We start from the raw sequence: 461,373 nt of genomic DNA, 5'->3' as shown, positions 1-461,373 counted from the left end.
TTTTTAAGCTGATTTGTATAGCAAGATACAATTATTTGTAATTAAAATACAAATAATCCAAGTTTTTATTGAAAAAATTAATAAAAAGAGTCTTTTTACTGCTAAAACAGAATATTTATGATTATACTAATACGTAAGATGCATATAAAAAATGTACATTTTACCACCTTATAGAGGTAAAAACACTTTTTTTCAGAGACCTATTTCACCTCTTAAACCCGTATATTTAACCTTTCTTACTAGTATCCGTACATATGTAGTTGACCATGAAATTTCATTTTACTGCCTGTATATGCCTGGTGTTTTTTATGTGTTCCTGTATGGCAACCATGCCCGGTTCAAAAACATTTAATTACTGTTATCCCAACGACAGCTATACATCAGATTCTGTAAATGTGCCTTATGCTTCTATCCCGGATTTTATTCAGACGGATAGTGCGCTGAAGAAACACTATTCCACCCAGACGATTCATCTTGCGAATGCAACCGGCACGCTCACCGCTTTACTGGAACTTGCCGCATTAAAAAAACAGTATACTTCTACCCCATCTTTAGAGACAAACGTAGCGATACTGACAAAAAAACAGGAGATTGCAAACCGCCTGATCATTTGTCGGACAGAAATTGCGGGCATTGCGGCCGAACTGGATTGTGAAGGAGAACGGGCTGAACAGCTTTCCGATTATATGTCTGCGAAGCAAAATAAACAGGTAACTAAACTTACCGTTGCCTCCATTACATTGGGTGCGCTAACAGCAGTTTCCGTTGTTTTTATTAAACTTCAAAAAACGTCGGATGCCGTGGCTATTACAGGCGGAACAGGCAGCGCAGCACTTGGCCTCTCTGCCTTGATATCTTCCCGCAAAACAGAATACCTGCATCCCAGAAACCTTCTGACGGATATCTGGTACAAACCAGCGCATTCAAGGTATTATCCGGCAACTATCTGGTATCTGTTAACGCACAAAGAATTCAGCAACAACAAACAAAACCCAATTATAAACAATATCTGTGAACGCTGGAAAGAATACAATCAGCTGGAAGAAGGTGCTACAAAAAAAACGGCAAGACAGATTGATCTGTTATTTGGATCGGGAGGTATATACACGGCAGAACTATTAGAAACCCGTGCAAACATGCTAAACCAGCTGCAGGCAGCGATCAAACTGCTGGATCAGGATATACAGCAGCTGCTGTATACCGTTAGCAGGTAAATCATTGCAACGGTATGCAGTTACCGGATTTTAATAATCCGTTTTTAAATCTGACGCTAACGCCATAAAAGTAAAACGCCGTACAGGAAATTCCTGTACGGCGTTTTACTTTTACTTTTACTTTTATTGTTTTATGATTTTTATCATCGAGCTTTTATTGTCTGATGTTGTTACCTCAACAAAATACATTCCGGCTATTCCGTCAATTTCAATATCCAGATTGGCTGTTGCATTAAATTCTTTTCTGCTCACTACGCGTCCGTTTGCTTCCATTACGTTCACCTGAACAGTTGCCGGTGCCGAAGATAATGTTAACACTACTTCTTTATTCGTTGGGTTCGGGAATACCTGTATAACACCTGCATTGTTTTTCACTACACCTGTTGTAACGGGAGCGGTTGTAAAACTAATTTCTGATCCGTATGAAGTTCCGGATTCATTGATTGCATATGCTCTTAAATAATAGGTTGTAGAAGCACTTAAGCCGGTTAAGGCAGAAGTAAACGCTCCTGCTCCCGTTCCATCTTCTGTTTTATTATCTTCAATTGTAGGCATGGATGTTGTGCTCCAGCAAACACCGCGCGCTATAACAGCAGCACCATTTTCGCTTAATACGTTTCCCCCGCTTGAAGCAGCAGATGATTCAACCATATTAACGTCAGCAGTTATAACTACGGGTGCGCCTTCTTCAATAATACTGATCCCTCCTTCAAGTGTAATTTTATAATTATCGATTGTCTGCATTCTGCTTCCGTTGGAAGAAAAATAGGTATGTAATGTACTTGCTCCGCCAATGTCTGCATTTACAACACCATCTTCTGATTGTTCCGTAAATATTGTACCTACGTTACCATCACTGTCTGCATTGTATACTTTCATGTTCAGGTCATAGGTATCAGCATCTACCGATTCAACGGTGAAGACTAATTTATACCAGTTGCCAAGTACCAGATCGCCTGACTGACTGTACCAATCCAATGTGAATGATTCTGCATTACTGTGAAACGAACCGCCGCCGCCATGAAACGTAACGCCTAACCCCTGTGCCGCATAACCGGGAGAATTATTTTCATTCTGACTATTCACAGCCAGGCCTACACCACCGTAACCGGAATTTGCTGCCACTTTAAAAAAAGCTTCTACAACATATTTATCCCCAACACCCGATACACTATACCCTTCTTTGGTTGTCCATAAATCTGAAGAACCATCGGGAACATTAATAGAACCCGAATTACCGATACCACCCGATGCTTCATTTGTAAATTCCGGACTGCCGTCATCATTGAATTTGTCTGTAAGATCTGTTGTTGCATTAAATTCCAACACCCTAGTCTGTGACTGGCCATTTGCTGTAGCAGTCATCGCAGCAGCTAAAAGAAATACGTAAAATTTTTTCATTCTGTAACAGGATTAATTTAAAAGATAGTACACTATACGCAAAAACACCTTCCGGGTTAATACTATAGATCCTATTAAATAAATAAAAACGGCTGAAACATCTTTCTGCTTTCATAAGATAACAGCAACGGTATCTTATGTTAATAATACAACCGTTACAGGGCGCATTTGTTTAAACAGAACGAATGCTTTTAAAAAAGGGCGAATGCAATTCGAACAGGGCGAATGCAATTCGCCCCTACTTGTATGATACAAACGTGATACCTGTACCATGCTTGTTCCTGTCTTTTTCCCGAGTCTTTGCATGCTGTATGCGTCCACTGCTCATACTGTTGCCATACTGTCTTCGTACTTAAACGGGATCGCATTATTAAACAGAGCGAATACTGATTTTGGTTTCAAAACAAATACAACTACAATTTAGTCCATACAAGTTTATTTTCCGGATTGTCTGCGTCCAGTAATATTAAAGTCGCTGGTACTTTTTCTACAATAATCATATTCTTTAAAAAGCCTTTATTATCTGTAATGATCAATATCCGGTTTTCAATTTTATAATTAAGATTTCTGCTGCCATTAGAGATAACGACGTCTCTTGTTACAAAATTTAATTTACCCAGTTCTGCATCATTCGTATTCCATGTACCGAGAATATTCTTTGCATCCTTCTCATTAGATTCTTTCAACCAATACGCGCCTTCGGCAGTTATTTTTTCTGTCATGATCTTTGATAATACTACACCAGCTCCAACAGTCACAATAAATAAAGCGATGCATACATAAACAAATACACCTATCTTTCTTTCTTCCGGAGCAAGATTGTACTGACCGTTCTTTTCACGAAGTTTTGTAACATCGGCAGATTGAATGACACATGTATCCGACCACTTATCATGCCAGCCTCTTGATGGAGAAGGTAAAAAACTAAAAACTTCAAAGGGAATAAGCCTGATAAATGTTCGTAAGATAATACTTCTGAGATCAGGCTTAGAACCATTTGCATTTACCACAACTGATTCAGTAGCCAGCTTGCCGGGTGTCCATTGAAAATAGTATTCGAAGAAAACATAATACAACGGCATCAGCATAAATGAAAATATCAGACTCAACTCAACAAATGGAATCAGATCTACCACGTACATAATTCCCTGAAGTGCAAATCCGTCAATTATAAAATGAATAAGCCTTGTTTTACGGGGAACAAGCTGAACGGCAATACCTGTCTGGATCATTTCGTTTTCGAGGGCAGCATTCTTTTTATCATTCATTTCTTTCTGAATGTTTTCAGCCGCCTCATATTGAATGCCTCTGCTTTCTAATTCCCAAATAGCTGCTTCAACGGCAATTGCCGAATACTTCTCTCTGTTATCAATATACTCTTTAACTTCAGCGTCGGTCTTCTCTTTCAACTTATGCGAAAATGCATTCTCTCTATTCATCTTATGTATATTACTATTCTATTTTTTCGATTGATCCCTGCCGGATTTTAAACTACCATTTCATGTGTACGCTGTGTTGTACTAAAAAAATAACACTGGCTACAACCTATTCCAACAGGGCGAATGCAATTCGCCCCTTCATACGTCGGTCTTCTCTTTCAACTTATGCGAAAATGCATTCTCTCTATTCATCTTATGTATATTACTATTCTATTTTTTCGATTGATCCCTGCTGGATTTTAAATTCCCATTTCATGTGTACGCTGTGTTGTACTAAAAAAATAACACTGGCTACAACCTATTCCAACAGGGCGAATGCAATTCGCCCCTACATGCATATGCATGGCTGGTGTTCCTTAATCACACATCAGGCAGGGCATTACCTGTTTTTTGCTGTTTTTAATACCACCGGTATGCACCACCTTTTCTTTTAGTTTACAATCCGTCATGATATCATAGGGCTTTGCGATATCTGATACTCCGGCTTTACTCAGCCGCATATTAAAATGATACAGCGAATCGATCAGCTGCTCCTGTGTATAAAAATCATTCCAAATCAGGATGTAGGAATCGTCTGATTGTTTGAACGCATAAATGTTGCCCATGCTTTTAATGCGGTCATACACCTTCCACAATTGCTGTTCATTTTTTTCAGCTAAACCAATCTGATATACCCAAACCTTCTCGCGGTTCGCAAACTTAGCGCTGTCTTTTTTCCTTTTCTCGGCAATGTTATTGCCCAGTACATCTACCAGCACATCAACCATTACTTCTGCATCTGTTTTCCCGGCTTCGCTTTCCTTTGTAACTACTGTGGTTTGCTGTAAAGAATCAGCGTACGGCTCTGTATTTATTTCAAGATTTTGTGTATCTGAATGGCTGCCACACGAAAACAATATTCCTGTAAGCACACTAAAAAGGATGTATTTCATAAACGGATTTAATAATAAAAGTGTTAAGAGGAAATAAAATAGCAAATAGTTAATTAAAATCATCTGCATGAATCAAAAACATCATTTATTGCAATTATTGTCGTACAGCAGGGGCGATCGCAAGGGTCGCACCTACTGTAAGACAATAAATTTCAAATTGCCTGCATGCGGATTATTTATACCTGTAACAAAATACATTCCTGTATTTAATCCTTCAATTGTTACCGCGTACTGATTGTTTTCTGTTAAGGAAACGGAGCGGATCATCTGGCCGAGTTCATTGGTTATGATATACATGGCATCTCTGTTACCGATGATGGTGCAGGAACCGGCCGATGGATTGGGATACACAAGCAATACCGGTGCATGATTATTGTCCTGTATATTGATTGGTGTAGTAATATTGTTATCAAGGCAATCGAATGCTGTTTTATTCGGATTATCAAAGACATGATCTCCCAGTTCACCATAATACGCAGTGCCTGTACCGCAATACTGAATCCTGTTTACCGGCAAGGCAAGCGTATGATAATTGCCGGCTGCGAGGCTTATCCATTTCTGATTGGTGCCTACGGCAACCATCGCTGCCCTGTCTACCGAAGTACCGTCGCCCAATTGTCCGCTGCTGTTTAAGCCGCATGCCCAAAGGCTGCCATCAGCCCGGATCGCGAAACTCTGATCCAGCGATGCATACACGTCGATCCAGTTTTGCTCTGCGCTGATCTGAACCATGCGGTCCTGGGTAATTAAATTTCCTGTTCCTACCTGGCCATAGTTGTTCCTGCCCCATGCCCACAGCGTTCCGTTTGATTTGAGACAAATATTATGAATCGTTCCGCCGGCAATATTGATCCAGTCCCGGTCTGTCCCGAGCTGTACCGGCACATACTTGTTCACCAGCGTACCATCGCCCAGCTGCCCCTGTCTGTTTGTACCCCAGCCCCACAGGGTACCGTCTGATTTAATGCCCAAGGTATGCCCGACACCGGTTTTAATACTGATCCAGTCAGTACCGGTGCCGACTCTGGTAGGTACAAGTGTTTTAAGATTTGTTCCGAGACCTAATTCCCCATCGTAATTATGGCCCCAGCTCCACAATGAACCGTCTGCCTGAATACCAAAACTTTGTACACCACTGGCAGCGGCAATGCTTACCCAGGTTGTTGCCGTTCCTATTTGTTTCGGAAGCATTCTGGGCTGTTCGGTTCCATCGCCCAACTGCCCGGAAAAGTTATCGCCCCAGGCCCAAAGTGTCCCATCTGCTTTGAGTGCCAATATATAATTACTGCCTGTGGCAATACTTTTCCAGTTCTGATCGGAACCTGTCTGTACCGGACTGCTGTTTTTATACTGGCCGTCCGTCTCAAATGGATTTAATCCCCAGGTCCAGATTGTTCCGTTCGCTTTCAGGCCCATACTGAATGCATTGCTGGCGGCAATGGAGATCCAGTCATCGGGTGCCGTTCTGATGCTGTGCGGCACAGGTTGATCTGCGGTGCCGCCGTCACCTAATTGTGCGTTTGTATTGTCTCCCCATGTCCACAGGCTGCCGTCAGCTTTTACTCCGATGGTGTGGTATGTGCCGGCATTGATCGCTACCCATGTATGTGCTGTGCCGATCTGCACAGGCAGGTGTTTATCTGTACCCGATCCGTAACCCAGCTGTCCGCGTACATTGTAGCCCCAGGCCCAGAGAGTTCCGTTGGCTTTCAATGCAACACTGTGATCCAGACCAGCAGAAACTCTTATCCAATCGGCATCCGTTCCGACCTGTACCGGAAGTGTTGCCGGATCAAGTGTAGCCGTTCCATTGCCAAGATTCCCACGTACATTATGCCCCCATGCCCATAAGGTTCCGTTTGATTTTATAGCAAGTGTATGATTTGAGCCGGCAGCAAGCGTTGTCCAGTCGTTGTCTGTACCAACACGCACGGGACTGTCCTGCTGAACAGTATTTCCATTACCTATTTCTCCTGCTTCATTTAAACCCCAGCCCCAAAGAGAACCATCTACCTTTAAAGCAACGATATGATTGCTTCCTGCCACGGCATACAGCCAATTCTGATCGGCACCGACCTGCACAGGTGTGTGTTTTTCATCGTTGTTTCCAATGCCTAATTCACCGCCGTTATTAAAGCCCCATGTCCAAAGTGTGCCATTTGCTTTAATACCAATTCCGGATGAAAAACAGGCTGCAATACCGGTCCATGTTTGCTCTGTACCAATCTGCACCGGACTATGCCGGTCAATGGTTGTGCCATCGCCAAGCTGCCCTCTTTGGTTTTTGCCCCAGCTCCAGAGTGTGCCGTCAGCTTTTAAAGCCAGCGTGTAAGATGATCCGGTAGCTACAGCTACCCAGTTTATATCAATGCCGATTTTAACAGGTGTGCGTCTGTCCATGGTTGTACCATCCCCCAACTGCCCGTTGCTATTGTAGCCCCAGCCCCAGAGCTCTCCGCTTCGGATCTCAAAACTATGATCCGAATTATTACCCGTAGCCATACGCTGATAATTGGCCGTATACGGAACCGATCTTCTGGTATCGCTTCTGTTAAACTGAGCGTAAACAGAAACAGATGAAGAAATAAAAGCGGAACATAACAGAATGATAGAAAAAACCTTAGTCATAGAAGAATAAAATTGATGTATTGGAAAATATGCTTCAAGGTACTGATTTCTTTGGATTATTATTCCATTTTTTCCGCACTGCTGGAAGCACAATAGATTGGTGAGGCCCGGGATACCGGGATTAAAATCCGGGGCTTGGGAATACAACCCGGGCGGGTGGTATATATTGTAATGTGTTTTCGGCATCACAATTCCGTATTTCTTTCCAGCCGGATTTATTATGAATCTTGATAAACACAAACAAAGGCGCGGATCAGCATTTCGTTTTTTTAACTGATCAACTCGATCCTATCCATCATCACCTCTTCACGCACACGCTTATCACTAATAAAGAAAAAGACATTACAGAAGCAACTGTCCGGATCAGGTTAAACAGATTCCATTTCACTTCAATACTTGATCTGAGTTGTGTCAACTGCTGTACATTACTGTTTATCAAATCTGTCTTTTCGAGCAGATCATTCAGCGGCACATTCCCGGAGACCGTAACGCAGATGCAGCCGGCAACATACAGCAATGCCGCCACCGCAAGCAGAATGCACGCAGGCTGGTTTCCTTCCTGATACTTCAAAAAAGCTGTCAGTGGAATCGCACACAGAGGCAGAAAAAACAGAACAAAGAACAGCGGATTCAGTATAGTTTTGTTCATGGATTTAAATGCCGTGAGATAGCCCATATCGTCCAGCCTGCCGATACCCGGAGTTACGGCATTTGTCCAGGTGAAAAAGATGCCCGCCATCATACCAGTAGATACAATAGCTGCAATCATACAGAATTGCGTTTTCATTTCTATTATTTTAAGGTGTTCAGCCATTTTTTCAACAGTTGCCTATCGGCATCTGTCAGTACAATGGCATTGCCTTTAGGCATACGTTTTTTTATAAATACCTGCTCATTGATCTGCGTGCCCCAGGCATTCATATTGTTACAGGTAAAGACAGCGTTACGGTTGCGCTGTTCGTGGCATACGTTACATTTTATTTGCAAAAGCTTGTATGCAGCCAGCTTATAGTGTGCGGCTGAATCTGCTGTTACCCAATGTACAGGTATAGGATCCTCACGTTGTTTTACTGAACCAACAAAAAGATTAACGGCAATGCTTATCAGAACGATCAATTTCATCTGTGCTATATTTTATAACAAAGAAACAGCAGCAGCATGGTATTAAATTGGATAAATCCGACAATGTTATCTGGTCTGATTTTTTATGTATTGGGAAGGAGTTTGTCCGGTATATTGTTTGAATACCCGTATAAAATGTGACTGGTCTGTAAAGCCGCTGTCCAGCCCTATGGCGGTTAATGTTTCTGCATTTGCGTCCGTTAGTTTTGTTAATGAAGACTGAAACTGAATAATCTTTGCAAATTGTTTTGGGCTCAGGCCAACTTCACCAAGAAAATTTCTTTCCAATGTACGTTCGGATAAACATACAGCCTCGCTCAGATCGCTGATACGCATGCGCCCTTCTGTTTCAATGATCTGTTTAATGGCTTGCTGTATGCGGTCATTATGCGGCGGCTTGTTTAAACCGATCAAAGCAGCAACACCATCAGACATGCACGCGATCAGACTTTCCGGATCGGGAGCAGCTGTAAGCTGTTTGGAATATACTTCCATATCTATATACTGAAACTGCATCAGGTCATAACATGCGTCATTTAATTCTTTTGGGTCTATACCCAATAAATATTTTGATGCAAACGGATAAAGCTGAAAAACAACAAAACGATATGTCCCCTGAACCTCCAGTGAAATAGGTTCAAGTGTCTGTCCGTACAAAAAAAATTCAGACAGCTGTTTGCTTTCAGGGAAGCGAAAAAAACCACTCTCCGATTGCTGAAACATAATGCCCGGGTAACCATCTGCATATAACGGCAAACGAAAGCGTGCATTTCCATCGGCACTTTGCTGTACCATAATGCTGTTTACAAAAAGCTTCAGATCGTCTCGTACGGTGTATTGAATATCTCCCATATATATCTGTCCACTGCTATATTAACTCCTGTAATTAACACACAAAGAATACCACCGACTGATTTTCCGATACCGCCGCGTTATAAAAAGCTTTCAGCCTATCAAAATTCTCTATCAGGTATTCAATGGCATCGTCCTCGTTCCAGATCTCCGGATATATATGCAATGCCATCATTTTGTCCGCATCATACCTGCTGTACAACGCATCGGCAGTGACCCTGTCCAGCGCCGCACTGATCCGTTTAACCTGTTCACTGGTCATATACGTGACAGGGCCACATCCAGAATCCTGCTCCGGATCTATTATCAACGTTCCAGTCAAAATCAGGCTTAAGGGTTCTGTTGCTTTTTCAATGGTGGTTTGAGAAGCGCCCGTAAGCAGGAAGAACAGGCCTTCCAAGGCTTTATCCAGGTCAATAAGATTGTGATCTGATGCAATATTTTCGCTGTATATACGGCCTTCAAGCATACTTCTGTCCTGTAAATATGCTTCAAGCTCTGCCTGTGAAACCCGCAGGTACTTTCCGGTCATGTCCATATAGGTATTATTTCTGTGGTCTTACTGTTGCTTATTCTTCTTTACGATGTACTGACCACTATATGCTGCCAGGTGTAAACAGCCCATTCCAGATCTTTCAGGTCATCAACATAAAACGCCAGCTGCAATACTTCGTGATCAATAATCGAAAAACCATACAGTACGTGATAGCTTTTTTCCTGATCCTGTTCTTCGATCATATATCCAATACGGAAAATGGTATCATCAGAAAAATCAAATGTATCGATCGTGCGGGCTGCAGACTGATCTCTATATTGAATGGTATTTTTATATGCTTCGTATAACGTTTCTTTGTTTTTATTTACTTCGTTCCAGATAACTAACCGTACAGATTTATCCCCTGTTGTATAAAGCAAATCTCCTTCTTGTTCTACGGAACGCTCAAACAGATTATTGATCTGCATGGACCATTCATCTGTTAACCGGTGTGTAACCATGTAGTCATCTTCCAATTCAAAGTCTGTAACTTTGTACCATGCTGAACCATCTTCTGCTTTTTCATATACTGCTCCAATCCCTTTCAGTAATATATCTTCAAGGGACGGATCTATCTGCAGAATGGTTACAGCATCATACAGACCAATATTATCTGGATCATCATTATAGTCTTCTGATTCAAAGCCTGTAAAAATACGCCATCCGCTATCTTCCGGCCGTGTCCTTTTTTCCCTGTATACAAAGCGTGGCTGAATCTTTTCTTCCGTCACCATCTTTGAAACCATCAGTAAACCGATCTCCGGAAAATTTTCAAATACATTACCTTCCAGTTCTTTCATTAAAACAGATTATTCATCGTACGGAAAATATAATCCGTTTGTTTAATACTTCTATACAGCGGTTATATAAGCCTGAATTCCGGATTACAGATCAGGCCAATCACATTACCCCATGGGTCTTTAACGGTTGCAGTAACAATGTCTCCACCAACATTTACAGGCTTTTCGTTTTCAGCAGCGCCAAGTTTTATAAAATCAGCATATGCCTGTTCAATATCTTCCACACCCCAATAGGTAACAACACTTGCTGTTTTATCAAAAGAAGGGCGTTCTTCCGGCTGCAGTCCCAATTCATACCCGGCGATATCAAATCCTACATAAAAGGGTTCGTCAAAATAGGGTTTGGTTTGAAATGCATTCGAATACCATTCTTTTGCTTTTTGCAGTTCACTTACTTTATAAATCGTTGTTCTTAATCCCAGGATTTTTGTTTGTCCCATTTTGTTTAACTTTTGATATGTGTTTAGTGTTAAAGCCCGTCTGTTTCATTATCCCGGATCACAGGCTTTGCTTTATCAAAGGGTTGCGGGGTCATCCGGATTTCTGTGGTAAGATCTTCATCGAATTCATGCATACCTATATCATTCTGGCTGGCCGCCTTTTTATCTGTATTTTTTTGATCTTTATTTTCCAGCTTATCTTTTGTAGCCGCAGGTTTCTTAGGTTCTTTATTGTTTTGAGTTTTCATAGCTGTATAAATTAACTAAACATGTTTGATTTGTATTAAGATTGCTAAAAAAAGTGAATAAGTTATTACACGCTTGTATTAAAAAATTACATGATTTATATGTAAAAATGCAATAATCATATTAACTCTTAAGTAAAATAACTTATGAAGAATTGATTATTATGAATCTGAGTTCTGAGCTATACAGATTTAATGAATTATTTTTCTATGAAAATCTTATATTCATGCGGATACCATTCTTGAAACCAGTTTATGCAATCCACACAATTTACTTCAATACCTTCTGTTGCATAATGTCTGGCATGTTCGGGTATCCCAGGAAAATAAAAGTCTTTCGTTTTCTAAATAAAAAAAACACTGTTATTCCCCTTTGATACAAACAGTAAAGGCAGCTCCCTTGCCAGGTTTGGACTTCAACGAAACCGTTCCCTGCAGACGTTCTACGGCGCGCTTTAATATATACAAACCTAAACCGGAACCGTCTGCTTTATCGTTTGCACGAAAAAACATTTCGTATATTTTTTCCTGGTATTCTTCAGAGATTCCTTGTCCGTTATCTGTCACTTTAATGCAAAGCATCTGCCCCTGCGTATACACCTGTATAAACACATAAGGCTTCTTTACATCGTGGCGCATGTATTTGATCGAGTTCTCAATCAGATTTTGCAGAATGGTATTTACGATTACCCATTCCGATTGGAAAGAAATACCTTCTTCAACTTCAATATTGAATTGTATGTGCTCAAAATTATCGAAGTATGCATACGAATGAATACAGTCTTCAATAAGCTGCATAAAATCAATCTTTACCGGCACAATCTTGTCGGAGCTGATACGTGTGATGGTGATCAGGTCCATGACAATCGCATCGATACGGGTGGAGAGCTTTTTATACATATTGAAATACTTGAGCGCTTCACCGTCAAACTGTTCCTTTTCGATCAATTCATTTAATCCCAAAAGTGATGAAATGGGGCCTTTGAGATCGTGTGAGACTCTGTAAAAAAAAGAATCCAGCTCGGTATTTTTCTTCTGTACTATTTCCAGGTAATCAATCTGTGCTTTTGTGTCTTTCTCCAACCGGTATATCTCATTCGCAGCTTCATAACTTCTGATGATATCTGAGGTATGCGACTGCACATTATTTTCTTTGTGTAAAACAAACTGTTCAAGGCACTGCAACGCGTTCGATTCTTTATGCTGCAGTTTGTATAAGGTATACAAACTGTAATACGATTTATATACATTTACTTTTACATTATGTTTTTCAGCAAGTGAAACGGCCTGCTTCAATATCTTTTCTGCCTGCAGATATTTTTTTTGCTCTACATAGGTTAAGCCAAGCTTATTTAATACCATTCCCGCGCCGAGTTTATCACCGAACTTCTGCTGTAATTCCAGGCTCTGCAAAAAATACGTTTCAGCCTGTGCAAATTTCTGCTGAGCAAAAAATACTTTGCCTTTACCATAGATCGAATAGGCCAGTCCGCGCTCGTCTTTAATTTTCTTCTTTATGGCAATGCTTTTATCGGAAAGTTTGGTAGCTGTTTCAATATCACCACGCTTCAGGTATAAACCAGACATGGGATTATATACATTTGAAAGCATGGCAAGATCGCCGTGTCTGGTAGCAAGATCAATACATTCCTGATAGATGAGAAACGCTTTATTGACGTCGCTCCAATATTCATATATGGTTGCAATGGATTTTAAACTGCGGCATTCACTTCTGCCTTCACCAATGCTTTTGTAGATCTGCCTGCATTCCAGCAAACCTTTCAGCCCATCGTGAAAATTATCTGTTTTATATAAAGAACTTGCAATATTGAATTTAGCATCTGCAATGTCTTTCAGGCTCTGAACACGTTGAAAATACTCCAGCGCCTGACGGGAGTGTGTAATTGATTTTATATGATTCCCCTGAATCATATGCAGCAAACCCAGATAATTGTGCGAACGGGCAGTTATGCGTTCAAGCTTTTTTGTATTTGCTGTTTTTAAAACAGAAAGCACGCCGGCAAAACTTTCTTTTATATTATTGATACGGCCCTGATAGGCTTTTTCCAATTGTTCTTCCAGCAATTCTTCCTGAACTTCCTGTTTCTTACCTGGCATGCAACCTGATTATTTTTGAACTCATCTTATAAACAAGTATACACAAATAACAGGATACTAAAAATCATATACCGGTAATTTAAAGTACAGCATAGGCTCTTCTGCCGTTTCTGAAATAGCTGTTATTTAATACCAAAAAATATACCTGTTGAAAAAATGAAGCCAGGCTCGCGTAAGCAGACTGACTTCATTGTACCAAGATGAATACTTTAAAAAATGTAGTGATTAATCAAATCCACCTGACACACATATTTTTTGTCCGGTGATCCAGGAAGCATCGTCTGAAGCCAGGAACACCGCCAGCATGGAAATATCTGCGGGCTGTCCGATTCTTCCCAGCGGTGTTTGTGCTGCAATATATTCTTCCACAGGTGTACCTGCAATCCGGTTGCCTTCTGTATGAGTGGGGCCGGGTAAGATTGCGTTCACGCGGATTTTTTTAGGACCAAGTTCTTTTGATAAAATCCGGGTTATTCCATCTACGGCACTTTTACTTGCCGAATATACCAGCGATGACGGAGTAGCTTTTACACTGGCAACAGAACCGATATTAATGATACTTCCACCAGCTTCGTTAAAATAATTTAATGCTTCCTGAACAGACAACAGTACACTCAATACGTTGCTGTTGAACTGCCGGTGAAATTCCTCTTCTGTAACTGCTTCTATGGGTTCAAATTTATAGACACCTGCATTGTTAATCAATGTATCTATTTTACCGAACTGTTGACAGGCTTCTTCAAACAACCGTTTTACTTCTGCCGCTTTTGTAACGTCTGCCTGAATAGCAGTTGCCGCCCCTCCGTTTTCACGAATGTGTTTAACAACCGCTTCAGCGTTGATTCTATCTGTGGAATAGTTTACAATAACGGTTGATCCGTTTCGGGCAAGCGCTTTCGCGATTTCTGCTCCTATGCCTTTTGACGCTCCGGTAACAAGCGCTGTTTTCTTTTCTGATTTATACATGTTCTGATTTTGTTGTTGAAGTTCAAAAGTAGATATCAGAACATGAACAAGCGTTGCCATATGGCAAAAAATCATTTCCTGGTGCGGATTCTGCTTAACGTGTATGGTGTAATTCCCAGAAACAAGGCAATCTGACTTTGCGGAACACGTTGCACCACGGTAGGCTGGCGCTGCAGCAGTTTATTATATTTTGTGGCAGCATCGTCTACCAGCATTTCACTTTTTAATTTATATTTCTCCAGCAATGCTTTCTCCTTAAGCGTACTTACAATTCTGGGAAAACCCGGAATTTCTTTTTCAAGAAATTCATAACTGTTTTTCGTCATTGTAATCACAACACATTCCGTTAAGGCTTCTATCTTTTCTTCCGCAGGTGTGTGGGTATAAAAACTATCTAAATCGATCACAAAATGACCTTCATTTGTAAAATACAGAATATACTCTTCACCGGCAGCATTCGTTCGTACGACCTTAAATATACCATCAACCACGAGCCCCATTTTTTTACAGACCCGGCCCTGCTCACAATATAATGCTCCTTTTTTCAGCGTCTCTAAACAGGTATGCTGAACCATTAATGCTTTATCAGTATCAGAAAGCGGCAGTACGGATTCGAAAACGTTTATTAAAGAATTTATATGATGCATAGAGCGTTTATATTAGAATGCAGTTAATGTGCGAAAGAAACATAACGTATCGTATTGCCCGATATTTGTACTATCGAAATCAGAGAAACAGGTGTAACACAACAAATGACATGGGTTTGCATAAGACGATTACAAACCGTAATGATCCGGATTCCGCATTACAAATCCGGAATAATAAAAGCTACATGCTGTAAGCTGATACCTTAACCAAGGTAACAACTTCGTCGTTCAGATGTAATCGTTTCAATATCTGCTTTAACATCTCCATGTCGCCTGTTGTGGTAATGGTTACAGACCTTTCAGTACCGGTTGCCTTCAATGCTTTTTCCTGCAGGATCCGTTGCACCTGCCTGGTAACAGCATCTCTTGTATCAATGATTTCGATAGGATACGGAAACATGCCGGCAAGTACATTGGTCAGATAATTGTAATGCGTACAACCAAGCACCAGCGTATCTATATGGGCATCAATCATTGGTTTTAACAGCGGCTCCAGCTGCTGCATCATACGCGCCTGCTCAATAATATTCTGCTCAATAAGTTCAACCAATCCGGCACCAATCTGACTGATAAAAAAAGCCTTGTCGTTAAAGCTTTCCAACGTCCTGTTGTACAACTGCCCGTTAATAGTGCCTGCAGTTGCCAGAATTCCGATACGTTTATTAGCCGAACTGGCATAAGCAGGCTTGGTACCCGGCTCCATACCTACAATCGGCATAGGGTATATACTGCGCAGCTGATCAATAATATTTGTTGTAATGGTATTACAGGCAACAATGATCATCTTACAATGCTTCTGCATCAGATAATCCATGATGCGTATGGTATGCTGCCTGATCTCTTCTATCGTCTTCGTACCGTACGGACAGTTGCCGCTGTCGCCGTAATATTCAAATGACTCTGCAGGAAGTGCGTGAACAAGTTTATCCAATAAAGTTAGGCCTCCGACGCCGGAGTCGAAGATGCCAATGGGTTGGTGCATGCAGAAAAGCGTGATTATTGTACTATAAATATAAAGGAGAAAGTTCAGAATGTACTATCAGCCGGACTTTTTTTCATCCCTGATGTTGCATACAGATTATGCATGCATACATGTTCATCACAATGTAGCGACTCAATATAATGCCCTTGCAAAAGCAATCATACTGATCTTATACATATGAGATTTACACATGACAGAACAGTAAATTGAGCAATAGATAGCTAAATGATGATTATTCCATGAATAAAAACGTACAGATCAAAATATTTTTTTTGAATAAATTGCAGCACACATACATTTCCTATATTGTATACATGCTTTGTTCCCCATAACATACAAAGCTCATTTTATTAACTTCCTTTTATATGAAGCCTACATCCAATACATCGTTTGATGTAATCATTTTAGGTGCAGGCCCTGCCGGATCTACGGCTGCACTTGCTCTTCAGAAAAGCAACCTTACTGTTGCCTTACTGGAAAAAGAGCTTTTTCCCCGGGATAAAATATGCGGAGACGCATTATCCTGCGTTGCAGAACGTGTGCTTAAACAGATTGATCCCTCCTTAGAACAGGAACTGCTGCTCTATTCAGAAAAAACGGTAGTGAATAAAGCGCGTGTATATAGTCCTGAATTTCGTTCTATCGTATTGAATTTTTCAAAACGCGGACATTGTATCAAACGCCTGGATTTTGATAACTGGCTCTTTGAAAAAGCGAATGCAAAAAACATTGAAGTTTTTCAACAGGCAAAGGTAACGGATGTACGTATTGATAATTCAGGCGCTGAAGTAGTTTTGCAGGATGGGACAATACTGCATGCTGCTATAGTGATCTGCTGTGACGGTGCACACTCTGTTGCGGCCAGGCAGCTTACACATTTAAAACTGGACCGCAAGCATTATGTTGGCGCGGTGCGTCAGTATTACCGTAATATCAGTGATACTGCCGGTAATGAACTTGAGATTTTTTTTCTCAAGGATTTTCTTCCCGGTTATTTCTGGATCTTTCCTTTGAAGAACGGGGAAGCAAATGTAGGGTTTGGCGCCTTATCAGCTATCATTTCAAAAAATAAAATTGATCTGAAAAAAAGTCTGCAGGAGATCATACAATCTGTTCCGCAATTAAAAGAACGGTTTAAAGATGCGGAAGCAATGGAGACTGTAAAAGGTTTTGGACTGCCGCTGGGTTCAAGGAAACTGCCTATCTCAGGAGCGCATTTTATGTTGTGCGGCGATGCGGCTTCGCTGATTGACCCGGTTACGGGAGAAGGCATTGAAACAGCCATGGAGAGTGGCAAGTATGCGGCGGAACAGGCCATCAGGTGCTTTGAAAGCACGGATTTTTCAGCAGCATGTATGCAAGCCTACGATCAGCGCATTCACAAAAAAATGTTTAAGCGGTTCCGTCAGCATTATGTATTACAGCGCCTGATCAGCGACCGCGTCTGGTTCATCAACTTGATGATCCGGCTGGCGAATGTACCCTGGATCAACCGGTACTTTTATTCAAGGTTTGAATAACACATAGATTCACATAAATCAGGAACATGTTTAAAATGATGGTTCAAACAAAAAAGGCCCTGCATTTCTGCAGCGCCTTTCTCCAATATAACTTGCTCGTATTATCTTATAAGTGAATCACCTCACCGTATGCTGCCGCTGTAGCTTCCATGATCGCTTCAGACATTGTCGGGTGCGGGTGCACTGCATTAATGATCTCATGACCTGTTGCTTCAAGCTTACGTGCTACAACTGCTTCTGCAATCATCTCCGTAACGTTTGCGCCAATCATGTGAACACCTAACAACTCACCGTATTTTGCATCGTAGATAACTTTAACAAAACCTTCTTTTGCACCGGCAGCACTTGCTTTACCGGATGCTGAGAATGGAAACTTACCTACTTTCAATTCGTATCCTTTTTCTTTTGCTGCTTTCTCCGTTAAACCTACAGAAGCAATCTCTGGTGTACAGTACGTGCAACCCGGGATATTGCCGTAATCCATCGGTTCAGGATTCAAACCTGCGATCTTCTCTACGCATATAATACCTTCATGCGAAGCAACGTGTGCCAGCGCAGGACCTTTAACAATATCTCCGATTGCATACACTCCCGGGATATTTGTTTTGTAATAATCATCAACCAATACACGGCCTTTGTCTGTAGCAACGCCTACATCTTCCAGACCAATACCTTCAAGGTTTGTAGCAACACCTACCGCTGAAAGTACAATATCGCATTCAATAACTTCTGTAGCATCACCTTTTTTAACGGTTACTTTACAACCTTTACCTGCTGTATCTACGGATTCAACAGCGGCACCGGTCATAATGTTAATGCCCATCTTCTTATATTCTTTTTCTAATTGCTTAGAAATTTCTTCGTCTTCAACCGGAACAATGTTTGGCAGGTATTCAACAATCGTAACTTTAGTGCCCATTGTTGCATAGAAATAAGCAAACTCAACACCAATCGCTCCGGAACCCATAATCACCATGCTCTCAGGCTTAGATTCAAGCACCATGGCTTTACGGTAACCGATGATCTTATTGTTATCGATCTTAACATTCGGCAATTCCCGCGCGCGGCCACCTGTTGCTAAAATGATGTGATCAGCTCCGTACAGACTTTTGTTGCCTTTATCGTCTGTTACTTCAACTTGTTTACCTTTTACCAGTTTACCGAAACCTGCAATGATTTCGATTTTATTTTTTTTCATTAAAAACTGAACACCTTTGCTCATGCCGGCAGCAACGTCACGGCTGCGTTTTACAACAGCTGTAAAATCTGCTTCCGCGTTTCCAACATTGATACCATACTCTTTTGCATGTTTGATGTATTCATACACCTGTGCACTTTTCAAAAGAGCTTTTGTAGGGATACATCCCCAGTTCAAGCAAATACCACCTAATTCTGCTTTCTCAACTACAGCTACTTTTTTACCTAATTGAGAGGCTCTAATTGCAGCTACATATCCACCAGGACCGCTACCGATCACTATAACATCGAACTTTGTTGACATATCTTTAAATCTATAATTACGGTGCAAATTTAAGGGATTTAGCCTTATAAGAAAGGAATCGGCCAGAAAATGCGGAATTGTTCCTCAATCAACTGTTTACGAATTAATTACCTCTCTTGTTTGATCGGGCTTAATACTTAATGCTTGATGCTTTTTCTCTCTTGATTTTATCTACCTCACTTAACTTTTTGGGAATTGATGGTAGAATCAATGGTAATTTCGCCACAATCTGTGTGTTTCAGAGCTGAAGTTAAAAGCGCAAAGCTTTAAGCATTTAGCTTTAGGCCTTAGGCTGAACTATTTGGAATTTGTTCTTTGGAATTTGTAATTTCTGAAGGTATCTTTGACCTCAATACATTAATAAAAAACATACAATGGGCTTACTTAGTGGAAAAACTGCTCTGGTAACAGGAGCATCAAAAGGCATAGGAAAATCGATCGCGATGCGTTACGCACAGGAAGGTGCTAATGTGGCGTTCACCTATCTTTCAAGCGTTGAAAAAGGTCAGGCATTAGAAAAAGAATTACAGGCATTGGGTATCAAAGCAAAAGGATACCGCTCAGATGCATCTAAATATACAGAAGCAGAAGAATTAGTAACTTCCGTATTAGCAGACTTTGGACAGCTTGATATTGTTGTAAACAATGCAGGTATTACAAAAGATGGCTTATTAATGCGTATGACAGAAGAACAATGGGATTCTGTTATGGAAGTAAATTTAAAATCGGTATTTAACCTGACAAAAGCGGCATTAAAACCAATGATGAAAGCGAAAGCAGGTTCTATTATAAATATGACTTCTGTTGTGGGCATCAGCGGTAACGCCGGCCAGACAAACTACGCTGCCTCTAAAGCAGGTATCATTGGTTTCACAAAATCAGTAGCGCAGGAATTGGGTTCACGCAACATCCGCTCAAACGCAATTGCCCCGGGTTTTATTGAAACAGAAATGACGGAAGTACTGGACCCGAAAGTGAAAGCTGAATGGGAAAACGGAATTCCGTTGAAACGTGCCGGAAAAAGTGAAGATGTAGCGAATGCCTGTGTATTCCTTGCATCAGATCTTTCAACATACATTACCGGACAGGTATTACAGGTTGATGGCGGAATGCTGACCTAGTTATAACCTCTGAGGTTTTAATAACTTCATCTATAAACTGAATTATCACTTATTCTATTTAGAAAACCTCATAGGTTTTGCGAAATTCTTTTTATCTTCAATCCTGCATCTTAACGGTGCAGGATTTCTTTTATCTATGAACGGCATTTCACTTTACGCATCGAGCTCTCCGTGGTTTATCCTTCTTTGTTTTGCCATTGGTGCAGCATACGCATATACGTTATATTCCAGGGTTCAGACACTCTGGACAAAACGCACAAATTATAGTCTTGCGGCATTACGTTTTGTATTGGTCAGTATTCTTGTGTATTTATTATTCGGTCCGGTTATCCGTTATTTTGAAAATACAAAAGAAAAACCAACGGTACTTATTCATATTGACAATTCTTCATCCCTTAAACTGACAAGTGATTCAACGCAACGGTTGAGCTGGCTTACAACCATCGACAAAATAAAGCAGGCATTAAACAATGAAGGTATTGAAACCAGCGTGTATTCTTTTTCAGGTAAACAGGAAAATGATCCTGTAACATTTACATTTCCTTCCTCAAATTTAAATGCCTTGCTGCTGGAGCCGAAACAGGAAGAAAGCGGACGCAATATAGCTGCAAGTATTTTACTTTCAGATGGTATTTATAATGTGGGAATGGACCCGAGTATTACTCCTTCTACTGCACCGGTATTTACTATTGGCGTAGGCGATACATCGGATCAGAAAGATGTACGGCTGGTTTCTGCGATCCACAACAAACTTGCTTTTAAAGGAAATGATTTCCCCATCGTTGCGGAGATCGCACAAAAAGGGTTTTCAAACAATACAGCAACCCTACAGCTCAAACACAACGGTAACGTGCTTGAATCAAGGAAAATAAATTTAACTAAAAGTGAACAGCAAATACCGGTTGAATTCCGTACCTCATCGGATGTTGTTGGTATTCAGCATTACGTTGTTGAAATAGTTCCGCTGGCGGGTGAATTCACCACAGAAAATAATGTTCAGCATGTGTACATTGATATTGTTGACAACAAACAAAAAGTATTAATCGCCGCACCGTCCCCGCACCCGGATATTAAAGCCATACAGGGTGCTTTGTCTGCAAAGGAAAATATTGACGTGTCGGTTTTCATCCCAGGCATTTCAGAATATAAATCCGCTGCGTACAGCCTCATTATTTTCCATCACTTCCCGGACGAAACTACTGCCGGTAAAAAAGAATTCGATGCACTGGTTGCCATGAAAACACCTAAGTGGTACATCATCAGCAACCAGACGGCTATTCCAAATTTCAATCAGGTGAACACGTTGATGCAGATACAAACGCGCAGTGCACAAAAAGATCTTGTATTCGGCGAAGTAAACAGTTCCTTTGATCGTTTCATTATGCCGTTAGGCATGCAGGAATTACTAAACAGCGCACCGCCGTTGCAGTGTCATTTTGGAGAATACAAATTAAAACAGGATGGTTTGGCAATCTTATTCCAGCGTGTAGGACGAGTAAGTACAACAAAACCGTTGCTGAGTATTGCAGCAAACAGAGAAACTATGGTATTGGCCGGCGAAGGCATCTGGCAGTGGCGCTTACACAATCAGCAGACACAACAGAATACAGCAGCCTTCGACGAATTCATTCAGAAATGTGTGCAGTACATTTCAAGCGAAAACGACAAACGTAAGTTCCGTGTATACCCAACGGTAAATGATCTGCAAAGCGGCGAACATCTTTATTTTGAAGCTGAATTATATAATGATTTAATGGAACGTATTTACGGAACAGAGATTGCGCTTCAGATAAAAAATGAATCAGGAAAAGTATTTAACTACTCGTTTGCTACAAGCCCTGGCAATAACCGTTTTGAAGTAAACGGCCTGCAGGAAGGGGTATACCGCTATCTTGCAACAACAACGTTAAATGGTACGCTTGAAAAAAGCAGCGGTGAATTCATCATCCGAAAAACCAGCCTTGAGGCGCAATCAATCAAAGCTGATTTTAACTTATTAAAATCTATTTCGAATAAAAGCAATGGTGCTTTTTTCACCATCAATGAAAGTGATGCACTGATCGCGGCAATAAAAGAAAAGCAATTCAAAACGATTATCCGTTCTCAGGAAACGTTAAATGAAATCATCAACCTTCCGTGGATCTTATTCCTGCTGATTGCATTGGCCAGTTGTGAATGGGTAATACGAAAGCTTAATGGCGGATATTAGAGTGTAAAGTGTAATTGTTTCTCTAATTAAGATTAGTTATTCTTAATAATCATCTTACGAACTCTAAAAACACAAAAAAGGAAATTACAAAGATACGACTACACTTTACACCTCTCAATTATTGTATAAAATTTTTAATTTCAAAGCATTCTAACTTGACACGATTCCTCCTCACCTACCTTTTCTGTCTGGCCATCATCATTGGCCCGGCATATAGTATGTATGTACATTATGACTTCTCACATTCTTCGGATACGGAAAGTTATTTAGCAATGTCGGATGGAGATTATAATGTTAATCCGGTGCACCGCTACCGGTTTGTAATTCCATTTGCAGCAAAAATCATAGCAATACCCTTGCAGGCTGTATATGCTAAACTCTGGCCACATAGAGCGGAGAGCCTGTGGCCCTTCCAGCTTGCGTATTTTATAATCAATTCTTTTATTACGGCTTTTTATGGATGGCTGGTTTACCGCTTGCTCCGTTTATATTCCAACCGGCTGGCAGCAGTGCTTATTGCGCTGGCGGCTGTATTAACAAGCCGCTGGGTAGCGTATATTGCCGGCTTACCACTCACTGACAGTTTGTATCTGGTTGCCATTGCAGCGTTATTATACAGCATTAAAACCAACAACCTGATGCTCTTTTCCATTACAGTATTGTCAGGCGCTCTGGCCAAAGAATCGTTTTTATTATTTGCACCGCTCATAATATTTGCAGGGCCGGGTACCTGGTATCTGCGCGCGGGTTTAGTTGCCGGCAGTTTATTGATTCTGTTCGGTGAACACGCACTCATTGACTGTTGGCTGCCCATGCAGGAAACGGCAGCAGTATCCAAAGAAACACTCGTAGAAATATTCATCCGTCATGTACATAAAACAACAACTACAATCGGTGAACTTGCAAGTGTACGCGGACTTGGTGAGATCTTTACGGTATTTGGCATCTTCACTTTCATACTGATTTACGGAGCATTAAATAGCTCCTGCCGTACAATATGGAAAACCGCTGTTGAAAAATACTACTGGATATTTTTCGGGTGTATCCTTGTACATGCGCTCATATCAGGTGATGCAGCGCGTATGTTTTATTTTGGTTCTGCTTTATATGCCATTTTGATAGCGTTAACAGCAGAACATCTGTTAACGCATTTAGCTGCTAAAAAGCTTTAATTATTTTCAAGCAGCTGCGTATTGATCTCAATGGGATTACTTAGAATTTTATGCACCGGACAGCTGTTCGCAACCTGAAGCAAACGTGCACGTTGCTTTTCATCCAGATTTCCTGAAAATGAAATCATCCGGTTTATAAACGTTTTATTTAAATCTTCATTACGCCCCAGTTCCACTTCTATATGAGCTTCTGCCAAATCCCAGCCTTTGTGATCTGCATACATTTTCAGCGTTGCGCTTGTACAGGCAGCTAACGAAGATGCCAATAACTCCACGGGAGAAAAGCCAAGATCATTGCCGCCCTTTTCTGCAGGTTCATCCGCAATAAGCACATTTCCCGAAGGAGATTTTATTTCTATTTTATATTTTTCCTTCTGAATGCGTGAATATACTTTTGCCATACTGTTGTTTATTTTATTCAAAAGTGTAAAAAGGAATTCAGAAAAACTAAAAACATAGCCTGGAATACTGTGATTTTTATTTATAAAACAGGTACGTTATTGGATAAACCCCATGGAAGCAACATTGGTCTTTGCAGTGTTTGCGTTGCTTATTGTTGTATCACTTATTGAAAAAATAAACAGAAGAAAATATATGTAAATAAAACAAACTATTCAACAGCGTTTAATATAAGCTTAAGACTTTACACTTCTTAAAAAGCTTAAGAAGTGTAAAGTCTAAACTATCATCTTCTTCCTGTCAGTCAGAATGCAGTGTGATCTTCTCTATATCCTTTTTTGTTTTCTCTGCAATCAGTTTTAAGCTACTTTTCTGCCTCAGCCTGTAAATCCGACTCCTTGTATCTCCGAACAGCATGCACTACCGATACGGCCATACACAACAGTCAGTGCAGCACCTTCAACAGATACACGCCAGAATTTTTTCGAATCTCTCTCGTGAAAAATGAATGTTTTAAACATTAGTTATAATCTGCCAGCAGTAATTTAATCAGTACACCTGTAACAATGGCAAACATATAGCTCATCATAGTACCTAACAAAACATATTCACTTCGAATGTGTTCATCTTTATTGACAAAACGAATAATACTTTTACCTGTAATCAAAAAGCCAATAGCTTCATATTGCCCGAGCAATACAAAGGTCAGAATAATAATGCGTTCATAGATGCCGATATTTTTTCCGCCACGTTCATTATTTCCCGATTCGGAATTTTCTTTCATCATGTTTTTTGTTGTAAAGGCGATAACATAGCCGGCAGGCGTTGTTACGATCAGATAACCCAACATAACCAGACTTATAGTATAATCATTCAGCGAAGCCGTAAACATATTAAAGAGGAGATGCATCAAATCGAATTGATATGCCCACAAAAAAATCAATATAGCAATATGCAGTATCTGATCGGTTACAAATAAAACTAATTCGCCGGCAAACATTTTCTTTTGAGCTTCTATTTTAAGTCCGTCAATAATATAATGTGAAGCTGCGATCACGAAGGCAATAACCCACCAGCCCGTAAACAATGCCGTGCACAGGTATACAATGGCAGCATGCGCTATTAAATACCTGGAGAACCAGCTTTTGCCTGCTACCATTTTCTTTGTCTGAAATACAAAGTCGCTCAGCAAGTGTGCAAGCAATAACCGGATCAATATATTGCCCTGCTCTTCTGTAAAAAATACATAGTTATCCATTGCTGTATATCGTTTCAAATCGTTTCACTGCATTTTCAATAGCGCTCCATCCTGCAGCAGCGGCGCGTTGATTTACGGCCGATTGATGTACCGCCAGGCGTTCTGCTATATCCACTTCAGTAAGTCCTGCCAGTTTAAAGGTAATGACTTCACATTGCAGCGCTGTTGTTTTAGAGATGATAAAATCAAGTAACGCTGATAGGGTAATCAATTCTTCTTTATAAATATCATCTGTACTGATCGCAAACGTCAGTTTCTGTTTTTTCATTTCATCAAGTTTCCTGCCTGAAAGCTGAAAAGCCTCTCCGTCTGATAATCCAGGATCGGTTATATTATTGATTACTTCGCCCATGCCTATTGACACACGCACGTCAAACATTTTATCAATAAATATTAATCCCGAGGCTGAATGCTTTACAGGTGATGACCTAAGCGTGGCCGGATCAAGACTTTTTATATAGGTTTTTAAAATCAAGGCAGCGCGTAATCCATTTACGGGATTCCTTAACAGACACTGAAAACTGTCGCCTCTGTACAATTGGCTACTCGCAAGTATACCACTGCTCTGAAGCTGCAACAATCTCTGCCGGATACTTTCAAGTAATCTGTCTTTCTGATCAAACGACATTCCCGATGAATTCACTAGATCAGCTGTAATTACCGAACCTTTCATATATAAGCTTTTAACCTGATAATGAACAAATATAAGCTTTTAGCCTTATAATACATACTTATAAGGTTAAAAGCTTATAGTCATAAATAAAAAAAGTCCCGCTTTGTGAGCAGGACTTTTCATTAATCTATAACAATTATTCTTATTTTTCTTTTTCGCCTTCCGTTGTTTCTTCGGCTTGTTTTTTATTGCGAACAGTTAAACCATCTGCACCTTCTTTGTAGTCAGCTAAGATTGTATCACCTTCCTGAACATCTCCTTTCAGAATTTCTTCTGCAATCGGATCTTCAAGATATTTCTGTATCGCTCGGTTCAACGGACGCGCACCATATTGCTGGTCATAACCTCTTTCCGCTAAGAAATCCTTCGCTTTATCCGTTAATTCAATTGTATAACCCAATGTTGTGATTCTTGAGAATACTTTTGCCAACGTGATATCGATGATTACATGAATATCTTCTCTTGTTAAAGAGTTGAATACAATTACATCATCCAAACGGTTTAAGAATTCAGGAGAGAATGCTTTACGTAAGGCATTCTGGATCGTACCTTTCATCATTTCATCTACATTCTCTTTACGGGATTGTGTATTGAAACCGATACCTGATCCGAAATCTTTCAAGTCACGAACACCAATGTTTGATGTCATGATGATGATTGTATTTCTGAAATCTACTCTTCTCCCTAAACCATCTGTTAAGATACCGTCATCCAATACCTGAAGCATTAAGTTAAATACATCCGGGTGCGCTTTCTCAATCTCATCAAGCAATACAACACTGTATGGCTTACGACGGATTTTCTCAGTCAACTGACCACCTTCTTCGTATCCGACATATCCCGGAGGCGCACCAACCAATCTCGATACAGAGAATTTCTCCATATACTCAGACATATCAATACGTACCAGCGAATCTTCTTTATCGAATAAATATTTAGCAAGAGACTTCGCTAATTCAGTTTTACCAACACCTGTCGGACCTAAGAAGATGAATGAACCAATCGGTTTCTTCGGATCTTTTAACCCTACACGTGTACGTTGAATGGCTTTTACTAATTTTTCAATTGCCTGATCCTGTCCAACAACGGCAGCCTTCAGATCAGACCCCATGCTTAACAGTTTCAATGATTCTTTCTGCGCAACACGTGCAGAAGGAATACCCGTCATCATGGCAATTACTTCTGCAACGTTCTCTTCTTTTACATGGTAACGTTTCTTCTTGGTTTCTTCTTCCCAACGAAGTTTGGCGTTATCCAACTGTTCGATCAGTTTTTTCTCAGAGTCTCTCAATTGAGCAGCTTCTTCGTATTTCTGACTTTTAACAACTTTGTTTTTTTCTTTTTTGATATTCTCAATCTGCTCTTCCAGTTTCAGGATATCTGCAGGAACGTGAATATTGTTAATGTGTACACGGGCACCTGCTTCATCCAACACATCAATTGCTTTATCCGGTAAGAAACGGTCGCTGATATAACGATCCGATAACTTAACGCAAGCTTCCAATGCTTCCGGAGAATAAATTACATTATGGTGATCTTCGTATTTCTCTTTGATGTTGTTCAAAATCTGAACAGTCTCTTCCGGTGTTGTTGCATCTACCATTACAATCTGGAAACGACGAGCCAAAGCACCATCTTTTTCGATGTACTGACGGTACTCATCTAAGGTAGTAGCACCAATACATTGTATGTCTCCCCTCGCCAATGCCGGTTTAAACATGTTCGATGCATCCAATGAACCGGAAGCACCGCCTGCACCAACAATGGTATGAATCTCATCAATAAACAGAATAACCTCAGGAGATTTTTCCAGTTCATTCATAACTGCTTTCATACGCTCTTCAAACTGACCGCGGTATTTTGTACCTGCCACCAATGAAGCCAGATCCAATGTTACTACACGTTTACCGAATAAAACACGTGATACTTTCTTCTGAACAATACGTAATGCAAGACCTTCAGCGATAGCTGTTTTACCCACACCCGGTTCACCGATCAGGATCGGGTTATTCTTTTTGCGACGGGACAAGATTTGCGCAACACGTTCGATTTCTTTTTCACGACCAATGATCGGATCAAGTTTTCCATCTTCCGCGTATTTTGTTAAATCTCTGCCGAAGTTATCAAGTACAGGTGTTCTTGATTTTTCAGCACCCGGACGAGCTGCTTCTTTACCCGCACCAGAACCGCTGTTACCGAACAAACGAGATGAATCGTCATCTGCATCTTCAGCATCTGTAGCTTTTGGTGTGTGCGTATGGTATTCAAGCAATTCCTTGATAACATCATACGTAATATCAAATTTGTTTAATATTTGTGTAGCAACATTATCTTCATCTCTCAATACAGATAACAATAAATGTTCTGTACCAATAAGATCACTTTTGAAGATCTTTGCTTCCAGATATGTAATCTTTAATACTTTTTCTGCCTGTCTTGTCAGAGGAATATTGGTAAGGTTTTTAACGTTACCAGTAGCTGTTCCACGAACGGCTTCTTCTAGCGACTTTTTTAAAGAATCTAACGTGATGCCTAGTTTTTTTAATAAACTAATTGCCACACCTTCTCCTTCGCGAATCATTCCTAACAACAGGTGTTCGGCACCAATGTAATCATGACCCAAGCGCAATGCTTCTTCCCGGCTTAAGGAAATCACCTCTTTTACCCGATTTGAAAATTTTGCTTCCATGTGTTTTAAATTAGATCCTTGTGTAATAATTCAAACTATTGTAAATGTATTCTTTTTTATTGAGACCTTATCAACATTATGATGGTCATTATACTTACAAACGTAGTAAGTGCTACTTTGGTTCGTAAAATATTGCAATTATTGAATTTCTCTTATTCCTTTAATATTTCAGAAGAATCTAAAACAGCACAGAACAATAAATCTACAATGCTGAGGTCTGTTACAAATTCATTGCCAAAAACCTGCTGATAAGGTTTTATGACAAATTTGCTGTCTGTTTTTTTTGATTGCGGCACTAGTTTCCCGCGCATATCAATCAAATTATCTGGCACTTCAGCGGGTTTAATATACGAATTTGATTCTAATAATACTTTTTTTAGGGTTAAATTTTCAAGACAGAGTGTCAGTAAGGCGTAATTCAAGTCCCATAAAAACGTATGTTTTTGAGAAAGAATAACCGAAATCCCTTCTATAAAAAAATCAAAAAAAGGCGACTTGCCATAGGCAGACCGGATTGACCGGTCATGGATCTGAAACCAACGTTGATTGTAGTCAATTTTAATATCCTTAATCATGGAACTGCTTCCATGTAAAATTGGCACAATCAAAGCTTCCTTTCCATTTGATGTAAGAATTTCACATCTATTTCTAAATGTCTGTTTCTGAAAGGTTTCCTGTGTTTCAAGAATAATGGTATCGGCAGCTGCCAGCGTTTTAAAATAAGAAATAGCGGGTAAATAATGTAAATCAATAAGCAAGGTTGATTTTTTACTCGTACTTTTGTCGTTCGCGTTTGTCATCAATAATAGTTATGATCCGATTTATTCTTACAGGAATATCCAAACTCCCCTTTTCTCTTCTATATATGCTTTCCAGTACTGTTGCTTTTTTATTGCAGTACATTGTCCGGTATAGAGCAAAGGTAATATATAGAAACTTAAAAAATTCTTTCCCGGAAAAAAGTGAGGCTGAAATAAAGCAGATCACGAAAGATTTTTATCTGAATCTTACTGACGTTAGTTTCGAGTCATTAAAACTGGTAAGTATTTCAAAAGAAGAACTCGAGAAACGGGTACGCATCACAAATATTGATGTACCCATGTCTACGCTGGATAACGGACAATCACACCTGGGCTTAACAAGCCATTTGTGTAATTGGGAATGGCTGCTGCAAATCTGTGCCGTACAGTCCAAGTACCCGATTGATGCAGTGTACAAACCACTGCACAATAAAAAGATGGATACATTTGTATACAACCTGCGTGCACGTTTTGGCGCACATCCGGTAGCTATGAAAGATACCTTACGCGAACTGATTAAAAACAGAAAAACCGTTCGTTCTATGGCAATGGTTGCAGACCAAACGCCGCCACACAGCGAGATTCAGCATTGGGCAACATTCCTGAATCAATATACTCCCTTCTATGTGGGCGGAGATAAGATCGGAGGAGCTATGCAGATGCCTGTCTTATTTGTAAGTATGAAACGAATCAAACGGGGGTATTATGAAGTGACGTTTGAAATCTTGAAAAACATTCCGATTGCAAAAGAAGGGCACGAAATTACCGAACGTTACATCAATCGCTTAGAAGCTTGTATTAAAGAACAGCCTGCCAACTGGCTGTGGTCTCATAAACGCTGGAAACATGTAGAAGCAAAGATTGTGAGAAAAGGAACAGTTGTGTAAAATTCCTATTCGCCGCGGCGCAAACAAAAAACAAATTCCAACCAGAGGGTATATTGTCCGTTTGGAATTTGTTTTTTGTTATTTGGAATTTTTAATAATATGTCTAGGAAATTTACAGCTCTTCTATACTTCCCTTCCCTTCGCGGATCACCTCAATTTCATTTCCTGTACAGTCAAGAATTGTTGATGCTTCATTACCGCCAAAACCGCCGTCAATAATAACATCTACAACGTTTTTATACCGCTCATATATCTCTTCCGGATCGGTCGTATATTCTAAAATTTCATCTTCATTTTTAATAGACGTACTCAAGATCGGATTTCCCAATTCTTTAAGTAACAGCTGAACAATTCTATTATCAGGTACGCGGATACCAATTGTTTTCTTTTTTGTATTTAATATGTTAGGAACATTATTATTGGCATTTAATATGAATGTATATGGTCCTGGCAGCACCTGCTTCATAACTTTAAACACTTGTGTGGGTAATGCTTTTGTATATTCAGAAATATGGCTTAGATCCTGACAGATAAACGACAGGTTTATTTTGCCCGGCTGAATATTTTTTAACCGGCACACACGTTCAACAGCTTTCTGATTATGGATATCACAGCCAATTGCATAAACCGTATCCGTTGGGTAGATCACAATGCCGCCTTTCCGGATAATTTCTACGGCAGTTAATATTTTATTTAATGGTGGATTATCCGGATGGATTTTTAACAATAGCGCAGACATTGTATGGTATTTTGTTTTTCAGCTCAGAGAAATGTTTTGTGACTGTATATTAAAGATACACATTAATAATCCATTCTAATTCTTCAACATTAATCTTGATGTGTTAATTAACAATTTCTTATTGGACAGGCATAAAAAAAGGACTGTATTTCTACAGTCCTTTTTTTATGATTTAAGTTAAATTATTGCTTAATCAAACGCTTAACTAATTTACCTTCTGCTGTAGATACCTCTACGATATAAATACCTGAAGGTAGTTCTTCAACATTAAGTGTTCTTAATGCACCCGGATCAACAGAAGCATACTCACTTGCAAATACTTTGTTTCCATCAATAGTGTAGATTGTTACAGCTACCTCATTAAATGAACCATTGAATTCTAAGTTCGTTGAGCCTGTAGACGGGTTCGGGAACAGATCAATTTCTGTAGCAGCCAATGCAGAAGCAACACCTGTAGGTGTACCTACTTCAACTGAAACGTTTAATATGAAATCTCCACCCGCTGCATTATTCGATTTTATAATAACACTACCCTGTCTTGGTGTACCCACACTGTTTGGTGTACCTCTTACGGTGAATGTTGCAATTGCACCAGGAGCAAGTGTTGTACCGGTAGGATTCATTTGAGTTGCAATAAATCCTGTAGTAGCCGTTATGCCTCCAATGTTTACTGCCACTGTACCAGGGTTTGTAAGTGTAAACTGGTAAGGCGCTGTAACCGTATTGATTGAATTAGCACCAATCATCATTGGAGTACCGTCGTTAACCATTACGATTGCAGATTTATTCAATATTTCAAGTATTGCTCCTGAAGGGGCTGTTTTACCCGTTACACTTACATTGATTACAAATGAAGGTGTACTGATATCATTACTTGGAATCGTAATTTTTCCGGTTACTGTACCAACACTTGTTGGTGTACCAATTACGGTGAACGTACCTGTAGAATTCGGAGCGATTGTAGTAGGATTTACCTGCGTAACAACAAACACCGGATTCGAAGATGTAATTGATCCAACTTCCAGCGGTAATGAGCCTGTATTGGATATCGTAAATGTATAAGGAGCCGTTGCAGTATTTTCTGTCACATTTCCGATAGAAACCGTAGATCCGTTATTTGTGACACCGGTTACTGTAATTATCGGTTTCGGAGCTGGCGTACCTGTAACCGCTACGTTAACATCAAAAGATGGTGTTGCAGGATCATTTGTTACAATGGTAAGCTTCGCTGTATTTCCTGTACCAACAGCAAGTGGAGTAGCTGTTACCGTGAACGTTGCAGAAGCTCCGACAGCCAATGTTGTAGGTGCCTCCGGCGTTACACCAGATACTACAAATTGTGCAGATGAACTTGTTATTGACGTAAAGGTAAGCGGAGCGGATCCGTTATTCTTAATTGACAGCGACGTGTATGCCGGAGCAGGTGAACCTACCGCAGCCGTGCCTAATGAAATAGGTGTCGCATTATTATTTGTAACAATCGCAGAACCATTTAATACCTGTAATGATGGCAATGGAGCAGGTGTACCTGTTACGCTAACATTTACAACAAATGATGCTGTTGCAGGATCGTCTGTTACAATTGTAAGCTTAGCTGTATTTGCAGTACCAACCACTAATGGTTTAGCCGTTACTGTAAATGTTGCCGAAGCGCCCACAGCTAATGTAGTAGGTGCAGCCGGACTGACATCCGTTATTACAAATTGGGCAGATGAACTTGTTATTGATGTAAAGCTAAGCGGAGCCGTACCGTTATTTTTTATAGATAACGTTGTATATGCCGGAGCATCTGTACCTACAGGAGCTGTACCAAGTGATACGGCTGTTCCGTTTGTCACCAATTGAGTAGAACCATCAAGTACCTGAACGGCAGGTACCGGATTAGATGTACCCGTTGCAGATACATTAATAACGAATGAAGGTGTAGTTGCGTCATTTGTTACAATCGTAATCTTTCCTGTATTAGCACCTAATACCGGTGTCGCTTTTATTGTAAACGTTGCAGAAGCACCTGCTGCTATTGTTCCGGGAGCTGCTGGCGTTACATCTGCTAAAACAAATACAGCAGAAGAACTTGTAATGGATGTAAACGTAAGCGGTGATCCGCCAGTATTTTTAATAGATATGGTAGTGTAATCCGGTACAGCTGAACCTACCACTGCTGTTCCAAGTGAAATTGCAGTACCGTTAGATGTTAAAATACTTGTTCCATCTACTACTTGTAGTTTTGCAGGAGCAGCAGTACCTGTAACGCTTACATTGATCTTGAATGCCGGAGTTGTTCCGTCATTTGAAGCAATTGTAATCGAACCCGTGTTTGCTCCAACTAAAGCAGGTGTACCTGTTACGGTAAACGTAGCCGTTGCATTTGGTGCAAGCGAAGTACCTGCCGGTGTTAAAGCAGAAACTTCAAAACCTGCCGTTGCTGTTAATGCAAGTCCTGTTAAAGGAGCTGTACCGTTATTTTTAATTGTAAATGTGTGCGAAGGCGTTGCCGCTTCAGTCACCGTAGCTGTGCCTAATGAAATGGCAGTTACGTTATCTGATGTGATCTGAGTCGTTGTACCGGCACCATCAAATACCTGAATAGCGGGTGCTGTACCTGTAGCCGTTACATTTAACTTAAACGATGCTGTTGTCGGATCGTTTGTAACAATAGTGATTACCGCTGTATTTCCAGTTCCAAGTACCATAGGTTTGGCTGTTACTGTAAATGTTGCAGATGCACCTATTGCAAGAGATGTTGGTGCTGCAGGTGTTACCGCTGAAATTACGAAATCAGCAGAAGAACTTGTAATCGATGTGAAGTCTAAAGCAGCTGTTCCGTTATTTTTAATTGAGAACGTTGTGAAAGGTGCTGCCGTTGTATTTACAGGAGCAGTACCTACCAGTATTGCCGTAGAGTTATCTGTTACGATAGATGCGCCATTCAATACCTGTACAGAAGGTGTTGATGCAGCAATACCTGTAACCGATACATTTAATTTGAAGGTAGGGTTTGTTGGGTCATTTGTTACAATAGTTATAACAGCAGTATTAGCTCCTACAACTGCCGGCTTGGCTGTAACGGTGAATGTTGCTGAATTGCCCGCTGCAATAGATGCAGGTGTTGCAGGTGTTACAGCTGAAATTACAAAGTCTGCAGAAGAACTTGTAATCGATGTAAATGTAAGCGGAGCTAAACCAGCATTTTTAACAGAGAACGCCGTATAAGCTGCTGCAGAAGTACCAACCGTAGATGAACCAACAGAAATAGCCGGTGCATTGTCAGATGTTACAGCTGTTGCACTGTTTAATACCTGTAATGCAGGCACAGTACCTGTTACAGAAACATTTACTTTGTATGAGCCTGTAACCGGATCATTTGTAACAATGGTAATAGATCCTGTATTTACGCCAGCTGCTGCCGGTTTGCCCGTTACTTTAAACGTTGCACTGCCGCCTGCCGCGATTGGTGTTGCAGGAATACCACTAATAGCGAATACCGTTGTAGGTAACCCTGATATTGAAGTGATTGTTAATGGAGCCAGACCTGTGTTATTAATAGTAAAGGTATAGATTGGTGCATCTGTATTTACAGGTGCTGAACCAACTGAAACCGGCGTTGTATTATTATTCACTACAACTGCAGGTGTGGCATCTGAAACCGAGATTACCGGAACAGTACCTGTAACCGTTACATTTACTTTATAAGACGGTGTTACAGGATCATTTGTAACAATTGTAATTGAACCTGTATTTACACCAGCTGCTGCCGGTTTACCCGTTACTTTAAAGGTTGCGCTTCCGCCTGCAGCAATTGCCGTTGCAGGAACACCACTAATAGCAAATACCGTTGTAGGTAATCCTGATATGGAAGTAATTGTTAACGGAGCACTTCCTGTGTTATTGATCGTAAATGTATAGGCTGCAGCATCTGTATTTACTGGTGCAAAACCAACTGAAACCGGTGTTGTATTATTATTAATAACAACTGCAGGTGTGGCATCTGAAACCGAGATTACCGGAACACTGCCCGTAACTGTGATATTTACTTTATAAGAAGGTGTTGCAGGATCATTTGTTACAATAGTCAGGAAGCCTGTATTTAAACCAGTTGCTGCCGGTGTACCTGTTACCGTAAAGGTAGCAATGGCACCTGTCAGAATTGGTGTAGAAGAAGACAATGTGGATACTGTAAATAATGATGTAGATGAAGCTGTAATGGATTTTACAGTCAACGGACCAACACCCGTATTTTTAATACTGAAAGTATAAGCAGGCGTTGCAGGTGTACCCACAGCGGATGTACCTACATTGATAGCCGTCGGGTTATTATTTGGTATAACCGTTGAAGTCGTTGTTCCTCCATTTAATACACTTACCACAGGTACTGTTCCTGTACCGGTTAAATAAATGATATATGGACTTTCATTTGCATCGTTGCTCACAATTGTGATTGATGCAGAACGTGCGCCTCCTGCTGTAGGTTTAAATTTAACGGTAAAGCCAGTTACACTTAAACCACTGATAGAAGTTGAGAATGATTGTGTTGTAGAAATAATGAAATCAGCAGGATTTGCACCGCCTATCACTAATGCTGCAGCACCGGTGCCTGTCAATGTTAATGTTTCTAAACCGTTGTTCTGGATTTTGAAATCCATCGTAGTGCTATCACCTATGGAAGCAGTACCCATATTAAATGCTCCTCTTGTAGGAATATCCGTTAATGCAGGAGTTGTATTTGCCTGAATATTAATTTCAGGTGCAGGAAGAGAATATCTCAGATCATCTACATAATACGTTCGGGCTGTTGCCGTCGAAGAAGTACCTGAATAAATAACTGCACCGTCAACAATGATATCAATAAAGGCAATTTCTGTTGAGTTCAATAATTTACTGTGGTCAAAACGTAAGTTTGTCCATGTATTAGCAAGCTTAATTGTATCTGTTACATCGCTTAGCGATACACCAGCTGCATTTTTTAACGACATTACAACTGCAACATTTGCATTTGGAGAGTACATCTTCAAATCAATTATTGCTCTTCCCGGAGTTAAACTTAATTTACTCTGACAAGCTGTAAAGCGGAAAGATGTTCCTGTAGAAGCAGTTCCTCTTAAGAATTTACCTACAACGGTACTTGTATTAGCACCTGTAGCACTTGGGTTAGCAGAAACCGTGTTAAAGTAAGTTACCTCACCTGTAACCGGAGTTTCTCCAGGAAAAGCAACACCAAGGAATCTGTTGTTTTCAAAGTCATTTAAAATCTCTGTTGCATCAATACCCGCTATACATGGTAAAGCACTTTCAAAACGAATATCATCAAATCGATATGTTTGGGCTCCAAGATCATTTAACGGATCAAAGAAAATATCTATACCTGTTATATTAGGAATGTCCGTAGCAGAAACTGCAGATAAATCAAAGTATATACGGTGCCATTGATTTGCAAAAACGGTTACTGTTGATGGAGCTGAAACCAATGCATCATTTGCCCCTATTTTAGGTGACATATTAATTTTTGCATTTGCAACAGTTGAATAAACCAGCATACTGACATACTTCTTAGTAGATATGTCAAATTTACCGCCGCAACCGATGTAACGTATACCGTCTTTGTAAGCAAGCGTAGCTGCAGACTTTGTAAATTTACCAATGTTTGTGCTGGTATTTAATCCAACTGCTTTATCGTTTACCGCACCTGGCTCATAACCGGCAACCGGATAAGACAGGGTTACGTTATTGTGATCATTAAAATCCTGAATTATACCTGAATTATCAGTCAGACATGGTGAAGACTCTAATCTGATATCATCAATGTAATAGGTTCCGGCTGAAATAGGTGCAGTAGGATTAATGTATATTTCTATGTGGCGGATACCTGTAACACCAATAGCTCCGGAATGATAGAAATAAAGTCGCTCCCACTGATTTGCTTTTGTTGTAGTAACAATAACACCGCTTCTTTCCGGGTAGCTGAGATCAGCAACATCTGCATCCGTTTTTAATCCCATCTTAATAGGAATACCTGCTGCCGGTGAGTAAACCAGCATACTGATCGCAAATTTAGTTGCGGTTAGATTTACTGTTGAACCACATAAGGTATATCTTGGCCCTTGGTATTCTGAAGTATTACGAACCAATCTGCCTACTTTCGTGGAAGGGTTTTTTTCTGATATATATAAATTGTCTACACTTTCAGTAAAACCGGAGATTGTACCGGCAGTTGAATTTTTGGCATTCGCATTATAATCCTGATACACATCGTTTGTAGTAACAGCCGTGGCACATGCCACAAAAGCTGATGTCAGGTTAATCTTGAAAGAAGGATTGATATTGTCATCCGATATAATCGTTAATGAACCGGAAAGGTTTGCGGCAGTTAAGCTTGTTGCTTCAACGTACACATATCCTGTATCACCGATTGCAACGATTGTTGGTGCTACAGCTCCGGGCGTTGTTGTTACAAGTGAATAACCTGTACCGGTTACAGTATAACCAACAGTACCTGTAGGCGGAATATTTAACGCAGCATCACCTGTGTTTACAATACCAAACCGTTTTAAATTGGCTGAACCTGCAGACGCAGTTCCCATTGAAACTGTACCATTATTTGTTACGGCTGCTCCGGTGCTTGCATCAAATACAGACATTTTGGGAGCAGTTGCATTTAATGTACCTGTACCGGTTAAGTTAATAACATACGAAGCTTCATCCGGGTCATTACTCGCTATCGTTAATTTAGCTGTTTTATCCCCTACTGTAGTTGGTTTAAATGTTACCGTAAAAGTTGTTGTTTGGCTCAATGCTAACGAAGTAGCTGTTGGTTGCGTTAAAATAAAGTCGGCAGCATTTGTACCGCTTAAAACAACTATTGGTGATCCTGATAATGTCAACGATGCAAAACCAAGGTTTTCAATCGTAAAGTTTCCAACTTTACCGCCTGTGTTTATTTGCTGTGTCTGGAAATCATACGTTGTTCCTGACAATACACTTACAGTAGTTGTACCTCTGCGAACATTTATATCCTGGAAAGAAGTTGTTCCGTATTTCCAGAAGTTACCTGTCATCATAAATAAAGACACGCAGCGCAATGTATTACCGAAATAACCGGAAAGTGTAGAGTTTTTAATTACATCTTTTGTATTTTTTGTCTCTGTATACATGGAGTTCATCAACGCCTGGTTGGTTGAACCCATAACAGCCATTGCAAATGTGGAAACGAATGTTGCATTGTGTGAGAAACCGGCATAGTTATTACCATTCTGATATAACGGACCACCTACGCCACCGGGACCTTTTACATTGATATACTTATCGGTAATTTTGCCGCAAATCGTTTTTGCGTTGGCATTGTTGTTCCAGATTACATCCTGTGCCATTCTCCATGGGTTACGACAGGCATCATAGCCATAACCATCTGTTGCTGCCTGTCCAAGTCCACCCGGGTTACAGGTATTTCTAACACCGCTTGGATTTGACCAATCCGAAATTAAACCGGTAGTAACGTCAGCGTTTGCATTAATCAGATTATAGGCTCCTGTAATTCCACCGTTCCATGTACCTGAGTTACCTGCATTTACAACTTTGAAGTATTCATAATATGCAGGAGACTGATACGAAGGGTTGCGGCACTGATCAGCAAATCCCCAGCCATCACCATTGATAAGCTGACCATTCAGCATTTCCAATTCCTTAATGGCATTAAGCATATTGTTTGCTTCAGTGATATAATCATAAGGTGTATTCAGATTCGGCCATTGAGTTTCTGCGATCATTAATGCCCATGCAGCATCAACGTCAGCATCGGCAGCACTGCCTGTACCACTCACGCCTGAACAGCCATTGATTCTCCAGTTCATTAACTTACCGGCTTTACCGGATGAATTCGGAGACTGGAAGTTTTTCCAGTATTTATACAAACCATCAAATAACGCTTTATCCGCAGCATAGGCAGCTAATTGCATACCATACGCAATACCTTCAGACACGGTACGATTCGGCTCATCAAATTTGATACGGATCATATCACCTGTACATGTTTCTGTATAGGCAGCTTTCCACTCATTATAGGCATCTGCCGCATCCTGCGATTTACCATATGTTCCGGTGGTTGGCAGGTTGGTTGGCATAATACCGTTACCACCATAATTCGGATTCGAGTTAAATGGTACCACAGCTCCGGATGGTGTATTGATCTGCGCCGACAGCATCGCGCTGTACAGACAGGCAATCAAAAACACAATAAGCTTTAGATTAAATTTCTTAATCATATACGTTTGGGTTTGTATTTATTTTGTAATAGTTGAAGTATAGATATAACTACTAGTCTGCTAAAATAATAAAAAAGTAACCCAAATCGAAAAAAAATCATATTTATTATTTATAATATTAAATTTAAAGGTATTAGATGCTGTTATTCAACTAATTGAATAACAGCATCTAATACCTTTAAAATAAGCAGAAATTCACGGAAATTCTCTACCGATACAATTAGGATCTTTTAGTTGATTTCATTTTTATGGGCCAGTTCTAACGATGCATTAATCTGAAAACCAACCAGAAGCATTAAAATATTTACAAAAATAAGCAGCAGAAAACCAATCAGTGCCCCAATAGAGCCGTAGACTTTATTGTATGAATTAAAATGTTCGATATAAAATCCAAAACCGAGATTAAATACAAAACACAAGATTGAAGCTGTTACAGATCCCAACGAAAAAAACTTCCAGCGCTTGTGAATTGACGGAGCTATAAAATACATAATGGATATACTCATAATAATCAGAAAGAACATTACAAACAGTCTTAAAAACGCTACGAAATATAACTGAAAGCTGGATACATCAAATCCGTTCTCTAAATTGGTATATAGTAATTTTAAAAACCAGGTAATAACAATACCTCCTACTACCACCAAAAACAACAGGAAAAGGATACTGATGCTGATGCCCAGCTTAGCGATAAAACTTCTGTCATCGGTTGTTTTATAACAATGATTGAATGTGTTGATAACAGATATGATTCCATTATTGGCAGCATAAAAAGCAAACAGGAAACCAAAGGATAGCAAACCTCCTCTCGGAATGTTGATGATATCCGTTAAGGTTGATTCAACGGAAACATAAATGTTTTGGGGAAGAAAACCGGAAATCGCTGAAAGAATATTTTTATCCAGATCCGGAATAGGAATATAGGGTATTAACGTAAAAAGAAAGATAATACCCGGAAATATAGATAGAAAAAAATCATAGGTAATGCTTTTCGCACGCACATTAATATCATCATTATTCAGTTTTTTAAACAGAATGCGTAAGAATACAATCAGTGGAATATTTCGCTCTCCTACTTTAATTTTTGATGCCCGCTTATGGAATACATGTACGGTTTTATGATTAAGAATTCTGGATTTGATTTTGTTTATCATCCGTATAATATTTTTCAAAAAAAGACATGAATACTGGCGGCGGAAGCATTGGTTTCCCTGTTTGGCTGTTTATAAAAACCAGTGTGGTTTCTGCAACTGTAAGAAGCACATGCTGTTCATTATAAACTTCATAATCAAACGTAATCCGAATACCTGGCTTATTTTTAATATACACCTTAATTGTTAACAGATCATCGTATTTTGCAGGCTTCAGGTATTTCGTTTTGTATTCCAAAACGGGCATCATAACACCTGCTTCTTCCATTTCTTTGTAAGAAAAACCTATCCTGCGAAAGGCTTCCACGCGCGCCACTTCAAAATAACTCGCATAATTTCCATAATATACATACGCCATTTGATCTGTTTCCGAATAACGGACGCGTATCTGTACTGAATGTTCTATCATAAAACGAATTAATGAATATTTCGTGTATTAAGACTTTTACGATATTGATTTGCTTTATTCACATGTGAACGGTAATCCGCATTGAAAATATGATACCCGGGTTTCTTTGGATCCGCTACAAAAAACAGATAATTGTGCGATTCATAATTCAATACTTTATCAATCGTTGTAATAGAAGGCATGTTGATCGGACCCGGCGGCAAACCTGTTACCCGATAGGTATTGTACGGTGAATTCCCTGCAGCATCAATCAAATCATGATTGATGCGTTTAATACTGAAATCACCTAAGGCAAACTTTACAGTCGGATCTGCCTGAAGCGGCATATTGATATTTAACCTATTGATATAAACACCGGCTACGGTTGGTTTCTCTGTATTCATATTTGTTTCAGCTTCAACAATGGATGCTAAAATAGAAACTTGTATAGGTGTTAACCCTGCTGCCTGTGCCTGTTCCTTTCTTTTCACCGTCCAGAACTGTGTATACTCATTCTGCATTCGGTTCATAAAAGTTTCTGCTGATAAGGTCCAGTAAAATTCATAGGTATTCGGAATAAACATCGCTAATATGGTGCTGGTATCAAAACCATATTTTTTACAAACAGCTTCATCTGCTAATAATTTCCGCAGCGTATCTGAACCAAAAGAAAACTTACTGCCGATGCGTTCTGCAAATTCACTTTTTAAACGAATGCTGTTGAAGGTGACTTTTATAGGATCCTGTGCACCGCTGCGTAATTTACGAACAACCTGAAGGTTTGTTGTTTTAACAGGAAGTACGTATCTGCCGGCTTTTACCTGATCCTGATATCCTAACATTTTTGCTATGAAGGCAAACGATGTTTTATCTTCATAGACGTTATGTTTATCAAGAGTGTCCAGTACATCCTGAAACGTAGCGCCTTTGCGCACATATAATACAAAATCTTTGGCGTCATTATTATTGCCGAAGTTTGGCGTAAAAAAAATCTGATATACATAGTACGACAGCATTACAAATGCAATCCCTGTACAAACCACAATATATTTAACGGTATCTTTTTTATCTCTCATGTTACTTGATCGCTGTGTTTATCCATGTTGTTTTATGAATAGAGATATGCATAAAACAGTTAACGCTAGGGCATGTTTCAGTAAAGTATAAAAAAAGACTGTATCTCTACAGTCTTTTCATCAGGTTGATTGTATACTTATACCAAGCCTTCAATGGTTACATTCTCGTTTACATCTGCAAGATAATCAACCTTATTTACTGCAAAGCCAAACAAGTTTAAGAAATCATTTTTATATCCTTTCAGATCGCTTATGTCCGAAACATTTTCAGAAGTTACCTGCTCCCATAAAGCGGCAACGTTAGCCTGTACATCTTCACGCATTTCCCAGTCATCAATACGGATTCTGCCTTGTTCATCTGTTGGTATCGCTTTACCTGTATACAAACGATCGGCATATAAACGTTGAATCTGTTCGATACAGCCCTCATGTATACCTTCGGCTTTCATCACTTTGTATAATAAAGATATGTAAAGCGGAATAACCGGAATAGCTGAACTCGCCTGTGTTACCAATGCTTTGTTAACAGAAACATATGCCTTACCTTTTACAGATTTTAATTTATCTGTGATAGTAGCCGCCGAAGCTTCCAGGTGATCTTTTGCTCTGCCAATGGTACCTTTACGATATACAGCTTCTGTCAATGCAGGCCCGATATACGAATAGGCCACTGTTGTTGCACCTTCTGCCAGTACACCGGCTTCAAGCATGGCATCCATCCACATGCCCCAGTCTTCACCGCCCATTACCGCAACGGTATTGGTAACGTCTTCTTCGTTTGCCGGTTCAATTGTAACCGTAGAAACATTTCCGGTATGAAAATCGACTGTTTTATTGCTGAATGCCCCCCCGATTGGCTTTAATACCGAACGGTGTGTAACACCTGTAACCGGATTAGTGCGGACAGGTGATGCCAAACTGTATATTACCAGATCAACCTGGCCAAGGTCAGCTTTGATCAGATCAATTGTTTTTTGTTTTACTTCTGTAGAAAAAGCGTCTCCGTTAATACTTTTTGCATAGATTCCGGCTTTTTTTGCCTCATTCTGAAAAGCAACCGTATTATACCAGCCCGGCGAACCCGGTTTACCTTCCTGTGCAGGCTTTTCAAAAAATACCCCTATGGTAGCTGCATTTGAACCAAATGCACTTGTAATTCTGGAAGCTAATCCAAAACCTGTAGAAGCACCGATCACCAATACTTTTTTAGGTCCGTTTATTACGCCTTTAGATTTTACATAATTGATCTGGTTTATCACATTCTGTTCGCAACCTGTCGGGTGTGAAGTCAAACAGATAAAGCCACGCATTTTAGGTTCAATAATCATATTCGTGTATAAAGTTAATCTTGTGTTAAACGCTGATACGGTGTCTTTTATTCTATGGTTCTTTTTTTAACCCTAAAAAGCAAACCCTCTCAACTCCAAATTTAATACAAATAAGTCAATTTTGATTTATATATATTGGCTTAATGCGAGTTTTTATTGACAGGATACCTTATTTAAACTCTTTATAAGCATATATAAACATACTGGCACATCTGTATTAAATAAACGTTTCCCTACCTGTCAGGTGTCATGAAGGCTTTTGAAGGATCCTGTCCAGCAACGTTCTGGATGCCTGCTCTTCCAGGATAGTCATGTTAAATGTATATGCGTTATCTTTTTTAAGTTTTTCAATATCAAGGGCACGGAATTTACCCTCTTCAAAAACAGCTATACGGTCATCCGGTAATATAGCCAGGAGCATGTTATGATCTTCAGGCACAAAGCAAAATTTATTCAGCGTAGATACGTAATATTTCACAACTACGTTTCTGTCTTTTCCCGTTATTAAAAATAATGTAACATGATTAAATTCAGTTACACTATTCCCCAGATCTATGGTTGCGTGAACTGACAACGCATTACTGTCTTTATAAAAACGGTCCCAGTTATAGATCCCGAAATTATTGATTTCAAAACTCCGTAACAGCTTTGCTTCCTGGTCAGCACGTTTAACTTCATTCTTTATCTCTTTATTTATACGCTGCTTAAGTGCATGCTGGTACTTATTAATCTGTTCAAGCTGTTCAGCACTCAGGTATACATATGTCTGAAAATCTGCTGAGTTATTTCTAAAATTTATATGATATACGCCTTCCGGTAATTTCACAGAAGTATTTTTCCAGATGTTCACTGATTTTGTATCTGACCAGTCAAACGACAGGGCAACATGTTTAGGTATAACAACGTGTTTATCGGTTCTATAGTCAAACATTTGTGCATTAAAGACCAGCTTATCGTCATAGGCATATAGTTTTTTACCCATTGCTATATCCCATAGGGCAGTCGCCTGCAGTCTGCCAATGCTGTAACATGTTCCCGGACTATCCGGAAAAAACGAAGTCATTTTTGTATGTGCAACTACTGAATGTACAGGTTCGATATTTTTATTCCACAATACAACTGTTCCGTCTTCTGTGGTAGATAACATCTCTCCATTCGTATAAAAATGAACCGTTTTAATTTTAGGATCATATGTTTTGAAATCATAAAGCAGCTTTCCTGATTTATCAATCAAATATAATTCACTGGTATCTCCAGAAATCAATATACGTTCTTCACGTTCATCAAAACGAAAGGAATAGGAACGGGATTTATCAAGCATACGTATTAGGGTGCCTGAATTATTGAACAGATATGTACTTTGTTTTGTATTGTTATCTATCGCTGCGCCTGTATAGATTATGATAGTATTATACGAATAGATGAAATTACCCTTAAAAGAATAATATAGTCCAACATTATTCACATTAGCTATTTCTTTATACGTATCGTTTTCCCAATTCCAGAACACATTCTTATGATCTTTATGAATAATTATAACCGGTTCCTTCGGACTCATTGAAGTAGAATAGCTGGCGGCATCAAATTTAACTTTCAGTGATTTATTTTTCTTCCAGTCCCACACCCATAATTGACTGTCATACGTATGCACCGCGATCGCCTGGTGATAACTCAACAAATCCAGATAATAGATTTTATCTATATGTGTAGAGGAAATAGTTTTCCCATCTGTATCAATTACGCTTATTTTATCATTATTGATCAGTGCAAATTTGGATTGATCATCGAAGAGTTGCCAATAATCGTTGATTATAGAGTAAGGTGCAACAGTAACAGGAAATGTATGCAGAACCTCACCTGTGATTGAAAAGATCACGACAGATAGATTTCCGCTGGCAGCTGTACCAGTCTGTCCAATGATTTTGTTGCCTGTATGATCGAAGGAAGGATCAGATAAAACACCGAAATCTTTTATCAGTTTTCCGTTCACTGAAAACAGCTTACAATGATTATTTTCATCGAAAAGCAACAGGTGCGACTGTTGTTTATTTATGAAAGAAAAATTCTCATAACCATATGCCCCTTCTGCGTAGTAATCATATTTTACACCTTCAACCCCATTAAAACGCGTTTTTAAATTTCCGTTCCATTCATACCAGCAAAGATACCCGGGAGCTTCATTCACCAAAATGCCTAACGAATCGGGTAACATAACTAAAGAATTTGTATGCCTGCCATTGTTGTTTTTATTTCTCTTCACCTCTTTGATTTTTTCGGTATAATATACCGGCTGAGAAATAGAAACTTCTGCCCATTTTTCTTCCTTAAAAAATGTATTGGCCGGGTCTGCAGGATCATCCATTTTAGTAATGCCTGCATATTCCCATTTCATCGTATCCAGTACAGCTGTTTCCGGATATTTTTTAATATCAAAGTGTGTTTGAAAATATTTGTGCACGGATGCTTTCGAACGTTCCGGTGCAGCATCTTTTCCTTCTTCTTTGGCAGCATATATTTTCTTCCAGCGATATTGCTTCTCTGAAAGCGGCGCTGGTTGCGTCTGTAAAAATAAAGACGCGTTTGCTGTTTTTTTATTTCCATCTTCTTCCAGATAATAAAAATCAAAATCGCCTTCCACATCAGAAGCCATATGAACATTGATTTTTTTATCTTTTGCAATATCAATCTCCTGCCCATTAGCTGTAGCAGAAATTTCAAACATACCACCACTCTCAAAGGATTTTGTAATACCATCCTCATCGTTGCACAGCATCGGAATTCCGCTGGCCAAAATATCTGCAGACGTGTGGAACTCCCGGTATTTCAATTCCACCTTACCCGTAACGGGTTTGCCGCTCTTATCTACAAATGCATTCGCCGGAATCTCAATACTTGAACCGCCAGGTAATCGAAGCATTTTTGGTTCCGAAGCATTAAGCTCAAACGTATCATAATGTGGCGGAATGGATTTGAATGGCGGTTCAATACGGTATGCAGGTCCGTCAGAATGATTGCATGCGATAAAAAAGGAACATATTCCGAATGCAAAAAACAATTGAAGTATTTTATTCATAAAATGATCGTGTAATCAGAATGAAATATAAGGCAAAGAACTGATAATTAATACAGGCCGGCAGAATTGAATGCTAAACAGAGTCAGATTTCAGCATGCAGAAATAAAATGGATAATTTAAAAACATAAATAATAAAAACATGTGATTCGTTTTATTGAACAGCAGGAATTCCTGGTAATAAAGCGTATTATTTCATGATTGTAGATACATTCATTGTCGGTTGTTTGTGATTATAACAGCTTTTTTTTAATCACAGCGCTGTATCTTTTCGTAACTTCCTTAAATAATTATCAAAAGCTGTTGGTAAAACTCTTGTTGTATTTTCTTTTTTGGAAAAAAAATTACCGGGTAACAACCCGTATGTATCTACTTAATTCAATATATGTATGAATAACACTATAAAGCAAAAGAGTACATTTTTTCTTATCCTGGTAACATACCTTGCCTTTATCAGTTTGGGTCTGCCCGATGGTTTGCTCGGTATTGCATGGCCATTTATGAGTGAAAGGCTTCATATACCGTTGGAATCGCTGGGTGTATTATTGCTGAGTTTCACGATGGGATACCTGGCAACCAGCAGTACCAGCGGTAAGATTATAAAAGTTATATCCTTAGGCGTATTGCTTGCAATCAGCTGCCTGCTAACAGGACTTAGCCTGCTTACCTATGCATTTTCTCAATACTGGCACCTGATGATCCTTGCTTCTTTTTTCCTTGGTTCCGGCGGCGGTGCCATTGATTCTTCCATCAATACATTTGCAGCAGCACGTTTCAGTGCCAGCACCATAAACTGGCTGCATGCCTTTTATGGCGTGGGAGCTACCACCGGCCCCTTACTGGTTACGCTTATGCTTACCTGTAAATTATACTGGTATAACGCGTATATCATTGTTGCAGGTATTCAGATTGCTCTTTCTCTCCTGTTTCTGTTTACCTATAAGAACTGGACAGTTGCTACGGAAGAAACAGCAGAAGAAATTCATTCCGGTTATCTGCAAACCCTAAAGCTGCCGGCTGTCTGGGTAAACATTTTAATTTTCTTTCTCTATACAGGCATTGAACAGGGATTCGGGCAGTGGATCTTTTCAATCCTTACGAAATCGCGCTTTATTTCTGAAGCTCAGGCAGGCCTGTGGGCAAGCGCTTACTGGGCAAGTCTTACGATCGGGCGCATCATCTTTGGAATCCTCCTTACAAAAATTCCTGTAAACAAGGTTTTACAGGGAGTATTAATAGGTATTGTGGCAGGCACATCCTTAATAGCAATAAATATGACAGATGCTGTCAGCCTGTTCGGTATTATTGTCTTAGGAATTTCAAATGCGCCTGTTTTTCCAAGCCTTATTGCTGTTACGCCCGCACGCATTGGTAAAGAACATGCTGCCACAGCTATTGGTGTACAGATCTCAATGGCAATGGCAGGTGCCTCTCTGCTGCCCGGAGCAGCTGGTTTGTTATCTGAAAATTATGGACTTGAGGTTATCCCTAAATTCTTTACAGCGGCGGCAGTTGTATTGCTGTTATTATATTTTCTTTTACCGGCAAAGCAACCAGAGACTTCCGAATCAGATTAGAAAATCCGTACAATACATAAAGTATTGTGCGCAGGAATACCTGTATTTTTTATTCTTTCGGGCACATCAACCAGCAAATGCAGCATGCAGAAATTATACATACACCGCTCACTGTTTTAACGGAAGGTATACATGAAAGCTGGTGCCTTTGCCAACTTCGCTTTCCACATCAATGTAGCCCCGGTGATTTTCAACGACTTTTTTACATACTGCCAGACCAATACCAGTACCGGTAAATTTAGGATCTGAGGTGCCGCGGGTAAAGATTATAAATATTTTTTCAAATAAATCCGTTGAAACCCCTATGCCGTTATCTTTAAAAATAAGGTGTATATACCTGATGTCCGGATCAATCAACTCACCGCCAATGATGTCTCTTCCATATACTTCCGAACAGGTGATCGAAACAACAGGTGGTATTTCACTAAACTTCAACGCATTGCTCAGCAGATTTAAAAACAGCTGATACAGCTGTGAGGAAACCCCATATATTACCGGCAGCGAACAGGTCTGAATAACTGCATTCTTTTCTTTGATTACCAGCTCGCAGTCGGTAAGCACATGCGTAAGTACGGCAGACAGATCAACGGTTTCAAAGGTATGCTGAAGTGACGAGAGACGCGAGTAATTGAGCAGCTCTTTTACTAAAGAAGACATACGCTCCGAGGCAACATTGATTTTAGAAATATACTTTTCAACCAGCTCTCCATCGCTGCTGTTTTCAATAATCAAATCGCTGAAGATCCGGATCTTTCGCAATGGTTCCTGCAAATCATGGCTGGCAATGTACGCGAACTGCTCCAGGTAACGATTGGAACGGCTCAGGTTGTAGTTCGCATTGCGGAGCTCAACCGTGCGTTCATCCACCCGCTCTTCCAATTCATTAGTAAGTTGCCGGTATTTTCTTTCGGATTCCAGCAACGATTGCTGCGCAGCAAGTTCCTGTCTCATATCCCGCATTACAGCACCAAAAGCTAATATTTCTCCTGTCGCCGGATCATCGATACGTACTGTATTATTATAAACGGGAATAACCTCTCCAGACTTTAAATTCCGGACATTCATTTGTCCGGACCATCTTCCCTTATCTTGCAAGGATGTGATAACATTGGCACTTACTTTTTCAAAATCCTCTTTCAGATGGAGTTCAGATATAGGTGTACGGAGAACCTGCTCCATGGTATCAAAGCCCAGCAACTCCATGCCTGCCTTATTGATGTAGGAGTTGATATTATTTGTTCCCAGCAAAGACATCAGTTCAACACTATTGTCTACCAGACGTAATAATTTTTCCTGCTCGTCTTTGAGACGGTGTTCCTCTGTAACATCCTGTGCGGTGCCTACAAAACGATAGGGAATAGTACCGTTGAAATATCCCTTTCCTTTGTTCCTGATCCAGCGGATTTTCCCTTCTTCACTTCCTACTCTGTATTCCAATGTATAATCTGCCCGCTGCAGCGGATCTAACGAAGCGCTTACAGCTGCTGTGACGTTAGCATGATCCTTTTCGTTAATGTATTTCCAGAAATCCAGCGGGCTGATGTGCTCCTGAGGCGGCATGTTAAATAATTCGCGACAGCGGTCGTCCAGTTCAACCGTATTATCAAGCAGATTAAAATCCCAGGTACCGATAAGTCCGGCATCCAGTGCAAGGCTTTTTTTCTTTTCAGCCGCTTCCAGTTTTTTACGGACCTGTACAGACTCAGTGATATCATTCATCAGACACATGATTCCGTTGATGTCACCATTTTCATCCCGTACTGCGTCGAACGTGAGGTTAAAATAAAAATCACATGCTGCGTTCTCAACAGGTAACACAGCAAATGCCTCGTTGACAACAGCACGATTTCCGGTATGATAAACATCATCAATTATTTTTTGTAATTCGTGAGCATCTGGCTTCGTTTCGCCGCGGCGAATTAAAACATCAAAGGCTGGCTTTTCAAGTACATCCACCTGATTTAAATTCCAATAACGAAGTATGGCTTCATTAGCGAGTTCCACTATATATTCCGGACCATGGAAAATCGCCATTCCGGTAGACATCTGTGAAAGAATGTTTGATAGATTAAATCGAGAAGGGATTCGTGCATTATCGGTAAAACTCATACTTCTTTATTCAGACAAAATTATATTGAAAAGTTTAACGAGCTTCAATCAGGGAATCGTTGCTAATTTAACGCAATGGAATAAATACCATTCAAGATATAAAATAGCATTCGTATTACAAAAAATCAGTATGAAGCGGAAGGCAGAAGGGGAAAAACGCTCATCCATGGTCTCATCTCATCCATGGTCTGTGGCACACCCTCTCCATGGTCTGCGCACTGGTTGGTGTTTAGCCCGATACGATATTCCGCTCACACCTGAAGCCTCCCGGACGTCACCAACCAGTTGTGTAGCAGCAGAGCACATGGCCTGTGACAGTATGGGGCACAAGCGAATTTATGCCAGCTGTAAATAAAAAATATAAAGAATCCTTTATTAAAAAAAGACAATTGACTAACTTATAGAACAGGCCATTTACCTGTGGTTACTAGTCTGACTACAACCATATTGCTATAAACCATCATTTCCTATGAGAACATGTACATCAACCCTTTTTATGCTGTTGCTTGGGCTGGCTTTTTTCCAGAGCTGTCAGCTGCCCGCTGATGCACCATCCAACCCTTCAACGAAAGACAGTACAGGTTTGAAACAATCCCCTCACGCGCGCGCTCCGGAATACCGTTCTGCCACCGCATCTCCTGACACAGGAAACGCACCGGGCATGAAGGTTAAATTACTCAGCACTGCGGGTGATGTAAAAACATACGCGGTTATTTTTTCAACCGGCGATGAGGTCGTATCCGGACTAACGGAATTTGCACACACCTACAAAGTAAAAAGCGGACACTACCAGGGCATTGGCGATGCGCTCCATGTAGAAGCGGGCTGGTTTGATTATCACCGTAAAGAGTTTTTAGTGATTCCGCTGGATACGGTTGAAATAACCTCTTTCACCGGAGACATTGCCTGGTATAATGGCAAACCCGTTGCCCATACGCATGTCAGCGCATCGTTGAAAGATGGCTCCGTGAAAGGCGGACATTTACTGAAACTGATCGTTGGGCCAACGCTTGAAGTAATGGTTACCGTTGAACCCACTCCCCTATACAAGCGTTTAAACGAATCTTTCAACGCAGCAGTTATTGACCCGGAGATAACAAAAGATAGTGGTAAGTAATGAAGCCTGATGTGGAAGGCTGAAGACTCTACCCTGGCTGGTGCTTAGCTGATTGCTTTTGCCCCGTTTACAGCTGAGGTTTCTCGGGAGTCATTGACCAGTAGTGTCTGCGCCAGCCAGCAAGCTGTTCTATCGTGTCAACCGGCTTGTCTGATTACAACACATTTTATATCTTTAATGTATGGTTCGTTTCTTTACTCTTTTATTTTCCCTGTTTGTACTGGCGCTTTCCATCGTTCCATGTTCGGATACGGATCATTGCTGTAAAGAGCCTGTTGAAATGTCTTCTGAGCAGGAAAAGCATATTATCTGCACACCTTTTTGTACAGGCTGCGCAAGTGTGAGTACGGTATCAGCAGGTATACACATACCTGCTGAATTTCACGACATCAGAACACCATGGCCAGTTTCTTTATATCAATCGGTTTTTATTTCTGCTTATTTTTATTCCTTCTGGCAACCGCCCAAATTACATTCTTAGCTATTCAGGAGCAGCATTCCATTTGAGAATTGCCATGCATGCATCTGTTTAATTAACCAATAGCTATGTGCTATCATCGCATAGTCACTTTATTCCCATGTATTGCCTGCTCCAGTAATTCTTTTTCTAAAAATACAGGCAGCCAACGTGCAGACAATTTTATGCGTTACGCAATGCATGATCCATGGCAAAAATATTAACCTTATTATAATATACCTATGAATAAAGATCCTTATACGAATCATGCGGATGTTTCAACGAATAAAAAAACAGCCGGGCAAGCTGCCGATCAACATGCACATGATGAAGATGACGGGCACGACCATGATGCGGTAAACGCTGAAGATTCGGAGCATCAAAGCTGGATGAATTATCTTCCAGCTATCGCATCTTTTCTATTATTAATTGCAGGAATTATCGCCGATTATCAGGTAACTAACTTTCACAGATTGGATTTCTTCCAGGAATATTTCAGATTCGCTTATTACCTTATCCCCTATCTGCTTATCGGTGGGCCGGTGCTGAAAAAAGCCTATCGTTCTGTTTTTCGACGGGACTTCTTCAATGAGTTTATGCTGATGAGCATCGCTACGCTTGGTGCATTCTACATAAAAGAATATCCGGAGGGTGTAGCCGTCATGCTGTTTTACCAGATCGGTGAATTGTTCCAGGATGCTGCGGTACAAAGAGCCAAGCGCTCCATCAAAGCGTTGCTTGATATACGGCCGGACGAAGTAAGCGTGCTGCGTAATGGCAAGCCAGAAAAAGTAAACCCTTCTGAAGTAAGTCTTGGTGAAACCATTCAGATAAAACCGGGCGAAAAAATAGCCTTGGACGGAGATTTGCTCTCCGAAAAAGCTTCTTTTAATACGGCAGCACTTACAGGCGAGAGCAAGCCCGACAATAAGTACAAGGGCGAACCTGTATTAGCAGGAATGATCAATTTAAACACTTTGACAGAAGTAAAAGTAACTGCTCTTTTCAAAGACAGTAAGTTATCGAAGATCCTGGAACTTGTACAGGATGCCACTGCAAAGAAAGCAAAGACACAATTGTTCATTTCAAGATTCGCGCGCAGGTATACACCTGTAATGGTATTCCTGGCTATTGCCATTACGGCAGTACCCTACTTCTTTGTGGAGCAGTATGTTTTTAATGACTGGCTGTACCGCGCCCTGGTATTCCTTGTTATATCCTGCCCGTGCGCATTAGTGGTATCTATTCCATTGGGTTATTTCGGTGGCATTGGCCTGGCTTCCAGAAACGGGATCTTATTTAAAGGCTCTAACTATCTGGACGTAATGACCGGAATTGATACCGTTGTTATGGATAAGACAGGTACGCTGACAAAAGGTGTTTTCAAGGTTCAATACGTAGAGCCGAGTAACATTGAAAAAGATACTCTTTTACGGTTGACCGCTGCACTGGAAACACATTCCACCCACCCCATTGCCAAAGCTGTAGTGGATTATGCTGCTATGAAGGAATTACCCCATGCTGAAAACGTAGAGGAAATTGCCGGCCATGGATTGAAAGGTACAGTTGAAGGAAAACAAGTCTTAGCAGGAAATCTTAAATTGCTGAGTAAGTTTACTATTGCATTCGATGAAAAGATCAGGAACATCACGGATACCATCGTTGTAACGGCTGTAGATGGGAAGTATGCCGGTTATATAACCATTGCGGATGAAATTAAAGCAGATGCGTTAGATGCTATTAACGCGTTGCATGGACTAGGTATTAAAACAGTAATGCTTTCAGGTGATAAACAGGCAGTAGTTGATGCTGTGGCAAAGACATTAGGCATTGATGCTGCGTATGGCGATCTGCTGCCCGAAGGAAAAGTAGAAAAAGTACAGGCGCTAAGAAACGAAGGCAGGAAAATAGCATTTGTGGGTGATGGGGTAAACGATGCGCCGGTTGTAGCCCTGGCTGATGCAGGCATAGCCATGGGCGGTTTAGGATCGGACGCCACCATTGAAACAGCGGATATTGTGATTCAAAACGACCAGCCTTACAAAATATTCTCGGCCATCAGAATCGGAAAGCTTACAAAGAAAATTGTCTGGCAAAATATAACGCTTGCTTTCGCAGTTAAAGTAGTTGTTCTGATACTTGGTGCGGGCGGTTTGGCTACGCTTTGGGAAGCTGTCTTTGCGGATGTTGGCGTGGCACTGCTGGCCATTTTAAACGCGGTGCGCATTCAAAAAATAAAACTCTAAACAGATTCCGGTTGTCCTGATTTTTATAAACAAAAAGCCCTTCCGGTTTGGAAGGGCTTTTTAATACAGTAGACTGGAGGAACCTGGTTTTGAACTTATTTATCCAAACATACTGATTTTCCAAACCTTTAAAAATTTAAGTAGGTTAACAGGATGAATATCTCAAGGTATCAAAATCGCTACGCGATAAATAAGCTATTTATTTAAACTTATTTTCATCATTGTGTCTTGTCTGCTCTTCTTCAATTTGAAAATATGTTTATCAAACTCCACAAAGCCGTTCTTCTTTTAAGCAAAAATAATATATATATATTTCCAGATAGCATTCAACAGGTTGCATTCATGAGCCCGCACAGTAATGTATCAGTCAACGAAATCCTTTACTGATTCTTTTTTACTGGCATTCTTATATGGTACATAGTAGTTTTCATAAAACTGTTTTTTAGAATCATGGTAGGATGATACTGCCCCTATCTTATACAATACATAAATGTAGTACCAGGCAAAGTCTATCTGATACGGTAAAAAACCTGAGCGGGCACTTCCCGGATACATATGATGATTGTTATGCCACTCACCAGCAAGTAAGCCCGGGCGATATTGGTTTACAGACAAGTCTTTACGATTAAAATCCAATCCATCCCTATGACTTTCCGTACCTTTGCCGTGGCCATTATAGTTAAATGTACGAACGCCTATTACCCATATCAGTGCGCCGCTAAAAAGTGCACAGGCAAGTGCATGCCCTCCAATGAGATAAAATATACCATACCAGCAAACCCAGTTTGCGATCCAGAGCGCTGCCGTGCGGCCCGGATCGGCAATTGAACCCCATTTCTGATATTGTTCATACGAATTGATTTTTATGCCTGTATGTTTTACAAGTACCGCTGCACGTGCATAGTTTTTTTCATCCAGATCTTTTGCAATGGGCTGATGGTTTGTATCGGCTAAAAAACAATATAAAAACCCGGCGGAAGCATTGTACGGATCTCCGGGCTGATCCGACTTAGAATGATGTACATGATGCGATACAATGTAAATCTCTTCCGGAATTAATTTAACTACCAGGTTTTGGGTAATGAAACGCCAGAATGCGTTGCGAAAAATAAAAGCACGGTGTGTACCGTACCGATGGTACCAGATAGTGCCGTGGGTACCCATTACTACCATGCTGTAGAAGATACAAATGAACAACAGCTTCCAATTAAAATAGGTAAACAAAAACAAAAACAGAAAAGGCAATAAACATAGTACCCAAAACCATCCTGCCAATGCTATCCAGTTCTTACGTGATTTAAAAATATTAATCCTTGAACAGAACTCTGCAAACAATTGCTTGCCCGCAGGCTTTACAAGATTTCCGTTTTCATCCATCCATCCGTAGGAAGGGCGCTGCAATACTACATCAATAAACGCCATACATTATTAATTACTTGAATCCAGGTATGTACTTCTCTTTACTGTTATTTATGCAACAGCCAACAGATTTGTGCGTGACCAAAGGATGTTTTAGTCATCTGCAGATTTGTTTCAATGCGGTGTTGCTGTAAATTTTGCGCAATGATATTAAAAATAATGCCTCAAAAAAATATCCGGCGCTTCGCTGCACTGTTCGTGATTTCATACGTTTCACTTCAAAAATGCCTGTCTTTATTTTGCACAATCCTTCATTCAGCGCGATCTGACGGGATTACAGACCGCCATGTATATTTAACGGGTTTAAAAATTTTCATCCTGCTTTCAAAGATTGTGTAACTAATAATATTTAATGTGTAACTTTTTTAGTTGCATTGTCTTCATCTTTGTCTCAGATAAACAGTATATCTACAAATGAAGTTGTACATAAAATACATGGTGAGCAATTGCTGCAAACTCATGGTAAAGAATGAATTCAATAAACTCGGCATTAAAATATCGCGCATAGAATTAGGAGAACTGGAAGTAAAGCAAAAAATATCGCTGCGTCAGTTCGATAAGATCAGAAGTGTCCTTAAAAAAAACGGGCACGAATTGATGGAAGATAAAAAATCCATTCAGATAGAAAAGGTTAAAGCGGCAATAATTAATACCATCCATTACTCAGATGAATTGCCCGAAGTAAAATTCTCCGAATACCTCAGTACTAAACTGGAATGTGATTATACGTACCTATCTAATTTATTTTCTGAAGTCACAGGCACTACTCTGCAACAATTTATTATTGTTCATAAAATTGAGCGGGCCAAAGAGCTGATCATTTATAATGAAATGAGCTTAAAAGAAATTGCGTTTAAACTACACTACAGCAGCCTTCCTCATTTCTCCAATCAGTTTAAAAAAATAACGGGGCTCTCGCCCGTCTTTTTCAAGTCTCTGAAAAAGAAAAAACGGATCGCATTAGAACAGTTAATTGAGAATCAAAAATTAAAATAACGTATACATACGTTAAACAGTTATCTATACTATATGTATCCGCTGATTTACTGACCGGTTTGCTATTAATCGTCAACGTTATTCAAATAACTCTGCGCGTATATATATTTAACCCATTCAACTCGTGTCAATTTATTATACTGTAAAATTGAACACACCATGTTACCTATCATACAACGTTATATTTTAGAGGCAATAAAAGGTTTTGACACGATTCCGGAAGAACGGAAGCGTGCCTTGCATCAGATAATTTCTTATGTAAAGAAAAAATCAGATGCAAACCACACTCCTGAACTGCTGTATATCTGTATGCGTAATTTCAGAATGAGTCATTTTGGACAGATCTGGGGCAGTGTAGCAGCAACGTATTATGGATTTCCTCACGTAAAAACATATTCGGGAGGCATACAAGCTACTGTCTTTGATTTAGGTTCTATCCGGATCATTGAAACGATCGGGTTTATCGTAAAACAGACAGACAATACTCCTAACCCTTTATATACAATACAGTTTGGCGATTCCGATATACATATTACCTGTTTTTCAAAGAAGTATGATGCCAACGAAAATCCGGCACAGGGCTTTTGTGTTATTATGATGTGCAGAGAGGCAGAGGCTGCCCTTACACATATCGATGGAGCTGAGGTGTGGGTTTCTACCCTTTATAATGAGTTTAAACCTTCTGATTCAACAGATGATCTGGATGATAGGTATTTAGAAAGCATCAAGGAGATTGCTACTGAATGTTTATATGTATTTTCCAGATTGAGTCAGTAACAGTTAAACAACAAGCCTTTTCTCACCGTGATCTGAGGCACACAGAACATTCACTACTCTATATAGTTAATCATTTTTATTGTTCTCCACACCTTGTTCTGTGACACACAGAACATTTACTACTCTATTTAGTTTAATCATTTTTATTGTTCTGCTCTTTTAGCAGATTGTACTTGTCCAGAAATAAACTTCTCCTATACGCATGCGTGAGCTTCGATTTCTCACCGTGGTCTGTGTGCCACAAACTGCGGAGTGTTAGAAACAGAGCAAAAAATATCTGTTCGATCGTTTAATAAAATTAAAGCAGCACTAAAAAAATGGACGTGAATTCATGGAGAATAAAATATATTATCTTCATAAACTTTTCCGGATTTTCGATTGAGTGATCAAGTCATACCTGTAAAGTAAGAGTATACTCAAGCCTATGTAAGCTTTTCCAATAACTTCTCGAAGTCTTCAGAAGAATGTAGAATTTTAATGTTTTTAGGTTCTCCGGCTAAGTCTTTTGTCATATAAGGACTGCTTACAAGAAACTTCGGTTTTTTATATGTCTTCGCCAGATGCCTGATCGCATCTGGAGCTGTCTGCTCATTCTGACGCGATAAAAAAAGTGTTAGGACGAAGTCAGGTGAAGTGGTCTCTATTACTTTTGTCATATTTTGCAAAGGCACATTCTGCCCAAGATAAATACTTTTAAAGCCTTTAAGGCGTACCAGATAGTCTGCCAGCAGCAGACTGATTTCATGCCATTCGCCGGGCGGCAAAAACAATATAAAAGTCTTCTTTTTTTTAGGGCGCGGCAACGTATCACTGGCAACAATCAACTTCCGACGAATGATGTTGCTGGCAAAATGTTCCTGTGCCGGACTTACCTCGTCGGATAGCCACATCCATCCGATCTTGTAAAAAAATGGATAAAAAAGTTCCCTCACAGTCCGGAGCATTCCAAGCTGCTTTACCGCCAGGTCAACCGTTTTTTCAAAAAGCAACTCATCAAATGTAAGTGTGGCTGAAAGCAATTGATGCAGGCTGGCTGTATGTTTGCCGGAATTGCTTTCAGGAGAATGTTGTTGAATGTTTTGTACATGTTTCCGGATAGTTGCAGAAGACATCGCTGCAATCTGCGATATTTTGAAACCTTCGGAAAGTAACAGCGTGATATTTAGAAGTTGGATTACTTGTGCATCATTGTAAAAGCGGATATTACCGGCACTGCGTTCAGGTGAAATCAGCTGATACCGTTCCTCCCATTTTCTAAGAGTATGAGCCTTCACTCCTACCAATCGCTCCAATTGGGCTATATCATAATGCGCAGCTGGCTTCATTGATCTATATGCTGTAGTTCCGGATATTTTTGTCCATATTTTCCCGAATAGAATTGAAGAAGCAAATGAAATTTACACATAGGTTGTATTTAAATTCAAATAATTCAAAAACTCATTCTTAACGGCATCATCGCTAAACCTGCCACCGTAATACGCGGTGATGGTAGCAGAGTTATCATCTTTAATTCCACGGGATGAAACACACAAATGCTTTGCATCAATAAGCACTGCGATATCCTTTGTGTTGAGTACGCTCTCCATTTCACCCGCAATCTGCATCGTCAGACGTTCCTGCACTTGAGGCCGCTTCGCAAAATAGTTCACGATCCGATTCAGCTTGGAAAGACCGATTACTTTACCGGATGAAATATATGCAACATGTACTTTGCCAAAAATAGGAACAAAGTGATGCTCGCAGTTGCTGTAAAAGGTTATATTTTTTTCCACAAGCATCTGTCCGTATCTGTATTTGTTCTCAAATAAAGCAATCTTAGGCTTATTCCGCTCATCCAGTCCGCTAAAGATTTCCTGCACATACATTTTAGCTACGCGCTGAGGAGTACCTGCAAGACTATCGTCACTGAGATCGAGGCCCAATGTTTCCATAATGGCTTTAAAATGTCCTGCGATAGATGCTATTTTTTCCTCATCTGTTTTTAAAAATGCCTGTGGCAGCATTGGGGTGGCGATCCCCTTAAAAAGATGGTCATCACCGATTTCATCAACAGATAAGGTATTAAAACTTTCAGGGGTATTGCGTAACGGGTCCGATTCAACAATTCTTTTTTCCATAAATACATTTAAAACTTTTGGATTGTCTAAGAGTAACATTGTAAAGTTAGACAAATTTTGTCTAACTTTACAATGTTACTCTTAGACAAAATTAAGCGTATGTAAAAAAATCAGGTATGAATTACATTAGTGAATCCATGGAAAGCAGCATTTTAAGACATTATTCCCCGAACAATGATCCAAACGTTAATGTTTCTTCCCGTACAACCAGGGAAATATCGTTGGCTCTTACCCCGGAAGCAATTGACCGGATCATCGAGATGGCCTGGGAAGACAGGACTACCTTTGATGCCATACAATTTCAGTTTGGATTGAATGAGGCTGCTGTGAAGACACTGATGAAAAAACAATTAAAATTAAGTAGCTACCGGCTCTGGAGAAAGCGGGTAAATAATTGTAACATGAAGCATGCCGCTAAACGGATAAATGGAATCGACAGGTTTAAATCTACATTACAAAGAAACATCACGCACAATAAAATATCTAAACGATGATACGCAGAACGTTTTTATTTGCGGGCGCTTCCAGTGCCATTGCCAGACAAACAGCAATGCTGCTGAAAGAAAAAGGTCATAGCGTAATTGGATTAAGCAGGAAAGAACCGGATGACACGTACGACGAATATTACCAGGTATCAGGCTATGATTTCTCAACCTTTCCGGAAATTGGCAAGCCAATAGATGGCTTGGTATATTTCCCTGGCACGATACATTTAAAACCCGTTACGCGCTTTACACCTGCTGAGTTTACAAGTGATCTGCAAATAAATACATTAGGAGCTGCGGCTTTTGTTCAGGCCTATTTATCGGATTTAAAAAAATCGCCCAACGCCTCCATTGTATTTTTAAGCTCTGTTGCAGCATCTGTAGGTCTGCCCTTCCATACTTCCATTGCTATGGCAAAAGGCGCGCTTGAGGGTTTTGCAAAGGCTTTAGCAGCAGAATTAGCACCAGCTATCCGGGTAAATGTTGTAGCTCCCTCTTTGCTGGATACTCCGCTTGGCAATACATTCATACATACACCCGATAAGCTTGAAAACATGCAAAAGCGCAACCCGCTGCGCCAGATCGGTAAACCTACGGATGTTGCCAATGCCATCGCATTCTTATTGTCTGAAGAATCGGCATGGGTTACCGGACAGGTATTTGCAATTGACGGAGGAATGAGCACAATAAAAAACTAATACTACTATGGAAACACATCTGTCGTTGAATGATTTAATGGACATGGAGATACGAAAGCGGGCCAATCTGGTTAATTCAACAGGTGGCTTTAAAAGTATTTGTTTAATTGGCTCCGTTGATCCGGAAGGCCGGACCAATGTAGCGCCCTTCAGTTCTATTGTTCATATCGGTGCTTCTCCGCCGCTCATTGCCTTTATTGTGAGGCCGGACTCTGCTGAGCGGCATACCTTGTCAAATATTCTCGAAACAGGCGTTTACACCATCAATCACCTCAATGAACAGATCTATCGGCAAGCCCATCAAACATCAGCCAGGTATCCGAAAGAACAGTCTGAATTTGATGCGGCAGGATTAACAGCCGTTTATAAAAATGACTTTGCAGCGCCCTATGTCAGCGAAAGTGCTGTGCAGCTTGGTGTGCAATTTAAAGAACGCATAGACCTTGCCATCAACGGCACCATTTTAATCATCGGGCAAATACTGCACCTCTATTTTCCAACGGACTGTCTGCTCGAAGATGCATTCCTTGATCTGGAAAAAGCGAATACGATTACCTGTTCGGGTTTGGACAGTTATCACAAAACACAACGGCTGGAACGATTAAGCTATGCAAAACCCGGTCAGGAACTAACGCCTGTTAATTTCATGCCTCTTGAATAAGGTTTCTGTAAATATTGTCTGGTTCAAACGTGATTTGCGATTTACAGATCACGAACCGCTTTATAATGACCGGCAACAAAACGTACCGGTACTTTTAGTTTATTTTTTTGAACCATCGATGATGACTTACAATAACAGTGATACCAGGCATTCGCGGTTTGTACACGAATCATTTTCTGTTCCCTGGAAAATGACAGGCGATGCACAACGGCTTTATTCCTGCGAACTTGGAAAGCATTATCCCGATCTGGAAACAATACGCAGGCATGCAGCAGAAAAGATGCGGGGATTTAAACGACAATGAATGAACGTATCATTTAAAACGTGTGATGAAAGGCATTAAAAAACAAAACCTGCCCGCTAAAATCTGTACGGTCTGTGAGCGCCCGTTTACATGGCGTAAGAAGTGGGAAAAAAATTGGGAGGATGTGAAATATTGCAGTGATGCCTGCAGAAATAAAAAAAATGAAAATGAAAAATAATATTCCGGCACTGGTAGATTCAAAAAAAACACTGCGCTTAATTTTAGGCGATCAGCTGAATATTAACCATTCCTGGTTTAAGGAAGTAAATACAGATGTGGTGTATGTATTGATGGAGGTACGTTCGGAAACCGATTATGTCTGGCACCATATACAGAAAGTAGCCGCTTTTTTTAGTACTATGCGCACATTTGCAAATGAATTAAAAGAAAACAAGCATACCGTTATCTATCTTAAATTAACTGATGCGTGTAACCTGCAGTGCTTTGATAAAAACTGCGACTGGCTCATCGCTGAACATGCTATTACACACTTTGAATACCAGTTGCCCGATGAATACAGGGTAGATCAACTGCTTGCCGCTTATTCAAAATCGCTCTCTATTTCTCATGCTACCTACGACACCGAGCATTTTTTAACGTCGAGAAACGAGTTAGGCGCTTTTTTTAAAGGCAAAAAAGTATACCTCATGGAAAGCTTTTACCGGTACATGCGTAAAAAGCATGGTCTGCTGATGCAAGGCACAGAACCTCTTAACGGCCAATGGAACTATGATGCAGAGAACCGTAAAAAATTACCTGCAAATCACAAAGCTGTAGCGCCAATGATTTTTACAAATGATGTTACCGGTATTATTTCTGAATTAGCTAAAACCAACATCATAACAATTGGTACGATCGATGCCAGAAATTTTGTCTGGCCGGTCAGTCGCCGGCAATCCCTTGCACTGTTAGACTTTTTTGTAAAAGAATGCCTGCCGTTGTTTGGCACATATCAGGACGCTATGGTTCCTGAGGAATGGTCGTTGTACCATTCGCGCCTGTCTTTTTCAATGAATTGCAAGCTGCTTTCCCCACTCGAGGTAGTTAACAGAGCCATTGAAGAATGGAGCATGCGTAAAAATAAAATTGCGTATAACCAGTTGGAAGGATTTGTAAGGCAGATTATTGGCTGGCGGGAATACATGCGGGGTATGTACTGGCTAAAGATGCCGGACTTCGCCACGCTGAACTATCTTGAAAATAAAAATAAATTACCCGATTGGTACTGGACAGGGAAAACAAAAATGAACTGCCTGCGCAATGCCATAAACCAATCGCTGCACTATGCCTACGCGCACCACATCCAGCGCCTGATGATCACCGGTAATTTTGCCTTGCTGGCAGGTGTTGATCCCGCTGAAGTGGATCAATGGTACCTGGGTATTTATATAGATGCGCTGGAATGGGTCGAAATAACCAATACGCGCGGCATGAGCCAGTTCGCAGATGGCGGCCTGATAGGAACCAAGCCTTATGTGAGCTCGGCGGCCTACATTGATAAAATGAGCCACTATTGCAAAGGCTGTTATTACGATAAAGCAAAAAAGACTGGAGCCAAAGCCTGTCCCTTTAATAGCTTGTATTGGAATTTCTACAGCAACCACGAGGCGAAGCTTTCTAAAAATCCAAGGATTGGGATGATGTACAATGTCTGGAATAAAATGAAGCCTGATGTAAAAGCTGAGCTCCTGCAGCAGGCAGACTATTACTTAACACATATAAACGAACTCTGATGAAACGCTCTATTGTTTGGTTCAAAACAGACCTCCGGCTGCACGATAACGAAACCCTTGTTCGCGCGATAGAACAAAGCGACGAGATTATTCCGGTTTACTGCCTTGATGAGGATCACTTTAAAATAACGCCGTTCGGTTTTCAGAAAACAGGAAATTTCAGAGCGCAGTTTTTATTAGAGTCATTGAATGACCTGGATACGAACCTGCGTAAACTTGGCTCAGGACTGATTGTTGTGAGAGGCAAACCGGAAACGGAGCTTTATAAAATCGTAAAACAATATGAAGCCTTCAAGGTTTTTGCCAAGCGCGAAGTAGCTTACGAAGAACAACAAACGGAAGCACGTGTAGAAAAAGAAATATGGAAGCTTGGCTGCACATTTGAAAGCTTTAGTACAAGTACGTTGTACCATGCGCAGGATCTGCCGTTTTCTATAAAAGATATTCCGGAAGTATTCACCAATTTCAGGAAGAAAGTAGAAAAAGAATCTTCTATCCGCTCGGTTTTCCAAAAACCTGCTCACATAAAATCTCCGGCAATGCCGCAGCTGCGCCTGCCCACGGTAAAGGGCTTAGGACTACAGCCAGTTATACAGGACCCGAGAGCCGTAATGAAATTTACGGGAGGCGAAAGCGAAGGCTGCAAACGATTGACAAGCTACCTTTTTGAAACGCAGCTAATCTCACATTATAAGAACACAAGAGATGGAATGATTGGCAGCGACTATTCTACTAAATTTTCTCCCTGGCTGGCTTTGGGATGTTTGTCACCGAGAGAAATTTATACTGAATTAAAAAAATACGAATCCCGGTTCTCCGCTAATGAATCTACATACTGGTTGATATTCGAATTACTCTGGCGCGATTACTTTCGCTTTATGATGAAAAAGCACAAACATCAGTTCTTTTTATATTCAGGTATTAAAGATTCAGCTAACGCATCCGGCCTGCAGGATACAGCAATACTCTCTCAGTGGATCAATGGCAAAACGGGCAATGATTTTATAGACGCCAACATGCTGGAGCTAACACATACAGGCTTTATGAGTAACAGAGGCAGACAAAATGCAGCGAGCTATTTATGCAATGATCTTGGCATAGATTGGCGCTACGGTGCTGCATATTTTGAACAGCAGCTTATAGATTACGATGTGTGCAGCAATTGGGGTAACTGGGCTTATCTGGCAGGTGTAGGAAACGATCCAAGAGGAAAGCGGAATTTCAATATTGAAAAACAGGCGGAGGAATATGATCCTAAAAAATTATTCCGGAATCTGTGGCTGAAGACCACCCTGCCTTTATAAATTAAACTAAAAAAAAAGCTGTACAATCTGAGGAGCGAAATGGCAAGCTCCCGCCCTGGTTGGCGCTTAGACCGCCGGGGGCTCTCGCTCACAATTAAAGTTTCCCGGGTGTCACCAACCAGTTCCTATTATCACAGAAACAATGATTGGTAAATAGCCCCGCCCTGGTTGGTGTTTAGCCCGCCGGGAGCTCTCGCTCACAACTGAAGTCTCCCGGGCGTCACCAACCAGTTGCTATTATCACAGAAACAATGATACCTCTGGTTGAAAAAGACCATTACCGTTAGATCATTCTTGAATAAGAGTTTACTCTTATTCAGCGCGAATCAAAAAAGCTTTCGTTTCATTACGAAAGCTTTTTTGATTCGACTTATTGTATAACCATTTTTTGACTGTATTTACTGGTATCATCTGAATACTCTACCACATAAACTCCGCTATTGAGTTGGCTGACATCCAGATTTATTTCATTCATACCCTCTACCAATACTGTCATCAATAGATGTCCAATAACGTTGTAAATTCTGATTGTCCCTGATGATTTGACAATGTTGGTTAATTGTACGTTAGCGCTTTCGGAAGCTGGATTGGGAAATATTCTCATAGCTACAAATTCTCTTTTAATCGGAAACAGCAACGCGGTTATCACTGCGTCCTGGTTATCGTCAATCTGAAGTAAATATGCTACAAGTTTATCCAATTCTGTTTCTGTTAAATTCGAAAGATCTCCATGCTTCTTCTCTGCATTTCTTGTAACAAGCACATCTTTAAGTGTAAGTGCCGAACCATCGTGCAGATATGGAGCTGTTTCCCAAATGCCCTTTAATGTTGGGGTGCCAAAACCAGTCAATGCTAACGTTCGTCTTTCACCGGAGGATGGTTGCTCAGTACCAACATCATGCAGAACTCCGGTTTTTCTGTCTGTAAAGTCCTGACCTGCATGACAAGACCCACAACCCAATTCCTGAAAAAGAATTTCCCCTTCAATCCCGTCTGCCGTTAGGCTTCCATCGTTATTGCGGTAAGGACTTGCATGAACTTTATTCAAAGACGTAACATATGCTGCCAATGCATCCAGCTCCCTACTCAATCCTGCCTTCGGATTACCCAGTGGATCTGAAACCAAGGCGAACACAGCATCAGGCAAAAATCCTTTTCCTTTAAAACCATTTCGCATATCATTTTCGAAATCCTGAATCTCATCAAAGTTAGAAGTCCAGTGTACATTACCCATATCCATACCACCCCTTCCCAAAAGACTATGTGTATTTCTAAATCCTTCTCCTCTATCCGTAAAATCCCACACCCGTTCATCGCTGGCACCATCCAGATGACAGGACGCACAGCTTATATATCCGGCGAATGTCATTCGTTCGTCAGCCGCATTATAAAATATCTGTTTCCCCTCCAATACCTGAGGAGCAAGCTTCTCAGTAATGATCGTTGATATGGTTGCTGCTACTACAGGAGTAAAATTATTTGATAGCACAATATCCTCCGTATTAAAAACTTTTACGGTTCTGGTAAGAAAATTATGTACAAATAGTCGTGAACCATCGGCATTAATAACTAAACCCTGAGGAGCAAGGCCGGTTGAATCAAGCAAACCCAATCTGGAATTGGAAGCAACATCTATCATCGTGATCTTGTTAACCCCTTGCAAAGCAACAAAAGCTATATTACCATACGGGCTGAACTCTACTGCACAAGCCATATCTGCATCATTGATATCTGTCCTCATTTGAGAATTTTCCGTCATGGTAGATAGATCAATCCTTGAAACAATCGTGCGAACGGTATTATCAAACTCAAGTGCTAAGCCATCTCTAAACATACCCCTGGCTGTATTGTCTTTTTTCGAAGGCACCCATGCTTCCGTTCCATCCGGTGTTATTGTAATAGAAGACAAAAAATTGGGAACACCTCGTCCCCTGTCTTCAAAATCCGGAGTAACATCAAATGCCAACACAATTTCTTGCTGCACATGCATTGTCTTAGTATCAATTAAACGTACCAGTCCATTTTCTTCTGGAGAAATAAATTGCGTAACTAACATTTGGCTACCATCAGATGTGACAGCAATACCCCGGGGACTTCTTCCAACATGAACCGATTCTACAATTTCTCTCCCAATCGCTTCAATCTTTACAAGTTCTCCGGTACCCTGTAATGTTACATAACAAAAATCTTTTTGAGGATCAAAACAAATCCCGTATGGCCGTGATGCATATGGCAGTATGATCGTTTGAAGTACCTGACCTGTAGCAGCAGCTATTACTGAAATGCTTGCATCCTCTTCGTTGGCAACCCAGGCATTACCATCTTTATCTAACGCTACCGTCCTTGGCTGCTTACCGACTGGGATTTCGGAAAGAAGTGTATTATTCAAAGCGTCTATATAGGCAACGGAATTATTATCTGTATTAACAGCCCATACTTTTTGATGAACGGTATCGATAACAATTGTTGACGAATGTGCAGGAGCAGGCTTTTGAGTTGGCTTGTAAACCGTTTGAATAACTGTAAGCGGAAAATCCTCTCCCTGTATCCTCGCATATACCTGATACACTCCTGGTTCAGTAAAGGTGTAAGAAACACTCAAACTTTTCCTATATCTACCCAGACCACTGCCATCACCAAAATCCCATGCAACATATGGAATTTCAGAACCATCCGGAATATTTATGGTAAAGGTGACAAATGTACCAACCTCTACCGGCTTGTTCTGGGTAATGAAATTCTCTTCCAGCTCAGTTACCCTCCCGATCCAGCCGATACATAAAAACACAATTATAGAAACGAGTATCCTCATGATGTATGCATTAGGTGTAAATCGACGAACCGGAATGATCATTTCACAATTGATATTTTACTCTTTATAACGTTATTTTCATGTCTTACAATAAGCAGATACGTTCCTTCTGTAAGGCTGCTTACATCAATGTTTGCTCCATTTACATTCACCGTTGACGGGAGTTGTATTTCTTGTCCAAGAACATTGATCACGGTAATTTTTGCATTGGTCAGATCCATCTCTGTCTCAAGTGTAATTTCTTTATAAGATGGATTTGGATAAACCGTGATTTGAATTTCTGTAGAAGAATGTATTCCCGTAATCGTACCGGATATCATAGTTACAGGTGATGAAGTCGTTATTCCTCCATTGCTATCTGTTACCCTTACTGTAATCTCATGATTACCCGATATTGGAGTTTGCCAGATAAAGTTGTATGGAGATGATGTGCTTGTACCAAGTAAGGTAGTGCCGGCGAGGTATTCTACTTTCGCAATTGCTCCATCAGGATCGGAGACCGTTGCCTCTATTCTGATTGGACCACTTACTGTAGAATTAGCAACTGGGCTGTTGATCGTAATGACAGAGGGCTGATTCTGATTTGCTGTGACACTGATAGATGATGATGTAGCTTTGCAGTTGGATGCATTGGTTACTTCTACGGTATAGCTTCCTGTAGCACTTGCCACATATGTTGAACCTGTAGCTATCTGAGAGGTTCCATTAAACCACTTATAACTTAAGCCTGCTCCCGTGTTTGCTTGTAACGTTACACTGCCTCCTTGCACAAATGTTGTCGGTCCGGATGAAGAAATGGTTGCCACTGGCAAGGCATTAACTGTTACGGCAACCGCTGTTGATGTTACAGTCTGACTGTTGGCGCTTATTGTGACTGTATAGCTCCCTGATTGAGTCGCTGTATACGCTGAAGTGGTTGCGTTTGCTATATTGTTCCCATCTCTTTTCCACTGATACGTATAGCCTGTTCCAGTACCCGCGTTCAGAACGACACTTCCTCCGGCACAAAATGCAGTGGCGCCGGTAGCTGTAATGGTGGCTACAGGAGGTGGTACCAAGGTAAACGTAACGTAGTTCAGATTAACAAAGTCGGTAGCTCCTACTGTCATTCGCATAATCTTCTGACCGACTGTAAGAGATATATTGTTTAATCGTATTGTCTGCCAGGTCTGCCAGCCCGTTGTATTCGGTATCGCGACATTGCTGGCTATGTTTGTACCATCCATACTTACGGATATTGTACGGCCATCGCCCAGGCAGGCTACGCGAAGATCCATCGCATAGATACCCGTTGCCTGCACGTTGACGGTGTACTCCAGCCATTCACCGGCGGTTGTAAAGCCAATATTGTATCCTCCTCCAGCATCCGTACAAGTTTCAATATCTACATCTTCATTTGTCCTGAAATTTACAACAGGCGTTACCAAGCTGCCCGGACTGTTATCCAGATACGCAACACCGTTTCCGCCTACATCGTACGATTCAAATTCAATGGTACCAGGAATGATGTGTGCTGTTCCATTGTAGGGTCCCTGAGGTACATTGACTTTTATGGTAACAGGTGCTGATGTTTTTTTATTTCCGGAATTATCCGTCGCAATGGCCGTAATCGTATAGGTACCAACAGCAACATTTGTCCATGAATAGGAATAAGGCGTAGTTGCATCCTCTCCTAATTTTGTTGTTCCATTATAAAACTCCACGTTAGAAATCGTTCCATCCGTATCGGTTGCTGTAGCTGTAAGAGTAATCGTTTCAAGCGTTGTGAATGTACTGTTAGTCGCAGGACCTGATATAACAACAGATGGCGCCTGGTTTACGACAGGTATAAGCCTTGCACCTCCCCAGGATGCATGATCCCCTCCGTTATCTGCATCCTGCGTAACGGTTAATGTGAGTTCTCTTCCTCCAGCAACAGATACATTTATGGCTTTGGTAGCAGTAGTTCCATTCATCAAGCCACTTGTATAGATCTGTACGCCATCTAGGCTGACCGTAAAAACGACGGATCCTATGTTACCTACTTCATCATCTACCCCTACATCAGACAAAAACCGATCGTATTTGCCCTCTAAATTATATTTGATTGTACTTTGGGCGTGAACGCCTAAACCTCTGGAATACTCTACGCCATTTAGTGTAATGACATTACCATCATTGGCAGCAGCTTCACCATTACTTTGATCTATTTCTGCCGGCCCCCAACCATTTGTTTGTGACGTATAATTTAAGGATGTAATGTAGAATGCTGGCTTCGCTCTTACTGCAACCGACGCTACACCTTGTCCGAAGCTGTTTTCCCCCACTATTTGGTAATAGTAAGTTGTTTCGTTGGTAAGATTTCTGTCTATGTAAGAAAGCTGGGTCGTTGTACCAATGGTCTGAAAAGGACCTGTTGGCGAAGTACTTCTTTTGATCACAGACCCTGTTGAATTAGAAATTCTGTCCCAGTTTAAGGTCACTTGTTTATCGTCTTCAAATACCCAGGGCGTACCAGCGGTACCTGGAGGAAAATTACCCGTTGGACCTGTCGAAAAATACGAGGTGAATGTTTGTGTTGATGTATTTCCAGCGTAGTCTTTGATCCCTCCTGCAGGAATAATAACTTCATAGGTAGTGTTTGGTAACAGTGGCTGATCCGGGCTGAAGTTTACAATTGCAAACTGATGGCTGTATTTCCCGGATATGGCAGCCCCTCCAACAGGTCTGACGATAAACGTATTCTTATTTACGGACTCAATCTGAATGTGATCTGTAAGTGTTATTCCAATACGGGAAGTAAGCGCTCTGCTAACCTCGTTGCTACGTGGTGAAATCATATTTACGTCAGGCCCTTTTTTATCGGGCTGCACCTGATGCACCCAAAATCCGCTTCCCGAGCCATGATCGTTTCCTACAAAAATTAAATTTCCAAATGGCGAAACCTGTCCATGGTCTGAGTCGCCATTAATTCCTAAAGATCCTCTGCCTTCTATGGTAAGTTGATTGGGATTGGATGCATTAATTTTAACAACCTCACTCTGGCAGCCCTGGAAAATAAACTGATCCTGCATGGAGTTATAAAGTTGTTCTCCACTATTACCAATATTCAACGTACCCAGCTTCCGTATGTTTAAAGGGTCGCTGATGTCGTAGGTCCCAAAGACCATATTATTGGTATTTCCTCTTGCTGAAATGACGAGCTTATTCCCATTCACCATGGAAGCGTACATATTCTCCGTGTTACTGAAACTGTTTAATAATCTGGGGTCACGCGGATTGCTGATATCATAAATGGTAATTCCTTTACCAAAGTCATGAGCAGAAGTAACCAGAAGGTTTCCTATAGCATAGATGGACCCTATCTGTCTTGGAGTAGTTATATGTTTTACAAATTGAGGATTGTTAATGTCCGTTGCATCCACGACATCAAATCCTCTGCTGCCATTCGCAATAAAAATGTAGGGTGCCTGCCAGAACATTTGCCAGGTTGAACCATAATCATCATGTGCATAACCAGTCATGCAATGTCTCTTGGTCTGCTTTGGATTTCTCGGATCGCTAAAATCCCAAATTTGAAAACCGCAACCATCCTGCATTAAAATATATTTATCGTGCTGCGGAAGGGCATGCTGTTCACGGAACGTTGACGTTCTTGAATCGTATATCCGTGCCACCTGAATAGGCCGTCTTGGATTCGAAACATCCCACACTAAAATACCTCCCGGAGGTTTACCGCTATCGGGCGTAAAGGTTGTAACAAGATATCCGTTATGCATCGTAGCTATATTGGAACCATAATGGTTTACTTCTGTATATTTCCAGATAGCTTTATAAAGATCGGACTGTGGATACGTAAGATTTCCTAAACCCGGACCAACTTGTGCAAGTAAAAATCCCGGGGCAAATACGACACACATAAGCATCGTTAAAAATCTTTTTTTCATACTGATTTTCTTTAGTTTGAATCGCTGGCCTTATCAAAAAAGGTAACAGGCTACGTAATTCCACCCAAAAAGGTCATCAGTAAAGTGATTTTTTTTATTTTTAAAGTGCAATAAACGATGCCAGCCAATTAACTTGGTAAAGGGTGATTGTCCCAGCAATGATGCTATGTATAGATATACAAGATGAAATTCTCCGACATGGTTGGTCTTTTCGACCACCCACCCACTGCTCTATGGTGTTAATACAGAAAGGTTAATTTTGAATTTTCGTACGTATACTACTTCCTTACCGCTTATCATCAAAATCCAACCTTTAAATAAAAATATCTTCGTATAAGACTCTATCATAATTTTTAATTATAATTTTCCTTTACTTATCTAATATGACTATAGTTATGATAAAAAGCATTTGTATGATATTGTCATTCTTAGGACTTTGTATCAATATATTTGCACAAAATATAAGCGATAGTCTTCGTTCTTCAAGTGAAAAGATTAATCAAATTTATATAGAAACAGACCCTACTACATATTTCTTTAATGGTTTTTCGTTGGCTGTAAGGAGAAGTGCAACATTTCATAAAAAATTAAATATCGGGCTTGGGATTTATAAAACTACGATCCCTGATTTTTATATAGAAGCTGAAGAGAGCAATAAAAACAAGGGCTGGAAGGCTAAAAATCTTGGTATCGATGGTTTCTTTGATTATTATTTTTTCAATCCAAACAAAGGCTTAAGTGTGGGTTTGACTCTTTCTTTATATAACTTTACTATAGAAAGAGTTGGAATTAAAACTAATTATTATTCTTTCATCCAAACATTACGCGCAGGCTATTTGTGGCGTCCATTTAATAAATTTGATTCTGTATATATTTTCCCATGGATAGGTATTTCAACCAATCAAAAAATCTCAGGAAACAATGTAATAGAAGGCGAAACCTTTACCACTCCCAAAGTGAGCATAGTTCCTTCACTGCAAATTGGGTTTAGCTTTTAATTTTAAAAATTAGTAAAAAAAAGGTCTTATTTAAACATAAGACCTTTTTAACACGTAGACTTGAGGAGCCGAGTTTCGAACATTTTAATAGAAAACGCATTAATATTCAAAAATTCGAACATTTAAACATGGTATTAAAATTCGGGTGTGTCAATTAGCTATATGATTAAAGAGTTACAACGAAAGTTGTGACTCTAGCGGTGCGTTTTTAAGGAAACAGATAAGCTCTTACATTCTCCATCACCGTCTGTACCTACTGCCCTATATAGTTAATCATTTTTATTATTCTGGTCTTTTAGCAGATTGTACTTGTCCAGAAATAAACTTCTCCTATACGCATGCGTGCGCTTCGGTTTGGTTTTACATATGGATTTGTTTGTTGCATTCTCCACCGTGGTCTGTGGCACACAGAACACCAGTTGCTCTAACAATTCTCCACCGTGGTCTGTGGCACACAGAACACCAGTTGCTCTAACAATTTACAATTCCCTTTCTTAACTCAATTTATCTTTGTGTTCTGTGTGCCACAGACCATGGTGGAGAGACCACCGTGACGATGACTACTGCTTACTGTCTACTGATTCCCTGTAAAACAAAAAGCCCTTCCAAAATTGGAAGGGCTTTTTAACACGTAGAGAGAGAGGGATTCGAACCCCCGGAACCTCGCAGTTCAACGGTTTTCAAGACCGCCGCATTCGACCGCTCTGCCATCTCTCTATGCAATCATAGATAACAGTGTTGTCTAATGAGGATGCAAAACTATGCTTTTTTAAATAAACTGCAAACTTCTGTCCGTAATTTCTTTAAAAAAAGTTTCCACACTGAAATCACCTGCACTCAACTGTAAGAGAATGTTTGAGTTGTACCGGCAAATCAAATCACATGCAGCAGCGAAAATGAATCAAAATCAAACCCGTTTGAATACAACCCATGATATACAGCCCATAGCTTCAGCTAGTAGAACCGTAATCAAAAGCATATATATTCCGGGTATATTCCGCCTATCTTCCGTGTATGTTCCGGGTTAGTTTGTTTGATTGTTTTTGGACAGCGCTGAAAAATAACAAATCAGCTGTTTTCTGTATGAAGCAGGTTATCTTTGAATACCCTGATAATTAATTCGGTCACTGATACAAATTTCTTAAATAAACACTGCATTTCATACCTTACAGGAAAGTTATTTTTACTGCACATCCCTGATTCATGTAACCGATACTTCGTATCTTTAATCATGAAGAAAAATCACGATAATTTCTTTTCATCTGTTTACCAGGTCGTAGAACTTATCCCCCGCGGACGGGTAACATCCTATGGTGCGATAGGGAAATATCTGGGTATGAAATCTTCCGCACGCATGGTCGGCTGGGCCATGAACGCCGCTCACGCACATCCGCATCTGCCTGCTCACCGGGTTGTGAACGCCGCCGGATTGCTAACCGGCAAACACCATTTTGCTACGCCGACAGAAATGGAAGAACGCCTGACAACGGAGGGCATTAACATAAAAGACGGTATCAAAATCATCGATTTCAATAGCGTCTTCTGGGATCCCGAAAAAGAATTGTTATAACCGTAGGGACAGCCTTTGCGGCTGCCCCTGCCCTACACAAAGGCTGCCCCATTATGAAAATGCATCGCGTTGTTTAGGCGCATGTGAAATACACAACAAGCCTATAATCGTTATGGCGCCATTGATGAGCAAGTCCTCAAAGGCTGTCTGATACCCGAGTACCTCTTTGATAAACAGCACAACGAGGAATGTCAGCAGCGGCGATACTATACATACAACAGGAACCCATCTATCGGTAACTGTTCTGTGCTTGCTGAAGATACCAAAGGCAAACATGCCCAGCAACGGACCATAAGTATAAGCGGCCGCTTTTAATACTGTTTTTATAACCGTTGTACCTTCATTGAATTCTTTGAACAAAACAATAATCACAAAAAAGAGCATAGAAAAACCTATGTGCACATAAGTACGTGTGCGGTTTTTATTTACAACATTGCCTTTATTAAAATTGAGGAAGTCAATACAGAATGCGGTTGTCAGCGCTGTCAGTGCTGAGTCAGAACTGGCATACGAAGAAGCCGTTATTCCCAGCAAAAAGAATACGCCGGCAATTACACCCAGATATTTTAAGGCAAGAATCGGATAAAAGAAATCGGATTGTGCAGGAACTGCTATCCCCTTTTGATCTGCATAGATATAGAGCAAGGCACCTAAGGTTAAGAATAAAAAATTTACTGCTACCAGTATCACAGAGAACCAGTACATATTCTTTTGTGCTTCACCCAGATTTTTACAGGTAAGATTTTTTTGCATCAGATCCTGATCCAGACCGGTCAGCACGATCGTCATAAAAATGCCCGATATAAACTGTTTCCAGAAATACTGCGGGGATTTTATGTCTTCAAAGTGAAAGATGGTAGAATATTTACTTGCATCTACTTCTTTGATCATTTCAACCGTACCCCAGCCTAACTGGTTTGAAATAACAACAACACTGATGATAACAGCACCTACCAGAAAGAACGTTTGAAAGGTGTCTGTCCAGATAATGGTTTTAACGCCGCCCTTAAATGTATACACCCAGATCAGCAGAATGGTAACACCAACCGTAACAATAAATGAAACACCCAGCTCACGGAACAGAAACGTATGTAATACTTCTGCTGCCAGATACAGGCGAAGCGAAGACCCGATTGTACGGGATAATAAGAAAAATGCAGAACCGGTTTTGTAGGACCAGAATCCAAACCGTTCTTCTAAAAAGGTATAAATGGAAACCATGTTCGATTTATAGTAAATAGGCATCAAAACGGCTGCTACTACAAAATATCCAAACATATTGCCCAATATGAGCTGAAAATACGAAAAACCCTGTGCGGCAACCTGTCCCGGTACGGAAATGAATGTTACTCCTGAAACCGAAGTGCCGATCATACCAAAAGCTACCAGATACCAGGCAGATTGATTATTTCCTGTAAAAAAAGCATCTGAATCTGCATTTCTGGACGTAAACCAGGCAATCAGCAGTAAAGCAGCGAAATACACTCCTAATATTGTAATAATTAATTGAGCCGTCATATTATTTATCTCTTAAAATCAGTCAAATTTGTCTTTTTTTTATTAAATTTGCTATACACCTTACTGAAAGAATTATGATTCGTATACAATCTCATTCATTCCCTTTCCAACAAGAAGAAGACGTCGCTTTAATGGAAGAAGTGCAAACTTCTGACATGAATGACCTTGTTGTATACAATGATGATGTTAATACCTTCGAACATGTGATTCAGGTATTAATGTCTGTTTGCGGGCATTCTCCCGAACAAGCCGAACAATGTACCCTGTTAATTCATTATAAGGGTAAATGTACTGTAAAAATGGGTTCTTTAAATGAATTAAAACCAATGCGCCAGGGAATTTGCGATAAAGGTATCTCTGCTGAGATTCTTTAATAATTGATTGTTTTAATATCTGTACAACTTATTTTACGCTATGAACTTTCCTTCTAAATTATTAGAAGATGCTGTATTGGAAATCTCAAAGCTCCCGGGTATTGGAAAAAAAACAGCCTTGAGATTAGTACTTCATTTATTAAAGAAAGAAAGTAAAGAATCTGAAAGTCTGGCGAATGCACTTTTAAATGCGCGCGAAAACATCAGGTACTGTAAAAAGTGTCATACCATTTCAGATCATGAACTGTGTGCTATTTGCACCAGCAATAAAAGAGATAAACGTGTCGTTTGTATCGTAGAAGATATACGCGATGTGTTGGCAATTGAAAATACAAACCAATATTTTGGTGTCTATCACGTGATCGGCGGAGTCATTTCCCCCATGGAACGTATAGGGCCGGATCAGTTAAATATAAACTCGTTAATCGAACGTGTTATAACCGACACCGAAATTAAAGAGATAATACTTGGACTTAGTCCAACGATGGAGGGTGATACAACTGCATTCTTTATTACAAAGAAACTGAAATCCTACCCCATTAAAATCAGCACAATTGCCAGAGGAATACCATTTGGAGGCGAACTGGAATATATGGATGAAGTTACACTTGGAAGAAGTATTGCAACCAGAACTTTATTTGAAACAAAAGAAGATTGAAACAATTAAGTATCATAATTGTAAATTATAATGTCTGTCATTTTTTAGAACAGGCGCTTATATCCGTATCTAAAGCGATTAAATCTTTAGATGTTGAAGTTTTTGTTGTTGACAACAATTCTGCAGATGGCTCTGTTGAAATGGTTCAAACCAAATTCCCGAACGTACAATTAATCGTAAACGATATAAATGTCGGTTTCTCAAAAGCCAATAATCAGGCTATTGAACAGGCTACAGGTAAATATATACTGTTACTGAATCCCGACACCGTTATTGAAGTTGACACCTTAGAGAAATGTATTCACTTTTTGGATACCCACCCGGATGGCGGTGGTTTAGGTGTTAAAATGATTGATGGCAAAGGTGATTTTTTAGCCGAATCAAAAAGAGGTTTCCCTACGCCATGGGTAGCATTCTACAAAATATTCGGGTTAGCAAAACTGTTTCCTCATTCTAAAAAATTTGGTCATTATCATTTAGGTTATTTAGATAAAGATCAGAACCACGAAGTGGAAGTATTATCCGGCGCCTTTATGGTGCTTCGGAAATCCATGCTGGACAAAGTGGGCAACTTAGACGAAGATTACTTCATGTATGGAGAAGATATCGATCTTTCTTACCGCATTATTAAAGCTGGCTATAAAAATTATTATCTTTCAGATACCCGCATTATTCATTACAAAGGAGAAAGCACTAAAAAGACAAGTGTCAATTACGTGTTCATCTTTTACAAAGCAATGATCATTTTTGCACAGAAACATTTTACATCTAAAAGTTCCGGTGCATTTTCATTACTGATTCATTTAGCGATTTATCTCCGGGCACTCTTAGCCATCAGCAACAGAGTTATTGAAAAGCTTTTTCCTATAGCATTTGATGCAGCCTTAATTCTTGCTTCCTTATTCAGCCTGTTCTATTTTAAAAATTCAGAAAACGCAATCGGCGACCAGGGGAATTCAATCATCTATAAGCAGATCATTCCCTTATTTTCAAGTGTCTGGTTATTATCCCTGTTATTTAATGGCGCATACAAAAGCAATGTAACACTTGCCCGTTTAGCCAGAAGCTTCTTTTTCGGCACATTGATCATAGCCTCCATATCTTATTTCATAGACGAATACCGCTATTCTAAAAACTTTCTTCTTGAAGGTTCTTTGCTTTCGTTGTTTATGGTATTCCTGTTCAGAGGGATTGCCCACTGGATCAGAAACGGCCATTTTGAATTAGGAGAAAGTAAAAATAAAAAAATTGTTATTGTTGGTTCGTATAAAGAATGTGAACGCATCGATAAACTGCTGCAGGAAACCAACTACAAACTAAATGTTCTGGGTTTCATTACTACAGGAAACAAAGCCGATGTAAAAGGCAAATATCTGGGCTACACAAAACAATTATTGAATATTGTACGCTTATATAAAGTAGACGAGATCATATTCTGCTCAAAAGATCTGCCGGCAAATTCTATTATAGAATGGATGACTCAGATCAACAATACACTCGTTGACTTTAAAATTGTTCCCGAAGAAAGTAATATTATTATCGGAAGTAATTCTAAAAACAGACGGGGTGATTTTTATTCCCTGAATATTAACCTGAACATTATTGAGGAAAACAACGTTAAAGATAAACGTATACTTGATGTAAGTACAAGTATACTGTTCTTATTTATGTATCCGGTAATCTTTTGGTTGATTCAGAACCCTAAAAACTTCTTTAATAATATCTTAAAAGTATTATCAGGGAAAAAATCATGGGTTGGTTTTACAAACACCGAACAGTTGAACTTACCTAAGATTAAAAAAGGTATTGTCAATCCGAGCTATTACCTTGAAAAATCGAACCATCAGCTTCCGCTGAATATTCAGGAACTGAATTTGATTTATGCCCGCGATTACAATCTGTACATGGACATTATGCTAATAGTTAAATCGTTTAAATATCTGGGTAAAAGCTAACAGTACTATTCGGTTTCGCGCATATAAACAGTAATGAAATTCTTTTCATACATATTGGTCTTCCTCTTTTGCCTGGGTGTTTTAGGCAAAACAAATCTATTAACCTTCATAAAAAAAATAAAATCCCCCATTGAATTGACGTCCGAGGCTGATGATGATAACAAAGAAGCTGATCCGGAAAAAAATAAAGATAAAGAACGCGATGTAAAAGAAGAGCGCGAAGAAGACAAAAACACATTTTTTTTTAGCAATTATATACCCTTTTCAGTCATATCAAATGTCAGCTGCAACAAGCATCTGTTAAGCCTGATCAACATCCGTTTCAAATCCTTTTCAAAGGAAATTGATACACCGCCTCCCCAAAAAGCGTAATACTATCCGCATGTGTTATTAATCAAACCCGTAACGTTTCGGTTATGGTGTGATTAACAATTTTCAACATTCAACATTTAAATTATGTTATCAACCAAAGAGTCTTTAAAAGACATCCAAGCGGGTGTCGTAGTATTCCTTGTTGCCATACCTCTATGCCTTGGAATCGCTTTAGCACAAAATGCCCCACCCTTTTCAGGGATCATCAGCGGCATAATCGGAGGCAGTATTGTAACACTGATCAGTGGTGCAAAATACAGTATCAGCGGACCAACAGCTGGTATGACTGCCATCATGATCAGTTCAATAAAAGAATTAGGCACGTTTGAATTAGTACTTACTGCCATAGCCATCGCCGGAATTATTCAAATACTTTTCGGTGTCCTCAGAGTAGGAATTATTGGCCACTACTTCCCCTCTTCTGTGATTAAAGGTATGTTATCGGCCATCGGTATCATTTTAATCATTAAACAGATTCCCCATTTAATCGGTTACGATGTTGATCCGGAAGGTGACATGACATTCTTTCAGGATGATGGAAGAAACACCTTTACGGAATTAATAAATATGCTGAATTATTTCACTCCTGGTCCTGCAATCATAAGTGCAATATCCATCATCATCTTACTATTCTGGAACAGTGATTACATACGGCCGGGCTCTAAGCTTTCATTTGTGCCGAGTGCCTTAATCATTGTTGCCGCAGGCCTGTTACTAAACCTGCTTTTTGAATTTGTATTCCCGTCTCTGCTGGTACACCAAAACCACCTGGTTGCCATTCCTACAATTAAAAACACCGGAGATTTATTAAACAGTTTGATATTCCCCGACCTTAATGGATTAAATAACTACAGAACGTATGCTATTGGCTTTACCATTGCCGTTGTTGTAAGTTTAGAATCGCTCTTAAGTATTGATGCGACAGACAAACTGAAGAAAGAAAACAATCCGTCTCCAACAAACAGAGAACTGATTGCGCAAGGGGTAGGCAACCTCTCTTGCGGATTGATTGGCGGCGTACCAATGACTTCTGCAATTATTCGCAGTTCTGCCAATATCAATGCCGGCGCAACAAGCAAACTATCCAGTTACGTACACGGCTTCCTGTTGCTGACAAGTGTATTGCTGTTTCCGGATTTATTAACAAGTATACCGAATGCATCACTGGCAGTAATTTTATTATTTACAGGTTATAAATTAACGAAAGTGAGTTTATTCAAATCCATGTATGCATTGGGTCCGAAACAGTTTATTCCGTTTATAACCACTATATCGGTTATGTTGTTAACCGATATGTTAAAAGGTATTATATGTGGTTTATCGATTGCATTATTTTATATCCTCAGGGATATGATGCGTATTCCGATTAAAAAATCTTCTGCAATTATAGAAGGTAAAGAACATGCATTAATTACGTTCCCGGAAAATGTTTCCTTCATTAATAAAGGCTTTCTGTTCAAAATGCTTGAAGCCTTACCCAAGCAATCTTCCGTGATCCTGGATGGTACTAACATCAAGTCCATTGATTATGATGTTTTAGAGATCATCGCTTTATTTAAAAAATCTGCCATTGATAAAAACATCGACGTGCAGTTAATTAATATTCATGAAATAGACTTACATCTTGTAAAAAAATAAACATTCGTTATGAAAGAGAGTTATCAGAAATTATTAAATAATAATAAAATATGGGCGTTGGGAAAAATTCAGGATGATGCGGATTATTTCAAACGCATGAAGCTTGCACAAACTCCGGAATACTTATGGATCGGCTGCTCAGATAGCCGGGTTCCTGAAACAGAAGTAACAGGAACGCTGCAGGGACAATTATTTGTACATAGGAATATTGCCAATATGGTTGTGCATACCGACCTGAATTTATTAAGTGTGGTTGAATACGCTGTAGAAGTATTAAAAGTAAAACACATTATTGTTTGTGGCCATTATGGTTGCGGCGGTGTGGCAGCGGCTACAAAAAATAATTCGTTCGGCTATGTAGATAACTGGCTGCGAAACATTAAAGAAATATATAATAAAAATACGGTTGAACTGCTTGCGATAGAAAACGAGGAAGAGCGTATAAACAGACTGGTAGAGCTGAATGTTGTTGAACAGGTACGCAATCTGGCTAAAACAAAACCGGTACAACGCGCCTGGAAAAACAGAGCGCTTGAAATACACGGCTGGGTATACGGTCTGGATACGGGTATTATTAAAGACCTGCATTCCCTGTATGACGAAGCAGAAGATCTTGAACCGATTTTCCGGTATACGTTTGAAGACTAGGTACGGAGTACAGAGTACAGAGTATAGAGTATAGAGTGATAAATCACTTATGACAGCCGCTCTGATATTTATACAAAAATGACAAAAGGTTTCCTGCTATGCATGAAACCTTTTGTCATTTTTGTACTTTATACTTTGTACTCTATACTCCGTACTCTGTACTCCTTCTGTACTATCTGTTCGGCTCCAGTACAATATATGGAATCAATACTTCTTCCAGTGATACACCGCCATGCTGGAAGGTATCTTTAAACATCTGCACAAATTTTTGATAATTATTGGGGTATACAAAAAACAATTCATCGCCGGCAAACACATACGCATCTGAGATGTTTGTTTTAGGCAGGAAAATACTTTCAGGTTTTTTTATTTCCATTAAATAATTAGAAGCATCAAAACCCAGATTTTTACCAACCTTATAGCGCATATTGCTATTGGTTGTTTTATCACCGATGATCTTATGCGGCTTATTTACACGAATTGTTCCGTGGTCGGTTGTAATAATAAGCTTAATCTTTTTATGGCTCAGCAATTGAATCAATTCCTGTAACGGTGAATGCTTAAACCAGCTTGCCGTTATTGATCTGTAGGCAGACTCATCCGGTGCAAGCTCCTTTAACACTTCCATATCCGAACGTGCATGCGAAAGCATATCGACAAAATTATATACAACAACATTCAATTGGTTGTCCAGAATATTTTTAATTCCGTCACACAATGCCTTACCCTGATTCAGATTCGTTACTTTCTGATACGAGAATTTAATATCCAGTCCGTTCTTTTTTAACTGATCCCGAAGCAATTCTTCTTCCATGTTATTTTTGCCCAGATCTTCTTCATCGCCATTATAAAACCCAGGATGTTTCTTTTCAATTTCAGAAGGCATCATGCCTGCAAAGAATGCGTTGCGCGCATACATGGTTGTTGTCGGAAGAATTGAATAATACAATTCCTCACTCACCGTTTTGTATGATTCCGCAATCAATGGCTGCAGCACTTTCCACTGATCAAACCGCAAATTATCAATCAGCAATACAAATGTTTTTTCCTGCTTGATGGATGGAATTATTTTTTTTCTGAAAACTGTATGAGAAAATACCGGCTTATCTTCTGATGAATCGTTGATCCATTTTTCATAGTTCGTTTTTACGGTTTTAAAAAACTGCTGATTACCTTCTGATTTCTGAGACAACAGAATCTCCTTCAAACTTCCGTCTCCTACTGCATCGATCTCAATTTCCCAATGCACCAGTTTTTTATAAATATCAATCCATTCTTTATAATCCAGTTTATCACTCAATGTCATGCTGATTTCTGCAAACTGCTGTCTGTAGGAAGAAGTGGTCTTATCATTCACCAGTACTTTATTCTGAAGCAGCTTTTTGATAGACATCAGAATCTGATTCGGATTGATGGGCTTGATCAGATAGTCAGCAATCTTCGAGCCGATTGCTTCCTCCATGATATGTTCTTCTTCATTCTTAGTAATCATCACCACCGGTACAAATGGTTTCACCTCTTTGATCTTAACCAGTGTTTCCAGTCCGCTTAAACCGGGCATGTTTTCATCCAGAAAAATAATATCGAATGTTGTTTTATTTGAAAGTTCCAGCGCATCAATACCATTTGTAACGGTAGTTACTTCGTAACCTTTATTATTTAAAAAAATAATGTGCGGTTTAAGTAAATCAATTTCATCGTCAGCCCAAAGAATGTGGTATTTTTGCATGTGTATATAGTTAGTAGAAAGCAATTAAAATATTCGTCTGAATAAATATACAAACGTTTACTATTAAACATCTGGTATGTTAGGATAAAGTAATTACTTATTTCATTAAAACGGTTTTCGTTTTTATAATTTAAACTATCTTATTTTATTCATGTTCTTTTGCCTTTCCGCCGCGGCGGAGCAAAAGAACCAAAAATCAAGGTTCTTCGCCGCGGCGAAACGCTAACGCTGCAAAATCGTCCTGAAAAAAGGACTAGTTACAGCGTTCAAAAAGCTCCATGAACGAGATTTTTTTAACGCAATTTGTTCGGCCGCGGCGAATGAAGCCGGTTGAAGTAATTATCCGCTTTGATTCATCAGAATAAAACAGGTATTTTGAAATACTAAATAATTTTATGATTAATAAGAAGAAAGTTATCAATGATCCGGTTTGGGGGTTTATAAATATCCCAACAGATCTTATATTTGAAATCATACAACATCCCTACTTTCAGCGACTGCGCAGGATCAGGCAGTTAGGGCTAACGGAAATGGTTTATCCCGGTGCCATACACACACGTTTTCACCATGCATTAGGCGCCATGCACTTAATGACCGAAGCGTTGAAGTCATTACAAAGCAAAGGCCATACTATTTCTTCCGAAGAATTCGAGGGGGCCCAATTGGCCATTCTGCTGCATGATATCGGCCACGGGCCGCTCTCCCACGCGCTGGAATATTCCTTATTAGAAAATATCAAACACGAAGAGCTTTCCAGATTTATTATGGAAAGCCTGAACGTTACATACAAAGGCAAGCTGGATCTTGCAATCGCAATCTTTACCAATACCTACCACCGTCCGTTTCTGCACCAACTGGTTTCAAGCCAGCTGGATATGGACCGGATGGATTATTTAAGCCGCGACAGTTTTTTCACGGGCGTATCCGAAGGAACAATTGGAGCAGACCGTTTGATCAAAATGCTTGATCTGCATAATGACGAACTGGTTGTTGAAGAAAAAGGAATTTACAGTATTGAAAATTTTTTAACGGCACGCCGCTTAATGTACTGGCAGGTATATTTACATAAGACAACGGTTAGCGCAGAGAACATGGTGATATCCATTATAAAACGCGCTAAGTTTTTAATGAAAAACAATACGCTGAGTTATAAGCCGCCATTCTTAGAAGTTTTTCTTCAGACAGAAATTACTTTTGAACAGCTGCTTCAGCAATCTGATCTCTTAAGCGCATTCTTAAAACTTGATGATGTAGATTTATGGTTCGCTATAAAACAATGGTCAAAAGAAGAAGATGTTGTTTTATCAACCATCAGTAAAATGATTCTGGACCGCAAGCTCTTTTCCGTACATATTCAACCGGAACAAATCGGAGCCAACCAAATCGAAACGAACCAAAAACGCTTGCTTTTGACCTTTCCGATAACAACGGCAGAGTTGGATTATTTTCTGATTCAGGGAACTATTAGTAATGCGGCGTACCTTGCTGAAAATACTCAAATCAAGGTAAAAATGAAGAATAAAGAAATTTTGGATGTGGCCATAGCTTCTGATTTACCCAATATTCAGGCGCTGAGCAAAATTGTAACCAAACATTATATTTGCTGTCCAAAAGATGTATATTTGCAATAATTTAATATACTTTCACGACAATATAAATGGAATTTACTTTAGAGGAAATAGCGCACCTATTAGGTGGAGAAGTAAAAGGAGATGGGAAAGCTAAAGTCAGTTCAATTGCAAAAATTGAAGAAGCTTCCTCCGGAAGTATTTCCTTTTTATCTAATCCCAAATACGAAAGTTTCATTTATTCCACCAATGCCAGTGCGGTTATTGTAAAAAAGGATTTCCAGCCACGGGAATCGTTAAAGACCTCTTTAATACTTGTAGACGATCCATACACAAGTTTTACCACGATTTTAGAAGCTTATCAACAAGCATTAAACGCTTCAAAAATGGGTAAAGAAGAACCCAGCTTCATCGGAAAAAATGCTGTAATTGGTTCTAATCACTATATCGGAGCCTTTGCATACATTGGTTCAAATTGCAAAATCGGCAATAATGTTAAGATTTATCCACAAGCATACATTGGAGACAATGTTACTATTGGTGACAATACAACTATTTATGCCGGTGTTAAAATATATGCTAACTGCGAGCTTGGCAATCAGGTTACCATTCATTCCGGCTGTGTGATCGGAAGCGACGGTTTTGGTTTTGCTCCTCAGGCAGACGGAACGTATAAAACCATTCCGCAGATCGGAAATGTTGTAATCGGCAACCACGTTGACATTGGCGCAAACACAGTTATCGACTGCGCTACAATGGGTTCTACCATTATTTATGACGGAGTAAAAATAGATAACCTGATCCAGATTGCACACAACGTTAAGATTGGAAAAAATACCGTTATCGCTGCTCAGGCAGGCATTTCAGGCTCTACAACCATTGGTGAAAACTGCATCATTGCCGGCCAGGTAGGTATTATCGGCCACATTAAAATTGCAAATAAAACAACCATTGCAGCGCAAGCGGGCATTGGCAGAACTATATCAGAAGAAGGACTCACACTATTAGGCTCCCCGGCCATAGAAAAGTTAGATTTTTTAAAATCATTTGCCATATATAGAAAACTTCCCACATTACAGAAGCGTATAGAGGAATTGGAAGAAAAAACACTAAATTTGTCTGGAATAAAGGAATCCTAATTTTAATTAATGTATACTAAACAACACACTATAAAAGCGCCTGTAAAGGTTTCAGGCGTTGGACTGCATACTGGTGCTCAAGTAAATCTTACATTTGTTCCTGCTCCGATCAATCATGGTATTTTATTTAAACGCGTTGATCTACCCGATCAACCGGTTGTAGAATGTGATGTTGATAATGTGGTTGACGTTTCAAGAGGAACTTCGATTGAAAAAAACGGAGCCCGTATCAACACCGTAGAACACGCATTAGCCGCTCTTGTTGGTTTACAGATTGACAACATTCTTATTGAACTGGATGGCCCTGAAATTCCGATCATGGATGGAAGTTCCCTTCCGTTTATTGAAGCGATTAATGCAATTGGTTTAGAAGAACAAAATGCATTGCGTAACTTTTTTGAAGTACCACACGGTATCTTCTTCCAGGATGCTGAAAAAAACATTGAACTTGCCGCTCTCCCATTAGATGATTACCGGGTAACCGTAATGGTTGATTACAATTCTCCTGTACTTGGAAGCCAGCATGCAACCTTAAATAATATCAACCAGTTTGAAAAGGAAATTGCTTCCTGCCGTACCTTCTGCTTCTTACATGAACTGGAAATGCTGCATAAGCAGAACCTGATTAAAGGTGGGGATCTGAACAATGCAATTGTTATTGTTGACCGCATTGTAAAAGATGATGAACTGGACAGCCTGGCAAAACTTTTCGGTAAAGATAAAGTTGAAGTTAAGAAAGAAGGTATTCTGAATAATATCGAACTTCGTTATAAAAATGAACCTGCCAGACATAAATTATTGGATGTTGTTGGTGATTTAGCTTTGGTTGGCCGTCCGTTAAAAGCACAGATTATGGCAGCCCGCCCGGGCCATGCCTCTAACGTAGCTTTCGCTAAGAAATTAAAACGTGTAATGATGGATTCCAGACAAAAAGCCCCGCATTACGATATTACACAGCCGTCTGTGTTGGATGTAAATCAGATTTATAAATTACTTCCACACAGATACCCATTCAAACTGGTTGATAAGATTGTACACCTTGACGAGAATATGATTATCGGCGTTAAGAATGTTACCATCAATGAACCGTTTTTTGAAGGGCATTTCCCAGGAAACCCTGTTATGCCGGGCGTACTTCAGATTGAAGCGATGGCTCAAACAGGTGGTATCTTTGTGATGCAGTCTGTACCGGATCCGGAAAATTACTGGACCTATTTCCTGAGTATTGAAAGTGCAAAATTCCGTCGCATGGTTGTACCGGGCGATACATTGGTTTTCAAATGTGAGTTAACGGCACCAATCAAACGCGGCATTGCAAAAATGCAGGGTCAGGCTTATGTAGGAGGAAATTTAGTTTGTGAAGCAAGTTTAACAGCAAGTATTGTTAAAAAGAAATAAGCATGAATCAGCCATTAGCATATATACATCCGGAAGCTAAGATTGCACAGAATGTAGTAATCGAACCATTTACAACGATTCATAAAAACGTTGAAATAGGTGAAGGTACCTGGATAGGCCCCAATGTTACGATTATGGAAGGTGCGCGTATCGGAAAAAACTGCAAGATTTTCCCGGGTGCATCTATTTCAACGCTTCCTCAGGATCTGAAATTTGAAGGAGAAGAAACATTAACAATCATTGGTGACAATACCGTTATCAGAGAATGTGTTACCATAAGCAGAGGTACAAAAGATAAATTCAAGACTGTTGTAGGCAGCAATTGCTTATTAATGGCATATGTACACATTGCACACGATTGTATCGTAGGTGATCACTGTATCCTTGCAAATGCGGTACAGGTTGCTGGCCACGCTATTATTGATGATTATGCAATCATCAGTGGTGCGAGCGCTATTCACCAGTTCTGCAAGATCGGTGCACACGTGATGGTATCCGGAGGTTCATTGGTACGTAAAGATGTTCCGCCATATACAAAGGCCGGACGTGAGCCGTTGAGCTATTGCGGGATTAACTCCGTAGGATTAAGACGTCGTGGTTTTTCAAATGAAAAAATCAACGAGATACAGGATATTTACCGTGTTATTTATTTAAGAGGATTCAATAACTCTCAGGCATTAAATCACCTGGAAGTAAACTTCGCGCCTTCAAAAGAATTAGATGAGATCGTAAACTTCATGCGCAACTCGGACAGAGGTATCATGAAAGGAATAGGCGACTAGTGAAGATAACAGCAAGTAATATTGGCAAACGATATAACAGAGATTGGATCTTTAAAAACGTTTCTGTTTCTGTTGAAAATTGCTCAACCCTTGCGATTACTGGTGCGAACGGATCAGGAAAATCTACCTTACTACAAGTATTAAGTTCATTAACCGTACCGACTGTCGGTACGGTTTCTTTTTTTTCAGGAACAGATAAAATTGAGGATTCCGATCTATATAAACGTATCTCCTACGTTTCTCCATATCAGGAAATCATTGAAGAAATGACCTTAGCGGAAATGCTGCAGTTCCACCAATCCTTCAAGCAACTATCCATTAAAGACAGCGCTGCGTTTGCTGCGTATTGCGGCATTAGCAAAGGACAGAATAAAGAGATCCGTAATTTTTCTTCCGGTATGAAACAACGTGTTAAATTAGGTTTGGCATTATTATCTGATACCCCCCTGCTCTTTTTAGATGAACCTACCAGCAACCTGGATGAACAAGGCAGTAAATGGTATGTGAATGAAGTAACAAAACTGCTTGGCAAAAAAACCATTATTATCGCATCCAATATTCCGGAAGAATATGCGTTTGCGCAGAAGGTGCTGAAGATTTCGGATTACATTTTATAATTATGAATTATGAATTATGATCCGCCGCGGCGGAATGAATTGTCATTAACCTTCTTTGATGTAATAATAATGCTGCGAAGAATTTTCAACAAATCAACATTGTCATTGTACATACTTTCAAATTCAAATTCAGATATATACGTTGTTTCCTTTAGAAGTTCTAGCCAGTAAAGCGTTTCATCACATTCTTTTTGAGAAATGGACAATTTGTGAATGAAATCTGGCTTACGTTGAGCATTTACAGCTTCTCGAACATTGGCGCCAATAGAAGTGCCTGCCCGTAGCATTTGTTTACAACCCTCGCGCCAGTCTTCAGACTGGTGTGCACCATTTCGCTGTTATTGACTACATGTTAACAAACCAGTCAAAAACTGAAAAATCAACGGCACCAGTCCCGCTGCGCTAAGACTGGCGCCAGGTTCAAAAGGTACATAATTCATAATTACATTAAAACTCAATCACAACCTTCCCGATTGTTTTGCCGCTTTCAAGTAACACGTGTGCCTGTTTCAGGTTTTCAACGGTGAAACCTTTCAATACCTGCTTTAGTGTGGTGCGTATTTCTTTTTTATCAATAAGCGCAGCTACCTTTGTTAAGATCTCGTGCTGCTCGATCATATCATCGGTATTGAACATGGCACGTGTAAACATCAGCTCCCAGGAGAAACTTACACTTTTATTTTTCAATTTATTCAATGCAACCGGCGTTGCAGAGCCTGTTATAGATGCGATGTGCCCTTGTGGTTTGATAAGTTCAGCCATTACATCCCAATACGCATTAGCATCTACAAAATCCAGAATAAAATCTACCTGCTTAAAACCAATGGACTGCATTTCGGTTAACAGATCCGCGTGATTCACCACATGATCCGCACCCAGGTCTTTACACCATTGTTTAGTTTCAGGTCTTGAAGCGGTCGCAATGACGGTTAATCCTGCAACCTTTTTAGCCAGTTGAATCGCGATAGAACCAACACCGCCGGCACCGCCGATGATCAGAATACTTTTGCCTTTATCCTTATCAGGCTGAATACGGATTCGATCAAATAATATTTCCCAGGCAGTCAATGCTGTTAAGGGCAGCGCTGCAGCTTCAGCAAGAGAAAGGCTTTCAGGAGCCAGACCAACAATGCGTTCATCGACCAATTGGTATTCCGCATTTGTACCCGGCTTTGTCAGTTCGCCGGCATAAAAAACAGTATCTCCTTTTTTAAACAGGCTTACTTCATTGCCAATTTCTTCCACAATACCTACCGCATCCCAGCCGATGATCTTAGGTGTTTCCAGCTCCGCTTCTTTCGCGCTGTTCTGCCGCACTTTAAAATCTACCGGGTTCACCGATATGGCCTGTATTTTAACCAATAGGTTCCTTCCCGATGCAACAGGTTTGTCTGTTTCAAAAAGTATAAAACTATTTGTATCTGTTATCGGTAACGATCTTTTAAATCCAATTGCTTTCATAAATGATATCGTTTTATAGTTTCATAAAATACTTGCGCAAGCTATAGCAGCAATAAAAAATCTATGGAACAGGCAAATACCTGCTCCATAGATTTCAAAATACTAAAAGTATGTGTAAACGAAAATGATTTACCGTAAAATCTACCGCTGCAGAATTATATCCACCCATTCTTTATACATTTTTGCAGAAGGGTGTAATCCGTCTCCGGCAACCAGATCCGGCTCACTGAGCCCTCTTCTGGAGATTGGAGTAATGTTACAATACGTCAACCCTAACGAGTCAGAAAGCTGCTTATTTGCAGCATTAAACAAATCGATTTGTTGGGAAATACTCGCTTGATTACTTTTCCCAAAAGGTGTGTATCCGTAATCGGGAATGGATACGACAAAAACGTTTTCTTTCTTACCACCTGCAAATTGTATGGCACGTTGGGCCAGCTCTACAAATTCCGTCCGGTACTGGCTAATGCTTTTCCCCTGGTACTGATTGTTTACACCAATAAGTAGCGAAACCAGGTTAAAGGTGTCTTTTAAACCGGCTGCTTCAATAGCCATTTTTAAATTTGTTGTTGTCCAGCCGGTGCGGGCAATAATTTTATACGATGAAACCGATGAACCCGATTGTTTCATAGCAGACACAAGCTGTGCCGGAAAATTCTCATCCGCAGGCACACTTTCGCCAATGGTATACGAATCCCCTAAAGCCAGATACCGGATCGGTTCTGCTGGTTTGATCTCAGCTGCTTCATCTTTCATTTTGCAAGATAATAATCCAAAGAGAAGTATTGAAATCCGAAGTGTTTTTATAGTCATAATTCTGGTGTATTTTTAGGTTCAGTTATTTCACTTTTAAGAGGATGCTAAAACGAATCATACTTTTATTTATCTGCACTGGTTCATGTTTATTTTTCAAGAATGATGTTCAAGCACAATTAACGCTTTTTAAAGATAATAAAACGTGCCTCTATGGATATACGAATGATTCAGGAAAATGGATTGTACAGCCGCAATACCTACATGCAGAAGAATTTTATGGAGGATATGCTATTGTAGGAATCAACGAGCGCAAGGGATTACTTGATACGATTGGCAACGTGATCGTACCCTTACAATATGATTATATCATTCGTGAAAACGGGTGGTATGTACTGAAGCATGACACCGTTTATGATGTATTTGATCCCGTTTCTAAAAAAATAATGATCAAAGATTTTCCGCATATGATTATAGCATATGAAAAAGAATATGTGCTCTTTAAAAATCAGGATAGCTATGGCTTGGCTGCGGGCAATACCATCCTGCTGGAAAATTCAATCCGTATCGATATTAATCCCCGTGATCAGTCAGCAATTGTACATTACGGACCTGCGTACAGCGATTCCATACGCATCTATTTCATACAACAACGTACATTTGCTCCGGATACCTATAGTTATCTGCACTGGACGGATTCGAATCATTACCTGGCAAAAAAGGGTAACGCTTACGGATTGATCGATCATACAGGAAAAACGATTGTGTCATTTGACTATACAGATATTTATCTGAGCGACGCAGAAAACGCGCCACTAGTGCTTCAAAAAAAACACAACAAAGGATACGATGTATTTACTATTGCCGGACGAAAGTTGAATAAAAAAGCGTATCAGCAAATAGACACAGCAAGTCTCTTGCAATACAACATATATATTGTCACGCAAAAATCAAAACAAGGCGTATTGAATACAGATGGTAAATTAAAGATTCCGTGTGTATACGACAGTATTTCCTATGTCCTAGCCGGCGACTATCCGGCTTATCTGCTGCATTCATCCAAAGGTATTCAGGTTGCAAATACAGCGGGCAACATATTGCACAACGGTCATTATGAGAATATAGCGCTTTTAAAACCACTCTATGCCCCTGAGCCTGAATATTCCTATGAGGAACCGCTTCCCCCTTACATTATTTCTATCCTGCCCGATACATCTGTTATTGTATTGAATGTCCGTGATTCAACAGAATATCGTTCTGCTGCAGGTGAATATGCTGATGCAAGCTACCTGCTGTATTCTAAAGGTAAGTATGGTATGATCTCCGGCGGCTTGCAGCAGGTAGTACCACCGGTATATGATTTTATTTTCCCGTTTCAAAGCGAACATTCTTATACAACAATACTTCAACAGGGGCGGTTTGGCATTCTGGATCTTTATGGAGATGTGATCATACCGCCGGAATATCTTTTCATCAGTGAAAATCCGTTATCGGATGAATCCTTTATTTTTATGACAGAAGATTATTTATTCGGCATAAAAAATACTGCGGGAGAAATATTGGTTGAACCGGTTTATACAGCGCTGAGCGGTTATGATCCTGAAAAAGATTATTGCTGGGCAAAACATGCCGACAGCTCCGAACTCAGGCTGATTGACAGGAATGGCTCGTTAAAGAGTCCGCTTGATTTTGCATATCCCATTAATCTGGCTTCATCCGGCGGGGTGGTCATACAAGCCACAACCGAAGACCTTTACAACGAAACATATAAAACAGGTGTACTGGACTGCAATACATTCCAGCCGGTTGTACCTTTTAGCTATGCGCTTATTGTTCCGGTTAACGACAGCATCTATCTGTGCACAACAGAGGAAAGTTATACGGATTCAACGTATACAGATTTATACATCCAGCAGATGCACCTTGATTCTGTTACCGGCTGCGCTCTATTGCCTGACCAGATCATTGCGATAGAGCGCTGTTACAGCTGGGGATATTTAAAAAACGGCAAATGGCTTGTAAAGCCTGGCACAAAGCCTGATGTATATGGTGCTGAGATACGTGAACTATTACAAATGCAATCACAAACAATAAATAGCTATATGTCTGATCTGTATGGCGGTGAGTATGAAATCACACTGGCGTTTGACTCGACACACATACATACGGCATTAAGCAAACTTCTCAACTATGAACTGATACGATCATTCAGCAACGATCAGAAGCGTACATTTAATAATCTCTACATCGAAGAAGACATGGAAAATCGGCTTGTTTTGTACGACAGGGATTATGTTGACATATTGATTCAATCTGCTTATGAACCGGATGAAGAAATGTATTACGGCTATCGTAACGGCTACGCATCCGGCGGCAGCGAAACAATTACGGCAGTAGTACATACATCATCATTCGGAGAAATCAGGTCGTACAGCGAATCATGGGAAAGAGCCTCTTATTACGTGCATCATGAAAATATTCTGTATACCATTACCAGCAATAATCAGCTGAAACAACTATCGCTGGCAGATGTCACCAATCACCTGCAGCATACAGCTATATTGAGCAGTTTGATTAACCTGCAGCTGGATTCAATGGAAGATATTCAGCTTTCGTGCACAGACCGCGAACAGATTGTCGAACTCGCTACGGGATATCAGTTTGAAAAAGAAGGCTTGCTTTTTTATTTCGAAGATGAACGTTCGCAAAACAGCTATGAATACGAAGAAATAGAAGTACTTCTTCCCTACTCGCAGCTAATCCTTTATTTTAAAAAATCTGCTTACCTTACGGAATTGTATAAAAATTCTCTTAAATAATAATGAATCAAAAATCCGTTACCAAATTCTTTGTCTTTGTATTAACCCTGTTCATTGCAGAGATTGTATCAACCATTGCGAAAAATTATTTAAACATTCACACCGGTTACAGAGATCCATATAAGCTAACGGCAATACAGATGGGTATTATTATTGTAATTTATTATCCTGTTTTCACCCTGATCAGCAGCGTGGCAGAAATCATATCCACGCATTTTGTAAAGAAAACCAAAAGTGCCACCATTGGCGGCATGCCCGGATTAATCATCGCATTCATAATCGGGCTTCTGATCTGTTATGCCATTTTCTTAAATCAGTGGCACCACATTAATGTGTTGAAAGTGCTGTGGCGGAAGGTTTAGCAGAGGGTGAAGGGCTTAAAGCGGAAGGTTAGCGCAAGCATTCGCTTGTGCCTGATATACGTTAATAGCATTATGCTTTAAGTTTTAATTCTTGTACTTATCAGCATTTAGCTTTAAGCCTTTGGCCTACTGCGGCAGCTTATCCTTCACCACCCCATACACAAACGTGCCTGCAATTGCAGAGAGTATTGCAACCAGCATTACTTCTATTCCATTACCAAGCAATGCAAACATCGGCCCCGGACACGCGCCTGTTAAAGCCCAGCCCAGCCCAAAGATGATTCCGCCCGGCAATAAGCCTTTGTGATACTCTTTGCTGATGAGACGGATCTCTTCACCGCCGAAACTTTTCAGGTTGAATTTCTTAATAAGAAACACAGAGATGGCTCCAACAACAACAGCAGAACCGATAATACCATACATGTGTATACTTTGGAAATGAAACATTTCCTGAATACGGAACCAGGAGATCACTTCCGCTTTGGTCAGCACAATACCAAAGTAGATGCCGATGAGAAAGAATTTAATGTATTTCATAGTTCGTTTCGAGTTACTGGTTTCTAGTTACCAGATGTGAATAGTTACGTTTTGTTCAATAAGTAATTGAGTGTAGAGTGTATCGTTTCTTAATTGTAGTGCATTTCGTCATTTTAGATGTTCTTACTATGTAACGTACTTTCATGTTAGAGAAACAATTACACTATACACTCTACACTTCTATTCCATCCGTTTGGAATTTGTTTTTTGTCAGTTGGAATTTTACAATCAAAGAGCCAACACATAGGGTAAGATCAGGTACGTCATTACCAGACCTCCTATAAAGAAGCCAACAACGGCTATCAATGAATTAACACTTAACAGAGACAAGCCCATAATGGCATGACCCGATGTACAGCCGTTTGCATAACGTGTACCGAAACCAACCAGAAAGCCGCCGATCACAATCATAATAAATCCTCTGAGTGATAACAGGCCTTCCCAGGAGAATATATCTGCCGGGGCAAATCCGTCAAACTGATGCACGCCCTGCTGGTTTAAGAGTGCATAGGTATCATCGCTTACATTTACTGTAGGATTTAGATATGCATGCGCAACCCATGCTCCTGCTACTGTACCGAGGATCAGTACCAGATTCCAGCTTTCCTTTTTCCAATCGTAATTAAAGAATGGAATAGACTTAGGCGCAAACATGGCACAGATATGCCGGAAGTTCGACGACACGCCAAATTGTTTGTTGCTAATGAATAATAAAAGCGGCACCATGAGTCCGAGCAGCGGACCTGAAACGTACCACGGCCAGGGTTGAGAAATAAAGTCGAGCATATATGCAGTATATTTTATGTTTTTAGAACGTGTTTCCGAAAGCTATGTTAAAGCGTTTAAGAGAATATTAGTATAACACCTGGTATACCCGATTAATTCCATACAAAAGGCCCGACTCTTCCAAAGAATCGGGCCTTCTATATTACTATTTTTTTTCAATGAACTTAATGTACCACCACAAACTTCTGGGTTTTAATACCACTGGATTGATTACTTAAGCGAAGCGTATAGAAACCGCTTGCATAGTGTTGTGTATTTACTACAAAACCATCTGTCTGATCTGCTGCAATACCCTGATCAACAACTTTGCCCAGACCATCAATCACACACCAGGAATAATCACCGGATAATGTTCCGCTGAGGATAACATGTACCAGATCATTAGCGGGATTTGGATACATCATGACTGTTGATGTTGACTCATTCGGATCAAAAACACTTGTAATTACATCTGCACCTAATCCTTTGTACGCTGCCTGATAAATTTCTTTTGTAACATTATTTTGTACAAAAGCAATCACAGCAAGTTTATCCGGATTATATATATTTGATGGCGTAAATGACCAGATAAAGGGAACGGTTTCTGTTCTATCTTTTGACCAATTCCCGGAGAAACTTTTACCTGCAGCATCCGGCAGGAACTTTGCATGCACCCACTCATAGTTTTTTTCACCATTTATTCCGGTTATATTATTCACGTAGCGTTCAAGCACAGATATATATACCGTTACATTATTATTTACCGGCATTGTATTTTTTACAGTTACACTTCCGGAAATAGTATTTGCCGTTAAAATTGGTTCTAATTTTATTTCAAACGCCGGGTCGTATAATGAACGCGTATCAATAAGTTCTTGTGTGATACGTGCCGTATTACCTTTGTAATAAGATCCATCTACTGTTGAGTACGGCACCTGTGTAACACCATAATAAAGCGACCTTGCACCGGCATCCGGTATGTTACGGCTATACATTGGATCTGATCCGGGAAAGGCTGTATGGTATTGCAAAGCAATAATATCTTTAGGTATACCATCCTTTTGATTTGCATTCAATAATTTATTCAGTTCAACATTGTCCTGCACGGTATTCGAACTGGAGTTATTGGTAAAGTGTTCGGCAAGCATCAACCGTTTACGGTCTCCGATCCAGACATTATCAAATGCAAAGCCATTTGTTGTATCCGTAGTTCCGGCAAAGGATATTCTGAAACGAATATTTTTATTCGTGCCTAATTCTTTATCAAAAATATGACGTGCATTTTTCCATCCTGCAGAATCTGTACCCGTCCAGCCGTATTGATTTAAAGAAAGTGGTCCCGATGGACGGGCAGCAATATTAGATGTGTTGTTGTACCAGTTAACACCGGATTTATTAGGTTCTCCTAATGTAAACCAATTCGTACCATCAACAGCGTATTGCAAATTTGCACCGGAAATATTTTGAATGGTTGCAGACCAAATATCCATATGAATCATTGGCTTTGTAATATCCGTTAATGTAAAACAAGGACTATATACGTAAGAGATTTCATTGGGATTATGTGATTTAGTAAGACTTGTTACCCAAGCTGCACTATCAGATTTTATTATGGATTTATTTGGCTGACCTAATACCCATGACGATAAGGTATCTGTTTCTGAACTTGAAACCCAATCACCTACAAGATTGTTAAAGTTATTCGAATAAGGTACATCTGATGATATATCTATAGAAGGGAGAATAAATACTTTTTGGGTATCACTTGCAATACAATTATAATTTGTCTTAGCTTTCAATGTAACCTTATATGTAGCAGGCGTAGTGTAAGTATGAGTCGTATTGCCATTAACATTATTATTTAATGCTATATTCTCTTCAGAGCCACCTTCAGTAAATTTCCAGTATACATTCGTAATAGCACCAATATCGATAGTAGAATTATTAAAAAACTTTGTTGCTTCTTTATTACAAATTTTATCCCATGTAAATTTTGTTTTTGGATACGAACCAATGGTAACATTTTTAGTAATTGTATCACTGCAACCTTTATCTGTAATAGTAATATATGAAAACTTATGGCTTCCTGCCAATAATGCAGTATCCAGGTCTTTCCTTATAACTGTTTTGTCATCAATAACCCATTTCCAATTGTTGTATGCACTTGGGGCACTAGTTGGGGAAACAAGTACAGATGAAGAGTCTCTAAATAAGATAATATCACTTTCACAAAATGAAGACATGGTAAAGCTTGCTTTAGGTTTTTCATACACAACAGTTTTTATTGTCGAATCACCTTTACATCCATTATTATCCGTATACGTGTATGTAATATAATGTGTATTAACACCTGCTAAAGAAGGAGAAAATATAGTACCAGCAACAGCGCTTACTACCGGACTGCTTGTAAAGCTGGAAGCACCAGCCACATATGCCGGAAACGCTGTTAAATTAGATAATTCTTCTTTATCACAGTATTTTGATTTTAATCCCGAAAAATAAACTTGCGGAATTGAATGCACAATTACAGTTACACTATCCGTATTTGTACAATTGGAAGTATTTTCGGTATAGTTATATAACACCCTGTATGTTCCGGCATTGGTTGAATTTCCAGGATAAAATATATTACCATTCAACGTATTATCATCTAGTTCTGTATTCAAAAGAGGCTTGATCGAGTATACCCCTGCTCCTGGTGTACTATTTGATACTACACCTGTTAATGTCACAGGATTATCACCCAAACAATATTCTCTTTTGGGATTGAATCCCAAAAGAGTCACCTGTGGTGATAGAATTATTGTTGTTGTGTGTTCTACAATTGTCTGACATTTCTCTTCATTTACATAAATGAAGCTTATTACATAATCCTGACTTTTATTATTGTTATTATATTGAGCCGCAATACCTGGATTAAAAGTATTTCCATTAGTACCTACCCCACTAAAAAAACCACCGCTAAATAAGGTTTCCCCATTTAGCGGTTTAAGTTCGGCTATGCTTGCTTTATCACAATACTTAGAATTCAATCCGCTAAAATCTAATCCTGTAGTGACGGCATTAACGATTACAGTTTTTGAATCTGTATTTGTACAATTATTTAAATCTGTATAGGTATATAATACAGTATTTGTATTTATACTTCCAATCGTTGCATTAGCGGGATTAAAATTATTTCCGCTTATAGCCGGAGAACCTGAAAATTCACCTGTTCCTCCGGATGGATAAGTAGAAACACTCATAGGCACTGTTGCATCCTGATTACAGAACTTCTTTCTGAAATTAGGTGCAACCGTATCCTGTATAATTGTAACTTGTGGTCTTTTGTGAATGGTAGTTGTCTGCGGAAAATTAATAAGGCCTGCATAATTGAGGTTTATAGTAACCGTTACCTGTTGCTGATTTCCGAAATCAACAAGTGCCGGATTAAATGTAGCTGTACCTGTTGAAGCATCAAATTCTGTAATACCTTCGCCGCTGAAGGTACCTGTGCCTAAATTTGTTGATAAAAGTACAGGGGCATTATATTCACAATATTTTTCAGCTAAACCATTTATAATAATATTATTCGTATTAGATACTGTCATTTCTCTGGTTTCTGTAGCAGAACATCCATTAGGCGCTTTTATTGTTCTTGAAATTATATGTGTACCAACACCTGCAGCAGAGGGAGTAAAAAGAGCCGTTGAATTACTAACGCCATTTCCACTCAATATAATTGTTCCGCCTGAAGATGGGTTATTTTGTGTACCTGAAATTTTAACAGGGACATCATTTATCGCATAGGTACTTTTAGCAGGATCTAACGTTATCGAAACAGTTGGTGCCTCTAAAATAGTTGTCTGTTGTGTAGTTTCACCCGAACAGCCATTTGCATCTGTATACGAATAAGTAATATTTTTTACACCAACAGATGGTACAGATGGTTTGAATAATGTACCGCTGATTGCCATACTCCCAGAAAAAGTCCCTCCGGAAGGAAAGCCTGTCAGCTGGTCATCCAGGCCATTTGAACAATAGGTATTATCCAATCCAAAAAAAGTTACTGATGGTTTGGGATTTACGGTGATAGTTGCCGTCGCTGTTCCCGAACAGCCATTTTGTGAAGCCGTATAAGTAATCGTATAACTGCCTGTCCCTGCTGCTACCGGACTGAATGTTGACCCCGAAACACCTGTTCCCAGATACGTACCTCCCCCCGGAGTGCCTCCGGAAAGTGTTTTATCACCGCTATTGATACATAGATTATTTAATGAACCTAAATTCAAATTTACATTAGCTTGATTAGCGCTCACAGATGCGTGTGTATTTGTATAAGCAGCATTACCCGCCTGTGTTGCGGTACCGCCTGTGCGCACGATATTTTGTGAACCGGAAGAATTCGTTGCTTTTATCTGAATGTTTGTTAATTCAAACTTATCTACCGTAGCCGTTGCAGTTGCCAGATAATACAGCGTTATTTTTGTTGCTGTTACAGTTAAGGCAGAGAATGTAATATCATTCCCTGAAGCTGTTACAGAGCCATTGCCAGGATTAAATTCAAAATTAGAAGGCGCATTTATTTCATACGTCTGCACAGTTGCATTCGACGAAAAGTCTGCCATGACACCTTCGGCAATCGTAATTTTCCCTATCGTTGAGAATCCATTACCAACGCATAGATTCAGGTTGCCGGCAGATGTAACACTTACATTGGCAAACACATGTACCGAAGAAATAAACAATCCGACCAGGAAGATAAATTTATTTTTAAGAACCATATCAATAATTATTTTTACTTTTTTATTTTATTTCAATTCGCCGTTTGAATCAATATGAATGAGCGCCATAACAGCATTGGCTCCTGTTGCATTACCGCCGAACGCAATAGTACCTGAAACAGCGAAACTTCCATCCGGCAATTGAATAATAGAAGAGCCGGTATCTTCCCCTGTGCCGCCAAATGTTTTTGTCCAGATTGGAGACAGGTTTGAATCCGTACGAATTACTAATATATCCGTACTGCCATTCTTTATTGTTGATCCGGCAATAACAAAACCGCCGTCAGCTGTTTTTAAAAAACCGGAAACAATATCAAGATCCGGCGTCTCAAAAGATTTGTATGCAATAAAATCTTCATTAACTGCTGTGTGTAAAATATACACATCTCCCGTTGTGGTTGTGCCTAGAATGTATTTATCTCCTGCAGCAGCAAGAATAATATCCTGCGCGTCTTTAATATCTATATTTTGAGACTGATATGTACCTTTTCCAATGTTAGAAGCACTGCCATAACCTGTCTCTTCAAATCTTCCTGTTGTCACCAACATATCAAAGCTGGATGTGCTACCTCCGGCATCTCTCGTGTAAGCACTGGTCAGATAATTCATATCATCAATCTGCTGTATGGCAGTTCCATAATTAAACAAATCATTGCTTGTACCGTTACCATATTTTGCACTCCAGATTGTATCGCCTGTTGCTGTCATTTTTAACAGGTACACAGCACTTTTTGCGGCCGGGAAATTTGTGGTTGTACCAACAGTGATATACCCTCCATCCGTAGGCGTATTTATGATACGCGCAGCAGATTCATTCTCTCCTGTTACACCAAACTCTTTTGTCCAGATTTCTGTTCCATCGCTGCTCAGTTTAATGATCCAGGCATTGGTATTTGTACCGGCACTTTCCGCTTTTGACCCTGCAATCACATAACCGCCATCCGCTGCTACCTGAATATTGTATGCTTCATCATCCCCTGCACCGCCGAATATTTTATTCCATTGTTCATTCCCATATGCATCGGTCTTTACAACCAGTATCTGTTTACCGTTTCCGTAAGCATCCGTAGTACCAACTAATATATAACCGCCATCATTGGTTGCTACTACATTACCTGCTTTTTGATTTCCGCTCTTACCGTAATATTTAATAAAGCTGTCTGCCTGTTCCGGTGCAATTTTTTCTTTCCGGCAATTGCTAAACAATGCTGTGCTCAGAATTAAAATAAAAATAATATATGCCTGTTTATTATTTTTCATAGGTAGGTAATTTTTTAGGCTTGTAGAATGATTTATAATAACCTATTGAAAACATCAAGGAATTCAACGTGAAATCATTATCTATATACCCGTATTTATAGATCAATTCATCGTTGCTGTACTTATTGTCCATATCTGAAATATTATTCAGGCCATACATATATTTTACATCCAGCACCAGGTATCCGTAACCGGCTTTGTAGCGGATACCGCCGCCGCCGACCAGGGAATAATTGAACATGTTACGCAGGTCACGTGTATTAATATCCGGCCCGATCGCCTGATTGGATTGCGTTGCAGCGTCCTTACGGACAATATTACTGTTCGAACTCAGGATCATTGAAACGGCACCGCCCGCCTGTAAATAATAGCGTAGTTTTTTCTGTCCCATCGTATACTTCAACACAATCGGGAGTTCCAGCCACAACTGATTTTCTTTCATGGTCAGTTCCGAATAACCCAACAAGGTATTTTTATACTGATACGTTTTGAAAGACAATAAGAGGTCTGCACCTACGCTCCATTTTTTAGTTAAATATACATCCAGATTAGCGCCAAACTGTAAATTGAAATAAGACGTGTATTCACCTGATGATTCTGCTGTATTTGAAACCCCATATGGCACAAAAGAACTTGGCTTGGTAAGGTTCATACCTACCTTTGCTCCAATCGCAAAGACCGGATTCGTACGGTATGAATTGTATAATTGAATAAATTCTGACGGATCTGTTACCGGGTTCACCTGATATTCAGGATCCAGTTTAATCAGCTTCAGAAAATATTCATTTGCCGCTTCATCTTGATTGTCGAACAGCTTAGATAAAATAATCAGCCTGTATCCTTGTAATTTTTCAAATTTGCTGAGCCCTTCGCTTTCTATACAAGGCAATATCATATCTTCAATTTCATTGATACGACCGGCTTCATACGTTTTCTCCGCATCACGCAACAACTGTACACAGCGGTTCTCAATGATAGAATCTTTGCTGCTGCTGCTCTGTGCCTGTAGACTTATAGTCACGAAGCATGCAACAAACAAACTGATTGCTGAAATAAATGGAGTGCATCTTTTTTTCATCTGCATATCTCCTTAGTAAATTGTATTCATATTGGTTTCCTGGCTTGGTAAAGCCGGACAGGTTAATTCATACGGTACACCATCTTTTGCTACATAGCGTTTCCATTCCGCACCGGTCATGTTTCGTTTGATCAGGTCGCACATCTGATCGGCCATGATCTTGCTGCTTGTCGGCCAGATCCGGATCAGGTTATCACCGCAGCCGGCAATCAGCTTATCGCCTTCTGCATTAAAGGTCATAGACCATACCCAGTTCGTGTGATCTTTTAAGATCAACGGCTGCTCACTCAATTCAGAAAGATCCCATACGCGGATGGTACCATCAAAGCTTGCAGAAGCAAGTTTGGAATCATCTTTACTGAATTTCATTTCGTTCACGCGTGCCTTATGTCCGGGTAATGCAACAACCAGTCTTCTGCCTTCTACATCCATGATCTTGATCAGGCCTGAATTATTGGCAATCGCAAGAAACTCCCCATCGTGGCTGTATTGCAGGCTGTAGTCTGCTGTCGTTCCTCTATCAATCAGATAGGGTGTAAATTCATTATACAGGGAGATAATCATGGTTTCGCCTTTATCATTGGCGACCGCAATTACTCTTCCTTTCGGGTGCAGCGATACTGCTTTGATATTATGTCTGTCTCTGTAAACGGTTATCGGTACACCGGAAGAAAGATTCCAGATCATTACCGTACTGTCTGCACTGGCAGATACCAGCGTTTGATTGTCCGGTGAAAATGCTGTGTACAATACCGTTTTTTTATGGCCTTTCAATAGTAAAGGTGCGTCACCTTCTTTCGTAAGATTAACCATACGAATATTCGGTGATGCTCCGCCGCTGGCAAGCATGGTACCGTTCGAACTTAAAGACAATGCTCCGAGTGCATAATTGGTATTGTATACAGTCTTTGGTTTCGGATTTGCAGCAGTCATATCCCAGCTGAAGATCTTACCATCACTTCCGGCTGTGTACATGCCTTTGCCATCTGCTGTATATGCAATTGACCGCACGGCATCTTTATGTGCATGCAGGGCATTGTAATCTTTTACTTTCAGATTTTTCAGCGCATAATACAAACCGTCATAGATTTCATGCTGGTTTACATTTCCGCCATTTTCTTTATAGAATTCATACGCCTGAAAAGCCAGTAATGCTTTGCGCATCGTATCCTCTTCCATCTGCACAGATTTCACTGCCATAGACTGGGCAATAGACAGCAAACGAAGTTTATCGGCACGTTGCTTTTCCTGTTTCGCCTGCTTCTCATTTTTCACTGCAAGCTCGCGCTGCATCTCGGCGATCTTCTGCTGTTTGGTTGCTTCTGTAGCATAGGTTACAGCGATGTTCCGCTGCTTCTGTGCTTCGTTAAAGTTTTTCTCCGCTATACCTTGCTGATGTTTTGCTTCTTCAGCAGCAAGTACCGCAAAATCTTTCTGCCTCTGCGCTTCCAGTGTTTGCTGCTCAGCAATACCGGTCTGCTTTTTAGCTTCAGCTTCCTGCGTCAACGCGATCCCTTTTTGCTTTTCTGCCTCGATCCGCTGATTGTTCGCTTCAACGGTTTTCAGAATAGAGAATACCAGTGAACCAAGCGCCATGATGGTAAAGATACCAAGAACCAACGCTATGATACGGGCACGTTTTAAAGCTTGCTTTTGTGCAAGTTCTTTTAAACGCTGCTCTTCTTCATGTGCCTCATTACTTGTATCCAAAAATACCATTGCACGCTCAAAGGCAGAGTCGTAGCGCTGCGCCCAAACCAATGTAGGTTTGTTTTTCTGTTTCCAGTTTAATGCAAGCTGCAAATCGGGTGGCCTCCATAAACCTGCCTTTCCGATCTGATAACTGGATGCCGCATCAGACAAACGAATATACATCTGAGCAGATTCACCTTCTTCTTCTACCCATTTTTTCAACCGGGTCCAGATACGCATGAGACTTTCATGTGAAATATCAATGATGCTATCTGAAGCCAATGCAACATGCACCGGAGGCATTAATAACGAACGGCCTTCTATACGGAAGTGATCAATGATATGCGCCATATCGTCTTCACTGCAGCCGGCAACATTCGCAATAGTGGAAAGTTTTGTGGGCCTGCGTATACCAGCCGAATCAGAACCTTTCTCTGTTAATGTTTTAAATAAAATCTCGCAGTAAAATTTCTGCTGTTCGGTAAGTTCATCGTATGCTTCATCCGCGTGTTGAGATAAAGCACCCGACATGGAACCGATTGCTTCGTAATGTCTCAGGTCCAGAATTTCTTCGGGCTCGTGATTCTCTGCCCAGAATGTCCAGGTACGCATTAACGCGTGCTGAATGATCGGCAGCTGGTCGGGATTATCGCCCAGATCATTTAACAGCTGCTGTACAAGGCGGGAAGAGATCTCCGCACCACCTACCGCTACCGGTCCTTCAATGGCCAGACGCTTCTGCTCTCGAACCATCTGAGGAATCAGGTAATGACTCTCGTTGATGTATTTTGTCAATTCAGGAAACTGTGCACAGTCGCCAATAAAATCCGAACGCATGGTGATTACCACGTAAATATTCGATTTCAGATCTTTAACCGCTTCCATCAGCAAATTAATGTATGCCAAGGATTCATTGGTGGTATTGGTATCTTCTGTGCGTTTAAAACGGAACAGTTCTTCAAACTGATCGGCAACAATCAAAACGTTATTCCCATTATCCAGATGCAGTTGTCTTACCGCTTCAATTAAACCCAGCGACGAACTTTTTAATAACGTAGAAGTAATCGTTTTTTTCAATCGCTTATCTTCTGCATCTGCTACCAGGTATTCTGCATCTTTCTGCAGCAAGGCTTCAGAAAGATTGTCAATGGGACATCCGCCCGGACGTGTGGTGATGACGTGCCAGTTAGGGCCCACATGAGAAAGAAAACCTCCGTATAAGATCGGAATCACTCCGCAGAACATAAATGAAGATTTACCGCTGCCGGATGCACCGATAATACCTACAAATTTATTTTTTGAAAGTTTATCCAATACTTCATCACTTTGTCCTTCCCTGCCGAAGAATAAATGACTTTCATCAACGTTGAATGCACGCAGTCCGGGAAATGGATTTTGCATTGCACGCGTCAGTCCAATATGTTCCTGATCGATAAGATGTATATAATCGCTCATACTCTTATACCGTTATTTGTTTCAGAAATGGTTGAATAATTTCTTTCTCAAAATTACCCGCATTGCTTCGAATGATTGAGAAATTATATTTTTTATAGTATTCAGAATCGATTAATTTATCTGTAGATAAATAAATGGCTTTACCGATCATGTTTTTCTTTCTGCCAAAACCAGGTGCCTTCAAAATATCCAGCACTTTACTTTTCACCCACTGTTCCGAAACCTGATCACTGAAGATCAGACAGGAATCACAGGCATTTAAATTGTTGCGGTGACTGGCACGTACTTCCATAATATCTCCTTCAAACATCGGCAGCAATACATCAAAACCATTTTGTTTCAAATGATTTACAACCGGCTGGCATTTGCTGATATCAATTGCGTCAACAATTACATAGATATTTTTTCCTGAATCTGATGATAACGCTGCCTCGGGAATAAAGTAGCCATATCCCTTGTCATCTTTGATTGTGGCAAGCTCTCTTTTTATTAAAGACTTAAATTCTTCAATAGGTATTTTCAATACTTCAGCGCCATTCATTGATTCTGTATTGCTGATAAACGACTCCATAAGAAGCTGCTGCTTATCATCAGCAAAACTAAGCTCTTGTGGAATCCAGATCAAACGTCTGAATGGAATACTGTTTTTCTTTGTGTTGCTGTATTCCACTGCAATCTGATTCTGCAGTTTCATCAATTCCACTTCCTCTCTGTTTTCAAATTCTTCACTGATAAATGATTCACCTATTAAATGAATAGACAATTTACATTTATCCAGATCCGATTTAATCGTAACATTTGTATCCACAGCATGCGGAGACAATACTTTATCCGGCAATACGTGGTATCCGTGCCGCTCAAGTTCGCGGCGGATAATATTTTTCTGAATCAGTAAATCATTTCCTGTTTCAGCCAGATAGATACATTCATCGGGCATACTTTCCGTAGCCTTCTGTTTAAAATCTGCATTGATCGCCTGTGATTGATTGTAGTAAATAACTTTATAAATATCATAAGCTAAATCTACCAGACGCATCCAGTAAGTCTTCTCCGCATCCTGCCCGAAAAAAGCATTAAACTCTTTCATCAAACCTGTAAACGGGTCGTACATGAACAGATCATAACTCACCAGTTCTCTTAATAAAGGATGGTATTTTTCCGGCTCAACAAACGACTTCGCAGCTTTAAACATCCGGAGTTTACCATCAATACGCATGTTATTGGAATTACTCATCAACAACTGTAAGTATTCCGCTTCTTTAATAAATTCTCCGGAAACAATGTATTCCGGAGAAACCAGATAAATAACAACACACGCTTTTTCAAACGGATTGAATCCTGGTTCTGTGATTTCCTGACTCGTGATGATTTTGGGATGATGCTGCAGCAGCTGTGATATCAATGTATCCAGAAACTTTTTAAAATTATCTACCCATCCGGCATCGTAGCCCGGAAGCTTTTCATTATCCGTTGAGGTATAACTTAAAAATATATCGTATTCAAAAGCCATTTGTTTTGCCTTTTATTTAACTACAAGTTCGTTTTTAATATATGCTTCTTCCAGTTCATTATTCAGCGCAGGAATTACTGCTCTTGATAATACATAATGACTGGAAACAATATCAAAGAATCGGTCCTTATCAATTTTGAAAATGATCGTATCTTCTGTTGCTGTTACGGTATAGTTCATCACATCTGTATCCAGGATCAGTTCATCTCCCAGTACATATTTAGAACCGTAAGTACCTTCTATTAATCCGTCTGCGTGCGAAAGGGAGATCATACCGGAATAAACAATTGATACAGGGTTTGCGCCATTCAGACTATCCTTGTACAACACTTCTCCTGCTTTGTGATGCATTTCTTCAATGTGATCCGCCAGCAACGCGAGTAATGCCCCGGAAATATTCAGGAACACAGGAATGGATTTCAGAAACGTAACTTTTTCAAACATATCCGTTTTCCAGCTTACCATCTTACTAGAAACGATTAACGCATCCAGTTCTTTTTTATGCCTTTCAGGAATACGTTGACATAACACGTGATAGGCATCCGGATCATTTGTATGAATCAGCTTTGCGGTAACTTCGCGGATTAATTTATCCGGATTAAAAAGATTGGCGATAAGTGTATCGTTTACTTTTACTTTTTTCATTAAAAGTAATTTATGAATCGCGCAGGCTTTTGTCCAACGGTTTATCTCATTATAGTCCTTGTTAATGAGATGGTATAAAATAGTAATCTCATCGTATGACTCTCTCGGGAAAGATTCCTGAAGCTTCAGAATCTTTTCAGACAAGGAAATCTGATCCAGAAGCGGAACCAGCATGGGTTTCAATTCATCATCCACAAACACATCCAGCAATTCAATAGCATAGAGTACACCTTCTACCGTTCGGCTTTTGATATTTTCTTCTACCAGTTTAACAGACCCCTGATGATAAATCAGAGACAACAACATATAAATATTTTCATCATTTTCTTCAATCTCTTCCAGTAATGCCTGATACAACGGTGTCGGATTTATCTGTTCTTTTATTTCATCCAGTGCAGCAATCTTCCAGGAGCACAAAGCAATTTCCTGAATCAGTAACTGCTTGATCTTACTGGCACGATCGCCTTTAGCAATGTAAGCGAGGTTGCGAAGCGCAAGCAATGCTTCGGATACGACTTTACGATCCGGATAATTGATCTTATTCCACAATACTTCAATGGCATGTTCTCCGCCGATTTTTGAATATACCTGAATGATCCGGATTTTGGTCTGAAGGTTTTGACCTGTTTTATAAAACGCCAGATCAAGTGTAGGTATAACTTTTTCGCCAATGTATTCCAATCCTGCTGAAGCAAAATTTGCAAAACTCGGAAGCGATAAATTTTCAATCAGCAGCATCCAGTATTGCGTAAGCTTGATGGTACCTGCCGTAAGCAAAGCAGACTTTCGTACACGCGGATTAGATTCTCTGAGTAAATCGAAGAGCTGGCGCGCCATTTCTTCGTTAAAATTATTCCGGATCAGTTTTACCGCCAGCTCTTTATCAACAGGATCTTTAGAGCGGGAGAGTTTTAAAATCTGTCCGGGCGAGGTAAGCATTTTTTCAACATCATTCAGATTTAACAAGGCATGCTCTGCCAATGCTTTTGTTTCGATCGGAATTTCTTTTTTACGGATTATTTCCTTCAGTTCATGTGATGCCGACAATAATTTAGACTCTTCGATTTTATTGAATACATATCTCCGCACGCGTTCTGATGCATGGTTTGTATACAGATGAACCGACTTTTCAAGCAATGCCGGATCAAGGCGCTCGGTCATTTTAAGCGTCGTGATAATACGTGTTCCGCTATCCGTTTTCAATTCCTGCAACAAAATAGCCTGCACCGATTTATCATTGCTGTCATCTCGAAAATCCTGTCTGCCGCGTTGTGCCGTAAGTGTATCCTGCAATGTTGAACGGTATTCGGTATATAGCTTTACAATCACATATGTGTAGATACACACCGCAATAATAAGTGCTACACTAAAGTAAATCAGTTTGAAAGAAAGTACCCCAAACAGAATAAGGAAACCTGCTGCGACAACAACTGCAAACTGACGGAAAACACCTTCTACTTTCGTTTGTACATCGTGTCTGATCCTGGAATTGATCGGCAGGAAAAAGTTTTTATAAATCGGTTCTTCAAACGATTCAATACACGTCTGTAAAAAGATCTTACTTAAACAAACAAATATAAAAAACAGGATAAACGTTTCATTAATGCCGAGCAAGGCATCATATTTTGTATCTCCGAAGAAACCTCCTACCAACGCCGTGAGTATGGAGAAAATACCCAGCAAAACCGGAAGAATAAACAGTGAAAGTTTTACGCCTATGGTATTGATAATACGATCTGCACCTACCAGCTGAAAGATCATATTAAACAAGGTAAGTACCGTACCATACCCGGCAAGGAATTTTGCCAGATCAATATCATTCACATATACACGGCCATCTGCACTTACTTCCTTATAGGCTTCAAGCCCTGCGGAGAAAAACGAGAATTCCATGAATTGCAAAATAATAACCGATACCAGCGATAGCTGAGCCAGCAGCCGAATGTATTTGTTGCTGAACAACTGTCTGAAACCAGGTGACGCCTCCAGTTCTTCTGCTTTATTAATCGTAAGAAGTTTTTCGGTAGAATGGCGGCGGATAAACAGGATGTATAATGAAAAAGATACAATCATTGCTCCCACACTGAAATAGAAATAATCCACCACAGGTACCGATTCCGGAATAAGGAATACAACGAAAAAGGCAATTACGGTAGCGAACAATTGTCCCTGATCTACGGTACCGGTTAACCGCTTTTCATTTCTAAGATTAAATGCACGGCCTATAATACCGTAAAAACACAATAATGTTAAGGCATTAATACTACCCAGACTGGCAAAAACCAGATAACGTAATTTATGAATATCGGGAAAGCGCTGTAATAAAAAAGTAAAAACAATGATCGTTACTAAAACTAATATTAGTGTGATGCGTGCTAAGATTGAAAATGGAATACGTTTTTGAAAATACGCGAAAATCAATGTTGATACAACGCCTAATAAACCTGACACTAAGAAGGCTTCTGAGATTCTGTTCTGATCATAAAATTCCAGGAACATTGTACTGGAACCAATGTCGTACGTTACAACACTTATCCCTAAAAAAAATGAAAAGAACAGCAACAATAGAACCGGCTTTAATTCTCCCTGCTCTATGTCCAGAAGTTTATTGAGATACTTTTTAAAAAACTTTTTCATTCTTATTTAAGCACAATTTTTCGCCAACATAATAATACAATTTAATGTGCTTTTATGTAAGTTATTCACGGAATTAAATCCAAAATTCTTAGAATAAGCCTATTTTATCGACTAAAATGAAAATTATGCCGGCATGTGCACTAAAATCCTGCCGATCATCTGGATATGGCGTGAAATATTAAATTAATACAAAAAAATGTATGACGGAGATTTATATGAAACAAAGCTTGGGGCATTGTCCCAAGCTTTGTTATGTAAGGTACATCTCTCGCGCCAGTCTTCAGACTGGTGTGTATCATTTGACAGTCTTTGACTGCACGTTGAGTAAAACAGTGAAAGACTGTGAAATGCCCGGCACCAGTCACGCTTCGCTAAAGACTTGAGCCAGTATAGGCCAGTAAGGCTTTCGCCTTGGTGGTACAATATATGGGCGCGGGCATGCGTGTGCCTTTTGCCGCTTGATTCTTTAATTTGCCAGCTCCGCTTCTGCAAATTCCTCTGTAGGTATACAGCTGCAAAACAGGTTACGGTCACCGTATGCACTGTCTATACGGCTTACAGAAGGCCAGAACTTCGTTGTTTTTAAATAAGGCAACGGATACGCAGCTTTCTGTCTAGAATATGAACGTGTCCAGGCATCAGCAGTAATAACACTTGCTGTATGCGGTGCATGTTTCAATACATTATCCAGTTTATCCGCTGTACCATTTTCAATTTCTGCAATTTCTGCACGGATGGCAATCATCGCATCACAGAAACGATCCAGTTCATGTTTAGATTCGCTTTCCGTTGGTTCAATCATTAATGTTCCGGCTACCGGGAATGAAACGGTCGGCGCGTGGAAACCATAATCCATCAAACGTTTTGCAATATCTTCAACTTCAATACCGATAGTTGTTTTAAAGGCTCTGCAATCCAGAATAAATTCATGTGCGCAATGTCCGTGTGTACCGGTATATAAAATCGGATAGAATTTCTCTAAACGGGATTTAATATAGTTTGCGTTTAAGATCGCATTTTTAGTTGCATTCGTTAGTCCTTCACTACCCATCATAGCAATATATGCATAGGAGATCGGAAGGATGCTTGCACTGCCCCATGGCGCTGCAGAAACAGCCGAGATCGCTTTTTCACCACCTGCTTTTACAACAGCATGGCCCGGTAAGAACGGTGTCAAATGCGCTGCCACACCAATCGGACCAACACCCGGACCACCTCCGCCGTGCGGGATGCAGAAGGTTTTATGTAAGTTCAGGTGACAAACGTCCGCTCCGATGCTGCCCGGAGAGGTTAACCCAACCTGTGCATTCATGTTTGCACCATCCATATAAACCTGTCCGCCGTGACGGTGAATTACTTCACAGATTTCTATGATACTTTCTTCGAATACACCGTGTGTAGAAGGATACGTAACCATCAGACACGATAGGTTTTTGCTGTGCTGTTCAGCTTTTAGTTTCAGATCGGCAACATCAATATTGCCTGCGTCATCGCATTTAACAAGCACTACCTGCATAGCTGCCATTACAGCACTTGCGGGATTGGTACCGTGCGCCGATGTCGGTATCAATGCAATATTACGGTGTGTATCGCCTCTGCTTTCATGGTATGCGCGGATCACTAACAAACCGGCATATTCACCCTGAGCACCTGAGTTGGGCTGTACAGAAACGCCTGCAAAACCTGTGATCTCAGACAACCACAATTCAATATTGTTGAATAACTGATGATACCCTTTTACCTGAGAAGCGGGTACAAACGGATGGATCTGCCCTACTTCCGGCCAGGTTACCGGAATCATTTCAGTTGTTGCATTCAGCTTCATGGTACAAGAACCCAATGAAATCATGGAATGCGTTAACGAAAGATCTTTGTTTTCTAAATGCTTCAGATAACGAAGCATTTCATGCTCTGTATGGTACGTATTGAATACCGGGTGTGTCATGTACGCAGACGTACGCAGCAACGCGCCTGAAAGTGCACCTTCAACACGCAGGTACTTATTTGAAATATCAATAGCTACTACTTTTTTATCTGCAGCTTCTGCAAACACTTCAATCAGCTGATCCAGATCTGCTACAGTAACCGACTCATCCAGCGCTACAAAAACTGAATCACCTTCATAACGCAGGTTGATCTTACGTTTCTCTGCCGCAGATTTTATAGCTAATCCTTTGCCCGGAGCTTTTATTGAAATCGTATCAAAAAATGCTGCATTGGTTTGTTCAAAACCAAATTCTGTAACAATTGCGCTTAACGCTGCAGCAAAGCCATGTACACGGTTAGCGATCTGCTTCAGGCCTTCCGGTCCGTGGTATACAGCATACGAAGCTGCAATTACAGATAATAATACCTGGGCAGTACAAATGTTTGAGGTTGCTTTTTCTCTACGGATATGCTGCTCGCGGGTCTGTAGAGACATACGATATGCTTTCTTGCCTTCTGCATCAATGGACACACCGATGATACGGCCCGGCAGCTGGCGTTTGTATTCTTCCTTGGTAGCAAAAAAACCTGCATGCGGACCACCAAAACCCATTGGCACGCCAAAACGCTGTGAAGAACCGAACACAACATCTGCGCCCATTTCACCCGGCGATTTAATAAGTGTCAGGCTCAACAGATCCGAACCGAATGCAACTAAGGTATCGTTCGCATGAGCGGCTGAAATAAGTGCTGTATAATCCGCAACATTTCCGTTACAATCCGGAGACTGTACCAATGCGCCAAATATGTCTGTACGTGTAAAGTCTGCGGTTGCAGGATCTACCATCTCTAATTTAATGCCCAGCGGTTCTGAACGCGTTAACAATACGTCTATGGTTTGAGGAAAGGTATATTTTGAAACAACAAAAACCGTTGCATTCTTTTTCGTTCCTTTACGCAAACTGTAGATAAGCGTCATTGCTTCAGCCGCTGCAGTAGCTTCATCCAGCAACGAAGCATTTGCAATCTCCATACCTGTTAATTCACAAACCATTGTCTGGTAATTGATCAGGGCTTCCAGACGGCCTTGAGCAATCTCTGCCTGATACGGTGTATAAGCGGTATACCAACCCGGATTTTCTAATATATTACGAAGAATAACCGTTGGCGTAAGGGTATTGTAATACCCCAAACCGATATATGTTTTAAAAATTTCATTTTGAGAAACAACTTTTTTGAATTCAACCAGAAATTCTTCTTCACTCAATGCCTTCGGCAATTGCAGAGGGTTTGCCAGGCGAATGTTTGCCGGAACAGTTTCATCAATCAACTGATCAAGCGAACCGACACCGATAGCTTTCAGCATCGTTTCTTTTTCTGAAAGTGACGTACCGATGTGTCTTTCCTGGAAGGAACCTCTTTGGGTTAAATCTATTTTCATAATCCTGTGGAATAGTAGTCTATCTGACCTAACAAATAAACGGGGAGAAATGTTACAGATTCAAATTTACGGAAAGCTTTGGAAAGAAGGATTTGTTTCGGTTCTTGTGGATAAAAAAAGCTCTTTTTTAACTAGATTTACCCTATGACGACATTCTTCAGGAAGTATTTACTACTTCAGACATTTGTATTCTCCGGCATTTCTGCCCTGTATGCCCAACCGATACCGGATATGGCGAAAGCCCAGACAGCGGCTCTTAACTCAATCACGGCTGCCGACCTGTCTGCCTATCTGCACATTGTTGCATCAGACAGTATGGAAGGACGCGCTACCGGAGAAGCCGGACAAAAACGTACCGCACTCTATCTTGCCGATAAATTCAAGGAATTTGGACTTAGCCCTGCCGTACCAACAGCTGTAGATAAAAGCTATTTTCAGAAATTCAGCCTGGTAGAAAAAACATGGAAAGAGGTATGGCTGAAAGTCGGCAATAAACAAAAAGAATTTTTAAAAGATTTTTATGCTTATGGTGATGTACAATTGCCTGAAGCAACAGCTATGAAAATTGTTTGTGCAGGCTATGGCATTGAAGCCAGAAACTACAGCGACTATACAAACCTGGATGTTAAAGACAAAGGCGTGATCATCTTTACCGGAGAACCATTCAAAGATTCGGTATCCCTGGTAACAAAAACAAAACAAAGTTCTACCTGGGCAAACGACTGGCGGGCAAAAGCTGACTTAGCCTATAAGAAAGGTGCGAAAGCTGTATTCATCATTGTTGGTAATACAGATACGGATTTTGAAACAAGACTGGCAGCGTTGAAAGATCATTTAAATGCACCGTCCATGGCCTTTACACACAAGAAAAAAGCAAGTGCATTTTTTGTGCCCGCAAGTCTGGCCGCGGAAATGCTGAAAAGCACGCCGGATGCGTTGGCATCGTATAAAAAAAACCGTACAGGTACTAATACTCCATATCCGTTCAAATCAGCTAAAGTTATTGCTAAAGCTGGTGTAACCGAACGTACGGTTGAAACAGAAAATGTATTGGCCGTTATTGAAGGTTCCAGATATCCGGAGGAGATTGTTGTACTTACCGCTCATTATGATCACCTGGGTATTGAGAACGGACAGATCTGCTACGGAGCAGATGATGATGGTTCCGGTACGGTTGCTCTTCTGGAAATTGCCCAGGCATTTTCTATCGCTAAAAGCCTTGGCCATGGCCCGGCACGTACCATTCTGTTCATGCCGGTAACAGGTGAAGAACGCGGACTTATGGGTTCTGAATATTACACAGATAAACCTGTATTCCCGCTTAAAAACACTGTTGCAGACCTGAATATTGATATGATCGGCCGTGTGGATGCCGCACACCCCAATGTGATCGATGAAAACTATGTATATATCATCGGAGATAACAGGCTTTCTTCTGAACTGCATACGCTCAGCGAAAACGCCAATACCGGCTGGCAGGGGCCTAAAATTGTACTGGATTATACCTATAATTCATTCGATGACCCCAACCGCTTTTATTATCGCTCAGATCATTATAACTTTGCAAAGAACAACATTCCTGTAATCTTCTATTTCTCGGGAATTCATGCCGATTACCATAAACCTACCGATACGGTGGATAAAATCCGTTTTGACAAAATGGCAAAGATCACACAGCTTGTATTTCTCACTGCGTGGCAACTTGCCAACATGGACCACCGTTTAGTAGTAGATCGCACCGAATAACACTATGAAAAGCGCTGAAACTTTCTTACAAGACGCAGACTCCAAAACCTTTGATCCGGAACACCGTCGTAAAATCAATTTCAATATTGGCCGTTACAACGATGCTGTTGCGAAAGGGTTTTCTCAATTCGATAATCATGAATTGGGAAGACAGCGTGCTTCGTATTTAAAAACACAGGTGATCGAAAACCTGGACAAATATTTAATTGAATTTGAAACAAACTTTACCCGCAACGGCGGTAAAGTAATCTGGGCACAGGATGCAGCCGAAGCATTAAAAGAGATACATAAAATTCTTAAAGAGAAAAAGACACGTAGCGTGGTTAAATCTAAAACCATGACAACGGAAGAAATTCACTTTAATGCATATCTGGAAAAGAACGGCATTGAATCCATTGAAACAGATCTGGGTGAATATATTGTACAACTGGCCGGCCAACGCCCCTATCACATTGTTACACCTGCCATGCACATGTCGCGCCACGATATTTCTAAATTGTTTGAAGAAAAATTAGGCATACCCTATACCGAAGATGCCCAGGAATTAACGCTTACAGCGCGCCGTATCTTACGCGAAAAGTATCTGGATGCGGAAGTAGGTGTATCGGGCGCTAACTTTTTAATTGCGGATGTAGGCGGCATTGCAATTACTGAAAATGAAGGAAACGCACGCTTATCCACTACATTCCCGAAAACACATATTGCTATTGTTGGTATCGAAAAACTGATTCCTTCTCTTACAGACTTAGGTTTATTCTGGCCCATGCTGGCACAAAGCGGAACCGGGCAACAGGTTACCGTTTACAATACCGTTCTTATAGGCCCCGCCAGACAAGGCGAAAGTGACGGTCCGGAAGAAATGTATGTAGTATTGCTTGACAATGGCAGAACCAACTTAATGGTTGATCCCGAAAAACGCCAGGCATTAAACTGTATACGCTGCGGAGCCTGTTTAAATATCTGCCCGGTATATAGAAACATCGGCGGACATACCTATGCAAGTACCTACAGCGGGCCGATAGGCTCTGTTATTACACCGCATCTGGAAGGCATGGAAAAATTCAAACACCTGAGTTATGCCAGTTCTTTGTGTGGGGCATGTACCAGTGTATGTCCGGTAAAGATTGATATTCACAACTTACTGTTATTGAACAGAAATCAAAGCGTTAAGGAAGGCCTTTCAGCCAAGTCTGAACGCTTTGGATTTAAGCTTTGGGTACGTGCCATGAAGAACAGGAAATTATTGAATTTCCCTGGCGCCGGACTTAAAAATTTCATGGTAAGCTTTATCTTTAAAAACTCCTGGAGCAAACGCAGAGAAGATCTGCACGTAGCACCGAAATCCTTCCAGCAGTTGTGGAAAGAACGGAGATAATTAAAAATTATTAATTATTAATGACGAATTAAAATTCACCGCGGTGAAGACTTACCATTGAACAGTCTTTAGCTACACTTTAATAAACCAGTAAAGACTGAAAACATGCATCAAGATAAAAAATTCATAATTCATAATTCATAATTCATAATTCATAATTCATAATTCATAATTCATAATTCATAATTCATAATTCATAATTCATAATTCATAATTCATAATTCATAATTCATAATTCATAATTCATAATTCATAATTCATAATTCATAATTCATAATTCATAATTCATAATTCATAATTCATAATTCATAATTCATAATTCATAATTCATAAACTAATACGTGGCTACATACAACGAACGGTTATTTGACGGAAAATCTTTCAGAAGCAAATTACATTATGCACGTTATCTATGGGTAAATAGCTGGATCAAACGCTGGGAGCTGCCTTCGTATTCGATGCTGGAACTTGGCTGCTATGATGGCAAGACGATTGATTTTTTAAGCAATAAACCTGCTACGTATGCCGGTTATGATGCCAACTGGGAAGGCGGCCTGGACATTGCCAAAACAAAGTGGAGCATGCATCCGGATTATTCTTTTCACACCTGTGAAAAACCCGCTGATTTCAGCGCAGATGACAGCATGTATGAAGTGAGTGTATGCCTTGAAACACTTGAACACATTCCGGCAGCAGACCTGGAAGCTTACATTGTTCAGCTAAGCAAAAAAACAAAACAGTATTGCCTGGTCAGTGTGCCGAATGAAAAAGGTCCGGTATTATTTTTCAAGCATATTATAAAAAGCATTACACAGGAAAAAGCACAAACCGAAGCGTATACATTAAAAGAATTCTTATATGGTTCTATTGGCAGACTCGACAAAGTTGCGCGCAGAGACTGCGGCCACAAGGGTTTTGATTACGATGCCTTAGCGGTTCTTCTGAAAAAGTATTTTACCATTCTGAAAACAGAAGCGATCCCCTACCCGGCTATTCCCCATGCGTTGGGTTTTAATGTCGGGTTTATACTAAAAAAGAACTAACAGATAATGTGTTTTTTTTCTATCTTTATATAAACAATACATGCATATGGAGACATCAAAAAAATCAGCCAAACGTCCGTTAAATATCTATGAACAACGCTTTGAAAAATTGATGATGTTAATCCGCATTGACAATATGTTAAAGAAAGCGGTTATTACACATAAAAAACAATAATACATTATGGATATTTTGGATGAAGGCATTCTTAATTTATGGAAGAACCTTCATGACTATAATGTGAAGTATATTATGGTGGGAGGCTTTGCAACGAACTTGCATGGATTTTCCAGAACTACGGATGATTGTGATATCTGGATTGAAGATACGCCAGCAAATCGAAATAATCTGCGTACAGCACTTGAAAAAAATGAAGGGCTTGATTTTAGTGCCGTTGAAAGAATGGAATTTGTACCAGGCTGGTCTTCTATTCAATTACAATCAGGCTTATCTCTTGATATAATGACATATCTGAAAGGCTTTCCGCAAGAAGCTTTTGAAAATTGTTATAACCAGGCATCTGAAGCATTGTTATATGATTTAACCATACGTTTTTTACAATTAAATCATTTGATCGAAGCAAAAAAACAAACCGGTCGACCAAAAGATTTAATTGATGTTATAGAACTGGAAAAAATTCAAAAAGGGAATGTTTAACGCTCCCTGATAAACGTCCTCTCATTTTTTCATCTGCATAAAATTCTGTTTAATCCGTTAATCTTCCATTAGAATTTTTCACTTCTTCCCTTGTATTAAATCCGGAATATTCCGGATCTGCCAATATTTATTACGTAATCAATTTGACAATACACCTTTTTTAACTAAAATTACTTAAGTACTATTAAGATTTTAAATTAATGATACGTAAGTTAATAAGGTAACATTGAACAGGTATTCCCCCCTTTCGTTTCTTATCATTGTCAGTATTTTTGTTCTGGCATTAAAAGACTCTGCCTCTTTTGTGCACACGTTGCTGCATTACATTCCGAATCCCTGGCACCGGCACGAAGCGATCAGTAAGCACGCGCATCGTATCGATCCGCTGAAGATTCATGCCTATCTCCAGCATACACATACACATGTTCACGACCATGATCATAATGCCGGTACGCAAGCGCATGTACATGATGTGATGGACCACATACATTCAGATACAGCTGACAGCGAAAGCAGCACGCCTTCCGGAGAAATACAAACCGATATCAAAATTGATTTCTATTTTCAGTCAGATAACGAAATGCTTTTTTATCATACCTGTATACATAAGAGAATCGTCTATTTTTCAATGTATCTGAATTCCTTTACCAGCAGAGCGCTGTGTCCACCGTTGCAGCCGCCTCAGGTGTAGTTTGCCATTTCAGTTTTTACGGATACCTTTTCCTTTTCAGGATGAGCAGATATACTATGTATTCTGAGTGATCCGATTGTTAACGCTTAATCCATCACGATATGAAATTTATTCTTATTGTGCTGCTGCAATTTCTATATCTATTTGCACATGCCCAAAGCGGTGTAATTAAAGGCAAGGTAGAGCAGGTACACAATCACATACCCATACTCAATAGCTATGTACAGCTTACGAATAGAAGCAATCAGATAGCTTATACAGATGTTGAAGGGAGGTTTGAATTCACGGCATTGCCGGCAGGTACGTATTATATCCGCATCTATTCACTGGGATATGAATCACTGACAGATACCATATACCTCAATCCTTCGGAAACACTTTATACAAGCTATGCGCTCAACGAAACGACAGTTGAAATTCCCGAGATACCAATCGCTGCACGCAGGGAAGTGGCCTTTACAACCATCAGTTCCATCGATTTTAAACTGCGGCCTGTAAATACCACGCAGGATCTGTTGCGGCTGGTACCGGGTTTATTTATTGCGCAGCATGCCGGAGGCGGTAAAGCCGAACAGCTTTTTTTAAGAGGCTTTGATGTAGACCATGGCACCGACGTTGCCGTATCTGTAGACAACATGCCGGTGAATATGGTTTCGCATGCACACGGACAAGGCTATGCGGATCTGCATTTTGTAATCCCTGAAACGGTTGATAACATTCAGTTCAACAAAGGCTGTTACCAGACAGGCACCGGCGACTTTAACACTGCCGGAGCTGTTCGGCTGCAAACAAAAAATTTCATCCCTGAAAATAAAATCAAACTCGAAGCCGGACGCTTCAATACCAGCAGAGGAATGATCTTATTAAATCTGCTGCCTGCAAAAGATACCATTGAACGAAAACACAGTGCTTACATGGCTTCAGAAGCGTTCTATTCCAAAGGCTTTTTTGAAAGTCCGCAGCATTTCAACCGATTCAATGTGTTCGGAAAATATCACGGCATCTTATCACGCAATACCTTCTTAACGGCAAGTATCTCTACCTTTACAAGCAGATGGGATGCTTCGGGGCAAATCCCGCAGCGGGCCATAGATAACGGCAGCATTGGCTGGTTTGGTGCCATTGATGATTCAGAGGGAGGTAAAACAACGCGTTCAAATGCCAATGTACAGCTTACAACAGATGCAGGAAACCTGGGTACATGGACCAACCAGGTATTCTGGAGCAAGTATACCTTCACGCTGTTTTCAAATTTCACCTTTTATAAAGATGATACTACGCATGGCGATGAAATTCATCAATATGAAAACAGAAATATGTTTGGCTATAATACGTCGTTGAAACGAAACTATACACTTGCCGGGAAAACAATACAAACGAATATTGGAGCTGGTTACCGCGGAGACTACATTACAAACATCGGTCTTGCTCATGTTGAAAAAAGGCGTTTTCTCTATGACACAAAGAAAGGATCTGTTCGTGAAAATAACATGAACGGTTTTATAGATGCAAGCCTCTTGCTTTCAACCCGTTTCACATTCAATGTGGGTATTCGGTATGACTACTTCCTGTTTTCATATAAAAGCAGCATCGATGATACGAGCTCTGCAAGCCGTGGGCAGGGAATTTTAAGCCCGAAGGCAACCATATACTACAAACTTACAAACGCTGTACAGCTCTACCTTAGCGGCGGTTACGGATTTCATTCAAACGATGCACGTGTTTCTGTATACAAAACAAACCAATCAAGTTTACCAAGAGCCAAATCTGCAGACCTGGGCACCAATCTGAAAATAGGTGCTAAATTATTTGTGAACACGGCCCTTTGGTATATGTATCTGGAATCGGAATATGTATATGTAGGTGATGATGGTTTGCTGGAACCCAGCGGAAGCACCAGACGCATGGGCATTGATGTGAGTATGAGATATCAGGTTTTGAAATGGCTGTATGCGGATATAGATCTGAATCTTGCCAAACCAAGGTACATTGAGCTGCCGGAAGGCGAAAACTATGTACCGCTGGCACCGCCTGTAACCTCTACCGGTGGTTTGTCTGTAAAGCAGCGTAACTGGAGCGCAGGCTTAAGATACCGGTATCTTGGAAAACGTGCCGCGGTTGAAGACAATACAATTATTGCTTCCGGTTATTTTATTACGGATGCGGTAGTAAATTATCAATGGAAGCAGATGCAGTTTGGTATCAGTGCTGAAAATATTTTCGATCAAAAATGGCGGGAAGCACAATTTGCAACCGAATCTCAATTGAAAAATGAAACAACACCGGTAACTGAAATTCATTTCACACCCGGCACACCTTTTTATTTAAAAGGAAATGTCAGTGTTTTATTTTAAAAAATGAAGTGAATAAAAAACCCTCCCGGCACATTTACCGGGAGGCTTTCTTTTTTAAATATTGCTATCTAAAACACTTGAAGACGATGGTGCTTCCGCATTTTTAGGATCCGGACCATATTCATTCGGACCAGCCTGTCCGTTTGTGCAAGCTAAAATTAAATTGTAGATAGGTATCAGTATAAACCAACCGCTTTTACCTACATCATGCATACGACGTACACCTACAGCAATACTTGGCACTAATACTGCCAGTGAATAGATGCTGCTTAACACACCATTGCCTGAACTGCTTAATCCTAGAACGCTATCCAGAATTGTCAGTACAACTGAAATGATCATGCTGAATAAAAAGAAATACCAATATTCACTTCTTCTTGCTCTGCCGTTAAATGCTGCATACTTTTTTAATACTGCTAAATACCAATTCATAATTTTTGTTGTTTAAGTTTAAGAAAAATTTAGTGTAAAAACATTTTATATATTTCCGTCTAATACGGAAGAAAAAGCATCTGAGTTGCTTCCCTGAGGATCAGCACCATACTTATTAGGCCCTGCAACTCCCCTGCTGGCCAATACAACAATAATCTTTATCCAGCCGATTATTGGAATGAGGGCAATCAACATAAACCACCCGGAGCGTGTTGTGTCGTGCAACCTGCGTACGGTTACAGATAATCCGGGAATAAATAAAACCAATGAGTATATACTATTAATCAATCCGTACGTGCCGTAATTTTCTCCATACGTTAAGCCGATAAATCCATCCAGTAAAGAAGCGGCTGAAGAAAAAACAAAATTAAACAATACAAACATCCAGTATTCCTGCCTGGTTGCTCTTCCTGAAAATTCAGCATATTTTTTCAATGCTTCTAAATACCAATTCATATAGTAAAAGTCTATACTAAAATAATTACCCTGCAATGCCGGAATTAAAAGCTGCAGATACAGAGCCATTTCAAATCTAAATATACAATAAGTTTAAAACAGAACAAGCGTATTCCGCAGGATGCTTTTACACATTGTGCTGAAAGATGCTTTTCTTCGATATTTGTTTAAAAAGGCGCTTTATATGTATATTTAATCGCATAAAAAGTCCTGTAATGTGTGTTAAAAACCGCTATTTTATCATTAATAAACCATTCAATATGGTTTCGCAATTTATCAGCTCGGACGCTGTTAATCTACTCGGGAATCTGGATTTTACGTTTCCGGAAGGCACACACGCCGTTGGCAGGCTGGATAATGAATCGGAAGGTTTATTAATTTTAACCACCAATAAAAAAGTTACACGGCTGCTTTTTCAGGGAACAAAAAAACATACCCGAACGTATCTGGTTCTTGTTAAAAATAAGGTTTCAGAAGAAACTCTTAAGCAGTTGCAAACAGGTATTTCAATACGTGTTAAAGGAGGCGGAAATTACATATCCTCTCCATGTGAAGCATCCATTGTAACAGATGCAAAAGCTATTTACTCCTATGCGGCCGACACACGGGAAAACTATCCGCATACCTGGCTCCTTTTAACGCTGACAGAAGGAAAATTTCACCAGGTACGTAAAATGGTACTGGCTGTGAACCACCGTTGCCTGCGTCTGATACGGGTTTCCATTGAAAATATGTTACTGCACGACCTGCAGCCCGGCGCAGTAAAGGAATTTGAAGAAGAAACGTTTTTCAGCCTTCTGAATATTGATTACAACATTTAAATTACAGCTTCTGTAAGCATGCGGGCATGCTTACAGAAGCTCTTGCTGCTTTTTATTTCTGGCCGGCAAACGGCTGTTTTGTGAGTACAATTTTAGTATGTATTTCTTCATGGTCTACAAAAAAGTACAGATATACCGCTCTTGACAACCGGAAAATATAGGGAGAAACCAGCAATGCAATGCACACAAATGAAATGTAAAACACTTCATAAGACAGATCCATCAATATGGTAGCAATAAATGCAGGAATAAACAGTGCTGCATACAAGGCATAACTCATATACATCGCTCCATAATAAAATCCGGGTTCAGGTGTAAAAGGCTGTCCGCAGCATTTACAGGTAACGGGCATCACATCCGATTTTCTCCAGCTATACATATTGTTATAGGTAAACATCTTTTCCTGGTAACATTTCGGGCATCTTAACCGGACAAGTGCCCAAAGGCGTTGTATCATAGCATTCATAAGTGATACGGGTTTACGTTTGAAACAAATTCTGTCTTTTTAGAAACGTTCAATTGCTTCCTCATGACAATACAATAATACAGAACCTCAGATGATTCTAATGGTGGGCAACATGGATTCAATGGTACTTTTTACTTTTTAAAGCTCAACCCTAAAAACGGAAGTATTTATAATCTATTTAGCTTTGTGTTGAAATGTTTATATAAGTAAAAATTCATCAAGCTATAGCGTTTTGTTTTTAGCTTATAAAATAGAAAAGGTCTTCTGATTTCTCAAAAGACCTTTAGGGTAAATGATGGGGGTTCGAACCCTCGTCACCTTGTTTCAACCCTTAAAACCGCATTCGAACCCTCGTCACCTTGTTTCAACCCTTAAAACCGCATGTATTTAAACAAAATGAACCATTTTAGCTGAAATATATGTTAAATATATAAACAAAAATGTTTATATTTAATTATGAAAATTTCATTTGAAAAATATAAAGGTATTCATCCGGGAGCAATATTGGAGCGTGAGTTAAAAAAACGCAATCTAAAAAAAGGTCCGTTTGCACTTTCCCTGAACGAATATCCCCAAACGCTTAATGATATCACAAAAGGTAAACGTGGAATGACGGCTGCATTGTCTTTAAAAATTGACAAGGCATTCGGGTTAGAGGAAGGGACCATGCACATTCTTCAGGCGTATTATGAAATAGAAACAGAGAAGAAAAAAAATAACCGGCAACATCATCCCGACTTCAACATTATCCGGAAAATACTTTTTTGGGATACCGATATTGCTAAAATTGATTGGCAAAATCAGTATCAAGCAGTTATTAAACGAGTATTTGAACGGGGAAATGATGAAGAAAAAGGTGAACTTTTAAAATTTTATGGAAAAAATAAAATAAAAGCAGTAACCGGCAGCACAGAAATCACTGGCAACAGTTTACCATTAATGACTGATCATAAATAATGCTTTATTGGAATACAGTAACTAGCCTGTTACAGGATTGCCTCTTTAAACTCATGCAGGCTGATGAGTTTAAAGATTTCCGCCTTGTTGGTGGAACAGCTTTAAGCCTGCACATAGGGCATAGAATGTCAATAGATATTGACCTTTTTACAGATGCTGAATATAGTTCTGTAGATTTTGAACGTATTGAAAAATTTCTGATAAATACATTCCGTTTCGTACATGGTGACTTTGGCAATAAAAAAGGAATGGGAAAGTCTTATCTGATTGGAACAGATCTGGAACATGCTGTTAAGCTGGATGTATACTATTCGATGGATCCTTTTTTTCAGAATACAGTTGAAGCAGATGGCCTGCGAATGGCCAGTATAGAAGAGATTATTGCCATGAAGATTGATGTTATACAGAGGGGCGGCAGAAAAAAAGACTTCTGGGATCTGCATGCACTACTGAATCAGCATACGATTAAAGGCATGATCCATTTACACGAACAACGTTATTTATATACACACGACAAATCACTGATTCAACAAAACATTGTAAATTTTACAAAAGCTGATCTTGATTTTGACCCTGTGTGTTTAAAAGGGAACTATTGGGAATTTATTAAAGAGGATATTGAAGAAGCAGCTAAACTACAATAGCTACATTCCAAATCACAAAAAAACAAATTCCAGACAGAGAGAATTTAATTTGACAGCCATTAATAATTATTGAAATAGTACGAAATACATAAATGTACAATTCTGTATGTAACATCCGTTTTGGAATTTGTTTTTTGTGATTTGGAATTTCTTTATAAAGAAAAAACATTGGCTTATAAAAAAGAAAAGGTCTTCTGATTTCTCAAAAGACCTTTGGGGTAAATGATGGGGTTCGAACCCACGACCCTCGGTACCACAAACCGATGCTCTAACCAGCTGAGCTACATCTACCGTGTTCCTGAAACAGTGTTTGTTTTTAGGTCTGCAAAACTAATACTTTGTAAATAGAATTACAAGCCTTGTGAATAATTTATCTTTGAAACGTCAGCCTGGAACCTTTCACCTCTTCGTTGAATGTACCTTCATGAAACACCCAATTTCCTGAAACAAAGGTGTCTGTTACGGTGGATTTGAAAATATAGCCCTCAAATGGTGACCAGCCACATTTCGAAATAATATTCTTTTTTTCAACCATCCACGGTTTATTTAAATCTACCAAAGCAAAATCGGCATAATATCCTTCGCGGATAAAGCCTCTTTTTTCAATCTGAAATAGTTTCGCAACGTTGTGCGACATCTTTTCAGCGATACGTTCAAGCGAAATTTTTCCCTGATGATATTTTTCCAGCATCGCAACCAGGCTGTGCTGCACCAGCGGCCCGCCGGATGGAGCGTCTATATACGGCAATTCTTTTTCTTCTATCGTATGCGGCGCATGATCCGTTGCAATCACGTCAATACGGTTATCCAGCACCGCCTGCCAGATCGCTTCCCGGTCAGCAACAGTTTTCACCGCCGGGTTCCATTTGATATAATTCCCCTTCGTTGCATAATCTTCATTTGAAAACCATAAATGATGAATACATGCTTCCGCTGTAATTTTCTTTTCTTCCAACGGAATGGTATTGGTAAACAGATCCAGTTCTTTGGCCGTTGATATATGCAGAATATGTAACCGTGTACCATGTTTTTTCGCCAGCGCCACAGCCTTGGAAGAGGATGCGTAACAGGCCTCTTCGCTGCGGATCAGGTGATGATGTGTTGCATTCAGTTTATCGCCATACAGTGCTTTGTACTTTTCTGTATTTGCTTTAACAATCGGGTCTTCTTCTGCGTGTATCGCAATCAGCATCTTTACCTGAGAAAAAATTTCATCCAGCATAGCCGAATTATCAACCAGCATATCACCCGTTGATGAACCCATAAAAATCTTAATTCCGCATACAGTTGCCGGATTTGTTTTCAACAGCTCATTAATATTGCTGTTGGTGGTACCCATAAAAAATGAGTAATTCGCCAGACTCGTTTTCGCAGCTATTTCATATTTCTGCTCCAGTAATTCCTGCGTAACGGCAGCAGGTTTTGTGTTGGGCATTTCCATATAGCTTGTAACACCTCCGGCAACCGCTGCTTTGGCTTCTGTATAAATCGTTGCCTTATGTGTAAGTCCTGGTTCTCTGAAATGTACCTGGTCATCTATTACACCGGGAAATAAATATTTGCCTGACGCATCTATCGTTTGGTCTGCAATAGCGGTGATTTTGCCGATCTGCTTAATCAATCCCTCCTCAATCCATATATCTGCCTGAAAGATCTGACCTTCATTTACTATATTTGCATTACTTATTTTAATACTGCCCATATCTTATAATCTAAATTTGGGTCCAATTTACTAAATCTACTGTACACTTCGGTGATGTTATTGTGGTTTCAACATAAACCATTAACCCAATCCTCGCATGCTGATCTGATTAAGGAAAATCGACATTACACTAAATAATTTATTCCGCCGCGGCGGATCTTAATTCATAATTTATAATTCATAATTGACACACCCCTTGAATTTCGAAGAACTTAAATTAAACAGACAACTTCTCAATGCTATTGAAGAAGCTGGTTATACTGAACCTACTGAAATTCAGTCTAAAGCAATACCGCAGATTCTGGCGGGCCACGACATCATCGGTGTGGCACAAACCGGTACCGGTAAAACGGCTGCCTATGCCCTGCCCATTCTGATGAAAATCAAATATGCACAGGGACATAATCCAAGAGCGGTAATTTTCGGACCAACCCGCGAGCTGGTGATGCAGATTGAAATTGCCATGAAACAGCTGGCAAAATATACAGACTTACGCATTGTTGCACTCTATGGCGGCATAGGTCCTAAACTTCAAAAAGAACACTTACAAAAAGGCGTTGATATTATTGTTGCTACCCCAGGCCGTTTTCTGGATCTGTATCTGGAAGAAGAAATTGTGTTGAAGGAAGTAAAAACAATGGTGCTGGATGAAGCCGATAAAATGATGGACATGGGATTTATGCCGCAGCTGCGCAAGATGCTCGAAGTTATTCCGCGGAAAAGACAGAACCTGCTTTTCTCGGCAACCATGTCTGAGCGTGTGGAACGTTTAACCGAAGAGTTTCTGGAATATCCAATGAAGATCGAGGTTACACCGCAGGCGACACCAGCTACACTCATCAGTCAGAAGTTGTACAAAGTACCCAACTTTAAAACTAAAATTCATTTATTAGAATATTTAATTCGAAAAGATGAATCCGTAACCCGTGCCATTATTTTTGTACGAACGAAAAAATCAGCAGACGATATATATAAATTCATTATCCGTAAAACAACCAATACCTGCCGCATCATTCATGCAAACAAAGATCAGAACAGCCGCATCAATGCAATGGATGATTTTAAAGACGGCACCATCAAAATACTCGTTGCTACCGATGTGGCAGCCAGAGGTATTGATGTGCATGAAGTAAGCCATGTGATCAATTTTGATGTACCGATCATTTACGACGATTACATACACCGCATCGGGCGTACAGGCAGAGCTAATCATACAGGCGTTGCGATCACATTTGCTACGGAAGCAGAAATGTATCACATTGAAAAGATCGAAAAGATTATCCGTATGCAGATTCCGGTAGAAGAGCTACCTGCCGCGGTAGAAATTACGGAAACAGGTTTCGAGGAAAGCCAGGAGTTCGCACGTGAGTTGGACTTTTATAAGAAAAAAGAGGATCCCACATACAAAGGTGCGTTCCATGAAAAGAAACGTGATTTGAAAGGCGATGCGAAACAAACTGCCTACAAGCCGGGTAAATCAGTTAAAGCCAAGCCTTCCAAAGAAATACGTTTAGGAAAAAATAAACCAAAGGCTAAACCAAGCAAACCGATTGCTCCTAAAAAACCAAAAAAATAAATTATTAAAATAATTCGAAACGTGCATTGGAATTAACAATTGTATACATTATCTTTGTAATGCTTAAGGATAAAATCGTTCTTATATTTACATAGCAGATTTATACGATCCCTCTGAAAATATAAAAAACATTTAAGATTCCATAGCTGGTTGAAAGATCCCGGAGTTTAGTTGGCCCCCCGCCACTTGCTCCGGGTTTATTTTTTATAAGGCCTAAGGCTAAAAGCTTAATGCCTAACGCAAAATATTCTATTTTAGAAATTTTCTTAATCTTTTATTATTCATGGCATTCATTAGCTTTCTGCTTTAGGCATTCTGCTTTAAGCTTTCCGCTTTTTTTATTATACTTGAAATAGCAACAACTAAAAACCGTACACGTACGAATACAACACATACTGCTTACTATTTACTGACCACTGATTACTAGTACAAATGATTCAGGTACCCGCTTCTTTTGACATACAGGGCCACAGGGGCTGCCGTGGCTTGTTACCGGAAAATACGATCGCTGCTTTCACCAAAGCCTTATTACTGGGCGTAACAACGCTGGAGTTTGATTTGGTTATATCAAAAGATAACCGAGTGGTTGTATCGCATGATACTTTTTTTCATCATGAAATAACCATGATGGTAGACGGCGAAGATGTTACTGAAGCGAATGAGAAAAATTTCAATTTATATGCGATGAATTATGCAGATATAAAAGAAATTGATGTCGGTATGAAAACACATCCGCGTTTTAAAAGTCAGAAAAAAGTACCGGCGGTTAAGCCGCTATTCAGAGAATTAATAGAAACAGCTGAAAAACTCAGCGCTAAAATTCAGTATAACGGTGAAATAAAATCTACCGTTGAAGGCGACAACATTGACCATCCGAACATTGCCTTATTCTGTGATCTTGTTGTTGCTGAAATAAAAAAAGCACATATCACAGACCGCTTCACTCTTCAGTCATTTGATGTACGTGCCTTAGAGTATATGCACAGTCAGTATCCGGATATAAAATTATCCTATCTGGTAGAAACGAAAGGAACATTAAAAAAACAACTCGAAAAATTATCCTTCACTCCTGCTGTATATAGCCCGGACGTTACTCTTGTATCCAAAAAAGATATAGACGCTGCGCACAAACTGGGTATGCGCGTTATTCCCTGGACGGTAAATACAAAAGAAGAAATTGAAACCCTTATTAGCTTAGGTGTTGACGGAATTATTACCGATTATCCAGATTTATTTTTTGAGAAATAACAGCCATTCTTCGTTGTACAGCGCATACTCCTGGTCTGTCCAGCCAAGCAGCAGCTGCATTGCTTTAATAAGTTCCGAGGCATACTGCTCGGCTTCAGCACGTCTGAAATAAAAGTCTGCCGTACGGCGGACAATAAAATCTGCAGGTTTACAAACAAACTCATGTTTGATCGTGTACTGTAATTGTGCTTTCTGCCAATCCGGAAGATTGATGGAAGCCAGCCTTTCATCTATGTGTTTTAATTCGGCTTCATACAAATGAATATTACTTCCATACAAGCGGATCATACGTGCTGCCGTATTGGTATCCAAACCAAATGCTTTCAATACAGGCAGCATCTCAGCAATAAATGTGTCTAGCCCGCCGTGCTTAGCAATATCGCCGCCGCTTAATAAATGAAACTCTGTCTGGCACGTATCAATATCATAAGCAAGTTTTAAGCGTTCGGCAACAATATCGACAATACGTTCCGCCATTTTACGATAGCCGGTAAGTTTCCCCCCGGCAATACTTAACAGACCGGTTGCGCTTTGAAAGACTTCATCTTTTCTTGAAATAGCCGAAGGCGATTTACTGTCGCGCTGACGGATCAGCGGACGTAAGCCCGACCAATAACTTTCTATATCAGCAACCGTCAAGGTTACACCCGGAAACGCTGTCCGGATACATCCGATCAAATAGGTTTTATCTGCCTCTTCAATCCCCGGCTCTTTATAATCTCCGGTGTATTTAGTATCTGTTGTACCGATGTACGTTTTCTTTTCTCTTGGAATAGCAAACACCATACGCCCGTCTCCCACATCAAAATAAACGGCCTGCTGAATCGGAAACTTTTTAAAATCCACTACAATGTGTACGCCCTTTGTAAGTACCAGTTTATTTTTACGGATATCCGCATCCTGCTCATCAATGCTGTCGACCCAGGGGCCGGCAGCATTGATCACTTCTTCCGATTTTAAAATATATTCTTTATCTGTAAAACGGTCAATTACTTTTACACCAATGATCTCTCCTGCCTGGTACATCAGTTTCACTACTTTTGTATAGGTCAATACCGTTGTACCCTGCGCTTTTGCGGTACATGCAAGCGCCATAGTCAAACGGGCATCATCGGTCCGGTATTCATAGTAGCGTATACCGCCGGTAACATTTAAACCCGATAATAAGGGCTCTGCAGCAAGTGTATCTGCTTTATTGAGTACTTTCCTGCGCTCGCTTTTCTTAACACCAGCTAAAAAATCGTAGATTAATGTACCCATTGAAGCCATCCATTTAGGCATAGAACCGCCTTTGATAATTGGCAATAACATAGGTTCAGGAATAGTGATATGCGGTGCCAGGTGATGTACAACAGCGCGCTCTCTACCCGTCTCTTTTACCAATCCGAATTCCAGCTGCTTCAGGTAGCGAAGTCCGCCATGGATCAGTTTGGTAGAACGTGAAGATGTACCCGAAGCAATATCATGCATCTCAATCAATAAGGTTGGAATGCCTCTGGACTGTGCATCCAATGCGATACCACAGCCTGTTACCCCGCCTCCGATAACGATAAGACCGTATTCAACCTGAGTGGCATGCTCTAAAAGTGCTGCGCGTTGTTGGTAGTAATTCAAAACTCTGCTGATTTAATTGAAATAAATAACTTTTGTTTAAAACGTTCCTTTAACAAATATCAACAGAACGAATAAAACAGACATAATAATTCTTGTTGTAATTATGTTGCTTTTAGTTATACTACTCTCCTCTTACGTTAAATTAAAAAATGGGTTTAATTATACCGTAAATTCCAGGCACCTGCAATGGGTATTATTGTCCGCCAGCAGGAGCAGGCACATCTTCTGTAACAACAGCCCTTACCTTAACGGTAACAATGGAATTGGCTGCATCGTTGGTAAACACACTTACAATCTTATTTTCTGCGCCGGTACGGTCTTGTGTATCAAATACAACTTTAATTACTGTTGATGCCCCCGGCTTTAATATAGTTTTATCTGCAAATGCTTCTACACAGGAACAAGACGTGCGTATAGAATTTAACAGCAGGTCACTTTTACCAATGTTCACCACAGTGATATCGCGTGTGTGTTTATCGTCCGTTTTTATCGTTCCGAAATCAATTTCTCCTTTATCCAGTTGTATTCTGGGACCAACAACCGAAGCCTGTTCTGCAGGAGTAAATACTTCTTTAATTGTTGCCGTTACTACTACCGGAACTTTTGTAACTGTTGAACCGGAAAGAAATACTACTTCCACCTGCCCGGCAAAATAGCCCAGCATGCCGGCTTCTTTCGGATTAAAGAATATTTTCAGTACACCACGCTGGTTCGATTCAATTTTAACCGGCAGCAAATTCACTTTTGCATACGAAGGAAGTTTCAGTTTATCCAGTTGTATATTTACAGATTGTGTACCCGAGTTATATACCGGTATCTCCATACTTACAATGCTTTTATTTGAAACCACACCAAAATTCGCGTAGTTCTTTTGCAGGTAAATGGTATTATATTTAAAGGAAGACGTACGTTCCCAATCCGCTAACGGCTGGGGCGAAGGCGTTACATAACCACTTACATATAAATTAATCGGCTCTTTGGAAGCATTTCCTTTTATGACAACTTTTTGTTTAAAAACGCCCGGGTGATTCACCAGATCTACATAGATGACAACTTCACCTTTTTCTCCTGCATGAATGGTATCCGTCGGATAATCCGGTGTAATGCAGCCGCAGGATGGATTAACATCTTCGATCACAAAATATTCCGGACCAAGATTTACAAATGAAAACTTATGCGACAATACACCTTGTGATTCGTTTACAGGACCAAAATTATAGAGCGTATCCGAAAATTCTAAATGCCCTATTTCTTTGTGATTTTGTGCATGCGTACAAATTGAAACCAGCAGACTGAAAAGAAGTACGGTTATGGTATTGATAAATTTCATGAAGTAAACGTTAATAGTCAAATATAACATTCCAGGCCGGGCTTTCCAAGGGAAGTGTTTGGGTACTGAGTACTTAGTACAGAGTACAAAGTATTAAGTGTGTGCATGAAACGATGTCTATTATTACCGTGTTAAAAATAATAGTATATGCATTCGTATTATTTTAGTACTTAGTACTCTGTACTTTGTACTTCATACTCAAAAAGCATACCTTTGTTAACTAATTTAATCATACCATGGCCAGAATATTAACAGGCATACAAAGCAGCGGCAGACCTCATTTAGGAAATGTATTAGGTGCAATCTTACCTGCTATTGAACTTTCCAATACACCAGGCAACGAATCATTATTTTTCATTGCTGACCTGCACACATTAACGAGTTTAAAAGATGGTGCATTGCGCAAGCAAAACACATACGCGGTTGCTGCTGCCTGGCTGGCATTTGGTTTTGATACAGATAAACACATCTTCTACAAACAATCCGATATTCCGCAGGTGTGTGAGCTTACCTGGATATTAAACTGCTTCACGCCCTATCCGATGCTGGCCAACGCACACTCCTTCAAAGATAAATCAAACAGATTATCCGATGTAAATGCAGGCCTGTTTGTGTATCCGGTATTGATGGCCGCTGACATATTGATGTACAATGCAGATATTGTTCCTGTTGGTAAAGATCAGATCCAACACCTTGAAATTACACGTGATATTGCCACCGCATTTAATAACCAGTACGGTGAAACATTTATACTGCCAAAAGTGAAAGTGGATGAAAACATCATGACCATACCGGGTATCGACGGACAGAAAATGAGTAAGTCATACAACAACTACATTGATATTTTTCTTCCTGAAAAAGAATTGCTGAAAGTTGTAAAAACAATTGTAACAGACAGCAAGGGCCTGGATGAACCAAAAGATCCGGATACCTGTAACGTATATAAAATCTATGCGCTGGTAGCCAATGAAGATCAGATCGCAGACATACGTGCTAAATATGAGGCAGGTGGTTTTGGCTACGGCCACGCCAAACAGGCGCTGTTTGATGTATTGTGGAATAAATATGCCAGGCAGCGTGAGTTGTTTAACTACTATATGAACAACACCCACGAAATAGATGCGAAATTAAAAGCAGGTGCCGAAAAAGCCTGGGCTATAGGAAGTAAGGTATATGCAGACGTAAAAGAGAAGGTCGGTTACTGACATTGAATTCAGAGCTTTAAAAGGACACCTATCTAATTTTAAAAAATCAATAATAATAAAAAGAGGTACATGATGTACCTCTTTTTATTATTCACTCTCGTACGTCGCTATTACCCCCATACCTTCCCTGCCAAAATTTCTGTTTAAAAGTTTAAGGAAAGCATTATACGCCTTTTTTGATGCAAGCATCAATACATCATCATGAATATAATCGCACCTGACAAACCACTTTGTTCCATTTGTTTTTGTTTGAATGCCTCCGTATTCAGTTATTTCATTAACGGAACGGTATAGAAAATAAATATCCTCAATACCATTTGTTGGGTCAATCATTGATGTCCAGGCTTCAAAGCATGTAATCACATTCGTTTGTTTTTTTTCATCATTTATAATCTGTTATTTTTTACTATTTGTGTCCGACCTGTTGACTGTGCACCGCCACCTGACCAAACACATATATTATACACCGTAAATGAATTTTGTTGTATCCGGAATTAAAAAAAATAACTTTTTTTCCGATTAAAAGCGTTTTATTACCAGGGCAACCCTTAAAACGATTATTTAAGATATTTTTTTGAAGATATGGTTTGATAATGTCAGCCTGAAAAATTATATTTTTTTATACCTGATCAGAAAAGTATTCTGAAGCAGCAAAACAAAAAAGTTAAATATGAAAAAAATAGAAATTGATTGGATTGCAAAAAGTCGTTCAACTGGCTTAACGGAAGCTTTTATAGAAGAGCACGAAAATAAAGTATACTGGCCTTCAATAAGTTCTTATCAAATACTTTCAGAAACATTTATAGAAAAACACGCAGATAAAGTAATCTGGCAGCTAATAAGTTCGTGCCAAATACTTTCAGAAGCATTTATAGAGAAATTTGAAGGGGAGATATGTTGGGAAAAATTATTCTCAGAACGACAGGGACAACAACTACAACTGTCTACGGAATTCAGAAAAAAGCACGCCGAAAGATTTCAATGGGGTATGTCAAACGAAGAACCAATCTCATGACCCGGCAAAAAGTAAGCCCTGCGGAATTTTTTCGCAGGGCTTTTAAACATGTTACAGCAGGTGGGTTACTGACCTTCTCCCCATACTACAACTTTTTTATCTTTACCTGTTGTTAAAATCAACCGTACCGGATTCGGCAAAAAGATCAATCGGGTATCTGTATTTTTAAATTTTCCGCTTTCAACCAATACGCCCTGGTCGGCTGCAATTTCAAACAGCTGACTTCCATCGGCATTTTTTGATACCGGTTTGTAATATGCCCCTACATAAGCGATCGGAAGCAATACATCATTATCAGCATCAATTTTTACATGCACCTGATCAAGAACTTCTTCCAGTTCATCGCCATATGCATCCAGAAAATCGTCTTCCATATCGTGCAATTCTTCCTCCACATCATCATAATCTTTATGATCGTAAGTAAGTGCATTCAATTCGTTCTTTTTAAGAACAATAGCTTCTAAATCTTTATTTAATTGTTTTAAATCCATTGGTATCGCGTGTAGAATTTGTCCCAAGGTAAGGGAATCCCTGCTTTTTTTGAAACCTTGTGGATTTTTTTTTTCAAAAGTCCGCTAAAAACGTTATTTTAATAATACCGTATAATAATTCGATTTATATTGTAGAAGTTTTAGTACCATTTATTATTTATTTTATTGTTATGAGCGAAATCAGTACACAATTGCCAAAAGCAGACGTTGCAACCAAGAAAAAAATCCAGACATGGCTGAGCGGCAGTTATGATGCAGATACAAAAAAAGAAATTCAATCTTTAGTAGATGCGGGCAAAGAAGACGAATTGATTGAATGTTTCTATAAAGATCTTGAATTTGGTACAGGTGGTTTGCGAGGCCTTATGGGTGTTGGTTCAAACAGAATGAACAAATATACGATAGGGGCTGCAACACAAGGTTTGTGTAATTACTTAAAAAAGAATTTTCCCGGCCAACCGTTAAAAGCAGCCATCGCACACGACAGCAGAAACAATTCAGACTTTTTTGCCCGTACTACGGCAGAAGTTTTTGCAGCAAACGGCATTCAGGTATATTTCTTTAAAGCACTGCGTTCTACACCGGAACTTTCGTTCGCTATCCGTCATTTCGGTTGCCAGACAGGTGTAGTGCTTACCGCTTCACACAACCCGAAAGAATATAATGGTTACAAAGCCTATTGGAACGATGGGGCACAGGTAATTGCTCCGCACGATAAAAACATTATAACAGAAGTTCAGAAGATCTCCAGCATCGACGATGTAAACTTTAATGCGGACCAATCATTGATTACAGAGATCGGTGAAGAAGTTGATAATGCTTATCTGAATGAAATTGTAAAGCTTACTGTTTCACCTGACGCCATCAAACGTCAGAAGGACATGAAAATCGTTTATACACCCATCCACGGTACAGGCATTGTGCTGGTTCCTGAGATTTTAAAACGTTTTGGTTTTGAAAATGTACGCGTAGTGCAGGAACAGGCTGTTCCGGATGGCAACTTCCCTACCGTAGTATATCCAAACCCGGAAGAAAAAGATGCTTTAAGCTTAGCTGTGAAACAGGCAACCGAATGGAACGCAGACCTTGTAATGGCAACCGATCCGGATGCGGATCGCGTAGGCATTGCCATTAAAAATGATAAGAATGAATTCCAGTTGTTAAACGGTAACCAGACAGGTAGTTTACTGATCCTGTATATGCTGCAGGCCTGGAAGAATGCGAATAAAATCACCGGAAAAGAATTCATTGTTAAGACCATTGTAACAACGGATCTGATCGAAAAGATCGCGAACAAATTTGGCGTGAAGTATTACAATACCTTAACCGGTTTCAAATACATTGCCGCTAAAATAAAAGAGCTTGAAGGCAAGGAACAATTCATTGCCGGTGGCGAAGAGAGCTACGGGTACCTGATTGGCGACAGCGTACGCGATAAAGATGCGATCGCATCATGTGCGTTCATTGCTGAAATGGTTGCGTATGCGAAAGATCAGGGCAAATCCTTATACGACATGCTGCTGGATATGTACGTGGAATATGGCTTCTACAAAGAACACCTCATCTCCCTGACAAAAAAAGGCAAATCCGGCGCGGAAGAAATCCAGACCATGATGAAAGAGCTTCGTGCTACGCCTCCTAAAACATTAAGCGGTTCTCCGGTTGAATGGATGTTCGATTACGATAGTCAGCTTGCAACAAACATTATCAACGGTACTACAAAGAAAATTGAATTGCCGCAGGAAAATGTATTACAGTTCAAAACGGCAGACGGCACATTAGTATCTGCGCGCCCATCCGGTACAGAACCGAAGATCAAATTCTATTTCAGTGTTAACGAACCGTTGGCATCAAGAGCAGAATTCGCAGCGGTAGATAAAAAATTAGATACGAAGATTCAGACGCTTATTAGTGATTTGAAATTGGCGTAATCATAATTATAAATCATGATTCGCCGCGGCGAAATAAATGAAAAGCTCCGGAGTTTACCCCCGGAGCTTTTTTATTTATAACCGTTGGCTAAAGCCAAACAGCAATGAAGCGTAACCTTTCTTTAAATGGGGCGCGTTTCATTGCCGTCACATTTATGAGCCCTATCTGTCGCCAGTCTTAGCGCAGCGTGGACTGGTGTCAATCATTCCGCAGTCTTTGACTGCATTCATAATTACAAACCAAACGCCTTTTTAATAAACGCCACACTCATGCCCCACGCTTCTTCGGTATACGCTTTGTTAAATTGCGGATTGCTTGGATTGGCGAATGCGTGATCCGCGTCAAAACTTTTTATTGTATGTTTTTTCCCGGCAGCAGTCAGGTCTTTATCAAATGCAGCAACCATCTCCGGGTTGATCCACTTATCTTTTGAACCAAAGATCCCAAGCACATCACCTTTCAGTCCGGCCAGTTTCACCGGATCTTTTTCCGTCATGCCGTAATACATGATGGTGCCTTTGCTCTTATTGCCCGCAAGAATAGAGGACTGCAGCGCCCAGCCGCCGCCAAAGCACCAGCCCATGGATATAATTTCTGCTTTATCACCTGCAAACATAAATGCACCATTTAAAATAGACCCGATGCGTGTAGCACTTGCAGCACCCATGTAGGCCGCGGCGGAGTCGCGGTTGGCTGTTACTTTACCATCGTATAGATCGAGCGCCATGATGTTTACGTTACCGCCCAGGTCCGCATATAATTTATCTGCATCTTTTTTAATGTAATCGTTCAGGCCCCACCATTCGTGGATCAGGAACACATATTTGGTACTGGGCGATGAAGCTTTTACCATATAGGCATTGGCCTTCTTTCCATCAGGAGCATCAAACTGGATCATACTTCCTTTGGCATCCGTATAGGTAAATGCTTTTGGTGATTTATGCGATCTGCGGAAAGCAGCGTCTGAACTGAATACAGACATGCCCGTATGACTTGTTTTTGAAACAGCACAGCAACTCGCTTGCTGTTGGGCCTGTACAAGTGGTTGTATAGCCATAATCGAAAACAGCAGTGTAATTATTTTTTTCATGATTGAGTGATTTAAGTATTGAATCGTTAATTAATATACAGAAAAATGAATCTATTAAAAACATACTCTTACCTCGTTCACGAATTCGATTCATCCGATTAAAATCTACAAATCTATTTTAGTGCTTTACCCACACAACCATACATCAATTCACACATATATAAACCAGTTTTCAACCTTTTATCCCACACATTATCCACAATACCATTCATTTTAAAGACAGCTTTTAAAGCGAAAAACATTCATCTTTCAGTTATTCACATGCTTGTTCACCTAAAACCAACAGTTTATCCATAACATCTAACGTTTATACACACAAATTAGCGCTGAAGTTATCCACTATAAACACCTTTCCAATCCTTTTAAGTATTAATCCATTAGTTGCAGACAGGTTATTAGTTGGCTATTTCGATGTAAAAGGCCTTTTTAAAAGCTATTTAAGCAATACCTTTATTAAAACATGCCACGAAGTGTTTCCCTCAAAAACTTCGTTTTTAGATAAAAAATGCGGAAATTTGCACCTCCTTATCTAAAGCGTTGAATGACATTGGAGAGAAGGGCTATAGTGATTACAAGAACAATTTAAGCATACACAATTGCATGGAAACAATCGAGAAGGTTCCGTATTTCGTCATTGACTTTGACAGTACATTTACTCAAGTTGAAGCGTTAGATGAATTGGCTACAATTTCATTAGCAGGTAATCCAAATCAACAGCAGATTATTCAGCAAATAATCGACCTTACAAATCTTGGTATGGAAGGCAAAGGGTCCTTCAGTGAAAATCTTGTTAAGAGATTACAACTGGTTAAAGCCAACAGATCGCACCTTGCTCCGTTGATTGATTTATTACGTTCTAAAGTTTCTAAATCTGTAAAACGTAACAAGCATTTCTTCCGCGATTACGCTGACCAGATCTATATTGTTTCTTCCGGTTTTAAAGAATTCATTCTGCCGATCGTAACAGAATTCGGTATTAAGGAAGAGCATGTAATGGCAAATACGTTCACGTTCGACAATGATGGCAACATCATTGGTTGTGACGCGAACAACCCGCTCAGCCAGGATAAAGGCAAGATCAAATTAATGGAGAAGCTTGGCTTAACCGGTGATGTACACGTGATCGGCGATGGTTATACGGACTACGAAATCAGAGGTGCGGGTCTTGCTTCTAAATTCTATGCATTCACCGAAAACGTAAGCCGCGCTGCTGTTACTGCAAAAGCAGACAGCATTGCGCCTAGCTTCGACGAAATATTATTTCAGGAAAAACTTCCGATGACGATCTCTTATCCGAAGAACCGCATCAAAGTTTTGTTGCTGGAAAACATTCACACAGATGCTTTCAAATTATTCAGCGAAGAAGGATATACCGTTGAAGTAATTGCAAGTGCATTAGAGGAAGATGAATTGATCGAAAAAATCAAAGACGTTTCCATCATTGGTATCCGTTCTAAAACAACGATCACAGCAAAAGTTTTGGAGCACGCTCCAAAACTTATCGCAATCGGTGCGTTCTGTATCGGCACAAACCAGATTGATTTAAAAGCAGCACAAATGAAAGGTGTTGCAGTATTCAACGCACCATTCAGCAACACACGCAGCGTGGTTGAATTGGCTATTGGCGAGATCATCATGCTTTACCGACGTACACTTGAGAAAAGTATGCAGATGCACGCTGGTAAGTGGGACAAATCCGCTAAGAACTCTTTTGAGATCAGAGGTAAAAAATTAGGTCTTGTTGGTTATGGCAATATTGGTTCCCAGCTTTCTGTCATCGCGGAATCACTTGGTATGGTTGTGTATTATTATGATATCGTTGAAAGACTCTCTCTTGGTAATGCAAAGAAATGCAGCTCTCTGAAAGAATTATTAAATACCGTAGATGTTGTTTCATTACACGTTGACGGTAGAGCAAGCAATAAAGGCATGTTTGGCGCGAAAGAATTTAATGAAATGAGACAGGGTTCTATTTTCTTAAACTTGGCGCGCGGACCTGTAACGGATCTTAAAGCCTTATCAGAAAATCTTAAGAGTGGCAAAATCTTAGGTGCAGGTCTGGATGTATACGAATACGAACCGAAAAATAACGATGAAGAATTCATCAATGACGTACGAGGCTTACCAAACGTAATCCTTACACCGCACATTGGTGGTTCTACGGAAGAAGCGCAATCAAACATCGGGAATTTCGTACCAAACAGAATTACGGATTACATCAACAACGGTACTACATTACACAGTGTAAACTTCCCGAACATTCAGTTACCTGAATTACAGGAAGGCCATCGTTTCATGCACCTGCACGAAAACCAACCAGGTATTTTGGCAAAGATCAATAACCTGTTTGCAAAACACAACATCAATATTTTAGCACAGTATTTAAAAACCAACGAACAGGTTGGATATGTAATTACAGATATCGCTAAGATCTACGACAAAGAAGTACTGGACGAATTAAAAGAAATTCCAGGAACAATCCGTTTCAGAACGCTTTATTAATAGTTACTAGATACTAGTTTCCAGTTTCTAGACAATAAACTAATAGTTCTAAATACACTTTTAAAATAAAATAATAAGCCAGTTACTAGTTAAGAAAGAATCTAGCAACTAGTAACTGGCAACTAGTAACTGACAAAAATGAACAATAAAATATATTTCACCCCCGGTCCATCTGAATTATACCCAACCGTTCGTCAGCATATGATCACGGCATTGGATGAAAAGATTGGTGTAATTTCTCATCGCAGCAAGAAGTTTGAAGAAGTCTACAAAACGGCTTCAGATAATCTTAAAACATTACTGGAACTTCCTTCCAACTATGAAGTTCTTTTTCTTGCTTCCGCAACGGAAATTTGGGAACGTATCATTCAGAACTGTGTAGAGAAAAAAAGCTTCCATTGCGTTAACGGTTCTTTTTCTAAACGTTTTTACGAGTTTGCCGGCGAACTTGGCCGTGAAGCATACAAGGAAGAAGCTGCGTTCGGCAAAGGCTTCTACCCTGCTGATATTACTGTCCCTGCAGATGCTGAAATCATCTGTTTAACACACAATGAAACAAGTTCCGGTGTATCGATGCCTGTAGAAGACATCAATACATTTAGAGATAAAAATAAAGACGCTTTGATTTTTGTTGATGCGGTATCTTCTCTTCCATATCCAAAATTCGACTGGACAAAAATTGATTCTGTATTTTTCTCTGTACAGAAATGCTTTGGCTTGCCGGCAGGCTTAGGTGTATGGATATTAAATGACCGCGTAATTGAAAAATCAAAAGCGTTGTTGGCGAAACGTAAATCTATCGGCACGTACCATACCATCCCTTCTATGTTAGAGAAAGCACGCGTCAATCAAACGCCTGAAACACCGAACGCCATGAATATTTTCCTGTTAGGAAAAGTTACCGGCGACATGCTGCAGATCAGCGCAGATGGTATTCGTAAGCAGACAGAAGAAAAAGCAGCATTAATCAACACATACATTGAATCAAGCAAGGTATTCAGCTTCGGTGTTGAAGATGCGAAATTACGCTCTATGACAACGATCGTTGCAAACACAACAATGCTGCCGGGCGAGATCAACAAAATTTTAGAACCGTTTGATATGGCTGTTGGCGCCGGGTATGGCTCTAAAAAAGAAACGCAGATCCGCATTGCTAACTTCCCTGCTCATTCATTGGAACAGGTGCATAAACTCGTTCAGACATTAAAAGAAAAAATTGGTTAATATGTTAAAAGCCGGAGATTCATATTCAGAAGTATTCTCTTATACACAAGAGCAGGTAAGTATATTTGCAGAGCTTTCAGGTGATAAAAATCCTTTGCATTTAGATGCTGAATATGCCGCCACTACCATGTTTAAAAAGCCGATTATTCATGGAATTTTAGGAGCAAGTATCCTGTCTAAAATTTTAGGCATGCACTTTCCGGGTGAAGGCACTGTTTATTTAAAGCAGGAAATTGATTTTAAACGTCCCATGTATGTGGATGTTCAATACGAAGCACAGCTTAAGGTTGTTGAAACCAATACAGATAAACATACGGCTATTATTGAAACAAAAATAGTAGACAAAGAATCGGGCAAGGTTAATGTACTGGGCAATGCTCATATCATGCACAAAGAAAAAATATGAAATTAGACAAAGAGTCTTTAAAACTTGCCCTTGTTTTTAAAGGTGCCATTGTAAAAAGATTATTGCCGGGAATGGCTGTATTAACAACCATTACACTTTTTTTAATCTATTTACACAACCACAACGAAGAGTATCAGAAATTAAATATGACAATAAGTGGTGCGCTGCCCGGTTACATGGGTGCGGCACTTGGTCTCTTACTGGTATTCAGGAACTCCACGGCTTACGATAAATGGTGGGAAGCGCGTAAAGAAATCGGTGCGCTTGTTAATACCTCCAGAAATTTAGCAATCACGCTAAACGGTCTTCTACCCTTTAACACACCTGAAAGAAAAGAGGTAACAAATCTTCTTATCTCTTTTGTATTTCACCTGAAATCACATTTAAGAAACGAAACAGAAAAAATAACCCTTGATGTACTCTTACCCGAAGACAGACTTCTGATTGAAAATGCCAAACACAAACCCGTTGTACTGGCAAACATCATGACAAATAAAATTGAAAATGTCTGGAAACGGAATTTAATATCAGACATTCAGCAAAGCTTATTAATTGAAAAAATACACGCACTGATTGACATTCTGGGCAAATGTGAACGCATCAAAAATACACCCATACCCATGGCTTATATGTATTTATTGAAATTTTTAATTAATTTATATGTGATCATTCTTCCGTTCAGCTTAGTAAATGACATCGGCTGGTTATGTATTCCGCTTGTAATTCTTTTGTATTATATTTTAATGAGTATTGTAATCACCGCAGAAGAAATCGAAGAACCTTTTGGCTATGATCTCAATGACCTGGAAATGGATAAGATTGCACTGAATATCAAAAATAATATTGATGAAATCGTAACACATGACTAAACCCGCTTCATATAGAGCTGCATTTTTTAAGTCAACATTCGTTCTCTTTTCTGTTTTTTTTATTTACCTGTCTACAATCTGCAGCTTCGCTGATACAACCTCTGCATGGGAGTTTGCAATAACTCCCATGCCCATAAACAATAAACAATCGGGCGGTAAATTTACCTATATCTATACAGCCTCTGCTGCAATAACGCCCGATAGCGCCTTAAAACTGGCCAAGCAGGCTTTTTTCAAAAAAAACCACACCCTAATATATTCCAGTGTCAGTACAGTTGAAAAGCCTGTATGGGTATATTTTAAAACCGACACCTTTCTATCTTCTGAAACACATTTACTGATTCTTGAAAACTGTAACTTCCATTCCATTACACTCTATAAATATGCGCATGACTCATTAAAACGTATTGCGCAAAAAGGTATGAGTGTACCTTACCCATCCGATAATTTATTTCCGGAACAAACATCTTTCGTTGTTGAACCTAACACGATTTATTTCCTTGAATCCATTGATATATATAACACGGTACTTCCTGTTTATATCCGGACAAATACGATAAACATCCACACTTCTGTTTTTAAAAATTATTTCAATGGTTTCTATTGGGGTGTTATTGCTGTAATGGGCATGGTAGCCTTATTTTTCTTCATCCGGTCTAAAGAAAGAGCGTTCATTTATTACTCCCTTTTTTTATTCGGAACTATTGCCTTGAACCTGTGTCTGGAGGGATACTTCTTTGCGTATTTCTGGCCCGGGCATCCTCAGATAAACATGTATAAAATTGCTATCTATGCCTTAAGTGCGGTAACAACACCATTATTTGTCTACCATTTTTTAGACATCAAATCGTATTACCCCGGCATTAAATTTGTCTTTCTGATACTTACCTCCATATTCATATTGATCGCCGTGATGAGTTTTGCCGGCTGGCATGCACAGGCTTTATATACATTACAAATGACTGCTTTTTTACAGATCATCATTTATATTTTATATGGTCTTGGTATCCGGCGAAAAGGTAATGCAAATGCGTCATACTTCATATGGGCGTGGTCACTGTATCTATGTTCCATTATGTTTGCTGTCCTGTCATCTTTAAACATTATTCCGAGCACTGCTTTTGTGAATAATTATGTACAGGTCGGTACGCTGATTCAGGGTGGAATCTTTTCACTGATCATGGCCGGTAAATACCAGCAGTATAAACTGAAACATATTCAATCGCAGCAAAAAATGATTGAAGTATTAAAAGAACGTGAGCTCCTGTTAACGAATCAGAATGACACCCTTGAAACTACTGTATATAACCGTACGGAGGAGTTAAAGCGATCAAATAGTGAACTTAATAATCTGAATGAAAAGCTGAATGAACTGGTTTCTCAAAAAACGTGGGAGCTGCAAAAATCAATCGAAGAGATAAACAATACCAACAATCAGCTGCAGCAGTTCAATTATATTACTTCCCATAATTTACGCGGGCCAATCTCAACACTAAAAGGATTATTTGAATTATATAATCAGGAAACGAACCTTTCAGACAAGCATATCTATGTTGACAAAAGCCTTATTGTTATCAATAGAATGGATGAAATTTTACGGGATTTAAATAAAATTCTATCAAATAAAAACACGGAAAAAATAAAAGAGCTGATTGACTTTGATACGATTATTGCAAACAATTTAAAGCAGCTTGATATTAAGAGAAAGAGTGTAAATATTTATATTAATCCCGCCCTTGAAATAACAGGTATTAAGTCTTTTTATGAAAGTATTTTTTACAATCTGTTTTCCAATGCACAAAAATACAAGCACCCGGAAAGATTGTTGCGAATAGACATTCAAATAACGTCGGCAGCTGCAAACTCTTTTACCATCCATATCTCCGACAACGGAATCGGAATGGATGTATCAAAAGTGGGTGATAAATTATTCGGTTTTTATAAACGCTTCCATGTACATGTGGAAGGAAAAGGTTTAGGCCTGTATATTACAAAAAGTCAGGTGGAAATGCTTGGAGGCACAATCCGTGCGGAAAGCGAACTGCATGTAGGCACAACATTTATTATTGAAATACCTTGTTAGATATATACTGCATTTTATATAAAAAATAGCCCATGACTTAAGTCATGGGCTATTTTTTATATAAAATGCATACCGTTTCTTTATCGGTACAGTTTTAGCTTTTCAAATACAATCTAATAGCGTCCCGAATACTTGTAAATGTCTGTTCAAGTAATTCTTCATTCTCTTCCAGCAATGTTACTCTAAAGCCTTTCAGATCCGAACAGAACGAAGAGATCGGAACCACACAAATACCTTTAGCTGCAAGCAGGTAATATACAAAACGTTTATCCAGATCTACATTCGGCTCACTAATCCACTTCTCTACCAACGCCTTGTTTGCAGCGTTCTCAATAGGCAACGTCTGTTTATCATTCAACACACCATCTTTAAATACAATCGTATTATAAAACGCGCCGTATGTTTCATTAAACATCAGCTCAGGAATCTGCCCAAGTATACCCGCTATAATCTTGCTGCGTTTACCGATCTTGCTGTTCAGCTCTTCCCGATAAGGCAGGTAACGCGGATCAGACATGATCACCGGAATAGCCAGCTGCGGAAGCGTTGTAGAACATACTTCAATCATCTTGGCATTATCCAGTGCAGAACAGAATTTATCAAAATCCTGATCTTTTCCACGGTTATAATATTCCATCCACCCGCAACGTGAGCCCGGCCATGGAAATTCTTTTGAAATACCTTTCATTGCAATACCCGGCACATCTTCAATAACTTCGGCTAAAGAATAGGCACGGGCACCGTTATAGGTAATGTTCAGATAAATTTCATCGCTCAGCAAAAACAGATTAAACTCCCGTGCTATTTCAACGATACGTTTCAATGTTTCCAGCGGATAAACCATCCCCGTAGGGTTATCGGGATTAATAATCAGAATACCGATAATGTTCGGATTGTATTTTACTTTATTATACAGATCATCCAGATCCGGATACCAATGATTATTCGGATCTAATTTATACGTGATCGGATCCTGACTTGCGTGCGCTGCTTCAGCAGAAGAGTGCGTAGAATATGCCGGAGATGGCCCGATTACACGGGAACTGCGGCTGATGAACTGATACACTTTTGCAATCGCATCACCCAGACCATTGAAAAATAAAATATCATCGGCCGTTATTTGAGCACCTGCTTTTTTATTATTTAACTCCGCTAAAAATTGACGCGTTTTTAGAATTCCTTTGGAAGGAGAATAACTATAGCTTTTATTATCTAAGGTCAAATTAGAAATAGTTTCTCTGATCCATTGCGGAACGACATTGTTTTTTTGAATAGGATCTCCAATATTTTCAAACACGATTGACTGACCATTCTTATTGATCAGATCAGCCTTTTTTACAATCTCCCTGATTTCGTAGCTGAGCTCCTTTGCTCCATCACTTAATATCTTATTCCTCATTCTAATTTGATTAAAATCCTGCTAATTTAAGAACACTTTATGGGATTGCGTATAGTTTAGCCTTGAAAGTGTAAAGAAAGTTTATTCTGCACGTTGATCATTCTGCAGGCATTCATTTCACCTCTGTAATCACTTTCCAAATATTGCAATTGCAACTAAACAAAAACAGAATATTATTCTGAATAAATTAATAATTTAAATTATTTCAGAATAATATTTGCAATTTATAATATTTAAACTACATTTGTATCACCTACCCAATTGAGGGTCGTGTATTATACAGAACGAAGGGAGAGATTAGGCTCTATGAACTTCTGGCAACCTGCCCACCAAAGCAAGGTGCTAATTCCTACCCATGTGGAACTATAAAAAGTACGACTATGAAAACAAGAAACTGCTGTTAATTCAATCTGCTTTCTTTGAAAGTAACACCGACTGAAATCATAGATTTAATGTCGCCTCTAAATCATTTCATCAACACTCAATTGCTTACTACCATGACAACTACGATTCAATATAAAACATTGACATTTGCTCAAAATACATTCCGTAATACTGAAACGTTTTCAAAAGCGGAATCTGTTTATACACCAAATGCATTTGACGAAGACCTTTCAAATCTGATTAAACCTGCAACAACACTGGCAGACATCCAGCAGACAATCTATGAAGAAAAAATTATCTGGTCTTTAAAAAAATCGAATCCATTATATAGTTCTGTTTTATTTCTGAACTAATTCAAGTGTAATGCAAAACGTGTACTGCATGCACATCACATACAGTACACGTTTCAAATCCGTTATAAATTCATCCAACACCCGCACCTGATTCGTCAACATGTCTTTACCGATCTATATTGTTAATGCCTTTTCGTTTGGACCATTTACCGGAAACCCTGCTGCTGTCTGCCCGCTTGAATCGTGGCCGGCAGACGGTTTACTGCAATCCGTTGCAGCGCAGAATAACCTTTCAGAAACGGCATTCTTTGTAAAAGATCAGGATACATATACGATCCGCTGGTTTACGCCGCAGGTAGAAGTACCGCTTTGCGGGCATGCAACATTAGCAGCTGCACATATATTATTTAATGAATTAAACTATCCGAAAAATGAGATCCGCTTTCGTTCAAAGAGCGGCGAACTAAAGGTTATTAAAGAAAAAGACATTCTCGTATTAAATTTCCCTTCAGATACATTTAAAGAATTGCCGGCTTCAAAAACATATGGTTCAGACCTCGGACTTAACCCTGTTGCCGTTGCTACGGGCAAAAGTTTCATTTTAATTGAGGTAGCAACAGAACAGGAAGTTATAGAAGCTAACCCCGACCTCCAGGTATTAAAAAAATTAGATGCTGCTATAGGTGTAATCATTACAGCAAAAGGAAATACAGCCGATTTCGTGTCACGGTTTTTCGCACCGCAATCCGGCATAGATGAAGACCCTGTTACAGGATCAGCACATTGTTTGCTGATCCCGTACTGGGCGCAAAAACTAAATAAAGACAATCTGTTTGCCAAACAACTCTCTAAACGAGGCGGTATCCTGCATTGTACCTACGGCGGAACCCGGGTATTTATCGGCGGCAAAGCAGAACTTTATTCCAAAGGGGTAATTAATTATGAGTTATAAATTATGAATTATGAATGAAAAAAAAATAACTTACTTCAATAGACGTAAATTTCAGAATTTATTCCTGCGAGAAATTCATAATTTATAACTCATAATTGATAATTAAAAAAGTGTCTGCTTCTCTCGACGACATGCCTGCTTACGAACATTTTCAGGATGAACTGGATCTTGAATTACTTCGTTATGCAAAAATTCATAAACGCAGCAATACAGTTATTGAAAATGAATTTATTCAATTCATCTGCTTTTCCTTATTTTTATCAAAGCCTGCTGAAATCACACCTGAAATTCTACAGCATTTTTCAAATGAACATGGTGCGTGCAAAGATACCATTACAGCCTATCTACAGTTTATGAATGACGATAAAAATTCGTTCTTAAAAAATTCATTTACTGGATTGCTTGCTGCTATCTAAGACAAAAAAATAAGTCCCGCTTCATTAACGGGACTTATTACTATTAAATATTGTTTACTTTTTCAGTTATACCTCTATCGCTACTTCACCATAAGACTTTGTACGCACATTTGCACCCAATTGATTCAGTAAATTATACAAACCGAAATAAGTACGATTAATATAAATACCATGCCGCGAACCACGTGCCTGGCGGGCATCTTTAATTTCTTTTACGTTGCTGATGTGCTCTCCAAAATCATAAATTCTTTTGAAATAGGAATCATCACTGAAGTCGAATGTTTCGCTGTAGAACGGCAAGCCAAGCAAATGCGTCATCTCACAGAATAAATCAAAAAATATTTCACGCTGCAAAGCAGTATCTTCCGCATCAAAGAAATTCAATCGTTCAAAGGTTTTCAGTAATTCCGTTTTATCTTCTATTACTTCTTTATTCAGCAGTTTAAAATATTCGGTATAAAATTCTTCGGGAATTTCTTTTACACATCCAAAGTCAATAACGCCAAGTGAACCATTGCTGCGCATCAGAAAATTCCCCGGATGCGGGTCTGCGTGTACCGTACGTAACTGATGCATTTGGAAATCATAGAAATCCCACAACAGCTGCCCTATTTGATTCCGGATTTCCTGCGAAGGATTTGTTGCCAGAAACTCTTTCATATGTAACCCTTCCAGCCAATCCATAGTAAGGATACGTTTGCTTGAATATTCGGGGTAATATGCAGGAAAGACTAAACCTGTAATGTGTGCGCATTGCGTTGAAATTTCGTTCGACCGTCTCAACTCAAGTTCGTAATCCGTCTCCTCAATCAGTTTAGATTCTACTTCATCCATATACATGTCCAGATCCTTCTCCTTCATGTTCATTAATCGAAGAGCGAATGGCTTTACCAACTTCAGATCAGATGAAACGCTTTCGGCTACACCGGGATATTGAATTTTAACGGCGAAAACTTTACCATCTTTGGTTGCTTTATGAACCTGTCCGATGGATGCTGCATTAGAAGCATTACGTTCAAAGGTATCAAACATCGACTCAGGCGACTTGCCAAAATATTTCTGAAAGGTTTTAACTACTAATGGATATGACAAAGGCGGTGCACTGTACTGTGCCATTGTGAATTTATCAACATATGCCTGAGGAAGCATATTCTTATCCTGACTCAGCATCTGTGCTACTTTCAGCGCACTGCCTTTAAGCTGACTAAGCGTTTCATATACATCTTTCGAATTATCTTCATGCAGCTGTTCCTTTGTCAACTCCGGATTGAAAGCCTTCTTCGCATAATGCTTGATATAATTCCCTCCTATCTTTGCTCCTGTCTGTACAAATTTGGTTGCACGTTCAACTTTACTGGTAGGAATATTATTTTGCTCTTTCATAATTGGGATTAGGATTTATTGGATTAATCAGTAATTGGGATTATCCTGAGCTGTCTATTTTTTGCTTCAGATGAAATTCATTTGATCAGGAATAAATTAATTATTCTGCTGACATATAATATGTCAATTGTAATTCACTTAATTTTTTAATCCTAAAATTCATGAAGTCAATAAAACTCAATTATACTTCTGAAACAGGAACTTTCCAAAGTCAACAACAGAGTCCAATACCGAATTACCCATCAGATCAAAGGAAAGATTTACTGCTTTTTCAATGGCTGCGTCTGTACGTTCAAAGCCACGGCTCTCATCGTCCATCCAGAATTTCAACACAAACATCAGCTGCATCCATACAAGTTTATCGTAGTTATCTGACAAATACGGACGTTTCACCACTTCATTCTTATCAATGCCTTCATTGATAAGACTCTTTGCATACGCAAGAAACGGCTCTCTGAACGCCTTGATTGGCGAGTTCATCCAGTTATCCGGACGTAAGCTCAATTTAGACGTATGCACAATATAGCTGCGGTAATTTTTCAATACTTCGATCCAGGTGTAATAGAAGGAAAGCAGTTTTTCCCTTGCAGAATACGACTCGTATACTTCTTCACTTTTGAGCTTGGAAAGAGTTTCTTCAAAGATACCCATCCAGACATCTTTCTCTAAGGCCTGAAAAGAATTGTAGTGCTCATAAAATTCTGATTCCCTTCTGTTCAATGTTTTCATGAATTGAAAAACAGATTGCGGAAGTTTACCATTCATCAAAACATATTCGATAAATGTATCACGAAGCTCTTTGGCAGAAATAGCTTCGGAAGTGTGTTGCTGAGATTCTTCGATGTAATGTTCCATAATGTTCAAACAATTGATGTGCGGGGAAGGTTCTGATTAACTCGTATAATTTCAGCATTTATCCACTGAAAGTCAATTAATTCGAAAAAGAAGTTACTATCCTGCCCCAAAATCGTATATATGGCTTTAAAAGCATCAAAATGATCCGTTATAAAGACATACACATCCCCAAACCTTGCTCTGTGAACTATGATGCGCTGCCCGGCGATGAAATGAAACGCCTTTGCAGTAATTGTAAAGAGCATGTATATGATTTCAGAGGGAAGAATGAAGCGTATTTAAATAAGGTATTCAACACTCACGGAAAAGTGTGTGGCGTGTATTATGAAGATCAAATACAAAAACCAAGCATACGTATAGAACGTCCATTTTATTATACACTCGTAACAAAAGCTGTAAGTATAGCTCTTTTCGTCAAAACTTTTTTAACTAGTCATCATACAGATGCTTCAACTACATATTACCCACCTGTACATTACGAACAGCAGGATAGTATAGCTGCAATCAAAGCACAGTTTAAAAACAAGCCAAAAAAATACAACTCGTATACCATCAGTATTTATATTAACACTGTCTTATACAAAAAGAACATATCTGTATATGATGGTTATTTGTTTATGCCCGATGCAACATCTCCGGATGACAGCATTAAAATTATAGTACACAAAAAGAAAGCCCTGCGATATCACAATGTATCGCACTCTATAAAACACAAAGAGTATTTATTTACATTTAAAGAAGCAGATAAAATTGTTGTTGAAATAGATTATAAATTTCATTTTACATTGATCAAAAAAAGACAGATCAGAGGCAAACGCAGAAGTGTTGTGGGAGATTATAGAGATTATTAAAAATTGCTGCATAAACTAAATTACATATACAATTTTATGATCCGTTTCAAAGACATACAAATCCCAAAACCTTGCTCTGTGGAGTATGATATGCTGCCCGGAGATAATACTAAACGCTTTTGCGGCAGCTGTGAAAAATATGTATATGATTTCAGAGGAAAAAACCAGAGTTATCTGAACGATATATTTACTGCAAACGGAAACGTATGCGGCATCTATTATGAAGATCAGATTCAGAAACCATTACTAAAAATTCAACACCCTTTTTATTATTCACTAAGCAGTAAATTTTTAAGCCTGCTACTTCTGATCAAAACATTGTTCTCCGGTCAGGATACACAAGCCGCCTCTCCTTTTGTACACGTAACGGAGCAAATAAGCAGTGACAGCGGAAGTATTCGTGTAGTCTTTAAAAATCGTACTTCTGTTTCTCACAAATATGAACTCACCGTATTCATTAACAATATTCTTTATAAACATAATATAGACGCACATGAACGGTTTATATTCCTGCCGGATAATATTCAGCCTGATGATCATATTTTAGTTATTGTCTTTAAAACGAAAAATACGCACTTCTCCAGTGGACGCAAATATAAAACACATAGAAAAAAATATCGTTTTGTATATAAAGATACTCCTGAAATTATCATTAACATAAATAATCGAAAACAGGTCAGAATATTCAGAAGACGAAGAACAGCTGGTGTTCCTGGAAATTTCTGGTAAGATTTTTTGGCTAACATACGTTACACCCATATGATCCGTTTCAAAGACATACACATTCCCAAACCTTGCTCCGTTGAGTATGATACGCTGCCCGGCGATGATATTAAACGTTTTTGCGGCAGCTGTGAAAAATATGTCTATGATTTCCGGGGAAAAGATCAGGCTTATCTGAATGCTGTTTTTTCAGCAACGGGTAAGGCATGCGGCATCTATTATGCAGACCAGATACAAGCATCACCTGCACTAAAAACAAACCGCCCGTTTTATTCTTCTTTTGTATCAAAACTAATCGCCACTTCCTTATTTTTAAGAATATTCTTAACGAGTAATAATACTAAAGCTCATCGTACAGAACCGCAAACAATTGTGCAACAAACAACAGACAGCACGGAATTAAAAACCATACATACAGGCAATGACAAAGCCATGTATCGGGTTACCGTAGATATCTATAAAAACGACACGTTAGAGGAATCGTTTTTATTAGAAAATCAGAATAGTATTTATTTGCCGGATTCCATAAAACCTTTGGATAAAATTAAAGTAGTAGTATCAACAGTGCGATACAACATTCCAACTTCAAAAAACAGAACACGTTCAGGAAAATACATGTCGAATAAGACTTATTACACAACCGAACAAAAAAAGACGTATCATTTCAATTTTGCAGGTTGCAATAAGATTATAATAAAAATAAGACATACTAAATTTATTCATATCTTTCTAAAAAAACGAACGGCAATAATGGGTTTGGTTTGCCCTTCTGATTTTTGGTAATAACTATGATACGTTTCAAAGATATCCATATCCCGATCTATGTACTGTTGAATACAATATCTTACAAGGTGATGCTGTTAAGCGCTTTTGCGGCAGCTGTGAAAAATTATGTATATGATTTCAGAGGAAAAGATCAGCCTTATCTGAACACTGTATTTGCTGCAAACGGAAACGTATGCGGTATCTATTATGCAGATCAGATACAAGCATGCTGAACTTTATATAACCAGAAAAATTGCAGGCCGCATACGCACACATTTCAACTCATATTACATATCTATGAAAAAAATCTTACTTGCAGCAGGTGCAGCAATTCTTTTGCTGAATGGCTGTAAAAAAACAACTGATACACCCGCTGTTTCTAAAGCCGCAGACACACTGAATTATGACATGAACGAAACTGCAGTTATTAATGCCGGATGGAACAAAGTACTGGAAGAGTCTTTCAGTACAGATCTCAGCAATTGGAATATCTGGCAAAGCGGTGCGTATAACAACGAATATCAATACTATTCCAACCATCCAAAAAACATTCATCTTGAAAATGGCATATTAACAATTACCGCAATCAAAGAAACGGTAACCGGCAACAAAGAACCATATAGCGATTCACAAAAAACATTTGATTTCACGTCAGCGCGGATAGAATCGAAAACATCGATTTCCGCAAACACTTCAACACCTAAGATACGTCTTTCCGCACGCATCAAGCTGGCGCCGGGGTATGGCATGTGGCCTGCATTCTGGAGTTATGGTGATGCCTGGCCAACCAACGGGGAGATCGATGTAATGGAAGCAAAAGGACACTTGCCTTTTCAATATGGAACAAATTATTTTTACGGGGCAACAGCCGGTAAAAGCGACGTACCCTGGACAAGCGGCGTAGATTATACGGGAACAAAAGATCTCACCTTATATTGGCATGTATATGAAGTGATCTGGGAAGAAACAAAACTTACGTTTATGCTGGATGGAAAAATAATCCGCACCTTAACAAATGCGGCCTCTCCGGGTAACTACATTGATGAGATGTTTGGCAAAGATCAAAACATTGCTTTAAACCTTGCCGTCGGCGGAGATTATTTTAATAACCCTTCCCCTTCAACGATTGAAACAGGGAGCATGTATGTAGATTGGGTACGGGTGTTCACTGGTAATTAAATAATTTGTATAAATAACTATTGTTTTTTTGTAAACTTGTTGTCAATTACACAACCCCATATGAAATACATCTATTTACTTTTGTTTCTTTTCTGCAGTCCATTATTCGTTTTTTCTCAGAATTATTCTGACACTGACACGTCAAAGACTGTAAAGCTCTCATCAGATGCTATCTCGAGATATTATAGCTCAGGCAGAAATTTAAGAACTTCAGCTGCAAACGACATCGTACCATTGAAAATACATGTTGTTATTCCGGAAAGTTCCGCTTCATATATTGACTCCATTTCTATTATGAGAGAAATAGGAAAAGCCAATCTTGTATTCGCCTCAATAGGAATTGAATTTCAACTTTGTGGAGCTATTGATTTTATTCCAAATAACAGGTGGTTAAATCTGGATAGTTATGACGAGCAGTGGGAATTACTAGATGCCTATAACGATCCACGCACGGTGGATTTATTTATTGTTGCACAAATCAATCAGATCTCTGCCTGTGGATATGCGAGTTTGGGTTGGGATGGCGATGGATTTATTGTGATTCAAAACCCCTGTTATAATGAGGATGTGCTGCTTCATGAACTGGGGCATTATTTCAATCTGTACCATACGCATGACGATCTGTATGGAAAGGAACTTGTTAATGGTTCCAATTGCAGTACTGCGGGCGATTTTATTTGTGATACACCGGCAGATCCTAACTTATACAACATGGTATCTTCTCAGACCTGCCAATACACTTCTTCCCAAACAGATGCAAACGGTACAGTTTATCATCCCAATCCGGCGAACTTCATGTCCTATGCACCACAAAATTGCAGAAACACATTTACGCCACAGCAACTCCAGCGCATGCGTTTCTTTTACGATAACATTACAAAAAAATATTTATCCTGTTCCAGATTGCCTGACTTTATGGTAGACATCCTTCAGGATAAAGCCACACTTGACAAGGCAACTCCAACCAACGTAACGTTTGTATTATCTAATTATTCAGGGAATATCTATACAGGTCCCGTTACCTACTCCATTTCTGTGAAGAGCCTTTATGGTGATATAGTGAATTTAAAAACCGGAACAATATCAAAACGCTTTCCAATATTAAGCAGAGATACCATTTCAGTGTCTGTGGTTGTGCCTGCAAATCTGACGGATGGAAATTATACGCTTATCGTATCCGCAGATCCTGGCAAAATCCTTGCAGAAATTTTTGAAAACAACAATGAGGATGAAATGGAAGTTGGTATATACAGTCACGACTTGCAGCTGCCGGATCTAAAAATAAGTTACAAAGCTCCTGCAGATCATTTTGCCGGAACTGGTTATACAATTCTTTCAACCGTAACCAATTATGGAAATGTGACTACGTCATCGTTCTACAACATTATTTTAATATCCAGCGATACGATACCTGACATATCAGATGTGAGCAGAATATATCCTGTATCAGAACTAGCGCCTGGAACTGCCTATTCTGCACAGTTTACACTTCCGTTACCCAAAAATTTAAATGAGCCTGCGTATGTTATCATTATTGCTGATTACATGGGTGATGTAACAGAAATCAGTGAAAAGAACAATACTGCAATTATAAAAGTTAACAACCTTATACCGCCGGATAATTATGTAAAACCAGATCTTACGATTACTAATGCAAAGTTTACATTTCAAAACAACGGTACATTATCTGTTTTAGACAGACCGAGAATTCAATATAACACAACGAATATTGGGCCGGGGCTTGAAGTTGGTTCTCTTACAGGAATATACATTTCACAAGATCAGAATCTTTCAGGTGACGACATATTGATTTATACCACATTGCTTGATTATGCTCAATGTACCATTCCGCTTCAAATTCCAACAGGAAATTATTACATCCTGATTAAAGCAGATTGTAAAGATTTTATTTACGAAACAAATGAACTTAACAATGTAGCTTCCATTCCTATTCATATTAATAATACACCATTGCCGGATTTAACATACTCAAAAACCAGTCTTTCTTCATATCACTGGGATTACAATACGAACTTTGAATTTAATGCCGAAGTAAAAAATGTAGGAACAGGTAATTGTACCTGGTGGTTCTATACGCTTTATATTCAAAAAGAAAAATACAGCTACATAAACCCGTTATTTAGATATGCAGTGCCTGAGTTTTACAACTCAGCGATGCGTTCTGATTTGATTTCTGCAGGAGGAACGTACTCCATTTCGTACACAGGAAAAGTATATGAAAATACTTTTGAAGAAGGATACTATTATATAGCATCGTGTGTCACTGTTGGTGCCGGATTGGATTGGGAGGATAACAACTGTACGGTATTTGACAAACCGGTATTAATAAGTAAACAAATTGCTACATCCAACTTAGATATAAATAATAAGGACGAGCATATTTCTATTTTTCCCAATCCGGCAAACACAGAAATTTTTATTGCTACAGATCAATTATTTGATGAAATAGTAATAAGTACTATTGAAGGAGAAACGTTAAAAATAAGTGCAATGAAAAATCAACTTGATGTTTCAGATTTAAAACCCGGTATTTATCTGATCAAATTTACCTCTGATTCAAAAGTGCTGATCAAAAAGATTATTATATCTAATTAAAAGGAACATAAAAAACAATGATAGAATCAAAAATTCTATAACCGACACACGCATTGACAACAAAAAAGGCCTTGTATCTTTCGATACAAGGCCTTTTTACTTAATAGCTGTAGGAGGGGGATTCGAACCAACCCACGGAGCAATTAGCCATAATGCATAACAATAAGTGGTCAACCCTAGCTTTGGTGCTTTACACTACGTTTATTTTGAACTCTCCACCCCCGAGACAGGAGGGCATGTCTGCCAATTTCAACACCCTACAGTATAATTGTCCGACTGACAACAATACAAAAGTAATAGATTGCTTCTTTTATTGCAAATATTATCAGTAAATATTTTAATATTTGCCATTTTATCAATAAATTAGATATAAAATTACTATTTTAATAATTTACATCTGAAAATATGGCCCTTCATTCCGAAATTGATAGTGTTGATTTAAAAATTCTGACTGAATTGATTGAAGACGCTTCCCTTCCCTACACAGAAATCGCAAAAAAGATTGGTGTATCCGGAGGAACCATACACGTCCGGATGAAAAAGATGGAAGATCTGGGTATTGTTAAAGGCTCTCATCTGGAAATCAATTATACACGGCTGGGGTATGACATCACGGCATTTCTTGGCATTTACCTGGATAAGAGTGAATTCTATGATAAAGCAGTAGATGACCTGCGTAAAATACCCGAAGTAGTAAATGTGCATTACACAACCGGGAACTATAGCATGTTCGTGAAAATAATCTGTCGAGATACACAGCATTTGCGGGAAGTCTTACACGATAAAATCCAAAAAGTGTATGGGATTCAGCGTACTGAAACCAGCATCTCACTGGAAGAGTCGATTAATAGAACACTTGTATTAGAGCATTAACGGCAATCATCAGGTTTGACAGGTTAAATATCCTGTTAAATATTTGTCGTCTTGGCACTTAGTACTAAGTACTTAGTACTTTTTTCGATAAGTTAAACAGTCTGAAAAACCAGCAAACGAGGTTAAAGATGTACCTAATCCCTCTAAATTTCAATAAATATTGTACCTAAAAGAACTCATTGTTACCAAATTTGTTCTACTTTTGTAATATGTTGGAATTAGTCTAAACTAATAAAGAAACACATGAGCGATAGTAATAAAATACTGGAAGAAATAACTTCATCGGAATACAAATGGGGATTTGTTACAGACATTGATAACGATTCTTTACCAAAAGGTTTAAATGAAGATACAGTACGTTACATATCCGCGAAGAAAAATGAACCTGAGTGGTTACTTGAGTGGCGGTTGGATGCTTTTCGTAAATGGTTAAAAATGGAAGAGCCCACATGGCCGAATGTAAAATATCCTAAAATAGATTTTCAGGACATCATTTATTATTCTGCACCAAAGCCTAAAGTTACATTGAACAGTCTGGATGAAATTGATCCGGAACTACGTGCAACGTTCGAGAAGCTTGGTATTTCGTTGGATGAACAAAAACGTATGACAGGCGTTGCGGTTGATGCTGTTATTGACAGTGTATCGATCACAACTACTTTCAAAGGAAAATTGTCGGAGCTTGGAATTATTTTCTGCTCTATGAGTGAAGCGGTTCAGGAACACCCTGAATTGGTTCGTAAATATTTAGGCAGCGTTGTTCCGGTAACGGACAACTACTATGCTGCGTTAAACTCTGCTGTATTCAGTGATGGTTCGTTCTGCTACATTCCGAAAGGTGTTCGCAGTCCGATGGAACTATCTACCTACTTCCGTATCAACGCTGCCAATACAGGTCAGTTTGAGCGCACGTTGCTTATTGCAGACGAAGGTGCTTATGTGAGTTACCTGGAAGGGTGTACAGCACCCGTGCGTGATGAAAATCAATTGCACGCTGCCGTTGTAGAACTTGTTGCCATGGAAAAAGCAGAGATCAAATACTCTACTGTTCAGAACTGGTATCCGGGTGATAAAAACGGCAAAGGGGGTATTTATAACTTTGTAACAAAACGTGGTATCTGCGCAGGCGACTACGCTAAGATTTCATGGACACAGGTAGAAACAGGTTCTGCTGTTACCTGGAAATATCCAAGCTGTATTCTTAAAGGTGATCATTCTATCGGTGAATTCTATTCTGTTGCAGTTACAAATAATTACCAGCAGGCAGATACAGGAACAAAAATGATTCACATTGGCAAAAACACCAAGAGCCGAATTGTATCGAAAGGTATTTCTGCCGGCCATAGCCATAATAGTTACCGGGGATTAGTAAAAGTTATGAAACGTGCAGAAGGCGCGCGTAACTACTCGCAGTGTGATTCCCTGTTGATGGGCGATCAGTGCGGTGCGCACACCTTCCCTTATATTGAAGTTGAAAACAATACGTCTACCGTTGAACATGAAGCAACTACTTCGAAGATCGGGGAAGACCAGATATTCTATTGCAACCAACGCGGTATTGATACAGAAAAAGCAGTAGCCTTGATTGTTAATGGATATTGCAAAGAAGTATTAAACCAGTTACCAATGGAGTTTGCGGTTGAAGCACAAAAGCTTCTTGCGATCTCATTGGAAGGAAGTGTAGGATAAACGCCGAAGGCGAAACGCTTAAAGCCTAAAGCTTTTTCGTTTCGCAATCAAACATTAGCTATTAATTTACATCCATTATTTAATAGCAGAACTTAAGAATTCAATCATACAATAAAATAATGAACAGCCTTAGGCTTTAAGCCTTTTGCCTTCAGCAAAAAAAATATGTTATCAATTAAAAATCTACACGCCCGCATTGAAGAAAAAGAAATCCTTCGTGGTATCAACCTTGAAGTGAAAGCGGGTGAAGTGCATGCTATAATGGGACCAAACGGTTCCGGTAAAAGTACGCTTGCTTCTGTTTTAGCAGGCCGTTCAGATTATGAAGTTACAAGCGGAAGCGTTACACTAAACGGCAAAGATCTATTGGATTTATCTCCTGAAGATCGTGCACGTGAAGGTGTGTTTCTTGCTTTTCAATACCCGATTGAGATTCCAGGTGTAAGCACTATCAATTTCATGAAAACGGCGGTAAACGAAATTCGTGAGTACCGTGGTCAGGAAACAATGGATGCTGTTTCTTTCTTGAAACTGATGAAAGAAAAAATGAAACTGGTTGAAATCGATGAATCGTTATTAAAACGTGCCTTGAACGAAGGGTTCTCAGGCGGTGAAAAGAAACGTAACGAGATCTTCCAGATGGCTATGCTTGAACCATCTTTAGCGATACTGGATGAAACCGATTCGGGTTTGGATATTGATGCCTTACGTATTGTTGCAAATGGCGTTAACAAATTAAAAACTCCAAACAATGCAACAATCGTTGTAACGCACTATCAGCGTTTACTTGACTACATCGTGCCTGATTTTGTTCACGTATTATACAAAGGACGTATTGTTAAATCCGGCACGAAGGAATTAGCATTGGAATTAGAAGAAAAAGGCTACGACTGGATCAAAGCTGAAGCAGATGCACAAACGGTTTAATACCGCATTTACACAATGACTACAGAATTAAAAGAATCGCTGATACAGCATTTTAATACGCTTGAAAAAACGCCGTCATCATCTCTATTAGTTGATACGCGTAAAGAAGCAATCAGTGCTTTCCAGGAATTGGGCTTCCCGACTACAAAGCACGAGGAATGGAAATACACGAATTTAAAAAACACCATTGCCAAAACGTATGCAATTGAATCTGCAGCAACATTTTCTGCAGACGACATCAAAGCGCTAACAGCATTACCGATTGACTGCTACAAAGTAATTTTCGTAAATGGCATCTTCTCTCCTGCTCTATCTTCGATAGATGCTTCAGGTGTAACAATTGAGCCTTTCCAAACAAGCAATCAGGAAGTAGTAAAAAACTATTTCGGAAAAAACCTTCCATACAATGACAGTATGGTTGCATTGAATGTTGCCTTTGCTACTGACGGAACATTGATTCACGTAAAAGCAAAACAACACATTACAAAACCAATTGTCTGCTTTTATTTATCAGACGTTCGTTCAGCAAATGTATTTGCGCAGCCAAGTGTTTTAATTGTTGTAGAAGAAGCGGCATCCGCAACGGTTGTTGAACTGAACCGCAGCTTAGGTAAAAATACTGCTTTCACGAATGCGTTTACGCATGCAATCCTGAAAAAAGAAGCATACCTGGAACAATACAAAATTCAAAACGATATTGATAACAGCAACTTCATTCACAATTCACAAATTGTACATGAAGGAAAAAGTAATTCGTATACAACCACCATTACATTAAATGGAGGTTTGGTTCGAAATAACTTAAATATCACATTGGGTGCTGAATACTGCGAAGCGTATTTAAATGGCTTATACCTTGAAAAAGGTGCACAGCATGTAGACAACCACACGCTTGTAGACCATGCGATGCCGCATTGCTACAGCAATGAGCTGTACAAAGGCATTCTGGACGGAAAATCTACGGGTGTATTCAATGGTAAGATCTGGGTGCGTAAAGACGCTCAGAAAACAAATGCATTCCAATCGAATAAAAACATATTACTTTCTAAAGAAGCTTCTGTACATACAAAGCCGCAATTAGAAATCTTTGCAGACGATGTTAAATGTTCGCACGGTGCAACAACCGGCCAATTAGATCCGGAAGCCATGTTCTACCTACGTGCACGTGGCGTAGGTGAAGATAAAGCAAAAAAAATGCTTGTACATGCCATTGCATTTGATGTATTAGATAAAGTAAAACACGACGAACTTCGTGGGTACTTAGAGCAAGAAATTGAAGAAAGATTAAAATAGTACTGAGTACATAGTACAAAATGTTCTTATAAAGATTCTGTTTCAAACGGGATCTTTATTTTATTTATAAATGTTAAGGTAAGCAACTGTGCTTATTATTTACTTAGTACTAAGTTCCGCCGCGGCGGACCGACTCTGTACTACATACGCCGTACTCCAATGATTGACACCATCAATACCGACCTTATAACCGCCGATGGAACATTAAACATCGACCGTATCCGGGAAGACTTCCCGATCTTACATCAAGAGGTGAATGGTAAGCCTTTGGTGTATTTTGACAATGCTGCTACTACACAAAAACCCATACAAGTTGTCGAAGCACTTACGGCGTATTATTTAAACGACAACGCGAATATTCACCGTGGTATTCATACCCTTGCCGAACGTGCTACTGCTGCTTTTGAAGCGTCTCGTGATGCAGTAAAAACATCCATCAATGCCAAGGAACGTGAAGAAGTAATTTTCACGCGCGGCACAACCGAAGGAATCAACCTGGTTGCTTCAACCTGGGGATTGGCTAATCTTAAAGCCGGTGACGAGATTGTTGTTTCAGCAATGGAACACCATTCAAACATGGTACCCTGGCACATGCTTGCACAACGCACCAAAGCGGTTGTTAAAATATTACCGATGAATGATGCAGGTGAATTGCTTGTCGAAGCATTCGATACAATCATTACATCCAAAACCAAAATGCTTGCCTGTACACATGTTTCCAATACGCTTGGAAGCATCAATCCTATAAAAGAACTGATTGCTAAAGCACATGCTGTTGGCGCGATTACCTTGATTGACGGTGCTCAGGCGGTTTCTCACTTAGATATTGACGTACAGGATCTGGATGCAGATTTCTATGCATTCTCTGCGCATAAATTATACGGACCTACCGGTGTAGGTATCTTATATGGTAAACGTGCGATCCTTGAAGCTATGCCTCCATATCAGGGCGGCGGCGAAATGATCAGCGAAGTAACGTATGAGAGCTGCACCTACAATGAGCTTCCCTATAAGTTTGAAGCAGGTACGCCAAACATCGCGGATGTGATAGCTTTGAAAGCTGCTATTGATTACATAAATTCTATTGGCAAGGCTGCTATTCGTTCATACGAACATGAACTGCTTGATTATGCAGTCTCAAAATTGAAGGATATCGAAGGTATCCGTTTGATCGGAACAGCAAAAGATAAAGTGAGTGTGCAGTCGTTTGTATTTTCAGACATACACCACCAGGATTTAGGAATTATATTAGATCAAGAAGGTGTTGCGATCCGTACCGGTCACCATTGTACACAACCGTTAATGGGAAGATTGGGCGTTACGGGAACTTCTCGCGCCTCTTTTGCATTTTATAATACAAAGGAAGAAATCGACCAATTCATTGCTGCCATTTACAAGGCAATAAAATTATTCAGATAATACATGGCAACAATTAACGAAATTCAGGATCAGATCATTGAAGACTTTGGTTTGTTTGATGAGTGGGATGAAAAATACGCATACATCATTGACCTTGGGAAAAAACTCCCGGGCATTGATCCGAAATATAAAGTTGAGGAAAATATCATTAAAGGTTGCCAGTCGTTGGTTTGGATGACGAGCAATTATAAAGATGGCAAAGTTAACTACGAAGGCGAAAGTGATGCTATCATTGTAAAAGGTTTGGTTGCACTCCTATTAAAAGTATTAAGCGGACAACCTGCTGAAGATATTGCTAAAAGTGATATGTATTTTATACATAAAATCGGCATGGAGCAGCACTTGTCTATGACACGCTCAAACGGATTAGCCTCAATGGTAAAACAAATGAAAATGCATGCAATCGCTTACCAAAGCAAAACGGTATAATAACTATGAGTGAAGTAGAAATAGATCAGGCAGAATTAAAGAATAAAGCGTTAGAAGCAATTCAAACAGTTTATGATCCGGAGATCCCTGTAAATATATTTGAACTGGGTTTAATATACGAAGTAAGCGTATTCCCTGTCAACAATATATTTGTACAGATGACCTTGACTTCACCGAACTGCCCGGCAGCACAATCGATGCCGGCTGAAGTTGAAAACAAGATCAAAGCAATTGAAGGTGTCAACGAAGTTACTGTAGAAATCACGTTTGATCCGACCTGGAGCCAGGAAATGATGAGCGATGCAGCGAAGCTGGAGTTAGGATTTATGTAGAAAGGCGGAACGCCTAAAGCTAAAAGCTGAAGGCTTATCGTTTCTTAATTCATATCTCATCTCTACTCATTAATAAAACTTAATTAAAGTAAGATAAATAAATAATCGAAAGGAAAAGCATTAGGCCTTAAGCCTTCTGCATTAATCGTTAAACATATGTATCCGGAACAATTAGTAGCCCCAATGAAAGCAGAACTTGCCAATGCAGGTTTCACTGAATTAACAACTCCCGAAGCTGTTGAAGCTTTTATGAAAAAGCCAGGCACATCTATGATTGTAATTAACTCTGTATGTGGTTGCGCTGCAGGTACTGCAAGACCAGGTGTTCGCAAATCACTTGAACATTCTAAATTACCCGCACATCTGGGAACTGTATTTGCTGGCGTAGATAAAGAAGCTGTAAACAAAGCACGTGAATATACGTTGCCTTACCCTCCATCTTCTCCTGCTATTGCCGTATTTAAAGATGGCAATCTGGTACATTTTGTAGAACGCCACCACATTGAAGGTCGCTCTGCAGATATGATCGCAACACACCTTAAAATGGTTTACGACGAATTATAGTATTCAGCCCGTATTTAATTATACTTTTAGAAGCCACACAATGTGGCTTCTGCTGTTTTATATGATTTTCAATGGATAATGTTTATTTTAGATAAACGCTAAACACTTATGCCATGAATAAAACACTTACCTGCCTTTTAGCTGTTTGCTTTTTTTGTGCAAGCGCCTTCACAACTAAAATACCGGTCGCGCCATCACCAGGTGAAATTGCACGGACTGTGTTTAAATCGCTGACAACATCCAGTTCAGCAGCATTTGCATCAACGTATGATATTGATGTGCCGGATCTGGAATGGTATAAGAAAAAAATACAGGCCGACTCGCTGATCGCTCCGGAGACAAAAGAAGAATTTGTGGAAGAATTTACATCATTCATGCATAAAGCCAATACAGCGCTTCCTGACGATTTCAATTCCAAATGGCTTTCCTTCTTAACTGCAAATGGTATAAAAAAAGAAGATGTAACCTATATCGACAGCTATTACACACTTACAAACAAAAAATTAGCCATACCCGCTTTAGGCATCGAAATCAAGTTTAAATACAAGGATTCTTACTATTATGTCGAGCTAAGCTTGCTTGAGATCAATGGCAAATGGAAAGGTGTATACATTACAAAAACAGATTTGTGTGACAAATACTTCGATGGATATTAAAATAAAAACACATGATACCAATCACATGTCGCTATGCACCACTTAATATACTGCATAGCGACATATCAGAAATAATAACATACCTTTAGTTATCTGAGCACCCAACCGATTGTTATTCTCCCCAAGGTTACTAAACAGATTTGGGCAATACACGCATATACCATATGATTTATCAGGCATATGTGTTTAACCCTTATCTTTAAAACCGGATGGAATCGTCGTTTGAAACGTTAATCAATAGCTATATTGAAACAAGAGTTGGTATTGCCGAAGATTTTTTAAGCAATACATTATCCCTGCATCTTAGAAATCATTTATTAAAGATACACGCAGATAATCTGATGCATGCAGCCGGAACAGGAAATTCCGGCAATATTGTACCGGATAAAAAAGTGCGCGGAGATTCCATCTACTGGCTTGACCGCAGTTATAACAACATCCATGAAAATGATTTTTTAGATCAGATGGAAGCCTTTATATCTTATCTCAATAAGAATTGTTATACAGGAATTAAAGCGTACGAATTCCATTATACCATATACGAACAAGGAGCCTTTTACAAAAGACACATTGATCAGTTTCAAAATGATTCCAACAGAGCATTTTCAATTGTTAGTTACCTGAATACGGATTGGATTGAAACAGACGGCGGAGAATTATGTATTCATCATACCGCTGCGGAACAACGTATCTCTCCTACTAACGGGAAAACGGTATTTTTCAAAAGCAATGAAATTGAACATGAAGTTTTACCCACACAGGCAAACAGATTAAGCATTACAGGCTGGTTAAAAATATAATATTCCGGTTGCTTTTAAATACGCTATTCCAATAAATTTCCCTCATTTTAAAACCCGAAAAAATATAGTATTTTACATGCGTTAATATGACAGATGTAACATTAAATCTATATGCATACAAATAAAGAATCGATTGAAAACTTACTCCCCCACCGAAGTCCGTTTTTATTTGTCGATGAAATACTTTCGGTAACTGAAGATGAGATTATTGGATACAAAACGTTCGGAGAAGAATGTTCGTGGTTATCTGGAATTTTCCCGGAACACAATATTATTCCCGGAACAATATTAATAGAATCACTGGCACAATGCGGAGGTGCAGGTATGAGACTCTTAAAAGATACAAATGGACTTTTTGGTTTAGCCAGTATTGAATCAGCTACGTTTCTTAAAGCAGCAACATTTCATACCCCGATTAAATATGTAATTAAAAACATCCGGCTTAGTGATAAGCTTGTAAAACAATCAGGCATTGCATTTATAAATGATGAAGCATTGCTGGAAGCAACGTGGGTATGTGTCCGGATTAGCTAATAGTACTGTTTCACTTTATGCTGAAATCAACTGTGATTAAACTTTTCTTTGGAATTGTAAGCCTTTCATTCATTAGTTGCGGACTATTTTTATCTGTTGCAATTTTAATGTATGCAACTAAAGAACAAGACTATAATGCACGTTATGTTTTATTCTTTACCGTTAGCCTTATTATTTGGGGTATATATATCCTGATTAAAACTTTTAAAAAGCAATGATTAAAATAAAAGCCCCATTCGATGTTAAAACAATCCTGAATCTTTTAAAAAGCCATTCTCACCCTCAGGATGATTCATGGAATACAGAAGAGTTCGACATAAAACATGCTACAGAGAAAACCTATATCTGCGAGATAAAAGGAAATACATTTAAATTACGTGCCAGAAAAACAAATCAACGGAGGCAATCCAGGCCTATTGGATACGGGAAATTTGTAAAAGTCAATAAAGACATCACGATACAAATTACCGTCATTCCTCATATCGGCAGTATTATAATCTGGTTATTTTTCATCCTCTTACCGCTGGCATTTCTTATATCAGCAATCGCTTCCGGAGATATACTTGCAACGATCGCTGCATTATTGATCGTATCACTACTCTGTGCTTTTTTCATTCTAACATTAAAATATGACACACACGATATGGAATTGTTTGTAAAAAAAGCATTATCTAAAAATGCAAATAACCAATTACCAGTAAAAAATTAATATTTTCTTCCACTTCCATCTATGAAAAAAGCGCTCTTTGTTCTTACATTATTTATTTCTTATTCGTGTTTTGCACAACTTCAAAACATTCCGCTTGTAACAGTTGAAGCAGAATCTGTTGTAAAAGTAAAACCTGACCATGTTATAATAGGCGTTAAACTGAATAAAAAAATTCAGATCACAAATGCGACATTTGAAATATTCAGGGAAATTGATTCGCAATTTAAAATATTCGGACTGGATGATAAATTTATCTATCAAAGTTATATTCAGGCAGATTCGTCGGTTTATATAAAAGAAATCTTTTTAACCCTTATGGATATTAATTCATTAGACAAAACGCTTCTTGAACTATATAAGCTTGGATACAAACAATATATTTATCTGGATTACAGAGTTCAAAATTTAATTTCCTATAAAAATCAAGCCCGGAAAGAAGCTATGACAGTAGCAAAAAACAAAGCTGTTTTATTAGCAGGCGAATTAAACCAAACAATCGGCAAAGCACATAAAATTGAAGAAATCAATCAGGAAAGTTATAATTGGTATAATATTCATGACATGGACAATCTGGAAAACATCCCTTACAAATCAGGTTCCGATTTTTATACTATTGAACCGGGTTATATAACGATTATATCCCGAGTACGGGTAAGTTTTGATCTGATAAAATAATGATCGCATTTTTAATTTGTAAAATAGCATGTTATGCTTTCATAAAAATGAATCCTGTATATGCCATTGTTGACATAAATAAACAATATATTCATCTAAACTATCCAGCAGAGCTATGAAAAAAATGCATAAACTTTTAAAAGAAATTAATGAAATCACATTAAAGATGGAAGAGCAGTATCCCGAACTGTATGAACATCTGGATGAAAACCCACTGACAATTCCCATCAATCCGCACCCGCATCTGGACACAAACGTGTTTTCAGATTACCTGGAATCATTAAAGACATTGCTGCAAAATCACATCGATAAACATTTGAAATAATTCATCACGTTATTTAACAGATACGTTTCAAATCGATATTCACTTAAAACTGTGTATTTAAAAATCTTATTTCTGCTTGTTCTTAGTTCCGTTACTACACTTGTATCGGTTGCGCAGAAAGATTCTTCAAAATCACCATTAACGATCAGTGGATATATTGACGTTTATTATTCGTATGATTTCAGCAAACCTGCAGATCATAACCGGCCTCCATTTATTTACTCTTATAACCGGAGCAACGAAGTTAATCTGAATATAGGTTTTATAAAAGCGTCTTACAATACTTCTATCATACGGGCAAACCTTGCGGTTATGACTGGTACTTATGCCAATGCAAACCTGGCTTCTGAACCGGGATTATTAAAAATAATTTATGAAGCTAATGCAGGTATTAAACTTCACCGGTCAAAAAATATCTGGCTGGATGCAGGTGTGTTTGAATCGCATCTTGGTGCTGAAAGTGCAATTGGTCAGAAATGCCTGAACCTAACGCGCAGTTTTGCTGCCGACAATTCTCCCTACTTTGAAACAGGTGTAAAAGTAACATACACATCCGATAATACGAAATGGCTTTTAAGCGGTTTATTTTTAAACGGATGGCAGCGTATACAGCGTATGGATGGAAATAATTCCATCGCGGTGGGCCATCAGCTGACGTTCAGCCCTTCTTCATCGCTAACTATAAACAGCAGTTCGTTTATTGGAAACGACAAACCGGATACCGTAATACAGATGCGGTATTTCCATGATCTGTACAGCAAATTTTATTTGCAGAATAAACTTTGTGTACTTGCCGGTTTTGATATCGGAATGGAACAAAATGCACCTAAAAGCAATCGGTATCATATCTGGTATACACCTTATCTGATGCTGCAGTATCCCCTATCTGACAAGCTGCGCATGGGGCTGCGCGGAGAATATTACAGCGATAAAAATCAGGTAATTATTCATACCAATACAGCAAATGGCTTTCAAACCTTTGGCTATTCCATCAATGCTGATTACGCTATTTACAAAAATGTTTTATGCCGTATTGAAGCACGCACATTTAACAGCAGAGATGCTATTTTTATGTTAAATAACAAACCGGATACCGATAATTATTGTATTACAACTTCCATTGCTGTAGCCTTTTAAAGAATTACAAATAATACACTACCTTTACCTGCACGCATCTATAATCCAACATACACATGTCATCCAACACTGATCCGCTCGGTACTGCTATTATTGACTATCTGAATCAAACCAATGATCCAATCATTACTGTTGAATCAAACTTAACAGAACCGGATGAAATTCCTGTGCGGTATTTATTCCGTAATAAAAGTGAGATGCCGGAAAAAGAACTATTCGCTTTATCTAAAGCGGAAGGACGTATACTGGATGTTGGAGCTGGCGCAGGTGCACATGCACGCATTTTACAAGACGAAAACAAACTTGTTGTTGCGCTCGACAATTCGGCCAAATGCTGCGAAGCCATGAAAAAACAAGGAATAAAGCACGTTGTGTGCGAAGACTTTTTCACTTATTCAGACAATGAAAAATTCGACACCATTTTCTTATTTATGAATGGCTTTGGAATCGCGGGTACCATTGACAATCTTGAACCTTTTCTTATTAAATGTAAATCGTTATTAAAACCCAATGGCAAAATTATTGGAGAGTCTGCCGATATCATTTATTTGTTTGAAGAAGAAGATGGCTCTGTAAATATCAATATCAATGGAAAATATCACGGTGAAATACTATATCAGATGAGCTACCGAAATGAGCTGAGCGGGTGGTTTCCATGGCTCTATGTTTCAGTAGACATATTGACGGATATTGCTGAAAAGGCAGGTCTTAAGCAAGTTGATTTATATGAAGGCATGGATTCTGACTATGTTATATGTCTGCAAAATCAGGGCTGATTAGATGCATCTACTTTACCAAAGCAGTTAACATATGTTATCTAAGACATATAAAAACCGCCATAAATCCAAAATTATACTGCACATGTACCTAAGCAACAAGGAATACATTTAATTTCTACCTATTTTTATTGTACATTGCATTACAAATCATATAATTCAGAAGTGGCGGCATAAAATTCTCCAGTTCGCTTATATCCTCACACCATACACACAGACCTTTAGAATTAATCGCGTACGCACACTATGAGTAAATCACAAGAAACCTGGAACAAAAAAGAAGCAGAAAAAAAGAGAGCAAAAAAGAAGCAGGATAAAGAGCAGAAAAAAGAAGACCGTAAGGCAAACGCAAAAGAAGGAAGCAGCTTTGAAGATATGCTGGCTTACGTAGATGAGTACGGAAATATCACTTCTACGCCTCCTGATCCATTAAAAAAGATTGTGATCAAAGAAGAAGACATTCAGATTGCTATCCCTAAACATGCTGATCTTGCGCCGGTTGACACTGTTCGTAAGGGAATTGTTACATTTTTCAATGATTCCAAAGGATATGGTTTTATCAAAGATATGGATACACAGGAAAGCATCTTTGTACATATTAATGGTTTAGTAGATTCGATTAAAGAAAATAATAAAGTAACGTTTGAGGTTGAAATGGGCCCTAAAGGACCAAATGCTGTAGCGGTAAAACTTTCTAAATAATATTTTACATACCATCATATCAAGGTAAAAAAAGGGGTTTCGTATTATCGAAGCCCTTTTTTTTATGCTCTTTAAACAAATTTTTAAATTAACCACACTAAATAATCCAACTTTTTTGTGTTATATTTATACTTTCATAACACAACTATTAAATGAAAAATACGTTTAATGCCCTCCTTTTGGTTCTCATAACTATAAGCACTGCATTTTCTCAAACCGGCATGCTTGAAAACTTCAACGACAATGCACTAGATCCAGGTTGGAAAAGTGTACCTGCCGGAAAGTTTTCTTTTGCTGAAAGTGGCGGACAATTAGTTGTAACGCCTTCTGCCGTTGGGCCAGGCTGGGAAAACATTGAATTTAGTTTTTCTCCAATTGACCTGACAGCTAACCAGACTGTAAGTATTAAAATAAAAAACAGCAGTGCACTTACGCTGCGTGTGGATCTGATCGACAATACAGGAAAATCAACAAACGGTTCTCCCGTATCAAAAAGCATAGCTATAAACAGTACATTAACAACTGTTACATTCGACTTTACAAATAAATTCAGTACATCTGGCGGTGCAGCGGTTGATAAAACAAAAATTTCCAAAGTAGTTTTCTTTATAAATGCAGGCGGCACCAGCTACAGTACGCCTGTTACACTTGACGATGTTACAGTTGGTGATCCGATTGCCAATGTGCCGGCAACCCCGGGCAACATTGTATTGAATCAGGTTGGCTACGAATTGACCGGAGCTAAAAAAGCGATTTACACCCATACTTCAAATACTCTTTCAGCAACAACCTTTGATATATTGACCGCTTCAAATGCAGTTGTTTATACAGGTACAATTGTTTCAAAAGGCGCTGTAACAGGATGGACCAATAAATATTTCTGGGAATTAAATTTCAGTGATTTTCAAACACCAGGTACATATAAAATCCGCGTTGGAACAAAAGTATCGTATGCCTTTGATATTGCTCAAAACGTTTTATTTAACAAAACAGCATTTTCAGTTGTAGACTTTTTTAAAGGTATGCGTTCAACAAACAATGCAGACAAAACACTTTCTTTTAATGGTCCCCGTAACGATCAGGTAAATGTATATGGCGGATGGATTGATGCAACAGGAGATCCGGGAAAACACATGTCGCATTTATCCTATGCAAATTATTTCAATCCGCAACAAATTCCTTTTGTCGTATGGTCTTTATTGAAATCCTATGAAATTTCTCAGGCTTCCTTTACAGCAAAATCAACAGATCTGTTGAATGAGTCGAAATGGGGTGCAGATTACCTCCTTCGTAATATTGATAAACAGCAAAACTATTTGTATCTGGCAATCTTTGATAACTGGGGGAACAGCCCGGGTTCAAGAGAAATATGCGAATGGGGTCAGGCAGGTGCCGGCAACGATGGCGCACGTACGCCTAATTTTCAAGCAGGTATGAGAGAAGGCGCAGGAATGGCAATTGCTGCTTTAGCACGTGCCTATCGTATGAACCTGAATGGCGATAGTACGAAGGCGCAGTATTTAAATGGTGCGATCCGTTTATATACAAATTTAAAGGCACCTGGTACAGGTTATGCAACAAAGAACCTTGAATATTGTAACGACCACACAGAAAACATCATTGATTTTTATTGCGGTTTATTAGCAACCATTGAATTATATAAAGCAACTAATAATGCTGCTTACTTAGCAGATGCATCCGTATATGCAGATAAACTTATTGGCATGCTTGATCCTCAGGGCTGGTTCCGTTCGGATGTAGCAGGTACTCGTCCGTTTTATCACGCTGCAGATGAAGGTTTGCCGTTGGTTAGTTTAATGGAATACATGGATGTGGATGTTTCAAAAAATGCGGCGATTACACAAGTGCTCAGCAAAAATATTGCGTGGTACATGAGTATTTCAAAAGAAGTGAATAATCCGTTCAATTACATGAGAGAATATTACAAGCCTTATGTAAACGGGTCCTTAGGCACAGCAAAGAAAGCATTCTTTGTGCCGCATGATAATGAAACGGGTTATTGGTGGCAGGGTGAAAATGCACGTTTAGCCTCAATGTCTACCGCATTATTATTAGCAGCACGAAAATTAAATGCACAATTTACAATAGGTACAGATTCAATCAGTACGTTTGGTTTAGCTCAATTGGATTGGATACTGGGGAAAAACCCCTTTGATGTTTGTATGATGACCGGGGCTGGTACAACAACCTACCAGAACTACCCTGTTGCTTCAGCGATACCAAATGTGAAAGGAGGTATATGCAATGGTATTACAGGTAAAGATACAGAAGAAACAAATATCGATTGGAAACCCTATGCTTCTGATGACTGGCAGAACTGGAGATGGATTGAACAATGGCTTCCGCACGATGCCTGGTTTTTATTAGCCGTTTCTTCACTGGATGTAGCCAACACACCACCTCCCGCTGCCCCCGTTGCTTCCTTTACCATAAGCAAACAAAGCGTATGCACAGGAATAACAACCGTATTAACAAATACATCAACAGGCAGTACCACTTCGTATGTTTGGGATTTTGGAACAGGCGCTTCAATTTCAGGTAGTACAGCTGCAGGTCCACACACCGTTTCATGGACTACTTCCGGAACAAAAACCATTACATTAACCGTAACCGGTCCGAATGGCACGGCAACTACCACCTCAACGGTAACTGTAACAGCTGTACCAACAGCTGCAGGTGAAATAACCGGAGTTGCTTCTGTGTGTGCTTCCACAACAGGTGCTACCTATTCCATTCCTGCTATTGCAACGGCAACAAGCTATGCATGGACATTACCAACGGGCGCTGCCATTACAGCCGGTGCCAATACAAATGCCATTACCGTTTCATTTGCAACAGCAGGCGGAACCATTCAGGTTACACCGGGCAATACCTGCGGAACAGCTGCGCCGGCCTCCAAAACAATTACATTAACGGACAAACCAACCGCAGCTGGTGAAATCAACGGACTTGCTTCTGTGTGTGCTTCAACAACAGGTGTTACCTACTCCATTCCTGCCATTGCAACGGCAACAAGCTATGCATGGACATTACCAACGGGTGCTGCCATTACAGCCGGTGCCAATACAAATGCTATTACCATTTCATTTGCAGCAGCAAGCGGAACCATTCAGGTTACGCCGGGCAATACCTGCGGAACAGCTGCGCCTGCCTCCAAAACAATTACATTAACAGCAAAACCAACAGCTGCAGGTGAAATAACCGGAGTTGCTTCTGTGTGTGCTTCAACAACAGGTATTACCTACAGCATTCCTGCTATTGCAACGGCAACAAGCTATGCATGGACACTACCAACCGGCGCTGCCATTACAGCCGGTGCCAATTCAAATGCTATTACCGTTTCATTTGCAACAGCAAGCGGAACCATTCAGGTTACACCGGGCAATACATGCGGAACAGCTGCGCCGGCCTCCAAAACAATTACATTAACGGACAAACCAACTGCAGCTGGTGAAATAACCGGACTTGCTTCTGTGTGTGCTTCAACAGCAGGGGTTACCTACAGCATTCCTGCCATTGCAACAGCAACAAGCTATGCATGGACATTACCAACGGGCGCATCAATCACTTCGGGAGACAACACCAACACTATTACTGTTTCATTTGCAACAACAGGTGGTACCATTCAGGTTACACCGGGCAATACCTGCGGAACAGCTGCGCCTGCCTCCAAAACAATTACATTAACAGCAAAACCAACAGCTGCAGGTGAAATAACCGGACTTGCTTCTGTGTGTGCTTCAACAGCAGGTGTTACCTACTCCATTCCTGCTATTGCAACGGCAACAAGCTATGCATGGACATTACCAACGGGCGCTGCCATTACAGCCGGTGCCAATACAAATGCTATTACCGTTTCATTTGCAACAGCAAGCGGAACCATTCAGATTACGCCATCCAATACCTGCGGAACAGCTGCACCGGCTTCTAAATCGGTTCAGATCATCCCGATCGGTTCAGCACCGTGTACTGCTCCTGTTACTTCTGCAATAGAAGGGCCTTCCAACATCGCTCCGAATGTTCAAAACGTTACGTTCTCTGTAACTCAACATGCCGGTTCCGCTTATACCTGGGCAGTGCCAAACGGTGCAACGATCGTGAGCGGATCAGGAAGCAGTTCAATCGTTGTAAATTTTGGCAACAGCGGAGGTATCGTTTCAGTGCAGGAATCGAATAGTTATGGAACGGGTACTGCTGTTACAAAAAACGTTACCATGATCTCAACAGCTATTGACGCTTCCTCTGTAACAGATATACAAATCAATATCCATCCGAATCCAAGTGAACAATATTGTTTACTTACCACAACAACTCCTGCAGAAGAACTTATTGATGTAACAATCATTGACATGAAAGGTGTTGTTATCATGCACCAGCAATGGAATACCAGCCAGCCGTTAGTACTTAACTCAGATCTGAATGCAGGTATCTACATTGTTCAATTAAAAATACAGGAACAGTTCATTACGAAACGATTAATACGATTATAGTTTCGTAGTATATAGATTACAATACATTTATATCATAAAAAATCCCTTCCGCTGCAGAGCGGAAGGGATTTTTTATGATATAAATCGAAACATACAAAAAGTAAATCTACGCCAGCATTTCATCGTCTTTCAGATCATTCCGTTTTAAATACCTGGATAATCTGAAACCATATAATGATATGTATAAATAACAGGCTACAACTATGATAAGAGCGAAGTCATAATTAACAAAGGCGAAGTTCCGTACATTAAAAGGTATAACAGCCCCCCCTACAATAAACATAATCAATACTGCTGAACCGTCTAATGAAAATTTACCCAATCCATTTACGCCAAGTGTGAAAATGCTCGGAAAAATAATGGAGTTGAAAAGGCCAACGGTCATGATTAAATAAAAATTATATTCTACATATTCTTTCGGTAATAAAATTGCCACCAGAATCAATAAAGAAGAAATACCTGCTACTGTACCTAATGCTTTATTGGCAGGAATAAACAGTAAGCAAAAGGCTCCTACAAAACGGCCAAGCATGGCCAGCTGCCAATATCTGCTGGCTAAATCCGGGGAAAAATCTTCCAGGTAATTTGCTAATGCTACTTCTGCTCCTACATAGGCAAAAATAGCAAATGCACCTAAACGCAACTGAGAAAAGTGCATTACGTGACGTTTTCTTTTTGATGTTACTTTATTTAACGGCTCTAATAAATGCGTATCCATTTCAGGAAGATATATCAGCATCAGGAAAATGGCAAAAAGAACCATTGCAACACCAAAAATAAGATATAAATAATTAATGTATGCCGACTCGATCGTTACTTTATCGATCAATGGAAGCATTTCTAAATATTCAAACGGAATGTTTATGAACTTACTTAAAATCTCCATCGATACAATGGGGCCGATTACGGTACCAAAAGAGTTAAATGCCTGAACAAACACGAGTCTGCTCGCTGCACGTTCAACACCACCTAATAATACTACATATAGATTTGCACCAACCTGCAGAATGGTTATACCTGCTGCCATACAGAATAAGGCAACCAAAAAAAGATAATATAATTTTGATGTAACCGACAATAAAAACAAAAAACAACCTGTACAGGCCAGCAACCAACCGATCAGAATACCACGCTTGTAGCCCACACGCCGGATCATGCTACCGGCCTGCAGCGAAACAATAAGGTAGGTACAAAAGAATGTTAAATTAATTAGTGTTGATACAGAATAATTTAATCCAAATACAACCTTGAAATGGTGGTATAAAAAAAGATTCAAATTGGTTAATAAGCCCCACATAAAAAAGAGGACAGCCATTACAAAAATCAGTACTAGTCTTTGATTTTTACTAATCTGAAGTGTTAATTCTTTCATCTATTAAAATTGATATGCACAAATTTACGTATACTAATTTAGTTTACAGACTCCTGGTGATTCAATAATTCAAGAACCTTAAAACCGTATGGATGCATAGTGATGTTATGTAAAATATCGTTTACAACTGTTTTATCATCGTTATCGGCATCGCCATTGCTATATAAATATACAACTAATTTATTAGTACGTGTTAACGGGGAAGATAGTTTAATTGAAACTACCTCATTATGAGGACCTAAATTATACACAATCAACTTACTTGAAGCTAACCCATTAACCTGCAAAGCTATGCACCGGTGTGATTTTGCTGCCATTATCTCGCAGCTCTGAAAATCTCCTGTATACAGATTCAGCTTTTTCCTCAGGTGGATGCCTTCCTTTATAACCCGTGCATACGGACTGTCAAGATTCAATATATCCTCTTTACCGTCTGGATTGAACAGGCATTCGCGTATAGACCCATCAAGTATTCCCTTCCCTTTCAATCCTTGTTCTGTTCCATAATAGATACAAGGTATACCGGGCATGCATAAAAATGCACGCAGTAAATTACACAACGCTTTTTCTTTCATGCGGTATGCGATCCGATGTTTGGGCATCTGTCCGACCTGGTCGTGATTATCTAAAAACCGGATCGGCACTTTATCCACAGGTCGAGGTTGGCTTTGAATAGCAGACTTCCGTTTCTTTTCTCCATACATGTTAGGGACAAATGAAAAATGAAAATCAAAATCCAGATAGCCATCAATCGTATGGTATTTACTGATATAGGATTGATTAGAAATGATTTCAGCGAAAATAAAAAAACTCGTTTTATGAACAGAAGCTGTCAATGCCTTCATTGCATCAACAAATGTATTCAGCCATTTGGGTGGAATGTGCTTGGCAGCATCGATCCTGAAACCATCGCAGTCTGTGACCGCAAACCAATAGCTGTAAACAGCAATTAGTATTTCCAGCGTTGCATGTCCGATTTCCGAATCATCCTGAATCAAATCCTTCAATTCAAAAATATCACCGTCCCAGGTTTCCGGTGTTTCTTCCCATTTTACAATTCCCCCTTTTCTACCGTAAAGATTTAAATTCCTGAGCTCTGCCGGAATGGGCCTGTCGGGATATCTCCAGGCTTTTACCGCATATTGTTTACCTTTATTATATCTGGGATTTTCTTTTACATACGACCAGTTATTTCCGGTATGATTGAGAACAATATCAAAAAATACTTTGATGTGTAATTTATGTGCCTGCGCAACCAATTCAACAATATCTTCTTTTGTTCCCCATTGCGCATCAACCTCTAAAAAATTTTCAATGGAATAGCCGTGATACGTTTCAGGGTTGTTCTGCAAAAAAGGATTAATCCAGATAGATGTAAAGCCTAAAGCAGAAATATATTTCAGGTTTTTGATTACACCTTGAATGGTACCTCCACACCTGGCTTGCAACTGATCTGTATTTCCAAAACCAGTTGTGGAAGGAATTGATATGCGTTCCTTTCCATCGTGAAACCGATCGATCAGCAGAAAGTACATCACCTCTTCTTCTACCGGTCGTTCTACGTTCCAATATTTTTTACCTGCTGTTATTTCCGACAGATCAACATCTTTTATTGAATTCATAAAAAAAGCCCCGCAGGGCTTATTTATCTATGCTGGAACACTTGTTGTCTGAAAGGTGAAATGATCTCTGAAGGCTGCTAATTCTGCTGTGAAATCTGTTTGCTGCAACGGAATATACTTCAGCAATTTCGTTTCCGGATTGATCTTTTGTTCTCTTAATTCAAGATGCTGATTGATGAAAATAAATTCAAGTGTAGGATATAGATCCTTTACCTGATCAATCAGATCGTAAATCTCAAGGTTCCGTTCTGTTAAGTTATAGGTACCGGAAGGAATATCCGTTGACGTAATTTTTACTAATGAATCAACCGCTTTGTCAACATGAATAAACGAGCGGCTTTGGCGCCCATTGCCATGAATAGAAATTCGGTTTTTGTAGTGAGATTCAAACATGAACTTATTGATCACCGCATCAAAACGCATGGAAGATGAATAGCCGTATACATTACCTAAACGTATGATAACGGCATTCATTTTATTGCCCAAACGTGATACATGTTCTTCGCCGCGCATTTTTGAAACACCATAGATCGTTTTAGGATTTACAACGGAGTTTTCATCAATCAATTCTTTTCCTGAACCGTAAACCGAACAGCTGCTTACGTAAATCAATTTCTGCACCGTTTTAATTTCCTCAATGGCGTAAACCAGTTCAGCCGTGCCCCAGTGGTTTACCTGCTCATACAAATGGCTGTCTGCATTTGCAAACGGCGTAGAAACACGGGCAGCCAAATGATAGACAACATCAATATCAGCCAATATTTTCCGGATTTTTCTTGAATCCAATAAGTCACCGAATTCAAACTGAATTTTATCTTTTGCTATACGCTGTGCAGAATTGATAAATAAATTATAATTCTCTCTGGATAGATTATCGAATACAACAACTTTAGAAATACTCGGATCTTTAGCAAGTTTCAATACCAACTCTGTACCCACATATCCTGCACCACCCGTAACTAATACCTTCATATATAACGAAACGCTTAATTTATTTTTTACTAACCAATTCTGTATTTAACCCACATTCCGTTTTATTCAATCCAAACCAACGGCCTTGTCTGTTGTATGTTTCAAGATCAAACTTACGCGTACATGGTTCGCAGCCGATACTTAAATAACCTTTTTCTTCCAGCGGATGACGGGGAATTTTATGCTCTTTAATATACTTTTCGATCATACGCACATCCCAATCCAGCATGGGGTGGAAACGAATCGTATCATGTGGAGCAGGCTGCTCAACGGAGAAACTTTTTCGCACGGCACTCTGATCGGCACGTACACCATTAATCCAGATATCATAATCCGGTAGAACAGCATCCAGCGGCTGTACTTTATTTAAATAGCAGCAATAATCCGGATCAGATGTAAAAAGCAATCTGCCTTCAGCATCTTTCTGCATGTTTCTTGGAGTAGCAGAAGATACAACTTTAATATTTTTAAGATTGAACAGATCTGCAATCTGATCTCTGTAAAGAACCGTTTCGGGGAAATGGTAGCCTGTATTAATAAAATATACCGGAATAGACGGATCAAATTCACTCAGTATATGTAACAATACAATACTATGTGTTTGAAAAGATGAAGTTGTAAAAAGCTTCAAGCCTTTTTCCTGATATTCTGTAAGTTTCAGATGTATTTCTTCCTTATTCATTTCAAACAAAATTTAATTCTGCAAATTAATAAATAACTACTTTATAACAAAATATCATTGTAAATGAGTTCCTTTATTGAAATATTATTTTGAAAAGATTGTTTATACTTCACAATTCCACAAAAAATAGTTAAACAACAATGATAAATTCTGCAAAACAAAAGGAATCAAGCATACGAAATTGTAGTTTTGTTCATTAAGATACAACCAACAACCGTTAAAAATTGAAAACAGCAATATTCAGGAAAGAACATTTTAATGCAGCGCATCGCTTATTTAACGCATCCTGGAGCGATGAAAAAAATGATGCCGTATTTGGCAAGTGTAATAATCCGAATTTTCATGGACACAATTACGAATTGATTGTTAAATTAACTGGAGAAATTGACCCGATAACCGGCTATGTTTTTGACACAAAAGAATTAAGTAATTTAATTAAGCAGCATATATTGACACGCTACGATCACAAAAATCTGAACCTGGATTGTGAAGAGTTTAAAGATGTGAATCCGACGGCTGAAAATATTGCAAAACAAATCTATACTACCCTTCGCTCCCTGATCGACGCGTCATTGGACCTGAAAGTGATATTATATGAAACAGAACGAAACTTTGTTGAATACCCGGCATAAATCAGACAGCATGGATGAATTAGGTGAAGACCACGTTTCAACATCAGCAGAAACACCTCTTAGAGAAGATGCTTTTGAAAAAGACGATGCGTTAAAGATTGAATTGATACAAAAACATTTTAAAGAAATCATGCTCATTCTGGGCCTGGATCTTACAGATGACAGCCTGAAGGGTACACCCAACCGTGTTGCAAAAATGTATGTGCAGGAAATATTCAGCGGATTAAATCCTGCGAATAAACCCAGCATACGTTTATTTGAAAATAAATATAAATACAGTGAAATGCTGGTGGAGAAAGATATTACGCTCTACTCCTATTGCGAACATCACTTTGTGCCTATCATTGGAAAGGCACATGTAGCATACATTTCCAATGGAAAAGTTATTGGTTTATCAAAAATAAACCGGCTGGTTGAACATTTTTCTAAAAGACCACAGGTACAGGAACGTTTAACCGTACAGATCGCTGAAGCATTAAAAGAAGCGTTGCAAACAGAAGATGTAGCCATTGTTATTGATGCGGCACATTTATGTGTATCTTCCCGTGGTGTAAAGGATACCGCAAGTACTACGATTACTGCTCACTATTCTGGTAAGTTTACCGAAGATCAAACGAAAAATGAATTTCTGGCATTCATTCAGAAAAAATAATAGTTACAGGCATGAGATTAGAAGACGAAATAAAACAAGTAAAGGCTTTCAAAAACGATTACAACAAGGCTGTTGTTAATCTTATTTTCACCTACAACTGGTTAGAATCATCCTCTAAGGCTTTTTTTAAAGATTTTGACCTTACCTCCCAGCAATTTAATATTTTGCGGATTTTAAAGGGGCAGCACCCCAATCCGTCTACGATAAATTTACTTCGCGACAGAATGCTTGACAAAATGTGCGATGCTTCCAGATTAGTGGAACGATTACGTATAAAAGGTCTGGTTGAACGTTCTCAGGCTTCTTCTGATAAACGCGCTGTTGATATTTTCATTACAAAAAAGGGAGAAGAATTATTGGCGAAGATTGAAGTGGAATTTCCGGCATTTGAAGAAAAACTTCACACCCTTTCAGCGGAAGAAATTGTTGTTTTCAACAACTTATTAGACAAATTAAGGGGCTAATCCACGTAATTATCCACAAAAATACCATTCAGCTAAATAAATTAAAAACTACGGGTTACTAAAAGAGCGTCAAAAGTATATAAATCATGAATGACCAAGAGATTTTAGCGCGTCTAAAACAGGGTGATGAGAATACCTTGGACTTACTCTATAAAAAAAATTACCGGATGATGGTCAAACTGATCGTCAAAAACAACGGTAGTGAAGAGGAAGCCAAAGATGTTTATCAGGATTCATTGATTGTACTTTGGCAAAAGGCTCGCGACCCTGATTTTGTATTAACTTCAAAAATAAGCACTTACCTATACAGTATTTGTTTAAATTTGTGGCGAAAAGAATTAGAACGTAAGAAACGTTTTTCTTATGAGGTTAAAGATGAAGTTGACGTCGTTGACCTGGATAAAAATGAACGCATTAAAATAATAAATAAATGTATTCAGCAATTGGGTGAAACCTGCCGGGATATTCTTACTTATTATTATTTTGATCGCTTGTCGATGGTTGAGATAGCCGAAAAGATGGGTTTTGCCAATTCGGACACTTCGAAAACAAAAAAATACAAATGTAAAAAGGAGCTGGATCTCCTTGTTAAATCTTTATATAAAGAAAGTGACTTTCTTGACTAGTTATGGACATTTCAGAAGAAATTATTGATGGATTCTTACGCGGAGATTTAAACGCTGCAGACACAGCAGCATTTAACGCTGCAATCTCTGCAGACCCTAAACTTCAGCAGGAAGTATCAATACAGAAAGACATTGTTGAAGCTTTAAAATCACACAGGCATCAGCAATTAAAAAACAGATTAAACAGCGTTGATGTTAAACCTGCAGGTTTGTTTGGTTCTTCTTACTTGAAACTTGCTGCATCTATGGGCGTAGTAGCCCTATTTGTTGGCTCTTTTGCAGTATTTACAGGGAATCAGGAAGAAGACGCTCTTGTAACAGATGGCAGCAAATTATCTGAACAAAATCAACATCAAGCAATTCAAGCATCAGAAAACATTTCTGAAACTACTCCGGACAATATAACCGGTCTTGCTTCAAGTATTGAAAACAAAGCGGCTTCTGTAACCAGTAAAACAACTGCAGTTGATTCAAAGAATAAAATTTCCAAGACTTCGGCAACAGAAAATGCAGATAAAAAATCTGTTAAGACACCTTCGTATACAACAGATATTGCTCCTGAAGAAATGGATGGTGGGTTCACCATTCAGCCGCAAACAGATGGTGTTGACATGTCAGCTATCAACCACGGCAGTGTAAACAATACAACGAGTCAGGTAAAAGTAAATATTGTTAAAGACAAAGATCTTGCATATCGTTTCTTTAACAACCAATTATACTTACACGGTAATTTCTCTAACAGTACGTATGAACTATACGAATTGAATAATTCACCATCAAAGCAGTTGTTCTTATACTTCGATGGTAAATATTATGAACTGATTCAGGGCAAAACAAAGGTTACGACCTTAACACCGATCACAGATAAAGCTACTTTGACACAATTAAGCCAATTAAAGGCACATTAATCTCATATCTTCCTGTATTCAAATTGGAATGGTCAAATTTCTTCGGTAAATTTGACCATTCCGTTTTTTATAGAATACGTGGCAGAGACAACAACTAAAAGAAGACAAAAGGTGCTGGGAAGTTTTCCGTATGCAACCGTAATTTTCAGTATTACCTTATCTTTAAGTGTTATTGGATTATTCGGGTTGATTTTAATCAATGCCCAATCCATTAAAACAATCATACATAATCAGGTTGGCGAAGTTCAGGTGTATGTACATAATCACATCAATGATTCAATGTCCACCGCATTTAAAGATGGCCTGTTTCAAAAAAAGTATCTGATCAGAGATGCTGCCGGTAAACCTGACATTACCTACATTTCTCAGGAACAGGCTAAAGAAGAATACATTAAACAAACGGGGCAGGATTTCACAAAAATCATTGAAGAAAATCCATTACGCGCTTCTTATACGATACATGTTTCTGAAAAATTCACCGATTCTCTTTCCATGAATTACATCATTGAAGAGTTGAATACCGAACCTGCAGTATATGAAGTAATTTATGAGGAGGCATTGTTAAAAAAAGTTACGCGCAACATTCGTAATGCAGGCATTGTGCTTGCTGCCTTTGCACTGCTACTTACTATTGTTACCTTTTTCCTGATCAACAATACAATAAAATTAGCGTTGTATTCACAACGTTTTCTTATACGCAGCATGCAGCTGGTTGGTGCACGTCCGTTCTTTATTCAAAAGCCATTTGTTTACCGTGCCATGGTACAAGGCGCCATTGGGGGCATTATTGCATCTGGTCTGTTATTTGCGCTTCAGCAATATGCCTTTGTTTCTATTGAAGATCTGAAAAAACTGTATGTACCGGAACATACCTACATACTTTACGCAATATTAATTTTTACAGGCGGAATCATCGGACTTATCAGTTCCTTTCTGTCTGTACGAAAATACATGTACTTATCACTTGACGATTTATACTAAATACAATTATGAGCAAAGAAAAATTAGTATTCAGCAGCATCAATTATATCATAATGATTGCCGGCGTATTATTAATGGTTATCGGTTATTTCATTATGGCTTCGGATACGGAAGAATATGGCTTCGGTACTAAAGGTTTAACAGTTGGCCCGCTGATTGTTTTATTGGGTCTTATTGTGGAAGTTGCTGCAATCTTTTATTCACCTAAGAAAGAAGCGTAATAATGACCTGGCTTGAATCCATTATACTTGCCATTGTTGAGGGCGTAACTGAATTTTTACCCGTTTCTTCTACGGGACATATGATCATCACTTCTGCCTTAATGGGTATTAAAAGTGATCCATTTACCAAAGTATTTGAAGTAGCTATACAGTTTGGTGCTATCTTGTCTGTAGTGGTTTTATACTTCAAACGTTTCTTTAAAAGTTGTGATTTCTATTTCAAACTTTTTGTAGCCTTTATTCCTACTGCTATTGTAGGCTTACTATTAAAAAAACACATTGACACCTGGCTTGAAAATGTATGGGTAGTAGCATCTACCTTATTGGTCGGCGGTATTGTTTTATTGTTTGTTGATAAATGGTTTCAGAAAAATGAAACCGAAGGAGAAGAAGAAGTTTCTTATCAAACAGGATTTTTGATTGGCTGTTTTCAATGCTTAGCCATGATTCCGGGTGTATCCCGTTCTGCTGCAACAATCATTGGCGGCTTAACGCAGAAATTAACGCGTAAGGCTGCAGCGGAATTTTCTTTTTTCTTAGCTGTACCAACGATGTTTGCTGCAACTGCAAAAAGTTTATATGATGAAAAAGAATTGATCCTTGAATCAACAGATAAAATTCCGCTTTTATTATTAGGGAATGTGGTAGCATTTATTGTAGCAATGCTTGCCATTAAATTCTTCATCAACATCCTTACAAAATATGGTTTTAAGGCTTTTGGTTACTACCGTATTGCATTAGGCGCATTATTATTGATCCTTCTTGCGATGCACGTAGATCTTCAAGTCGTATAACCGTTCCCTTTATTACATGCCTACGAATGAATCCCCCCAGCACGATTTAGTATTGTGCTTAGATAAGCCTTATCACTGGACCTCCTTTGATGTGGTAAAAAAAGTACGTAGAGTTTTAAAAATGAAAAAGGTTGGTCATGCGGGCACGCTTGATCCACTGGCTACCGGCTTGCTGATTGTTTGTACCGGAAAAAAAACAAAAACAATTGAATCGCTGATGGCCGATGAAAAAGAATATTCAGGTGCTATTGGTTTAGGTGCAACTACTGCATCATACGATCTGGAATTGCCTTTAGAAAACCATACCGATATTTCAGGGTTGACCGAGACACAGATCCGGAAAACGGTGAAACAATTTTTAGGTACCATTACACAGATCCCGCCTATTCATTCTGCGGTTAAAGTAGATGGAAAAAGAGCGTACGACGAAGCACGCAAAGGCAATGAAGTGATCATTAAATCGAGGCAGGTTTTCATTAAAGAATTCAAAATTACAAAAGTAGAATTACCCTTAGTGTATTTCAATATTGTTTGCAGCAAAGGCACATACATACGTACCATTGCAAACGATTTTGGAAAAGCATTAGGCTGCGGCGGCCACCTGAATGCCTTACGCAGAGAGCGCATCGGAACCCTTTCTGTAAAACAGGCATTAACTCCGGAACAACTTGAAGAAAAATTTTTGTCGATATGAAAATCTATAGAGACATAAAAGAATTTCAACCGGTAAACAAAGCCGTTGTTACTATTGGTGCCTTTGATGGTGTTCACATCGGCCATAAAAAAATACTGAACCGGCTTACCGAACTAAGTAGTCTTGTAAACGGGGAAAGTGTATTGATTACTTTTTGGCCACATCCGCGCTTTGTATTAAAAAAAGATGCAGAACCTATTGGCTTATTGAATACCCTTGAAGAAAAAATTCATTTACTGGATACATATAACATTGACCATTTATTAATTCTGAATTTCAATGAAGAATTTTCAAAGCTAACAGCAGACGCTTTCATTGAAAACATCTTAATCAAAAGCATTGGTACACGTTACCTGGTATTAGGTTATGATCACCGCTTCGGTAATAACCGCGAGGGAAGTATTGATTATCTGAATGCGAATAAAGAGCGTTTTGAAATTGAATCCATTGAAATACCCAAGCAGGAAATTGAATCGTTAGCGATCTCTTCAACGCTTATCCGCAAAGCATTGTTAAATGGTGATAGTACCGTTGCCAATCAGAATTTAGGCTATCCATACCTGCTCCGCGGTTTTGTTATTGAAGGAAATAAATTAGGCAGAACAATAGGCTTCCCTACGGCAAATATTTTTATCGAAGATCAGGACAAGCTGATTCCTAAAAATGGTGTGTATGCTGTGTATGCGTACATTGAAGGTGAACGGTATAAAGGCATGCTGAATATTGGTGTCAGGCCAACCATCAACAATGACAAACGCCGAACAATCGAAGTACATATTTTTGATTTCAATCAGGACATCTATGGTAAAACGGTTCGACTGGAATTAATCACGTATATCCGTGATGAAGTAAAATTCAGCGGTATCGACACCTTGATTCTGCAATTGAAACAGGATGAAATTGAAACACGAGCTATTTTAAAATAACGAATTTATTTTTTCAATTCAATGTATACCGGAAAGTGGTCGCTGTAACCGCCGTAATATGTATTACCTAAATAACTTCTGAAGGGGCCTGATTTCAAATCATTTTTATAATACAGCCATTCCGGATGATAAATCTCTGCATCCGTAAATTGAAATCCTTTTTTATTTGAAATGGAATTACTGATTAAAATCTGATCAAATAAAAACCAGTCGTGTTTGTATTTACATGTCCCCTCGCCTGCTTCCTGCAAGGCTTTAAAGGGGTTAATCAATTCACCGTCCTTACCTTTTTTTGTTGTTTTCAGATTCAGCATAACCGACATACTTTTATCGGATGGCTGATCATTGAAATCGCCCATCAGCAGGATATTATTTGATGGATTAACCTGAATGATTGAATCTATAATCTCCTGCGTAAGCATAGCAGCTGCGATACGTTTTGTTTCAGATTTTTCTTCACCTTCTCTGCGCGATGGCCAGTGATTAACCAGTACGTGTACCGTATCATTCCATAAAACACCTTTAACCACCAGCACTTCACGTAAGAACAGCTCAGGATCATTACTTTTGTCGAAGCTGGACAAATATGATGTAAGCGGAGTAAAATAAGCAGGGTTATACAACAGGCAAACATCTATTCCTCTGCGGTCAGACGAGTTGTAATGTATGATCTGAAAGGTTGTATCGTTTTTCAACAAGTCTTCCAGAACCTCTTTGTTTTCCACTTCAGACATACCGATCAAAGCCAGTGTTGACAGGTCATTCAAACCATCAATAACTTCTTTTATGTGTTTCAGCTTTACATCATACCGGTCTGCTGTCCATTTTAGTTTGCCCAAAGGTAAAAAATCATTGTCATTGCTGTGTTTGTCGTCATATATGTCAAAAAGATTCTCCGTATTGTAAAATCCGATTCTGCAGGTTGTAGCAGCCGTCTTCGCAGATTTATTAACTGTTTCGGTACGGTATGAACAGGAGAAAGATAATAGAGAAACAAAAAATAAAAGTATTGCACTGATATTCATACACTTCATTGAAAAGGCCTGATAAATATGGTTTTGGGAAGATAAATTACGATTTCTAAATTTGGTTTAGAGTTATTTCCTCTGGAAATTAGCAGAAATATTACTGAAACATGAAAAATTCTGAAATAAAATTCAGCGTAACGCTTGATGATAAAAATATCCCGGAGTCTATTCTTTGGGAAGCTACCGATGGACCTTCTGACAAACCTTTGCCTACAGACGCAATTGCTTTGTCGTTGTGGGATCATTCGCAAATGAATACCATGCAGATTAATATCTGGACAAAGGAAATGCCTGTTGAAGAAATGAAGCGTTTTGCAATCGAAGGAATTGGCGGAATGGCCGATTCAATTGAAAATGCTACCGGTGATATCAAAATGGCTGAAATGATCCGTGACTTATGTAAGAAGCTCGTGATTCATGTGAAAGAAAACGCCAAACAATAATCATTCAATCCCCTTTTAAACTCTGAAAGGGGATTTTTTTTTTGCTTCGTATAATGTATGCCTAACGTTTATATACATGATTACTTTTTACTATTTATTTAAATTTATACCCATCTCTCCTGCGTATTATTAAAATATTTAAATGAAATATTTTAATAATACTATCATTCATTCAGCTTTTAAACTTTTCGACTATTTTACAACAAAAGTCGAAAAGTTTAGTAATTTTGTTTCAGAAGCCAGGCAGTATTGTATATAAAATACCCTTCCTTCGAATAAAAATAAATACCACCTCACATGAAAAAAATAAGCATTGCTATGCTGTTGAGTACACTTTCATTGTGCTTATACGCCCAGCAACAATCACCAGAACCAAGTAGTTTCAGCCTGCAGCAGGCAATTGATTACGGTCTTACGGAAAATTTCAATGTAAAAAATTCAAACCTTCAAAGTGAATTAAGGACGGCACAAAAAGGAGAAGTACGCGCGGGATTACTTCCGCAGATTTCAGCACAGGCAGATTTAGTACATAGCTTTAAGGTGCAGCAAAACATAACAGAAAGTGGTATCGGGTTTCAGGCAAACTCCCCGCTTCCAACAGGAACGCCCATTGCGTTTCAACTTGGTTTGAAAAATGTATTCACGCCTAATATAACAGGCTCGCAGGTATTGTTTGATCAGTCATTCTTTTCAGCACAAGGTACGGCTGTTGCCAATCAGGAAATAGCAGACAAGACAATTACTAAAACCAGAATTGATGTTTCTGTGAATATTACAAAAGCTTACTATGGTGTTTTGGTAAATGAAAAGCAGCTGAAGGCCATCGAATCAAATCTTGCCAGTCTGGATTCGATGTATAGAGAAAGCAACGCCCGTTATGAATCAGGCCTTGCGCGTAGTATTGATGTAAGCAGAACGCTGGTAAGCTTAAACAATGTAAAAGAACAGCGTCAGGAAATTGTCCGCACGGTTGCGTTGAGCCGCTCCATGCTGAGATACCAGATGAATTTATCTGAAGAGAATCCCTTGATTTTAACAGACAGCCTGTATCCGGAAATGGTTGATGATATTCAAAAAATATTAGCGCAGGAAAAAAAGCTACGTATTCAAACCGCATTGAATATTCTATCATTGAGAGCCAACAGAAATATAATCACTACTTAGTTAAATATGCGCAGGCAGGCCACTATCCCAGACTTCTGGCAATCGGGTCTTTTGGTTATAACCCGGGTGCTACGCACTTCTCTGACTTAACACAATCTTCCCGCTGGTATGATTATTCAACGATCGGTCTTCGCTTGCAGGTACCTATATTCTCTGGTTTTGCAACAAACTACAAAGTACAGCAAAGTAAAATTCAACAGCGTATTACCGACAACAACAAACGTTCGCTTGAAAAAGAAATTAATCTGGAAGTTGAACAGGCATTGATCAATTTATACAACAGTGTTCAGTCCTTTAATATTCAAAAACAAAATTTAAAACTGGCACAGGATAACTTAGCTGTACTTAGAGCTGAATACGATGCAGGGATTGCTTTAAATGTAGAAGTAACAACAGCTGAATCCGATTTGATTGAGGCGCAAACAAATTACTACAGAGCTGTATACACAGCCTTAATTTCAAAAGCAGACTACGACAGAGCCGTAGGCAACATTGTTAGATAATAAGACATAAACGAATAACAGATACTTTTATGAACAATAAAATACAATCCGGGATTTATACATTGATAATCCTATTGGTACTAACAGCATGCGGCGGCGGGCCGCAAAACGCTATGCCGCCGGCAGCAACTGTAAAAACAGACACAGTAGAGCTTAAAGATCCTATCTACTATGATATCTATCCGGGAAATGTGGTAGCATTAAATACCGTTGTTTTAAACAGCGAAGTAAGCGGTTTCATTACAGGTATTTATTTCCAGGAAGGCCAACAGGTTCGTAAAGGACAGAAGCTTTATGAAATTGAGCAAAGTAAATACCAGGCGGCTTATTCAAGTGCGGATGCTTCTTTAAAAATCGCGCAGGCAAATTTTGAAAAGACACGCAAAGATGCTGAACGTTACAAACAGCTGGGCGAAAAAGGAATGACAACACAACAACGCCTGGAATATTCTGAAGCTGATCTGCAAACAGCCGAAAGCCAGGTAACCGCCGCTAAAGCCAATTTACAACGCGCGCAAATTGATTTGCAACATTCAATCATCATTGCACCATTCGACGGTACAATAGGTATTTCATTGGTTAAGATGGGTGCATTTGTTACAGCGGGCCAAACGAAATTGAATACCGTATCTTCTAACGACCCGATCTCAATCGACTTTGTTGTTAATGAAAAAGAAATCTCACATTTTGTAACGTTAGAGCAACGGAAATTAACGAAATACGATTCGTTGTTTACACTTGCTCTTCCGGATAACAGCATCTATCCATACCCGGGTAAAATTTTGTTTCTGGACAGGGCTGTTGATATGCAGACAGGCACATTGAAAATCCGTCTTGAGTTTCCTAACCCTAAAAAAGCGCTTAAGGATGGCATGAGCTGTAATGTACGTGTAGAAAATAAACATGCTGACAAAGTAGTTGTAATACCAAACAAAGCTGTTACTGAACAAATGGGTGAATACTTTGTGTATGTGGTTGAACAGGATACGGCAAGACAACATAAAGTAAAAATTGGTAAAGTAGTTGGCAAAAACATTGTCATTCAGGAAGGCTTAAAACCTGGCGAACAGATTATTGTTGAAGGCATTCAGAAATTACGCGATGGTGTAGCGGTACAAACCGGAGACCCACAAGCTCAAGCACCTAAAAAATAATAAAGCAGAACCTATATGATTGCAGATGTATTTATAAAACGACCTGTAACTGCTATTGTAGTATCGGTTGTAATAACATTGGTAGGAACATTAACCTTAATGAACCTTCCGATCAGTCAATACCCGGATATCACCCCACCTATTGTGCAGGTAACAGGTAACTTTGCCGGTGCGGATGCACAAACCGTTGAACGTACCATTGCTACTCCTATTGAAGCGCAGGTAAATGGCAGCCCGGGCATGTCCTTCCTACAAACAAATAGTACAAGTGATGGTACTATGACAATGAATGTAACATTTGATGTAGGAACAAATATTGATATTGCGACACTTGATGTACAGAACAGAGTTAGTGTGGCAACACCTCAACTTCCGGATGATGTAAAAAAAACCGGCTTAACTGTACGTAAACGAAATCCTACGATCTTAATGCTCGTAGCCATGTATTCACCGAATGGCACACACGATGTTAAGTTTATGGATAACTACACGAACATCTACATTAAAGATGCCTTGCTGCGTGTTAAAGGTGTAGGTGATATCTTCACCCGTGCAGATAACTTCAGTATGCGTATCTGGATGAACCCGGATAAACTGGCACAATATGGTATGACAGCAAACGAAGTTGTTGCAAAACTTCAACAGCAAAACGTTCAGGTTGCAGCAGGTTCAATCGGTTCCTCTCCTCAGACGCCCGATCAGGCATTTGAATATTCCATTCAGGTAAACGGTATGCTTGAAAAAGCTACAGACTTTGAAAACATTGTTGTACGTACAAAACCCGATGAAGGCTCAATCGTTTATTTAAAAGATGTTGCCCGCGTTGAGTTAGGAAAATTCAATTACTCCAGTAATAACTTTGTTGACGGAAAAAGATCTTCGTATTTATTGGTATATCAATCTCCGGGAAGCAATGCACTTGAAACGGCAGAAGGTGTATACAAAGCAATGGAAGAATTGAAAAAATCTTTCCCGAATGATGTTGAATATGTAGTACCGTTTGAATCTGTTTCTGTAGTTGATGTATCCATTGATGAAGTTGTACATACACTTGTGGAAGCATTATTACTTGTAATTGTTGTGGTGTTCTTATTCCTGCAAAGCTGGAGGGCAACATTGATCCCGATCCTTGCAATCCCGGTTTCAATTATCGGTACATTCATCTTCTTCATTCCGCTTGGTTTCACGGTAAATACATTAACACTGTTCGGATTTGTATTAGCAATCGGTATTGTTGTGGATGATGCAATTGTTGTGGTAGAAGCCACACAACATTACATTGACCATGAAAAACTTTCTCCGAAAGAAGCGACAATTAAAGCCATGAAGGATATTTCGGGACCGGTTATCGCGATCGCATTGATCCTTGCTGCTGTATTCGTTCCCGTTGGATTTATTCCTGGTATTGTAGGCCGCTTGTATCAGCAATTTGCAATCACCATTGCGGTATCTGTATTATTATCTGCATTTGTTGCCTTGTCGTTAACACCGGCACTTTGTGCGATGTTATTGAGACCTATGCACCTGGATGAAAATTCACGTGGCTTAAATAAATTCTTCTTTAAATTTAACAATTGGTTTGCACGCGTTACTGCCTCCTATTCAAATGGCGTAAAATACTGTATCCGCAAAGCTCCTATCGCAATCATATTATTGATCTGTATTTTCGTTGCTACCTTTGGTTTATTCAAAGCAAAACCCACCGGATTTATTCCTACAGAAGATGAAGGTCGTTTGATTATTACCTTTGAACTTCCGGATGGAGCTTCTACAACACGTACGCTTGAAGTAATGAAAAAAATCATGGCGGTTGTAAAAGAAAACCCTTCTGTAAATCACTTTGCTGCCTTAGGTGGTTTGAATGCGATTACCTTTTCTTCAAAATCAAATAGCGGAACCTTATTCTGCCAGCTAAAACCATGGGCACAACGCAAAGATGCTTCCATGCAGGTAGAAGCAATCATCGGACAATTCCAGAAAGAATTTGCCGCCATTAAAGAAGCTAATATCATTGTTATTCCCCCACCTCCTATTCCGGGTATGGGTACAGCTTCCGGTTTCAGTTTTATGATTGAACAGAAACAAAGCAACGATGACATCAAAGGATTTGAACGTGTGGTAAAACAATTTATGATGGAAGCAAACAAGCGTCCTGAAATTGCCCGTGCCTTTACATTCTTTACAGCACGTGCTCCGGGTTATAAAATCAATGTTGACAGGGTGAAGTGTGAACGTATGGGTGTATCAACAGGCGATGTGTTCTCCACTATTCAGACATTAATGGGTAGCCGCTACATCAATGATTTCTCTATCTATGGAAGAAACTTCCGTGTTGTTACACAAGCGGATACTACATTCCGTAAAGACATTACCAATCTTGATAAATATTATGTTCGTAATGTAAGCGGCAGCATGATTCCGTTAAGCTCACTGGCAACGTACGAAGCAGTTGAAAACGCTCCGTTGATATCACATTATAACCTTTTCCGTTCTGCTGAATTCAATGGTACACCTAAACCGGGTTACAGCAGCGGTGATGCTATTAAAGCACTGGAAGAAGTTGCAGCGCAGGTATTGCCGGCAGGTTATGGATATGAGTTCTCGGGTTTAAGCAGAGAGGAAATCAAATCCGGATCAAGTGCCGTTTATATCTTTGCACTCTCTATTGTGTTTGTATTCTTATTCCTTGCAGCCTTGTATGAAAGCTGGTCTGTACCGTTCTCTGTTATGCTTGCGGTACCATTGGGTGCATTTGGTGCAATCCTTACACTTTATTTCTTACCTAAGTTAAGCAATAACGTATATGCCCAGATTGGCTTAATTACGTTGATTGGTCTGGCTGCAAAAAATGCAATTCTTATTGTTGAATTCGCAAAAGAACGTGTGGACAAAGGAATGGAAATTGTTGCAGCAACCATCGAAGCGGTGCAATTACGTTTACGACCTATTCTTATGACATCGCTTGCCTTTATTCTTGGTGTATTACCTTTAGTTGTTGCATCCGGAGCAGGAGCTGTTTCCAGACAAACGATCGGCTGGACGGTATTTGGCGGTATGCTTGCAGCAACAGGTCTGGCAATATTTATTGTTCCTGTATTATATGTATTGATCGCAAAGGTCGCCTATCGCAATCATAAGCCTGAAAACAATACAACTGAATCAGACAAACCTGCTTCTATCCATTAATAATCAGCGTATCGTTATACGGGCAAATCCGTATAACGATACATATAAGAAAGCATGACTGACAATAAAATAAAAAACGAAGACGGCAAGCTCGAACTTATTATTAATGCGGCTCAAAAACGCTTTGCTCATTATGGTTTATGCAAAACAACCATGAATGAAATTGCGTCTGATGTTGGCATGGGTAAAGCCTCTTTATATTATTATTTCCCTGATAAAGAAACGTTATTCGAAGCTGTCATTAAGAAGGAACAGAATGTTTTTTTTGATGAAATGGATAAAATTCTTAATTCAGGGATCGATGCAACTGCATTATTAAAAAAGTATGTTAAACTACGAAGTTTACACTTCCGTCATTTATTAAACTTATCAAAATTGCGATCTGACTTTTTTCACAATACCAAGCCGGTTTTCGCCAAAGCTTTTGAAAGCTTTAAGCAAAAAGAAGTGGAGATCGTTGCAGGCATCATACAATATGGTATTACTACAAAAGAATTTAAACGTGGGAATAAACATGAAAATGCAGAGTTCCTTGTACACCTGTTATTAGGTGTCAGAATGGTTAAATTGAAGTATAAAGAAATCAATGATTTTGACGAATCCGATTACGAAGACCTTGACAAAAATATGTGTAAAGTAGCCGGTATGTTTTTAAAAGAAATACAAACAGAAGTAGCATCCAGATAAATATCTCCCTCCTTAAGTAACTGTTTGCCGCCCGGGCAGACCTGTAAAATAAAAGCAGCCCACGATTGAATTGCGGGCTGCTTTTATTTTATAAGAATATTTTTCTTTAATTATTTATCAATAGCTATTTTCAGCAATGCCTGCTGGCCTTCACCTTTTACAATAAGTAAATACATACCTGAAGGTAATTCCTGCGCATGAATTTCTTCACTTAAATTTGATGTTCCTGAAATAGCTTTTGTTGCTACCACCACACCCTGCATAGAAACGATTTCTATATTCTCAACCGTAAATGGTGTTGACTCATTTGTCAACACAAATAAACCGGATGACGGATTTGGCATTACATAAAACCCTTGTGCCTGTGCATTCTGTATAGATGTTGCCGTAGACACAACTACAGATACCGGATTGGTAGTTTTTTGCGTAGCACACGGACTTGAAATAACACATACATAATCATTGAAATTATCTGATGGCTGCGCATTGGTAATTGTAAGAATTGCACTCTGAGAACCGCTGATTTTTGCACCGTCGCTCAAATTGGTTCCATTACGCTTCCACTGATACGTAAGCGTAGGCCCTGTAGCTGCTACAGAAAGCGTGATAACACCGCCGGTTACTACGGTCTGATTCTCAGGTTGGGTTGTAATGGTAATGGCTGTAGTTGTTTGAGAAAGCGTGGTATTTGCTGATGTAACATTTCCGCACGTGCCCGTAACTACAACATTGTAATTTGTTGCAAGCTCTGAAGCAGTAATATTGGATATTGTTAAATCTTTTGTAGAAACACCTGAATAGACAGAACCATTTGCAAGGTCTGCAGAACCTTTTCTCCATTTATAAGTCAGATTGGTGCCGGATGCAGAAACACTGAATGTAACTGTATTGCCTAATGCACAAACGGATTGGCTTGCCGGCTGCACATCAATAACTGTTACGTCATTTACGTTTATTGTCAGATCATTCGATACTACAGTAGCAGGTACTGCACATGCAGCATTACTTGTAAGCTCTACAGCATATACGTCTCCATTAGAAGCTGCCGTTGTTGTATAAGAACTACCGGTTGCACCTGCAATTATGTTATTATTCAATTTCCATTTATAAACAGGAGTAGCTCCAGGATTTACAGCGTTTGTAGCGAATGTGATTGAAGCACCTGCACAGATCGTTGTACTTCCTGTACTGATAGAAACGGAAGGCGTTTTAGAAGCATTAACCGTTACAGAAATAATATTAGAAGATACAGCAGTTGTGGTTGCACAGGCTGCATTGCTGGTGATTTCTACTTTTATAGCATTGCCTGCGGTTAATGAAGATGTAGTGTATGTTGAACTGTTCTGTCCATTAATAATAACGCCATTATTTTTCCATACATAAATTGGTGCTGTACCTCCTCCACTCGGAGTAGCAGTAAATACTACCGCTTCATTTGCACAGATTGTTATTCTGTCAACTGCTAAACTAACGTTTACTGTTGGAATAGAAGCAACCGTCATAGCAATTGGCGTAGATTCTGCCGTAGAAGGGCTTGCACATCCTGAGTTACTGACCATCCTAACCTTTACCTGGCTTCCATTTGTAAGAGTTGTAGATGTAAATGTATTTTTTGTTGTACTTGGTGCTCCCTGAGAGATTGTTCCAATAAACCATTCATAGGTCGGAGCAGTTCCTCCATTAGCCGGTGTAGCTGTAAATGTTGTACTCGTACCTGCACAAATACTATTACCGGGAGCAGCATCAACAGTAACAGCTGCTGCCGCTGAAGCAGTAACCGTTAATACAATGTTATTGGATTGTACGGTAGCAGTTGTTTTACAAAGCTCATTACTTGTCAGTGCTACCGAATAGCTGCTGCTATTTGTTGCTGTAGTCGTTGTATAAGATGCATTAGTTTCACCTGAAATATTCACCCCATCTTTTTTCCATTGATATGTTGGAGCAGTGCCTTCATTTGCAGGTGCCGTATTAAACGTAACAGCAGTTCCTGTACAGATTGTTGTTGCAGGCGTAGAAATAGATACGGAAGGTGTAACAATCGGATTGACGGTTATTTTTATTGTATTAGATATTGCAGCAGAACAAACGCCTTTAATATCTGTTCTTCTGTAATAGGTTGTTGCCGTTAATGCGCCTGGCGTATAATCTTTTGAGGTTGCACTGGCAATGATTATCCAGCCAGATGTTCCGGTGGATGAAGTCTCCCAAATATAGGCAGCTGTTGCAGTAGCAGAGCCTCCCCCTGCAACAGCACCTGTGAGCTGTGCCGGTGCTGAACCGCTGCAGATTGTCTGATCTGCGCTGATAACTGGTATTGTTACCGCAGGATCAACGGTAATCTTAACAACATTAGATACTGCGGGCGAACAAATTCCTTTGGTATCGGATCTTCTGTAATAGGTTGTTGCTCCTAATGCTGAAGGTGTATAATCTTTTAAGGTTGCTCCTGAAATAGTTGTCCACCCGGTAGTACCGTTAGCAGAACTCTCCCATTTGTATATTGCTGTTGCAGTAGCTGAACCACCTGTTGCTGCAGAACCGCCGATTTGAGCAGGTGTTGAACCGAAACAGATTGTCTGATCAGCAGAAATTGCCGGTGCTGTTACAGCTGGATCAACAGTAATTTTTACTGTATTTGATACGGCTGCATCACAAGCTCCTTTTGTATCTGATCTTCTGTAATAAGTAGTAGCTGTCAATGATACAGGGGTATAATCTTTTGATGTTGCGCCTGAAATTGTCGTCCAGCCAGTGATACCGGTAGAAGAACTTTCCCACGCATACATGGCTGTTGCTGATGAACCGCCCGCAGCAGCTGAACCACCTATTTGGTTTGCTGTTGATCCGGAACAGATGGTCTGATCTGCACTGATGGAAGGCGTTGTCACTACAGGATCAACTGTAATTTTTACAACATTTGATACGGCTGCATTACAAGTTCCTTTTGTATCTGATCTTCTGTAATAAGTAGTAGCTGTTAATGCAGCAGGTGTATAATCTTTTCCTGTTGCGCCTGATATTATCGTCCAGCCAGTGATACCGGTAGAAGAACTTTCCCACGTATACATAGCTGTTGCTGATGAACCGCCCGCTGCAGCTGCACCGCCGATTTGATTGGGTGTTGCTCCGGAACAGGTTGTCTGATCAGCGCTGATAGAAGGTGTTGTCACTACTGGATCAACCGTAATTTTTACAACATTCGACACTACAGCAGAACAAGCTCCTTTTGTATCTGATCTTCTGTAATAAGTAGTAGCTGTTAATGCAGCAGGTGTATAATCTTTTCCTGTTGCGCCTGATATTGTTGTCCAGCCGGTTGTACCATTCGCTGAACTTTCCCACTTATATACAGCCGTCCCTGCTGTTGAACCGCCACCTGCAGCTGCGCCAGTGATTTGAGCTGGTATAGTTCCTGAGCAGATTGCCTGATCAGCGCTGATAGAAGGTGTTGTCACTACAGGATCAACCGTAATTGCTATACTATTTGACATCCTGGGTGCACAAGCCCCTTTTTTATCATTTCTACGATAATAGGTAGTAGTACTTAACGTTAGTGGAGCATAATCTTTTGCCGTTATACCTGAAATAGTTGTCCAGCCGATTGTACCATTAGGTGAACTTTCCCATGTATAGGAAGCTGTTGCTGTTGCTGAACCGCCTATAGCAGGAGCTCCGCCAATCGGCACAGGAATACTTCCCATACAAATAGTCTGTGGAGAAGATATTACAGGTACTGCAACTTGAGCATCAACTACTATTGCCACAACATTCGATACAACACCTGCACATGCTCCCTTTTTATCCGTTCTTCTGTAATAGGTATCTGCTGTAAGCGTTCCTGGTGTATAATCTTTCAACGTTGCCCCTGAAATGGCTGTCCACCCACCTGTTCCGTTTACGGAACTTTCCCATACATAGCTTGCTGTAGCACTTGCTGAACCGCCAGCTGCAACAGCACCTGTAAGCTGAGCCGGAACTGAGCCGCTGCAGATTGTCTGATCGGAAGAAATTGTTGCTGCTGTTACAGCCGGGTCAACCGTGATTGTAACTACATTTGTTGGTGCAGGCAAGCAGGAAGCTCCCTTGAAATCTAATCTTCTATAGTACGTAGTTGACATTAAAACTCCCGGACCATACGTTTTTGCTGTTGCACCTGAAATTGCTGTCCAGTTAGATACTCCATCAGGAGAAGACAGCCACATATAGGTAGGTATTGCTGTTGATGATCCACCTGTAACGGGTGAAACTTCTATGAGAAAAGCTGGTACTGTACCACTACATATAGATTGATTATTTCCTATAGTTCCTCCGGTAATTAACGGATCAACGGTTAATGAAACGGTATTTGAAGTAATGGTTTGGCAGGTATTAATAACATCAACTGTATAGGTTGTTGCATCTGCAGCAACTGGTGAAGATATTGTATAAGAAGCTGTTGTTGCACCGCTTACTGCACTTCCATTTTTATACCATTGATAAGAAGTTGCTCCGGTTGCTGTAACAGAAAATGATGTACTTATGCCTTGGCAGGTAACCATATTTGTTGGCTGTGCATTTATTACAGGTGCTGTACAGGCAGGCCCGTATCGGACAACAAATCCATCCTGAGCGCCTTTTAATGTAATTGATCCTGCAGGAGATGCTGTTGGATCGTAATCGCCGCTTGCTGACAAATTTCCGGTAAGTAAAATATTTCCGGCAGCTGTTACAGCTATTCCATTACCTTGTTCATTACCAGAACCACCTTCGTTGTAAGCAGACAATGCGGTCCCGGAAGTTGAAACGGTTGCAAAATATACATCTGACCCACCTAGCGCTGAAATTGTCTGTCCATTGCCAAAATTAACATTCCCGCCTGCAAATCCTGTTATAAGAATGTTTCCGCTTGCATCAAAAGCCATCGTAGCTAAATCATCCTGCTGGGTACTTCCTGTACCAAGGTGCCAGCTATAAATACCCGCTGTTGTATAACTCGCAACAAAAATATCGTTTAAACCATGACCTGCGTATATATTTGTTTCCGGGTTTGCCGTATTAAAATCTGCCGGTAAAATATCATCTTTCACAATACCTCCAACATAAACAGTACCTGCATTTGAAACCAGAATATCCGTTCCCTGATCTGCAGATGCGGTACCTATATTGATTGCCCACTGACAGGCAGTAGTTGGACTATATTTTGCAACAAATACATCTCCTACAGCACCTGCTAATTCTTCAGCTTCACCAATTTCATATACACTGGTTGTACCCATTGGATTCAGATTAATGCCCTGGCCTCTGAAATAACCCGTAACATAAATATTACCTGAACCATCTACATCGATCCCCTTACCGGCATCTCCGTCTATTCCACCAACATTAAACGCAAACTGGCAAATCAATGAAGCATTATATTTAGCAACAAAAATATCTGTAAAACCATTTGGCGTCAATTGCTTTGATGTTCCTAGCGGATTAAATTCTACAGCACTGTTATTTAATGCTCCGGTAACATAGATATCTGTGCCGCTAACTTTTATATCATTAAAAGAATCTCCTGTTCCGCCAGCGGCCTTCTTAACTAATATGCTGCTTTGTAAAGCAAGCTGATCGTTGTATTTAACCAATGCCATTGCACCACTCCCACCACTTGTACCAAAATCAGAGGGATCAAATTTTACTATACCGGCAGCTACTGTTGCAAGCATGTAAACACCCGTAGCATCTACATACACTTTGCCTGCTCTTTCTGCACCACTATTTCCAAAGGTGTTTACCGCAGCAAGTTCACCTGCAGCATTATATTTTGCTATAAAACCATCTGTACCGCCTAATGAGCTTTTAGTAACCGCTGTTCCCAGCGGATTAAAATCAACGCTGCTTCCTGTAAAACTTCCGCATACATATATATTATTACTTGCATCCGAAGCAATAGAAGTAATTTCAATAGTTGAGCCGGTTTTACCCAGACTATATACCAAATTTGATGTCTGCGACTTTACAGCATAACTACAGAATGTAGTTAGTATGGTTAGAAGTAGGATCGTTTTTTTCATCATAATTAAAAGTGTGTTTTGTAATACAAACTACTGAATTGTCTGCATGAAAACAATACGGTTTAGTGAATTACTTCAACTTTATCCGTATAGAATTCATCCCCTATTTGTATTTGTACAAAATACATTCCTTGAGGTAATTCAGCTGTATTAAGATTGATTTTTGTGTTTACGGTTTCGATTGACTGCTGAATTATTTTTATTAAAGAACCTTGTGCATCAAATATTGCAATTGATACATCTGTTCCCTCATTGTCTTTTATTTCAATAGTAGCATATACATCTGCTGGTTTCGGATAAATTACAACGTTGTTGTCATTTAATTCAGATCCTATAACGGATGTACAAACAGATACCGTCAGGATACCTTCCTGAGAAGTAGCAGGCGGTAAGCAAACACCTTTAACCTGACATACATATTCTCCATTATCAGCGGGTGTTGTAGATGTAATCATTATGGTTGCAGACTTAGCCCCGGAAATTCTTCCCGCATTTGCCAGCGCAATACCATCCTTATACCATTGGTAGGTTAAATTGCTGCCCGTAGCACCTACTGTAAATTTAGCAAGCTGTCCGATACAGATTGATTGCGGGAATGGATGCTGAACAATTGTTGGAGAATCAATGATCAAAGCTGCCGGTGCTGAATATTGAACAGCGCCGCACACTTCTGTCACCATGCATCTGTATGATCCAACTTCTGAAGCAGTTGAATTTATAATTGACAAACTTGCTGTATTGACTCCGCTATATTTCCCACCGTTTGTCAGATCTGAATAAGACGTAGCAGCATTTGCTTTAAATTGCCACTGATATACAATACCGGCACCGGCTATGGTTATTTTGAATAATACAGATTGATTATTACAAATATTCGCAGTAATAGGCTGTTGTGTAATAGATGAAGAAATTGTAGTAGTTACTACTGCAGGATCACTTGATGTGGGCGCTGAACAGCTCGTTGCTACCATACAAACGTACGTCCCTTCATCCGCAACTGAAACATTTGTAATTGTTAAGGTAGCACTGGTTGCACCGGAAATTGCACCGCTGTTTATAAGATTTATACCATCTTTCTGCCATTGATACGTAACCGAAGACCCGCTTGTAACGCCGATTGTTAATGTTAATGTCTGTCCGGCACAAACTAATTTGTTGGTTGGCTGTGCAGAAATAACAGGCGCAGTTGCCAATGATAATGCAGCACTGGAAGATGTGACATCTGTACCGCAAACAGCTGTTAATACTACCGTATAATTATCTTCATCGGAAGCGCTTATTGAAGAGATTGAAAGTATATTGGTCGTTGCACCGGAAATATTTCCGCCGTCTGCCAGATCAACACCATTTTTCTGCCACTTATATGCAGTGATATTTCCTGTTGCAATAACGCTAAACGTTATACTTTCTGCCGGACATGCACTTACAGAAACAGGTTGAGTGGTAATGACTATTGGAGTATTCACGGTTAATGTTGCCGCATTACTTGACAAAACACCGCAACTACTTGTAATATCTGCTACATATGAACCTGCATCGGCTGCTGTAACAGCAGGAATACTATATGTTGCAGCGGTAGCACCTGTAATCAGTGAACCTGCTTTTTTCCATTGATACGTTAATCCTGTTCCCGTTGCTGCAACTGTAAATGACGCTCCACCACTTTCACATATGGTTACATTTGTTGGTTGAGAACTAATGGTTGTTGATGCATTAACCGTTAACGAAGCGGTATTTGAAGTTAATGGTGCTGAACAGGCACTTGAAATTACGCATACGTAATCTCCTGCATCAGCTGCAGTAACAGATGAAATTGTCAGCGTAAAGGTTTGTGCGCCGGAAATATTTCCGCCATCCACTAGGCTAACACCATCTTTTTTCCATTGATAGGTTAACGAACCACCTGTTGCATCACAAACAAATACGGTAGAACTTCCCGAACATGCCGCTTTGGATACGGGCTGAGAAATAATACTGCTACCTGAAGTAATTGTAAGTGTGGCATTTGTTGAAGTAACGGCAGGTGGGCATGTACCGTTTACTACACAGATGTATATTCCCGCATCAGCACTTGTTACTGAAGACAAAGAAAGTGTTGCTGTAGTTGCGCCTGCAATATTCCCACCATCCGTTAATGCCGCGCCGTCCTTTTTCCATTGATACGTCAGCCCTGCTCCTGTAGCTGTGATACTGAAAGATGTTGATGCACCGGCACAGATGGATTTACTTACGGGTTGTACCGTTATGGCCGGCAATGCATTTATTGTTATCGTTGCAGGGTTTGATGTAATAAATCCGCTGCATGTATTACCGGTAACAACCGTATAGGAGTCTGCAAATGTGGCATCAATCGTTGAAAGCGTTAGCGTAGCCGTTGTAGCACCGCTTACTTTCGGTCCATTCGTTAAATCTACTCCATTCTTTTTCCATTGATAACTAATACCTCCTCCGGTTACAGTAACGGCAAGCGATGTACTTGAACCTTCACATACAACTTTATCTGTTGGCTGAGTAACAATGGTTGCAACCGTGCCTACGGCTAAATTCGCAGGAGAAGATGTTGCACTTGGCGCACATGTTCCGGATACAACACAGGTGTATACACCCGCATCGCCCGCAACTGCCGGCGTGATAGTCAGTGTAGCTGAATTGCTTCCGGATATAGTTCCGCCATCCGTTAAATTAACTCCGCCTTTTTTCCATTGATAGGTCAACGCAGTACCAGTGGCAGCAACTGAAAAAGATACGTTTGAAGAACCGCAGATAGTAACATCGGTTGGTTGGCTGGTTATTACGGGAAGCGTATTAACAGTAAGTACAGCAGCAGTTGAATTTAATGTTCCCGAACAGGAATTATTAATTGTAACACTATAACTTCCGGCATCGGTTGTTGTTACTCCCGTTATAGTTAAAGAACCTGTTAGTGCTCCGCTGATATTGCCTCCGTCCACAAGATTCACGCTTCCTTTTTTCCATTGGTAAGTAATACCTGAGCCTGTTGTTCCTAATGTAAATACTTTTGTTTGTCCTTCACAAATAGTAGCTGAAGCAGGGCTTGAAGATATACTTGCAGTTGAGTTTACGGTTAACGCCGCCGGACTTGAAGTAATTGCCGGCGAACAGGTTCCTGAAACTGTACAGGTATAATTCCCTGCGTCAGAAACCGTAACTCCAGTAATGGTTACTGAATTTGTTGTTGCACCAAATACAGATCCGCCGTCTGCCAGATCTACGCCATTCCGCTTCCATTGATATGTAATACCTGTACCTGTTGCCGTTATTGAAAAAGTTGCATTTGCTCCCGCACATCTCGTTAACGGAGTTGGTTGTGTTCCAATTGCAGGTAACAGATTAATTGTTAAATTCGAATTATTTGATAGCGCTGTTGGAGCACATGCACCTGTAACCAAAACAGTATAAGTACCTGCATCGGCAGATGTTACTGAAGTTAAAAGTAAACTCGATGTTAAAGCTCCGCTCACATTACCTCCATTGGTTAAATCTGTTCCGTTTTTTCTCCATTGATACGAAACGCCTCCAACCGCAACAACAGAAATCGTAGCGGATTGACCAGCACAAATACTTTGCGAGGCGAGAGGTTGTGTAGATATGGTGGGAGAAGACGTTACAGATAAATTTACAGCAGAAGTAGTGATGCTTCCGCATGATCCTGTAATAACGGCTTTATAATTCGTTGCATCACCAGCAACAACACCTGTTATTGTTAACGAATTTGTAGTTGCACCACTTATGGATGAACCATCAACAAGGTTTACCCCATTTTTTTGCCATTGATACGTAAGTGAAGAACCCGAAGCAGCTGTGGTAAATGTAGCTGCACCTCCTAAGCAAGCAGCAGTAGCTGCGGGTTGTGTAGTAATGCTTATTCCTGCACCTACAGTAAGTGTTGCAATACTTGAAGTCACTACCGGTGTACACGATCCTGTTATTACGCAGGTATAATCTCCTGCCTGAGCAGCTGTAGCACCCACCAGATTTAACGTAGCTGCCTGTGCACCTGCATATACAGCATTATTAGTAATTGCAACATTATTTAACTTCCATTGATACGTTAATGAAGTACCTGTTGCAGCAACCGTAAAGGAAGTATTATCTCCTGAACAGATTGATTTAGATACAGGCTGCGTAGTAATTGCGGGTGGAATGTTAACAACCACAAGAGCTGCAGAAGATGTCAGACTGGTACCACATGAAGTTACTACAACGGTGTATGAACCGGCATCAGATGCAACCGATGGCGAAATAGACAAGGACGAGGATGTAGCTCCACTGATTGCTCCTCCATTCACAACGTTTGCTGATCCTTTTTTCCATTGATACGTAACACCAGAACCCGTTGCAGCAATGGTCATGTTTATTGCGGCACCTGCACATACGGTTTTACCTACCGGTTGTGTTGTGATGACAGGTGTTCCACTGCATTCCTGATATTTAGCCCAGAATGCATCCTCCTGGCCTAAATTTGTAAGTGTTGAAGTACCTGCTCCGGGGTCAAAATCGCCAATGGTACCTGTATAATAACCGCCGGCATACACAAAACCTGCAGCGTTAAAATCGATCGCAGTACCTCTGTCTTCTGTTGCACTACCAACACCCATGGCCCACTGGTTAACACCGCTTGAATTATATTTTGCAATAAATACATCTTTATTACCAACGCTGGATAAATTAAGTGCTGCACCTGCCGGATTGAAATTTACCGCTGAACCGGCGAAAAAACCTGTAACATATATCTCGCCCGAAGCAGTTGCTTTAATACTAACCGCTTCGTCATCTACATCGGCTCCTCCCATCTGCTGAATAAAAACAGGAGCAAACGTATTGAGATCATATGCTGCAATTAATGCATCACTACCTATATCACCATTAGCAGTCAGATTTTGAACACCACTGCTGATATCGGCATCAATATAATCTACAAAAGAACCTGCTACATTTAATACACCCGAGTTACCAACGTGCATTCGGTTAACCTTTTCTACACTCCCCCCTGAAATTTGCCCCACGTTTAAAAAACTTCCGGTTGTTGAATATTTTGCAATAAATATATCTCCGCTACCTTGCGGCATACTTTCCTGAATAGTAGTAACACCTGTTCCCGGATCAACATCAAATGAATTATATAACTCACCGGCAACATATACATTTTTATTTTGATCTACTGTAATTGATGTACCTCTCTCTGCTCCGGTTGTACTTCCCAAACTGAATCCCCATTGATACGAACCATCGTTTTTAAATTTAGCAACAACTACATCCAGCAACCCCGGAGATCCTCCCTGAGATACTATGTCTGAACCATACGGCCCTTGTGCCAGAGCACTATCTCTTCCGTAAACTTTTGCATCCGTACTGATATATCCCACAACATATACATCACCGTCTTTATCGATGGTCATATCAAATATTTCATCATTTCGTGCAGCTGAACCAATAGCTCTTGCCCAAATAAAAAAACCGTTCTTGTCATATTTAGCAATAAAACCATCCGGCACTGTTCCTGAAGGACCATTTAACGAATATTTCGCGTTAAAGCCGTCGAAAAAAACAGACGAACCGTATAGAGAACCGGCAATGAACACATTCCCGGATGCATCAACAGCAACGCGATATCCTTTCACACTACTGCCTGTAATACTTTTAAGCCAGCTTACAGCACCAGTTGGATCATATTTAATTAAGAATGTTTTATCCAGTGTACTTGTCCCTCCAAAGCTTTGAGGGACGGTTATTGTGCTGGCAAATGCCCCTATTGCATAAAAATTGTCTGAGGCATCTGTCGTAGCATCGTATAATTTATTATAGCCGGCACCGGCAATTTTATTCGCTTGCTGAAAGTTTTGCGCAGAAACCGACAAAACTGATAACATCAATAAACAAACAAGTACTTGATTGTATAAGTGCTTCATTAGTATGAATTTAAATTCATGGAAAATCCCCAAGCCTTTCAACGAAAAAATAGCGCTGAAGGTTGTTATTCAATATAAATAATTGAATTTAGGCGTTCCCGGAGAGTTCTTTTGCCCTTTTTTCGGCATTTTTCAGTGCTTCGATGATATGCGCACCAACTTCTCTCTGTTTTAACGTATTTAAAGCAGCCTCTGTCGTACCACCTTTTGAAGCAACCATGGCAATCAATTCATCAATGGATGATTTTGAATGGTTCAAAATCTGAAAAGCGCCCATCATGGTTTCTTTCACGAGCATGCCAGCCACATTTTCGTCCACGCCCATTTGTTTACCGGCTTCGATCATGTTCTGAACGATATAATAAAAATACGCAGGGCCGCTTCCGCTTAATGCTGTTACTGCATCCAGCATGGTTTCGTCTTTCATAAAAATTGCTTTCCCGGTAGTTTCCAAAAGCATATCTACAACACTTATATTTTCAAACGAAGCATCTTTAGCAACTGTAAATGCTGTAATACCAAAGCCCAACTGCGCAGGTGTATTCGGCATGGCACGTACTACGTTTTTATGTTCAAGTAAGGTTTGAATCTGAGCAATCTGAATACCCGCCATAATGGAAAGTATCATTTGATTTTCTGTCAGATATTTTTTCAGCGTTTCAGATAAAACTCTAAAATCCTGTGGTTTTACTGCAACAATTAAAATATCGTAATTCTTAATCGAATCATCGATATCAGCAGACAAAGAAGCTACTCCTTCCTGTTTTAATTGTTCTCTTTTTTCATCATGTTTTTCAATAATCAATAATTCATCTTTCGAAACAATTTTTCTGCTGACAAATGCTTTTGCATAAGTCATACCCATATTGCCTCCACCTAAAATTGCTATTTTCATATTGAATCCGAATTTATTGCTTACTTATTAATTAACTATGATTTATTAGTTGTGAATTTCTTTCATGCTTTCCGCATGTGCCTGAATAATCTGATCTGCTAATTGTTTTGTGATTGCAGATGAAATAAACAGACTTTCAAATTGAGATGGAGCCAGATAGATACCTCTTGATAACATAGCCTGAAAATAAGCTGCGAATTTTGACAGGTCAGATTTTTTAGCCGTTTCGAAATCATACACACCAATATTGGTAAAGAACATGGTAAACATAGATCCTACGTGATTGAATGTATAATCAAGGCCTAACAGATTATTCGCCTTCCGCATACCGTGTATGAGATAATCTGTCTGATCATTTAATTGAGTATATAACGCAGGACTGGCTTGTAAGTATTGTAGAATAGCTAAACCAGCAGACATTGCTATAGGGTTACCGGACAAGGTTCCTGCCTGGTAGATCGGGCCGGATGGAGAAACATTTTGCATGATCTCTTTTTTTCCGCCGTAAGCGCCCACAGGCATTCCGCCGCCAATAATTTTACCCATGGTTGTCATATCCGGCTGCACGCCGTAAACTCCCTGCGCTCCGGATACAGACAACCTAAAACCGCTCATTACTTCATCAAATATCAAAACGATATTTTCCTGATCACAAATTTCCCGGAGCGCTTCTAAAAAGCCTGCTTTAGGCAGCACGCATCCCATATTTCCTGCAACAGGTTCAATGATTATAGCTGCAATTTTATTTTTGTTTTTTTCTACTAATATCCTAACCGCTTCAATATCATTATAGGGCGCGGTTAACGTATCGTTGGCTACACCTTGCGGTACACCCGGGCTATCGGGCACACCCATGGTAACAGCGCCGCTGCCTGCTGCAATTAAAAACGAATCACCGTGACCGTGATAGCAGCCTTCAAATTTTATAATTTTTTCTTTACCTGTATACCCTCTCGCAACGCGTATAGCCGACATCGTAGCTTCTGTACCTGAATTAACCATGCGCACCATCTCAACCGACGGAACCATACTAACAATTAATTCAGCCATTTCAACTTCTTTTCTCGACGGTGCGCCAAATGACAAGGAGTTTGACAAGGCATCCCGAACTGCTTTTTCAATCAGCTCATTGCCATGCCCAAGAATCATCGGCCCCCAGGAATTGATCAGTTCGATGTATTGGTTGTCATCTTCATCAACTAAATACGCTCCATGGGCTCTTTTTATAAAAAGCGGATTCCCTCCTACTGCTCTGAATGCACGTACCGGAGAATTTACGCCTCCCGGAATAACTTCTTTGGCACGTGAAAAAAGGCCGGCACTTGTTTTATTTTTCATCAAATGGATTCGCTAATGTTAATTTCAGATCACTGAAATAATAAATCGGAACATAGTTATTGCATGGTTTTTTACTGAAATCATACCCTGCTGTAAAATGCCCTTTTGAAACCGGGCTTGTGCGCATTAAATTGAAGTAACCCGTTCCGGCTGTACGCATTTTATCGCCTACCAATGACATTAATTCATATCCGATAATGGTATACTTGGAGGGGTACACATTATATTTTTTAATATATGCGGCTTTAAATGACCTGTATGCATCTGTATAAAAAGCGAAATAATCCGGATAGATGATGTATATATTTCTTCTTTCGAATTGTTCGTAGGTTTGATTATTGATGTCAAGCCAATCACTCTTTGTAATTACAGGAACATTTTGTCTGCTTATCTCTAATGCACTCACAATATTTGATGCAAGTACAGGCTCACCTGATGCTACAAAAACATGACTTGTTGTTAAAAGCGAAATCGAATCAGAAAATATCTTACCTACAGTACCGATATTTTCTTTTGTTACTTTTACAAACTTTGAAACTTTAAACCCTTTCACCTGCAACGAATCTCTATAATACACGGCAAGCAATGAATCCTTAAGTTCTGTTGAATAAAAAATTAACACATTGTTTTTAGGCTTCAGATCATTATCCTTCGACGAGTTTTTTCTGTAAACAAATTTTTCCTTTGCAAATGAAGAAACCTGCCCGGCTATAGACTCCAGTGTTGGCTGAAACAATAATGTCTGTGTTTTATTTTCAATGATATTTGAATTAAAAGAAATCGGATTGATTACAGGAATGTTATTTAACTCTCCAAAGTTCGTTACATATGGTATTAATGAAGGAAACAACGGCCCTATAATTAAATCCATTCCTTTCATTTCAGGATAATTTAAGATCGCCTGTATTTTCATCACATCGCGATCTGCATCGTACGTATGAATTTTTATTGTAACACCATCTTCTTTTAACGAATCTACTGCTGTTAAAATGCCCTGATACATTTCATATGCATAACCGGATTTATAATTTTCAGAATTTGACTCACTTAAATTAAAAGGCAAAATAACCGCAACATGATATTCTGTTTTGGTTACATACGTTACGGTGCGGTTCAGCTTTGTGAATTTAAATTCCTGCGCCAGATATTCATACAGCATATTATTTTTAGAATTGACAGGATATGCTGCAAGCTGATTAAATAAAGCTTTCGCAAGCTCTTTATCTGAAGAGTATACGCGCTGCAGTTTAATCAACGTATCTAAAGGTGCTATTTTTGCATAATAGGATTGTCTGAATGTAGTAACAGAACTTTCCATTCCCTGAACAAACGTCAGTGAAGTCATTCCAAAGCGATACTGTTTCAGTTCAAAATATACGCCTGCAAGCAAATAATGCGCTTCACTGATCTGTTTCCAGTTCGGATCTCTGTTGATTAATTGCAGCAGCATCTGACGTGCTTCATTATACTTACCCGCTTTGTAAGCCGATAAAGAGTAATAATACTGCGCATACGATGCATATGGATTTGCAGCATCCGGCGAGGTAACAGGTAAAAAGTATTCCATTGCAATTTCGTATTTCTGCAATTGATAAACCTGCTTGGCACGTGTATAATCCCCTTTCCAATCTTGTTGAGCCATTGAAACAACGGATTGAATCAGTGCAACAAAAAGTAAGAGTGTTTTTAGTTTCATATTATTCCCATTCAATGGTTGCAGGCGGTTTAGAGCTGATGTCATACACAACCCGGTTCACACCTTTTACACGGTTTATGATTTCATTTGAAATATCTGCCAGAAAATCGTATGGTAAATGAATCCAGTCTGCTGTCATACCATCCATGCTGCTTACAGCACGCAATGCTACAACATTTTCATAGGTTCTTTCATCTCCCATTACGCCGACAGATTTTACAGGAAGCAATATAGCGCCTGCCTGCCAAACCTGATCATATAAACCTTTTTCTTTCAGACGTGAAATGAAAATATAATCCACTTCCTGCAGTACAGCTACTTTTTCTGCTGTAATGTCGCCAAGGATACGTATGGCCAAACCAGGTCCAGGGAATGGATGTCTTTTTAAAATGATATCATCGATGCCTAATGTCTTACCTACTCTTCTCACTTCGTCTTTAAACAACGTGTTCAGCGGTTCAACAATTTTCAATTTCATCTTTTCAGGCAAACCACCTACATTGTGGTGAGACTTGATGGTAGCTGAAGGGCCTTTAACAGAAACAGATTCGATAATGTCCGGATAAATTGTTCCCTGTCCCAGCCATTTTACGTCTGCAATTTTGTGAGACTCCTGGTCGAACACTTCAATAAATTCTTTACCGATCGCTTTCCGTTTTGCTTCCGGATCACTCAAGCCTTCAAGCGATTTGTAAAATTGTTTTTTTGCATCAACACCGATCACATTTAAACCCATATGTTTATATGAATTCAATACTTCCTCGTATTCGTTTTTACGAAGCAAACCATTATCAACAAAAATACATGTTAAGTTTGGCCCGATCGCTTTATGTATCAATACTGCTGCAACAGATGAATCTACGCCGCCTGACAAACCAAGTACAACTTTGTCTGTACCGATTTTAGCTTTCAGTTCACTGATAGTTGTTTCAACAAATGCATCCGGTGTCCAATCTTGTGAACAACCGCAAATATGTACAACAAAGTTTCTTAATAATTCTTTGCCTTGTAAGGAGTGTGTAACCTCCGGGTGAAACTGAATGCCGAATGTATCTTCTCCTTTTACTTTGTAGGCTGCTACACGAACAGTTTCGGTGCTGCTTAATATTTCAAAATTGGAAGGAATTTCTACGATTGTATCACCATGTGACATCCAAACCTGAGAATCCGGTACAATTTCTTTAAATAAATCATCTGAAGTGTGTACGTTATTCAACCGTGCTCTTCCGTATTCACGGATAGAAGATGGCTGAACCGTTCCGCCTGATTTATGGGCAATCAATTGTGCTCCATAACAAACACCTAAAAGGGGTAATTTTTCTCTGTATAAAGATAGGTCAATATCCGGTGCGTTTTCTTCTCTAACTGAACAAGGACTGCCGGAAAGAATTACTCCTTTAACCGTGCCATCTATTTGTGGTGCTTTATTGTATGGGTGAATTTCACAATAAACATTTAATTCTCTTACTCTTCTGGCAATCAGCTGAGTGTATTGAGATCCAAAATCCAGGATTAATATTTTTTCAGTCATGGTACAAAGTTAAAAATACCAGCCTTTTTTCCCACCAATTTATCGGTTCATTATGCAATAAAAAGCACGTTTAGGGCTGAATGTGAGTAAAAAAAAGAGAAGCGCATAAAAAAGGGCCGAAAGTAAACTTCCGACCCTTAATTAATTAAACTCAAACTAAAAATTATATGAAAAGATATTCAGCAGCTTTATGTTTAAGCGCTTTTCTTGATTTTCCAAGTGATTGTCCTTCAACGATTGATTGAATTAAGATCCAGGCAACCGCTTTACGGATACCCATTTTTTCAGCAATCCCAATTGTATAGGCAACTTCTTTCGGGCTTACTTCCCCGTCGATACGCATCATCTCAACTAAATCATATAGCTGATCAAAACGCTGCTCATCCGTTTCCGGTTTTTTATAGAAGAAATCGTCTGAAGCATCTACCATTTCAAAAACTTCTTCCGCAGAAACGCCATTGCGCTCGCCTATTTTTATTAAAAGACCTGATTCCGATTTAGATATTTTACCATCCGCTTTAGCTAATTGAACTAAGTTCATTATATGGCTTTTGTGTGTCTGTGTTTTTTTAGTAGCAAAAAGAGTTAGCATAGTTGTATTTGTTTTTGTACGATACAAAGGTAGGTATAATTCAATTAAAGTCAATTTTTTAACAATAAATTTAACCTATAAAAATAACTAAAATACCAGTTAAATAAAAATAAACATATACATTAATACTTAATAATCAATATTATAAAAACAAAAACACCTATTTAAAATATTTTTAATATTAAATTAATCCTATTAATAGATTACTGACAAAAATTAAAATAATACAATTTAAATCAATATACAGTGTGTATAACTGATAGCCTGCTGTTTTCTTAACTGCCTTGTTCGTGTTTCGGAAACCGCATACATACAAAAAGGCCCGGCAGTATAAACTACCGGGCCTTTTTGGGCTATTGCAATATAACACGTTCGTTATTCGTGAATGAATTTCCAGTCTCTGTTTAATTGGCCCAATAACTGATGCGCTGTCAGATCATAACTGCAAGGTACTACTGAAACATATCCGTTGGCCAGTGCCCATTCGTCTGTATCTTCACCGGCATCTTTATTTTCAAAACTTCCTGCCATCCAGAAATACCTTCTGCCGTAGGGATCAAAACGTTCGTCAAACTTTTCTTCCCAGCGGGCATGTGCCTGTCTGCAGATTTTAATTCCTTTTAACGGAGCATTTATAACGGCAGGAAAATTAACATTCAATGTAATGCCTTTAGCAATACCGTTGGTTAATACTTCTGATGCAATTTGTTTTACGAATGCTTTTACGTGTGAAAAATCAGCATGCGCGTTATAATCACACAACGAAAAACCGATAGCGGGCAACCCTTCCAATGCGGCCTCAATTGCGGCCGACATGGTACCGGAATATAATACACTTATAGATGAATTGCTTCCGTGGTTTATTCCGCTTACAACCAGGTCCGGTTTGCGGCCTTTCAATACATGGTGCTTGGCCAGCTTTACACAATCAGCAGGTGTTCCCGAACATTCATATGCTACAATACCCGGAAACAGATCGCTCGCTTCAAGCCGGAGTGTATTACCAATCGTAATCGCATGTCCCATGCCAGACTGAGGCGAATCCGGCGCTACCACCACAACTTCACCCAGTTCAGACATTACTTCAATTAAGGTGCGGATACCTACAGAAAAAATGCCGTCATCATTACAAACAAGTATTAATGGTTTGGACATATGTATTGAATGTTTATGAATTATAGAATGTAAACAATTAATCCTTTTTCAGAATTGTATGTCCCATTTTATCCCGTTTCGTTTTTAAGTATTCCAGGTTGTGCGGATTAGAAGGAATTTCAATAGGCACTGCTTCGGTGATCTCTAAACCGTATCCTGCAAGAGCTGCACGTTTAACCGGATTATTTGTTATCAAACGCAACTTGGAAATGTTGAGATCTCTTAATATCTGTGCGCCTGTACCGTAATCGCGCTGATCCATTTTAAACCCTAACTCTAAATTTGCTTCAACCGTATCTCTTCCCTGTTCCTGAAGTTTATATGCTTTTAATTTATTCAGCAAACCAATACCACGACCTTCCTGATTCATGTACAGAATAACGCCTTTGCCTTCTTGCTGAATCATCTCCATGGCCTTATGCAACTGCGGACCACAGTCGCAGCGGCACGAGCCGAAGATGTCGCCTGTAACACACGAGGAATGTACACGTACCATTACAGGTTCGTCTTTTTCCCAGGTGCCTTTAATTAACGCTAAATGTACTTCACCTGTACTGATCTGGCGGAAAGCAATCAGATCAAAGTCGCCCAGATTGGTTGGCATGTCAACGCCAATCTCTCTTTTTACAAGGCTTTCATGCGTAAGTCTGTATTCAATAAGATCCTTAATTGAAATTAATTTCAGATTGAATTTTGTTGCTATCTGTTTCAGCTCCGGCAAACGTGCCATGCTGCCATCTTCACTCATAATTTCGATCAACACACCGGCAGGTTTAAACCCGGCTAAACGCGCCAGATCTACGGCTGCTTCTGTATGTCCCACTCTGCGCAGCACGCCTTCATCTTTTGCTTTCAACGGAAATATATGTCCCGGGCGACCCAGGTCTTCCGGTTTTGTATCCGGATCAACCAGCGCACGGATTGTTTTTGAACGGTCAGAAGCCGAGATACCCGTAGTACATCCGTTTCCTAATAAATCTACCGAAACAGTAAACGGTGTTTCATGTGTAGCTGTATTGCTGCCTACCATCAGGTCCAGCTTCAGTTCTGTACAACGTGCTTCCGATATGGGTGCACAAATTAATCCTCTTCCTTCCTTAGACATGAAGTTGATAATCTCGGGCGTAACACATTCTGCCGCACAAATAAAATCACCTTCGTTTTCCCTGTCTTCATCGTCAACAACAATAATCACCTCACCTTTACGAATGGCTTCAATGGCGTCCGCTATTGAATCTAATTTTATCTGTTCCATGTTCTATTCAAACTATTCAATCTTATACTTATTGATTTATTGCTGCAGGCTTTTTTCAACCACTTCTTCAAATGCCTGCTCCAGCAAAGCCGTTGTCTGAGACCAGTCAAAATGCTCCTTTATAAATTCTTTCCCTTCATTACCAATTTTCTCAGCAACAAGTTCATTTTCCAATACATATTCTATCCGATCTGCAAATGCCTGAGCCGTGTCAGCTATATAAATCTGTGATTCATGCTTTGCCCCAAGTGCCTTATTGGCTAAACTTGTTGTAATGGACGGCAATCCACAGGCCATTGCTTCCAATAATTTATTCTGTAATCCGGAACCGCTTAATAACGGAGCCACAAATATTCTGGAACCTAACAGGTAAGGTTTAATGTCATCCACAAAACCTGTAACCAGTACATTTTCGCTTTGTAATTTAAGTACATCCGCAGAAGGGCTTGTACCTGCCAGGCAAACGGAAAGCTTTAATCCTTTCAATGCCAGTAAAGGTAATACCTGCTGCACAATAAACTGCGCAGCTACAATATTGGGGTGGTATCCCATGTTACCGGTAAAAATCAAATCGTATTTTTTCTCAATACGCGCAGCATCTTGCAGGTAATAATCGTTTACGCCATTAGGGATAATTGCCATGTTTTTCTGTACCGATTTAGGCAGAAACTCCGCATCCTGATTGGTGATGATTGAATACCCCTGAAATAATTTACTTGCATTTATTTCATATTGTTTCAATCGTTTTGCTTCTATACGAACCAAAGGCTTTTGATAAAAAGTAGAGAAATGAACCCGTTTGTACATCCCTTCAGACAATGCATCCATATAATCTAAAAAGAATGGAATATCTTCTTCGAACGGAATATTTTCAACCAGACGCACAAGCTGAACATATGCAACGTCAATATTGAATTTATAAATCCATTGACTCATGATCATTTTCATTTCACTGTTTTTAAAATAATTCACCTGAAAAGGAGACTTATTAAAAAGAGATGAAAATAAATTCCAATAAATATGTTTTTTTTCTAAACGAATGATCTTAATCTCTTCGCAATATTCTTTTACTTTCATCTGATGTTTATCAGCAACAACTTCATCTGAAAGGCATAATAAAAAGACCGTATGTTTTTTTGAAAGCTCTTTAATTTGATAAAAAGCCCTTAACTTATCTCCCTTATCTGTAGGATAGGGAAACCGGGATAAAGCAACTAAAATATTCATTCCAACTCGTTGTACATTTTCTCAAACCTGGCAATCAGCATTTTCCAGGAATATTCAGCCACTGCTCTTTCTCTGGCGTGTGTAGCTATCTGTGTTGCAAATGCTTTATCACGCAAAAGTAAAACAATTCCGTTTTTCAATTCAGTTGGTGTATCGCAAATAAGTATATCGTGATCCGGAACATACTGTATTCCTTCAGCTCCTATTGCAGTAGAAACAATTGGCATAGCCATTCCCATCGCTTCTACCACTTTTAAACGCATTCCGCCACCAGAAAGCAAAGGTACGACAAATACGTTGTGATTTTGTATAAAATCAGAAGCATTCGGAACGAATCCTTCTAAAAAAACTCCCGGGCCTTTCCATTTGTCAAAAGATGCATCCATTCCCTTTCCTGCTATATACAATTCAGCCTGAGGCATTTCATGCAGTACAAGCGGCCATACTTCTTTTAAAAACCAATCCATTCCTTCTATATTGGGCATCCACTGCATACTTCCGATAAAGCACACCGAATGCGGTTTCTTTACCGGATCTGCTATGAGACTGTCTTCAAAACCGGCTTGAATAGCAGTAAGCTTACCTGTATATGAACGGGTTTTATAATAAGCGGCATCATCCTCTGTGATAGCAATGATGGCATCAAATAAATGAAGGGTGGTATCTTCAAACGCTTTTATTTTTTTAGCTAAGTGCTGAATAAATACCTTTTTAAGTATGTTGGACGTATTTACTGCAACGCGCTCCCAGATCCTGTGTTCAATATTGTGCGAGCGAAGTACAATGTTAGCGGTTGTCAATTTTTTAAGTAAAGGAACATAGAGCGCCATATACGCGCCTTCAATCTGAATAATATCATATTGCTGCTCCTGTAACGCATTGGTTAATACAGTCTCAAATTCTTTGGATTTAAACCGTTCAATGTTGTAAGCTGTTTCAGAAAAAAAACTTTTTATCAATCCTTTTATCTTGAGGTCTGTATTGATGTTGGTATAAAAGAGGTTTCTGTAACCGGATGCTATGGATTGTGGATTTTCAAAATGTTTGTTGGTATTTAAAAAAGCAAGATCCACGATATGACCACATTGCTGCAAGTAATGGGCTACATACCAGGTGGCAATATTACCGCCATCATTTAATGGAAATGGTATTCGGTTGGTGATTTGTAAAATTCGGAGCGGAGAACTCATAACAGATTTAGCGCATCATTTTTTCAAAACTTGCCCAAAGCAATGCGGCTGTTTTGTCCCATGAAAATTTTTGACGCTGAATAACTCCTTGTGCAAGTAATTTTTCTCTTATATGCGGTGCTTTATAGATCTGAATCATAGCATTTGCTATAGCTTCTGAAGATTCAGGATTAACTAATAAGGCTGCTTTCCCGGCAACTTCCGGTAACGAAGTTGTATTGGATGTGATAACAGGGACGCCGCAGTTCAACGCTTCCAGTATAGGTATACCAAATCCTTCAAAATACGGAACGAATGTAAGCGCGTGCGCCGAAGCCATAATCCTGGCCAGTTCAGCTGTTTTTATGTGACCTAAAAAATGTATGTCGTGTCTGTAAATAAGCGTATGATACAACGATTGAATATCTTTATTGCTCCACATGGCTTTACCAACCAGAAGCAATTTCATGTCGCAGTTTGTCATTTTCTTAAACACCTCAAACGCTTTCATTAAGTTTAAGATGTTTTTGCGCGGATGCATGGATCCTATATACAGGAAAAACGGTCTGCCAGCTGAATGTTTATAACGAACCTTTACTTGTTCTGCTTCCGGAATTGGCTTGAATGCTGCATTGCAGCCATTGTATACCACATCAATTTTATCTGCCGGAATGTTGTATGTTTTTACCAGATCTTGTTTGGAAAACTCAGAAACGGTTGCAAGCCTTGTTGCCTTCTGAGCGAACAGGGGCATGTTCTTTTTGTAATAGTTTGCTACGCGTTTGGGTAAATCCTGAGGCCGGTGTTCAAAATTTATATCGTGAATTACGTTTAATACTTTTACTTTCGAAGACTTCGGCATATACCCATCTGTTGAAATAAACGCATCCGCTTTTACTTTCCGAAGCATAAACGGAATACTCCATTCAAAGAAAATATACCAAAGAAAGGGATGTCTTGCCTGCGGAAACAATACGTGCGGAACAACATTTTTCCCGAAAACAAATTTATCGTTATAGGGTCTGTCAAAGAAAAAGTGGAACGTATGCTGTGGATTCTGTTCCGTTATACGTTTCAATGTTTCATACGTAAACCAGCCGATTCCTTCCAGGCGATCCTCCAATAACAAACGTGTATTTACAGCAATATTCAATTTTCTGTCTGTTTTAATTTTTTAAATTACGATTACCCGACTACAATACCAAGCGTCTTATCAATATCTTTGGAAATCGTCTTTAATTCCATTGCGACCTGAAGTAAATGCATCAATTCTTCATTACTTCCATCCTTCTGAATCCGTTCAATTTCTTTGATATTGTCACGCATCATACATTTAAGGATAACACGTTTAAGCCTTAATACGGTTTTAGGCACTACAGAGTTTAACACATCTATTTCCTTGGGTACATCAATCTGAAATTTCTCCCAGTTATCACTGAGCTGAAACTTGGTAGAGAGCAGGTCTATGGCTGCATCCCGAACATATTGGGGCTGATCCTGCTGCAGAAAATCCGTATGCAGCACGGTATTGCCATTCAACCGGGTATCGATGATTTTTTTAATGATGTAATCGTATGCCGGGTTTTTGAATTCCACGTCCTGCAATTCATGTATCAGATAGTCAGACAGCGGCATTTCCTGCTCCATCGGTGAAGAAGCATAATTGATCAGGTAGCGCATCATATCCCGTTCATGAAGCTTCAGCGATTCTTCTTCAATACTTAACCGGACAATATCATCGGGCAATTCAATATCCGGAATTGCCTGAAGTTCAGCCAGCGCATGGCGGTCTTCTTCCCACTTTTTAGCTTCCTGATTCCCTTTCTGAATGGCTTTTTTATTGTATTCAGAAATGAGGATCTGCTCATCTATCTCCAGTAATTTACTGCATTCCCTAAAAAAAACAGAGCGTTTGATCGCATCCGGGACTTTAGAAATACTTTCTACAATATCTTTTATCACCTCTGCCCGCTTGATCGGATCATTCCCTATTTCCTTTAAACTGATTTCTGTTTTAAAAGAAATAAAATCTTTTTTATTCGACTTTATATAGTCTTTAAAAGCCGTGGGACCAATCTTCTGCACATAACTATCGGGATCTTCGCCTTGCGGGAATACAACAATAGACACATTCATATCCTGCTGCAGGATCAGGTCAACGCCTCGCAGCGATGCTTTTAAACCGGCTGCATCGCCATCATATAAGATCGTGATATTAGGTGTGTACCGCTTTACCAGTTTGATCTGGTCTTCTGTAAGCGAGGTGCCACTTGACGCCACAACATTTTCAACCCCCGATTGATGCAGCGAAATAACATCGGTATAACCTTCAACCAGCAAACATTCTTCTTCCTTGCGGATCGCTTGTTTGGCCTGGAATAAACCATAGAGAATTTTACTCTTATGATATATAACCGACTCAATGGAGTTAAGGTATTTTGCCTGTGTTTTATCTGCTTTGAGTATCCGGGCACCAAACGCGGTAACTCTCCCGGCCACGTTGTGGATCGGAAACATAACCCGGCCGCGAAAACGATCAAAAAATTTCTTTTCACTGTTTTCATTGGCATTGTCACGCTCAATGCTAAGACCTGTCTTGGTTAAAAACTCTGTTTTATATCCTTTTTCAATGGCATTTTTTGTAAAACCATCCCATTGGTCATGACTGTAACCAAGTTCAAATTTTTTAATGGTTTCTTCTCTGAATCCACGCTCTTTAAAATAACTCAGTCCAATGGACTTGCCGTCTTCCGAGTTCCAGAGCTGATCTGTGTAATACTGACTTGCATAATTGGTAACAACCAACATTGAATCTTTTTCGCTCTGCTCAAAATTCTGTTCTTCAGACAGCTCTTCTTCCTTGATTTCGATGTTGTATTTTTTAGCCATATAGGCCATTGCTTCCACATACGAAGCACCTTCATGTTCCATGATGAACTGAATGGCGTCACCGCCTTTTCCGCATCCGAAGCACTTGTAAATTCCTTTGGCCGGTGTTACCGTGAAGGAAGGTGTTTTCTCGTTGTGAAACGGACAGCACCCACTATAATAATGCCCTTTGCGTTTCAATGAAACGAAATCACTAATCACCTCGACAACGTCGATGGATTGCTGAATCTGGTCTATTGTATCTTTGGTTAAACGCACGGGTTCGTTTTAAATCTTTATTACTGTCTCTGAATGCTTTCTACTCTAAGAAACATCCTCTTTATCATCAAATAACTAACACATATTATACGTGAATAGTTTGATTACGGGCAGTTTACAAAGGTCAGCTATAAAAGGCATATTACCAACCTGCATCCTTTTTCACAGTGTGTGTTCGTATCTTCACATATGAAGTTATTCACATTTCTATTAAATCTGGATTCGGTTCCAAAGCTGGGATTTGACTGTATCCCTTTTAATGGAAGGAACTTGTATGCACAACAGTGTGTTAAGAGTGATTGCATTTATGCAAAAAGCTGTTCTGGTTTTAACGTGATTTCCGCATACATAAAACTAGTTTCTGGTATCTAAATTCATTAAATTGCACAAAATACCCTGTTAATAAAATGTCTATAACCCAAGAACAAGTTTTAGAAGCCCTGAAAACTGTACCTGAACCTGATCTGAAAAAAGATTTGGTTACGTTGAATATGATTCGTGACATCGCAATTGATGGTCAAAACATTTCTTTCACAGTAGTTTTGACAACACCTGCATGCCCGCTTAAAGAACTTATTCGCAACTCCTGTACAGAAGCGATTCATAAACTTGTTTCCGGTACAGCTGTTGTGGTGATTAATATGACAGCAGATGTTACAACGGGTCGTTTCAATAGCGGACCTGTACTTCCGCATGTTAAAAATATCATTGCTGTTTCGTCCGGTAAAGGTGGTGTTGGTAAATCAACGATCACCGCAAACTTAGCGGTTGCACTTTCTAAGTCAGGTGCCAAAGTTGGTATCATTGATGCCGATATTTCGGGTCCATCCATACCAACCATGTTTGATGTGGAAGATGTACGTCCGAATGTAATTGAAAATGAAAACGGCAAGCCAACGATCATTCCGATTGAGCAGTATGGTGTTAAACTTATATCCATTGGTTTTCTTTCACCGGCGGAAAGTGCGGTTGTATGGAGAGGACCAATGGCCAGTTCGGCTCTGCGTCAATTCATCAGCGATTGTGACTGGGGAGAACTGGATTACTTATTATTTGATATGCCACCGGGCACGAGTGACATACATCTTACACTCGTGCAGACAGTACCGGTAACAGGCGCAATCGTAGTAACGACACCTCAGAAAGTTGCTATTGCCGATGCGCAGCGTGGCCTACAGATGTTCCGTCAGCCACAGGTGAATGTACCGGTCTTAGGAGTAATTGAAAATATGGCGTGGTTCACACCTGCTGAACTTCCTGAAAATAAATATTATATTTTCGGGAAAGACGGCGGAAAAGAACTGGCAGAAAAATTTGATGTGCCGTTGCTTGGGCAGATTCCGTTGGTGCAGGGTATCCGTGAAAGCGGTGATATGGGAAAACCGGCCGTAATCAATCTGGATAAAATAACAGCGCAGGCATTTAAAGAGTTAGCCGAAACAGTAGCCCAGCAGGTGGCCATCCGTAATGCATCCCTGGCAGAAACAAGAAAAGTAGAAATTAAAGTATAAACCGTGAGTACAACAACTGAAAACACAGAACTGCTGGACAGAGTAGAACAAGCTCTTGAAAGTATCCGCCCGTATTTGATTACAGATGGTGGCAATGTACGTTTGGTAGAAATTACCGAAGATATGATTGTAAAGCTGGAATTGCTTGGTGCATGCGGTACTTGCCCGATGTCTGCTATGACATTAAAAGCAGGTGTTGAAGAATCCATCCGCAAGGCTGTCCCTGAGATAAAAGGTGTCTTTGCAATCAATGCTGAACAATAATAATTTTTAATTCACAGAAGTACATATTTCCATGAGAATAGGAATCATCTTTGGTGGACAGTCTAGAGAACGAGAAATTTCATTTGCTGGAGGAAGAACTGTTTACGATAATTTAAATAAAGATATTTTCACTACCGTTCCCATCTTTGTTGATAGCCTTGGCCAGTTCATTTTATTAGACTGGCAATATATCTACAAGGGAACCATTCGTGATTTCTACCCTCCTTTTGAATTTCTTCCTAAAAGCATTCATGGCTTTCAGGTCTATGTTGAATCACTTGGTGACCTTCCAAAAGAAGAACGGGATGCCATGATTCAAAAAGTAGGCAGAAAAATTGAGCCTTCTGACCTGAAAGAATTAATTGACTTTGCCTTCCTTGCTTTACATGGTCCTTATGGAGAAGATGGTGCCATACAAGGTATGCTGGACTGGAATAATATTCCCTATTCAGGTTCAGGCATTCTGCCTTCAGCTATTGGTATCAATAAATACATTCAGAAGAAATTAGTAGCACAAGCCAGTTTCAACGGACCTAACTATGTTACCTACAAAAAATCTACCTGGCTAAAAGGTGCTGATACAAAAGCACTGCTTGCACATTTTGAATCAAGCGTAGGTTTTCCTTTTGTTGTAAAAGCACCGTCACAAGGCTCTTCCATTGGTATTACGGTTATCAGTGAGCGAAATGAAGAAAAATTAAAGCAAGCGCTAAACCGTAGCTTTTTTCTTCAGGAAATTACAGCTGCAGACTGGAACACAAAAACAGAACATGCGAAAATAAAATGGGTGGCAACCCTTACCGATATCCGCGATGGTATTGGCATGCCCGTAAATGATGTATTACAAGGCAAAACCATTTATCATCCGGAAGAATTATTAGCACATTTAAATCAATCGCTTTCTTCTAAAGAACGTGTTTTATTGGAAAGTTTAGATAATGAGGAAGAAATCATCATTGAATCCTTTATTAAAGGCCAGGAATTCTCCTGCATTGTTATACAGGATGAAGATGGTAATCCAATAGCGCTGCCTCCTACGGGTATTGTTAAAGGAAATGATTTCTTTGATTACCGTTCAAAATATCTGCCGGGCATGTCAAGAAAGATCACACCTATTGATATTCCTGGCGAACAAGTTGAATTGATCCGCAGCGAATGCTGCCGCTTATATTCAACCTTACAGTTCAATGTATATGCACGTATTGATGGTTTTATTTCTCCTGAAGGAGAGGTCTTCTTAAACGACCCGAATACGACTTCTGGTATGATGCCATCGTCCTTCTTTTTTCATCAGGCAGCAGAGATCGGCTTAAATCCGTCTCAATTCCTTACCTACATTATCCGTACGTCTATTCAGGAGCGTATTAAAGACGGCAAAAGAAGTTTGCGCTACAAACAATTGCTGGCAACACTGGATCAGGCAATTTCATCTGAAAAGAATTCTTCCAAAGAAAAAATTAAAATTGCTGTGGTAATGGGTGGCTATTCTTCTGAACGCCACATCTCCGTTGAAAGCGGAAGAAATATCTTTGAAAAACTTTCCTCCAGTACAAAATACCAGCCGCTTCCTGTGTTCTTAACAGGCAGTGACGAGCAGCACCGTTTATTCATCTTACCGATCAATATTTTATTGAAAGACAATGCAGATGATATACGTGAAAAAGTAATCAACTTTAAAGGGCACCACCCGATCATTGAACATATTGCAAAAGAAACGGAATCGATCAGCAGCCGGTATGTGAGCAATGCAATTAAAGATCCGAAAGAGATTTCCTACAAAGAACTTTCTGAGCTGGTAGATGGCGTCTTCATTGCCCTGCACGGCCGGCCGGGAGAAGATGGCAGCATGCAGAAAGAGCTTGAGAAATATCAGTTGCCGTATAACGGTTCAGGTATACAAAGTTCTCAGATCACGATCAATAAATTTGAGACAAACCGCATTCTTCGGGAGCATGGTATTTCTGTTGCAAACCACAGAATGGTTTACAAGCAGGAATGGTTAGACGCAGGCGAAAAATTGTTATCCGAAATTGAATCCGGTTTTATATATCCCATCATTGCTAAACCATCTGACGATGGATGCAGCTCTGCGGTTAAAAAGATAAAAAACAGAGACGAGCTTCGTGCCTATACCCGATTAATGTTTGGTGAAGAAGCCATTCAGGGATCTGTCAGTTCTTCCGTATTGGGATTGAAATATAACGAAGAATTTCCGCAGAAAGATTATTTCTTAATTGAAGATCTGGTTTCTAAAGGCAATGCAAAACATTTCCTGGAAGTTACGGGCGGATTAATGACCCGTTTCAACGATAAAGGCAACGTTGAATATGAAATATTTGAACCTTCTGAATCGTTGGCTACCGGTGATGTTTTATCCCTGGAAGAAAAATTCCTTGCCGGTGAAGGACAGAACATAACCCCGGCGCGTTATACAACCAACAAAGCAGATTATGAGCAAGTGGCTTCAGAAGTACGTGCAACATTAAAACGCGTAGCTGAAGTATTGAATATTCAGGGGTATGCACGGATCGATGCGTTTGTACGTGTCTTTGAAAACAATAGATCTGAAACCATTATCATTGAAGTAAACTCGCTGCCGGGCATGACGCCTGCAACCTGTATATTTCACCAGACGGCTATTAATGGATATAAGCCATACGACTTCATTGATAACATTTTAACATTTGGCATAGAAAGAGAAAAGAAAAAATTAGCTAAAATATAATATGAAATTATTTAAAGCAGATTCATTAAAAAGTGTATTCATTCATGCAGGAATTATAGTAAGTATTTTTGTAGGTTTAATACTCATCTTCTTTTACTGGTATTTACCGTCTGTAACCAAGCACGGAGAATACATCAGTGTACCTAAATTAGAAGGCCTGTCGATCAGCCAGGTTGAACAGAAATTAAATGACCTGGGTTTGCGTTATGAAATCAGTGATTCAACATTTAAGCCGGGTATTACACCATTAACTGTTTTAACACAACATCCGCTGCCGGGCAATGAAGTAAAAGAAAACAGAAGGATCTATTTGAGTATTGCAGCTCAGCACCCGCCCAATATTAAAATGCCTAAACTGATTGATGAATCTCCCAGAGGAGCTGAAATGATTCTTAAAAGCCTAGGTTTACAGATGGGCGAAATTAAAACAGCTCCACATCCATACCCTACTGTTTTAGGGCAGTTTATAAATGGTGCTCCCGTAAAAGAAGGTACTTCTATTCCCAAAGGCTCTAAAATTGACCTGTTGGTAGGTACCGGCAGAGGTGAAACGGATGTTGAAATTCCCAATTTGGTAAATATGTCTTTAGATGAGGCGAAATCCACCATCAGCAGTATGGGCCTGGTGGTTGGGCTTGTTAATTATGATACAAATTCAAAATTAGCAGAAGGAACAGTATGCAATCAAAAACCTGCATACCAATCGGGGCAAAAACTTCGTTCTGGAGATATAATCGATCTTGTTGTAGCGGGAAGCGATCCGGTAATTCCTCAATAATTCATTTATCCAGCGTATGAAAAAACTTTTTTTTCCGTGTCTGCTTTTTGTGTTGATTGGTTCTATGCCTGTATTGGCACAGGTATCCATTGTACCATTGACCCAATATAATGTTGGTGAAACAGCTGAATATTCAGCCTCCGATGCACGTACTGCAGCACTCACTCAAACAGATACGTTAAAACTTCCCTATATTGAAGATTTTTCAGGGCCACAATTACCTATTGATACCATTAAAATAGTTGCCTTTACTTCAACAGAAAATATATACGAGATCAAACAATTAAAGCTTCATCCGCTGCTTAGCGGAGATAGTATCCGTATTTTAAATGCATTCGGAAGCGGGGAAAAATTTGATACTACAGCTTATAATATTTTAGGTAAACGATTTGTAAAAGTTCTTGATAAATATACCTTTCAGCTATTTAATGACAGGCTTTTAACGGTTCCAACCACTGTTAATGCTGACCCGTTAGCTCAGATGCAATATTGCAACTGGTATAAACTGGGTATTAATGGCTACAGTACAAAACCCGATGTGTTAGGTTTTCTTGACGATAGCGGTGGTGTGTATATTAATGACAACATGTCTTTAAATCCTGTAAGCATCGGGGTTGCCTCTTTTGATGCGATAAAGTATACGGGATTTCCGTATTCAAATGCTAATGTTAACGGGTATGCTGATAAATTAACCTCATTGCCCTTTAATTTATCTTCCTATAAAGCAAAAGACTCTGTTTATTTCAGCTTTTACTGGCAATCAAAAAGCTTCGGAGATACACCGGAAAGTTCTGCCTATTTAATTCTGGAATTTAAAAACCGCAATAACGTATGGCAGGAAGTATGGCGTAAATATGGCGACCCGACACAAACAATTGATACCTTCCGTGTTGTTAATATACCTTTAAAAGACACTCTTTACCGGCACAAAGGGTTTCAATACCGGTTCAGAAATTATGGTTTGTTAAGCGGACGGTTTAATGTGTGGAACATCGATTACATTTATATCAATTCAAAACGCACGGTAAATGCAGCTCAAACAGGAGATCTGTGTATTGTAAATACAAGCAGAAGTATTCTTACGGAGTACACATCTATACCTTATAAACATTTCATTTCATTGTCCTCATCTGATCAAGCAGATCTCATCAATCAGGATCTTTTTTTCACATTAAGAGATTTAAGATTTGGCGGCCCTGCCCTATCTTCTAAAAACAATCTTCTTGTCCGGGATAATTTAGGCAATACTATTTCGAATGATAATCATGCTGATATAACTACGGGTGTTATATCAAGATGGTCTTTCCCTTCTCCGGTATTAGATCCTCTAAAAATGGATACTCCATATGTCGTAAAACAAGAGTATTCCTACAACATTGTAGATTATAAAGCTCCGATTGATTTATCTTTCAATAACTTTAAGGCCATAGAAACATATTTCTACGATTACTATGCCTATGATGACGGCATACCGGAAGATGCATTTGAAGCATATCAGCGAAACGGTGAAGGAATCTTATGCGCCAATAAATTCGACATTTTAAAAGAGGATTCGCTTACGCACATAGACTTCTGCTTTATCAAAAACTTCGGCCCCAGTGTGGAAAACTCAATCATTACAATGGCTGTTTGGAAAGATGGAACAGCCATTGAAGAACAACTAAGTCAGCAAATAACCGTAAAATACAGCACGATTGTTAATGGATTTGTACGTTATGCAGTAACACCTTCAGATAAAGCGAAGTTAGCTGCGGGCACCTATTATTTTGGTTTTAAACATTTTATTGCCGGAAGCTTATTTGTAGGTTATGATAGAAATAATGATAACCTGGATAAAATAGTTACCAGCAGCAGTACGAATACTACCTGGACTGCTTTCAATACAAATGCGAATGCGTTAACAGGTACGTTGATGATAAGACCGGTATTTAAAGGAAAACCATTGCTTGTTACTGATATTGAAGATCAAGCAGCATCCGAAACATCCAATACATTTATTCTTTATCCCAATCCGTCTGCCGGAGAGTTACATTTTACCGGTGCACCTGAATATATATCGATTTATGACTTAACGGGTAAATTAATTCAAACAACTCATGTGAAAGAAACAGATTTGCTTGATATTTCCGCGCTGAACAATGGTTTATATGTAGTAGTTCTGCAAAAGGCCGATTATTCAGAAACTAAACGTCTTGCCGTTCAAAAATAAAATTATTCTCAATTCAAAAGATGTAATTACTTTTCGTAATTTCGTCTACATGTAAATTACCAATACAAAATTATGAATTCCAGATACAGTAAGTTCTTATGGTTAATACAATTTATAGGAGATGTATCATTATTAAATATCGCATTTTTTATTTCCTATTTATTTTCTGATCAAACACCACCTTTTTCCCACATTACGGACCACTATATTACCCTGCATATTATTTTTAATATGTCGTGGATTATTCTTGCGGTTAGCTTTAACATCTATATATATTCAACTGTCCGGCGGCGGAAATTAGAATTAGTTGTATGGAATCTGATAAAAATTGTTGCCTTGCATGTACTTATTATATTTACTTTTATCGGCGCCTTAAAAGAGTCGTATTATTCCAGACAAATGCTCTTAATGACGTATCTGATTTTAGGCATCAGTCTTTTTGCATGGCGTCTGCTTTTTATTCTGTTCCTTAATTGGTACCGTAAAACTGGTTCTAATTTTAGAAATGTATTGATTATTGGTGCAGGACCGGTTGGTTTACAGGTAATGCGCTATATCATTTCGAAAGACAATTCGGGATATAGATTTTTAGGATTTCTGGATGATGCCACGCAACATGTAAAACACAAAGAATTGGTTTTAGGTAATGTTGATGCGTTAAAAGAAATTTGTGAAAGCAGGTTTAAAATTGATGAGATCTTCTGTACACTTCCATTTACATCGTCTAAAAAAATCCGTTCCATTATTGAATATGGCGATAACCATTTGATCCGTGTGCACCTGGTTCCTGACTTCAGAGGCTTTTTAAATAAAAAAGTAGATCTTGAATTTTATGATCATGTACCGGTATTAAACATTCGGAAAGAACCGTTAGAAAGTATCTTTAGCCGAATGTTAAAACGGATATTTGATTATTGTATTTTCACTTTTAGTATTGATATTGCTGTGTTCATGGTTATTCCCATTACTTGCTATTATAATAAAATTAAGTTCACCGGGGCCGGTATTCTTTATACAGAAAAGAAGCGGCCGAAATAATGAAGAATTTGATTGTTATAAATTCAGAAGCATGAGTGTGAATAAAGATTCTGATAAAGTTCAGGCAACGGTAAATGATTCACGGGTAACTGCTATTGGTAAATTTCTCCGAAAATCAAATCTGGATGAACTGCCACAGTTTATAAATGTATTGATCGGGAATATGTCTGTTGTCGGGCCGCGTCCGCACATGCTGAAACATACGGCTGATTATTCTGCTATTATTGATAAATTTATGGTTAGGCATTTAATTAAACCCGGCATAACAGGCTGGGCACAGGTAAATGGCTTTAGAGGTGCTACCATCCAACCGAGATATATGATGAAGCGTGTTCGTTACGATTTATGGTATATTGAAAACTGGACCTTTTTGCTGGACCTGCAAATTATAGTAATGACTGCTTATACAATGATACGAGGCGACAAAAATGCATTTTAGACTAACGGGTATACTTTTTTTCCTTGCCATTTTTTCAACGGCAGCGCAAAGCAGGTTCAGTCCGCTTGAGCGACAATATCTGTTAAGTGAAGAGGCGCAGATTCATTCTAAAGAAAACAATCTGCACACATCTATCCAGCCATATTTTATTAATGAAACAAAATCATTATTCAATATGGATAGTCTGTGCGAGGGTGTTCATTATACTATAAAAAGAAAAAATTTTATAAATAAAGTCGCAGATAATTTCAGCAATAATTATCTGGTTCCTGTAGATTCGGGCATTGTTTCTATCCGTGCTACTCCCCTGTTTGATTTAGAATTATCATATGACCCCAGCAAAAAACAGCAATATTATAGAAATACCCGTGGTGTTTTAATCTATGGGGATTTTGGACAAAAGTTTTCATTCTATACAGGCTTTTATGAAAACCAGGCCTCGTTCCCCGGATACATAAATACATTCATTGATAGCAATCTGGTAGTTCCCGGACAGGGATTAACAAAAAGCTTTAAAGGAGATAAAGGACAGGATTTTGGTTTGCCTTTTGGTTATGTTTGCTATAATCCCAACAGATACCTGACGGTACAATTCGGGCAGGACAAAAACTTTATTGGTAATGGATACCGTTCCTTATTACGGTCTGACAACACGATGAATAATCCTTTTTTTAAACTTCAAACATCTTTCTGGCATATTAAATACATGGTTTTGTATGAACAATTTATGGATGTGCATGCCGAACAGATTACTGTTTTAGGGAAAGGCTATCCGAAAAAATATTCCACGACTCATTATTTAAGCTGGAAAGTATCAAAATCATTTGAATTTGGGCTTTTTGAATCTATTGTCTGGCAAGCCGCTGATTCAAATGGTGTACGCGGATTTGACTGGGCATACTTAAATCCTGTAATTTTTTTACGGCCTACTGAGTTTTATAATGGCTCCGCTGATAATGCATTAATGGGCATCAATCTGAAATATCAGATATTGCATAATATGTATGCGTATGGACAAATTATCCTGGATGATTTGAAGTTTGATGAGTTAAAAAAGAAAAACTCTAAATACCCTCAAAAATATGGCTTCCAATTAGGTGCAAGATATTTTGACATTGCAAAGATCAAAGGTCTGGCTGTTCAGGGAGAATTCAATTACGTTATGCCGTATACCTATTCGCACCGTCTTTCATTACAAAACTATTCTCATTATAATCAATCGCTGGCGCATCCGCAAAATGCGAATTTTATTGAATGGATAGGCATCATTGATTACAACAGAAAAAGATGGTCTTTTTCGAATAGACTGGTTTATTGTAATTATGGGGCAGACAAAACAGCTGCCACGAATTACGGCCACAATATATTTGCAGATATAAGCCAATATCCAAATTATTACCAGGGGAACCAGATTGTTCAGGGATACAAAAACACGCTTATATATAATACGCTAACAGCAGCATATATCATTAATCCCAAAGTTAATATGCGTTTAGAAGCCTCCTTTACCTACCGTTCGCAGAAAAATACAGATGAAAATATCGTTGACAAACTTATCGGATTCAGTTTCAAAACAGCGCTATTTAATAAATACTACGATTTTTAGTCATACTGAATTTACTATATAAGTCAAAGAGCTTCATTGAAATATCAATGAAGCTCTTTGACTTTATAACTCGGGAAAACTGCTCTTGCATCCTACAAGAAACCAAATCCACTCTTAATATACACGTCTGGGTGTGTTAAGGACATAAAAAAAGAGTATCCGTTTTAGATACTCTTTTAATGTTTTAAGCAGATTACGTTATTTACGTAATAACTGATCATTACCTTTAAACTTAGGTTTGTGATTCTTTGTAAAGTGGTATACCACCCCGGCAGAAAAAATAAAATAACCGTCCTTATTTTTAGGATTTCCTCTGTAATCCTGAGGTGTTTGTGCATCACTTCCATTATAAGGAAAGTTGGTTGATTTATTAGACATCTGACCAGCTATTGAATTATTGAATGAACTTGCATCCGGATAATCCTGAATACTGACGTCATCGATATGATCTGTTGTTGTATACCGATACCCACCTTCTACCATGAAACTCCATTTATAGCTGTATCGGAATTTCAAACCGAAACCGGCTGTATATAAAAATGCAACATTTCCATATTTTGTATGTTCTGTTTCTAACTGACGCAGCTGATGCCATTTACCATCAGGGAATTGTCCCCATGGATCAAATGTCATTAAACCAATCCCTGCGTAAATATATGGATTGATACGTGGTCTTCTGCGCATCATTTTTTCATACGGGTAAAAATCAAACTGGCCGGAAAGAATAAATTCCCAGTTTGTTGATCTGAAATTTAAATTGCGGTATTTATAATAATCATCTGAATACAATTTAAAAAAGCGAACATCACCTCTTATATTCAAGCGTTTGCCCAGGTAATTTGTTCTTAACAGTGCACCGGCTCCTATTTGGGGTCTGAATTTAAAACAATCAATTCCATCACACAAATCACCATAATAGGTAGCATATCCAACCGTTCCGAAAATACTTAGCAGTTCATTTTTGGATATTTTTTTCAATGATATACTAGGCTGCGATTTACCTTTATGATATTGCCCTTTGTAGATGCGTCTTGATTGACCATTTGTAACAAATGACAAAAAAACACAGAAAAGTACTAGAAGAGGTATTGAAAACTTCCGAAATCTCATGATCTTAATTTATATAACACTTGAAAGTAATAATTCAAGTGAATGATTGCAAATTTCACCATACTTTTTTGTACATATTTTATACTAACCGGCAAAATAATAGATATAACAATTATAAAATATAACTATGTTAATTTTTGCGCAATAAGTTTTTGTCCAGTAATCCACCTTTTCTATTTTTCGTAGCATGATGTCTTGTAAAGGTATATGTTAAGCCTACTGAAACGATTGCATATCCGTCTTTATATTTGGGGTTTCCTCTGCCTGTTTGTGCAGATTTATTAAATGACTTGTTAGACATAATCCTTGATATAGAATTTTGCAGAGACGCCGGATCAGGATACTCTTCACTGCTTACATCATCAATATAATCCGTTGTGGTAAAACGGTATCCTGCCTCCAACATAAAGTTCCACCGGTAACTGTAGTTATACTTGAAACCTAATCCTACTGTATAAACAAAAGCTACGTTACCATATTTCACATTTTCTGTTTCTAAGGGTCTTAATTGATGCCATCTGCCATTTGGAAGCTGTCCCCATGGATCATATGTCATTAAACCAATCCCGCCATATACGTATGGATTTATTTTTGTCCTTCTGCGCATGAGTTTTTCATATGGGAAAATATCAAACTGTCCCAAGGCTAAAAATTCCCAATTTGTTGATCTGAAATTTAAATTACGCCCCTCATGCACATCATTGGAATATAATCTGAAACAACGTACATCTGCTCTCAGATTTAAACGTTTGCCTAAATAAGCGGTACGCAATATTACCCCTCCGCCTGCCTGAGGCCTGTATGAGTTAGATCCTACCTGCCAGAGATAGCCCGATAAATCACCGTTGTATGAAGCTAAACCTAGCGTACCGTAAATTGTCAGCAGTTCATTTTTAGAAATATTTTTTAATGATATATCCGGAGTTGCTTTACCTCTGTGATATTGTCCTTTATATATTTTTCTTTGTGTTTGTGCAGCAGCATCAACAGCAACAATACATAAAAATAAAAAAACCAACCTAACAAATAATGATTTAAACATAGTTATAATATATAATAAACATACTGTTCGTGGGGTAGCCGTACAGTTTAATTATTCAATTATGAAAGGTACTAAATTTAAGCATTTATTTACCTAAGAATTTTAAAAAAAATAATGCAAAACCTGCAACTGATGCAAATTTTGCATTATTAACATTATTAATATTAATATTCTTTATCTACATCGATATTATAAGCCTTCATTCCGTGTTCAGCAATATCCAATCCTTCGATTTCTTCCTTAGCGGCAACCCTCAAACCTACTGTCTTTGAAATGATTGTAAAAATTACATAGGAAGCGGGGAAAACTAATGAAGCTGCAGCTCCTACACCAATTAATTGTTTGATTAATTGAGACATTCCGGCTCCTTCAGCTGAACCGCCAAAACCTTTATCCCCGAATATTCCAACAAACAGGGTTCCGAGTATACCGCATACCAAGTGAACGGAAGTAGCACCTACCGGATCATCTACTTTAATTTTATCAAAGAAGATAACAGCAAATACAACTGCAGCACCGGAAATTAATCCGATCAGTATTGCATCGTTCGGGCTCATTAAATCAGCGCCTGCAGTAATTCCTACCAATCCTCCCAGAATACCGTTTAAAACCATAGACAGATCGAGTGTCTTCAAATATATAACAGAAGCAAGCAATGCTCCTATTGCACCGGCAGCAGCCGCTAATGAAGTTGTAACCAGTACGAGCGAGGTTAATGCGGGATCTGCCGACAAAACGGAGCCTCCGTTAAAACCAAACCAGCCTAACCACAACAGGAATACCCCAATGGTTGCCAAAGGCAAACTATGCCCGGGAATCGGGTTGATTTTGCCATCTACGTATTTGCCGATCCGCGGACCAAGAACAATAACGCCTGCCAATGCAGCCCAGCCACCAAGGCTATGAACCATTGTAGAACCCGCAAAATCATAAAAACCTAAGGATTTCAGCCAGCCTCCACCCCAGTTCCACATGCCTACAACCGGATAAATGACACCGATAATGATACAGGTAAAGATAATGTAACTTGTCAGTTTGATACGCTCAGCAACTGCACCGGATACAATTGTTGCTGCTGTTGCAGCAAACATTGCCTGGAAAAGAAAATCTGTCCAGTATGTATAACCACCCGCATATGTTAAATCCAATCCTCCGCTTTCAGCTGCCGGCGCTGTCAGTCCAAAACCACCGAATCCAAAGAACCCACCTTCATAAGCACCACCCGGGTACATCAGATTAAATCCCCATAAACAGAATATTATGATTCCGATTGCAGGTGTAATGGTATTTTTGAATAGAATATTGGTCGTATTTTTAGAACGGGCCAACCCCGATTCTACCGTAGCAAACCCTAAATTCATAATAAATACCAGAGCGGTACAAAGCATCATCCAGATATTGTTTGCTGTAAGTCCAAGCTGAGAAACAGCGGCATCTGTGGCCGCTAACGAGGATTTCGAAGCCAACGTATCTACTGTAATGGCAGCAACCGCTTTGATCGAATCAATCGCCGGTACTGCCGCTTCTATTGTATCTAATACTGCTGTTTCCATAGTATCTTAAGTTCGTTTAGTTTAGTTGATAAAAGGGTTATGGGTATTATTGCAGCGCGGGAACGCCTCTTTCGCCTGTACGGATACGCACACATTCCTCTATATTGGAAACAAAGATTTTCCCATCTCCAAGTTCCCCGGTTTTACAGGTATCAACAATGCATTTAATTACTTCTTCAACTTTTTCGCTTACAATAATATCAAGCTTTGTTCTTGCTATATAACCAAGGTCATATTGAACACCTCTGTAAACTGCTTTTTCAGTCGCTTGATGTCCAACACCTTTAACATCTGCATACGTGAAGAACTGAATCCCCATTTTATTAAGGGCTTCTTTTAACTCCAGAAATTTAGACGTTCGAATAACGGCTTCAATTTTTTTCATAAATCAATTAGGTTTAGTTATTAATTCAAGATAAAAAAGGGGATTGATTATCTATACTGCTAACATATGTATTTATACATAAATTGTACTAATCTTATAAAAAAAACAAGATCTGATTATCAATATTCTATATAAAAAACAATATAATGTACTAAAAATTCTATTTAGGTCAGATCTAATTCATTATTACGTACAATAGCATTTATCTCTATTTAATATAATTAATTAATACTAACATTAATTTTTAAACCATTAATTATGTATTTATGTAGTATTTAACTTAAATCGCCTTCAAAATTAAGTTAATAATAACACTTTTATTAATTACGAATTTATGTAAAACTGGTAAAAAATAAGACAGTTGCGGTCTGAAAGTATTTATTATTAATATAATTTTTTCTATGTACTGAACGATAGCGCAAACTCTTCCCGGATTGGATTGGGATTTACGCCCCGGACTGGTAACTTGCCTGGATACAGTTATAAATTTTGATTATGTATCAATCCATCAATCCCTTTTCAAAGGAAAACATACAAAACCTCGCGTTTGAATCGATTGAATCCTTGAATGAAAAACTGATCAGATCTGATTCGGCTTACAAAAACTGGAGGAAATATTCCATCAACGACCGTAAACCTTATTTTAAAAATCTCATTTCAGTTCTTACAAAAGAAAAAGAACTATTGGCGCGTGAGATTACGTTAGAGATGGGAAAACCCCTGCTGGAAAGCATTGCAGAAATAGATAAATGTATCGGTACAACAGAATGGTATCTCAATAATGTTGATGCGATTATACAACAACATCTGCCAACTGTTTCCATTGAACATATCAAAAGTCAAATAGCATTTGAACCTATTGGTGCCGTACTTGGCATTATGCCCTGGAACTTTCCATACTGGCAGGTTTTCCGGTATGCTATTCCAACGCTGCTTATCGGAAATACGGTTCTGCTGAAACATGCGCCCAATGTACCCGGTTGTGCGCAATCGCTGGAAAAAATATTTAAACTGGCCGGATTTCCAGATGACCTGTTTCTTTCTCTGTACCCGGCTGTTGAAGATATTGAATATATCATTGCCTCACCTGCCGTGCAGGCTGTAACTGTTACAGGCAGTGAACGTGCGGGCCGTTCTGTGGCTAGCCTTGCAGGAAAACACTTAAAAAAATGCGTGCTTGAACTTGGCGGCAGTGATCCGTTTATTGTTCTCGCTGATGCACCGATTAAACAAACTGTTGCGGAAGCAATTAAAGGCCGATTGCAAAACAACGGACAAAGCTGTATTGCTGCAAAACGGTTTATTATTCACGAACAGTGTTATGACGCTTTTTTAAAAGAACTTAAAGAGCAGCTAAACGCTCGCATTATCGGTGACCCGATGCTTAAAGAAACGCACCTTGGCCCCATGGCGCGTGCTGATCTGAAAGAACAATTATCAAAACAGGTGCAGAGCTCTGTAGCAGCAGGTGCTGACTGTACCTACAAACATCCGTTTGACGATTCAAATTCAAATTTCTTTTCTCCGCTGATACTTGAAAACATTCCGGCAAACAGCCCTGCCCGTGCCGAAGAACTGTTCGGACCTGTATTTAGCTGCATACGTGTAACAGATACGAATGAAGCGATTGCGGTTGCAAATGAAACACGCTTTGGACTGGGCGCCAGTATATGGAGCAATACTATTACAGAAGCTGAAAAGCTGTCTCAACATATTGAAGCAGGTTCTGTATTCATCAATGGGATAACGCGCTCTGATGCCCGCCTTCCTTTTGGAGGTATCAAACAATCAGGTTTTGGCAGAGAACTATCTGTATTTGGCTTGCAGGAATTTGTAAATGTAAAAACGTATTGGGTTAATGAACAGTAGGCAGTGACTGTGGTCAATGTTTGAAGAGAAGTAAGTGATCTGACAGCTGAGATGGATATTGTTCAGCAGGTAAATAAATTAAGGAATAATAAAGAGAGCAGTCTGAACACTCTTCACTATCTACTAATTTTAAAAACTAATTCATATCTTTGAAATAATGAAGATTTTAATTTACGGCATTAACTATACGCCAGAACTTACGGGAATAGGAAAGTACACGGGTGAAATGGGTGCCTGGCTGGCTAAAAATAATAACAAGGTGGATGTTATAACTGCCATGCCCTATTACCCTAACTGGAAAAAAGCAGATAACTACAAAGGGAAACTATGGTTCAAAGAACACGTTGCAAAAGCAACCGTTAAACGTTGTCCGTTATATGTTCCGGAAAACGTTACCGGCTCTTCCCGCATGATTCATGAATTCAGTTTTTTACTTTCTTCTTTTTTCTACTGGTTTCCTACTTTTTTTAACTCATACGATGTTATCATCACTCCCTATCCACCATTGATCATCGGCATATGGCCATGGGTATATAAATTGTTTCACCCTAAAACAATCTGGGTGTTTCACATTCAGGATCTTCAGGTAGATGCTGCACGTGAATTAGGTTTAATCAAAAATAAAAAACTGCTCGCTGCTTTAACAAAAATAGAATTGTTCTGGCTAAAAAAAGCAACGTACGTATCCTCTATCAGTACGGGCATGAAAGAGCGCATCTTATCAAAAGGTGTTCCGGAAAAAAGGTATATCATGCTGCCCAACTGGGCGGAAACAGATTATGTTAAACCCTTATCCAGGGCTGAATCACTGCGTGCTGAACTGGGTATCGACCCGGATAAAAAAGTTGTATTGTATTCGGGCAACCTCGGCGAAAAGCAAGGGGTTGATATGATCATTGACGCCGCTCTTGAATTAAAGGACCAGACAGATATTTTATTTATTATTGCCGGCGAAGGTGCATCCAAAGTCCGTTTGATGGAATATGCTGCTGCCAAAAATCTGAACAACATCCGCTTTTTAGCTTTACAGCCATATAATAAGTTAGCATCCTTTCTGGCCATTGCGGATGTACATCTTGTTTTACAAAAAAAATCCGCTGCTGACCTGGTATTACCTTCCAAGTTTATGAGCATATTGTCGGCTGGCGGCGTGGCTGTTGTAACAGCAGAACCAAACACAAGCCTGTACGAATTGGTTGATACACATCAGGTGGGTTTTATTTGTGAACCGGAAAACCTGGCTGCATTTGTAACAACAGTAAGGCATGTACTACAAACCGATTGTAACGATGTGTCTGCTAAAGCGCGTTTATATGCAGAAAAACATTTGAGCATTGACAGCATACTGAATCGTTTTTCGCAGGAACTATCCAACTAATCATTCGTACCTAAGAGCGATTAGTTTCTATTGTTTTTACTACTCAGGAATATTACGGTATGAACGGCGTAAGTGTGATCATTTGTTGTTACAACAGTTCAGATAAATTACCTGAAACATTATATCATATAAGCCAGCAGCAACTAACAGCTGAACTGCCGGTAGAAGTAATCCTTGTTGATAATGGATCTACGGATACTACATGTGCAGTAGCATCCGCATACTGGGAACAAGTGAAAGCGCCTTATCCATTACGTATTATTTCCGAAACAATACCGGGTAAAAACTATGCCATTGAAACCGGCATTTCTGCCGCTGCATATGATTTGATTTTATTCTGCGATGACGACAATTTATTATCTGCCGATTATATTCAACGAGGTTATACGTATTTCTTACAACATCCCGCACTGGGTTTATTAGGCGGGTTCGGCATTCCTCGTCTCACAATCGCACCGCCACCCTGGTTTGAACGGTATGCGTATCAATATGCACTAGGCCCTCAGCACACACGCGCTAGGAGGGATATTACGCTTGAACGTGGATATGTATATGGAGCAGGAAGCATTCTGAAAAAAGAAGCGTATTTAACCCTGAAAAAAAAAGGATTTCAGTATACCCTTACTGGCAGGAGAAATGGCATAATTATTCCCGGGGAAGACAATGAACTTGGTTACGCCGTATCATTAATCGGTTATCAAATTCATTCAAATCCGGAACTCACATTTATACATGTACTTTCAGAAAGCCGGCTAACGTGGGCGTATATAAAACGGTTAAAAAAATCAGTGGCTTACAGTGCTGCTTTATTAATTCCATATAAGGAGCGAAGAAACGAGCGGCTGCTCAATAAAAAAAGTACATTTAGCTGGACAAAAAAAATGCTGTCGGAATGTTTCTATTTCTTAAACGGATATGTGCGATACCCGTTTGCAGCAACAGATTTTAAAACCGACATAGTATTAGACAGGCAGGCACGTTTAGGAAGTATACAAAGCCTGTTTGCCAACAGGAAACTTTTTATCAATAAACATTCCTGGTTGCCGTGGCTTCAGTCCAATTAACTGTTTGCTCCATATGTATTCGTTGCACGAAGGTTAATATTATTCAACCAGGCAATCTTCTATCTTTTCCGGAAGTTTCTTGGGATGCAGCTGCGCTTTTATCTCAGACAGGTGTACCGGCAAACAACTGCGCTCAGCGTAACTCAGCAAGGCATCAAACCTTTTTTTAATGTCTGCACTTTCAACCCATGCTGCCTGTTTGAACGTATCTTTTGACCCTTGTGGATAGTTCCCTTCTGCATATTCTGTAAGCAAAAAAAAGAATTTCTGGCTATTGCTTAAATATGTATCTTCCCAACCCCTATCCCTGTATGAGCCCTGATATGTCTCCAGGCTACTGCTGGAGAGCGCACCAAGAGCATCATTCCATGCGTCTCTCGCATCCGGATAAAGTGCCTTCAGATCTTCGGGAATTGCGTTCCGGCGTTCATTCACCTGTTGAAGCTGGCGGGTGATTTTATATATACTTACTTCGCTAAATGTATTTATAAAATGCTGACATTCGGACGAATAGTTTCTGACATGGGTTTGAGGGGAAGAACCGGAAGTACTATCCGGCCGCTGACAGGAACACACTGCAATCAGAAGTACTGAAAACAAACAGTATACGTTTTTCATATTGTCTTTAAAACTATAAAATATTTTCCATTGGCAATTTCAATAATAATTATCTATTATAGCCATTATTTTTATTTAATAATACTATAATATCATTAAAATACATTTTAGTTTAATAAAACAGTAAATTTTATTTATACTTTTAACCCCACACGTATGAAATCACTTTTAACAATTGTATTTGGATTAGGCTTTCTGGCCGCATTTGCGCAAGATGACACATTAATAATTGATTATGATTTTGGAAATAATACTATAGGATCCAACAAATCAAAAAAAACTTATTGGGTAAAAGAGAAGTATGGTATAGAATTCAGGATCAGAAACATAAATCTCTTTAATTACAATATAACTATTAATAATTCGAAAGAAGATTACCTCAATAATACCAACACTGCTTCACCTGAAAATCAATACAATAATCTTTTTACTATAGAAAGTATTAATACAGATTTTGTAACCGAAGTCAGTCAGGTAAATATATTGCAGGGAAGGCTGGATCTTATTATAGAAAAGTTTTATTTACAGGATAACATAAGAACATCTTTTAGTAAAAAAATTTTCCAAAAACAAGAACCTATTTACGTAGAATGGTTGCATCAAGCTGTATTATACTATAAAAATCTTTCAGTTTTACTGCAGACAGAGGAAGATATGCATGCTCTGATCAGCAAACGTGATTCAATTACAACTGTTTTTTATAGAAATGCTTTAGAAAATAATAATAACGCATTCAGGTCTGTAATAGCTTATAATCAGGTTACATCTATTCGCCAGAGGGTAATAGAAGCTATTTCTAATAAAATCAGCTATACACAGCAACTGATCAATGAAATAAATTTTGTTGAATCTTCTTTGCTGGAAAGTACAGACAAAGCTAAAGCAAAAGTGTTTGCTTTAAATAAAAATCAGTTCGATCTTCTTAAAACAATTGTCATTGATCTGCAAAACGAGTATAGAAAAATTCTTCAGACACTCTCTTCAGATAAAATAGACATCTTCGCCAGCAACATTCAGAAAGCCTACATGAGTTTCGAAAAGAGTAATTATGAAGTTCATATTAAAGAATATGACCTGAGAAATATAGATGTCGTAAAGCTGGATGTAACCATTGAACCCAAAAATAATGCGCTGGGGTATAAGTCACGAAAAGAAAAGTTCTCCAGTATAATCCGCACCTATGGCGGTTTGCGGTTTGATGTAAGTGCCGGACTGATGTTCAATATGAATCTGAACGACCGCTCTTATTATTACGATTCTTCAGGTTTTGCATCCGATACATCCATCATTGTTCGGGCCAAAAACCGCAATAGCTACATACCTTTTGTGGGCACGCAGCTGAATGTGTATGCAAATAAACCCTGGCGCGCCCCATTCAGTCCGGGTGTATGTATTGGCGTAAGCACGGATCTGAAAGATCTGCGGTACTACCTGGGCGGCTGCATGGTAATCGGCAATCAGGACAGGATTGTCTTTTCAGGAGGGCTTGCCGGCGGACAGGTTAATATATTGTCCGGCAATTATGATACAAACAAAGCGTATTTAACATCCAGCCTGCCGGACGCTCCTGTAACCGAAGAAGCATTCCGCCTGGGTTATTTCTTCAGCATTACGTATAACCTCACCAGCAATAATACCAAGGCCTTCGGGGAGCAGTTTTCAAAAACAAAATAAGGGATTGTCCAACATAACACATTTGCTGATCCGGTCTTTCGCAGTGCATAGCATGCTTAGCATATTATGCTGCTGTGCAGGACCGGATGGTTTTACCCGCCCCTTCCGTACAGACTCCGTAGTGTTTCAGCTGCAGCTTGCTAAACAACCCCCTTTCAGCACGCTCAGCACACACTGATTAAGCAGCAACTTAACTAAATGACATTTATATACTTATACATAACCGTATGTATGAATCAAACGATCTTTTGCCCAGTACTTGTTTAATTGAGCACATTTCAGTAACATTGCACTCCGAAACGGAAGATTATTCCTTTCAGGGCCCTTAGCTCAGACGGTTAGAGCATCTGACTCATAATCAGGGGGTCGTTGGTTCGATCCCAACAGGGCCCACAGAAACCTCGCTTTTGCGGGGTTTTTTTGTTTCTGTATAGCCCTTGATATGTCGTTTACATCTATATAGTTTCACTCAGGTTGTATTACCGCTTAAGAACTACACACGAATACTTTTCTTTATTCCTTTAATCCATTGTACCTTTACAATTATTTCGAATACAATAGATGAACGATTTCACACGCATTAAAAATATTATTTTCGATCTGGGTGCAGTTATTATTCCGATTGATTTTGAAAAAACATTTGACGCCTTTGCCCTCCTTAGCAAGCTTCCGAAGGAGTCTGTAAAAAAGAAGTATGCGGACAGTTCTTTTTTTGTTGATTTTGAAAAAGGACTGATCGGAAATTTCAGCTTCTTACAACAACTCAGAGCATTATTAGGAGTTGATAAAACCGTAACCGATCAGCAGTTGATTGATGCCTGGAATACCCTGCTGCTTCCAATTCCTAAGGAGCGTATTGCACGTATACAGTCATTGGCTTCAAAATACCGTTTATTTTTATTGAGCAATACCAATCCGATTCACATACATGAAGTACAACGTATCTTATATACTTCTGCGCAGGTGGATTGTCTGGAACGCTTGTTCGAACACACCTGGTATTCCTATGATCTGGGCCTGATTAAACCAAACACTTCTATTTATGAAGAGGTATTAAAGCGTAAATCATTGCTGCCACATGAAACGCTTTTTCTGGACGATAACAAAGATAACATTGAAGGTGCAGCCCGGGTTGGCATTCAAACAGTACACGTAACAGAACACTCTACTTTCCTGGAACTCTTGAAACATGCGTAATAATACTACATACAAACAATACATTCTTCATACGGCATTATTTCTGCTTACGCTTGTAACGACAACGCTTGCTGGTGCTGAGTGGACGGGCAAACATTATTTAAACGGCTGGGATTTCGTCTGGAGCGGATTAGATTACTCCATTACTTTTCTGGGCATTTTAACTATTCATGAAATGGGGCATTATTACTTTGCCAGAAAAAATAATGTTGATGCAACGCTCCCCTACTACATCCCTTTCTATTTTCCCGGCATACCCTCAATAGGTACGTTTGGTGCATTTATCCGGATGAAAGGTATCATTCATTCCAGAAGAACAATGTTTGATATCGGCATTGCCGGACCATTGGCGGGCTTTGTTGCTGCCATTTTATTATTAGTATATGGTTTTGCAACCCTTCCGGAAAAGTCTTATTTATTTCGTATCCATCCTGAATACGCTGCAATACAAGGCGATTACCGACATGAAGCATACACCTATGATTTTATAAAGAAACGAAGTGATTTACATACAGAGTTAACTTTTATTCAGGACTCTATTTATTACCTGCAACACCATGACTCCATTCCGGAGCTGAAAAAACCTGTTAAAGCATATGAAACAGAATTTGAAGTTATTGTTGTCGGTAAGAATTTATTATTCCTGCTGTTTGAAAAACTATTCTCCTATCAGGGTGATCGTTTACCCGATCCGCATGAGCTGTATCATTACCCATTTATATTTGCGGGTTATTTAGCGCTTTTTTTCACCGCATTGAATCTTATACCTGTCGGTCAGCTTGATGGCGGCCACGTTACGTATGGACTATTTGGATATGAACGAAGTAAAAAAATATCTGCGGTGTTTTTCATTCTGTTTGTATCTATTGCAGGCGTTGGTATGTTCAAAGAAAATATCCTGCAGATTAATTTCTTTACCGCTAATGCAGCAGATCAATTAGAATTTGCTTTTTTCTATTTGATATTTCTGTATCTGATTTTTGCAAAAATGTTTGAAACGTTTTTGAATGCACTGCTCACAGCAGTTGCAGTATTCACGTTTCAATTCCTGGTTGAATTTCTTTTTCCGGAAATTACCGGTTATGGATTTTGGTTGTTATATGCGTTTTTAATCGGTCGTTATCTGGGTGTATATCATCCACCGGCATTGAGCGAACAACCGCTTGATACGAAACGGAAAGTATTAGGCTGGATTGCCTTAGGCATCTTCGTGCTGTGTTTTACACCTGAGGTTGTTTCATTTGAATTGATCCGCCCGTAGGGGCTTATTGCATAAGCCCCTACGGCGCAGCCGTGCATCCGTCGTTGTATGCGTTTGCATACAGCGACGGATGCAATACATATACATGGGATGCATAAATACGATGGGGCATGCAATGTACACAGGGTGCGTATGCAATGTCACACAGGGTGCGTATGCAATACGCATAAGGGCGTATTCAATACGCCCCTACCGATCCCCAACACGGGTTGCGGGGTTTCCTGTATAAATACCGGGTGTGGCTTCAATATTTTTGTATACACTGCTGCGCGCACCAATTACTATTCCCTTACTAATTTTAACACCGGGACCAACAAACACATCTGTCGCCAGCCAGCATTCATCGTCAATAATTATTGGTTTTGAAAAAATATCAAATGCTTCTTTTTTGAAATCATGGCTGCCCGTACAAATGTATGAACGTTGGGATACTACAGCATTCTTACCGATTGTTATATTACCCAGCGTATATAACACAACTTCATCCCCTATCCATGCATAATCTCCAATAGCTAATTTCCATGGATAGGTGATTTGTGCAGAAGGACGTATGATTACACCTTTACCGATCTGCGCTCCAAAAGCCCGCAGTAATAACCGGCGCCAGCCATACATAATTTGAGGCGAAGGATGAAATAAGAGCGCCTGAACAACCCACCACAACTGTACATACCAACCGGGTTTACCTCTGAAATCAGCAGGCATTGAAAAACGAGAAAGATCCTGATACACGTTCTTTTATCTTTTAATTATAAAACCAATATAAGAAAAAAAGCCGCGAGGTACCAGTTTAGTGATTTTGAAAAAATAAAAATGCTGATGATTATATAAATCACCAGCATTTAATATAGTATTAAATTGAATAGTATTGATTCAATACGATCTTCTTTATTATTTGTTTGTTACGTTAATTGTAAAAACTACGCTACCATTCTTGCCTCATCAACCTGTTTGGATGTAATGAGACCCAACGATTTTACAAGTATGGAATTACGTGTCAATACAAGAGGACATGCAAGCAATCCTCCTGCAAGCCCCACAAATAAGTCTTCCATTGTATTATCTAAACTAGCCTGATATAATGAACCTGTTATTCTTCCCAATACCCATTCAAAACCTTCCCAGCCAACAGCTGCCATACACACTACACCTACAATGAAAATTCCAATAAGGTACCAGGGTAATTTCAGTAAAGATTTTTGAAAAAAGTAATACGTAAATAATGCAACAAAAAAACCACCGAATAAATGGAAGAAAATCCCGATGTTGGGCAGATATTCAAACAGTTCAACTTCGATGAACAGAAACTCAAGAAACACAATAGCGGCAAGAGCTGCAACAGATAGTTTTATAGCGATTTTCTTTTCCATAGTACAAATGTTTACTGATTAGCTCTAAGAAATATTATACCATAAATGCAAATATTTAATAATCAATAATATACATCCTTTCGAAATAATATATATGTAGAACTACTCCACACTCTTGTGCAACAACTACACACCTTACGGCACCTATTTGTGACCGTATTGTACAAGCAAAACTAACAGCACTTATCTCTGTCTCAATTTATTTCAATAGGTTGAATTGAATATTAAATTGTTATACACAGGTTGCGCTGAACGCATTAAAAAGCAATAGATTTTAATTCAACGATTAAAATCTATGTTGAATTAAAATCTACCTATTAAATCTATCTGAAATGACAGAATAAAACTAACGCTGTACGATGTGCGTACTGTGATCGTTTTAAGCGAATATATTATGTGCTTCTTTATTCGGCTGAGCCATTGTCATAAAATATTTTACGAGTGTAAAATTACGCAGCAACAAAACCGGGCATGATATTAAACCACCTGCAAGTCCGACAAATAAATCTTCCATTGTATTATCAAGATCTGCCTGATACAAAGAGCCTGTTATTCTTCCCAGTATCCATTCAAAGCCTTCCCAGCCCATAGCAGCCATGCATACAACTCCCAGAAGAAAGGTTGCAATCAGGTACCACTCTAATTTCACCAATGAAGAAATAAATGTGTAATACACAATTACAGAAACAAAAAATCCTCCAAAGAAATGAAAGGCAATACCTATATTAGGAAAATCGTGAAATAATTGTTTTTCAATAAAATAAAACTCAAGAAATACAATGCTTGCCAATGCCAAACAAGATATCAGAATCATTATTATTTTTTCTATTATTGTTTTTCTCTGTATCATATTCTTATTCTTACATGTTTACATGTAAAAATAATAAAGACTTATTTACAGGCAGTTACGTCATTTTACAAAAATGTATCAGAATACCCATGAATTTCAGTGTTTGCTCCTTTTAATAAAAGGTACTTCAACGATAAAATGGCATAACCATGCAATAAGTAAACAAATAAAAATACCACTATATACATAAGCCAGATGCATTGGCAATGCCCCTGAAAATCGGTGCTGCAGCCACCCGGACAGCAATACCAGAACAGGCATATGAGTAACATATAAGGTATAGGAGAAATCACTCAGCGGCTGTAACATCCGAAAGCCTTCAAGATACCTGTAAGATTGTATAGACACATATATAAGCACAATAAAAAAAGCAGCGGTATAATAGTCTGTCATATGCGCGAAGCCAACCAGATAACTTGCCGTAATAAAAACCAGTAACAGGTATATCACTAATGCTGTTTTAGTTTTTTGATTTCCGATTCTTCCCATATACCAATCTGCTGCAATCACTCCCAGATACCAGATGAAAAAATAATTAGCAACAGTAGCCCATCGGTAATGTTCGACTGACAAAAATAACGATGCAATGAAAAGTATGCCTATTAAATAAGCCGTAACCAGCGGATTTCGTTTATTTATAAAAAAAACCGGAATATACAGTAGATAAAACCACCATTCATACATGAGCGACCACAAAGGCCCGTTGCTGCCCCATACCGGAGTAACAAGTGTCTGCAGCATGCCGATGTTCCCAAACAACGTTTGTGTTGACAGATCAGAAAAAATACTCTTATTCAGTATCACAAAATTTGTTGTTCCGGAGTAGATCGTATAGCCTGATTGTTTTCCAATAGTATCTAGTACAAAGGTTAGCAGCAACGCAAAAAGAAATGGCGGATAAATACGTCTGATTCTTTTTATTAAATAAACACGAATAGAAAATGTACCCGATTTTACCGCTTGATTGTATGAACTGTACTGAATAACAAAACCCGACAATACAAAAAAAAGCATTACTGCCTGGTGGCCAAATGCAAACAGGTTCAAAACGTATACCTGTATGGTATCAAATAATCCATATTCTGCCGGATGGAGTTTATAACCTTCCGTGTAGCCTTCCCAAAGGAGCCAGCGTGCATGACCGATCAGCACATAAAGTGCTGCCAATCCTCTTAAGATATCCAGAAAAAAAGTTTTTCTCAATATAAGGCCTGACGTATCGTTTAGCATGACAAATATGAACTCAATAACGATGGCCTGTTATCTTGTACAAAACAGTACGTAACCTGCGCATCTAAAGATGTTCTCTGTGTATTAAAGCATTAAAAATACAAAATTAAACGCATTATCACTGCTGTTACTTGTATAGCTTCATCCTTCTCTCAAAAAATCAGTCGTACTATATTAAAAGTTCACATATGAAATACTTAGACAAGGTACTTTGATGTACAGCAACTCTTATAAAAATAGCTGATCAAAAATTAGCTATTTACGGATCAATCTATGTTGCCTGTGCCGCAGGCTGTGACCACCATCCATCACTTTCCGTTACAAGTGCTCTGCGATGTTCTTCACGAAGCGTATTCAAAATAGCGGGTCTTTTTAAACCAGGCAGAAACTGCACATCATATATTTCCTCCACACTGTTTTCATATTTTATAAAACCTACCTGATTACCTGTAGGCAGATGTATGACTGATATACCACAAAACATGGAAGTGCGTGCTATCGGCAGATCCCGGAACGTACTTGAATTTTTTCTTAATTTTGAAAGCCCTACGAATATAAAGTCTCCCTGACGGCACATTCCCCTTACAAAACCCTGCAATTTTGTTATTACTTCGTATTTGCCTGTATCCGGATCAGCAGAGATAACTTCACCGGTTGCGGAACACAGTACGTATAATTTCCCATCAAAAAGTCGCGGCGAATGCGGCATCGCCAAACCTTCTACACAAATTTCTTTAGACGGTACATCTATCAGCACACCACCCTGCTGTATATTCGTCCGCCATCCTTTTTCTATGTTAGAAGTACCAAGTGCCGTAACATATTTCGGGCTGCCGTCCTGCATTGCCATTCCATTTAGATGGCACCGGTCATCGGGTGTATGATCGGTAATAAAAGGCGGTGTCCATTTTTTGCGGAAACTAAAATCATCGTCGATAATGCTCAGGCATGAAAAGCGGGTATTTACTGCCCACAATCCTTCTTTTCCCCATCCCATGTCATGCAGATCTATTTCGCCGCTATAGTAGGTAGCGCGCGGAAGATATAAGCCATCATACATTCCTGGCGCTGTGCCGTATTGCCGGGCCAGCAAAGGAGCATTTGCAAGCACCTGTACTTCACTTCTTGTAGCAACGGCTAACTTGTCACCCTGCACCGCTACGCCCATTGCCTTATCGAACTGGCGCGGCAGCTGTACAATCCCTTCTCTATCCGGAGCACTCATAAATATTATTTTACCTGCCTGGTACGTACTTAATACAAGTGTTCCGCCTAATTCCCAAAGTAATTCCGGCATATTGGGAGACATCGTACATGTAAACGGAGGTGCTGTTTGACTGTTCATTGTTTTTAATGTTGGATTAAATAAACATTATAAGAACCACCAGCCGGTAAAAGCCGGCTGATGGTTGTGACAGAGTGTTATTCTACGATAAGTTTTTTTATTTCTTCCTTTCCGTCGCTGTTGATGGTTACTACATACATTCCGGCTGTGAGATCAGCAATATCTATTCTATTTCCGTTAAGGTATTGTTCTTTGACTGCATGTCCGGACAGATCAGTAATTTTTACATAAGCTCCGGCCCCGGCAGAAAGATATACTTCTCCTTTAGCCGGATTAGGGTACATATTGAACAGTACAGCATCTGTCTTTTTTTGCGCAGCAGTTGTTATATTCTCTGCTGTATACCGCTGCCCATAAATTCCATATCCGGATCCATCCTGACCTTCACTCTCCCAGATCACAACGATGTCTCCGCTGTTATCCATTACTACATGCGGGTTCTGCTGATACCCGTCCGTAAATGTATTTACTTTTATTTCGCTGCCAACAGCTGCGCCTGCTGCCGTATAGCGTTTGGCATATATATCCAGATCATAGTCCAGGTAGGTTTGCCATGCGAGTACAAAATCTCCATCGCTATCCATCGCTATTGAAGCACGGTTACCTCCGTACAATTGATCTGCGGTAGCATTAAATTCTGTTCCCTGTGGCACACCTGCTGCATTATACCGCTGCACATATACATCGTAGGAATCGGTAACGGTTTCCCAGACAATAGCAAAGTCTCCATCACTATCCATACCTATAGCAGGATACTGCTGTTGATTTTCAGTAACTGTATTTACCCTGAACTCTGTTCCCTGGGCTGCACCTGCCGCATTGTAACGCTGTGCATAAACGCCATAGGAGTCGCCATCCTGTTTATCACTTTGCCAGGTAATAACAAAATTACCTGCATCGTCCATAGCCACGGCGGTGTTTTTTTGTTGTCCGGCAGTGTACGTGTTCACCTGGAATTCGCCTCCCTGTGCAACTCCGGAGGCGTTATACCTGCGGGCATAGATCCCGAATCCATCCCCATCCTGATATGCATCCCAGCTGATCACAAAATCCCCGTCGCTATCAATAGCAATTACGGGGTTTTTCTGAATCACTTCTGTATTGCTGCTCACCATAATCTCTGACCCTATCAAAGCACCTGCAGCATCGTATCTGCGTACATAGATATTCCGGTTGTCTACCTGGTAGCGTTCATACGTAATGATGAATCCACCATTGGGATTAATTGCAACGGATGGATGGCTCTGGTCTTCTGAAGATGGCGCATTGATCATAAAAGCACTTCCCTGTACCGCTCCGGCGGCAGTATACCGCTGACCATAAATATCGTAATAGAAACCATATTCATCTGAGTCGCTTTGCCAGGTAATAATAAAGTCTCCATTGTCGTCCATCGCAATTGAAGCTTTTTTCTGGTCCCATGTGGTTACGTTGTTTACTTTGAATTCTGCTCCTGCCGGAAGAAACTGGGCTTGTCCCGGAAATGCATAACACGCGATACTCAAGGCAAGTGCAGAACCTGTCCATTTAACATCCTGCGCAAATACCTGCAGCTGCAGTTTAATTTTGTGCAGACGATTCAGCAAACGCGTACGTTGCTTCTGTGTGAATTGGGTAAATTTGCCCTGATCAATGTTTCTGTTCAGACGCGTGTGCAATTTTTGAAAAAGCATAAATAAACGCGTGTACCGGATCTCTGGTATTGATTTTTTCATACGCTGGCTGTTTGGTAAAAGATAGTTAAAATAGATAGCTAACAGACTAAAAAGTGTAAGCCTGTATATTTAAAAATAAATACAATACGATATAAAACAAATATTTATGTATTTGTATTGGTCATGCCGGATGATTATTTAACAATTGCTAATATTTATCTAACAATTGTTAAAAGAATTAAATACTAAAGCATTTTACCCAGTGTACTTGCTCACATGTTAATGAATGTATACCTGATTTTTCTGCCTGTGCTACACGAAGATATACGTGTATAATTACATCTCAAACAGCAATAGACAACTCTTAAAATAGTCCAAATCATACCAACTATATCATCATTCAAAATAAATATTAAATACTTACCACTGTTTTAAAATTAACTTTTAAAATGCATTTTAAATTCTCTCATCAACGACTCAATCAATAAATTCATTAAATAATACTATTTAAAACATCATTAATATTAGCGTTTATTATTTTTTTTGTCCTAATTTAGTAATATAAAAAAAATTAATTTTACCTTTTAAACAGCTTACATGAAAATAGTAATAGTAGGAACGGGATACGTTGGTTTAGTAACGGGAACGTGTTTTGCAGAAGTAGGTATCGAAGTTGTATGTGTAGATATCGATCAGAAAAAAATAGACAATCTTAAAAACGGGATTTTACCGATATACGAGCCAGGCCTGGAAGAAATGGTAGAACGCAACGTTAAAAAGGGGCGTTTGAAGTTTTCTACAGATTTATCTCAAAGCATTGTTGATGCAGAAGTAGCCTTTATTGCTGTTGGTACCCCTCCCGGAGAGGATGGAAGCGCGGATCTGAAATATGTATTGGCTGTTGCAACTGCAATCGGACAATCTATGAAAAATGATATTGTTGTTGTTACAAAAAGTACGGTTCCGGTAGGTACTTCCTTAAAAGTTAAAAAAGCACTTCAGGAAGAACTGGGAAAACGTAATGCTTCCTTAACGGCATATGTATCTTCCAACCCCGAATTCTTAAAAGAAGGTGCCGCTATTGATGACTTCATGAAACCTGACCGTATTGTGGTTGGTATAGATGCTCCTCAGGCAGAAGAAACCATGCGCAAATTATACAAGCCGTTCCTGTTAAACGGTCACCCGATTTTCTTCATGGATATTCCTTCAGCTGAAATGACTAAGTATGCGGCAAACTCTATGCTTGCAACTAAGATCAGCTTTATGAACGACATTGCAAACTTATGTGAGATCGTAGGTGCAGATGTTAATCTGGTTCGCAAAGGAATCGGTTCGGATGCACGTATCGGAAATAAATTCATTTATCCGGGTGTAGGTTATGGCGGTTCCTGTTTTCCAAAAGATGTGAAAGCACTGATCAAGACAGCGAAACAAAACGGGTACGACATGCGCGTGTTAAGCGCTGTTGAAGATGTAAATGACGATCAGAAATACGTACTTGTTAAAAAAGTAAACAAGTATTTCAACAACGATCTGAAAGGAAAGAAATTCGGCGTTTGGGGTTTATCTTTCAAACCAAAGACAGATGATATGCGTGAGGCGCCATCATTGGTAATCATTCCGGAGTTATTAAAAGCAGGCGCAAGCGTTATTGCATATGACCCGGTTGCCATGCATGAAGCATCTCATACATTAAAAGACACCATCACCTATGCACAGGATCCGCTGGAAGTATTGGAGGGTATTGATGGATTACTGATCGTTACCGAATGGTCTGAATTCCGTTCTCCGGATTTTGACGTGGTAAAAAGCAAAATGAAGGGTAAGGCAATTTTCGACGGAAGAAATATTTATGATCCCAAAGAAATGAAAACACTGGGATTTGATTACTACTGCATCGGACTAAAAGCAGAATAAAACAATTAACATTTCAGAATAAATTCCAAAATACAAATAACAAATTTCAAACGGAAAAAATGTCTAATTCATTAGGTAAGCTACAACGAATAGTTGTTTCTGTTTTGGAATTTGTTATTTGGAATATACTTTAAGTAGGTTTGGAATTTGTTTTTTGTTATTTGGAATTTCATAATTAGTACTTTATCATTCAAAATACACAAATACTAATGGCTAAAAAAAGAGTACTTATCACCGGAGCGGCCGGTTTTTTAGGATCACACTTATGTGACCGTTTTATTAAAGAAGGCTATCATGTAATCGGGATGGATAACCTTATTACAGGAAATCTTAAAAATATTGAACATTTATTTCCGCTGGAAAATTTCGAATTTTATAATCACGACGTTTCCAAGTTTGTGCATGTTGCAGGTGATTTAGATTATATCCTTCATTTTGCATCACCGGCAAGTCCGATTGACTATTTAAAGATTCCGATCCAGACCTTGAAAGTTGGTTCTTTGGGAACACATAATTTACTGGGATTGGCGCGTGCTAAAAAAGCACGTATGCTGATTGCTTCTACTTCTGAAGTATATGGTGATCCGCTGATTCACCCACAGACAGAAGACTACTGGGGTAATGTAAACCCGATTGGTCCGCGTGGTGTATACGATGAAGCAAAACGTTTTCAGGAAGCTATTACGATGGCTTACCACACGTATCATCAGGTAGAGACACGTATTGTACGTATCTTCAATACCTATGGCCCGAGAATGCGTCTCAATGACGGACGTGTATTGCCTGCATTCATTGGCCAGGCGTTAAGAGGAGAAGATCTTACTTCTTTTGGTGATGGTACACAGACGCGTTCATTCTGTTATGTGAGTGATCTGGTTGAAGGTATTTACCGCTTATTGATGAGTGATTATGCGTATCCGGTAAACATCGGGAATCCGGTAGAGATCACCATCAACGATTTTGCACAGGAAATCATTAAGCTTACCGGTTCAAATGTAAAAATTACTTTTAAACCATTGCCTACAGATGATCCCAAACAGCGCAAGCCGGATATCACAAAAGCAAAAGAACTATTAGGCTGGGAACCTAAGGTTTCCAGAGAAGAAGGTTTGAAAATTACCTACGACTATTTCAAATCACTTCCTAAGGAAGACTGGGATGTCTTGCCAAAAGAATTTAAAAAGAACTGATCATAATTCCGAAATCATTATCAGGCATTGATATGTGCTGAAAGTAATGCGCTATGATAAAATTATCATAGCGCATCTGTTACGAACTAAAAAGATTTTTAGAATATATTAAGGTGTTTGTTTTAATATTTTATTCTAACAGATTTTTTTAATACATTAAGAAATATGAAAAAAATATTACTTGTTCAACCTGCAGAATTGAAAGATTTTGAACGCAATGAACTTCCGAGGATTTCGGGATTAATTAATAAAGTTCCTTCATTTAACAACTTTGAACTAACTACAAATATTAATGACGCTGAATTGGTTATAATTTTAGAATCAGCTTCTTTTAAAACATGGAAGGACATTCCCAGTTATCAGAATCTTGTTAATTTTTATCTCAAAAAAAACATTCCACTTTATAGCATAAACTATGAAGATTGTCCTCCGGGCTTTCTGCCCGGATTTTATACATCACTTGAAAAACATAAGTTTAATCCGGAAATACATCGTTCCTGGCCGCATTTATCTTTGCCAAATGATAAGATAGAAGCAGTTAATCATTCCACGATTCAGAATAAAAAATTACTTTTTACATTTTCCGGTTCTTGCTCACATCCGTTCAGAATAAAATTATTTAATGCGTACAGAAATGAATCGAGTGAATATAAAGTAGCTGAAATTAAACGTTGGTACAATCATTCTGATTTTGAAAAAGAAACGTACTTAGAAGATATATTGTCCAGTTATTTTGTACTGTGTCCGAGAGGCATTGCCTCCTACTCTCACAGAATAATAGAAACGATGGCTCTTGGCAGCGTTCCTGTTATTATTGCTGATGAGTGGGTTCCTTTCAGTATCGAAGAAGATAATTACTATGTACGAATAGCAGAATCAGACGTAGAAAACATTTATGCAATATTAAAAGCAAAACAAACAGACTATGAAAATCTGAGAAACAATGTTTCTGATGTGTATAAAAAATATTTTGAATCACATATCAGATATTCTGTTTTATTAAATCATATGGTTGATTTTGCAGACCAAAGGCCCTATCCTGCTAACATTGAATCTTTCACAAAACGCTGGTATAGTAAGGCGTTCCGAAAACAAAATAACTGGCTCTTGTCTCAACGGATTTTCAGTAAAATAAAAGGACTGCTAGGTGCAAAATAGATAATTCTTAATGCATCATTTGTATCCGATACAAATGATGCATTAAGAATTAATTTTTTTCTTTAATTGTAATATTGGTTTTTCAACACATGTATACGATATGTATGCAGCACCTGCTGCCAGGATAATATTCAACGGGAACATATAAATAATTCCCGTAGCTGAATGGTTTAAAAATAGCTGTTGCCATATGTATAAACTATAAGAAAGCACCCCTATGTAGCTTATAATTTTACCATTCAGAAATCCTGCAAAAGACGGTTTTTCATGAATTATAAATAGCAACAATATTCCGATTGAAATACTTTCCAGGGTGAAGCCTATAGAGAGATTGTATGCACCTTTAAAAAGCATTGCCATAACAGGCGATAGTATAAATATAAATAGCAGAAGGCCGATTGGGATATATATATTTTCTTTCAGTACGGTTAATACTTTTTTAACGCTCTCCTTATTATATCTTTCCAGTAAAGCCATGTAGCATCCCCAGAATATTGCGTCACTCATTGTATGCAGCATCATTCCAATCTGTCCACGCTGATCCTCAAACAGGGCATAAGAAACAACCCGTACAATCGGAAACATAAACAAAACTATGGGAAGGATACGACGCAGCCATTTTAAACTACAGAAAAACAATAATGATGGCCATACAAGGTAAAACTGTTCTTCCAATGAAAGAGTCCAGAAATGCCCTATATACCAATAATCAGGCGAGAAAGATTCTCCGCCAATCAGATTTTTATAATTAGTAAGATATACTGAGGCAAATACAAGATCAATTATATCTATTTCCAGATACCTGAAAACAAATACCAATACTGCTATAATCGATAAATAAAGATAAAACACAGGAAAAATTCTGATCGCTCTTCTAAGGTAAAATTTACCAAGATGAATCGTCCCTGTTTTTTCCTGTTCATTCAGTAACAAATTGGTAATAAGATAACCACTTAAAGAAAAAAAAATCATTACTCCCAAATGTGCGTTACCAAAAATAATCCGGATCAATTCATTTGATATTCCTATAGAATAAAATCCATGACCTATTAATACAAGAATAATTGCAACGCCGCGGATTCCGTCTAGATATGGTATACGATTCATATTACAATTTAAAACAAGAAAGTTTACAACTATTAACAAATATTATTAACATGATTCCAAATCAGAATCTTGTACTGAATATTATGTATTATTCAGCTAAGACAGGTAACATATAAAATTGAATGCCTCTGCCACCGTCAAGATAAAGGAATTCAAATAAATATTTTACTCATTCAATATAATTCATACAGATGTTTTTATATCTTCTTAAACCACCGAACAATATTCTTCTGAAAAACCTCTTCTGCAATTATTGCTAATAAAAGCATGGCAACTAAAGAAGCAGCCATTCCCCAGATGCTGAATATCCATCCTGTTTTTTCGAACATCAACAAGACCGGGTAATGGAAAACATATATCGCATAGGTATATGGAGCAAGACGGACCAGCAGGTTTGCAGAACCGATATTAAACGTATTCTTTGATATGTTCCACAATACCGTAACAAAGATCATAGAAGCTACAAAATGTCTTATAAATAATACAGGAAATAATCCAAATAAAATTGTGTGGTCTGTTTTCCAGTATAGCAGATATACAAGCAATAAAACCAGTAAGGCAGCTGTGATAAAAAGTGTTTTTTTAAGTGTGTTGAGGTTTACAGAATCAGGCTGCATATGCTTCCTTGATACTTCTGCTCCAAGCCACCATAATATGAAGTAACTAAGCCAAAGACAAATCTGATTGGGAAAAATCAGATAAACGACCAATGCCGCGGAGGAAATTATCCCAACATATAAATACCTCCGATTTTCAGGAATATAAAAATAGATGGGAATAAAAAGCATATAGAACCACCATTCATAACTCAATGACCATAAAGGTGTATTACCCATAAATGGCTGTATCCATACGCCAGGCTTACCGGTTGAAAAATCCTGAAGCATACATATGTTCTCAAGAAATGAAATCCATTGAAAATCCAGCCACTCATCTGATATAAAAGATTTAGCAACGTAGGTTAACAAACATGCAAGAATAAATACAGGGTAAATACGTAGAAAACGCGCTTTGAAATATTGAGGAATTGTAAGTGTTTTTTTATTTTCTGCAGAATAATAAATTACAAAGCCTGATAACACAAAAAAAATCATAACCGCCTCCTGTCCAAATGCAAAAAGCATTGAGCCGATCTTGCCAAAATCAACAATCTGATGGATATGAACACCAACAACATATAATGCAGCTAATGTGCGCATAAGTTCTAAGAAATAAAACTTATTGTCTGCTGCTGGTTGTTTCAAATCATTATTCATTATACTGTACAATCTATTTTGTCTTAGCGTATTCTTTTGCTTGCTTATTAATTTTTTCTGCTTCAATTAAACGCAGCGTAAACATAATTTCTACCATGGTACGTTGTAATGTATAATACCACCCGTGCCAACCATCAAGAATTAACCCTTTTATAAATAGAGAATAAAAGAACACCATAAACGGTGCAATCCATTTCAATTTTCGGATCTTATCAATAGGGCGTAGTTCCTCGTATGGTTTTTGAATAAGCTTCTGACACTCCTTTAGAGCGTAACTATCCTGGTTTTTAAACCAGCGACTCAGATCTTTACGATCATCATGTAAAATTTTATTTTTAAAATTACTTTCCTTGCCCTGAACGGCAAGTCTGTGTGCGTGACCATCATTATAATAATTACCTTTCAATGTACGAAATAGTATTGGCCTGGGTGTTGTGTTATCTGAACGTAGCGGATATCCATATACACAAAAGCGAAAACATACGTTCCAGGCATCCACTGTTGTGTCAGTAACAGCATGCTTTATTTCTGCAATTAATGGCTCCGTTAATACATAATCTGCATCAAGAGACAACACCCATTCTGTTTTTATCAGACTTAACCCAAAATTGCATTGTTCAGCAAAAGAATCAAATTTTCTGTAAACAACCTCTACGTTTGAAAATGTACCGGCTATAGACAATGTTTCATCTGTACTTCCGCTATCGAGCAACACTATTTTTTCAGCCCAACGCAGCTTTTCCAGCACCCGATGAATATTCGGGTCTTCATTATACGTAATGATTAATACAGTAAGATTATTCATTTTCGTTATTCTTTAAATCTTCAAATACTTTTTGAAACCTTTTACCAATACTCTCCCAGCTATATGCTGCAATATACGAACGTGCAGCGGATGCAACCAATGTTTTATCTATATTCAAATAGTCGAGCAATGCCTGCTTTATCTCATCAACATTTAATCCAACAGCTTTTCCGCAGCCATTCTGTTCCAGATCCAGCCAGGGGGTATATATTGATGTCACAACAGGCAAACCTGAAGCAAGGGCTTCTGCATATACATTTCCAAAATTCTCATTATGTGAAGTGAGTGCAAATAAATCTGCATGTATTAAAAAAGTTTTTTTATCTGCGTCATTTAATGCTCCGGTAAAAATAATTTTATCCTGTAATCTGTATTTATCAATGCGTTGCTGCAATTGTGCTAATTCACCTTCATCCTGACCGGCAATCAGCAACACTGTATCGGGTAGGGTTTTAAGTACCTGATCAAAGGCATCTATCAATAAATCCAATCCTTTCTTTTTATGGATTCTTCCCATGGATACAATTACCTTTGTATCACCATTGAATTCTTTTCCTGTAAACTGTTTTAAAAAATCTATACGGCTTAACCAAGGTGTAGCTGCAAAATATTCTGTATCTATACCATTCGGAATAATAGCAATTTTGGCATTGGGAAATCTCGAACGGATTTCCTGCGCTTCCTGATCAGCTGTAGCATGCCATGTTACACGGTTTGCAAACGGTTTGATCAGAAATTTCAACCACGTTTTTTTGAAACTATTTCCCTGATTCATTATCCAATCCCCCATTACACCTCTTGGAGATAGTAATACCGGCTTACCCAGCATTCTGGCATAAAAAAGAGATGCAGGAACAGGTGTATTGTATATTGCCTGAACATGTATCACGTCTGCATTTCTTATATCCTTCCATACAGACGTTATCAGGCGCAGTGATAATTTATCTACGATTGTTTCATTATAATATTTAACATGTATTCCCTGAAGCTCTGTCCATTTATTGCGAGGAACTTCGAGGCGTTTGTACATATTTGTATTTGTTGTACTTACAAATACTTCTTGACCTAGCTTCACAAGTTCCTTACACGTATTCAGGGAAGAAAATATAGTACCTCCATAAACAACTGCCGGATAAAAAGATGGTATGACAACAGCTATCTTCATAGTTAACTAATTAAAATATCGTTTATGCGATTGGTGAATGCTTTCATACCAAATGTGTTGATTGTTTTATCGTGAAGTTCATTGACATTATAAAAGCGACTATCCGCTTTCATGCTCAATGTATCTACCAGTGCAGTAGTAATTGCATACTGGTCCTCCGGATCAATAAGCAACCCTAGTTCACCATTCAATAAAGCATCCACACTGCCGTCTTTATTTCCCGCTATCACAGGTTTTCCTTTTACCAATGCCTCAAGAAATACAATTCCAAAACCTTCTTTAGAAGAAGGCATAATAAAAACATCACATAAGCTATATATATCCGGAAGCTCTTCTGTTTTAATATATCCGGAAAATATCACCTGTTGCTGTAAGGCATGTTCTTCTATGAGATTATCCAGACGTTGTTTTTCTATCAGATCGTATTTGCCGGCTAACAAATATTTCACGCCCGGTATTTGTTTTTTTATTTCTTTCAGGCTTTGAATTACTTTGTCGTAGCCTTTGTTTTTTTCTCCGGCTACCAATCTGCAAACTGTCAGAATTACCTTATCTGACGGAGCAATTCCAAAACGTTGCATGAGATATTCAGGCTTTTCATTTTTTACAGACGCATCAAATTCCGGATCCAGCGTATTCCAAAGGATTTTTATCTTATGTGCAGGAACATTATGTATTTCTATTATTTTATTTTTAGTGAAATTACTTACTGTTATAACCGTATCAATCAGAGACAGGCATTTTTTTGTAAAAAAACCCAATGGTCGCCAAATCTCTATCCCATGTGTAATCAATACGATTTTTTTTCTTAATAAAATTTTCAAAATCAATATCAGAGGAAAAAATAAATTTATATGTCCGAAAACGACAACATCCGATTTTAATGAAAGTTTCACTGCTTTCATTAAAAATTTCATACGGCTTCCATCCGCAGTGTTAAAATGTGTGTGTGCGGCATGTGGAAGATCTTCTGTTTTATCAGATAAAGAGAGGCTCGTTATAGTATTGTCAGCTGCATTCAGTTGCTTTAAGGCATGTAAAAAATTCTGATTGAATTTTTGTATGCCGCCTACAGAAGAATATGCATTGATATATAAAAACAATATATTCATAGGCGTGTTACGATTTTTTTTCTGATTTAGCATCTACCCATACTGATTTCAAATTCATGGCAGGTTTTTCAATAAGCCTGTACAGTATATAACTTCCTGCAATACATACAAAGAACCCTGAAACCATAATCAATATACGCTCTGCAGAAGCAACGCGAGGCAGATGAAGTAATCGGAGCCATGCTGTATCCCACACTGAATAAATAAGAAAATGATTTAAATAAAGTGAATATGAAATATTGCCAAGGAACACAAACAGAGCCACATCCTTTTTCAAATCTGTTAACGATACAATAAGTAAAGAAAATGCAATTGAATACACCAGATCGGATCCGAATACATGCCACACAAAATAATGGTTCAATACTGTTGTAAAAACTAACAGTAGCAAAATCCACACATATTTATATTTGATTTTTTTTATAAGCGGCAAGTATTCAAAAAACAATGCGCCTAGTAACCATTCCGGAAAACGAAGTATTGTGTTATACAACATTAGCCATCGCATTCCTGCATTACTTATTGTTACATTATCAATGCTCAGATAAAGCACTAATTTATATATTACTGAAACAGTTAAGCAGAATGCAAAAAACCATAAAAGTTTATGTTCAATTGTATATCTGTCGGCTATAAAACGATACATGCAATACAGAATATAAAATTGTACTTCTACAGCAATAGACCAGTAAACTGCCTGAATGCTGAAAGCATATCCATAATCAAAATTATGAATGCAAAGCACATGCATAAGCACATTCCATATGTCTATTTTCAAATAACTGATCACCAAGCCGCCTGCCAGAGCTATAGCTACAGAGGCATAATAAGGGGGCAGAATCCGGAATAAGCGTTTTGATAGAAATACTTTTGAAGCCTGCCAGTCAAAATATTTATTGGCATATAATAAATGAATAAGGAATCCGCTCAGTACAAAAAAAAGATTTACACCGGCGCTCAATTCATTCAATATGTTGTAATTGGGGTTGAATGTTTCCGGAAAAACCAGAACACCTTCTGCATTATAATTAGGTATGCCTCTGAAATAGGATTGATAAATATGATAGATCACAATCATCACGGCTGCAATACCTCTTAATTCATCAAGCCCGCGGATCTTTTGTTTTGTTATTACGCCACCCATTTCTTTCGCAGTTTTTCAAATGGTATATCAACCAGATAATAAATAATCAGTGAGCCTATAAAAGTAGCAATCAAGTATACTACAAAGGAGGGTAAACGTTCGGCAAAAGACACGTTACCATAGTAGTATCCCCATGGATACATGGTTACACGATGAAACAAATAGGTTATATAAGATAAATTAGCAAGATCCCTATCCCATCTTCCTCCTCTATTTCTAATGTTTCTTGAAATAAAAGGGATAATGATAAGTGCCAGTAGATAGTCGAATATAATTCGGAATAAGATGCCTCCTACTTTAAGTTTGTTTGACTGCACAACATTTTCAAACAGATGCGGAATAATATAGGTTAGAGCAACTAAAAAAACAGCGATGCAAATACTTAAAGCAGCAACTTTTTTACTTGCATGGTAATCTGTCTGGTACAACAAAACACCAACAAGAAAAAAGCAAAGGTAATTTGCAATTGAAGGAGGAAAATGTAAATTCTGATGAAGAAAATAAAGAATGCTAAATAAAATAAAGAAAACAGACAGAAAAACTATTTTCCTGTTTTGTAATTTTGCAAGCACAAATAAAAGTGCAGGGACAATTATATAAAACTGCATTTCAATATCCAACGACCAGGATGGCGGAATAATCATACCTGTAGTACATAAGCCCAAAATAAAAATATGCGATAACACAAACGGTACATCCGGATTTAATACACGGATATATTCATGTAAGCTTTGTTGTTTGACAAAACAAATCACGGCAATCATGAGTATTACATTGATATAAAAAACGGGCAGCAGCCTTAATAAACGGCTGGATAAAAACGAAGAAACAGGATATTTAAACAGTATGTATTTTTCCTTATACATCTTTACTACCCAGTACCCACTCAGAATAAAAAAGACGTGAACAGCCCATTCTCCCAGTGCGATGTAGTTTGTGGAATGAAATAAAACCACAACGATACATAAGAAATATCTAAAATAACCCGGCCCTATTCTATCCAACATTAGTTTCTTCTGTTTGGTTGTTATATATTTTATTTATTGCAAGAGAAATGCCTAGAAATAGCCATCCATAGGATAGATTGGTACCTACAGAAACCATCTGTCCGAAAAACAAATTTTGAATTTCATAGCCAACAAATAATAACGGAATGGGTACCGCAGAATTCAAGGTAGCTACTAAACCTCCGAAAAGCATATATAAGCAAAGTATTATCCGGTATATGATAAATAAAAAACCGAAAAACACTCCGCATTCTACCACATTTCTTCCCCAATCTGATTCAGCGATTGAGAATACTGCTTTACCTGTAGTTAGATAAGCTGTGCCCGCAGAACCTTTCCCAATCCCTTCTCCCCAAAAGTTTAAATCAGGATCAATTTCGTTGAATGCAACAAAACCGGAAGTAACTCTGTGACCTACTGATTCGCCTTTTGCATTTTCAACACGTTGACTGATAATCTCAATCTGCCTTGCAAAAACAACTTTATAAATAAGTAATCCCAGGCATGCTGAAATAATAATAATTAAAAGAGATTTCAGTATTTTTTTATGCCGTATCAACAAAAGTAAACTACAAAGCAGTGAAGCAAATAATACGAAAACATTTCCATATGTTCCTCTTGAACCGCTTACTGCCAGATTTGATGCAAAAGCACCTAAACAAATAATAAACCAAAACATGGATAAAAATTTTTCTTCTTTAGGAAGAAAATAATTGAGCATCAAAAAACAAAATAGACTTGGTGTAAAAAAAACCATCCCTGAAACAAAAGAGAACGGCCCATAGGGACGAACAATATCTCCAAATACAGCAAAGCCAACTCCCCCATCTTCTCCGGCATTTCTATTGATGAATGCATCTGGCGGACTTAAAAATTGAAAATATGTTAATACTGCAATTGGGATACCTATATAACACGTAAAACGTGCAAACCGAATAAGGTCTGGCTTTCTCATATAGTGTTCCATAATAAATGCCAGCGGCATATAAAAAAAATAATTGCGCCATCCATACAACCCAGCAATAAAAGGGGAAGTATACATTACTAATTGAATAAATGTTAGAATTAAAAAAATAACAGCCAGCATCATGGAAACCTGAAACAAAACAGACTTAGGAAATTTGTCCTGACTCCAGCACATTATATACATATAAACCAATACAGGATCCTTGATAAAAAAAATCGGAGAACTCAATTGAGGCAAGATCCATTTTCGTAAAATACCTTCCAGAAATAATAAAACATAGAAAACCATGATTGCTTTGTTAATATTATTAACAAAACGATCATCTTTATTCAAATCGACTATGTCTGCAGATATACTCACGGACGTTTGGAGGAATCGTATTGTTCAATGCTCTGAAGGAGGAAATTCTGATACCGTTCCCAGGTAAAATATTCCGCCGTTTTGCGTGCAGCCAACCTCATCTGCTGTTTTTCATGCGGGTGTTCATATAGATATAAAATTTTTTCTTTTAAGGCTTCTATGTTGCGTACAGGAATTAAAAAACCATTTTCACCCTCTTTAATAATATTTTCAGCTCCGGCATTTGGTGTAGTAATAACAGGCAAACCACAAGCCATAGCCTCAAGCTGAACCAACGCCAACCCTTCAGCAAGCGACGGAAAAACGAAACAATCTGCAGAGGCGTAATACTGCGGCAACTGATGATGCGGTACTGAAGCTACAAAACGAATATTCGCATCTTTTATCTGCTCTTTCAGCCAGCCTTGCGGAAACAGGTCAATTCCTACCAAAAGTAATTCTGCACCCGGAAGATTCAACTCTTTCCACGCCTGTATCAGATAATGCACGCCTTTTCGGGGCCCTATCCCGCCAACAAAAATTGGACGAAAGATGTTATCTGTTTTCTCAAGCGGAGTGAATTTTTCTATCGGTGCTCCAAATACATTAACTTTAACCTTTTCAGATGGAATACCTAAGCGTGTTACAGAATTCTTTACAAAATCAGAAGGTACAAAAATAAGATCTGCCATTGCCAACTCTTCTTCTTTCTTTTTGATTTTCCAGTCCGGTTCATTCACTGTAGCCAGGCAGGATTTGAATTCAGGAAACAGTTCCACTTCCCTTCCTAATATTTCTTTTGCCGTTTCATGATGTACAATAGGCAAATCATACAGACATACAACGCCAAGCTTCTTCGCTTTTCTAAAGGAACGTAATGAACAATCCTCATATGCATAAACAGCATCAATGGTATCCCATTTCATTGCAGATACTGTTTTATCAAAATCGTCATACATACGGCTGTTTAACGTATGTGAACTAAGTTTCAGTCTTTTGCTTAGACCTGATTTTAATAAAAAAATCCGTTTGTATTCAATCCACGGTTTACTAACAATATAACTGGCATCCACCTGCCAGTCTCTGCGTTTCAATTCATTATGAATATTTGTATATATCCCGGGGCTTATTTTTTTTAAAAGCTTCAATACCACTGATTCCTTGTAAAAATATGTCGTATAAAGTCTATTCAGAATCCCGGCTTTTTTAAATGCATTGGCAGCCTGCAAGGCAAACGCATTTTTTACAGGGTGTATCAGATTTATTTTTCGGATGGGCATGCAGAAACTTACTTTTTTACAATTTATATCTTTTTAAATCATCTTAAAAATAATATTTTTGATATTATTCAACAAGACGGATAAAAAAAGTATAATTTCCGGCTCAATTAAATATTTATGAAAATCAAAGTAGCTTTATTAAGTGCCGGATTAGGAAATGTCTCAAGAGGGTTTGAAACATCGGCTGCAACATGGTTTGAATATTTACACGGAGCAAACCTGATCGATTGCAGACTTTTTGCAGGAGGGCAATATAAAAACGCAGTACGAATACCTAATATTTCCAGAAATAGCACACTAGCCAACATACTGAAACGATTACAATTAATTAAAGATGGCTGCCGGCTTGAACAACTAACATTCAGCCTTAGCTTTTTAATTTATATGATTGGATTTAAACCGGATATACTTTGGGTTCAGGAGGCAACGCTTGCGCAAATGGCATTGAAGTTTAAAAAAATATTCAGATTTTCATATAAAATAGTTTTTTGTGATGGCGCTCCTGTTGGACATCAATTTGCCAAACAATTTGACCACATTGTTTTTCTTGAAAAATTTGCTGCGCAAAAGGCTCTTAATGATGGAGTACCGACTGAAAAAATTTCTGTTATTCCCTACATTTGCCTGACACCTAAAACCTTTATTGAAAAAAAAGATGCAAGAGCATTATTCGGCCTTCCTGAAAACGACTTTGTAATCATCTGCGTTGCCGCCTGGAATACACATCACAAAAGAATTGATTATCTACTCAATGAAATTGCCTTACTTGGTCAAGATGATGTAACCCTTTTATTATGCGGACAGCCCGAAGCAGAAACTGTGATGCTTAAAGATTTGGCAAAACAACTTGGCATTAAAACAAAATGGGTTACATTACCTCCATCAGAACTTACAAAAGCATATTTTGCAGCAGATATCTTCGTGCTACCCAGTTTAAAAGAAGGACTTGGAGCCGTGCTTATTGAAGCAGGATTTCATAAATTACCTGTACTGTGTCATCCCTATGATTCTGCATTATATATATTTGGTGAAGAGTATGATGGATTAACAGACCTTTCAATAAAAGGTAACCTTGCAAAAAAAATTGAGGCTTTCAGAAAAACCGATTTAACCATCAAAGGAAATGAAGTAGCTGTTCATATTAATAATACATTTAATCCTGACATGCTTACTCAAAAATTTATCTCAATGGCTGAACAGGTCTATAATTCATAGGTTATGCATACTACCTATCCATCTGTAACCGTTTGTATCCCAACTTTCAATCAGGCACCATTCCTTATCCAGGCTATCGAAAGTGCACTTGCGCAAACGCATTCGAATATATCTATACTTGTCTCAGATGACGCGAGTACGGATGACACCCCTGTGTTGATGAAGCAATATGAAAATCATCCGCAGATCCGTTATTACCGTCAGCCACAAAACCTGGGCATTTCTGCTAACAATAACTGGCTGCTCAGTCAGCCTCAAACCGAATATATCATCCGCCTGGATTCTGATGACCTGTTGCTGCCCGCATATACAGAGACATTGCTGAATCTGTTTTCGCGTTATCCTGAAGCAGGCTATGCGCATGCTGCCGTAAATGAAATCGATTCGAAAAATAATCAACGCAGGATCAGACGCCTGTTTGGCAGAAAAGAATATCAGGATGCTGTAACGGCTCTGAAAGCGGGGCTTACCGGCTATAGAGTTGCTGCAAATATCTGCATGTTCAAACGTCATGTATTGCATGAAATGAATTTTTATAAGCCAGATATGAATTTCTGTGAGGACTGGGAACTATCTGTCCGTATAGCCGATGCAGGTTATGGAAATATTTATTGTTCTGAACCGCTTGCCTGTTATCGTGTCTGGACAGACCAGGGAAATGTGCGTGCCAGCCGAAAAGTAACGGAAATTAACGGGGCCTATGATTTATACCAAAACACCTATTTGCCTGTATATAAAAAAAGAAACTGGAGCATCAACCCTGTTAAACGGCAATTAACTTCTTATGCGCTGCATCACAGTATCTGCCTTACCCAGACAAATTTCACCGAAGACGACAAGCATATAATAAAGTCTTTATTATCTAAATTTACTTCAAGTAAGTTATTGCAAGTTAAAATATGGCTGATTGAGTCCCGTTTGTTCTGGCTGGTGGAAGGATTACGCTCTGTAAAAGTAGCGTTTAAAGACCGATTGAAATCTGCAATCTATTTATTGAAAAAGTAAATAGATCCATACAACATTTGTAAAATTGTTCTGATTATGAGCCGTTCAATATCTGCTGATTTAATTAAAACAGGATCAATAATCGGAGTAGTTTTTATTCACGGCTCATCTCTGTTGGGAACAAGCTCAGATTTTCAGACATATGCATCTGCATGGTTTCGTTTTTGTGTACCCTGTTTCATTATACTCTGGGCCTATTTTTTTGAAAAATCATTTGCTGCGAAAAACAATACGGAACGTATTCAATATATCAAAAAACGATTTATTCATCTGCTGATACTTTTTTTTGCATGGAGCTTATTATACTTTTTACTTCTGGTTGACTGGACCACATTGTCTGTCAGTAAAATGATAACCATTCATTTTTCCGGCTATGGCTGGTCTGGCCAATACTTTTTTATAATATTATTTCAGCTTTTGCTGTTGTATCCGCTATTGAGAAGATGCTACATACACCATATACTACGTTACAGTATATTACTCTTTTGTATTATCGCTTATGTGTATTGGGGCTACTATTATGATATTATTCCTGAATTATTAAAAAAACTTGGAGACAGGCCTTTTATTTTTTGGCTTCCTTATGTGTTTTGCGGAATAGCACTTGCAAACAATACTTTTATCAGGTTACCGCTTATATATATCTGTTTCGTTTTTCTTATACCGCTAGAGTTTTATGTTCTGGAACAGTTCGCCTTGTCTCATTCTGCCTATATAACACCGGGAATTTTAGTTGGCTCTATATTATTCTGCGGCACAATATTACAGAATAGCATTTCTATAACATCAGAAAAAGCAAGAGCAGTTATTACCTACATGGGCAACAACACTATGATCATTTTTCTGGCCAATCCTGTTGTCATATTCCTTTTGCAAACATTTTTATTTAAGAACATCACATCAACAACAGACATTTCAAAAATCATTTTGCCGTTTATATCAACCTTGCTGATCATTTGTATTTGTTTGCTGATTGACTTTTTTATTATCCATACGATTGACAAACTGACAGGCATTAAACTTAGTTAATATCCGACATACACCTTTATACATTCGAAAGTCCTTCTCCCGTTTACAAAATGGAGAGATCAAAACTTATAAAAATCCCGAACAATTCTTATAACCTGAATTACTACAACTAATATTATTTTAAACTCGATACAGTATTCAACCAACTATTGATTTATTTTCAATAAATACTTGCGGTATTTTTCTTCCAGAATTTTTTTAAACACAAATCTTTTTTGTTCGGTATAATACCCCAAAAAACAGCAGAATACTACAATCCCCAATACTAATATTAGGACTTCCAATACACTCTCTTTATTATAAAATCCTAAAACCCCGAATAAAATCATTACTGGAAAATGGAACAGGTATACAGAAAAAGTTACAGATGAAAACCATTTTATTTTTACGATCAAAAAATTATTTTCATCTATTAGACTTCTGTTGAACGAATTCACTGCAAATATATTCAGGCATACAATCGCCCCTAACAAAATATCATTTAAAAAATCATATGAATAAAAGAAATATGGATCTCCAATCCTGCTTACTACAGGAAATACAGGATGTATGTTTTCAGTAACCAAACCAATGATTAATATACTGGTTGCAACAAATAATAAAACAGAAAAAATAGTTGAAACAGTATGCTTTGAAAGTTTAAAAAGAGCAACTCCCATTAACCAGATTGGGAATAATAATACTATTTTGTATCCAATACATAAAAATATTAAGGCAAGTAAAATATACCGTTTCCACTTAACGGCATAGATCCATACAGCAAAAATAATATAGTACCAGACTTCATATGCTAATGACCAGAAAGGTGCATTTGTAGGAGGCTTGGCAGATGAAAACCAAATCTCATTCAGATTAAAAAAAGTTATAAAGTATTTAGCGTAATATGATGCAGTATGTATATACGGACCATAGTAACCTGGATCAAACTGGTATCCGATCTGATCAATAATAAATGTTAAAAGCAATGCAGGAATTATTACAGGATATAAGCGGGATATACGGTCAATAATGTATCCATGTAAATCTTTATTTTTCACTTCTGTAGTATAGGCAATAAGAAAACCTGACAATACGAAAAAGACCACTACCATTTTATGTCCAAACTCGCCATTACAAAGATTTAAGCCTATTGAAAAAAAAGACATGTTTGCATGACATATTACTACACCTAAAGCAGAGATTACTCTGAGAAAATCAAGATAGATAGAAGTGTTCCTGTTCATTACTTAAATTCGGTTTTAGCTTAATCAATCAGGCATCGAATACACTTCCCAATACCTTTCATAAATTTTCTCCCATGAGAATTCTGACGCAAACGTTTTCCGAGCCTCCGCAGCGATAGTCTGTAACCACGCCTGATTATTGATAATTTCAGAAATACGTTTAGCTGTTTGGTCAACAGAGTAATCATTCATTAAAAATATATTCTCATTATCCCTGAATACGGCATCTGTAGTATCGCCGCGTGTACCCAGAACAGGAATACCTGCTGCAAAAGCTGCCGCCAGCGAACCGCTTTTTGTAGCAATCCCACCTTCGCCTTTTTCACTTACATACTCAGCCATTACAAATAAAGAAGAAAGCTTTAAATGTGTATAGAGTGCTTCATCAGACAGATATCCTGTAATATGAATACTTGCATCAATACCCAGCTCCTGAGATTTAGATGTAAAATGCTGTTTTGTAGCTTTCGGTATATTTCCTAATATGATTAATACAGTATCGGGATGTTGCTTTTTAACTTCCGCAAAAGCCATTAGAATCGTATCTGAAATTCGTGTCCCGAAGGTTGAAAGAATAAAGGATTCCGGATGTGCAATTGTATTTCTCAATTGGCTGATCGTGCTTGAGTCAACCGTATAGGGGAGAATATTTGCACCAACAGGTATTTTAAATACAGCGTCGGTATATCTTTTCAGGTAATTGACATACAGATCAATGCTGGTAATGTTTTTGAAGGAATACCGGGACAAGATACGTGCAATAAAAAACTGAGCAGCTGCAATTATTTTCCGCTTGAAACTTTTTGCCGTATATCTGATACCTACTTCATGAAATGTTGTAACAATTTTAAACCCTTTTATTTTCAATACCATATAAAGCAGGATTAGCCAAAAAGGCATCCCTTTAGCATTAAAACTATACGGTACGTATTGCATGGATATATAATCCGGCTTTACTGTTTTGCAGATAGCGGCTATTTTAAAAACAGCTTTTATGTTCCAAGAGGAAATTACAGGCAGAATATTCATACCCTGTACAGCTATAGTATTATCCGTTTTCTGCGTAAGTACAGTAACGGCATGACCATTTTTTATAAATTCTTTTGCCAGCTGGAATGTATAATCCCCTACACCACATACTGCAGGCGGAAAGTTCTTTGATATAAATAGTATGTGCACGTTCTGTTGTTATGGATTATATTAAGAAGCTTTGTCCGGGCGCGATTTTAACAGCGTTTTAAAACAGAAATACAATTGCAGGAAATTACAATACAATAACGTACCAAAGCCGGAAAAACGGTATTTCCAGGCATGTGTAACCAAGTACAGATTATTTTTTACAAAATATCGAAAATGGCGCATTGCATTCAGTCTCTTGGCTTCTTCAGGATGTTTTTGTATATAATATTCTTGTGAAGCGTGTCTTTTCAATGTTGTCTTTATAAGATTGCGATTCAATCTCCATGGATGCACAACGGAAGCGTTAAATAAAAATGCATGCTTGTCCGTTATCTGTCTCAACCGTCTGAACAAATCAACATCTTCCATAGCAGCAAAAGGAAACTGCTCATCAAAGCCTTTTAACTGGTAAAATAAATCCTTTTGAATACAGATATTGCATGACCAGAAAAAACCTCCGGTTTCATTTATGGGTGATTCATGCAGAAACGATTTTTTAGGACCGTCTACATAAATTCGCCCTTCAAATGCACGCATTTCAGGATTCGCCGATATTGCATTGTAGTATTCAGTTAAAATTTCTGTATCAGGCAAACAATCATCATCTATAAACAGATACCAGTCACCATCAGCATTTTTAACTCCGTTATTTCTGTTAGCAGCAGGTCCTTTTCGCGGTCCTTTAACCCATTTCACCCAAGTGTACTGCTGTTGTATAAGCGTTTTTGTTTCTTCATCAGAGCTATCGTCCGTTACAATAACTTCACATTCAAACCGGTTGTTTATAGACAAAACATTAACATATAATGCAGACAAACAATGGATCAACAGATTAGAACGGTTGCAAGTGGGTATAATAACTGAAAGCTTCATATAATATTGATTTTAAAGATCAAGTTTTTTTATAAACCGGGCTGGATTACCTGCCCAAACTTCATTAGCAGGTACATTTTTAGTAACCACGCTACCTGAACCTACAATTGAATTATCTCCAATACAAACACCAGGCAAAATACATGCATTCATTCCTACCCAAACATTATTTCCAATAATCACCGGCTTCGAAAAATTAACATCCTCAGCAACGTCGGCCTGCCTGTTTAATGAATGTTGCTTATGCCCATAGGAGGAAATTCCGCAATTACTGGAAATCATAGAATTGTTACCGATCTCAACACCGAAGGTTGCATATATAGTAGTATAACACGATATCATACTATTGTGGCCGATGGTCATTTTACCAGGCACCATTATGGTACTGGTCGGGTCAATGGACACATTATCCCCACAAAATTTCAGTCTTTTTTTGAGTGCAAGTCTGCGTTGTGCATTCATTGTAGCTTCAAATTTCAAATATAATTTTGTAAGAATACCCATGATGTCTAATTTAAAATTTTAACTTTTTAATATTTATGTTAATCTTTTTAATGATGGCATTTAGAAGATTTTTAGAAAATGCCATCCGTAGGGATGTAGGTTTGTTTTTAAAATTACCCAGACCATTCAGGTAATACGATTGTAATTTAACTAATGAGGGATTTATGTAGAAGTAATACCTTGCTTTAAAATAAATAAAATGAACCATAATATACTCCACGCCATCGTATTTCACACTCCTGTTATTGATTTCCACAGGAGTTCTGCCACGCGGTTCAAGTATCGTGTTTTCAAACAATGTCCGTAAACCGAATGCCTGTTCTTTAAAAACAACTTCAGTAAAACTTTCAGCGGGCATATTTAATTCAAAGATACTCTTACCCGCTTTCAACTCTACATAAACACTTCCGCAGCATTCATCAAAACCTACATGAAGCGGATTTTGAAAAATTATTTTCCAGTCTTTACTTTTCTTAAAAAGGTTATTACAGTAATCATTGTTGCGCATAATAAACAATGCGCCTGAAACATATTCTTTCACGGCACTGTACATATCAATATCCTGCAATCTTTCCGTTGTGACAAATGCGCCAAAATTCCCTACAACTGTATCAACATCCAAAGATCCCCAAAACTGATATTCTGAAAGGTAATCTTCAAAACACAAGCCATAGCTGGGTTTGTAATCACATAATTTATACGGGCTATGCAGATTTATATCTATGTTTATTTTTTTGGCAATCATATTCTGTAATTCAGAAAATGAAAACGAAATCCATTTAATATTATCTGTAAGATTTTGCGGCTTTTTTATATCGGAAAAAAATAATACATCAAAGGGTTGATCTTTAATCGAATTAAGAAATAAAGGAAAATATTGAGGTAGTTTTCCAAAATACGGGATGATAAAAGCTATTTTATTTTTCATCTTATATTATGATCATAATGTAATAATAGGATTATGTTTCAGTTTTCTAAATCCAAAATAACATATTAATAGCTGAACCATCAATGCGAAAACTGTTCCGATCAAATTCATTTTAATAACTCCCGTAGTACTTGATAAGTCAAAGATAAAAACAGAAAGTACCTGGCTTGCCAGCGTAACGGCGATAAATAATGGAGATGCCCAAACAAATATCCATCTGGCCGAACTATGAATTGTCCATAGAACTCCGGTAAGATATCCAATGCATGTTGTTATAATTGTTAACTGCATTTCCTTTTCAAGATTATAATATTTTTCTCCGATTATAAATAGGAGAATTTTAGGGAAGAACAAACTAACTCCTATCATAAAACATGCAATAATAATTGCCCCTGTAGTTATTTGTATATAGCGTTTAATAAAAAGGGATTTATTATCGATACGTGCAATGTAAGGTGTAATGATTACGCCGTTAAAGGTAGTTAAAAAAATAAAAATCTGACTCAACCGCCCTAATGCAGAAACATCTGCAACAGAATCAATATTACCAAACAGACTTATGATAAATAATGAAATCTGCGATTGTACAGAAAAAAAGATTACGCTTGGCAACATCGGTTTGATGTATTTCATCAGGCTTCTTTTAACTTCTGCATCAACAACTTCCGGTTCTTCTATGTTGTCCTTTGTATGTCTTTTAAATTGAAACCCGTTCCATATCTGTGTTGCTAAATTTACAAGTATTACACATGCTGCATTAATGTATTGTAAAAAATAAAGCGCTGCTAAAATTATCAACCTGCCGAAAGCCGCAACTATCTGTGGGCGGTAAGATTCATTCATTCTTTTATGCATCTGCAGCACAGAATTGTAATACACAAAATTAGCCTGAGACCAAATGGTTACAACTAAGCTTAAAAAGAAAAAAAATTGTATGTGATAGCCCCAGTTATATTTAACCGTGATATAAAAAAAAGCAATACCTATAGCAGGAACAACAAAAAGAGATAAAAATGAACGATACTGTCTTGCTGCTTTTATATAACTGCCTACAACCAGTTTATCGTTCACTCTGTTTGCCACCAATGCGATAATAGCTCCGCTGATACCAAGATCTACCAATGTTGTAATCATTGATTGAAAACCGAATACGATACTGAACTGAGCGAAATTTTCTTTAGTTAACCATCTGAGAAGCAAAAATCCGACAAGCAGATTTAAAAATTGCAATATACCTTGTCCGATTCCGAAATGAATAACTGTCTGTACTTTATTATTAGAATAAATTTTCAATAAATAACTTCTCATTTTCCAACAGCATTCAATGCCAGATATATGTTTTACATAAATCTGCTGTATCCATTAAATATTATACAACTGATTATGCTTTACACGTTTTTTTATTTTTTTCTGAAGGGCAATTTCGAGATAAATTTCTTTAAAAAAGAAGTGTTACGTTTATCCTCTTCGTAATAGCCATAACCGTAACCATAGCCGTAACCATAACCGTAACCATAACCGAATGTGCCGGATTTCTCTTTCAGGTCGTTGACAACAATAGCAAGATTCTTTATTTTTTTCTCCTCGTATAAATCGTTTAAACGATCCAGCAATTTAATTTCAGTTACACTATGACGGATAATATACAAATTCACATGAGAATACTTCATCAGCATATGACTATCCGAAACAAGACCGATCGGAGATGTATCCACAATAATATAATCGAAGTCTTTTTGAACGGCTGCTGCTAATTCGTCTAATTTTGCTGCAGACAACAGTTCAGCTGGATTAGGAGGGATTGGACCCGCAGGCAGAATAAATAAATTTTCCTGTTGTGTTTTAAAAATAACATCATCCAGTTTTACGGCATTTATGAGCCATGAACTTAAACCTACAGTATTGTCGAGTCCAAAATCAGTAAAGAGTTTAGGCTTACGTAAATCGGCACCTATTAACAATGTTTTTTTGCCGGACAAAGCCATTATGGAAGCTAAGTTTGTAGAGAAAAAGCTTTTCCCTTCTCCGCTTACAGAAGATGTTACCAGAATTATTTTATGTTCTTTATCCGGCGCTAAGTACTGTAAGTTAATCCGGATAGAACGGAATGCTTCAGAAATAGCTGATTTGGGTCTGTTCAAAACAACCAGATTATTTTCTTTTGTATTTGTATTACCGATTACACCTAAAATAGGAATATTGGTATTGCGGATAACGTCATCTTTAGTCATGACCTTATTATTCAAAACCTCGCGTACAATAATAAAACCTATAGGAACCAAAAATCCGATCAACAGCGCAAGGGAACGGATAAGATTTCCATTGGGGCCAACCATACCTACATTAAATATTTTTGCGGCATCTACTACTTTACATTGCGCAATGTTTGACGCTTTGGCAATACCGGATTCTGCACGTTTTTGTAATAAATAATTGTAAATATTGTCATTTAAATTAAATCGTCTCTGAATATCAACTAACGTACGTTCGTTTTGCGGCAGAAAAGATAACTGTGTTTCATATTTGGCTAAGCGCTGGTTAAGATCATTAAGCGTAATCTGAGCCGTACTGATCACATTCCGTATGCTTTCCAGCAAACTTTCTTTTGTATGTGCAATCTTGCCGTCCAGTTCTTTTAAATAAGGATTTTTGGTAGTGGAAGAACGCATGATTACATTCCGTTCATTATTCAATGCGATCAACTCGCTGATTAACTCCGTCAATAAATTATCGTCGATGCCCATTACATGCGGGGCAATAACTTCACTTAAGTTTTTATCCTGTCTCAGATACGCATAGAGGTATTCGTAATATTTGGCTTTGAGCAGCTCCATGGATTTTTGTTTTTCCAGATCATCCAGGTTTGCTTTGATGCCTTCAGCCGATGAACTGATGTCCATCACTTTATGTTTTTTTCGGAAAGACTCTAAATCCGTTTCAGCAGAGTTCAATGATTTTGAAACCTCTCCTAATTGTTCATCAATAAACCGTATCGTATTTATAGCTGTAATGTTTTTTTCATCAATACCGCTTTTGATATACGTTTGTGTATGCGTATTTAAAAAGGCTACCAATTTTTCGGGCACGGTACCCATTATAGAAAGTTCCACAATACCGGGTGCTTCTTTACCTGCACGTGCAATGCCCATGTAGTTGGTATATTGCTGTACCAGCTGTTCATGTTTATGAATGATAAAATATACATTATAATTTACCGGGCGGTGCTGGTTCAATGAGTCACATACGATAGTAAAATTTAACCCATTAGAATGTATCGGCGTATTAACGGCATAGATTTCGTTGATTACGTTTTTTTCCCCTATTCGCAATTGAAACGTTGTAGGCGATTTGAAATCGATGTAGATAGGACCGTGATGGTGTGCACCAGAATCCAGTAATACCGTAAACGGATTTTTGTGATACAGCTCTACGTCTTTAATATCACCTTTATGATAATAAGAAACATCAAAATCCAACTGATTGATCGTCTTTTCAACAAGATCATAGGATTTTATAAGCGCCAATTCATTCCCTACCTTTTTGTTCTCATTAAATAACGATGATTCTTCAAGCCCTAATGATTTTGTATCATCTTTGATCAAAATTGTGGTAGCTGCCCTGTATGTAGCAGTAGTATAATGTAAATAAACCCGTGCCGCTATATAACAGATACTTACAGAAACCAGAAAAAACATCCAGTAGGATAGTAGCTTTTGTATAATCCCTTTAAAATCTATGGTATTATTTTCTTTCTTTGCCATTCTTACTTATAATATACTATCTGCCTACAATGTTAATTAATACAACCGCAAGACTTGTAAGACTTACTAATAAAGTTACCTGTGAAAGGTTTGACCGCACAATCTTTGCCTTCAGCGGTTCTACGTATATTACGTCGTTGGGCATAATATAATAGTAGGGCGAATTTATCAATGTAATATCGGTAAAATCCAACTGTACGCTCACAGAGTTCGAGCCTTCTGTCCGTATCAGTTTTACGATTCTTCTGTTTCCATAATCTGCAAAATCCCCCCCCATAGCAATTGCTTCTATAAGAGTGGTTTTATCTTTTAATACTGTTTTCATGCCAGGCGATTTCACATCACCCAGCACAGTAAAATTAAAATTAGCCAGATCAACCAATACATATGCATCTGAAATATAATCCTTCAATTTCAGCGCAATCTTCTGCTGCACTTCATGCACACTTAATCCTTTTACTGATACACTATCCAGAATCGGGATTGTAATATATCCTTCTTCGGAAACTTTATAACCAACTCCTACCGGATCATCCGTTTCTGCTGATGTTTTCACGTTAAAAAAATCTGTGGCTTTTTGATTGTAGCTGGTAATGCTTACAAATAATACATCTCTTGGCTGTATTTTATAGGCAAAACGCATTTGATACAGCGTATCCCCCACCTCAACCGTTTTATTTTGAAATAAAGTCACTTTTTTATGTGATACGCAGGAAAAAGACGCAAATACGGCTATTAAAAATAGATACCTGATGGTTAAATTATTCATTATTTTGAAATATATGCATAATAAGACATACTGTAAATATATAAAAAAAATCCAAATGGAGACCTGCCAATGAAAAATTACTTCTATTTAGCACAACACGATTTTATATTTTTTAAGTACCAGTATATTATAAATTTAAACGTGCCGGCAAGCACTTTTTTGGGGAATATTAAATAAACATTATTTTATATTTGATTTATGCAATACAATTGTTAAAAAAATAAATTTCACTAAAACTAATCAGGTTTTTAAATAAGTAATATGTATTTTTATTCATATAAACATCATTACACATTACAACTTTTGTTTAATTAAATTATAATAATAATTCTCCTATAAAACACTATAGTTCAACGTGCATTAATTGCATAATTCTTTCAAACTTTAAATAAAACGCTATGAAATATTTTTACTCAGCTAAAAAAATAGTGCTATTATTCGTTCTTGCCTGTGTGAGCACATGGAGTTTTGGACAAACAATAGGTACGTACAATTTCAATTCCGGCACCTGTTCTACACAAACAGGTACGGCTTCGGTCTCAAATGTTACACTAAACACGGCCTCTGTAGCAAGTGGATTATCTTGTGCAATCGGCACTGGCGCTATTACGCTAACATCATCCAGCTGGCCTGGAACTCTATCATATCCAGACAATTCAAATACTTATTTACAGCTTTCTGTCACTCCAGCTGCCGGCTATGAAGTAAACATCAGCCAGATCATTGTTAAAGCTGCAAGAGGTAATGGCGGACCACGTACGCTTACTGTAGCTTATGACAAAGGATCCGGATATTCAAGCATAACCAGTGCCTCAACTGCTGCAACTGCTGTAACCTTGACATCAACAGCTTTTCCTCTTGATATTCCGGATGTCTCGTCTACCTCCACTATTAATTTTCGTCTGTATGGCTACAATGGAGGTGTTACAGCTACAAAAACCTTAATTACAGATTATATTGAAATTGACGGTTATGTTGCCATTGCCAGTCCAACGGTGCAATCTTCTATTTCTGTTATATCCAAAACCCTTAATTCCATCTCGTTAAATTTTACCGGTGGCAATGGTTCACAACGCATAGTACTCGCTCAGGAAGCAAGCCCGATCAGCGCTACACCTGTAGATCTCACCTCCTATAATGCTTCCAGTACATATGGAGCATCTACAACACCTATTGGTACTGCTTTCCCTGTTTACATCGGTTCTGGAAACGCGGTAACAGTTACCGGATTAAATCCTTCAACAACCTATCATTTCTCGGTGTTTGAATTCAACAAACTGGCTGGTACAAATACTGAAAACTATTTACTGCCTGGCGGTTCAACATCCGGCAAGACAAATAAAGGCACTTACACCTGGACAGCAGGAAGTTCGGGATCCTGGGCAAATCCTGCAAGCTGGACACCTAACAGAAATTCACCGGCCTTTGACGGTTCGGATTCGTTGATCTTTAACAGCGGCGGTACTATTACGGTGACAAATGTAACAGACCAGGATGTATTGAGCGGATTAAGTGTTTTAAATAATACGCATGTTATTTTAAAAGCCAGCGCACCGACAATTCTTTATGTAGTTGATTTCAACTCTACAGAAATATCTGTACAAACCGGTTCCGAATTGGAAGTCAACAGCACAAACGATTTCTTTCTTTATCTGGATACAGGTGTGGAGTTGCTGAACAACGGCACATTAACTCTTGCGCAAACAAACAATACCATCATCGGTACAGGAGATATAACAATCAATGGAACAATTTCGCTCGTACATCCTGATGGACTTTACGGTACATCAGGATCCAATGCCATTGATGCAGGAGCAACGTCCCTTACGCTGGGCGCTGCAAGTACTGTAAACTATGCCGGTGCAGCACAGACAATCACTACTGCCAATCCTACCCCATATGCAAACCTTACATTAAGCGGTTCTGGCACTAAAACACCTGATGGCAACCTGGATGTACACAACCTTACCCTGAGCGGTACTTCGGTATTAGCACTTGCTGCTTATGAGTTAAGTGTAGCCGGTAACTGGACCAGCTACTCTGCTGCAGCATTTACGGAAACAGGCAAAACCGTAACATTCAACGGTACCGCAGCACAGACTCTTTCAACTACAGGAGGTGAAATATTTGAAGGGCTAAATCTCAACAACTCCTCTCTTACATTATCTTCTCCGCTGCGCGTAAACGGACTGGTAACACTTACCGCCGGTACACTTGCTTCCGGCGGAAATCTTACCCTGAACCTGGCAACAGCTAAAATCGACGCTGCTGGTTCTGGTTCAATCAGCGGAAACATGAAAGTGATCCGTAACTTTGTACCGGCCAAAACGCATTATATTGCCTCTCCCTTAGCTGGTGTTACCGCTGCTGACATCGCCGATGAATATCCTGTAGTATCAGGAAGCCAATCCCGTTTACTTGATCTGGACTGCTCTACAAACAAATTCTTTGGTATTTATGACATGAGTACTCCGCTGGCACAGGGGGATGCGCTTTCTATGTTCTTCCCTGCTTCAGGAACGCCTGCAAACGGAGTGAACACCGTTACATTCACGGGTACTTATAATCATGCTGCTGCAAGCTATTCTTCTTCTTGCCCGGTAAATACTTCTGTAAAAGACTTCTTTGCAGGTAACCCTTATCCGTCTAACTTATTCTTAGGTGGAATTACCGGATCAGGTACTTCAGGTAATTACTATGTGTTTAACAACAATACATTCAATGTATATTCTTCTGTAACAGGAATCGGTACTGGTGTAATTGTGAATGGATATGTGGCACCCATGCAGGGCTTCCAGGTGGAAACTGACGGAACGGGCGGAACCGCTTCGGTAACAATCCCTTCAAGTGCCAGAGATGTTGCACAGACTACTTCCTATGCCCGTACCGCTGTGGCTGATAACATCATCCGCTTACAGGCGTCAAACGGTACATTTACCGATGAAACCGTTATCCTGTTTACTGATGCTGCTACAAATGGTTTTGATCTGGGATATGATGCCGGTAAAATGCGCAATACTGGAACGAACACTCCTAACCTGTATACATTAGCCGATACAACAAAACTGATCATTAACAGCCTGGCGCCCCTTACAAATACCGTTGATATTCCCTTGAACATCACTACTACCACTACTTCTAACTATACCCTGTCTTTCACAAACAAAGACGCTTTTGATACTTTCAAATCGGTATACCTGATCTTCCCGGATGGAGCACTGCACAACTTAACACAGAACCCTGCCGTAACCGTGGCAACAAACCCGGCAACACCATACATACTACGTGTAGGCACTGAAAACATTACTACTTCAGCTTCTAAAGCAAAAACAAATAATGCTTTAAAAGCTTACATGAACGAAGATATGCTGGTTGTTACAATGAACAGCAACATTCAGCAGGTGGAAGTGTATGACCTAACAGGAAACAGAATCGCGGAAGGAACAACGGATGCGGGTTCCTTCACTACTAAATTATCTGCTAAAGCGGGTATTTATGTGGTAAAGGTGCTTTCTGAAAATAACCTGTACACAACTAAAATAGCAGTTAAATAATTATTTGTATATTTATTACGGAACGGTATTAACCGTTCCGTTTTTCATTGACAAGCTATAAAAACTATGAAAAAGTTATCTAAAACAATTCTTTTTATATGCCTTTGCGGGATGAGCATTGCCTCTTTTGCACAGGCCGGCGGTGCTGAGCAGCCTTGCGACGGGGATGATCCGTTTGACTGTCCTGAAATTCCCATTGACGGGGGGGCCTCTTTCCTTTTACTGGCAGGTGCTGGAGCGGTTGTAACACGTATGATAAAAAAACGCAGCAGCAACGCCTAATCTGTTCTGGAAAAATTAAACGCATTTCTTATCAAAAACAAACCTGTTTGGCTATTCCTGCTTAAACTGGTTTGTTTTTATGTTATCCTTACAACACTTTTCTGGGCGTATATCGGCGTGGCAGACCCGCGCGGAACCTATTACTTCCCTTTCCTGAAGTACATCAATGTACTTAAATGGGTGCTCAGCTTTTTACTCTACCCAACCGAATGGATGATGGAACTTTCAGGATACGATGCATATATCGTTTTCTTCCCGGACTTATTTAAAGACGGAGGTGCTATCGGAATTATTCCCGGATGGCAGTTAAGGGTTGCTTTTCCATGTATGGGTTTTAAGATCATGATCAGCTTTCTGGCGCTGATGTTTGCTTACAGAGGAACTAAAAAATGGATCTATATTCCACTCGGATTACTTTTTATTCAGGTCATAAACCTGCTCCGCGTATGGGGGATTGTGGCTGCACTTATCAATAACAAATGGGGAATGACTACCAGAGAAATGGTAAATATCAGTCACGACTTTTTTAATTACTCCTCTTACATCTGTATTTTTCTATTCTTCCTGTTCTGGATAAGAAAAAAATAAATAGGACTGAAAAAGAACATAAGATAATCTATTATATACATTAATTTGAATTAATGTATTTTTATGATTTTTTAACTACGAGAAACACATTCCCATATTTACCATTTATATGGCTCTAAACACTTCAATCCAACCTCATTTATATTATTTATTTGATTTGTTATATATAATCTTTCAGGATATTTAAAAAGTAATATTTTTATCACATTTAACTTAAGATAACAAAATCTATTTGTATTTTTAACATAAGTTAATTAATTGATTCAAATGTGTTAACGTATGATAAACATTTGAATTACAATTATTGAGAAAATCTTATTTTAAAAGTATTGCTATGAAATATTTGTACTCAGCAAAAAAACTATTGTTATTATTTTTACTTACCTCCATCTGCTCATTAGGTTATGGACAGACAATAGGTACGTACAATTTTAATTCAGGAACATGTTCTACACAAACAGGCACCGCGTCAGTTTCAAATGTAACATTGAATGCTACTACTACAGGTGCAGGTCTTACCTGCACAATTGGATCAGGAGCAATTACATTAACGTCCACCTCTAACTGGCCAGCGTCGTTAACCTATCCTGCAAACAGTAATGCTTACTTAGAATTTTCAGTAACACCTGCCGTTGGATATGAAGTAAATATCAGTCAGGTCATTGTAAAAGCAGCCAGGGGAAATGGTGGCGCAAAAAATCTTACTGTAGCATATGACAACGGATCCGGATATTCTACTGCGACAAGTGCGTCTATAGCTCCTGCAACAGTAACTACTTCATCACTTGCTTTTACGCTTGATATTCCGGATGTCTCGTCTACCTCCACTGTTACATTCCGTTTGTATGGATATACAGGTGCAGTAACTTCTCCGAAATCCTTAATCACAGATTACATTCAAATCGACGGAAATGTTGCCATTGCCAGTCCAACGATGCAATCTTCTATAGCTGTTACTTCAGCTACAATCAATTCTGCAACACTTAGCTTTACGGGCGGAAATGGTTCTCAACGTTTAGTACTTGCTCAGGAAGCAAGCCCGATCAGCGCTGCACCGACTGATCTTACCTCCTACAATGCCTCAAGTGTTTTCGGAGCATCCTCAACTCCTATTGGAGGTGCAGCTTTCCCTGTTTACATCGGTTCTGGAAATGCGGTAACAGTTACCGGCTTAAATCCATCTACAACGTATTATTTCTCCGTGTTTGAATTCAACAAACTGGCTGGTACAAATACTGAAAACTATTTACTGCCTGGCGGTTCAACATCCGTCAAAACCAATAAAGGTATTTATACCTGGTCAGCAGGAAGTTCCGGATCATGGGCAAATCCTGCAAGCTGGACACCTAACAGAAATTCACCGGCCTTTGACGGTTCGGATTCGTTGATCTTTAACAGCGGCGGTACTATTACGGTGACAAATGTTACTGATCAGGATGTATTTAGCGGACTTTCTATTTTTAATAATACACATTTAATATTAAGTGCATCTGCACCAACAACTTTATATGCTATAGATTTTTCCGGATATGAAATCGCTATTGAATCCGGCTCTACTCTTGAGATCAACAGCACAAACGATTTCTTCCTATATCTGGATTATAATTCCAGCCTTACTTCAGAAGGCACATTAATTCTTGCTAAAACAAACAATACCATCATCGGTACAGGAGATATAACAATCAATGGAACAATTTCGCTCGTACATCCTGATGGACTTTACGGTACATCAGGATCCAATGCCATTGATGCAGGAGCAACATCCCTTACGCTGGGCGCTGCAAGTACTGTAAACTATGCCGGTGCAGCACAGACAATCACTACTGCCAATCCTACCCCATATGCAAACCTTACATTAAGCGGTTCTGGCACTAAAACACCTGATGGCAACCTGGATGTACACAACCTTACCCTGAGCGGTACTTCGGTATTAGCACTTGCTGCTTATGAGTTAAGTGTAGCCGGTAACTGGACCAGCTACTCTGCTGCAGCATTTACGGAAACAGGCAAAACCGTAACATTCAACGGTACCGCAGCACAGACTCTTTCAACTACAGGAGGTGAAATATTTGAAGGGCTAAATCTCAACAACTCCTCTCTTACATTATCTTCTCCGCTGCGCGTAAACGGACTGGTAACACTTACCGCCGGTACACTTACCGCCGGCGGAAATCTTACCCTGAACCTGGCAACAGCTAAAATCGACGCTGCTGGTTCTGGTTCGATCAGCGGAAACATGAAAGTGATCCGTAACTTTGTACCGGCCAAAACGCATTATATTGCCTCTCCCTTAGCTGGTGTTACCGCTGCTGACATCGCCGATGAATATCCTGTAGTATCAGGAAGCCAATCCCGTTTACTTGATCTGGACTGCTCTACAAACAAATTCTTTGGTATTTATGACATGAGTACTCCGCTGGCACAGGGGGATGCGCTTTCTATGTTCTTCCCTGCTTCAGGAACGCCTGCAAACGGAGTGAACACCGTTACATTCACGGGTACTTATAATCATGCTGCTGCAAGCTATTCTTCTTCTTGCCCGGTAAATACTTCTGTAAAAGACTTCTTTGCAGGTAACCCTTATCCGTCTAACTTATTCTTAGGTGGAATTACCGGATCAGGTACTTCAGGTAATTACTATGTGTTTAACAACAATACATTCAATGTATATTCTTCTGTAACAGGAATCGGTACTGGTGTAATTGTGAATGGATATGTGGCACCCATGCAGGGCTTCCAGGTGGAAACTGACGGAACGGGCGGAACCGCTTCGGTAACAATCCCTTCAAGTGCCAGAGATGTTGCACAGACTACTTCCTATGCCCGTACCGCTGTGGCTGATAACATCATCCGCTTACAGGCGTCAAACGGTACATTTACCGATGAAACCGTTATCCTGTTTACTGATGCTGCTACAAATGGTTTTGATCTGGGATATGATGCCGGTAAAATGCGCAATACTGGAACGAACACTCCTAACCTGTATACATTAGCCGATACAACAAAACTGATCATTAACAGCCTGGCGCCCCTTACAAATACCGTTGATATTCCCTTGAACATCACTACTACCACTACTTCTAACTATACCCTGTCTTTCACAAACAAAGACGCTTTTGATACTTTCAAATCGGTATACCTGATCTTCCCGGATGGAGCACTGCACAACTTAACACAGAACCCTGCCGTAACCGTGGCAACAAACCCGGCAACACCATACATACTACGTGTAGGCACTGAAAACATTACTACTTCAGCTTCTAAAGCAAAAACAAATAATGCTTTAAAAGCTTACATGAATGAAGATATGCTGGTTGTTACAATGAACAGCAACATTCAGCAGGTGGAAGTGTATGACCTAACAGGAAACAGAATCGCGGAAGGAACAACGGATGCGGGTTCCTTCACTACTAAATTATCTGCTAAAGCGGGTATTTATGTGGTAAAGGTACTTTCTGAAAATAACCTGTACACAACTAAAATAGCAGTTAAATAATTATTTGTATATTTATTACGGAACGGTATCAACCGTTCCGTTTTTCATCGACAAGCTATAAAAACTATGAAAAAATTATCTAAAACAATTCTTTTTATATGCCTTTGCGGGATGAGCATTGCCTCTTTTGCACAGGCCGGCGGTGCTGAACAGCCTTGCGACGGGGATGATCCGTTTGACTGTCCTGAAATTCCCATTGACGGGGGGGCCTCTTTCCTTTTACTGGCAGGTGCTGGAGCGGTTGTAACACGTATGATAAAAAAACGCAGCAGCAACGCCTAATCTGTTCTGGAAAAATTAAACGCATTTCTTATCAAAAACAAACCTGTTTGGCTATTCCTGCTTAAACTGGTTTGTTTTTATGTTATCCTTACAACACTTTTCTGGGCGTACATAGGCGTGGCAGACCCGCGCGGAACCTATTACTTCCCTTTCCTGAAGTACATCAATGTACTTAAATGGGTGCTCAGCTTTTTACTCTACCCAACCGAATGGATGATGGAACTTTCAGGATACGATGCATATATCGTTTTCTTCCCGGACTTATTTAGAGACGGAGGTGCTATCGGAATTATTCCCGGATGGCAGTTAAGGGTTGCTTTTCCATGTATGGGTTTTAAGATCATGATCAGCTTTCTGGCGCTGATGTTTGCTTACAGAGGAACTAAAAAATGGATCTATATTCCACTCGGATTACTTTTTATTCAGGTCATAAACCTGCTCCGCGTATGGGGGATTGTGGCTGCACTCATCAATAACAAATGGGGAATGACTACCAGAGAAATGGTAAATATCAGTCACGACTTTTTTAATTACTCCTCTTACATCTGTATTTTTCTATTCTTCCTGTACTGGATAAGAAAAAAATAAATAGCTAACAGTAGCGTTTATCTATACTCTGTAGATCTGACATCCGTACAGGTGACATCATTTTTTCAACAGTACTTCTTTAATTTCTTCTACAAACCTGTTAGAATTAAATCGTATTTGAGTTGTCTTTTTAGTCTGTTCAATAGCCTGCTTTAGCTGCGGCAGTTGCTGCACAGAGTTAAACAGTACTTCTGCTAATAGCGCCGGGTTCTGCGCTTCTGTTTTGAAAAATGTATCGTATCCACTGATTTCCTCAATACCTCCCTGATGTGTTGATACAACAACATTTCCGGTAACATATGCTTCAATAATACTTATTGGCTGCCCTTCCATAATATACCAGGTTGGCAAAACGAAAATATCAGACCAATACAGCAGTTCCTTTTTCTTGGGCAAATCTGCTAATCCTAAAAAGTATACCTTATCTTCTTTTAAGCGGTCAATCCTTTTCTGTATTTCTGCTTGCATACCTCTTTCAATATTGCCTGCAAGCGCAACCTTAAAATGAAGTTTGTGAGCATCCTGTAAAATAATGAGTGCATCCAGAAATTCTAAAATGCCTTTGCCTAACATTAAATTACTCAGAAATAAAAAATGAGGAACACTATGTACTGTGCGCTCTAAGGCAGGATGAATCAATTCCTGATCGTAAAAATTTTCGACAACAGCTATATTTACTTTCGTAAAAATATTTTGTATGTCTTTTGCCAACGATTCAGACAAAGCTATTACACAACTGCTTTTTGAGAATAAGACTTTTATGATACGTTGTTTTCTGCGGCTCATATTCAAGTACGATTTACTTAAATATCCCCCATGAATGTGAAAAACGTACGGAATACCTGCAAGCCAGCAATAACAGATAAAAGGTGAATATTTTACAACACCCCAGAATGTCTGACCAATGGTCATATACACAACATCCTTTCCGGAAACCTTGAATATATTTTTATAAATAGATAAAAAAGTAAGGATCTTATGGAGGCTTATTTTATCTCCCTGCATGGAGGCAATTTTACCGGTTTCTGTATTAATACGGTTTACCTGATCACCTTGACTTGTTAAAGAATGATATAAAAAATCATTACTTACAGTAACTCCATTTACAACCGGAGGAAAAGGCCCTATCATCAACACTTTCATACAAGAACAATCATCTTTAGACGTCGAAAACGCAAAAACCTTACGCTTTATTCCTCAGATTAAATTAATATGCTAAAAGTGCGAAAAAATAGTTGAATTACGCATGTCTTTGATCAAGATTTTTAATCGGCAAACAAGGAACCTGATTTTTTTGTAGAGATTGTCTGCACACGATGTAAACTATTTCTACAAAACAAATCTTTTTTTCTTCCCGCTATCTGCCAGCCTGTGCCAGCCGTGCTATGGACCCTGCCCATGTATCGGGTGTGTAGTTACGAATCAATTGCATAGAATTTTTTCCTGTTATCTCTATCCCCTTTTCACTCAAGGCCGCAAAAGCATTAAGCCGTTCAATCAGTTCCTGTTGCGTATTGCTATTAAAAGACCAGCCATTTACACCTTCTGCTACCAACTCCGGCATACACCCACAGGCATCTGATACCAGGATGGGTAAACCGGCCGACATCGCTTCATTCACTACCAGCCCCCAGGGTTCAAAAGAACTTGGCAAAACAAAAACAACGGCTTCGGCATATGCTTTTGGCAATGCAGCATAAGGCACCCAGCCTGCCAGCTGAACCCGGTCTGAAAGGCCGAGTATATCAATTTGGGACTGTAATGCAGGGCGAAGCGGCCCTTCACCTATCAGCATTAAGTTGTAGGTATTGCTGATCACTGATTTTGCATAACTATCAATCAGAAAAGAAAGATTTTTTTCTTCACTGTAACGGGCAATGGTTAAGACATATTTTTTTTCTGTAAATAGCCTTCGCTGAAAATGATTATTATCGACTACACTATAACCCGTTTCAATTTTCTCCGGATTGATTTTATAGTTTTTTGTAAAATGATCAAACGCTCTTTTCCCGGAAACAAAGAAGTAATTACCGAGTGATTTTAACAGTAGGGATTTTAAGAAATCTTTTAGTTTTCCCCTGGAATACCAGGATTCAGAAAAAATAATTGTACGGATACCTTTTAATCGTGCATACAATAAAAATATATGATATTCCGTACGCCCGTATGGCATTGCAACCACAGCAATGGAATGTGTTTTAATAATCCTGCGGAATGTGCGGAAACGGTTCCAGATATCTGATTGCTCTGCAGGTTTTGATGAAAGCACCGTATGTGTTGTTTTTGCAATGCTATCCCATTTATATAGGTTATCTGTACCTGCCAGATCAGCTGTAAATACAGGTGCTCCAAGCAATTTTTCACATGCTTTTACACGTGAAAGATGATAGTCGCCTATCCGGTCCCAGATCAATAATATAGTATCTTGACTCATAGTATGCTTGCTATATCGGCTGTAAATTTTTCTGTATTGAATGCGCTAACGGTATTCAGACAGTTACCTGCACACATACGCAGCAGATCCGGATCAGACAGTATATTTTTTAATACCGCGGCCAATTCTTTACTAGTTACCGGTTCTATTATCCAGCCATTTTTTCCGTGCTGCACTACGTCACCGCAATGCGTTGTTGCTATAACAGGCAGCTGCCAGGCCATGGATTCTAATTGCGTTAATCCAAACCCATCGGAGAACGTTGGAAATAAAAATACATCTGCCTGCCTGTAATACATATCTGTTTCTTCCCGTGTTACCAGGCCATGATGAACAATGTTGGCTTGCGTTGAAAAGTCATCTGATATTTCAGAACGGCCTACACATATAAACTCTATCGGTAAGCCGTATAATTCTTTCGCTGCCTGTATTACAAGATGAATACCTTTCCGTACGGTCAGCGTTCCTAAAAACAAACAGCGCAACGGCCGTTCAGCTGAAAATGCGGCAGGGTAAACACGCGAAAATGCTGCATGCTTTTTTTCTACGATGAAGGGCAAGGAAATTACACTGATTTTATGTGCAGGAATTCCGTGCTTTATCAATCCGGTTTTGCTCCATTCCGAGTTAACCATAATCCGATCAGCCAGGCTGCACTCCTGTTTCCATCTTTCCCAATATACCTCCGGAGCTGGCTCCCAGCTTGTAACAGAAGCATATGTGTTTAATAAATCTGAAACGATCAGCTCTTCCTCTATGCCCGGATCTACCTGGAACAATATTGTTTTCATTCCTTTTTGCCTGGCAATTTTAAAACACTCCAAAGCCGTGTAACTGATTCCGAATACACAGTTGGCCTGCACTGATTCATGCATTTTATTAACAGCCCGAAGCTGAAACTGCCGGTCTCTTTTCATTATCAGTGCCCAGCCATAGGTATGTTTAAACCGCAGGTAAAATTCAAGCAATAAAAAAAAGAAACCAAAAGACCGGACTTTTTGAGAAGAAATATCTTTTGAGTAACGGCCGGCAAGAGAACGTAAAGCTCTTACAGGCAACAGCGTGAGCAGATAGCGCGTACATCCTGAACCGATCCATGTATCTGTAATCAGCATATCCAGCTGCCCAGAAGCTTCTATTGCTTTGGGAAGCAGGTAATGCGCACGCGCACCTATGTGGACACATATAACCTTAGACTTTTTCAAGCAGCAATTGTTTTTTTACAAACTGTTTGTATTTATATACAAAATATATAATCGGCCAATAGCTCATCAATACTACTGCAACATCTCCGGGCAAATCTCCACTTCTGAAAAGCGGGATCAATGCGGTTAATAAAACACCTGTTAATACCCACGAAAGATCTGATCTGAATTGGTTGATATACCGATATAGCCACACTAAAAAAAATGCCCATAGTATTGAAAAGATAACGACTCCTTCAGCGCCCATCTCACCATAAAATACGCCATAAATTGTTGGAGAAAAACCAACCGTTGTTTTTTCCAAACCATATTTTTTCTGATAATTCTGAAACCAGCCTGCTAAGGGTTTGTCTGGCCAGAAATTGCGGGGGATAGGCCTGAGCAGAATATTCAAGTGATCAAATCCATAGGTATAATCCAGGTATTTTGGATAGACCTGATACATCATCATGAAACCATCAATAAAATTTACATCGTCTGATTCTTCCATCCGGTCTACACTTTCTTCATACAGCTCATCAATAGACAGCGATCTCGATTCAGCGTTGGAGTAACGTAACACCCGTGCTGCGGAAAAAATCACAAGAATGGCAAATAACCCTGCTGCCATAAACCATAATTTATTTATGGGTTTAATGTTTCGTGTAACGAAATAGCCAACAGGAATCATCCAGCCTAAAAACTGAAAGCGTAATTCCGGACTGTACGAGATAAAAGCAATGCATAAAAATGAAACGAGATAAATAATCTTTATTTGTGTGTTAGAAACTTTTGTAACAATAAAGATCATAAAGAACAGTAATATAAATGAGCTGTTAGCCAGCTTGGTTAAATAGCTATAACTATTCTCAACATTGTGAAGAACGATTTGAAAGAATGTAAAAATTCCCAAACCAATGAAAATAATAGTCTTGCGTTGCAGTAAAAAATTCTTCAGGTATTCGTTTGAATCCGGAACAAGTTTCTGAGGTTTTTTATAAAAGTACATAACCATGTACTGCATCGTTGAACTGCCCACTAAGATAAGGGTTGCCACCTCATAGGCCATTTCTAATGTAAAAACAAAATTGATCTGATAGTTAAAATTTACAAAATTACTGAGCCCCAATTCGAGCGACAATATTCTGTATTGGACCATAATATTAAAAAGTGATATAAAGATGGGTATCTCACAACGCTTTTGAAGGTAAAACACTATAGCCAGTACGAGGTTTATTGCCAGTACTATATATATCAAATCCTTATCCATTCACCTATTTCATCCAAACAATAATTACCTGAATCTACTTAAAAAAACAGAAAAAACGGTACAATATTCATCCAAAGCCTTCTTACAGATTTATTTCTTTTCAGGTACAGATCTAAAACCTTCTTTTAAGGTAGAATCTCCACGCAATTCAATAGAAGGATTTTGCCATGATAAAATACTTGGCAACGGTAAATCCCAGGCTGTTTCACTTTTATAATATGAAACAGTATTGATTTTCCTGATCTCAATTTCACCTTCAGTAAATTGTGCCTGCTGAAGGAATATGTTTTTATAATTACCGGAAACATCTTTAAGGGTTCGGATCAAATGTATACCTGTCATGGCAATTAAAAAAATCAACGTTAACCGCTGAAATTTATTTCTAAAAAAGCCTGCATCTGTTGCCATGAAATACATTCCTGTAAACACATATACTAAAATGTATCCCCATGCAAATCTGAAATCAGGAAATTGTGTGAGCCAGATAGTAATATTGATTAACACGCATATCTGAATAGCCAGAAATAACCGGTCATTCAGCTGCTGCAGCCTTTTTTTAAACGTTAGTATATGATACACCGAAACAAAAATAATTGCGAGAAAGAAAGCTTTCTGTTCAAACAGGCTCTTTTTAAACCATTGCGGAAACCATTCAGAAAATGACATCTTAAAAACTTCTTCTGCAGGCAACCGATCTGAAATCGGGAAACATTTGACTGCGTTTCGTTCTTCAATCACATGCTGCAAAGGCAGTTTCCAATCCGGATTAAAAAGATCAATACCTGCTACCGGGAAAACCAGGTAGCCCGTTGTAATGTAAAACCGTATGCACCAGGGAATGATTACAATCGTTGCGATACAGATGAGCCATACGATTTTATTGAATTGCATCTGCCGCAGTGCAATAAAAATGGTTGGTACATAAATAAGCAATAAATAAATGGAAGAAGGTTTTATCGTTACCAGATAAAAGGAAATAAAAAAGGAAACGACAAAGGTATAATCAATTTCTCCTAAGGTTTTATTTTCATATTTACCAACCATCCATAAAAGTATCAGTGAACTTAAATAAATATTGGGGAGATCTGCGGCTGAAGAAGTTAAAAAATTCCTGAAAATAAATGCGGAAACAAATAAGCCAAATACATACTGCACAGGGGCATCGGTTCTGGAAACACCTAGCAGATAATATCCAAGAATGAGTAAAATGATAAAACCATTCAGATCATAAAACAAGAGACCTGACCAGCGCAAACTTACCAGTGCGCTCAGAATATGCCAGGAAGAATTAAATCCAAAGCGCCCTTGCAGATTGGCAAGCCCGGGCGTTATTCCATACGTTTCCACCCATTTTATAAAAGGCAGATAATATCCTTTTTCATCCAGTATCTCTGAAGCAGAAGCACTTTTAGACACCACAATAATAAGTATAGCTAAAAATAATATACCCGTTACAGTAGTCCAGGAAATCTGATTGAGCATCTGCACAACCAGATTTTTTTTCCGGTATATGGCCATGACTGCCAGAAAATAGAGAACAAGTAAGAGATACGGATTCTGACCAAGTGGTATAAACAATGAACAAACATTGGACAGCAGACCGACCATACACACTCCTGTTAATGTAAGTATGAAGAAATTTTCAGCATTATTTTGCTGTTTGAAATAACGTGTAATAAAACCATGTACCCATATCCCCCATCCTAAAAAAAGCGGTAACAATAAAACCCAATAGATAATTAATAAGATCATGTTCGTGTATGGTTACTAAAAAATCATAAGATGATTTCGCGTTATTAAACGATTTTGCTTTTTATTTTCTGAAAATAATACATACCGGTATATTTTATATACTGAATCCAAAACAGAACCGACTTTACCGGAATATACTTCAGCATCATACTTTTGGCTTTTGCACCCTGAAAATGGAGCGTATAAAACAAAACCGGTTTCTGTTCTGCTTTCAAGAATCCATAAGGTTTAGAATCATTAAACAGGATTTTCTTTTGACCGTTCTCCATTTCAAAATATTCTTCCCCTACTTCCAGCGAGGGATCAAAGGTAGGAAGGCCATTACTGAAATATATATTTTCAACTTTTTGCGGATTTTTCTCGGCATACATTGTAAGCAAGGTCATATCTGACACACCGCCGGCACCATGCTTAGCGACAAACGCGTGATAATGTTTTTCCAGCGCGCTTAATGCATCTGCCCCTGCATAACGATCAAAAATAAACGCGCAAAAATCAATCAGTACATTCCTATCAACAAAATTTGTATGTCCGGAAATACCGCACAACGTCATGCCCACATGTGCATGTGCATCAGATAACCGTTGTACATCCTCATATACCAATACATCTGAATCCAGGTAGAGGCAACGCCGGATATCTTTTTTAATCATAAATGCTTTAAGTACAAGCCAGCGTTGAATACACATCAATTCAAATGATTCTGAATTGGTGCTGTAATGCTTATAAACACCTGCAAACAAATCTGCTTCTTCAGATAATGACCCGATCAGTATCGTTTCAGCAAGTGGCTCATACACGCGCGACTCTTCCGTACCCAGCAGATACATCTTAACCAGCGGATTGGTCTGTCTAAGCTGATATAATGTATTATACAGATATGAACTATTACCTTTATGAATAAAGACTACGGGTATCATATTTTTGCAGAAAACGTTTTTTTCATTTTTTGTACCTGTTCAATAACAATGCGTGTATGATTATGCCAGCTTGCATAGTCAAGATATCGATCCCAGGCCAATTGCTGTTCCGCGGACATGTCTGTAAAAACAATTTGATTAACTGCCTGAACGAAAGATTTTTTATCTATTGGTACAACGGCTCCTAACTTATATTGCTCTACGATTTTTGTTAAGCCCGACTGTCCGTCACTAACGATCAATTTCTTTTTATGCGGAGCGATCAGATTCAGCAAGCCGCTTTGTGAAGTGAAGCTGTATTTATAATACAATAACATCAGATCACATGCCTGAATAATGCCTTGCATTTCTTCATCCGTCAGTTTTTTTTCAATCCATATAACCCGATCCTGTACATTCCTTTTTTCAATTTCTTCTTTATATGAAGCTATTGAAACAGATGAATTTGAAGGGCTGCCGGCAATCAATAAAATAACGTCAGGTAATTCAGGTAAACACTGAATCAAAAATGAATAATTTTTTTCATCCCGGATATTACCGATCACACCCATCATTTTCTTTTCTCCCTTTTGATGAATCAGGTGATTCAATAGGTGCTGATCAAAAAGCGAATGGGTATATAAACCGTGAGGAATATTGATCTTTGGAATTTCTTTTTTATAATAAACTTTATCCGGCAGCAATTCGTGATATAAAGCTACATCCATAATCGACATAACTTTTTTCATGGTGATTTCAGACAGCCACTTAACAGGCAGGTACGCGTCCCGGTCCGGATCGTGCAGGATGACAAGAAAAGTATGTTTCTTTTTTAGCTTTTTAATAAAGGGTACCCAAATCAATGCTGTTATCTGTTCGTAATCATTAAACACAACAGCCGAGGCAGGGGCATTTTTCAGATACCTGAATACGCGAAATGGATTAACCAGGCTTCGGTATAAAAAATATATTTTTTTAAATAACGTAACATTTATTGCAGGCAGATCTGAAATCAATATTTTTTTAAAAATTTCGGTTTCAGGCTGTGCTGCATTTTCCGGAATAACTACGGTACATTTCTTTACATCCGCATGTTCGGCATAAGCAGCCGCAAGGCAACGGGAATACTCATAATTGCCTCCAAAACTATTTGTATTCAGAATGATTATATTCATACCTGAAATTTCTTTTGAAGCATACGCGCTGCTTCTTTACGAAATGCCGGTGATTTCACGTATCCCTTGTAATATCCTTTCAAATAAAAAAAACGCGTTTTTTCCATCAGATAGAGACTATAAAGAAATACCTTGAAATTATATTTATCTGACCGGAGACGTTTCCATACACCAGCATGGCGCCAATACGGCCTGAAGCCTGCTAAAAACGGAAGTACTCCAAGTAATGCGTAAGCTGGGAGGATGCCTGAAAATACCAGCAAGGCAATAGCCGGGCCTGTTTTCAGAAACAATGCACGCAAAATCAATTCAATCGTTTTTGAGATTGTACTTTTGCCATTGATACGCGCCTCTCCGTCTCCCAAGCCATACCTAAAGGCTTCTTTTGCATAGGCAACCGCAGTTGTATGTCTGCCCCAGTATACATAGCGTTTATCTACCATATAAAACGTATAACCAATTTTCTTGGCAACACGTCCGAAGACGGTATCATCTGCAGCCAGGGTAAGCCATTCGGGATAACCTCCTACGGCATCGAAGACTTCTTTATAGTACGCTACAGAACGGGATGTTGGCGTAAACCACTCTTCATGTATATCATCTTTATACCCGTCAAACAATAAGTAAGCAGCTTTAGCAGGCAATGTCTGTATGTCTTCTTCGACAACGGCAAAGGCGCCGCCGACTGCTTTAACGGAAGGATCGGTAAATGGTGAAATAATACTTTCGAGCCATTGCGGATGAAAACGGCAACCGAAATCGGTACTTGCAATCAATGCATATGAGGCCGCGTGTATCGCCATGTTACGACCTTCAGCTACATTGCACCGATTCTTTTGAAGTACTTTTATCGGTACGGAAGAAGAAGCTTTCCAGGCTAACAGCATTTCATAAGTACCGTCTGTAGAGCCTGCATCGGTAATTATAATCTCAGATGGCTGAAGTGTTTGCAGTTTTAATTCTTCAATTGTTTGATCTAATCGAAGTGCTTCATTATATACGGTTGAAACAAGTGTAAAATTCAAGACATCCATAGTTATGCGCTAACAATTAGCAATTTAACCATTAAAGTTGTGTATGGCAAAGATACATGTGTAAATCTGCATTGCATGTTATTTAAGATGCACCAACACGTCGGTCGGCATTCAGATCACGAAAAACATTCTTAAGCCTAATGTACTGATCATAATTTCGCCGCCACTGATCTTATACATCACTCTTTTAAGTTTCTCCTGTAAGCACCAGCGAATGGGTAATAATCATCATCGCTGCTGCAAGGATGCGCATAAAATTGAAATTATTACTTTTGGGTAAAGAGGCAGATGAAGTTATGCCGGACATTTTTAAATAAAGCTGGATCAAATAAAATCAGATAACTTAAAACAATAAAAAAGTATTAACCTGGCTGCATCTGCCGTTTCAGCGCAAATGCTGCTTCCATAGCCTTATCCATATTATAATATTCCCATTCAGCAAAGCGGCCTAACAGATGTATGCCGTATGGAGCTAAATATTCTTTATATTCCTGAATAATTTTACGCGTCTCTTTGTCCTGAATCACATAGGAATTAGGCTCGTTGTTATAATCGATCGGCTGCAGATTACCGGGCAATAAGCTAAGTTCTTCTACCATTTCTTCATAGCTGCATATTCCTGAAAATTCTACGGTGCACGAAGAACGATTGGAGTCTGTTAATAGGTCAGAATTATTCGTAGCACTGAAATTGCCTGTGTAGATAATGCGATGCGCTTTGAAGTGTTCTTCGGGAATGTATAACCAAGACAAATCACTTTTGTCGCAGCTGCACAACACACTTGATGTACCGTTAGACCTAAGCTTTTTTATTTGTTCGTTATACCGGAATGGAGGATCTGTTTGTAACGCCAATATATCCGGCAGTTTTCTTACATCTGCCGTATAAATGATCTGATCAAATGCTTCGCCAAAAACAGTCAGCTTATTTTCTTTTATTGCAATAGTTTCTAATTTTTTATTACATGTAACAGATAACCCTGTTGCTAATCTGTCAGCAATAAACTGCGAACCGCCTGATTTGGGATAATAAAAATTTGCATGTACCATATCGGCTTCATCGCGGCGCACGATGTTACTTGTAATGATTTCAATCAATTTCGGCATGGGCAACTTACCTTCCAGCCACTGCATCGATACGGTACGCAGATCCGTTTTCCATATCTTGTTGTTATAAGGTTTAAAATACAATTCATATAACGTTGGCCCAAACGTATTCTGAAGAAAGGATTCAAAGTGCTCATAAGACATAGGTTCTTTTACTCCGGCCTGGCTTATGTCTATCAATTCTTTCATCACCTGCTCTACTACAGATGGATCAAGCTGATATAAAAAATTTTCTATCGGATAACCAATAAATCCTTCTTTATAAAAAATCTTTGCATTGCGTTTGGCTTGAACAAATTCCTGTTCTTTATCAAATTTATTCCAGAACCATTCTAATACTTCTTTGTTTTTGCTGTTAAATACATGCCCTCCAACGCGGTGATACAATACGTCTGCCGAACGGTCGCAATGTACAAGGCCTCCGATAGCTGCATTACGTTCAAATACATGCACGTCATGTGTATCGTTTAATACCGCAGCAGCAGACAAACCTGAAATACCTGAGCCAATAACAGCAATTTTATTTTTCATTGATATCCGTTAAAATATTTTCTTTAATTTTTTCTAACAAGTTGATTGATGAAGGTTCTTCCAGCTTCCGGGCAAAAAATGCTTCGGATCGGCTTATCGCATCATAATCATTTTCCGTTAAATTATTGGGGTGCCAGTTAACCGCGTTTGTCCAATCAATATATCTGTAATTATTATTATTCAAAACAAGCGATTTATTATTTGCCAGCACTGTTTGAAAAACAACTTCCGGCGGACAAACATTTAAATCGGGATATTTATTCACTGATCTTAAAAAATCCGTTACCTCCTCAATACGGGATTTATTATCCAATATATATTTCATTGATTTTCGGTTTATCATAAACCAATCAGAGCCATGGTAGGGAATAAACGAATGTGCAAAAATATTTGAGGAAGCCTTTCTTTTAATCCGGATGGGTTTCAAATAAAATGTTCCATTTTTTCTTATAAAAGGAATCCGAAACAACATGCGGGTTTCAAATGCTTTTCTGAAATATCTATAAAAATCAAAATGATCGGTATTCACATTATTACATTCTATGTAGCCATCAACCTTACTGTTGTTTAAAAAATCAATTAATTCAGTATGACTCTTAATTGGAAAACAGTTCGCACTCAAGGTAACAAACCACTCACATTTTTTATCATATAGTAATCGGAAGGTTTTTAATAAGGCTTCAATATTATTTACATGCGACCATTCTGTCACCACAGTATCTTTTACCACATCAACGTCAACACCGTTAAAAACTACCGTATCCAGCTTGGATTTAGATTCGTCGTGATGTATTGCTATTGAATGATCCGGATACTTCGCCAATTGATTGATGAGCTCAATATACACCCGATCAGGTTTTTTATGTGACAATATCGAAAATCCAATTTTCATATTCTTAACGTGTTTCGTTTTAAATATTAATCCAACGGACTAATAGAATTTCTACACAAATAGTTTTAAATATTTTTGAAATACTGTTTTATCTGCATTGACACCATGTATGGGCTGCCAATCCGTACCCGTTTTAACACGCCCGTATTTTGAATATACTTTGCTAATGATTCCTGAGAGATGATCCGACAGCGTTAACGGATAATGTACCTGATAGCGTTTACAATATTTTTTATAATTCGCAATCAGACCTTTCAGTACAAAGATACTTAATAAAGACAGCTGCTTTTTATCTCGTTTTAAAATCTCCGAAAAAACGGCAATACCATTTTGGGTACGTTCTAATTCTTTTGTATGCTTATCTGTTATCTGCTGCTCATGTTGCCGGTAAATTGTGAGGCTTTTATTTTCGTGCACGGGAAAGGGAACAAGCATTGCTATACGTGACCAATATTCTTTGTCCTCATGCGTCATAATATCTTCACGCCAGGCACCAACCTGATCAACCAATGACCTTGAAAACAAACACGCCTGTGTAATGGAACACCACCCTTGCGCTACAATGTTATTAAACGGCATATTGCGTATTGGAAAATATTGCATAATAACATCTGTCTGAACCCATTTGTGCTGCTCTTTTTTAGCCGCTACAAATGGACCGATCACACAACCGGTTTTTATATTTCCTCCGAGTAGTGCTGCTTGTACTTCTAATTTATTCGGTGACATAATATCATCCGAATCAAAAAACTGAATTGCGTCTCCTATAGCAATTTCAAGTCCTGTGTTCCGTGCCGCTCCGGGACCATGCCCTTTGCTGCTGACAAAAATTATTTTGTCAGCATATGGTTGAAGAATATCTCTTAAATTATCTGTTGAACCGTCGTCTACAATTATGACCTCTGCAGCCGGCAACGATTGCGCCCAAATACTTTCCAGCGTCTCTGCAATCAGATGCGCTCGGTTTTTAATGGGTATGATCACTGAGATATTCATCTATAGCTGATTATTTTTATCATATGCGTTCTTCGCGCCAATCAACATTGGTTTTAATAACTTTGGCAGGTACACCTACCGCCAATGCATGGGAAGGTATATCTTTTGTAACCAGAGACCGGATACCAACAATACTATTGTTGCCTATTGAAACGCCTTTTAATACCTGCACATAAGCGCCAAGCCAAACCTTATCATCAATAAAAATATTTTTTCCCGGATTGATCCGTTCGCCTGTATCTAGCTTTATAATGGAATGTGAATCGGTATTACGGATATCTACGTCTACGGAAAACATGCATCTCTTTCCAATAATAATCTTAGAGTAAGGTTCAACGGCTGAAATACCGCCGTTTTCCTGAATAGTTGTATAGTCGCCAATGCTAATCAGGCAATGATGGTCTTCAAATGCGATGTTTGACTTATAAATACTTGTGTGCGCCCCGATCTCCAGAACATGGTCATCACCACTCATAATTATCAGGCATCCTCTCAACGAAGCGCTTTCCCCTAAAATAACGGTATTGTTATTCCCGTTAAAAAGTATTGTACACGCTTTTGCAGATGCGCTGTTCGTTACTACTTTATTTCCCCTGCCACGGTTCTTAACCTTGTTGTTAAATAAAAAAAAACGGCATCTATAAAACAGGTTCATGACCTGCTTATTTTTTTTAATACTACCTTTCAGTTTCGTCAGCATCGTATTAGTTATGCAGCAATTGCTTTTTTATAAATTGAAATAAAAATTGAGCATCCTTCCATTTATCTTTTTTCCTTAACGTAATTTCATGCAACGCTTTTGTTAAAAAATAAACATACGTATAGAAAGCACCTTTATTTTTTTTCAGGAACTCAAATTTATGCGGCAATACTTTAGTCCTGTAGACCGCAACCGGGTCATTGTTTTTACTGCTTCCTGAAAGATGATGTATAATAACCGGTTCCGGTAAATAACAAACCGACAGATTAGTATGCTTTTTTACATGATAACACCACAATACATCTTCAAAATACATAAAAAAATCTTCATGCAGCTTTTGATCCGGGAATACTTCCAATAGTTTTTTATTAAACATGAAAAATGTTCCCCATACCCAATCTGTTTTTGTAGGGGTATTATAGTCCCACAAATCACCTTTTAAGCGGATCGCCTTTTTTTTCAAAGATTCAAATTTTGAGAAACGGAACAGTTCCATTAATTCGTTTTTAAGACTTGGAAAACTGCCGGCTACGCCTTGCGGGCGCCCGTCGGGGTAAATCAATTTACCGGTCAGCACACCAATATCCGAATTCTGTAACATTGCCGCAAGCGCTATCGATACAGCATCGTTAACCAGCTCCGTATCGCTATTCAGCAACAGCATGTATTCGCCTTTAGCCTGTTCAATCCCGGTATTATTGCCCCCTGCAAACCCCTTATTGGTTGTATTAACAATCAATGCTATTTCAGGGAAGTCTTTTTTGAAAATATACGGATCACACTCTGTACTTGCATTATCAACAAGAATCACCTCAAACAAACAGTTCTTTGTCTTCGCATAAACGGACTCTATACATTTTTTAGTTAAATGATAGGTATTATAGTTTACAATTATTATTGAAACCATCATACCAGCCCCGTTAGAATTTTCAATAATTCATGTCCATGCAATTTTGAATTAAAATGTGCCAAGGCATATTGTTTTGCCTGAACAGTCATTTCAGTAAAATCAGTTCCTAACCAAATCTGTTTTATTATTTCGGCAAGCTGTTTTTCCTTTTCAGGATCAAATAAAAAGCCGTTTTCATTGTGTGTAATTAATTCCGGTCCGGCGCCTGTATCAGAAACGATAGGTATACGCCCTGCTTTCATCGCTTCAACAGTAACCCTGCCGAAGGCTTCCATCGCACTGCCTACAACAACCGCCTGCGACCTCATCACAAAATCCCATGGCCGATCTGTCTGTCCGGCAAATGCAATTTGTTTTTCCAGTTCATGCGTTTTAATATACGCTTCAAGTAGTTTTAAATAATCCGGATCTGCCCCTCCTACAAAAACAAGCTGCGGAAATATCTGTTCTTGCTTCAAAAGCGCCAATGCTTTTAAAGCAACCAATTGATTCTTCCCTTTAGCAATACGGCCAACCATACATAGTAACAATTCTCCCGAAGGCTTTTCCGTCAAAGGTGTAAATTCAGGGTAGTTAACGGAATAATACAACCGGTTTATTTTAGCGGCAGGAAGTTTTTTTGAAAAATGCTTTTTTAGTGCATCAGAATTTACAATTATTTTCTTTGACAGCTTATTGATTAGATTCAGTGAAAAGCTTTTGCCATATTCAAATTTCAGCTGATGATCCAGATCACCATATTCATGCAGATACCAAACATGCGGCGTATTGGTTAACCTTGCGCCCAAAGCGCCTGATGGGATAACAATAGAATGTGTAATCACCACATCAATTCCATTGTTCTTAATATATTCTCTGATTGATGCTGCTGAAGAATAAAACCCTTTCAGCATGAATACTTTTAAATACGTCTTCCATGGTTTGGAAGACATCCACCAATTATGTTGTATAATTTTATACGAGACGGATAAATTTTCCAGCCGGTTTATAACCGCTCCTTCTGCCGGCAAAATGACATGATTCTCAACACCTGTCTTTTGCAGAGACTCAATACTTTCTATGGCGCACAATTCGCTTCCGCCTAAAAAGGCTGATGGGAAAATATGCAATACTTTCATAGGGCGCTATATAAAATATTGTTGTTCATAATTATCTCCTGTCAATTTTTCTTATCTGAAAAAACGTTTTTTAACGGGTGCATAAATACTCTTTGTTACTACAAACAGTGATTTAAGCGTCTTAAGAAGAATCATTTTCAATTTAACATAAGGAATTTTTTTCAAATCACCTGCATGTTTTTTCAATGCGTATTCATACAATTGTAAATCAAGAAAGTTTCTTTTACGAAGCAATTCCCAGGTTTCTTCATCAAAATCATAAGACTTTGATGAGGTGATATTTTTTGATGTATAGTAATATTGATTCCAGGAAAAAACAGCGTTTGCAATTAATAACGATTCATCAAATTTTTCAGTTATACCAACAAATGAAAACCGTTTCTCAATATTTTCAATTGCACGGTTTAACATCTCTATTGAATTATCGCCATAAGGTACGTTTTCACCGCCTGCAACAAAACGTGTCTGCCCATTATCTATATTTAAAATATCGCTGCAGGACAAATATTCTTTAAATGACATTGTAGATGCGTAGCTATGATTATGAGCCAGTGCAAAATCTTTACAATAATAATAATCTGAAATAAGGCGTTCTATGGGATTTCTTAAAAAAGTAATGTAGGTGGATTTTTGTGGCAAAAGTCTATCCAGACCAAATGGAAAATGCCCATGAATGATTTTTATTTTATTTATTATTTTTTCATCTGCCTGACTAAGCATTAAATAAGTATCATCCATACCTAACAAATCTGAATTTAAAATTTCATCCTTTTTAAATTGCCTGTCAATGATTGAATAAAATGTAACACCAGCTGATTTATAATTGTGAATTGAAATAATAATTGGTTCACTCATGTCTGTTAATAACGTATGTGATTTTACAGAAGAAAGACCGGAAGATTTTTATTCTGCAAAACCTCTACGCAGATATATTGCTAATGTGCTAATGTACTTATTTTTCGGTATTAATACCACATTAATACCGCATTATTACGATGCCTGCATGCGTAGATTAAAACCACAACAGATAAAAAAATAAGAAACTTATTTAATGTTTTCAAATGTCCGTAACGATTCTTCAAATATATGTGGAGCTATAAAAACATCATTAAAATTCGAAACTTCACTTACCCGTGTGGCTGTAATATATTCCCACTTTAATTCAAAAATATTTGCCAACCCCCAGAAGCAAAGTGGCTGCGACTCCCATTCAGTATTTCGTATTTCCATCACTTTAGCATCTTGCTTCATAAACATGCAGTTTGTATGCCCTGCTCCATGAATAGAAATTAACGCATTTGACTCAGCAAAAAGTTTTACCTGTTCTTTAAAAGAATATGTTTCAGGATAAATAATATCATATCCATATTTTTTCAGTACAGGCAATAATTCCTGTTCATTTATAATTTTCCTATACCTCGCATGTGCTCTCGAAATATATATTTTCCTGAAAGGTCTTTCTTGCGGGTCAATTTTCATTGCTGAAAAAACAGCGTCGCGCATCTGTTTTTGAAGCAACGGATTAATGTCAGGCTGAAGTGTTGCCGTATGTAATACACTTAACGATTCAAACCGATGAGACTTTTTCTGATCAATCCATTGATGTTCAATTTTAAGTAACTCCAATGATTCAACAATGAATGTGATCTTACTTAATTCAACAGGCAATACCGCAACCGAGTCTTCAATTTGTTTACTCAATAAAAATAATCGAGGCAACGTGTCATTAAACCAGTGGAAATAATTATTACTCCAGCTATCATGCGCCCATACTGCTGAAATTTTAACTGATTTATTTTCTGTAAAAAATCGTGATTTTAAGAATAAATATATTCTTTGAAAAAAAGAAAGCTTTCTTGAATCGAAACCGGAAATTAATCCGGTGCGAATGTATCTGCCATTTACGAATAAATGGTTTGTTGGTGTCAGAAGCGCCCTGCTAAATGTACGTATGGCCTGTTCAGGCAATGGAGAAGATTGAAGCAATGCAATTGCAGGTATTTGCAGATGCTTTGTATTGTAAGCACTAACAGGCCTTACAGAAGCATTATTTATTTGCTGCATGTTACTCATCCAGATTGTTCCAGTTGCTATTATTTTCTTTTTCAAAAAAATCTTTTCGTAACAGATCCGTTGAAGACACACCCAGCATCAATCGTTTTACACCTCCCCAATACCATCTGGTTACAATTGAACTCGGAAATTTAACTGTCAGATCAATGAATTGGCTCCATGCCGATTTCTTATTGCCGGTTACCAACGTTTCATAAAAAACTACGCGCATATAATTTCTAACATGAAAATTATAAGTACGAAGTATTGCATTAAAACGGTTTAACTTATTCTGAACGATAAATGTATGTAATACTTTTAAAAATTCTGCGTGTAATTTTATGCGGTCTGCACTTTTAGAATCCTTATGCAGTCTAAGTGCGGCCAGCGATGTATGCACAATGAAAGGTGAATACCCTTGCAATTCCATACGAAGCCAATAGTTCAAATCCATCAAATGGTACTTTTCAAATTTACCAATTGTATTGATCAGATCGCTACTCAAAAAAACTGCGGGATGTGATATCCAGCATCCATCTATAAATGTAAAGCCGTTAACAGCTTCTGGTTTTTCAGGTATAAAGTGCCCTGTTACAGCATCATTTTCATCTATATAATCTATACCACCTGCAAACCATTTTGATTCAGGATTACGTTGAATGTGCGCTGCAATTTTTTCCAGAGCTCCTTCTGCCAGAAGATCATCTGAATTAACCACACACCAAAAATCGCCCGTAACTTTTTCTAATGCTTTATTATTTGCTTCATATGTCCCCTTATCTCTTTCACTTATCCAGTAGTGAATCTTATCCTGGTATTTTTTTATAATCTCAACCGTATTATCCGTACTTCCTCCATCAACAATAATATATTCAAGGTTTGAGTAGTTTTGTTCCAGAACCGATTTGATTGTACGTTCTATAAACGCTCCCTGATTATAACTTGGTGTAATGATAGATATTTTAGGATATGTATGAGTATCTTGATTCATTTTTCCGGATGTAAATCTCTTTCTTAATTTAATTATTTATTTAACAACTATCCTAGTTCCAGTTTGCCCTGCTTTTATCAAAAGCAAATTCTTCCCGCAACGGATCATTCACGTCAATTCCAAAAACCATCCTTTTTACTGCACCCCAAAACCATTTTTCAAATACAACTCCCGGTTTATTTTTTAACACCTGCTTCATCCACGTAACGGATTGCTCTTTTTCATTATTGAAGAGATGGGTTAAAAACACCATCTTATAGTAATTACCTTTATGCGCTCTTAATGCCTGCTGAACGGCATAATTTGCTTTCAGCGTATTATTCTCTGCAAAATCAGAAAGTACCGTATTAATTTCTTTGTAAATTTTTATTCTGTCAAAACTTTTACAATCAACGTGGATGCGTAGCGCCGCCAGGTATTCAGGAAGTATCATTGGACTATACCCTTTTTTTTCCATCCGCAGCCAATAATTTAAATCCATTAAATGATATTTCTCAAAATGTCCTACTTCCTGTAATACATCTTTACTTAAAAAAACAGTCGGGTGTGAGATCCAGCAACCATTTATAAATGCGTATCCGGCTATACGTTCAGGCGAAGCAGGCATTTCTTCTCCTGTCTTACGGCCCGTTTCATCAATATAGTGAATCCCCCCGGCAAACCATTTCTGATCCGGATTATTTATAATTGCTTCCGCTACTTTTTTGAGCGCACCCGGCAAAAGTAAATCATCCGAATTGACAATACACCAGAAATCTCCCGTTACTTTTGCAAGTGCTTTATTATTGGCGTCAAATGTTCCCTGATCTTTTTCACTGATCCAATAAGAAATTTTATCCGCATATTTTTTTATCACATCAACGGACTGATCGGTACTTCCCCCATCGATAATGATATACTCCAGTTCAGGATATTCCTGTTCTGTGACGGAGCGTATGGTTTGTTCTATAAACTGTCCCTGGTTATAGCTGGGTGTAATGATCGTTATTTTAGGTAACAGCTGTGCCATATCAGTCAGACTAGTTTAATAAATTCCCCAGCGTTAAAAAATCCTGCGCGAATGCTCTGATATGAGCATCGTAATCTATTTTTTTTATTTCAGCAGGTTCTGTCTGTGCAGTTATAATTTCATCTGCTAATTGCTGCGCATCGTATGGCTGAAAGAATACTGCATTCTCTACACATTGCTCTCTATGAATGGGAAGATCTGAAACAATCATCCTTCCCCCTACTGCTTTGGTATCTTCAACAACGGTACTCCAGCCTTCAAACAAAGAGGGCTGAATAACTGCAGCAGCGTGTTTCATAAGCAGCAGCTGTTCTGCCCGGTCTATAAATCCTAAAAATTTTATTTGTTTGTTTAACCCAAGATCCGCTACTTTCTTTTTCAGATTTACAGCATATTCCGGAGCCTGATCATTAAACTCTTTTCCGGTAAAAAGCAGCGTTACGTTTATTCCTTTTTTAACAAGCAGGTCAACAGCATCAATTACAACGTTATGGTTTTTATGCGGCCAGAACTGGTTCGGCGAAATAAAATAAGAGCCGTCAATGTTATACGTTTCAGATACTTCTTCCCATGAAACACCTTGCATATCCGGAAGGATACTGGTGAAGCGAAGCACCTGTATATTATTTTCTGCCTGCGGGTAAAATTTCTTAAAATCATCTGCTGCATTAAAGCTACTGAAGACCAGCGGAACATTTTTTTCAATAAATTCTTTTTTTAACGCATCTCTGTTTTTCAATTCTTCTTTGCTGAAAAAATCCGGATAATATTTATCCTGAAAATCCGGAATCCAGTATATTTTATGAATTCTTCTTAAAACACTATAGGTACCATCCAATGAAAAATTCAGACAGGGATATATATAGTTAACGGTATTGGCCGGATAATTACCAAGCAGAACAGCGTCTTTATCAATCAGCCGTTTAAACTTATTTATAATACGCTGCACAACATTAACACGTACATATACGGGAAGATACGATACATATGGATAATTTATAGTTGTAATTTCATTTGAAATATCTGTCAGATTTCCGCTATAAAAAAAACAAACCTCTGGCTTTTCAGCGTCCGGCAGAAATTGTAATGAACGGATAAGGTTCAACGTATAATAAAAACCACCCGTCCATAATTTTTGATTATACAGAAGTATTCCTATTTTTTTTCTTGCTGCAGCCATTTCATTAATATTTCTACGCCCTTTTCAAATGTAACCTGTTGCTGATAGCCCAGTGTTTTTAATTTTGAAATATCTGCGACCCAATTAATAGGATCACCGGGCCGTGTCTCTTGAGTAAACGTATATTCAAACGATTTGCCGGATGCCTTTTTAAATTCTTTTATTGCATCGGCTATATAGATTTCCTGTCCATTAGCAATGTTATAAATACCTGCATTAAAATCGCCTCTTGCCACTACACACTCAATACACTGAATAAGATCATCGATATAAATAAAATCGCGTGATTCTTTTCCTGTGCCATAAATAGACATAGAAGCCGCATCGTTTATTTTCTGAAACCAATCCCAGAAGAGTTGCTTTCTTAATCCGATTCCGTAGGCAGAAAAAATACGTAAGGAACAGGTGTGCAGAGCAAAATTCTGATTGAATTGTTTACATAGTATTTCACTTTGTAACTTATGCCAGCCATAAGGCGATAAAGGATTTATGGGTGTATCTTCTTTAATAGGAAGAGACTCCGGATTGCCATATACGGCTGCACTTGAAAGATTAACAAATTTACAAGAAGGTATATTTTTACGTATCGAATCCAGCATGTTAAACACATTCAATACATTCAAGTGAAAATCCCTTCCCGGATTAATCATTGACAGCGGCACGCTTGCAGAACCAGAACAATTGATACAAACATCAAACGCTACCTGTTGAAATACTTCGTTGAAATCAGAATTGCTTGCATCGATCAGAAAATAATTCCTGCTTGAATAATCACTGATTACATCGCAGCCCCAAACGTCAATAGTATTTATCTTTTCATAATAGGCAACCAGGTTAGAGCCTATAAAACCTTTTGAGCCGATTACAAGTATTTTTTTCATTCCGGTTTTTGTAAATGTTTTACAACAGCAGCCGGGTTTCCGGCAACAACTGTCCACGCGGGAACGTCTTTTGTCACAACGCTGCAGGCTCCTATCACTGCGCCTTCACCTATAGTTACGCCTTTTAATATTGTTACATTAAAACCTATCCAGGCTTTAGATTCAATTACTATGGGCCTGGAAAGAACGTTTATCCAGTTTTTATTAACGATATTATTTCCATGATGCTGAACAAAATCTTCGTAACAGGTTTTATTATCATCCTTCCGTTCTTCCCAATGAATGCTATGTGAATTATGATCGTATAAGGTAATACCCCACGCCATTGTTACATCATCATGAATCGTAATGGCGGACCGGCATATAAAATGTGCATTTCCAATATGAACATTATTACCTATGGTTATTAATCCTGTAGTTGTTTCAAATGTGAAGATAGCTTTGATCAGGCAATACCCGCCAATAGAAACATACGTATCGGAAGAAGAAATTTCCTGTCTGAAATCCAATGACGTACCTTCCAGCAAGATTGAATTGGAGGCAATATGCAGATGCTTATTATCTAAAACAGATAAACGCTTTTTATTTACAGGAATAACCTGTACTCCAGCCAAACGTTTCAATATTTTATTTGCTATCCGCAAAAACATATTTTTATTTTCTTAAGAGTATTTGCTAAATCAACTATCCTATTCGATTTTTAATTTATCCGCCATTCAGCATGTATGATAACATTCCCGTAATCCAAGCCTTCATATGCAGTAAATTCAGTACCGTTATCAATAATCTTTATCGGGCAAACGGTTTCAATATTATCAAAGACTATTTTATTGGGAATAAATAATGCCGCATGGAATGAATATAAATTGGGTGCTATAAATTGAGCAGGCAATGTTATTTCAACTTCACACGCACTTTTATCTGCCTGAATAACTCTATGCAATGTAAATACGCGGTTCAGATTTTTATTTAATAAGGCCAATCCAAGTGTTGTGTCAATTTTACCTGTATTACTTTTTAATACTAGTTTAATTGTAATCCTGTCATCAAACAAAAATTCCGTATTGGCATGTCCATCCTGATTCAGCACATTGATAGAAGCAATATAATTCTGTTTTAATGCAGCTGTTAATTCATTGGCTTTGTATCCTTCAGCATTCTGATCGGAATCGATGCGGGAATAAAAAGCGATTGCTTCCGAATTACTTCCCATAAATTTGAGGTTGCCGTTTGAAAGTACAATACCTGAGCGGCACAGCTCTGCTACGGCACCCATATTGTGGCTTACAAATAATACGGTACGGCCGTCTTTGCTATTCACATCCTGCATTTTGCCCAGGCATTTTTTTTGAAACTCCGCATCACCAACGGCTAGTACTTCATCTACAATCAAAATTTCCGGTTCAAGATGTGCGGCAACAGCAAATGCTAAACGCACGTACATACCCGAACTATATCTTTTAACGGGTGTATCAATATATTTTTCTACACCAGAGAATTCAACAATTTCATCAAACTTGTTTCGCACCTCGGCGCGTGACATGCCCAGGATAGCGCCATTCATGTAAATGTTATCTCTACCGGTAAGGTCCGGATGAAATCCGGTACCTACTTCTAACAGAGATGCAATACGGCCTTTAATTTTTATACTCCCGGTTGTAGGAGCTGTTATTTGAGACAGAATTTTGAGTAACGTACTTTTGCCTGCACCATTCTTACCGATAATGCCTACGGCATCTCCTTGTTTAATATCAAAATTAATATCTTTTAACGACCACACGTATTCGCTTTCTGCTTTAGATGTACGGTCGTTTAAGCCGATCACTGCATACGGATCTTCTTTCCCACGTACTTTAGCAATAAATCTGTTTACATCAGAAACTAATGTACCTCCTCCCAATGCACCCAACCGATACATCTTTGATATATTCTCAACCTGAATGGCTATATCTGACATTATCTTCGCTTAAATGGTATCCATAAAATTTTTCTGAACTCTATTAAAAACAGACATACCCAACAACAGCACAACGAAGGATATAACCGATGAATAGATAAGCAATGAAACATTCAGTGTGCCTGAACCAAGCAATGCATATCGAAATGTTTCAATAATGGCTGTCATTGGATTTAGTTTTAATATCCATGCCAACCGCACATCTGTTACAGCAGACAATGGGTAAACAACAGGCGTAGCATACATCAATAGTTGTATACCAAAAGAAATCAGGTATTTTAAATCTCTGTATTTTGTTGTCATGGAAGAAATAATAATTCCAAAACCCAATGCCTGCACAGCGCTGAGGATCATTAATACAGGCAATAATAACATAGCCCAGTTCCATTCAAACGAAAGTCCATTCAAGATATAGGCTGCATAAATTATCAGTAACAATAAAAACTGAATCAGAAAAGAAATGAACGAACTGCACACACTTGCAATAGGCACGGTTAATCTTGGAAAATAAACCTTACCAAAAATTCCTGCATTAGCTGAAAATGTTTCAGAGGTTCGCAAAAAAGAAGTGGAAAAGTAATTCCAGAATAAAATACCGCTCATATAAAAAAGCAGTTTCGGCTGCCCATCTGTAGATAGGTTTGCGATGTTTCCGAAAACGATAACATAGGTAAGCGTTGTAATAAGCGGCTGAATAATAAACCACAACGGACCTAAAATAGTCTGTTTATATTGCGCGACAAAATCGCGTTTAATAAACATGTATATAAGATCTTTGTATCGCCATACTTCTTTCAGACGCAATTCAAACCAGGGAGATTCTGGCTGTATGTATATATCCCAATCCTTATTATCTTCCATTAAATTATTTTATTTCGATATTTATTTAGAAAAAAATTGCCACCATTTTTTCTTTAAAGCCGGCTCATACCCATATTCTACGGGATTGCCGTAATACGAATATTTACTTAACAGCCTTGCTGTAATACCATTGAAAATGATTGAATGTGATTGGGCCGGATATTTATTTTTAAGATCTTTAATTGCTTCCAACGTTTCCTTAGGTGTGTAATCGTACCGCACAATATACAGGTTCGCATCTATATGTTTTATAACAGACATATAATCGGAAACCAAACCTACAGGCGGAGAATCCATAATTACCACTTCGAATTTATCTTTCATTATCCGGATAAATTCTTCCATTTTTTGTGAAGCGACTAACTCAGAAGCATTGGGCGGTACTGGGCCGGGAATGATCTGGTATAAATTCTCAATTTCTCCTTTATGAATGATCTGATCTATGGTAGCCATGCCAATTAAATGCTGGCTTAAGCCCATTGAGCCCTGTGGAATTAAATTGGCTGGTGCGTTAAATGCTTTGCGCATATCACCGCGTATCAATAGCGTCTTTTTACCACTGATTGCGTATATACGGGCAAGGTTATGGGAACAGAATGATTTGCCATCTCCGCTTATACAGGAAGTAACACCAATCATGAAGGTCTTTTTACCTTGCAGAACAAATTGAAGATTTGTACGGATAGACCTGAAACTTTCTGTAAGCGATCCGTGTCCGGAGTGAACAAGCTTTTCAATACTGTCGCTTCCGGTGAGGCCAACAGTACCCAGCACAGCAACATCCGTACGTTTTATAATATCTTCTTTTGTATGAATTTTATTATCAATCTTACCATATATCACAGCTAAAAAAACAATCAGGCCAACAGCTCCTAATATATACGTTGTATAAATTTTATTAACCGTAGGTGCTATCTGCACATAGTCGTCGTCTAAGGGGCTTTCCACCGTAAAGGCATCCGGCAGGTTTGATGCACGGGCAATACTTGCCTCAGCTCTTTTTTGTAATAAATAATTATAAATTTCATCATTGATAGTATGTTTTCTTTCAATATTAATAAGCTTCCTTTGCTGAGAAGGAATGGAAGACATCTGCATTTCTACTTTTGAAATTCTCTTATCCAGATCGTTGATAGATGATCTGGAGGTATTTACTAAATTATTCGTTGTTTCTAAAAGTGCGTCTTTGGTTGTTTTGATACGAATTAATAATGTTTGATACGCAGGACTTTTTTCGCTGCTGCTATACTTTAGCGTATTTTTCTGCTGATACAATGTTACAAGCTGAGCAACTAATTGATTCAATACCGGATCTTCAACATTGATTGTTGAAGGCGCTACCAGGTCAGTTAATTCTTTATCTGTATTCAGATAACCTTTCAGATATTCATAATACCTAAGCTGCAATTCGGCTTCTAATTTTTTACCTTCCAATCCATTCAATTGAGTAATAATACCAATGGATTGTTCTTCAAAATTATAAATTTTATTTTTCTCTCTATACGATTCAATTTCATTCCCGGTGTTATTTAAAGAGTCCGAAATAACTTTGAGTTGCGAATCGATAAAGTTGATGGTGTTGTTCGCAATCTGATTTTTATCTTCTAATTCTTTTCGCACATATACTTCAGATAGCTTATTTAAGAAAGCTACTTCTTTCTGTATAATGGAACCGGAAGAAGAGATTGTTATAATTGACGATCTTTCATTTTCCGTAACTACAACTTTGTATTTATATTCTTTGGTGAGTGAATGTAAATCGCGTGCATTTATGGTAAACTGAATGTTATTATCATTTGCATGATAGTGCTGGGTTTTATTGATCTTGAAGTTAAATAAACCGCCTAAAGAAATATTCTGCCCAAACCTGTATTTAACATTTTCATCTCTTTTAATAGAAATAATTGTGTCTACATACGTATTTGATACAGGATCATACAATCTATACATTCCACCATTAGCGGTTAATGTAAAGTAATCTTCATTCTGTATGGTAATCAGTAATGGGTAATTGGTTACAATCAATCCTGAATCACAAACGATTTCAATTGGATTCGTTTTATATAATTCTATGTCACGGATCTTGCCTTTAACACGATACTCCCACATAAAATCCAGCTCCTTTACAACCAGTTGAATTCGATTGTAAGACCTGATCAGCTCCATTTCATTTTTTAAGTTTTTGAATGGCTGGAACATGGAGGATCCTTCTAAAAAGGATTTACTGCCGTATGAATAGGAAGATTTATCTTTGATATGCATAGTGGTTTTAACCATGTATATCGGTGTTGAATACCTTATTTTATAATAGGCAAATACCATAGAAAAAATCAATATCAGCCCTACTACATACCAATATTTCGATAAAATTCTAATGTATTGTTTAAAGTCAATAAGATCCTTCTCTTCTTCTAATTCAGTCATTATTTCTAAACAAATAAGTCTTTTAAATTCTTGTTAAAAGCAATAGTATAAATGATGCTGCAGACAATGCAATCGATATATAGGTTATGTTTTGCTTGTCAACTTTTGCTTTTTGTGCCTGCAGATACAGGATATCGTTTGGCTGCAGGTAATAATTATCGGAAGTAAAGGAAGAATAATCTGTCAGGTTTATATGATAAATTTTTTTACTTCCATCTTCTAACGTTCGTATAAGCTGCAGCTTTTGATTATTCGCAAAATCGGTAGCATCTCCGGCAATTGCTATTGCTTCATAAATGGTACATGTTTCATTGGATACAAAACAAAGGCCTGCTTTTGTAAATTCTCCAAGTGCCATGAATTTAAACGAAGCTAATTTAACTTCTACAGTAACATTGCTGTAATATTCAACAGCCTTTTTCGCTATTAATGAATCAGCCTGAAAAATGGTGTAACCAACAAGTTTTAGTTTGCCTATAACCGGCAGTTCAACATAGCCCGAATCATTGATATAATAATCTCTAAAATACGCATCCGCAACGTTAGATTGGATGTTGCCTTGTTCTCCGGATAATACTGCGGGATTTTCGGCATCCGGATTTGCGATTTTAATCTGAACAATGTCGTGTACCCGTAACGTATATGTTTGTGTTAGCTTTGGTGGCGGCAATGTTTCCGCTGCACCTTGAAAGTATAACGTCTTTTTATACCCTATACATGAACCCGCCAGCAATAAAAAAGAACCGATAAGAAATTTTATATATAATGAAGTACGATTATTCATTTGTTTAGAAACAAAAACGTTTAAAATAGTTATTCCAATGTAATTTAAGTTATAATTCTGAGAGATACTAGCCTCCATTCATCTGAAATGAGCAGCTGTTTTCTGATTCTATTTTCAGCAGGCCGAAAAAATCGTTAACCGGTTACTTCAATATCCGAATAGTTTTTTACCCAAACATAATACAGTACTAAAATTGCTGCATAACTGAGGTATGTAAAAATATCATGTGAAATATCGATAACGGAAGGATGCTTTTCAATTGTCAGTAAAATGGATAACATGCGCCCGATATTGAGCAAATGAATCAGAACGAGTCCGGCGATTAGAAAAAGCAGTTTTTTTGCAGCGGGAAAACCTAAAATCAATGAAACATAACCAATCATAATCTGTATACCTAAACAAGGTGTTAAAATTGTAACACCGCTTGCTCCTACCCAAACAGAGGGGCTATGAACCGAGATTGTATAACCCAGAATTTTCAAGATCCATACCAGGGGGTATATCAATAAATTCAGAATAAGTTTTATGATGCTGTATTGATCCAGAAAAGGCGAATAGTATTTCCCCTGTTGGTCTACAAGGCCTTCATAACAATAAAAAAAGACACTTAGTATCGTGTATATACCAAGTGTCTTAATAAATATAATGAGTATTTTTTTTGTGCCAGAGTCTAATAGATTCATTAAATACTGATGCACTATTTACGATGCAGTCTGTTTTCTTTTTTTATAAACACTTCTGGCTCCAATGCCAAGACCAGCTGCAAGCAATAAGCTTATTCCACCATCAAACGGAACAGTCACATTGTTACAACAGTTTGTACCTGGAATTTCCCAACCATCTCCTGTGCATGGAGGCAATGTTCCGCAATCCTGAGCAAATGTATTAAAGGATACATTTAACGTGAATAATAAAAACATTACAATTTTATACATTTTCATATCGAATAAATTTAAAACGTAACTAATTGAAAGCCTGACGCTAATTAAAAGCTATTATACAAATTTACTAATAATATTCATTTTAAATCATAATCCGGACTTTTTTAACTGCTATTACCCTTTAATCAATGATTATTATTGTTAAAATCCTATAACATATTGCTGTATAATTGTTCCGGTTACTATTTTTATGATTATTTAATTACAACTTTTCCTGTGTATGGCACATCACCTATGGTAAATTTCACCAAATAAACTCCTGATGCTAACCCTTCTAATGGAATCATTTTTACTCCAGGTGTTACAGATTGATTTGGAAGTAACTGAACCAGACTACCTGCCGCATTATACACTTCCATGTTTACCCCATCTGCTGTAATTGCTTTCACCAGCAACATAAGATTGTTATCGTATGTTGAAAGGTCAATTCCTTTATACGAATCTGATAAAATATCTGTTGATAGATTTGCTATGTATCTCAATACAAAACGATCTGCGTTATCTGTAGCCTTGGCTGTTATAACATAGGTCAATGAAGTATCTACAGGCATAAATGTATTCGCTGATTTGTCTTCAAGCAATAGTTTATAACCTGTCTGATTAACAAATTCACTGCAATGGATTTCATAAGTACCATCTACGCGAACTTTCAGATTCAATGGTATAGTCTGTTCGGCATTTACAGGAAGCGCGTTAATAGAGTAAAGTGTTGCGTCTGTATTTGTTCCTGAATATAAAGAAGGTGTAAGTCCCCCGTTTATAATTTTATATGCATCTTTATCAAATTCAAATTCTTCTGAAGCAGACTCATTGAGATTAATAATTGTTTCATCCTTAACTCCATCGGCAGTTTTCACATATAGTTTAAGCGTTGAAATATCTTCCTGCGCTGTTCTGAAATAAGACTGATTTGTTAAGATACGCGCATTATTATTAATTGAAACAATGGATGTAGGACCGCCGGTACCTGTTGTTGTAGCCATGAATGCCTGCATTGCCGGGATATATTTGGTTCCGCCGTTTGTACCGCTGGCAGGTGCAATCCAGCTTGCAACCTGGTTATTTGCTGCATTCCAGTAATAAACCGCACCTCCGGTATTTACTGCACTTGCGTAAATGGTTGTCCAGTCAAGCGTAGAAGGATATGGGTTACCTATAAGCATGTATTTACCCGCTGCTGCATTTGAATAGCTGATTCCCGGGAAAGAGAAATTATGGTTATATGTTCCGGTAAGTACGAGTGACGTACTATTTGGAATGGCTAATGAAAACCCTGTACCCAAAGGCATTGCTGTTGTGGCATCTGTTACAGCTGCCCAACCTTGGGTGTCAAATGTTTTCGTGTACATTTTCCAATAGTTGTTATAATACAATGGTGTTGTTGCACCAACCTGTGCCGATGTAGAACCGTTGAACGGGGCACTTATATAATGGGTACGTGCAATTGCATCTCTCCGTCCTGTTACAACCCCGCTGATACTTCCGTTATCTGATACCGCGTATGCAATATTACCGCCGGTATCAAAATTCATGGTAAGGTTTGAGTTAGTCGTCAACACACCATTCAATAATGAAAGTGTTCCTTTAACCAGCATGGGTGATGCTATCGAAACTCCTGCGGAATTATTTACCTGAACATTGTATACTACAGGCACTCCTGTTACTGTCTGTGCGGCAGTACCTTTAAATGCAAGTGTAGATCCGGCAAGCGCATTTACAGCTCCATTATCCGTTAAATTACCATATACATTCCATGTTCCGGCAGCAGCAATTGTTACTGTTGCGCCTGAATTAATTGTAACCGCTGCAGCAGTACTTGTTGCTGCAGATATTGTTGGCGCAAAAGGCGTACCGGTTGGTATTACAATATTATTGATATTTGTCGGCACATATCCCAAACTCCAGTTACTGGCTGTATTCCAATCTACACTTGTAACACCGGTCCAAGTATACGGACATGCATTATCAACTGTAACCGCAATACTGTTTGATGTTGTTCCGCATAAATTTGTTGCATCAACACTTAATGTACCCGATACCGTAGCATGCGCCGCGTATGAAACGGTAATAGAAGCGGTTCCTGATCCGGCTGTAATTGACGCCCCGGTTGGAAGTGTCCAGGTATAACCTGTAGCTCCGGATACAGCAGCAATACTATATGTTACTCCTGTCTGTCCTTTGCATACCGTTGCAGATCCTGTAATAGCGCCTACTGCACCAGGTACAGTACTCACTGTCATTGCTTTTGTAGCTGCCGTTCCGTTCCCGCACGCATTAACCGGTGTTACCGAAACAGTTCCTGATGTTGATCCAACTGTAACAGTAATGGAATTCGTACCGGCACCCGCTGTGATGGTTGAGCCTGCAGGCACTATCCAGTTGTAGCTTGTTGCTCTTGTTACTGCAGGAATGCTATATGTAACACCTGTAGCACCATCACATACCGCTGTATTTCCTGTAATTGTTCCGGCGGCGGCTGGAATTGAAGCAGAAACTGCGATAGGCAGTGAAGCACTTGCTCCATTACCACATGTATGCGTAGGAGTTACAGTAATTGTACCGGAATTTGCACCAATCGTGACTGTAATAGAATTAGAATTGGCCCCTGCGGTAATAATTGTACCAGATGGCAATGACCAGTTATAGCTTGTTGGTGCTGGTGTTACAGCAGCAATGCTGTAAATAATACCAGTTGCGCCTTTACATACTTCAGCCGGGCCGGAAATTGTACCGGCAGCACCTGCGGGAACGCTAACCGTTACAGCGACTGAATTAGATGTTCCATCGCCGCAGCCATTCGTAGGTGTTACGGTAACAGTTCCTGACACAGTACCCATTGTTGCTGTAATACTTCTGGTGCCTGCCCCTGTTGTGATAGTACTTCCGGAAGGCAGCGTCCAGGTATATCCCAATGCATTGGAAACTGCTGCAATACTATATGACTGGCTTGTACCGCCACATACGGATGTATTTCCTGTAATGGTTCCGGCAGTACCCGGATATGGATTTACAATTATTGGATATGCAGCACTTAATGTCCCGTTTCCACAGGCATTTGTAGGTGTTACCCTGAAATTGCCTGATGCTGATCCTAATGTAACTGTAATGGAGTTTGTGTTAAGCCCGGATGTGATTACGGTACCGGTTGGTACTGTCCAGCTATAGCCCGTTGCACCTGTAACAGCTCCAACACTGTATACCAGACCAATGGAGCCCGCACAGGCTGAAGCAGGTCCTGATATCGTGCCTGCAGCTAATGGCGGTACAGATGATACGGCAACAGCATATGTTGTAGATACTCCGTTCCCGCAAGCATTTATTGGTGTAACAACCATATTACCGCTTACACTCGAAGCTGTAAAGCTAGCAACAATAGAACGGGTAGTTCCACCTGTAAACGTAACGCCTGAAGGTGCTGTCCATGAATAACTTGTGGCACCTGTTACAGCAGCAATGCTGTATGAAAGACCTGATTGCGGTTTACACACATCTGACAAGCCTGTCATAACACCGGCTGCTGCAGGAACGGTATTAACAGTCACTGTAATGGTTCTTGAATTACCTGTACCACATGAATTTGTTGGTGTAACACTAACGCTGCCTGCTGCAGTACCAAAGGTAACTGTAATTGAATTTGTATTTGTTGCCGATGTTATCGTAGCATCTGAAGGAACGACCCATGCATATGATGTTGCTCCGGTTACCGCTGCGATTGTATATACCACACCGGCTTGCCCGGCACATACTGTTGCCGAAGAAGTTGTAAATGTGCCGGCATTAGCAGGCAATGGAGTAACTGCTACGGCCAGTGCAGGAGCGGCGGTTCCATTTCCACAGGAATTTGTAGGTGTAACACCAATATTACCGCTTGTCGTTCCGAAGTTTACTGTTATCGAATTTGTATTTGCACCCGATGCTATTGTTGCTCCTGCTGGCAAGGTCCAGTTATAGCCTGTCGCATTATTTACAGATGCAATGCTATATGAAACTCCTGCCTGATTCGGGCAGAATGTCGTTTGTCCCGTAATTGTACCGGCAGCATCAGGCAATGGATTTACTGTAACTGTTCTTACAGGTGTTGCATCACTTGCCCCGCAACCATCTGTTACAGCACGCCGGAAATGTGTTGTTTGTGTAAGAGCAGGTGAAGAATAAGAAGGGCTTGCAGCACCTACGATATCTGTCCATGGACCAGTAGCTGAAACTGTTGAACTTTGCCACTTATATGTTATAGAACACCCTGAAGTAGCACTTAATGTATTTAACAAAACACTTGGAGCAGTTCCCTGACAAATTGTTTGTGTCCCTGAAATTGTTCCTGGATTTAATGGTGTTGTACTGGTTATAACTGTAAATGTGACGATTGCACTTCCCGGCCCGCCATTATTTTTATAACGGAACTCTACCGTAGAAGAAGCATTCAATACGCCAGTCCATGCATTCAGCGTTGTACCGGCTCCTGTTCTGGAAGAAACCACTATACCATTTATATACAAGTAGCCGGGATCATCAGATGTGAAATCAATCTGATAGGTTCCTGCCGGGAAACCCTGGCGTTTAAAGATTACACCATTTAATGTTGTACCTACCTGACATCCCTGATAACCGGTTGCAAAAGAAGGTGCATCATTGGAATTATATAAACTATTGGTATTAAAACCCGGATTAACAATTGAAATACCCGGAGTCTGAAACATTCCTGAATTATTACTCCACCCTGTATTTGCAACAGTGAAGCCTCCATTACCAGTAGGGTTACCAGCGCTGAAATTATATACATACGCATTCCACGAATCAGCACCAAACGTTGGCGTAACCGGTGTGTATGTGCCTACATTAATTACAATAATATTTGAGTAATCTACTGCTCCGCAGGCATCTGTCGCCTTACGTCGATAGGAAGTATTAACTGTTATGCTGCTTGCTGTATAGGTTGATGCTGTTGCACCTGCAATGGCATTCCAGCCAGATCCTGTATTTCTTTCCCACTCATAATACACGTAACATCCGCTGGTTGCATCTGCTGTTGAAACAAAAGGAGGAAGCGTATTGCCGGAACAAACTGTAGTGGAATTATTATTGGCGATAATACCCGGATCCAGCGGTTGTGTAGGCGTTACCAGCGTAAAGGATAAGACACCATATCCTGAACTACCGTTATTCTTGTAATGGTAATCAATAGTTGATGATGCATCTAAATTTCCTGTCCATACGTTTGGTACTGTTGTACAGCATCCTGTTCTGCCAAACACCAATACACCGTTAACATACAGATATCCGGCATCATCTGAATTAAAATCAATCTGATAGGTACCTGCAGGAAAGCCTTGTCTTTTTAACTGCACACCGCTTTGAGTCTGCCCTACCTGACAGCCATAATAACCTGGTGCATATGAAGGAGCAATACTGTTACCATATATTGATCCGGTATTAAAGGAAAGACCGTTATATGTAAAATATCCTTTATAATCTGTCCAGTTATCATCTGCACCTGTATATCCTGTAACTGCAAAATTATATACGTATGCATTCCACACATTGCTTCCGAATGCTGGTGTTGGCAATGAAGGCGTACCTACTGTTAATGTAACTGTATTTGTATATGCTACGGTACCGCATATATCCGTAATTTTTCTTCTGTATGATGTTGTTGCTGTTACACTTGTTGCTGCATAGGTTGTATTGGTCGCTCCCGGAATATCTGCAAAACCACTGCCCGCATCTGCCTGCCACTGATAGCCGGCTCTTGTACAGCCTCCTGAGGATACTGCTGTTGATGTAAATGGCGGCGGAGTATCTCCGGAACAAATTACAGAAGAAGCTGAACTTGCAATACTTCCCGGGTCTATGGGTGCAGGTGTTACCGCAGTAATGATCAATCTGCCAAAACCATTTCCTCCGTTATTTTTATAATGATAGTCGATCTTTGAAGATGCATCCAGAATACCTGTCCAGACGTTTGAAACCACATTACAGCATGCTGTTCTTCCGTATATCAATACTCCGTTAATGTATAAATAACTGGCATCATCTCCATCAAAATCAATCTGATAGATGCCGGGAGTAAAGCCCTGGCGTTTAAATTGTACACCGCTCAATGGATACGTTACCTGACAACCAACATACCCGGGTGCTGAAGACGGTGGTGAAGCGGAAGAATAAATACCTGTGGAAGTATAAAAGCCCGGATCAGATGCTGATGTACCAGCATAAGAAAAGAATCCTTTATAATCTGTCCAGTTATCATCTGCTCCGGTATAACCCGTAACGTTAAAATCATATACATATCCATTCCATGTATTCAACGGAAACACAGCTGGATTACCCTGCTGTACAGAAGTAATGGTTACTGTAACGGTATTGGTATACTCTATTCTATTGCAATTTGCGTCAACAACAGCACGTCTGTAGCATGTAGTTTGTGTGATACCAGCCGGCACATCATACGTAGCATTTGTTGCAGAAGCAATGTCTGAAAACGTACCTGTACAGCCAACGCTCTGCTGCCATTGATATACCAACGGACCGCATGTTCCTGAACCAGGTGTTACATTTTTGAATACATATGGATCATTGCCCGGACACATGGTCTGATCTCCGGAAATTGCCCCGGCTATTAATGTTGGCGTAGGAATAGCGTTAAATGTTATGCCTCCATAAGATCCCCCTCCTCCGGTATCTGCCCACCGGAATTCTATTTGCGAACTCGCGTCCAGATTCCCCGTCCAGACATTATTTATAAAAGTAGCTGTATAGGTGTTCCGTGAATAAATCAGATTCCCATTCAGATATAAAAAACAACCATCATCATTTATTACGTCTAATGAATAGGTACCAGCTGTAAAACCTTGTCTTTTATATATCACAGAATGGTTGTCATTCGGTACACTACAGCCTTGATAGCCAGCAGCACCATTGGGTGAAATTACAGAAGGAGAATAGTTGGCTCCCCAACTGGATGTAGAATTAAAATCCTGTCCGGTTGCGGTATAATATCCGGTATAGTTTGTCCAGTTAGTAGAATTGAAACAATATGCATTCCATGACCCTACCGGAAAAATGGACGAGTTACCAGATGCAATGATTGTAAAGGTTTGTGCGGCACAACCTGTTGCCGGACCCGAACCGTTGTACGGAACAACTTTCCAGTAATAGGTAGTTCCGCAGGCCAATGCGCCTGTATAGGTATAAGTAGTAGCTGTTACACTTGTACCGTTTACCAGTTCATTTGATGCTGCAGTTGTACCTATGTATATTCTATACCCGGTAACCGTTCCTGTAGGAGCATTCCATGTAAAAGGTGTAGTAGGATTTACAATGGTACCTCCATTCAGCGGAACCATACCTGTAGCACAATTGGGTTGAGCAAATGCCTGATAATTTAAAAATAGGGTAAATAAAGCTATTGATAAAACCTTAAAAACACGCTGGTAATTTTTTTTCATAGTCGTTCTAAATAACTGCTGCAAATATAACGTCCCAACATATCCAAGGTTTTTACAGGCCTGTAATAGCAGTTTTTTTAGATGTTAGTTATTGGGGAATTTATATTCAAAATGTAGATTTTTTACCCAGTTGCATTTAGCAAAAATCTCATAAACTTAACAATTGTTAAGTCTATAAGCATTAAATGGCACTTTTAGGTGTAAACTAAGTATTTTCCGCATGTAAGTTTTTTGATAACAAATGTAAAATCTAAATTTCAAAAAAATGTACTACACATTGATAATCACATCAAACAGCATTTAAAATGCTATTTTAACTTAGTAAAATTCAATATTTAGAACAGATAAAATATTGTAAAAACATTAAAAAATTGCAGTTTTATCATACAGCTATTTCAAGTTAGGGAATCATATTGGTATGTAATAAAAAATGAGTCTCCGGTATGAAGACTCATTTTTTATTTGGCATTACACTAAGATGTTTTATTTTATCAGGCTGATCAGACCAGCAAACGTATTGCCCTCAACAGTTACCTTAACCAGATACGCACCATCTGCAAGTTCTACCGGCACGTATGTGGCAGCAGCACTAAGGTTGCTTGTAAATACGCTTATCGATTTTCCATTCATATCCATAATTTCAATACCTGCTGCATTACCGGCAAACTGATCTGTCTGGATGACAAACCCTTTTGTTGCTGAACCAATCTGAAGCCCTCTACCCTTCTGTGATAGCTGCGTCCCTGTAGTTACTGCTGTACGCAACTGAAGTTGGAAACGATCTGCAGCATCTGTACCTGCACCGCTAAACTTATAATCTGATCCGGATAAAAGATTTTCTGTACCCAATTTTTTATCTATCAATATGTAATCAGTGGTTGGATCACTGTTTGTTATCGTTAAGGTATAATTACCATCTGCAGGAATATATACCAGGACATCTACTGCTGGAAGTGAAGCAGCTTCTGCTACTGAGTTAATGGAATAAATATCCTCTCCAAGTGTTGTATATACCAACGGGCTTGGGCCACGGCTCAGAATTTTGTAAGCATCCCAATCGGTATCGAATGCTGTAGTTGCCATTTCATTGAAGCGAATTACAGCATCATCCCACTGCTCTGCATTTGCACCTGTTAATTTAATACGGATCGTTTCATCGGCACCTGTACGTAAGAAGGATGGATTCTGCGTACTCAAACGTGCGTTATTATTAATCGCAACACTTGAATTGCTTCCGCCTGTACCGGTTGTTGTTACCATGAACGCCTGCATAGCGGGTATATATTGTGTACCTCCATTAGTGCTTACACCTGCCACATAAGAAGATACTTTGTTCCCTGCAGCATCCCAGTAATAAACAGCGTTCGCAACATTTGTTTTTGTCCAGCCGGATGCTTTATTCCAATCCAGTGTAGATGGATACGGATTTCCTATCAGGATATATTTTCCTGCTGCCGCATTCGAGTACGTTGCTCCCGGTAATGTATAGCTATGGCTATAGGTACCCGTAAAAATCAACGAAGCTGCATTTGGTAATGCAAGAGAATATCCTGTACCAGGAGACATTGCCGTAGTGGCGTCTGTTACTGCTAACCAGCCTTGGTTGGCAAAATTCTTTGCATACATTTTCCAGTAATTGTTATAATACAATGGTGTGGTTGCCCCAACCTGCGCTGAAGTTACGCCATTGAAAGGTGCACCGATATAATGTGTACGTGCTATCGCATCTCTGCGGCCGGTTACACTGCCACTGATACTTCCTGCGTCTGTTGAATTGTACGCAATATTACCGCCAGTATCAAAATTGACCGTAAGGTTTGAATTTGTTGTAAGCACACCGCTTGTCAATGTCAATGTGCCTCTGACTGTAACAGCTGAAGATAAGGCTACACCGCCTGACGTATTTGCTACCTGTACATTGTACAATACCGGAACACCGCTTACTGTCTGTGCACTGTTCCCTTTAAACGCTACCGTTGAACCGCTTGCAGGACTTACATTGCTGTTGTTTGTAATATTGCCATATACATTCAATATTGCTCCGAAAGCTACAGTCAGTGTATTGTTATTTGTAAAGGACGCTACGTTAGCTGTAGCGGAAACCGTTGGAGAAAACGGTGTTGAAGCCGGAACCATCACATCATGTGCACTTGATGGAATCATACCAAGACTCCAGTTTGATGTTGTATTCCAATCTGTACTTGTAACTCCGATCCAGCTGTTTGCACAGGTATTATTGATTGTTATGGCTAAACTTTTTGATGTAGTTGCACAGGTATTTATAGCATCTACAGAAACTGACCCTGAAGTCACCGATGCTCCTGCATAGGAAACTGTAATAGATGTTGTACCGGTACCTGCGGTAATGGCAGCACCTGTTGGAACTGTCCAGTTGTAACTTGCAGCATTTGCAACGGAAGGAATACTATACGTAATTGTTTGCTCTTTACATACTGTAGCTGTACCTGTAAGCGTACCGATTGCAGCCGGAGACGATATAATCGTTATTGTTTTTGTTGACGTAACATTCGGACAAGCTCCCTGGCCTGTTGCGGTTAACGTTACCGTTCTGCTGCCTGCTGCAATATCCGCAGGACTTGGCGTATATTTTGCGTTTGTTAAAGAAGTAGGCGCGCTGATTGTGCCTGCCGTTCCGTTTGAAGTCCATGTAATTCCACTCGTATTTGCTGCGCTTGACCCTGCTATAATAGGCACAGCTGTTGATCCCGCACACATTGAGATGTCGCTTCCGGCTACTGCTGTTGCAGGACTATTTACCGTTATTGTTACCGCCTGGCAAGTAGTAAAATTACATACACTTTCATATCGAACCTGGTATATTGTTGTAACCAAAGGACTAAAGGTAGAGGAAAGTGTACCGTTGTTTCCACCGGCAGGCTTTGCTGTCAGTGAAATATAATCAATATCCATATTGGCAACTCCGGATGCAAAATCATATCTCCAGCCTGTTACGGTTGATGAAGTCCAGAGCGGATGCGTAGACATATCAATTGTAAGTACCTGCCAGTTCCCGTCACTGATTAAAGGACTAACTACTACTGCATTTTCGTTTGCTGTTGTGTAAGTAGCATTTGTAAAATACATCTGTACAGCTTGTGCATCTCCTGAATTCACGCGGTAACGGATATTAATGTATTTGTAAATATTCGGATTAAATGTTCCCAACCCATACATTTCAATCCAGGAATCAAATGCTGATGTTACATTCAAAATTCCGTTCGCACCATTTACAGTTGTTCTTATTGTTGCATAAGGCTGGCTTGTCCAGTTTTGTATAAAACTTCCGCAAGAAGCTGCATCATACCATACTGCCGATCCATCTGTACCCAAGTTACCGCCGCTCACAGTTAATGTTGTAGATTCTCCTGCACAAATAGAAGTATTGCCTGTAATTGCAGCAGGTGCCACAGCCGGCGTATTTATGGTTATCGGTATTATATTACTTGTCGATGCACAACCTGAAACTGTTATTCTAACCTTATAATATCTGGCAGCAGTTGCTGTAAAGGTATAAGTACTTGATGTTGCGCCTGTGATATTAGAATATGTACCGCCTAAAGTGGTACTTACTTGCCACTGATATGCTTTTGTCCCCGACCCGCTCAATACTCCTGTTAGTATTACGGATGAATTTAAACATACTCCGGTTGACGGTGTAGATGCGGTAATGGTTCGTCCGCATGAATTACGTCCATTACAATCAGGTCCGCTGCAGCTATACGGATTGACTCCGAAAATTGTGCTGCTGCCTCCAGCATTCATAGATCCTGTTGTTGTTATATCTCCTGTACCTGTAATCTTAGCAGAATTCCAGGATTGATAATTTCCATCAACAGCAACATTTCCATTCACTGCCATGCCGGCAGATGATGTACTCGTAATATCTCCATCTATATATAATTCAACCCCTGTATCAATGGTTGTTGTTGTTGAGTTATTCAATGAAACGGCCCCTCTGATCGTATCCTGATTTAATCCATACAAACCAAGTGTTGCTGAAGAACTGATACTCAAGCCTCCATCGCGTACGGCCAATGCACCATTACTGGTAAATTTAGATGAATTACTCAGATTCAAACCGCCTGCTATAATTATAAGTTTAGATCCTGTGGCTGTTGTTGCTTCTGTTGAACTGCTTGTACTAAATCCTCCTGAATTAATAATTACTGTAGCCCCGGCTTCTATAACAAACTTTGCTGAATTACTTAATGATACTCCGCCGGTGAAAATAACTGTTACCCCAGCTTTAACTGTTGTTGTGCCGGTATAAATACCTGCACCGGAATATGTTGTATTTGTTGTAATATTTAAATTCCCTGATGGACTAAGATACGTTTGAGCCTGAGAGACAGTTGAAAATAATGTCACAAGTACAAAACATCCGAGCATCTTATATAAAACAGTTCCCCGGATATTTATTTTTTGAGTCTTTTCTGTTAAGACATTTACCGGAATCAATACCGGTGCGCTTAATTTTCTTTTTCCTAAAAATTCAATATAAATTATTGAATAAAGAGATCTAAAAATTGTGTGTAATAGATGTTTCATTGTGTTACATTTAAACCATTTCTCAGACTAACGAAACGCTTAAACAAACGTTAGAAAGCCCTTTTTTACACATGTAATAAAATATGTTTGAACATATTAAATTTTACACTATTAACATATGTTAATTTTAATTGAATAATAAATCACTATAAATGAACTAATTAATAGGATTAAATGTTTTAATGCGTTTTTTTACACCATGTAATATTTTTGTGTGATTTATTTTTAATAAAGATTGCAATTGAACGAAGAATACAAGCTTCGCTTTTGAATTACACGTAAATATGTTGATTCAAAAAATACAATTAAGCAAACAGTATCAGCAAAATTCCATTCACATTACAAAACACGTAAAACAAAAAAGGAAAACTTTTCAGTCTTCCTTTTTTGTTTTACATATGCATTACCAGGTATTATTTTTAATCCGGCACTATTAAATGGCTTATTTTAGTAAACTGATCATTCCCGCAAACGTATTTCCATCAACCGTTACTTTAACCAGATAAGCACCTGCTGAAAGATCTGAAGAAATAAATGTTGCACCTGCTGCGAGTGTGTTTTCCATAGCAGCTACAGATTTTCCGCTCATATCCAGAACTTCAATCGTAGCTTTGCTGCCTCCAAAAACATCTGTCTGAACCACAAAGCCTTTATCTGTTGAATGAATCTGAAGCCCTTTGTTATTTTGTGCAGCTGTAGTACCTGTAGTAATGTTATTCTCTGAAATACGCAACTGAAGCTGGAAACGGTTTCCATCATCCGTACGCAGTCCGCTAAACATATAATCGGATCCGGATAAAAGATTTTCTGTTCCTAATTTTTTATCTATTAATACATAGTCTGTAGCAGGGTCACTGTTAGTAATCGTTAAGCTGTAGTTACCATCTGCCGGAATATATACAGCCAGATCAATGATTGGCAATGCTGAAGGATGCGCTACAGAGTTAACAGAATAAATATCTTCACCAAGTACCGTATAAACAGAAGGGCTCGGACCACGGCTTAATAACTTATACGCATCCCAGTCATCATCAAATGAATTTGTTGCCATCTCATTAAAGCGTACAACAGCATCATCCCACTGTTCTGCATTTGCTGCTGTTATTTTGATTCGGACAGTTTCATCCGAACCGTTACGTAAGAACGAAGGATTCTGTAAACTAACACGCGCTGCATTATTGATCGCAACACTTGAATTACCTCCGGTACCTGTTGTAGACACCATGAATGATTGCATTGCCGGTATATACTGTGTACCGCCATTTGTGCTTACACCTGCAACGTATGAAGAAACTTTACTGCTTGCTGCATCCCAGTAATAAATAGCGTTGGCCACATTTGTTTTTGTCCAGCCTGCCGCACTTGTCCAATCCAGCGCTGATGGATATGGATTTCCGATTAAGATATATTTACCTGCTGCTGCATTGGAGTAAGTTGTTGCCGGTAATGTATAGCTATGATTATACGTTCCGGTAAAGATCAATGGAGCGGCATTCGGTAAAGCAATAGAGAAACCAGTACCCAGAGGCATTGCTGTAGTCACATCTGTTACAGCTGTCCACCCTTGTGTAGCAAAATTCTTTGCATACATTTTCCAGTAGTTGTTATAGTACAATGGTGTGGTTGCTCCAACCTGTGCAGATGTGACACCGTTAAAAGGCGCACTGATATAATGTGTACGTGCTACCACATCACGGCGGCCGGTTACATTACCGCTGATACTTCCCGCATCTGTTGAATTGTAGGCTATGTTACCACCATTATCAAAATTCACTGTAAGATTAGCGTTGGTTGTTAATACACCGCTTGTTAACGTTAATGCTCCTTTTAATGTAACCGCTGAAGATAAGGCTACACCACCAGAAGTATTTGCAACCTGTACATTGTACAATACCGGAACACCGCTTATTGTCTGTGCACTGCTTCCTTTAAACGCTACCGTTGAACCGGCATTCGTTGTAACTGTACCATTATTAATAATATTCCCATATGCATTTAATACACCAGATGAAGTAATTGTTAATGAAGCTCCGGAATTAACCGTTGTTTTATAACTGGATACACTTGTTGAAATTTGAGGGTAATTAGGTGCACCTGCCGGAATTAAAATACTATCTGATGCTGTAGGAACAGAACCGGAACTCCAGTTTGACATGGTTGTCCAGGCACTGTTTGTTGCCCCCGTCCAGGTGATCACACAGGATGATACCGTTATTGTCTTATTGGAAGGTGTATAACATCCGTTGCCTGAATAGGTTATTACAGAAGTCCCGGCAGAAACACCTGTTACCACACCGGAAGAAGATACTGTTGCAATATTGGGAGAAGCACTTGTCCATCGGCCGCCGCTTAATGAATTTGTAAGTGTTATAGCAGAACCTGTACATACCGTGCTTGCACCTCCAATAGCCGGAGTTGTTGAAGCTGTTACCCAGAATGAGGATGTTATGGTCAATGTATTGCTGTTTATTGTAACACCATTTAATGTGTATTGTCTTTTGTAGTAGGTATATTGAGCAGCCGGTGAACCGGTAGTTGAATAATTCTGTCCGGTATTTGCACCCGGGGCATTTGTAAAGCCGCTTGAAGCACTGGTAACACTTACCAGCCACTTATAAGCAGCTCCGGCAATAGCTGGCCCGGTTATTATAACACTGCCTCCGTTACAGGTGGTCATATTACTTGAAGTAATGACGTTACTGCCCCCACAAGGACCTGTCGGACAGCTGTATCTTTCTCCAAAAACAGAACCCTGGTAACTATCGGAATTTAATGAACCCGTTGTTGTTAATGTACCCGTACCGGTAACATTTGCTGTATTGTTTCCTGACTGATAATTACCGTTAATAGACACATTCCCATTAATGGCAAACTCTGCATTCGAATCATTTTTAACATCACCGCTTATATATAAGTTAACATTTGAGCCAACCGTTAACTTTGTTGAATTTGAGAAATATGCCCCCGAAGTATTAGGTGTACCTATAATGGTATCGTTACCCGAACCTGAATACGTTAATTTTGAAGTACCATCCATTTTAAACCCGCCTCCTCTGATCTGAAGAGCACCGGCAACAGTTACATTCGATGCCGCCGTCTGATACATGCCTAAAATGTTGTTGCCTGATGCGGCTGCTTTTACAATCACGGAGCCACCTGTCTGAATATCCAGAGCCGTTGCTGCTGAACTATTGATATTGATTGCGGCTGTCCCGCTTGCTGAGCCCGGATTAACAATCAATTGACCGCCGTTTTCAATCACTACAGCACCATTGCTGGATGTACCAATAGATAAGGTACCGTTTACAATCACGATAGCTCCGCTTTTTACAATTAATGTACCTGCAGCACCGTTACCTACGGTTAAAGTACCATTAAACGTTGTTGTCCCCCCCGAAATAGTTAGCGTACTGCCGTTTGCGATTTTGCTGGCACCTGTATATGCTTGTGAGGTCGATATTGTCTGGCTGGAAGTTGAATTTAACTCTGCCACAGCCAAAAAACATGTATTTAAAAAGAAGATTGTAAAAACAACTCTTTTAAGGAATACATTTACTGGTTGAAGATGAAAGAAGGTATTCATAGCTTTGCTTGATTAGCGTTTGGGTTTTTATTTTTAAATAAAAATATCTTCAGGAAAAATTTCCGTCTGTTTTTTTATTCTCTAGAAAACTAACGAAACCACCCCACAATCGGTTTTAAGCGCTTTTTACAAGAATGTAATATGCACGCATAAAAATAACATTAACACAGATTAATCAATTTGTTAACATATGTTAAATATTAAAAACTACTAATATTCGCTGAAAATGCATATTACATGTTTAAACATTTTATTTTGTACATGTAATATTTACTATATTTTACAGGAGAGAAAATTTATGGATTCAAAAAATAAGTCCTGAATTCAAAAAGCGGTATTGCAAAAAGACTCTTTACTGTGTTCTTAAAAATCAGCGAAGCTTATTAAGCCATCAGACATAAATGAAACATCCCATTCCCATGATAATTCATGAAAATGGGACGCAATAATACTATAGTAAATACGCTGAAAAATTTACCTGATCAGTGAAATCATTCCTGAAAATTCTTCCTCTGCCACAGACACTTTAATAAGGTAGGCCCCATCTGCCAGATCCAGCGGAACAAACGTAGTACCACTGTTTAAATTATTTTGCGCCATTACCTGAATTATTTTTCCAGTCATATCCAAAATTTCTATACGTGCGTCATTCGCAGCATACATGTCTGTCTGAATAACAAAACCTTTCGGTGCAGCATTAATTTTCAAACCGCTGTGTGCCTGAGTCTGGTAAATACCTGTAGTAACTGCTGTTCGTAACTGAAGTTCAAAACGATCGGTATTATCCGAAGCCAGACCAACAAATGTATAGCCGGGTCCTGAAATCAGGTTTTCTATTCCAAATTTTTTATCGATCAGCACGTAATCAATTGCCGGATCGCTTTTTACTACACTTAATATATAATTACCATCGGAAGGTAATTTTACAGACACAGGAATACTGGACAACGCAAGCGGATCCGCTACAGAATTGATGGAGTAGAGGGTTGAGCCAAGGGTTGTATAAATAGAAGGCGCAATTCCATAATTAATAATTTTATAGGCATCGAAATCAGGGTCGAAATCGTTTGTTGCCATTTCATTAAAACGAATTACGGCATCATCCCACAAATCACTGTTTTCTGTCTGAATTTTAATCCGGACTGTTTCATCGGCACCTTCCCGCGCATATGCCACATTCTGGTTACTCACACGGGCATTATTATTAATGCCTAAACTAGCCATTCCGCCGGAACCTGTAGTTGTTACCATAAATGCCTGCATTGCCGGAATATATTTTGAAGCATTAGGTCCTGAAGTAACTCCCCCTACCCAGCTTGAGATCTGATTTGTAGAAGCACTCCATAGATAAATGGCATCTGCAATATTTGTTTTTGTCCATCCGCTTGTGCTGCTCCAATCTAATGTTGATGGATATGGGTTTCCAACTAACATATATTTTCCTGCTACGGTGTTTGAATACGATGTACCGGTAAGTTGAAAGTTGTGGTTATACGTTCCTGAAAACAGCAAAACAGAAAGAGAAGGAAGCGCTACCGAATATCCGGTACCTAATGGCATTGCCATTGTGGCATCTGTTATCGCATTCCAACCCTGGTTATCAAATGATTTAACATACATTTTCCAGTTACCGTTGTAGAATAACGGCGTGGTTGCGCCTACCTGTGCTGAACTTACTCCGTTAAAAGGGGCGGCTACATAATGCGTACGGATCAATGCATTTCTTCTGCCGGCAACATTTCCGGAAATACTTCCTGCGTCTGATGCAGCATATCCAACATTCCCTCCATTATCGAACTCCAGGGTAAGATTGGAATTTGTTGTTAGGGCACCGTTTAGCAAGGAGATTGTACCGTTCGCTGCAAGTGGTGAAAGTACGGATACACCAGCAGCGTTATTAATATTTAAATTATAAATGGAAGGCACACCTGTAATTGTTTGTGCTGTAGTACCTGTAAAACCAAGTGTAGAACCTGAAGAGGCTGTAAACGTACCGTTGTTCACAACATTGCCGGTTACATTTACTGTACCGGCAGAACTGATGGTAAGGCCTGCTCCGGAATTAATGGTAAGATTTTTTGTATTGCCTGTTGCTCCCGCACTAACAACAGGCTTTGACGCAACATTAGCAATAGTAACATCTTCTGTAGCGGCAGGAACAATAGACGGCGACCAGTTAGCAGCAGTACTCCAATCAGACCCTGCAGAACCGTTCCAGGTTTTTGCGCATGGAGACACGGTAACAGTTACTGTTGCTGTATTACCGGCGCAAGTAGTAAGCGGTGTAACAGAAATAACACCGGATGCGGTACCAAACAGCACACCTATTGATTGTGTTGAAGATCCGCTGCTGATTGTTGAACCGGATGGAAGTTTCCAGTCATATGACGTAACAGTATTCGTGATTGAATAAGTGCCTGTACCATTTTGACAAGAAGAACCGGAACCTGTAATAGCAGACGTTACAGGTGTCATATTTGTGCTTACAATGGTAATGGATTGTGTTGCTGTAGCATTGCTGCATCCTGTAGCAGCCGGGGCAGTATAGGTTATCGTATACGCTCTTGCTGTACTTGAGCTCCCTGTAATGATTCCTGTTAAGCTGTTCATAGATAAACCTGTTGGCGAGGAAGAAAATGTACCGCCGGTGGTTCCCGTGATTAGCGGAGCCTGAGTAGTTGTATTTTTACAATACGTTGTATACGGATATGCAATTGCTGCAGCCGGCTGAACGGAAAGCGCTACAGCTTTTGTAGCAACCGTTACACCTGTAGCATTGCCGCAGATATTTGCAGGAGTAACGCTTATCGCACCTGCCGTTGTCCCCATTGTAACCGTTATGGTATTTGTACCTGCACCGCTTGTAATACTCGCTCCCGGCGGTACAGACCAATTATACGTTGTTGCTGCATTAACACCTGAAACAGCATATACAAAACCACCTGTGCTCTGGCACGCTGTTGCCGCGCCGCTGATAGCTGCTGTGCCTGTTGGTACACCAGCCGTAACAGCAAGCGAAGCGGTTGTTCCTGCACAGGTCGTATTTGTTGGTCTAACAGAAATATTTCCTGACGTTGCCCCTGCTGTTACCGTGATTGTTCTGGTATTTGCACCTGATGTAATGACTGTTCCTGCCGGCAAGGTCCATACGTAGCTGCTTGCACCGCTTACCGGATTTGTTGTATATACCAGATTGGATGTGCCCGAACAGATCATTCCCGGGCCGGTTACAGGCAGCGCGGTCATGCCGGCAATGCACCCGCCGTTGCACGGCCCGGCATTGCAATCACCGGATGAACCAAAGATGGTACTTGAACCCAAAAATGTACTGTTGGTCATTACACCATTACTGGTAATACTTCCCGTACCTGTAACCGTTGCACTTGCTAAAGCTGTTGCATTCGATACATACTTTCCGCCTATGGCAATGATACCATTCACAACAACACTGCTGTTTGTATTTAAAAAGTTTCCGCCAACATTTAATATACCTCCTTCATCAACAATAATATTTGAAGCTGTAATATCTAAATTGCCTGTAATGTTTAGTGTGGCTCCTGCATACACATGTATTGTTCCAAAATACAAATCACCGCTCCCCATTGTTACAACTGCAGGCGCATTGATATTCAGATCACCTCCTCCTGTTAACAGATGATCCCCCATTTTCAAAACCATTGTACCGGTGGAGTTTGAATTAAAGGTATAAATGCCGCCGCTGTTTATTGTTAAATCCGCATTTAATGTCATTATGTTATTTACAGTAACCTGATCTGTACTGCCTGGAACTCCCGAAGATGTCCAGTTTGCAGCGACATTCCAGTTACCGGCAGCTGCAGAAGTTTTTACAGCTGCATGCCCTGAATAACTTAGTAAAAGAAAGAAAAGCATAGATAAAGCCACGGCTTTAATTTTACCTGTACAGAAAGTTAAGTTGAAATATTCCTGTTTCCGTTTTTTTACTTTGTCAAAAGTGTGATCAGCAATCAGATTCTCATTTTCAATTTTTATTCGTAAAAATTTTTCCATAATAACTCTTTAAAATTGACCGGCAATAAAAATTACCGGCATAAACATTGAATCTGTTTCAACGAGCGCTTAAAAAATTATGTTTGGAAAAAAAAGTTTAAAAACTTACACAAAAATCACACATGAATCTAACCTTCTTAGTTCCAATGTGAAAAATTTATAAACAATTGTATACGGAATACTTAACTGTTAACATATGTTAATTTTATTCATCATTTATGAATCATTTTAATACATTTGTTAACAATACTTACATCTATAAAACAGGAAGACCATAACACAATGTGTTATGGTCTTCCTGATAAAGTAATTCTGCCTTTATTTTATAACAGAAATCAAGCCTGCAAATTTTTTATCTGAAACAGTCACATTAACCAGATATGCACCTTCAGGAATTGCTGAAGGCACAAATGTTGTACCTGCTGCAAGATTTTCATTCGATATAACTTGAATCACTTTACCTGCCATATCAGAAATTTCTATTACCGCTGCTTCGCCTGCGAATTCCTGTGTCTGGATAACAAATCCTTTTGTTGAAGAATTAATACGTAAGCCGCCTGCTGCATTGCCTGACTGTATACTTGTAGCAACATTGGTTCTCAGTTTAAGTTCAAAACGACCTGGATCATCTGAAGTAAGCCCGCTAAACGCATAGGTTGGATCTGACAGCAGATTTTCTGTGCCATTTTTTTTATCTACTAACGTATATTCTATCGTTGGATCGTTTTGAGTAACAACCAATTCATAATTACCATCAGCCGGCAATTTTATGGATACAGGTATATTAGGCAAATCAGAAGGTGATGCTACAGAATTTATGGAATATGGCGTTTCATCCATGGTTGTATAAATGGATGGCGCAACTCCGTAATTTAAAATTTTATATGCATCAAGCTCAAAATCAAAATCATTTGTAGCGCCTTCATTAAAACGAATCACAGCATCATCCCATAAAAGATGATCTTCGGTTTGTATTTTAATCCGCACAATTCCATCTGAAGCGATACGTGCAAACGACGGATTTTGTGTGCTGATACGTGCGGTATTATTTATAGAAACACTTGATGTTCCACCAGAGCCTGTAACTCTGACAAGAAAGGACTGCATGGCCGGTATGTATTGTGTTCCGTTAGGACCTGTGCCTACACCTGCTACATAGCTTGAAGACTGATTGGTACTTGCACTCCACAAATAAATGGCATTGGCTACATTGGTTTTAGTAAAACCTGTTGCTGATGTCCAGTCGAGAGTAGATGGATATGGATTCGCAACCAGAATATATTTATTGGCAACTGCATTTGAATATCCCGTACCCGTTAATGTATAACTGTGATTATAGGTACCTGTCATAATAAGCGAAGCTGTATTCGGGAAAGCCAATGAATACCCGGTACCCAACGTCATGGCTGTTGTTGCATTGGTTACAGCAAGCCAGCCCTGCGAAGTAAAATCCCGCTCATACAATTTCCAGTAATTATTATAATATAACGGTGTGGTGGCTCCTACCTGCGCAGTTGTTACGCCACTGAAAGGCGCTGCAATATAGTGCGTGCGTATCAGACCGTCCCTCCGGCCGGTGACATTTCCGCTTATACTTCCTGCATCTGCAGCATTATACGCGATGTTACCTCCGTTATCAAAGTTGAGCGTAAGATTTGAATTGGTTGTAATAACACCGTTTGATAAGGTAAGGGTGCCATTAACAGTAAGCGCGGATAGTATTGAAAAGCCTGCGGCATTAGTTACCTGTACATTATATAATGATGGTACACCAGTAATGGTTTGTGCCGAACTCCCGGCCATAACAACCGTTGACCCGGCAACGGTTGTTATGGTGCCGCTGTTTGCAATGTTGCCATATGCATTTAAAACACCGCTGGCACTTACCGTTAGTGCAGCACCGGAATTGATTGTTAGATCAGCAGCCGTTGATGAAGCTGAAATTGTTGGCTGGAAAGCAGTACCTGAAGGAATGGTCACACTATTGATATTTGTAGGAACAAATGCAAGATTCCAGTTACCGGCTGTATTCCAGCTTGTACTTACTGTACCTGTCCATATTACTGCACACGGAGATACTGTTGCTGTGACAGCTGTTCTTGATGCTGTTGTGCAACCGGTAGCTGTAGCATCAACATAATAGGTTGTGGTACTGCTTACCGTTGGACTAAAACTGACACCTGTATTTACCAATGTACCGCCAACGGATGCATCGTACCAATTAATTGTTGCTGCACTTGCGGATGCTGAAAGTGCTACACTTCCGGGACCGCACCGACTTCCTCCGGTAACGGAAGCAATGGCAGGTATTGTATTAACGGTTGCTGTAACTGCTGTTCTGGCTGCTGTTGTACAGCCACCGCTTGCAGTTGTTGCAGATACATAATACGTGGTAGTTCCTGTAACTGCAGGTGAATAACTGTTTCCTGAAGCTATGCTGGCGCCCCCTGTCAATGCAGCATACCAATACACCGTTCCGGCACTTGCTGCTGCATTTAATGTTATACTGCCATTCCCGCATCTGCTGGCCGGAGTAGTGGAGGTGATAGCAGGAATTGGAATAACAGTAACGGATACGGCAGAACTTGTTGCCGTGCACCCCAGTTGTGTAATCCGTACTCTGTAATAAACAGATGAAGCAGGACCTGCATTATATGTGGCTGCTGTAGCGCCGGATATGTTTGAAAAAGGCCCGGTTGCAGATGAACCTGATTGCCATTGATAGGTTATTGTACCTATAGTAACAGGCGAAAATGTGCCCGTAAGCGTTGTAGAAGAGCCGGCACAGACAGAAGCTGAAGAAGGCGAAACCGATGCCGTACTTCCACAGGATGTATAGGTGCATGATGCAGCACAATCTATAATACTTCCATACACCGTTCCGGTAAGAATGGTTGCTACGCTACCCGTACTTTTCATGGTACCTGTACCATATATAGCAGATAACGCATCTCCCGTATAATTACCGTTAACAATAAGATCGCCGTTAATCAGAGGAGAATTGCCATACACCAGCATATTTCCATTTACAATCAATGTACCACCCTCATCTATTGTAACATCTGACAAGGCTGCAAAGGTAGCCGCCCCTACTGTCAGTACTGCACCGTTGCGTATAATCAGTCTTCCAAAATCATTTACAGTAAGTGCGCCTTCAAATGTCATATTTGATTTTACCTCAAGCGTTCCGAATCCCCCCAGAAGTGTTCCGCCTACCGTTAACGTATATGCTGTGCCCCCGGGTGCATCAATTGCAGGAGAATTAATCGTGTAATACCCTCCTGCAGAAATTGCAATATTGGTATTTATTGACATTGTATGATTCACATTCGCAATATCCCCGCTTGCCGGTGCACCTGTGGTTGTCCAGTTTGTACCCGTATTCCATGGGCCTGCCGTATTGGTTGATTTTGTTGCAGCCTGCACAGAATATTGCAGCATAAAAATTACTGCCCAAACAAGAAAGTTTTTTCTAAAGTTTTTTGTGAGCCTGTTTTTTTTTACATCGTCTTTACCGGAAAGTCTGTAAAAGCAACACAGATAACTGCGTTGAGTTAGTAGAAAATGTTCCATAATTGTAGCTGTTTGTGTTGATCGAATGCATTTTTTCTTTTATAAAATATATAAAAACCCCATTTAAAAACATAGTCTTTATTGAAAAAGTGCAATGTGCTATATGAGCATCTACGAAAGATCTAAACAAAAGATTTACAAAGGATGCTTGTTTATAGAATAAACCGAAAATAAAAAATAATGCCTCTCAATTTGGATTAAGGGGCATTATTAATTCTAAAAAATGGATTAATTATTTAACAAGGGATATCATCTGTGCAAACACGTTGTGATCAATGTTCACTTTTACGATATAAGCTCCCTCTGCAAGATCAAGCGGAATGAATGTAGTATTGTCGGATATATTTTTACCTGAAAGTACTTTCACAACTTTACCGGTTACATCCAGAATTTCAATGTTTGCTGTACTGCCATTGAATTGGCTGGTTTGTATTACGAATCCTTTTGAAGAAGAATGTATTTGAAGACCAGAAGCTGCATTTGCCGTATGTGTTCCTGTTGTAACACTTGTTCTTAATTGCAGTTCAAAACGATTCGCATCATCTGATACCAAACCACTGAATACATAAGACGGGCCTGAAAGTAAATTTTCTGTACCAAGTTTTTTATCTATCAATACATACTCTGCGGATGGATCACTTTTCGATACACTTAAGGTATAATTACCATCAGAGGGAAGTTTTACAGTTACCGGAATAGTTGGTAATGCAGCAGCATCCGATACGGAATGAATGGAATAGTTGTTTGTACCGGAAGTCGTATAAACAGATGGAACAAACCCTTGATTTATGATTTTATACGCATCAAATTCTGCATCAAACTCACTGGTTGCATTTTCATTGAATCGCACTACCGCGTCATCCCATAAATCAGGATTTTCAGTTGTTATCTTAATACGTACAATTTCATCTGATGCTACCCGCGCATAAGAAGGATTCTGCGTACTTAAACGTGCTGTATTGTTAATAGCAACACTTGAATTTCCTCCGGTACCTGTTGTTGCTACAAGAAACGCCTGCATTGGACCTATATATTGAGAACCATTAGGTCCTGTTCCTACATTGGCTACCCAGCTTGATGTCTGGCTGCTTGCTCCGCTCCATAAATAAATAGCACCGCCTACATTTGTTTTTGTAAATCCGGCTGAAGTCCAGTCTAACGTTGATGGATATGGATTACCAATCAGTATGTATTTACCTGCAGCAGCATTAGAATAATTGGTTGCCGGCAACGTAAAGGTATGACTATAACTTCCTGTCAGTATCAATGAACTTGTATTGGAAAAAGCAACTGAAAACCCTGTTCCCTGTGTAAGTGGAGTGGTTGTATTGGTAACAGCTACCCATCCCTGTGTTGTAAAATCTCTGGAATACATTTTCCAGTAATTGTTGTAATACAACGGGGTTGTTGCACCTACCTGTCCTGAAGTTGAACTGCTGAACGGAGAAGCGATATAATGTGTACGCACCAATCCGTCTCTGCGGCCGGTTATCTCCCCCGTTATACTGCCGGCATCTGCAGGGTTGTAGGCAATATTTCCTCCGTTATCAAAGTTTAGGGTAAGATTAGAATTTGTTGCAACTGCCCCATTTGTTAAAGTAAGCGTACCGTTTACTGTTAAAGCGGTAAGTATTGAAATACCTTGTGTATTATCTACGGATACTTTATGTAAGGAAGGTATGCCATAAATAGTTTGCAGGGTACTTCCTTTAAATGCGACAGCAGCTGTTGGTACGGAAGTAAACGTACCGTTATTTACAATATTTCCATAAGAATTTAAGGTACTGTTTGCCGCTAATGTAAGTGAACTTCCTAAATCAATGGTGATGCTCTTAACATTTACTGAACCGCTGATAACAGGCTTGTTCACTGGCAGTACGGGTATTGTAACATCATCCGTCGCAGCGGGCACACCGGCTGGACTCCAGTTTGTTGCCGTTGCCCAGTTTGTTTCCGTTCCGGAAGTTCCACCCAGCCATGTTTTACTACATGTGCTGATTGTTACCAGAGATACCGGAGTAACACTTGTACAGCCGCCAATGGTAATTTTAACCCTGTAATAAGTCGTAACACCCGGTGTTGCAGAATAGGTATTTGAATTACCGTTTACCAGAATATTTGAAAAACCAGCTTCTGTATTGGTTAAGCTTGATTGCCATTGATAGGTAGGAGACGATCCGGAACTGAATGAAGCCGTTAATACTACAGCTGCTCCGGATGTACAGTATGTAGCCGCTCTCGGTAATGATGAAACAGTTCTTCCGCATAGATTTCTACCGCTGCACGGGCCGCCGCAATCCGGATTGATAATACCGAAAATGGTACTTCCGTTCAACCCTTTCATGTGACCCGTTGTAGTAATATCTCCCGAACCGGTTACAGTAGCTGTTGCGTTCTGTCCGTCGTACGTACCGGAAATAGTAACCAACCCATCTACGTGAATATCTCCGCCGTTATTTATATAACTTCCTGTAACATTAAAATTCCCTCCTGCTTCAACATTAATTTTTGTACCTGCCTGGTTAATCTGATTGGTAACGGTTAAAGTAGCACCTTCATACACATTAATCGTTCCTCCGTTTAAGTTGATCCCGCCTGCAAATGAAACATTCGCATTGATGTTCAGCACTGCCGTTGAGCTTGACATACCCAATGACAATGGAATGGATGATCCGTTTGAACCGGGTGCAAATGTATACGTTGTGTTTGCACCAATGTTGATGTTCACATTCGTAAAGTCCATCACATGGTTAATAATCACAACATCGCCGTCTGCAGGTAATCCAGCCGACCATTTAGTTGCATCTGCCCACGCACCTGCTGCTGTTGTAGAGGTCGTTTTTGCCTCCGTATATGTCATTTGTAATGAATAACACATAAGTGTAACAAAAAATGTCATAAATACAGAAGTATATCTTCCCGTAGAAAAAATACTTGTATTCAAAGATTTATAGAATTGCATAGTCTGAAGGATTTACTTAGTTGACAACTATCGAGGTTATGAAACTATTAAACGCTCAATAGGCTTATTATTAATAGTATAAAAATATAAAATATTAACGATAGTTAAAGAAGTTGTTATTCAAATAAATTCAAAGTTCCTCTTTAAAGAATGTTAATTATAAAAATAATTATATACAGAAGGTTTTCTAGCTATAAATAAAAAACAAACAACTGAATTATATATATACTTTTTCTATGTAATATTTTCCGTAGTTCTATTTTTTATGGATGAAACAAAAAAAAGCAATCAACGTAGCACGTACGTTTTTATGTTTTATACAAAGCAGAAAAATTGTTTTCCTGCACGCTTTTAATACAAATTATTCACCTTGATTCTTTTTAAACCAGTCGAAGGTTTTAATTAATCCTTCTTCAATCTGTATTTCGGGTTTATATCCAATGTGCTTTTGCGCTAAACTGATATTGGCCAGACTGTCTTTTATATCTCCTTGTCTTGGATCCGTATAATGGGGCTTAATGTCTGAGCCGGCACAGCCTGCAAGTATAGCATATACACGGTTCAAGGAAGTTGTTGAGCCGCAGGCTACATTATAATATCTGTTAAACGCATCTGCATTATCTGTAGACAGTGCTTTTATATTCATTTGTAATACATTATCAATAAAGGTAAAATCGCGTGTCTGGGAGCCATCTCCGAAGATTGTAGCCTGCTGCCCATTTAATAATGCAGTTATGAATTGAGGTATTACGGCAGCATATGCTCCCTGCGCATTTTGCCTGGGACCAAACACATTGAAGTAACGCATAGCAATAAAACGAAATGGATAGACGTTGCTGAACGCCTTTGCATACAGTTCAATACTGCGCTTACTTGCAGCGTACGGAGACAACACATTACCCAAACGGTCTTCTTCCTTAGGTGAACCCGGATCATCTCCATAAACCGAAGAGGAAGATGCGTACACGACACGGTCTGCACCTGATTCTTTTGCAGCATGAAAAACATTCATGGAACCCAGCACGTTTGCATTATTACTGGTCATAGGATCTTTTAGCGAACGCGGTACAGAACCAAGTGCAGCCTGATGGCTGATCACTTCGATTCCCTCTACTGCTTTAACTACATCTTCATAGTTACGGATATCGCCCTCAACAAATTCATATTTGGGGTGGGTCAAAAATTCATGTATGTTGTGCTGGTATCCTGTTGAAAAATTATCCAGTACACGCACCAGCTCAACATCACTTCTGTTCAATAACGCTTCTGTCAGGTTTGAACCGATAAACCCTGCTCCGCCTGTAATCAATATTCTTTTCATAATAAACGCTAAAGCGTAAATATAAAAAAAGTATTACGTTTTATGTGTTAAGTTTTAGGTATTAAGTTCTGCCAAGCCTGCACGTATTTTAATCCTTAAAAATCAAGGTAAAAGTTTTAACTTGCAGCTTCTAACATCAATCAATAAAATGAATATCTCTGCTGATTTAGAAGCGTACAGAAAATTATTCTGGGATGCGTTTCACAGACCTCAATTAAAGGTGGCAAAATATGCTGAATTATGGCAGAGTCTTGATCTTATTAATGATGTGCTGGCCGGTCCTTTTTTCTCTATGTACGAGAACGGGCACATTCATTATGTGTTTGAAGATAAAGAGCGTTTTCCAAACATCAATTCATTAGAAGATTTTAAAACATGGGCAACGTATCTGATCAATGTATACCACGATGAAGTTGAATCTCTGGATAAGCCTGCAACCAAGGACGAAGAATATGACCTGCACGTACTGCGTTTTCAGACGGAAACTAAAAATAAGTTATTGACACTCGCGCTTAACATTCAGGGAGAAAAAGAAGCTTGATGCCTAATACTAAAGGCTGAAAGCGTTGCCCGCAATATAATTATAAAGGAGATGGCCTGTATAAGGAACGTATTCTTAATACAGGCCATCTCCTTTATAGCTTTAAGCATTCAGCTTGTTGCGTTCAGCTTATCAGTTTCGCAATGCCGGATGTTTGTAGAAGAAATGACAGATAATCGGGAATACAAGCAACGTTAATATGGTTGCACTTACCAGGCCGCCAATGACTACGATAGCAAGAGGCTTTTGTGTTTCTGAACCGATACCATGAGATAAGGCAGCGGGTAATAAACCTAAGGCAGCCATCAGCGCAGTCATAATTACGGGACGGATACGCGACTGCAGCCCTTCTTTAATTGCCGCATCCAGTTCTTCTCCGTCTATTAATTTTTGTTTGAATACGGATATAAGAATTACACCATTTTGAACACAAATACCAAACAAGGCAATAAAACCAACCCCGGCCGAAATACTGAAGTTTGTTTGCGTAATCCACAATGCCCAGATCCCTCCTATTAAAGCAAACGGCACATTCATTAAAACAAGTCCGGCATCTTTACCTGTGCCAAACATGATAAAGAGAATAATAAAGATTAATACCAGGCTGATCGGCACAACCTGCATCAGACGTTTGGTTGCACGTACCTGGTTTTCAAACTGACCGCGCCATTCCATACGCATGCCTTTATCCAGCGTTATTGTTTTATTCACTTTTGATTGCGCCTCTTCAATGGTACTGCCCATATCACGGCCCCGGATAGAAAATTTAACCGCTACAAAACGTTCGTTGTTTTCACGGTACAGGAATGCAGGGCCGGTAACTTTTGAAATGGTAGCAATTTCTTTCAACAGAATCTTTTGATTACCAAGTGTAGGTACCAGCAAACTTCCAAGCTGCTCTCTGGACATCCTGTACTGTGGCATATATCGTATACGCACATCGAATTTGCGTTCGCCTTCATACAGTTTTGTAATAGCTTTTCCGCCAATAGCCATCTGAATGACCGATTGACAATCGGCTGTACTCACGCCATAGATAGCCATCTTCTGCTGATCCAGATCAATGTGGTATTCCGGCTGGCCCACCAATTGTATCACCCCAAGATCTTCAATGCCTTCAACCGTATTCAGCACCGTATATACGCTGTTTGCTTTTGCTTCCAGTTCATTCGGATCATGTCCGTAAATTTTTACCGCCAAAGAACCTTTAACACCCGAAACGGCTTCTTCCACGTTATCCATGATTGGCTGTGAGAAGTTCAATGAGATACCCTGATACTCCAGAAGCTTTTTCTTCATTTCCGCGATCAATTCTTCTTTGGAAATTTTTCGTTTCCAATCGCCTTCCTGTTTCAGATCCACATGAAATTCGATATTGAAAAATCCGGTTGGATCTGTTCCATCATTCGGACGTCCGCTTTGTGACATAACACCTTTCACTTCATCAAAGGTGAGCAGCGACTTACGCATTTTTTCAGAAATCTTAATCGACTGTTCCAGCGATGTACTCATCGGCATACTTGCACGGATGTATATAGCGCCTTCATTTAACTCCGGAAGGAATTCTGTTCCTAAAAATGTATAGGAAAACAAACCGAAAGCAACAATGCCTATACTAACCAGCATCGTCTTGAATTTATTGTGGAACGTAACGTTGAACGCACGCATCACAATCTTATCAAAAAAGTTAACAACAGGGTTATGCTTTTCGCGTACGTTTTTATTCAGCAGGTAAGACGCCAGAACAGGCACCAGTGTTAAGGTGCAGATCAAAGCGCCCAATAACGCAAAACCAAGCGTGTATGCTAACGGCGAAAACATTTTACCTTCCACTTTCTGGAAAGCGAAAATCGGCAGCAAGGCCGTAACAATAATTAATTTTGAAAAGAAGATTGCTTTGCCCAGCTTACCTGCTTCTTTGCGAATCAATCCAAATTTCAACAAGCCGTTGTACCTGGTCATACCCAGCTTATGCGCCTTCTGATCGAGCAATACAAATAAACCTTCCACCATTACAACAGCTCCATCGGTAATGATACCAAAGTCGATCGCCCCCATGGAAAGCAGGTTTGCACTCATGCCTTTCAGACGCATACAAATAAAGGCAAACAGTAATGCAATCGGAATAACAACAGCAACAATAACCGTTGTGCGCCAGTCGGCCATAAAGACAAATACAATCAGCGTAACCAGGAAAATTCCCTCCATCAGGTTTTTCATAACCGTATGGGTAGTAAAACCGATCAGCGTACTTCTGTCGTAGAATGGTACGATCTGTACATTACGCGGCAGAATGTGTTCGTTTAATTCATCAATCTTTGCTTTCAGATTTTCGAGTACAACACTTGGGTTCTCATTCTTCAGCATCACCACAATACCTTCTACCTGATTCTGCATGGTATCTCTTCCTACATAACCCAACTTCGGCAAAGCAGATTCATGCACGTGTGCCACATTGCTTACAAGTATCGGTGTACCATCAATATTATCAATAACAATATTCTGTATTTCGCGCAGATTATTTAGCACACCTATACCCCGTACAACATATGCCTGATCGTTCTTTTCAATAACATCACCACCAACATTGACGTTGCTTCTTGACACCGCCTGAAATACATCCAGAGCTGTAATGTTATAGTTCTGTAACAAGTTCGGATCTACACTGATCTCAAATGTTTTAACTTCACCTCCAAAGCTTACTACATCAGCAATACCAGGTACACCTTTTAAATTACGTTCAACAACCCAATCCTGTACAGTCTTTAAATCTCTGGAAGATAAATTATCGCCCTTTAATGTATACCGGAAGATTTCGCCCGTAGGACCATAACTTGGCTGCAGCTCGGGAGATGCACCATCCGGGGTTTCTACAGAGATTAACCGGTTGGCTACTAACTGGCGTGCTTTAAATTCATCCACATCATCATCAAACATGATGGTTACAACAGAAAGACCGAACAAGGAAATGGAACGCAGGCTGGTTTTACCCGGAATCGCATTCATTTCTACTTCCAGCGGAATGGTAACAAATTTCTCAACCTCTTCTGTACTTCTGCCCGGCCACTGTGTAATGATCTGAACACGTGTATTGGTAACGTCCGGAAAGGCTTCGATGGGTGTATTTAAATAACTGACTATACCCCACACAACAAGAATCGCTGTTGCAAAAAAGATAAAGAAGCGATTCTTTAATGAAAAGGATACAATAGATAATATAAAACGATTCATAAATTATCTATTAATTAAATGATTATAAATTAACAACTGGTGTTTTGTAATTACGCGTTCCCCTTCTTTCAAACCAGACTGAATACGTACGTTGTTATCAATCTTATCAATACGCTCAATCGCTCTGATATCAATGTGACAAGCGTCTTTGTATACCAGTACATAATCTTTATTGTTATCAAAAATGAGGCTGTTTTCAGGAGCAATCAGACTCTTTACACCGGACTGACTTAGGAGTGATATACTGGCAAACATTTCAGGCTTTAACTTATAGCCTTTGTTATCAAGTATGATACGCACTTTCATTACCCTTGAGCTTTTGTCAAGTACGTTGAAAATTTTATCTACCCGGCCCTTGTAGACTTGATCGGGGTAAGATAAGGTTGTCACTTCAACCTCACTGCCTTCTTTCACATGATCAATATCCGATTCAAATACATTTGCAATCACCCATACATTGTCCAGGTTAGCGATGGTGAAAAGCTGCTCCGTATTATCCATGCGGAACTGCATATTCTCGTTAATAAATTTTTCTGTAATAAAACCTGAAATAGGTGCTTTAACGGTATAGGCAGAAAATTCGCCAACACCATAAATGTTCATGACTTCTTTAATTCTTCTGAGCTCTCCTACTGCTTTCTGATATTCTTTTTTAGCTACAACCAGATCCTTTTCTGAAGACAATCCCCCTTCAAACATATCCTGCGTTACCTGCAGATTTTTTTCTGCAATATTTAAATTCGATTCTGCGATAACCAATTGATTTTGAAAATCTGCAACTTCGGTACTTTGAATAACCGCAAGCACATCTCCTTTATTTACATAATCGCCCAGCTCCACCCGTAAATCTTTTACATAACCGCCAACCAACGGATATACTTTTACCAGCTTATCCTCATTCTCTGTGATCTTGCCGCTCAGCAACAGCCTTGTTGTTACCTGTTTATATTGTATGGTATCAAACTCAATAAGTTTAAGCATGCTGTCTGACAAACAATTCGTATCTATAGGTTCAGCAATTGATTTTTTTTCATCCGAACAAGACGTTCCAAGTAAACCTGCAAAAACCAGCAGCAAAACAAAGCAGTTCATTTTATTATTTAAATTCATATACATCAACTCCTGTTGTAAAATTCAAGTATTCTATTGCCTGTAATCGATTCCCTCTTAATTCATATACACTGTTGATATAGTTTTTATACGTTTCATAAAAATCTATAAATTCAATGAGTGTAATATTTCGTTTCTGATAATTAACAATAAAACCCACAATCATTTTATCAAATTCTTCGATGAGATTATTGTCTTTATTTCTATATAACGTATTGTAATCGCTTACTTGTCTGTATGCCGTTAAAACTTCACTCATTACATTCTGCTCGGCATACTGAAGGTTCACCAGACTTTTTTCATAATTATTCTGTGCAATTTTAATATTACCCTGGTTCCGGTTGAAGACCGGAAGGTCAAACCCAACAACAACGCCTGTATAATTACGGATGTAGTTTGATTGTCTGTCCCAGATACCACCTACATGTAAACCCGGATAGGCATTGGCCTTTTCCAATACATGCATTTGCCTGGTCTGATTAACTTCCAATTGTTTGATACGGACATCTGATCTGTTTTCCATGGCCGTTTCGAACAACGAATCAACGGCATATGTTTCATTCGCAAACGATTCTGCATAACCTTCCGGCAGTACAATTTTATAATAGGGCCGTATAGTATCTGCTGTTAATATGTAAAGGTATTGCAGATGTTCATGCACCGAACGCATGATGGAATATTTTTCATTTTCAAGCGATATTAAAAATGCCTGTAAACGAATCACTTCTCTGGAAGGCACATTGCCTCTTTGATATTGTGCTTCGTATAAAGCAACCGTTTGTTTAAGAGAGGTAATCTGCGTTTCATACATTTTAAGCGACTGCTGTTTGTAATACAGGTCATAGGCGGTTGATCGCAATTCAAATTTTAATGTACGCAGCAAATCATACAGCTGTGCTTCTGCTAATTCACTGTTGATTTTCTGAAGGGTTACATTTTTATTACGGGCACCTGCAATATTTATCAGCTGGCTTACTTCTACACTAGATTGGCCTGTGCCTGAAGCATCAAATACTTTTTTAGTATTCGGATCATAAATTCCCTGCTGAAGTTCGACCGTAGGATTGGGCCAGAGCTTTGCCTGAATGATCTGAGCTTTAGATGATTCGATATCATAATTAGTAGCCAGCAGCAATAAATTGCGCTTGATAAAATTATTTTCAGCCTCTGTAACTGAAAGCTCAACGGTATCTGCCGGTGTTAGCGAACCTGCAAAAAGAGCAGTTGTGCATGCAATAAATACATGTACACATAAAATTATTTTCCTTTTCATTCTCTGTGAAATTCCTGCAATTTAATTCTGAATCCTGAATGAATCCTGAATTACATGTACAATCCGCACAACAATAAACAAGCCAGAAAATGAAATTGTTTAAAAATTACTAGGAATTATGTAATTCCATTACCGTTATTTCAGGAGACATTCCAACCCTTCCCGGAAATCCTATAAAGCCAAACCCTCTGTTAACATACAGATACTGACCGTCTTTTTCATACAAACCGGCCCACTGATCATACATCCACTGGACAGGGCTCCATTTTATGCCGCCTTTTTCAATACCGAACTGCATACCATGCGTATGACCGGCAAACATAACATCTATATCTTTATATTTCTGACGTACTTCTGCATCCCAATGGCTTGGATCGTGTGATAACAATAACTTAACCGGCACTGTTTCAGTACCTGCATAAGCCAGGTTCATTTTACCATACTTTGGAAAATGCCCTTTGGCTCCCCAGTTTTCAATACCAATAATGGCCAGTTCCTGACCGTCTTTTTTTAAAATCCGGTGTTCATTCATTAAAATATCCCAGCCCATTTTTTTATGCACACCAATCAGCTTCGTTAAGTTTTCATGCTTCTCTTCTATCGAGTTCCAGGCAACATAATCACCATAATCATGATTACCAAGTGTAGAATAAATCCCCAACGGAGCTTTCAAGGTTGAAAATAAGTCGATATAATCGTCCATTTCAGCGGCTATATTATTCACCAGATCGCCGGTAAAAAATATAATATCTGGCTTTTGCTGCATAACCATATCAATACCGCGCTGTACTGCGGTTTTATTATAAAAACTGCCTGCGTGTATATCCGATAACTGTACAATTTTCAATCCGTTCCATGCGGATGGCAATTTTTTTAATACCAGCCTTTTTTTACGCACCGTGTAATCATGCGCGCCAACAAGTATTCCATATGTCATGCCTGCAAAGGGGATTGCAGAAACAGCCAGGCCTGCTTTCAATAAAAAACCTGAACGTGAAATAGTTGTTTTTCCGGTTACAGTATCTACCTGCGTTTCTGGCTGAAACCAGGCGTATATAAGTTGTACAAGCCGTTGCCCGTCATCAAGCAGAAGAAACAGTACAAATACTAATTTGGTCAGAAACAATCCCATGATCAAACCGATTGAAATACTGCGCAGCCAGGTAGGCCAGGCAGCATATGCCCCGGAATACATAATGAGCAGATTAAAAATTGTCCACGCAGTAAAACCCCAATAAACATATTGGATTATTTTTCGGCTTGTTGGCTGAACAAAATCTGTAAGTGCTTTAATACCAGTAAAAACATACCAATCAATCAGAAAAAAAACACCAATTGAAATAAAGAGAACCATTATATTACCACGCATATTTTTTTGTATTTACTTCAGAGACGCAAAGGTCAGGTAAATATTTTAATTCCTTTAAATATTTCATTTTTTATTTAACGCACAAACAACAATAAGACCTTGTTCTGAGACAGGAAACTTATTCTACTTTTGTATATTTGTTTGTTCGGCTTTCAAAAAAAGCTTTAAAATTGATATTTACGCATATGAATAAAAATACTCCAGCTCAACAAGGTTATTCGTTTCCGGCAGAATGGGCAAAACATAAAGCAACCTGGTTAAGCTGGCCGCATAAGGAAGCTTCCTGGCCAGGTAAATTAGACAGTATTTTTCCTCAGTATGCGCAGTTTATCAAATTGATTGCTGAAGGTGAAGAAGTACGCATCAATGTTGCCAATGCTGCAATGGAAGCTTTTGCCAGAGGATATATTGAAAAAGCAGGTGCAGACATGCACAATGTGTTTTTTCATCATTTCCCTACTAACGATGCCTGGTGCAGAGATCACGGGCCTGCATTCCTTGTAAACCCGGCGGCAGAACAGAAAAAAGTAATTGTCGACTGGGGATATAATGCCTGGGGCGGCAAGTATCCTCCGTACGATCTGGATGACGTTATTCCTACAAAAATTGCACAGATGTATAACATTCCCGTGTTTCACCCGGGAATTGTTATGGAAGGCGGATCGGTAGAGTTTAACGGCAGAGGTACATTACTGACATCCACATCGTGCTTATTGAATCCGAATCGCAACCCTTCAAAAAGCAGGGAACAAATAGAGGAATACCTGGAAGATTATTACGGCGTGGAACATATCTTATGGCTTGGAGAAGGCATTGTGGGAGATGATACAGATGGCCATATTGATGACATTACACGTTTTGTAAATGAAGATACTGTAGTAACGGTTGTGGAAGAAAATAAAAGTGACGACAATTATTTTCTGTTAAAAGACAACCTGAAAGACTTACATAAGATGCGCCTGGAAAATGGCAAGCAGTTAAACGTAATTGAATTGCCGATGCCTTCGGCTGTGATCTATGATGACCAGCGCCTGCCGGCTTCTTATGCAAACTTTTACATCAGCAACAACCATGTTGTTGTGCCTACATTCAGAGATAAAAATGATGAAGTTGCGTTAGAGATATTGCAACAGCTTTTTACCGATAGAAAAGTAACCGGATTAGATTCAACAGATATTATCTGGGGCCTTGGAAGCTTCCATTGCCTGAGCCAGCAGGAACCTGCTTAATTGAGTGTAAAGTTTAGCGTGTAAAGTGTGATGCACTTTACACGCTAAACTTTACACTTTTATATCATTGCACTAAAATTTACTGCACTTTGAATAAACTACTTTCAAGAATCATTGAAACGTCTGTAATAAACAGAAGGCGTGAATCAAAAGAACAGTATTCTTCTTTTGAAAAGGCTAAAGAGTTTCGTCTTCTTAAAATAGATCTTGGCAGAGTGGTTAAAGATATTATACTTATTTCATTAGGTATTATGTCTGCGGCCATCGGGTTGAAAAGTTTTCTTCTTCCAGCTAAATTTATAGATGGAGGTGCAACCGGTATTGCACTGTTATTATCCGAACTTACAAAGATAGAACTGGCAAGCCTGCTGATTCTGGTAAACATTCCATTTGTTGTTTTAGGGTATCATGTGATCAGCAAAAAATTTGCAATTAAAACCGGCATTGCCATTGCTGTGCTGGCCATTGTTACGCATTTATTTTCTTTCCCTGAGATTACGCACGACAAATTACTGGTAAGTATTTTTGGTGGCTTTTTCTTAGGTGCCGGTATCGGTTTCTCTGTACGCGGAGGTGCTGTTATTGATGGAACAGAAGTACTGGCAATTTATGTAAGCCGCAAATTTGGCGTTACCATGGGCGATGTAATCATTGGTTTTAATGTATTGATTTTTTCAGTAGCAGCGTATACACTTACCATTGAAACAGCTTTATATTCTATGATCACGTATTTAGCAGCGTCCAAAACCATTGACTTTGTTGTTGAAGGTATTGATGAATACATTGGCATTACGGTTATTTCATCGCACAGCGAAGAAATACGGGAAATGATTACAACAAACATGCACAAAGGTGTTACGGTATACAAGGGCAAACGCGGATTTGGAAAACATGGCCATGTAGATGATCTGGATATTATTTATACCATCATAACCCGTTTGGAGATAAGTAAAATAAATACCGAAATTGAAAAAATTGATCCGAATGCATTTGTTGTCATGACAAGTGTAAAAGATACCCGCGGCGGCATGGTTAAGAAAAGACGCCTGAAACATTAACGGTATCGTAGGGGCAATCCTTGCGGTTGCCCTAAAGGCAGGGCAACCGCAAGGATTGCCCCTAACAGGTTGCCATTAAAACGAATAGCCTGCCGATAGTTCAAATGCGTTATCAAGTGTATTGGCCAGCTTCCGGGTGCTTAACATAAACGAACCCATAAAGCGGATATTTCCTGTACCGACATGGATTGATTTCAAACCAAATAAAATTGCAACACCTCTTTTGTAACGCAGATTAATACCTGCTTCAAACAGATCGTTGAATAAAAAAACAGGTGCCGCCTGTATATCAAACACAGAACCTGATTCATACCTGTAGAATACATGCGTTGTTAACAATACATGTGCACTGAGATAAGAAGCATAGACCGCATTTACATTTATGTACGGAGTAAGCAGAAATGTTTGATTCACGGGTGTCAATTCCGAACGGGTGAATTGTTGATACGATATACCGATTTTTAATTTAGGCCGTATGTACCACAAACCTGCATTGCCGTCAAAAGAAGTTGAAGAACCGCCGCCGCCAGCCTGTGAAGCAAGAAACGTATACTTCACCATACCTGCTGAAATACCTGCCGAGATGGAAGCACGTTCACTGATGGATGTTGACCAGGAATACCTGAGGTATGCACGCGTTCTGTTAATAAAAGCACCATCGTTATACGCAATCACCAGGGCACCGAGTCTGCTGTACTGCATAGCGGTACGGTGATTGATCCGTACATTGCCATCCACATACAAGCGGTTTACACCATCAAACAAACCGATCAGTGATCTGTTTCCGATGTTGACCTGTATCTTACCGGTACTGTCTGAACTTGCGGGATTGATGAGGTAATAATTCTGAAAAAACTGATCAAATACAACAGGCGTAATATCTCCCGTTTGTGCATGGGTTTGCATGGAAAAATCCATCAAAAAAAGCATACAGAAACCAAACGAGGTAATTCTTCTCACATTTTTGTTCAATAAAATCACACCAAGTTACTATTTTTTTATAATTGTGCCTTTTAAAAATAAAAACTGTTTACCTTTTACCCATCAAATCGTAAGAAATATAATTAGTCGTGAGCGAAAAGGAAAAAGTCATCATTGAAAGTATCCGCAGCGGTGCAAATAATATTGCATTAGAGTATCTCTATGACATCAGTTTGAAGAAAGTAAGACAGTACATTCTTAAAAACAATGGCAGCAAGGATGACGCAAACGATATTTTCCAGGACGCGGTAATTGTTTTATTCAATCAGATCCGGTTAAATAAATTCAATGAAGCCTATTCCATCGATGCCTTTATATACTCCGTAGCGCGGAATTTGTGGATCGATAAAGTCCGCCGGGATAAAAAATTTACCAAATACGATTCGCCGGATGATTACGCTGTTATTGCTTCAGACACCAATCACCTGGATGCATTGATACAAAAAGAGAAAAGCGCTGCAATGAAAACGGTATTCAATTTATTGGATGAAAAATGCCGGAATATATTAACTTACGTGATCTACGAAAAGCGTTCGATGAAGGAAATCAAAGAGTTAATGGGTTACAGCAGCGAAGATGTTGCAAAGACGAATCATTACAGATGCAAACAATATTTAACCAAACTGGTGAAAAGCAATCCTTCATTAGTTGATTTATTACGAAATTGAGACCTGAATTAGAGACATATCAGTTAATTGACAACTATCTCAACGGAACGTTGACGGGAGAAGAGCTCGCTGCTTTTGAGCAGCGACTTCAAACAGATTCTTCTTTAGCTGAAGAAGTGTCTTTTGTACAGCTCACAAATGAGGTTGTTGTCGGCGCTACTTTCGATGCGCTCAGAAACCAGATGAGTAATGATATAGCAGACATAGATGCTTCAAAAAACACGCGTACCTGGGGATTAACAGGCCTTATTTTGGGTATTGTAAGTATCGGTGTAGTAGGTATGTATACGCTTTCGACAGAGGAAGATACAACATCCGTAACTGCACCTGCCCTGCAAACACCTTCGGTAATAAAAAACAAGCCAGCGGAACAGTCTGCTGCCAGTGAAAAAATAACACAGCCGGCAACAACGGAAAAAACAAACCAGCTGCACACACAAACAGATGTACGAACGGCATCGCCTGATGAAAAAATTTCCCTTCAGACACCACTAGAAAAAAGCACAACGGACCATACCTTTACACAAATTCCCGTTATAAAACCTGCTGAAACAATCGCACATACACCGGTTTCAAAAACAACCGATGCGGTTAATCCGTGCGATCAGATAACCCTTAAAGCAGTTATCACTTCAAGTCCAAGCTGTGACGATGCAAGCAATGGAAGTATCACCATTCCGATCAATCAAATCAGCGGTGGTACCAAGCCTTATAAAATCTCCTTTAATAAATCAACAGATGCGGGCACTAAAGAGCATTATGCCTATTTACCGGCAGGCACTTATAACATTAACATTACAGACGCCAACGGCTGTACAAAAAACTTCTCTTCTGAAGTAACGGAAAAAAACTGCCGCAAAACTTCTTATGTGTTTGCGCCGGATAAAGGACAGGTCTGCACCATCACCGCTAAAGAGGATGAGAGCTATGTATTAACTATCTTAAATATGGCCGGCAAACAGGTATATAAAACAAATACCATGGAAGGAAGCTTTGAATGGCAGGGATTAAGCCAGCAAGGTGAATATTTAACAGCAGGTTTGTATATTTATATCCTTGAATATACTTCAGGAGAAAAAGAAAACGGACAAATAACTATTGTACGCTAAATTGAAAACAATTTCAAACATATTATCCTTACGGTCACGCCTGCTGGCAAGCATTCTGGTGATGCTTATATCCATAACGGTTGCTTCTGCGCAGGGAACCTATGTGATTCAGGATGTTAATTTCAAAAACAAATTACAATCCAGTTATCCATGGGTTATGACAGGCAACCAGTTAAATATTACTGCTGCCGGTATGTTTACCAATGATCTCATTCTGACAGGTGCAAACATTTCAAATTTAGATGGCATTCAATATTTCACTTCTGTATTCAAGATAGATGCGTCCTTTAACAATTTAACGGCACTTCCGAATATATCGTCCCTCACACAATTGAAATACCTGTATGTAAACTTTAACAGGCTTACTCAATTGCCCGACTTAAGCAATCAAACAAATCTGGTTGAGATACAGGCTACAACAAATGCTCTTACCAGTTTGCCTTCTCTTACCAATCTGGTAAACCTGAATAATCTTTTCCTTACAAATAATAAACTCACCAGCTTACCGAATATTTCAACACTTGTGAATTTAAAGTATCTGATCATCGGGAATAATCCATTTACAAGCTTACCGGACTTCTCTCCAAATGTACAGCTGCTTGAACTGCACGTACACCAGACAAATATTTCACAGATCACGGGCCTGGCCCAATTAACAAAACTTACTAAATTATATTGCTGGGAAAATTCAATAACTGATCTTTCAGCATTATCTGACAACACAACATTAACCGGCCTGTTTGCTTTTTCAAACAAACTCCGTTCGTTACCAACTTTAACAAACAAACCTAACCTCAACAGTGTTGAAGTTGAAAAAAATAATTTAACCTTTGAAGATCTGCTGCCTTTAAAAACGGTAACAACACTGACAGATTTCAGCTACAGTCCGCAGGACAGCCTCGGCACCTACACACAGAATACAATTCGTTCACAGCAACCGCTTTCTTTATCCATTACCGAAGATGCCGGCGTAAGCAGCAACACCTATACCTGGTATAAAAATGCAGCGCTTTCAGGCATAACAACACGGGCGTTCTCTATAAATAAAACGCAGGTTACCGACAAAGGGAAATATTATGTAAGTATTAAAAATCCGAACTTGCCTTTATTAACCTTAACGCATAGAATCTGGAACATAGAGGTAACGGACTGTATTGATCTGAATGCATTCTCATTTGATGTCTCCTCAAACGAGTGCAGTGGCGGGGCAACCGTGGAAACAGCTGTTGTATTGAATGGCGGTACGGCACCGTACACCTACGCATTAATTCCGTTTTACAATACCGATACCATACGCAGCTCTACAGGAGATTTTACACAGGTGCCTCCGGGCAAATATACCTTTACGGTGCGCGATGCCAACAACTGCGGTATAGATTCTGTACAGACCATTCCAAAACCAAAAGCGTGCGATCCGGTTATTACGCCAAACGGAGATGCGCATATGAATTCTTATTTTATTGAACAGAGCGGTCCGGCTAAAATTGTTGATATGGGAGGTAAAACAATCCTGCAATTGACGGCACCGGCTGTATGGTATGGCACCAAGGCTGACGGCACATTAGCAGATGCCGGCTATTATGTGATTATCGTAAACAATAAAAAAATAACGAACATTACAGTAGTTCGATAATTCGATCCGCATACTACAACATATAAAAAAGGGAAAGGCTTCACTTGAAGCCTTTCCCTTTTTTATATGTTGTGCCCATACCCTTGTACATCTTCAGGCCCTGTCCGCGGCGGCGAACGAGGGCCTGAAAGTATCTCCCGGTTAAAATAATTCTTTAATCACTTTACTGCCTCCGGCAATCCAAACAATATCACCTTCTTCAAAATATAAGGTGGAGGGAGGATTTAAAATACGTTCGCCGTTTCGTTCTACACCTACAACCAGCGCACGCTTCTCCCTGATTCCCGATTCTTTGATTGCTCTGTTCAGCAGCGGTGTATCTTTATCAACGATTACATTTTTCAAAACCAGATCGTTTTTAATTAATGTATAGGTTTCTATTTCGTCGGCTGTTAATTCACAGGCAATGATCTCCTTCAGTTTTAACAGCTGTTCATCACTGCCCACAACGGATATAATATCACCGGGATAGATCCGCTCTGTACGCGATGGCAGCGGCAAGGTAACATACTCCCGTTCGATCATGATGATGTTTACCCCATATGCTTCCCGGATGGCCATTTCTTCAAGCGTCTTTCCGATCACGGGCGACAACGGCGAAACTTTAAATTCAATGATGTGCGCATCCCAGGGGGTGATCTTTGCTTTATAATCGTTTGCTTCATCGCGTTCATTGAAGTTCACCAGAAAACGTTTTTCCATGCGGTCATATAAAAACTGCAGGCGCTTTGAAAACAAGAAAAAGAAGACAGCAAATACAATAAGCGATATGATCGTTGCCAGAGCCGTATCCAGGTAAAAGCTTAACAGAAAACCCACACTCAGCAGACCGACCAGCAAACGGACTACACCCAGCAGGATAAGCGGGCTTCTGCCCTTCTTTTCATTGTCCCACAAACGCTGGTATTCAGCAGGTGCAATTTGTTTCATTGTTAGCGCCCATAAAAACGGAACGGTTAATATAAAGCTAATGACAATACCGGTAACACTCCCATTAAATCCATTAATCACATGTTCCTGAATAAAGGGATAAATGTACAAGGCCGATAATAAACCGAAAGCGATCAGCAATACAATATTCAGCAGCATATTGATCGCATACGATTTCAGAAAAATATTCCAGTCGCTTAACACAACAATGGATTGTGTATCTGTACCATAGTTTTCAATCACACGTAAAAATTTCGGTGAAGCATTCCGTTCGATCAAACCATAGAACGAACCGGAATATTTAATTAAATACGGTGTCGTAAATGTTGTGATCGCTGACACGGCCACGATGATCGGATAGAGAAAGGGACTGATCACCTTTAATGATAACCCAAGTGTTGCTATGATAAAAGAAAATTCTCCGATCTGTGCCAGGCTCATCCCCGTCTGCACCGATTGTTTTAATGGCTGTCCGGAAATTAATGCACCTATGGTTGACGCAATCGCTTTACCAAAGATGGTTACAAGTGTAAGTATACCGATCGGATACGCATATTCAACCAGTACACCCGGATCAATCATCATACCTACCGAAACAAAAAACACCGCGCCGAATAAATCTTTGATCGGCTTAATGAGATGTTCCACATGTTCGGCTTCTGTTGTCTCCGCTAAAATAGAACCCATGATGAATGCACCCAAAGCCGGAGAAAAACCAGCCTGATCTGCCAGAATAACCATCGTTAAACACAGGCCCAATGCCACCAGCAGCATGGTTTCATCGGTCATCAGCTTTCTTGATTTTTTAAGAAACGTTGGAATAAAATAGATACCTCCGGCAAACCACAGGATCAGAAAAAAAATCAGTTTCAGAATGGAATACAACATCTCCATGCCGGCAAACTGCTGGCTTACGGCTACGGTTGTAAGCAGTACCATCAATACAATGGCTACCAGATCTTCCACGATTAAGGCACCAAAAACAACGCTGGCATATTTTTTATTTTTTACATCCAGCTCTTCAAAGGCACGGATGATAATGGTTGTAGAGGATATAGACAACATGGCGCCAAGAAAGAAACAGTTCATCTGTGACCACCCCATTAAATGGCCGGCAAAATAACCGACAAACAGCATCACTACAATCTGAAAGACGGCGGTTATGGAGGATGCCCCCCCTACTTTAATGAGTTTCTTAAAACTGAATTCCAGACCAAGAGAAAACAATAAGATAATGACGCCAAGCTCAGCCCAGGTAGAAATGTTTTTGTATTCGGATATCGTAGGGAATAATTTAATATTCGGTCCTACAAGCAGCCCGGCTATAATATAACCGAGCACAAGCGGCTGTTTGATCTTTTTAAAAATCAAGGTTGTTATGGCCGCAGTAACAAGAATTAAGGCCAGATCTGTAATTAATTCCGGTAAATGATGCATAGATTTATCAGGTTAAAATTAAATCAAATAACTCTTACAGCCTTTGGTTAAAGGCTGTAAACAAAATAGATGTTTGATGTATGTCAAATCCGGATCTGCCGGAACAAAATAATGCGGTCGGCTGCAGGCGCGCTGAAGTCAGCATGACTGCCGTATAAAAATACTGTATCTGCTGAACCTGTTATACATGGTGCTGTTTTCCAATATGCTCCTGCAGAGATAAGCTGATCGCTGTCTGTATTTCTGACAAGACGGCCGTGCTGATAGACATGGGAAAAATGAAACAAACACATGTGCTGCTCCTTATTCTGATCAACAGCTGTGTGCTGATTGTTATTGATGCATTTCGCTTTAAGGTTTATATGAGACACCAGCTGTTTGTGTGATACCACGTATACCAGCACAAGTATGCTCCAGCAGAGCGTAATGAGTATGGAATATATGGCGCGGATGTGGATCATGTATGAGTTAAAACGCATGTATTTTGTATGCAGTATCACCGGTTTATTCTTTTACCGGAATGATACCAGCTAAATAAGATAGTAATTTTTTGGGAAAATTCCTATAGTGAGGTTGGGTGGGCGTTGAGTGAGAGGGGGTTGAAAATGTGGGTATGGAACAGAGGCACTTTTACAAATAAATAAAATGGCTGTTATTGCAACTCATCTCAACTATGCCACTGCTATAACCAGCTGTAGTGCCATTGGCCAACAGCTGGTTAATTATCGATTAGGTTAGAGCGTTAAATCTCCAATAGTAGTAGTACAAGAAGTGATTAATTACAATTAATCGTGTTTACCTAAAATCGGATTTAAGTCCTTTGCTAACTTTATTTCCAGAACACTCATGTAATCGGCCATTTCATTTTCAAATTCAAGAACATGCATTTTTAATTTCATATTCGTGCCCTGTGTCCAGTAAAAAAGTTGAAGGCCTTGAGTTCTTGAAACCTTGTAATAACCTAAATGTTGAACCAATCTTCCCCATAATCCTTTTTTAACTTTACCTACATATAACACTTTGCTTTGGGGTATTTTCTTTTTAATAGCTGGCACAGATTTAGCTCCAGGTATTAATTTATAATTTTGTATTCTAGAAACAATATCATCGGCGGTATGATCTGATTCAATTTCAAAATAATATAAGCATGGCCCACATATATTTACCACCTTATCAAAAAGGTGAGCAAAGTCACCTTCTTTCAAAACATTTATGAAATTGTAATCCTTCATTTCGAAGCAATCAATTTCAAATTGATAAAATTCTTTTACTCCCGTTTCTGAAACTCGTAACAAAGGCAAAGTTGCAGACTTGCTGAATGCTTTAATTTTTTCGTTCATTATGTATTTTAATCTTGTTTGTAATTGTAATGTTTCACTTCACATCTGCTTTAACCTGCTGTGGTGCCAGAGGCCAACAGCCAGCTAAGCTTTGATATGTAAGCCTTCAGGCTTATGGTTTCTAAATTCATCTTAAATTGTAAGCATGAAATGTATAAACTTGCGGAACAAAGTTTTCTAATAGTTTCAATCTGATATGATATCCTTTCTTATGTATTCGCCTTTACCGGCCGAGTACCAGATTTCTTTTCCAGATTGTTCATTCTTATAGTTTAATCCAGTTGAGTAACTAATATTTGTCCAGCTGCTTTTTGAATCAGCGCGTTCCATTCTTGTAATAGCAATACAATTCTCCGCAATTCTAATTGATTGAATAATGAGTTCCCATCCAGTATCACTTATTGAATGGATTAGCTGAGATTCATTTCCAAAATATGTTGTCGTGATATTTTTATTGGATTTTATAGAATTTTGAATTTTCAATATGGAATACTCTAACAGTTCTTCTGTTACTGTAGAGTCAAAAGCTATAATATAATCCATCGTTTGATCATATTTAGGAATACAATCATCTTCATAATTTTCTCCTTCTTCAATTGTTTCATAGTATTGTTGGGAAGTCAATTCAAATGATGTAGTTAGGGTATTATTTTTACATTTATATGTTATTTCAATGTTCATTTAGTAATAGTTTTCAGATCTGTTTTCAATAAATAAATTATAAATCTCACTATCTGGTTTAGTAATTAAAATTCCGAAGAGGGGAAGTCTTGACTCTTAGCTCTAATTTTCAATCTGTTTTTTTATTTTCTTAAAAATTAAATATGTCGCTTGTCTGTTCTTCTCTAAGAGATCAATAAATTTTTGAAGTGAATTCAAGTAATCGGGTAAAAATTCTTTCATTTTACTCCAATACTGGTCTGCTAACTGCTCGTTGCTGTCTAAATGAGAGTTGTATAATGATGTCCAAAATTCAACATCATTACCCCGATAATTCATTTCTGCAAGGCAATCGCATAGTTTACCAAGGTCTTCCTCACTCCAGGATTTTTCATCTTCTAAATCGAAATACAAGTGAATCCCGTTAATGTCAAAATATTTGTCACCAGATAAGAGATCGAGTGTTTTACTATTTTTGTTTAGGGTTTCTGTTATAATTCTAATGTCTAATTTTGTTTCATCAATTTCATTCAGAGCCTTATGAATTGTCTCCATAGACTTTTTCATTTCAATTGCCTTGTTGAGATACGTCCAATAGTAAGCAACTGCACTTTCGGCCTTCTCTAATTTCCGCTGATAAGTTATTTTCTTTAAATCTCTATTAAAGTCAACCTTTCTATTTATTTGATTAAAAATCTCTCTTATAATCAATGTTACAACCGAACCTGTAAGAAATGCTGTGATTGTATTTGTGTCAAATGTCATTTATAATTATTTAATTTTCCCAGAAGACATGCTGAGATCAGAATTATTATAAGGGATTGTAAATCGTTTTTTATTTGGCTTTGGAATTGCAAATTCTGAGACTGAGTTAAGTTTCATTTTCGTAATATATTTTATAATATTTACGTCCTTTTTCGTCAATTCCTTGTTCTATTAGTTCTCTATTTCCATGAATGTATATGTGAAAGTTTTTGTCGAGCTTTAAAATATTTTTGAAAACTCTCGCTTGCTTTTTGACTGCTTGAGCAGATATTTCAAAATTGTCTGAAAGCTCTACTTCGTTTTCTTGTCTATATATTTGGTCAAATTTGCGAAATGATTTAATAACATTGCTGTCTGCAAAAACCTCTGATTCAAATTCTTGCTTATCAAAAGTGTCATGTTTTTTGAAATAATCGACTGAACGGTTTAAGAAGTCTATTTGGTCTGCTTTAGATACCTCAAAGTCTTCAGGAATTTGTTTTGTAATAAAGTTCTTAGTTATGGAAAGAAAATCTTTAGTAAAATGATAATTGTCACTAGCAGGTTTTATACTTAAAAATTCATCTTTCCAATATTGTGTGTCGTTTGATTTATTTGAATCCACTACACATACTTTATAGCCGTTTTTTTCTTCTAAATTGAAGATTAAACATCCTTTGTCTAATTTATCAATATTAACTCCACTTTCATGTGCGATTTTTGAAGAAGTGAGTTTTAAAAAAACGTCCTTTTTTTCAGACTTAAATAAGCCTATTGCATCAGTTTGTTGCCCCTCAAATAAACAATCTTTAAAATAACAAATACAAAACTCTCCTCCGTTTATTTTGGGGTGAGAAGATTTTTCATATAAATGCTTTGAAACATCTATTGATAATTCATAGAAATTTTCTGGATTTGCAAAAATCCTTTTAGCAAAAGCGTAGGTATCGTTAAGATTAAGGTCTGTCGGATAATGAAAATTATAAACTTCATTATTATTGAATGGAGAAAGAAAATACCTTAACAAGTATTTTTTTGTGTCTTCGTTTCCTAAACTTAGCTTTTTATCGGATACTTCGATTCCTTCATCCCTAAGCTTGTTTCCAACTTTATGGATGTATATAAACTCAAGCGTTATTTCAGTAAAATCGATCATTTTATTATATTAAATAATTTCAACTTTTCAAGTTTAAGATTCTCAATTTCCTTTCCTAATTCCTTTTCAAGATTTTCAATACTTGATAGAGATTTTACGGAATTTGTTTTTATCAAATATGGAGCGGATTTGAATACTCCGTCAAATTCAGGTTTGTTTTTAAGTGCATTTGAAAAATTGAAAGTAACCTTATACAAGCCATTTTTTATATTTAAAAAACGGAATTTATACAATACTTTCATTTCTTCTAAAAAAATAGAACCCTTTGCATTTTGCTCACTTAATTCAGTAAGAGTTTGTAACCCCTTTCCTTCAAAGTTTATAACCAAATCTTTATCAACTTTATCACGGTAGAGTTCAGGAATTTCAGTATTGTCATCAAACTTGAATTTTATTGATTGAATATCCGCCTCGTGAAACATTACAGAAGAAGATATATTACTAAAGCTAAGTAAGAAATTTACCCTTTCTGTATTTGAGCTAAAATTCTTGAACAGTACTTTTATTTTTTCCTCTTCAATAAAATCTATTCTTTTAAACTCTTCCTCAACAAGCTTTACTAAGCGGTTAACAATATATTTGTCCGCTTTATTGATTGTATTTTCGGTTACTACTACTAACTGATTGTCCTTTTTCTTAATTACAACTTCTGCTTTCCCTGGTTTAGTATTAATCAACAAGCTACTTGTCGGGTCTTTTGTTTCCGTTATCAATGTTAATTTGAATTCATCCTTTGAAGGACTGGCTTCAAATTTTAAACTATCAGAATTTATGATTTTGACATTTAGACCATCTGTCAAATTATCTGTGTTTATTTTCACTTTATTAAATACAGATTCTAATGTTTCATTTTGTTTAATGTTGAAAAATGCATCCGAGCTATTAACAGTTTTACCTTTAACATCAATGTATGATTTAAAGTCTTCAAGTTCTTTCGGGCTAAAAAGTAATGAAGTCATTAAGTCAATTAATTTATTGATGTCTGCTTTTTTTGTAAAAATCCCCTTTTTGGCAAGAAAGAATTTAATATCATTTGCTGTAATTGCATCTGTTTTAAGAAAAGGTTTTAAAATATCTCCATAAGGAAGTATATTGACAAAAGCTTCGTTTAGGTGCTGAGAATTAACTAAGGATGGCTGATTATCGTCCTCGTATGTTTCATTTTTACTGGTGATTACCTTTGTATTCGATAATGAATCTAATGCATCTGTATCAATGCTGTTGTATTTTAACACTCTAACCTTCTCGTCTAATAATTCTTCATTAAAGGAACGGATAACTTCCAGAGCATCATTTTTATTTTCTTCTTCATTATAATCAGGAAAGTAAAGGAGGTATTCATTTCCATAACCACTTGTAAGGCTAATTGTTAGCCAAATAAGTTTCTTTAATGCTTCTGCAGAAAATGGGTCAGAGCAAAAAAGAAGAAAACTTATTTTAGATTTACTTTCCTTAGTGATAGGAAGTACAGAGGAATTAATAAATTGAGGAGGAAGCTTTAACCCTCTTTCTCCAATGCGTTTAGGGCTTTGATTGGCTTCAGTTATGGGATATGCAAACTTAACAGGAACGTCTGATCTATAATTTTTTGCAGTTGTAATACTGCTAATTAAAAAATTGGCTTTATTGTTATCTATCAGAAAATAGTTGATATCTTCTTTCAGTAAATTCCGTTTATAGTTTTCTTTTGTATAGTGAATAAAATCTGTTAAAACCTCACTGTTATTAGTTGAAAGCCAAAATAAAAGGCTGTAAACATCAGTAGATTCAAATCGTTTTACTGGAATTTTCTTCTTTTCTTCCAAGTCTGAATATACAATGTCGGTATCGTTTAAGTATTTAGATATTTCTATTTTAGAAGATTCAGGATATTTAAGTGAATGAAGTGACGAAATCATTATTAAATCTCCTGAATCTTCTTTTAGTTTACTTTCAAAATCTCCGAGAAAATTGACAGAATGTATTTCATTTCCTTCTGTTTTTTCGTTGAAGCGCTCTATTGTATGATTTTCTCCAAACTGATGCCAACCGATAAGTTCTAATATTTTCTTAACTATCCTGTGATTAATAGGAACGTTTTGACTTTCCGTTGGTGGAGCTAAAGAAGCAAAAGGGTTGGTGTCAATTTGATTTTCAACTGCACTAATCCATTCTAAAAGTTTTGTGTCAAAATCCGCCCTAGATATTTCTTTTCCAATGATGAACTTGTGCCAAATTCCAAGGTTAATGCTTTTACAATAAGTTCTCTAACCTGCGATGAAATCCTCGGCTTGTTCTTATTTTCATAGTATTTGTCGATTTTTGTCGATGCTTGATCAATTAAAACTTGAACATTCAAAGGTTTAATTTCTCCAATTTTTACATTACCAATATCCTTAGCCGTTGAGAGTTTTTCGTCAACATTTCCAATTACAATTAATTCATATTCAGATGCATTTGGAGAATGAGTTTCAAGTTCTTCACACCATTTTTTTGCTGCAGAATGCCGAATTATGTTTTCGGAGGATTTTACTTGACACAGTTTTACAGCATCATCGACATATTTCCACCTGATGTCTACCTTTTCCGATTCGTCTAACGGCTCGAGCGTTACTGATCTCCATAGATTATCAGTTTCAAACGTATCTAATACACAAATAATCGTTTGTATTAAATAACCTCTGATTCCTGCATTTCCTCCCATACCTAAAATATTGTAAACGTTGTAAAAAAGCTTATACAAAATATATGTCCTTCACTTAACAACAACTCATTTATGAATTTAAATGATTATGCTTCTAAATGAGCTCTGTGATAAAAACAATACGGGTTTCATTAAAATAAATGTATTTCCCTTCAAATCAACTGACAGTGCCAATATCAAATCTTTTTATCAAAAAACCTACACCGGAATAATTATATTTAAACAAGCACACTAACTGAGGTAAAAAATCAATAATAATTCTTTTTAATGGAATAAATAGAATGACAACTATCATATTATTTATATAGTTGCAAATCACATCTCCGCCGTCAATTATTATATTTATTCAATTTCAACCACGATAATACGGCATAAAAATCCGTGCTTAAGGTATCGGGTAATTTATTGACAAGTTGATTTTTCTTCTCCATAATGGCGTCATAGAGTTTATGGGCTAAAAATTCCTGATGCACCCGGAAATAATGCATATCGATTTCAAGCAAGGTATAGATCGTATCTTCATACCAGTTCCACATATTGGTTTCATGCTGTTTGGATACATCCAGCTTATAAAAAATAAGATCTACCAGATTTGAATTATAATCATCTGTAACAAGTCCCGTAGATTCAAGGCCCATAAGTAGCCTTCGGCTTTTCATATCTGCCAAAAGAAGTGTTATTACTTCATCTTTTATTGATTTTGTATTGTTAGTTTCCATATCCATAGCATTCATTTGTTTGTCATACAATAATATGACAAACAAATGGCATTGTCAACTTTTAATATGACACTTTTGTGTGTTAAAGTTGGGACATTGTGGGGTGGAAAAACAAGAAGTACAAAAAAGAATTGGATTACGTGTCATTGAATTGCGTGAACACAAAGGCTGGTCTCAATCTGATCTGGCAAGGGCATGTAATAAAGACAGGCAGGCTATTGAAAAAATTGAAAGCGGCAAAGTTAACCCAACTATTTTTTCCCTTTATGAAATTGCTATTGCTTTAGGTGTTTCGTTAAGTAAGGTAACAGGTATTTAACTTAGTTTGGTTTTAGTGACCCGTATTGTTTGCTCATTAAAAATACCGGTGCGCACGGAAAATAATAACGGAGATACATTAGTTTTTTAAAATAGCTATAATTGTAATTTCATCTTATTTGCTCTTATAAATAATAATGGATCAATTACTGATAGAATGTTATAACTGGATATATAAACAACCGAATAAATCTTGTTCATATAAACAATTGGCTGATTACATATACACTTTTAATAATCCAGACTTAAATTTTAAAATTTTTGAAGATTTAAAGTTTAATGATCAGGTAAGATTAAAATATCAAGAGCTTACTAATTGTCATCAGTTACCTTATTATGATAGTAAGAATTTTACTGTTAGAAATTTACAGATAAGTATAGACTCGTACACACAGCTCACAAAAGAAAATCAATTAGCTGATGTAATACTTAATCATAATGAATTTAAATCAACTTCTGATACTGATATATACATATTGTCTTTAAACTTTTTTCATATAAATTGGATTGAAGGAGTTTCATTTTTTGAGTACAAACACTATATACTCAATGTTGTAAAAATATGGGTTATTGATGAACGTCTGAAAGCACTTTATAGAGAAATAACAAAAGAACCTAGCTTATCTAATGAGCATTATAGAAAGATAGCTTCTTTAGATTCTATGTTAGGATTACTTGAGTATAAAGAATTGCAGCATTCATTACAAGAGTCAAAAGAAGCAAAGAAGGAAGCTAAAAAAGCAAATTTCTTTGCAAGAACAGGTATATTTCTATCAGTTGCCGGTTTAATTATATCCATTGTTGTAGCTATTTACCAGATCAATCAAAGTGAAGATCAATTTAAAACTGAACAAAAACAATATAAAACAGAACAGCAAGAATCTAAAAAATCACACATTCAAACTATCCCAACAAATAAAGTCTTTATAAATAAGAAATAAGAAATAAAAACTATAATCGATCTGATATATAGTTACTCCCTCGGCGAGACATAATAACGGATTGAGGTGGCTTAATAAATTTAAAGATTCCTAAATTTTTAGCCTATTACCCACTTGTTGGTGACCCGCATTGTTTTCCTATTCATTAAATAATATCCGTGCGGGCAGGAACATCATCAACGGCGAAAGCATACCAAAGTTTATTGAAGTGTATACAAAAAGGTACATGCAAGCATATATATTCAGTGTATATTCCGGGTATATTCCGCCTGTATTCCGGGTATGTTCCGCGTGTTTCGCCCTGGCGAACGGGTTCTGTAAATGATGTGATCAGTAATCACATGAGGGTAATTCATTAAAAAATTCAATTGTGAAATAAAAAATCGTACGGATTTAAACGGTTTATCAGCTGCTAGGGTTCCGTAAAATATCATTTTAGTATCATGCAATCATGCTGTGGTGTGATGTCCTAAACAACAGCGAAGGATGCTCATAATAGCATCTGATACGGTACTATGCAAACATCAATTTGAAGCTTGCAATGGTTAGTACGATGGCCAATAGATATTTTAATGTGGGTACGTTGAACTTTTGACTGCCGCAGTACGAACCTAGCAGTCCGCCCAGGATTGTTGCTGCCACCGCATATTGTAAGTTGTGCGTGAGGTGAATGCCTCCTTTGTTGATTTGCCCGAATAGTCCGGATAATGAATTTACAGAAATGAAAAGCGCAGAAACGGCTGCCGTTTCTTTAAACGTTGCCCAACGCATCAGCAGCATGAGCGGACTTAAAATGATTCCGCCGCCAAGGCCAATGGCACCGGACAGAAGCCCAATCAACCCGCCTGTAACCAGGGCTGTGCCGATTGGTATTTCTTTCGTCTCCTGGTTTGCCTGCCTGAACTGATACAGCAACCGTACAATTGAAATCAATAAACAAACAGCTAAAATTTTCCTGTAAATACTGTCTGACAGGGTCATCATACCGCCCAGATAAGCCATAGGAATACTTGTGATGGCAAAGGGCCAAAACAATTTGAGCTTGAAATAACCGCCCCTGTAAAATCCAATAAAGGATGCTGCTGCCACTGCTAAATTCATAATCAACGCAGATGTTTTCATCATTACAGGTGCAACTCCAAACAAAGCCATAACCGCTAAATACCCAATGGCACCGCCGTACCCGATAGATGAATATAAAAAAGCCAGAACGCCCAGCACAAAAATTAAAAGAATTGAATGGTAGTCCATTATATAACCTGTTGAAGGCACTTATCAGGCGGAAATAATTGTGCGTTCAAAATAGTCAAAAAAGCTATGGCATGTATTCAGATCCAATGGTTATTCGGATAGTGTACCTAAAAAAAAGTGCGCGCAGGCAGTGGTACACGTTAACCACAATGGACTCAAGGGGTGTCGGCAATTGCATGTTGTTTGATTGCTTTGGCAACCTGAACTTCTATGTAAACAAGTACACAAATAATCAGTATCTCTGATATAAAATAGGTTATCCCGACACGTGTAAGCATTGGGTAGTATCGTATAACAAGTATCATTGTCAACACACAATAAAAAATGTTTGCTATGCTTATTACGCTTACAAATGGTATGAAATTTCCTTTTACCCATAAAAAACAGGCTGCGGAATAGATCGAGAAAACCGTTGCTATAATCGACAGGTATGTCAATATACGTTCAGGCATTCCAACAGATTCATTGTATGTTCTCAATACAACGAACAACAAGAATGCCGTAAGCAGCGCTCCTATACTGTCTGTGAGGAATAGGTGTTGTGGCTTTGCTGCTAATTTATGTATGACGTTTGTAAGCCGTGTAATCATGTTGGAGTGTGCTTTTTCTTTGGCATTCGTTAAAATAACTGTAATGTAACATCTCACAACAACGGGTTGTGCGCCGCATCGGAAGTGTATCTGTTAACGTGTATTGGATTTGCTGCACTACAGCGTACGGAGAAATAACCATCCAGACAGCCTAAATAAAAATCTGCCTTTCTTGTTTCAGGCATTTTTGTTTTGAAAAAACCAAAATCTTTTTTCATAGTTATTATTATGAATAGTTAAAATTCATCAGGTTATGTTCACTAAGCCCTTCAGGCATATCGTCCAAGCCATCTCTATTGTCTGTGTGCCACAGCAGATCTAACGTTGCATTCACATCAGGCTCCTTCATTCATATTTCAAAATGTTCCCATCATGCTTACTAATAAGAGCAGTTTCGTTCTGTGTGCCACAGACCGAGGTGAGAAGAGTGTAATGAACAGCGAATATATGGTCTGTATGCGGGGTCATCTATGGTTAAAAACAAACGTATCTGATCTCTGGTACGCCGTATATACCTTTTCCGGGAATAATTAGTGATTTTTACGGGGAATTCCTAGCGGGAATATTGAGGGCAGTGAGGGTGAGCGGGTTAAAAATAAGAGTGCTTATATTGTTGTATGTTGAATGTGCATACTATATAGATTGCAAATCCTTTTTTTATCTGGCTTCGGTACACCGCGGCGAATGCAAATTCCGAAGAGCTAAGAGAGCTAAGGACTCCCCCTCTACTTCCATAGCTGTAAATTTTTAGATAGCTGATTGTTGGTGACCCGCATTGTTTTCGGATCATTAAATGATAGCGGTGCGGACGGGGATACTAAAAACCAAAATAATCAAATAACTTCTATTCAGATTAAAAAAATTCTTGCAATGACCCGAAATATCAACAATAAGAATTGATTAAAGAATTATAAAGCCCTACATTTAAATTATAATTACATTTTAAAAATAAAATTTCATCTATGAAAAAGTTTTTACTTTGGATGCTCAGTCTTACTTTATTTTCATCCTTGCAAACTAACGCCCAATGTACCATTGATGCTGGAGCGAATACTACAGTTTGTGACTCGTGGTCATCATTCTTAATACAAGGAAATGGAACAGGGTATGATACTTATCAATGGACAACCAGCGGTACAGGTACATTTTCCGACCTGTCAAATAATGGCCTTACGGCCTACTATATACCTTCTACAGCAGATATTACTGCAGGCTCGGTAGATTTAAGTGTAACAGGTACCGGTAATTGCGCTTCTAAAACAGCTGTTTCGATTATAACCTTTCACACTGCTCCTCTATTAAATGTAGATGCAGGAGCAGACCAGACAGGCTGCGGCGCGCTTACATTAACTGCTACTGCAACCAATGCAGAGTCGTTCCATTGGGTTGCTCTGGGATCTGGTGCATTAGCTAATGAAAATGATCTTACGACTAAATATACTCCGACTAATGCGGATCAATTAAATGGATCTGTTCGGCTATGGGCAATAATACGTGCAAATGATCCTATTTGTGGTTATGCAAGCGACACAGATGAAGTTGTTATAAACTATATTCCGCCCAATGAAGTATATGGAGGACCTAACTTAGTATCCTGTCAAACTGCGTCTGTAAGTATAACCGGGTCTTCCTTGACAAATGCAACAGGTGTTATCTGGTCTACATCCGGAACAGGTACCTTTTCAAGCACAACGGATCTACATCCGACCTACCAGCCTTCTACTGCAGATATTTTAGCAGGCAATGTACATTTAATGGTACAAACTACTGGCAATGGTTCATGTCCCGAAGGAAGAGATACATTGCAAGTGGACATTTTCAGCATCGCTGCATCTGTGAACGCTGGTGCAGATCAGACTGTATGCAAAGATGTTGTAACCCTTACACCAGCATACACAGGTACAAGCGGCGTCACTTGGTCTACATCAGGTACCGGTACATTTAGTGCTCCATCAACAACAAACGCAACTTCTGTATATTACACATTATCCAATGAAGATGTAGCAAATTTTACAGGTGTGGTAACACTTACAGCAACTACAATCAGTAATGGACTCTGCCCAACTGCGACAGATCATTTAACAATACGTACTACCTCAAACGCCGGCTTAAATGTTGGATCCGATACAGTAGTATGTCCTGGCGCGATTATTTATCCGGTTGCACATCTTCAGGCAGGTACGCTAATATGGACTACTTCAGGTACCGGAACATTTTCAGATCCTACGTCTCTAACACCTGTTTACACACCATCAGCGGCAGATCAATTGCTGGAAGGTTACTGGCTAACTGCAACTACACCAAGAACAAATTGGTGCCTGTCACAATCTGGTACTAAAAGAGTTTTTCTGAAAGATATTGCAGCAACAGCAAACGCAGGTTCAGATCAAACAATATGCGGAAGTATGGCTGCATGCTATGGCACTGTTACAAATGCAACAGGTGGTATCTGGACATCCAGCGGTACCGGAACATTTAATCCCGGTTCTAACTATCTCAGCACTTCCTATATATTCTCTGATGCTGATATCGCCAATAGTTTTGTTACACTTACCCTCACAACTACCGGAATGTGCAATGCCTCAGCCACAGACGCAATGACAGTAACAACGCTTGGCGCTTCTGCGCCCGTTTTACATGCCGGTCCGGATCAGCTTATCACTGGCACATCTGTTACATTAAACGGAACAAGTTTTGCAACGCCTGGCGTGCAATGGTTTTCTTCAGGTACAGGTACATTCAGCAACGCCAACGCATTATCAACAATCTATACACCATCAACCCTTGATCTACAAAACGGAATTGTATATTTAACGCTTTCCGGATTAAATACAATTTGCTATGTTTCAGATGTACTATCTGTAAAATTCGGCACAACGTATACACTTACAGGAACAATAAAAGCTGGAGTAAATACACTAGACAATGGATTGGTTGCCTTATACAAAAAAGAAGGCTCAGAATTATATCTTGCTGAAGCAGATTCAATCAAACCTTCAGATGCTGGTACATATGCATTCGATAATGTAGTTACGGGTAAATATATCTTACTAGCTACTCCAACAGACAACTCAATCTACCAAAGCAATTTCTTACCTACTTATTTAGGTGATACTCAAGATTGGCAAAATGCACAGGTAATAACCGTTTCTGATAATAGCTCTTATCCAATTTCATTAACTCCTTACGTAAGCACAAATTCATTCTGGAATACAGGGCTGGATACCATCACTGGTATTGTCTATGTAGACCATACATCACTTGCTGCTGCACGTATACAAACTACTTCCGGTACACCGGCGGTACATGCAATCGTTTACCTTGCAGATGCAAACGGGAATAAAATTTCATATACCCAAACAGATACAAGCGGAAGATACAAATTTGTAAATGTCATAGCCGGTGCATATTCAGTTATTCCGGAGTATGGCGGAACAAGTTTAGCAGGAACAACAACTTCCATTCCGGTTACCATAGATGGAAACCCTGCAACGATAGAAGATGCCTCTGTAACAGTTCAAAAAATATCAACCAGTACAGGAGTGTTTAGTGCAACAAAATCTGCAATACTTCGTGCGTATCCTAACCCAGCAAAAAATATCGTTAGTGTTGATCTGGTAACTTCTGCAGGAACAGGTCTAGTTAAATTAACGAATGAAAATGGTACTGTGATGTTTCAGCAAGCAATGAATCTAAGCGGATCATCTATTACATTGAACATTGAAGCATTACCAGCAGGAATGTACATTCTTCAGCTTATTGCCGAAGACGAAGTATATACTTCAAAAGTGGTTAAATACTAAATCCAGTAATTCGGTTTTAAAGGCGTTCTTCTAAATAATAGAAGAACGCCTTTTTTAAATAGGAATAATTAGCCCTTAATTACAATCTTTGCAAACGCTTTGCCTGCGTCAAAACGGATCAGGTTCTTATCCGGGTTAATGACATCCATGTGTACCTTCTCCCCGTCTACCTCACAGCTTTTAGGTGTAAAGCTCAATCCATGCACCATGATCTCGTAGGATTTATATACCGGATCATACGTACCATCAATACGCTGCGTAATGGTATACGATTTCTTTTCGCTTGCTGTTACAAACGTTTTATATGACGATTCGCCTTGTGTATACTCGTAGCCATCCCCTTTGTCTTCATACAAATAACTTGTATGTTCTTCCGCACTTGCATATACATGCAGGAATAACTGTTCGGGATCAAACTCACCTACATACTGCATGATCGGCGCCATCGGAATTACTGCGCCTGCTTTTACAAACAACGGAATCCGATCCAGTGCCGCTTCGGCCCATACTTCCTGGTTGCCTTCATGCACTTTATCATCCCAGTAATAATACCACTTGCCTTCGGGCAGATACACCCAGCGGCCATCAACTTTTTCTGCCAGGATCGGGCAAACCAGCAGGTTGTCGCCCATGCAGAATTCATCCTGCCTGTTGTATGTTTCAGAATCTTCCTGTGCTACAAATGGCAAGGGACGCAGCGTTGGTACACCCGTTTTTACATGCTGATAAAATGTTGTATAAATATAGGGAAGCAGCTGATAACGCAGCTCAATAAATTTCTTTGTAAGCAACTCTACTTCCAGGCCAAACGACCATGGTTCCTGATCGCCGTGGTCACCGGATGAGTGCACGCGGCAGAACATATGGAAGATCCCAAGCTGAATCCAGCGCACAAATAATTCGCCGGATGGTGAACCGATAAAGCCGCCGATGTCGGAGCCGCAGTAAGAAACGCCCGATACGTTTAACCGCTGACACTGACTGTTTGCTATAGACAAGTGTTCCCATGAAGCAACGTTGTCGCCTGTCCACGCAGAAGAATATTTCTGCAGGCCGGAATAACCGGAACGTGTAATTACAAACGGACGTCTGTTATGTCCGAATTTCTTTACGCCTTCATAGGTTGCACGCGCCATCTGCATCCCGTAAACATTATGCGCTTTTCTATGGCTGCATGGATCACCATCGTAATCGTGGCGCACATCATCGGGGAATGTTTCTATTTCAAATACCGCCGGCTCGTTCATGTCGTTCCACACGCCGCGCACGCCGGTATCCATCAGTTCATCAAATAAACCAGCCCACCATTCACGCACTTCCGCGCGGGTGAAATCGGGAAAGTTACATTCTCCCGGCCACACGGCGCCCTTCATTAACGGGCCATCCATACGTTTGCAGAAATATCCTTTTTCCAGACCTTCTTTATAAATGCGGTAATTGGGATCTATTTTAATACCCGGATCAATGATCACAACGGTTTTGAAGCCTTGTTTTTCAAGATCGGAAATCATGCCTTTGGGATTAGAGAAATGTTCGGGATGCCACGTAAAGCATCTGAAGCCATCCATATAATCAATATCCAGATAAAAGGCATCACAGGGGATTCTGCGTGTGCGGAATTCACTTGTAATTTCACGCACCTGTTTTTCCGGATAGTAACTCCATTTACATTGATGAAAGCCCAACGCCCAAAGCGGCGGCAATTCAGGCTTACCGGTCATGTTGGTATACGTTTCCACTACATTGAGCAGCTCCGGACCATAAATGAAATAATAATTCATTTCACCCCCGTCTGCCCAGAATGACGTTGCATTCTTGCGTTCGAATCCAAAATCAAAATAAGTACGGAATGTATTATCAAAGAAAATACCGTAAGCTACTTTATGATGCAGGCCGATAAAGAACGGAATGTTTTTGTAGAGCGGATCTGTATCCTTGCCGTAGGCATACGTATCTTTCCCCCAGTTCTCAAAACGTTTTTCGCGGATATCGTTATCGGCAGATTTATCGCCTAAGCCATAGAAGTGTTCGCTGGCCTGGCCTTTACGGGTATTGAAAACAATCTCCCCTCCGTACTTTTTATGTTCTTCCCAGTGAAAGCCCTTTTCATCTTCAGAAATTACAAGCCCTTTTTTGTCCAGTATTTTAATGAGCATGCGCTCTTTCTGAATTTCGCAATCAATTTTAGCTGTTTTTATGGAAAAGTATTCTTCTTCTTCACTGATCTCCAGCTTTTCAATAGACTCCTGATACGTGTGTGCATGTGAATAGGAAAAATCTCTGCTGAAATTGCCCAATGCTGAAAAACGAAAACGTAAAACTGTATCAGAAACAACTTTAACCTCTAAAACCGTTTGCGGGCCGTAGAAATAAAAACGATTATCTATTTTTTCCCATCTTTCCACGACACCGGCATGCTGTTGAGAAACCTGCTTGTCGTGATTGATATTCATGTAACTTTCCATACAAACTCTTCTTTCTGGTATATATCAGTTTCTATCCACTAAAATAGGATAAAAAAAAGGCTATTGCGAACCTAATATTTGTATTTTTCTTACAATCGCAGGCTAATGTTTCAATAACTTGAAAGAATGATAGTCTTTTTTAAAGTTTCAGCTGTTTATGGTAGGTTTTTAGCTGTTCGCAATGTATTTTTAAGAATAGGAATTTTGTCCTTTGTATGAAATTCTATTCGCTGCTATGAAAAAAACAAAGGTTTTGATGTTGGGTTGGGAGTTTCCGCCAATTATTAATGGTGGATTGGGGGTAGCCTGCCTTGGTTTAAGTAAAGCCCTGTCCAAACAAGTAGACCTTACCTTAATTCTACCAAAAAGTGACCCTTCTGTCCTGCTGAACCAGGTGGATATTATTGGATTAAATCAACAGGAACGCATCCGGATCCGCGAGGATTTTCAAACCGATTTTTATGCAGAACTGGAAAATGTATACACGCTTCCGTCAACTATCTTACCCTATCAGACAGTTGCAGAACCTGAAATAACAACTAAAAAAGTACAGAAGGTTAAAAAACAGAAAGTTTCCCGATCTGAATTTTATAAACCCTTTCAGATCGAAAATCTGTATGGCAGTGATACCATTCAAAAAGTAATTGAATATGCTACCGTCAGTGCAGACATGTGTATGGAATGGGATTTTGATGTGATCCATTGCCACGACTGGATGACGATGCTTGCCGGCGTTGAAATTAAACAACGTACAGGCAAACCGCTGGTACTGCACATACACTCGCTTGAATACGACAGAAATCCCGGAACGGGAAACAACTGGGTATACCAGGTAGAAAAACATGCGATGGAAATGGCCGACGCTATTCTTCCGGTAAGCGATTATACCGGAACGATTGCGGTTAAAGAATACGGCATTAATCCACGTAAAATACATTCGGTACATAACGGCGTTGAAAAAATAACGCCATTCAAAATAGAAAAACCGTTCCCTGAAAAAATCGTTTTATTTATTGGCCGCGTTACGCACCAGAAAGGCCCGGAATATTTTATTGAAGTTGCGTCCAAAGTATTAAAGGAATACCCGTTGGCGCGCTTTGTTGTTGCGGGCACAGGCGATAAGCTAAAGGAATTGATTGAAACCGGTGCGCATAAACAGTTAGGCTTAAATGTTCACTTCACCGGTTTTTTAAGTAAAGAAAAAATTCACGATCTGCTTGCCATGGCAGATGTCTATTGTATGCCTTCAGTATCTGAACCGTTTGGTTTATCGGCACTGGAAGCCGCACAGTTTGGCGTACCGTGTATTGTATCCAAACAATCCGGTGTTTCAGAAGTGTTGATCGGCGCGCTTAAAGTAGATTTCTGGGACGTAGATAAAATGGCGCATTACATTCTGATGCTCTTAAACGATCCGTCCTTTGCAAAAACGATTTCAACAAACGCTCATTTCGATTTAGAATATTGCACCTGGGAAAATGCAGCCCTTGAAATAAAAGACATCTACAACGAACTCTTAGCTTAATACAATTCTCTATGCGTTCGGTTACGCTTTGTTTTCAGGTACATCAACCTTTCAGGATCAATCCATACACTTTTTTTGATATCGGGAAAAATCATTCCTACGAAGACGCCGCACATAATAAATTAGTGGTTGACCGCGTGGCCGACCTCTGTTATCTGCCAACCAATAAGATCCTTCTTCAACAGATCAAAAAATACAAAGGCTTGTTTCGTGTCGCTTTTTCCATCAGCGGTACAACGATTGAACAATTCAAGCTATACCGGCCCGATGTTATTGATTCATTTATAGCATTGGCGAAGACCGACTGTGTAGAGTTTCTTGCCGAAACCTATTACCACAGCTTAAGCAGTATTTTTTCAAAGGAAGAATTTTTAATTCAGGTTGATACACACCGCAAATTAATACGTTCGACATTTGGTTATCAGACAGAAGTATTCCGCAATACCGAACTGATCCACAACAACGACATTGCCGCAACTATAAAAGAACTGGGCTTAAAAGGCATGATTACCGAAGGTGTACAGAAATTGCTGGGCACCATGAGTACTAATAAAGTGTATAGTCCGGCGCATACATCCTTCCCTGTTATTCTGCGCAACTGTAAATTATCCGATGATCTTGCCTTTCGTTTTTCTGATAAAAACTGGAAGGGGTATCCTTTGACAGTTGAAAAATATACCTCCTGGATCAAAAAGAGCCTCAAAAAACATGAAAATGCGACTATTTATGTCGACTATGAGACATTTGGTGAGCATCAGAAGAAGAATAGCGGTATCTTTACGTTTCTGCGCAAACTGCCCGGCATGCTGATTGATACACATGGTATTGATTTCATGACCCCTTCTGAGGTGATTGACAACCTGGAAATTCATGATGTGTATGATGCACATGAAACAATCTCCTGGGCGGATATTGAAAAAAATCTTTCTGCCTGGTATCAGAACAGCATGCAAAAAGAAGCGCTGGAAAAAATATACAGCCTGGAACCGCTGATCCGGAAAATGCAAATCAGAAGACATACCGATAAATGGTCGAAACTTCAGACATCGGATCACTTCTATTACATGAGCACCAAAGGCTACAGCGATGGCGAAGTACATCAATACTTCAGTCCGTTTGCAAGTCCGCATGACGCCTACATCCATTACATGAATGTGGTTGCAGACTTTGAACTGGAGATCAGGAAGAAGAAACTGTTTAAATAAAGCGGAGGGCTCAAAGCTTAAGGCAAAAGGCGACAGCGCGAATATAACAAACAATTAAAAAACCGTTGGCTACAGCCAAACAGCAATGAAGCACAGCTGCACTTTAAATGAGAACGGTCGCGCTTCATTGCCGGCACATTTATGTGCAGGATTGAAATGAATAACAAATCCTTTTACTGACGCTAGTCTTGGCAGGTCTTGGACCTTTCATAATTTATAATCCATAATTTATAATTCATAATTAATAAATGAACATCCTTTCCATTGACAATCTTTCTAAAGCTTTCAGCGACAAAAAACTTATTGACGGTATTACGCTGGGCTTAAGTAAAGGTGAAAAAGTTGCTATCGTTGGCAGAAACGGCGCCGGTAAATCAACCCTGCTTAAAATCGTGATGGGGCTTGAACAGGCAGACGCCGGTGTTATTGCTATTCACAAAAGTGCTACCGTAGGATATCTGGAACAGGACCCGATTTTACCTGCGGGTAAAAAAATCATAGAAGTAGCACTTGAAAGCCGCAAGGATATCTGCACAGCGATCATGCTGTACGAAGAATCTATGGTAACGCTTGACAGCGATGATATGGAAAAAGCCATCACGATGATGGATGCGTTGCAGGCCTGGGAGTTTGAAGACAAAGCGAAACGTATTCTTTCCAAACTCGGTTTGCAGGATGCAAATCTTGAAGTTCAGAATCTTTCGGGCGGCCAGCAGCGTCGCGTCGCGCTTGCACGTGTCTTGCTGCAGGAACCGGATGTATTGCTGATGGATGAACCGACCAACCACCTGGATCTGGACATGATCGAATGGCTGGAAGAATTATTAAAAGCTTCTCAACAGACATTATTGTTTATTACCCACGACAGGTATTTTCTGGATGAAGTTGCCAATGGTATTCTTGAACTGGAAGGCGGTAAAATTCAGATGTACCGCACCAAGTATCCGGAATATCTAGAACGCAAGGCTGAAGAAGAAGCAATCCGCAACGCTTCGCTTGAAAAAGTAACGAATACCTTACGCAAAGAAGCCGAATGGATGCGCCGTCAGCCAAAGGCACGCGGTACAAAAGCAAAATACCGGATCGAAGCATTTCATTCTATGGAAGGCAATAGAGATCAGTTGAAAGAAGCCGGACAAGGCGATGTGCAGCTCGATTTCAGCAGCCGACGGATGGGAAATAAAATTCTTGAACTGCATCATGTAAATAAAGCGTTTGGTGAGAAAAAAATTCTTACAGACTTCAATTATATTTTCAGAAAAAACGAAAAACTGGGTATCATCGGAAAGAATGGCAGCGGTAAAACTACCTTGTTACAGCTGATCAACCGTGCGATCCAGCCCGATTCCGGAGAAATCATCACCGGTGAAACCATTCACCTGGGTTATTATACACAAAAAGGCTTAACGTTTAAACCGAGACAAAAAGTTATTGAACTGGTAACCGAGATCGCGGAACAGTTTCAGACGGGTAACGGCGAAGATCTGAGTGCTTCTGCCCTGCTGAAACGTTTCCTGTTTGAACCATCGCGCCAGTATGAGTTTATTGAAAAACTAAGCGGCGGTGAGAAAAAGCGTTTGCATTTACTCACGATCCTTGTTCGTCAGCCTAACTTCCTGATTCTCGATGAGCCGACCAATGATATGGATCTTTCTACTTTGAGTGTACTGGAAGATTACCTGGAAAACTATAAAGGCTGTCTGATCATTGTTTCCCACGACAGGTATTTCATGGATAAGCTGGTTGATCACTTACTGGTTTTTGAAGGCGAAGGTGTAATGCGCGAGTATCCGGGTAACTATACCGACTACCGTTACGAACTGGAAGAAGCCATTGAAACATCGCGCAAACCCGAAGTAAAGGAAGCAGCGAAAGCAGCCGCGCAAAAGGAATCAAAGAATAACTCCAAACGTTCGTTCAAGGAACAGAAGGAATTTGAAGACCTGGAGAAAGAGATTGAAGCGAGTGAGCAAAAGAAAAATGTTCTGATCGAAAAACTTTCATCTCCGGATTCAGGTGCAAATATCACGCAATGGTCGAAAGAACTGGAAGCACTCGACAGAGACCTTGAGAATAAGACATTACGTTGGCTGGAATTGTCTGAGAAGGCAGGATAAATACAAAACGACAACCTAACAATAACATTTTATATTTTAACTTTTAATACGTATGCGTAACTATTTCATTTTACTATGTGTTATTTTTTCAAACCTGACGCTTTATGCTCAGCCTTGCTGGCTTCAAATAGAGGCTGGTTCTAGTTTTGTCATTGCAATGAAAGCTGATAGTACGCTTTGGAGCTGGGGAAGTAATAGCTCGGGCCAACTCGGTGATAATACAACTGACAACAAATCTATCCCGTCACAATTCAACACAGCAAAAGGCTGGCTGAAAATATCTTCAGGCAACTCACATTGCATCGGACTAAAAAAAGATGGCAGCATCTGGACGTGGGGCTGGAACAGCGAAGGGCAATTAGGTAATGGATCATTAACAAAAATGCTTGTTCCAACTCAAATTGGTGTTGATAATGACTGGATGGCTGTTTCAGCTGGGCAATACAATACATTTGCTATTAAAAATAACGGAACGTTATGGGGCTGTGGACGTAATTTTGAAGGACAGTTAGGTAAGGGAACTACGGGTTCGAATGTAAAAACGTTCATTCAAATTGGCACAGCAACAGACTGGGCTTACGTTTCCGTGGGAGCCTTTCACACAATGGCCATTAAAACAGATGGCAGTTTGTGGGCTTGGGGCAGCAACAATAACGGTCGATTAGGAATTGGAACAACAACTACCAAAAATGCTCCTACCAAAGTAGGAACTGCTACGAATTGGAAATCTGTTTATGCCGCCGGGTCAAATACATTTGCAATAAAAACAGATGGTTCTCTTTGGGCATGGGGATATAATTATGCCGGAGTATTAGGCGATGGAACAACAACGGATCGTTTAAGTCCGGTACAAATCGGAACAGACAATAATTGGAAAACTATTTCTTCAGATGGAAATACATCTTTTGCGCTAAAATCGGATGGCACTTTATGGGTTTGGGGAGATAACAATTCCGGTCAGTTTGGGAATGGTACCACTACCAATAGTACTTTACCCATTCAGATTGGAACAGACAATCAATGGCAACACATTTCAATAAACTATTCTTTTCTACTTGCAATTAAAACCGATGGCTCACTTTGGACATGGGGCTATAACTATTCTGGTCAATTAGGGAATGGTACTACTACAAATACCAATTTGCCTGTTTTGGTAGATTGCAATCTGTCGTTGAAAGTGCATGAAGCTATTTCTTCTGAAAATATAGTTGTATATCCAAATCCAACAGCGGGAGAGCTTACTATAAAAATTAAAAATCAGGCCGCTCAAAATATCCATATAACGATCATGAATAGCGTTGGACAGATACTACAGCAAAAATACATTACTGACGAATCACAGCTACTCGATCTGTCATCTCAACCTAATGGCATGTATCTATTAAAAATACAAACAACGGATAACCAGGTATCCTTGCAAAAAATTCAAAAATTTTAATCCTATAACTATACAATTTCAATCTGATTCCTGATTTGTACTTTACAAATCAGGAATCTTTATTTCTGACGGATTTAAGCGGCACTGCTTTTAGGGTTGACGTAACATCTATTTGAAAATAGCCCAAAGCCGGTATAATTTCACAGATTTTTAAATTTAAAATCAATGTTTTTCAAACTGAATGTATAGTATATTGATTATTAGACACATAATAAAAATACCTTATTTAGACTAACTATAAATAATTTTAGGTATTTAAGCATTTTCTCCGTATTTTTGGCACAGAATTTAACTCCAATGTGTGATGACGGAACAGTTCGATACCCAACTGACAGAATTGTACAAAACAAGTAAAGGCGCAACATTTCAGTGTGATGTTACAGATCGTATTTGCTTGCAGTTTGGGGATATCAGTGCTTCGTTTAAGGTTCGGGATTTTTTTATTTTCCGCCGTACTGTAAAAACAGTAAACATCCATGAAATGATTTTTAACCTTTCGGATGAATATGATTTCGAGTGGATCGAATCTCCGAAGAACGGCATCTCAAAACAGTTTACATTGTGCGAAATCATTCAGCTGCGTGAGTTATTAGACGGAACAAAATTTGCGCTGGAGCTGAACTCTGTGCTGCACGAAACACTCGGCGATCACGCTGTTCTTTAAAAAACTAATTTAGATTTATTACAAATTCCATCCGGTTATTACCAATATTGAACTAAACGTCAATATTGTTAGTATACTTGTATATCAATTATATTAATTGTTGAATTTAATCCGATACTAAGATGAAAGATTTAGTAAGACTTCGTACTTCGTTAAAAGAAGAGATAGAAATTATATTAAACGCGCAGTGTAAAATGGAGGCAGAAGCTTCTAACAAATATTTGGCAATGGCTTCATGGCTGGAAAGAAATGGATTTTTACAATCTGCTGAATATTTATATCATCAGGCTGAAGAAGAACGTTCTCATTTCTTAAAAATATTCAAGTACATCAATGATGTTGGCGGTACCGCCATCACTCCTTTTGTATCAGATGTGGCACAGGAATACAATTCCATTAAAGATGTATTTGAAATGGCACTTCAAGGTGAAATTGCTGTATCAAATTCAATCAATAAGATTGTTGCGAAATGCCGCGAATCAAATGATTATGCTACAGAAGAATTCATCATGTGGTTTGTAAAAGAACAACGTGAAGAAGAAGCGAATGCCAGAAGAGCATTAGAATTATTTGAATTGATTGATGTGAACAGCGATTCAGGCAAGTTTTTACTTGACAAAGAAATCGGTAAGATCAGTGGTAAAAAAATCATTGAATCATAACATACAGAAGTATTTCATAAAAAAGCCTTTCCTGCAGATTGCGGGAAAGGCTTTTTTATGTAAGCAGATCCGTAATTATTTTGTCTGCATCTCTAAGCGTTACTTCGGAATACCATTCATTAGCGGGCTGCACACAAAGCACCGGTGCATGTTTGCAGCGATCCGAACATTCCATCTTAAAGATCTCAACACGATCTTTAAGATGATGTTCTTTAATGGCTTCTTTTAAATGTTTCCGCACTTCTTTATGGCGCCCGCATTTACTGCCGTCGCAGATGAAGATTGATTTCTCAGGAAAAGATATAGACATAGCTGTGATTTCTACGAACAGATTGGATACACGAAATATTATTGATGCGCTGTTTTACCATGTGGCGTGGGCACTCCATTTTCATCCAGACTAACCATTGTTATTTTTTCTATGGTAAGAATAATGTCTTTGGTCATAATGTTTCTTGCCTGACAGGTCAACGTTATAGATGTTCTTCCATATTTCACAATATCAATACCGATTTCAATGATATCGCCTTGTTTGGCAGAACTCTTAAAATCTATTTCAGACAGAAACTTGGTAACAATTCTTGGGTTATTTAGTTCAATGATGGCAAACAATGCCAGTTCTTCATCAATCCACGCCAATAATTTCCCGCCAAACAAACTTCCGTTCGGATTGAGATCTTCGGGTTTAACCCATTGTCTTGTATTGAAAATCATGCACTTTTTTTAATGAAGATAGGAAATATAACGGGCAATCACAGGTTGAAGATGCGAATTATTACTTTTAAGAGACGTCTAATGAATTGCGCCTCTACATTATTCGATTTCTTTTATTTCGATTGCTTTGACCCACTTCACATGGCGCGGGCCCGATACGATGAACATATAATAATCTGCCCTTCTTTTTTTATCCTTCAAAAGCAATTTATTAGGTTCCAATGCTTTCACATCCGAAAAAATCCGTACAAAAAATGGGAAGTTATGAAACCGGTTTTAATGAAAACAATACAAACACGGTATATTGGGAGATTCCTAATGTAATCGGAATAAAGAGAAAACAATAAGTCACATAAACGACATCATTCTTTATCGCTCTGCAGCAGCAGATTCATACGTTGTATAATTTCATCCAGCTCTTCGCAGGAGAATAATATTTTTTCAGCTAAAAAAGTTTGTTCATCTGGGTCTTTCTCCTGTTTCAATAAAATACTCAAACCCATAATCCTGGCCAAGGGGCCGCGTACTTCATGCGAATTCATATAGGCATATGTATTGAGCTGAATCAGTTGAAGCCGAATCTTTTCCGTACGTTCAGCAACTTTTTTTTCAAGGTCTGTATTTGATTCAAACAGTATATCATTCAGTTTTGTTAATTCCTCATTAACCTGCTTAAGTTCGGCTGTACGCTGCCCGATGAGCGCTTCCAGATTTTTATTTGCATACGCCAATTGTTTTTCTGCATCAATTTTTACTACATATAAACTTGTAACTAAAACCGTACTGGTAAGTTCGTATTTTGTTGCTGCAATCAAATAAGACAGGTGTGTAAAAAAAGATTTCCCGTCATTCAATCCAAAACATTCAAAGGTTATAACAAAAGATGGGAAAAGGAAAACATAATAATACACAACCATAACGAGCGCCCATAAAAGCCCGCGCTGCAGATGTTTCATTTTTTTTGTTTTTATAAATTGATATGCCCCCCAAACAACTATTACCGGAACCACATGCATAACAGCAGTAGGCAAAAACGGCAATTGATTGGTAAGCTGTATAGCCGACAGCATACAGGATAATATGATGTATAATGGATTGCGGATATATATAACAGCAATAATCAACGGTATCTCTCTTAAATCTGTAAATGCAAACGGATAATCAGGAACGGAAAAATAGATATGTCCGAAAAGGGATGCAAGAATACCGAAAAACACAGCAAATGCCAGATCCCCTATTTCTCTGGAGTGAAGGATACTTCCGCTTTCTTTACTAATTTCCATGCAACATTCATTTGATCTTAACTAAAGATAAAGAAAAACAATCTAAAAACACCCTGGCATTTTTAATAATTCAACAAACATGCTGTTAACGGATTCAGGTAATTCAGGCTCCTATAAACATGCGGGATTGTTTGCCGAATACTTTTTTAGCAAGTGTGGCTATCGCAACAGGTATAACAATAACCAGTAAACTTAACAGCACCGATAGAATAAATACATTTATTCTATCAACTGATTCCTGTCTGGTCATTTCTATTACTACTGGGGCCAGCAGGATTAATGCAACACCATGCATAAAATAAACCGGCATGGCTTGCCTGGCAATGCTGCCTAGAACTGCAGGCTGTTTATTTCCAAGTTTCTTTAATAGCAGCAAAATGATTACACTGAAACATATTTTCTGAATGTAAAACAATGATTCGCGTATAAAAACAAAACCAACTCTATTGATCCCATTAACATAACAATATGCTAACAGTATTGAAGCAAGAATCCCTGCAATTAAAATATGTAATCTATATTTTTCCAGCCTGAGCATTTTCGTCTCTATATCTTTTCCCCAATACATTCCTAATGCGTACGCACCTGCAAAATAAATCACATTAACGGCTTTAAACGTATACGTTGCAGAGGTCTCCATACGTGATATAAGTAAGGGAGAAAAAATCAACATGCAAAAAACAAGCTGCGTAAATCTGTTTTTATGCAATAAAAAATCAAGCAAGGGTGTTATGATACACAAACATAAAAACAGCGGAATATACCATAAAACAAAATTACCTTCTCCATATACCAGATCTTTGATAAATTTTTCGGAAAAATATTCTGCAAAATCCATACTGATTGTAAAATGCCTGTACCATTTCATTTTTAAGAGAACGAAAACAAACGTATAAAAAACATAGGGCAGAAAAATATACAGGAATTTATTCCGGTAAAATGTGAGATAGCCTTTTTGTTTTAATACCGCTGAAAATAATATTCCTGAAATAAGCGTAAAATACAAGGTGCAGGCATCAAACAAAATTTCATTGATAATTAGTAACGGGTCGGCAGAATTATGTTTGTGAAAAAAAGTTATATATGCAATGGATACAGCATGACCAATGACAATACATAATACCGCAAACCCTCTGAAACTATTTATAAAATGTAGGTATGCTGCAGGTTTTTCACTTTTCATATTATTCCTATTTCAAATCGAATATACTTATTTCACTGATTCTTTCCTTTTTTATAGATTAAATGCTCCGAAAAAGCAGACCTCTCTTTTTTAAATCGTTTAAACATTTGTTCCCGCCTTTCATCTTCAGAAGCCGACCGATAAATAATTAGGAAAAATACTCATATCAGAATAACACACCTTTACGAATTAAAATTTTACATCATCTTTTAATTATTTCTTTTATGAAAAAAACAATCCGTAAAGGGTTTACTCTTTTGGCATTTTGTGCCATGGGTTTTACCAGCCAGGCACAACAGTTTGCCGCAACAATGCTCGATTTTACAAATCAGAATCCAATCGAACATGAATTTGGATTTTCGTCTGTTGAGTTCAATGGATATTCTATTTATGGTACAGAATTCAACCAGACCATAAATATCTACAAAGACAATGCCTTGCTGTTTCAGGCCGTTTCACCTTTTTACCTACAACCTGGCAGCAGAAGCTTTGGCCACGCTGTAGCAATGAATGAAGGATGGGTTGCTGTAGGTGCGTATCAGGATGATGTTACACCTTCTAATCCAAATTCAGATGTTGAGGGTAGGGTATACCTATCAAAGAATATCAATGGTGTTCCTCAGAATAATTTCACTACAAGTATTACTGCACAGACACCTGCACACAGGGATCAGTTCGGAGAAGTTATTGACATGTACGGTGAATGGATGGTAATAGGTGCGCCAAGCAATGGAGAAATCGACAAGGGGTATATTGAGATCTGGAAACAAACATCTACCGGCTGGGAAAGAAAGCAGAAAATACAGGCGGCAGGATTGCCATCCGGAGCGAAGTTTGGATTTTCTGTTGCTATAAATGGTGATTACATTGTTGTTGGAGCACCAAATGCGCAAAAAGTTTTTGTATATAAAAATACAAATGGTGTGTGGGCATTGCATTCTTCTTTCACTCCGGACATGCCGACCTGGGCAAGGATCTATGATTCGTCCACGCAGAAATATTATTCATTTTTTGGTCATGATGTAGATGTATTCGGCAATAAAATAATTGTAGGAGATCCGAATCAAAGCGTTCAAAAAGCAGCGATCCTAACAATCAATGCAAGTACTACTACATTATCACATGCATTAGTACCTCCGGGATATTCAACAAGCGCTTTCACACACTATGGTGGATATGGGCATTCAGTAGCTATTAATGACGACAGAGCTGTAGTAGGCGCACCTATAGAGTATGGGCCTGATTTAACAGATAAGCAGACTGAAGGGAAAGTTTTCTTCTATGAAAACAATTTTCAATATAAAGGTTATATGAATGTTGGTTCACCGGCAGGTAAAACTGTTGGCGGATTGGGAAGAAGTGTTGACTTGAATGGTGAATATGTATTGGTGGGTGCAGAGTTCACGCACAATACAATTACAAATCGCCTTATCGAAGGTGTTGCCTTTCGTATGCCGTTCTATTATATAACACAGTCAGGAAATACACCTCCTTCTGTATCTATTACTTCGCCTACAGTTAATTCAACCTATTATGCACCTGCAACAATAACTCTTGAAGCGTTTGCAAATGATGCAGACGGGTCTGTTACCAGGGTAGAATTTTATCAAAACAGTACATATCTGGGATCTGATAATACAGCACCCTATTCATTTACAGTACCAAACGTTTCAGCCGGAAGTAAATATTTCTATGTTAAAGCATTCGATAACCAGGGTGCAATAGCTCTTAACGATGTTATCTTCAATGTGAATACTCCGCTTCCTGCTGCAGATATCAACGGACCGGCATGCGGTTCAAAAAACCAAACGCTATTATTTGAACTGTCTGCAGCCAAAAGAATAAATGCTACGGGCTACAACTGGTATTATACAGGTTCTAACCAAAGCATAACGCCTGTTTCAGGTTCTGCTTATAAAGTGAATGTAGCTACAGGAAATAATTTCTCTGCGGGTCAATTATGTGTCGGTGTAAATTATAGTGCAGCGCCATGGCATGCGACCTATTGCATCAACGTTACGACCTGTTCCGCATTACGGGAAGGCGCTGCAGACGATGCTTCAATTGCATTTAATACAGGCAGCGTAACGTATCCTAATCCGTTCAATACAACCTCAACCATTGAGTTTGCAGACAAAAACACATCAGCAAAAATTCTGGTATTAGATGCTACAGGAGTTGTAGTTATGAAAACACAGGCTACAGGTTCATTCTCATTCGGTGCAGATTTTAAACCGGGTATGTATCTTGTTACATTGGAGTTTTCTGACAAAACAGAATCTGTTAAAGTAGTAAAAGAATAACGTACGTTTATGAAATAAAAAAAGCGCAGATGGGAGAACATCCTACACCTGCGCTTTTTTTATTTTCAGAACAAAAGTAAGCAGCATGTCTATACTGATATGCTGCTTTTATTCATTTCATTTTATCCGAAATTGTATGTTTCAATAGTTCATATTCAGCGTCTGTCATACAGCTTTTAGGAATCAGAAATGTTTCTTTTGCCTCTAAACGCATATGTGTCTCTGTTATTTCAGCATGCTTAAAATTTGACCAATGTTCAATCACTTCATTCGAATCCTGTATCAATGTAAAATAGTCATCTGAAAGAATGATCTTATTTTTTTCATATTTCTCTTCCCGATCCAGGTATGCAACAATACTTTTCTTCCATTTTATTATTGTATTCAATGCAGCTAAATAGGACCAGAGTAAGGTTGCAAAAATAATTACACCGACAATAAATAAGCCATATGTATCTTTATATCTTGCATAACAGTAGAACACAATAAGTGTTATGGTGCCTAACAACAAATTGCGGAAAGGAACTTTCGTTGAAGGGCTTTTAAAATAAGACGTACGAAAATCTTTATAATAAATTTCTTCAAAATATTTCCGGTCAAACGTGAGATCAATTTCTATCTTCATTGTATACGTTTATATATTTTCACTCCAGCAAAGTGCTGGTTTATTGTTTCATTTTTTCCACCCAGGCCTCAATTGCTTCACACAAATATTCCTGACCGTTTGGCCCAACATGCCTTGTAACAAGTAACCGGTCATTTTTAGTGATCACATATAATTGATATGTAGGTTTTGTTTTGGTGGTGTGTGCGGTACGGGCACTGGAAAAAACTTTTCCGTCATTTTTAGTTTTTTCTATCCCAATGATCTCATGTGCCTGCACGCGGATTTTCTCATACTGATGTAATCCTTCCAGCACATAAAAATACTTATCTGTAAATATAAATTTCGTCTTGTCTTTATAATTATAGACGCACCAGTATATTACTGCGGCTAACAAACCAAACACAATAAAAAATGTATTATTTAAATTTGCTGCTGTTATAACACTTGCTATAGCCAGTGGAAGAGCCAGTATTAAAATTTGAAAAGCTAAAAAATTACCATCATAGTTTTTCAATATAATGTGTACACTTTTATCTGCCTGTATAAAAAAACTAAATCCTTTGGGAATTTTCATCGTATTACGTTTAGATAAATTGAAAATCAGAGCCTCCGGCACAAAATCGGAGGCTCTGATTTTCAATTATACTATTTGTTTATTTTATTAACACAACGTCGTTTATACCGCTATAAACCGGTTTAATAACCCAATTACCACTCGCATCAATTATGCCCCATTTACCGCCTTGTTTGGCTGCTGCATAGCCGTTCTCAAATTTTCGTACTCCTTCAAACTGAGGCTTGATAACCCACTCACCTTTTGTATTATAAAAACCTTTTTTGCCGCCTTGTTCTCCCGCTGCCAGACCATCGCTGAAATCGCCCCAGCTTTCAGTTGTCGACACAACTAATGGCTTACCCGAAGCATCAATATATGACCAGCCGCTTTCCTGTTTTACTTTTGCAAATTTAGATACCGGATCAAAATTGGTAACATCCAGATACGTCGGTTGAATTACCCATTCTCCTTTTGGATTTATAAACCCAGCTTTACCTTCTGTATTTTTTGCCCAGGCAAGTCCGCCGGAAAAATACCCGACACTTTTAAACTGTACAGGAATAGCGATCTCTGCTTTTGTATTTGCAAAACCAAACAGTCCGTTGCTTGATCTAACCGGAGCCAATCCTTCTGAGAAATGTTTTATGTCATCAATATTATCTTTGCTAACCAACGATGTTTCTTTTCCTTTTGTATCCAGAACAATAAAGCGGCCTCCGTTACGAGCTGTTGCATAACCACCGTTAAATTCAGTTATATAATCGTAGTTCAATGGAATAGCCAGCTTTCCGGATGTATTTAAATAGCCCCATTTTTTACCTGAACGAATGCCTAGTAAACCATTTTCAAAACCCTTTGGACCAATACCAAAAATGCCTTGTATGATTTCATAGTCATGCACCTCAGTCGGAATTTCTTCGCCTTTCACGTTAATGATGGAATAGCCGCTTGTTAGCACGACCACTGCAAAACCATCGGATGAGAATGGATTGCAGTTTTTAAATTTCGCAGGAATAACTTCTTCTCCTTTAAGATTGGCATATCCCCACTTTCCACTTTCCGCTTTTATTTGAACAAGTCCGTTTTGCGCCAACGAAATCAGTGAATAAAATACTGCTAAGAATGTAAGTAATACATGTGTTTTTTTCATAATCGAATGTGGTTTAAAAATTTGGTTTAATTAAAAAAGGCTACATCTTTTCAGATGTAGCCTGATTATATTTTTTATGATAGTTAATAGCTTTTCGGCCCCATTATTTTTTTGAATTCCAACAAGGCAACGTCACCGTCCAGCAGCATTAATGTATTTTGTTCTTTAATAAAAAATTTATTTGTTTTTCTTAAGCGTTCAACAAATAGATTTTCTCCATTGCCTTCACACGCCATTTTAGTTAACGCCATGCCGGTACCGAATGAAATCACTCTGCCATCAATGCTATAAGCACCTGTATATGAATTACAGCTTGTATTGCCGGACACCTGTTTAGATCTTGCATCAAATGCAATGGTAGGTTTTTTATTTGGATATAAGTCTTTAAAAGGCGTTGGTCCTGAAATAATAGAAACTAATTCCCATGTACCTTCAAGATCTGCTTCTTCAGATGTAGTATTCGATGTTACAGGTATAGCAGCTTCATCAACTTTTTTATCAGAAATAGTAGTGGTTGATTTAGGTGCCTTGCAAGAAGCCGTTATAAAGGCTAAAAATGCGGCATATACGATTAACTTTTTCATAGAGGTAAACTATTTGGTTGTATTGTTTATTTACTTTTTTAAAAATACCTGAACGGTTTATTTATTTGTTATATCGGATCAGGAATATGTTATATTATTAAACGATTATAATTTGTACCGAACAATTGCACTTGTCTTTCCGGTTATTCCTTTACGCCCGACAATAACAAGTTTATCATTTTCTTCCCACAACGTATAATCACGCACAATCATTAGTTTGGATTCATTAGGCAAGGTTGTTTGTTTTACTATCTTTCCCGTTGAACGGTCAATGTATATTACATTGATGGTGGTGATTGTACCGTCAAATGATTCTGACGTTGCATACATAAAACGGATGTTTGAATGGTGTGAATTATCCACTACATATGAAATTGTATTTAATCCGTCTGTAGAAGGATAAACTTGATTTTTTGCTATATACTGAACCCAATTTCGTTTGGAATCTCTATCAAACGATACAATTAAGATCCCTTCAGCCTGCACATGTCCGTTTACCTCAACCTGATGTTTTTTATCGAACGTTGAAGGCGCTATATGCGGATATCCGTTTGCAAACAGTGAACGTTTTTCTAAAACCATCATAATTTCTCCAGCTTCAGAGATGAAAAAATGAGACAGATCGTAGTCCATCCAGTTATCTTCTCCTTTAATCGTTTTGTTTGATTTACGCCCATTTGAGACAAGATCAAAAACGCTTTGTTCAAATTTTTCAAAAACTGTTTTTTCCAATTGCATCGTCTTAAAATTTAAACGTGCATAGGTTACGCCAATAAGTTTTTCCTGAGACAATTCAACTGCACCGACATATAGTACATCATCGGAAATAAAGTGTACCAGCAACTCATCTTTTTTATAATTTGAACCCGGAATTTCAATTACATCAAAGGCGCGTGTTTCAAGATTCATGCGGATAACATTTACCTTGCCGGCCGCATTTGCATTTACAATAAATAATTCTCCTCTGTTATTAATGTACATGCCATAATTCACATATCCATTATCGATATTCACTTTACCTTTTGTCAATAGTTTTCCGGCGTTATCATATACAGAAACATTTGCAACCAACATACGATCGGAAAAATCAAATACATACGACACGAATTTACTTTCATCTGCAGAGAAACGAATGTTGTGCTTGTATTCAAATGGCGTTACAAAACTTGGTGTGGTGTGCTCACAGATCACATCTATAAAAGATTCTTTTACTGAACCTCTGCGGTCATTCTCAACAAAAGCAGCTACGGCATAAGATTCCAGTTCTTTCGTCCATAACAATGTTCCATCCTGTATGTTATAGCCATAGCTGATCAATTTTGTTACTTTGGCAGCTTCGTCGTGAATAACCGAAAGCAGCATAAGATCTTTACCATTAAAGTATAAGTCTTTAAACTCTTCGGTTGCCGGTATGCTGATTATTTTTGACCAAAGTACGTTAAATGTTTCACCGTGATTGCGTTCAATTGCAAAATCTGCCTTGCCTGATAAACCTCCTTTTAACTTAGCCAGTGTAATAAAATCACCGCCTTTTAAACGGACCACATCATTGGCACCATCCGGTTCGTGAAACGGGCTTGCCATTCTGAAATCACTGGATAATTCTATGGATTGTGCTACTACCTGAAAAGACAAAAAGCATAGAATACAACTAATATATAATACGTTTTTCATAAAAACATTCATAAAATGTACGGTCAATTTAGTGAAGAATGATTAAAATATAAAGTTATTCAATATAAAGAAGTATATATCCGGTGAATCTCAGTATTAACGGCCGATCCAGGCAGCACCTAATACACCGGCACTATCTCCTGTTTTGTTTTTTACAATAGGTGTTATTAAATCATCACTAAAAATATACTTTTTAACTCTTTCAATACCTTCTGAATAGAGCGGTAAATAGTTCGATAACCCTCCGCCCAACACAATCATATCCGGATCAATAATTGAAATTACGTTTGAAAGCGCACGCCCAAACTGATCCAGAAAAGATTCCTTTACTTCAACCGCTTCTTTTTGTTCTGATTCTAAAATATGTATGGCAGGCAAGCGTTTGCCTGTTAATTCAAAATACTGGTTTGAAATACCGGAGCCGGAAATATACGTTTCCACACATCCTTTTTTACCGCAATAACACAGCGGGCCATTGGGGTCGACCGTCATATGCCCCCATTCGCCGCCCAGCGACTGCAGGCCATTGAGCACATTGTTCTGAATAACAATTCCGCCGCCGCAACCCGTTCCCATAATTACACCAAACACAACTGCATGTCCTTTTCCCGCGCCAATCCTGGCTTCTGCCATGGCAAAACAATTCGCATCGTTTTCAATCGAAACCGGTCTGTTGATCAGCTTCTGCAAATCTTTCTGCAACGGTTTTCCATTTAAACATACGGTATTTGAATTTTTCATCAATCCCGTTTTAGAGGAGACCGAGCCCGGTGTACCGATACCAAAGGTATGTGCTTTATTATTGATTACCGTTAATGCATTCGAATATGCTTCAGCAACTGTATTGACAATGGCAGCATATCCACGCTCCTGAAGGGTCAGCACTCTGTTTCGATAGATCTCAGCACCTTCCGGATTCAGAATAACCGTTTCTATTTTTGTTCCACCTAAGTCAATACCAATTTTAAACATTGTTAGAAGCTTAAAGCTAAAGACCCATTGAGCGTAAAACGTAATGTGATCCTGATTAAAAATTACAGTACAAGATAATGGAATTTTGTTTGCTTTATACAAAACGAAATACAAATTTCAGTTCATTTATATGAACGATCTGATTTCCTCCGTCTAAAATACCGGCGTGTTTCAATGATGTTCCTAAGATCTGCCAGCCAGCCGATTTTCAGGTTACTTTCATTACTGTACCTGTAATTAGGTAAATTAGCTGCAGTCGTTTTAAAAAGGAGTTAAAACATTAAATTAAAATACTGTAAATCTACACATTAACAATATCCGATCCGCTTTTTTGATTGTAAAACTTTCCTTTCCCGATAGCGGTTAAACCAACAAAAATCCTTAATTTTACGACCGCTTAAAAAATTATTTAACAAATCACATGACAACAATTACGAATCCTCAAACGCTTTCAACGGTTGTAAATTCTTTATCGGAATCTGAAACCTTAGCGATGACAAAAAAAGCAAGAGAACTAGCGTCTCAGGGCAATAAGGTAATAAGCTTAAGTGTTGGAGAGCCAGACTTCAAGACACCGCAGCATGTTATGGATGCAGCTAAGAAGGCGATCGATGAAGGATATCACTCATATAGCCCGGTTGCAGGTTTTGCTGATTTGCGCGCTGCTATTGCTGAAAAATTAGTTAAAGAAAATAATATTAACGTTACAGCTGAAAACATTGTTGTATCTACAGGTGCAAAACAATCGTTGGCAAATGTTATTCAGGCTATTGTTGACAAAGGTCAGGAAGTAATCATCCTTGCTCCGTACTGGGTAAGTTATTCTGAAATGGTAAAATTAGCAGAAGGAAAATCTGTGATCTTAACCGGAACAATCGAAAACGATTTCAAAGTAACCGCTGCAGAAATTGCAAAAGCGATTACTCCTAAAACACGTGCGATCATGTATTCTTCTCCATGTAACCCTTCAGGTTCTGTGTATTCAGAAAAAGAATTACGTGAGATCGGTGAATTATTAAAACAAAATCCGCAGATCGTTGCTATTGCCGATGAGATCTACGAATACATCAACTTTGAAGGTAAAAACTTCAGCCTTGGTTCTATTGACGAAATCAAAGATCAGGTAGTTACTGTAAACGGTTTCTCTAAAGGTTTTGCTATGACTGGCTGGAGACTGGGTTACATTGCTGCGCCAAAATACATTGCTGCTGCAACGGAGAAATTACAGGGACAGGTTACTTCAGGTACATGCTCTATCACACAACGTGCGGGCTTAGCTGCGTTACAAGGTGATTTATCTGCACCATTGAAAATGAAAGAAGCATACTTAAGAAGACGTGACCTGATCATTGACCTGTTAAAAGAAATTCCAGGTTTGAAAATCAACAAACCTGCCGGTGCATTCTACATCTTCCCGGATGTTAGTGCATATTTAGGTAAATCAGTAAACGGACAGGTAATTAAAACGTCCAGCGATTTATCTATGTTTATCCTGAATGATGCATTCGTATCTACAGTAGGTGGCGATTCATTTGGTTCTCCAAATAACATTCGTATCTCATTTGCTGCATCTGACGAAAACATCATTGAAGCGATCAAACGTATTAAAGAATGCTTAGCAAAACTAAAGTAATTGAATACCATACAGCGGAAGACCTTTTTAAGGTCTTCCGTACTTTTAATGTATTGATCATCGGTGATGTGATGATCGATTCCTATTTATGGGGAAAAGTAGAACGTATTTCTCCGGAAGCACCGGTGCCCATCCTTCAGGTTGAAAAAAGAGAGATCAGACCCGGCGGTGCAGCAAATGTTGCGCTGAACATTAAATCATTGGGCGCTACTCCCCTTCTATGCGGCTTAGTGGGCGATGATAAAGATGGCGCTGATTTTTTAAAAATACTTGAAGACAATCAATTACCAACAGAAGGCATTGTTTCCAGCAAAGACCGTGTAACAACAATCAAGCACCGGATCATTTCAAATGCACACCACATGCTGCGTGTAGATCAGGAAGATGACCGCGTAACAAACACGGCTGAATTAGCTTTATTAAAAACACGTATCGATTCACTGATTGACAAAGCACAGGTGATCATTTTTGAAGATTATGATAAAGGTGTCTTAAGCGAAGAACTGATCGCATACGTAACAGATAAAGCAAATGCGCAAGGCATACCAACGGTGGTAGATCCGAAGAAGCGTAATTTTTTACAGTATAAAAACTGCAGCTTATTTAAGCCAAACAGAAAAGAATTAAAAGAAGGCATTAAAACCGATGCGAATTTAAACGACAGCAAACAGCTTGAACAAACCGTTGAAGAGTTAATTCGTTTGTTAACGTGCGACAGTGTTTTAATTACGCTATCTGAAAAAGGTGTTTACTGGACAGACAGCTCAGAGCATTTACACATACCGGCACACCATAGAGAAATTGCTGACGTATCAGGCGCTGGCGATACGGTTATCAGTGTAGCTGCGCTATGCGCGGCAGCACGCACGAAACCAGCCATCCTGGCGGCATTATCTAATCTCTCCGGAGGATTGGTATGCGAACAGGTTGGTGTAGTACCTATTGACAAAAAATTATTGCAACAGGAAGCAGAAAAGCTGAAAATCATTCAGTAATAAATAACTGCTTATTTATAAAGAAAAGACCCGCATTCAATTGAATGCGGGTCTTTTCTTTATAAATGGGATACTAAAATTTTTATAAGATTTCTATGTAAACGATATGCGCTCAAACACAGCAAAAATTCCGTTTAGAAATCCTATAGATTTCTCTCTGCACATCTTATAAACTCAATACAGTACACTGATGTAGATCCGGTCTTTGCCGCCATTTACCACAATGATGTAATACCCTGCCTGTACCAGTCCATTCGGGCCATAGCCATTCCATTCGTAGGGTAATTTTACTTTTTTTACTTCCCTCCCGTTCTTATCATAAATAATGGCATTGCCTGAACCGGGAATAAAATAGGTATCCATGTCGCCATCTCCATTCGGGGTCATGAACACTTCTTTACAATCTACATAAGGCATCTCAATCAATGGCAGGTAATCTACCACACAGCCTGGTATAAATTCAATCTGTAATTGATAGGCAGTATCAACCAGGCCAGTAATATTGCCCGACTGATAATATTCGTTGGAGCCAAATGATGTGCTTGTTAAGATATAGGTTGTTTCTGGCGGAACATACCCGTGTACGTCTATGTTCACAGCTCCTGCATTGCCGCAGTCTTTTTTAGAAGCAGTGTATGTGATGTCTGCTGACACCGGACACGGATTAAAGCGAACCAGGATTGAATCCGTTGTTAATGTGAGATTCGGAATGGATGGGTGTTTAATTTTAGCATACAGGTAACGTTTGGATACGCCCGTTCCGTTTGCGGAAGTTATAACCGCGGCATCACCTACTGCCACAGAGGCACTGCCTTCAAACCATTCATACGTTACATTACTTAACGTTTTATCAATGTTTGTATGAATATCTACTGACTGACTATAATATGCATCAATTGTATCTGCAATGGGTATCCGCAGCATCGGTGTGCAATCAAACGCAGTTGAAAAATTCGCCCGTGTTGTGTACGGATACAAATCTTCAAACGTAAAATAGTTATTGTATAACTTCACGGTTGTTAAGTTATAGTCCAGAATATTTGGTATATCCTTCAGGAAATTATTATCCAGGGCAACGATTGTAAGAGCTGTATTGGCCGACAAATCAGGTGTCTGGGTTAATTTATTTGTACCGGCATTTAACCGCTTCAGTTTTGTCAGATTTTTTAAGGATGGCAGTGCGGTAAGTTTATTGGACCAGCAGATTAACTCTTCTAGATTTACATTGAGGGAAAGATCCGGAAGTTGCGTCAATGCGTTTTCACCAACATCTAATTTTAACAGCGAAGGCACAACAGACAAGGGCGACAGACTGGTTAATTTATTTTTTGAAATAATGATTTCTTCAATGATGGGATTATTGCCAAACAAGGGCATTTGTGTTAATTCATTTTCATACAGCAATACCGTTTTTAATTTCTGCATGCCTGCAAAATCGGGCATTGTAGCTAATTTATTATTGTAAATATGCACCGTCTCAAGATTCGTCATGGGCAATAAGGACGGAATAGAAACAATGTTATTATTAATGGCACTGATCTTGGTAACTTTAGAAAAATATTGAATTCCCTCCAGATTTGTGATGCCTGAATTGCCGCAGGAAATATTTCCTGTAACCTGCGCTGCAATGCTGGTCACAAGCTGGTCTGATGTATTTATGGTTTGTGGAAAATTGTTTTTTAAAAATGCTAAAAAAGCAGCATCCGGTATTGATACTGTCTGCTGCCCATATCCTGTTATGGAAGTCAGAAAAAATACAATATGTATGATTACCTTTTTCATTATTGAACAATTGTAACAGAACCTCTTTTGACTGTTCCGTCCGAATATTTTAGTACAAAGATATAATAACCCGGCAGTATTTGATTACCCGAACCAGATCCATTCCATTCTGCTTCTGTTTGCGACTCTATTGTGGTCTGGTAATACAGCACCCCGCCTTTATTGAAAATTTCCAGATGCCCGTCTGAATGGTACTTATCAATCTGCCATTTCTCCCCTATAAACGGATTAAATGAATAATCAATGGCACATTCCTTTTCTTCAATGCGGATGTTTGAAAACTCCTGAACACAATTATTTGCGTCTGTTACAACGGCCTGATACGTCCCTTTCGCCAGTTCGCCATTCCGGATCCAGTCTGTTGACTTTGCTGAAAAAGTTACCGTATATGGTTTTGTTCCGCCTTGAATATTCTGAACCAGAATATTACCGTTGGCGGTATGTGCACAGGTAGGGGTCGTTTTTATCAGTGCCTGAATTTTTACGTTTGCACACGGATCAGCCTTTGTAGTATGCTGTATAATTTCTTTTTCTTTTGAATCAACAGGTTGCGCAATCTTTTTTTCAGGAACAGCTGAAGTTGCTGTATCCACAGTATGTACCGTACGTTCAAGCAGATTCCGCTGCTGCTCGATCTGCTGAATGGACTGTTTATGAAATCCATTATCCGATGAAACAGCTGTGTGCTGTTCGGTACGCTCTAAAGACGTTACAGGAGTTACAGCATTTTTTTCCTGTCCGTTTATCTGTGCCGGATTTGCTGTATCCCCGGCCTCACGTTGCTTTGTTTCAGATATATTACTGCTGCGTATAAAAACAGCAACACCAACACTTATAATAACTGCTGCCAGAGCCAGTAATAAATATTTTTTTATTGAACGGGAATCTTTTGTTTTTTCTTCCTGCAGAATATTTTTTACTGAAAGCAAACGTTGTTCCACAATCAAGGCATTAGCCATTGCGTGTTTTTCAACTTCAGCTTTTAAAGCAGCATTTGCGGATAGTTCCTGTTCAAAAGCAGTTACATCTGCCTGGTTCAGCTCTCCGTTTAAATAAGCTTCAATCTTGTAATATGTTTCAGCATCAAAGCTCATTTTCTTCTTAATTGATTGATCAAAGCAGGATTTTCATCTATTTGTTTCAGTAGTTTTTCTTTACAGCGTTTCAGCTGCATTTTAACAGCACTAACCGAATTAAAATCCATGCGTATCATAATATCTTCTAACAACAGGCTTGAGTATGTAGTGTAGGTCAACAATTCAATGCACTTTTCACCTATCGGATTAAATAACTTCCGGATGATGTTTTCGTCTGCATGTACAATCAACGTTTCTGTAAATTCATCGTAAACAGGCTCTTCAAACTTTTCAATTTCATCAACAAAAACAATTTTACTGTTCTTCTTTGCCTTATTCACCCATTTATAAATACAGATCTTATACAGGTAACCAAACACTTTGTATTTCTGATCATATGTTTTAAGCATGATCTGTTTATAAAACAATAAAAGAGCATCCTGAAAGACATCCTGCGCATCGTCCTTCTTGCCGGAATTACGTACAATATAGCGTTCAACCAAGGGGTATACCTTCTTATACAATAGCGGTACAACCTCCCGGTCCTTTCCCTTATTAATCAGGGAGACTATATCTTCTTCTTTAATACTCACTCCTTGAATTAATATACATTTGCAAAATAAATAAGTAACGAAATTTAAATAAATTAATATATTTTTGAAGAAACCGACCGTATTTTCATGACTTTGATTCGCCTTGTTTGTTTGGGTTTAAGCAGCATGTTATTCTATCTGCCTGTAACAGGGCAGAATACTGCTGTATATCCGGATCAATTCGGCGCTTATTTCAATAACATGCATCTGGTTACACCTTCTTATTTCCCCAAAGATGTAAAGGTTAATCTAAGTCTTTCGTACAAGAGCCGTACTGGAGCATTAAACAAGATATCGACCTTTAATGTTGCGTTTACACGCGTATTTAATCACACCAAACCTACCAATCATTTAATCCGAATCTATTTTTACAATGAAAAAGATGGCCCGTATATTCACCGTCCCAGAGCGTACATAAATTACGGATATAAAATTGCATTAAGTAAACAGGTGAATATTGCGGCCGGGGCCGCTTTTGGCTTTGCGCAGACAGCCTTTACAGCTCCGTCTTCAACGGCAAACGGCAACTCAATTTCACCGGATGCATCGATCGGATTAAGTTTGCAGGTAAAAAATTTTGAAGCCGGATTTTCTGTGTGCCAGCTGTTAAACTCCGAAGTAAATCCGGTGGTTGCGCCAATCATATACCGGCGTTATTACAACACGTATCTTTCTTACCATGCTGATCTGTCTCCTTTTATAAAGCTGAAATCAGGCATGCTGTGGCGGGCCTTGCCTACCTATGATGATGATCTGAATATTTACAGCATGCTGGAATATAAGGAAACAATTTCTTTTGGCGGCTGCTACCGCTATAATAAAAATTTCAGTTTCGTTGTATCTACAAACATTCATATTGGTAAAGAAAGCATCTTACTTTCTTTTGTATACAATACACCTTTTTTTACAAAACTTCCGGCCTGGACCGACTCTGTTGAACTTAACGGCGGCTATAATTTTTATTAGTTTTTTTTCTAATTAAATAGATTTCAATTCAACATTCGGAATTTTAAATGTTTTTCCTGTAGAAATTGTACCCATTTTTTAATTTTTTCCTTATATAAATAATTATTTAAATCCTATTTATATGAAAAAACGTAACTTAAGTTAATACGGTTTATGTGCAACCGTCCATTAAAAAAATCCTCTATGATTAAACTAAAAACACTTTCATTTACCGCATTGCTTTTTGTAGCAGGCTTATTTGCCCATGCTCAGTCGTTCAGTCCCTATATTGTTGTTGACCAGTTTGGTTATCTGCCCCTGGCAACAAAAGTAGCCGTTATCAGAGACCCGCATGTGGGCTTTGACGCTGCTGATGCCTTTACACCGGGCACTTCGTATGCGTTGATTGATGCTACAAACAATGCTGCTGTATTCACAGGTACACCTGCCGCCTGGAAAAATGGTTTTGTGGATACAACATCCGGAGATAAAGCCTGGTGGTTTGATTTTACTTCTTATACAACTCCCGGTAAATATTATGTGAAGGATGTAACAAACAATGCACGTTCAGCAGAGTTTGTAATCAGCACAACAGTTTATAAAGATGTATTGAAAGCCGCTATGCGTATGCTGTATTATCAGCGCTCCAGCTTTGCAAAAACAGAGCCTTATGCAGGAACAGGATGGACAGACGCAGCAAGTCACCTTAAACCTTTGCAGGATAAAAATGCGCAGTTATACAATAATAAAACAAGTGCCACGGAGAAAGATTTACACGGCGGCTGGTATGACGCAGGTGATCTGAATAAATATACATCATGGACTGCAAACTATGTCATTACATTGTTAACTGCCTACCAGGAAAACCCTGCTGCCTTTACTGATGATTATAATATACCTGAATCGGGGAATGGAATTCCGGATATCATTGACGAAGTGAAATGGGGCCTGGAGCATTTACTGCGCATGCAGCAAAGCAATGGATCCTGTTTATCTGTATTGAGTTCAGCAGGTGCCAGTCCGCCGTCTTCTGCTACGGGTCAAAGTTTATATGGCCCAGCTACAACAAATGCTACATTAAAATGTGCCCAAGCATTTGCACTGGCTGCTAACGTATACAAACAAGTTGATCCCGTATTATATGCGACATTTGCTACAACTTTGCAGACAAAAGCGATTGCAGCCTGGAACTGGGCAGGTGCAAATCCGAATGTGACATTCAATAATAACTCTGACAGCAACGGATCTAAAGGTTTAGCAGCAGGCAATCAGGAAACAAATGATTTAGGAAGAAAAACATCCAGGCTTGGTGCTGCTTTATATTTATATGACTTAACGGGAGAAGCTTCGTATCTGAATTATTTTAATTCAAATTATAAAGACATGCCTCTTGTAGCATGGTACAACGGTATCAGTCAATATTTTCTTGAATCACAAAGCCTTCAATTATATTATCTTTCACTACCCGGCATAAGCAGTACTGTTGCTCAGGACATACGTTCCAGAACAAAAATTGCTATTTATAATTCCCGTGATTTTGCTGATGCACTTACTTCAGAACTCGATCCGTACAGAGCATTCATCCGTGATTATAACTGGGGTTCCAACCAATACAAATCAAATTATGGAAATTTATTCTGGGAATTAAATGAATATACTATTGATAATGCAGGCAACAATGAATTGTATCTGAAAGCTGCGGAAGAATATCTGCATTACATTCATGGTGTCAATCCGCTTCAGTTGGTATACTTAACAAACATGAGCAGTTATGGTGCTGAGAAAAGTGTGAATGAAATGTATCATACATGGTTTGCGGATGGAAGTGCTAAGTGGGACCGTGTTGGCACATCAACATACGGCCCGCCTCCGGGCTTTTTAATGGGTGGTGCAAACAACAGTTATGATTGGGATGATTGCTGCTATTCATCTTGCGGATCGCCAGGGAATACAGCTATTTGCACCTCTACAACGCTGCCTAAAGAACAGCCGAAACAAAAATCATACAAAGACTTTAATACAAACTGGCCACTGAATTCATGGCAGTTAACTGAAACAAGTTTAGGCTACCAGACAGCTTACATCCGTTTGTTATCTAAGTTTGTTAATAATTCCAATATTACAACCGGTTTATTATCTTCTGCAAAAGCTCCGGGTATTCAGCTGAGGCCAAACCCAACGCAGGATCTGGTAACAATTGAATTCCCCTCATCTTTGGCTACATCTGATATGATCCATGTTGAGCTATATGATCTGACAGGTAAAAAAGTATTTACGAAAGACATTGAAAACAACAGTTCTATTTCTACTGTTGCACTTGAAAACGGTGTATATGTACTGAAAGTAAATCAGGATGGATTAATGTATACAGAACGTATTGTAAAAATCAAGTAACTGAAAATAAGATTATTCAACACCACTAAAAATAATCAGACCAATTCACAATAAACAGAAAAGCCCTGTATGAGATACATACAGGGCTTTTCTGTTTATTGTGTACCTGGGTTTATTCTGCAAACAACAGATCCGCAGGTTTAGGATAAACAACCAGTCTGGAAAAATCAGATTTCCAGAAATCCAGATCCAGCAATTGGTTGTGCTGATCTTTAGTAAGAGAAATCACAACCGGAATTTTATCTGCATCTGTGTATTCGGCCTGAATCAGATCGCTGTCGTATAAATCTGTATTCGGATTATTTAAGTTTATGCTACCCATTCCAAAAGCGCCGTATTCTTCAACTTCTTCGGGAATGATGTATGTGGGGCTTGCCGGAATTTTTGTCAGCAGGAATTCGATCAATATTTTTTCTTCTGTACGTATCTGTCTTCTATTATTCATATTTAAAATAACACGTTGGATTTACCGGCAAGTTAAAAAAAAATCAATAAATCAAAAGTCTGTGCCAAATTGATCTGCGCAGATTTTCATCCTTTCGTATACAACGTTAATCCAGCAGAACACAAGGCAATTCCTATTAGCTCCTGTACGGATAAGCGTTCGTTTAAGAATACAAATGCCAATACTGCTGTTACAGCAGGCACATAGGATAAGAATACCGACATGGTACCGGAGCCCAGCTTACTAACGGAATACGTGATCAGCAGCAAGGCTGCAATACTTACTAAAACACCTTGATACGTCATTTGAAGGACTACATCCTGCCAGGGAGTATTCAGGATCTGTGATGGGAATAAAAGCCAGATAGGCAAAAACAAAACGGCGTTAATAAGGGGTACAAATGCAATGACATCTTTCATGCCGTAGCCCCAGCGTTTTGTAGCAGCCATGTATGTTGAAAACACAATAGCCGCCGAAAGTAACGAAGCAATACCCAACATCGCTTCTGAAGAAAAGCCATTGCTCTGATTCATCATGATCAGGTTTGCAATGAGTAAAATAAAGATCGCTGCGTATTTAATTTTAGATACATGTTCTTTAAACCAGAATAGCGTAAAGAATAACCCGATCACCGGCAGCATGCCATTTACCAATACGCCGGCGTTGGCTGCTTTAATCGTTTTCAATCCTATAAATGAAAGCATGGTATAAGGGAATCCGCAGCCCAACGCAACGATCAATACCTGTCCCCATTTAACATGTTTCCAATTGTATGCTAAACTGAATGGCAGCGTTAACAATGCAGCCGTACCAAAACGCAATAGTGTAATATCATAAGGTGTGAGTGCCGTCTGCACACCCATTCTCGACAAGGTGATCCAGCCCGACCAGATGCAGACTACTAAAACAGCGGCAATAATTGCTTTAAACATCTTCTTCGCTTAAAATTAAAATCCTTTATAGCTGCTGAGCAAAACTTGCTGCTTCCATCATAAACGCGATACCCATATGTATGAATATGCCGCCGTATAAGGACTGTGTACGTAACGATAAAATTCCTAAAACAGTTCCTCCCACAAATGAACTTATTGTTTCAAGCATGGGCTTTCCAAAATGGAACGTACAATATACTGTTGCTACCGCGAGAACACATTCAACGCCCATGTATGTATATAATACATGAATCATACATCCGCGGAACATCAATTCAATGTTCACAAAATCCAGCAGATATTGTGACTCAAAAACTGCTACCTGCTGCCAGTAAGCTCCGGGCAATTGATCCTTCATATTACTCATGGAATAGATCGGATAAGATGCCTGAAAATCTTTTGTAAACGAAACCGCAATGATCAGCGGCATCATGATCACAAACATCATAAAGAGGTACGGCTTTATATCAACCTTCGAAAAAGCCAGTCCATAAAAATTTTTATTCTCCCGTTCAAGAAAAATATAGTAAAGTGCAATAGGTAAAAAATAGGTCAGAAACCGGACAGTATGATTCAGTGTACGTTTGGCATAGTATCTGAGATATTCATTTTCAATACCGCTCACCCACTGCTTTTGCAGGTTAAATGCCTGTTCAAAAGCCATGATACATGGGAACAGAAAAAGCACAAACAAAAACTTTTTATCCTGAAGTAACTGCCGTTTATCGAATAGCACTATGTATACTGTAACGGCGTAATAGAGCGGAACAGCATAATACACAAAGCACAGAAAAAAATAAACGGGTTGGCCTTTGAACGAATCTACTATCGAACTTTCAAAATCGAAATAATAATTCAATGCTATGGCCGGAAATAAAAAAAGCAACACATACATCATATATGTTGCTTTTAACTCAAAGCACACGTAATGCGCTAAGAGCTGGTATATTTTCTTCATGGAAGATTATTTTTTAACACCGAATTCCTTTACGGCATCCACAAAACATTTCACTTTTGTTTTATCTGTGTCCGGATACAAGCCATGACCCAGGTTTGCAATGTGGCTTTGCGTGCCAAATGCATCCAGCATTTCTTTTGCCTTCACACGGATCTGTTCTTCGGATAAATACAATGCACAAGGATCCATATTGCCTTGTAATGTTTTATGCGGACCAATAATTTTTTTTGATTCCCCAATATCCATATTCCAGTCCAGGCCAACCGTTTCGCAGGGGAAGTTGTTGAAATCTTCACGCACAAAAAAAGCACCTTTCGAAAATACTGTTCGGGGCACCTGAGGTACAGCTTCACATATCTGTTTGATGTAGCGCAAAGAGAATTCGCGGTATTGATCCGGAGGTAAAACGCCTGCCCAGGAATCAAAGATCTGATACATGGCAGCTCCAGCCTGAACTTGACGTTTTAAATACGCAATTGTAGCCAGTGTAATTTTTTCTAATAAGCGGTGTGCAAGCACAGGTTCTGTATATAAGAAACGGCGGGCCTTAGAGAATGTCTTAGAACCCTGCCCTTCGATCATGTACGCAAGAATGGTAAACGGAGCTCCGGCAAAACCAATTAACGGCACACGTCCGTTCAATTCTTTTACAGCAAGCTCAATCGCATCATAGACATACGTTAAATGATCGGCTGCATCTGTTGCCAGCAAGGCATCAATATCAGCAGCCGAAGTAATTACCTTTGGGAAAAACGGTCCTTTGCTTTCCTGCATTTCATAAGGTAAACCCATTGCTTCGGGAATGACAAGAATATCAGAGAAGATAATGGCGGCGTCTACGCCTAATATGTCCACGGGCTGAATAGTAACCTCCGCCGCTAAGGCAGGTGTGGTGCATAATTCAATAAATCCGCTTAATTTTTCACGAACGGCACGGTATTCCGGAAGTATTCTTCCTGCCTGGCGCATCAGCCAAACGGGAGTACGTTCAACAGCTTCTCCGCGGGCAGCTCTTAATATTAAATCATTTTGGTATTGCATGGTGCAAGTTAAGGCTAAGGAGTACTATTTGCAATGCCTAAAAAAATGTACTTTACAATCTAAAAAAATATTTTCAATTCGTCCTCTTGTTAAAATCTTATTGTATTGGACAACAAAAAAATACAACAGCTTATATGACAAGCATATAGTAAAACAAACGGATTTATATATCTTATTTTTTTAGTACGTGCCCTATTTATTAAACCGTTTCAGATTGCAAATACTTTGTTCATCCTGTTAAAAATGGTAATTTGCTTAACTTAAATATAAATTAACCAAGTAACCGAACTGATTTATGGCCGCAATTGGAGCTCCAGTAGAAAATAGAACATCCACTAATCACGACAATAAAAATTACACTTTTCCATTAATTGTAATTACCACATTATTTTTTATGTGGGGCTTTATTACCTGCTTAAATGATATTCTGATTCCAAAATTCAAAGGGCATTTTGATTTACTGGGATGGCAGGCTATGCTGGTGCAGTCAGCATTTTTCAGTGCATTCTTTCTTGTTTCATTATTATATTTCATCGTATCTGCATTAGGCTTTGATCTTATTTCAAAAATAGGTTACAAAAATGCAATCATTGTTGGTTTGGGTGTTTCAGGCATTGGCTGTTTATTATTTATTCCTGCTGCTGACAACGAAAGTTTTAATTCATTCCTTGGAGCGTTATTTGTATTGGCTTCGGGTATTACAATTCTTCAAATGGGCGCTAACCCATACGTGGCGCTACTTGGCGCACCTCAGGGTAGTTCTGCCCGGTTAAATATGACCCAGGCTTTTAACTCTCTTGGTACAACTGTCGCTCCGGTTATCGGCGGCATGCTGATCTTCAAAGCAAGTTCTTCAGCGGTTGAAAAATCACTGGAGTCTGTAAAGCATCCATACATTGGTTTAGCAGTAGCCTTATTTGTATTAGCAGCAATCATTGCTGTAGTACCGCTTCCTAAATTATCCGGTAATGACGGCGAGGCGGAGCAAAAAGGAATTGGTGCGTACAAGTATTTACATTTATTATTAGGTGTTGGCTGTATCTTCTTTTATGTAGGCGGCGAAGTATCTATCGGTTCAGCAATCATCAATTACCTTGAACTTGAAAAAATTGCTGGCTTAACTCCTGAAAAAGCAGATAAATATTTATCGTTCTATTGGGGAGGTGCCATGATCGGCCGTTTCTTCGGTGCAATTTTCTTAAATGAAACAACAGACATTAAAAAACACGGTGTAATGCTTGCCGGTATTATGTTGCTTTCTTATATCCTTGGAACATTCTTAATGAACAAAGATATTTTATTGCATGGTGAAAATATGCCGATGGATTTTACGACCCCCATTTACTTCACAGGTATTACGCTCTTAAATTTAGCAGCTTTCTATTATGGTAAAAATAAACCAGGCTTTACATTAGGTTTGTTTGCTGGTATTGTTTGTTTCTTACTTGCTGTTACCATGTTTGCAAGCGGATCTATTGCTATGTGGGCGGTGTTATCAATCGGCTTGTTCAACTCTATTATGTTCCCTACCATCTTTACATTAGCGATTAAAGATCTTGGTGTAGATACCGGCCAGGGAGCTTCTTTGTTGGTAATGGCTATTGTAGGCGGTGCTATTATTCCTCCGCTTCAGGGTTTACTTTATGGCGAGGCTAACAGCGGTTTACAGACGTCATTCATTGTTCCGTTGATTTGTTATGTATACATCATGTATTATGGTTTTGTAGGGTCAAAACCTAAGAGATTAAGCTAATACATCGGATCAGATAAAAAATTAAAAGCGAAGAGGCTGCTATATATAGCAGCCTCTTCGCTTTTAATACCTGCCGGAAAAATGTACGGTTGTTTATATAGTCAGCATATTTTTTATATGCTGACTAAAGGCTGCGTTTCCCCGGTTCGCCTATTTGAGATCTGATTTTTTATAGCTGTGATCGGTAGCCGGGAAAATACACGGAATACGTATTGGATCACATACCGGATTACAGGTTACAAAAATCACACTCCGTTTCCTTCTTTTTTTGTTTTGCAGATACGTTCTTGAAAAATATAAAAACGGACAATCAATAATTTCATCCATCGGTTCAAAATGTTCCGGCCTGTAATATGCCTTATATAAAGCCTTTGCATCGGCGGTAATACCTATATTAATTACGGCACCATATTTTAACCATCTATTTTCAATTGCATAGCCGAACATTGCCTTGCCGATATGAACAACAATAAACACGGAATCCATTCCCTGTTCAATAAAAAAATCATTCTCTTTGCGTATATAAGTCAATGTATCTCTGGAATAAGTAATTTGTTCAACAGGCAGTAGTGTGTCAATTTGTTTTGTCTTTATTAGCTGATGAAACGTTACAAAATAATCGTCCCGCCTTACGTCTTCTGTGTAAACGGCAAAGGTATATTTATATGGTGGGTTAATTTTTTCACTGCAGGTATCCAGTAGTGCTAAGCGCTGCGTTCTCAAGCTATCTGCATACAGATTAGTAAAATAAAATACGGTAGAATTCTGCAGCGAATCATCGGCCGACCGAAGTGGTGTAATGATAAGCCTGTCGCCCGTTTGCGGAATACGCTGATATGTTACGGTCGCGGAATCGCCTGTATAGGTTTTCAATTCCAGTAATCTACTTCCTCTTGCTACTAAGACTTCAAAAAAAAGTATACCCTCAGAATGAATCACAATGTTGTTGGAAGGAGTTGCTTCCTGAAGCAAAATCAATGAATCTGTTTTCCCGTCTACTGTAATGCGGTGCTGCTGAGCAGCGGCAGTATATATGGTAAAAGCTGCTATCAGAGACAATACAAACCGCATCACTTATTCCAGATTAAAAAGTCACATTTTGGTTTGTCAGCCGGGAGATTTGAATTTAAAATTGCTACGATCTTATCGGCAACCGGATGGTCTGCATTGTGTAATACAAAACGCCGTTCAATAGAATCTGTTTCAATGGTCAGATATTGAATTACTCCGCTACTGATAGTTGTATTCGTAGCATACGTAACTGTATCCGGAACTTGTTGAATCAATTGAATGATTGAATCAATCGAAGCCTTGCGTAACGAACCAACACATATTGTATCTGTTTTATGAATTTCTTCCCTGGGTAGAAATATGGATGCAGTCCAATAATTCATACATTCATTTGTATAAACATAAGAAACTCCAATCACCTGTATAGCCGGAAATTTGCATTGGTTGTTAGAGCCCCCCCCCTGCATTTTATATAAAAGTGAAAAAGCAGACAAATTCTTTACATCATCTTTTTGCGCATAACACACAGTTAATATAAAGAACATAAAATATATAAGTAAACACTGCTTCATAATCTATTGTACATTGTCAGATACAAAAAATGTTACTAAAATGAGCATGGTGCTTTACGCTGCTCATTTTAGTGATTCAATACGCATTACTGAATCAAATATTTTGTTATATACGTACGGATGCGCTCCTTGTTATTTTTGGCGAAATCAATAAACTGATCGTATTCATCGTAATGGTAGAGCGATATAAAAACATAACAATCCAGATATCCTTCGTCTGCCATTTTTTTAGCAAACGCCAGTTCCTGCGGCACAACCAAATTGCTGGCTAACATTTTTTCCCAGCTGTACACTTCCATGTAATGCGCTTTTGTTAAGCTATTGGATTTAACAATAACACCATTCGTATCGCAGTATGTTTTTATTTCTCCCCGTGCCTGCTGATATGCCTTCCATGTTTCGTTAGTGGTTACAAGCTGTGTACCGGCATAGGTATTAACATTGCATCCGCGTTTTATCCAATGCCGGTCAAATGTACGGCCCGTTTTAGCATACAGGGATTCAACTTTTTCGAACATACTTTCATCCGGATATACTGTAATTGCATTAATCGATTCTTGTATGGCTTCATCGTATTGTTTTGAATCGCGCAACGCATCTACCAGGTATTTTCTGGGTTCCAGCAAATCACCATGCATTTGGATACCTTGTTTAAAATAGTAAATCGCACTATCCATTTTTTTCATGTGCCAATGTGTATCTCCCAAATAGATCAATGCTTTGTAGTAAGAAGGATCCAGCTTACATGCATTCTGATAATGCAGTTTTGCGTTTGGATAATCCTTTTCTGAAAAATATTTTTCTGCACTATTGAATTCTTTTTTTGCCGTGTCAGCTACCGCTGTGTCCGGATAATAATCTACCAGATACGCCCGTAAAACCATGGAAGCGGTTGTACTGCGTGAATTCAATTCTGCTTGTTTTGATTTCTCAATCAAATCCCGGTAGCACACAGAAGGGCTGGTATATTTTTTAATTTTTGCTTTAGATCCACCCAGGCTTTGCAGCAACAAGAGTGTTAATGCATCTTCCTGTTGCTGCTCTGCATATTCATACCGGTATTTATACATCTGTACAAGCAAGTCCCAGTTATCTTCGGATGGATCTTCCTGAGTTGCAGCTTCCATTTTTTTAATACCATCATCAATTTTGCCGCTATTAAATGTTTTAAGAGCTGATTCAACTTTTTTACTTTGCTGTGCAAAAACAAAGATGCTCTGAACTAAAAAGAACACTACTAAAAACTTTTTCATACGTAACATTTAAATCATTTATAAAATTGAACACACTTAAAAAATTGGGTTTCTAAATGTATCGAAAAGTTTGGAATTTGCAATAATCCAAGTATTTATATGAAGTACTTATCATTTTACACAAAAGCCAAGACTATTTAAATGTATTTATCGAACAAGATGGCTTTGTTAAAAAAAGCTAGTAATTTAGTTTGAATGAAAATAATTTGTACAAAAGGATTACCGAAGGCCTGCCTGAAATCTGTTCTGTCAATGAAAAATATCCGGGCGGCTTGTGTATTACTTTTATTGCCGGTCAGCGTGTGTTTTGGACAGGCAAAAAAAATACCGCGCGATTCTATTACCCGTATCCTGAAAAGCCAGCCTTCCTTTTCCGTTTATAAAGACAATTATTTTATAACCGGTACAACGGTAGAAGAAAAACCCTCGAACTATAATTCCGACATTAAAATGCAGATCAGCTTTAAGCAGCGCTTAAGCAATTCTGTTATGCCGTTCAAAAGTTATTTGTATTTAACCTACACACAAAAATCGTTCTGGAAAATCTATCAGCACTCAAGTCCGTTTGAGGAAACCATTTTTAATCCCGGTATTGGTTTGGGGAAATTCATCTTTAAGGAAGGCCGGCATATTGGCTTCGGTACCTTGCAGCTGGAACATGAATCCAACGGAACCGACAGTATATTTTCCAGAAGCTGGAACTCGTTATCTGTAAGTTACCTGGCAATTATGTCTGAAAAATTTTCAATACTCGGAAAATTCTGGATACCTTTTTCTCTTTCAGATAATACAAACCTTACCAATTATATTGGATATGGAGAAATAACACTCGACTGGGAATTTGTAAAGAACAAATTTGATGCAAACATCATATTCGCAAGGGGGCACAATTCGATTTAAAAGGAAGCATACAGACAAATATTTATTATAACCCGTTAAAAAATGCGAACCAATATTTTTACCTGCAGATCTTTAATGGTTATGCAGAAAATCTAATCAATTACGATCAGCTTACCAATATGATCCGGTTAGGAATCTGTATCCGGCCAAACAACAGAATATTCAAGCATTAAAAAAGCATATGATCTAATCATATGCTTTTTAATACTTATTCGTTCGTATTTAATTTTTGATCACTTTTTTTGTAGTAATGATTGTTCCTTCCTTGTTGTAGAACAACATCATATACATTCCATTGCTTACACTGCTTACATTGATCTCTGCATCATCCGCCCCCTGCAGCACAACAGTACCTACCTGATCAATCATTTCATATTTATTATAGGCACAGCCTTTAACATACAGAATATCTCTGGCAGGGTTAGGGTATAGAATCAAATGTACATCAGTCTCTGCTTGTACTTCGATCGGTGTTGTTGTGTTATTTACAACAAATGAACAGGTAGAAGTAATAATTCCATCTGTTGAAGTTAACGTAACCGTCATATTGTTTGCCGCACGTGTACCTGGCGCAGGCGTTTGCGTAATGGTCGGAATACCCTCGCAAAAGCCTGTAACAGCAGCATCTTTTGCATAGTCCGGCAATACCATACCCACAGGCAGCTGCTGGTTTCCTGGACATTGAATGCTATTTACCACTTCAATCAAAAACACACAGGTACTTGTATTGTTATTTTTATCCCGTGCAGTTATCGTAACGGTTGTATTTGTTTTAACGGGAGATCCGGGCGCAGGTGACTGCGTTACAGCAGGTGTTGCATCTATATTATCTGTAACCGTTACAGCAGACGTAAAATTAAGCAGCGCTCCGCAGCCTTGTTTTTTATTTGCCGGACAGCCCGTTATAACCGGAGCTTCTGTATCTGCAGCTACTGTCAGGGTTGTTACATTATCTAATTTATAAATCTCACCCGTATTTCCTTTTTCATCTTCAAAATACAGATAAACGTCATATGCTGTACCACTGGCTAAACCGGTTAATACGTTATTGATGTTAATTGAAGTTGCTGCGGCAGCAAATTCTCCATGCTGTATAGAACCTGTACCGCTGGCGATAACAGACTGCTGCGTAACAGCAGAAGCTGCGCCGCCGTATACCGCATATTTTATCTTGCCCTTTTCTTTTGTATTAACCTGAAGCGTAAAACCCGAAGATGTTATGTTCAATGCTTTTGGATAATCAGTCGTTAAGGGCAACGCATAATGATCGCCGCCGAACACTATATATACAATACCAAAGGTTCCGTTATTTATCCCGCTATTCCCTACTATAAAATCTGGTATGCCGTCTCCGTTAATATCTCCGCCCCCGCTCATTTGCCTGCCGGTATTTGATTGGTTCATATTAAGAAATTTAAATCCTTTCGTTCCATTTAGGCCCGCCGGATCAAGCGTTGCACCAAAACCTGTTTTAGAACCATATACAACCCAGTTTTCATTATTGTATGCTGAAACAATAAAATCATTTACACCGTCCTGATTTATATCACCAATACCTGCTGCTGTCTGCAAAAAACTATTACTTACAAAACCCACAGCTGGGTTTAACGCAATTTCGTTATCAATAACGGCCGGAAATGCACTCTTCGAACCAAAAATCACACTTCTAAATGAAAAGCAATCATCTATTTCATCACCGTTAATATCTCCTAATGCTGCAACTGAGGCTAAAAAATTTCCATTGTTTTGATTATTTATAGCAAAGCCATCCGTACCGTTCACCGCTTTTAGATTAATCAATGCAGTATACGGACCTGGCTTACCAAAAAATACATACGTTTTTTGAGACGTAACATATGAGTCAAACCAAATTCCTACAATTACATCATCATACCCGTCAGCATTGACATCACCTGCAGGCGAAACAAAAAATGCGGATATATTTCCATCAATTTCTCCCAATCTGAAACCTCTTGTACCATCCAGCCAGGCAGCATCAATGCTTGCAGGAAAGTTTGATTTTTTACCGAAAAGAATATAGGTTTCTCCGGACCACGCATATTGTCCCATAATAATATCCTGAACGCCGTCTCCGTTTACGTCTCCTGCTCCTTTTACTTCACCTATACCACTTCCATTAAAAATAAACCCATTGCTTCCATTTATATCATTGATCGTAATGATTGAAGGAAAAGCCCCTGTCTTCCCATATAAAAACATATGCTTTGAACCTTCTGAACTTAATGAAACATCATCAATTCCATCACCATTGATATCTCCAAGCCTGCCAATTGTTTTTCCGCGTCTTTCGTCTTCTGCAATACCAATCACTTTAAATCCGTTGCCGCCATTTAATGTATTGAGATCAAACGCGGCAGGAAAGGGAATGGATGATCCAAAAATAATATATGCGACGCCGGCGAGCTCCAGAGAAGGATTGCCGTATTGTGTGCTTACGCAGATATCATCAAGTCCATCGTTATTAATATCGCCGATAATACTGACTTCGTTTCCCAGATAATCTTTGGCGTTTACTCCTTTAATGCTGAAACCATTCGCACCGTTTAGTGTATTCGGATTAAACACAGCCGGGTAATTCTGAGCATTGCCTGTAAAAAAGCCAAAGGCATACAGGAATAACAGAGCAATGGTAAAGATTCTTTTTAAAAGTATCGCTAGCATATTTAAAATAGTGATTAGTGAAAAACTGACCTGCAATAAAATAAAAAATGATGTAAACGTTCTGACCGTTAAAACTGATATTCTGACCGTTTACTAAATATCTGTTATTGAAACCGGGTTTATAAAATATGAACACCATAAAACAAAAAAAGCCCATGAATCAGGTCATGAGCTTTTATTGAATATTATAAAAGCAGTTAATTTTTAATTACTTTTTTCATAGCAACGATTTGCTGTTCGCTGTCATAAAACAAGATCATGTATATACCGGCAGAGAGATTTTTCAGATTAATTTCTGAATCAGCGTTCCCTTGCAGCACAATACTTCCTGAATTATCGATCACCTCAAATGCATTATAGGCAGAACCGTTAACATACACCACATCCGTTGCCGGATTCGGATAAACGATCAGTGCTGCAGCATCTGTTTGTGCTTCTAGGGCTGTTGTTGTGCTGTTTACAACAAATGAGCAGGTAGATGTAATCGTTCCATCTGTAGAAGTTAAGGTAACCTTCATATTGTTTGCAGCAATTGTACCTGGCGCAGGTGTTTGCGTAATGGTTGGAATGCCTTCGCAAAAGCCGGTAACCGCTGCATCTTTTGCATAATCCGGCAATGCCATACCCATAGCTAACTGCTGGTTTCCGGGACATTGAATACTATTTACAACTTCGATCAAAAAAACACAGGTACTTGTATTATTGTTTTTATCCCGTGCAGTTATCGTAACGGTTGTATTGGTTTTAACCGGTGATCCGGGAACTGGTGATTGCGTTACAGTCGGTGTTGCATCCATATTATCTGTAACCGTTACCGCAGACGTATAATTTAAAAGCGCTCCGCAGCCTTGTTTTTTATTTGCCGGACAACCCGTTATAACAGGAGCCTGTGTATCTGCCGCTAGCGTTGTTACATTATCTAATTTGTAGATCACTCCGGCATTTCCTTTTTCATCTTGAAAATACAGGTAAACATCGTATGCTGTACCGCCTGTTAAACCGGTTAATACCTTATTAATATTGGTGGAAGGTGTTGCTGCTGAAAATTCTCCATATTTTATAGAACCCGTACCAGCCGCTATAACAGATTGCTGAGTTACGGCTGCAGCTGTGCCGCTGTAAACTGCATATGTTATTTTACCTTTTTCTGTTGTATTTACCTGAAGCGTAAAACCGGCAGATGTTATGTTCAGGGCTTTTGGATAATCAGTCGTTAAGGGCAAGGCATAATGATCACCGCCAAAAACAATATATGCCTCTCCTTTATCATTGCTTGAATTAATACCATATTCATTGCCGATCATAAAGTCCGACAATCCATCACCATTTACATCACCTTTGCCGCTCACCTGCCTGCCAATATTTGTCTGACTTAAATTCTTTATTTTAAAACCTCTGGTACCATCCAATACTGCCGGATCAAATTCTACCGGAAAGGCTTGTCTTGAGCCATATACTACCCAGTTTTCATTATTTTTTGCCACCACAATAAAATCATCTATTCCATCTCCATTTACATCTCCGATGCCGGAAGATGTTTGGTTAAACCCTGCACAGGCAAAACCATTTGTCCCATTCGGTATAAATTTCTGAGCAAAGCCGTTTCTTGAACCAAAAATTATATTGCTGCGCGAGTAGCAATCATCAATGCCATCACCATTTATATCACCTAATGTACCTACTGTAATTAAAAAGTTACCCGGCTTATTCTCAATAGCAAAACCATCTGTTCCAGTTACATTTTTCAATTGCACCAGAGAAGTAAACGGCGCTGCATGGCCAAAATATACATACGTCAGATTTTGACCGGGACTGCTTCCAGTCCATATTCCAACCATTACATCACCAAAACCATCTCCGTTAATATCTCCTGCCGTACCCACATAATAACCGGATCTGCTCGCATCTACACTTGCCAGGCTGAAGCCTTTTATGCCATCTAACCATGTAGTATTTATAACAGCAGGAAAATTTCCGGTCTGCCCAAACACAATAAAGACACTGCCGCCTATACCCTGCCCGAAAATGATATCATTAATACCATCTCCATTTACATCTCCTGCATTTTTTATTTCCCCGAGAAATATATGATCAAAAACAAATCCATTCACGCCGGTTATATACGTTTTTGTTATCACTGCCGGAAAACCAGCTCTTTTACCATATAAAATTATGGCGCCGTTGCGTGAGGAAGAAAACGCAACATCATCAATGCCATCTCCATTTATATCACCCAACTTACCGACGCTGTCACCTCTTCCTTCATTCTCAACTATCCCTTCAACTTTAAACCCATTTGTTCCGTCCAGTGTTGTCAAGTCAAATGGCGATGGATACGGATTTTGAGAACCAAAAATTACATAGGCTGTACCGCCATAATTTACGCCATCTTTGTTTGCATCAGAACTGATTGCGACATCTTCCAAGCCATCCTTATTTATATCTCCGATAAAATTCACTTCAAAGCCTAACCGATCTTCATTATTTAACCCTTTTACGATAAAACCATTTTTACCATTTAAAGTAGTTGGATCAAATACTGCGGGATAATTCTGAGCAGAAGTTTGAAAGAATAATAAAGAAATAAAACATACAGCAGCTGTATATGCTTTTTTAAAATGCATCGCTAACATGGTTATATAATTGGTTATTTGTAAAAACAGGCCCGCAATAAAACCAACTTCACGATTATATCCCAACCGTTAAAATTTTTATTCCTGCCGTTTAATAAGTTCTGTTCAGTCAAGCAAAAAAAAGAGACATCCAATTAATTGGATGTCTCTGCATTAGTCTCTTTTAAGTTATTATTCAGTATATGTGATTCAGATTCAACACGCTTTCAGCATTTATGTTGAATAACTATATTTTTTTAATGGTCAGTTTTGTTTTTTTCAAACCACTCATTAAATCATAATATTTTACAATAGACTTGTATTCATCAACTGTAAAATCAAGTTTTTTATAGGTTCTTTTTACCGTAAGCAGTACTGCATTTCCTTCAACCACTGCCGTAGAGGTAAATACGAGCATAGCATCTTCATACGTTTTATTTAAATCTCCCAGCGTCGAAACTTTATACCCGGCCGGTATTTCCAGTTTGATTTTAAATTCCAACGAATTCAATCCATACAATTGCCCATCAAAATTTCTCGTTCTGTCTTCTTCCTCAAACTTTGAATAATTTCCGAGCAAATAGCCTAACTCAACCATGTAACCGTTACCGGCAGGTACTACAATGGATTCAAGAGTCATGGACTTTTCCATTTTAAAATCTGTAGCTGATGGCAATAAGCCATAACTACCAAATGTATACGAATTATATGAAGAGAGATTTGGGTAATCTGCTTTTGCCAATTCTGTATAATGTTCTTTTAATTCGTTAAAATATGTTACCTGTCCTTCTTTTGCTTTTCGATATTGCTCTTGTATCTTTTCTGGTTTTCCGGATGTATATAATTTTGCAGAATCAACGGGTTTGTACATTTTCAAATAGCTACCCAATTCATTTGCAAAATCCCGGTTAATATAATCTAACATTTCATCCGTTGCAGGCCTGCCTTTAGCTACCGTGTTTATTGTTACCTGTGTAGAAGAGAATTGTTCGCCGGTTAATTTTACGGAAATGTTTTCTATCCTGGAATTTTCAGAAACAACAACGGGTAGGGTTGTTTTTGTATACGGCATGGAATTGCCGCGTGTAATTTTTCTTAATTCAAAATCAGAAACCAGGTACGCGTTAGAACCGGAATAAACATCAGACAACACATTATAGGAATTGGATATAAACGGAACTACGATAAAATTCCCTTTCCATTTAATAACAATTTCTAATTGCTCACCCCACAAATAATCCTGGATCGGACTTTCTCTATTCGTCTTTGTAAGGTATACATCATATTTCTGTTTATTGATTGTAAGCAGTTCACACAAACTTCCCATCATAATATAGGCATGAGGAATGTTATAACTTACCCAACCATATTCACCATATCCGCCATCAAGTTTATCACTTTTTGAAACGGAATAATATTTCAGAATATACCAGCACTTTTCGATATAAGCATCTGTATTTGTAAGCGGATTTATTTCAGGAAAAGAACTGGCCATGTCTCTCTTTAATTGTGAAGCAAAAAAAGTAGGTAACATATAGCCCATATACATGTGTAGATCTTCGTATTTAATTTCCTTATTTACGTGTGCCTCTGTGTTTGCTCCATACATCTGAAAACAAAACTTTATATAGGGAATTTCTTTTTCATACGGAAGCATCCAGTCATTACCTATTTTGTTCCGTATGCCGTCGCGCAGGATCAGGATCACCGTATTCCCTTCTGTAGTCTGCTTAAAATCAGGTGCGCCATTTAAATTTTTATAGAAAACCTTAAGCTTCGGATGTACGGCAATACGTATCTGAGAATTTAACACAACATGTGAGGCATTCAGATACAAAACAGGATCAAACGTTGCTATATTTTTATTGTCATACATAAACGTATATTCAATAATATCACCCGGCTCTAAATTAGGGATCGCATATTTATAATAGATTAAATTTACGTTGGACGAAGAACGCATCGATCTTGGTATGGCAATAGAAGAGGTTTCTTTAACCCCATCTTTTAACTGCAATGTATTTACAGTTCCTGTAGGTTTTATAACCTGTACCGATATCGGGTATTCGGTACCGTCTGTATAGGTATAAAACGTTGAGTAATCTTCAACAGCAGCTTTATCCTTTAAATAGATACGTTTTTTAATTCGCTCTGAGAAGACAGGAACACCGCTGCGTTCAAGCATCATATAAGAAAAAGATTGGCCTAAAATAACGACGGATTCATTTGAGAATTGAGCCGGAATTGAATCTTTTGTTTTCTTAAATATGTAATCATCAATTTTATTCAAACTCTCTAACAATAGTTTATTTGCAGCCTGAGACTGATCATTTTCTTTTTGTTGTTTTTTATCAACCGGGGTTTGAGCGAATGATGAAAATACGCATGCAACTGCGATTAAAAGACAGGTAACTTTCATTGTTATGGGATTATGGGGAATTTTAAAATGAAAAATATTCTGAGGAAATACAGGTAAAATACATGTGCCGTTTTAAATCTTATTCAAAGAACTAAAACGACACATGTATATTTATTTCTTCAGCCACGCATCAATACGGGCTTCCGCTTCAGTAATCTTTTCTATTGGCACACAAAGTGAGGCGCGCAGGTATCCTTCGCCCTTTTCACCAAAGATTGCTCCGGGAGTAAAAAATACATACGCTTCGTTCAGCAAACGATCTACATACGCAGGTATATCGCCGATTGCTGCTGCATCTTTCGGTTTGCACCAAACAAATAAACCTACCTGCTTGCGGCTGTATTCAAAACCTAATTTATCCAGTATACCGAATATCTTTTCTCTGCGGTCTGCATAAATTTTATTGCGTTCAGCATGCCATGCTTCTGTATTTTTGAATGCTTCAATCGCGGCTTTCTGTAAACCTAAGTACATACCTGAATCGATATTACTTTTTACTGTAAGTGCAGGATTCAGATAAATCGGAGAACCTACCATCATCCCGATCCGCCAGCCCGCCATGTTGTGCGACTTGCTTAAGGAATTAAATTCAACCGCTACTTCTGTTGCACCCGGTATACTTAAAATACTGAACGGTTTATTCTGATTCAGCACTAAGCTGTATGGGTTATCAAAACATAACAGAATTTTATATTCTTTTGCGAAAGCAATGATCTTTTCAATCTGCGCTCTGTCTGCTTCTGCACCCGTTGGCATATGCGGATAATTGAGCCACATCAGTTTTACCTTTGACAGATCCTGTTTTTTCAGTTCTTCCAGATCCGGGTGCCAGTTATTTTTTTCACTTAATGCATACTTACGCACCACACCACCGATAAGCGTTGTAAGCGACGTATACGTAGGATAGCCCGGATCCGGCACCAACACTTCATCTCCAGGATTTAAAAAAGCCATGGATACGTGCAGGATACCTTCTTTGGAACCCATCAACGGCAATACTTCTGTATTCGAATCCAGTTCTACACCATAGGTGTTTTTATAAAACGAGGCAATACTGTCACGCAGCTCCGGAATACCGCGATAAGGCTGGTATCCATGTGCATTTGACAAACGCGATGTTGCAACCAATGCATCTACTGTTGCTTCAGACGGCGCCAGATCAGGGCTGCCGATACCGAAACTGATAACATTTTTACCTTCTTTGTTTAATTTTGCAATCTCTTCCAGTTTGCGAACAAAGTAATATTCTTTAACAACGTTCAGCCTATTTGCTGCGGGAATAATCATTTACGAATTCTCCTTTTTTATATTCTCCTAATATTTTTAAATCCTCAACAATGGAATTGATGGCAATGCTCTTTTTGAATTTTGCATAATCACTCCATTCGCAATCTACATGAAACCGGTACTCCGCTGCTTTGCCGAAGACAGGCAACGACTGGATCTTTGTAAGATTGACTTCATTATCAACAATAATTTTCAAAACTTTTGACAAGGCTCCTACCTCATTGCTTAAGCGGAAACTTATTGTTGCTTTATTCGCTGTTTCATCTTTAAACTTTTTATCTGTTGAAAGAATAAAAAAGCGCGTAAAATTGTTTTTATACGTTTCAATACTTTCCGGCTCCAGTAATTTCAGGCCATATAATTCGCAGGCATATTTACTTGCAATGGCGGCGATATCTGTACTGTGGTGTTCTTTAATATATTTTGCACTGTCGGCCGTATCGTGGTATTCTCTGCGTTCCATCATCGGACGGTTCAGCAGATATTCCTCGCACTGATTCAGCGCCATGTAATGCGACATGACCCAGCGAATATGCTCTTCTTTGGTATCCGGCACACACATGATGTATTGCTTGATCTGTAAATATACTTCTCCAATAATCTTGAAACCAAATTCTTCAATCAACGCATAGTTGGGTAGTATAGATGCGGCAATGGAATTATCAACCGCCATTACAGCATAATCGACTTCTCCTGCACTTAATTTAAAACATAATTGCCTGAATGATTCACATTCTTCAATATCAATGTTCTCGCCGAAATAATAGCGGGCGGTTATATCATGAAAGGAAGCGCGACCTCCTTGGATGGCAATTTTCATAGGAAATAAACGGATTGTATACAAAGGGTATATAGCTCTGGCTGATTAAACTACATCACCTGTCTGATCTCATTTTTTATAAACTGCAATGCATCCTCTGTCGGTTCTTTTTGCAATTGCATCAATACATCAACAATCACTTTTGCCAGATCAATTGCTTTTGCATCTCCAGGCACAATCTGTGCGGAGTTATTAATTACCGAAACAATATTTTCCATCGCATCTTTCACGTGCTTCCAGGCTTCATCGCTCATGTATACCTGCTGCGACATGTTATGCGCATACTCTTCACGGATATTGAACAGCATCTGACTTTGCAGCTGACCGGCAGTCATGCCCGGCTCATTGCTGCGGATAATTAAATTATGCGGTGCAATGCGTTCCAGAAATAAACATACACGTTCGTATGCCTGAAAACGGATCGGCAAAATCAATTCATTATTTTTAATTTGTACTTCAACCTGTTTAATTTTCAGGTCTACGGCTCTTTTTTCAAACTCTTTTTGAAGAAACGTCTTAACGATTAAGAACATACCATACACAACCAGAGCAGCAGGCAGTACAATTTTTATAAACTCAGACAAGAATTCTAACATATTTGTATTTTTAGTCTTCAAAAATATACAATTTTGAGTGATTATAACAACCTTTGCAAACATCGTTTGCCCGGATCCATTAAACAGAACACGTGCCTGCTTTTCACCAATCCATATTACCGCTCAGTATTACGCAACTTGCTCTGAATCAGATTGCGTTTATAAAAGCAACTAAAAACATTCCGGAAGGTTACGGATTGCGTGTAGGTGTGCGCGGAAGCGGTTGTTCCGGCACCAGTTTTGTATTGGGTTTTGATCAGAAAAAAGACGGTGATAACGAATACCTTGTAGAAGGCTTACCTGTTTACATTGAAAAAAAACACGTGCTGTATGTTGCCGGTGTAGAACTGGACTACGAGGATTCGGAAGAAGTAACAGGCTTTATTTTTAATACGGACGCTCCAGCTTAAGTTCAATTTTAGACTTTAAACATTCGCCGCCAACCGGTGGGTGCATTTTGGAAATCAGCACATGGCCTGCGGTAACCAGCGGCTGTGTACCAAAAATCTGCTGTAAGATCAATTCTGCCAACGTTTCGATCAAGTGCTTCGGTTCACGCATCACTGCTGCGATAGTAGTATACACCTGCTCATAATCAATCGTATTTTTTAACTGATCCTGAAAACCTCCCGTTGGTAATGCCATGGTTAAATGAATATCAACCATAAAGATGCAGCCTACCAAACGTTCCTGTGCATGAACGCCGTGATAGGCATGAAACTTAAGGCCTTCCAGAGATATAATGGCGCTGCTCATCAGATTGAATCGAAAAATGAACCCGTCCCCTCACTCAGATCTTTTTTACCTGATTCCTGAACCGGCTTTGGTGTTTCTGTCTTTTTTTCCTGCTCCGGTTCTTTTTTAACAGGTGTTGCCGGTGTTTTTGCTTCTGTATCTTTTTTTGCAGCCGGCGTATGTGCCGGGGGAATCGTATGTGTAGGGAACAAACTCAAATGCTCTGTTTTAGGAGCTTCCGGATCAATAACCGGAGTAATCGGTTTGATCGCTGTTTTTAATTCATGCGTATCAAAATCGCCTTTCACTTCTGTATTTATTGTGTTCGCCGCTTCAAGTACTTTTTCAATGCGCTGCTCCATTTCTGCACGGCTGGGTTTTGTTTTTTCACGCTGCACACGTTCTAACAAACCTTCACCCAAGGCCTGAATCTCCTGGATGGCATGCTCCTTTTTAAATTCAATTTCTGAATATTCTTTTTTAAGCATAGTTACTTCATCCACTAGTTTACCAACCAGTGTTTTAGCCTCTACTTCTGCTTCTTCAACGGTTTTACGCGCACGTGTACGTGCTTCACTCATGATCGCTTCAGCATTCATCTGAGCTTCACGCATGTGCAGATCCGATTGGCGCTGTGCATGGTCAATTAAACTCGCGCCTGTATCTTCCGCATTTTTTATTGTTTTGAAAAGCGAACTCTCTACCTCACGCAATCTGTTTACTTCCCGTTCAGATACTTCCAGTCTTTTTTTAAGCTCTCTGTTTTCATCCAGTAATTTTTCCCATTCCTGAGAAAGTGATTTCAGGAAGGCATCTACTTCCTCTTTATCATAGCCTCTGAATACTTTATTGAAATCTTTTTGTCTTATTTCAATTGGGGTAACTTTCATGTTATAGCTTTTAAACGTGATACTGTTAAAGAACGGAATGCGGAAGATCTACATTCCAGATGGAAATGGTTCGATCATCGCTCACAGAAACGATGTTATTATTAAAATCTGACCACCACAATTTATTAACAGATGTTGCATGACCGGCGTGGCGGGATTTATCTATTACTTTCAACAATTTAAATGCAGCAGCATCCCAGACTTTAATCGACTTATCCATGCTTGCCGTTACAAAATAATTGCCCGATGGACTGTACGCAATGTGATTGATGGCATACATATGCGCCGCAATAGAATGCATAGGCGTATACGTAAGCATATCCCATACTTTCAGATGTGCATCGCGGCCTGCACTCAACAATACTTCACCATCCGGAGAATACGTTAATGCAAACACCGAATTTGTATGACCTTTCAACGTATGTATGATGCGCAGACTCGGAATATCGATGATACGGATCAGGTGGTCGCTGCTTCCGATTGCCAGTTGTTTTTTATTTGGATGAATGGCAATCACCCGAATGCTTGAATCTGAAATCTTTATTTTAGCGATCACACTCAGATCACTCACATCCAGCACAATCAAATGGCCGTCGCCGGTAGCTACCAGAAACCAATCCAGTATTTTTTTAATATCAAATATGGCATCTTTGGTTATCTGCGCGCTTCTTTTTTCAACATTGGTACTTGTATCTATAACATGCACCCCTTCAAAATTCTGACCAAGTACCAGTTCGCTGGCCTGAGCATCATAATGCAGCGCATATACAGAGTTCGGCAATTTAGCCACAAGCGTTCCCTGATCGGGCGCATGCATATCCCAGGCAACAACCAGTCCATCTGCACCGGAAGTATAAAAGCAGGAATCACCCATGCCTTTTTCCAGCGCATAAATGGAATCTTTATGCCCTTTGTAAACACCTATCTTATGAACCTGAATACCTTGCATATGCTTTTTACAAATCCTGCCTGTCCGGATCCGGCCAACAGACAGAAACCACTCTGCCCGTAATTCAATTATAAATTTACCAATTATTCATGTATTATCCTCTGTAATAGCGTGAATGTGTATAAATGAGCGTACATCCTGAATGCGAAAAAATAATGACGAAAGCCAAAACAAATTGAACCATTGTTTCTTAACACGATCCCTCTTATTTTTATCTGTTGATGGTACGTTGCAATCGTTTAATTGTAAAAAAAGGCGTATTTTGTTGTACAATTACAATACATTAAATGCCCATTATTACCGTACATAATCTGGACCAGAACAGAGCCTGGGGGCTTTGGAATATTCAAGAGGAATTACCGCTGCTTGAAGATTCCTATTCCTTTGGTATCCACGAAAAGGAGTATCTTTCAAACATCTCCCACCCGCATAAAAAACAGGAGTGGCTGGCAAGCCGCTTAACGGTTGGCATGGTATGCGATCATCTGCAGCTGCCGTATGCAGGTACATTAAAAGACCCGGACAAACGTCCTTATTTATGTGAACAGAATGGCCATGTTTCTATCAGCCATTCTCACTCCTACGCAACAGCAATTATTGACAAATCAAAACCAGTTGGCATAGATATTGAACGCATAGACAGTAAAATCTTAGCCATCCGTAAAAAATTCCTTTTTGAGGAAGAATTTTCCGATGATGTGCGTCATATGACTCAGTACTGGTGTGTTAAAGAAACAGGATATAAACTGGCAGGTGAAAAAGGTCTTTCGCTTAAAGATGACATTATTGTTGAAAAATTTGAACCCGGACAAATTCAGGGCGAAACAATCATCCATTTAGGAATTCACACGTATAAGATATTATTCTTTGAATACGATAATTATGTGGTTGCTTTTAACATAGATTAGATCCATGCATCATACCTCTTTCTTATTAACAAATCCATTTATGAAAAAACTTTTTTTCTGCTTAGCAGGAATTGCATGTTGTATGTCGCAGGCATTCGCGCAGCCGTTAAGCGGGTACCAGATCGGCGATGAAATAAAAAACTTCTCGATGCTGAATGTTACGAACCAGACGGTCTTATCACTAACTGATTATAACGACCAGAAAGTGGTTGTGATTATTTTCACCAACAACAATTGTGCATACGCAAAATTATACGAACAACGTATTGCAAACCTCGCCAAACAATATAATACAAGCGGTGTTGCATTTTTGCTGGTTAACCCGTCGGTAAGCAATTCTGATAAGTTTGAAACCATTGAAGCGATGCGTAAGAAAATCCAGAACGACAAATCGCTCTACCCATACCTGGCAGACACAACTCAATCGTTAGCCATAAGTTTTGGCGTTCAGCGTTTACCGGATGCTTTTGTATTAAAGAAAATGGAAACGTCTTTCCGTCTGGTATACAAAGGTTCAATCGATGATAATCCACAAAGTGCGGAAGATGTGTCCAATCGTTTTTTGAGCGATGCTATTTCAGCGATGGTCTTAAACAGATCCATTAAGGTTGCCGATACCCGGGCGGTGGGCTGTTTATTGAAACCTTATTAATTGCATATTATTTTATACCCGGCTTCTGCCGCACTTACCCAAACAATACGTAATGGCCTCTGTTAACTCCCCGATCCGAACATTTTTAAAACCGTTATTATTTAAACTGTTTGGTAAAAATGTCTATGCACGTTTTCAATTTTATGCCAAAATCAAAGATATAGACAAGCGCCTTGTTGAAGAAAAAGAAATGGAGCTGCTGCCCTATTTTTTAAACAAGGACTCTAATTCAATAGATGTAGGCGCCAATTATGCCTACTATACGGTGGGCATGTCAAAGCTTTCCAAAAAAGTATTTGCATACGAACCGATCCCGTTTACCTATAAAGTTTGTAAAATGCTGCTGAAGCATTACAACTGCGCAAATGTAGATTTGTTTGCACAAGGTGTTGGTGAAAAAAACGAGATCAAACGCTTCAATGTTCCGGTTGTGGATTTTGGCGGTATCAGCGCGGGGCAGGCGCACATGGCCGACCGCAACAATGAATTAAAAGGAAAAGAACAGCATTATCAGTTCAGCAAAAATGAAGCGTATGACTGTACGGTTGTTTCACTTGATGCTGCCATTACAGATATAACACCAATCTCTTTTGTAAAAATGGATATTGAAGGTGCGGAATATTTTGCATTAAAAGGCATGCAGCAATTGCTGCTGAAACACAAACCTGTTATTCTGATCGAAATAAATCCATTCTTTTTAACAGGCTTTGATATTAAAGAAAACGATCTGAAAAACCTGATCGCTTCGCATGCATATAAAACGTACATCTATTCTGCTGAATTAAAAAAACTACAGGCTTTCGAATGCGCGTATTTTGAAAGTAATTACATTTTAATTCCGGAAGAAAAAATTGCTCAGTTTAATGCGATCATTGAATAAGGCTGTATGAAAAAAGATCTCGGGTATTATATTGAATCCCTAACGCACATCTTTAAAAAAAACCAGCCCCGTGAAGCACATGCTGCAGCCAGAGCGCTTTTTCTGGAGATGGCTGAAAACAAACAGATTCTTTTTGAGATTGTACAGCGGAATCTGCTTTCCAGCGGTTTCTTTTTACAGAAACGCATCAATCCGGTTATTGCCTTAACGATTGTGGACAATGCCTACATTACCCTGGTCGCGCATTTCTGGATGCCGCTGCCGGATAGAAATACAACGGTTACACACCAGAGTATCCATCACCACGGCAGGTTATTATTAACTTCGGTTGCACCATACGGACCCGGTTACAATTCAATCCTATTCAAAAAAGGTTTTTCAATTAATGCCGATACAGAAGAAACAGCTATTCAGATAGAAAAAGAATACCAGAATCCGCTGTACAACCTGGAATTCATTGATACAAATACACCGCACATTGTTTTTTATCCGGAAGCGCTTTCTGTAACCTATGCAGCCTGGACCTACGACCAGCGCTCTGCCATGGATAAGATCCGTAAAAACCCGTTTCTGCAAAAAAATAAAAAACGGATCCTTCAGTTCATGAACTATTTTAAAGGATTAAAATCAAACGTAAACACTATTGAATACTTTGATTTTTATCCGGACGGAAATGTGATCCGTGCGATGAAAGACCGCGTGATGTACCCGGCAGGAAGCAATCAGAATTTTATTCAGAATGTCTTTTATATTCTGCAGCAGATAGGTTTCACAGAATTGACAGAACTGAAAAAAGCAGCTAAACAGTATCCGGACGATATTCAGCGAACGCTGCTGTCCTTTATCCAACAGCTGGAACAAGGAAAAGAGATCCGGGATATTTTTGAAGACTGCCAGCTGAACATTCCGAAAATTAATTTCAGCCGCACAGATTTATTACATGCATTAAAATAACATCGAACATATCCGGTTCGTGATCATAAAAATAGGCGAGCATAAAATAGCCCATGAATAAATTCATGGGCTATTTTATGCTCGCCTCAATGCATTCATGAGGTGTAATTCATTCAGAGCAATATTATTTCACCGGTACAAATTCAATAGAAATCGAATTTACACAATGGCGCACATTTTTATCTGTCATACGTTCGCCTTCAAATACGTGACCTAAATGTGCTTTGCAATTGGTACAAATGATTTCTACTCTTCTTCCATCTGCGTCTGGCACACGTGTTACTGCACCCGGTATTTCATCATCAAAACTCGGCCAGCCGCAATGTGAATCGAACTTATCTGAAGAACGGTACAGCGGTGCATTACACTGTTTGCAGATGTATGTACCAGGTTCTTTAAAATTATAGTATTTACCGGTAAAAGGGCGCTCTGTCCCTTTGTTGATGATTACGTATTTTTCTTCCGGCGTTAATGGATTATAATTGGACTGATCTTTAATTGGCATAAGTGGCATGTTTGACGTTGCTTGTATGGTATCTGTTTTTTTGATCGGCTGTGCTTTCTGCTGCGAACAGGCTGTTAAACTCATCAGCAAGCCAGCGGTAAGAAATATGGATGTTAACTTATTTTTCATGGGTTTTACCGGTTAAGAAAGTACTACGTTTTACAAACAATTGTACACAGGAAAACATTCACTGTGTTCTATTTATATACGTATGCAATCATCCAGACAGATTTGAATATCCGGTACTTTTAAATGATATCCATAGCTGATTACCTGTATAATAAGATACAACTATTTCCGCAGAACACAAATAAAAAACGAAGGGCCGCTTATACACTATCGCTGTTATACAATACCTTTCAGCCTTTGTTTTAAGGATAACTGTCAGTATTTTTCTCCGGTTAAAAAATGGAGCATTTTTTTCACATCATCCACCCGTTCCATTTCAGAAAGTTTTTCAAAAGACACAATCAGGTTTCGTAATACACGCGCCACAATGTCAATATTATTGCAGGGCTGGTAATACAAATCAATAGGCGCCAGATTAAGCTGAAGCAGATAATTATCAATGTCTTCTTTTGTAAAAATCAGTCCCTTGTGAAACGGACTGATGTAAAACTGTGTATCGTCGCTTTTGTATGTCAGAATAAATAGCGTTGGTAAATTAACGCCGTAAACAGGGAGCTTCAGTTTCTGTGCCACCATCATGTAGATGCAGCACAGAGAAATCGGATTTCCTTTTTTGCTTTCCAATACCTGGCTGATCATGGAATTGGCAGGCGAATGAAAATTTTTGGTGTTGGCGCTGAATTTTAATTTATTGAACAATACGTTATTCATTACCAGTTTCACCTGTTCCAGCGGAAGCATATCGGGTTTCATATCCAGCCATACTTCATAATAGATCTGTTCCATGGCACTTTTAATCGTGTTGAATTCCAGATCGGGGTATTGATAAGTACAGATCAGCCAGAGTCCTTCCATAAGATCTGTGCCGCCCTTGTTTTTCCATTGCGAAAGCCGGTCTTCCAGCAGTACAAATTGCAGCAGGTGAACCAGATCTTCAATACGTTTCTGAACAATGGGATTAAAATTTTCTTCCCATTCTTTTTCAAGAAAAGGAATCATAGATCCGCCCTGAGCAAGCAATTCTTTTTCAACCTGTGAAATTACTTCCACATCCTCATCGTCCAATAAGGAGATCAATGCTTTTATTCTAGCTTCTTCCATATCCAACAAATATATTCATCACGTTTGTATTACACCAACATTAAAGCGCTTCATTTTCGGATTATTATTTGCTGCTTCAATACCCATTGATAAATAGGATCTTGTTTCCAGCGGATCAATCACTGCATCAATCCACAAGCGGGCTGCAGCATAATACGGAGAAAGTTCTTCGTTGTATTTATCGGTTATTTCTTTTAACAGTTCCGCTTCTTCGGCAGGAGTAATTTCTTTGCCTTTTGCTTTCAGTGAAGAAACCTTGATCTGCAGCAAGGTCTTTGCGGCAGATGCACCGCTCATTACGCCTATCTGCGCGCCCGGCCAGGCAATGATCAGCCGTGGATCATACGCTTTTCCGCACATCGCATAATTTCCGGCGCCATAGGAATTTCCGACAATCACTGTAAACTTGGGCACGACCGAATTTGCCATCGCGTTAACCATTTTCGCACCGTCTTTTATGATCCCGCCCTGTTCGGAGCGGCTGCCAACCATAAAGCCCGTTACATCCTGAATAAAAACGAGCGGCACTTTACGCTGGTTGCAATTCATAATAAAACGCGCAGCTTTATCAGCAGAGTCAGAGTAGATCACGCCGCCCATCTGCATTTCATTTTTCTTTGTCTTTACAATTTTCCGCTGATTGGCAACAATGCCTACTGCCCAGCCATCAATACGTGCATAGCCACAGATAATGGTTTGCCCGTATAATTCCTTATACGGTTCAAAAGCAGAATCATCCACCAGCCGGTTGATGATGTCCATCATATCATACGGCTTGCTTCTATCCAGCGGCATGAGCCCGTATATCTCTTCTTCATTGAGGGCAGGTTTTGCCGGTGCCGTGCGGTCGAAGCCCGCTTTTTCCGTATGCCCGGTATGTGCTAATACAGCCCGTATGCGGGTTAAACACTCCGCATCATCTTTGCATTTATGGTCGATCACACCGGAAATTTCCGTTTGTGCAGTTGCACCGCCAAGCGTTTCATTATCTACGGTTTCGCCAATGGCTGCTTTTACTAAATAAGATCCCGCTAAAAAAATAGACCCTGTGCCTTCTACAATAAATGCTTCGTCAGACATGATCGGCAAATATGCACCACCCGCTACACAGCTGCCCATCACCGCTGCGATCTGCAAAATCCCTTCCGAAGACATCCAGGCATTGTTTCTGAAAATCCGTCCGAAATGTTCCTTGTCGGCAAATACTTCATTCTGCATCGGAAGAAATACACCCGCACTATCCACCAGATAAATGATCGGGATCCGGTTCTCCATGGCGATCTCCTGTGCGCGGAGATTTTTCTTTGCTGTCATCGGAAACCAGGCACCTGCTTTTACTGTCGCATCGTTTGCAACAACAATACAGATGCGGCCTTCCACGTAGCCCATCTTCACAACTACACCGGCAGACGGACAGCCGCCAACATCCGTATACATGTCTTCGGCAGCAAGTGCACCAATTTCTATTACCCTGCTGCCGGCATCAAATAATGCCGAGATCCGTTCACGCGCTGTAAATTTTCCTTTTTCTTTTTCAGCCTGCAAGCGTTTTTCACCACCACCCTGTGCCACTTTTTTCAGCCGTTCGCGCAGTGCATAACAAAGCATTTTTAATGTATCTTCGTTTTTGTTGAATTCGATGTCCATGATGATATAGGTAATAAGTAGTAAGTAATTGGTTATACGTATTAAGATTACTCATGCTGTACATACGTAATAAACGAATCACCTATTCATTTAATTATTATTTGTATAGTTACGAAAAAACAAAAGCAAGGGATATATTCCTGTATTTTTAATTTATCAATAGTTGGTTATTTATATTATTTCAAAACCGCTGGTCGCTGTGCCTACCTTTACTCTAAACCGCTGGCTAAAGCCAAACGGCAATGAATCGCAGCATCTGTTGGTATGAAAAACGGCCTAACGTAATTACCGTCTCATGTATTCAACGGGTAAAAAAACAAAAGCTCCGGAATTTTTCCGGAGCTTTAATATTATATAGCTGTTTCCTGTTATAAACTGCCCACTTTCCCGGCTGGCGCAAGCATTTGCTTGTGCCGCTTATTTTATTTTCTCCTTCTTACCCTTTTTACCGAAGGGTGCAAAGAAGTGATGCGGATTATTATTTAAGTGTACCAGTAAGGTATCCAGGTCGGTAAGTGTTTTATTTAAATTGGCATAGGCAGATTTGTCATTTACCAATGCACCTAATGTACCTTCCCCATTGCTGATTTTGGTTGCCGATTTGTTCAGTTCAACCAGTAATTTATTTGCATTTGCAACGGTTGCTTTCAGTTCCAGGTCGTTCAGGGAATCTGCAAGCGCACCAAATTTATTTAGTATAGGCGTTAACTGCCTTTCTGTTTCGATCATATGCGCTGTAAGCGTATTCAGGTTCTGGAATGTGCCATCCAGGCTGCTTTTCCCAGATTGCATGGTTGAGCGCAGAATTCCTGAAATAGCTTCTAAATTAGCCAGGGTGCCGTACAGCTTTTTGCGCATGTCATCATCCAGCATTTTGCTCAGGTGCACCAGTGTTGTATCCAGGTGGTCAATTACCGGATATGCTTTGCTGCCCAGCATGTCTGTAAGGCTTAACTGAAAGCCTCCTTTAATGGTATCGCCGTTTACAGCCTGTTTGGTATTACTGCCCATTTTTAGCACAATACTCATACTTCCCAATAAATCTTTTGAAATTTCTGCATAGGTAGCATCCCCAACCAGGATATCTTTTCGTACATCGATCGAAACCAGGATGCTGTTGTTATCTTCCTGGTTTAAAACAAGCTCTTTCACTTTACCAACCTGATACCCGTTAATCAGAACAGGATTGGATGGAGCCAATCCGTCTACTTTGCTGTACTTGATATAATAGGTATTTGTATTTGAAAATACATCTGTCCCTTTTAAAAAATTAAAACCAAGATATAGGATCACACCTGCAATAAGTGTCATTAAACCTACTTTAAATTCTTTTGAAAATTTCACCCGAATAAATTAACAGTACAAACTAATTTTCTATTTCCGCTTTATATTCTTTAATAGCTCTATAAATTCCGGACGCTAAATATACCTGATTGGTTTTATTTGTTAAATACTTTTCTTCAGAAGCATTTGTCAAATAACCCAATTCAATCAGTACGCTGGGCATTGCGGTTTTCCATAACACTAAAAAACCTGCCTGTTTTACACCGCGGCTTGTTCTTCCCAACCGCACAGAGAACTGTTTTTCAATTTTTGAGGCTACCCTAATACTGTTTTCAATATACGCATTTTGGTAGAGTGAAAAAAGAATATGTGCCTGGGGTGATTTGGGATCAAAGCCATCGTAATTCTTTTTATAATCCGATTCTTTTAAAACAACCTCATTTTCACGTTTGGCAACATCTAAATTATCTTCCGAAGAATGCAGTCCCATAACATAGGTTTCTGTACCTTTAACGTCTGAAGGGCCTGAGTTACAATGAATAGAAATAAATAAATCGGCATGATTGCGGTTGGCAATACCGGCACGATCGTGTAATTCCACAAAATTATCCGACATCCGTGTATAATACACCTTTGTGGCAGGCATGTTTTCTTTTATGATCCGGCCAAGTTCAAGGGCAACTGCCAGGGTAACTTTTGCTTCCACACCCGTGGTTCCGTGGCAACCGGAATCTTTTCCGCCGTGACCGGCATCTATAACTATGGTACGAACTTTGTATGAGTGCTCCCCTAATGGAGAAAAGGACGATAATGTTACTACAGTAATTAAAAAAAGTATGGAAAGATTTTTTTTCACCTTGTACTCATTTATGAAGTTAATACAATAACTTTACTCAAAGTTGTGCATTTTAATTTAATTCTGAAATATAACAAGGGGATATTCCGTATACTTTCATTGATTTTCTGTCTATTACTGGCAGAATCAATCAATGCGCAAGCGCCTATATCAGATTCTCTGAAACTGAATTTTAAAGAAGGCGTGCTCAATCCCATTACCGATACCACAACGCAGCGTACCGCACACGCACAATCCCTTGATTCTTTAAAAGCCAATGCCACGGATACGCTTGATATTCCCAAAAGTGATATTGAAACACGCATCTTATATACCTGCCGCGATTCGCTGCGCATGAACATTGCCGAACAGAAAGTGTATTTATACGGAGATGCAAAAGTTACCTACGGCAGCCGCATTCTGACAGCGGAATTCATGGAGATCAACTGGGCAACAAATGAAGTAAACGCATACGGACTTGTTGATTCGCTTAAGGGGAAAACCATCGGCAAGCCGGTCTTTAAAGAAGGCTCCGATATGTATGTAGCGGAAACGATCCGGTACAATATGAAAAGCGGCAAGGGTATTATCAGCGGTATTGTTACCCGCCAGGGCGATGGCTACATACAGGGCGGACCAGTAAAGAAAACGCCTGAAGCTATTTATGTAAAGCATGCCATATATACCACCTGTAATTTACCGCATCCGCACTTCTCTATTAATGCATCAAAATTAAAAGTGATCCCGGGAGATAAAGTTGTAACAGGCCCGTTTCATATGGAAATCATGGGTATCCCGACACCGCTGGGCTTGCCGCTTGGTTTCTTTCCCGTAACACGCCGCTCTAAATCAGGTATCATTTTCCCTACCATCGGCGAGCAGCGCAGCAGAGGGTTCTTTATCAGCAATGGCGGTTACTACTGGGCGGTGAATGATTATGTAGGGGTAAAAGTATTGGGAGATCTCTATGCAAACAAAAGTTACCGGCTTGCAACAACAGCCAGTTACATAAAGCGCTATTCCTATACCGGTACCAGCAGCATGAGCTACAGCAAAGTAAAAGAAGGATTTGTTGACACGGTAAAAGCACCGCTTCTTTTTAATCTCCGTTGGAACCACGCAACCCTGGGGAATAAATCATCGCGTTTATCTGCAGATGTGAATATCAGTTCCAGTAAGTTTTATGCAACTAACAGCTACAACCCGGCAAGCTATCAGGCTCCTGAATTTGCATCTAATATTTCCTGGTCAAAAGCATTCAGAAACAGCCCGTTCAGTATGTCTGTTGCCTTCAGACAGAATCAGAATACGGTGAATAAAACCATGAATATTACCGCGCCGGATGTAAATTTTTCGATGAACCGGATCTATCCGTTCAAAGGCAAAAACAGCGATGGTACCAAATGGTTTGAGAAGATTAACATTGCCTATAATGGAAGCACCAAGTACATAATAACAAACCAGTTGAGAAATGCATTTCTTGGAAATACATTTTATAGTGATACAATTGTAAGCTTTGACAATAATTTTCAGGACATAGTTAATAATGCTCAATGGGGTCTTCAAAATACAATACCCATAAATACTACATTTAAAGTATTTAAATATTTTAGTTTAAATCCTTCTGTTAGAATTACCAATTGGGTGTATGCAAATAAATTAGATTACACAACCACTGTTGTTAATGGGGTGGTGCAAACAAAACAAGCTGAACAATCAATAGAAGGGCTAAACACTGCCTTTTCAGGAGATTTTTCTACAACACTAACAACACGTATATATGGTTTATACCGGTTGAATAATAAAATTCTCCAGGGCATCCGCCATACATTTATCCCTAATTTTACCTATACATACAGACCTGATCTGGTCGGATTAGATAAAGGAAATAAGTATTTCTATACAAATTCTTCGGATGTATCACGTACAACAGGAGAACCTATTCCGTATTCCCGTTACCAGGGTTATATCTATGGCGGCCCAGGCAGCGGTACAGTAAATAGTTTATCCTTTAGTTTTGTAAATTCATTAGAAGGTAAAGCACGTAACCGTAAAGACACTACCGGCCTTACACCTACTAAAAAGATAAAATTGCTGGACAACGTAAACGCAGCGGGCTCGTATAATTTCGGCGCCGATTCCATGCAATGGTCGCTTATTACCTGGGGCGCACAGACAAATTTATTTGAACGCATCAATATTAACTTCAACGGTACATTTGATCCATATATTTATATACTGGATTCTGTTTCTTCCACCAATTCCAAACGGATCTATCAGCACCGGATCAATACATTAGCCAGTGAAAGAACTGCAGAAAATCCAAACCCTAAATTTCTGATATTGACAAATTACAATGTTGCTATCAGCACCAATCTCAATCCAAAGGGGCAAAAAACTACTCAGCCTGCCAATCAGATGAATATGCCCTCCCCTAATGGCTATACGCTTATCGGGGGAGCTCAGTATGTAGACTTTAACATTCCATGGAATTTAATGTTGGGATACAATTTGAGTTATTCGAAACAGGGTTATGATACAGCAGTGTATTCGCAGGCATTCACATTCAGCGGCGATGTTAAAGTATCGGATAACTGGAAAGTTAAATTTACATCCGGCTACGATTTTGTCAGAAAAAGTATCGCGTACAATACGCGGATAGAAATATTCAGAGACCTGCATTGCTGGCAGATGAGTATGAGCGTGATTCCATTCGGGCAGCAGCAATCTTTTTTCTTTACACTCAATGCCAAGTCTTCCCTATTGCGTGATATGAAGTTAACGAAACGCGATGCCAATAACCTGGGTACGGGGTATTAGAAGTTGTGTGCTGGTGTTTCAATTATATATTTTTTCATTTTTCAAGATTTTTAAAATCAACCTGACAATGAAACGTATTCTGCTTTCACTATTACTGATTGCTTTATCCACTGCTTCGTATGCACAGCTACGGGTTGGTATAAAAGCAGTAACAGCCGGCACGTAAGCCCTGATTCATCTGTTGCAGAAACACACATGATCCGCGGGAATGCGGGTATTATGACCAATTACAGATTAAGTAACCTTTTCTCCCTGCAGGCTGAACTGAACTTCACGACCCATGGAAAAAATTACTGTATCGATGGCCTTCCTCATCGAAACCGATATGGATATGAAGTAACAGACCAGACACTCATCAACATCCGTTTGCACTACCTGGAACTTCCCTTGCTTGCCAAATTTACGTTATTCAGCAGTCAGAAAGTTACCTTCGATATGGCTGCCGGACCATTTATCGGATATAAGCTGGCGGCAAGGCAAAAAACGGAAGGCGGCGATTATCAAAACACCACTTCTGATTATACAAGACTTAATGCGGGCTATCAGATCAGCTTTGGTTTTTCGGTTATGAAAAAACGCTTATTCTTTGAAATGCGGGGCAGCCGCGGATTTGTACCTATCAATACTGCCGATGCAACAAAAATCACTACCATGCAGGGCGGTGTGGCTATCGGGTATTATTTCTTTAGCGGTAAAAAGAAATAAATATAAGCTGTTCAGTATATAACGTGAAATGGAATTTAAGATTTATAAATCAGGCTAAAGATTTTATTTGCCACATCCCAGAAGCTTTTTTTCGATTTGTAATGACATTTATTTTCCAGATTACATTCTTTTGTACGAGTTCGATTGTTACAGTAATTTGTAATTTTAAGTAGATAATCACTTACTCTATAAATCAAGCACTTGACTTTAAAATAAACATTTAATATATTTATGAATCATATTTATAATATATACGTATATGACAACTTTCACCAGCACCCTGCCGGATGATCTGATGCTGTTGCTAAATGAAAAAGCTGCGGAATTATCCATACCAAAAAATAAACTTATAGAAAAGGCACTCCGCATTTATCTGGATCAGCTGAACAAAGCCTCATACATCAGGTCTTATAAAAAAATGTCTCAGGATACGGATATACTTTCTATTGCTGAAGAAGGTATGAGTGATTATCTGACACAGATAGACGAATGAAACAGGGAGAAATCTGGCTCACGGATTTAGATTCTGTTGAAGGCAGTGAACAGGCAGGGTTCAGGCCTGTTGTGATTATCAGCGGAAACGTATTAAACGATTTTTCAAATGTGGTTATTTGCTGCCCCTTAACAACAAAATTAAAAAACTACCACGGGAACCTGATCCTGCAGCCAGACAAGGGCAATGGTTTAAAAAAATTGTCGGAAGTATTAACCTTTCAGATAAGATCTTTATCAAAAAAACGACTAAAAAATAAACTTGGCTTACTGTCCGCTTCTGAACTTGCGCAGGTACACAAATGTCTGAATGAAATTTTAAGATATTGAGTCTGGTATTTTACTACACATCATAGTAACGAAGATGTTTACACCACCAATCCCGCTATGAAAAACCGGAAGAATGAAAGCCCTGACATATTATAACCTGATTCATCAGGCTGTTGCTAACCACCAATCATAGATAGCGTAATCAACTGACTACTGTCTGCTAACAACTTCCGACGCGGCAGACACTATTACCTAATCATCACCTCCCCACCTGTATCATCACACTACCATAACCCTTCCATAATACTATCCTAACATTGCTGCCCTAGTTTTGTTGCTTCATCAAAAGCACGATCACATGCAACAACTCTTACGCATTGCAGGTACCCTATGCCTCTTGCTGGGAACATACGTTTCCTACAGTCAAACATTGATTCATTACTGGGATTTCAACACCAGCACATCGGAAGCAGCACAATTAACTCCTGCTTCTATTCTTACAGGTGCTGCTGCATCACATACAGCAGGCGGTACAGGACCAAGTGTTATTCAGATAACAAGTAACACCGCACAGGATTTTGAATTATTAAATCTGAACGCGCGTAACAATTCTGTTTCCGGTTCGCATTTACGCCTGAACAACCCGATCGGCGGCACATTAGTATTTTCTCTGCCAACAACCGGTTATGAGCAGATTGTGGTAAAATATGTAACCAGACGCTCAACACAGGGGGCGGGCACACAGGTAATTGAATACAGTACGGATGGAACGGCCTTTACAGCCTTCAGCTCTGTAACAGTAACAGAAGTACCGTCACTTCAAACACTTGATTTCAGCTCTGTTGCACTGGCTAAGAACAATGCGAATTTCAAGATCCGCATGACGTTTGCAGCAGGCGCAGGAGGCACTGGCGGTAACGACCGCATCGATAACTTCACGGTTGAAGGTGTTACGTTTGGTGCAGACAACGCAGCGCCGACAGTAGTATTCACCCCCGTAAATGCTGCAGAAAATATCGCTGTTTCTGCAACCATTAAATTAACGTTTAATGAAGCGATCCGTCTGATCAATGATGCAGCAATTACGGCAACCGATATTGCTTCGTTCGTTGAATTGAGAAAGATCGATGCGGCAGGGGCTGCCGTGGCTTTCACAGCAACGATCACAGATAAAGAAATAACGCTGACACCATCTGCTACGTTATCAAACAACACACAATATTACGTTGCAATTACTGCCAATAAAATTGAAGATGCAAGCAACAATGCCATCACTTCGGTTGTATCATCTACGTTTAAAACAATCGCTGCGCAGACAGTATTTCAGGCGGGAGATGTTATTCCGGTCGCATACAGAATGAATGCAACAGACATTGCGGATGAAGTTGCGTTATTAACACTCGTTGATATTCTTCCGGGTACACGCATCAATATGACCGATGCTAAATTCACAAGCAGCACACCGGCACAATGTGCAGGCGGTCTTGTATGGACAGCTCCTGCATCAGGCGTTGCAGCAGGTACGGTAATTACCATCGGCAACGATGCTAACACCGCGAGCATCGGAACAGTATCCGGTTCTACTTTTGGCCTGAGCTCAGGCGGCGATCAGTTTATTGTATACACGGGAACAAATACAGACCCGCACTATATTACAGCATTAAGTTCAAATGCATGGGCTGCAGTAAACACATCCTGCAGCGGCAGCAATTCCATGCTTCCTGCAGGATTAACAGACGGCACAAACAGTATTAATTTAAGCGCCGCTCCGGGCAGTGCCGCAGGAAACCTGGTGAATGCTTATTATGCAGGCACACAAAGCGGCACACCTGCTCAGATCCGTGCAGCCGTATTAAACCCGGCTAACTGGGTAGGCATTGCAGGTTCTACAGCCGGCCAGATCTGGCCTTCCTGGGCATTCCCCGGACCGCCCAGTATTGTATCGGCAACGGTGTTAAACCAAACGCAGATACGTATTGCATTTAATACAAACATGGATGCTGCAAGTACAACGGCATTGGAAAACTATACAGGAATCAATGCGCTTTCAACAATAGTACTTACAAACAACGGAGCATTGGCAGATACGGCAATTATAACGTATGCTACGCCTTTTGCAGCTGGTGTATCACATACACTAACCATCAGTAATGTAAAAAACGACAACAGCAGCGCGCTGTTCACACCATACCAATACACGTTCACATACAATACTACATTAGCGTGGGATAAAACACACGTTATTGCTAAAGAATCTGACGGAACAGTAAATCTTAAAATTAAAATTGTTAATCCGTCTGCGGCATCTTTTGGTGTAACCGTAAAACCGGCTTCCTTTAACACAGCATCAGCAGCTGATTTCACCCTGGCTGCACAAACAATTACGCTGACAGGAACGGAGATTGAAAAAATAATCACCATTCCAATTACAAACGATACAGAAGCAGAAGCGGATGAATATTTTGTATTGGAATTAACAAATCCTGCAGGTGCATCTGTTACAGGCAATGCAACGATAACGGTATTTATCAGAGATAATGATATGACTGTTGAAAAAAATGAATCGATTGCGTTAAGCTTTGCATCCCGTTTCACCGTTTCTAATCCGGATAAAAAAGAAGGTATTGCAGAAATCGTAGCGTACGATCCTGTTTCAAAACGTTTGTTCACAATCAGTACAGGGATTGATAAAGTTGACATCATCAATTTTGCAGATCCGGCAAATCCTGTTGCGATCAGTCAGATTGATATGACAACGTATGGAAAAGGCTTAACAAGTGTTGCGGTTAAAAATGAAATGGTAGCCGTAACTGTCACGGGCTTAAACGACGAGCAGGAAAACGGTTCTGTTGTTTTCTTTAACACGAGTGGTGTTTTTCAGAATAAAGTTACCGTAGGTGCGTTACCGGACATGGTTACGTTTACACCCGATGCGAAATATGTATTGACAGCAAATGAAGGCCAGCCGAATGATTCGTATTCGATTGATCCGGAAGGTTCTGTAAGTATCATTAACATCACGGGCGGTATTGCTGCATTAACCCAGAATAACGTATCAACGCTTGATTTCAAGGCTTTCAATGCGCAGGAAACAGCTTTACGTGCTTCAGGCGTGCGTAAAACAAAATCGACCAGTACATTATCACAGGATTTAGAACCGGAATACATTACGGTATCTGCCGATTCTAAAAAAGCATGGGTCACCTTGCAGGAAAACAATGCGATTGCTGAAATTAACCTGGAAACAGCAAGCATTACAGGAATCAAAGCGTTAGGCACAAAAGATTACAGCTTATCTGAAAATGGTTTTGATGCATCAGATAACAACAGCGGTGTAGTGCTTTCAACGTGGCCGGTAAAAGGGTTTTACATGCCGGATGCGATTGCAAATTATACGGTTGGCGGCGTTACCTATTTAGTAACCGCAAATGAAGGGGATGAAAAAGAATACGGCGGATTGGTAGAGCGTACTACAGTTGGTGCTGTAACTCTTGATCCGGTTAAATTCCCGAATGCTGCTGCGTTACAGCAAAGCTACAACCTTGGCCGTTTCCGTATTTCAAACTTACAGGGCGATACAGATAATGATGGTGACTACGATGAATTATATGCGGTCGGAGCACGTTCCTTTGCTATATGGAATGCAGCAACAGGCGCATTGGTCTATGAAAGCGGTTCTGAATTTGAACGCATCACCGAAACGCATCCTCAGAGCGCTGCGGTATTCAATGCTGACAATGCAAGCAATGCTTTTAAAAACAGAAGCCGTGCAAAAGGCCCGGAACCGGAAGGTGTAACAGTAGCTGTGATCGGTGCCAGAACATATGCATTCATTACACTTGAAAGAACAGGCGGTGTAATGGTATATGATATTACGGAACCAGCTTCAGCAACATTTGTTCAGTATGTGAATTCAAGAAGCTTAACTTCTTTTGCAGGTGATAACGGTCCGGAGGGAATCATTTACATCGATGCAACCGTAAGCCCGGATGGCAAACCGTATGTTATATCTGCAAACGAAATGAGCGGAACATTAGCTATTTTTGAAGTGTCTGTACCACTTACAACTTCAATACTTTCCGGCTCAGCAGATGTAAATACGATGCTGGTTTATCCAAACCCAACCAGGTCCGGAAAAATTTATTTCTCTGAAGAAGTAACAGGTAAAATTGTTGATATCAGAGGAACAGAAGTAGGATCGATCAACGATGCAACCGAAGCTAATGTGCAGGCGTTAACTCCGGGTGTATACATGGTTGTTATGAGCACCGGCCAGACAGCGAAATTTATTGTTGAGTAACTATCAACTCACGGTTTCAACTGTGGGAACAATATGTAACACGGCTTTAACCGGAACAACATAATAATAAAAAATGCCTTCGATGTGAACATCGAAGGCATTTTTTATTATTTCACCAGCCACGGTGAAACCGTGGGATATATTGTTCCCACGGTTAAAACCGTGGGCTGGGTTAAAACCGTGGGCAGGGTTAAAACCGTGGGCTGTTAAACGTTGCTAAACCTGCCGTAAATGCTTAAGGGTAATTTTTTCCGGAATGAATCTTCTACTACCAGCTCGCCTATTTCCAGGTTTTTAACATCGCCATAGATCCGGTGGATCAGGGTTTCTACAATAACAGCAGAGAAACCGATGGCATACAAATTCAGAATATAAAAATGCTCTTTCGGATCCAGTAATTCGGCGCAAAGCTTTAATATTTCATTCAGGTGTTCTTCTATGATCCAGCGTTCACCATCCGGTCCGCGGCCATAAGCGGGCGGGTCCAGAATAATGCCGTTATATTTGTTGCCCCGTTTTACTTCACGTTTCACAAACTTCAAGGCATCTTCTACTACCCAACGTACATCCGTCAGTTCGCTTGCTTCCATATTTTCACGTGCCCAGCTGATTACCTGCTTTACTGAATCCACGTGCACCACCTCTGCACCTGCAGCCCGCGCCGCAATAGACGCGCCGCCTGTGTAAGCAAATAAATTCAAAACTTTTGGTTTGGCTGTTTCCATTTGAGAAACCTTTTCATAGATGTAGTTCCAGTTTGGTGCCTGCTCCGGAAATAAACCTACGTGTTTAAAAGAAGATAAACCTAAGCGGAACCTCAAATTCAAATTATTGAATTTATACGCAACAAACCATTGCTCTTTCATGGAATCTTTTAAGCTCCATATCCCCTTTTCAGGATTAGCTTTATCACGCACAAATTCAGCATGCAAACGGCTGTTCCACTCTTTATCAAACAGCTGCGGATCCCATACTGCCTGGGGTTCCGGACGCGACAGAATAAAATTTCCAAAACGTTCTAATTTCTTATAATTACCCGAATCGATCATTTCATAGTCTACAAAGTAGCTGGGCGTCAATATTTTCATTCTGATTATTTCTTAAAGGTTGTGAAAAAGCGTAAATTAATGTTTAAACAAATGTTCAAACAACTATCTTTAACATTTGTTAACATTTTCAATCAATGTCTCGTATCTAGTACAAAGACAGCTATTTTACTAAGGCACAAAATTACTATAATAATTTCATTTTCCGTTCATACAGCTAACGATACCTTGTTTTATGAGTAAACAACTGCATCCCGTAATAGAGAAGCTTCTGCATTTCAGAATAATATTTCTGATCGCTTTTCTGTTTTTGCTATTCTTTACGGTAGCTGTGTTCTTTACTATTGATATGGGAAACAGCCAGAGTGATAGTACAAGAAAAAATTTCTACCGTACCTGGAAAGTACTACGTTTTTATCAAAACGGTAAGCTTGTAGTAAATGACAAAAAATTTGAAGAACTGCGTTTCAAAATCAATGACGACAGTACGGCCGAATGGATTCGCCCCAATAGCACCATCACCATACGGGCCTGGATAAGCCCGGAGGGAAACCAGATCATTAAAGAAGATGAAGAATTACTGACCGATATTGACAACGTTTACGAAATACAGGAAAACAAACTCCGGTTCGGAAAACGTACGCTGGAATCGCACTATGAATATGTAATGGTACCCGAGTAACACAAAACTCAGATTCCAAAAAACAAATTCCAAACAGAGAAAATTAGAGTAAAAATATTCAACTAAAAAGGGAAGTATTCTATCAGAATACTTCCCTTTATTTTTCCGTTTGGAATTTGTTTTTTGAAATCTGGAATTTATCAGACAGTTTCAAGCCTTCGGCTCACGCCTGCCATCCCTTCACCTCATCAGCCGTAGGGTTTGCGATTTCAAGCTTCATTTTTTTACGTAAGCCGCACAAATCATTAAATAATTTATTCGGGTTTGCTGCTTTTAATTGTTCTACCGTAGAGATACCTAATTTCTCAATCAACGGAACAAGTTCCCCGCGGATCTCTATGCCCTGGAAACCATTGGAAGATGCTCCCTGTGTACCAACTTCCGGACGCATCTGCGGGAAGAATAATACATCCTGTATCGAAGCTGAATTAGTCATAACCATCGCTAACCGGTCAATCCCAATACCAAGGCCTGCTGTAGGCGGCATTCCGTATTCAAGTGCACGAAGAAAATCTTCATCCAGTACCATACTCTCGCTGTCACCTCTTTTGCCAAGCTCCAGCTGTTCTTCAAAACGCTGACGCTGATCAATCGGGTCATTCAGTTCAGAGAATGAATTGCAGATTTCTTTACCATTACAGATGGCTTCAAAACGTTCAACCAAACCTGGCTTGTCCCTGTGTTTCTTCGCTAACGGCGACATTTCAACCGGATAGTCTGTAATGAATGTAGGCTGGATCAATAATGGTTCGCATTTTGCGCCAAAGATCTCATCAATGAGTTTACCTTTACCCATTGAATCATCTACATCCACATTTAATGATTTACATGTTGCACGTAATTGTGCTTCATCCATTTCACCAATGTTAATACCTGTATAATGTTCGATTGCTTCAAACATAGTGAAACGTTTCCAGGGGCGCTGGAAGCTGATCGTATGCGGACCAACCTGTACCTCTGTAGTACCGTGTAAGGCAACAGCAACTTTTTCAACCATCTCTTCAACCAGATCCATCATCCAGTAGTAATCCTTGTATGCAACATACAATTCTACCTGAGTGAATTCCGGGTTGTGGAAACGGGACATACCTTCGTTACGGAAATCTTTAGAGAATTCATATACTCCATCAAATCCGCCAACGATCAACCGTTTCAGATATAACTCATTTGCGATACGCAAATACAAAGGCATATCTAATGTATTGTGGTGTGTCTTGAACGGACGCGCAGCAGCACCGCCATACAAGGGCTGCAAGATCGGCGTTTCCACTTCTAAATATCCTTTGTTATTCAGGTACTCACGCATGGTATTTACCAGACGTGTACGTTTGATAAAAGCATCGCGCACATGCGGGTTCACAATCAGATCCACATAACGCATGCGGTAACGCTGTTCAGGATCGGTGAATGCATCAAATATTTTTTTCTCTCCGTTCTCATCTACCGCCTCTTTTGGCATGGGCAACGGACGAAGTGCTTTTGTTAAAATTTTAAATGAAGTAACATGAATCGTGATCTCTCCGGTTTGTGTTGTAAACACATATCCGTAAATACCAATAATATCACCGATACCGACAAGCTTTTTAAATACGGTGTTGTATTGTGTTTTGTCTTCATCCGGACAAAGATCATCTCTTCTGAAGTATGCCTGGATTCTACCGCTTGCATCCTGAATCTCAACGAAAGAGGCATTACCCATAATACGGCGGCTCATCACACGGCCAGCGATAGAAATATTTTTATAATCTGTCTTTCGCTTTTCGTAATTCTGATGAATATCTTTTGTTGAAACATTTACAGGGAAAAGTTCTGCAGGGTATGGTTCAATACCCATTTTTAATAACTCTTCACGTTCCTGGCGGCGTACCAGTTCTTGTTCACTCAATTGCATGTCTTTCGTATTATAATAGAACCTCAAAATTAAACAATAATGCGCAATTTTTCAGCATAAAATGAAATTCATCTTTCATTTATAAATCACAATCGCCAGCACTCAAATGATTTATAAATGAGTCTGTTGCGCTGCTATCTAAGCTTTTTTATTATATTTGGAAAAATATTTTCACACAGAACAGTTTTTATATAATGAAAAAACAACTCGTACTTTTAGCGATAAGCTGCCTCTGCTTATCCGTACATGCACAACAGCAATTGCCAAATGGCTCTTTTGAAAACTGGTCTCAAAATGAAGATCTTCCTTATGATGAACCGGATACCTGGTTTGGCACAAGTGTAAATTGTATGGGCACACCCTTTACCTGTTCTGCAAGCACACTTAAAGTTACCGATGCACATGCCGGCAGTTATGCAGCAAAGCTCGTAAATCTGGCAAATATAGGAATCGGCGGAAGTATGAAGGGACAATTGATCTATACACCTGACATGCCCGGATATGAGGTATTCACGTCAAAACCTAAAACCTTTAACGGATTCTATAAATTCACCAATGCAGGATCCGATGAAATAACTGTTTCTGTTACATTGATTGATGCCGATGAACAACCTGTTGCATACGGAGAAACGATCCTTACAGAAACAAAAAGCGCCTACACACAATTCAATTTACCGATACAGTATTTCTCCAGCAGTGCCGTAACGGGAATATATGTAGAAATCGCTTTTAATGAAGATGCAGACGCAGCTTCTACGTTTATTGTAGATGATCTGTCGTTTACTTATTTATCTTCTCCGGTAACTGCTAAAACACCTGTATCTGCGGGTATTCAGTTTTATCCGAATCCGGGAAAAGACAACCTTCATTTTGAAAAGCCTGTAAGTAATATTTCGATCTCAACAACCAACGGAATGAATATGCTGAACGCTGCAGAAGAAACGAATGTGCTGAATATCGCTTCGCTGCCAAAAGGTATTTATATCATTTCGTATGAATATAATCAGACACGCATAAACGGCAAACTGGTTGTAGAAGAATAGAACATGTATAAAAACGGAATAAAACAAAAAACCGGATGGCGCGCTAACGTCATCCGGTTTTTTGTTTTATTCTTCATCCTGCATTTCCTCCTGCGGGTTATTTTCAGCCTTATTTACTTGGATCCATCTCCTGCCGGTTCTGAAGAGAAAAACACCAAACAGGACTTGCACAAGCAATGCCGTAAAATATCCTGTAATATAGGATACATCATAGGCATAGGCTTCAGCATTGAAACCTGCTATACACACCTTTTTTACCAATAAAAAAAGCTGCATGCCGCACATCACTGTTATCAGTATAGATAGACCAATAAAAAACATGCCTGCGATTTTTTTCCACTGTATCATTTTTAAAAGAGCCGTTTATATATACACCAAACCAAGACCCGCCGCTGAAACAAGTATATAATCAACTTCTGTTGCTGTATAAAACCGTAACGGATAACCATACGTATCTTTACCGTCCGAAGGCGATTCAACCTCCATCGTTGCTTTTGTCAGTATAAAAACAGCTATTGAAGTGATTATAAAAAACGACAGCTTTTTAAACATAGTCTTTTTTATTCAGCCGGTTCAATATGAATTAAAATATTTCCTAACTGTGGCAATGCTTCTTTCAGCGTATCTTTTAACAGATGTGAAATCGCATGTCCTTCTTTCACGCTGATATTACCATCTATAACAGCATGAAGGTCTACATGGTATTGCATTCCGGCTTTGCGTACATAACATTTTTCTGTACTCAATATGCCCGGTACTTTTAGCGCTTCTTCACGGATCTGGATGATGAGATCGTCATACGATTGCTCGTCCATAATTTCCCCCAGGGCTGGCCTGAAAATCAGGTAACTGTTGTATAGTATAAACAATGCGGCAAATAATGCTGCCCAATCATCTGCGGCTTCATAGCCTTTGCCCAACAACAATGCCGTTGAAATACCTGTGAATGCGGCTACTGATGTAATGGCATCGCTTCGGTGGTGCCACGCATCTGCTTTCAATGAAGAACTGTTTACTTGTTTACTTTTTTTGATAACAATCTGATAGGATATTTCTTTCCAGATGATAATTCCTGCCAGAACAATAAGTGTCCACGCCTCCGGCAATTCATGGGGTGTCTGAATATTAATAATGCTTTGGTAAGCGATGATTACAGATGAACTGATCAAAAAACCAACAACCAAAAAGGTGATCAGCGGCTCAATACGTCCGTGTCCATATGGATGTTTATTGTCTGCAGGTTTGTGAGAAAATTTAATACCGAATAAAATAAGCATGGATGCAAAAATATCGGATGTTGATTCAATTGCATCTGCGATCAATGCATGCGAATTACCAAAAAATCCTGCCAGCCATTTAATAATGGCCAGGCTTGTATTTCCAATAATGCTAAAGTATGTTGCTTTTACAGCTGTCTGTTCATCTGTCATACCTTTAAATATAAGCTGTTTTTTATTTAAAGGTAAGGTAAAAAATGGAACAAGGAATAAATGAGGATAAAAATTCTCCGGCACATACTTCTGTTCAAAATAAAAGTTTATTCATTAAAAAAATAAACAATCACTCTTCAAATAATGGACGCGGATCGAAGTAAACATGCAGTGAAGTGATTTCTCCCTTTTCAAGGTGATACAATCCCGATGCTGCAATTGTTTTGCCATTCATGTTAATATCATAGATCAGGCATACATCGTTACCTTCTTCAAACATTTTATGTACAACATATTTAAATTTCATCTTTTCCATGTCGTTCATATAACGCTCTGAACCTTCCCGATGACCCATCGGTCCGTTGAATGTAAAATTTTCATTCAGCCGTTTTTTTGCAGCCGGAAAATTTTCTGTATTCAGCGCATGAATAAATTCAAGCACTAAATCTCTGGTTGTAATCTGAGTTTTCATATATGTATTATTTTAGCTTTCCGCATGTGCGTATTTTATTTTTTTAATCCAGAATTCAAATGCAGACCAAAACTCATAAATGTGTTTTTTAGTTTCTTCATCGTTCACATCTCCGTTTTGCTGAAGTACATCTGCTGCATTGCTGAGATAAAATTCAGGCTGCTGCATCGGTGCCAGATTTACATACATCATTACCTGACGTAAATGATTTACAGCACCAAAGCCACCAAGACTATAGGGAGAACACCCAATTACTGCTGCAGGCTTTTCATTCCATAGATTATTACCCTGCGGCCTGGAACCCCAGTCTATGGCATTTTTAATAACGGGAGAATACGATCTGTTATACTCCGGTGTAGCAAATATAAATGCGTCAGATTCTTTAATACTATTATGCAAGTCTTTTACTGCCTGCGGGAGATCTGCTTCAAGGTCTTCATTAATAAGGGGAAGATTTCCGATATCTATACGCATTACGGATATAGATTCAGGAGCTGATTTTTGTAAGGCATGAATCAGTTTTGTTGTATAGGATTCTTTACGCAGACTGCCGGAAAATGCACTGATTTTGATTGTATTCATATGCTCGATAATTTTAATCCTTCCTGTTAAAATTAAAAAGTACACGAATGAATCTGTTACATCATTCTGGTTTTTCGTTATACGGAATGGTACGATAACGCAAAGGTATTATCCAACTACCCAGGGTAACCGCAAGGGTTACTCCGTACGGTTTTCATCCAGCAGCATTCCTGCCAGCATGTGTTCCAAAATAGGTTTGCATTTTTCATGGCAGCAGGGATAAAAATGGCCATGTTTCCAATGGTCGGATTTGGGCGAAAGTCCCCACCAGAATTCTGCCAGAGCCAATGGTTTCATTTGATGTTGAAAAGCATATTGCAGCAGTTTTGGAGCTGCACACTCACCTGCTCCGCTTGGTGGATTATTATCTGAACGCGTTTTGAAAATGGCACGCAAACTTTTTTCTTCTCCCGCCTGATTCAGAAAAAAATACTGATCAAATATTTTATTCTGCAGTTCAATGGAAAATGCTTTACGCTGCACCTTTAACTGTTGTAACTGCATCACGTATTCCTGTTCCAACGTTTGTTCGAGGGCTTCAATAACAGTATTCATCTTACTCAGCTGCTGCATGCCGCCATTCAAAAAACCGGTCGGTGCAAGCAGATCAAACACCGGGGGCACAAACGCTGCATGCTGATTTCCGCTAGCCAGCTTTCCTGAAAAAGCAGATAAAAAACCGATTTCTTTTTGTGCTGTTTCAACAACCAGCACACCAAACATTTTTCCGATAACCGTTGTATGGTCTTCGGCTTTATTCAAACCAAAATTATGCGACCAAACGGTTTGCGTATCCAGATATTCCTGCAATTGTTTTGCTGCGAGTAAACTCAGCGGATGCGGAACATACTGGAACGGATAGGTAAAACGCTCGGGTAGCGTATACGCGTCAATAGAAACGTTAAAACTCGTAAAATATGGATTGATCGTAGTAGACAATTCTATTGCAGATATAAATACGCTGTGAATAAGGACAGTATTAGTTTACAAAAATACGGGTTTTGTTCTGAATACTGCTAAAAAACAATTTTAGTTCCGCCGTAAAAATTGCGGGCTGCGGCAGCGTTGTAATACCTGCCTGAAAAGGCATTCAGATCATTACCCAGACTATACCGCTGATTTAACAGGTTATCAGCACCCAGAAATATTTCCAGCACGGTTCTTTTTACCGTAAGATCAACACCGATTTTTGATTGCACCAAATGATAATTTGCTGCATACATTGTATTGGCATCATTCAATGGGATTTTTCCTGTATAATTATATTGAAGATAGAAATGCATTCCTTTGGCAAAACGCACAAACATACTGCTCACAACTACCGTACGCGGCACACCTGTAAGCCTGTTTCCGGAATAATCTATGCTGCCGTTTTTGTATTGATCAAATGAAAACACATAACAGGTAATGCTGTTTTTCAATTCAAGTAATCGCACCAAACCTGATTGCTGCTGCAGTACAGCATAGGAAAGTTGCGTTTCCAGACCAGGCTGGCTGGTACCGCCTGCATTCACAAAATATTGATTGTTGCCGGCATTTATGCGGCTAACAATGGCTTGCTTCAACGCATAATAAAACACAGCAACATCTGCCCGCAGACGGTTGTTCTGAAAGCGCAATCCTGTTTCATAATTCCAGCCATACTCGGCCTGCAGATCTGTATGAATGGTGTTATCATTCGGCCGGATCTCTGCAATGGTCGGCGGTGAATAGCCTTTACTTACAGAAGCCCGCCACAGCAGCTGCTGACGTAGCTTATAGGAACATGCGACACGCGGCATCAACTGGATCTCAAACGGCTGATGTACCCAATCTTCGCGGCGGCTTACAGACCGGTAGTTATAGATATAGTTATTTAAACTTAAACCTGCTTCAACAATCAGCCGGTTGAATAGTGTGGCAGAAAATTGTGTAAACAAAAAATACTGCCGTGCCTGTACATCATTTTCCGCAAGCAGTGTATCTTTTGTGCCAGCGTTATTTCTGTAGTTTGATATAGCAGATTGTGTTTTTTGCCACTCTGCACCAATGTTCCAGTTCCAGAGCAGCTTATACGTTTGTTTCCCGGAAGCTTCCACATACGTGCGCAGTCCATACGTCATTTCTTTCCGGATTTCATAGTTTGAAATGGCAGGATTCTGAAAGTTTGTGTGACTTGCAAAAACAGATACCACGTGACGGAAATGATTACCTAAAGCTGCTTCATGCCCGATGCCTGTATAAAGCATTTTATTGTATATCTGCGCGTGCTGTTCTACTGCCCCGGGTATCACTCCGGCTGCGGGACGTGCAGCGCGTGGATTGTCGTTCAACTCTTCCAGTGTCAGTCCGCCGGGTGTCTGATAATTCAGATCGGAATAAAAACCCAGCGCTTTGAAGCGCATCCCTTTATGGTAATCTGCATGATACGATGCCTGATAAAACTGGCGCTGTAACGTGCTTTGTTCCCTATATCCATCGGATCGCTGAAAGGCCTGGCTGATTTTAAGAAATTGTTTTTTCCATACCTGCTGAACACTCAGCGTCTGATGAAACAACCCATACGAACCTCCGGTAAGCGAAACGGCTGCCTGAGTGCTTTCCTGTTGTTCATACGTGCGGACACGAACGACACCACCTGTATTTGCCCCATATAAACTGCCGTAAGGTCCTTTCCATATTTCCATGCTGCTCATACCGGAAGCATCTAACGAATTTAAATAGGTATTCCCCCCGGCATCTGTTAACGGAAAATCATTCAGGTAGATTTTGACATTCCGCACACCAAACGGACTGCGCAGCAAACTGCCGCGGATAGACAAGCGGTAGCTTCCGGGTGACCGTTCTTCCATGCGCACACCCGGCAAGGTATTCAAAGCAGGAACAAGCGTAAATGCTGGCTGATGACTGGCAGGCTGAATAGAATCAACACTGGCAGGAGATTGTTTTAAATTTAAAAAACGGAATTCAATTTCCTTGTCTTCATAAACAGCAACAGTATCTATGATCTGTGCCTGGCTTTTTAGCGTAGAATAAAAAGCAATGGTTAAAACAAAACAGGTGAATGCATTCTTAAGCATAAAACTAAAATAGAGAATCTTTTTGTTAAACACTTACACCTAATTCGGTTATGCTTACAACATATGAATCAGCAACAGGTATTTAAACATTTGCGTTATCCATCTTCAAAATATTCTCAGAATAAAAATGTTTCTCCACGAATAATTTTGATAATTGCTTTGGTAAGCATGTACAAAAAGCAGGTCGTTATTGAAAATCCAAATGGCCAATACCATACAATGTTAGAATCGTTTCCGGCCAGCAGACCGGCTGTCCAGCTGGTAGATAAAAGTATGGGCTGTACAATAAAGCCCGTAAACAAATACCCGATAATCAGCGACCAGAACAAAATTCCGGAAATCAACAGGATTTTTACCCATATCCGTTTGCACATATACTTCCATAATGCAAATCCAACATACACAAGCGCTGCTCCGATAACAACAGCTTCAATCATCAGGTGCCTAGCCACCTCTTTATCTGAAAGTATATATGCGGATATAGGGAGACTTTTTGAAAGTATAATTCCCAGTATAAACGTAATTGTAATTGTTATTCTAAATACATTACCCATTTCAATACGGTTCTAAATTTATATTCTTTTCACCAAATATATAATTGCAGCGATCAATACAGCATAGCCCCTAAGGGTAATCCAGCACTACCAAGAAACATTAGTAACCTGCCAGCATACCGCCAAGCCATGCATCTACAGGAGTCTGCAAATGATGCGGCTTTAATTCATCTTCAGATGTAACACGTGCAGAAAAGCTGCCAATAGATTTGTATAACATATCCGCATGTAAAAATGACACTGTTAAAATTAAACGGCTGTTTTTTATTGCCATAGGCGATAATGATATTATTGGCTTCTATGAGTGTCCTGCACCGCCAGCATACCTTATTTCACTTCGTTCTTCTCCGTTACACCGATCATAACACCAAATTCGCCATCCGTCTGCAGCCATTTCTTTTCCAGTAAATAGGATCTTGAAACAAAGCCATCCAGATAAAGTGCATTTTCACAGCCCAGGTTTTGAAAGTATAAAGCGAAATCAAAAAAATTAACTTCCTTTTCTGACATAGCAAAAATTATTTTTTTATTCGGCAGAATGCCAACACCATTCCGGATGTTCAGGTTTTTTGAGCCTTTGATAAAGGATGGATGAATCTGATTATTAACAATAATCATGGGACCGGATTGTGTCGCAAATTTTATATTTCCGTTATTAATAAAATCTTCTGTTTTACAGATGACTGCTTCATTATCATTTGTAATATAAAATACACCGTTGGGTTGCATATAAAAATTACCCTGCCCCTTGGCTTTGTTTAAAGGAGTTACTGTTTTTCCATTCTGAATAAAAAGACCCAGCGGCGAGCGGTCTTCTTTATACATGCCGCCATTGGTTGCAAAAAGTAAGGTAGAACCTTTGCTTTCTACATATGCTTTTAATTTTTTAATGCTTTTAAGAATTTCTCCGTTATCATTTTTCCAGTAAAATTGCAGGTTGTCTTTTTGGGGATCAACCGTATACGAGATCACATCAATAGTATCCTGCTGCTGGTGAAACGTAAATGCAGCAAGAGCTGCAACAAGTATAAGAGCTGAGAGTAGTAATTTTACGCGTTTCATATGTAGTATACGATCTATAAAGTTATTAACGAATATCTAAATACGGCATTGCTGACAGCAACACAATAAATTTCAGTTTAATTTTTCTGCAAGCATCAGATAAGGTGCCGGTAAATGATGTCTCCAGATATTCGGATCTTCGGGATCATTGCTGTAAATCTTATAATACGCTTCATCCGGAAATAAAACGATTGTATTGCCTGTTCGCACATAATAATTACTGTTATAATATTCGGGGGCATTAAAATTCGGAATTTGTTTTTTAACCGCATTGGAAACCATTCTGCCTAAATACTTCTGATAATTTTTCTGTGCCCGCTCACTCGGCTTGCTCATTTTGTTGTACATATGTTTCAAGGCAAGGTTTGCCGGGAAACGTTGTTTTCTGATTGCTTTTTTTGCGCCGTGAAACGGATTAACGGCGGTAAAATCCGTTACTGTCTGTACAGAAAACGGAACATCCGGAACCCAGTCTGCAGTATTCACAACATTATATGCCCAGCCGCCTGCTGTCATATGTTCATATTCGTAGGCATAAAATAAGTTACCTGGCTTAGGACCAGCACTGCAATAGGTTTTAAAACGGATATCTGCAGGAAGCCGGCCTTGCATTTTTAAATTTTCCAGATAGGAATTAAGTAAAAATGTAATTCCGCCACCCTGACTATGCCCTGTTAATATAAAATCTTTGATACCGGCGTTATAACAGGAATCTATTTTGGATACAACTGTTTTTGATAAATAAGCCATTGCCACAAACCAGCCAACATGCACAGCTGCATGCGGATTATCGGCCAGCTGATAGGTAAATTTAAAATCTTTATCCAGCTGCAGCTCGCCTTTGGCCGGAATCATAGCGGCATACAGATTTGCCAGAAAACTTGCTTCGGTCTGAATACTGCCTTGTACCGATATCAATGCAACGGATTTATTTTTATGTTTCCAGAGATCCCATATATTATCAAAAGCCACAACGGGTGAGCGGTAAACAAAATCGAAATCCTGTGGATCGGCTACACTGGTATTTGCAGCCCATTTATCGAGCGCAATATGCACCTTGTAATTAATCTTCAATGTCTCCATGTATTCCTGTTTATCAAATCCGGCTTGCAATTCCTGAGCAACACAATTATTGTGTGTAATAAACAATAACAGGCATACACAATAAAATAAGCTACGTTTTTTCATATAGGTAAATCTGATGAAATACAGTGTTTATAAAACTCCTTTATATAGATTCAATATCCCAATAGTATATTTATATAAAAGATCATTGATTACTCCGATAGAGGCCCATAAGAATTAATGATCTGTGCTTCGTTAACATTTTTTGAAAATAACTCAGGCAACTTGCACACCTGCCTGTTCAAATATTTCAAGCAACTCTTTTTCAATCGGAAAAGGTTTTAGCGGCGGAACATTTGAACCACCCGGGTTTCCAACAGGCACTTTCCCAACAAATGATTTAACACCGCCAACAAATAGTCTGGGTATTTGTCCGCTAATCTCTTTTATACTTTTTATTTTAAACCCGAACAGTAACATTTTCCAATGTACATAACTATGTGCATACGGATAACGCTGTCCGATTATATGTGCGCGTTCCAGATGATTCCAGGCAGCTTGCAGATTTTCACGTTTCATTTCTAAAGCATACGCGTTCAATTCAGATTGATAAAAAGGCTTGAGACGTGAAGGGATAGATGTATAAAATTTCATAGCAATTGTATTCAAATGTTCTTAAAGTTTTTCTCTGGCTATTACTACTGAATTATCCAACCCAAGGCAATACACAGAATCTTTATTCCGAAATCTATATCTGTATACATAAAAACCGGATGCCTGTTTTCTGTTATCTGAAATTTAAAACAGATTGTTCTTTGGTTGTTGGTTCCTGATGCATGTAATTACTTTTCCTTTTTAAACACAAAACAATAGAAGGGATAACCACCGCCATATTGTCCAATGGGTAGCATTGCTGCTGAACTATTAAATAATTTGTATCCCATTTTATTTAATTTTTCCATTTCTGCTATGATTGGAGCCATATCGAACTGCTTAGCATTTTTTTGTTTTTCATATTCCTTTTCTTCTGTAGAAACAGAACCAATTGTAATGCTGATGTAATTTTTACTGCCAACTTGAGTTACGCTTATAATCGCATATTCTTCTGTTTGTTCAGTGCTGGCTGCTTGCCCAAATGTTATTTGACTTATCAATAACAGAATAGAGACGCTAATAAGATTCAGTATAATTTTCATGATTGTATGTGATTGATTCAAATTACGTTACTTCTGATTATGCATTTTTAAAGAAACGGATCACTTCTCTTGCCTGATTCAGGAACTGTGCATCTTCAGAAAGCTTCGCTATTTCCTGATGTGTTTTATTCGAAAGGTCAGCGTGTGCTTTTTCATTTGCAATGCTTAACTGTTCTAACTCCTGTTCAAGTTTTTTAGTATGTGCGCCTGTTTTTTTCAGATCCCGGATTGTTTTGGAAGCCCATGAATCTTCTTCTTCCAGATTCAATAAAGCTACCAGCGCATTGATACGTTCAGTCTGTTTTGTAATTTCTGCACGTACCTCATATACATCTTCTCTTGGGTAAAGAATCTTACGCTGCATATTCTGCAACCGAGCAATGATGTAATCGTACAACCGGTAAGACGGGCGCACAAATGTTAACACCACTGCCAGTATCGCTGCAAAATAACCGATAGAACTTACGCCAAAGAATGCCAGCAGGTATAAGGCTGTGGCTGATACCACATGCAATATAAGGGCAATACGAAGAAATAATTTCGATTTCTTTTTTGCATAAGCGATATCTTCCTGATCAATGGCTATTCCTTTCCGTTCAGAAATTTCCGCATCGTCTAACAAGTCCTTTGCGGTGAAATACATATTCCACGGCAGCGTTGTAATACCGGTGAGCCACCAGAAAGCAACAATCCCGACAACCCAGTCAATCATAGTGCCGGCGGGAATATTGAGCATGTGCAGTGTAAAATATAAACCAATCAATATAATACTCACTGCAATTAAAACGGGAATAGAACTGGATGATGATCTGTATGACATAGAAATTATAAATTATAAATTATGATCCGCCGCGGTGGAATGAATTATGCTTGCGCACTGCGTATTTTATTTTCAACTTTTTATTACCGATAGCTCATCTCCATGGCACAAATACGATGCTTACGCTTTAGGCGTTCAGCTTTAAACTTTGAGCATCAGGCTTTATGTACATGTTGCGTTAAGCCTTTAGCATTACGCTTTTAGCATCTTCTTCAAATACAACACGTTTCGATTTCTTTAAAAAACGTACCAGCAACACAATTGACGCAAACACCAAACCTACCGTTAAGCCAACCCAGATCCCGTATACTTCCCACTTCAATACAAAAGCCAGAAATGCGCCCAGCGGCAAGCCCAATACCCAGTAAGCCATAAACGCAACGCTGGAAGGAACAACTACATCGCCCATGCCGCGCAGCGAACCCATGCTTACCACCTGAATGCCATCCGACAATTGAAAAAACGCAACCATCCACAGCAGTGAGCCCGCTATGCCGATTACTTCAATATCTTCCGTGTAAAAAGAAGGCAATACCTGGTGCAATAGGGTAAACATTAAAGCCGTAGTACTCATCAATGCAACAACTAGAATGATAGCGGTACGCCCTGCGATCTGCAGTTCGGTCTTTTCTTTGCGCCCATACTCATACCCTACCCGTACCGTTGCCGCGGCTGCAATACCCGTAGCAACCATATAGGTAACAGAAGCCAGGTTTAAGGCAATCTGGTGGGCGGAGATCTGCGCCGTACCGAACGTACCTACAAAGATGGCTGCCAGGCTGAATGCTCCGGATTCAAACGACATCTGTAAACCAACCGGATAGCTTTTATTAAATACGTCAACAAAATAGTGCCACTCAAGCTTTGTGCGTTTGTAAGCGCTGCGGTAGTGTGCATAGTTTTTTGTAAATAAAAAAAACAGCACCATTGTTACTGCCATAAAAATCCGCGCAATCAGTGTTGCATAAGCAATACCGTTCAGGCCCAGTTTCGGCAGGCCATACCAGCCATATACCAGTATAACAATCAGTACAATATTTACTACGTTGCCCAATATACTTACTACCATTGCCTGTTTGGTATTGCCCAGCCCTTCAATGAATTGTTTGAATACCTGGAAAATAATTACAGGAATCATGGACAGGGCAATAATGGCAAAGAATTCCGTGGCTGGCTGTACAATATGCGCCGGCTGATGCATAAACGGAATCGCATAAATGCACAGATACAACAAACCGGTGAGAAAAAATCCGATCACAAGATTTAATACCAATGCATGTTTCAGGATACGGGCAATTTTCAGCTCATCTCCCTCTCCGTCTGCCTGCGAAATCAACGGTGTAAATCCATAGCTGAAACCGATGTATAACATAAACAACGGAAAGAATACGCTAAGCGCAATTGTTGCTGCGGCCAGCGCTTCTTTATCGATCTGCCCTGCCATAAGTGTATCAACCACGCCAACGGAGATATGCCCCAATTGACTGAATGCCACCGGACCAGCCAGAACCAGCGTTTCTTTAATGTGTTTTTTATTCAGCACGAGTGTGTCCTTTTCTTAAATCAGTCTTTCAACAGATCGTTCATGAATAATAAGGAAAGCGAAATTCCTGTAAAGGCTACGGAAAGCAATACGTATTCCACGCCTGACAGATCAACGGTTACAGACATAACCTGAATGGCAATGAGTGTACCGGTAAAAATGAGAGAAAAAGAATTCAATACACCGCTGCCGCTTTTCTTTTTACCTTCAGCATAAAACGCCCAGAGCAGATACAGACAAGTCAATGAATACAGGCCCAGCATCGTTCTGTACACATAAAAATTACCCAGACCAAACATTTGAATGATGATCGATACAATGATCAATCCTACTACGGCATAATTTATTTCTTTCTTCACGGTTATTTATTGACTACGGTTTGTATAAAGGTAGTAAGTTCTTCTGCCATTTTTGTATGCGTTGCTAAAGAAGGGTGAAAATCTTCTCCATAAGGCCCTTGTTGCGGCGTAAAGAAAAACGTATAGATCTTTGTATTTCCCTTTGCTTGAAAGTGTTCCTGTACTTTTTTCAAATTTTCCTGTATACGTGTCCAGCATTTCTTACCTTCCGGCCAGCCATCATTAAGCATAGAACCATTTGCACAAATAATCTGAGCCTTCGGATAATATGTACTCAAACGATCTACAAAAGCAATGTATCTATGCACAAAAACAGTATCATTCAATGGTTGG

The 461,373-nt window shown here is 39.0% G+C and carries 370 protein-coding genes, 3 tRNA genes and 1 riboswitch (1 of these 374 only partly in view); of the genes, 159 read left to right on the top strand and 214 right to left on the bottom strand.

Going from position 1 to position 461,373, the window contains the following annotated elements; genetic code table 11:
* The first annotated feature begins 266 nt into the window (after nt 1-266).
* Nucleotides 267-1,214 carry a hypothetical protein gene (locus CHU_RS05390; RefSeq protein ID WP_143144081.1) on the top strand — a complete coding sequence of 316 codons (948 nt, stop codon included), beginning with the start codon at nt 267-269 and terminating at the stop codon, nt 1,212-1,214.
* Nucleotides 1,215-1,337: 123 nt separating this feature from the next.
* Here CHU_RS05390 and CHU_RS05385 read toward each other — a convergent pair whose 3' ends face one another.
* The 15 genes from CHU_RS05385 to murI form a co-directional block, all read right to left on the bottom strand.
* Entirely contained in the window at nt 1,338-2,615 is a 1,278-nt protein-coding gene (locus CHU_RS05385; protein ID WP_011584496.1) for a T9SS type A sorting domain-containing protein, read from the bottom strand.
* Between the two features lie 413 nt (nt 2,616-3,028).
* Entirely contained in the window at nt 3,029-4,054 is a 1,026-nt protein-coding gene (locus tag CHU_RS18815) for an RDD family protein (RefSeq protein WP_049755470.1), read from the bottom strand.
* A 356-nt stretch (nt 4,055-4,410) separates the two neighbouring features.
* Nucleotides 4,411-4,986 (bottom strand): hypothetical protein, encoded by a 576-nt coding sequence (locus CHU_RS05375; protein WP_143144082.1) that lies wholly within the window; start codon nt 4,984-4,986, stop codon nt 4,411-4,413.
* A 132-nt stretch (nt 4,987-5,118) separates the two neighbouring features.
* A complete protein-coding gene (locus CHU_RS05370; RefSeq protein ID WP_177254164.1) occupies nt 5,119-7,614 on the bottom strand; it encodes a T9SS type A sorting domain-containing protein in 2,496 nt (831 codons plus the stop codon).
* Nucleotides 7,615-7,912: 298 nt separating this feature from the next.
* A complete protein-coding gene (locus CHU_RS05365; protein ID WP_041932599.1) occupies nt 7,913-8,401 on the bottom strand; it encodes a DUF1772 domain-containing protein in 489 nt (162 codons plus the stop codon).
* A 5-nt stretch (nt 8,402-8,406) separates the two neighbouring features.
* Nucleotides 8,407-8,736 carry a hypothetical protein gene (locus tag CHU_RS05360; RefSeq protein ID WP_011584490.1) on the bottom strand — a complete coding sequence of 110 codons (330 nt, stop codon included), beginning with the start codon at nt 8,734-8,736 and terminating at the stop codon, nt 8,407-8,409.
* A gap of 66 nt (nt 8,737-8,802) precedes the next feature.
* The gene (locus CHU_RS05355; protein WP_011584489.1) at nt 8,803-9,588 is read right to left on the bottom strand and encodes a helix-turn-helix domain-containing protein; all 786 of its coding nucleotides are present in this window, start codon (nt 9,586-9,588) and stop codon (nt 8,803-8,805) included.
* A gap of 34 nt (nt 9,589-9,622) precedes the next feature.
* Nucleotides 9,623-10,126: a YfbM family protein gene (locus tag CHU_RS05350; protein WP_049755468.1), complete on the bottom strand. Its 504-nt coding sequence runs from the start codon at nt 10,124-10,126 to the stop codon at nt 9,623-9,625.
* Nucleotides 10,127-10,167: 41 nt separating this feature from the next.
* Nucleotides 10,168-10,923 carry a DUF2185 domain-containing protein gene (locus tag CHU_RS18810; RefSeq protein WP_011584487.1) on the bottom strand — a complete coding sequence of 252 codons (756 nt, stop codon included), beginning with the start codon at nt 10,921-10,923 and terminating at the stop codon, nt 10,168-10,170.
* A gap of 62 nt (nt 10,924-10,985) precedes the next feature.
* The gene (locus CHU_RS05340; RefSeq protein WP_011584486.1) at nt 10,986-11,363 is read right to left on the bottom strand and encodes a VOC family protein; all 378 of its coding nucleotides are present in this window, start codon (nt 11,361-11,363) and stop codon (nt 10,986-10,988) included.
* Nucleotides 11,364-11,392: 29 nt separating this feature from the next.
* Nucleotides 11,393-11,611 carry a hypothetical protein gene (locus CHU_RS05335; protein WP_011584485.1) on the bottom strand — a complete coding sequence of 73 codons (219 nt, stop codon included), beginning with the start codon at nt 11,609-11,611 and terminating at the stop codon, nt 11,393-11,395.
* Nucleotides 11,612-11,971: 360 nt separating this feature from the next.
* A complete protein-coding gene (locus tag CHU_RS05330; RefSeq protein ID WP_011584484.1) occupies nt 11,972-13,726 on the bottom strand; it encodes a tetratricopeptide repeat-containing sensor histidine kinase in 1,755 nt (584 codons plus the stop codon).
* 225 nt (nt 13,727-13,951) lie between these two features.
* On the bottom strand, nt 13,952-14,692 hold the full coding sequence (locus tag CHU_RS05325) for an SDR family NAD(P)-dependent oxidoreductase (RefSeq protein ID WP_011584483.1): 741 nt from the start codon (nt 14,690-14,692) through the stop codon (nt 13,952-13,954).
* Between the two features lie 71 nt (nt 14,693-14,763).
* Complete coding sequence (locus tag CHU_RS05320; protein WP_011584482.1) at nt 14,764-15,339, bottom strand: Crp/Fnr family transcriptional regulator; 576 nt, start codon at nt 15,337-15,339, stop codon at nt 14,764-14,766.
* 181 nt (nt 15,340-15,520) lie between these two features.
* The gene (gene murI / locus CHU_RS05315) at nt 15,521-16,321 is read right to left on the bottom strand and encodes a glutamate racemase (RefSeq protein ID WP_011584480.1); all 801 of its coding nucleotides are present in this window, start codon (nt 16,319-16,321) and stop codon (nt 15,521-15,523) included.
* A 365-nt stretch (nt 16,322-16,686) separates the two neighbouring features.
* Here murI and CHU_RS05310 point away from each other — a divergent pair, with 365 nt between their 5' ends.
* Nucleotides 16,687-17,841: an NAD(P)/FAD-dependent oxidoreductase gene (locus tag CHU_RS05310; RefSeq protein ID WP_011584479.1), complete on the top strand. Its 1,155-nt coding sequence runs from the start codon at nt 16,687-16,689 to the stop codon at nt 17,839-17,841.
* A gap of 106 nt (nt 17,842-17,947) precedes the next feature.
* On the opposite strand, the gene lpdA is transcribed toward CHU_RS05310, so the two are convergent.
* Entirely contained in the window at nt 17,948-19,342 is a 1,395-nt protein-coding gene (gene lpdA / locus CHU_RS05305; RefSeq protein WP_011584478.1) for a dihydrolipoyl dehydrogenase, read from the bottom strand.
* A 374-nt stretch (nt 19,343-19,716) separates the two neighbouring features.
* Between lpdA and fabG the strand changes: the two genes are divergently transcribed.
* The 3 genes from fabG (at nt 19,717) to CHU_RS05290 (ending at nt 23,844) form a co-directional block, all read left to right on the top strand.
* On the top strand, nt 19,717-20,463 hold the full coding sequence (fabG, locus tag CHU_RS05300; RefSeq protein ID WP_011584477.1) for a 3-oxoacyl-[acyl-carrier-protein] reductase: 747 nt from the start codon (nt 19,717-19,719) through the stop codon (nt 20,461-20,463).
* Nucleotides 20,464-20,599: 136 nt separating this feature from the next.
* On the top strand, nt 20,600-22,672 hold the full coding sequence (locus CHU_RS05295; protein ID WP_011584476.1) for a hypothetical protein: 2,073 nt from the start codon (nt 20,600-20,602) through the stop codon (nt 22,670-22,672).
* A gap of 155 nt (nt 22,673-22,827) precedes the next feature.
* Nucleotides 22,828-23,844 carry a hypothetical protein gene (locus tag CHU_RS05290; protein WP_011584475.1) on the top strand — a complete coding sequence of 339 codons (1,017 nt, stop codon included), beginning with the start codon at nt 22,828-22,830 and terminating at the stop codon, nt 23,842-23,844.
* Here the strand turns inward: CHU_RS05290 and CHU_RS05285 are convergent.
* The 6 genes from CHU_RS05285 to CHU_RS05265 all read right to left on the bottom strand — a co-directional run bounded on the left by CHU_RS05285 (nt 23,841) and on the right by CHU_RS05265 (nt 29,663).
* Nucleotides 23,841-24,245, bottom strand: a complete 405-nt coding sequence (locus tag CHU_RS05285) for an OsmC family protein (RefSeq protein WP_041932208.1) — start codon at nt 24,243-24,245, stop codon at nt 23,841-23,843. The two genes, CHU_RS05290 and CHU_RS05285, sit on opposite strands and share 4 nt — an antisense overlap.
* Before the next feature lie 375 nt (nt 24,246-24,620).
* Nucleotides 24,621-24,764, bottom strand: coding sequence for a WGR domain-containing protein (locus tag CHU_RS19375; protein ID WP_143144083.1), 144 nt, complete (start codon nt 24,762-24,764; stop codon nt 24,621-24,623).
* A complete protein-coding gene (locus tag CHU_RS05280) occupies nt 24,764-25,519 on the bottom strand; it encodes a DUF3307 domain-containing protein (RefSeq protein WP_143144084.1) in 756 nt (251 codons plus the stop codon). Before CHU_RS05280 ends, CHU_RS19375 begins: the two co-directional genes overlap by 1 nt.
* A complete protein-coding gene (locus CHU_RS05275; RefSeq protein WP_011584472.1) occupies nt 25,494-26,174 on the bottom strand; it encodes a hypothetical protein in 681 nt (226 codons plus the stop codon). Before CHU_RS05275 ends, CHU_RS05280 begins: the two co-directional genes overlap by 26 nt.
* Nucleotides 26,175-26,316: 142 nt before the next feature.
* Nucleotides 26,317-28,863 carry an ATP-dependent Clp protease ATP-binding subunit gene (locus CHU_RS05270; protein WP_011584471.1) on the bottom strand — a complete coding sequence of 849 codons (2,547 nt, stop codon included), beginning with the start codon at nt 28,861-28,863 and terminating at the stop codon, nt 26,317-26,319.
* 152 nt (nt 28,864-29,015) lie between these two features.
* Nucleotides 29,016-29,663, bottom strand: a complete 648-nt coding sequence (locus CHU_RS05265) for a WbqC family protein (protein ID WP_011584470.1) — start codon at nt 29,661-29,663, stop codon at nt 29,016-29,018.
* An 11-nt stretch (nt 29,664-29,674) separates the two neighbouring features.
* Here CHU_RS05265 and CHU_RS05260 point away from each other — a divergent pair, with 11 nt between their 5' ends.
* On the top strand, nt 29,675-30,550 hold the full coding sequence (locus CHU_RS05260) for a lysophospholipid acyltransferase family protein (RefSeq protein WP_011584469.1): 876 nt from the start codon (nt 29,675-29,677) through the stop codon (nt 30,548-30,550).
* A 112-nt stretch (nt 30,551-30,662) separates the two neighbouring features.
* Here the strand turns inward: CHU_RS05260 and CHU_RS05255 are convergent, their stop codons facing one another.
* The 7 genes from CHU_RS05255 to CHU_RS05225 all read right to left on the bottom strand — a co-directional run bounded on the left by CHU_RS05255 (nt 30,663) and on the right by CHU_RS05225 (nt 46,560).
* A complete protein-coding gene (locus CHU_RS05255) occupies nt 30,663-31,289 on the bottom strand; it encodes an L-threonylcarbamoyladenylate synthase (RefSeq protein ID WP_011584468.1) in 627 nt (208 codons plus the stop codon).
* A gap of 182 nt (nt 31,290-31,471) precedes the next feature.
* On the bottom strand, nt 31,472-39,544 hold the full coding sequence (locus CHU_RS05250) for a glycosyl hydrolase family 8 (RefSeq protein WP_011584467.1): 8,073 nt from the start codon (nt 39,542-39,544) through the stop codon (nt 31,472-31,474).
* Nucleotides 39,545-39,774: 230 nt separating this feature from the next.
* Complete coding sequence (locus CHU_RS05245) at nt 39,775-40,698, bottom strand: YihY/virulence factor BrkB family protein (RefSeq protein ID WP_041932207.1); 924 nt, start codon at nt 40,696-40,698, stop codon at nt 39,775-39,777.
* Nucleotides 40,667-41,104, bottom strand: coding sequence for an acyl-CoA thioesterase (locus CHU_RS05240; RefSeq protein WP_011584465.1), 438 nt, complete (start codon nt 41,102-41,104; stop codon nt 40,667-40,669). Before CHU_RS05240 ends, CHU_RS05245 begins: the two co-directional genes overlap by 32 nt.
* Nucleotides 41,105-41,112: 8 nt before the next feature.
* Nucleotides 41,113-42,159 (bottom strand): endolytic transglycosylase MltG, encoded by a 1,047-nt coding sequence (gene mltG, locus CHU_RS05235; RefSeq protein ID WP_081428650.1) that lies wholly within the window; start codon nt 42,157-42,159, stop codon nt 41,113-41,115.
* A gap of 137 nt (nt 42,160-42,296) precedes the next feature.
* Complete coding sequence (fabV, locus tag CHU_RS05230; protein WP_011584463.1) at nt 42,297-43,487, bottom strand: enoyl-ACP reductase FabV; 1,191 nt, start codon at nt 43,485-43,487, stop codon at nt 42,297-42,299.
* Nucleotides 43,488-43,734: 247 nt separating this feature from the next.
* On the bottom strand, nt 43,735-46,560 hold the full coding sequence (locus CHU_RS05225) for a hypothetical protein (protein ID WP_011584462.1): 2,826 nt from the start codon (nt 46,558-46,560) through the stop codon (nt 43,735-43,737).
* 387 nt (nt 46,561-46,947) lie between these two features.
* Here CHU_RS05225 and CHU_RS05220 point away from each other — a divergent pair, with 387 nt between their 5' ends.
* Nucleotides 46,948-48,135 (top strand): MFS transporter, encoded by a 1,188-nt coding sequence (locus CHU_RS05220; RefSeq protein ID WP_011584460.1) that lies wholly within the window; start codon nt 46,948-46,950, stop codon nt 48,133-48,135.
* Nucleotides 48,136-48,243: 108 nt separating this feature from the next.
* On the opposite strand, the gene CHU_RS05215 is transcribed toward CHU_RS05220, so the two are convergent.
* The gene (locus CHU_RS05215) at nt 48,244-50,244 is read right to left on the bottom strand and encodes an ATP-binding protein (RefSeq protein ID WP_011584459.1); all 2,001 of its coding nucleotides are present in this window, start codon (nt 50,242-50,244) and stop codon (nt 48,244-48,246) included.
* 469 nt (nt 50,245-50,713) lie between these two features.
* Between CHU_RS05215 and CHU_RS05205 the strand changes: the two genes are divergently transcribed.
* The 3 genes from CHU_RS05205 to CHU_RS05195 all read left to right on the top strand — a co-directional run bounded on the left by CHU_RS05205 (nt 50,714) and on the right by CHU_RS05195 (nt 54,064).
* Nucleotides 50,714-51,361: a PPC domain-containing DNA-binding protein gene (locus CHU_RS05205; protein WP_049755466.1), complete on the top strand. Its 648-nt coding sequence runs from the start codon at nt 50,714-50,716 to the stop codon at nt 51,359-51,361.
* A 181-nt stretch (nt 51,362-51,542) separates the two neighbouring features.
* Nucleotides 51,543-51,842 (top strand): hypothetical protein, encoded by a 300-nt coding sequence (locus CHU_RS05200; protein ID WP_011584457.1) that lies wholly within the window; start codon nt 51,543-51,545, stop codon nt 51,840-51,842.
* 218 nt (nt 51,843-52,060) lie between these two features.
* Entirely contained in the window at nt 52,061-54,064 is a 2,004-nt protein-coding gene (locus tag CHU_RS05195; RefSeq protein ID WP_011584456.1) for a heavy metal translocating P-type ATPase, read from the top strand.
* Nucleotides 54,065-54,427: 363 nt separating this feature from the next.
* On the opposite strand, the gene CHU_RS05190 is transcribed toward CHU_RS05195, so the two are convergent.
* Nucleotides 54,428-55,486, bottom strand: coding sequence for an acyl-CoA desaturase (locus CHU_RS05190; protein WP_011584455.1), 1,059 nt, complete (start codon nt 55,484-55,486; stop codon nt 54,428-54,430).
* Nucleotides 55,487-55,897: 411 nt separating this feature from the next.
* Between CHU_RS05190 and CHU_RS05185 the strand changes: the two genes are divergently transcribed.
* Nucleotides 55,898-56,479 carry a helix-turn-helix domain-containing protein gene (locus CHU_RS05185; RefSeq protein WP_011584454.1) on the top strand — a complete coding sequence of 194 codons (582 nt, stop codon included), beginning with the start codon at nt 55,898-55,900 and terminating at the stop codon, nt 56,477-56,479.
* 159 nt (nt 56,480-56,638) lie between these two features.
* Nucleotides 56,639-57,256, top strand: coding sequence for a hypothetical protein (locus CHU_RS05180; RefSeq protein ID WP_011584453.1), 618 nt, complete (start codon nt 56,639-56,641; stop codon nt 57,254-57,256).
* 422 nt (nt 57,257-57,678) lie between these two features.
* On the opposite strand, the gene CHU_RS05175 is transcribed toward CHU_RS05180, so the two are convergent.
* A complete protein-coding gene (locus tag CHU_RS05175; protein WP_011584452.1) occupies nt 57,679-58,581 on the bottom strand; it encodes a MerR family transcriptional regulator in 903 nt (300 codons plus the stop codon).
* 72 nt (nt 58,582-58,653) lie between these two features.
* Entirely contained in the window at nt 58,654-59,373 is a 720-nt protein-coding gene (gene folE, locus CHU_RS05170; protein WP_011584451.1) for a GTP cyclohydrolase I FolE, read from the bottom strand.
* 116 nt (nt 59,374-59,489) lie between these two features.
* Here folE (CHU_RS05170) and CHU_RS05165 point away from each other — a divergent pair, with 116 nt between their 5' ends.
* From CHU_RS05165 to CHU_RS05140, 7 genes are read left to right on the top strand one after another with little or no spacing between them, the layout of a single operon-like run.
* Entirely contained in the window at nt 59,490-59,867 is a 378-nt protein-coding gene (locus CHU_RS05165) for a TIGR03643 family protein (RefSeq protein WP_316910351.1), read from the top strand.
* Nucleotides 59,864-60,556, top strand: a complete 693-nt coding sequence (locus tag CHU_RS05160; protein ID WP_011584449.1) for an SDR family NAD(P)-dependent oxidoreductase — start codon at nt 59,864-59,866, stop codon at nt 60,554-60,556. The genes CHU_RS05165 and CHU_RS05160 overlap by 4 nt, the downstream gene beginning before the upstream one ends.
* Nucleotides 60,557-60,563: 7 nt before the next feature.
* Nucleotides 60,564-61,217, top strand: coding sequence for a flavin reductase family protein (locus CHU_RS05155; protein ID WP_011584448.1), 654 nt, complete (start codon nt 60,564-60,566; stop codon nt 61,215-61,217).
* Nucleotides 61,210-61,521, top strand: coding sequence for a deoxyribodipyrimidine photo-lyase (locus CHU_RS05150; protein ID WP_011584447.1), 312 nt, complete (start codon nt 61,210-61,212; stop codon nt 61,519-61,521). Before CHU_RS05155 ends, CHU_RS05150 begins: the two co-directional genes overlap by 8 nt.
* A gap of 25 nt (nt 61,522-61,546) precedes the next feature.
* Nucleotides 61,547-61,699, top strand: a complete 153-nt coding sequence (locus CHU_RS19125) for a DUF2256 domain-containing protein (RefSeq protein ID WP_072356009.1) — start codon at nt 61,547-61,549, stop codon at nt 61,697-61,699.
* Nucleotides 61,689-63,254, top strand: a complete 1,566-nt coding sequence (locus CHU_RS05145) for a cryptochrome/photolyase family protein (protein WP_011584446.1) — start codon at nt 61,689-61,691, stop codon at nt 63,252-63,254. The genes CHU_RS19125 and CHU_RS05145 overlap by 11 nt, the downstream gene beginning before the upstream one ends.
* On the top strand, nt 63,254-64,558 hold the full coding sequence (locus CHU_RS05140) for a DASH family cryptochrome (protein ID WP_011584445.1): 1,305 nt from the start codon (nt 63,254-63,256) through the stop codon (nt 64,556-64,558). Before CHU_RS05145 ends, CHU_RS05140 begins: the two co-directional genes overlap by 1 nt.
* A gap of 370 nt (nt 64,559-64,928) precedes the next feature.
* On the opposite strand, the gene CHU_RS05135 is transcribed toward CHU_RS05140, so the two are convergent.
* Together CHU_RS05135 and CHU_RS05130 are read right to left on the bottom strand one after the other, a co-directional pair.
* A complete protein-coding gene (locus CHU_RS05135; RefSeq protein WP_011584444.1) occupies nt 64,929-67,412 on the bottom strand; it encodes a T9SS type A sorting domain-containing protein in 2,484 nt (827 codons plus the stop codon).
* Nucleotides 67,409-71,296 (bottom strand): NPCBM/NEW2 domain-containing protein, encoded by a 3,888-nt coding sequence (locus CHU_RS05130; RefSeq protein WP_011584443.1) that lies wholly within the window; start codon nt 71,294-71,296, stop codon nt 67,409-67,411. The genes CHU_RS05135 and CHU_RS05130 overlap by 4 nt, the downstream gene beginning before the upstream one ends.
* Before the next feature lie 395 nt (nt 71,297-71,691).
* On the opposite strand from CHU_RS05130, the gene CHU_RS05125 reads away from it, so the two are divergent.
* Nucleotides 71,692-72,294 carry a hypothetical protein gene (locus CHU_RS05125; RefSeq protein ID WP_143144085.1) on the top strand — a complete coding sequence of 201 codons (603 nt, stop codon included), beginning with the start codon at nt 71,692-71,694 and terminating at the stop codon, nt 72,292-72,294.
* 632 nt (nt 72,295-72,926) lie between these two features.
* On the opposite strand, the gene CHU_RS05120 is transcribed toward CHU_RS05125, so the two are convergent.
* Nucleotides 72,927-73,011, bottom strand: a tRNA-Ser gene (locus CHU_RS05120).
* A 514-nt stretch (nt 73,012-73,525) separates the two neighbouring features.
* Here CHU_RS05120 and CHU_RS05115 point away from each other — a divergent pair.
* Nucleotides 73,526-73,864: an MGMT family protein gene (locus CHU_RS05115; RefSeq protein ID WP_011584440.1), complete on the top strand. Its 339-nt coding sequence runs from the start codon at nt 73,526-73,528 to the stop codon at nt 73,862-73,864.
* Between the two features lie 51 nt (nt 73,865-73,915).
* Here the strand turns inward: CHU_RS05115 and CHU_RS05110 are convergent, their stop codons facing one another.
* On the bottom strand, nt 73,916-75,382 hold the full coding sequence (locus CHU_RS05110; RefSeq protein ID WP_011584439.1) for a sodium:solute symporter: 1,467 nt from the start codon (nt 75,380-75,382) through the stop codon (nt 73,916-73,918).
* Nucleotides 75,383-75,456: 74 nt separating this feature from the next.
* On the opposite strand from CHU_RS05110, the gene CHU_RS05105 reads away from it, so the two are divergent.
* The 6 genes from CHU_RS05105 (at nt 75,457) to CHU_RS05080 (ending at nt 81,027) form a co-directional block, all read left to right on the top strand.
* Complete coding sequence (locus CHU_RS05105; RefSeq protein WP_011584438.1) at nt 75,457-75,756, top strand: ATP-dependent Clp protease adaptor ClpS; 300 nt, start codon at nt 75,457-75,459, stop codon at nt 75,754-75,756.
* Between the two features lie 40 nt (nt 75,757-75,796).
* Entirely contained in the window at nt 75,797-76,414 is a 618-nt protein-coding gene (recR, locus tag CHU_RS05100; protein ID WP_011584437.1) for a recombination mediator RecR, read from the top strand.
* Entirely contained in the window at nt 76,411-78,369 is a 1,959-nt protein-coding gene (locus CHU_RS05095) for a glycosyltransferase (protein WP_011584436.1), read from the top strand. Before recR ends, CHU_RS05095 begins: the two co-directional genes overlap by 4 nt.
* A 135-nt stretch (nt 78,370-78,504) precedes the next feature.
* A complete protein-coding gene (locus CHU_RS05090) occupies nt 78,505-78,741 on the top strand; it encodes a hypothetical protein (RefSeq protein WP_187148219.1) in 237 nt (78 codons plus the stop codon).
* A gap of 84 nt (nt 78,742-78,825) precedes the next feature.
* Complete coding sequence (locus CHU_RS05085) at nt 78,826-80,379, top strand: SulP family inorganic anion transporter (protein ID WP_011584434.1); 1,554 nt, start codon at nt 78,826-78,828, stop codon at nt 80,377-80,379.
* 9 nt (nt 80,380-80,388) lie between these two features.
* On the top strand, nt 80,389-81,027 hold the full coding sequence (locus CHU_RS05080; protein WP_011584433.1) for a carbonic anhydrase: 639 nt from the start codon (nt 80,389-80,391) through the stop codon (nt 81,025-81,027).
* A gap of 172 nt (nt 81,028-81,199) precedes the next feature.
* Here CHU_RS05080 and CHU_RS05075 read toward each other — a convergent pair whose 3' ends face one another.
* On the bottom strand, nt 81,200-82,756 hold the full coding sequence (locus CHU_RS05075) for a PglZ domain-containing protein (RefSeq protein WP_011584432.1): 1,557 nt from the start codon (nt 82,754-82,756) through the stop codon (nt 81,200-81,202).
* Nucleotides 82,757-83,151: 395 nt separating this feature from the next.
* Here CHU_RS05075 and CHU_RS05070 point away from each other — a divergent pair, with 395 nt between their 5' ends.
* From CHU_RS05070 to CHU_RS05050, 5 genes are read left to right on the top strand one after another with little or no spacing between them, the layout of a single operon-like run.
* Entirely contained in the window at nt 83,152-84,387 is a 1,236-nt protein-coding gene (locus tag CHU_RS05070; RefSeq protein WP_011584431.1) for an HD domain-containing protein, read from the top strand.
* Nucleotides 84,388-84,413: 26 nt separating this feature from the next.
* On the top strand, nt 84,414-85,463 hold the full coding sequence (lpxD, locus tag CHU_RS05065) for a UDP-3-O-(3-hydroxymyristoyl)glucosamine N-acyltransferase (RefSeq protein WP_011584430.1): 1,050 nt from the start codon (nt 84,414-84,416) through the stop codon (nt 85,461-85,463).
* 9 nt (nt 85,464-85,472) lie between these two features.
* Entirely contained in the window at nt 85,473-86,861 is a 1,389-nt protein-coding gene (locus tag CHU_RS05060; protein WP_011584429.1) for a bifunctional UDP-3-O-[3-hydroxymyristoyl] N-acetylglucosamine deacetylase/3-hydroxyacyl-ACP dehydratase, read from the top strand.
* Between the two features lie 2 nt (nt 86,862-86,863).
* Complete coding sequence (lpxA, locus tag CHU_RS05055; protein ID WP_011584428.1) at nt 86,864-87,643, top strand: acyl-ACP--UDP-N-acetylglucosamine O-acyltransferase; 780 nt, start codon at nt 86,864-86,866, stop codon at nt 87,641-87,643.
* A complete protein-coding gene (locus tag CHU_RS05050) occupies nt 87,643-88,260 on the top strand; it encodes an ABC transporter ATP-binding protein (RefSeq protein ID WP_011584427.1) in 618 nt (205 codons plus the stop codon). Before lpxA ends, CHU_RS05050 begins: the two co-directional genes overlap by 1 nt.
* Nucleotides 88,261-88,274: 14 nt before the next feature.
* Here CHU_RS05050 and CHU_RS05045 read toward each other — a convergent pair whose 3' ends face one another.
* From CHU_RS05045 to CHU_RS05035, 3 genes are all read right to left on the bottom strand, one after another.
* Nucleotides 88,275-88,547, bottom strand: coding sequence for a four helix bundle protein (locus tag CHU_RS05045; RefSeq protein WP_011584426.1), 273 nt, complete (start codon nt 88,545-88,547; stop codon nt 88,275-88,277).
* A gap of 160 nt (nt 88,548-88,707) precedes the next feature.
* On the bottom strand, nt 88,708-89,721 hold the full coding sequence (locus CHU_RS05040; protein WP_011584425.1) for a zinc-binding alcohol dehydrogenase family protein: 1,014 nt from the start codon (nt 89,719-89,721) through the stop codon (nt 88,708-88,710).
* A gap of 141 nt (nt 89,722-89,862) precedes the next feature.
* Nucleotides 89,863-90,534 (bottom strand): SGNH/GDSL hydrolase family protein, encoded by a 672-nt coding sequence (locus CHU_RS05035; RefSeq protein ID WP_011584424.1) that lies wholly within the window; start codon nt 90,532-90,534, stop codon nt 89,863-89,865.
* Nucleotides 90,535-90,578: 44 nt separating this feature from the next.
* Between CHU_RS05035 and CHU_RS05030 the strand changes: the two genes are divergently transcribed.
* Both CHU_RS05030 and CHU_RS05025 read left to right on the top strand, forming a co-directional pair.
* Entirely contained in the window at nt 90,579-93,293 is a 2,715-nt protein-coding gene (locus CHU_RS05030; RefSeq protein WP_011584423.1) for a WG repeat-containing protein, read from the top strand.
* A gap of 2 nt (nt 93,294-93,295) precedes the next feature.
* Nucleotides 93,296-93,655 carry a hypothetical protein gene (locus tag CHU_RS05025; protein ID WP_011584422.1) on the top strand — a complete coding sequence of 120 codons (360 nt, stop codon included), beginning with the start codon at nt 93,296-93,298 and terminating at the stop codon, nt 93,653-93,655.
* A gap of 126 nt (nt 93,656-93,781) precedes the next feature.
* Here the strand turns inward: CHU_RS05025 and CHU_RS05020 are convergent, their stop codons facing one another.
* The 9 genes from CHU_RS05020 to gcvP form a co-directional block, all read right to left on the bottom strand.
* Nucleotides 93,782-94,192, bottom strand: coding sequence for a DUF6691 family protein (locus tag CHU_RS05020; protein WP_011584421.1), 411 nt, complete (start codon nt 94,190-94,192; stop codon nt 93,782-93,784).
* A 228-nt stretch (nt 94,193-94,420) separates the two neighbouring features.
* Entirely contained in the window at nt 94,421-94,978 is a 558-nt protein-coding gene (locus CHU_RS05015; protein ID WP_011584420.1) for a YeeE/YedE family protein, read from the bottom strand.
* Between the two features lie 164 nt (nt 94,979-95,142).
* A complete protein-coding gene (locus tag CHU_RS05010) occupies nt 95,143-99,720 on the bottom strand; it encodes a T9SS type A sorting domain-containing protein (protein WP_011584419.1) in 4,578 nt (1,525 codons plus the stop codon).
* A gap of 27 nt (nt 99,721-99,747) precedes the next feature.
* Complete coding sequence (locus CHU_RS05005) at nt 99,748-100,980, bottom strand: hypothetical protein (protein WP_011584418.1); 1,233 nt, start codon at nt 100,978-100,980, stop codon at nt 99,748-99,750.
* On the bottom strand, nt 100,970-102,058 hold the full coding sequence (locus tag CHU_RS05000; RefSeq protein WP_011584417.1) for a porin family protein: 1,089 nt from the start codon (nt 102,056-102,058) through the stop codon (nt 100,970-100,972). The genes CHU_RS05005 and CHU_RS05000 overlap by 11 nt, the downstream gene beginning before the upstream one ends.
* Before the next feature lie 12 nt (nt 102,059-102,070).
* Entirely contained in the window at nt 102,071-105,205 is a 3,135-nt protein-coding gene (locus tag CHU_RS04995; RefSeq protein WP_041932203.1) for a hypothetical protein, read from the bottom strand.
* A gap of 4 nt (nt 105,206-105,209) precedes the next feature.
* The gene (locus CHU_RS04990; protein WP_011584415.1) at nt 105,210-106,715 is read right to left on the bottom strand and encodes a hypothetical protein; all 1,506 of its coding nucleotides are present in this window, start codon (nt 106,713-106,715) and stop codon (nt 105,210-105,212) included.
* Nucleotides 106,716-106,727: 12 nt separating this feature from the next.
* Nucleotides 106,728-109,997 (bottom strand): cyclic nucleotide-binding domain-containing protein, encoded by a 3,270-nt coding sequence (locus CHU_RS04985; RefSeq protein ID WP_011584414.1) that lies wholly within the window; start codon nt 109,995-109,997, stop codon nt 106,728-106,730.
* A 466-nt stretch (nt 109,998-110,463) separates the two neighbouring features.
* On the bottom strand, nt 110,464-113,364 hold the full coding sequence (gcvP, locus tag CHU_RS04980; protein ID WP_011584413.1) for an aminomethyl-transferring glycine dehydrogenase: 2,901 nt from the start codon (nt 113,362-113,364) through the stop codon (nt 110,464-110,466).
* A gap of 144 nt (nt 113,365-113,508) precedes the next feature.
* On the opposite strand from gcvP, the gene CHU_RS04975 reads away from it, so the two are divergent.
* The 7 genes from CHU_RS04975 to CHU_RS04950 all read left to right on the top strand — a co-directional run bounded on the left by CHU_RS04975 (nt 113,509) and on the right by CHU_RS04950 (nt 121,228).
* Nucleotides 113,509-115,110, top strand: a complete 1,602-nt coding sequence (locus CHU_RS04975) for a M28 family peptidase (protein WP_011584412.1) — start codon at nt 113,509-113,511, stop codon at nt 115,108-115,110.
* A 4-nt stretch (nt 115,111-115,114) separates the two neighbouring features.
* The gene (locus CHU_RS04970; protein ID WP_011584411.1) at nt 115,115-116,485 is read left to right on the top strand and encodes a LutB/LldF family L-lactate oxidation iron-sulfur protein; all 1,371 of its coding nucleotides are present in this window, start codon (nt 115,115-115,117) and stop codon (nt 116,483-116,485) included.
* A gap of 341 nt (nt 116,486-116,826) precedes the next feature.
* Nucleotides 116,827-117,528 carry a methyltransferase domain-containing protein gene (locus tag CHU_RS04965; RefSeq protein ID WP_011584410.1) on the top strand — a complete coding sequence of 234 codons (702 nt, stop codon included), beginning with the start codon at nt 116,827-116,829 and terminating at the stop codon, nt 117,526-117,528.
* Between the two features lie 46 nt (nt 117,529-117,574).
* Nucleotides 117,575-117,703: a hypothetical protein gene (locus CHU_RS19775; protein ID WP_256235431.1), complete on the top strand. Its 129-nt coding sequence runs from the start codon at nt 117,575-117,577 to the stop codon at nt 117,701-117,703.
* Between the two features lie 6 nt (nt 117,704-117,709).
* A complete protein-coding gene (locus CHU_RS04960; RefSeq protein WP_011584409.1) occupies nt 117,710-118,183 on the top strand; it encodes a DUF6036 family nucleotidyltransferase in 474 nt (157 codons plus the stop codon).
* Between the two features lie 226 nt (nt 118,184-118,409).
* Nucleotides 118,410-118,874, top strand: coding sequence for a hypothetical protein (locus CHU_RS04955; RefSeq protein ID WP_011584408.1), 465 nt, complete (start codon nt 118,410-118,412; stop codon nt 118,872-118,874).
* 101 nt (nt 118,875-118,975) lie between these two features.
* Complete coding sequence (locus CHU_RS04950; RefSeq protein ID WP_011584407.1) at nt 118,976-121,228, top strand: TonB-dependent receptor; 2,253 nt, start codon at nt 118,976-118,978, stop codon at nt 121,226-121,228.
* Nucleotides 121,229-121,282: 54 nt separating this feature from the next.
* On the opposite strand, the gene CHU_RS04945 is transcribed toward CHU_RS04950, so the two are convergent.
* Nucleotides 121,283-121,660 (bottom strand): DUF805 domain-containing protein, encoded by a 378-nt coding sequence (locus tag CHU_RS04945; protein WP_011584406.1) that lies wholly within the window; start codon nt 121,658-121,660, stop codon nt 121,283-121,285.
* A 45-nt stretch (nt 121,661-121,705) separates the two neighbouring features.
* Nucleotides 121,706-122,116 carry a DUF805 domain-containing protein gene (locus tag CHU_RS04940; RefSeq protein WP_011584405.1) on the bottom strand — a complete coding sequence of 137 codons (411 nt, stop codon included), beginning with the start codon at nt 122,114-122,116 and terminating at the stop codon, nt 121,706-121,708.
* 146 nt (nt 122,117-122,262) lie between these two features.
* Here CHU_RS04940 and CHU_RS04935 point away from each other — a divergent pair, with 146 nt between their 5' ends.
* Nucleotides 122,263-122,937 (top strand): pseudouridine synthase, encoded by a 675-nt coding sequence (locus CHU_RS04935; RefSeq protein ID WP_011584404.1) that lies wholly within the window; start codon nt 122,263-122,265, stop codon nt 122,935-122,937.
* Between the two features lie 52 nt (nt 122,938-122,989).
* Here CHU_RS04935 and CHU_RS04930 read toward each other — a convergent pair whose 3' ends face one another.
* Complete coding sequence (locus tag CHU_RS04930; RefSeq protein ID WP_238379347.1) at nt 122,990-123,394, bottom strand: DUF983 domain-containing protein; 405 nt, start codon at nt 123,392-123,394, stop codon at nt 122,990-122,992.
* Between the two features lie 465 nt (nt 123,395-123,859).
* Between CHU_RS04930 and CHU_RS04925 the strand changes: the two genes are divergently transcribed.
* Nucleotides 123,860-124,360 (top strand): helix-turn-helix transcriptional regulator, encoded by a 501-nt coding sequence (locus CHU_RS04925; protein WP_011584402.1) that lies wholly within the window; start codon nt 123,860-123,862, stop codon nt 124,358-124,360.
* On the top strand, nt 124,360-125,004 hold the full coding sequence (locus CHU_RS04920; RefSeq protein WP_011584401.1) for a nucleotidyl transferase AbiEii/AbiGii toxin family protein: 645 nt from the start codon (nt 124,360-124,362) through the stop codon (nt 125,002-125,004). Before CHU_RS04925 ends, CHU_RS04920 begins: the two co-directional genes overlap by 1 nt.
* Nucleotides 125,005-125,218: 214 nt before the next feature.
* Here the strand turns inward: CHU_RS04920 and CHU_RS04910 are convergent.
* Together CHU_RS04910 and CHU_RS04905 are read right to left on the bottom strand one after the other, a co-directional pair.
* Nucleotides 125,219-125,295 (bottom strand) — tRNA-His (locus CHU_RS04910).
* 79 nt (nt 125,296-125,374) lie between these two features.
* A complete protein-coding gene (locus CHU_RS04905) occupies nt 125,375-126,706 on the bottom strand; it encodes a dihydroorotase (protein ID WP_011584399.1) in 1,332 nt (443 codons plus the stop codon).
* Nucleotides 126,707-126,902: 196 nt separating this feature from the next.
* Between CHU_RS04905 and CHU_RS04900 the strand changes: the two genes are divergently transcribed.
* Together CHU_RS04900 and CHU_RS04895 are read left to right on the top strand one after the other, a co-directional pair.
* On the top strand, nt 126,903-128,282 hold the full coding sequence (locus tag CHU_RS04900) for a DEAD/DEAH box helicase (protein WP_143144086.1): 1,380 nt from the start codon (nt 126,903-126,905) through the stop codon (nt 128,280-128,282).
* Between the two features lie 432 nt (nt 128,283-128,714).
* Nucleotides 128,715-129,530 carry a glycerophosphodiester phosphodiesterase gene (locus tag CHU_RS04895; RefSeq protein WP_011584397.1) on the top strand — a complete coding sequence of 272 codons (816 nt, stop codon included), beginning with the start codon at nt 128,715-128,717 and terminating at the stop codon, nt 129,528-129,530.
* Here CHU_RS04895 and CHU_RS04890 read toward each other — a convergent pair.
* A complete protein-coding gene (locus CHU_RS04890) occupies nt 129,513-131,144 on the bottom strand; it encodes a glycerol-3-phosphate dehydrogenase/oxidase (protein ID WP_011584396.1) in 1,632 nt (543 codons plus the stop codon). The genes CHU_RS04895 and CHU_RS04890 overlap by 18 nt on opposite strands.
* 193 nt (nt 131,145-131,337) lie before the next feature.
* Complete coding sequence (locus CHU_RS04885; protein WP_143144087.1) at nt 131,338-132,474, bottom strand: DUF1573 domain-containing protein; 1,137 nt, start codon at nt 132,472-132,474, stop codon at nt 131,338-131,340.
* Between the two features lie 236 nt (nt 132,475-132,710).
* Between CHU_RS04885 and trpS the strand changes: the two genes are divergently transcribed.
* Nucleotides 132,711-133,679 carry a tryptophan--tRNA ligase gene (gene trpS, locus CHU_RS04880; RefSeq protein WP_011584394.1) on the top strand — a complete coding sequence of 323 codons (969 nt, stop codon included), beginning with the start codon at nt 132,711-132,713 and terminating at the stop codon, nt 133,677-133,679.
* Nucleotides 133,680-133,766: 87 nt separating this feature from the next.
* Here trpS and CHU_RS04875 read toward each other — a convergent pair whose 3' ends face one another.
* Nucleotides 133,767-134,042, bottom strand: coding sequence for a hypothetical protein (locus CHU_RS04875; RefSeq protein ID WP_011584393.1), 276 nt, complete (start codon nt 134,040-134,042; stop codon nt 133,767-133,769).
* Nucleotides 134,043-134,349: 307 nt separating this feature from the next.
* Here CHU_RS04875 and CHU_RS04870 point away from each other — a divergent pair, with 307 nt between their 5' ends.
* Nucleotides 134,350-134,694 (top strand): hypothetical protein, encoded by a 345-nt coding sequence (locus CHU_RS04870; protein ID WP_011584392.1) that lies wholly within the window; start codon nt 134,350-134,352, stop codon nt 134,692-134,694.
* 65 nt (nt 134,695-134,759) lie between these two features.
* On the opposite strand, the gene CHU_RS04865 is transcribed toward CHU_RS04870, so the two are convergent.
* Nucleotides 134,760-135,185, bottom strand: a complete 426-nt coding sequence (locus CHU_RS04865) for a hypothetical protein (protein WP_011584391.1) — start codon at nt 135,183-135,185, stop codon at nt 134,760-134,762.
* Between the two features lie 170 nt (nt 135,186-135,355).
* On the opposite strand from CHU_RS04865, the gene CHU_RS04860 reads away from it, so the two are divergent.
* Nucleotides 135,356-137,116 carry a phospho-sugar mutase gene (locus tag CHU_RS04860; protein WP_049755600.1) on the top strand — a complete coding sequence of 587 codons (1,761 nt, stop codon included), beginning with the start codon at nt 135,356-135,358 and terminating at the stop codon, nt 137,114-137,116.
* A gap of 233 nt (nt 137,117-137,349) precedes the next feature.
* On the opposite strand, the gene CHU_RS04855 is transcribed toward CHU_RS04860, so the two are convergent.
* Nucleotides 137,350-138,207 carry a dienelactone hydrolase family protein gene (locus tag CHU_RS04855; RefSeq protein WP_011584389.1) on the bottom strand — a complete coding sequence of 286 codons (858 nt, stop codon included), beginning with the start codon at nt 138,205-138,207 and terminating at the stop codon, nt 137,350-137,352.
* 600 nt (nt 138,208-138,807) lie between these two features.
* Between CHU_RS04855 and serA the strand changes: the two genes are divergently transcribed.
* From serA to CHU_RS04830, 5 genes are all read left to right on the top strand, one after another.
* Complete coding sequence (gene serA / locus CHU_RS04850; RefSeq protein WP_011584388.1) at nt 138,808-140,709, top strand: phosphoglycerate dehydrogenase; 1,902 nt, start codon at nt 138,808-138,810, stop codon at nt 140,707-140,709.
* Nucleotides 140,710-140,847: 138 nt separating this feature from the next.
* A complete protein-coding gene (locus CHU_RS04845) occupies nt 140,848-141,933 on the top strand; it encodes an aminotransferase class V-fold PLP-dependent enzyme (RefSeq protein WP_011584387.1) in 1,086 nt (361 codons plus the stop codon).
* A 1-nt stretch (nt 141,934) separates the two neighbouring features.
* Entirely contained in the window at nt 141,935-142,339 is a 405-nt protein-coding gene (locus CHU_RS04840) for a MaoC family dehydratase (protein WP_011584386.1), read from the top strand.
* The gene (locus tag CHU_RS04835; RefSeq protein WP_011584385.1) at nt 142,336-143,208 is read left to right on the top strand and encodes a bestrophin family protein; all 873 of its coding nucleotides are present in this window, start codon (nt 142,336-142,338) and stop codon (nt 143,206-143,208) included. The genes CHU_RS04840 and CHU_RS04835 overlap by 4 nt, the downstream gene beginning before the upstream one ends.
* Complete coding sequence (locus tag CHU_RS04830; RefSeq protein WP_011584384.1) at nt 143,201-145,291, top strand: sensor histidine kinase; 2,091 nt, start codon at nt 143,201-143,203, stop codon at nt 145,289-145,291. The genes CHU_RS04835 and CHU_RS04830 overlap by 8 nt, the downstream gene beginning before the upstream one ends.
* A 94-nt stretch (nt 145,292-145,385) precedes the next feature.
* Here the strand turns inward: CHU_RS04830 and CHU_RS04825 are convergent, their stop codons facing one another.
* Nucleotides 145,386-146,690: a pyridoxal phosphate-dependent aminotransferase gene (locus CHU_RS04825; RefSeq protein WP_011584383.1), complete on the bottom strand. Its 1,305-nt coding sequence runs from the start codon at nt 146,688-146,690 to the stop codon at nt 145,386-145,388.
* A gap of 272 nt (nt 146,691-146,962) precedes the next feature.
* Nucleotides 146,963-147,062: riboswitch (SAM riboswitch) on the top strand.
* Nucleotides 147,063-147,142: 80 nt separating this feature from the next.
* Between CHU_RS04825 and CHU_RS04820 the strand changes: the two genes are divergently transcribed.
* The 3 genes from CHU_RS04820 to CHU_RS04810 all read left to right on the top strand — a co-directional run bounded on the left by CHU_RS04820 (nt 147,143) and on the right by CHU_RS04810 (nt 148,735).
* Nucleotides 147,143-147,427, top strand: coding sequence for a hypothetical protein (locus CHU_RS04820; RefSeq protein WP_238379346.1), 285 nt, complete (start codon nt 147,143-147,145; stop codon nt 147,425-147,427).
* Nucleotides 147,428-147,527: 100 nt separating this feature from the next.
* The gene (locus CHU_RS04815) at nt 147,528-148,319 is read left to right on the top strand and encodes a PhzF family phenazine biosynthesis protein (RefSeq protein WP_011584381.1); all 792 of its coding nucleotides are present in this window, start codon (nt 147,528-147,530) and stop codon (nt 148,317-148,319) included.
* Between the two features lie 110 nt (nt 148,320-148,429).
* Complete coding sequence (locus CHU_RS04810; protein ID WP_041932199.1) at nt 148,430-148,735, top strand: hypothetical protein; 306 nt, start codon at nt 148,430-148,432, stop codon at nt 148,733-148,735.
* Between the two features lie 66 nt (nt 148,736-148,801).
* On the opposite strand, the gene CHU_RS04805 is transcribed toward CHU_RS04810, so the two are convergent.
* Nucleotides 148,802-150,118 carry an ABC1 kinase family protein gene (locus CHU_RS04805; RefSeq protein WP_011584379.1) on the bottom strand — a complete coding sequence of 439 codons (1,317 nt, stop codon included), beginning with the start codon at nt 150,116-150,118 and terminating at the stop codon, nt 148,802-148,804.
* Nucleotides 150,119-150,295: 177 nt separating this feature from the next.
* The gene (locus CHU_RS04800; RefSeq protein ID WP_011584378.1) at nt 150,296-150,973 is read right to left on the bottom strand and encodes a TetR family transcriptional regulator C-terminal domain-containing protein; all 678 of its coding nucleotides are present in this window, start codon (nt 150,971-150,973) and stop codon (nt 150,296-150,298) included.
* A 140-nt stretch (nt 150,974-151,113) separates the two neighbouring features.
* Between CHU_RS04800 and CHU_RS04795 the strand changes: the two genes are divergently transcribed.
* The 24 genes from CHU_RS04795 to CHU_RS18805 all read left to right on the top strand — a co-directional run bounded on the left by CHU_RS04795 (nt 151,114) and on the right by CHU_RS18805 (nt 175,458).
* Nucleotides 151,114-151,824: a hypothetical protein gene (locus tag CHU_RS04795; protein ID WP_011584377.1), complete on the top strand. Its 711-nt coding sequence runs from the start codon at nt 151,114-151,116 to the stop codon at nt 151,822-151,824.
* Nucleotides 151,825-151,860: 36 nt separating this feature from the next.
* Nucleotides 151,861-152,553, top strand: coding sequence for a hypothetical protein (locus tag CHU_RS04790; RefSeq protein WP_011584376.1), 693 nt, complete (start codon nt 151,861-151,863; stop codon nt 152,551-152,553).
* A 30-nt stretch (nt 152,554-152,583) separates the two neighbouring features.
* On the top strand, nt 152,584-153,330 hold the full coding sequence (locus CHU_RS04785) for a hypothetical protein (protein ID WP_011584375.1): 747 nt from the start codon (nt 152,584-152,586) through the stop codon (nt 153,328-153,330).
* A gap of 5 nt (nt 153,331-153,335) precedes the next feature.
* The gene (locus CHU_RS04780) at nt 153,336-153,545 is read left to right on the top strand and encodes a hypothetical protein (protein ID WP_041932198.1); all 210 of its coding nucleotides are present in this window, start codon (nt 153,336-153,338) and stop codon (nt 153,543-153,545) included.
* A gap of 64 nt (nt 153,546-153,609) precedes the next feature.
* Nucleotides 153,610-154,491: a glycoside hydrolase family 16 protein gene (locus CHU_RS04775; protein ID WP_143144088.1), complete on the top strand. Its 882-nt coding sequence runs from the start codon at nt 153,610-153,612 to the stop codon at nt 154,489-154,491.
* Nucleotides 154,492-154,551: 60 nt separating this feature from the next.
* Nucleotides 154,552-157,107, top strand: coding sequence for a CARDB domain-containing protein (locus CHU_RS04770; RefSeq protein WP_041932197.1), 2,556 nt, complete (start codon nt 154,552-154,554; stop codon nt 157,105-157,107).
* Nucleotides 157,108-157,512: 405 nt separating this feature from the next.
* Complete coding sequence (locus tag CHU_RS04765; protein ID WP_011584371.1) at nt 157,513-157,980, top strand: Lrp/AsnC ligand binding domain-containing protein; 468 nt, start codon at nt 157,513-157,515, stop codon at nt 157,978-157,980.
* A 243-nt stretch (nt 157,981-158,223) separates the two neighbouring features.
* Nucleotides 158,224-159,669: a Fe-S cluster assembly protein SufB gene (gene sufB, locus CHU_RS04760; protein ID WP_011584370.1), complete on the top strand. Its 1,446-nt coding sequence runs from the start codon at nt 158,224-158,226 to the stop codon at nt 159,667-159,669.
* A 165-nt stretch (nt 159,670-159,834) separates the two neighbouring features.
* Nucleotides 159,835-160,596, top strand: a complete 762-nt coding sequence (gene sufC / locus CHU_RS04755; protein WP_011584369.1) for a Fe-S cluster assembly ATPase SufC — start codon at nt 159,835-159,837, stop codon at nt 160,594-160,596.
* A gap of 15 nt (nt 160,597-160,611) precedes the next feature.
* Complete coding sequence (sufD, locus tag CHU_RS04750) at nt 160,612-161,889, top strand: Fe-S cluster assembly protein SufD (protein ID WP_011584368.1); 1,278 nt, start codon at nt 160,612-160,614, stop codon at nt 161,887-161,889.
* A gap of 159 nt (nt 161,890-162,048) precedes the next feature.
* Nucleotides 162,049-163,308 carry an aminotransferase class V-fold PLP-dependent enzyme gene (locus CHU_RS04745; protein WP_011584367.1) on the top strand — a complete coding sequence of 420 codons (1,260 nt, stop codon included), beginning with the start codon at nt 162,049-162,051 and terminating at the stop codon, nt 163,306-163,308.
* A gap of 3 nt (nt 163,309-163,311) precedes the next feature.
* A complete protein-coding gene (locus CHU_RS04740; RefSeq protein ID WP_011584366.1) occupies nt 163,312-163,737 on the top strand; it encodes a SufE family protein in 426 nt (141 codons plus the stop codon).
* A gap of 5 nt (nt 163,738-163,742) precedes the next feature.
* Entirely contained in the window at nt 163,743-164,069 is a 327-nt protein-coding gene (locus CHU_RS04735; RefSeq protein WP_011584365.1) for an SUF system Fe-S cluster assembly protein, read from the top strand.
* Nucleotides 164,070-164,225: 156 nt separating this feature from the next.
* Complete coding sequence (locus CHU_RS04730; protein WP_011584364.1) at nt 164,226-164,633, top strand: BrxA/BrxB family bacilliredoxin; 408 nt, start codon at nt 164,226-164,228, stop codon at nt 164,631-164,633.
* Nucleotides 164,634-164,746: 113 nt separating this feature from the next.
* Complete coding sequence (locus CHU_RS04725) at nt 164,747-165,289, top strand: hypothetical protein (protein ID WP_011584363.1); 543 nt, start codon at nt 164,747-164,749, stop codon at nt 165,287-165,289.
* A gap of 209 nt (nt 165,290-165,498) precedes the next feature.
* Nucleotides 165,499-166,089 (top strand): 2OG-Fe(II) oxygenase, encoded by a 591-nt coding sequence (locus tag CHU_RS04720; protein WP_011584362.1) that lies wholly within the window; start codon nt 165,499-165,501, stop codon nt 166,087-166,089.
* 111 nt (nt 166,090-166,200) lie between these two features.
* Nucleotides 166,201-166,623: a 3-hydroxyacyl-ACP dehydratase FabZ family protein gene (locus CHU_RS04715; RefSeq protein ID WP_011584361.1), complete on the top strand. Its 423-nt coding sequence runs from the start codon at nt 166,201-166,203 to the stop codon at nt 166,621-166,623.
* A 214-nt stretch (nt 166,624-166,837) separates the two neighbouring features.
* Nucleotides 166,838-167,332, top strand: a complete 495-nt coding sequence (locus CHU_RS04705; RefSeq protein ID WP_011584359.1) for a hypothetical protein — start codon at nt 166,838-166,840, stop codon at nt 167,330-167,332.
* A 21-nt stretch (nt 167,333-167,353) separates the two neighbouring features.
* Nucleotides 167,354-168,007, top strand: a complete 654-nt coding sequence (locus tag CHU_RS04700) for an SIMPL domain-containing protein (protein ID WP_011584358.1) — start codon at nt 167,354-167,356, stop codon at nt 168,005-168,007.
* 115 nt (nt 168,008-168,122) lie between these two features.
* Entirely contained in the window at nt 168,123-168,332 is a 210-nt protein-coding gene (locus tag CHU_RS04695) for a hypothetical protein (RefSeq protein WP_041932196.1), read from the top strand.
* 51 nt (nt 168,333-168,383) lie between these two features.
* Nucleotides 168,384-169,469, top strand: a complete 1,086-nt coding sequence (locus tag CHU_RS04690) for a porin (RefSeq protein ID WP_011584356.1) — start codon at nt 168,384-168,386, stop codon at nt 169,467-169,469.
* 56 nt (nt 169,470-169,525) lie between these two features.
* The gene (locus tag CHU_RS04685; RefSeq protein ID WP_011584355.1) at nt 169,526-170,245 is read left to right on the top strand and encodes a class I SAM-dependent methyltransferase; all 720 of its coding nucleotides are present in this window, start codon (nt 169,526-169,528) and stop codon (nt 170,243-170,245) included.
* Between the two features lie 246 nt (nt 170,246-170,491).
* Nucleotides 170,492-170,947, top strand: coding sequence for a cold-shock protein (locus CHU_RS04680; RefSeq protein WP_011584354.1), 456 nt, complete (start codon nt 170,492-170,494; stop codon nt 170,945-170,947).
* 152 nt (nt 170,948-171,099) lie between these two features.
* Nucleotides 171,100-175,458, top strand: coding sequence for a glycoside hydrolase family 9 protein (locus tag CHU_RS18805; protein WP_011584353.1), 4,359 nt, complete (start codon nt 171,100-171,102; stop codon nt 175,456-175,458).
* Between the two features lie 106 nt (nt 175,459-175,564).
* On the opposite strand, the gene CHU_RS04670 is transcribed toward CHU_RS18805, so the two are convergent.
* The 4 genes from CHU_RS04670 to CHU_RS04655 are packed head-to-tail and all read right to left on the bottom strand — an operon-like array spanning nt 175,565 to nt 180,106.
* Complete coding sequence (locus CHU_RS04670; protein ID WP_011584352.1) at nt 175,565-176,830, bottom strand: MFS transporter; 1,266 nt, start codon at nt 176,828-176,830, stop codon at nt 175,565-175,567.
* Between the two features lie 38 nt (nt 176,831-176,868).
* The gene (locus tag CHU_RS04665; RefSeq protein ID WP_011584351.1) at nt 176,869-178,452 is read right to left on the bottom strand and encodes an alpha-amylase family glycosyl hydrolase; all 1,584 of its coding nucleotides are present in this window, start codon (nt 178,450-178,452) and stop codon (nt 176,869-176,871) included.
* Nucleotides 178,453-178,479: 27 nt separating this feature from the next.
* Nucleotides 178,480-179,424, bottom strand: a complete 945-nt coding sequence (locus CHU_RS04660) for an NAD-dependent epimerase/dehydratase family protein (protein WP_011584350.1) — start codon at nt 179,422-179,424, stop codon at nt 178,480-178,482.
* A 19-nt stretch (nt 179,425-179,443) separates the two neighbouring features.
* The gene (locus tag CHU_RS04655; protein WP_011584349.1) at nt 179,444-180,106 is read right to left on the bottom strand and encodes a phosphoadenylyl-sulfate reductase; all 663 of its coding nucleotides are present in this window, start codon (nt 180,104-180,106) and stop codon (nt 179,444-179,446) included.
* A gap of 224 nt (nt 180,107-180,330) precedes the next feature.
* Here CHU_RS04655 and CHU_RS04650 point away from each other — a divergent pair, with 224 nt between their 5' ends.
* The 10 genes from CHU_RS04650 (at nt 180,331) to CHU_RS04605 (ending at nt 187,004) form a co-directional block, all read left to right on the top strand.
* Complete coding sequence (locus tag CHU_RS04650) at nt 180,331-180,738, top strand: 6-carboxytetrahydropterin synthase (RefSeq protein ID WP_011584348.1); 408 nt, start codon at nt 180,331-180,333, stop codon at nt 180,736-180,738.
* Complete coding sequence (gene folE, locus CHU_RS04645; protein ID WP_011584347.1) at nt 180,701-181,390, top strand: GTP cyclohydrolase I FolE; 690 nt, start codon at nt 180,701-180,703, stop codon at nt 181,388-181,390. Before CHU_RS04650 ends, folE (CHU_RS04645) begins: the two co-directional genes overlap by 38 nt.
* 11 nt (nt 181,391-181,401) lie before the next feature.
* Nucleotides 181,402-181,854 carry a MarR family winged helix-turn-helix transcriptional regulator gene (locus CHU_RS04640; protein ID WP_011584346.1) on the top strand — a complete coding sequence of 151 codons (453 nt, stop codon included), beginning with the start codon at nt 181,402-181,404 and terminating at the stop codon, nt 181,852-181,854.
* Between the two features lie 86 nt (nt 181,855-181,940).
* On the top strand, nt 181,941-182,480 hold the full coding sequence (locus tag CHU_RS04635; protein WP_011584345.1) for an RNA polymerase sigma factor: 540 nt from the start codon (nt 181,941-181,943) through the stop codon (nt 182,478-182,480).
* A 2-nt stretch (nt 182,481-182,482) separates the two neighbouring features.
* Nucleotides 182,483-183,388 (top strand): hypothetical protein, encoded by a 906-nt coding sequence (locus CHU_RS04630; protein ID WP_011584344.1) that lies wholly within the window; start codon nt 182,483-182,485, stop codon nt 183,386-183,388.
* A 78-nt stretch (nt 183,389-183,466) separates the two neighbouring features.
* Nucleotides 183,467-184,369 carry a cell division protein FtsX gene (locus tag CHU_RS04625; protein ID WP_041932587.1) on the top strand — a complete coding sequence of 301 codons (903 nt, stop codon included), beginning with the start codon at nt 183,467-183,469 and terminating at the stop codon, nt 184,367-184,369.
* 8 nt (nt 184,370-184,377) lie between these two features.
* On the top strand, nt 184,378-184,590 hold the full coding sequence (locus CHU_RS04620; RefSeq protein ID WP_011584342.1) for a DUF3098 domain-containing protein: 213 nt from the start codon (nt 184,378-184,380) through the stop codon (nt 184,588-184,590).
* 2 nt (nt 184,591-184,592) lie between these two features.
* Complete coding sequence (locus tag CHU_RS04615) at nt 184,593-185,384, top strand: undecaprenyl-diphosphate phosphatase (RefSeq protein WP_011584341.1); 792 nt, start codon at nt 184,593-184,595, stop codon at nt 185,382-185,384.
* Between the two features lie 16 nt (nt 185,385-185,400).
* Nucleotides 185,401-186,078, top strand: a complete 678-nt coding sequence (gene truB, locus CHU_RS04610) for a tRNA pseudouridine(55) synthase TruB (RefSeq protein ID WP_011584340.1) — start codon at nt 185,401-185,403, stop codon at nt 186,076-186,078.
* The gene (locus tag CHU_RS04605) at nt 186,075-187,004 is read left to right on the top strand and encodes a bifunctional riboflavin kinase/FAD synthetase (RefSeq protein WP_011584339.1); all 930 of its coding nucleotides are present in this window, start codon (nt 186,075-186,077) and stop codon (nt 187,002-187,004) included. The genes truB and CHU_RS04605 overlap by 4 nt, the downstream gene beginning before the upstream one ends.
* Before the next feature lie 5 nt (nt 187,005-187,009).
* Here CHU_RS04605 and CHU_RS04600 read toward each other — a convergent pair whose 3' ends face one another.
* Nucleotides 187,010-188,029 (bottom strand): hypothetical protein, encoded by a 1,020-nt coding sequence (locus CHU_RS04600; RefSeq protein ID WP_041932195.1) that lies wholly within the window; start codon nt 188,027-188,029, stop codon nt 187,010-187,012.
* A gap of 110 nt (nt 188,030-188,139) precedes the next feature.
* Between CHU_RS04600 and gldC the strand changes: the two genes are divergently transcribed.
* From gldC to CHU_RS18800, 6 genes are all read left to right on the top strand, one after another.
* A complete protein-coding gene (gldC, locus tag CHU_RS04595) occupies nt 188,140-188,475 on the top strand; it encodes a gliding motility protein GldC (RefSeq protein ID WP_011584337.1) in 336 nt (111 codons plus the stop codon).
* A gap of 297 nt (nt 188,476-188,772) precedes the next feature.
* Nucleotides 188,773-189,639, top strand: a complete 867-nt coding sequence (locus CHU_RS04590; protein WP_041932194.1) for a TolC family protein — start codon at nt 188,773-188,775, stop codon at nt 189,637-189,639.
* On the top strand, nt 189,555-190,142 hold the full coding sequence (locus CHU_RS19120) for a TolC family protein (RefSeq protein WP_081428649.1): 588 nt from the start codon (nt 189,555-189,557) through the stop codon (nt 190,140-190,142). The genes CHU_RS04590 and CHU_RS19120 overlap by 85 nt, the downstream gene beginning before the upstream one ends.
* 29 nt (nt 190,143-190,171) lie before the next feature.
* Nucleotides 190,172-191,296 carry an efflux RND transporter periplasmic adaptor subunit gene (locus CHU_RS04580; protein WP_011584336.1) on the top strand — a complete coding sequence of 375 codons (1,125 nt, stop codon included), beginning with the start codon at nt 190,172-190,174 and terminating at the stop codon, nt 191,294-191,296.
* 15 nt (nt 191,297-191,311) lie between these two features.
* Entirely contained in the window at nt 191,312-194,482 is a 3,171-nt protein-coding gene (locus CHU_RS04575) for an efflux RND transporter permease subunit (protein WP_011584335.1), read from the top strand.
* 54 nt (nt 194,483-194,536) lie between these two features.
* Nucleotides 194,537-195,169 (top strand): TetR/AcrR family transcriptional regulator, encoded by a 633-nt coding sequence (locus tag CHU_RS18800; RefSeq protein WP_011584334.1) that lies wholly within the window; start codon nt 194,537-194,539, stop codon nt 195,167-195,169.
* 110 nt (nt 195,170-195,279) lie between these two features.
* Here the strand turns inward: CHU_RS18800 and CHU_RS04565 are convergent, their stop codons facing one another.
* From CHU_RS04565 to dnaG, 13 genes are all read right to left on the bottom strand, one after another.
* On the bottom strand, nt 195,280-201,210 hold the full coding sequence (locus CHU_RS04565) for an immunoglobulin domain-containing protein (RefSeq protein ID WP_011584333.1): 5,931 nt from the start codon (nt 201,208-201,210) through the stop codon (nt 195,280-195,282).
* Between the two features lie 62 nt (nt 201,211-201,272).
* Nucleotides 201,273-207,140 carry an immunoglobulin domain-containing protein gene (locus CHU_RS04560; RefSeq protein WP_049755461.1) on the bottom strand — a complete coding sequence of 1,956 codons (5,868 nt, stop codon included), beginning with the start codon at nt 207,138-207,140 and terminating at the stop codon, nt 201,273-201,275.
* A gap of 88 nt (nt 207,141-207,228) precedes the next feature.
* Nucleotides 207,229-208,035, bottom strand: a complete 807-nt coding sequence (gene proC, locus CHU_RS04555; protein ID WP_011584331.1) for a pyrroline-5-carboxylate reductase — start codon at nt 208,033-208,035, stop codon at nt 207,229-207,231.
* A 45-nt stretch (nt 208,036-208,080) separates the two neighbouring features.
* Nucleotides 208,081-209,373, bottom strand: coding sequence for a glutamate-1-semialdehyde 2,1-aminomutase (hemL, locus tag CHU_RS04550; RefSeq protein WP_011584330.1), 1,293 nt, complete (start codon nt 209,371-209,373; stop codon nt 208,081-208,083).
* A complete protein-coding gene (locus CHU_RS04545) occupies nt 209,363-211,114 on the bottom strand; it encodes a hypothetical protein (protein ID WP_011584329.1) in 1,752 nt (583 codons plus the stop codon). The genes hemL and CHU_RS04545 overlap by 11 nt, the downstream gene beginning before the upstream one ends.
* Nucleotides 211,071-212,600, bottom strand: coding sequence for a glutamine-hydrolyzing GMP synthase (gene guaA, locus CHU_RS04540; protein WP_011584328.1), 1,530 nt, complete (start codon nt 212,598-212,600; stop codon nt 211,071-211,073). Before guaA ends, CHU_RS04545 begins: the two co-directional genes overlap by 44 nt.
* A gap of 163 nt (nt 212,601-212,763) precedes the next feature.
* Nucleotides 212,764-213,192: a TerB family tellurite resistance protein gene (locus CHU_RS04535; RefSeq protein WP_011584327.1), complete on the bottom strand. Its 429-nt coding sequence runs from the start codon at nt 213,190-213,192 to the stop codon at nt 212,764-212,766.
* Nucleotides 213,193-213,567: 375 nt separating this feature from the next.
* Nucleotides 213,568-214,347, bottom strand: a complete 780-nt coding sequence (surE, locus tag CHU_RS04530) for a 5'/3'-nucleotidase SurE (RefSeq protein WP_011584326.1) — start codon at nt 214,345-214,347, stop codon at nt 213,568-213,570.
* A gap of 37 nt (nt 214,348-214,384) precedes the next feature.
* Complete coding sequence (locus CHU_RS04525; RefSeq protein ID WP_011584325.1) at nt 214,385-215,602, bottom strand: bifunctional 3,4-dihydroxy-2-butanone-4-phosphate synthase/GTP cyclohydrolase II; 1,218 nt, start codon at nt 215,600-215,602, stop codon at nt 214,385-214,387.
* A 36-nt stretch (nt 215,603-215,638) separates the two neighbouring features.
* Nucleotides 215,639-216,829, bottom strand: a complete 1,191-nt coding sequence (locus CHU_RS04520; protein ID WP_011584324.1) for a glycosyltransferase — start codon at nt 216,827-216,829, stop codon at nt 215,639-215,641.
* Nucleotides 216,826-218,019, bottom strand: coding sequence for a glycosyltransferase family 4 protein (locus CHU_RS04515; RefSeq protein WP_011584323.1), 1,194 nt, complete (start codon nt 218,017-218,019; stop codon nt 216,826-216,828). Before CHU_RS04515 ends, CHU_RS04520 begins: the two co-directional genes overlap by 4 nt.
* A gap of 7 nt (nt 218,020-218,026) precedes the next feature.
* Complete coding sequence (locus CHU_RS04510; RefSeq protein ID WP_011584322.1) at nt 218,027-219,151, bottom strand: glycosyltransferase family 4 protein; 1,125 nt, start codon at nt 219,149-219,151, stop codon at nt 218,027-218,029.
* 32 nt (nt 219,152-219,183) lie between these two features.
* Nucleotides 219,184-221,145 carry a DNA primase gene (gene dnaG, locus CHU_RS04505; protein WP_011584321.1) on the bottom strand — a complete coding sequence of 654 codons (1,962 nt, stop codon included), beginning with the start codon at nt 221,143-221,145 and terminating at the stop codon, nt 219,184-219,186.
* A gap of 407 nt (nt 221,146-221,552) precedes the next feature.
* On the opposite strand from dnaG, the gene CHU_RS04500 reads away from it, so the two are divergent.
* From CHU_RS04500 to CHU_RS04470, 8 genes are all read left to right on the top strand, one after another.
* The gene (locus CHU_RS04500; protein ID WP_011584320.1) at nt 221,553-222,656 is read left to right on the top strand and encodes an Mrp/NBP35 family ATP-binding protein; all 1,104 of its coding nucleotides are present in this window, start codon (nt 221,553-221,555) and stop codon (nt 222,654-222,656) included.
* Nucleotides 222,657-222,659: 3 nt separating this feature from the next.
* Nucleotides 222,660-222,920, top strand: coding sequence for a NifU family protein (locus CHU_RS04495; RefSeq protein WP_011584319.1), 261 nt, complete (start codon nt 222,660-222,662; stop codon nt 222,918-222,920).
* A 31-nt stretch (nt 222,921-222,951) separates the two neighbouring features.
* Complete coding sequence (locus CHU_RS04490; RefSeq protein ID WP_011584318.1) at nt 222,952-225,645, top strand: D-alanine--D-alanine ligase family protein; 2,694 nt, start codon at nt 222,952-222,954, stop codon at nt 225,643-225,645.
* Between the two features lies 1 nt (nt 225,646).
* A complete protein-coding gene (locus CHU_RS04485) occupies nt 225,647-226,423 on the top strand; it encodes a PASTA domain-containing protein (protein ID WP_011584317.1) in 777 nt (258 codons plus the stop codon).
* 16 nt (nt 226,424-226,439) lie between these two features.
* Nucleotides 226,440-228,632 carry a T9SS type A sorting domain-containing protein gene (locus tag CHU_RS04480; protein ID WP_011584316.1) on the top strand — a complete coding sequence of 731 codons (2,193 nt, stop codon included), beginning with the start codon at nt 226,440-226,442 and terminating at the stop codon, nt 228,630-228,632.
* Nucleotides 228,633-228,863: 231 nt separating this feature from the next.
* A complete protein-coding gene (locus CHU_RS04475) occupies nt 228,864-229,670 on the top strand; it encodes a nucleoside-diphosphate sugar epimerase/dehydratase (RefSeq protein WP_177254165.1) in 807 nt (268 codons plus the stop codon).
* Nucleotides 229,567-230,109, top strand: a complete 543-nt coding sequence (locus tag CHU_RS18795) for a sugar transferase (RefSeq protein ID WP_316910344.1) — start codon at nt 229,567-229,569, stop codon at nt 230,107-230,109. The genes CHU_RS04475 and CHU_RS18795 overlap by 104 nt, the downstream gene beginning before the upstream one ends.
* Nucleotides 230,099-231,715, top strand: a complete 1,617-nt coding sequence (locus tag CHU_RS04470) for a hypothetical protein (RefSeq protein ID WP_011584315.1) — start codon at nt 230,099-230,101, stop codon at nt 231,713-231,715. Before CHU_RS18795 ends, CHU_RS04470 begins: the two co-directional genes overlap by 11 nt.
* Before the next feature lie 198 nt (nt 231,716-231,913).
* Here the strand turns inward: CHU_RS04470 and CHU_RS04465 are convergent, their stop codons facing one another.
* The 4 genes from CHU_RS04465 to CHU_RS04450 form a co-directional block, all read right to left on the bottom strand.
* Complete coding sequence (locus CHU_RS04465; protein ID WP_238379345.1) at nt 231,914-232,693, bottom strand: hypothetical protein; 780 nt, start codon at nt 232,691-232,693, stop codon at nt 231,914-231,916.
* 262 nt (nt 232,694-232,955) lie between these two features.
* Entirely contained in the window at nt 232,956-233,867 is a 912-nt protein-coding gene (locus CHU_RS04460) for a hypothetical protein (RefSeq protein WP_011584313.1), read from the bottom strand.
* A gap of 164 nt (nt 233,868-234,031) precedes the next feature.
* Nucleotides 234,032-235,420: an ammonium transporter gene (locus CHU_RS04455; protein ID WP_011584312.1), complete on the bottom strand. Its 1,389-nt coding sequence runs from the start codon at nt 235,418-235,420 to the stop codon at nt 234,032-234,034.
* 46 nt (nt 235,421-235,466) lie between these two features.
* On the bottom strand, nt 235,467-235,805 hold the full coding sequence (locus CHU_RS04450; RefSeq protein WP_011584311.1) for a P-II family nitrogen regulator: 339 nt from the start codon (nt 235,803-235,805) through the stop codon (nt 235,467-235,469).
* Nucleotides 235,806-236,300: 495 nt separating this feature from the next.
* Between CHU_RS04450 and CHU_RS04445 the strand changes: the two genes are divergently transcribed.
* The 3 genes from CHU_RS04445 to CHU_RS04435 all read left to right on the top strand — a co-directional run bounded on the left by CHU_RS04445 (nt 236,301) and on the right by CHU_RS04435 (nt 240,116).
* Nucleotides 236,301-237,674, top strand: coding sequence for an NAD-dependent succinate-semialdehyde dehydrogenase (locus CHU_RS04445; RefSeq protein WP_011584310.1), 1,374 nt, complete (start codon nt 236,301-236,303; stop codon nt 237,672-237,674).
* A gap of 157 nt (nt 237,675-237,831) precedes the next feature.
* On the top strand, nt 237,832-239,052 hold the full coding sequence (locus CHU_RS04440; protein ID WP_011584309.1) for a WcaI family glycosyltransferase: 1,221 nt from the start codon (nt 237,832-237,834) through the stop codon (nt 239,050-239,052).
* Between the two features lie 59 nt (nt 239,053-239,111).
* The gene (locus CHU_RS04435; RefSeq protein WP_011584308.1) at nt 239,112-240,116 is read left to right on the top strand and encodes a glycosyltransferase; all 1,005 of its coding nucleotides are present in this window, start codon (nt 239,112-239,114) and stop codon (nt 240,114-240,116) included.
* Between the two features lie 39 nt (nt 240,117-240,155).
* On the opposite strand, the gene CHU_RS04430 is transcribed toward CHU_RS04435, so the two are convergent.
* Nucleotides 240,156-240,734, bottom strand: coding sequence for a hypothetical protein (locus CHU_RS04430; protein ID WP_011584307.1), 579 nt, complete (start codon nt 240,732-240,734; stop codon nt 240,156-240,158).
* Nucleotides 240,735-240,890: 156 nt separating this feature from the next.
* Between CHU_RS04430 and CHU_RS04425 the strand changes: the two genes are divergently transcribed.
* From CHU_RS04425 to CHU_RS04410, 4 genes are all read left to right on the top strand, one after another.
* Entirely contained in the window at nt 240,891-242,408 is a 1,518-nt protein-coding gene (locus tag CHU_RS04425; protein ID WP_011584306.1) for a hypothetical protein, read from the top strand.
* A 319-nt stretch (nt 242,409-242,727) separates the two neighbouring features.
* Nucleotides 242,728-242,801 (top strand) — tRNA-Ile (locus CHU_RS04420).
* A 168-nt stretch (nt 242,802-242,969) separates the two neighbouring features.
* On the top strand, nt 242,970-243,605 hold the full coding sequence (locus tag CHU_RS04415; RefSeq protein WP_011584305.1) for an HAD family hydrolase: 636 nt from the start codon (nt 242,970-242,972) through the stop codon (nt 243,603-243,605).
* A complete protein-coding gene (locus CHU_RS04410; protein WP_011584304.1) occupies nt 243,598-244,866 on the top strand; it encodes a site-2 protease family protein in 1,269 nt (422 codons plus the stop codon). The genes CHU_RS04415 and CHU_RS04410 overlap by 8 nt, the downstream gene beginning before the upstream one ends.
* A gap of 189 nt (nt 244,867-245,055) precedes the next feature.
* Here CHU_RS04410 and CHU_RS04405 read toward each other — a convergent pair whose 3' ends face one another.
* The 6 genes from CHU_RS04405 to CHU_RS04380 form a co-directional block, all read right to left on the bottom strand.
* A complete protein-coding gene (locus CHU_RS04405; RefSeq protein WP_011584303.1) occupies nt 245,056-245,598 on the bottom strand; it encodes a putative colanic acid biosynthesis acetyltransferase in 543 nt (180 codons plus the stop codon).
* Between the two features lie 188 nt (nt 245,599-245,786).
* Nucleotides 245,787-246,236, bottom strand: a complete 450-nt coding sequence (locus CHU_RS04400; protein WP_011584302.1) for a hypothetical protein — start codon at nt 246,234-246,236, stop codon at nt 245,787-245,789.
* A gap of 379 nt (nt 246,237-246,615) precedes the next feature.
* Nucleotides 246,616-247,050, bottom strand: a complete 435-nt coding sequence (locus tag CHU_RS04395; RefSeq protein WP_041932190.1) for a hypothetical protein — start codon at nt 247,048-247,050, stop codon at nt 246,616-246,618.
* A gap of 132 nt (nt 247,051-247,182) precedes the next feature.
* Nucleotides 247,183-248,316, bottom strand: a complete 1,134-nt coding sequence (locus CHU_RS04390) for an acyltransferase family protein (RefSeq protein WP_011584300.1) — start codon at nt 248,314-248,316, stop codon at nt 247,183-247,185.
* 271 nt (nt 248,317-248,587) lie between these two features.
* Nucleotides 248,588-249,661 (bottom strand): TIGR03032 family protein, encoded by a 1,074-nt coding sequence (locus CHU_RS04385; RefSeq protein ID WP_011584299.1) that lies wholly within the window; start codon nt 249,659-249,661, stop codon nt 248,588-248,590.
* Nucleotides 249,662-249,738: 77 nt separating this feature from the next.
* On the bottom strand, nt 249,739-251,376 hold the full coding sequence (locus CHU_RS04380; protein ID WP_011584298.1) for a T9SS type A sorting domain-containing protein: 1,638 nt from the start codon (nt 251,374-251,376) through the stop codon (nt 249,739-249,741).
* Nucleotides 251,377-251,913: 537 nt separating this feature from the next.
* Here CHU_RS04380 and CHU_RS04375 point away from each other — a divergent pair.
* The 3 genes from CHU_RS04375 (at nt 251,914) to CHU_RS04365 (ending at nt 255,584) form a co-directional block, all read left to right on the top strand.
* A complete protein-coding gene (locus CHU_RS04375; protein WP_011584297.1) occupies nt 251,914-253,236 on the top strand; it encodes a UDP-glucose dehydrogenase family protein in 1,323 nt (440 codons plus the stop codon).
* Nucleotides 253,237-253,445: 209 nt separating this feature from the next.
* Nucleotides 253,446-254,426 (top strand): UDP-glucuronic acid decarboxylase family protein, encoded by a 981-nt coding sequence (locus CHU_RS04370; RefSeq protein ID WP_011584296.1) that lies wholly within the window; start codon nt 253,446-253,448, stop codon nt 254,424-254,426.
* 165 nt (nt 254,427-254,591) lie between these two features.
* Nucleotides 254,592-255,584 (top strand): exostosin domain-containing protein, encoded by a 993-nt coding sequence (locus tag CHU_RS04365; RefSeq protein WP_011584295.1) that lies wholly within the window; start codon nt 254,592-254,594, stop codon nt 255,582-255,584.
* Nucleotides 255,585-255,626: 42 nt separating this feature from the next.
* On the opposite strand, the gene CHU_RS04360 is transcribed toward CHU_RS04365, so the two are convergent.
* The 9 genes from CHU_RS04360 to CHU_RS04320 form a co-directional block, all read right to left on the bottom strand.
* Nucleotides 255,627-256,691 (bottom strand): acyltransferase family protein, encoded by a 1,065-nt coding sequence (locus CHU_RS04360; RefSeq protein ID WP_049755454.1) that lies wholly within the window; start codon nt 256,689-256,691, stop codon nt 255,627-255,629.
* Nucleotides 256,692-256,888: 197 nt separating this feature from the next.
* Nucleotides 256,889-257,935: an acyltransferase family protein gene (locus CHU_RS04355; protein WP_177254186.1), complete on the bottom strand. Its 1,047-nt coding sequence runs from the start codon at nt 257,933-257,935 to the stop codon at nt 256,889-256,891.
* Nucleotides 257,936-257,960: 25 nt separating this feature from the next.
* Complete coding sequence (locus CHU_RS04350) at nt 257,961-258,752, bottom strand: glycosyltransferase family 2 protein (protein WP_011584292.1); 792 nt, start codon at nt 258,750-258,752, stop codon at nt 257,961-257,963.
* A complete protein-coding gene (locus CHU_RS18790; RefSeq protein ID WP_011584291.1) occupies nt 258,745-259,917 on the bottom strand; it encodes a glycosyltransferase in 1,173 nt (390 codons plus the stop codon). The genes CHU_RS04350 and CHU_RS18790 overlap by 8 nt, the downstream gene beginning before the upstream one ends.
* Before the next feature lie 2 nt (nt 259,918-259,919).
* A complete protein-coding gene (locus CHU_RS04340; protein WP_177254187.1) occupies nt 259,920-261,029 on the bottom strand; it encodes a glycosyltransferase family 4 protein in 1,110 nt (369 codons plus the stop codon).
* A gap of 7 nt (nt 261,030-261,036) precedes the next feature.
* Complete coding sequence (locus tag CHU_RS04335) at nt 261,037-262,173, bottom strand: acyltransferase family protein (protein ID WP_011584289.1); 1,137 nt, start codon at nt 262,171-262,173, stop codon at nt 261,037-261,039.
* Nucleotides 262,161-263,180, bottom strand: coding sequence for an acyltransferase family protein (locus CHU_RS04330; RefSeq protein WP_011584288.1), 1,020 nt, complete (start codon nt 263,178-263,180; stop codon nt 262,161-262,163). The genes CHU_RS04335 and CHU_RS04330 overlap by 13 nt, the downstream gene beginning before the upstream one ends.
* Nucleotides 263,170-264,507 carry a hypothetical protein gene (locus CHU_RS04325; RefSeq protein ID WP_011584287.1) on the bottom strand — a complete coding sequence of 446 codons (1,338 nt, stop codon included), beginning with the start codon at nt 264,505-264,507 and terminating at the stop codon, nt 263,170-263,172. Before CHU_RS04325 ends, CHU_RS04330 begins: the two co-directional genes overlap by 11 nt.
* Entirely contained in the window at nt 264,504-265,766 is a 1,263-nt protein-coding gene (locus CHU_RS04320) for a glycosyltransferase family 4 protein (protein WP_011584286.1), read from the bottom strand. Before CHU_RS04320 ends, CHU_RS04325 begins: the two co-directional genes overlap by 4 nt.
* A 384-nt stretch (nt 265,767-266,150) precedes the next feature.
* Between CHU_RS04320 and CHU_RS04315 the strand changes: the two genes are divergently transcribed.
* From CHU_RS04315 to CHU_RS04305, 3 genes are read left to right on the top strand one after another with little or no spacing between them, the layout of a single operon-like run.
* Nucleotides 266,151-266,981 (top strand): glycosyltransferase, encoded by an 831-nt coding sequence (locus CHU_RS04315; RefSeq protein WP_177254188.1) that lies wholly within the window; start codon nt 266,151-266,153, stop codon nt 266,979-266,981.
* Between the two features lie 3 nt (nt 266,982-266,984).
* Nucleotides 266,985-267,986: a glycosyltransferase family 2 protein gene (locus tag CHU_RS04310; RefSeq protein WP_011584284.1), complete on the top strand. Its 1,002-nt coding sequence runs from the start codon at nt 266,985-266,987 to the stop codon at nt 267,984-267,986.
* A 36-nt stretch (nt 267,987-268,022) separates the two neighbouring features.
* Entirely contained in the window at nt 268,023-269,015 is a 993-nt protein-coding gene (locus CHU_RS04305) for an acyltransferase family protein (protein ID WP_011584283.1), read from the top strand.
* Between the two features lie 146 nt (nt 269,016-269,161).
* On the opposite strand, the gene CHU_RS04300 is transcribed toward CHU_RS04305, so the two are convergent.
* The 8 genes from CHU_RS04300 to CHU_RS04265 form a co-directional block, all read right to left on the bottom strand.
* Nucleotides 269,162-270,238 (bottom strand): acyltransferase family protein, encoded by a 1,077-nt coding sequence (locus tag CHU_RS04300; protein ID WP_011584282.1) that lies wholly within the window; start codon nt 270,236-270,238, stop codon nt 269,162-269,164.
* Nucleotides 270,239-270,262: 24 nt separating this feature from the next.
* The gene (locus CHU_RS04295; RefSeq protein WP_011584281.1) at nt 270,263-271,417 is read right to left on the bottom strand and encodes a glycosyltransferase family 4 protein; all 1,155 of its coding nucleotides are present in this window, start codon (nt 271,415-271,417) and stop codon (nt 270,263-270,265) included.
* A gap of 21 nt (nt 271,418-271,438) precedes the next feature.
* Complete coding sequence (locus tag CHU_RS04290) at nt 271,439-272,290, bottom strand: glycosyltransferase family 2 protein (protein WP_011584280.1); 852 nt, start codon at nt 272,288-272,290, stop codon at nt 271,439-271,441.
* Between the two features lie 12 nt (nt 272,291-272,302).
* The gene (locus tag CHU_RS19825; protein WP_011584279.1) at nt 272,303-272,794 is read right to left on the bottom strand and encodes an acyltransferase; all 492 of its coding nucleotides are present in this window, start codon (nt 272,792-272,794) and stop codon (nt 272,303-272,305) included.
* A 10-nt stretch (nt 272,795-272,804) separates the two neighbouring features.
* Nucleotides 272,805-273,722, bottom strand: coding sequence for a DUF6625 family protein (locus CHU_RS04280; protein ID WP_011584278.1), 918 nt, complete (start codon nt 273,720-273,722; stop codon nt 272,805-272,807).
* Nucleotides 273,723-273,734: 12 nt separating this feature from the next.
* The gene (locus tag CHU_RS04275; RefSeq protein WP_011584277.1) at nt 273,735-275,030 is read right to left on the bottom strand and encodes a lipopolysaccharide biosynthesis protein; all 1,296 of its coding nucleotides are present in this window, start codon (nt 275,028-275,030) and stop codon (nt 273,735-273,737) included.
* 92 nt (nt 275,031-275,122) lie between these two features.
* Complete coding sequence (locus tag CHU_RS04270) at nt 275,123-277,483, bottom strand: GumC family protein (RefSeq protein ID WP_011584276.1); 2,361 nt, start codon at nt 277,481-277,483, stop codon at nt 275,123-275,125.
* Nucleotides 277,484-277,499: 16 nt separating this feature from the next.
* Nucleotides 277,500-278,177 (bottom strand): polysaccharide biosynthesis/export family protein, encoded by a 678-nt coding sequence (locus CHU_RS04265; protein WP_177254189.1) that lies wholly within the window; start codon nt 278,175-278,177, stop codon nt 277,500-277,502.
* A gap of 473 nt (nt 278,178-278,650) precedes the next feature.
* Between CHU_RS04265 and CHU_RS04260 the strand changes: the two genes are divergently transcribed.
* From CHU_RS04260 to CHU_RS04245, 6 genes are all read left to right on the top strand, one after another.
* Nucleotides 278,651-281,806, top strand: coding sequence for a beta strand repeat-containing protein (locus CHU_RS04260; protein ID WP_011584274.1), 3,156 nt, complete (start codon nt 278,651-278,653; stop codon nt 281,804-281,806).
* A 66-nt stretch (nt 281,807-281,872) separates the two neighbouring features.
* Nucleotides 281,873-282,088, top strand: a complete 216-nt coding sequence (locus CHU_RS19115) for a PID-CTERM protein-sorting domain-containing protein (RefSeq protein WP_011584271.1) — start codon at nt 281,873-281,875, stop codon at nt 282,086-282,088.
* Between the two features lie 117 nt (nt 282,089-282,205).
* Nucleotides 282,206-282,676, top strand: a complete 471-nt coding sequence (locus CHU_RS04255) for an exosortase/archaeosortase family protein (protein ID WP_011584273.1) — start codon at nt 282,206-282,208, stop codon at nt 282,674-282,676.
* Between the two features lie 334 nt (nt 282,677-283,010).
* Entirely contained in the window at nt 283,011-286,172 is a 3,162-nt protein-coding gene (locus CHU_RS04250; protein WP_011584272.1) for a T9SS type A sorting domain-containing protein, read from the top strand.
* A 66-nt stretch (nt 286,173-286,238) separates the two neighbouring features.
* Nucleotides 286,239-286,454, top strand: a complete 216-nt coding sequence (locus CHU_RS19110; protein ID WP_011584271.1) for a PID-CTERM protein-sorting domain-containing protein — start codon at nt 286,239-286,241, stop codon at nt 286,452-286,454.
* Between the two features lie 117 nt (nt 286,455-286,571).
* Nucleotides 286,572-287,042, top strand: a complete 471-nt coding sequence (locus tag CHU_RS04245; protein ID WP_011584270.1) for an exosortase/archaeosortase family protein — start codon at nt 286,572-286,574, stop codon at nt 287,040-287,042.
* Nucleotides 287,043-287,099: 57 nt separating this feature from the next.
* Here CHU_RS04245 and CHU_RS04240 read toward each other — a convergent pair whose 3' ends face one another.
* The 34 genes from CHU_RS04240 to CHU_RS04070 form a co-directional block, all read right to left on the bottom strand.
* Nucleotides 287,100-288,185: a glycosyltransferase family 4 protein gene (locus CHU_RS04240; RefSeq protein ID WP_011584269.1), complete on the bottom strand. Its 1,086-nt coding sequence runs from the start codon at nt 288,183-288,185 to the stop codon at nt 287,100-287,102.
* A 214-nt stretch (nt 288,186-288,399) separates the two neighbouring features.
* Complete coding sequence (locus CHU_RS04235) at nt 288,400-289,476, bottom strand: glycosyltransferase (protein WP_011584268.1); 1,077 nt, start codon at nt 289,474-289,476, stop codon at nt 288,400-288,402.
* Nucleotides 289,473-290,681, bottom strand: coding sequence for a glycosyltransferase family 4 protein (locus tag CHU_RS04230; RefSeq protein ID WP_011584267.1), 1,209 nt, complete (start codon nt 290,679-290,681; stop codon nt 289,473-289,475). The genes CHU_RS04235 and CHU_RS04230 overlap by 4 nt, the downstream gene beginning before the upstream one ends.
* Nucleotides 290,668-291,819 (bottom strand): hypothetical protein, encoded by a 1,152-nt coding sequence (locus CHU_RS04225; protein WP_143143977.1) that lies wholly within the window; start codon nt 291,817-291,819, stop codon nt 290,668-290,670. The genes CHU_RS04230 and CHU_RS04225 overlap by 14 nt, the downstream gene beginning before the upstream one ends.
* A 201-nt stretch (nt 291,820-292,020) precedes the next feature.
* Complete coding sequence (locus CHU_RS04220) at nt 292,021-293,682, bottom strand: LIC_10190 family membrane protein (protein WP_011584265.1); 1,662 nt, start codon at nt 293,680-293,682, stop codon at nt 292,021-292,023.
* A gap of 44 nt (nt 293,683-293,726) precedes the next feature.
* The gene (locus tag CHU_RS04215) at nt 293,727-294,602 is read right to left on the bottom strand and encodes a hypothetical protein (RefSeq protein ID WP_011584264.1); all 876 of its coding nucleotides are present in this window, start codon (nt 294,600-294,602) and stop codon (nt 293,727-293,729) included.
* Nucleotides 294,599-295,756 (bottom strand): glycosyltransferase, encoded by a 1,158-nt coding sequence (locus tag CHU_RS04210; RefSeq protein ID WP_011584263.1) that lies wholly within the window; start codon nt 295,754-295,756, stop codon nt 294,599-294,601. The genes CHU_RS04215 and CHU_RS04210 overlap by 4 nt, the downstream gene beginning before the upstream one ends.
* Entirely contained in the window at nt 295,753-296,790 is a 1,038-nt protein-coding gene (locus CHU_RS04205) for a glycosyltransferase (protein WP_011584262.1), read from the bottom strand. The genes CHU_RS04210 and CHU_RS04205 overlap by 4 nt, the downstream gene beginning before the upstream one ends.
* A gap of 362 nt (nt 296,791-297,152) precedes the next feature.
* A complete protein-coding gene (locus CHU_RS04200; protein WP_011584261.1) occupies nt 297,153-298,427 on the bottom strand; it encodes a protoporphyrinogen/coproporphyrinogen oxidase in 1,275 nt (424 codons plus the stop codon).
* Complete coding sequence (locus CHU_RS04195) at nt 298,417-299,319, bottom strand: xylosyltransferase (protein WP_011584260.1); 903 nt, start codon at nt 299,317-299,319, stop codon at nt 298,417-298,419. Before CHU_RS04195 ends, CHU_RS04200 begins: the two co-directional genes overlap by 11 nt.
* Nucleotides 299,320-299,370: 51 nt before the next feature.
* On the bottom strand, nt 299,371-300,315 hold the full coding sequence (locus CHU_RS18785) for a glycosyltransferase family 2 protein (RefSeq protein ID WP_011584259.1): 945 nt from the start codon (nt 300,313-300,315) through the stop codon (nt 299,371-299,373).
* A gap of 19 nt (nt 300,316-300,334) precedes the next feature.
* Nucleotides 300,335-301,015 (bottom strand): acyltransferase, encoded by a 681-nt coding sequence (locus CHU_RS04185; protein WP_049755448.1) that lies wholly within the window; start codon nt 301,013-301,015, stop codon nt 300,335-300,337.
* 4 nt (nt 301,016-301,019) lie between these two features.
* Entirely contained in the window at nt 301,020-301,925 is a 906-nt protein-coding gene (locus CHU_RS04180) for a glycosyltransferase family 2 protein (RefSeq protein ID WP_011584257.1), read from the bottom strand.
* The gene (locus CHU_RS04175; RefSeq protein ID WP_011584256.1) at nt 301,922-303,043 is read right to left on the bottom strand and encodes a glycosyltransferase family 4 protein; all 1,122 of its coding nucleotides are present in this window, start codon (nt 303,041-303,043) and stop codon (nt 301,922-301,924) included. Before CHU_RS04175 ends, CHU_RS04180 begins: the two co-directional genes overlap by 4 nt.
* Before the next feature lie 51 nt (nt 303,044-303,094).
* Nucleotides 303,095-303,898: a sulfotransferase family 2 domain-containing protein gene (locus CHU_RS04170; protein WP_011584255.1), complete on the bottom strand. Its 804-nt coding sequence runs from the start codon at nt 303,896-303,898 to the stop codon at nt 303,095-303,097.
* A gap of 189 nt (nt 303,899-304,087) precedes the next feature.
* Entirely contained in the window at nt 304,088-305,152 is a 1,065-nt protein-coding gene (locus CHU_RS04160) for a glycosyltransferase family 61 protein (RefSeq protein ID WP_143143976.1), read from the bottom strand.
* Complete coding sequence (locus tag CHU_RS04155) at nt 305,109-306,086, bottom strand: glycosyltransferase family 2 protein (RefSeq protein WP_011584252.1); 978 nt, start codon at nt 306,084-306,086, stop codon at nt 305,109-305,111. The genes CHU_RS04160 and CHU_RS04155 overlap by 44 nt, the downstream gene beginning before the upstream one ends.
* A 52-nt stretch (nt 306,087-306,138) precedes the next feature.
* Nucleotides 306,139-307,095 carry a glycosyltransferase family 2 protein gene (locus CHU_RS18780; RefSeq protein WP_011584251.1) on the bottom strand — a complete coding sequence of 319 codons (957 nt, stop codon included), beginning with the start codon at nt 307,093-307,095 and terminating at the stop codon, nt 306,139-306,141.
* Between the two features lie 10 nt (nt 307,096-307,105).
* Entirely contained in the window at nt 307,106-308,275 is a 1,170-nt protein-coding gene (locus CHU_RS18775; protein WP_011584250.1) for a glycosyltransferase family 4 protein, read from the bottom strand.
* A complete protein-coding gene (locus CHU_RS04140) occupies nt 308,251-309,156 on the bottom strand; it encodes an NAD-dependent epimerase/dehydratase family protein (protein ID WP_011584249.1) in 906 nt (301 codons plus the stop codon). The genes CHU_RS18775 and CHU_RS04140 overlap by 25 nt, the downstream gene beginning before the upstream one ends.
* A complete protein-coding gene (locus CHU_RS19820) occupies nt 309,153-309,806 on the bottom strand; it encodes an acyltransferase (RefSeq protein WP_011584248.1) in 654 nt (217 codons plus the stop codon). Before CHU_RS19820 ends, CHU_RS04140 begins: the two co-directional genes overlap by 4 nt.
* A gap of 50 nt (nt 309,807-309,856) precedes the next feature.
* Entirely contained in the window at nt 309,857-311,113 is a 1,257-nt protein-coding gene (locus CHU_RS04130) for an ABC transporter ATP-binding protein (protein WP_011584247.1), read from the bottom strand.
* A 9-nt stretch (nt 311,114-311,122) separates the two neighbouring features.
* Nucleotides 311,123-311,974 (bottom strand): ABC transporter permease, encoded by an 852-nt coding sequence (locus tag CHU_RS04125; RefSeq protein ID WP_011584246.1) that lies wholly within the window; start codon nt 311,972-311,974, stop codon nt 311,123-311,125.
* A gap of 21 nt (nt 311,975-311,995) precedes the next feature.
* Complete coding sequence (locus CHU_RS04120; RefSeq protein WP_011584245.1) at nt 311,996-314,398, bottom strand: GumC family protein; 2,403 nt, start codon at nt 314,396-314,398, stop codon at nt 311,996-311,998.
* A 22-nt stretch (nt 314,399-314,420) separates the two neighbouring features.
* A complete protein-coding gene (locus CHU_RS04115) occupies nt 314,421-315,182 on the bottom strand; it encodes a polysaccharide biosynthesis/export family protein (protein WP_011584244.1) in 762 nt (253 codons plus the stop codon).
* A 134-nt stretch (nt 315,183-315,316) separates the two neighbouring features.
* The gene (locus CHU_RS04110; protein ID WP_041932187.1) at nt 315,317-315,865 is read right to left on the bottom strand and encodes an archaeosortase/exosortase family protein; all 549 of its coding nucleotides are present in this window, start codon (nt 315,863-315,865) and stop codon (nt 315,317-315,319) included.
* 18 nt (nt 315,866-315,883) lie between these two features.
* A complete protein-coding gene (locus CHU_RS04105) occupies nt 315,884-316,117 on the bottom strand; it encodes a PID-CTERM protein-sorting domain-containing protein (protein ID WP_143143974.1) in 234 nt (77 codons plus the stop codon).
* A gap of 200 nt (nt 316,118-316,317) precedes the next feature.
* A complete protein-coding gene (locus CHU_RS18770) occupies nt 316,318-323,568 on the bottom strand; it encodes a T9SS type A sorting domain-containing protein (protein WP_011584241.1) in 7,251 nt (2,416 codons plus the stop codon).
* A gap of 483 nt (nt 323,569-324,051) precedes the next feature.
* Nucleotides 324,052-328,137, bottom strand: a complete 4,086-nt coding sequence (locus CHU_RS04095) for a beta strand repeat-containing protein (RefSeq protein ID WP_041932186.1) — start codon at nt 328,135-328,137, stop codon at nt 324,052-324,054.
* A 442-nt stretch (nt 328,138-328,579) separates the two neighbouring features.
* Nucleotides 328,580-331,720 (bottom strand): T9SS type A sorting domain-containing protein, encoded by a 3,141-nt coding sequence (locus CHU_RS04090; RefSeq protein ID WP_011584239.1) that lies wholly within the window; start codon nt 331,718-331,720, stop codon nt 328,580-328,582.
* A gap of 474 nt (nt 331,721-332,194) precedes the next feature.
* Entirely contained in the window at nt 332,195-335,749 is a 3,555-nt protein-coding gene (locus CHU_RS04085; RefSeq protein ID WP_011584238.1) for a T9SS type A sorting domain-containing protein, read from the bottom strand.
* Nucleotides 335,750-336,067: 318 nt separating this feature from the next.
* A complete protein-coding gene (locus CHU_RS04080; RefSeq protein WP_011584237.1) occupies nt 336,068-339,322 on the bottom strand; it encodes a hypothetical protein in 3,255 nt (1,084 codons plus the stop codon).
* Between the two features lie 232 nt (nt 339,323-339,554).
* On the bottom strand, nt 339,555-342,182 hold the full coding sequence (locus tag CHU_RS04075) for a T9SS type A sorting domain-containing protein (RefSeq protein ID WP_177254137.1): 2,628 nt from the start codon (nt 342,180-342,182) through the stop codon (nt 339,555-339,557).
* Nucleotides 342,183-342,645: 463 nt separating this feature from the next.
* On the bottom strand, nt 342,646-343,605 hold the full coding sequence (locus CHU_RS04070; protein ID WP_011584235.1) for an SDR family oxidoreductase: 960 nt from the start codon (nt 343,603-343,605) through the stop codon (nt 342,646-342,648).
* Between the two features lie 148 nt (nt 343,606-343,753).
* On the opposite strand from CHU_RS04070, the gene CHU_RS04065 reads away from it, so the two are divergent.
* Nucleotides 343,754-344,146, top strand: coding sequence for a hypothetical protein (locus CHU_RS04065; protein WP_041932185.1), 393 nt, complete (start codon nt 343,754-343,756; stop codon nt 344,144-344,146).
* Nucleotides 344,147-344,278: 132 nt separating this feature from the next.
* Here CHU_RS04065 and CHU_RS04060 read toward each other — a convergent pair whose 3' ends face one another.
* The 4 genes from CHU_RS04060 to CHU_RS04045 all read right to left on the bottom strand — a co-directional run bounded on the left by CHU_RS04060 (nt 344,279) and on the right by CHU_RS04045 (nt 351,129).
* A complete protein-coding gene (locus tag CHU_RS04060; protein WP_011584233.1) occupies nt 344,279-347,377 on the bottom strand; it encodes an efflux RND transporter permease subunit in 3,099 nt (1,032 codons plus the stop codon).
* Between the two features lie 3 nt (nt 347,378-347,380).
* Nucleotides 347,381-348,469 (bottom strand): efflux RND transporter periplasmic adaptor subunit, encoded by a 1,089-nt coding sequence (locus CHU_RS04055; RefSeq protein ID WP_041932572.1) that lies wholly within the window; start codon nt 348,467-348,469, stop codon nt 347,381-347,383.
* 4 nt (nt 348,470-348,473) lie between these two features.
* Nucleotides 348,474-349,760, bottom strand: coding sequence for a TolC family protein (locus CHU_RS04050; protein WP_011584231.1), 1,287 nt, complete (start codon nt 349,758-349,760; stop codon nt 348,474-348,476).
* A 109-nt stretch (nt 349,761-349,869) separates the two neighbouring features.
* On the bottom strand, nt 349,870-351,129 hold the full coding sequence (locus CHU_RS04045; protein WP_011584230.1) for a metallophosphoesterase: 1,260 nt from the start codon (nt 351,127-351,129) through the stop codon (nt 349,870-349,872).
* Nucleotides 351,130-351,314: 185 nt separating this feature from the next.
* Between CHU_RS04045 and CHU_RS04040 the strand changes: the two genes are divergently transcribed.
* Nucleotides 351,315-352,358, top strand: a complete 1,044-nt coding sequence (locus CHU_RS04040) for an agmatine deiminase family protein (RefSeq protein WP_011584229.1) — start codon at nt 351,315-351,317, stop codon at nt 352,356-352,358.
* An 89-nt stretch (nt 352,359-352,447) separates the two neighbouring features.
* Nucleotides 352,448-353,416 carry a YitT family protein gene (locus CHU_RS04035; RefSeq protein WP_011584228.1) on the top strand — a complete coding sequence of 323 codons (969 nt, stop codon included), beginning with the start codon at nt 352,448-352,450 and terminating at the stop codon, nt 353,414-353,416.
* 75 nt (nt 353,417-353,491) lie between these two features.
* On the opposite strand, the gene CHU_RS04030 is transcribed toward CHU_RS04035, so the two are convergent.
* Nucleotides 353,492-354,376 (bottom strand): PorP/SprF family type IX secretion system membrane protein, encoded by an 885-nt coding sequence (locus tag CHU_RS04030; RefSeq protein WP_238379343.1) that lies wholly within the window; start codon nt 354,374-354,376, stop codon nt 353,492-353,494.
* Between the two features lie 110 nt (nt 354,377-354,486).
* Between CHU_RS04030 and CHU_RS04025 the strand changes: the two genes are divergently transcribed.
* From CHU_RS04025 to CHU_RS04015, 3 genes are read left to right on the top strand one after another with little or no spacing between them, the layout of a single operon-like run.
* The gene (locus tag CHU_RS04025) at nt 354,487-355,065 is read left to right on the top strand and encodes an RNA polymerase sigma factor (RefSeq protein ID WP_011584226.1); all 579 of its coding nucleotides are present in this window, start codon (nt 354,487-354,489) and stop codon (nt 355,063-355,065) included.
* A complete protein-coding gene (locus CHU_RS04020; protein WP_041932183.1) occupies nt 355,062-356,174 on the top strand; it encodes a gliding motility-associated C-terminal domain-containing protein in 1,113 nt (370 codons plus the stop codon). Before CHU_RS04025 ends, CHU_RS04020 begins: the two co-directional genes overlap by 4 nt.
* Before the next feature lies 1 nt (nt 356,175).
* Nucleotides 356,176-357,807, top strand: coding sequence for a leucine-rich repeat domain-containing protein (locus tag CHU_RS04015; RefSeq protein ID WP_238379342.1), 1,632 nt, complete (start codon nt 356,176-356,178; stop codon nt 357,805-357,807).
* A 141-nt stretch (nt 357,808-357,948) separates the two neighbouring features.
* Here CHU_RS04015 and CHU_RS04010 read toward each other — a convergent pair whose 3' ends face one another.
* From CHU_RS04010 to CHU_RS03975, 9 genes are all read right to left on the bottom strand, one after another.
* Nucleotides 357,949-360,174 (bottom strand): cation:proton antiporter, encoded by a 2,226-nt coding sequence (locus CHU_RS04010; protein ID WP_011584223.1) that lies wholly within the window; start codon nt 360,172-360,174, stop codon nt 357,949-357,951.
* Between the two features lie 83 nt (nt 360,175-360,257).
* Nucleotides 360,258-360,653, bottom strand: coding sequence for a hypothetical protein (locus tag CHU_RS04005; protein WP_187148218.1), 396 nt, complete (start codon nt 360,651-360,653; stop codon nt 360,258-360,260).
* Between the two features lie 306 nt (nt 360,654-360,959).
* Complete coding sequence (locus tag CHU_RS04000) at nt 360,960-361,514, bottom strand: hypothetical protein (protein ID WP_011584221.1); 555 nt, start codon at nt 361,512-361,514, stop codon at nt 360,960-360,962.
* Nucleotides 361,515-361,700: 186 nt separating this feature from the next.
* A complete protein-coding gene (locus CHU_RS03995) occupies nt 361,701-362,195 on the bottom strand; it encodes a hypothetical protein (protein ID WP_011584220.1) in 495 nt (164 codons plus the stop codon).
* A gap of 102 nt (nt 362,196-362,297) precedes the next feature.
* The gene (locus CHU_RS03990) at nt 362,298-362,939 is read right to left on the bottom strand and encodes a hypothetical protein (RefSeq protein WP_011584219.1); all 642 of its coding nucleotides are present in this window, start codon (nt 362,937-362,939) and stop codon (nt 362,298-362,300) included.
* Nucleotides 362,940-363,045: 106 nt separating this feature from the next.
* Nucleotides 363,046-364,074, bottom strand: coding sequence for a nucleoid-associated protein (locus CHU_RS03985; RefSeq protein ID WP_011584218.1), 1,029 nt, complete (start codon nt 364,072-364,074; stop codon nt 363,046-363,048).
* Nucleotides 364,071-365,972 carry a hypothetical protein gene (locus CHU_RS03980; protein ID WP_011584217.1) on the bottom strand — a complete coding sequence of 634 codons (1,902 nt, stop codon included), beginning with the start codon at nt 365,970-365,972 and terminating at the stop codon, nt 364,071-364,073. The genes CHU_RS03985 and CHU_RS03980 overlap by 4 nt, the downstream gene beginning before the upstream one ends.
* Before the next feature lie 254 nt (nt 365,973-366,226).
* Entirely contained in the window at nt 366,227-366,757 is a 531-nt protein-coding gene (locus CHU_RS19645; RefSeq protein WP_081428647.1) for a hypothetical protein, read from the bottom strand.
* A gap of 329 nt (nt 366,758-367,086) precedes the next feature.
* Nucleotides 367,087-367,482: a hypothetical protein gene (locus CHU_RS03975; RefSeq protein WP_011584214.1), complete on the bottom strand. Its 396-nt coding sequence runs from the start codon at nt 367,480-367,482 to the stop codon at nt 367,087-367,089.
* 97 nt (nt 367,483-367,579) lie between these two features.
* Here CHU_RS03975 and CHU_RS03970 point away from each other — a divergent pair, with 97 nt between their 5' ends.
* Nucleotides 367,580-367,795: a helix-turn-helix domain-containing protein gene (locus tag CHU_RS03970; protein WP_041932181.1), complete on the top strand. Its 216-nt coding sequence runs from the start codon at nt 367,580-367,582 to the stop codon at nt 367,793-367,795.
* 136 nt (nt 367,796-367,931) lie between these two features.
* Entirely contained in the window at nt 367,932-368,735 is an 804-nt protein-coding gene (locus CHU_RS03965; RefSeq protein WP_011584212.1) for a hypothetical protein, read from the top strand.
* 513 nt (nt 368,736-369,248) lie between these two features.
* Here CHU_RS03965 and CHU_RS03955 read toward each other — a convergent pair.
* The 4 genes from CHU_RS03955 to CHU_RS19770 form a co-directional block, all read right to left on the bottom strand.
* Nucleotides 369,249-369,986: a sulfite exporter TauE/SafE family protein gene (locus CHU_RS03955; RefSeq protein ID WP_041932179.1), complete on the bottom strand. Its 738-nt coding sequence runs from the start codon at nt 369,984-369,986 to the stop codon at nt 369,249-369,251.
* Nucleotides 369,987-370,141: 155 nt separating this feature from the next.
* Nucleotides 370,142-370,576 (bottom strand): hypothetical protein, encoded by a 435-nt coding sequence (locus tag CHU_RS03950; RefSeq protein WP_072355959.1) that lies wholly within the window; start codon nt 370,574-370,576, stop codon nt 370,142-370,144.
* Between the two features lie 53 nt (nt 370,577-370,629).
* The gene (locus tag CHU_RS19520) at nt 370,630-370,794 is read right to left on the bottom strand and encodes a hypothetical protein (protein WP_011584208.1); all 165 of its coding nucleotides are present in this window, start codon (nt 370,792-370,794) and stop codon (nt 370,630-370,632) included.
* A gap of 8 nt (nt 370,795-370,802) precedes the next feature.
* The gene (locus CHU_RS19770; protein ID WP_256234443.1) at nt 370,803-370,925 is read right to left on the bottom strand and encodes a hypothetical protein; all 123 of its coding nucleotides are present in this window, start codon (nt 370,923-370,925) and stop codon (nt 370,803-370,805) included.
* A gap of 613 nt (nt 370,926-371,538) precedes the next feature.
* On the opposite strand from CHU_RS19770, the gene CHU_RS03945 reads away from it, so the two are divergent.
* Entirely contained in the window at nt 371,539-374,379 is a 2,841-nt protein-coding gene (locus CHU_RS03945) for a T9SS type A sorting domain-containing protein (RefSeq protein WP_011584207.1), read from the top strand.
* A gap of 68 nt (nt 374,380-374,447) precedes the next feature.
* On the opposite strand, the gene CHU_RS03940 is transcribed toward CHU_RS03945, so the two are convergent.
* A complete protein-coding gene (locus tag CHU_RS03940) occupies nt 374,448-376,844 on the bottom strand; it encodes a glycoside hydrolase family 31 protein (RefSeq protein WP_041932178.1) in 2,397 nt (798 codons plus the stop codon).
* Between the two features lie 235 nt (nt 376,845-377,079).
* Here CHU_RS03940 and CHU_RS03935 point away from each other — a divergent pair, with 235 nt between their 5' ends.
* From CHU_RS03935 to CHU_RS03910, 6 genes are all read left to right on the top strand, one after another.
* Nucleotides 377,080-378,369: a glycosyltransferase gene (locus tag CHU_RS03935; RefSeq protein ID WP_011584205.1), complete on the top strand. Its 1,290-nt coding sequence runs from the start codon at nt 377,080-377,082 to the stop codon at nt 378,367-378,369.
* 11 nt (nt 378,370-378,380) lie between these two features.
* Complete coding sequence (locus CHU_RS03930; RefSeq protein WP_011584204.1) at nt 378,381-379,574, top strand: glycoside hydrolase family 57 protein; 1,194 nt, start codon at nt 378,381-378,383, stop codon at nt 379,572-379,574.
* Nucleotides 379,575-379,822: 248 nt separating this feature from the next.
* A complete protein-coding gene (locus CHU_RS03925; RefSeq protein ID WP_011584203.1) occupies nt 379,823-381,691 on the top strand; it encodes an ABC-F family ATP-binding cassette domain-containing protein in 1,869 nt (622 codons plus the stop codon).
* Between the two features lie 52 nt (nt 381,692-381,743).
* Nucleotides 381,744-383,129 carry a T9SS type A sorting domain-containing protein gene (locus CHU_RS03920; protein WP_011584202.1) on the top strand — a complete coding sequence of 462 codons (1,386 nt, stop codon included), beginning with the start codon at nt 381,744-381,746 and terminating at the stop codon, nt 383,127-383,129.
* A gap of 304 nt (nt 383,130-383,433) precedes the next feature.
* Nucleotides 383,434-383,793: a hypothetical protein gene (locus CHU_RS03915; protein WP_041932177.1), complete on the top strand. Its 360-nt coding sequence runs from the start codon at nt 383,434-383,436 to the stop codon at nt 383,791-383,793.
* Nucleotides 383,794-383,915: 122 nt separating this feature from the next.
* A complete protein-coding gene (locus CHU_RS03910) occupies nt 383,916-384,455 on the top strand; it encodes a ferritin (protein ID WP_041932176.1) in 540 nt (179 codons plus the stop codon).
* Nucleotides 384,456-384,510: 55 nt separating this feature from the next.
* Here CHU_RS03910 and CHU_RS03905 read toward each other — a convergent pair whose 3' ends face one another.
* The 4 genes from CHU_RS03905 to CHU_RS03890 all read right to left on the bottom strand — a co-directional run bounded on the left by CHU_RS03905 (nt 384,511) and on the right by CHU_RS03890 (nt 387,635).
* Nucleotides 384,511-384,765: a (2Fe-2S) ferredoxin domain-containing protein gene (locus CHU_RS03905; protein WP_011584198.1), complete on the bottom strand. Its 255-nt coding sequence runs from the start codon at nt 384,763-384,765 to the stop codon at nt 384,511-384,513.
* A 38-nt stretch (nt 384,766-384,803) separates the two neighbouring features.
* A complete protein-coding gene (locus tag CHU_RS03900) occupies nt 384,804-385,169 on the bottom strand; it encodes an acyl-CoA thioesterase (protein ID WP_011584197.1) in 366 nt (121 codons plus the stop codon).
* A gap of 362 nt (nt 385,170-385,531) precedes the next feature.
* A complete protein-coding gene (locus CHU_RS03895) occupies nt 385,532-386,452 on the bottom strand; it encodes a histidine kinase dimerization/phospho-acceptor domain-containing protein (protein WP_041932175.1) in 921 nt (306 codons plus the stop codon).
* A gap of 103 nt (nt 386,453-386,555) precedes the next feature.
* The gene (locus tag CHU_RS03890; RefSeq protein WP_011584195.1) at nt 386,556-387,635 is read right to left on the bottom strand and encodes an acyltransferase family protein; all 1,080 of its coding nucleotides are present in this window, start codon (nt 387,633-387,635) and stop codon (nt 386,556-386,558) included.
* Between the two features lie 224 nt (nt 387,636-387,859).
* Here CHU_RS03890 and CHU_RS03885 point away from each other — a divergent pair, with 224 nt between their 5' ends.
* Entirely contained in the window at nt 387,860-389,938 is a 2,079-nt protein-coding gene (locus CHU_RS03885; protein WP_011584194.1) for an Ig-like domain-containing protein, read from the top strand.
* A gap of 112 nt (nt 389,939-390,050) precedes the next feature.
* Here CHU_RS03885 and CHU_RS03880 read toward each other — a convergent pair whose 3' ends face one another.
* From CHU_RS03880 to CHU_RS03855, 6 genes are all read right to left on the bottom strand, one after another.
* Nucleotides 390,051-390,563: a YcxB family protein gene (locus tag CHU_RS03880; RefSeq protein WP_011584193.1), complete on the bottom strand. Its 513-nt coding sequence runs from the start codon at nt 390,561-390,563 to the stop codon at nt 390,051-390,053.
* 40 nt (nt 390,564-390,603) lie between these two features.
* A complete protein-coding gene (locus CHU_RS03875) occupies nt 390,604-391,119 on the bottom strand; it encodes a hypothetical protein (protein ID WP_143143994.1) in 516 nt (171 codons plus the stop codon).
* 79 nt (nt 391,120-391,198) lie between these two features.
* The gene (locus CHU_RS03870) at nt 391,199-392,251 is read right to left on the bottom strand and encodes a WG repeat-containing protein (protein ID WP_041932174.1); all 1,053 of its coding nucleotides are present in this window, start codon (nt 392,249-392,251) and stop codon (nt 391,199-391,201) included.
* Nucleotides 392,252-392,334: 83 nt separating this feature from the next.
* Nucleotides 392,335-392,835 carry an META domain-containing protein gene (locus tag CHU_RS03865; protein ID WP_011584190.1) on the bottom strand — a complete coding sequence of 167 codons (501 nt, stop codon included), beginning with the start codon at nt 392,833-392,835 and terminating at the stop codon, nt 392,335-392,337.
* 105 nt (nt 392,836-392,940) lie between these two features.
* The gene (locus tag CHU_RS03860; RefSeq protein WP_041932569.1) at nt 392,941-394,509 is read right to left on the bottom strand and encodes a hypothetical protein; all 1,569 of its coding nucleotides are present in this window, start codon (nt 394,507-394,509) and stop codon (nt 392,941-392,943) included.
* Between the two features lie 96 nt (nt 394,510-394,605).
* Nucleotides 394,606-395,481, bottom strand: a complete 876-nt coding sequence (locus CHU_RS03855) for an ROK family protein (protein WP_011584188.1) — start codon at nt 395,479-395,481, stop codon at nt 394,606-394,608.
* A gap of 421 nt (nt 395,482-395,902) precedes the next feature.
* Between CHU_RS03855 and CHU_RS03850 the strand changes: the two genes are divergently transcribed.
* Nucleotides 395,903-397,114 carry a pyridoxal phosphate-dependent aminotransferase gene (locus CHU_RS03850; RefSeq protein ID WP_011584187.1) on the top strand — a complete coding sequence of 404 codons (1,212 nt, stop codon included), beginning with the start codon at nt 395,903-395,905 and terminating at the stop codon, nt 397,112-397,114.
* Complete coding sequence (locus CHU_RS03845; RefSeq protein WP_011584186.1) at nt 397,093-398,109, top strand: bifunctional ADP-heptose synthase; 1,017 nt, start codon at nt 397,093-397,095, stop codon at nt 398,107-398,109. The genes CHU_RS03850 and CHU_RS03845 overlap by 22 nt, the downstream gene beginning before the upstream one ends.
* A 174-nt stretch (nt 398,110-398,283) precedes the next feature.
* Here the strand turns inward: CHU_RS03845 and CHU_RS03840 are convergent, their stop codons facing one another.
* From CHU_RS03840 to CHU_RS03830, 3 genes are read right to left on the bottom strand one after another with little or no spacing between them, the layout of a single operon-like run.
* Entirely contained in the window at nt 398,284-399,891 is a 1,608-nt protein-coding gene (locus tag CHU_RS03840; protein ID WP_011584185.1) for a leucine-rich repeat domain-containing protein, read from the bottom strand.
* Nucleotides 399,891-400,985 (bottom strand): gliding motility-associated C-terminal domain-containing protein, encoded by a 1,095-nt coding sequence (locus CHU_RS03835; protein ID WP_011584184.1) that lies wholly within the window; start codon nt 400,983-400,985, stop codon nt 399,891-399,893. The genes CHU_RS03840 and CHU_RS03835 overlap by 1 nt, the downstream gene beginning before the upstream one ends.
* On the bottom strand, nt 400,982-401,560 hold the full coding sequence (locus CHU_RS03830; RefSeq protein ID WP_011584183.1) for an RNA polymerase sigma factor: 579 nt from the start codon (nt 401,558-401,560) through the stop codon (nt 400,982-400,984). Before CHU_RS03830 ends, CHU_RS03835 begins: the two co-directional genes overlap by 4 nt.
* 87 nt (nt 401,561-401,647) lie before the next feature.
* On the opposite strand from CHU_RS03830, the gene CHU_RS03825 reads away from it, so the two are divergent.
* Together CHU_RS03825 and CHU_RS03820 are read left to right on the top strand one after the other, a co-directional pair.
* Entirely contained in the window at nt 401,648-402,526 is an 879-nt protein-coding gene (locus CHU_RS03825; protein WP_041932173.1) for a PorP/SprF family type IX secretion system membrane protein, read from the top strand.
* Nucleotides 402,527-402,709: 183 nt separating this feature from the next.
* On the top strand, nt 402,710-404,899 hold the full coding sequence (locus CHU_RS03820) for a glycoside hydrolase family 9 protein (protein WP_041932172.1): 2,190 nt from the start codon (nt 402,710-402,712) through the stop codon (nt 404,897-404,899).
* Between the two features lie 112 nt (nt 404,900-405,011).
* Here CHU_RS03820 and CHU_RS03815 read toward each other — a convergent pair whose 3' ends face one another.
* The 4 genes from CHU_RS03815 to hemE all read right to left on the bottom strand — a co-directional run bounded on the left by CHU_RS03815 (nt 405,012) and on the right by hemE (nt 408,275).
* Nucleotides 405,012-405,344 (bottom strand): DUF6984 family protein, encoded by a 333-nt coding sequence (locus CHU_RS03815; RefSeq protein ID WP_041932171.1) that lies wholly within the window; start codon nt 405,342-405,344, stop codon nt 405,012-405,014.
* An 86-nt stretch (nt 405,345-405,430) separates the two neighbouring features.
* Nucleotides 405,431-406,276: a DMT family transporter gene (locus CHU_RS03810; RefSeq protein ID WP_011584179.1), complete on the bottom strand. Its 846-nt coding sequence runs from the start codon at nt 406,274-406,276 to the stop codon at nt 405,431-405,433.
* Nucleotides 406,277-406,301: 25 nt separating this feature from the next.
* The gene (locus CHU_RS03805) at nt 406,302-407,234 is read right to left on the bottom strand and encodes a CPBP family intramembrane glutamic endopeptidase (RefSeq protein ID WP_011584178.1); all 933 of its coding nucleotides are present in this window, start codon (nt 407,232-407,234) and stop codon (nt 406,302-406,304) included.
* Nucleotides 407,235-407,240: 6 nt separating this feature from the next.
* Nucleotides 407,241-408,275, bottom strand: coding sequence for a uroporphyrinogen decarboxylase (hemE, locus tag CHU_RS03800; protein WP_011584177.1), 1,035 nt, complete (start codon nt 408,273-408,275; stop codon nt 407,241-407,243).
* Between the two features lie 295 nt (nt 408,276-408,570).
* On the opposite strand from hemE, the gene CHU_RS03795 reads away from it, so the two are divergent.
* On the top strand, nt 408,571-410,028 hold the full coding sequence (locus tag CHU_RS03795; RefSeq protein ID WP_011584176.1) for a sugar MFS transporter: 1,458 nt from the start codon (nt 408,571-408,573) through the stop codon (nt 410,026-410,028).
* Between the two features lie 150 nt (nt 410,029-410,178).
* On the opposite strand, the gene CHU_RS03790 is transcribed toward CHU_RS03795, so the two are convergent.
* The 3 genes from CHU_RS03790 to CHU_RS03780 all read right to left on the bottom strand — a co-directional run bounded on the left by CHU_RS03790 (nt 410,179) and on the right by CHU_RS03780 (nt 412,864).
* A complete protein-coding gene (locus CHU_RS03790) occupies nt 410,179-411,099 on the bottom strand; it encodes a hypothetical protein (RefSeq protein ID WP_011584175.1) in 921 nt (306 codons plus the stop codon).
* The gene (locus tag CHU_RS03785; protein WP_148206039.1) at nt 411,099-411,422 is read right to left on the bottom strand and encodes a hypothetical protein; all 324 of its coding nucleotides are present in this window, start codon (nt 411,420-411,422) and stop codon (nt 411,099-411,101) included. The genes CHU_RS03790 and CHU_RS03785 overlap by 1 nt, the downstream gene beginning before the upstream one ends.
* Before the next feature lie 275 nt (nt 411,423-411,697).
* Nucleotides 411,698-412,864, bottom strand: coding sequence for a tetratricopeptide repeat protein (locus CHU_RS03780; RefSeq protein ID WP_143143973.1), 1,167 nt, complete (start codon nt 412,862-412,864; stop codon nt 411,698-411,700).
* A 252-nt stretch (nt 412,865-413,116) separates the two neighbouring features.
* On the opposite strand from CHU_RS03780, the gene CHU_RS03775 reads away from it, so the two are divergent.
* Nucleotides 413,117-413,764 carry a phospholipase A gene (locus tag CHU_RS03775; protein ID WP_011584172.1) on the top strand — a complete coding sequence of 216 codons (648 nt, stop codon included), beginning with the start codon at nt 413,117-413,119 and terminating at the stop codon, nt 413,762-413,764.
* Nucleotides 413,737-413,937, top strand: a complete 201-nt coding sequence (locus CHU_RS19915) for a phospholipase A (protein WP_081428673.1) — start codon at nt 413,737-413,739, stop codon at nt 413,935-413,937. Before CHU_RS03775 ends, CHU_RS19915 begins: the two co-directional genes overlap by 28 nt.
* Nucleotides 413,938-413,986: 49 nt before the next feature.
* Here CHU_RS19915 and CHU_RS03770 read toward each other — a convergent pair whose 3' ends face one another.
* The 6 genes from CHU_RS03770 to CHU_RS03745 form a co-directional block, all read right to left on the bottom strand.
* Nucleotides 413,987-416,446, bottom strand: coding sequence for a T9SS type A sorting domain-containing protein (locus CHU_RS03770; protein ID WP_011584171.1), 2,460 nt, complete (start codon nt 416,444-416,446; stop codon nt 413,987-413,989).
* Nucleotides 416,447-416,643: 197 nt separating this feature from the next.
* Nucleotides 416,644-419,145 carry a T9SS type A sorting domain-containing protein gene (locus CHU_RS03765; RefSeq protein ID WP_238379341.1) on the bottom strand — a complete coding sequence of 834 codons (2,502 nt, stop codon included), beginning with the start codon at nt 419,143-419,145 and terminating at the stop codon, nt 416,644-416,646.
* A gap of 160 nt (nt 419,146-419,305) precedes the next feature.
* The gene (locus CHU_RS03760; RefSeq protein WP_011584169.1) at nt 419,306-421,477 is read right to left on the bottom strand and encodes a DUF3857 domain-containing protein; all 2,172 of its coding nucleotides are present in this window, start codon (nt 421,475-421,477) and stop codon (nt 419,306-419,308) included.
* A gap of 111 nt (nt 421,478-421,588) precedes the next feature.
* Nucleotides 421,589-422,764, bottom strand: a complete 1,176-nt coding sequence (locus CHU_RS03755; RefSeq protein WP_011584168.1) for a pyridoxal phosphate-dependent aminotransferase — start codon at nt 422,762-422,764, stop codon at nt 421,589-421,591.
* Nucleotides 422,742-423,584, bottom strand: coding sequence for a prephenate dehydratase (locus tag CHU_RS03750; RefSeq protein WP_011584167.1), 843 nt, complete (start codon nt 423,582-423,584; stop codon nt 422,742-422,744). The genes CHU_RS03755 and CHU_RS03750 overlap by 23 nt, the downstream gene beginning before the upstream one ends.
* Before the next feature lie 50 nt (nt 423,585-423,634).
* Nucleotides 423,635-424,180, bottom strand: a complete 546-nt coding sequence (locus CHU_RS03745) for a hypothetical protein (RefSeq protein WP_041932170.1) — start codon at nt 424,178-424,180, stop codon at nt 423,635-423,637.
* Between the two features lie 92 nt (nt 424,181-424,272).
* Between CHU_RS03745 and CHU_RS03740 the strand changes: the two genes are divergently transcribed.
* Nucleotides 424,273-424,590, top strand: a complete 318-nt coding sequence (locus CHU_RS03740; RefSeq protein ID WP_011584165.1) for a HesB/IscA family protein — start codon at nt 424,273-424,275, stop codon at nt 424,588-424,590.
* On the opposite strand, the gene folB is transcribed toward CHU_RS03740, so the two are convergent.
* Genes folB through CHU_RS03725 form a run of 3 tightly spaced genes read right to left on the bottom strand, consistent with a single transcriptional unit; the run spans nt 424,568 to nt 426,754 of the window.
* Nucleotides 424,568-424,936 carry a dihydroneopterin aldolase gene (gene folB, locus CHU_RS03735; RefSeq protein WP_011584164.1) on the bottom strand — a complete coding sequence of 123 codons (369 nt, stop codon included), beginning with the start codon at nt 424,934-424,936 and terminating at the stop codon, nt 424,568-424,570. The genes CHU_RS03740 and folB overlap by 23 nt on opposite strands.
* The gene (locus CHU_RS03730) at nt 424,936-425,805 is read right to left on the bottom strand and encodes a DivIVA domain-containing protein (protein WP_011584163.1); all 870 of its coding nucleotides are present in this window, start codon (nt 425,803-425,805) and stop codon (nt 424,936-424,938) included. The genes folB and CHU_RS03730 overlap by 1 nt, the downstream gene beginning before the upstream one ends.
* A 25-nt stretch (nt 425,806-425,830) precedes the next feature.
* On the bottom strand, nt 425,831-426,754 hold the full coding sequence (locus CHU_RS03725) for a WD40 repeat domain-containing protein (protein WP_011584162.1): 924 nt from the start codon (nt 426,752-426,754) through the stop codon (nt 425,831-425,833).
* 287 nt (nt 426,755-427,041) lie between these two features.
* On the opposite strand from CHU_RS03725, the gene CHU_RS03720 reads away from it, so the two are divergent.
* From CHU_RS03720 to CHU_RS03705, 4 genes are read left to right on the top strand one after another with little or no spacing between them, the layout of a single operon-like run.
* A complete protein-coding gene (locus CHU_RS03720) occupies nt 427,042-427,662 on the top strand; it encodes a 4'-phosphopantetheinyl transferase family protein (protein ID WP_011584161.1) in 621 nt (206 codons plus the stop codon).
* A gap of 40 nt (nt 427,663-427,702) precedes the next feature.
* Complete coding sequence (locus CHU_RS03715) at nt 427,703-428,314, top strand: thioredoxin family protein (RefSeq protein ID WP_238379340.1); 612 nt, start codon at nt 427,703-427,705, stop codon at nt 428,312-428,314.
* Nucleotides 428,315-428,366: 52 nt separating this feature from the next.
* Nucleotides 428,367-429,194 carry an FkbM family methyltransferase gene (locus CHU_RS03710; RefSeq protein ID WP_011584159.1) on the top strand — a complete coding sequence of 276 codons (828 nt, stop codon included), beginning with the start codon at nt 428,367-428,369 and terminating at the stop codon, nt 429,192-429,194.
* Between the two features lie 6 nt (nt 429,195-429,200).
* Nucleotides 429,201-430,148, top strand: coding sequence for a hypothetical protein (locus CHU_RS03705; RefSeq protein ID WP_011584158.1), 948 nt, complete (start codon nt 429,201-429,203; stop codon nt 430,146-430,148).
* A gap of 124 nt (nt 430,149-430,272) precedes the next feature.
* Here CHU_RS03705 and CHU_RS03700 read toward each other — a convergent pair whose 3' ends face one another.
* The 5 genes from CHU_RS03700 to CHU_RS03680 form a co-directional block, all read right to left on the bottom strand.
* Nucleotides 430,273-430,782 carry a methionine-R-sulfoxide reductase gene (locus CHU_RS03700; RefSeq protein WP_011584157.1) on the bottom strand — a complete coding sequence of 170 codons (510 nt, stop codon included), beginning with the start codon at nt 430,780-430,782 and terminating at the stop codon, nt 430,273-430,275.
* Between the two features lie 255 nt (nt 430,783-431,037).
* Nucleotides 431,038-431,883 (bottom strand): transglutaminase-like domain-containing protein, encoded by an 846-nt coding sequence (locus CHU_RS03695; protein ID WP_041932169.1) that lies wholly within the window; start codon nt 431,881-431,883, stop codon nt 431,038-431,040.
* Between the two features lie 18 nt (nt 431,884-431,901).
* Entirely contained in the window at nt 431,902-433,530 is a 1,629-nt protein-coding gene (locus CHU_RS03690; RefSeq protein WP_011584155.1) for an acyl-CoA carboxylase subunit beta, read from the bottom strand.
* 417 nt (nt 433,531-433,947) lie between these two features.
* Nucleotides 433,948-434,874 (bottom strand): MlaD family protein, encoded by a 927-nt coding sequence (locus CHU_RS03685; RefSeq protein WP_011584154.1) that lies wholly within the window; start codon nt 434,872-434,874, stop codon nt 433,948-433,950.
* Between the two features lie 22 nt (nt 434,875-434,896).
* On the bottom strand, nt 434,897-435,670 hold the full coding sequence (locus tag CHU_RS03680; protein WP_011584153.1) for an N-acetylmuramoyl-L-alanine amidase family protein: 774 nt from the start codon (nt 435,668-435,670) through the stop codon (nt 434,897-434,899).
* A gap of 45 nt (nt 435,671-435,715) precedes the next feature.
* Here CHU_RS03680 and CHU_RS03675 point away from each other — a divergent pair, with 45 nt between their 5' ends.
* From CHU_RS03675 to CHU_RS18765, 5 genes are all read left to right on the top strand, one after another.
* Nucleotides 435,716-438,469, top strand: a complete 2,754-nt coding sequence (locus CHU_RS03675; RefSeq protein ID WP_238379339.1) for a putative LPS assembly protein LptD — start codon at nt 435,716-435,718, stop codon at nt 438,467-438,469.
* Between the two features lie 195 nt (nt 438,470-438,664).
* Nucleotides 438,665-439,174 (top strand): porin family protein, encoded by a 510-nt coding sequence (locus CHU_RS03670; RefSeq protein ID WP_011584150.1) that lies wholly within the window; start codon nt 438,665-438,667, stop codon nt 439,172-439,174.
* A 259-nt stretch (nt 439,175-439,433) separates the two neighbouring features.
* Entirely contained in the window at nt 439,434-439,667 is a 234-nt protein-coding gene (locus tag CHU_RS03665; protein WP_011584149.1) for a CopG family transcriptional regulator, read from the top strand.
* Nucleotides 439,664-439,996: a type II toxin-antitoxin system PemK/MazF family toxin gene (locus CHU_RS03660; protein WP_011584148.1), complete on the top strand. Its 333-nt coding sequence runs from the start codon at nt 439,664-439,666 to the stop codon at nt 439,994-439,996. Before CHU_RS03665 ends, CHU_RS03660 begins: the two co-directional genes overlap by 4 nt.
* A 298-nt stretch (nt 439,997-440,294) precedes the next feature.
* Nucleotides 440,295-444,236 carry a choice-of-anchor I family protein gene (locus tag CHU_RS18765; RefSeq protein ID WP_081428646.1) on the top strand — a complete coding sequence of 1,314 codons (3,942 nt, stop codon included), beginning with the start codon at nt 440,295-440,297 and terminating at the stop codon, nt 444,234-444,236.
* Between the two features lie 206 nt (nt 444,237-444,442).
* On the opposite strand, the gene CHU_RS03650 is transcribed toward CHU_RS18765, so the two are convergent.
* Complete coding sequence (locus CHU_RS03650) at nt 444,443-445,324, bottom strand: class I SAM-dependent methyltransferase (RefSeq protein WP_011584146.1); 882 nt, start codon at nt 445,322-445,324, stop codon at nt 444,443-444,445.
* 193 nt (nt 445,325-445,517) lie between these two features.
* Here CHU_RS03650 and CHU_RS03645 point away from each other — a divergent pair, with 193 nt between their 5' ends.
* Nucleotides 445,518-445,964 (top strand): hypothetical protein, encoded by a 447-nt coding sequence (locus tag CHU_RS03645; RefSeq protein ID WP_011584145.1) that lies wholly within the window; start codon nt 445,518-445,520, stop codon nt 445,962-445,964.
* Nucleotides 445,965-446,127: 163 nt separating this feature from the next.
* On the opposite strand, the gene lysS is transcribed toward CHU_RS03645, so the two are convergent.
* The gene (gene lysS, locus CHU_RS03640) at nt 446,128-447,855 is read right to left on the bottom strand and encodes a lysine--tRNA ligase (RefSeq protein ID WP_011584144.1); all 1,728 of its coding nucleotides are present in this window, start codon (nt 447,853-447,855) and stop codon (nt 446,128-446,130) included.
* Between the two features lie 194 nt (nt 447,856-448,049).
* Between lysS and CHU_RS03635 the strand changes: the two genes are divergently transcribed.
* Nucleotides 448,050-448,898: a T9SS type A sorting domain-containing protein gene (locus tag CHU_RS03635; protein WP_011584143.1), complete on the top strand. Its 849-nt coding sequence runs from the start codon at nt 448,050-448,052 to the stop codon at nt 448,896-448,898.
* Between the two features lie 66 nt (nt 448,899-448,964).
* On the opposite strand, the gene CHU_RS03630 is transcribed toward CHU_RS03635, so the two are convergent.
* The 16 genes from CHU_RS03630 to CHU_RS03555 all read right to left on the bottom strand — a co-directional run.
* Complete coding sequence (locus tag CHU_RS03630) at nt 448,965-449,246, bottom strand: hypothetical protein (protein ID WP_011584142.1); 282 nt, start codon at nt 449,244-449,246, stop codon at nt 448,965-448,967.
* A gap of 15 nt (nt 449,247-449,261) precedes the next feature.
* Nucleotides 449,262-449,450 carry a hypothetical protein gene (locus tag CHU_RS03625; protein WP_011584141.1) on the bottom strand — a complete coding sequence of 63 codons (189 nt, stop codon included), beginning with the start codon at nt 449,448-449,450 and terminating at the stop codon, nt 449,262-449,264.
* A gap of 8 nt (nt 449,451-449,458) precedes the next feature.
* The gene (locus CHU_RS03620) at nt 449,459-450,328 is read right to left on the bottom strand and encodes a cation diffusion facilitator family transporter (RefSeq protein ID WP_041932566.1); all 870 of its coding nucleotides are present in this window, start codon (nt 450,326-450,328) and stop codon (nt 449,459-449,461) included.
* A gap of 130 nt (nt 450,329-450,458) precedes the next feature.
* Nucleotides 450,459-450,800, bottom strand: a complete 342-nt coding sequence (locus CHU_RS03615; RefSeq protein ID WP_011584139.1) for a nuclear transport factor 2 family protein — start codon at nt 450,798-450,800, stop codon at nt 450,459-450,461.
* Between the two features lie 12 nt (nt 450,801-450,812).
* Nucleotides 450,813-451,382 (bottom strand): NADPH-dependent FMN reductase, encoded by a 570-nt coding sequence (locus CHU_RS03610; RefSeq protein ID WP_011584138.1) that lies wholly within the window; start codon nt 451,380-451,382, stop codon nt 450,813-450,815.
* Between the two features lie 138 nt (nt 451,383-451,520).
* Nucleotides 451,521-452,321: a hypothetical protein gene (locus CHU_RS03605; protein ID WP_011584137.1), complete on the bottom strand. Its 801-nt coding sequence runs from the start codon at nt 452,319-452,321 to the stop codon at nt 451,521-451,523.
* A 77-nt stretch (nt 452,322-452,398) separates the two neighbouring features.
* Nucleotides 452,399-454,441, bottom strand: a complete 2,043-nt coding sequence (locus CHU_RS03600) for a TonB-dependent receptor (RefSeq protein WP_011584136.1) — start codon at nt 454,439-454,441, stop codon at nt 452,399-452,401.
* A 116-nt stretch (nt 454,442-454,557) separates the two neighbouring features.
* Nucleotides 454,558-454,893: a hypothetical protein gene (locus CHU_RS03595; protein ID WP_143143970.1), complete on the bottom strand. Its 336-nt coding sequence runs from the start codon at nt 454,891-454,893 to the stop codon at nt 454,558-454,560.
* Nucleotides 454,894-455,322: 429 nt separating this feature from the next.
* Complete coding sequence (locus CHU_RS03590) at nt 455,323-456,057, bottom strand: phosphodiester glycosidase family protein (protein WP_011584132.1); 735 nt, start codon at nt 456,055-456,057, stop codon at nt 455,323-455,325.
* A gap of 72 nt (nt 456,058-456,129) precedes the next feature.
* Nucleotides 456,130-457,245, bottom strand: a complete 1,116-nt coding sequence (locus CHU_RS03585; RefSeq protein WP_011584131.1) for a lipase family protein — start codon at nt 457,243-457,245, stop codon at nt 456,130-456,132.
* Nucleotides 457,246-457,398: 153 nt separating this feature from the next.
* Nucleotides 457,399-457,776: a DUF3703 domain-containing protein gene (locus CHU_RS03580; protein WP_011584130.1), complete on the bottom strand. Its 378-nt coding sequence runs from the start codon at nt 457,774-457,776 to the stop codon at nt 457,399-457,401.
* A 188-nt stretch (nt 457,777-457,964) separates the two neighbouring features.
* Nucleotides 457,965-458,318, bottom strand: coding sequence for a hypothetical protein (locus tag CHU_RS03575; RefSeq protein ID WP_011584128.1), 354 nt, complete (start codon nt 458,316-458,318; stop codon nt 457,965-457,967).
* Between the two features lie 37 nt (nt 458,319-458,355).
* On the bottom strand, nt 458,356-459,138 hold the full coding sequence (locus CHU_RS03570; protein ID WP_011584127.1) for a hypothetical protein: 783 nt from the start codon (nt 459,136-459,138) through the stop codon (nt 458,356-458,358).
* A gap of 178 nt (nt 459,139-459,316) precedes the next feature.
* Nucleotides 459,317-460,681, bottom strand: coding sequence for an MATE family efflux transporter (locus CHU_RS03565; protein ID WP_011584126.1), 1,365 nt, complete (start codon nt 460,679-460,681; stop codon nt 459,317-459,319).
* 20 nt (nt 460,682-460,701) lie between these two features.
* Entirely contained in the window at nt 460,702-461,040 is a 339-nt protein-coding gene (locus CHU_RS03560; RefSeq protein ID WP_011584125.1) for a hypothetical protein, read from the bottom strand.
* Between the two features lie 2 nt (nt 461,041-461,042).
* On the bottom strand, nt 461,043-461,373 hold the end of the coding sequence (locus CHU_RS03555) for an SGNH/GDSL hydrolase family protein (RefSeq protein WP_238379338.1). The gene runs 806 nt beyond the window's last position; the window shows 331 of its 1,137 coding nt (coding positions 807-1,137); its start codon lies off the right edge, out of view — the gene reads right to left on this strand; its stop codon occupies nt 461,043-461,045.

This window comes from Cytophaga hutchinsonii ATCC 33406, from assembly GCF_000014145.1.
Taxonomy (GTDB): domain Bacteria; phylum Bacteroidota; class Bacteroidia; order Cytophagales; family Cytophagaceae; genus Cytophaga; species Cytophaga hutchinsonii.
The sequence above is the reverse complement of the archived record's forward strand: the minus strand, read 5'-3'. Positions and strand labels throughout refer to the sequence as shown.

What these genes read in the sequence shown, in the direction of transcription:
- CHU_RS05335 (WP_011584485.1), bottom strand. Translation starts at nt 11,611, where the DNA reads ATGAAAACTCAAAACAATAAAGAACCTAAGAAACCTGCGGCTACAAAA.
- CHU_RS04835 (WP_011584385.1), top strand. Translation starts at nt 142,336, where the DNA reads ATGAAATTAGACAAAGAGTCTTTAAAACTTGCCCTTGTTTTTAAAGGT.
- CHU_RS03590 (WP_011584132.1), bottom strand. Translation starts at nt 456,057, where the DNA reads ATGAAACGCGTAAAATTACTACTCTCAGCTCTTATACTTGTTGCAGCT.
- CHU_RS04925 (WP_011584402.1), top strand. Translation starts at nt 123,860, where the DNA reads ATGAAAATTTCATTTGAAAAATATAAAGGTATTCATCCGGGAGCAATA.
- CHU_RS05015 (WP_011584420.1), bottom strand. Translation starts at nt 94,978, where the DNA reads ATGCTCGACTTTATTTCTCAACCCTGGCCGTGGTACGTTTCAGGTCCG.
- CHU_RS05205 (WP_049755466.1), top strand. Translation starts at nt 50,714, where the DNA reads ATGAGAACATGTACATCAACCCTTTTTATGCTGTTGCTTGGGCTGGCT.
- CHU_RS04085 (WP_011584238.1), bottom strand. Translation starts at nt 335,749, where the DNA reads ATGGAAAAATTTTTACGAATAAAAATTGAAAATGAGAATCTGATTGCT.
- CHU_RS05075 (WP_011584432.1), bottom strand. Translation starts at nt 82,756, where the DNA reads ATGCAAAAATACCACATTCTTTGGGCTGACGATGAAATTGATTTACTT.
- CHU_RS04430 (WP_011584307.1), bottom strand. Translation starts at nt 240,734, where the DNA reads ATGAAAAACGTATACTGTTTGTTTTCAGTACTTCTGATTGCAGTGTGT.
- CHU_RS04940 (WP_011584405.1), bottom strand. Translation starts at nt 122,116, where the DNA reads ATGAATTGGTATTTAGAAGCATTGAAAAAATATGCTGAATTTTCAGGA.
- CHU_RS04220 (WP_011584265.1), bottom strand. Translation starts at nt 293,682, where the DNA reads ATGATCTTATTAATTATCTATTGGGTTTTATTGTTACCGCTTTTTTTA.
- sufB (WP_011584370.1), top strand. Translation starts at nt 158,224, where the DNA reads ATGAGCGATAGTAATAAAATACTGGAAGAAATAACTTCATCGGAATAC.
- CHU_RS04235 (WP_011584268.1), bottom strand. Translation starts at nt 289,476, where the DNA reads ATGAGTCAAGATACTATATTATTGATCTGGGACCGGATAGGCGACTAT.
- CHU_RS18785 (WP_011584259.1), bottom strand. Translation starts at nt 300,315, where the DNA reads ATGAATATCTCAGTGATCATACCCATTAAAAACCGAGCGCATCTGATT.
- CHU_RS05240 (WP_011584465.1), bottom strand. Translation starts at nt 41,104, where the DNA reads ATGATAGAACATTCAGTACAGATACGCGTCCGTTATTCGGAAACAGAT.
- CHU_RS05135 (WP_011584444.1), bottom strand. Translation starts at nt 67,412, where the DNA reads ATGATCATTCCGGTTCGTCGATTTACACCTAATGCATACATCATGAGG.
- CHU_RS03660 (WP_011584148.1), top strand. Translation starts at nt 439,664, where the DNA reads ATGAAACAGGGAGAAATCTGGCTCACGGATTTAGATTCTGTTGAAGGC.
- CHU_RS04885 (WP_143144087.1), bottom strand. Translation starts at nt 132,474, where the DNA reads ATGAAATTTATCAATACCATAACCGTACTTCTTTTCAGTCTGCTGGTT.
- CHU_RS04740 (WP_011584366.1), top strand. Translation starts at nt 163,312, where the DNA reads ATGGCAACAATTAACGAAATTCAGGATCAGATCATTGAAGACTTTGGT.
- CHU_RS03990 (WP_011584219.1), bottom strand. Translation starts at nt 362,939, where the DNA reads ATGACATTTGACACAAATACAATCACAGCATTTCTTACAGGTTCGGTT.
- CHU_RS04905 (WP_011584399.1), bottom strand. Translation starts at nt 126,706, where the DNA reads ATGGGCAGTATTAAAATAAGTAATGCAAATATAGTAAATGAAGGTCAG.
- CHU_RS05175 (WP_011584452.1), bottom strand. Translation starts at nt 58,581, where the DNA reads ATGAAGCCAGCTGCGCATTATGATATAGCCCAATTGGAGCGATTGGTA.
- CHU_RS05025 (WP_011584422.1), top strand. Translation starts at nt 93,296, where the DNA reads ATGAATCAAAAATCCGTTACCAAATTCTTTGTCTTTGTATTAACCCTG.
- CHU_RS04960 (WP_011584409.1), top strand. Translation starts at nt 117,710, where the DNA reads ATGGATATTTTGGATGAAGGCATTCTTAATTTATGGAAGAACCTTCAT.
- CHU_RS05110 (WP_011584439.1), bottom strand. Translation starts at nt 75,382, where the DNA reads ATGACGGCTCAATTAATTATTACAATATTAGGAGTGTATTTCGCTGCT.
- CHU_RS03950 (WP_072355959.1), bottom strand. Translation starts at nt 370,576, where the DNA reads ATGATTACACGGCTTACAAACGTCATACATAAATTAGCAGCAAAGCCA.
- CHU_RS18815 (WP_049755470.1), bottom strand. Translation starts at nt 4,054, where the DNA reads ATGAATAGAGAGAATGCATTTTCGCATAAGTTGAAAGAGAAGACCGAC.
- CHU_RS19110 (WP_011584271.1), top strand. Translation starts at nt 286,239, where the DNA reads ATGAAAAAATTATCTAAAACAATTCTTTTTATATGCCTTTGCGGGATG.
- CHU_RS05185 (WP_011584454.1), top strand. Translation starts at nt 55,898, where the DNA reads ATGAAGTTGTACATAAAATACATGGTGAGCAATTGCTGCAAACTCATG.
- CHU_RS05320 (WP_011584482.1), bottom strand. Translation starts at nt 15,339, where the DNA reads ATGCATCATATAAATTCTTTAATAAACGTTTTCGAATCCGTACTGCCG.
- CHU_RS03690 (WP_011584155.1), bottom strand. Translation starts at nt 433,530, where the DNA reads ATGGACATCGAATTCAACAAAAACGAAGATACATTAAAAATGCTTTGT.
- lpxD (WP_011584430.1), top strand. Translation starts at nt 84,414, where the DNA reads ATGGAATTTACTTTAGAGGAAATAGCGCACCTATTAGGTGGAGAAGTA.
- sufD (WP_011584368.1), top strand. Translation starts at nt 160,612, where the DNA reads ATGACTACAGAATTAAAAGAATCGCTGATACAGCATTTTAATACGCTT.
- CHU_RS04970 (WP_011584411.1), top strand. Translation starts at nt 115,115, where the DNA reads ATGAAAAGCGCTGAAACTTTCTTACAAGACGCAGACTCCAAAACCTTT.
- CHU_RS04785 (WP_011584375.1), top strand. Translation starts at nt 152,584, where the DNA reads ATGATCCGTTTCAAAGACATACACATTCCCAAACCTTGCTCCGTTGAG.
- CHU_RS05355 (WP_011584489.1), bottom strand. Translation starts at nt 9,588, where the DNA reads ATGGGAGATATTCAATACACCGTACGAGACGATCTGAAGCTTTTTGTA.
- CHU_RS03700 (WP_011584157.1), bottom strand. Translation starts at nt 430,782, where the DNA reads ATGAAAAATAAGTTAACATCCATATTTCTTACCGCTGGCTTGCTGATG.
- CHU_RS05165 (WP_316910351.1), top strand. Translation starts at nt 59,490, where the DNA reads ATGAATTACATTAGTGAATCCATGGAAAGCAGCATTTTAAGACATTAT.
- CHU_RS04395 (WP_041932190.1), bottom strand. Translation starts at nt 247,050, where the DNA reads ATGATTCTGATATCTTGTTTGGCATTGGCAAGCATTGTATTTCTTGAG.
- CHU_RS03665 (WP_011584149.1), top strand. Translation starts at nt 439,434, where the DNA reads ATGACAACTTTCACCAGCACCCTGCCGGATGATCTGATGCTGTTGCTA.
- CHU_RS03855 (WP_011584188.1), bottom strand. Translation starts at nt 395,481, where the DNA reads ATGTTTAAAATTGGTATTGACTTAGGTGGAACAAAAATAGAAACGGTT.
- CHU_RS05330 (WP_011584484.1), bottom strand. Translation starts at nt 13,726, where the DNA reads ATGCCAGGTAAGAAACAGGAAGTTCAGGAAGAATTGCTGGAAGAACAA.
- CHU_RS04130 (WP_011584247.1), bottom strand. Translation starts at nt 311,113, where the DNA reads ATGTCAGATATAGCCATTCAGGTTGAGAATATATCAAAGATGTATCGG.
- CHU_RS04000 (WP_011584221.1), bottom strand. Translation starts at nt 361,514, where the DNA reads ATGAACGAAAAAATTAAAGCATTCAGCAAGTCTGCAACTTTGCCTTTG.
- CHU_RS04820 (WP_238379346.1), top strand. Translation starts at nt 147,143, where the DNA reads ATGTCGCCTCTAAATCATTTCATCAACACTCAATTGCTTACTACCATG.
- CHU_RS05130 (WP_011584443.1), bottom strand. Translation starts at nt 71,296, where the DNA reads ATGAAAAAAAGATTTTTAACGATGCTTATGTGTGTCGTATTTGCCCCG.
- CHU_RS04860 (WP_049755600.1), top strand. Translation starts at nt 135,356, where the DNA reads ATGAGCGAAATCAGTACACAATTGCCAAAAGCAGACGTTGCAACCAAG.
- CHU_RS03900 (WP_011584197.1), bottom strand. Translation starts at nt 385,169, where the DNA reads ATGATTTTCAATACAAGACAATGGGTTAAACCCGAAGATCTCAATCCG.
- CHU_RS03915 (WP_041932177.1), top strand. Translation starts at nt 383,434, where the DNA reads ATGACGGAACAGTTCGATACCCAACTGACAGAATTGTACAAAACAAGT.
- CHU_RS04330 (WP_011584288.1), bottom strand. Translation starts at nt 263,180, where the DNA reads ATGTTGGATAGAATAGGGCCGGGTTATTTTAGATATTTCTTATGTATC.
- CHU_RS04470 (WP_011584315.1), top strand. Translation starts at nt 230,099, where the DNA reads ATGCATTTTAGACTAACGGGTATACTTTTTTTCCTTGCCATTTTTTCA.
- CHU_RS04370 (WP_011584296.1), top strand. Translation starts at nt 253,446, where the DNA reads ATGGCTAAAAAAAGAGTACTTATCACCGGAGCGGCCGGTTTTTTAGGA.
- CHU_RS04155 (WP_011584252.1), bottom strand. Translation starts at nt 306,086, where the DNA reads ATGAATCAAGATACTCATACATATCCTAAAATATCTATCATTACACCA.
- CHU_RS05225 (WP_011584462.1), bottom strand. Translation starts at nt 46,560, where the DNA reads ATGAATAAAATACTTCAATTGTTTTTTGCATTCGGAATATGTTCCTTT.
- CHU_RS04485 (WP_011584317.1), top strand. Translation starts at nt 225,647, where the DNA reads ATGAAATTATTTAAAGCAGATTCATTAAAAAGTGTATTCATTCATGCA.
- CHU_RS19775 (WP_256235431.1), top strand. Translation starts at nt 117,575, where the DNA reads ATGGAGACATCAAAAAAATCAGCCAAACGTCCGTTAAATATCTATGAA.
- CHU_RS03995 (WP_011584220.1), bottom strand. Translation starts at nt 362,195, where the DNA reads ATGAACATTGAAATAACATATAAATGTAAAAATAATACCCTAACTACA.
- CHU_RS04400 (WP_011584302.1), bottom strand. Translation starts at nt 246,236, where the DNA reads ATGGAAAAGAAAATCGCTATAAAACTATCTGTTGCAGCTCTTGCCGCT.
- CHU_RS04825 (WP_011584383.1), bottom strand. Translation starts at nt 146,690, where the DNA reads ATGAGGAATAAGATATTAAGTGATGGAGCAAAGGAGCTCAGCTACGAA.
- CHU_RS04070 (WP_011584235.1), bottom strand. Translation starts at nt 343,605, where the DNA reads ATGAAAAGAATATTGATTACAGGCGGAGCAGGGTTTATCGGTTCAAAC.
- CHU_RS03720 (WP_011584161.1), top strand. Translation starts at nt 427,042, where the DNA reads ATGCCCATTATTACCGTACATAATCTGGACCAGAACAGAGCCTGGGGG.
- CHU_RS03610 (WP_011584138.1), bottom strand. Translation starts at nt 451,382, where the DNA reads ATGAATACAATCAAAATCAGTGCATTTTCCGGCAGTCTGCGTAAAGAA.
- surE (WP_011584326.1), bottom strand. Translation starts at nt 214,347, where the DNA reads ATGTCCAAACCATTAATACTTGTTTGTAATGATGACGGCATTTTTTCT.
- CHU_RS03940 (WP_041932178.1), bottom strand. Translation starts at nt 376,844, where the DNA reads ATGGAAAGTTACATGAATATCAATCACGACAAGCAGGTTTCTCAACAG.
- CHU_RS03570 (WP_011584127.1), bottom strand. Translation starts at nt 459,138, where the DNA reads ATGTCATACAGATCATCATCCAGTTCTATTCCCGTTTTAATTGCAGTG.
- CHU_RS03770 (WP_011584171.1), bottom strand. Translation starts at nt 416,446, where the DNA reads ATGCTAGCGATACTTTTAAAAAGAATCTTTACCATTGCTCTGTTATTC.
- CHU_RS04375 (WP_011584297.1), top strand. Translation starts at nt 251,914, where the DNA reads ATGAAAATAGTAATAGTAGGAACGGGATACGTTGGTTTAGTAACGGGA.
- CHU_RS04805 (WP_011584379.1), bottom strand. Translation starts at nt 150,118, where the DNA reads ATGAAAGAGCAAAATAATATTCCTACCAGTAAAGTTGAACGTGCAACC.
- CHU_RS04855 (WP_011584389.1), bottom strand. Translation starts at nt 138,207, where the DNA reads ATGAAAAAAATAATTACACTGCTGTTTTCGATTATGGCTATACAACCA.
- CHU_RS04590 (WP_041932194.1), top strand. Translation starts at nt 188,773, where the DNA reads ATGAAAAAAATAAGCATTGCTATGCTGTTGAGTACACTTTCATTGTGC.
- folE (WP_011584451.1), bottom strand. Translation starts at nt 59,373, where the DNA reads ATGGAAAAAAGAATTGTTGAATCGGACCCGTTACGCAATACCCCTGAA.
- CHU_RS03930 (WP_011584204.1), top strand. Translation starts at nt 378,381, where the DNA reads ATGCGTTCGGTTACGCTTTGTTTTCAGGTACATCAACCTTTCAGGATC.
- CHU_RS03705 (WP_011584158.1), top strand. Translation starts at nt 429,201, where the DNA reads ATGAAAAAAGATCTCGGGTATTATATTGAATCCCTAACGCACATCTTT.
- CHU_RS05000 (WP_011584417.1), bottom strand. Translation starts at nt 102,058, where the DNA reads ATGAAAAAAAGATGCACTCCATTTATTTCAGCAATCAGTTTGTTTGTT.
- hemL (WP_011584330.1), bottom strand. Translation starts at nt 209,373, where the DNA reads ATGAAAAATAAAACAAGTGCCGGCCTTTTTTCACGTGCCAAAGAAGTT.
- CHU_RS04670 (WP_011584352.1), bottom strand. Translation starts at nt 176,830, where the DNA reads ATGAAAGAATTAACACTTCAGATTAGTAAAAATCAAAGACTAGTACTG.
- CHU_RS04435 (WP_011584308.1), top strand. Translation starts at nt 239,112, where the DNA reads ATGAACGGCGTAAGTGTGATCATTTGTTGTTACAACAGTTCAGATAAA.
- CHU_RS04480 (WP_011584316.1), top strand. Translation starts at nt 226,440, where the DNA reads ATGAAAAAACTTTTTTTTCCGTGTCTGCTTTTTGTGTTGATTGGTTCT.
- CHU_RS04500 (WP_011584320.1), top strand. Translation starts at nt 221,553, where the DNA reads ATGTCTATAACCCAAGAACAAGTTTTAGAAGCCCTGAAAACTGTACCT.
- CHU_RS04125 (WP_011584246.1), bottom strand. Translation starts at nt 311,974, where the DNA reads ATGGAAGATAATAAGGATTGGGATATATACATACAGCCAGAATCTCCC.
- CHU_RS03910 (WP_041932176.1), top strand. Translation starts at nt 383,916, where the DNA reads ATGAAAGATTTAGTAAGACTTCGTACTTCGTTAAAAGAAGAGATAGAA.
- CHU_RS05285 (WP_041932208.1), bottom strand. Translation starts at nt 24,245, where the DNA reads ATGGCAAAAGTATATTCACGCATTCAGAAGGAAAAATATAAAATAGAA.
- CHU_RS03935 (WP_011584205.1), top strand. Translation starts at nt 377,080, where the DNA reads ATGAAAAAAACAAAGGTTTTGATGTTGGGTTGGGAGTTTCCGCCAATT.
- CHU_RS04845 (WP_011584387.1), top strand. Translation starts at nt 140,848, where the DNA reads ATGAACAATAAAATATATTTCACCCCCGGTCCATCTGAATTATACCCA.
- CHU_RS04225 (WP_143143977.1), bottom strand. Translation starts at nt 291,819, where the DNA reads ATGGTCCAATACAGAATATTGTCGCTCGAATTGGGGCTCAGTAATTTT.
- CHU_RS04380 (WP_011584298.1), bottom strand. Translation starts at nt 251,376, where the DNA reads ATGAAAAAATCAATACCAGAGATCCGGTACACGCGTTTATTTATGCTT.
- CHU_RS03825 (WP_041932173.1), top strand. Translation starts at nt 401,648, where the DNA reads ATGACTTTGATTCGCCTTGTTTGTTTGGGTTTAAGCAGCATGTTATTC.
- CHU_RS04060 (WP_011584233.1), bottom strand. Translation starts at nt 347,377, where the DNA reads ATGAATCGTTTTATATTATCTATTGTATCCTTTTCATTAAAGAATCGC.
- CHU_RS04460 (WP_011584313.1), bottom strand. Translation starts at nt 233,867, where the DNA reads ATGTTTAAATCATTATTTGTTAGGTTGGTTTTTTTATTTTTATGTATT.
- CHU_RS04305 (WP_011584283.1), top strand. Translation starts at nt 268,023, where the DNA reads ATGAGCCGTTCAATATCTGCTGATTTAATTAAAACAGGATCAATAATC.
- CHU_RS03715 (WP_238379340.1), top strand. Translation starts at nt 427,703, where the DNA reads ATGAAAAAACTTTTTTTCTGCTTAGCAGGAATTGCATGTTGTATGTCG.
- CHU_RS04995 (WP_041932203.1), bottom strand. Translation starts at nt 105,205, where the DNA reads ATGAGCGATTATATACATCTTATCGATCAGGAACATATTGGACTGACG.
- serA (WP_011584388.1), top strand. Translation starts at nt 138,808, where the DNA reads ATGGAAACAATCGAGAAGGTTCCGTATTTCGTCATTGACTTTGACAGT.
- CHU_RS05365 (WP_041932599.1), bottom strand. Translation starts at nt 8,401, where the DNA reads ATGAAAACGCAATTCTGTATGATTGCAGCTATTGTATCTACTGGTATG.
- CHU_RS04410 (WP_011584304.1), top strand. Translation starts at nt 243,598, where the DNA reads ATGCGTAATAATACTACATACAAACAATACATTCTTCATACGGCATTA.
- CHU_RS03620 (WP_041932566.1), bottom strand. Translation starts at nt 450,328, where the DNA reads ATGACAGATGAACAGACAGCTGTAAAAGCAACATACTTTAGCATTATT.
- CHU_RS04780 (WP_041932198.1), top strand. Translation starts at nt 153,336, where the DNA reads ATGATACGTTTCAAAGATATCCATATCCCGATCTATGTACTGTTGAAT.
- CHU_RS04920 (WP_011584401.1), top strand. Translation starts at nt 124,360, where the DNA reads ATGCTTTATTGGAATACAGTAACTAGCCTGTTACAGGATTGCCTCTTT.
- CHU_RS18765 (WP_081428646.1), top strand. Translation starts at nt 440,295, where the DNA reads ATGCAACAACTCTTACGCATTGCAGGTACCCTATGCCTCTTGCTGGGA.
- CHU_RS03780 (WP_143143973.1), bottom strand. Translation starts at nt 412,864, where the DNA reads ATGAAAAAGTTTTTAGTAGTGTTCTTTTTAGTTCAGAGCATCTTTGTT.
- CHU_RS04575 (WP_011584335.1), top strand. Translation starts at nt 191,312, where the DNA reads ATGATTGCAGATGTATTTATAAAACGACCTGTAACTGCTATTGTAGTA.
- CHU_RS04895 (WP_011584397.1), top strand. Translation starts at nt 128,715, where the DNA reads ATGATTCAGGTACCCGCTTCTTTTGACATACAGGGCCACAGGGGCTGC.
- CHU_RS04290 (WP_011584280.1), bottom strand. Translation starts at nt 272,290, where the DNA reads ATGAAGCTTTCAGTTATTATACCCACTTGCAACCGTTCTAATCTGTTG.
- CHU_RS03625 (WP_011584141.1), bottom strand. Translation starts at nt 449,450, where the DNA reads ATGTTTAAAAAGCTGTCGTTTTTTATAATCACTTCAATAGCTGTTTTT.
- hemE (WP_011584177.1), bottom strand. Translation starts at nt 408,275, where the DNA reads ATGCAATACCAAAATGATTTAATATTAAGAGCTGCCCGCGGAGAAGCT.
- CHU_RS03750 (WP_011584167.1), bottom strand. Translation starts at nt 423,584, where the DNA reads ATGAAAATTGCCATCCAAGGAGGTCGCGCTTCCTTTCATGATATAACC.
- CHU_RS19125 (WP_072356009.1), top strand. Translation starts at nt 61,547, where the DNA reads ATGAAAGGCATTAAAAAACAAAACCTGCCCGCTAAAATCTGTACGGTC.
- CHU_RS03870 (WP_041932174.1), bottom strand. Translation starts at nt 392,251, where the DNA reads ATGAAAAAAACACATGTATTACTTACATTCTTAGCAGTATTTTATTCA.
- CHU_RS05325 (WP_011584483.1), bottom strand. Translation starts at nt 14,692, where the DNA reads ATGTATAAATCAGAAAAGAAAACAGCGCTTGTTACCGGAGCGTCAAAA.
- trpS (WP_011584394.1), top strand. Translation starts at nt 132,711, where the DNA reads ATGGCCAGAATATTAACAGGCATACAAAGCAGCGGCAGACCTCATTTA.
- CHU_RS05310 (WP_011584479.1), top strand. Translation starts at nt 16,687, where the DNA reads ATGAAGCCTACATCCAATACATCGTTTGATGTAATCATTTTAGGTGCA.
- CHU_RS03815 (WP_041932171.1), bottom strand. Translation starts at nt 405,344, where the DNA reads ATGAATAATAGAAGACAGATACGTACAGAAGAAAAAATATTGATCGAA.
- CHU_RS05255 (WP_011584468.1), bottom strand. Translation starts at nt 31,289, where the DNA reads ATGTCTGCGCTATTGTTAAAAATCCATCCGGATAATCCACCATTAAAT.
- CHU_RS03635 (WP_011584143.1), top strand. Translation starts at nt 448,050, where the DNA reads ATGAAAAAACAACTCGTACTTTTAGCGATAAGCTGCCTCTGCTTATCC.
- fabV (WP_011584463.1), bottom strand. Translation starts at nt 43,487, where the DNA reads ATGATTATTGAACCTAAAATGCGTGGCTTTATCTGTTTGACTTCACAC.
- CHU_RS05190 (WP_011584455.1), bottom strand. Translation starts at nt 55,486, where the DNA reads ATGGCGTTTATTGATGTAGTATTGCAGCGCCCTTCCTACGGATGGATG.
- CHU_RS04605 (WP_011584339.1), top strand. Translation starts at nt 186,075, where the DNA reads ATGAAAATCTATAGAGACATAAAAGAATTTCAACCGGTAAACAAAGCC.
- CHU_RS05260 (WP_011584469.1), top strand. Translation starts at nt 29,675, where the DNA reads ATGATCCGATTTATTCTTACAGGAATATCCAAACTCCCCTTTTCTCTT.
- lpxA (WP_011584428.1), top strand. Translation starts at nt 86,864, where the DNA reads ATGAATCAGCCATTAGCATATATACATCCGGAAGCTAAGATTGCACAG.
- CHU_RS19375 (WP_143144083.1), bottom strand. Translation starts at nt 24,764, where the DNA reads ATGTTTAAAACATTCATTTTTCACGAGAGAGATTCGAAAAAATTCTGG.
- CHU_RS04365 (WP_011584295.1), top strand. Translation starts at nt 254,592, where the DNA reads ATGAAAAAAATATTACTTGTTCAACCTGCAGAATTGAAAGATTTTGAA.
- CHU_RS03730 (WP_011584163.1), bottom strand. Translation starts at nt 425,805, where the DNA reads ATGAAAGTTACCCCAATTGAAATAAGACAAAAAGATTTCAATAAAGTA.
- CHU_RS05370 (WP_177254164.1), bottom strand. Translation starts at nt 7,614, where the DNA reads ATGACTAAGGTTTTTTCTATCATTCTGTTATGTTCCGCTTTTATTTCT.
- CHU_RS04665 (WP_011584351.1), bottom strand. Translation starts at nt 178,452, where the DNA reads ATGAATTCAATAAAAGATGTTGATCTGTCGGAAATAACAGCAGGTAAA.
- CHU_RS04260 (WP_011584274.1), top strand. Translation starts at nt 278,651, where the DNA reads ATGAAATATTTTTACTCAGCTAAAAAAATAGTGCTATTATTCGTTCTT.
- CHU_RS04040 (WP_011584229.1), top strand. Translation starts at nt 351,315, where the DNA reads ATGAATAAAAATACTCCAGCTCAACAAGGTTATTCGTTTCCGGCAGAA.
- CHU_RS05220 (WP_011584460.1), top strand. Translation starts at nt 46,948, where the DNA reads ATGAATAACACTATAAAGCAAAAGAGTACATTTTTTCTTATCCTGGTA.
- CHU_RS04950 (WP_011584407.1), top strand. Translation starts at nt 118,976, where the DNA reads ATGAAATTTATTCTTATTGTGCTGCTGCAATTTCTATATCTATTTGCA.
- CHU_RS03860 (WP_041932569.1), bottom strand. Translation starts at nt 394,509, where the DNA reads ATGAAAAACGTATTATATATTAGTTGTATTCTATGCTTTTTGTCTTTT.
- CHU_RS18800 (WP_011584334.1), top strand. Translation starts at nt 194,537, where the DNA reads ATGACTGACAATAAAATAAAAAACGAAGACGGCAAGCTCGAACTTATT.
- CHU_RS04065 (WP_041932185.1), top strand. Translation starts at nt 343,754, where the DNA reads ATGAATATCTCTGCTGATTTAGAAGCGTACAGAAAATTATTCTGGGAT.
- CHU_RS04200 (WP_011584261.1), bottom strand. Translation starts at nt 298,427, where the DNA reads ATGAAAAATAAAATTGCTGTTATTGGCTCAGGTATTTCAGGTTTGTCT.
- gcvP (WP_011584413.1), bottom strand. Translation starts at nt 113,364, where the DNA reads ATGAAAATAGATTTAACCCAAAGAGGTTCCTTCCAGGAAAGACACATC.
- CHU_RS04730 (WP_011584364.1), top strand. Translation starts at nt 164,226, where the DNA reads ATGTATCCGGAACAATTAGTAGCCCCAATGAAAGCAGAACTTGCCAAT.
- CHU_RS04450 (WP_011584311.1), bottom strand. Translation starts at nt 235,805, where the DNA reads ATGAAAAAAATTGAAGCCGTTATTCGAACGTCTAAATTTCTGGAGTTA.
- CHU_RS05060 (WP_011584429.1), top strand. Translation starts at nt 85,473, where the DNA reads ATGTATACTAAACAACACACTATAAAAGCGCCTGTAAAGGTTTCAGGC.
- CHU_RS04050 (WP_011584231.1), bottom strand. Translation starts at nt 349,760, where the DNA reads ATGAAAAGGAAAATAATTTTATGTGTACATGTATTTATTGCATGCACA.
- CHU_RS05275 (WP_011584472.1), bottom strand. Translation starts at nt 26,174, where the DNA reads ATGAAAGGTTCGGTAATTACAGCTGATCTAGTGAATTCATCGGGAATG.
- CHU_RS05270 (WP_011584471.1), bottom strand. Translation starts at nt 28,863, where the DNA reads ATGGAAGCAAAATTTTCAAATCGGGTAAAAGAGGTGATTTCCTTAAGC.
- CHU_RS19770 (WP_256234443.1), bottom strand. Translation starts at nt 370,925, where the DNA reads ATGAAGGAGCCTGATGTGAATGCAACGTTAGATCTGCTGTGGCACACA.
- lysS (WP_011584144.1), bottom strand. Translation starts at nt 447,855, where the DNA reads ATGCAATTGAGTGAACAAGAACTGGTACGCCGCCAGGAACGTGAAGAG.
- CHU_RS05180 (WP_011584453.1), top strand. Translation starts at nt 56,639, where the DNA reads ATGTTACCTATCATACAACGTTATATTTTAGAGGCAATAAAAGGTTTT.
- CHU_RS05250 (WP_011584467.1), bottom strand. Translation starts at nt 39,544, where the DNA reads ATGATTAAGAAATTTAATCTAAAGCTTATTGTGTTTTTGATTGCCTGT.
- CHU_RS05020 (WP_011584421.1), bottom strand. Translation starts at nt 94,192, where the DNA reads ATGAAATACATTAAATTCTTTCTCATCGGCATCTACTTTGGTATTGTG.
- CHU_RS03810 (WP_011584179.1), bottom strand. Translation starts at nt 406,276, where the DNA reads ATGTTTAAAGCAATTATTGCCGCTGTTTTAGTAGTCTGCATCTGGTCG.
- CHU_RS04280 (WP_011584278.1), bottom strand. Translation starts at nt 273,722, where the DNA reads ATGAAAAATAAAATAGCTTTTATCATCCCGTATTTTGGAAAACTACCT.
- CHU_RS03980 (WP_011584217.1), bottom strand. Translation starts at nt 365,972, where the DNA reads ATGATTTCGTCACTTCATTCACTTAAATATCCTGAATCTTCTAAAATA.
- CHU_RS04120 (WP_011584245.1), bottom strand. Translation starts at nt 314,398, where the DNA reads ATGACTGAATTAGAAGAAGAGAAGGATCTTATTGACTTTAAACAATAC.
- CHU_RS04660 (WP_011584350.1), bottom strand. Translation starts at nt 179,424, where the DNA reads ATGAAGGTATTAGTTACGGGTGGTGCAGGATATGTGGGTACAGAGTTG.
- CHU_RS03615 (WP_011584139.1), bottom strand. Translation starts at nt 450,800, where the DNA reads ATGAAAACTCAGATTACAACCAGAGATTTAGTGCTTGAATTTATTCAT.
- CHU_RS05385 (WP_011584496.1), bottom strand. Translation starts at nt 2,615, where the DNA reads ATGAAAAAATTTTACGTATTTCTTTTAGCTGCTGCGATGACTGCTACA.
- CHU_RS03965 (WP_011584212.1), top strand. Translation starts at nt 367,932, where the DNA reads ATGGATCAATTACTGATAGAATGTTATAACTGGATATATAAACAACCG.
- CHU_RS03850 (WP_011584187.1), top strand. Translation starts at nt 395,903, where the DNA reads ATGACAACAATTACGAATCCTCAAACGCTTTCAACGGTTGTAAATTCT.
- CHU_RS05045 (WP_011584426.1), bottom strand. Translation starts at nt 88,547, where the DNA reads ATGCTACGGGCAGGCACTTCTATTGGCGCCAATGTTCGAGAAGCTGTA.
- CHU_RS03785 (WP_148206039.1), bottom strand. Translation starts at nt 411,422, where the DNA reads ATGAATTATTGGACTGCATCCATATTTCTACCCAGGGAAGAAATTCAT.
- CHU_RS04945 (WP_011584406.1), bottom strand. Translation starts at nt 121,660, where the DNA reads ATGAATTGGTATTTAGCAGTATTAAAAAAGTATGCAGCATTTAACGGC.
- CHU_RS04215 (WP_011584264.1), bottom strand. Translation starts at nt 294,602, where the DNA reads ATGATACCCGTAGTCTTTATTCATAAAGGTAATAGTTCATATCTGTAT.
- CHU_RS04170 (WP_011584255.1), bottom strand. Translation starts at nt 303,898, where the DNA reads ATGAGTGAACCAATTATTATTTCAATTCACAATTATAAATCAGCTGGT.
- CHU_RS04270 (WP_011584276.1), bottom strand. Translation starts at nt 277,483, where the DNA reads ATGGCAAAGAAAGAAAATAATACCATAGATTTTAAAGGGATTATACAA.
- CHU_RS05115 (WP_011584440.1), top strand. Translation starts at nt 73,526, where the DNA reads ATGAAGAAAAATCACGATAATTTCTTTTCATCTGTTTACCAGGTCGTA.
- CHU_RS04440 (WP_011584309.1), top strand. Translation starts at nt 237,832, where the DNA reads ATGAAGATTTTAATTTACGGCATTAACTATACGCCAGAACTTACGGGA.
- CHU_RS05035 (WP_011584424.1), bottom strand. Translation starts at nt 90,534, where the DNA reads ATGACTATAAAAACACTTCGGATTTCAATACTTCTCTTTGGATTATTA.
- CHU_RS05070 (WP_011584431.1), top strand. Translation starts at nt 83,152, where the DNA reads ATGATTAATAAGAAGAAAGTTATCAATGATCCGGTTTGGGGGTTTATA.
- CHU_RS05215 (WP_011584459.1), bottom strand. Translation starts at nt 50,244, where the DNA reads ATGAGTTTTACCGATAATGCACGAATCCCTTCTCGATTTAATCTATCA.
- CHU_RS04075 (WP_177254137.1), bottom strand. Translation starts at nt 342,182, where the DNA reads ATGACATATACGGAGGCAAAAACGACCTCTACAACAGCAGCAGGTGCG.
- folE (WP_011584347.1), top strand. Translation starts at nt 180,701, where the DNA reads ATGAAACAGAACGAAACTTTGTTGAATACCCGGCATAAATCAGACAGC.
- CHU_RS04515 (WP_011584323.1), bottom strand. Translation starts at nt 218,019, where the DNA reads ATGAGTTCTCCGCTCCGAATTTTACAAATCACCAACCGAATACCATTT.
- CHU_RS05030 (WP_011584423.1), top strand. Translation starts at nt 90,579, where the DNA reads ATGCTAAAACGAATCATACTTTTATTTATCTGCACTGGTTCATGTTTA.
- CHU_RS05295 (WP_011584476.1), top strand. Translation starts at nt 20,600, where the DNA reads ATGAACGGCATTTCACTTTACGCATCGAGCTCTCCGTGGTTTATCCTT.
- CHU_RS04535 (WP_011584327.1), bottom strand. Translation starts at nt 213,192, where the DNA reads ATGCTAACTCTTTTTGCTACTAAAAAAACACAGACACACAAAAGCCAT.
- CHU_RS04840 (WP_011584386.1), top strand. Translation starts at nt 141,935, where the DNA reads ATGTTAAAAGCCGGAGATTCATATTCAGAAGTATTCTCTTATACACAA.
- CHU_RS04565 (WP_011584333.1), bottom strand. Translation starts at nt 201,210, where the DNA reads ATGAAAAAAACGATCCTACTTCTAACCATACTAACTACATTCTGTAGT.
- CHU_RS04680 (WP_011584354.1), top strand. Translation starts at nt 170,492, where the DNA reads ATGAGTAAATCACAAGAAACCTGGAACAAAAAAGAAGCAGAAAAAAAG.
- CHU_RS03820 (WP_041932172.1), top strand. Translation starts at nt 402,710, where the DNA reads ATGATTAAACTAAAAACACTTTCATTTACCGCATTGCTTTTTGTAGCA.
- CHU_RS04105 (WP_143143974.1), bottom strand. Translation starts at nt 316,117, where the DNA reads ATGTATAAAATTGTAATGTTTTTATTATTCACGTTAAATGTATCCTTT.
- CHU_RS04080 (WP_011584237.1), bottom strand. Translation starts at nt 339,322, where the DNA reads ATGGAACATTTTCTACTAACTCAACGCAGTTATCTGTGTTGCTTTTAC.
- CHU_RS19645 (WP_081428647.1), bottom strand. Translation starts at nt 366,757, where the DNA reads ATGGGAGGAAATGCAGGAATCAGAGGTTATTTAATACAAACGATTATT.
- CHU_RS03905 (WP_011584198.1), bottom strand. Translation starts at nt 384,765, where the DNA reads ATGTCTATATCTTTTCCTGAGAAATCAATCTTCATCTGCGACGGCAGT.
- CHU_RS18775 (WP_011584250.1), bottom strand. Translation starts at nt 308,275, where the DNA reads ATGGCTGCAGCAAGAAAAAAAATAGGAATACTTCTGTATAATCAAAAA.
- CHU_RS04930 (WP_238379347.1), bottom strand. Translation starts at nt 123,394, where the DNA reads ATGATACAACGCCTTTGGGCACTTGTCCGGTTAAGATGCCCGAAATGT.
- CHU_RS03670 (WP_011584150.1), top strand. Translation starts at nt 438,665, where the DNA reads ATGATCCGCGGGAATGCGGGTATTATGACCAATTACAGATTAAGTAAC.
- CHU_RS05105 (WP_011584438.1), top strand. Translation starts at nt 75,457, where the DNA reads ATGATTCGTATACAATCTCATTCATTCCCTTTCCAACAAGAAGAAGAC.
- CHU_RS05005 (WP_011584418.1), bottom strand. Translation starts at nt 100,980, where the DNA reads ATGAAAAATAATAAACAGGCATATATTATTTTTATTTTAATTCTGAGC.
- CHU_RS04205 (WP_011584262.1), bottom strand. Translation starts at nt 296,790, where the DNA reads ATGGATGTCTTGAATTTTACACTTGTTTCAACCGTATATAATGAAGCA.
- CHU_RS03600 (WP_011584136.1), bottom strand. Translation starts at nt 454,441, where the DNA reads ATGCTTAAGAATGCATTCACCTGTTTTGTTTTAACCATTGCTTTTTAT.
- CHU_RS04250 (WP_011584272.1), top strand. Translation starts at nt 283,011, where the DNA reads ATGAAATATTTGTACTCAGCAAAAAAACTATTGTTATTATTTTTACTT.
- CHU_RS04335 (WP_011584289.1), bottom strand. Translation starts at nt 262,173, where the DNA reads ATGGGTGGCGTAATAACAAAACAAAAGATCCGCGGGCTTGATGAATTA.
- mltG (WP_081428650.1), bottom strand. Translation starts at nt 42,159, where the DNA reads ATGAGAGATAAAAAAGATACCGTTAAATATATTGTGGTTTGTACAGGG.
- CHU_RS04975 (WP_011584412.1), top strand. Translation starts at nt 113,509, where the DNA reads ATGACGACATTCTTCAGGAAGTATTTACTACTTCAGACATTTGTATTC.
- CHU_RS18810 (WP_011584487.1), bottom strand. Translation starts at nt 10,923, where the DNA reads ATGAAAGAACTGGAAGGTAATGTATTTGAAAATTTTCCGGAGATCGGT.
- CHU_RS03845 (WP_011584186.1), top strand. Translation starts at nt 397,093, where the DNA reads ATGCTTAGCAAAACTAAAGTAATTGAATACCATACAGCGGAAGACCTT.
- CHU_RS04990 (WP_011584415.1), bottom strand. Translation starts at nt 106,715, where the DNA reads ATGGCTTTTGAATACGATATATTTTTAAGTTATACCTCAACGGATAAT.
- CHU_RS04005 (WP_187148218.1), bottom strand. Translation starts at nt 360,653, where the DNA reads ATGCGTTTTAACTCATACATGATCCACATCCGCGCCATATATTCCATA.
- CHU_RS03890 (WP_011584195.1), bottom strand. Translation starts at nt 387,635, where the DNA reads ATGAAAAGTGAAAAACCTGCAGCATACCTACATTTTATAAATAGTTTC.
- CHU_RS19825 (WP_011584279.1), bottom strand. Translation starts at nt 272,794, where the DNA reads ATGGGTATTCTTACAAAATTATATTTGAAATTTGAAGCTACAATGAAT.
- CHU_RS03710 (WP_011584159.1), top strand. Translation starts at nt 428,367, where the DNA reads ATGGCCTCTGTTAACTCCCCGATCCGAACATTTTTAAAACCGTTATTA.
- CHU_RS04275 (WP_011584277.1), bottom strand. Translation starts at nt 275,030, where the DNA reads ATGAGAAGTTATTTATTGAAAATTTATTCTAATAATAAAGTACAGACA.
- CHU_RS03645 (WP_011584145.1), top strand. Translation starts at nt 445,518, where the DNA reads ATGAGTAAACAACTGCATCCCGTAATAGAGAAGCTTCTGCATTTCAGA.
- CHU_RS04865 (WP_011584391.1), bottom strand. Translation starts at nt 135,185, where the DNA reads ATGGATTTAAAACAATTAAATAAAGATTTAGAAGCTATTGTTCTTAAA.
- CHU_RS03650 (WP_011584146.1), bottom strand. Translation starts at nt 445,324, where the DNA reads ATGAAAATATTGACGCCCAGCTACTTTGTAGACTATGAAATGATCGAT.
- CHU_RS04390 (WP_011584300.1), bottom strand. Translation starts at nt 248,316, where the DNA reads ATGCTAAACGATACGTCAGGCCTTATATTGAGAAAAACTTTTTTTCTG.
- CHU_RS05085 (WP_011584434.1), top strand. Translation starts at nt 78,826, where the DNA reads ATGTTATCAACCAAAGAGTCTTTAAAAGACATCCAAGCGGGTGTCGTA.
- recR (WP_011584437.1), top strand. Translation starts at nt 75,797, where the DNA reads ATGAACTTTCCTTCTAAATTATTAGAAGATGCTGTATTGGAAATCTCA.
- CHU_RS18780 (WP_011584251.1), bottom strand. Translation starts at nt 307,095, where the DNA reads ATGGCACAGCTGTTACCTAAAATAACGATCATTACACCCAGCTATAAC.
- CHU_RS03975 (WP_011584214.1), bottom strand. Translation starts at nt 367,482, where the DNA reads ATGGATATGGAAACTAACAATACAAAATCAATAAAAGATGAAGTAATA.
- CHU_RS04815 (WP_011584381.1), top strand. Translation starts at nt 147,528, where the DNA reads ATGTCTTTACCGATCTATATTGTTAATGCCTTTTCGTTTGGACCATTT.
- CHU_RS03985 (WP_011584218.1), bottom strand. Translation starts at nt 364,074, where the DNA reads ATGATCGATTTTACTGAAATAACGCTTGAGTTTATATACATCCATAAA.
- CHU_RS04315 (WP_177254188.1), top strand. Translation starts at nt 266,151, where the DNA reads ATGATTGGATTTAAACCGGATATACTTTGGGTTCAGGAGGCAACGCTT.
- CHU_RS04310 (WP_011584284.1), top strand. Translation starts at nt 266,985, where the DNA reads ATGCATACTACCTATCCATCTGTAACCGTTTGTATCCCAACTTTCAAT.
- CHU_RS04110 (WP_041932187.1), bottom strand. Translation starts at nt 315,865, where the DNA reads ATGAATCTATTAGACTCTGGCACAAAAAAAATACTCATTATATTTATT.
- CHU_RS04195 (WP_011584260.1), bottom strand. Translation starts at nt 299,319, where the DNA reads ATGAAAATTGGATTTTCGATATTGTCACATAAAAAACCTGATCGGGTG.
- CHU_RS19820 (WP_011584248.1), bottom strand. Translation starts at nt 309,806, where the DNA reads ATGTTTTTGCGGATAGCAAATAAAATATTGAAACGTTTGGCTGGAGTA.
- CHU_RS04180 (WP_011584257.1), bottom strand. Translation starts at nt 301,925, where the DNA reads ATGATGGTTTCAATAATAATTGTAAACTATAATACCTATCATTTAACT.
- CHU_RS04475 (WP_177254165.1), top strand. Translation starts at nt 228,864, where the DNA reads ATGTCGTGGATTATTCTTGCGGTTAGCTTTAACATCTATATATATTCA.
- truB (WP_011584340.1), top strand. Translation starts at nt 185,401, where the DNA reads ATGCCTACGAATGAATCCCCCCAGCACGATTTAGTATTGTGCTTAGAT.
- CHU_RS04340 (WP_177254187.1), bottom strand. Translation starts at nt 261,029, where the DNA reads ATGAATATATTGTTTTTATATATCAATGCATATTCTTCTGTAGGCGGC.
- CHU_RS04560 (WP_049755461.1), bottom strand. Translation starts at nt 207,140, where the DNA reads ATGAAGCACTTATACAATCAAGTACTTGTTTGTTTATTGATGTTATCA.
- CHU_RS18805 (WP_011584353.1), top strand. Translation starts at nt 171,100, where the DNA reads ATGAAAAATACGTTTAATGCCCTCCTTTTGGTTCTCATAACTATAAGC.
- CHU_RS18770 (WP_011584241.1), bottom strand. Translation starts at nt 323,568, where the DNA reads ATGAAAAAAAATTACCAGCGTGTTTTTAAGGTTTTATCAATAGCTTTA.
- CHU_RS03945 (WP_011584207.1), top strand. Translation starts at nt 371,539, where the DNA reads ATGAAAAAGTTTTTACTTTGGATGCTCAGTCTTACTTTATTTTCATCC.
- CHU_RS05145 (WP_011584446.1), top strand. Translation starts at nt 61,689, where the DNA reads ATGAAAAATAATATTCCGGCACTGGTAGATTCAAAAAAAACACTGCGC.
- CHU_RS05360 (WP_011584490.1), bottom strand. Translation starts at nt 8,736, where the DNA reads ATGAAATTGATCGTTCTGATAAGCATTGCCGTTAATCTTTTTGTTGGT.
- CHU_RS04210 (WP_011584263.1), bottom strand. Translation starts at nt 295,756, where the DNA reads ATGAATATAATCATTCTGAATACAAATAGTTTTGGAGGCAATTATGAG.
- CHU_RS03835 (WP_011584184.1), bottom strand. Translation starts at nt 400,985, where the DNA reads ATGAGCTTTGATGCTGAAACATATTACAAGATTGAAGCTTATTTAAAC.
- CHU_RS03840 (WP_011584185.1), bottom strand. Translation starts at nt 399,891, where the DNA reads ATGAAAAAGGTAATCATACATATTGTATTTTTTCTGACTTCCATAACA.
- CHU_RS05390 (WP_143144081.1), top strand. Translation starts at nt 267, where the DNA reads ATGAAATTTCATTTTACTGCCTGTATATGCCTGGTGTTTTTTATGTGT.
- CHU_RS04140 (WP_011584249.1), bottom strand. Translation starts at nt 309,156, where the DNA reads ATGAAAAAAATACTTGTAATCGGCTCAAAAGGTTTTATAGGCTCTAAC.
- CHU_RS04240 (WP_011584269.1), bottom strand. Translation starts at nt 288,185, where the DNA reads ATGAAAGTGTTGATGATAGGGCCTTTTCCTCCGGTTGTAAATGGAGTT.
- CHU_RS04655 (WP_011584349.1), bottom strand. Translation starts at nt 180,106, where the DNA reads ATGAATAAGGAAGAAATACATCTGAAACTTACAGAATATCAGGAAAAA.
- CHU_RS04455 (WP_011584312.1), bottom strand. Translation starts at nt 235,420, where the DNA reads ATGGAAACAGCAGTATTAGATACAATAGAAGCGGCAGTACCGGCGATT.
- CHU_RS03895 (WP_041932175.1), bottom strand. Translation starts at nt 386,452, where the DNA reads ATGGAAATTAGTAAAGAAAGCGGAAGTATCCTTCACTCCAGAGAAATA.
- CHU_RS04685 (WP_011584355.1), top strand. Translation starts at nt 169,526, where the DNA reads ATGTCATCCAACACTGATCCGCTCGGTACTGCTATTATTGACTATCTG.
- CHU_RS05375 (WP_143144082.1), bottom strand. Translation starts at nt 4,986, where the DNA reads ATGAAATACATCCTTTTTAGTGTGCTTACAGGAATATTGTTTTCGTGT.
- CHU_RS03875 (WP_143143994.1), bottom strand. Translation starts at nt 391,119, where the DNA reads ATGAAAATTCCCAAAGGATTTAGTTTTTTTATACAGGCAGATAAAAGT.
- CHU_RS04090 (WP_011584239.1), bottom strand. Translation starts at nt 331,720, where the DNA reads ATGAATACCTTCTTTCATCTTCAACCAGTAAATGTATTCCTTAAAAGA.
- CHU_RS03580 (WP_011584130.1), bottom strand. Translation starts at nt 457,776, where the DNA reads ATGAAATTTTATACATCTATCCCTTCACGTCTCAAGCCTTTTTATCAA.
- gldC (WP_011584337.1), top strand. Translation starts at nt 188,140, where the DNA reads ATGAAAAATTCTGAAATAAAATTCAGCGTAACGCTTGATGATAAAAAT.
- CHU_RS03795 (WP_011584176.1), top strand. Translation starts at nt 408,571, where the DNA reads ATGGCCGCAATTGGAGCTCCAGTAGAAAATAGAACATCCACTAATCAC.
- CHU_RS04715 (WP_011584361.1), top strand. Translation starts at nt 166,201, where the DNA reads ATGCATACAAATAAAGAATCGATTGAAAACTTACTCCCCCACCGAAGT.
- CHU_RS04985 (WP_011584414.1), bottom strand. Translation starts at nt 109,997, where the DNA reads ATGAAAAAGTTTTTTAAAAAGTATCTCAATAAACTTCTGGACATAGAG.
- CHU_RS05200 (WP_011584457.1), top strand. Translation starts at nt 51,543, where the DNA reads ATGGTTCGTTTCTTTACTCTTTTATTTTCCCTGTTTGTACTGGCGCTT.
- CHU_RS03790 (WP_011584175.1), bottom strand. Translation starts at nt 411,099, where the DNA reads ATGCGGTTTGTATTGTCTCTGATAGCAGCTTTTACCATATATACTGCC.
- CHU_RS03880 (WP_011584193.1), bottom strand. Translation starts at nt 390,563, where the DNA reads ATGAAGATAGAAATTGATCTCACGTTTGACCGGAAATATTTTGAAGAA.
- CHU_RS05245 (WP_041932207.1), bottom strand. Translation starts at nt 40,698, where the DNA reads ATGATAAACAAAATCAAATCCAGAATTCTTAATCATAAAACCGTACAT.
- CHU_RS04620 (WP_011584342.1), top strand. Translation starts at nt 184,378, where the DNA reads ATGAGCAAAGAAAAATTAGTATTCAGCAGCATCAATTATATCATAATG.
- CHU_RS04640 (WP_011584346.1), top strand. Translation starts at nt 181,402, where the DNA reads ATGAGATTAGAAGACGAAATAAAACAAGTAAAGGCTTTCAAAAACGAT.
- CHU_RS05195 (WP_011584456.1), top strand. Translation starts at nt 52,061, where the DNA reads ATGAATAAAGATCCTTATACGAATCATGCGGATGTTTCAACGAATAAA.
- CHU_RS03760 (WP_011584169.1), bottom strand. Translation starts at nt 421,477, where the DNA reads ATGAAAGTTACCTGTCTTTTAATCGCAGTTGCATGCGTATTTTCATCA.
- CHU_RS05080 (WP_011584433.1), top strand. Translation starts at nt 80,389, where the DNA reads ATGAAAGAGAGTTATCAGAAATTATTAAATAATAATAAAATATGGGCG.
- CHU_RS03695 (WP_041932169.1), bottom strand. Translation starts at nt 431,883, where the DNA reads ATGGAAGAAGCTAGAATAAAAGCATTGATCTCCTTATTGGACGATGAG.
- CHU_RS04385 (WP_011584299.1), bottom strand. Translation starts at nt 249,661, where the DNA reads ATGAACAGTCAAACAGCACCTCCGTTTACATGTACGATGTCTCCCAAT.
- CHU_RS04615 (WP_011584341.1), top strand. Translation starts at nt 184,593, where the DNA reads ATGACCTGGCTTGAATCCATTATACTTGCCATTGTTGAGGGCGTAACT.
- CHU_RS03575 (WP_011584128.1), bottom strand. Translation starts at nt 458,318, where the DNA reads ATGAAAATTATACTGAATCTTATTAGCGTCTCTATTCTGTTATTGATA.
- CHU_RS03630 (WP_011584142.1), bottom strand. Translation starts at nt 449,246, where the DNA reads ATGATACAGTGGAAAAAAATCGCAGGCATGTTTTTTATTGGTCTATCT.
- CHU_RS04700 (WP_011584358.1), top strand. Translation starts at nt 167,354, where the DNA reads ATGAAAAAAGCGCTCTTTGTTCTTACATTATTTATTTCTTATTCGTGT.
- CHU_RS03925 (WP_011584203.1), top strand. Translation starts at nt 379,823, where the DNA reads ATGAACATCCTTTCCATTGACAATCTTTCTAAAGCTTTCAGCGACAAA.
- CHU_RS04045 (WP_011584230.1), bottom strand. Translation starts at nt 351,129, where the DNA reads ATGCGTGGTAATATAATGGTTCTCTTTATTTCAATTGGTGTTTTTTTT.
- CHU_RS04630 (WP_011584344.1), top strand. Translation starts at nt 182,483, where the DNA reads ATGGACATTTCAGAAGAAATTATTGATGGATTCTTACGCGGAGATTTA.
- CHU_RS04830 (WP_011584384.1), top strand. Translation starts at nt 143,201, where the DNA reads ATGACTAAACCCGCTTCATATAGAGCTGCATTTTTTAAGTCAACATTC.
- CHU_RS04870 (WP_011584392.1), top strand. Translation starts at nt 134,350, where the DNA reads ATGAAAAAAATAGAAATTGATTGGATTGCAAAAAGTCGTTCAACTGGC.
- guaA (WP_011584328.1), bottom strand. Translation starts at nt 212,600, where the DNA reads ATGACTGAAAAAATATTAATCCTGGATTTTGGATCTCAATACACTCAG.
- CHU_RS04720 (WP_011584362.1), top strand. Translation starts at nt 165,499, where the DNA reads ATGGAATCGTCGTTTGAAACGTTAATCAATAGCTATATTGAAACAAGA.
- CHU_RS04765 (WP_011584371.1), top strand. Translation starts at nt 157,513, where the DNA reads ATGGCCCTTCATTCCGAAATTGATAGTGTTGATTTAAAAATTCTGACT.
- CHU_RS03955 (WP_041932179.1), bottom strand. Translation starts at nt 369,986, where the DNA reads ATGGACTACCATTCAATTCTTTTAATTTTTGTGCTGGGCGTTCTGGCT.
- CHU_RS03775 (WP_011584172.1), top strand. Translation starts at nt 413,117, where the DNA reads ATGAAAAATATCCGGGCGGCTTGTGTATTACTTTTATTGCCGGTCAGC.
- CHU_RS04705 (WP_011584359.1), top strand. Translation starts at nt 166,838, where the DNA reads ATGATTAAAATAAAAGCCCCATTCGATGTTAAAACAATCCTGAATCTT.
- CHU_RS04425 (WP_011584306.1), top strand. Translation starts at nt 240,891, where the DNA reads ATGAAATCACTTTTAACAATTGTATTTGGATTAGGCTTTCTGGCCGCA.
- CHU_RS04695 (WP_041932196.1), top strand. Translation starts at nt 168,123, where the DNA reads ATGAAAAAAATGCATAAACTTTTAAAAGAAATTAATGAAATCACATTA.
- CHU_RS04055 (WP_041932572.1), bottom strand. Translation starts at nt 348,469, where the DNA reads ATGAACTGCTTTGTTTTGCTGCTGGTTTTTGCAGGTTTACTTGGAACG.
- CHU_RS04790 (WP_011584376.1), top strand. Translation starts at nt 151,861, where the DNA reads ATGATCCGTTTCAAAGACATACAAATCCCAAAACCTTGCTCTGTGGAG.
- CHU_RS04415 (WP_011584305.1), top strand. Translation starts at nt 242,970, where the DNA reads ATGAACGATTTCACACGCATTAAAAATATTATTTTCGATCTGGGTGCA.
- CHU_RS04350 (WP_011584292.1), bottom strand. Translation starts at nt 258,752, where the DNA reads ATGAATAATCTTACTGTATTAATCATTACGTATAATGAAGACCCGAAT.
- CHU_RS04745 (WP_011584367.1), top strand. Translation starts at nt 162,049, where the DNA reads ATGATTGACACCATCAATACCGACCTTATAACCGCCGATGGAACATTA.
- CHU_RS04185 (WP_049755448.1), bottom strand. Translation starts at nt 301,015, where the DNA reads ATGCTGACGAAACTGAAAGGTAGTATTAAAAAAAATAAGCAGGTCATG.
- CHU_RS04300 (WP_011584282.1), bottom strand. Translation starts at nt 270,238, where the DNA reads ATGAACAGGAACACTTCTATCTATCTTGATTTTCTCAGAGTAATCTCT.
- CHU_RS03885 (WP_011584194.1), top strand. Translation starts at nt 387,860, where the DNA reads ATGAAAAAAACAATCCGTAAAGGGTTTACTCTTTTGGCATTTTGTGCC.
- CHU_RS04545 (WP_011584329.1), bottom strand. Translation starts at nt 211,114, where the DNA reads ATGACATCAGCTCTAAACCGCCTGCAACCATTGAATGGGAATAATATG.
- CHU_RS04580 (WP_011584336.1), top strand. Translation starts at nt 190,172, where the DNA reads ATGAACAATAAAATACAATCCGGGATTTATACATTGATAATCCTATTG.
- CHU_RS04800 (WP_011584378.1), bottom strand. Translation starts at nt 150,973, where the DNA reads ATGGAACATTACATCGAAGAATCTCAGCAACACACTTCCGAAGCTATT.
- CHU_RS19520 (WP_011584208.1), bottom strand. Translation starts at nt 370,794, where the DNA reads ATGAAAAAAGATTTTGGTTTTTTCAAAACAAAAATGCCTGAAACAAGA.
- CHU_RS04490 (WP_011584318.1), top strand. Translation starts at nt 222,952, where the DNA reads ATGAGAATAGGAATCATCTTTGGTGGACAGTCTAGAGAACGAGAAATT.
- CHU_RS05125 (WP_143144085.1), top strand. Translation starts at nt 71,692, where the DNA reads ATGATAAAAAGCATTTGTATGATATTGTCATTCTTAGGACTTTGTATC.
- CHU_RS03755 (WP_011584168.1), bottom strand. Translation starts at nt 422,764, where the DNA reads ATGATTATTCCCGCAGCAAATAGGCTGAACGTTGTTAAAGAATATTAC.
- CHU_RS05340 (WP_011584486.1), bottom strand. Translation starts at nt 11,363, where the DNA reads ATGGGACAAACAAAAATCCTGGGATTAAGAACAACGATTTATAAAGTA.
- CHU_RS03585 (WP_011584131.1), bottom strand. Translation starts at nt 457,245, where the DNA reads ATGAAAAAACGTAGCTTATTTTATTGTGTATGCCTGTTATTGTTTATT.
- folB (WP_011584164.1), bottom strand. Translation starts at nt 424,936, where the DNA reads ATGAGCAGCGCCATTATATCTCTGGAAGGCCTTAAGTTTCATGCCTAT.
- CHU_RS03805 (WP_011584178.1), bottom strand. Translation starts at nt 407,234, where the DNA reads ATGAAGAAAATATACCAGCTCTTAGCGCATTACGTGTGCTTTGAGTTA.
- CHU_RS04725 (WP_011584363.1), top strand. Translation starts at nt 164,747, where the DNA reads ATGAATAAAACACTTACCTGCCTTTTAGCTGTTTGCTTTTTTTGTGCA.
- CHU_RS05140 (WP_011584445.1), top strand. Translation starts at nt 63,254, where the DNA reads ATGAAACGCTCTATTGTTTGGTTCAAAACAGACCTCCGGCTGCACGAT.
- CHU_RS04635 (WP_011584345.1), top strand. Translation starts at nt 181,941, where the DNA reads ATGAATGACCAAGAGATTTTAGCGCGTCTAAAACAGGGTGATGAGAAT.
- murI (WP_011584480.1), bottom strand. Translation starts at nt 16,321, where the DNA reads ATGCACCAACCCATTGGCATCTTCGACTCCGGCGTCGGAGGCCTAACT.
- CHU_RS05350 (WP_049755468.1), bottom strand. Translation starts at nt 10,126, where the DNA reads ATGGACATGACCGGAAAGTACCTGCGGGTTTCACAGGCAGAGCTTGAA.
- CHU_RS04525 (WP_011584325.1), bottom strand. Translation starts at nt 215,602, where the DNA reads ATGGAACAGATAAAATTAGATTCAATAGCGGACGCCATTGAAGCCATT.
- CHU_RS18790 (WP_011584291.1), bottom strand. Translation starts at nt 259,917, where the DNA reads ATGAAGATAGCTGTTGTCATACCATCTTTTTATCCGGCAGTTGTTTAT.
- CHU_RS04095 (WP_041932186.1), bottom strand. Translation starts at nt 328,137, where the DNA reads ATGAAACATCTATTACACACAATTTTTAGATCTCTTTATTCAATAATT.
- CHU_RS03725 (WP_011584162.1), bottom strand. Translation starts at nt 426,754, where the DNA reads ATGCAAGGTATTCAGGTTCATAAGATAGGTGTTTACAAAGGGCATAAA.
- CHU_RS04115 (WP_011584244.1), bottom strand. Translation starts at nt 315,182, where the DNA reads ATGAATAATCGTACTTCATTATATATAAAATTTCTTATCGGTTCTTTT.
- CHU_RS04775 (WP_143144088.1), top strand. Translation starts at nt 153,610, where the DNA reads ATGAAAAAAATCTTACTTGCAGCAGGTGCAGCAATTCTTTTGCTGAAT.
- CHU_RS04520 (WP_011584324.1), bottom strand. Translation starts at nt 216,829, where the DNA reads ATGAATATTTTAGTTGCTTTATCCCGGTTTCCCTATCCTACAGATAAG.
- CHU_RS04320 (WP_011584286.1), bottom strand. Translation starts at nt 265,766, where the DNA reads ATGCCCATCCGAAAAATAAATCTGATACACCCTGTAAAAAATGCGTTT.
- CHU_RS03745 (WP_041932170.1), bottom strand. Translation starts at nt 424,180, where the DNA reads ATGTTAGAATTCTTGTCTGAGTTTATAAAAATTGTACTGCCTGCTGCT.
- CHU_RS05160 (WP_011584449.1), top strand. Translation starts at nt 59,864, where the DNA reads ATGATACGCAGAACGTTTTTATTTGCGGGCGCTTCCAGTGCCATTGCC.
- CHU_RS05040 (WP_011584425.1), bottom strand. Translation starts at nt 89,721, where the DNA reads ATGAAAGCAATTGGATTTAAAAGATCGTTACCGATAACAGATACAAAT.
- CHU_RS04360 (WP_049755454.1), bottom strand. Translation starts at nt 256,691, where the DNA reads ATGAATCGTATACCATATCTAGACGGAATCCGCGGCGTTGCAATTATT.
- fabG (WP_011584477.1), top strand. Translation starts at nt 19,717, where the DNA reads ATGGGCTTACTTAGTGGAAAAACTGCTCTGGTAACAGGAGCATCAAAA.
- CHU_RS05010 (WP_011584419.1), bottom strand. Translation starts at nt 99,720, where the DNA reads ATGGTTCTTAAAAATAAATTTATCTTCCTGGTCGGATTGTTTATTTCT.
- lpdA (WP_011584478.1), bottom strand. Translation starts at nt 19,342, where the DNA reads ATGTCAACAAAGTTCGATGTTATAGTGATCGGTAGCGGTCCTGGTGGA.
- CHU_RS04445 (WP_011584310.1), top strand. Translation starts at nt 236,301, where the DNA reads ATGTATCAATCCATCAATCCCTTTTCAAAGGAAAACATACAAAACCTC.
- CHU_RS04735 (WP_011584365.1), top strand. Translation starts at nt 163,743, where the DNA reads ATGAGTGAAGTAGAAATAGATCAGGCAGAATTAAAGAATAAAGCGTTA.
- sufC (WP_011584369.1), top strand. Translation starts at nt 159,835, where the DNA reads ATGTTATCAATTAAAAATCTACACGCCCGCATTGAAGAAAAAGAAATC.
- CHU_RS03865 (WP_011584190.1), bottom strand. Translation starts at nt 392,835, where the DNA reads ATGAAAAAGTTAATCGTATATGCCGCATTTTTAGCCTTTATAACGGCT.
- CHU_RS05155 (WP_011584448.1), top strand. Translation starts at nt 60,564, where the DNA reads ATGGAAACACATCTGTCGTTGAATGATTTAATGGACATGGAGATACGA.
- CHU_RS05265 (WP_011584470.1), bottom strand. Translation starts at nt 29,663, where the DNA reads ATGACAAACGCGAACGACAAAAGTACGAGTAAAAAATCAACCTTGCTT.
- CHU_RS04795 (WP_011584377.1), top strand. Translation starts at nt 151,114, where the DNA reads ATGATCCGTTATAAAGACATACACATCCCCAAACCTTGCTCTGTGAAC.
- proC (WP_011584331.1), bottom strand. Translation starts at nt 208,035, where the DNA reads ATGAAAATAGCAATTTTAGGTGGAGGCAATATGGGTATGACTTATGCA.
- CHU_RS04010 (WP_011584223.1), bottom strand. Translation starts at nt 360,174, where the DNA reads ATGCATCATTTACCGGAATTAATTACAGATCTGGCCTTAATTCTTGTT.
- CHU_RS03920 (WP_011584202.1), top strand. Translation starts at nt 381,744, where the DNA reads ATGCGTAACTATTTCATTTTACTATGTGTTATTTTTTCAAACCTGACG.
- CHU_RS04770 (WP_041932197.1), top strand. Translation starts at nt 154,552, where the DNA reads ATGAAATACATCTATTTACTTTTGTTTCTTTTCTGCAGTCCATTATTC.
- CHU_RS04935 (WP_011584404.1), top strand. Translation starts at nt 122,263, where the DNA reads ATGCTTTTCTTCGATATTTGTTTAAAAAGGCGCTTTATATGTATATTT.
- CHU_RS04175 (WP_011584256.1), bottom strand. Translation starts at nt 303,043, where the DNA reads ATGAAAGTATTGCATATTTTCCCATCAGCCTTTTTAGGCGGAAGCGAA.
- CHU_RS04600 (WP_041932195.1), bottom strand. Translation starts at nt 188,029, where the DNA reads ATGAATATCAGTGCAATACTTTTATTTTTTGTTTCTCTATTATCTTTC.
- CHU_RS19115 (WP_011584271.1), top strand. Translation starts at nt 281,873, where the DNA reads ATGAAAAAGTTATCTAAAACAATTCTTTTTATATGCCTTTGCGGGATG.